Consider the following 453341-nt stretch of genomic DNA (forward strand, 5'->3'; position numbering starts at 1 on the left):
CGATGGCCGAGGTCGGCATCGACATCGCAGGCCAGCAGCCCCAGGTCATCACCGACGAGGCCGTGCACTCCTCCGACGTCGTGATCACCATGGGCTGCGGCGACGCGTGCCCGTACTTCCCGGGCACGCGGTACGAGGACTGGCCGCTGGAGGACCCCGCCGGTCGAGGCCTCGAGGCCGTGCGCCCGATCCGCGACGCGATCAAGGCGCGGGTCGAGCGGCTCCTGACCGAGCTGGGCTGAGCGCGGCCGTCTCGGCCGAATCGTCATCCGTGGGGTGTTGTCCGTTCGCCCGGCGGGGCTACGGTCGAGGGCATGCGCGCGATCCGTCGTTTCACGGTCCGTCCCGTCCTCCCCGCGCCGCTCGCGGCGCTCGGCGTCCTCGCCGGCAACCTGCGCTGGTCCTGGCACCCGCCCACCCAGGACGTCTTCGCCGCGGTCCAGCCCGACCTGTGGGCGCACGTCGAGCACGATCCCGTCCGGCTCCTCGGGGAGGTCTCCCGCGATCGGCTCGACCAGCTCGCCGCCGACGACGGGTTCCGCGCGCTGCTCGGTGCGGCGGAGCGCGACCTGGAGCGCTACCTCACCGAGGACCGGTGGTACCAGCGCGCTTCGGCAGGCTCGGCCTCCCGACCGATGCCGGAGTCCATCGCGTACTTCTCGCCCGAGTTCGGGGTCGCGGCCGCCCTGCCGCAGTACTCCGGCGGTCTCGGGATCCTGGCCGGAGACCACCTCAAGGCGGCCAGCGACCTCGGGGTGCCGATCGTGGGGGTCGGTCTGCTCTACAAGCACGGCTACTTCAGCCAGTCGCTCTCCCGCGAGGGCTGGCAGCAGGAGGCGTACCCGCTGCTCGACCCCGTCGGCCTACCGATCGCCGCGCTGCGCGAGGCCGACGGCACCCGCGCCACCATCGGGATCGACCTGCCCGACGGCCAACACCTCACCGCCCGGATCTGGGTCGCGTCGGTCGGGCGTGTCCCGCTGCTGATGCTCGACACCGACATCGAAGACAACAGCGGAGAGCTCCGAACGGTCACCGACCGGCTGTACGGCGGCAACTCCGAGCACCGTCTGCGCCAGGAGCTGCTTCTGGGCGTCGGCGGCGTCCGCGCGCTGCGGGTGCACAGCCGGCTCGCCGACTCGCCGCCGCCGGAGGTCTTCCACACCAACGAGGGCCATGCCGGATTCCTCGGCATCGAGCGGATCCGCGAGCTGACCGTCGAGCCGCAGGGCCCGCGCCTCGACCTCGACACCGCGCTCGAGGTGGGCCGCGCCTCGACCGTCTTCACCACCCACACCCCGGTGCCGGCCGGGATCGACCGGTTCCCGCGCAGCCTCATCGAGCAGTACTTCGCCGAGGGCACCGGGGCGGTGCCCGGGGTGCCCCTGGACCGAATCCTCGCCCTCGGGGCCGAGGACTACGAGGGCGGCGATCCGGGCGTCTTCAACATGGCGGTGATGGGATTCCGGCTGGCCCAGCGTGCCAACGGCGTCTCGCAGCTGCACGGCCACGTCAGCCGGGAGATGTTCAACGGGCTGTGGCCGGCCTTCGACGAGGCGGAGGTGCCGATCGGGTCGATCACCAACGGCGTGCACGCCCCGACGTGGGTAGCCCGGGAGCTGCTGGAGCTGGCCCTCGAGACCGGTGCGGACGCCGACGCCGAGGACCCCACGGCCTTCGAGGCGGCGATCGACGCGATGCCGGCCGACCGGGTCTTCGCCCTCAAGCGCACCCTGCGCGAGCGGCTCGTCCAGGACGCCCGCCGGCGGCTGTGCGCCTCCCACCTCAAGCGCGGCATGGCCGCCGCCGAGCTGGGCTGGGTCGACCAGGCGCTGGACCCCGACGTCCTGACGATCGGCTTCGCGAGGCGCGCGGCGTCGTACAAGCGCCTCACGCTGATGCTGCGCGACACCGACCGCCTCCGGCGGCTCCTCACCGACCCGGAGCGGCCGGTGCAGCTCGTGATCGCCGGCAAGGCCCACCCGGCCGACGACGGCGGCAAGAAGCTGATCCAGGAGATCGTCCGGCTCTCCGACGACCCCGAGCTCCGGGACCGGATCGTCTACCTGCCCAACTACGACATCGCGATGGCCCAGCCGCTCTATCCCGGGTGCGACGTGTGGCTGAACAACCCGCTGCGCCCGTACGAGGCCTGCGGCACCTCGGGCATGAAGGCGGCGCTCAACGGCGGCCTCAACCTGTCGATCCTCGACGGCTGGTGGGACGAGTGGTTCGACGGGTCCAACGGCTGGGCGATCCCGTCCGTCGACGAGCCCGGCCCGGCCGGCGACCCGGAGCGGCGCGACGACCTGGAGGCAACGGCCCTCTACGACCTGATCGAGCACGAGGTCGCGCCGCGGTTCTACGACCGCGGCGAGGACGGGGTGCCGGTGCGGTGGGTGGAGATGATGCGCCACACCCTCAAGTCGCTCGGCCCCAAGGTGTTGGCGACCCGGATGGTGCGCGACTATGTCCGCGAGCTCTACCTGCCCGCCTCCGGTGCCCGCCGGGCGCTGATCGACCTGGGGGCCGACGACCGCTTCGCCGGGGCCCGCGAGCTGGCCCGGTGGAAGCGGCGCGTCCGCGAGGGATGGCAGGGCGTGCGCGTCGAGCATGTCGAGGGCACCGCGCCGCGTCACCCCGAGGTCGGCGCCGCCCTGGACGTACGGGCCTATGTCGCGCTGGGCGAGCTCGCACCGGACGACGTCGAGGTGCAGCTGGTGCACGGCCGCACCGACGAGGACGACGCGATCGCGGCGCCCGCCGTGACGCCGCTGGCGCTGGCGGAGAGCTACGACGGCGGGCGGCACTGCTTCGCCGGCTCGCTCACCCTCGAGCGAGCCGGCGGGTTCGGCTACACCGTCCGCGTCGTGCCGCGACACGACCGGGTGGCGACGCCGGCGGAGCTCGGGCTGGTCGCGCTGGCCTGAGATCAGTCGGTGCGCAGCGCCAGGAACGTCTTGGGGCACAGCGTGAGCTGCTCGCCGGACTTCACGGTCGTGCCGACCGCGAGCTCGGGGTCGGTGCTCAGCACCACCTCGCCGCTGTGCACCCACTGGTTGACCGGCAGGGTGACCTCGACGGCGTCGTCGCCCGCGTTGCACCAGAGCAGGAACGACGCGTCGATCTGCTGCTCGCCGCGCGGGCCGGGGTCGCGCAGCGGCGTGCCGTTGAGGAAGGTTCCGATGGTGGCCAGGTGGCTGTCGTTCCAGTCCTCGTCGGTCATCTCGCGACCGGTCGGGTGCAGCCACACGATGTCCTTCGGCCCGCCCACGATGGTCGGTCGTCCCGCGAACCAGTGCCGCTGACGCAGCACCGGGTGGCTCTTGCGCAGCGCCAGGGCGGTCTTGGTGATCTCGTAGACGTCGAGCCAGGCGTCGTCGGGGCGCCAGTCGATCCACGAGATCTCGTTGTCCTGGCAGTAGGCGTTGTTGTTGCCGCGCTGGGTGCGCCCGCGCTCGTCGCCGGCGGTGATCATCGGGACGCCGTTGGCCAGGCACACCGTGGCCATCAGGTTGGCGGCCTGGCGCCGGCGCAGGGCGTTGATCTCCGGGTCGTCGGTTTCGCCCTCGGCGCCGTGGTTGCTGGAGCGGTTATCGTCGGAGCCGTCGCGGTTGTCCTCGCCGTTGGCCTCGTTGTGCTTGTGCTCGTAGGAGACCAGGTCGCGCACGGTGAAGCCGTCGTGGGCGGTGACGAAGTTGACCGAGTTGTACGCCGAGCGGCCGTCGTCGGCGTACAGGTCGGAGGAGCCAGCCAGCCGGGTCGCGACGTTGCGGATCCCGCCCGACGCGCCGCGCCAGTAGTCGCGGATCGTGTCGCGGAACTGGTCGTTCCACTCCACCCACGGCGGCGGCATCCGGCCGACGAGGTAGCCGTCCATCGAGGCGTCCCACGGCTCGGCGATGAGCTTCACGTGGCGCAGCACCGGGTCCTGTCCGATGGCGATGAGCAGCGCGTTGTGGAAGTCGATCTCGTAGCCCGTGCGGCACAGCGCGGGCATCAGGTCGAAGCGGAAGCCGTCGACGTGCATCTCGGTCACCCAGTAGCGCAGCGAGTCCAGGATCAGGCGCAGCGCCAGGTCATCCCACGTGTTGACGGTGTTGCCGCAGCCGGTGACGTCCCAGTAGGTGTCGTCGAAGCCGGATGCGAAGTCGTACGCCGGGTCGTCTCGCGGGTCGTCGTGGGGCACCGGCGGCATCAGCCTCTTGTAGAAGCCGCGGTCGTCCAGCCCGCGGAAGGAGAGGGTGGGACCGGTCGCGCCGGCCTCGGCGGTGTGGTTGTAGACCACGTCGAGGATCACCTCGAGGCCGCCTCGATGCAGCGCCTTGACCATCTCCTTGAACTCGGTGACCTGGCCGCCGCGATCGCCGGACGCGCTGTAACAGGCGTCGGGCGCGAAGAACGAGAGCGTGTTGTAGCCCCAGTAGTTGCTCAGCCCGCGCTCGAGCAGGGCCGGCTCGGAGAAGAACTGGTGCACCGGCAGCAGCTCGACCGCCGTCACGCCGAGATCCTTGAGGTAGTTCACGACGTGCGGCGTCGCGAGGCCCGCGTAGGTGCCGCGCAGCTCCTCGGGCACCCGGTCGTGCAGCTGGGTGAAGCCCTTGACGTGCAGCTCGTAGATCACGGTGTCGCGCCACCGGATCCGCATCGGCTCCTCGCCCTCCCAGTCGAAGGACGGGTCGATCACCACCGAGCGGCCCGTGACGGGGGCGGAGTCGGTGCTGTCGCGCCGGGCCGGGTCGTGCCAGTCATAGCCGAAGAGGGCCTGCTCGTTGCTGATCGTGCCGGAGGTCGCACGCCCGTACGGGTCGAGCAGGAGCTTGTCGACGTTGAACCGGTGGCCCTCGGCGGGATTCCACGGACCCTCGGCGCGGTAGCCGTACCGCTGGCCCGGCTCGATGTCGGGCAGGCCCCCGTGCCAGATCCCGAGGGAGCGCTCGGTCAGCGGATAGCGGGTCTCCACGTCGGACTCGTCGAAGAGGCACAGCCACATGGCCGTCGCGTTGGGGGAGTAGACCGCGAAGTTGGTCCAGGTCGGGCTCCAGTCGGCGCCCAAGGGCCAGTTGCGACCGGGCCAGATCGCGGCCGTCTCGCCGAGCTTGCTCCACATTCCGGGCTCCACCCTCCTCATCGTTGCAGATCCCGGGAGGCACCGACCGCCCTGGTCCTCCCGCATCCCCTAAGGTCGGGAACATGACTGACTTCACCGGCGAGTTCGTCCGCCTCGAGGTGGCCGACGGCGTCGCCACGCTCCGGCTGGACCGGCCGAAGATGAATGCGATCAGCCTCCAGGTCCAGGCCGAGGTCCGTGCGGCGTGTGCGGAGGCCACCGACCGCGAGGACGTCCGTGCCGTCGTCGTCTACGGCGGCGAGCGGCTCTTCGCCGCCGGCAACGACGTCGCGGAGATGTCGGAGATGTCCTACGCCGACATGGTGCGGGCGACCCGTGGGGTCTCCCAGGCCGCGACCGCGATCGCCGACATCCCGAAGCCGACCGTCGCGGCGGTCACCGGGTACGCGCTCGGTGGCGGCTGCGAGCTCACCCTGGCCTGCGACCTGCGGATCGCCGCCGAGAACGCCACCTTCGGTCAGCCCGAGATCCTGCTCGGGATCATCCCCGGGGCCGGTGGCACCCAGCGCCTCGCCCGCCTGATCGGCCCCAGCCGGGCCAAGGACCTGATCTTCACCGGCCGCTTCGTCAAGGCCGACGAGGCGCTCGCCATCGGCCTGGTCGACCGGGTGGTGCCGGCCGAGAGCGTCTACGCCGAGGCCGTCGCGTGGGCGCAGCAGTTCAGCGGCGCGGCCGCGCTCGCGCTGCGGGCCGCCAAGGAGTGCATCGACCGGGGGCTGGAGACCGACCTCACCACCGGGCTCGGCATCGAGCAGCAGCAGTTCGCCGCCGTCTTCGCCACCGAGGACGCCCGTACGGGGATGCGGTCCTTCCTCGAGAACGGCCCCGGCAAGGCCACGTTCGCGGGGCGGTGATCGTGACGCGCATCCGGGTCATCCTCGCCCAGGTCGTCTGGACGGTGGCGGTGGTGGCCGCCCTCTTCCTGGCGCTCGGCGCACTGCTGATCGCGGTCAAGGCCAACCAGGACAACGCGCTGGTGAAGTTCGTGCTGAACGTCGCGGACGCGGTGGACCTCGGCGTCTTCGACCGCGCCAACGGCATCAAGCGCTTCACCGGCGCCGACGCCGAGGTGAAGAACGCCCTGTTCAACTGGGGACTCGGGGCCCTGGCCTGGCTGGTGGCCGGACGCCTGGTCGACCGGCTGCTGCGCGCCGGCACGACGTCCCACCCGTGAGCCGATCCAGACGGGGCTCTGGCGATCGCCGAGGGCCGATGTGACATTCTGCACGCGGGACGCTGTTAACCAATCGCCTACCCATCGGTAACATCGGCGTCGTTCAACGACCGACACAGGAGGGGCCGGCTCCGGCCGCACACCATGAACATTGTTGTCTGTGTGAAGTACGTGCCCGACGCGACGGCCGACCGCCGCTTCGAGGCCGACAACACCGTCGACCGCGTCGACGTCGACGGCCTGCTGTCCGAGCTCGACGAGTACGCCGTCGAGCAGGCGCTGCAGATCAAGGAGAAGCGCGCCGACGAGGAGATCAAGGTCATCGCACTGACCGTCGGCCCCGAGAAGGCCGCCGACGCCGTCCGCAAGGCGCTGCAGATGGGCGCCGACGAGGCCGTGCACGTCGTCGACGACGCGATCGCCGGCTCCGATGCGATCGCCACCTCGCTCGTGCTTGCCGAGGCCGTCAAGAAGGCCAACGGCGGCGCCGCCCCCGAGCTGGTCGTCTGCGGCCTGGCCTCGACCGACGCCAGCATGTCCGTCGTCCCGGCGATGCTCGCCGAGCGCCTCGGCCTGCCGCAGGTCACCCTCGCCGCAGTCGTCGAGACCCAGGGCGACCAGGTCCGGATCAAGCGCGACACCGACACCGCGACCGAGGTCGTCGGCGGCACGATGCCGCTGGTCCTCTCGGTCACCGACCAGTCCGGTGAGGCCCGCTACCCGTCCTTCAAGGGCATCATGGCCGCGAAGAAGAAGCCGCTGGAGACCTGGAGCCTCGCCGACCTCGGCGTCGACGCCGGCCAGCTCGGCCTCTCGGCGGCGTGGAGCACGGTCGAGGAGACCGCCGCCCGCCCGCCGCGTACCGCCGGCGAGATCGTCAAGGACGAGGACGGCTCGGGCGCCACGGCGCTGGCCGACTTCCTCGCGTCCAAGAAGTTCATCTGAGAACCGACGAGATAAGGAGTATTCGACATGTCTGAGGTTCTGGTTCTCGTCGACTTCGTCAACGGCGCGGTGAAGAAGCCGACCTACGAGCTGCTCACCCTCGCCGCGCGACTGGGCACCCCGTCGGCCGTCTTCATCGGCGCCGCCGGCGACGTCGCCACGGTCGCCGAGGCCGTCAAGGCGTACGGCGCCGAGAAGGTCTACGCGATCGACGACACCGAGATCAAGGGCTACCTCGTGGCCCCCAAGGCCGAGGCCCTCCAGCAGCTCGCTGTTCAGGTGGCGGGCGGCAATGACCTGGCGGAAGGTGTTGCTGGGATCCTGCTGCCCTCCTCCGCGGAGAACAAGGAGATCGCGGCGCGCCTGGCGATCAAGCTCGAGTCGGGCCTGATCACCGACGCCGTCGACATCACTGCAGGCGAGGGCGGCGGCGCGGTCACGACGCAGTCGGTCTTCGCGGGCAGCTACACCGCGACCGCGAAGGTCACCAAGGGCACCCCGATCATCACGGTGAAGCCGAACTCCGCCGCCCCGAAGCAGTCCGCGGGTGCCGGCACGGTCGAGAACGTCGCCGTGACCATCTCGGACGCCGCCAAGACCGCCCAGATCGTGGCCACCCAGCCGCGCCAGGCGACCGGTCGCCCCGAGCTCACCGAGGCCGCCATCGTGGTCTCCGGCGGTCGTGGCACCGGCGGCAACTTCGAGCCGGTGGAGGGCCTCGCCGACGCCCTCGGTGCCGCCGTCGGCGCCTCGCGTGCCGCTGTCGACTCCGGCTGGAAGCCGCACACCTTCCAGGTGGGTCAGACCGGCAAGGTCGTCTCGCCGCAGCTCTACGTCGCCAACGGCATCTCGGGTGCCATCCAGCACCGTGCCGGCATGCAGACCTCGAAGACCATCGTCGCGGTCAACAAGGACGAGGAGGCGCCGATCTTCGAGCTCGTCGACTTCGGCGTCGTCGGCGACCTGCACACGGTCCTCCCGGCGCTGACCGCGGAGATCGAGAAGCGCAAGGGCTGAGGAGCGAGGCCGCGTCACGAGCTTGCTCGTTGACGTGCGCCGAGCGACGAAGTCCCGCGGCCGAAGGCGCCGGGCTGAGCAGTCCAGCGCTCACGCGCACGGATACGGGCCGTCGGGGGAGACCCCGGCGGCCCGTACTCCTTGTTGCGGTTGCTGTGAATCAGCGCAGGACATCGGTTCAAAAGCGTCTCCGGGGGCCGCGCACGGGTATCGTCGCCGCGGAAGTCTCGGAAACGAATGGGGTGCACTGTGCGAGCTGGACGATGGACACTGGCAGCGGTCACGGCGGCGGCAGGGCTGCTCGTCGCGACGGTTGCGTGGGTGCCGATGCAGGCGAGCGCCGCCGACTCGGGTAGCACCGCCGGTGGTACCCGGGCCACCGCGACCGGCTCCGCGACGGCCGGCACCGGAACCAGCACCGGGGCCGGCACTGGGGCCAGCACTGGGGCCAGCGCCTCGGCGTCGCAGAGCCCGTCGAGCAAGCCGACGAAGACCGTCAAGCCGACGAAGACCCCCAAGCCGCCGAAGGTGCGCTGGACGCCGCCGACCGACGTGGTGATCAACAACCCGCTCGGCAGTCTCACGCAGCGCCAGGTGATCATGACGCGCATCCACGACGCGATCGCGCACACCGGCAAGGGCGACACGATCACGTTCGCGACGTACTCGTTCGACCGCAAGGACCTCGCGAACGCGATGATCCGTGCGCACCACCGCGGCGTCAACGTCCAGATGATGGTGAACGACAACTTCCAGACGCCCCAGGAGTTCCGGCTCCAGAAGATCATGGGCACCAACGTCAACAAGCCGAGCTTCGTGAAGTTCTGCACCGGCTCGTGCCGTGGCAAGCGCGGCAACCTGCACATGAAGGTCTACGCGTTCAGCCACACCGGTGGCGCCTCCGACGTGGTCATGTCGAGCTCCTCGAACCTCACCGGCGCGGCGCCGTCGCACCAGTGGAACGACCTGGTCACGCTGGTCGGCAACCACCACTTCTACAAGACCTGGATGCGCGTCTTCGAGCAGCTCAAGCGGGACAAGCCGGTCAAGAAGCACCGCATCGCGTACACCTCGCGCAACCTCGACGCGACGTTCCACCGGCTCAAGCCCGGCGCCAAGCGCGCCGCCCCGGTCCAGGCGGTCGCGCGCATCCAGACCGGCGCCGGCGACCCGATCATGGCCGAGCTCAACCAGATCGGCTGCAAGACGGGCGGCAAGTACGGCACCGGCGGCCACACCACGATCCGGGTGATGGAGTACGCCTGGTACGGCGCCCGCGGCATCCCGCTGGCCAAGAAGCTCGCCTCGCTGGCGCGCCAGGGCTGCAACATCCGCTCGATCATGAGCCACTCGGACAAGCAGGTCGAGGGCATCCTCGCCTCGGCCGGCATCCCGATGCGCGACGCGACCTGGTGGTACGGCAAGAAGCTGTCGACCGACGGTCACTCGATCGTGTTCGGCTCGCGGCAGTACTCCCACCTCAAGGTGCTCGCCATCAACGGCCGCTACGGCAAGAAGAACGTGCGCACCGTCTTCACCGGCTCGGAGAACTGGGACAACGTCTCCTACATCAACGACGAGGTCACCCTCCAGCTGACCGGCGACAAGACGTACTACCCGTACCTGTCGATGTTCCAGCACCAGTGGACCACCGGCGCCACCCACACCATCGGGATCAAGCCGCTCAACCCGGCTCCGATGGAGAACCCCAAGGACCCGCAGCCCACCGCGGGCCCGATCGTGGTCCCGGACAACGACGCGAACTGACGCAGAAGCAGCCCCGGACGCGGGTACGGGCGCTCATGCGAGCGCCCGTACCCTTCTGTCCATGAGCGAGCCCACCGCCGAGCAGATCGCAGCGCAGACCGTCAGGGAGATCGCGCTGCGAGCGCGCGAGGCCGGCTACGACCTGGCCCTCGCGACCCGCGGGGTCAAGGACGCGGCGCTGCACGCTATGGCCGAGGCGCTGCTGGCGCGCGGCGAGGAGATCCTCGCCGCCAATGCCCAGGACGTCGACCGCGCGCGCGACGGTGGCACGCCGGAGAACATCGTCGACCGGCTCCGGCTGACCCCGGACCGTCTCGAGGGCATGGCCCAGGGCCTGCGGGACGTCGCCGGACTGCCCGACCCGATCGGCGAGGTCGTCCGTGGCTCGACCCTGGCCAACGGACTCGAGCTGCGCCAGATCCGGGTGCCGTTCGGCGTCGTCGGCATGATCTACGAGGCCCGCCCCAACGTCACCGCCGACGCTGCCGGCATCTGCCTCAAGTCCGGCAACGCGGTGCTGCTGCGCGGCTCGTCGTCGGCCGCGGACTCCAACGCCGCCATCGTCGCCGTCCTGCGCGACGCGGTCGCCGGCCACGGCCTGCCCGCCGACGTGATCCAGCTCGTGCCGGCGACCTCGCGCGAGTCGGTCAAGGCGCTGATGCGCGCCCGCGGCCTGGTCGACGTGCTCATCCCGCGCGGGGGAGCCGGCCTCATCCATACGGTCGTCGAGGAGTCGATCGTCCCCGTCATCGAGACCGGCATCGGCAATGTGCACGTCTACGTCGACCGGTCGGCCGACCTGGAGAAGGCGCTCGCGATCGTGCTCAACTCCAAGACCCACCGGACCTCGGTCTGCAACTCCGCCGAGTCCCTGCTCGTCCACGCCGACATCGCGGACGCCTTCTTGCCCAAGGTGGTCGCCGCGCTGCAGGAGAGTGGCGTGACGATCCACGGCGACGAGGCGTTCTCCGGCTTCGACGGCGTCGCGCCCGCGACCGACGAGGACTGGGCGACCGAGTACCTCGCGCTCGAGATCGCCGCGGCGGTCGTACCCTCCATCGAGGACGCCATCGCCCACATCCGGCGCTGGTCGAGCCAGCACACCGAGGCGATCGTCACCGAGGACCTCGCCGCGGCCCGTCGCTTCACCGCCGCGGTCGACGCCGCCGCGGTGATGGTCAACGCCTCGACCCGCTTCACCGACGGTGGCGAGTTCGGCTTCGGCGCCGAGATCGGCATCTCCACCCAGAAGCTGCACGCCCGCGGGCCGATGGGTCTGCCGGAGATGACGTCGACCAAGTACGTCGTGACCGGGGACGGTCATATCCGCTGACCGCCGCCCATCACGCGCCCTGGCGGCGTTGCCGCCGCTCGACGGCCGCTCCGCTCCCCAGGCCGCCTTCGCGTCGGCGCCTTGCCAGGCCACGCGCTGGACGACGGTCAGTCCACGCTAGGGTGTCGCCATGATCTCCACGCTTGTCATGCGCGCCGCCGAGTCCGCCGAGACGTCCGGTGGGGTCAACCACTGGGTCGTCGGGGGCATCGTCCTGTGCATCCTGCTGGCCTCCATGGGCATCCTGCTGGCCTTCGGCGCCGGCCGCGACCACTCCTGAGCCTGGACGTGTCGACCGTGGCCGCGCGATGACGGTCTCGCGCCGTGTCGGGGTCATGGGTGGCACCTTCGACCCGATCCACCACGGCCACCTCGTGGCCGCCTCGGAGGTGCAGGCGTGGTTCGACCTCGACGAGGTCGTCTTCGTGCCCACGGGTGACCCGTGGCAGAAGTCGGACCGCGAGGTCAGCCCGGCCGAGCACCGCTACCTGATGACGGTCATCGCGACGGCCGCCAATCCGCGGTTCACGGTCAGCCGGGTCGACATCGATCGTCACGGCCCGACCTACACACGGGACACCCTCGCGGACCTGCGGAGGGCGATGCCCGATGCCGAGCTCTTCTTCATCACCGGCGCGGACGCGCTGGCCGACATCTTCACCTGGCGCGACGCGGACGAGCTGTTCGATCTCGCGCAGTTCGTCGGCTGTACGCGCCCGGGGTACGAGATGGACGATGAGGCCATCGCCAAGATCCCGGCCGACCGGGTCGCCATGATCGAGATCCCGGCTCTCGCGATCTCGTCCACCGACTGCCGCTTGCGCCACCGCCGTGGCGAGCCCGTCTGGTACCTCGTCCCCGACGGGGTGGTCCAGTACATCGCCAAGCACGACCTCTATCCGGCGACCTCGTCGCCACAGCCCCTTGGGAGGGCTCAATGACTGCCACCGACTACGCCCTCGAGCTCGTCACGATCGCGGCCCGCGCCGCCTCCGAGAAGCTCGCGTCCCAGATCATCGCCTTCGACGTCAGCGAGCAGCTGGCGATCACCGACGCCTTCGTGCTCGCCTCCGCGGGCAACGAGCGCCAGGTCTCCGCGATCGTCGACGAGGTCGAGGACAAGCTCCGCGAGCACGGCGCCAAGCCGATCCGCCGCGAGGGCGAGCGTGACGGGCGCTGGGTGCTGCTCGACTACGGCGACATCGTCGTGCACGTCCAGCACGAGGAGGAGCGCCAGTTCTACGCCCTCGAGCGGCTGTGGCGCGACTGCCCCGCGATCCAGCTGCCGGACGACGTCCGCTCCCGCGAGCGCTGATCCCGAGCCACCGATGCGTCGCATCGTCCTGCTGCGCCACGGCCTGACCTCGTGGAACGCCGAGGGGCGCTTCCAGGGGCAGGCCGACGTCGAGCTCACCGAGACCGGCGTCCTCCAGGCGAAGGCGGCGGCCGCGGTGCTGGCGGCGTACGAGCCCTCGGTGCTGTGGTCCTCGGATCTCGCCCGGGCCCGGGTCACCGCTTCGGCGCTGGCCGACGCGACCGGGGTCGGGGTGCGGCTCGACGAGCGGCTGCGGGAGGTCCACGTCGGCGCGTTCCAGGGGCTCACCCATGCCGAGGCGGTCGAGCGGCACGGGCTGGGTCCGTGGGACTACGGCCAGTACGGCGGCGAGAGCGACGCTCAGACCGGCCGGCGGGTGGCCGCGGTGATCGCCGAGGTCGCCGAGGTGCTGCCGGCGGGGGAGACGGCGGTCCTCGTCTCGCACGGCGCCGGCCTGCGCAGCGGTCTGCTGACCTTCCTCGGCTGGCCCCTGGAGCAGGTCGCCGCACTCGGCGCGCTGGCCAACTGCGGCTGGATCGAGCTCGTCGACGAGTCCTCCACCTGGGCGCAGCGAGCGCCCTGGCGGCTGGCCGCGTACAACCGGGTGACCCCGATTTAGCCGTCCGCATCCTCATCGGCTAACGTTCCTTCTCGCCGGGAGTGATCCCGGTGATTCCTTCGGGGGTGTGGCGCAGCTGGTAGCGCACCTGCATGGCATGCAGGGGGTCAGGGGTTCGAGTCCCCTCACCTCCACCGAGAAGCGATCAGGCCGTCTCTCCGAGCTTCGGAGAGACGGCCTGTCGCATGTGTGGCTGGTGAGGCCTCGCGGGACTACCGCGGCGTCACGACGGCAGCATCACTACTGCGGCGCCGACATCTCGGCCGGGGTGACGAACGCGTGCGAGTGCTGGCGTCCGCCGATCATCACTGCGGCGATGAGGGCGGCGAGCAGTGCCGCGATGCCGCAGACCAGGTAGCCGATCGAGTACGCGTGCGACAGGGCGTGGAACGCGACGTCCTTGATCGGGTTCGGCGGGTTCGGGATCGCGTTCGCGCCCAGCGGGCCGGAGTTGACCGCGCCCTTGACCGGCGGCGGGATCTCGGTGCTGGAGTTGAAGGCGTCCATCGCGCTCTGCAGCTTCGGCGAGGCGGCGATCTTGGCGCTGATCGCGTTGGCGGCGTTGGTCAGCGCGATCGCGCCGACGATCGCCGGCCCGAGGGTCAGGCCGAAGTCGCGCAGCATGCTGGTCGCCCCGCTGGCCATGCCGGCCTTGTCCGTCGGCACGCTGTTGACGGCGACCACGGTGATCGCGGTGACGGCGGTCTTGAAGCCCGCGCCGATCACCAGCAGTGGGATCGCCATCACCCAGACCCCGGCGTGCGAGGCGGCCGGGAGGGCGGCCAGGGCCACGTCGCCGATGCCGATCAGGGCCATGCCCGCGGCCAGCACCCAGCCCGGGCTGTAGCGCTGCAGCACCTTCGCGCTGACCGGGAAGAGCACCACGCCCATGATGTTGAGCAGGATGAATCCGCCGGCGGTCTTGAGCGGCGAGTAGTCCAGGATCGCGGAGAGCCGGATGCTGGTCGCGTACGCGGTGCCCAGGTAGGCGAACATGCCGAGCACCGTCACCACCGCCGAGACGGTGAACATCCGGTTGCTGAACAGGTCGAGCTGGATCAGCGGCTTGTCGACGCGCCGCTCGATCACCACGAAGACGACCATGAAGACGACGGCGACCACGAAGCTGCCGATCACCTTGCCGCTTCCCCAGCCGTCCTCGGCCCCCTGGATCACGCCGTACAGGAGAGCGAACAGGGAGATGGCGATGGTGATCTGCCCGGGCCAGTCGAGCGAGCGGCCGATCGGGGAGGAGGAGTTCTCGGCGGCGACCGCGGTGATCAGGGTGCTGACCACGGCCAGGACGGCCATCGCGAGGAACGCGTAGCGCCAGCTGGCGAACTCGCCGCCGGAGTGGTCGATCTTGGCGAGCAGACCGCCGATGAGCGGCGACATGAACCCACCGGCCGTGAGAGCGGCCGCCCATACGGAGATGGCGTGGGCGCGGTCGCGGACGGTGTGGGTGCCGGCGGCGATCATCGCCACCGAGGTCGGGAAGATCGCAGCGGCGCCCAGGCCGGAGATCACCTGACCGGTGAGCAGCACCCCCACGCCGCCCGAGGGGGTGAAGAAGCCGAACAGGCCGCCGATCGCCATCAGCAGCGAGCCGATCGCGAGCAGGCGCTTGCGACCGAACAGGTCGCCGATGACGCCGAAGGAGAGCTCGAACAGGGTCACCGGGACGAGGAAGGCGTCCGAGACCCAGGTCAGCTGGGTGGAGGTGGTGCCGAGGTCCTGGTTGATGTAGCCGTTGATGACGGCGGGGATGCTGACGCCGACCTGCGCGACGAAGCACGCGCTGACCGCGGCCAGCAGGGTTCCGGCCGTCAGGCGCGGGAGCACCCCGGGGGCGCCGGATGTGGCGGTGGTTTCACTCATAAGTGTGAAGCAAACCACACCGGAAACCTGATGTACAGGTTTCCTGATGAATGTTCTCAGCCGGCGGCGGGAAGGCCGTCGGGCTCTGCGGCAGCGCGGATCCGGGCCACCTCGGCCCGGGCGTGTCGCACCTCGTCGGTGTCGCTCCCGCGGGCCTGGGCGACGTCGTGGGTCAGGTCCAGGATCGCGTGGCGCAGGTGGCGGCGCGCGCGGCGTGCGCGAAGACCCGGCGCGCTCCTGCGGTAGGCCTTGCGTGCCCTCTTGTCGACCACGGTCTCGACCTCCACCTCGCTGAGCGTCCCGGCCTCGACCTCGGGGGCGAGGATGTCGCGCACGAACTGGTGCTCGCGGGGTGCCGCCATTCGGAAGGCGACGGTGAGCACCACCATCGCGACGACGATCGAGAGGAACAGGGCACCGAAGGTGCCGAGTGCGCTGCCGAAGCCGAGCCCGCCGGCATCGTCCCAGGTGAAGTGCAGCAGCATGCCGACCAGGATGAAGGCGACGCCCCGCCCGATCCGGCGAGGCTGGGCAGCGGTCCCCAGGAGATAGACGGCGCCGCTGCAGACCAGGGCGCTGAAGAGCGGGTGCGAGACGAAGCTGGCCCCGATGCGGACGAACGACATCCGCACCGCGTTGCCGACCGGGTCCGTGCCGAACGCGTTCGCTGTCGCATTCGTGGCGTAGAGGAAGTTCTCGAAGGCCGCGAAGCCGATGCCGATGAAGGCGCCGAGCACGAGGCCGTCGTTCGCCGTCCGGACCAGGCGCGGCGCCATGCCCATCAGCAGCACGAAGCCACACAGCTTGGCCGACTCCTCGGTGAACGGTGCGGTGAACCCGGCGGCCCAGTTGGTCGCCCAGTCCTGACCGAAGAGCTTGGCGTAGAGCGAGAGCATCGCGGTGTTGACGGTGAGGGCGAATCCGAAGGTGGCGCTGATCCCTCCCCACACGATGGCCGCCAGCGCCAACGCGATGGGCTGGCGCTCCCAGCGGTCGATGTGGTGGAACCACAGCGCCCACAGGGCGCCGCACAGTCCGCAGAGCAGGACGCCGACGGCGACGCCATCGGCGTAGAAGCCGATCTTGGGCTGGAAGTAGGACCAGGTCTGGAACACGCCGACGCCGGTGAGGACCACGTACACCCAGAAGCACAGGTTGTGGGGTTGGAGGAACGTGAACCGTTCGCCCCAGCCGGAGATCTCCAGCGCCTGGTCGCGTCGCCGTACCGCGTCCTGAGGGCCGAGGTTCGGTGCGAGGTCCTTCGCCTGGCTGGTCATGAGCCGCTCCCGGTGCTCGGGGCCCCGGTGGTGTGGATGCTGGCGACCATGTCCTCGATCTCGCTGCTCGCCGCCGTCATCTGGGCCGTCGGGCCGTAGGCGGTGACCTCCACCCCGGTGCCGTCGATGACGAAGGCCGCGACGAGGCCGTCGCCGCGCGCGCTGCGGTAGGCCTGGACCACGCCGGTCTCGCCCGACGTGGTGGCGATGCTCGCCGGCTTGCCGTCGACCCGGAACGAGGGGTCGTCGGTCGAGCTGGTCACCTTCGCGATCTGGTCGAGCAGCTGGGCCGGCGTGCCGTCGAAGGAGCCCGGCACGACGTCGAAGACCACTCCGTCGCCGGAGACGGTGGCCGGGCCGCTCTTGGCCGCCGAGCCGTCGCTGCCGACCCGGTGGCCTCGCTCGACGTTCCAGCCGGTTGTGGGGGTGAAGGCGATCGTGTCGGTGAGCGCGAGCTGCTCACCGGCTGCGACCGGGTCGTCCCAGCCGACGGCGTCGTCGATCCGCGGGATGACCACCGTGGCCACCAGGAAGACCGCCACGACGAAGAGCGCGTAGGGGAACGAACGCGTGTCCAGGCCGAGGAGCCGATGCTCGACCGGCACCCGCCTCCGCGTTGAGCTGACGCCGACTGACACCGGGCCTCCCTGTCGAGGTGGGGTGCCGCCCCGCCTCGTGGCGGTGCGATCTGGCCACATCCTTCCAGCCGCGGCCAAGCGTTGGATAGCCGCTAGGAGTGCTCGTCGTCACCCTGGCTGCGGCGTCGCAGCGCCTGCCGGCACAGCTGCAGGGAATGCCGCAGCGTGCTCGCCTCGGCCTCCGACATGAGCGAGAGCACCTGTCGCTCCAGCTCGGCGACCTGGGGGCGGAGGTCGTCGAGCAGCCGGTGACCCTCCCCGGTCAGCGCGATCACCAGGCGGCGTCGATCGGCCGGGTCCCGGTGCCGCTCGATCAGGCCACGCCCCAGCAGCGCGGTGACCATGTCGGCCATGCTCTGCGCGGTGACGAACGAGAGGCGTGCCAGGTGCGCCGCGGTCAGGTCGGGATGGCGCTCCAGCACCGTCAGAGCGGTGTACTGCAGCGCCGTGAGCCCGACCGGACGCGCGAGGTCGTCGAGCTCGGCTCGTACGGCCAGCTCGACCTGCTTCATCAGGTACAGCAGCGTCGGCGGGGCGGCCTCGTGCCGATCCGTCGCCTGAACGGCCTCCGTCATGCTCGCCCCTCCTCCGTGCCGGTGGCTCACCGGCGGAACCGTCGGATCATCCTAGGCGGCCGCGGCGCCGGCCAGCCCCAGGACCCTCGCGGCGTTGTGCTTGAGGATGCCCGGCAGATACGTCGGGTCGATGCCGAGGCCGTCGAAGTCCTCCAGCCAGCGCTCCGGCGTGATCAGCGGGTAGTCGCTGCCGAAGAGCACCTTGTGCCGCAGCATGCCGCCCGCAGCGCGGATCAGCTCGGGTGGGAAGTACTTCGGGCGCCAGCCGGACAGGTCGATGAAGACGTTCGCCTTGTGGGTGGCCATCGAGATCGCCTCGGCCTGCCACGGCACCGAGGGGTGGGCCAGGATCACGGTCAGCCCCGGGAAGTCGGCGGCGACGTCGTCGAGCAGCAGCGGGTTGGAGTAGCGCAGCTTGATCCCGCGACCGCCGGGCAGCCCGGCGCCGATGCCGTTCTGTCCGGTGTGGAAGAGCGCCGGGACACCCAGCTCCTCGAGCGCCCCCCAGAGCGGGTGGAAGGCCGGGTCGTCGGGGGAGAAGGCCTGCAGGCTGGGGTGGAACTTGAATCCGCGGACGCCGTACTCCTCGACCAGCATCCGGGCGCGCGACACCGCCTTCGCACCCTGGTGCGGGTCGACCGAGCCGAACGGGATCAGCACGTCGCTGTGCGCCGCGGCCGCCGTCGCGATCTCCTCGCTGGACAGCGCCGTGTGCCCGGTCGCGGTGGTGGCGTCGACGGTGAAGACCACCGCCGCCATCCCGGCCGAGCGGTAGCGCGTCGCGAGATCCTCGACCGTCGGCGTGCGGCTCTCCGAGCCCTTGAAGTACGCCGCCGACGCGTCCATCAGCTCGTCGTCGAGCGAGTGGTGACCGTGGTCGTCGGCCTCCACGTGGACGTGCACGTCGAGCGCGGAGATCGCGGCCAGGTCGATGGCGGGCTCGTAGCGGGTCACGTGATCGGTCATGAGGTGGCCTCTCGCAGTCGGGACTTGACGAGCTTGCCGGACGCGTTGTGCGGCAGCTCGGGCAGGAAGACGATCGATCGGGGGAGCTTGTAGCGCGCCAGTCGGCCGTCGAGGTGGGCAAGCACGCCGTCGGCGTCGAGGTCGGTGCCGGGACGGCGTACGACGAAGGCGCGTCCGACCTCGCCCCACTGCTCGTCCTCGACGCCGATCACGGCGCACTCGGCGATGTCGGGATGGCTGTGCAGAGCCTGTTCGACCTCGGCGGGGTAGACGTTCTCCCCGCCGGAGATGTACATGTCCTTGAGGCGGTCGACGATGCGGAGGTAGCCCTCCTCGTCGCGCACCGCGAGGTCGCCGGTGTGCAGCCAGGCCTCCTGGCCGGTCCCGGTGCCGGTGCCGGTGTCGAAGGCGGCAGCGGTGGCCAGGTCGTCCTCCCAATAGCCGGGGGAGACGTTCGGGCCGGTGACCAGCACCTCGCCGAGCTCGTCGATCTCCGTCTCACGCTCACCGTGCGCTCCCTGGGCGACCACCCGCACGTCGGTGAAGAAGCAGGCGGTCCCGGCCGAGCCGAGCTTGCGGACGCCGTCGGCCGCCCGCAGCATCGTCGTCCCCGGGGAGGCCTCGGTCAGGCCGTAGCCCTGGACGATCATGAGGCCGCGATCCAGCCAGGTGTGCAGCAGTGACTCGGGGATGGGTGCCCCGCCGCTGAGGGCCAGGCGCAGGCTGTCCAGGTCGGCCTCGCCGAACCGCGGCGTGGCCGCGAGGGAGAGGTACATCGAGGTCACGCCGAAGAGCAGGCTGACCCGCTCCGACTCGATCAGGTCGACGGCGCGCACCGGGTCGAACTTCGCCTCGACCAGCGCGGTGCCGCCCTTGAGGATGGTCGGGAAGAGCACCTGGTTGAGCGCCGCGGTGTGGAACAGCGGCGCGGTGACCAGCGCGATCTCCTCGTTGGTCAGGTCGATGTCGACGAGCAGGTTGTAGACGTTCCAGATCACGTTGCCGTGGGTGAGCATCACGCCCTTGGGACGCCCGCTGGTGCCGGAGGTGTACTGGATCATGAAGAGGTCGTCGAGCCCGATCGGCTCGTCGATCTCGGTCTCCTCGACGCTCTTGAGGCCGTCGAGGCCCGCACCGGTCGCGCGCGAGAAGACCACGGTGTCGATGCCGAGACCGGCGATCGCCGGATCCTCGATCGGCCCCGCCAGGACGTCCTCGACCAGCAGCAGGCCGGCTCCGCTGTGGCCGAGCACGTGCACCAGCTCCGGCGCCGCGAGCCGGGTGTTGACGGGGACGAAGACGCCGCCGAGCTGGGCGGTGGCGAACATCGCCACCACCATCTCGATCGAGTTGAGCCCGAGGAACGCGACCCGGTCGCCGCGCTCCACGCCGCGCTGCCGCAGCCCGTGGGCCAGCCGGGTCGCACCCCGATGGAGCTCGGCGTACGTCGTCGGTGCGCCGTCCTGGACCAGGGCCGCCTTCATCGGCGTCATCCGGGCGCGGCGGCGGGTCCAGGAGCCGAGGCCGTTGTCCTTCATCGCGTCTCTCCGGCGTCATCGGCGGGCTGGTCACGGTCGCCGAGCTTGTCGAGGTCGCCGAGCTTGTCGAGGTCGCCGAGGCCGACGCGCTGCTTGAGCGCGATCAGCTCGCGCAGCGCGCGGTCCCGTCGGGCGAGGACGTCGCGCTCGCGGCCGGCCATCTCGGCGCTCACGCCGTCGACCAGCTGTGCGGTGAGCTCGGGCGTGAGCGCGGGAGCGCCCAGGTCGTCCCACCAGTCGACCATCGGCGGACCGAGGTGCTCGAGCACGTGCGCCATCCCGCCCGGGCCGCCGGAGAGGTGCTGGGTGGCGATCGGGCCGAGCAGCGCCCAGCGCAGGCCCGGACCGGATGCGACCGCCTGGTCGAGGTCGGCGACCGTGATGGCGCCGCGCCGGACCAGGTCGTACGCCTCGCGCCAGAGCGCCGACTGCAGCCTGTTCACGACATGGCCGGGCAGCTCGGCACGGACCCTGACCGGGCGACGGCCGAGCAGTCGCATCGCGGTCATGGTCGCCTCGACGGTGTCCTCGGACGTGGCTCTCCCGCCGACCACCTCCACCAGCGGAACCAGGTGCGGCGGGTTGAAGGGATGGGCGACCACGACCCGCTCCGGGTGGCGGCAGGCGTCCTGGAACGCACTCGGGCCGAAGCCCGAGGAGCTGCTGGCCAGCACCACGTCGGGCGCGGCCGCCCCGTCCAGAGCGGCGAAGAGCTCGCGCTTGAGATCGACCCGCTCTGGGCCGGACTCGATGACCAGGTCGGCCGCGGCCGCCGCCGTGGCCGCGTCGGTGTGCACGTGCAGTCGCGTCAGCGCCTCGGCACCCGTGTCCAGCTCGACCAGGTGCCCGGCCACGGCAGCCCGCAGCCGGTCCTCGGCCGCCGGGTCCGGGTCGGCGGCGTGCACGACCAGGCCCTTGGCCAGGGCCAACGCGGTCCAGCTGCCGCCGATCGAGCCGGCTCCGACCACCGCGACGGTGCTGATGTCGGTCCTCATGCGTGGGTCTCCTGCTGGTCTGCGACGTGCTGGGGAGCCAACGCGGTGAAGGCGTCGAGCACGCTGGGGTCGGCGAGGGCGTCGCGGCTGACCACCTGGGTGGCCGGCGTGCCCTGGAGGATGCGCTTGATGGGCAGCTCGAGCTTCTTGCCGGTCAGGTTGCGGGGGATCCCCGGTACGCCGAGGATCCGGTCCGGGACGTGCCGCGGCGAGAGGGCGGTGCGCAGCGTGGATCGGATCGTGGCGATCAACGCGTCGTCGAGCTCTCCGCGCTGCGGCGAGGTGGTGACGAAGAGGATCAGCTCGCCGTTTCCCCCTGCCGGATCCTCCAGGTGCACGACCAGGCTGTCGGCGACGCCGGGCAGCTCCTCCACGACACGGTAGAACTCCGCCGTGCCGAGCCGGACGCCACCGCGATTGAGGGTGGCGTCGCTGCGACCGGTGACCACGCAGCTGCCGTCCGGCTCGAAGACGATCCAGTCGCCGTGCCGCCAGATGCCGGGGTAGGTATCGAAGTAGGTGTCGCGCAGCCTGGTGCCGTCCGCGTCGCCCCACAGCCCGATCGGCATGGAGGGCATCGGCGCGGTGACGACCAGCTCGCCGGGCTCGCCGATCACCTCGCGGCCCGCCGCGTCGTACGCGTGCACGTCGACGGCGAGGGCGCGCCCGGAGATCATCCCGGCGCGGACCGGCAGCAGCGGGTTGTTCTGCACCAGGCCGCTGCACACGTCGGTGCCGCCGCTGCCGACGTTGAGCTGCACGTGCGCTCCGAGCTGCTCGCCGATCCAGGCGTAGCCCTCGGGCGGCAGCGGTGAGCCTGCCGACCCGACGACGCGGATCCTGAGGTCGAGGTCGCGCAGGTCGATCCCGGCGGCGCGGCAGGCCATCACGAAGCCCGGGCTCGCACCCATCAGGGTCGCGCCGGTCTGCTCGGCCAGGCGCCACTGCCAGGCGAGATCGGGGTATGCCGGGTCGCCGTCGATCATCACGATCGTGGAGCCGACCAGAAGTCCGGAGACCAGGGCGTTCCACATCATCCAGGCGGTGGTGGAGTACCAGAGCATCACGTCGCCCGGCCCGAGGTCCCATGACAGCGCGTGGTTCTTCAGGTGCTCCAGCGTGATGCCGCCGTGGCCGTGCACGATCGCCTTCGGCTTCCCGGTGGTGCCCGAGGAGAACAGCACCACGAGCGGGTGGTCGAAGGGCACCGGCGTGGTGTCGGGGATCGGTGCGGTGACCTCGGCGAGCAGGCCGGTCCACGGCGCGGCACCGGGCACGCGCCACTCGCCGTACTCGATGTCCACGACGTGGCGCACGCTCGGCAGCTCGGCGACGATCTCGCTGACCTGGTCGCGGCGGTCGATCGGCTTGGCGCCGTACTGGTAGCCGCCGGCGACGATCAGCACGACCGGCTCGACCTGCCCGAACCGGTCGATGACGCTGCGGGGACCGAACTCGATCGCGCAGCTGGTCCACACCGCGCCCAGCCCGGCCGCGGCCAGGAAGGCGACCAGTGCCTCCGGGGTGTTGGGCAGGTAGCCGGCCACCCGGTCGCCGGGCTGCACGCCCAGGTCGACCAGGACGCGGCGAGCACGTGCGACCTGGTCGCGCAGCTCGGCCCAGGTCAGGTCCACGTCGGGGCGTGCCTGCGAGCGGCCGAGCACGGCCGCGGCGTCGGGGCCGTTGCTGGGGCCGGCGCCCCGCAGTGCCTGCTCGGCGTAGTTGAGCAGCGAGCCGGGGAACCAGGTGGCGCCCGGCATGGTGCGCGTGGCCAGTACGGCGCTGCGCTCGCCGTGGTCGGTCACCTCGAAGAACTCCCAGATCGCCGACCAGAAGCCGTCCAGGTCCTCGACCGACCAGCGCCACAGTCCGTCGTGGTCGCGCAGCTCGAGGCCGCGGTGCTCGTTGACCCAGGTCACGAAGCGGCCCACCTGTGTCGTCTCCAGCACGTCCGCGGGTGGCGTCCAGAGCACGTCACCGGTCTGCACGCCCATCGGCCCGCTCACCGGTCGGTCACCTTCTGGGCGCGACCGTCGAGGAACGCCTGCATCCGCTGCTTGGCGTCGTCGGTGCCCTGCGCGATGGCGGCCATCATCGACTCCATCATGTAGCCCTCGTGCGGGCTGGCCTCGGCGATCCGGGGCAGGGCCTGCACGATCGCGTAGTTCGTCTGGGCGGCGTTCTCCGCGATCCGGGTCGCCAGCTCGAGGGCGAGATCGAGGCCGGCGCCGTCGTCGGCGACGTACTGGGACAGGCCTGCGGCGGCGCCCTGCTCGGCGTCGTAGCGACGACCGGTGAGCATCAGGTCGGCCATCCGGGCGACGCCGATGAGGCGGGGGATCCGGACCGAGCCGCCCCCGCCGACGAAGAGGCCGCGCATGCCCTCGGGCAGGGCGTAGAAGGTGGAGCGCTCGGCGACCCGGATATGCGTCGCCGCCGCCAGCTCCAGGCCCCCGCCGATGACGGCACCCTTGAGGGCGGCGACGACGGGGACCGGCCCGAACTCGATCTGCTCGAAGGCGCGGTGCCACATCCGCGAGTGCCGGACGCCGCCCAGGGTGTCCCGCTCCGCCATCTCGGCCAGGTCCAGGCCGGCACAGAAGTGGTCGCCGTCGGCGGCGATCACGACGCTGCCGATGTCCTCGGGCAGCTCGGTGAAGAAGCGTCCCAGGGCCACGACGGTCTCGTCGCTGATCGCGTTGCGCTTCTCGGGGCGAGCCAGGGTGAGGACCGCGACCCGGCCGCGGCGCTCGGCGCGCAGGGTGGTCGGCAGTTCGACGAACGAGGGGGACACGGGACCTCCGAGTAATAAGCAGGATTCCTGTTTATTACAGCAGGTCGCGCGGCGGCGCGCAAGGAGCGTCCGGCGCCCTGCTAGAGCTCCAGCACCAGCCGGGGACAGCCTGCCGCGGCTCGCGACACGCACACGTACATGACGTCGTTCTCGGCGCGCTCCGCGTTCGTCAGGATCGTGTCGCGGTGGTCCACGATGCCGTCCAGCACGCCGGTCTCGCAGGTGCCGCACGTGCCCTCCTGGCAGGAGGACAGCACGCTGATGCCCGCGGCCCGGACCGTCTCCAGGATCGTGCCGTCCGCCGGCACCGTCAGGGTCAGGCCGGAGTCGGCCAGCTCGACCTCGAAGGAGCCGTCGCCGGCGGCGTGCAGCTGCGCGGTCGGCGCGAAGTGCTCCAGGTGCAGCAGGCCCTCCGGCCGCTGCGAGCACAGCTCCGTGACGGCACTCAGCAGCGGCGTCGGTCCGCAGCAGTAGACCAGCGCGTCGTCCTGCGCCGCGGGCAGGAGCGAGGTGAGGGGCAGCAGCCCGACCTCGTCCTGCGGATACACGTCCACCCGTGCGCCGTACGCCTTCGTGAGGTCCTCGGCGAACGCCATCGAGGCACGCGTCCGGCCGCCGTACGCCAGGTGCCAGTCCGCGCCCGCGGCCTCGGCCGCCGCGATCATCGGCAGCAGGGGAGTGATGCCGATGCCGCCGGCGATGAAGAGGTAGCGCTCGGCGGGCACGAGCGGGAAGTGGTTGCGGGGCCCGCGCGCCGTGACCAGATCGCCGACGGCGAGCTTGTCGTGCACATAGCCGGAGCCGCCTCGGCCCTCCGGCTCGCGCAGCACCGCCACGCTCCACCGTGCGGCGTCGGTGGGATCGCCGCACAGGGAGTACTGCCGCACCAGGTCGCCCAGGTGCAGGTCGACGTGCGCGCCGGGCCGCCAGGCCGGCAGTGCGGCGCCGCTCGGGTCGACCAGGTGCAGCCGGCGCACGCCGTCGGCGGGCTCGTCGATCGCCTCGATCCGGAGCTCGAGCTCGTGCTCGTCGGCGGGGTGGCGTGCGCCGAGCTCGTCGAGGCGCCTCGACGGGCTCGGTGAGGGAGGGCTCGCGCTCACGTCGTCACCAGCTCTCGCTCGGGCGTGCCGGGCCCGGGTGTCGCTCCGGGTCCGCGGTCCGTGGGGCCGTGGGTCGCCGGATGGGCGAGCAGCCAGTCCCACAGCTCGATGGGATCGGTGGCCTCGTACGGCGTGCCGCACCAGCAGTAGCCGACCAGGACGTCGGTGTTCAGCTGCCACACCACGCGATAAACGGTGCGGCCCCGGAGCATCCGCGAGGGTGCTGGCAGGTCGGCCCTGACCGGCGCTGTCGACCCCTCCGGCGCGTTCTTCGGCGCGGCCATCAGACCGGCTCCGCGACGGTCTCGCCGGCCTCGACGAGCTTCTTCAGGATGCGCCGCGCGGCCAGGCCGCCGGTGTCGATGTTGATCGAGAGCTCCTGGTAGTTCTCCTTCTCGCTCTCGACGACCTCCTCGAGGATGTTGAGCGCGACCACGTCCTGCATCACCACGGTGTGGTTGTTGGTGGCGAGGTACTCGGTGACCTTCTCGTCGCCGAGCGCGAAGTCGCGTGCCACCATCCAGAAGTCGTGGGTCGAGTGCTCGGTCTCCGGGGTGATCGCGTAGGTGACCTCGACGTGGAAGGCCTCGTCGTCGGGACCCTCCTCGGGAGGGAGTACGCCGACAGGGGCGATCCGGCTGTGCAGCAGATAGAGGCACGGCGCGTGGTACTCGACGTCCTGCCAGCGGGTGATCCGGCCCTCGATGCCGGTGGAGTTGGCGTAGAACGGCGGGCACTCGGCGTCGTCCATGTGCCGGCTGACGTAGACGACGTTCGCCTCCTCGTCGACCTCGGTGGTGATCGGGGTCTCGGCGACCTCGGGGGTGCCGATGTAGCCGCCGTGCAGGTAGGTCTCGTGGGAGAGGTCCATCAGGTTGTCGACCAGCAGGCCGTAGCGGCCCTTGATCGGCTCGCGGCCGCGGACCACGGTGTAGTCCGGGCTGTCGAGCCAGGGCGCCCGCGGGATCAGTACGGTGTCCGCGCGGTCCTGGTCGCCGATCCAGATCCAGACGAAGGAGTCCTGCTCGTGCGCCGCGAAGGCGGGCACCCGCGCGGCGCGGGGGATCCGCTTCTGGGCCGGTGCTGCCACACAGCCGCCGGTCTTGTCGTAGGTGAAGCCGTGGTAGCCGCAGATGATCTGGTCGTCCTTGAGATGACTCAGCGAGAGCGGGTAGCGGCGGTGGACGCAGCGGTCGGCCAGCGCCACCACCTCGCCCTCGGAGGTGCGGTAGAGGACGATGGGTTCATCGCAGATCGTCCGGCCGAGGAGGCCGTCCTCGATCTCGCTGCTGTACGCGGCGACGTACCACTGGTTGAGCGGCCAGCTCGGCATGACATCTCCTGGGGTCTCGGGGTGAAGCAGGTTCGTCAGGAAACCTTGCTGGTCACGCCGTGACCGTTGACACATCCTTTCCGCCTACCGGAAGACATACTGATCGGGTGCCCGCCACCGCGAACGCCGCCTCTCTGACCACCAAGACGCTCGACGTGCTGGGGGCCTTCACCAGCGACCAGCCGCGGCTGAGCCTGTCCGAGGTGGCCCGCCGAGCGGACCTCGCGCTGACCACCGCGCACCGCATCGTGACGGACCTGCTCGCCTGGGGCGCCCTCGAGCGCACCGGCTCGGGTCACTACGAGCTGGGCCTGCGGCTGTGGGAGATCGCTGCGCTGGCGCCGCGCGGTGTTCCGCTGCGCGAGGTGGCCCTGCCGATCATGGAGGACCTCTACGAGGCCACGCACGAGAACGTCCAGCTGGCCGTCCGCGACCATCTCGACATCGTCTACCTGGAGCGCCTCACCGGACGCGGAGCGGTCCCGGTCCTGACCCGGGTCGGCGGACGGTTCGCGATGCACGCCACCGGCGTCGGGCTGGTCCTGCTCGCGCACGCTCCGACGGCGGTCCAGGAGGAGGTGATCGGCGGTCGGCTGCGCCGCTGGACCCCGCACACGGTGACGGACGGGACGCGCCTGCGAGCGGCCCTGGCCGACGTACGCCACAGTGGCGTCGCGATCAGCGATCGGCAGGTCACGGCGGACGCGGTCTCGGTGGCCTGCCCGGTCCGCGGCGCCGACGACACCGTCGTGGCCGCGCTCTCCGTGGTCTTCCACGCCGACGGACCGATATCGGCGCAGGCGATCACGCCCGCGCTGCGGGCGGCGAGCCGGTCGATCTCCCGGCTGCTCGGCTCCCCGGCGGCGCGACGTCAGCCGTCGGGCTCGCGCCGCCGGCCGGGCGGCTCCTGAGTCGCTCGCCCGGGTGCGATGTCTCGGCCCGGGCGAGCTCGCGCTGGATGCCGTGGGCGGCGACGGTCAGGGCCGACGAGAGCCGCACGCGCTCGCGTGCCAGGCTGGGCACGACCAGCCCCAGGGCGGCGACCACGACGGCGCCGTCGTAGACGGGCACCGCGACGGAGCAGGCGCCCAGCGTCATCTCCTCGGCGGTGGTGGCGTAGCCGTCACGTCGCACGCGGGCCAGCTGGGCGCTCAGCACCCCGGGCGCGGTGACGGTGTAGGCGGTGTGGCGGCCGAGGTTCGCCAGCACCCGCTGGCGGACCTCGTCGGGAGCGTGGGCGAGCAGCACCTTGCCGACGCCCGTCGCGTGCAGCGGGAGGCGACCTCCGACCCGGCTGGCCGCAGGGACGGAGGCACGTCCGGACAGCCGCTCCAGGTACAGCGCGGCGTCGCCGTCGCGGACGGCGAGGTGGACCGTCGCGCGCGTCGCAGCCTGGAGGTCCTGGAGGTACGGCGCGGCGATCTCGCGCAGCTCGGTGCGCACCGGTGCGAGCAGGCCGAGGTCCCACAGGCGAGGCCCGATCACATAGCGGCCATCGGCGATGCGCTCCAGTGCCCCGCCCGTCACCAGCTGCCGCGCGATGCGCAGGGTGGTCGGGATGGGCAGCCCCGTGCGTGACGCCAGCTCCGTCAGGCTCAGGCGGCGGTGCTCCGGGTCGTACGCGCCGAGGATCGACAGCGCCCGGGCCACGACACCGTCCGGGACCGGGACCATGCCGGCCGGATCTCCTCCCGTTTTCACTCAGCGAAATCTAGCGGCAGACGGCGAGCCCCGCCCTTCCTAGGCTGCCGCCCATGACCGCCCTCCCTCGTCCCACCAGCGCCGGGGCCGGCGCCCTCGCCTCCAGCACCCGGACCCGGGTGGCGATCGTCGGCGGTGGCCCGGCCGGCCTGATGCTCTCGCACCTGCTGCACGTCGCCGGCGTCGACAGCGTGGTCGTCGACCACCGCACCCACCACGAGATCGCCACGACGCATCGCGCCGGCATCCTCGAGCGCGACAGCGTCCGCCTACTGGTCGAGTCGGGTGTCAGCGACCGGGTCCTGCGCGAGGGCGATCGGCACGGCGGGATCTACCTGCGCTTCGACGGCGAGAGCCACCATCTCGACTTCGAGCGGCTCGTCGGCGCCTCGGTCTGGCTCTACCCCCAGACCGAGGTCTTCATCGACCTGGCAGCGGCCCGCGAGCGCGACGGCGGCGACGTGCGCTTCGGTGTCAGCGGCGTGGAGGTCCACGACGTCCGGGACGCACCCCGCGTCGTCTATGCGGACGCCGACGGGGCTCGGCACGAGATCACGGCCGAGCTGGTCGTCGGCGCCGACGGATCGCGCAGCGTGTGCCGACCGCTCGTGGAGGACCGGCAGCAGTACTTCCGCGAGTATCCCTTCGCGTGGTTCGGCATCCTGTGCGAGGCGCCGAAGAGTGCCCCCGAGCTGATCTACACCCGCTCCGAGCGCGGTTTCGCGCTGATCAGCCAGCGCACCGAGGACGTGCAGCGGATGTACTTCCAGTGTGACCCGGCGACGCTGGTCGAGGACTGGTCCGACGACCGGATCTGGGAGGAGCTGCAGACCCGTCTCGCCGGCGGCGACGGCTTCCGGCTCGAGGAGGGACCGATCATCGACAAGTCGGTGCTGCCCTTCCGCAGCTTCGTCCAGACGCCGATGCAGCACGGGCGGCTGTTCCTCGCAGGCGATGCCGGCCACACCGTCCCGCCCACCGGCGCCAAGGGGCTCAACCTGGCACTCGCCGACGTCCGGGTCCTGGCCGAGCTGATCGAGCGTGCGCTGTGCCGCGGCGACGAGCAAGCCCTGTCGACCTACACGGCCCGGGCGCTGGACCGGGTGTGGCGAGCGCAGCACTTCTCGTACTGGATGACCTCGATGCTGCATCGCCTGCCGGAGTCCAGCGACTTCGACGAGCGGCGGCAGGCCGGTGAGCTGGCCACCCTGGTCGGCTCCGAGGCCGGCTCGACCTACCTGGCCGAGGGCTACACCGGCTGGCCCGCGTGAGCTGGCCCGCGTAGAAGAGGCGGGCGCGCGGCGGCTCAGGGCCTCCGGTAGACCTGCGGCACGTACCAGGCCCCCGTCTGCAGCGGGGCACCCTCACTCGCCCGGTGCGAGACCAGCCGTCGTCGCAGGTGCTCGCCGTTCGCCCCGTGTCGGCGGTAGTGGTCGAGCAGCAGGTCGTGGCCCAGGTCGTTGGCGAGGTCGCGCCACACGGTGTGGACATGCTGCCCCGCGGCGACGGCGTTGTCGGCCTCCACCAGCAGGCCGGAGGTCGAGATCCGGTAGTAGTGCGCCGTGTCGGGGCGGGTGCCGCCGGCCCAGGCGAACCGCAGGTGCTTCGGGTCCTCGGCGAGCACCTGCTCGCGGTACTGGCTGCTCAGCTCCTCGGGACCGGTCTCGACGAACCGCAACAGGAGATCGCGTACGGCGCCCAGCTGTCGCCCGTCGAGGTCGGCGCCGCTGATGCCGGACGGATCGGCCTGCACGAAGCGGAGCGCCTCGCGGTCGTGGTCGGTGATCTCGTAGCCGACGATGCCCAGGTCGACCGGGTCCGACCACTCCTCGGCGCCGACGCGCGGCACCTGCCGGGTGACGAAGTCGGCCGGGGCGACGTCGTGGACGACCGCTGCGGCGCGCAGGTCGGCCGAGAGCCCGTCGAGGATCTCGAACGCCATCTCCTCGCTGCGGCCCAGGGGGTCGAGCACTCCGGCCGGGATCGGCATCGCGCCCATCGCGAACGGGGTCACCGTGAGGTAGCGCTGCGCGACGACGGTGTAGCTCAACGAGAGGTGGTGGCCGATGATCCGCCACCCCCAGGTGTCCTCGAAGCCGGGACGCCCGAAGACGGTGATCCAGTAGCCCTCCGGGTCGCGGAACTCGCCGGCGATGACGCCGAAGCCGCGCTCGAGCACCTCCATCTCGCGCAGCATGTTCTCGGTCGCCATCACCGAGAGCACCTGGCTGTAGCCGCGCATGCTCAGCCCGGACCTGATCAGCGCGTGCGCGAGGATCCGCTGGTGGTGGTCGAGCTTGGCGAGCGGGACCCCGGTGCGGTCGGGTTTCGGGATGAAGTCCCAGTCGACCCGGTGGGGGTCGTCCATCGCGGGGCGATGCATCTGGCCGCGCAGATCCGGGCTGAGCGAGTCGAGCAGGGCCCAGGTGGTGAAGAGCATCCGCTTGATGGTGAGCGGTGCCTCGTACGTCATCGGTTCCATGTCACTTCTTCTCCGGGTCACTTCTCCGGGTCACTTCTTCTCCGGGTCACTTCTCCTGCAGGACGGCGAGCAGCTCGCCGTGGATGAGCGCGCCGCCGTCGAGCCGGGCCGCGATCGCCTGGCGCGCGGGGCGGTGCTCGGGATCGGGGAACATCGCCAGCCACTCGCGGTTGAGCGCCTCGCGATCGCTCGGGTCGGCGAGGTGGAACGTCATCCGCAGGATGTCGGTGGGCTCGGCGCCGGCCGCGGCGAGCAGCGCGCGCACATGGATGAAGACGTTCTCGCACTGCTGGCTCAGGCCGACCGGCATCTCCTGCGTCTCCGGGTCGCGGCCGGTGAGCGCTCCCGAGGCGAGGAAGGGGCCGATACGGCTTCCGGCGGGGATGGGGTTGGCGTGCCGGAACCCGGGGACGTCGATGCTCTCGGCCACCCGATCAGCCCTCCGCGACGACGGTGTTCTCGAGGGCACCGAGGCCCTCGATCTCGGCCCGCACCACGTCGCCGACCTTGAGGAAGTCGCCCGTCGGCGCTCCGATCCCGGCCGGGGTGCCGGTGGCGAGGATGTCGCCGGGCATCAGCGTGAACACCTGGGTGAGGTAGGCGATCTGCTCGTAGATGTCGTAGATCATGTCGCTGGTGGGGAAGTCCTGGCGGACCTCGCCGTTGACCGTCAGCCGCATCTGCAGCGCCAGCGGGTCCTCGACCTCGTCGTCGGTGGTGAGCCACGGGCCGATCGGGCCGTGGGTGTCGAACGACTTGCCGAGGGTGAACGTGGGGGAGCGCTTCTGCAGCCAGTCGCGGACCGACACGTCGTTGGCGACCAGGTAGCCGCCGATGACGGAGCGGGCGTTCTCGACCGAGACGTGCTTGCAGCGCTGACCGATCACCACGCCCAGCTCGATCTCGTAGTCCAGCGCGTCGGAGATGTTCGGCTTCACGATGCCGTCATGGGGACCGGTGATGCAGCTGACCTGCTTGTTGAACCACAGCTGGCTGGTCGGGATCGGGATCCCGGCCGCACGGGCCTCCTCGGCGTGCTCCTTGTAGTTCATGCCGATGCCGAGGTACTTCTGCGGGTTGTCGATCGGTGCCTCGAGGACGACGTCGGCGAGCGCGTGCTGGGGGCCGCGCGAGGCGAGGATCTGCGCGCGCAGGGACGGCAGCACGGGCAGGATCGCCCGCAGGGAGGTGCCCCCGACGACGTCGGAGATGTCGGTGACCCGGTCCCCGTCGACGCGTCCGAGCCGGGTGGGGCCGTCGCTGGTGTGGAAGCGGGCGATCTTCACTGCTGTTCCTCCTGGTCGATCATGTCGAGCCCGGCCTTCTCGGCGGCCGTGGGCGTCCAGACGTGCTCGCCGTCCGGGGTCATCTGGAAGCTGACGAACCGCCACGCCCCGTCCTCGCAGCGACGCAGGACCTGGATGACCTGGCCGGCGACGGTGCGCTCGGAGCCGTCCGGGCTGCCGAGCCGGTTGACCAGGCGACCGGTCATGATGGCGACGTCGCCGATGACGCGGATCGTCAGCTCGCCCCGGGTGGCGCCCTTGTACGGCGCGCGGGTGGCGACGTGCTCGAGCAGCTGTGCCTTGGTGTGGGTGAGGCCCGGCGCGTGGGTGTGGATCAGCGAGTCGTCGTACAGGTCGCTCAGGGTGGCGACGTCGACGTCGAGCAGCGCCTGCTGGCGCCGCGCCTCGACCGCGAGGATCGCGGCACGGGTGGTGTCGTCGGCCACGACGACAGGGTCGACGGTGATCACGGGCCTCACACCTGCGCGGAGGTGAGCGCGTGCGCGGTGCGGTACCCCGTCGCCTGTCCGGCCTCGAAGCCGGGCCGCGGCGAGCCGACCAGGGCGTGGTACCTGCTGAAGATCTCGTCGGCCTCCGCGAGCGGGAGGACCTCCTCGACGTCGGTGAACGGCTTGCCCCCGGTGCGCTCGGCGACCATCCGCCGGATGACCTCGTAGCCCTCGCCGCGCATGTTCATCAGGATCCGGTTGACCCCCTCGCGGCGCGCGGCGTCGTACGCCACGAACGCGGCGTGCGGGTCGGTCGGGTTCGCCGCCAGCTGCTGGACGATCACGCGGGCGTCGAGCATCGCCTGGGTGATGCCGTTGCCGCCGCGCGGGTACATCGCATGCGCGGCGTCGCCCAGCAGCACGACCCGGCCGTCGACCCAGCCGTCGAGCGGCTCGTGTCGGATCAGGGGGAAGAGGTAGACCTCGCGGGCGTCGCGCATCATCTGCTGGACGTCGAGGAACGGCAGGTCGACGGTGTCGAAGAGCGGGATCACCTCGGAGATGTCGCCGATCTGGTTCCAGTCCTCGATGGTCTCCTCGCCGTTGGTCTCCGCGACCCAGTTCACCAGCACCTTGCCGCTGCCCTCGAAGTCCTCGGCGATCGGGTACACGATCATCGAGGCGACGTTGGGGTCGCCGATGTGCAGGATGGTGTGGCCGCCACGGAACGGCTCCATCAGCGTCGTGCCGCGCCACATCGTGATGCCGGAGAAGTGCGGCTGGGCCATCTCGGGGAACATCTGCGCGCGGATCGCCGACCTGATCCCGTCCGCGGCGATGACGGCGTCGTGCCGGGCCTGGGACGTACGGCCGTCGGCGTGGCGCAGGTCGAGCGTCACGCCGGCGTCGTCCTGCGCGTAGCCGGTGACGCCCACGCCGAGCCGGAACGCGTCGGCGCCGAGCCGCTCGAGGGCGACCTTGTAGAAGAGCATCTGCAGGGTGCCGCGGTGCACGAAGCGCTGCTCGTGCAGGTAGCCCATGTGCACGCCGCACTTCTCGGCGTAGATCTCCTGGCCGAAGTGGTTGTAGAAGATCGAGTCCTCGGCGTCGACCGAGATCGCGCGGAACTCGTCGAGCAGTCCGAGCTCGTCGATCTCGGCGGTGCCGACGGTCTTGATGTCGACGCCGACGCCGAGCGGCCTGAGCTCGGGGACGACCTCGTAGACGGTCGGACGAAGGCCCTGCTGGTGCATGCGAAGAGCGGTGAGCAGGCCCGCAGGGCCGGCTCCGATGATGGCGATATCCAGGGGTGCGGCGGTCATGTCGAGGACCCTAGAGGAAATCGTGTACGATCTCAACAACGATTTGACACGTCCCATTTTGGGACTTGCGTCACAGCAAATTGCGTATATCGTTTCGTACACGATCCGACGTCGGGATCCTGCCGGCACTCGCCGAGCGACCGCCAAGGACGTCGTCACACCGCAAGACGGGAGCACCCAGTTCGCATGTCCCACACCTCGTCCACCGCCACCCAGGCGCCTGCCGGGAGCAGGGCGGCCGAGCCTGCCGCGCCGAAGACCTCCAGCGCCGGCTGGCTCGCGGCTCGCTTCGCCGTCATCGGCGTCTGGGTCGCGATGATCGTCTTCTTCTGCATCGTGCGCCCGGACACCTTCATGACCAGCGGGACCGTCAAGACGATCCTCGGCGGCTACAGCCAGCAGACCCTCGTCTTCCTCACCGCCGCGCTGCTCTGCACGATCCTGGTCGGGGAGTTCGTGGACATGTCCATCGCCTCCAACTTCGGCCTCTCCGGCACGCTCGTCACGGTCCTCAACGTCAACCACGGCTGGAACGTGTGGCTCGCCGCCCTCGTCGCGCTGCTCGTGTCGACGCTGGTCGGCCAGGTCAACGGCTGGCTGGTGGTCAAGGTCGGCGTCAACACCATCGTCGTCACCCTGGGCGTGGGCACGCTCCTGCTCGGGATCGCGCTGTGGCTCTCCAACCTGATGCCCGTCAGCGGCCTGCCCGTGTCGTTCCAGAAGATCGCCGCGCACCCCCTGTTCGGGCTGCCGATCGGCTTCTACTACGGCGTCGTCCTCATGCTCGGCTTCGCCTACGTCCTGCACTTCACGCCCCTGGGCCGCAACATGCGCTTCGTCGGGGAGAGCCGTGAGGTCAGCCGACTCGCCGGCGTCCGGGTCACCCGGATCCGGATCGGCGCCTTCACCATCGGTGGCCTGCTCGCCGGTCTCGCCGGCGTCCTCGCCGTGGCCCAGACCGGTGGCTTCGACCCCAACTCCTCGCAGATGTACCTCCTGCCGATCTTCGCCGCAACGTTCCTCGGCACCGCGATCCTCCAGCCCGGGCGGTTCAACCCGCTCGGCACCCTGATCGCCGTCTTCTTCCTGGCCACCGGCGTGCTGGGCCTCCAGCTCCTCGGTGCCACCAGCTGGGTCTCCGACGTCTTCTACGGCGGCGTCCTCGTCGTCGCGGTGACCATCTCGACCGTCCTGCACCAGCGCTCTCGGTGAGCTGGCTGAGCACCACGCATCACCCCGTTCGGCCCCTGTCACCATCCACAGAAAGAGTCCTGCAATGAGCACCTCCCGTCTCGTCCGGCCCGGGCGCACGCGCACCCTCGCCGCCACCGGCGCCGCCGCCTTCCTGGTCGCCTCGCTGGCAGCCTGTGGCAGCAGCTCCAACAACGCTGCCGACGGTGACTCGGCCGCGGCTGCCCCCACCACCTCGGCCGCCGCCGGCGACGGATCCGACCTCGCCGCCGACGTCGCCGCGCTGGACAAGCCACTGGATGCGTACCCGACGCCGACCGACGCCATCTCGGGCGACGTCTCCACGCTCAAGGGGAAGACCATCTACTACATCCCGGTCACCCTCCAGGCGCCGCAGTTCGGCGGCACCGCCAAGGTGATCGAGACCGCCGCGGCGGCCGCGGGCCTCAAGGTCCAGGTCTGCGACGGCAAGGGCACCCCGACCGACATCAACGCCTGCGTCGCCCAGGCGACCAGCGCCAAGGCCGGCGCCATCGTCACCGACGCGATCCCGTACGGCATGGCCGCGAACTCCCTGGACGCCGCCCAGAAGGCCGGGATCCCGGTCGTCATCAACAGCCAGGTGCTCGACGACACCCACCCGCAGTCCAAGACGCTGGCCTACGTCGGCGAGAACGCCGGCTCCGACCAGCAGACCGCGCTGGCCAAGTGGACGATCCAGGACTCCGGGGGCAAGGCCGACATCCTGATCAACCAGAACTCCGACGGTCCCTCGCAGCCCGTCTTCGTCGCCGCCGGCAAGAAGGTCTTCAGCAGCGACTGCCCCGACTGCAAGGTCTCGATCAACGAGGTCTCCTCCTCCAACTTCGCCCTGGTGCCGTCCTCGACCAGCGCCGCGCTGCTCAAGGACCCGAACATCACCTACGTCCAGAGCCAGTTCGAGCAGTTCCTGCAGCCGACCCTGGGCGGCATCCAGGCCGCTGGAAAGAGCGGCATCAAGGTCCTCACCGGCGCGGCCGAGCTCAGCAGCCTCAAGGCGCTCAAGGGTGGTCAGATCGTGGCGGCCGCGGGGCAGGCGAACAGCTACCAGGCCTGGGCCGACGTCGACGCCGTCATCCGGATGATGCTCGGCTCGCAGGCACCGGACTACACCATCCCGGTCCGGCTCTTCACCAAGGACTCGGTCGCCAGCCTCCAGCTCACCGACGCCGCGGAGGCATCGGGTGAGTGGTTCGGTCCGGCGAGCTTCACCGACGACTTCAAGAAGCTGTGGGGCGTCGCGTGAGCGAGTCCGTCTCGTCGCCGGCTCGGGAGCACGCTCCCGAGCCGGCGGGCTCCCGCCTCTCGGTCGACTCCCTGTCGATGACGTTCGGCACCGCACGCGTGCTGCGCGATGTCGCCATCGACGTCGCGCCCGGTGAGATCCACGCGCTGATCGGGCAGAACGGCTGCGGCAAGTCCACGCTCGCCAAGATCCTCACCGGCGTCTACAACCCGGACGCGGGGAGCCGGGTCACCGTCGACGGGGCAGCGGTCCAGCTGCCGATCCGGCCCGACGAGGCTCGCGCCCGCGGGGTGGCGGTGGTCCACCAGAGCCTCGGGCTGGTCAAGGACGCCACCGTCCTGGAGAACACCCGGCTCGGGCGCCTCACCGGCTCCCGCTTCCTGCGCCGCATCGACTGGACGCGGGAGCGCATCGCGACGGAGGCCGTCTTCGAGCGGATGGGGCGCAGCATTCCGCTCGACGCGAAGGTCGGCGACCTGCGCGAGGACGACCGGGCGGTCGTCGCGATCGCCCGGGCGCTGCAGGACCTGCCCGAGGACGGCGGCCTCATCATCCTCGACGAGTCCACCCGGGCGCTGGGGCGCGAGGCGCTCGAGCGCTTCTTCCTCCTCCTGGACGGCATCGTCGCGAAGGGAACCTCGGTCCTCCTCATCACCCACCGGCTCGAAGAGGTCGTGGACGCCGCCGACCGGGTCACCGTGATGCGTGACGGCCAGGTCGTGGTCGCCGGCCGTCCGGTCGAGGGGCTCGACAAGACCGCGCTCGCCTCCCTCATGCTCGGCCGCAACGCCGACGACCTGGAGCACCGCAGCGCGGCAGTCCGGATCGACGCCGATCCGATCGCCGTCGCGGGCCTCGCCGGCCTGCGGGTGCGCGATGTCGCCCTGGACGTCCGCCCGGGCGAGGTCGTCGGCCTGACCGGCCTCGGCGGCTCCGGCTACGACGACGTCCCGTACCTGATCTCCGGCGTCGCCCGCGCCGACGCCGGCACGGTCACCCTGCCCAGCGGCACCAGGAAGCTGCGCGGACTCAGCCCCGCCACGGCCATCGCAGCCGGCATCGCGCTCGTCCCCGAGGGTCGCGACACCGCCGGGCTCGCGATGGAGATGACGCTCACCGAGAACATCGCCTTCCCGCAGACCTGCACCAGCCGGCGTCTCGTCGCGCCGCTGCGATCGGGCGCGGAGAGCGCGCTCGCCGAGGACTGGATCGCGCGCCTCGACGTCCGCCCGCCGGCGGCACAGACACTGCTCAAGAACATGAGCGGCGGCAACCAGCAGAAGGTGCTGCTCGCCAAGTGGCTCGCCACCGACCCCACCCTGCTGGTGCTGCACGAGCCCACCCAGGCCGTCGACGTCGGCGCCCGGCACATCATCGTGACGGCCGTACGCGAGGCCGCCGCACAGGGCCGCGCCGTCGTGGTCGCCGGCTCGGACGAGAACGAGCTCGCCCTGCTCTGCGACCGCGTCCTCGTCTTCCACGAGGGCACGATCCGCGAGGAGCTCACCGGCGAGATCACCCCCGACCGCATCGTCAACGCCATCTACACCGGTGGTCAGCGGACCCGCCTGCGGCAGCGTGCCGCGGTCGGCGACTGACCCCCCGCACCTGCACACGAAGACACGAACGCACCGAACGAAGAGACTGAGAGAGACCACCGTGACCGTCGTCGACATCAACATCCACCACCTGCCCGAGGACCTCTTCACCAACGAGAAGATCCTCAACGGCTTCCTCAACAGCGCGCCGCGCGGCTTCGGCGAGATCGCGAGCGTCGGCACCGCCGACGACGGCAAGCCGCAGCTCATCCTGGAGAAGCCGAAGGGCTACCAGAACCTCAACTACGTCGACGGCGACTACTCCGCCGAGGCCAAGCTGGCCGCCATGGACGACGCCGGCGTCGACTACGGCATCATGCGCGTCCCGGTGTGGCAGGAGTGGCTGGACCTCGAGACCTGCAGGGCCGTCAACGACAACGCCGCCGACATCGTCAAGCGCTCCAACGGGCGCCTGTTCTCCACGGCCTGCGTCCCGCCGTGGGGCGGCAAGGAGAACGTCTACGAGCTCGAGCGCTGCATCGACGAGCTCGGCGTCGTCGGCGTCCAGATCGCCTGCCACTACGGTCAGCTCTACCTCGACGACGAGGTGTTCCGCCCCTACCTCAAGGTGCTCAACGACAAGGGCCTGCCGGTGATCGTGCACCACACCCCGCTGCCGGTGGAGTGGAAGTCGGTCATCGACTACACCAACCTGCGACGCGAGTACGGCCGCATCATCGACCAGGGCATCGCGGTCGGCCGTGAGCTCTTCAGCGGCATGTTCGACGAGCTGCCCGACCTGCGTTTCATCCACACGATGTTCGGCGGCAACTGGTTCGCCAACACCGCCCTGCTGACCCCGCACGCGTCGAACAAGAAGGAGTCGCTGACCCGGCTCGACCCCACCGGCGGCGAGAAGATCAAGAGCTACCTCGAGAACAACATCTACTTCGACATGACCCACCCGCACTCGTGGGGCAAGCTCCAGGTCGAGGCCGCGATGCAGATCAACGGCGCCGACCACTACATGTTCGGCTCGTCGTTCCCGGTGTTCCGCAGCTGGATGAGCCAGGGCGTGGACTTCCTGAAGAACGAGATCGAGGTCTCCGACGAGGACCGCGAGGCCGTGCTCTACGGCAACGCCAAGCGCATGTTCAACCTGCCGATCTGATTGCACCGATGAGCACTGCTGACGCCGCTGGGACCGACCAGGACATCGACGGCTACTTCACCACCGCGCGGGTCGCGGGGCGGGAGGAGGCGGTCGAGCTCACCGACGCCTCCTTCCGCACCTTCCTGCTCGCGCACGCGGATCCCAAGCTCGCCGACGTGCGCGGGATGTCGTACGAGGAGTTCGCCCAGGACCGCTACCGGGCGCCGTTCCTGCGCGAGCTGCTCGAGACCTGGGACGGGCTCTACCGCGAGCCCTACGCCGGGATCACCACCGACGGGGTCGTGCGCGCGGATCTCTACCGGCTCCCGGCAGCTCCGGCGGCCGGTGCGGCGACGGCCGCGGCCGCCACCGCGGCGCAGGCGGTCCTGGCCACGCTCACCTCCGGTGAGCGCGACGCGGTCCGCCATCCGATCGACCATCCGCACTGGCGGGCCTGGTCCAACCCGGAGTTCGTCGTCTACCGGGTCGGGCTGCGGCTCGAGGTCTGCTCGGAGGAGACGGTCGCGGCGGTGCATGCGCTGATGGCGGCCTCGCTCAGCGCCGAGGGGTACGAGCGGGTCGTCGAGGCGATGCGGCTCAACGGCTACCTCGGGGAGCTGGTCGATCTGCCCCGGGTGATGAACGAGCGCTCGTACTGGTTCGCGCTCTACGGCGACCCCGACGCGGACGCACCCTGGGGCTGGCAGCTCTTCGGCCACCACGTGGTGGTCAACTTCGTCGCCGTCGGAGGCCGGCACGTGATCGCGCCGGTCTTCCTCGGCGGCGAGCCGGCGCTCACCGACGGCGACGATGCCCGTCCGCCGCTCTTCGCGACCCGCGAGCGGCTGGCCCTGGAGCTGGCCGGCTCGCTCACCGGCGAGCAGCGGGCGCAGGCGGTCGTCTACGCCTCGGTGCTCGACCCGGCGATGCCCGAGGGCCGGGTCCATCCCGCCGACGAGCGGCACGTCGCGGGCGCGTTCCGCGACAACCGGGTGGTGCCGTACGAGGGACTTCGGGCGAGCGAGCTCTCCGAGGCCCAGCGGGCGCTGCTGCGCGGGATCGTCGAGGACACGCTCCTGCTGCTCGTCCCGGAGCAGCGGGAGCTGACCCTCGCGGAGTACGACGAGCACCTCGGTGAGACCCGGATCTCGTGGTACGGCGCGACCGACGGCAGCCAGCCGTTCTACCTGCGCGTGCACTCGCCGGTGATCCTGGCCGAGGTCGACGACCACGCCGGGGTGTGGCTGACCAACACCCTGCCGGCGAGATTCCACATCCACACCACGCTGCGTCACCCCAACGGCAACGATTACGGCAAGGCGCTCATCGACGCGTGGAGCGCACGCCGGACCGACGCAGGGGAGTGATCAGACGTGACTGCCCTCATGGAGCTCGGCGTCGTAGCGGGTGACCGCCTCGACGGTGTTGAGCTCGTGCTGCTTCGCGGCGGCCTCGATGGCCTCCGCGGACGCCCCGGCCTCGATGAGCTCGAGGATGCCCTCGTGCTCGGCCAGTGCCGCGTGGGCGCGACCCGGCGCGTACCAGAAGGCCGACTGCCGGATCATCTCCAGCCGGTTCCACTCGTTCTCGACCATGTCGAGGAGGCGGTGGTCGTCGGCCCGGGAGGCCAGCAGGTCGTGGAAGTGCCGGTTGAGCCGGCCGAAGCGGGCCGGGTCGAAGTCGGCGAGTGCCTCGGACATCTGCCGGTTGAGGGCGTGGGCCTGCGCCAGGTCCTCGGCCGTCAGCTTGGGCGCGGAGAGTGCCGTCGCGTAGCCGCCGAGCCGGGCCACCAGGCACATGCCGTGCTGCCAGGCGTCGGTGTCGAAGGTCTTCACCACGGCACCGACGTTGGGCACGATGTCGATCCAGCCCTCGGCCTCGAGCCGGCGCAGCGACTCGCGCCACGGCACCGAGCTGATCCCGTGCTCACGGACGAGCTGGTCGATGACGAGGCGGTGGCCGGGGCCGTACGTGCCGTCCATGACCCGCTCCTTCAGGATCTGGAACGCTTGCTCGGCCTTGCTCGCCACCGGATCAGCTCCTCTGTGCGGACCGCCGGCGGCAGCCGGCTGGCCCGATGCTACGGCACCGCGGGCCGCAAAGGCATGCCATTCAACATGCGATTTCCTACACGATCTCAAGGCAAGGAGACAGCCCGATGACCGCACCGACCCTCTCGCCCGAGCTGCGCGACAAGCTGCTCCGGGCACCGGTGGCCGGACTCTCGGCGCAGCTGCGCAAGCGCGGGCTGGACAACGTCACCGTCGACGGCGTCCGACCGCTGCATCCCGAGCAGAAGGTGGTCGGCACGGCCAGAACGCTGCGGTTCCTGCCCCTGCGCGAGGACCTGTTCGGCACTCACGGCGGCGGGTACAACGCGCAGAAGCGGGTCTTCGACACCGTCGCGGAGGGCGAGGTCATCGTGATCGAGGCCCGTGGCGAGACCGGATCCGGGACCCTGGGCGACATCCTCGCGCTGCGGGCCCACGCCCGCGGCGCGGCCGCGATCGTCACCGACGGAGGTGTACGCGACCTCGAGGCGGTCGCCGCCGTCGGCATCCCGGTCTACACCGTCGGAGCGCACCCCGCGGTGCTCGGCCGCCGGCACGTGCCCTGGGAGCACGACGTGGCCGTCGGCTGCGGTGGCACCACCGTGCTGCCCGGCGACATCGTCGTCGGCGACGCGGACGGCGTGATCGTGGTCCCGCCCGCCCTCGCCGAGGAGGTGGTCGACGCCGCCCTCGCCCAGGAGGATGAGGACGCCTGGATCGCCGACCAGGTCCGCGCCGGGCACCCGGTCGACGGGCTCTTCCCGATGAACGCGGCCTGGCGGGCCCGCTACGACACGGAGCGACAGGCATGACCGAGGCCCTCGAGACCAGCAAGTCGCAGCGCGCCTACGACTGGATCCGCGAGCAGATCGCGATCCGCCGCTTCGGGCCGGGCTACCGGCTCGTGCTCAGCTCGCTCGCCGGCGAGCTGTCGATGAGCGTGGTGCCCGTGCGGGAGGCCATCCGCCGGCTGTCGGCGGAGGGGCTGATCACGTTCGAGCCCAACCTCGGCGCCCGGGTGGCGGTGATCGACGCGGTGCAGTATCGGTTCTCGACACAGGTGATCAGCGTGGTGGAGAGCGCGGCGACGGCGCTCTCCGCGCCGCACCTCACCCCGGCCGACATCGCCCGGGCCCGCGAGGTCAACGAGCTGATGCGCCAGAGCCTGCGCGACGTCGACCCGCGTGCCTTCCGTACCCGCACCCGCGAGTTCCACCGCATCCTCTACGGCCGGTGCCCCAACCCGCGACTGATCGAGATCGTCGAGGCGGAGTGGGCGCGCCTGGGGAACCTGCGCGACTCGGCCATCACGTTCGTGCCGGGACGAGCGCCCGCGTCGATCTGCGAGCACGACGAGCTGCTCGACCTGATCGAGAGCGGTGCCGATCCCGTCGAGCTCGAGCGGGCCGCGCGCCGGCACCGCGAGACCACCCTCAACGCCTACCTGACCACCACCGAAGGAGCCTCCGATGCTGCCCGCTGAGACCATCGCCGAGCTCGCGTCCGAGCTCGCCGAGGCCGACCGGACGCGCACGGTGATCCCTCGCATCACCGCCCGCCATCCCGAGGCCACCGTCGAGGACGCGTACGCCATCCAGGGCGTGTGGCGCGACCAGCGCCTCGCCGCCGGTCGACGGCTGATCGGCCGCAAGATCGGGCTGACCTCGAAGGCGATGCAGTCGGCGACCGGCATCACCGAGCCCGACTACGGCGTGATGTTCGACGACACCGTGTGGGAGAACGGCGCGACGATCCCGTTCGACGCGTTCTCCAACGTCCGCATCGAGGTCGAGCTCGCCTTCCTGCTCAAGGAGCCGCTGGAGGGGCCGCACTGCACGATCTTCGACGTGCTCCGGGCCACCGAGTACGTCGTCCCGGCGCTCGAGGTGCTCAACTCCCACGTGGAGATCGAGGGGCGCACGATCGTCGACACCATCTCCGACAACGCGGCGTACGGCGGACTCGTGCTCGGCGGAAACCCGACCCGTCCCGCTGCGGTCGACCTGCGCTGGGTCGCCGCGCTGCTCTACCGCAACGAGACGATCGAGGAGACCGGCGTCGCGGCGGGTGTCCTCAACCACCCCGCCACCGGCGTCGTCTGGCTCGTCGACAAGCTGCACCAGCACGGCACCCGGCTCGAGGCCGGCGAGGTCATCCTGGCGGGCTCGTTCACGCGCCCGATGTGGGTCTCGCGGGGCGACAGCGTGCTCGCCGACTACGGGCCGATGGGGACGATCACATGCCGCTTCGCCTGACCCCGACCCTGCGCGACGCGCTCGCGGCGGCGGATCGACCCCTGGCCGGGATGTGGGTGTGCAGCGGCAGCCCGCTGGTCGCGGAGATCTGCGCCGGCAGCGGCCTGGACTGGCTGCTGATCGACATGGAGCACGCGCCCAACGGCCTCGAGTCGGTGCTCGCCCACCTCCAGGCGGTCGCGCCGTACCCGGTGATCCCGCTCGTCCGCGTCCCCGGCCACCTGCCGGTGATGATCAAGCAGGTGCTCGACCTCGGCGCCCGCAACCTCCTGATGCCGATGGTCGACACCGTCGAGCAGGCCGAGGCCGCTGTCGGCTCGGTGCGCTACCCGCCGCGCGGCATCCGCGGCGTGGGCTCGGCGTTGGCCCGCTCCGCCCGCTGGAACCGGATCGACGACTACCTCACCGACGCCGACGATCACGTCTCGCTGTTCGTCCAGATCGAGTCCGCCGCCGGTGTGCGGAACGCCGCCGAGATCGCCGCTGTCGACGGCGTCGACGGGGTCTTCGTCGGACCCTCCGACCTGGCCGCGTCGATGGGGCTGATCGGACAGCAGAGCCATCCCGACGTGGTCGCCGCCGTACGCGCGACGTTCGCCGCGGTGGCGGCCACGGGCAAGCCGGTCGGGGTGAACGCGTTCGACCCGGCCGTCGCCGACGCGTATCTCGAAGCCGGGGCCTCCTTCATCCTCGTCGGCGCCGACGTGGCCATGCTCGCGCGTGGCTCGGAGGCGCTCGCGGCCCGCTTCGCGGGCCCCACGCGTTCGCCCGATCGCGCCAGCTACTGAACCCCTCGACCCAGGACACACCATGACCCAAGAGACCGCCTCCCGCCCCTCGGATCGCGGACGAGGCCCGCGCCGACAACCGCCGCGATCCGTCGAGGTGATCGCCGTCGAGCGGCTCGCGCCCCGCCTGCGCGCCATCACGTTCGGGGGAGACGCGCTGGCCGGCTTCGGTCCGCCCGCCCCGACCGCCCACATCAAGCTCTTCCTGCCCGACGCCGACGGCCGCCTGCGTGCCCCGATCGCCGGGCCCGACGGACTCGAGTGGCCCGGGGGCCGACCGACGATGCGCACCTACACGCCGCGTCGCTACGACGCCGACGCGAACACCCTCGAGGTGTGGTTCGTGCTGCACGGCGACGGCCCGGCGGCACGGTGGGCGGAGCACGCCGCACCCGGTGACCGGGTCGCCATCGGTGGTCCCGGTGGCCGGTTCGCTGTCGACCCGCTGACGACCTCGTGGTGGATCGCTGCGGATGAGAGCGCGCTGCCGGCCCTCGCCACGCTCATCGAGGCGCTGCCGGAGTCGGTGGTCGCGCGCGTGCATGTCGAGGTCGACTCGGCGGCCGATCGCGTCGCGCTGCCCGAGCACCCGGGCGTCGAGCTGAGGTGGCACCACCGGGACGACGCGCCTGCGGGCACCCAGCCCGGTGACCTGCTCGTCCGGGCGCTGCAGGCCGGCGACGTCACGCCCGCGACCCAGCTGTGGGCGGCGTGCGAGGCGTCGGCGGTGCGGCGGATCCGTCGCCATGCCCTGGGAGTCCGGGCCCTGCCGCCGACCCAGGTGACGACGCGGGGCTACTGGTGCACGGGGGAGTCCAACCACCCCGACCACGACTTCGGCGAGGACTGAGGCGCAAGCGGCTGCTCGTGCCGGTATCCCGCGACATGCAGGGCATGCATGTCGCGGGATGCCGGTTATGAGTTGGACGGATGTGATGGCAGCCACGTTCACTGGATGCCGTGACCACACCACCGACCTCCGACGTCGACCTGTTCGCCGACGACGTCCTCATCGATCCGTATCCGACCTACGCCGCGCTCCGCGAGCTGGGTGCCGTCGTCCACCTGCCCGCCAACGAGGTCTACGCCCTGACCAGGTACGACGCCATCCGCGATGCCCTGGGTGACTGGGAGACCTTCTCCTCCGCCCGCGGCATCGGCTTCAACCCGATGGTCAACCAGGCGCTCGTGGGCACCTCGCTCGCCTCGGACCCGCCGGAGCACACCGCGCTGCGGGCCGCGCTCACCGAGAACCTCTCGCCCCGGGCGCTGCGCGGCCTGAAGGGCCGGATCGACGCCCGGGCCGACGCGCTGGTCGCCGAGCTCGTCGCGACCGGCTCGTTCGACGCGATCGACGCGATCGCCCGGGCGTTCCCTCTGGAGATCGTCGCCGACCTGGTCGGCTTCACCGGAGAGGTGCGCGGCCACATGCTCGCCTGGGGCAAGGCGGCCAACCAGGTGATCGGCCCGCTCAACCCGCGCACGGCCGACAGCTTCCCGATCGCCGGCGAGCTCTACCGCTGGTGCGCCGGCGTCGCCAAGGACGACCTGGCCGAGGGGTCGATCGGACGCGGCATCTTCGAGGCGCAGGAGCGGGGCGCGATCCCGCAGGGCTCGGCCGGCCCGATCATCCACCAGTACCTCGCCGCCGGCGTCGAGAACACCGTCAGCGCCATCGGCAACATCATCGCGCTCCTCGCCGCTCACCCCGATCAGCTGGCGTTGGTCCGCAAGGACCCGTCCCTCATCCCGGGCGCCTTCAACGAGGTGCTCCGGTTCTGGGCCCCCATCAATGCCTGGGGCCGCGAGACCGCCCGCGAGGTCGAGATCGACGGGGTCACCATCCCGGCCGGCGCCCGGGTGGCGATCCTGTTCGGGGCCGGCAACCGCGATCCGCGCCACTACGACGACCCCGACACGTTCGCCGTCGAGCGCAACCCGGTCGACCACCTCTCGCTGGGCTACGGCGTGCACGGCTGCGCCGGCCAGGGCCTCGCGCGTCTCGAGGCGCACGCGATCATCGACGCCCTCGCCCGCCGGGTGGAGCGGCTCGTCGTCGGCGACGAGACGCGCGTCCCGCACAACGCCACCCGGAGCATCGAGTCGCTCCCCGTCCTGGAGGTCGTCCCCGCATGAGCACCCTGGTGATCGAGCTCGACCAGCCCCGCTGCGAGGGTCACGGCCTGTGCGAGGAGGCGGCGCCCGACCTGATGCACCTCGACGACGAGGGCGACCTGGTCCTCGACGTCGCTCGGGTCGAGGACGGCACCCCGCAGGCCCGCGCGGCGGCCGCCGCCGTCCGGGTCTGCCCGGTCGCGGCGCTCCGGCTCGTATGAGCAGCCCGCAGCGGATCGTCGTCGTCGGCAACGGCATCGCCGGTCTCACCGCGGCGGACGAGCTGCGCGCAGCCGGCTTCGACGGCGAGCTGACCGTCGTCGGCGAGGAGCGGCACGCCGCGTACAGCCGTCCGGCGCTCTCCAAGGCGCTGCTCGGTGCCGGCGACCTCGAGGCGCACCACCTGCCGCCGGCGACCCACGGGGCGACCGAGCTGCTGGGCCGTCGCGCCGAGTGCCTCGACCCCGAGCGTCGGATCGTCACCCTCGACGACGGGGGCACCCTCCCGTACGACGCGCTCGTCCTCGCCACCGGCTCACGCGCCCGGCGGCTCTCGCGGGACCCGAGCGAGCTCACCCTGCGCGGCCTCGACGACGCCCTCGCCCTGCGGGAGCGGCTCGCGTCCAGACCCTCGGTGGTCGTCGTCGGCGGTGGGGTCCTCGGCATGGAGATCGCCTCGGCCTGCCTCACGGCCGGCTGTCGGGTGACGCTCGCCTCCCAGGGCGCCCCGCTCGCGCTCGCGCTCGGCCCGTTCCTGTCCGAGGTGTTCGCCGACGCCGCCCGCGAGCAGGGGCTGACGATCGTCGAGACGGCGGGCGCCCGCGTCGAGGGCGGTCGGGTCGTCGTCGACGGCGGTCGCGTCCTCGAGGCGGAGCTGGTGGTGAGCGCGGTGGGGGACCTGCCCAACACCGAGTGGCTCGGCTCCAGCGGCCTGCTGCGTGACGGGGTCCTCGCCGCCAACCACCAGGGCCTGCTCCGTCCCGAGATCGCGGCGGTGGGCGACCTGGCCGTCTTCCCGACCCGTCGCGGACCGCGCCGCATCCCGTTGTGGAACAGCGCGATCGAGCAGAGCAAGGTCGCCGCGGCCGCGCTCATCCGAGGACCGGAGGCGCCCTCGATCGCGTTCGAGCCGTACTTCTGGACCGAGGGCTTCGGCCTCAGCCTGAAGGCGGTCGGCTTCCTGCCGCTGCTCGGCAGCCCCGAGCTGCTCGCAGGAGAGGTGGCCACCGCCGGGCTGCTGCGCTGGCAGCACGAGGACGGCACCGGCACGGCGGTAGCGCTCAACCACCGCATCCCGATCCCGCGGCTGCGCCGGGCCGCCGCGTAGGGTCGGCTCCCGTGAGCGACGAGCCGGAGTCCGCGGGGTCGGGCCTCGACCGACTCGCGTCGGTCAACCTCAACCTGCTCGTGCCGCTGCTCGCGCTCCTGGAGGAGCGCTCGGTGACCAGGGCGGCCGAGCGGGTGGGTCTCACCCAGCCCGCGATGAGCCACGCGCTCGGCCGGATGCGGCGTCTGCTCGGGGACGACCTCCTCGTGCGCCAGGGGAGCGGGACACGGTTGACGCCGCGCGCACTCGAGCTGATCGCGCCGCTGCGCAGCACGCTCCAGCAGGCCGCGGGTGTCGTGAACTTCCCCGGCTTCGACCCCGCCACCGACCGGCGGGTGATCACCGTGGCGATGATGACGACCACCGCGTTCGTGGTCGGCGCACCGCTCGCGCGCCTGGTCGCCGAGCGCGCACCACAGGCGAGTCTGCGCATCCGCACGATCACGATGCCGACCGAGGCCGCCTTCACCGACGAGGGCGTGGACGTCGTGCTCCTCTCGGACGCCTTCTTCTCGCCCTACTCCCGAGAGCGCCTGTACGACGACCGGTGGGTGCTGATCGCCTCGCCGGACACGCCACCCGAGGCGAGCGCGATGCAGCTGATCACCGGGCAGCGCCACGTGGTCTTCGACGCCGAGCGCCGCGTGCTGCCGTACACCCTGCTCGACGAGCGCGGCGTCTCGTTCCGCACCGCCCAGCTGGTCTCCGACAACCTGCTGGTCCCGCACCTGGTCGCCTGCTCGAGCGGGGTCGTCGGCTTCCAGCGCCTCCGGGTCGCCGCCGCGATGAAGCAGGTCGTCGACCTGCGGATCGAGGAGCTGCCCTTCGCGGTGCCGCCGGTCGGCATCGACATGGTGTGGAACCCGCGCCTGTCCGACCAGCGGTTCATCGAGTGGCTGCGGGCGTTGCTCTTCGAGGTCGCGTCCGGTCTCAGGTGAGCAGGCGCGTCCAGCTGGCCGCGAGCTCCTCGAGCATCTGCTCGCGGGTGAGCCGCCAGTCGGATCCCTCCCAGTTCTGGGCGACGTAGTCGAGCTGCGCCATCGCCAGGACGCCGCGGAAGTGGCGCTGGTGCGGCTCGAAGCGGCCGGCCTTGGTCAGGCCGTCCTCGATGTCGCTGATCGGCTCCTCGAGCCAGCGCTCGATCAGGTTGCCGAGGTCGGGCTCGACGGCGGCAGCATCGCGCGCGATCCGGATGATCGGGTGGATGACCGGCCAGGTGGCGGCCACCCGGTGCAGCCAGTCGGCGATCGCCTCGGGGGTGCCGTCGGCGACCGTGGTGACGAGATCCTGGGCCGTCGAGCCGTGCTCGGCGGAGCGGACCCGATCCAGCGCCTCGTTGAGCGGCTCGTCGATCAGTGCCTTCATGAGGTCGCCGCGCGAGGGGAAGTAGGCGTAGAAGGTGACCCGCGTGGTCCCGGCCGCCTTCGCGATGTCGTCGACCGTCGTCGCGGCGTACCCCTTCGACTTGAAGAGCTCGAGGCCGGAGTCGAGCAGCAGTCGTCGGGTCAGCTGCTTCTGGGCCGCACGCAGGTTCGCCATGGTCGCACCCTAGTCCAAGGGTGTACGGCGAGCATGCGCATGGAACTTTCGCAATACATGTCGAACTAATCCTTGACAGTGCGTAAACCAATGTGACACGGTTCACGCCGAACCGCGTGATGCCCGTCACGCGACGGCTGGTTCTTCGCTGTACCCGATCCGGGGCAGGCGCGAGACGGCCCGACCCTCTACCAAGGAGCACTCGATGAGTGACACTCAGGTCCGGGGCTACGTCCCGACTCTGATCGCCGGCTGTCTCGGCGTCTTCGTGGCGCAGGTGGCGTACTCGCTGCCCGCCTCCGTGTTGGGAACGATCCAGCGCGATCTCGGCATCTCCGGCGCCCAGCTCACCTGGGTGAGCGCCTCGTTCGCCGCGGCGATGGTGATCTTCGAGCTCACCTTCGGCGTCTTCGGCGACATCTTCGGCCGCAAGCAGCTCCTGCTCGGCGGCCTGGTCGTCCTGGCGGTCGGCGAGTTCATCACCCTCGCCGACGCCGGCAACGTGCACGCGCTGTGGATCGGCCAGGCCATCGCCGGCATCGGCGCGGGGGCGCTGTATCCCATCTCGCTGACGATGATCGCGGCGCTCGCACCCAACCCCGTCGTCCGGGCCCGCTCGATCGCGCTGTGGGCCGGCTTCCTGTCCATCGGCGCCGCCGTCTCGCCGATCGCGGCCGGCACCCTCGCCGAGAACGGGCACTGGAAGTCGTCCTTCTGGATCCCGATCGCGCTCGCGGCGGTCGCCTTCGTCGCCTCCCTCGGTGCCCGCAACTCCTCGGCGCGTGAGGGCCGCAGGCTCGACATCCCCGGCCAGCTCACCCTCATCGTCGGCCTGGTGGCGCTCGTGTGGGCCCTCACCCAGGGCTCCGAGGACGGCTACGGCCAGGGCGACATCATCGTCGGCTTCATCGTCGCGGCGGTGTTCCTGGTCGCGTTCGTGACGATCGAGGTGCGGTCGGCCTCGCCGTTGGTCCACCTCGACCTGTTCGCCAACCGCGCGTTCGCCGTGACCGGCATCGTCGCGATCGTCGGCATGTTCGCCTACCTCGCGATCTGCTTCTCGATGACGATGTTCCTCGGCACCGTCATCCACATCGGCGCCGTCTACATCGGCATCCTGTTCCTGGTCATCCAGATCCCGGCGCTGCTGCTCGTACCGGTCGTCGCCAAGCTGATCCATTCGGTCAGCCCGCAGTGGGTGCTCACTGCAGGCTTCGCCTGCATCGCCGCGGCCGCGTTCTGGTCCTCGACCTTCGACGCGCACGACTTCCTCGACGCCAACGGCGCTCCGCACAACGCCGACTACGTGAAGTTCATCGCGCCGATGATCCTCAACGGCATCGGCTTCGCCCTGACCGTCGGCTCCATCACCGCCGTCGCGATCAACGCCGTTCCGCTCCGGCTCGCCGGGATGGCCTCGGCCACCACCAACCTGCTGCGCGACTTCGGCTTCGCCCTCGGCCCGGTGCTCGGCGGCGCCATCTACAACTCCATCGCCAACAACCGGCTCGCCGACGGGCTCGACGCCGCGATCGGGCAGGCCACCCAGGACGGCTTCACCGTCCTCGGCCAGCCACTCGACCCGCACGTCCCGACGGAGGCCGTCGTCGGAGCCCTGCACGGCATCGCCGACGGCGGTGGCGCTGTCGCGGTCAACTCGGTCCCGGTCCTGACGGACCCGTCGACCGGCAAGCCGTTCGTCGACATGCCGTTCGCGCTGCACGACCTCGCCTTCACCTCCCTGTCGCACGCCTTCAACGTGACCTTCCTCGTCGCGGCGATCTGCGCGGCCGTCTCCGCGGTCCTCGCGGCCGTGGGCCTGGTGGGGGTGAAGAGCGCCTCGACCGAGGCGGTCGAGCTGGGCACCGACGTGGTGCACCAGATCGCCGGCGTCGCCGAGGACCTGCCTACCGCCTGAGTCCTGATCGAGGGGCCACGGCCGGGCAGTCCGCTGTCGGCCGTGGCCCTTCGCCGTCCCCGCTGGCACTACCGGTGAAGAAAACTGTGCGTAGCGTTCAAATGCTTGACACTCTGTAAATCAAATGGCTACTGTGACAGCCGACACAGGGTGCGCCGCACCACACTTCTCGAACCGTGAGGCTGAGATGACCGACATCACCGTCAACACCGTGCTGGGCCCTGTGCCCGCCGCCGATCTGGGCGTCGTAGCCGTGCACGAGACGCTGCTCGCCGTGCTCCCCGGCGCGCAGTACGCGCACGACATCGACCTCGACCGGGCGGTCGTCTTCCGGGCGATCGCGACGAAGCTGGCGGCGTTCAAGGCCGCGGGCGGCGGCACCGTCGTGGACGCGAGCGGCATGTTCGCCGGCCGCGACGTACCGCTGCTCGAGGCCCTGTCCCGCGCGATCGGCGTACACGTCGTCGCCTCGGCCGGGCAGATGGAGGAGGGCATGCTCGGCGGCTACTTCCTGACGCCCCAGACCAACCCGCCGACACCGTGGCCGGCGGAGAAGTTCGCCAGGCTCTACGCCGACGAGATCACCGAGGGCATGGTGGTGCCGCGCGTCGAGCGCCGCGCGCCCGCAGGGCTGATCTCGACCGCCGTCACCGCGGCGGGGATGACCCCGACCGACGAGAGCCAGCTGCGCGGCTGCGCCCGTGCCGCCCTCCAGACCGGCGTCGCGCTCGCCTTCCGCGCCGGCGCCGACCCCGTCGCCGAGCTCGCCGTCGCCCTCGACGAGGGTCTGCCCGCCGAGCGGATCGCCGTCACCAACGCCGGCGAAGTCGCCGACACCCTGGCCGCCACCGGCGCCTCGGTCGTCTTCACCGACATCGCCGCGGCGGTCGCGTTCGCCGCCGAGCACCCCACCCGGACCCTGATCGCCACCGGCGGCGCGGCCATCGCGTTCGGCTACGCCGAGGGCGAGCTCCCCGAGACGACGTACGACGCCCTCGTCGCCGCCGTCCCGGCCGAGCTCCGCGCCCAGCTCCTCACGTCCAACCCCGCCGCTCTGCTCGCCGTCGCCGCGACCACCGCCCCGACCACCCAGGAGGCCTGAGCCATGACCCGCATCAACACCGTCCTCGGCCCGATCGCACCCGAGGAGCTCGGCTTCACCGCCATCCACGAGCACATCGGCTACGGCATGCCGGGCTCCGAGCTCGACACCACCTGGTGGAAGACCCCCGAGGTCCGCTACGAGGAGACCGTCCCGAAGCTGCGCGCCTTCCACGACCACATCCGCGCCTACGGCGGCGGCGCGGGCGGTTACGTCGACGCGACCGGCATCTGCAACGGCCGCGACATCGACTACTACAAGTCACTCTCCGCCAAGACCGGCCTGCACATCATCGCCTGCACCGGCTTCGTCGGCGGCGATACTGCCCTCCCGTTCTTCGAGCGCGCGTCGGTCGACTACCTGTACCGCCAGTTCAAGCACGAGATCACCGTCGGCATCGGCGGGGACACCACCGCCCGGGCCGGCATCATCAAGGTCGGCGTGAGTCGCGGCTTCCGGATGAAGGAGCTCGACCTCCGCATCTACCGCGCCGCCGCGCGTGCTGCCGTCGAGACCGGCGTGCCGATCTTCACCCACCTCGCGGTCGACGCCGAGCCGGCCATCGCCGTCTTCGAGGAGGAGGGCCTGCCGCTCGACCGGGTGCTCTTCGGCCACGCCGACGACGGCGTCAGCCAGGGCAAGGTCAAGCAGGACCTGCTCACCGGGCTCGGCGGCCGGATCGGCTTCGACACCTTCGGCTACGACCTCGAGCTGCCCGACCCGCCGTTCTGGGGGCGCCACCGACAGGACCGCCTCGACCACCTGCTCGGCTTCCTCGCCGACGGCCACATCAAGCAGGTCCTCGCCGGAGCCGACGCCAACTGCTCGCCGCTCGGGTGGCCCGGCGTGAAGGGCCACACCGTCAACTACATCTTCGAGACCCTCCTGCCCGACCTGCGCGACGCGGGCGTCAGCGAGGACGACATCCACACCATCTTCGTCACGAACCCGACCGAGTTCCTGACGCTCACCCCCGGCACGAACTGAAGGAACCACCGATGGACATCCGCAACCTGAACATCGCCATCGTCGGGGCCGGCTACGCCGGCGCCGCCGCGGCCAAGGCCCTGAGCAACCTCGGCGCCAGCGTCACCGTCTACGAGCAGGCGAGCGAGATCCGCGAGGTCGGCGCCGGCATCGGCCTGCGCCCCTCGTCGGTGGACCAGTTCAACAAGCGCGGCAGCGGCGAGGCGATCAAGGCCGTCTCGTCCCCGTCGGACGCCTTCGAGATCCTCACCGGCGAGTGCCACCGGATCGCGATCCAGGAGTGGCCCGAGAAGGAGGCGTACGACGAGACCACCCGCTTCATCCACCGCGGCGACTTCATCGAGGCCCTGGTCAGCGTCCTGCCCGAGGGCATGGTCAAGCTCGGGCACAAGCTCGAGAAGATCATCGACGGCGGCGCCGAGGGCGGCGTCTCCCTCCACTTCGCCAACGGCGCGACCGTCACGGCCGACCTGGTGATCGGCGCCGACGGCATCAAGTCGGTGGTGCGCGAGCAGCTCTTCAGCGACCAGCAGCCGGTCTTCGCCGGCGAGCACGCCTACCGCGCCGTCATCGACGCGGCCGGCACGTACGACATGGTCGCCGACGGCAACCTGCGGATGTACATCGGCCGCGGCACCAAGGTCTACCTGCTGCCGCTGCTGCACCGCGGCCAGGTCTCCTTCGACATCACCGCGCTCAACCCCGACGCGACCTGGGCGCCGACGGTGACCAAGGAGGACATCCTCAAGACCGTCGAGGGCTTCGACGAGCGCATCGTGGAGATGACCCGCAACCTCGACATGGACACGGTCAACATCCGCGCCGTCTACGACATCGACCCGGTCGACGTGTGGCACTCGGACTCCGTCGTCCTCATCGGCGATGCCGCCCACGCGATGTGCCACCACCAGGGTCAGGGCGCCAACTCGGCGATCCTCGACTCCGGCGCCCTGACCGACGCGCTCCTCGCCGCGGACTCGATCCCGGACGCGCTCGCCGCCTTCCAGGCCGCCCGCAAGCCCGTCACCGACGAGCTCCAGCGGATCTCGCGCAACGGCTGGACCGACGACGAGGTCAACGACGTCTTCCCGGGCCAGAAGCCTGGCCAGATCGGCGCCACCACCCCGCACCCCGTGGAGGCCTGAGCACGATGCCGACCCCTGGCAAGCTGCACCCCGAGATCGCGAAGGTGCTCGCGACGCTGCCCGCGCCGCCGGATGAGCTGGACCCGGTGGCGATGCGCGCCTTCGACGCCGCCCACCTGCCGCCCGTCACCACCGAGGTCGCCTCGGTCGAGGATGCCGAGATCGCCGGCGTACCGGTCCGGGTCTACACCCCGGTGGTCTCGACGGGCTCGACCTCCGGGGTGGTCTCGACGGGCTCGACCTCCGGGGTGGCCTCGACCTCCGGGAGCCCGACCTCCGCGACCGACACGCTCGTCTACTTCCACGGCGGCGCCTTCTTCCTGGGCAGCCTCGACACCCACGACCACATCGCCCGGGCACTGGCCGCCGAGACCGGCCGCCGCGTCGTCTCGGTCGGCTACCGGCTCGCACCCGAGCACGCCTTCCCGGCCGGGCTCGACGACTGCTACGCCGTGGTGAGGGAGGTCGCGCAGGACTCGCCGGTCGCGATCGCGGGTGACTCCTCCGGCGGCACGTACGTCGCCGCGGTCGCCGCGATGGCGCACGACGACGGCCACCACGTCATCTCGCAGCAGGTCCTCTTCTATCCCTCGCTCGACCTCGACTTCGGCGTCGAGCGCTACCCGTCGCTGCGCGAGAACGCCGTCGGGTACGGGCTGGAGACCGCCGGCCTCAAGCCGTTCAACGCCTTCTACATCGACTCCGGCGCCGACCCGGCCGACCCGCGGGTCAGCCCGATCAAGCGCGAGGACCTCACCGGGCTGCCGCCCGCGCTGATCATCACCGGCGAGTTCGACCCGCTCCGCGACGAGGCCGAGCGCTACGGCGAGCGGCTCCGGGAGGCCGGTGTCGAGGCCCGGGTCTCGCGCTACGAGGGCGCGGGCCACGGGTTCGTGCAGCACTTCTTCTGGATCCCCGACTACTACCGCGCGTTCGCGGAGACCGCGGAGTTCCTGAACGGGCGGAGCCCGGCATGACGGACATCCTCCCGATCGCGGCACCCTGGGGTCGCTTCGCGCTCTTCTCCTACCTCATCGACGCGCCCGAGCTGGCCCTCGTGGACACCGGCGTCACCGCGTCGGCGGCCAGCGTTCCGGCCGAGCTGGAGCGGCTCGGCCGCTCGATCGCCGACGTGCGGTGGATCCTGCTCACCCACGGCCACATCGACCACGTCGGCGGCGCGTACGCCCTCTGGGAGGCGACCGGTCGCCGGGCGAGGGTCGTCATCTCCGAGGTCGACGCCCCCTTCCTGCGCTCCCGCGAGGCCCACGTCGAGGAGGCGCTCGCGCTGCGCGGCGCGTACGTCGACGCGGCGGCGCTCCGGGCCACGAAGAGCGGTGAGGTCCTCGAGGCCATCTCCGGCGAGATGGAGCCGCACCTGACGGTGAACGACGGGGACGTCCTCGACCTCGGCGGGGTCCGCGTGCGGGTCGTCGCCATCCCCGGGCACACCGCCGGCGCGGTGGCCTACGTCGTCGAGGACGACGACGGTGCCGCCGAGCACGTCTTCGTCGGCGACGCCGCCCAGTGCTACGGCGCGGCCAGCGGGTTCCCCGGCTACGAGGACCCGGACGCCTACCGTGCCTCGCTGGAGCGGGTCGTCGCGCTCGAGCCGCGGCATCTCTACCTCGGCCACCCGTACCGGCGCGCCGACCAGACACCGTTCCCGGTCGCGCTCGACGCCGCCGGCGCGGCCGAGGCGCTGAGCGGCAGCCTGGCACGCGAGGGGGAGATCCGCGCCGCCGTGGCGCGGATCCCGCGCGAGGCCAGCGAGTCGGCGTACTCGCCGTTCGAGGCCCTCGCCGCCGAGCTCGGCTACACCGGCGACCCGACGCTCGAGCCCTCACCCTTCTTCACCACGCTCAACGGCTACATCAAGGAGCAGCTCTGATGCGCGAGACCACGACCACGACCCTCGACGCCGGCGGGCGCACGATCCTGGCGCTGAAGGACCTCGTCGTCCCGATGCGCGACGGCGTCAGCCTCGCCGCCGACGCGTACGGCGAGGACCTCGAGACCCCGCGTCCGGCGCTGGTCGCGCTGTCGCCGTACGGCAAGGAGCTGCAGGCGCTCGCCCTGACCATGCCGCCCCAGAAGCGCCCGAGCCCCATGTGGGACGGCTGCATCGAGGCCGGCGACATCGCCCGCGTCGTCGACAACGGCTACGTCCACGTCATCGGCGACCTGCGCGGCTCCGGTTACTCGGAGGGCGAGCACATCGGCAACTACAACGCCGGGGGAGTCTCGCTCGGGCAGGACGCCTACGACTTCATCGAGTGGGTCGCCGCCCAGCCCTGGTGCGACGGGAACGTCGGCATGATCGGCATCTCCTACTTCGGCTCGATGCAGGTGCTCGCGGCCGCGGAGCGGCCGCCGTCGCTCAAGGCGATCTTCGTCTCCGGCGGCCACTACGACTTCTACGAGACCACCTACCACGGCGGCGTGATGTGGCTGATGCCGCGCGCCGCGCGCGAGGGCCGTGGCGGCGACTCCGGCTGGGCGTTCACCGACGGGGTGAAGTCGCGGATGCTGGAGACGTACACGCCCGCCGAGATCGAGGCCAAGGTCGCCGAGCGGCTCCGGGACCCCGACGTCCAGGCCTGGCCGAACCTCTTCCACACGCTGCACTACCCGAAGAACCACGAGGCCTGGTTCGACATCGTGATGAACGACGTCGACGGTGAGTGGTACGAGGAGCGCAACCCGGTCAACCTTGCCGCGAACATCGACATCCCGGTCTGGCTGCAGATCGACCAGGGCCGCGGCTGGACGATCGACGGCACGATCGAGTGCTTCGACCGGATCCCCGCCGCGCACAAGAAGCTCACCATCGGCCCCTACCCGCCGATGCAGTCGCGCCCCTTCATCGAGGAGCACGACAAGATGTTCCGCTGGTACGACAAGTGGATCAAGGGCATCGACAACGGCGTCGACGAGGAGCCGGCGGTCTCGGTCTTCGTCGAGGGCACGCGGACGTACGCCGAGGGCGATGCGTTCCCTCCGAAGCCGGTCGAGCATCGCGAGCTCTACCTGCGCCCGCGGCGCAAGCTCTCCTTCGAGCCCGAGACCATGGGCACCGAGCACGCAGCCCCCGACGGCTTCTTCCAGGCCCCGCTGACCGTCACCGACAAGGTCGAGATCCTCTCCTGGTCGACCGACGTGTTCGAGCAGCCGGCCACCCTGATGGGAACCGGCGCGTTCCACCTCTTCGCGAGCATCGACCAGGACGACACCAACTGGATCATGCGGCTGTGGGACGTCGCACCGTCGGGCGGGCGGCAGCTGCTCACCACCGCGTACCTCAAGGCGTCCATGCGCGAGCTGGACGAACGCGCGTCGACCCCGGGCAGCCCGGTCCACCCGCTCACCCGCAAGGTGCCGGTCGCCCCCGGGCAGGTCGAGGAGTACGTGCTGCGCGTCTACCCGATGGCCGCCACGATCCTCCCCGGCCACCGGGTGGCCGTCGAGCTGAGCTGCAACGAGCCGATGGCCGACGACCACAACTCGCTGCTGCCGCCGGACGCGTTCCACGTGCCGGTGGGCCGGCCGGTGGCCCACACGATCTACCGCGACGCCCAGCACCCGTCGCGGCTCGTGCTGCCGTTCACCACGGGCGAGTAGCGCCGGCGGCGGACTCGCGCCCGGGCTCAGCCCGGTGGGCCGTCGTCGTCGGGCTCCGGATCGGGGAAGACCCGATGGGAGACGGCGATGACGGCCGGCACGGCCGGACTCGGGTCGCCGCGCCGCCAGACCAGCCGGGTCTCGACCGTGGACTGGACGGCCTGGAGCGGGCGGAACACCACGCCCGGCGTGATCAGGTTCTCCCGCACGCCGGAGAAGGTGAGGGCGATCCCGACGCCGACCTCGACCAGCATCATCTGGGTCGGGGAGTCCGGCGCGATCTGTACGACGCGCGGCACGAACCCGCCCTTGACCCCCAGTACGTTGAGCCGGTTGGGCAGGGTGGCGCCGCTCGCCCCGGGCAGCATGATCCACGGCTCGTCGGCCAGGTCGACCGGCCTGATCCGACCGGCGTCGGCCAGCCGGTGATCCTCGGGCAGCGCGACCAGGATCTCCTCCTGACCGACCACCCGCGAGGCGACCTCGGCGGGCAGGAAGTCCCACCGGCCCACCACCATGTCCAGCGAGCCGTCCAGCACGCGCTCGAGCCCGACGTGGGAGAACTGAGAGCTGACCAGCTCGAGCGTGATGCCGGGGCAGTCGGCCCGCACGCGGCGGGCGAGATCGCTGACCTGGCGATGCACCGACGGCCCGGCGAAGCCCAGCCGGATCCGGCCGATCTCGCCGGCCTGCGACTGCTTCACGATCTCCTTGAGCCGCTGGGAGAGCATCACCAGATCGCGGGCGGGCTCGACCAGCGCCGCACCCTGCGGGGTGAGCGCGACCTGGCGGGTGTTGCGCTCGAAGAGGGCCGCGCCCAGTTCGGCCTCGATCTGCCGGATCAGCCGGCTCAGGGGCGGCTGCGCCATGTGCAGTCGCTCGGCGGCCCGCCCGAAGTGGAGCTCGTCGGCGACGGCGAGGAACGCCTGGGCCTGGTGCACGTCCATGAGCGTCAGGCTAGGGCGCGCTGCGAGACGGCGGCGCTACCGCCAGCCACTCCAGGACCGCGGCCCGATCGGCGTCGAGCAGTGGGGGAGCGATCGGGTAGTCGATCCGGCTGCGGCTGAAGGCGATCGGATTGCGGACGGTGGGGATCGAACGCTCCTGCGGACCGGCCGCCACGATCGGCTCGAGGGCCAGCTGCTCGGCGAACCGGGTGCCCTCCGCGACGCTCAGGATCGGCGCTGCGGGCACGTTGGCGGCCTTCAGGAGCGTGAACCAGTCGGCGGCGTCGCGCTCGGCGAGCCGCTCGACGAGGAGCTCGTTCAGCGCCTCGCGATGCTCGTTGCGGGCCGCGTTGGTGGCGAAGCGCGGATCCACGGCGAGATCGGGGACCCCCAGCACCCGGCACAGCGAGGCGAACTGGGTGTCGTTCCCGACGGCGATGATCATGCTCTTGTCGCGCGCGGGGAACGGTGCGTACGGATGCAGGCTGGGATGGTCGTTGCCCATCCGGCGGGGCACCACGCCGCCGGCCGCGTACGCGCCGGTCTGGTTGACCAGGCCCGACAGGGCCGACATCAGCAGGTTCAGCTCGATGTGCTGGCCGCGACCCGAGCGCTCGCGCTCGTGCAGCGCGGCCAGGATGCCGGTCGCGGCGTGCAGGCCGGTCATCACGTCGAACAGCGCGACCCCGACGCGCAGCGGCTCGCCGTCGCCGTAGCCGGTCAGGTCCATCATCCCCGACAGCGCCTGGGCGAGGAGGTCGTAGCCGGGCAGGTCGGCGCCGGGGCCGGTGCCGAAGCCGGTGATCGAGGCGTAGACCAGGTCGGGTCGCTGCGTGCCGAGCGTCTCGTAGTCGAGCCCGAACCGGGTCAGCCCGCCCGGCTTGAAGTTCTCGACCAGTACGTCGGCCCGCTCGATGATGCTCTGGGCGACGGCGAGATCGTCGGGGTCCGTGAGGTCGAGCGCGATCGAGTGCTTGTTCCGGTTGATCGAGAGGTAGTAGGTGCTCTCCTCACCCCGTCGTGGCGGGGCCCAGCCGCGGGTGTCGTCACCGCTGGGGCTCTCGACCTTGACCACCAGCGCGCCCATGTCGGCCAGGAGCATGGTGCAGTACGGGCCGGCGAGCACGCGGCTCAGGTCGGCCACGACGATCCCGGCCAGCGGCCCCGTGCCGTCGCGTTCGAGAAGGGAGCGCACCTGCTCCTCGATGGTCGTCATGGCACGACTGTGACCGACGACATCCATCTCTGTGAAGTACCTATTTCGCCCTCCGGTGATACCGAGCGTGCATAAATCGCCGTGTCCCCTTGTGGGAGCGCTCCGTGTCGGGGAGCGTCAGCGTCGACGGCGCCCGCGCCGCGCACACCGTTGAAGCAGCAGCCCGTTCGAGGAGAACGCATGACCAGCCACGCCGACCCGATGAAGCTCCCGGCCCTCGACCCGACCGACCCGGCGAGCCTGGACAGCCTCCTCACCGACGACGAGAAGGCCGTCCGCTCCGCGGTGCGGACCTTCCTCGACAAGGAGGCCGAGCCCTACATCGCGGAATGGTTCGAGAACGGCGGGATCCCCGGCATCCGAGAGCTGACCAAGGGCTTCGGCGAGCTCGGCGTGCTCGGCATGCACCTGGACGGCTACGGCTGCGCGGGCATGAGCGCGACCGAGTACGGCCTGGCGTGCCTCGAGATCGAGGCGACCGACTCCGGCCTGCGTTCGCTGGTCTCGGTGCAGGGCTCGCTCGCGATGTTCTCGATCTGGCGCTGGGGCTCGGAGGAGCAGAAGCAGGAGTGGCTGCCGCGGATGGCCGCCGGCGACGCGATCGGCTGCTTCGGGCTGACCGAGCCCGACCACGGCTCCGACCCCGGCTCGATGACCACCCGCGCCCGCCAGGACGCCGGCGGCGACTGGATCCTCAACGGCCGCAAGATGTGGATCTCCAACGCCCCGTACGCCGACGTTGCCGTGGTGTGGGCCCAGACCGAGGAGGGGGTGCGGGGCTTCGTGGTGCCCACCGACACGCCCGGCTTCTCGGCGCCCGAGATCAAGCACAAGTTGTCGCTGCGCGCCTCCGCGACCGGCGAGCTGGTGCTGGACGACGTACGGCTCCCGGCCGATGCCGTCCTCCCCGAGGTGCGCGGCCTGAAGGGTCCGCTCTCGGCGCTCAACGAGGCTCGCTACGGCATCACCTGGGGCGCGCTGGGCGCGGCCCGCTCCAGCCTGGAGACGGCCCGCCGCTACGCGATCGAGCGCCACCAGTTCGGCCGCCCGATCGCCGGCTTCCAGCTGACCCAGCAGAAGCTGGCCGACATGAGCCTGGAGTACATCAAGGGCTACCTGCTCGCCGTCCACCTCGGCCGGCGCAAGGACGCCGGGGTGCTGCGCCCCGAGCAGGTCTCGATCGGCAAGCTCAACAACGTCCGCGAGTCGATCGAGATCTGCCGCACCGCCCGCACGATCCTGGGTGGCAACGGCATCTCGCTGGAGTACCCGGTGATCCGGCACATGAACAACCTCGAGTCGGTGCTCACCTACGAGGGCACCGTCGAGATGCACACCCTGGTGCTGGGCCAGGTGCTGACCGGCGAGTCGGCGTTCCGCTGAGCGGCGCCGAGCAGGCCGTACGGGCCCCGATTTCCCCAACCGTGGCCTGTCGGCTAACGTTCTTTCTCGCCGGGAGTGATCCCGGTGATTCCTTCGGGGGTGTGGCGCAGCTGGTAGCGCACCTGCATGGCATGCAGGGGGTCAGGGGTTCGAGTCCCCTCACCTCCACCGGAGAGATGGCCAGGCCGTTGTTCTGAGTCCTTCACGAGGACGGAGCGACGGCCTGGTCGCATTTCTGGGGGTGCGACAGACTGTCCGCAGGCTCGCGACAGGAAGCAGCCCGCCATGAAGCTCCTGCTCACCTCCGGAGGCGTCACCAACGCCTCGATCTCCGCCGCCCTCGTGGACCTGCTCGGCAAGCCGATCGCCGAGAGCACGGCCCTGTGCATCCCCACGGCGGCCTATGCCTTCGCGGACGGGCCGGACCTGGCGTGGAGACTGATCACGGGCGCCGCCGCCAGCCCACTGTGCGGACTGGGTTGGGAGTCCCTCGGGGTGCTCGAGCTGACCGCCCTGCCCGCTGTGCGGACCGAGAACTGGGTTTCCCGGGTCCGGGCCGCGGACGCCCTGCTCGTCGGCGGAGGCGACCCGACGTTCCTGTGCCGGTGGATGCGCCGGTCCGGGCTGGCCGGGCTGCTGCCGACCCTCGACAGCGTGTACGTAGGAGTGAGCGGCGGGAGCGTCGCGGTGACCGCGTACGGGGACGACTACGACGGCCGCGACGAGCCGATCGGGGTCGAGCCCGCGCTCGGACTCGTCGACTTCGGGCTCTACCCCCACCTCGACCATCCCCGGGTCCCGGAGGCGGCCCTCGAAGAGGTCGAGCGCTGGGCCGCACCCCTCCCGGTGCCGACGTACGCGCTCGACGACCAGACGGCCATCGCGGTGGTCGACGGAGAGGTCGCGGTGGTGTCCGAAGGACACTGGCGGCTGATCGACGCCTGACGTCGGGGCCAGCGGGTACCTGCGCGCTCATGAGTGAGACTGTCGCCGACCACCTGCTGGAGCGCCTGCGAGCCTGGGGGACCGAGCATGTCTACGCCTATCCGGGCGACGGCATCAACGGCATCCTCGGCGCGTTCTCGCGTGCGGGGGACAAGCCCCGGTTCATCCAGACCCGCCACGAGGAGATGGCCGCGTTCGCGGCGGTCGGTGACGCCAAGCTGACCGGCCGCCCGGCCGTCTGCCTGGCCACCTCGGGCCCGGGGGCGATCCACCTGCTCAACGGCCTCTACGACGCCAAGCTCGACCACGTCCCGGTGGTGGCGATCGTCGGTCAGACCAACCGGTCGGCGATGGGCGGCAGCTACCAGCAGGAGGTCGACCTGCTGAGCCTGTTCAAGGACGTGGCCAGCGACTACGTCCAGGTGGTCACCGTCCCCGAGCAGCTGCCGAACGTGATCGACCGGGCCTTCCGGATCGCGATGAGCAGGCGTGCGCCGACGGCGGTGATCGTGCCGAACGACGTCCAGGAGCTCGACTACACGCCGCCGCCCCACGCCTTCAAGATGGTGCCCTCCAGCCTGGGCATCAGCTGGCCGGAGGTCGTCCCCGATGACAGCTCGCTCCGCGCGGCCGCCGACCTGCTCAACGCGGGTGAGAGGGTGGCCATCCTCGTCGGCCAGGGTGCCCGGGGCGCCGCCGCCGAGGTCGAGCAGGTGGCCGACCTGCTCGGCGCCGGCGTGGCCAAGGCCCTGCTCGGCAAGGACGTGCTCTCCGACGAGCTGCCGTTCGTGACCGGCTCGATCGGCCTGCTCGGCACCCGGCCGAGCTACGAGATGATGCGCGACTGCGACACGCTGCTCACGATCGGCTCGAACTTCCCCTACAGCCAGTTCCTGCCCGAGCCGGGCCAGGCCCGCGGGGTCCAGATCGACCTCGACGGAGCGATGCTGGGCCTGCGGCACCCGAACGAGCTCAACCTGGTCGGCGACGCCCGCTCGAGCCTCGCCGGACTCATCCCGCTGCTGGAGCGCAAGACCGACCGCGGCTGGCGCGAGACGATCGAGAGCAACGTCGAGCGCTGGTGGGAGGTGATGGACGCCGAGGCGCACGTGGACGCGACCGAGGCCGGCCAGGTCAACCCGATGCGGCTGTTCCACGAGTTCTCGCAGGCCGCGCCCGACGACGCCGTCGTCTTCGCCGACAGCGGCTCGGCGGCCAACTGGTACGCCCGTCAGGTCCGGATGCGCGGCCGGATGCGCGGCTCGCTCTCCGGCACGCTGGCCTCGATGGGGCCGGCGGTGCCGTACGCGATCGGGGCGAAGTTCGCCCATCCCGAGCGGCCCGCGATCGCCTTCGAGGGCGACGGAGCGATGCAGATGAACGGCCTGGCCGAGCTGCTCACCATCGCGCGCTACTGGCGCGAGTGGTCCGACCCGCGGCTGGTGGTCGCGGTGCTGCACAACAACGACCTCAACCAGGTCACGTGGGAGCTGCGGGCGATGGGCGGCACCCCCGACTTCGTCGCCTCCCAGGCGCTGCCGGAGGTCTCCTACGCCGACTTCGCCGCCGCGATCGGGCTCGGCGCGCGGACCGTCACCGACCCCGAGGAGCTGGCGGGAGCGTGGCGCGAGGCGCTGAGCGCCGATCGCCCGTACGTCCTGGACGTGCGCTGCGACCCCAACGTCCCACCGATCCCGCCGCACGCCGACCTGGAGCAGATGCAGAACGTCGCGGCCGCGCTGATCAAGGGCGACACCTCGCGCTGGGGCGTGATCAAGGAGGGGATCAGGACCAAGGCGCAGGAGCTGCTGCCGCACCACGAGTGACGAGCCGTGGACCGGCGGCGGCGGGGCGGCGGACGAACGCCATCAGGGTGCCGCCGCTCGCCGCTGCCCAGCCCGCCAGCAGGGCGAGCATCGCGAAGCCGGCGGCGACCTTGAACAGGTCGAGGCCGGTGGCGACCGCGAGCCCGGCCGTGCCGGTGACGACGGTGCCGATCGGGAAGGTGAACGACCACCAGGTCGGCGCGAAGGGGAGCCCGGCGCGGATCTGGCGCAGGGTCAGCCCGGTCGCCAGCGCGCTCCACAGCAGCGTGAAGCCCCAGACCGGCAGGCCGTAGCAGAGCGTCAGCATCTCGAGCGCGTGACCGTAGCCGGGCACGATCGTCGGGGCGAGCGCGCCGAGGCGCTGCGCCGCCGTGGTCGACTGGCCGAGGAAGCCGAGCACGATCCAGACCGTCGGGATGGCGGCCGGCGCGAGCGCGCCGTGCCGGATGAGCCGGTGCCACAGCTGGTTGAGCACGAGCAGGGCCGGGATGACGCTGAGCCCGAAGAACGCGTAGCAGGCCAGCAGCATCGTCTCCCGGGGCTGACCTGCGGGCAGGTGTGGGACCAGCAGCGCTCCGGTGGTCGCCGAGACCAGGGGCGGCACGATCGGCATCAGCCAGCTCCCGTTCGCGCTGTCGTCGCCGACGTCGTGCACGGTGATCGCCCGGAACGGGATCATCACCGCCGTCCACAGCCCGATCAGGGTGCCGGTCGTCCAGAGCACGGCGTCGAGGCCGAGCGCGAGATGGACGCCGATCAGCGGGCGACCGGCGGTGAGGGCACCCGCCCCGACGACGAGCAGCGCCATCGCCGGAGCCCCGCAGAAGTGCGCCATCACCGGGTCGTGGTGGTGACGTACCCGCCGGTCCCCGGCCCAGTGACGCACGGTGATCGCGCTCAGCACGACCAGCAGGGCCGCCGCGAGGAGCCAGAAGGCGAGCGCGAGCCCCGCTCGGCCGGGCACGGCGAACGGCAGGCTGCTGGTCGCCAGGGAGACCACGCCCGTGCCCATCACGGCGGCGTACCAGTTCGGACCGTAGGGGATGGGAAGCCTCATGGCCCCAGCCTGCGGCCCGTGCGCGACGGCCAGTAGGGGGCACGTGACTGTGGCATCACAGGGATATCCTGTGCCGGTGCTCCCGGATCTCGCCTCGCTGCGGCTGCTGACGGATGTGGCCCGGCTGGGCAGCATCGGCGCCGCCGGGCGTGCGGCCGGCATCTCCCAGCAGTCGGCCTCCGAGCGGCTGCGCGCGATGGAGACCCAGACCGGGCTGGTCCTCGTCCGCCGCGCCCAGCGCGGCTCCGAGCTGACCCCGGACGGCAAGCTGCTGGTGGAGTGGAGCACCGACCTGCTCGCCCGCGCCGAGGAGATCGAGATGTCGCTGGAGACCCTGCGGCGAGGTCGCACCGAGGAGGTGCGGGTGCACGCCTCGATGACGACGGCGGAGTACCTGCTGCCGCGGTGGCTGATGCGGCTGCGTCAGACCCGCAAGATCGTGGTCAGCCTGCGGGCGGTCAACTCCGAGGAGGTGGTCGCGGCCGTACGGCGCGGCGACGCCGACCTCGGCTTCGTCGAGGGCCCGGTCGACACCGACGGCCTCTCGACCTCGGTGGTCGGCGTCGACGAGCTCGTGCTGGTGGCCGCTCCGGAGGACCGCTGGGCCCGGCGCCGTACGCCGCTCACGCCCGCCGAGGTCGCCGGCCGGGCGCTGACCCGACGCGAGCCCGGGTCCGGCACCCGGGCCGTCGTCGACCGCTCGATGGCGGCGGCCGGCGAGCAGATGATCGATCCGGACGTCGAGCTGGCCACCAACGCGGCCATCCTCGGTGCCGTCCGGCTCGGCGGCCCGCCGGGCTTCGTCTCGCGCCGGGCCGCGACGAGCGACCTGGCGATGGGCACCCTCAAGGAGGTCCCGATCGCCGGCCTCGACCTGACCCGGCGGTTCCGGGCCGCGTGGGTGGGCGGTCCGAGGCCGCCGGCCGGCCCGGTGCGCGACCTGCTCGCGATCGCCCGGTCCGAGCGTTCTCAGTCCGAGCGTTCTCAGTCCGACCGGTAGTGAGCCGGCCGCGAGGGCTCAGTCGCCGTGCGGGTCGAGCCGGTTGAGCGTGGCGACCGTCTCGGCGTAGTCGCCGCGAGCCTCGGCGTAGCGCAGGAACTTCACCCGCTCGACCTGGATCTCGCTGACCTCGGGCCGGGTCTCGACGATCTCGAGGACCTCGCTGACGAACTCCTCGAGCGGCATCGCGAAGGGGCTCTCCTTCTGGCCGGGCATGAGGTCGGTGGCCACGGCCGGCGGCTCGAGCTCGAGGACCCGTACGCCGGTGCCGGCGAGCTGCAGGCGCAGCGTCTCGGTGAGCATGTGGACGCCGGCCTTGCTGGCGTTGTAGCTCGGCGTGACCTTGAGCGGTGTGAACGCCAGGCCCGAGGAGACGGTCACCAGCGCGGCGTCGGGCTGCTTGCGGAGGTGCTCGACGAACGCCGCGATCAGCCGGACGGTGCCGAGCAGGTTGGTGGTGATGATCTCCTCGGCGTCGGCGAGGAAGCCGGCCGTGGTCCAGTCCTCGACCCTCATGACGCCGGCCATGGTGACCAGCACGTTGAGGTCGGGGTGGGCGGCCAGCACCTCGGCGGCCGCGGTGTTGATGCTGGCCGGGTCGGCGGCGTCGATCGTGACGGTGCCGAGCCCCGGGTGGTCGGCGGCGAGCTGCTGCAGCAGGGCCGTGCGGCGCCCGCCGACGATCACCGTGTTGCCCCGCGCTCGCAGCTCGAGTGCGAGGGCCAGTCCGATGCCGCTGGTCGCGCCGGGGATGAAGATGGTGTTGCCGCTGATGCGGTTGCCGTGGGTGCTCTCGATGATGCGCATGGCTCCACTCCACCGCCTCGCGACGAACGGCGGCAGAGAGCGGATGTCGGGGGATCGGCGATCCCTGGTTGAGCCTCGCGGAGCCGCCGATACTGGTCGCATGGACCGTGCCGCCCTCGCCGACTTCCTCATCCGTCGCCGCGAGGAGCTCCAGCCGGGCGACGTCGGCCTCCCGGTGGGCCAGCGGCGTCGTACGCCCGGCCTGCGGCGCGAGGAGGTCGCCGTCCTGGCGACGATGTCGACCGACTACTACACCCGGCTCGAGCAGCAGCGCGGACCGCAGCCGAGCGTGCAGATGCTGGCCGCCCTGGCCCGGGCCCTGCGACTCTCGACCGACGAGCGCGACTACCTCTACCGGGTCGCGGGCCACAGCGCGCCCGACCGGATGGCGCCCAGCGGATACGTCGCCCCGGCGCTGATGCGGGTGCTGGACCGGCTCACCGACACCCCCGCGCTGGTGCTCTCGGCGCTGGGCGAGGTGCTGGTCCAGAACGACCTGTCCCGTGCCCTGCACGGCGACCGCACCCACTACACCGGGCTGGAGCGCAGCGAGATCTACCGCTGGTTCGTCGCGCCCCGGACCGAGCGGGCGATCTATCCGCTCGACGACCAGGACCGGCAGAGCCGTGCCCAGGTCGCCTCGCTGCGCGTGGCGTACGGCGCGATGGGCGCCGCCTCGCCGGCCGGTGAGCTGGTGCGCGAGCTGCAGCGGGTGAGCCCGGAGTTCGCCGTCCTGTGGGACCGGCAGGAGGTCGCCCGGCGCTTCGAGGACCACAAGGTGCTCCTGCATCCCGAGGTCGGCGCCATCGAGCTGGACTGCCAGGTGCTCTTCACCGAGGACCAGTCGCAGGCGCTGCTGGTGCTCACGGCCGCGCCGCGCACCGAGGCGGAGGAGAAGCTCGCCCTGCTCCGGGTGGTCGGCACCCAGCAGTTCGCCCCGACGACCTGACGGCGTCTCAGGCCGAAACGGCCAGACGCGGTTGCCGTCCGGCGGTGATCAGCAGCGACGCCGCGGCGATCAGGGCCAGCAGGACGGCGCCGAACCCGGCCACCGCGGCGTGCACGGTGACCAGCTGCAGCGCGACGCCGAGGAGCACGACCGGCACGCCCAGGCCGACGTAGGCGAGGAGGAACAGCGCCGCGAGGGTCTCGCCGCGCGAGGCCGCGGGGGCGAGCCGGATGACGGCGCCGACGGAGGCCTTGAAGGCCAGCCCGGCACCCGAGCCGACCACGACGCCACCCGCGATGAGGGTGCCGAGCGTCCCGGTGAGGATCGCGGCCACGGTCAGGACCAGGCCGACAGCCAGGGTGACCAGGCCGACGGCGTACAGCTCGCCGGTGCGCCACCGTGCGGCGATGATCTGGGCGACGGTCGCCGCAGCGAACGGGGTGAAGGCGACCAGGCCGGCCAGGGCGTGCGAGGTGTGGTGCAGGGTGCCTGCGACGAACGACGGGGCGAGCGAGCTGAAGAAGCCGAAGCTGGCGAAGGCGGCGAACGCCGCGACCGACGCCGCCGAGAACGCCGCCCGAGCCTCCGCCGGGACCGAGATCCGCTGCGGGCGATAGCGCCACGGCTCGGTCGGCAGCTCGACGGTCTCGGGGACGATCGCGACCAGGAGCACGCCGACGGTCAGGACGACGACGAAGACGAGGTACGGCGTGACGAGCGGCCGCGGTGCGTACTGCGCGAGCAGGCCCGACACGAGGGGGCCCAGCGCCAGCCCGCCGAGGTTGGCCGAGGTGGCGACGATGCCGGCCAGCGCCGGCGTCGCGGTCGGATGGGAACGCCCGCGCAGCTCGGTGAGCTGGGCGGTCGCGGTGGCGGTCAGCATGCCGACGCCGATCCCGCTCAGGAGGCGGGCCAGCAGCAGCCAGCCGAGCTCGTGGGAGGTGATGAAGACCAGGCCGGATAGCACGTTGAGCATCACGGCCGGGACGACCAGGCGCCGGCGGCCGTACCGGTCGGAGAGGTGGCCGGCGAGGTAGAGGCTCACGGCGGTGCCGAGGGCGTAGGCCGCGAAGATCAGCGTCACCGTGAAGGAGCCGAACCCGTCGGTGGCGGCGTAGAGGCCGTACAGGGGCGAGGGGGCCGCGGCGAAGGAGACCGTCGCGGCGAAGAGGAACGCGACCAGCCAGAAGCCGCGTGCGTGGTGTCGGCGTGCCGCCGGCGACAGCGTGGATGTCATGCCTCGATCGTGGCGCGATCGAGCCATCATCTCCAACGAAACTTTGCGATGATGTCAATCACCGATAGAGATAGTGTAGGAGCATGCAGCCGTACCAGCTGGAGTACTTCCTGTCGGTCGCCGAGACGGGCAGCTTCACCCGCGGCGCCGAGCGCGCCGGCGTGGTGCAGTCGGCGGTCTCGACGGCGATCAAGCAGCTGGAGCGCGAGCTCGGCGTCGTCCTGATCGAGCGCGGCTACCACCGGCTGGCGCTGACGCCGGAGGGCGAGGCGCTGCTGCCGCGGGCACGGGAGGTGCTGGTCTCCTTCGCCTCCGCCAAGGACGCCGTCGCGGGTGCTCGCGGAGCCGTCGTCGGGACGGTGACGCTCGGCACGCTCGTCTACTCGGGCGGGCTGGATCTCGTCGACGTGCTGCAGCGTTGCCGGGAGCGGTATCCGCAGGTGGCGATCCACCTGCGCCAGACGATCTCCGGCTCGGCCAGCAGCGTCGAGGAGGTGCGCAGCGGGGCGCTCGATCTCGCGCTGGTGGCCACCAACGGCGCGGTGCCGGGCATCACCTTCCACGAGATCACCGCCGAGTCGCTCGCGTTCGTCTGCGACCGGACCCACCGGCTGGCCGGGCGGCGACGGGTCTCGGTCGCCGACCTGGGGGAGGAGTCGTTCGTCGACTATCCGACGGGCTGGGGCAACCGCGCGACCGTCGACCTCGCCTTCGCCGCCGCCGGCGTGCGCCGGACCGTCGCTACCGAGGTCACGGACTTCGTGCTGGCCCGCTCGCTCGTCCGGCGCGGGCTCGGGGTCACGATCGTGCCCGAGCACAGCGTCCGGGCCGACACCGATCTGATCGTCATCCCGCTCGTCGAGGAGCTCGTCTGGCGCTGTCGCCTCGCGGTCTCCTCGGAGCGGCCGCTCTCGCGCGCGGGCGAGCGGGTCGCGGCGATGCTGCTCGGCCGTTGACCCACCGGCGGACACGTGTCCGGACCTCCGTCGTCGGGTACCGACGGCACATGGCCCGCCGCTCGAGGCGCCGTACGGGTGCTGTTGTCGCGATCGCCACTGCGCTGACCGCTGCGTTGTCGGGGTGCGGCGACTCGCCGGCCGCCTCGACCGCCTCGTCCGGATCGGCCGGTTCGAGCACCACGGTGAGCGTCCCGGACCGCACGCCCACTCCGCGAGCCTCCCATCCGGCGGAGCCGGGCGTACGGGTGCTGCGGACGGTGGCGACGGGGATCGACGTGCCGTGGGGCCTGGCCGAGCTGCCCGACGGGACGGTGCTGATCGGGTCGCGCGACACCGGCCGGGTCTACGGCCTCGATGTCGGCACCGGCCGGCGGCGCGTGGTCGGCGGCGTCGCCGCGTCGGTCTCCAACGTCGGCGCCGGCGGGGAGGCGGGGCTGCTCGGGCTGGCCGTCTCGCCGCGCTTCGCGCACGACCACCGGATCTACGTCTACTTCTCCACCCGCAGCGACAACCGGATCGCCTGGATGCCGCTGCGCGCCGGGCATCTGGGCCGGCCGCACGTCATCGTCAGCGGCATCCCGCTCGGCATCCACCACAACGGCGGTCGGCTCGCGTTCGGGCCCGACGGGCTGCTCTACGCCGGCACCGGCGAGAGCGGGGTCCCGGCGCTCGCCCAGAGGCGGTCCTCGCTCGGCGGGAAGATCCTGCGGATGACCCGCGCCGGGAGGCCGGCGCCCGGCAACCCGTTCGGCACGCTCGTCTACACCTACGGCCACCGCAACGTGCAGGGACTCGCCTTCGACCCCGCCGGGCGGCTGTGGGCCTCGGAGTTCGGCGACCACACCGCCGACGAGCTCAACCTGATCCGCGCCGGGCGGAACTACGGCTGGCCGATCGTGGAGGGCAAGGGCTCCGACCCCGCGTACACGAACCCGGTGCGGACCTGGGGGACCAACTCCGACAGCCCCAGCGCCATCGCGTACGTCCACGGGGCGATCTGGATGGCGGCGCTGCACGGGGAGCGGCTGTGGCGCATCCCGATCCACGGCACGCGCGCCGGCACGTCGCGGGCGTTCCTCACCGGTCGGTACGGACGGCTGCGCAGCGTGCTCGCCCTCGGGCCGCACCGGCTGCTGCTGACCACGAGCAACCGCGACGGTCGCGTCACCCCGCGCCCCGGCGACGACAGGATTCTGATGCTCAGGGTGCGCTGAGGACCTAGCCTGGCGGCATGGTGAGCGCATGGAGCGTGTCTGCACAAGGCGATCCGGACGATGCGGGCGAGCCGTCCGGTCCGGTGCAGGTCAGGCCCTGGTACCACGCGCCCGACAACGAGGTGCCGGCCGTGCTGGCCGTGGAGAAGGTCCTCGGAGCGACCGAGGACGTGGTCGTCTTCCTCGCCGGGATCCGCGTGTATAGCAACGGACTCGAGTTCGAGCTCGAGGCGCGGCTGCGCCCCGGCGCACGGATCGGCGACCTGCACGGCATCCATGAGGTGCTGAGCGGCTTCCGGTCGCCGGCGGCCCCGAGCGGGAGCAGGTGCTGCTGGGGATCGAGTATGCCGACGGCCGACGCGGATCGAACGTCCACGGCGTGTCGAACGGCGGCGTCATCCTGGGGTCGAGCCGCAGCGGCGGTGGCCCGCGGGAGGCCCAGTCGACGTACTTCTGTGCACCCCTGCCACCGCCGGGCGACGTGCGCATCTACTGCGCGCTCCCGGCAGCGGGCATCGGTGAGACGGTCACGGTCATCGATGCCGCGGTGATCCTGGAGGCGTCGAGCCGGGCGCGCGAGCTGTGGCCCTGGGAGCCCGTACGGAAACAGTCCCTGCGGCCAGCACTGCCCGTCGTGCCCGAGGACGGATGGTTCGCCTCCCTGGGCGAGCCAGAGGACGGCTGACTAGCCTGAGGCCCATGTCTGCCCCCACCCTCGGTGACGTCGTCGACCTGCTGCACGGCTGGTACCCGCCGGAGACGGCGGCCGGGTGGGACGCGGTGGGGCTGGTCGCCGGTGACCCGGCCGCGCCGTGCGCGAAGGTGCTCTTCGCGGTCGACCCCACCCTGGAGGTCGCCCAGGAGGCCGCGGCGTGGGGCGCCGACCTCCTGGTCACCCACCACCCGCTCTTCCTCAAGCCGGTGCACGGCTTCGCGCCCACGACGCCGAAGGGCCGCATCGTCTGGACCCTGCTGCAGGGCGGCTGCGGGCTGCTCGCCGCCCACACCAACGCCGACCAGGCCGAGACCGGGGTCAGCGAGGCGATGGCGCTCGCGCTCGGCCTGCAGGACCTCCGACCGCTCGAGGCAGCCGGTGCGCTGCTGCTCGACAAGCTCACCACCTACGTCCCGACGCCGGACGCCGCCCGCGTCCGTGAGGCGCTCGCCGAGGCGGGTGCCGGTCGGATCGGCGACTACGACCGGGCCAGCTTCTCCACGCCGGGCGAGGGCCGGTTCCGCCCGCTCGACGGCGCCGATCCGCACATCGGGGTGGTGGGGGAGACCGCCACCGTGGAGGAGGTCAGGATCGAGGTGGTGCTGCCGCGCACCCTGCGTCGCGCCGTGGTCGACGCGCTGCTCACGGCGCACCCCTACGAGGAGCCTGCGTACGACGTCGTCGAGCTCGCCTCGACCGCTGCCGCGACGACGGGCTTCGGCCGCGTCGGCGTCCTGCGCGAGCCGATGACGCTGGCCGGCTTCACCCAGCACGTCGCCGACCGCCTGCCGGCGACGACAGCCGGCATCCGCGCCGGCGGTGACGCCGACCGGATGATCCGCACCGTCGCGCTCTGCGGAGGTGCGGGCGACTCGCTGCTCTCCTCGGTCCGATCCTCGGGCGCCGACGTCTACGTCACCAGCGACCTTCGTCACCACGTCAGCGGCGAGTTCCTGGAGCAGGACGGCGCCGCCCTCGTCGACGTGCCGCACTGGGCCGCCGAGTGGACCTGGCTGCCGGTCGTCGCCAAGCGGCTCCGGGAGGCCCTGGACGATAGGGTGGAGGCGCGCGTCTCCGAGATCGTCACCGATCCCTGGACTCTGCGTATCTGATCAACATCTCAAGAGGAGCCATCTGGTGAAGGCCGACCCGTTCGCACAGCTCAAGCTGCTGGACATCGCCGAGATCGACGCGCGGATCCTGCAGCTGCGCCACCAGCTGAAGAACCTCCCGGAGACCAAGCAGATCGCCGAGCTGCAGGTCGAGCGCAAGAAGGTCGACGACGTCGCGATCGACCTCCGGATCAAGCGTGACGACCTCACCCTGGCCCAGACCAAGGCCGAGAAGGACGTCGAGGCCGTCCGCACCCGCCGGGTCAAGGAGCAGCAGCGGATCGACGCCGGCCAGGTCACCAACCCCAAGGACCTCGAGCGTCTCCAGGCCGAGCTGGCCAACATCGACCGGCGCATCGGCGTCCTCGAGGACGAGGAGCTCGAGGTGATGGAGCAGCTCGAAGAGGCGACCAAGGCCGCCGCCGGCTTCGACCTCAAGATCGACGAGTTCGACGCACGGATCGTCGAGCTGACCAACGCCCGCAGCGAGCGCGGTGCCGAGGTGGAGCGCCAGCTGGCCGCCGTCATCGCCGAGCGCGAGCCGGCGATCGAGGGCATACCCACCGACCTGATCACGCTCTACGACCGGCTGCGCGAGCAGCACGGCATCGGCGCCGGCGAGCTGCGCGCCCGCCAGTGCGGCGGCTGCCGCCTCACCGTCGAGCCGGCCGAGCTCTCCCGCATCCGGACCGCGCAGAGCGACGAGGTCATCCGGCACGAGGAGTGCGGCGTGATCATGGTCCGTACGGCCGAGTCTGGACTGTGACCGATCGGGTCCTGATCGAGGCGGACGGCGGCTCGCGGGGCAACCCGGGGCCGGCGGCGTACGGCTCCGTCGTCAAGGACGCCGCGACCGGTGAGGTGCTCGCCGAGGACGGCACGCCGATCGGGATCGCGACCAACAACGTCGCCGAGTACTCCGGTCTCGTCGCCGGTCTGCGGCTCGCCGCGGAGGTCGCTCCGGGCGCGGCGATCGAGGTGCGGATGGACTCCAAGCTGGTCGTCGAGCAGATGAGTGGCCGCTGGCAGGTCAAGCACCCGGCGATGAAGCCGCTCTTCGCCCAGGCGCGCTCGCTCGCGCCGGAGGGCACCACCTACCGATGGGTGCCGCGCGAGCAGAACAAGCACGCCGACCGGCTCGCCAACGAGGCCCTCGACGGGCTGCGCCACGGCGTCACCATCGCCGGGCGCGCCGAGGAGGAGTCGAGCTTGATCGCCTCCGTCGAGACGGTGAGGTCCGAGGTCCCCGCCCGCGGCTGGGCCGCACCCGGCGCGGCCACCACCCTGATCCTGCTGCGCCACGGCGTCACCCCGCACACCAAGGAGAAGCGCTTCTCCGGCGGCCTCGCCTCGGCCAACCCCCCGCTCTCCGACGAGGGTCGCGCCCAGGTCCGTGCCGCCGCGGAGTGGCTCGCGCCGATCAAGGACCGGATCGCGGGCATCGTCGCCTCGCCCGTACGTCGCACCCGCGAGTCCGCCGAGATCGCCGCCGGCGTGCTCGGCAAGGAGGTCGCCGAGGAGCACGGCTTCGCCGAGATGGAGTTCGGCGAGTGGGACGGGCTCACCTTCGCCGAGGTCGGCGAGCGCTTCCCCGGCGAGCTCGAGCGCTGGCTGGGCTCGCTCGATGAGGCGCCCCGCGGCGGGGAGTCGTTCCGTACGGTCGAGAAGCGCGTCCACGACGGCCTCGACCGGCTGATCGAGCGATTCCACGGCGAGACCGTGCTGGTCGTCAGCCACGTCACGCCGATCAAGACGCTGGTCGCCCGCGCGCTCGAGTCCGACCTGGACGCCGTCTACCGGATGGAGCTCGCCCCCGCCTCGATCAGCGTGATCACCTTCTACGACGACGGCAACGACGGCTCCACCCGCGGATCACTCCGGCTGTTCAACGCACTCCCACCCTCACGAGACCCGATCCTCACCGTCTCCACCTGGTGATGGAACGCCGCGCCGGACACGGCGAGTGCCGCCGCAGGGGCGCTGCGTAAGCAACGCGCCGGACGAAGTCCGCTGCGCGGGGCGACGCCTGCCCCAAGGCGTGTGCTCGACGGGGCCTGCGGGGCGGGCCGCCGCCGTTCAGAGCTCGGTGACGACCACGTCGAGCTGGGTGCCCTTCTTCGTCGGGTCACCCACCTCGACGTACCAGCCGAGATCGCGCAGCGCATCGGCCAGCTTGGCCGGGGTCCGGGGAGCCGCGCCGGCCTCCAGCAGCGCGCGGACGATGCGGCCCTTGGTGGCCTTGTTGAAGTGGCTGACGACCTTGCGGACGCCACCCACCTCGTGCAGCACCCGCACGGTGGCCGTCCGGGCGGCGACCTGGTCCGGACGCCAGAACGCGGCGTACGTGCCGGATCGCAGGTCGACCAGCAGGCCGTCCCCGAGCGCCTCGACCGCGCCGGCTCCCAGATGCTTGCGCCAGTGCGCCTGGACGCCGCCCAGGCCGGGGAGCGTGGTGTCGCCGGACAGGCGGTAGGCGGGGATCCGGTCGCCCATGCCGACCAGGCCGAAGACCGACGAGGTCACCATCACGCGCGAGGCGGCGCGGCGCTTGGCGGCGGTCGACAGCGTGCCTGCGTCGAGCGCGTCGTAGAGCACGCCGGTGTAGATCGCGTCGGCCCGCGCGGTCGGCGCCGCGAGCAGCGCGGCGTTGAGCGCCACCAGCTCGGGCTGGGTCTTCGGCACGCCGAGGATCTCCATCGCGACCGCCTCGTCGCCCTCGCACAGCGCCACCAGCGCATCGATCACCGACGCCCGGGCGGCGGTCAGGGACGGCAGCGACAGACCCGCGAGGTCGAGCGCGGCGCCGCGCTTCGGCACAGATTTACCCTCGGAGGGCGGGAGCAGGATGAGCACGAGCCGCTATCTTTCCAAGCGTGCCCAGCAATCGAGTGATCCGGGTCGCCCAGGCCGACGACGGCGTCGCCGCGCAGACGCTGCGCGCCGGCATCCAGCAGCTCCAGCAGGAGCTCGAGGTGACGCCCGACTTCCCACCCGAGGTGGAGGCGGCAGCGGCCGCCGCGGCGGCGAGTCCACGGCTGCCCGACCTCGACCGTACGGACCTGCCGTTCGTCACCATCGACCCACCGAGCTCGATGGATCTCGACCAGGCGATGCACCTGGCCTCCAACCCCACGACCGGCGGTTACACGGTCCACTACGCGATCGCCGACCTGGGCGCGTTCATCAGCCCCGGCGACCCGATCGACGTGGAGGCCCACGCCCGCGGTGAGTCGCTCTACGGCGCGGACTCCACGATCCCGCTGCACCCGACGGTGCTCTCCGAGGGTGCGGCCAGCCTGCTGCCCGACCAGGTGCGCCCGGCACTCCTGTGGACCATCGAGCTCGACGCCGACGGCGAGGCGACCTCGACCCACGTCGAACGCGCCCGGGTGCGGAGCACCGCGAAGCTCGACTATGCCGGCGTCCAGGCGCAGCTCGACTCCGGTACGGCGTCCGCGATGATGCAGCTGCTGCGCGAGATCGGGGAGAAGCGCCAGGAGATCGAGCGCAAGCGCGGCGGCGTCAACCTGACCCTGCCGGACCAGGAGATCGCGGTGACCGGCGACCAGTGGCGCCTGGCGTACCGCCGCCAGCTCCCGGTCGAGGAGTGGAACGCCCAGATCTCGCTACTCACCGGCTTCGGCGCCGCCGATCTCATGGTCTATGCCCGCGTCGGCGTGCTGCGCACCCTGCCGCCGCCGGACCCGCACGACGTCCAGCACCTGCACCGTACGGCCCGGGCGCTCGGCATCGACTGGCCCGCCGAGATGGTCTATCCGGACTTCATCCGCACCCTCGACCCGACCCACTCCAAGCACGCCGCGATGATCGTGGCCTGCACCCGGCTGCTGCGCGGCAGCGGCTACGCCACCTTCGACGGCGAGCTGCCGGCGCTGACCGTGCACGCCGCCCTGGCCTCCGAGTACGCCCACGTCACCGCCCCGCTGCGCCGGCTCGTCGACCGCTACGCCGGCGAGATCTGCGTGGCACTCTGCGCCGATCAGCCGGTGCCGGCCTGGGTGCACGAGGCGCTGGCCACGCTCCCGGAGGAGATGCGGGCCAGCGCCCGGCGCTCCTCCGCCTACGAGCGCGGCGTGGTCGACCTGGTCGAGGCCGGCGTGCTTGCGCCGCGCGTGGGGGAGACGTTCGCCGGCGTCATCGTCGAGGTCGACGAGAAGACCGGGACGCGGGGCAGCGTCACCGTCCGCGAGCCGGCGGTGGAGGCCGGCGTCACCGCCGACACGCCGCTCCCGCTCGGCACCGACGTCTCGGTCACCCTGGTGACTGCCGACATCGACACCCGCAAGGTGGCGTTCCGGCTCGGGTGAGCCCGATCAGGCGCCGGGCTCCGCGGGGGAGGACGGCGTCGGCGGTGTCGCGGGCGCAGCCCTGCGCCGGCGCAGGATCAGCACCTGCAGCCCGATGACGACCAGGACCGCGAGGCCGATCGCGCCGTAGGTGAGGTAGGTGCCGACGCGGCTGCCGGGCTCGTAGGTGAGCGTGCCCTTGATCGAGGCCTTCGTGTCGCCGTAGACGACCGGGACGGTCCAGTCCTTGATCAGGTGCGCGTGCTTCGGGTCCTGCTGCACCGAGGGCGGGTTGATCGTGCCCATCCAGTGGATGCGGTGGTCGTGCCACTGGGCATGGTCGGTGGAGTTGAGCTTGACCCAGACGGGCGTCTGCTCGGCGTTCGCGCCCTGCGGGACCTCCCCGATGGTCGCGACCTTGTTGAGATAGACGGCGGGGGAGAGCTTGTTCTGCCACACCCCGGCGCTGCTCACCTTGAGGTATGGCTCGTGGCTGTAGCCCTCGATCACCAGGGGCGTCGAGGTCGGGTTGGTGACGGTGATCTGCTCGCCGTTGCTCGTCGCTCGTACGGTGATGTCGCTCAGCGCCGGCGAGACACTCGTCACCTTCGTGACGTAGGTGGCGAAGCCGTCGGCGTACGCCGGAACGGGAAGCAGCATGGCGAGCACGCTCAGCAGCAGGGCACAGCGACGCAACGGGGATCCTCTCGACGGGACGGGTGTCCGAGTGACAGGTCGGAGCGGGGGCCGCGTTGGTTCCCGGAGTTCTCGATCGGCTGGCTAGAGTCCCACCCCGTGACCCACCCCGACGCCTGGACGCAGCTGGCGTGCACGGCCCGGGATGCCGCTCCCGCCGAGCGCGATGCCGCGTTGGACGCCTTCGTCGCCGAGACCTGGCGCGACGTGTGGCGGCTGTGCGCGCACCTCGGCGATCGTGACCGCGCCGACGACCTGGCGCAGGAGACGTACCTGCGTGCGCTGCGCTCGCTCGGCTCCTTCCGCGGCGACTCCTCGGTGCGGCCATGGCTCTTCAGCATCGTGCGCCGGGTGGTCGCCGACGACATCGCCGCCCGGCAGCGCCGCCGGCGTGAGCCGGTGGCGGTCTCCCGCGACGTGCCCGATCACCAGGGTGACGTCGAGCTGCAGACCCTGCTCGAGGCCCTCGACCCTGACCGTCGCGCGGCGTTCGTCCTCACCCAGGTGCTCGGCTACCCGTACGCCGAGGCGGCGGAGATGTGCGAGTGCCCCGTCGGCACCATCCGGTCCCGGGTGGCCCGGGCCCGCGAGGACCTGGTCGCGATGCTCGGCGAGGACCGCGGGCGCCGGACCGCCTGATCGCTTGGCCTGCCGATGATCCTGCGAGATCCGCGGGAACCAAACGGCCGCTCGCGCCGACTTGGGCAAGGTGAGGTGTAACGACGCACGCGAGGCGCTGTCCGCCCGGTTCGACGGAGAGTCGACCGCCGTCGAGGCGAGGGCGCTGGACGCGCACGTCGCGACCTGCCTCGAGTGCGCCGCCTTCGAGGCCTCGCTGGGGCGGATCGACCTGCTGGTGCGCGCCGAGGCGGCCGAGCCGGGCCTCGCGCCCCGCCGGGTACCGTCCCCGGCGGTCGTGCCCGAGCGCGAGCGGCGCGTACGGGTGGCACTGCGGCTCGGCATCGCGCTGCTGACGGTCGGCGACCTCTACCTCGCACTGGGCCAGATGCTGGGCCGCGACGGGCACGAGGAGCACGAGGCCGGCTCGTTCGTGGTCGCACTGTGCGTGGCGCTCGGCTATGCCGCCGCGAAGCCCGCGCTGGCGAGGGCGTACGTGCCGGTGCTCGGGATCGCCTCGCTGCTCCTGGTCGTGATGTCCGTCGCCGACGTCGGCGAGGGGCACACCACGGCGCTGCACGAGACCCGGCACCTCGGCCTGGTCCTGGCCACGGTGCTGGTGTGGCTGCTCGCCCACACGGAGTCGGACCGGCCGCGGCGGATGCCGAAGCCGCGGCGCGAGGCGGTGGCCCACCCGCGGCCGCGGCCGGTGCTGCGGGTGGTCCACGGCGGCGCCCTCGGTCGCGGGATCCGCGCAGCGGCGGCCCTCACGATGGCCTCGTTGTTCCTGCTCATCCCGAGCTCCGCCTCCGCGCACGCGGTCCTCGAGTCCAGCACGCCGCGGCCCGACAGCATCCTGAGGACGTTGCCGGGCGACGTGACGCTCTCGTTCGACGAGGCGGTGACGCTGGTGCCCAGCTCGCTGCGGGTCTACGGGCCCGACGGCTCGCGGGTGGATCGCGGCGATGTCGGCCACCGCGCGGGGGAGAGCCAGGAGATAGGCGTCTCCCTCGGCGCGGACTCCGACCAGGGCACCTACCTCGTCTCCTGGCGGGTGATCAGTGCGGACTCCCATCCGGTGTCGGGTGCCTTCACGTTCTCGGTCGGCAAGGTCAGCGCGACGCCGGACGCTCCAGCTGAGACCAGCTCGCGTCCGCTCGGGATCACGCTCGGCGTCGCCCGATGGCTCGGCTACCTCGGCTCGGCCCTGCTGGTCGGCGGCCTGATCGTGATCGGCTGGTGCTGGCGGGCCGGCTGGTCCTCGACGAGCGCCGGCCGCCTGATGACGCTCGGCGGCGTGCTGCTCGCGGTGGGCGCGGCCGCGAGCCTCCTGCTGAAGGGTCCGTACGACGCCGCGCTCGGCCTCGGCGCCACCTTCCACGGCGACCTGTTGCGCGAGGTGGCCGGCACCACGTACGGCCGCGCGACGATCGCCCGCTTCGTGCTCGCCCTGATCGGGCTGGTGATGGTGTGGCGCCGCGTCCGCTCGCTGAAGGTGGCAGCGCTCCTCGGCGCAGCCGTCGGGGTGAGCTTCGCGCTCGCCGGGCACGCGGCGGCGGGCGACGGGCGCTTCATCGCGGCGCTCAACGACACCGTCCATGTCCTCGCCGCCAGCATCTGGCTCGGCGGTCTCGTCCTGCTCTGCGTCGCGGTGCTGCCCGCGCGCGACGCCGAGGCCTCGCGGATCGCAGTGGCCCGCTTCTCGGCGCTGGCGCTGGTGATGGTGGTGGCGCTGGTCGCGACCGGGCTGTACCAGGCCATCCGCCAGGTCGGGTCCTGTGGCGCGCTCACCGGCACCACGTACGGGCGAGAGCTGCTGGTGAAGATCGGCATCGTGGTCGTCGTGGTGGCGCTGGCCTCCGTCTCCCGGCGGCGGCTCGCGGCGGGCGCGGCACGTCTGCGGGTGATCGTGGCCGTCGAGGCGGTGCTCGTCCTGGTCATCCTCGGGATCACCTCGAGCCTGGTGGTCACCGAGCCCGCGAAGACCGCCTACCACCCGATCGTGTCGGCGCAGGTCACCGTCGTGGGCGACACCGTCCAGGTCTCCGCCGTGCCGACGGGGGACCGGACGCTCGAGCTGCACCTCTACGTCTTCGGCAAGAACGGCCAGCCGAGCGACCCCAAGGAGATCTCCGCCTCCATCAGCCTGCCGGCCAAGGAGATCGACGCGCTGCCGGTGACGCTGCAGAACGCCGGCCCGGGTCACCGGCAGGCGATCGTCGCCGCGCCGATGACGGGTGACTGGCGGCTCGCGATCACCGTCCGTACGAGCGCCATCGACGAGGCGACCGGCTACGTGACGCTGCCGATCCGCTAACCGCCGAATCTTCAGACAGGACCGCCGAGTCTGCAGGCAGGACCGTCGAATCTGCAGGCAGGACCGCCGAGTTTGCAGTTCCGTCAGACCGGAACTGCAAACTCGGCGGTCCTACGTGCAAACTCGGGTTACTCGTGGTCGCGCAGGCGGGCGAGCATCCGGTTGTAGGCCTCGAGGGCCTCGTCGCTGTCGGCGTCGGTGATGGTCTCGGCGTCGCCGCCGGCATGCTCGATCAGGGTGGAGCGGCGTACGCCCTCCAGCCACGAGCCCGTCATCCGAGCGCGCTTGGACGGGGTGGTGATGACGCTGATCATCAGGCCCATCGCCAGGATCATCATCAGGCCGTCACCGGCCGCCCACATCAGCGCGCCGGCGGTGTTGACGTCGCGCAGCCCGTCGGGTGCCCAGGTGGGGTGCGTCGCCATCATCCGCGGGAACGGCTGCTGGTTGGTCTGCAGCAGCACGATGCCGACGATCGTGTCAGGCACCATGCCGACGACGAAGACGCCGAGTCGCGTCAGGTAGGACGGGTTCGGCTTCGTCGGCTCCTCGCCGAGCAGCGGCAGGAGGAAGAGGTAGCCCGCCACCACGTAGAGCACCAGCTCGGCGGTCATCGCCCACTCGTGGTCGGCCATGTAGTCCATGAAGCCGGTCAGGTGGGTGGCGATGATCGTCACGGAGTAGATCACCAGGCCGACCGCGGGATGGCTGAGCACAGTGACCGGCCACGAGTGCAGCGCGCGCTGCACCCGATCGCGGGCCGGGCCGTGGAACGCCTCCAGCAGCACCGTCAGCGGGTGACCGAGCACGAGCAGCGCCGGCACCACCATGATCATCATCAGGTGGAGCACCATGTGCATCCAGAAGATCGACATGGCGTACGCGCCGATCGCCGAGGAGACGCTGACCCACATCAGCACGACCCCGGCGATCCACGAGCCGACCCGCCAGGGCCGGACCGTCGAGGACGGTCCGGCGGCGCGTCGGCCCACGAGGTAGGCCACCAGCATCAGCACCGCGACCTCGGTCCAGCCGGCGCTGATCCGCCAGGTGCCGAAGAAGGTCGACCAGGTCAGCGGATCGAGGGCCGCGTCCATCCCGGACATGCCGGACAATTCACACCTCCACTAGCGGCCGCGATGGCCGCCCGGTCAGCCTAGCCGCGGCGCGGCTCGTTCCCGCGCTCGCGGCCAGCGCTCAAGCTCGTTCCTCGCCCGGCGCTGTCGCTCGCTTGGTCACCTACGACCGCCGACGCGAGACGACCGAGACGGCGAAGGCGCCCACCGAGACGACCAGGGCGATGATCGCGAGGACCAGCGGCGTGTGGGAGGTGTCGTCGTCGGCGTCGGTCGTCGCCGCGGCGTCGCTGCTGCCGGTGCTCGTGCCGCTCGTGGTGCCGGTGCCCGTCGTGGTGCCGGTGGCGTCGTCTGCCGGCGTCAGCGTGAGCACGGGGGCGGGGTGCTCGGGGCGCGGCTGGCCGTCGACGGTCGGCTCGATCCAGCGGACCACGGAGCCGTCGCTGTAGTACTGCAGCGCCTTGAAGACCATGCTCTGGGCGTCGGGCAGCGGGCCGACGGAGATGTTGAACTCGTCGAACTCGCCCGGGTGGATCTGCGTCTTCGGGGAGTCGGCCGTCCACACGATCTTCTCGACGGCCTCGGTCACCTGGCCGTCGTCATCGCTGATCGGCTTGGCCAGCTTGTGGTCGACGACCTTGTACGTCCACCCGGCGTGCGGCTGCACGGAGGCCGCGGCGAGCGGCTGGTCCTCGGGGAAGAAGACCTCGACCTTCGTCGTCGAGGCGGTGTCGGACTCGGTCGGCACCCGGAACGTGAGCTTGGCGTAGGAGCCGGCGCTCGCGGTGCTCGGGTTCACTGTCACGTGCGCGGAGGCCGGGCCGGACAGGGCGAGCAGTCCGAGCGCGAGCGCGGGCACAGCGAGGGTGAGGCGGCGGTTCATCGTTCCCCTAGCGGGTGAGGTGGCTGTTTGCACCAACAGTCGCCCGCGAGGTGGGTTCGGTTCCGGCGAATCGTGAGGCGAGGCTCACGCGCCGGTGGCGACGGGCCGCTCCTGGTTGCTCCACTGCGACCACGAGCCGGGATACAGGGCGGCCTCGAAGCCGGCGATCGCCAGCGCGGCGACCTCGTGGGCCGCCGTGACGCCCGAGCCGCAGTAGGCCGCGACCGGCGTCTCCTCGGTGACGCCGAGCGCCTCGAACCGGGCGCGCAGCTCGGCGGGGCTGCGGAACCGGCCGTCGGCCTCGAGGTTCGCGGCGGTCGGCGCGTTGAGCGCGCCGGGGATGTGGCCAGCCTTCGGGTCGATGGGCTCGGTCTCGCCGCGGTAGCGCTCGGGCGCTCGGGCGTCGAGCAGCGGGTGGGTCGTGGCCCAGGCCGCGGCGCCGTCGGCGTCGAGGGTCGGCATCGAGCCCGGCGTGATGACCAGGTCGCCGGGTGCGGGCGTCACGTCGTCGGTCGCGAGTGGACCTCCCTCGGCGACCCAGGCGGGCAGGGCGCCGTCGAGGAGACGGACGTCGCGCACCCCGGCCCAGCGCAGCAACCACCACGCCCGCGCCGACGCCAGGTTGCCCTCACCGTCGTGCACCACCACCGCATCGTCCGCCGAGATCCCCCAGCGGCGTACGGCCTGCTGCAACCCCTCGGGCGACGGCAGCGGGTGCCGGCCCTCGGCCGGGTCGACGGGGTGCGCGGCCAGCTCGCGGTCGAGGTCGACGAAGACCGCGCCGGGGATGTGCCCGGCGAGGTAGTCGGCATGGCCGTCGTACCGCTGTCCTCCGGCCGCGGTGAGCCGCCATCGCACGTCGAGGACGACCGGAGGGTTCGGCGACGCGAGGTCGGTGGCCAGCTCGGACGCGGTGATCAGCACGCTCACGTGGCCGAGACTATCCGTGCTCGCCGGCACCCCGTTGTGGGTACCGCCCGGGGTATGAGAGTGCCGAGCTCGACCCTCGACGGGGTCGCCAAGGATCGCAAGGAGCGCCGGGCGGCGTGGGGGCGCCGCGGCTTCCTGACCCTGATGCTCGTCTTCGTCCTGCTCGGTCTGGCCGGCTTCCTCGGGATGCAGGCGCGGACGGTCTCGGCCTCGGGCGGCGGCTACCGGCTCGAGCTGCGCTATGCGCACATCGCGCGGGCAGGTCTCGACGTGCCGTGGGAGCTCACCGTCACCCACGCCGGCGGGTTCGACGGGCCGGTCACGATCGCGGTGAGCGCGGGCTACTTCGACATCTTCGAGTCGCAGGGCATCACGCCGGAGCCGTCGAAGGAGACCAACGACGACCAGTGGGACCGGATGACCTTCGACCCGCCGCCCGGGGACACGCTGGTCGTGGACCTCGACATGTACGTCCAGCCCGCCAGCCAGGTCGGTCGCAGCGGCACCGCCACGGTGCTCTCCGCCGACGGCACGCCGGCGGCGCGCGTCGACTTCCGGACGAGGTTGCTGCCGTGAGGGCGGCTTTCCTGAGGAGGGGGCGCTGATGGAGATCGTGCTGCGCGCGCTGGTCGTCTTCTGCTTCCTGTGGCTGGTCACCCGCGCGATCGGCCGCTCGACGCTGGGGGAGCTCAGCACCTTCCAGCTGCTGGTCTACGTGACGATGGGCGACCTGATCCAGCAGGCCGTCACCCAGCAGGACTACTCCGTGACGGGCGGCCTGCTCGCGGTGTCGACCTTCGCCCTGATGACGGTGGCGATCGGCTGGGTGCAGTGGCGCTTCCCGCGGGTGCGACCCCTGACCGCGGGCCGTCCGGTCCTGGTCTGGCGCGACGGCCACCCCGACGAGGCGGTGCTGCGCGACGAGCACCTCGACATCGCCGACGTGCTGGTCGCCGCCCGCGAGCAGGGCATCCGGTGGACCCGTGAGATCGAGTACGCCGTGCTCGAGGACGACGGCAAGATCTCCTTCTTCACCGTCGACTCCCGCAGCGAGGGCGCGGCCGAGACCGCTCCGGAGACGTGAGGACGCTGGACACCGCCGACATGATGGCCGCATGACCCTCGTCGCCTCAGCGCCCAGCGCCACCTCGATCGCCGACGACGTACGGGCCGGACGGCTCACCGCACGGGCCGCGGTGGAGCGGTCGCTGGCACGGATCGCGGAGGTTCAGCCGCAGCTCAACGCCTTCTCGTTGGTGCTCGCCGAGTCGGCACTGACCGCCGCCGATGCCGTCGACGCGCTGCCGCCCGCCGAGCGGGGGCCGCTCGCCGGGGTGCCGATCGCGATCAAGTCCGAGGAGGACGTCGCCGGCGTCGTGACCACCTTCGGCGGTCGCGGCAACACCACGCCCGCGGCCGCCGACTCCGAGGTAGTGGCGCGGCTGCGCGCGGCGGGCGCGGTCATCGTCGGGACGACCGCGATGCCGGAGTTCGGGCAGTTCCCGTTCACCGAGTCGGTCGCGCACGGCGTCACCCGCAACCCGTGGGACCTGTCTCGCAGCACGGGCGGCAGCAGCGGTGGCTCGGCCGCGGCGGTCGCGTCCGGCTGCGTACCGGTCGCGATGGGCGGCGACGGCGGCGGCTCCATCCGGATCCCGGCCTCGGCGTGCGGGCTCATCGGGCTCAAGCCCGCCCGAGGGCGGGCGAGCATGTCGCCCTACCCGGCACTGTGGGGCACCCTCGGCACCGCCGGGCCGCTCACCCGGACGGTCGCGGACAGCGCGCTGGTATGGGATGCGATCCACGGCGTGGCGGAGATCGACCGGTGGCGGGCGGAGGAGCCGGCGATGCCGTATGTGGCGGCGATCGAGGACCTCTCGCCACGCCGGATCGGCTGGCTCACTCGACCGGCGCTGGGACCAGTCCGGGTCGATGGCGAGGTCGCCGCCGCGGTCGCGCGGACGGCGGATCGGCTGGCGGCGGCGGGCCACGAGGTCGTGCCGCTCGACGGCCGCTGGCCCGATGTCCAGGCCTCGTTCGTGCCCCAGTTCTTCGCCTCGCTGCGCGAGTGCGTCGGACTGGTCGAGCACCCCGAGCGGCTCGAGCTGCGCAGCCGCCACACCGCACGGCTCGGGGTCTGGGCGCAGGGTCCGGTGCTGCGCAAGGCGGTCGAGCTGGGGGAGCGGATGCGCGTCGCGTTCCACGATCGCTTCGGCGCGTACGACGCCGTGCTCTCGCCGACGCTCGCGTGCCTGCCGCCAGCGCTCGGCCGGCTCGACGGCGCCGGCTCGATCCGCGCGCTGCTGCGCAGCCTGCCGATGATCGCCTTCACCACCGTCGCCAACACGACCGGCCTACCCGCCCTGTCGATCCCGGCGGGGCAGTCCGCCGCGGGCCTCCCGATCGGGGTGCAGCTCTCCGGCCTCACGGACGACGAGGGTCCGCTGCTCGCCATCGCCGCCTCGCTGGGACTCTGAGCGGCGGCTGCCGAAACTGTCTCGGTGACAGTTTCGAGCCGTCACGGTGGCAGTTCGAAACTGTCACCGAGACAGTTGCCGACACGGGTGACAGTTCCATCTGTCACCGATGTCGCGAACTGTCACGGTGACACTTTGGGCCCGAGCCGGCCCGTTGTTCAGGTACGACCCACGGGCCCGTCGCGACCGGGAAGTGACAGGCGCGTAACGGCCAGATTTTCAAGAACGTAACAACGGGACCGTTGACACGGCATTAGTAAGTACGCTGAACTAACAAACGTGAGTCAGGTCACGACGCGCCGCAGAGCGCTCCGCCCGAGCGGCAAGCTCCTCCAGGAGGACGCCCGCCGCCACCACCGCGCCCTCATCCTCCAGCAGCTCTTCGGAGAGGGCCCCGCGAGCCGTGCCGACCTGGCGCGCAGCACCGGTCTGACCCGCGTCACCGTCTCCGACCTGGTCGCCGAGCTGATCGAGGACCAGCTGCTCCTCGAGCTCGGCGCGCCGGTCGAGAGCCGGGTCGGCAAGCCGCCGATCCTGGTCGGCCTGCACGAGGACGCCACCCACATCGTGACCCTCGACCTCAGCGTCGACGACCGGCTGACCGGGGCGGTCGTCACGCTCGGCGGCGTGGTCAAGCACCGCGACGAGCAGGCCCTGGCCGGAGCCAAGGGCGAGGCGGCCGTCGCGCTGCTGCACACCCTGACCCGTCGCCTGGTCGACAGCACCGGCGCCCGCCTCCTCGGCATCGGGGTCGGCAGCCCCGGCATCGTCGACGACGCCGGTACGGTCGTCGACGCACCCAACCTCGGCTGGAGCGACGTGCCGCTGGCCGCCGGCCTGCAGGCCGCGTTCGACCTGCCGGTCTACGTCGCGAACGACGCCAACACCGCTGTCCTCGGCGAGCACACCTTCGGCGAGTCCGGTGAGGGCGGCCTGATGCTGCTGCGGGTCGGCACCGGTGTCGGAGCCGGCCTGGTCCTCGAGGGCGCGCTGCTGCACGGCCACGTCGGCGCCGCCGGCGAGATCGGCCACGTCGTCGTCGATCCGGCCGGCGAACGATGCGCCTGCGGCCGTACGGGCTGCCTCGAGACCGTCGTCGCGGTGCCGCACCTGCGCCGGCGGGTGGAGGCCACCAACGAGCCGGCCAAGGAGCTGGCCGCCGTCGGCGAGCAGCTCGGCGCCGTGCTGGCGCCGGTCGTCGGCACCCTCAACCTGCACGAGCTGGTCCTCACCGGGCCGGTCGAGCTGCTCGACGGACCGCTGCTGGCGGCCGTCGACACCGTCATCCGTCAGCGCACCATGCCGGTCACCGGCGAGCAGCTGGTCGTGCGCACCAGCCGGCTCGGTGACGACGTGGTCCTTCTCGGCGGGGCCGTCCTGGTCCTGGCCGGCGAGCTGGGCGTCTCGTGACGACCCGGCGCGCCCCTCAATCCCTCGAGACGCCCGTCTCGAGCCCGTCGCGGGCACCCCGCAACCAACAACAAGGAGAAACCGTGCGTAAGACACGCAGCATCGTGGCCGGTGCCCTCGGCATCGCGACCGCTATCGCCCTCACGGCCTGTGGCAGTGACAACAGCGACTCGAACTCCGCCGCCAACGGCGACTCGACCGCCAGCGGCAGTGGCAAGACCATCACGGTCTGGAACATGCAGGGCGACCTCAGCGACGAGACGATGAAGGCGATCAACGACGAGTTCACCAAGGAGACCGGCGCTCAGGTGAAGGTCGAGACCCAGGAGTGGGCCGACATCGCCACCAAGGTCACCACCGCGCTCGCCACCGACACCCCGCCCGACGTCGTCGAGCTCGGCAACACCGACGTGGCGCTCTTCGCCAACAGCGGCGGCCTGGCCGATCTGACCGACTCCAAGGACGCGCTGCAGCAGGGCGGCACCTGGCTCGACGGTCTCGCCGGCCCGGCCACGATCGACGGCAAGCTGTACGGCGTCCCGGCGTTCGCCGCCACCCGTACGGTCATCTACAACAAGACGATGTGGGACCAGGTCGGCGTCAAGACCGCCCCGACCACCTACGACGAGCTGACCGCCGACCTCGACAAGGTCAAGGCGAAGTTCGGCGGCCAGAAGGACTTCTCGCCGTTCTACCTGCCCGGCAAGTACTGGTACGACGGCCTGCAGTGGGTCTGGGACGCCGGCGGCGACGTCGCCACCAAGGACGGCGACAGCTGGAAGGGCACCCTGTCCGACGACAAGGCGCAGCAGGGCCTGAACGACTTCAAGACGTTCCAGAACGCGTACTCGACCAAGGCCTCGGCCTCGATCAACACCACCGGCACCGGCCAGCCCGACCAGGACAAGGACATCTTCGCCACCGGCAAGACGTCCGCCGTGGTCGGCAACGCGTGGGAGATCGGCGTGATCGAGCAGGACAACCCGAAGCTCAAGGACGCCGACCTCGGCACCTTCCCGTTCCCGGGCAAGTCGGGCAACAGCCAGCCGGTGATGCTGGCCGGCTCCGACTGGGGCATCGCGTCGAAGAGCAAGAACCAGGACCTCGCCACCACGTGGGTCAAGATCGCGGCCAGCCAGGCCATCCAGGCCGGCCCGATCGTCGGCCAGGGCTGGATCCCGATCACCACCGAGGAGATCAACGCCGCCAAGGGCTCGGCCGACGCGCTGCACCAGGCCTACTTCGAGGCGGCCACCAACTCGAAGTCCACGCCGGCCGCCGCCGGCTGGGCCACCATCGAGGGTGACAAGTCGTTCGAGCAGTTCTTCGCCGACATCGCCACGGGGGCCAAGAGCCCGGCCGATGCCGCGAAGGGCATGGACGACCACCTGGGCTCCGTCCTGAACGACCAGGGCTGATCCGGCCCACCACGGTCGAATCAACTGACACGATTCCGCTATGAGCTCACCTGCCGCGACCTCGGTCGCCGCCGGCGAGCCCGTGGCCGCCGCGGAGACCCCGCGGCGGCCACGGAAGCGGCGAGGCTCCGGGGCCGGTTCGCGCCCCGGTCTGACCCCGCTGCTGCTGCTCTCGCCGGCCGGCCTGGTCATCATCGCCCTGACCATCGTCCCCATCGGCTATCTCGTCTACCTGTCGTTCACCAACGCCGGGCAGCGGATGCTCTTCACCGGCGAGTACGACATCGTCGGGCTCGACCAGTACCGCCAGATCCTGAAGGACCCGGACTTCTGGCACTCGTTCGTCCGCACGATCCTCTACACCGGCGCCATGGTGCTCGGCAGCGTCATCCTCGGAATGGGCATCGCCCAGCTGCTCGGCAAGGCCGGCCGCGGCTTCCGCTACGCCGTCACCGTCGTCCTCATCTTCGCCTGGGCGATGCCCAACGTCGCCTCCTCGATGGTGTGGGGCTGGCTCTTCCAGCCCGGGTACGGCATCGCCAACTGGCTGCTCACCCAGACCCACCTCTTCGGTGACGTCACCGCGACCAACTGGACGACCCGGCCCGGCCTCGCGCTGGCCTGCATCTGGATGCTCATCGTGTGGCAGGCCGTCCCGTTCATCGCGCTCACCCTCCACGCCGCCCAGAGCCAGGTCGACACCGCCTACTACGAGGCCGCACGACTCGACGGCGCCAGCGAGTGGCGCGTCTACTGGACCATCACGCTGCACTTCCTGCGCCCGACCCTCCTGCTGGTCACGATCCTGTCGGTGATCTGGGACTTCAACGTCTTCAACCAGATCTGGCTGATCTCGCAGGGCGGGCCGAACGGTGCCACCTCGACGCTGGGCGTCTACGCGTACCGCAGCGCCTTCGTCAGCTTCCACTTCGGCGTCGGGTCCGCGATCTCGGTGGTCACCACCCTCCTGCTCCTCGTCCTGACCGCCTTCTACATCCGCAGCCTGATCAAGGCAGGGGAGGATCTGTGAGCGCCCACACCGCCACGCCCGTACGCAAGCGGGCCCGGCCGAGGGCGACGCGGGGACGCGTCGTCGCCAACACGCTGGCCGTGCTCTTCTGCGTGGTCTGGATCTTCCCCGTCTACTGGATGATCAACACGGCCTTCAAGCCGCCGGCCGACGTCACCACCGCGCGGCCGCAGTTCATCCCGCTGCACGCGACGCTGACCAACTTCCATGCCGCGATGACCCAGTCGCACTTCTTCCGCGACCTGGCCAACAGCCTGATCGTGGTCAGCGGGACGCTGGTCATCTCGATCGCCCTCGGCATCTTCGCCGCGGCCGCGCTGACCCGGTTCCGGTTCCGTGCCCGACGACTGATCCTGGTCCTCATCCTGGTGGTGCAGATGCTGCCCAGCGCAGCGCTGCTCATCCCGCTCTTCCTCACCTTCAACAAGCTGGGTCTGCTCAACCACTACTTCGGGCTGATGCTCGCCTACGTGGCCGCGGTGCTGCCGTTCTCGATCTGGGTGATGCGAGGCTTCTTCCTCGCCATCCCGCGTGAGCTCGAGGAGGCCGCCATGGTCGACGGTGCCAGCACCCGGCAGATCCTCTTCAAGGTGCTCTTCCCCCTGGTGGCCCCGGGTGTGATCGCGACCAGCATCTTCGCGTTCATCTACGCCTGGAACGACTACCTGCTCGCCTACTCGTTCATGAAGGACCAGAACATGTACACCCTGCCGGTCTGGCTGGCGTCGTTCTCGACGCCGACCACGGGCACCAACTACGGCGGCCTGATGGCGGGCTCGACGCTCTTCGCCCTCCCGGTCGTCATCTTCTTCCTGATCATCCAGCGCAACCTGGTGACCGGCATGACCTCGGGGGCGGTGAAGGGATGAGCGCCTCGCTCGACAGCATCGAGACCCTCGCGCTGGGTGTGCTGATGCCGTCCTTCCAGGGTCCGGCCCTGACACCGGAGTACGCCGAGCTGCTGGCCGAGGGACTGGGCGGCATCTGCCTGTTCGGCTCCAACATCGGCGCCCGCAGCATCGCCGACGTCCGCGCGCTCACCGACGCGATCCGGGCTGCGGGTCCGCAGGCCGTCGTCACCACCGACGAGGAGGGTGGCGACGTCACCCGACTCCACGCCCAGACGGGCTCCACGGTGCTCGGCGCCGCGGCGCTCGGCGCCGTCGACGACCTGGCCCTGACTCGGGCGGTCGGCGCCACCGTGGCGGCCGATCTGGCCGCGGCGGGCGTCGACCTCGACCTCGGCCCCATCGCGGACGTCAACTCCAACCCCGACAACCCGGTGATCGGCACCCGCTCCTTCGGCGCCGAGGCCGGCGTCGCCGCCAAGCACGTCGGCGCGTGGGTCGAGGGGCTCCAGAGCGGTGGCGTCGGGGCGTGCGTGAAGCACTTCCCGGGCCACGGCGACACCGGCGAGGACAGCCACCTGGCCCTGCCCGTCCTCGACGCACCGCTCGACGTGATCGCCGCGCGCGAGCTGGTGCCCTTCGAGGCCGCGATCGCGGCCGGCACTGCAGCGGTGATGACCTCCCACATCGTCGTCCCGGCACTCGATCCCGAGCTGCCCGGCACGCTGTCCGGCCCGGTGCTGGCGCTGCTGCGCGACCGGCTCGGCTACGACGGCGTGATCGTCTCCGACGCGCTCGACATGGCGGGTGCCTCGGCCACCCGCGGCATCCCGGCCGCCGCCGTGCTCTCGCTGGCGGCAGGCGCAGACTTCCTCTGCATCGGACCCGACAAGCCGGCCTCGCTCGTCCGCGAGATCCAGGACGCGGTCGTGGCCGCCGTCGCCGACGGTCGCCTCTCCCGTGAGCGGCTGGAGGAGGCCGTACGCCGGATCGCGGCGCTCCCGCGCGCGCTCGGCTCCGAGCCGCGGCGCGACGTGCTCGACGTCGCAGCCCAGGTCGACGCTGTCCGCTCGACCCTGATCCACGAGGGTGAGCTGCCGGATCTGGCGGGCGCCCGCGTGGTGAGCGTCAGCACCCCGGCCAACATCGCCGTCGGTGAGGTGCCGTGGGGCGTGACCCCGGACCTCGTCGTGACCCCGGCCGACGCGGTCCCCGACGGCCCGCTGGTGCTGCAGGTGCGCGACATGCACCGCCGTCCCGACGTGCTCGCGTTCCTCGAGCAGGTCAGCGCCGCGGCCGTGGTGGTCGAGTGGGGCTGGCCCGGACCGTACGACGGACCGTTGCCGCGGATCTGCACCCGCGGCTACTCACTTCCCGGCGCCGCCGCGGTCGAGGCCGCGTTGCGCGCCGCCGGGTGGCGTCGATGAGCCGAGAGATCAACGCGGGGTGCTCGGTCGGCCTCGACATCGGGGCCACCAAGGTCCACGGGGTCGCGGTCGACGCGAGCGGCGCGATCCTCGCCGAGCACCGGCTGCCGACGAGCTTCGGTCCGGAGGGCGTGGTCAGCACCGCGGCCGACGTGGTCGACGCGCTCGCCAAGCAGACGGGACTGGCCCGCGATGCGCTCGGCCCGGTCGGGGTGGGTGTGCCGGGCTTGGTCGACCCCGATCGCGGGGCGGTCAAGCACGCGGTCAACCTCGGCCTGGACGGGGAGTGGTTCGGCCTCGGTGAGATGCTCGCCCACCGGCTCGGCATGCCCGTGCTGGTGGAGAACGACGTCAATGTCGCCACCCTCGGCGCCCACCTGCTGGCGGGAGCCGACGACGTCGCGTACGTCTCGCTCGGCACCGGACTCGCCGCCGGCCTGGTGCTCAACGGCGTGCTGCGGCGCGGCGCGCACGGGGCGGCAGGGGAGATCGGGCATCTGCCCGTCGACCCCAACGGCCCGCTGTGCAGCTGCGGACAGCACGGCTGCCTCGAGCTGATCGCCTCCGGGCGTGCGCTCGCGGCCGCCTGGCCCGCCACCGACGTACCGCCCGCCCAAGCCCTCTTCGCCGCCGCCGCGGACGGGGACGAGCGCGCGATCGTGATCCGGGACCGGTTCGCCACGGGTGTCGCGGACGCCGTACGCGTGGTCGCGCTGGCCGCCGACCCGGAGGCGGTGGTGATCGGGGGCGGCGTCGCCAACCTCGGAGCACCGCTGCGGGACGCCGTCCGCGGGGCCTTGCAGCGGCAGGCCGCCAGCTCGCCGTTCCTCTCCTCGCTCGACCTGGCCGGGCGGGTCACCCTCGTCCCGGTCGGCATGCCGGTGGCCGCCCTCGGCGCCGCGTCGCTCGGACGGATCCGGTGAGCCTGGGGCGGGATGCGGTCGGCTCGCTGCGGATCACCGGTGGCCTCGATGCCGCCGGCTCCGCGGTCGAGCTGACGATCCTGGACGGACACGTCGTGGCCGACGCCGGGGACGGGGTGGAGGTGCTCGACGCCTCCGGCCTGACCGTGCTGCCGGGCTTGATCGATGCTCAGGTCAACGGGGCCGTCGGGCACGACCTGACCGCCGAGCCCGACAGCCTGTGGGACGTCGCGGCAGGCTTGGCGCGCTTCGGTGTGACGGCCTTCGTGCCGACCGTGATCACCTCCGCGCCCGCGGCCCGGGCACGGGCGATGGAGGTGCTCGCGGCCGGTCCGCCGGCGGGCTGGGTCGGTGCGATCCCCCTCGGCCTGCACTTCGAGGGGCCGATGATCGCGCCCGGGCGCAAGGGCGCCCACCCGCCGCGGTGGCTGGTGCCGCCGTCGACCGAGCTGGTCGACGGCTGGTCCCGTGCCGACGGTGTCCTGATGGTCACCCTCGCGCCCGAGCTGGCCGGCGCGCTCGAGGTGATCCGGACGCTGACGGATCGGGGCGTGGTGGTGAGCGTGGGGCACACCGAGGCCAGCACCGCCGAGGTCGAGGCAGCCGTCGCTGCCGGTGCCCGGATGATGACCCACCTCGGCAACGCGATGCCGCCGCTGCTCGCCCGCGAGCCGGGTCCGGTCGGCCACGCCCTCGGTGGTCAGGTCCTCACGGCGGGCGTCATCGCCGACGGTCACCATCTCGACCCGCTCATGCTGCGCACCGCCTGGCGTGCGCTGCAGCCCAGCGGCCGGTTCTTGGCCGTGACCGACACGACCGCCGCCCTCGGCGTCCCCGACGGAGCGGGCCGCCTCGGCGACCAGGACGTCGTCATCAGTGCCGGCACCGTCACGCTGGCCGACGGAACCCTGGCCGGGTCCGCCGCCAGCCTTCCGCAGTGCCTGCGCGTGATCCGCGAGGTCACCGGCGCCGGCTTGGCCGACGCTGTCGCCACCTGCACCACCGTCCCGGCCGCGCTGCTCGGCCAGCCCGAGCGCGGCCATCTCCGGCCCGGCGCGCGCGGCGACGTCACGCTGGTCGACGACCGGCTCGAGGTCGTCGCCACCGTCGTCGGCGGCCGCCTGGCCCACCACAAGGAGTCCTGATGGAGCTCGTTCCCCTCGCCTCGGCCGAGGAGATCGCCACCCTCGTCGCCGACATCGTCGAGCAGACCGTACGCCGCAACCCGGCGACCGTGCTCGGTCTCGCCACCGGATCGACCCCGCTGCCGGCGTACCAGGAGCTGATCCGCCGCCACCGCGGCGGGGCCGGCCCTTCCTGGGACGGTGTCGTCACCTTCAACCTCGACGAGTACGTGGGCCTGCCGGCCGGCCACGAGCAGAGCTACCTGGCGACCATCCGCCGCGAGCTGACCGACGACCTCGGCATCGACCCGGCGCGAGTCCACGGCCCCGACCCGGACGAGGACGGCCTGCCGACGGCGGGGGAGCGCTACGAGGCGGCGATCGCTGCCGCCGGCGGCGTCGACGTGCAGATCCTGGGCATCGGCACCAACGGTCACCTCGCGTTCAACGAGCAGGGGTCCTCGCTCGGATCGCCGACCCGGATCAAGACCCTCACCGCCCAGACCCGCCAGGACAACGCCCGCTTCTTCGGCTCGCCGGAGGAGGTGCCGCACCACGTCCTCACCCAGGGGATCGGCACCATCCTGCGTGCCCGCCACCTCGTGCTGATCGCGACCGGGGCCGGCAAGGCCGACGCCGTGGCGGCTGCTGTCGAGGGGCCGGTCTCGGCGTCCTGTCCCGCCTCGGTGCTGCAGCTGCACCCGCATGCGACGGTGCTCGTCGACCCGGGGGCGGCGGCCGGGCTGGAGCGGCTGGACTACTACGCGGAGGTGTACGCGGCGAAGCCGCGCTGGCAGGCCCACTGAGGGACCAAGGGCCTTCGCCGGTCCCGAAGGGCGCGTGCTGCCGCCGGAGGTACGGTGACCCGGTGACCGAGCGCGTACCGATCCGGGTCTACCTCCTCGACGACCACGAGCTGATCCGCCGTGGGATCAAGGACCTGCTCGAGGAGAGCGGCGAGATCGTGGTCGTGGGGGAGTCCGGTCTCGCGCAGGAGGCGGCCGCCCAGATCCCGGGCCTCAAGCCGGACGTCGCGATCCTCGACGGGCGCCTGCCCGACGGATCCGGGATCGACGTGTGCCGCGACGTCCGCTCCGAGGACCCGGAGATCAAGGCACTCATCCTGACGTCGTACGACGACGATGACGCGCTGTTCTCCGCGATCATGGCCGGCGCCGCCGGCTACGTCCTCAAGCAGGTCCGCAGCCACGACCTGGTCGAGACCGTCCGTCAGGTCCACGCCGGCCACTCGATGCTCGACCCGATCATCACCGCGAAGGTGCTCGACCGGATCCGGAGCGGCGACCTCGGTGCCGCGGTGGCCGGCGATGCCGACGAGCAGGGCCTCGACGTCGAGAGCGCGCACCTCACCGCGCACGAGCAGCGCATCCTCACCCTCATCGGCCAGGGCATGACGAACCGGCAGATCGCCCGCGAGACCCACCTCGCCGAGAAGACGATCAAGAACTACGTCTCCTCGCTGCTGGCCAAGCTCGGTGTGGAGAGCCGGACCCAGGCGGCGATCCTGGTCACCCGGACCGCCCCGCGCCGGTGACCGGCCCGATGACCGCGCCCGCGTCGGGTGAGGGCCGCGAGGAGCAGCGCTGGCGTCTGCTGCTCGACGCCGTCGTCAGCCTCTCCTCGGGCCATTCGCTCGGCGACCTCCTGACCCGGATCGTCGAGGTCTCCCGCGACCTCGCCGGTGCGCGGTACGCCGCCCTCGGCGTGCTCGCCGAGGGCGAGCGGAAGCTGCGCCTCTTCGTCACCGACGGCATCTCGGAGGAGGACGCCGCCCGGATCGGCGATCGCCCCACCGGTCGCGGTGTGCTCGGCGTGCTCATCGACCACCCCGAGCCGGTCCGCCTGCACGACATCACCACCCACCCGCAGTCGTACGGCTTCCCGCCCAACCACCCGCCGATGCACTCCTTCCTCGGCGTGCCCGTCCGTGCAGGCGGTCGTGGGTTCGGCAACCTCTACCTCGCCGAGAAGATCGGCGGGGGCGACTTCACTGCTGCTGACGAGGAGATCGTGACCGCGCTGGCGGCCGCCGCCGGCGTCGCGATCGAGAACCGGCTCCTGCAGGAGGAGCAGGAGCGGCTCGCCGTCTTCGAGGATCGCGACCGGATCGGCCGCGACCTGCACGACATCGTGATCCAGCGGCTCTTCGCGATCGGGCTGCGCCTGCAGGGCGGGATGAAGTGGACCGACGACGAGCGGCTGGTCGAGCGGATCGACGAGGCGGTCGACGAGATCGACACCACCATCCGCGACATCCGCCGCACCATCTTCGAGCTCGGCACGCGCCCGCGCAGCGGCGACCTGCAGACCCGGGTCACCCGGCTGGTCGACCGGGCCGCGGGCTCGCTCAAGATCCGGCCGACGCTCTCGTTCGAGGGGCCAGTCCGCCTGGCCGCGGACGCCGAGCTGGCCGAGGACGTCCTCGCGGTGTTGCGCGAGACGCTCTCCAACACCGCCCGGCACGCCCACGCGAGCCAGGTCTCCGTCGAGCTCCTCGCGGGCGACGAACTCGTCCTGCGCGTACGGGACAACGGGGTCGGCGTGCCGGCGGACGCGGTCGAGAGCGGCCTGGCCAATCTGCGCCTGCGCGCGAGCGCTCGCGACGGGCGCTGCGCCATCACGCCCGTCGAGCCGTCCGGCACGCTCGTGGAGTGGGCCGTACCGCTGGCCTGACGGTCCTCAGACCTCGGTCGTCGCCGCCGGGGCCGTATGCCAGGAGGACAGGATGCGCAGGGCGTCGTCGGACGGGGTGCCGGCGAGCGCGGTGAGGACCATCAGCCGTTGGCCGTTGCCGTCGGGACTCTGCCAGGTGTCGCAGTCGAGGGTGAGGTCGCCGACGACCGGGTGCCGGTAGTGCTTGGTGCCGTAGGCCGCGGAGTTCACCCGGTGCTCGGCCCACCAGACGCGGAAGTCGTCGTCGCGCACCGAGAGCTCGCCGACGAGACGGGCCAGCTCCGGGTCGTCCGGGTCACTCGCCGCCTCCATCCGCAGCGCCGCCACCGCGTCGCGCGCGTCGTGTCGCCATTCCTGGTGCATGGCCCGGATCCCCCGATGGGTGAACATCAGGCGCACGTAGTTGCGCTCCGCCGCCGGGATCGAGGCGAAGTCGGTGAACAGGGCGGCGGCCGCGGCGTTCCAGCCCAGGACGTGGAGTCGCTTGCCGAGCACGATTGCCGGCGTCTCGCCGAGCTGCTCGAGCAGGCGTCGTACGGGCGGGCGGACCTTCTCGCTGGCGCGCCGGCGACGCGGGAGGGCGTCGACCTTGCCCGCGACCTCGTACAGGTAGCGCTGCTGGTCGTCGTCGAGGCGCAGTGCCCTCGCGAGCGTGGACAGCACGGAGGCGGAGGCCTGCAGCCGCCCCTGCTCGAGCCTGGTGTAGTAGTCGACGCTGATCGCGGCGAGCGAGGCGACCTCCTCGCGCCGCAGCCCGGCGACCTTGCGGTGGCCGTCGCGTTCGGGCAGGCCGACGTCGGCGGGACGCAGGCGCGCGCGGCAGGCCTTGAGGAACTCCCCGAGATCGCGCGGATCGGGCGTCGTGGTCATGCGGCCATTCTGGTCGGAGGCGGGCACGGCTGTGCAGGGGAGGAATCCTTCCCCGGCAGATACTCGTCTCTTTTGGGCCCGGAAGCACGGCGCGACGGTGGGTGCATGACCACTTCAGAAGACGTCACGTTCACCAGCAACGGCATCACGATCGCCGCCCACCTCTACCTCCCCGCCGACGGCGGCGTAGCCGGCGAGAGGCGTCCGGCTCTCGTCGTGGGCCACCCCGGCGCTTCGGTCAAGGAGCAGTCTGCGGGCCTGTACGCCCGCCGGCTCGCCGAGCGCGGCTACGTCACGATCGCCTTCGACGCCGCCTATCAGGGCGCCAGTGGCGGCCTGCCACGCGGGCTCGAGGACCCCGCCCAGCGGATCGAAGACTTCAAGTCGGCCGTCTCGTACCTCACCACCCGACCCGAGGTCGACGGGCAGCTCATCGGGGCGCTCGGCATCTGTGCCTCCGGTGGCTACTCGTTGGCGGCCACCGCCGGAGATCAGCGGGTGCGGGCCGTGGCGACGGTGAGCGCGGCCGACGTGGCGCGCCAGTTCCGTCTCGGGGCGGACGGTGCCCAGGACCCCGCGGTCTTCCAGGGGCTGCTGGACGCCGCGGCCGCGGCGCGTACGGCGCAGGCGCGAGGTGAGGACGCCGGAGCGCTGCCCATCTTCCCGCCCGACGCGGAGACCGCCCGGGCGATGGGCGGAGAGCACGGCGTCGAGGGGTACGAGTACTACTGCACGCCGCGCGGCATGCACGAGCGGGCCGCAACGCACCTCGCCTGGTCCAGTGTCGACCGGCTCGCGACCTTCGACGCCTTCACGCATCTCGAGCTCATCGGACAGCGGCCGCTCCTGATGGTGGTCGGCACCCGCGCCGTCACGGCCTGGATGTCGGTCCAGGCCTTCCAGAAGGCGGTCGGGCCCAAGGAGGTGGTCTGGATCGATGGCGCCAGTCACGTCGATCTCTACGATCGCGAGCCGTACGTCTCCACGGTGATTGAGCGGCTCGACGCCTTCTTCGGCGAGAGCCTGCTGGGCACCCCGGCCGTTGTGGGGAGCGCCGCCTAGCGTTCACGGGCACCGACGAGAACCGGCTCTGATCCACGTCGCCGCAGGTCAGAGCCGGTTTTCTGGTGGACGATACTGGGTTTGAACCAGTGACCTCTTCCGTGTCAAGGAAGCGCGCTACCGCTGCGCCAATCGTCCTGACCGGCCTGGGGCCGGGTGAAGCTGGAGCGGACGACGAGGCTCGAACTCGCGACCTCAACCTTGGCAAGGTTGCGCTCTACCAACTGAGCTACGTCCGCACTGTCTCCGCTGGCCTCCCGTTTCCGGAGCGCCTTGGCGACGACGAGAACGTTAGCGGAGGGTGGCGTGGGCGCCAACTCGGGGGTGCGCCCGGGGCTCCGTACGCGGGGAGAGCGGGGCGCGCGTAGTCTCACCGCCATGTTCAAGGTGATGCTCGCCCTCCACCTGCTGACCGCCATCTTCGCGATCGGCCCCCTCGTCCACGCCGTCACGACCGCGTCGCGCGGCCTGCGCCAGAAGGACGCCGTGGCACTGGCCGCGTCGGCCCGGATGGTGAAGATCTACTCGATCGTCTCGGTCGTCGTGGTGATCCTCGGCTTCGGCCTGATGTCGGCGAAGTCGCCGTACACCCACGAGACCACGGCTAGCTTCAGCGAGCCGTGGATCTGGATCTCGACGCTGCTCTGGCTCGTCGCCGTCGGCCTGTGCCACGGCCTGGTGATCCCGCCGCTCGAGAAGGCGGCCGCGGATGTCGAGCTCGCCCCATCGCTCGTCGGCAAGGTCGCCGCCGGCGGTGGCGTCATCGGCATCATCTTCGCCGTCATCGTCTTCCTGATGGTCTACCGCCCGGGCGCCTGAGACTCTTCGGCGGCTCGGTCGGCCGCCCTGCACGCACCGTGCGTCGGCACACGCCGACGCACGGTGTTGCGTTTCAGGGGGACGCGGCCACTGGTTGAGGTGTGTGCGCGGCGAGCCTCGACGCGTCCGTCGTCCCGGTGGGGTCGACGTGGAAGGCCTGGTGGTGGGGGCTGGTCCAGAGGAACTCGCCGGGACTCAGCTGGGTGTACCCCCAGCCGGTGTGGGTCTTGACCCGATGATGCAGCCGGCACAGGGGCGCCAGGTTCGCCGAGGTGGTGGTGCTGCCGTGTTCGTAGGGGTCGATGTGGTCCAGGTCCGCGGAGCGGGCGGTGCGGGTGCAGTGCGGGAACACGCAGATGCGGTTGCGCAGCACGATCTGCTCCCGCAGCGTCGCGGAGGGCTCGTAGCCGCTCGAGACGAGGTCGGTGTTGAGGTCGATCACCGGCCGGATGCTCACCGTCGTGCCGGGGCGGGTGAGCCACGACTGGAGGCGGTCGATCCCGACCACGTAGTCGTCGGAGCCGTGCTCCACATGAGCCACCTCCGGCTCGGCCGCGTTCAGGTGGACGTAGAGGGTCGCAGTGCTGCTGCCGGTGGTGATCTCTCCGGTGGTCAGGTCGAGTGCGAGCTCGCGTCGCGCGATCTCACCCACCGCGAGCGCACACCGGACGTCGAGTGGCTCCTCGGAGCCGTTCAGCAGGAGTTGGTGGGCGGCGCGGGCGATCGCGGTCTCGAAGTCGCGGGCATCCACCACATCCAGGGATGCGCTCAGCCCGGCGCAACCGCCGGTGACGTCGCGGTCATGGACGCTGACGTGGCGGTGCTCGGCAGCAGCGAGCTCCTGGGCCTTTGCTTCTTCGGGGTCGAAGCGTCGGATCGCCTCGGTGATCATGCGTTCGAGGCGCACGATCCCGATCTTGTGCGCCACCGGTGCCACCTGGACATCCACCCAGGCTGCCGCGTCCGGAGACAGGGCGAGGGTCTGGGATGCGATCTGCCGGGCCTTGAACGGCTCCAACGGCCCCGACGCCGTTCGTGCCCACACCAACGGGAGGCGATACCGCAGCTCGAGCACGGTGCCGAGCCAGATCCGGGCCGAGTCGGCCGAGCGGCCCAGGGCGGTGGCGAGCTCGGCGACGGCGAACTCGGTCACCAGCGGCGCCCCCTCACCGGCGATCGCGAGCTCGTGGTCGGTGCCCGGCACCGTCATCGCCCGAGCCAGGGAGTCGGCCGGGTGCAGGTCCGCCCAGTCCAAGGCGAGCCGCATGAGCCGGATCTCGGCCTGGCGAGCGTCCTCGCGCGCATCGCCCATCGCATCCAGGAGTCCGGCCGGGATGTCCCGGTCGAGCTCAAGGGCGAGTGCGGTGGTCATGGTTCGAATCTACGGACAGGGTCCGACAGTTTTGGGCCTCATCGGACCTGTCCAGAGACTTCTTTTCGAATATCTTCTCCGGTCTTTGTTCTGTGCCCCGGGGTTGGTGGCCCGACGGCGCTGTGCTCCTCGGCACCTGCTGTGCCAAGACACTCGAGTGGCATCTACTGTGCCGCTCTTCCCTTGAAATCGTGGCTGGGACCGTCGCCTCCGGTACGCCACCTGCCCACCGGCAGCTGCCGGTGGACGGGTTGGGTGCCCGGGCGACGGGCTTGTGCAAACCATGGAAGAGAAGAGCGGTACAGCGGGTGCCACCTCCCTGTCTTGGCACCGTCCCAGCGTGGGGCACCGTCGCGTCGAGCCACCACGCGTGTGGTCCCGTCCAGAGCGCGAGGGCCAGGTCAGCCGTGCGCGAGGGCCAAGTCAGCCGTGCGGGAAGGCCGAGTCGGTCGTGCGGGAGGGCCTAGTCTGCCCAGGACTTGGCGCGGTCCACGGCCTTGAGCCACTGCGCGTGGCCGGCGTCGGCGCGGGTGCGGTCAGCGGCGGGGGAGAAGCTTCGATCGAGGGTCCAGGTCGCACGCAGCTCGTCGAAGGAGGACCAGAGGCCGACGCCAAGACCTGCCATGAACGCCGCGCCGAGAGCAGTCGTCTCCACGATCGCGGGCCGGGAGACCTCGATGCCGAGCTGGTCGGCCTGGAGTCCGCAGAGCAGGTTGTTCGCGGCCGCACCACCGTCCACCTTCAGCGCCGCGACGGGCGGCATCGTGTCGACCACGTCGCGCACTTCGTACGTGATCGCCTCGAGCGTCGCGCGGACGATGTGGCCGCGGGTCGTGCCGCGGGTGAGACCGACGATGAGCCCGCGGGCGTGCGGGTCCCAGTGTGGCGCGCCCATGCCGGTCAGCGCCGGCACGAACACCACGCCGTCCGAGGACGGGACGGTGCCGGCGATCGCCTCGGTCTCGGCCGCCGACCCGACGATCTGCAGACCGTCGCGCAGCCACTGCACAGCGGCGCCGGTGACGAAGATCGAGCCCTCCAGGGCGTACGTCATCTCGCCCGACGGCGCCCGCCAGGCGGCGGTGGAGAGCAGCCCGGCATCGGAGCGGACCACCTCGGATCCGGTGTTGGTGAGGATGAACGACCCGGTGCCGTAGGTGCACTTCACCTCGCCCACCTCGAAGCAGGTCTGGCCGAAGAGCGCCGACTGCTGATCGCCGGCGATACCCGCGATCGGCAGCGACAGGTCGAGGAAGGAGCGTGCGTCGGTCGTCGCGATCGAGCCCCAGTTGGGCACCAGCTCCGGCAGCGCGTCGCGCGGCACCCCGAAGAGGCCGCACAGCTCATTGGACCAGTCGCCGCCCTCGAGGTCGAAGAGCAGCGTGCGCGAGGCGTTCGATACGTCGGTGACGTGGTGGACGCCTCGGGTCATCCGGGCGATGAGGTACGAGTCGACGGTGCCGACGGCGTAGCGCCCCGACTCGACGTGCGCCCAGGTCTGCGGCTCGTGCTCGCGGATCCAGGCGAGCTTGGTCGCGGAGAAGTAGGGGTCCATCCGCAGACCGGTCAGGTCCGCGACGCGGGCCTCGTGCGAGGCCATCTCGCTGCAGAAGGAGGCCGTACGGCGGTCCTGCCACACGATCGCGCGCCGGGGCGAGCCGAGCGTCTCGCGGTCCCACAGCACCACCGTCTCGCGCTGGTTGGTGATGCCGATGCCGACCAGTGCGGTGCGGTCGAAGCCCTTCAAGGCGGCACGCACCGCCTCGAGCGTCGCCTGCCAGATCTCCTCCGGTGCGTGCTCGACCCATCCCGCCTGGGGGAAGTGCTGGGCGAACTCCTGATAGCCCCGAGCCACGATCCGGCCGTCTCGGGAGACGACGAGCGCGGTGACCCCGGTGGTGCCGGCGTCGATCGCCAGGATGGCGCTGCCGGCCGACGTCACGCGTCGGCTCCCGAGCCGCGGACGATCGCGAGGATGCGCTCATCGATCCACGCGAGGTCGGCCGCGACGCGCATCTCGTAGTTCTCCGTCCCGACCCAGGCCAGGAAGTCCGCCGCCCCCTGCTCCCGGGCGTAGGCCTGGAGCTCCGTCTCGAGCTCCGGCGTGACAGGCACTTTCTCGTCTTCGGTCGAGGCGGTCAGGTAGAGGTCGTTGAGGTCGAGCAGCCGGGTGAGCTCGGGGATCGGCGCGGTGTGGTCGTCGACGCGCAGGTCGACGGCGACGTCGTCCAGGCCGCCGTAGCCGGCGTCCTCGCGCACCACCAGGAGCGCGGCGGACTGTCGACCGCGGGCGTCGCCGCCGGCCTCGTCGCCGGCGCTCAGCGCGGCCAGCAGCCGGCGGGCCAGATCGGGCTCCTCGGCGCTGGCCTGCCAGGCGCGCTCCATCGCGTCCACGACCTCGGGGCCGACCAGGATGTTGCCCTGGATCGCGTAGCCGTCGCCGGTGATGCTGCCCGCCCAGTCGAGGCACGAGGGTCCGGTGTGGGAGGCGGCGTTGCCCTCGACGTCGACGATCCCGACCTGGCGATGATCGCGCTCATCGTCCTCCTCGAGCAGTCGCTGCAGGGCTACCGCCGCGGTGGCGCCGTCGTCGAGGTGGGCCAGCGCCAGGCCCTTGTAGGCCACGTTCGCCATCGCCTGGGTGGCCAGGGCGCCGACCCCGGCGACCGCGGCCGGAACCGCGTTGCCCACGGCCAGGAACCGGGAGGCGACGGCCACACCCCACGACGCGCCGTCGGAGGAGCGAGCCACGATCGAGAACGTCATGGAGCCGAGGCTAGCGGGAACGCCCGAGGTCAATCGAGGCTCACGCCGGGCGCGGTCAGGACGATCCATCCGTCCTCGCGCTCGGCGATCGCCCAGCCGTCGCGGGTCAGCGTCGCGAGGGTGCCGGCGTTGCGCTCGAGGATGGCGGCGCAGCGCACGTCGTACTGCTGGAAGACGCCGACGTACGGCGAACCGGCCTCCAGGATGCTCAGGTCGAGGATCTGCTCGGAGTAGGGGTCCTGGCGGTTGTCCGCGAAGACCTTCACCTGCGGGGTGAACCAGATCAGGTACGCCCCGGAGTCGTAGCTGGTGTAGACGTGGCCGGGGCACGACGCGACGGCCCGCTCGATCGTCGCGTCGATCGGCTTCCAGTTGAGGGACGCGGGTTGGGCGAGGTAGGTCAGCACGATCGCCACCACGCCGGCGCCGGCCGTGCCGGCGAGCAACGCCCGGGCGACGGGCACGGTGTCGTGCGCGCGCTCCTTGTGCTTCGAGGGTCGGAGCAGCTCGATCGCCAAGGGGGCCGCGGCGATCACGAACATCGTCATGTTGCGCCGGGCGTCGATCGCCAGCGGGAGGGTCACGAGGGTCGAGAGCAGCGCGAGCATCACCGGCCAGGTCCGCAGCCGCGCGGGGCGGACGAAGGCCGTCACGGCGACCAGGACCACGACGCCGGCGACCCACGCCCAGAAGGCGCCGCTGTAGAACGTCAGGCCGCGGTAGGACGGCATCCACTCGGTGATCCGGTCCTCGAACGGCCGGCTGCCGGAGGTGAGGACGTAGTGCCACAGCCCCGTGCCCAGCGGCGTCAGCAGCGTGGCGAGAGCACTGAGCGCGGTGACGGCGAGGAGCGGGCGCAGGTACGACCTGCTCGCCTTCGAGAGCAGCGCGGCGAGGCACGCGGAGCCGAGTGCGAGCCCGCCGAAGACCACCCCGCCGTGCATGTTGGCCCAGACCAGCATGACGGGGACGCACCACCACCAGCGCCGCTCGCGCAACAGCCACAGGACCAGGGCGAACCCGAGCATGCTGACCATCTGCGGTCGCAGCGTCCAGCTCCCGACCAGACCCGGGACCGCTGCCAGAAGGACCACGAGATCTGTTCGCCGTACGGTCCCGCAGGCGGTGGACAGCGCCAGGGTGCCGCCCGCGAGCAGGGCGGCCGCGCAGGTGAGCAGCGGCAGCCCGCCGATCGCGTGCACCGGATAGATGACGGCCTGCCAGAGCCACTCGTGATCCGGCCAGGGATCGCCGGCCGCGGTGTAGGAGTAGCGGTCGGTGAGGCTGATCCTGTGGTGGTGCCAGATGTCGCGCCCGGCGCGCAGCGCCCACCACGTGTCGCCTGCGGTCGCGGTGATGCACGCGGCCACCACGGTGCTGACCACCAGGATCAGCCGTCGGGCGAAGTCGGGGAAGGGCATCCCTCGAGTCGACGGCACGGGCGCGACCTTAGTGACTTTCCCGGCGTCGTGGGTCGCATGCGCTCCGGCCGGGCGGGTCGGATTGTAAATAGCGGGATCGCCACGGATGATGTGGCCCATGTCACAACTCACTCGGGCGGCCGCGATCGCGGCCGCCACCGCCGTCGTCCTCGCGCCGACGCTCATCGCCGGCAGCGCGCACGCGGATGCATCGAGCTACCCGAGCAGCGACTCGTTCTACCGCTACAGCGCCGGGAAGCCGTACGTCCCGGACGCGGGGACCACGGCCGGGCAGGTGCTGGACACCCGCACCGTCACACTCCCGATCATGGCCGACCTTCTCAATGCGCTCGGCGCCTCGAACGGGAGCACGACCTACAAGCACTTCTCGATCGACGCCACCCAGCTGCTCTACCGCACCGTGGACGAGGTGGGGAACCCGAGCGCGACCGTCACCACGGTGATCAAGCCGGAGAACCTGCCGACGCCGGTGACGAGCAAGGGCGTGGTCGCCTACCTGAGCTACTACGACGGTCTCAGTGACACCTGCGACCCGAGCTACACGCTGCAGAGCTCCAAGCTCGACGGCGAGAAGGCGGCGATCACCCAGCTGCTCGAGTCGGGCTACACGGTCACCGTTCCCGACTTCGAGGGCGAGGGCCTCGACTGGGCCGCCGGCCACGAGGCGGGCAAGAGCACGCTCGACGCGGTCCGGGCGACCGAGAAGAGCCTGGACCTCCCCGCGGCGACGACCAAGGTCGCTACGGTGGGCTACTCGGGCGGCTCCATCGCCGGTGAGTGGGCCGCCGAGCTCCAGCCGACCTACGCGCCGGACGTGCACCTGATCGGCACCGCCATCGGCGGCGTGCCGGTCAACCTGCGCCACCTCGTGAACTACGTCGACAGCTCCGCTGACGGCGATCGAGACAGTTGGTTCGGCGTCATCCCGGCGGCGACCGTCTCGCTCGGCCGCGCGTACGGCGACGAGACCGCCCAGGCGATCACCTCGCTGCTGAGCGACTACGGCAAGCAGGTCGCCAGCGACGTGTCGACGAAGTGCATCGCGGACTTCTCCAGCAAGTACCCGGGCAAGCACCTGTCCGACCTGGTCACTCCCGGCGTCGACTTCCTCAACGCGGACGCGGTCAAGCCGATCGTCGACGGCCTGACGATGGGCAAGGGCGCCACCCCGACCGCGCCGATGCTGATGATGAACGGTCGCAGCAGCGACGGCATCGGTGACGGCGTCATGGTCGCCGACGACGTGAAGGCACTCGCCGCGAACTACTGCGACCGCGGTGTCGCGGTCGACTACGTCGAGCAGGCCGGTCTGCACAGTGCAGTGGGTCAGTCGTTCATGATCAAGGCGCTCGGTCTGGCTCCCGGCGGGGGCTTCATCGACAAGTGGTTCGCCGGGACGGCGACGCCGGCCGACTACAACTGCGCCCCGCGGGTCATCGGCGACCCGGGGCCTCCGGCGGTGCACGCCACGGTCAAGGGTCACTCGAAGGGCCACCGGGACGTCCTGGTGGTGACGGCATCCCACGCGAACGGCAAGAAGGTCGTGGCGTCTGTCGCCGGCCACAAGAAGGCGGTCGGCCACGGCGTCGTCCGTCACGGCAAGGCGGTCATCAAGGTCACCGACCACAACGGCAACCGGAAGACCCGCTACCAGGTGGTCGTCGGAGGCCTGAAGAAGCACATCACGCTGCGCTGATCAGTCTGCGCTGATCACGCGAGATCCACGACGAGGGCGAGGTGGTCCGACACCGGCAGCCGCCGGACGGATCCCTTCGCCACACCGTCGAACCCGTCCGCCAGGACGTGGTCAAGCTGGGCGGTGGGCGCCTCGACCGGAAAGGTCGGGTGCCCGCCGCCCAGCGGCGTCATCCCGCTGACCCGCGCCGCCTTCTCCGGCGCCATGTTGAGGTCGCCGGTGACCAGCAGCGGGCGGGGCGCGGCCCGCAGCGCGCGTACCAGCGTGCGCAGCTGGTGGCCGTGCCACCAGGGCAGGAACGACAGGTGGGTGGTGGCCACCGTGATCGGTCCCAGCGGCGAGTCGATGCCCGCCGCCATCGCCACCCGCGGCTCCTCGCGGACGAGCGTCGGCAGGCGCCGGCCAGGGAAGCGCATCGGCGCCGGACCCGGCACGACCGGCAGTCGCACCACCTGCCAGGAGTTCACCGGGTGGCGGCTCAGCAGCGCGATGCCGTACGCCGCCGTGTCCGGCTGCTCCTCACCCGTCGCCGCGGTCCAGGTCGCGCCGGGGCTGCCCGCGAGCGCCGCCACGAAGAGGTGATGCTCGGCGCCCATCGCGTCGGCCGCGACCGCCGTCAGGTCGGCCCGCCCGGAGCGGTCCTGGTTGCGGTCCACCTCCTGCAGCGCGACCACGTCGGCGTCGAGGCTGGCGATCGCATCGGCGAAGACCGCGATGTCGACCTCGGCGCGTTCGGGGGAGCGGCCGTGCAGGATGTTGAAGGTCACCAGGCGCACCCTCCACCGGTAACCAGCGCGAGCATGTGGCAACACCGGGAGGGGTATCGGGTGGCATGCCGGACGAGGTACGCCGCGGGCTGCGCGAAGCCCTCAAGACCGTCGCGGTCGCCCTCAAGGAGATCGGGGTCCCGTTCGCCCTCGCCGGCAGCTACGGGCTGTGGGCGCGCGGCGGGCCTGAGCCCGACCACGACGTCGACTTCATGGTCGCCGAGGACGACGCGCCGCGCGTGATGGAGCGGCTCGCCGAGCACGGCCTGCAGGTGGTGCAGCCGCCCGAGGACTGGCTCTTCAAGGTCTTCATCGGCGGCGCGATGGTCGACGTCCTCTACCGGACCAGCAGCCACGCCGTCACCCGCCGCCACTTCGACGGCGTCGACGAGCTCGAGGTCGAGTCGGTCGCCATGCCGGTCCTGTCGGCGACCACCCTGACGATCGATCGGATGCTGGCGATGGAGGAGCACGCCTGCAACCTGTCCGCGGCGCTGCCTGCCGCCCGCGCGGTGCGCGAGCAGATCGACTGGGCGCGGGTGCGCCAGGCGGTCGAGGAGAACCCGTACGCCTCCGCGTTCCTCTACCTCCTCGATCGGCTGAGCATCACGGACTGAGCATCACCGACTGCGTCTCACCGGCCGCGGCATCACGGGCCGAGGCATCACGGGATCAGCACGACCTTGCCCGAGGCGTGGTTCTCGGCGACGAACCGGTGCGCCTCGCGCACGTCGCGCAGCGGCACCTCCTTGACCACCCGCACCTTCAGGCGGCCCTCGCCGGCGAGGCGCGCCAGGGGAGCGCGGGCCGCGGCGCGGATCTCGGTACCCGGGTCCGCGCCCGGCGCACCGCCGAGCGCCTTGATCCCCGCGCCGAGGCTGGCCGGCGACACCACGATCGTCGCGATCCGGTCGCGGTCGACGAGCTCCAGCGACGTCGCCAGTGACTCGTCGCTGCCGGCCGCGTCGACGACCGCCGTCGGACGCCCGAGGTCCTCGGCCGCGGCGAGGATCCGCTCGCGAAGACCATCGCCGTACGCGATCGGCACCGCGCCCAGCGACCGCAGCAGGTCGTGGTTGCGGGGCGATGCGGTGCCGAGGACGCGCGCTCCACGCTCGACGGCGAGCTGGATGACCGCCTGGCCGACCGCGCCGGCGGCGCCGTGCAGCAACACCACGTCGCCCTCGCCGACCCCGGTGACCTCGAGCGCGTGCACCGCCGTCACGCCGGCCAAGAGCAGCCCGGAAGCCTCGGCCCAGGGGAGGGCGGCGGGCTTCGGCACCACGTCGGCCGCCGGCACGACCACCGCGGAGGCGTAGCCGCCGCTGATCCGGAAGGCGATCACCTCGTCGCCCACGGACACCGTCGAGACGTCGGGCCCGATCGCCTCGACCACGCCGGCGACCTCGTAGCCGAGCCGGAACGGCACCGGGCCTCCGCCGCGCATGCCCTGCCGGATCTTGAGATCGACCGGGTTCACCCCGATCGCCTTCACGACCAGCCGGACCTGTCCGGGACCCGGAGCGGGCAGCTCCTCCTCCCGCAGGCCGAGAACGTTCTCGTCGCCGTACGCGTCGGCGCTGACATAGGTCGCGGTGAGAGGAGTCACGATTCGGGTCATGTCCACGGCAACTAACCGAGTGGTGGTGGCATTCCAGCCGCGCGTACCCTAGCCGCGTGATCCCGTCGCTTGAAGAGCTCCACAAGATCGGCGCCGCCCAGCAGCCGACCTACCCCGACCAGGCTGCGCTCGACGCCGCCGTGGATCGGCTCCGTGTGCTTCCGCCGCTGGTCTTTGCGGGCGAGTGCGACGGGCTCAAGTCGAAGATCGCCGCCGCCTCGCGCGGCGAGGCGTTCATCCTGCAGGGCGGCGACTGCGCCGAGACCTTCATCGACGCCACCGCCGACAACACCCGCAACAAGCTGCGGGTGCTGCTGCAGATGGCCGTCGTGCTCACGTACGCCGCCTCGGTGCCGGTCGTGAAGATCGGCCGCCTCGCGGGCCAGTACGCCAAGCCGCGCAGCAGCGACCTGGAGACCCGGGTCCTGGACGGCGAGGAGGTGACCCTGCCGGCCTACCGCGGTGACGCGGTCAACGGCTTCGAGTTCACCCCCGAGTCCCGCATCCCCGACCCGCAGCGCCTGCTCGACGTCTACCACGCGTCTGCCTCCACGCTGAACCTCGTGCGCGCCTTCACCACCGGCGGCTACGCCGACCTGCGCCAGGTGCACGCGTGGAACTCCGAGTTCGTCGCGAGCAGCCCGGTGGGCGCGCGCTACGAGGCGATGGGCAAGGAGATCGATCGCGCGCTGACCTTCATGAAGGCGATCGGCGCCAACCCCGACGAGTTCCACCGGGTCGACTTCTACTCCTCGCACGAGGCGCTCCTGATGGAGTACGAGCACGCGATGACGCGGATCGACTCGCGCACCGAGGACCCGTACAACGTCTCGGGCCACTTCGTCTGGATCGGCGAGCGCACCCGCCAGCTCGACGGCGCGCACGTCGAGTACTTCCGCCACATCAAGAACCCGATCGGCTGCAAGCTCGGCCCGACGGCCACCGCCGACGACGCCCTCCAGCTCGCCGCCAAGCTCAACCCGGAGAACGAGGAGGGTCGCCTGACCTTCATCACCCGCTTCGGTGTGGACAAGATCCGCGACGGACTGCCGCCGCTGGTCGAGAAGGTCACCGCCGAGGGAGTCAAGGTCGCGTGGATCAGCGACCCGATGCACGGCAACACCTTCTCCGCGTCCAACGGCTACAAGACGCGCCGCTTCGAGGACGTCCTCGGCGAGGTGCAGGGGTTCTTCGACGTGCACAAGGCGCTCGGCACGGTCCCGGCCGGCATCCTGGTGGAGAACACCGGCGACGACGTCACCGAGATCGTCGGCGGCGGCGAGGAGCTCTCCGAGGAGGGCCTGGCCCGCCGGTACGAGTCGGTCGTCGACCCGCGCCTCAACCGCGTGCAGTCCCTCGAGATGGCCTTCCAGGTCGCCGAGCTCCTGCGTCGTTGACCGGTCTCGATACGTCGCCGCTCGTCCCTCGCAGCGACTACTCGACCCGCGGGATGTCGTTGGTCGAGTAGCGAGCGCAGCGAGCGTATCGAGACCCGCCCGAGTGCCCACTCGACCCGCGATAACTGACCTCTCGGGCGTTGTTAGGGTGTCGGCGTGATCGATCTGCGCTCCGACACCGTGACCAGGCCGACCGAGGCGATGCGTGCGGCGATGGCCCACGCGGAGGTCGGTGACGACGTCTACGGCGAGGACCCGACCGTACGCGCGCTCGAGGAGCGGGTGGCCGGGCTCTTCGGCAAGGAGGCGGCGCTCTTCACCGCCACCGGCTCGCTGGCCAACGTGCTCGCGGTGCGCACCCTGGTCGAGCCGGGCCAAGAGGTGCTCTGCGAGTCGGCGGCGCACATCGCCCGCGCCGAGCTCGGCGCCCACGGGGCGATCTCCGGGATCACGATGCGCACCTGGCACCACCCGCGCGGCCAGATCGACCTGTCGCAGATCGAGACGCTCTTCGCGCCCGACCTCGGGCCGTACTTCGTCCAGACCAGGGCGATCGCGGTCGAGAACACCCACAACTTCGCCGGCGGCGCGGTGCTGCCGCTCGAGGACCTCCGGGCGCTGCGCTCCTACGCCGACGGCGTCGGCGCCGCGATCCACCTCGACGGCGCCCGCATCTGGAACGCGCACGTCGCCACCGGCACCCCGTTGGGCACGTACGGCGAGATCGCCGACGTGCTGGCCGTCTGCCTCTCGAAGGGGCTCGGTGCCCCGGTCGGGTCGCTCGTCGTCGGCTCGGCCGCGGCGATCGCCGAGTCGCGGGTGCGCCGCAAGCGGATGGGTGGCGGCATGCGCCAGGTCGGCATCCTGGCCGCGGCGGGCCTGCACGCCCTCGACCACCACGTCGAGCGGCTCGCCGACGACCACACCCACGCCCGGCTGCTCGCCGAGGCCTGCGGTGTCGACCCGGCCGGGGTCGACACCAACATCGTGGTCGTCCCGCGCGAGGACGCCCCGGGCTTCGTCGCGGCCGCGCGCGAGCAGGACGTGCTGATCAGCGCGGTCGGGCCGAAGGCCGTACGGATCGTCACCCACCTCGACATCGGCAAGGCCGACGCGGAGCGCGCCGCGGCGATCCTGGCGAGGCTCTGATCAGTCCCGCGACCAGCGGAACTGCATGATCTCCTCGCCGTCCTGCAGCTGGGAGCGGGTGCCGGCGTCGGCGAAGCCGGCGGCGAGCAGCACCCGCTGGCCGCGTCGGTTGTCGGCACGGGTCCAGGCCGAGAGCCGCTCCCACGAGCGGCACTGCAGGTCTCGCAGCAGCTTGGTGCCGACGCCCGAGCCCCAGACGGCGGGATCGACGTAGAGCATCGCGACGTGGCCGGTGCCGGCCTCGGGCTCGTTGTGGTCGACGAAGCTCTCCGCGAGCAGGACGCCGGCGGGCCGGGTGCCGTAGTGGGCCAGCAGGAGCAGCTCGGCACGCTCGATCTTCTCCCGCACCCGGCTGGCGCGCAGCTCGCCGGCGGGCCGACGGCGAGCGTGGTTGGCCGCGCGCCACACGCGCATCGCCAGCTCGCGGTCCTCCGGCGTCTCGACGACGTCGATCAGGATCCGGGGCACGCCTGAAGGTTAGCGAGTCGCCCCGCGCGGCCGATCAGCGCAAGAGCAGGAAGAACCCGAGCAGCAGCACGACCGTGATCGCGGCCAGGGCGGCGAGGACGGTCGTCCGCCAGCGGGAGGCGGGCTCGCCCAGCGCCGCGGCGATCGCGTGGCCGGTCGTCGTGCTGGACAGTGCGGGGAGCCGCACGCTGGTCAGGTCGTCGCTCACCCGCGGCAGCGTGGCGGTCGCGGCGCCGCCCTCGGCGCTCTCGGCCCACAGAGGGTAGCGGGCGTTGCCCGGGTTCTCGTGCCCGCACTTCGCACAGAACCGGCCGCGCTCCAGACCCCGGCCGAGCTCCTTGCCACACCGTCCGCAGAACTCCATGGAATGAGCCTCCCCTTGAACGCGTCTCTGAAACCAGCCACCGTGGGCTACCGGTCAGAGAACGCTTCGTGACGTGATCGGTTACTGATGGTCGGGGCACCGCCTACTGGGCCGGGTGCAGGACCTCGGCCTCGACCTTGCGCCGGGGCGCGAGCTCGACCAGGAGCATCGCGCCCAGCACCATCAGGCCGCCGATCACCATCCGCCCGGTGAGTGACTCGCCCCCGAAGAGGACGGCGAAGAGCGCGGCGAAGACCGGCTCCATCGACATGATCACCGCGGAGCGGGTCGGGGGCAGGTGGGCCTGCGCCCAGACCTGGGCGAGCATGCCGAGGGCACCGACGATGACGGCCATGTACGCCATCCGCGCCCAGTCGGGCCCGTTGTCGGGCAGGGTGACGCCGCCGGGCGCGGCGCTGACCAGGCAGACCACCGCGATCACGAGGAGCTGCACGATCGTGGAGCCCATCGCGCTCTCGGGCGTCGACCAGGCGCCGAGGCCGCAGATGTGCAGCGCGTAGAGCACCGCAGAGACGAGCACCAGGAGCTCGCCGTTGCCGACCTCGAGCCCGCGCAGCGAGAGCACCGCCATGCCGCCGGTCGCCAGGAACACCGCGGCCCACGCTGCGCCCGGGATCCGCTGTCGCAGCAGCGGCGCGGCGAGCAGCGGCGTCATCACGACGTACAGGCCGGTGACGAAGCCAGCGGTCGAGGCGGGCGTACGGTCCAGGCCGAGGGTCTGCAGGATCTGCGCGAGACCGTAGATCACGCCCAGCCCGATGCTCTGCCACAGCGCGGCCCGCGAGAGCCGCAGGACCGACCGGGGAGCGACCGCCAGCAGGACCAGCGCCGCGATCGCGAAGCGGACGCCGAGGTAGTCGACGACCGGCACCCGCTGGACCAGGTCCTTGGTCATGAAGAAGGTCGAGCCCCACCCCATGGTGAGCGCGAGCAGGGCGAGCGCACCGAGGGTCTCGGTGCGCGTGTCGCGGTTCGTCACGCCCCGACCAGCGCCTCGGCGCGCAGCTGCTTGAGCAGCGGGATGTCGGGGGTGTCGGGGTCGCCCGAGCTCGGCGTCTCGAGGATGAACGGCACGCCGTCGGTCGCCGGGTGGGCGAAGAGGTCGCGGAACGCGTCGGCACCGATGTGGCCCTGGCCGATGTTCTCGTGCCGGTCCTTGAAGGCGCCCCGGACGTCCATCGAGTCGTTGGCGTGGATCAGACGGAGCCGGCCCTCGCCGCCGATCTCCACGATCCGGTCGAGGGTCGCCGCGACGCCGCCGGGCTCGTCGAGCGGCGCACCGGCCGCGAAGACGTGACAGGTGTCGAGGCAGATCCCCGCCTTGGGGTGCAGGTCGAGGGCGCCGAGGTAGGCGCTCAGGTCCTCGACGCCCGCGCACAGCGAGCGGCCCTGGCCCGCGGTCGGCTCCAGCAGCAGCCACGGGCCGTCGTCGCCGAGGGTGTCGAGCACCGGCATCAGCGCCTCACGGACCTGCCGGAGCGCGGCCACATGCTGTGCCTCGGCGTCGCCCTCGGTCGACACGAACGATCCGGTGTGGACCACGACGCCCTCGGCGCCGATCTCGGCGGCTCGCGTGAGGTTGTGCGCGACCACGGCGGCCGACTTCTCGTAGGTCGCCGGCGTGGGGGAGCCGAGGTTCACCAGGTAGGGGGCGTGCACGTACGCGCGGTAGCCGCGCGTCTCGACCTCCGTACGGAAGGCCCTGTCCTGGCCCGGGTTGCCCGCCGACAGCGCCCAGCCACGGGGGTTGCCGACGAAGATCTGCAGCGTCTCGCAGCCCAGCTCGTCGGCGGTGGTCAGCGCTCCGGCGCGAAGGCCTTTGCCGACGGGAACATGGGAGCCGATGGGGTTGCGCACAGGCGCGAACTTTACCGACTCAGAACAGCGAGAGCGTCACCGTCGAGCCCACCCGGACCTGCTCGCCCGAGCCCGGGTTGACCGAGATCACGTAGCCGAGGCCGGCGTAGAACGGGGACTTGTCCACCTCGACCTTGAGCCCGAGCGCCTCGAGCTTCGCGCGGGCGTCGTCCTCCCCGCTGCCGCGCAGGCCGCCCGGGATGGTGACCATCGGCGGGCCGTCGGAGATCAGCAGCGTGACGGTGTCGCCGCGGTAGAGCGTGCCGGTTCCGGGGGATTGGCTGATGACCTTGCCCTCGTCGACCTTGTCGCTGAAGTCGGTGTCGGTCTTGACGACCAGGCCGGCCCGCTCGAGCGTCTTCTTCGCCTGCTCGCCGGACTTGCCGACCCAGCTCGCGACATGGATCGGCTTGCGCCCCTTGCTGACGGTGACCGTGACGGCGGTGCCGGGACGCAGCACGGTGCCGGCCTTGGGTGCGGTGCCGATGACGTGGCCGTCGGGGACCGTGTCGGACCAGGCCTCGACCGGATCCGGCACGTCCATCTTGATGGCGGTGAGCGCGGCCTTGGCGTCGGTGAAGGACTTCCCTGCCACGACGGGCACGGGGTACTCCTCGATGCCCTTGGAGATCGTGATCGTGACGGTGCCGCCGTCGAGCACGCGGTCGCCCGCGGCCGGGTCGGAGGCCATCACACGGCCCTTGGCGACGGTGTCGGAGTAGGCCGGGGGCGCCACCTTCACGTGCAGCCCGGCCGCCTCGAGCTTGGACTGTGCCTGGGCCTGGGTCAGCTGGAGCACGCCCGGGGCGTCGGCGTAGCGGCCGAAGCCGAACCACCATGCGCCGACGCCGACCGCGACGGCCAGCAGCAGGGCCAGGACGAACAGCACGGGTCCGCGACGCCTCCGCCGCGGCTTCCCCGCCCTCGCCGACGTCGGCGGGACGGGCGTGCCGCCGGAGCGGCTCATGTTCGGCGTGGTCCGGTCGACCTGCTGGGTGCGATCGCCGACGGACGACGTCGTGTCGCGGATCAGCATCGTCTCGGTCGCCTCGGCCCCGCCGCCGACCCGTACGGGCAGGGCGAGATCGGCCACCAGCGCCGGATCGTCGACGACGCCGGTTGCCAGCGCGTGCTGGACCCGGCGCAGCTGGTGCAGCAGGACCCCGGCGTCGGCCGGGCGGAGGGAGCGGTCGCGGGCGGTGGCACGGGCGACGAGCGCGTCGACGTACGCCGGAAGCCCGGGCACGGTGCGCGACGGCGGCGGCACGTCGGCGTGGACGTGCTTGTAGGCCACCTGGATCGGGGTCTCGCCGGCGTGCGGCTTGGTGCCGGTGAGGAGCTCGTAGAGCAGGACGCCGGCTGCGTAGACGTCCGCGCGGGCGTCGGCCGTGCCGTCGGTGACCAGCTCGGGAGCGAGGTAGGAGACGGTGCCGATGAGCACGCCGGTCGAGGTGTGCTGGGTCTCGGAGCTGACCGCACGCGCCAGGCCGAAGTCGGCGACCTTGATCTGGCGGCCGTCGGAGGAGATGAGGACGTTCTCCGGCTTCACGTCGCGGTGCACCAGGCCGGCACGGTGGGCGGCGGCGAGCGCGCCCAGCACCGGCTCCATCACGGCGAGAGCCTTGCGCGGCGGCATCGGAGCCTCCGCGATGACGGTGTCGCGCAGGGTGTGGCCGGGCACGTACTCCATCGCCAGGAACGTGATGGTGCCGTCGGCAGAGTGGTCGGAGCCCTGGTCGTAGACCGCCACCACGTTCGGGTGGGCCAGGCGGGCGGCGGCGCGCGCCTCCCGGACGAACCGCGCGGCGAACGCGTTGTCGCTGGTCCCGTCGCTGTGCCCGTCACCGAGACCGGCGTGCATGATCTTGATCGCCACGGTGCGGTCGAGCCGGTCGTCGTGTGCGGTGTAGACCGACGCCATCCCACCGCGCGCGATCCGGCTGGTGATCCGGTAGCGGCGGTCGAGGGTGCGCCCGATCATCGGATCCTGCGTGCGCGCGTCGTCGCGCGCACGAGCACGCCCGTCTGGCTGCACGTGGAAACCCTCCTGCTATCCGGCCGGGACTGTTTCTCCCTGGGGAAGGGGACCGGAGACCCCATCGTACGGAGCGGTGAGCGAGTTTCCCGCCACGACACGTGAGGTGACAGAGTGAGGGCATGTCCGAGCAGAAGACCCTCGCCGACCACAACCTCGCCGAGCTCGTCACCGAGTGGATCGACTGGGCGCAGGCCGGGAAGCTCCTCGGCATCACCCCCGCGACCGTGCGCACGATGGTCCGCGAGCACCAGCTCGCCGCCGCCGTCCCGAACCCGGGGGAGAAGGGGGCCGGCCAGCGCGTGCCCGCCCTGTTCATCCAGGACGCCCTGCCGGTCAAGGGCCTGCCGGGCCTGTTGACGATGATGCACGACAACGGGTACGACGACCGCGAGATCATCGCCTGGCTCTTCCTCGACCAGGACCTGCCGGGGCGTCCGATCGATGCGCTGCGCGAGAACCGCGGCTCCGAGGTGAAGCGGCGCGCTCAGGCGCTCGCGTTCTGAGGCCGGCGGGCCGATGAGGATCCGGCGATGAGCCTGGCCGCGCTGCTGGCGCGCGAGCTCCCGCTCGGGGTCTACCGGCTCCCGGGTCCGTACGACGGCGAGCAGGTCGAGCGGCTGGCCCTCGACGCCGGCTGGCTCTTCGCGCCGGCCTGGGGCGCCGGCACCCAGCGCGACATGCTGGCGGCCCTCGGCGACGCGCTCGGTCTCGGCGACCACGCCGGCCGCAACCTCGACGCGCTCGCCGACTGCCTGCGCGACCTGGTCGGCGACACCCTGCTGATGTGGGCCGACTGGGCCGTCCTGGCCGAGAAGGACCCCGCCGGCCTCGGGGCGATCGTGGACGTGCTCGGCTCGGCCGAGCGGCTCGCGGTGGTCCTGGTGGGCGGTGGACCCGAGATCGGCGTACCGGCTCTGGGGCGCTAGCCGCGCTGCTGGTTCGTCGAGGTATGCAGCCCGACCGACGCTTCCCGTGCGGAGCTCACCGTGGGGAGTGCGGGTTCGCCTGCATACCTTGATCGACCGTCACAGCGCGCGCTGCGTCGCGGCCGCGGCCAGACCGCGCAGCACCTCGCGGGCGTACGGGTCGATCGGTGCCGCCTCGAGCGCTGCGACCGCCTCATCGGTCAGCTCGGTGATCGTCTCCTCGACCTGCGCCTCGGCACCCGAGTCGGTGATGATCCGCCGAAGCCGGTCGACCGCGGCCTCGCTCAGCGGGCGTCCGAGGGAGTGGTCCAGCAGCTCGGCGTCGGCGTCGGAGGCGCCGGCCAGCGCATGGGCGACCAGGACCGTCCGCTTGCCCTCGACCAGGTCGTCGCCGGCCGGCTTGCCGGTCGTCGCCGGGTCGCCGAAGACGCCGAGCAGGTCGTCCCGCAGCTGGAAGGCCTCGCCCAGGGGCAGGCCGAAGGCGCTCAGTGCCTCCAGGTCCGTGGGCGAGGCGCCGGCCAGGGCGGCGCCGATGTGCAGCGGCCGCTCGATGGAGTACTTGGCCGACTTGTAGCGCAGCACCGTCATCGCGGTGTCGACGTCGGCGAACCCGCGGGCCTGGACCGACACGTCGAGGAACTGGCCGGCGATGACCTCGCTGCGGGTGATGTCGAAGAGCCGGAGCGCCGCGAGGCTGCGCTCGACCGGGAAGCCGGAGCCGCGCAGCATCTCGTCGGCCCACGCCTGGAGCAGGTCGCCGAGCAGGATCGCTCCGGCGGCGCCGTACTGCTCGGGCGAGCCGCGCCAGCCCGCCTCGCGGTGCTGCGTCTCCAGCACGCGGTGGGAGGACGGGCGTCCGCGGCGGGTGTCGGAGGCGTCCATGTAGTCGTCGTGGACCAGCGCCGAGGCGTGCAGCAGCTCGAGCGAGGCGCAGGCCCGGACGAGGGCTGCGTCGTCCTGGGCGATCGCGTCGGGGGCGAGCGCGCGGTGGCCCCAGTGGCAGAACGCCGCCCGGAACCGCTTGCCGCCGGTGACCGAGACCCGGGCCTGCTCGAGCAGTCGCTCCGCGTCCGACCCGAGCGGTGCGAGCAGGCTGCCCTGGGCCGCGAGGAAGTCGTCGAGCGTCGCCTGGACGCTGCTGCGGAATCCGTCGGCGTCCCACGTGGTGCTCACGAAGCCACCCTATCCGGCTCCCACTCGTAGAATTCGGCCATGGTCGCCCCTGTCACGAACCGCATCGCCGAGCGTCTACGCACCGGTCAGCGGTCGTTCTCCTTCGAGTTCTTCCCGCCGAAGGACGAGGACGGCGAGCTGCAGCTGTGGAAGGCGATCGAGGCGCTCGAGCCGTACGCCCCCTCGTTCGTCTCCGTCACCTACGGCGCCGGCGGCTCCAGCCGCGACAACACCATCCGGGTCACCAGCCGGATCGCGCGCGAGACCAACCTGCTGCCGATGGCGCACCTGACGATCGTGGGGCACACCGTCGAGGAGATCGACGCGGTCCTCGACGAGTACGTCGCCTCCGGGATCGAGAACGTGCTCCTCCTGCGCGGCGACCCGAAGGGCGGCCCGACGCAGGAGTGGACCCCGACGCCGGGCGGGCTGAGCTATGCCGCCGAGCTGGTGGAGCGCGTGTCGGCGAAGCGCGACTTCGGCATCGGCGTGGCCGCCTTCCCGGAGCGGCACCCCGCGTCGCCGTCGATCGACTTCGACGCCGACGTGCTGGCCGCCAAGGCCCGCGCGGGGGCGGAGTTCGCGATCACCCAGATGTTCTACCGGACCGAGGACTACTTCGCGCTGGTGGAGCGGGTGCGCGAGCGCGGTGTCGACATCCCCATCCTCCCGGGCATCATGCCGATCCTGAACCTCGCCGCGATCAAGCGACAGGGCGAGCTGATCGGCACCTCGGTGCCCGAGCACGTCATCGCGCGGATCGAGCAGCACGGTGACGACGCGGCGGCGGTGCGCTCCGAGGGCATCGCGATCGCGGCCGAGATGTGCGAGGAGCTGCTCGCCGGCGGCGCCCCCGGCCTGCACTTCATCACCCTCAACCGCTCGACGGCGACGCTGGAGATCTTCGAGCGGCTCAACGTCCGCGTCTGAGCCGGGCCCCTGCCGCTGAGTACACCTAAGTGCGGTCCGGCGTCGCCCTCCGAGCGTGGCGCTGGCTCGACGTGCAAACTTCGGTGGACCCTCCGGCAGGCGAGCTCAGCCGAGGCGCCCGACGACCGCGTACGCCGCCAACTGCTGCTTGTGTCCGTCCTGGTTGAGCTCCAGCACTCGGAATCGCGGCCAGATGTAGCTCTCGCGGAGCGATGACCTGCGGACCCATCGCATGGTGACGCGGCCCGGCGCCCATGACTCGATCTGTGCCCCGTGTCTCCGGTCGTATCTCGTCGGAGTGAACGTGACGGACCCGTCATCGGCGACGACGAGCCGTCCAGCACGACCCTTGAACCGTCCGTCGCGACCGAACCTCACCCATGCCGCTCCGCGGACGTCTCCGCCTGCGTAGAGCGTGCGGAGCTTGTGTCGGGTCCGCCAGTACCAGGCCCAGACCACGAGGGTGACCGCCGCGATGGCGATCGCGGCGGCGATCAACCGGGATGCCGCGTCACCGGAGGGCACGTGAGCGACCTTATCCATCGGGCTCCCCGGCGACTCAGGCGCGGAGGTCACCGCCGCCGGTGTCGGTGGTGATCGCCTGGGCGACCAGGGCCGCGGAGAGGCCGACGAACGGCAGCCCGGCCCCCGGCGTCGCGTGCGCGCCGGCGGCGTAGAGGCCGGGGACGGGCGTCGTGGGTCCGAGGCGCTGGTGGACGGTGTTGCGTCCCGCCCAGAGCAGCCCGTACGGCGAGCCGCCCCAGCGACCCACCAGCTCGCGCGGGCCGAGGTCGACCCGGCTGACGACCTGCTCGCGCACGTCGAGCCGGTGCCGGGCCAGGGCGATGGTGACGTCCTCCAGCAGCCGGCCGCGGACGTGGACGGTCCAGGTGTCACCGGCCGAGCGGACCACCATGTACGGATCGCCGTGCAGCACGATCTCGGGGGCGGGCAGCTCGGGTGCCTCGGAGAGCCCCAGGTGGAAGATCTGCGGCGGCATCGCGGGCAGGGTCTTGTCGGCGTACCGCTCGGTGAGCGGCAGCCGGCGCGGGTCGATGGCGGCGACGACGTACTCCGCCTCGATCTCCGCGTCGCCGTCCGGTCCGGTGACGGCGACGGCGACGACGCGTCCGTCGCGCAGCACCACGTCGCGTGCAGCGACGCCGGTCAGCACCGCGACCCTGCGGGTCTCGAGTCGCGCGGTCATCAGCCCGGCGAGACGGTGCATGCCACCGGGGAAGGTCCACACGCCGAAGCGCTGCTCGAGGTAGTGCACCAGCCCTGCCCAGGCCGGGACGTCGCGCGGGTTGTGACCCTCGGCTTCGAGCGGATAGCCCGCCATCATCCGCAGTCGCTTGTCGCGGAAGGAGCGCCGGATCCGCTTGGCCAGCGTCTCGCGCGAGTCGAGCCGTGCCGCCACCTCGGGAGGGAGGGCCCCGGGCGTCCACGGCACCTCGAAGTAGTGCTGGCGCAGCACCTCCCAGTCCGCGGCGTAGGAGTCGACGAAGTCGGTCCACTGCCGTCCGAAGCCCTTGCCGAGGTCGTCGAGCGCGGCGATCTGAGCCGCCCGCGACGCCGGCATCAGCAACCGCGAGCGGTCCTCGAAGCGGTGCTCGCGGACGATCGCCAGCGGCTCCAGCTCGAGCTCCCGCTCGAGCGGGCGACCGGACTTGCGGAACAGGTCGCGCATCACCGCGGGCAGCAGCGTGGTGGCCGGGCCGCCGTCCCAGGTGAAGCCGTCCTGGGTCACCGGGGCGAGTGCGCCGCCGAGCCGGTCGGACGCCTCGAGCAGCGTCACCTCGTGGCCGAGCTTCGCCAGCCGGGCCGCCGAGGCCATGCCGCCGTACCCGCCACCGATCACCACTACCCGCGCCACCCGCGGAACGTTAGCGGGTGAGCGATCCGGTCGGACGCCGCGGAGCGGGTCGGTCAGTCCACCGCCAGCTCGGTCGCGCCGGTCATGGTGCGCAGCTCGTCGTAGGTCGTGGAGAAGACCGAGGCCGGGTGACCGGCGGCCGCCCACACGACCGGGTACGCGGCGAGCGCGCGGTCCAGGTAGGTCGGGACCGGCGCCGGGTGGCCCAGCGGCGAGACGCCGCCGATGACCTGTCCGGTGTGCTCGCGGACGAACTCGGGGGAGGCCCGCTTGAGCTTCGGCACGCCGATCCGTGACGCCGCCAGGGCGACGTCGACGCGGTGCGCCCCCGAGGTCAGGATCAGCACCGGCTTACGGGCGCCGCCGTCCACGTCGACCGCCTCGAAGAGCAGGCTGTTCGCGATCGCGCCGACCTCACAACCGAGTGCCTCGGCCGCCAGTGCCGCCGTATGGGCGGAGTCGGGCAGAATGATGATGTCGCCCGTACCGCCCCGCGCCTGGTGCGCAGCTCGGAACCCGGCGATCGAGGCATGTTCGGTGGTCACCCCTCGGACCCTACCCAGGGCCGGGAGCGTGTGATCGAAGCAGGAGGAGACACGTGGACGAGCGACCGGTCGAGCTGACGTACGCACTGCGAGCACTGCTCGCGCTGGTCGTGGTCGGCGGTCTCACGGTGCTCTTCGTGGTGCTCTTCCGCGACTCGCTGCAGACCGCATGGGCCAAGGGCAACCCGGCGACCCGCGAGCTGTTCGAGGGCGGTGGGCTCGACGCGGTCCGCTCCGGCAGCGTGAAGCCGCCGCACTTCGTCGCCCCCGCGGTCACGCTCTACGTCGTGATGCTCGGGCTGCTGTGGGTGCTCGCCAGCTTCCTGCGCAACGGGTTCGAGTGGGGCCGGATCGGGATCACGGTGCTGCTGCTCGGCTCGGCCATCGCCAGCATCGGCGCGATCCTCACCGCCCCGCCGATGCTCTTCGTGATCTGCACCGCCGTCGCCATCCTGATCGGCGCTAGCGTGCTCACGTTGATGTGGCTGCCGCCCGTCACCCAGTACATCCACCCGCGTCCGGCAGCCGCGCCGGCGGCCGCGGCCGTATCCGTCCCGGAGATCACGGAGAACCGATGAGTGGAGCACCGATGACCAGCCCCAGCGAGCGCCGCGCCTCGGCGCGCGACGCCGTCGTGTGGGAGGCGCTCCAGCCCCGCCTGACCGGTGGCCCGCTCGACGTGGTCGACATCGGCGGCGGCACCGGCGGCTTCGCCGTCCGGGTCGCGCAGCTCGGCCACCGGGTCACCGTGATCGACCCCAGCCCCGACGCGCTCGCCGCGCTCGACCGGCGTGCCCGCGAGGAGGGCGTCACGGTGACCGCCCAGCAGGGCGACCTCGCCGACCTGGCGACGCACGTCGGCGCGGAGGGCGCCGACGTGGTGCTGTGCCACGGCGTCCTCGAGCACGTCGCCGACCTGTCGACCGCGATGACGACGCTGCACGACGTGCTCCGCCCGAGCGGCGTGCTCAGCCTGCTCGTCGCCCAGCGGACCGCCGCCGTCGTCGCGCGGGCGATGGCGGGTCACTTCGCACAGGCGCTCGCGATGCTCGACGACGACGGCCCGACCGGTCGTACGGGACGGCGCTTCACCGCCGGCGAGGCCACGGTGGCGGCCGTGGGCGCGGACTTCGAGGTGCTCGCCGTGCACGGCGTCCGGGTCTTCGCCGACCTCGTTCCGGGTTCGCTGCTCGATCTCGAGGCGGGCGCCGCCAGCGCGCTGGTCGAGCTCGAGCGGGCGGTCTCGCAGCGCGCCGAGTTCCTGCCGCTCGCCTCGCAGCTGCATCTGCTCGCCGTCCGCGCCTGAGGGCGGAGACAACTGGCCAGTAGAAAAACCGTTGGTCCGCTACCGCCGCTGCCGATGGCTGCCTAGACTTGTCCTTACGCCTACCCAGGAGGAACCGGTGCCCCTGTCCGAAGAGGAGCTGCGACTGCTCGAGCAAATGGAGCGCGCCCTCTCGGCCGAGGACCCGAAGTTCGCCTCCACGCTCCGCGGTCACTCACTCAAGCGAGCCGCCCAGCGTCGCGCCGCCCTCGCTGTCGTCGGGTTCGTCGTGGGCGTCGGCCTGATGATGGCCGGCGTCATCACCGGCCTGTGGGCCCTCGGCATCGTCGGCTTCCTCGTCATGCTCGGCGCGGCGTTCGTCGGGCTGACCGCGCTGCGCGGTCGCCCGCTCACGGTGCACGCCTCCGGTCACCCCGCGGGCAGCCGCCTCTCGCACGGCTTCACCGTCCACGACGGCGGCCGTACCAACCGCGCTCCGCGCAGCCGCGGCTCCTTCATGCAGAAGATCGAGGAGCGCTGGCGCCGCCGCAAGGGCGGCTACGGCTGGTGATCGCCCCGCCGAGGGGTCACCTCTCGCGGCTCGATAGGTCATCTCTCGGGCGTTGAGGCGTCATGTGTTGCGGGTCGAGGGGTCACCTCTCGCGCCGTACAGTCGCGACGGCTGACCGCTCGGGGCACGACGACCGACCTCTCGGGCCGCGAGAAGTGACCCCTCAACCGACGCGATCGAGCTGGACGGACGACTCGGTGATCGCCGTACGCCGGACGAGCACCGAGCGGGGCCACCAGGCGGCGCGTCGCGGCGGGACCGGGGTGTCGCCCTGCTGCAGACCGACGAGCAGGTCGCGCAGCACCTGCGGGTCCAGCGGCTCGCTCGACGCGGCGTAGCGCTCATGCTCGAGCGCGTCGACGAGCGCATCGAGCGCGTCCCGGCCCGCCGCGGTGGCGACGTAGCCCGCCACCAGCGGCCGGGTGTCGCGTGGCGAGAGGCCGTCGGCCCAGGGCAGACCGAGATCGATCGCGGTGTCGCGCAGCTCGGCCCAGGCGTCCTCCGCTCGGATCCCGCTGGCCCCGTCGCCGAGCCGGGTCGCGCGCCGCCGACGGCGTACGACGCGCGGCAGGGCGAGCAGGACGCCGAGCAGGACGAGTGCGAGAACTCCGCCGATCCACCAGCCGAGGTGGTGCACCGCGGGCGTGCTGCTCGTGGTGGAGGCGTCGTCCCGCTGCAGCGCCTTCTTGGGTGTGGTCAGCGGCCGCGCCGACGAGCTGGCCGAGGCCGACGCGCTCGGACCGACCGTCGGCTTGACCGTCGCGCCGGGCACGTGGGCCCAGGACGGCACCGCGGTTCCGGCGGCGGCCGGCGTCGGCTCGAACCGCACCCAACCGGCCCCGGAGAAGTAGAGCTCGGGCCAGGCGTGCATGTCGTGGCTGGAGAAGACGTAGCTGCCGTCCGCCTCCTTCTCGGGGTTGAGGAAGCCGACAGCGACACGGGACGGGATGCCGAGCGTACGGGCCATCGCGGCCATCGCCGAGGAGAACTGCTGGCAGTAGCCGCGTCGCCCGTTGGGGCCGTTGTTGAGGAACGTCGAGAGGTCGGCGCCGCTCGAGCCGAGCGTGACGTTGGTGTCGTAGGTGAAGCCTCCGCCGCTGCGGAACCAGTTCTGCAGGGCGACCGCCTTCGCGAGCGGCGTGTTCGCACCGCTGGTGACCTGGCGGGCGAGCTGTCCGACGATCGGCGGCAGGTCGGACGGCACGAACATGTAGTTCGAGGAGACCTGTCCGGCACCGGCAGACATCACCGAGAGGTCCGTCGCGGTGAGGTCGGGCTCCAGGCGGGTCGCGCTGTAGCTCATCCCGGCCGTGGTCAGGCCCTTGCTGGCGGCGATGAAGTCGTCGGTCGCGCTGTCGTAGCGCCAGTCGCCGTCGGCCTCGATGTCCGTGATCGGCGCCGGCGTGGGCAGCCAGCGCGAGGCGAACTGGCTGCTGACCGAGATCTGGTAGGGATACGTGTCACCCGAGGCCCCGGAGAAGTAGCCGGCGATCGGCACCGGCCCGTGCGAGTCGTGCTCCTCCGGGATGCTGCGATCACCCGCCGACCACTGGGTCGAGCTGAACCGGGTCAGCACCGCGATCCGCAGGTAGCTCGGCGACGGGTCGTCGGTACGCACCGTCACCAGCGGGATGTCGTCGCCCTGCACGAGGTTCTGCCGGACGTCGATCATCGGGTTGGTGACGGTCACCTTGCCGTTGCCGCCACCGCCGCCGCTCCAGCCGCTGAAGTCCGCGCGGGTGGAGGGCAGGGCGAGCGGCACGACCAGCGCCACCGCGATGGCGGCCGCACCGATCGCCGCGGTCCCGGCCCAGGCCCGCGCCTGAGGGTTGCTGCCGTCGGGCTTCCCGCGGAGTCGCTCGTCATCGTCGACGATCCGGCCCCAGCGGCTCAGCCGGTCGTCCTCCGCGAGGACCACCTGTGCCAGCCAGCCGAGCGCGACCAGGACGAAGAGCCAGGGGTCGATGCCGCGGCGGGCGGCGCCGGTGACGCCGGCGTCGCTGCCGACGACGCTGATCGGCACCGCGACCACGGCGAGCAGGACCAGGCCTCCGATAGCCGGCAGCCGGAGCGTCCGCGCGAGCAGGTCGGCCAGGACGAGCGCCACTGCCGCACCGCAGAGGACCAGCGGCAGCACGCCGTTGAGCACGGGCACCGGCGGGGCATCGTGGGCGATGGCGTTCCCGGCCGCGACGAAGGCGTCCTCGAGTCGCATCCGCGGCACGTAGCGCACGGGGACCGGGTGGTGCGCGATCCGGATCGAGACAACCGCCCACGCGGCCGCGAGCTGAGCGAGCAGGGTCAGCACGCGCAAGCCCGGCCAGGTCGACGGCACCGCGAGCCGGCTGGCGATGCCGATGACCGAGACGACGACGGCGGTGAGCACGATCGTCGGCATGGCGTGGCCCATGCCGTCCGTGACCCTGCTCCACGACCAGACCGCCAGCAGCACGGTCGCCGTGGTCAGGGCGGTGAGCAGCAGCTCGCGGGCGGCGCGCACCATCAGCGCACCTCCGAGACGGACGTGCGGGCGTGCGACGCGGGCAGGCCGGCGGCCAGTTGGTGCCACGCGGCCTCCAGGCGATCGCCGGCGCGCAGCCTGCTGACGCGCCAGCCCTGTCCGCCCAGCAGTGAGGCGCCGTCGACGGGTGCGGTGATCTGACCGGGCCCGGCCACGCCCCAGGAATCGGGGTCGAGCAGGAGCGCGAGCGCGGCGGGGGACTGCTGACGCAGTCGGCGCAGGGCCGGTGCCTCCGTGCCGTCCAGGCCGCCGAGCACGGCGATGAGCAGCCCGCCGGCTCCGGGCCCGTCGAGCCAGTCGCTCTCGATCTCCGCGGTGGGCACGGTCTGCACCAGGGCGAGCGCCTCGAGGAGGGTCGCCTTGGTGGCCGGCTCGAGCGAGGAGCGCTGCCACGCGGTCAGGTCCCTGCTGTCGGTGGTGACCAGCCGGACCCCGTAGCCGCGCTCGGAGAGGTGCAGGGCGATGGAGGCGGCGGCGCTGACCGCCGTCTCGAAGGATGCCGAGGAGCCGCCGCCGCGATGCGCGGCGTGACGGTTGTCGAGCACGACGGTCGCCCGGGCCTGCCAGTGCTGCTCCTCGCGGCGCACCATCAGCTCGCCGACGCGGGCCGAGCTGCGCCAGTGCACCCGGCGCAGGTCGTCACCGCGGCGGTACTCACGCACCGTGACGTCCTCGGCGCTGGCGCCTGCGAAGGCGCGCGGGCGGTTGTCGCCGGCACCGCTGCGCGACGTGGTGAGCGCGATCGGGTCGAGTGGCACGGTCCGCGGGGTGACGATGAGAGGAGCGGTCGAGGAGAACGTACGACCGACCCGGACGAGCCCGAACGGGTCGCCGAGGTGGGCGGTCATCGGGCCGAGCTCGAAGCGGCCGCGCAGCTCGGCGCGGACCTGGTACTCGAGCTCGCGGCCGCGACCGAGACGCCGGACGACGAACCGCGGCTGGGCCCCGAGCGCGAACGGCACCGACTCCTCGAGCAGCAGGGGAGCGGTCGGCAGTCCGCCCTCGTTGCTGACGGTGATCCGCACCCGGGCCGGCTGACCGGCGGCGACCACGGCCGGGGCCACCACGCGCTGCAGGCCCAGCCGGTAGCGGCTGCGCGCGACCACCATCACGACCAGCACGGGCAGCGCCGCCAGCAGGATCCCGATCCGGATGAGCCCGGGCTGGCCCAGCACGATGGCGCAGACCGTCGCGGTGATGCCCGCAGCCAGGAACGCCCGGCCGCGGACGGTGAGACCTCGCAGGGCGTCGCGCATCGCGTCAGGCCGACGGCACGGGTACGGCGGAGACCAGGCTGCGCAGCACATCGGCCACGTGGCGTCCGGCCAGGGCAGCCTCGGCGCTGGGCAGCAGGCGGTGCGCGAGCACCGGGAGGGCGAGGGCGGTGATGTCGTCGGGCAGGACGAACTCCCGTCCCTGGAGCGCCGCCGAGGCCTTGGCGGCGCGGATCAGGTGGAGGGTCGCGCGTGGAGACGCACCGAGGGAGAGCTCGCCGCTGGCGCGGGTGGCGGCGACGATGCCGACGGCATACCGCTGGATCGGCTCGGCCACGTGGACCTGGCCGACGATGCCGATCAGCTTGCGGATCTCCGCGGCGTCGGTGACCGGCTCGAGGTCGTCGAGCGGGTTGGCGCCGGCGTGGTTGGCGATCATCGCCATCTCCGCGGCCGCCGGCGGATAGCCGATCGAGACCCGCGCCATGAAGCGGTCCCGCTGGGCCTCGGGGAGGACGTAGGTGCCCTCCATCTCGATCGGGTTCTGCGTCGCGATGACGAGGAACGGGGACTCGAGCTGGTAGGTCGTCGTGTCGACGGTGACCTGACGCTCCTCCATGCACTCGAGCAGCGCCGACTGGGTCTTGGGCGAGGCGCGGTTGATCTCGTCGCCGACCACGATGTTGGCGAAGACGCCGCCGGGGCGGAACTCGAACTCGCGGGTGTTCTGGTTGAAGACCGACACCCCGGTCACGTCCGAGGGCAACAGGTCCGGCGTGAACTGGATGCGCCGCACCGTGCAGTCGATCGAGCGGGCCAGCGCCTTGGCGAGCTGGGTCTTGCCCACACCGGGCACGTCCTCGATCAGCAGGTGGCCCTCCGCGAGGAGCACCACGAGGGTCGAGTGGACGACGTCGGACTTGCCCTCGATGACGCGCTCCACGTTGCTGCGGATGCGGTCGGCCACCCGGGCCACGGTGTCGAGATCGGCGCTGCTCGTGCTCACGCCCATAACCGTACGGCGTGGTGGGTCGAGGTGTCTGTCACTCCTCATCAGATGGCGCCACCGGGGTGCCACCGGGGCGCCGTGGGGCGCTGCCGGGGAGGCCGCCAGAGCGCCGTCGAGGGGAGGGCGGGGGAGGCGGTGGAGCGCAGTGGGGCGAAACGCCACCACAGTGGTTGACGGTGGAGGGAAGTGGAGTAGTGTGGGGCAAAGTGGAGGAAGAGGCCACGGAAGTGGAGGGGCGCCATGTTCTTCGTGGGGACTTTCACTCCCAAGCTCGACGACAAAGGGCGGCTGATCCTCCCGGCCAAGTTCAGGGACCGTCTGGAGGCGGGTGTGGTGGTGACACGGGGTCAGGAGAAGTGCCTGGTCGTGTGGCCCGACGACGTCTTCGCCGCCGAGGCGGCCCGGGTGATGGCGCAGCCGAGGGAGATGCGGGGCACGCGTGACGTGACCCGCTCCTTCTTCTCCGGCGCCGACCAGGTGGTCCCGGACAAGCAGGGGCGGATCGCGATCCAGCCGCTGCTCCGGGCCTACGCAGGGCTCGAGAAGGACGTCGCCGTGATCGGCGTCGGCGACCGGATCGAGATCTGGGACCAGGCCAAGTGGCTGGCCTACGACGAGGAGACGGCGGAGAAGTTCTCCGACCTCGACGCGGCGCCCCAGCCCTGACGAGCGCAGGTCCCGAGCCAAGAACAGAACAGCGGATCCGCAGGACGAGGTCTCAGTCCCGCTCTCTCCCGATGTCCCTGGGGCACTTCCCCGGTTCCAGACACGACATCACCTTCCCCGGGAGCGGGCATGAGACCTGGCTCTGCGGATCCGCACTTTCGTCGCCCGTACGGACGACGAACCGGTGAGACGCAGAGAGTGAGGTGGGGGGAAGTGGAGCAGCAGCACGTGCCGGTGATGCTCGACCGGATCGTCGACCTCCTCTCCCCGGCCCTCGCCCACGGCACCGCCGAGCGGCCCGCCGTCCTGGTGGACGGCACCACCGGCCACGGCGGCCACACCGAAGGCGTCCTCGACCGGATCCCGGGCGTCCGGGTCATCGGCATCGACCGCGACACCTCCGCCCTCGCCCTGGCCGGTGCCCGGCTCGAGCGCTTCGGTGATCGGTGGACCGGCGTGCATGCCACGTACGACGAGGTGGAGGACGTCGTCGCCGACCGGGGCCTGCCCCACGTCGACGCCGTGCTGCTCGACCTCGGCGTCTCCTCGATGCAGCTCGACCAGCGCGAGCGCGGCTTCGCCTACTCCGAGGACGCGCCGCTCGACATGCGGATGGACGCCAGCCGCGGGATCACCGCCGCGGACGTCCTCAACACCTACTCCGCCGGTGAGCTCACCCGGGTCCTGCGCGAGTACGGCGAGGAGAAGTTCGCCTCGAAGATCGCCCGCGCGATCGTGCGCCGGCGCGAGACCGAGCCGTGGACCACCAGCGGTGCGCTGGTGGAGCTGCTCTACGCCGAGATCCCGGCGCCCGCGCGCCGCACCGGAGGACACCCGGGCAAGCGCACCTTCCAGGCGCTGCGGATGGAGGTCAACGACGAGCTCGGTGGCCTCAAGAGGGCGCTGCCGGCCTCGCTCAACGTGATCGGCGTCGGCGGCCGGGTGGTCGTCGAGTCCTACCACTCGCTCGAGGACCGGCTGGTCAAGCAGGCCTTCACGGCCGTCACCAAGCTCGACGTCCCGCCGGACATGCCGTTCATCCCGGAGGGGATGGAGCCCGACTTCAAGCTCGTCACCCGCGGCGCCGAGCAGGCCTCGCCCGTCGAGATCGAGCAGAACCCGCGCGCAGCGTCCGTACGCCTGCGCGCCATCGAACGCGTCACCAGCACCAGGTCAACGTCCACGGGGGGACACAAGTGAACGAGCGCAGCGAGCGAACCAATCAACACAGCACCCTGGGTGCCTCGTCGGCGTGCGGAGCACTGCGCCCGTCGACGCGCGGAGCACGTCGATGAGCAGCACAGCAGCGGCAGCCGTGCGTTCCGTACGCCGGATCGCCGCCTGGGCGGATCCGGCGGCGCTCCAGCGCGCCCGCCTCACCGTGGTGCCGCGCACCCGTCGGCCCGCGCCACGGCTGCCGTTCATCGCGCTGATCACCACGATCCTGCTCGGGGGCGTGATCGGTCTGCTCATGTTCAACACCTCGATGCAGCAGGCGGCGTTCGTGGAGAACAGGCTGCAGGTCCAGGCCGACAACCTCGCGGCCCGACAGCAGGGCCTCGAGTCCGACCTCCAGCGGCTCGACGACCCGCAGGTGATCGCGGCGAAGGCCCAGGCCCACGGCATGGTGCTGCCCGGCAGCCCGGCCGTGCTCAACATCGGCACCGGCAAGATCGCCGGCACCCCGGCCCCCGCGACGGCGCAGAACAACCTGCAGCTGTGGGCGAGCCACCCGAAGCCGACAGCGAACTGACGCCGGCCCGACACGCGCCGATGTTCCCCGCCTGGGCGGTCCGGCACGGTAGACAAGACACCACCAGCACCACCCGCAACAGATGAGAGACCAGTGCGCCCGAACGAGCAGAGCCGCGGCTCGCGCCGAGGATCCCCGCACCTCCGCCTGAAGATCGGCTTCCTGCTGATGGCGATCGTGCTCTCCTTCTTCGCGGCCCGCCTCATCCAGCTGCAGGGCTTCGACCCGCACTCCTACGCGCAGGCGGCGGAGAAGGAGAACCTGGTGACCCAGGTGCTCCCGGCCGAGCGCGGTCGCATCCTGGATCGCAACGGCGTGCCGCTCGCGGACTCCGCCGACGGCCTGATGATCACGGCCGCGCCCTCGATCACCGCGGCGACCGCCCCCAAGCTCGCGACGCTGCTCTCCAACAAGCTCAACCTCGACTACAGCACCGTGCTCGCGGCGCTGAGCGGGAAGAGCCGCGGTAGCACGCCGCTGTTCGCCTATGTCGCCCGGAAGGTCCCCGCGGCCCAGGCCACCGAGGCGGTCGACGAGGCCGAGGCACAGGGCTTCAAGGGGCTCTACACCGCCGACGACCCGATCCGGGAGTACCCCTCCGGCGATGTCGCGGCCAACATCGTCGGCTTCCTTGGCACCGACGGACCGCTGGCCGGTCTCGAGCAGTCCCTCAACGCCGAGCTCGCAGGCAAGGACGGCAAGGCGACGTACGAGGTCGCCAGCCAGGGCACCCGCATCCCGCTGGGCGACTCCACCACCGTGGAGCCGGTCAACGGCACCGACATCCGCACGACCATCGACCGCGAGCTGCAGTACTACGCCCAGCGCGTCCTGCGTCAGACCGACGAGCAGTGGAACGCCCGCAACGGGATGGCGATCGTCACCGACGTGAAGACCGGCGAGGTCCTCGCGATCGCCGACGACCCGACCTTCGACGCCTCCGACCCGGGCGCCTCGCCCAAGCCCGACCGCGGCGCTCGCTCGTTGAGCGAGGTCTACGAGCCGGGCTCGGTGGAGAAGATCCTCACCCTCTCCTCGCTCATCGACGCCGGCAAGGTCACCGACCGCACCCAGCTGGTCGTGCCCGGTGAGTACAAGAGCGGCGATCACGACATCCACGACTGGTTCAGCCACGGCACGCTGCACCTCACCCTCGCCGGCGTGATCGCGCAGTCCTCCAACATCGGCACTGTGCTGGCCTCCAACAAGTTCGGCCAGGGCCAGCTGCGCCAGTACCTCCAGAAGTTCGGCCTCGGGCAGCGCACCAACGTCGGCATCACCGGCGAGTCCGCCGGGCTGCTGCCGTCGATGAGCACCTGGAACGCCCCCGACGAGGACCGCATCGACTTCGGTCAGTCGGTCTCGGTCAACGCGTTGCAGATGGCGGCGGCGGTCAACACCGTCGCCAACGGCGGGGTCCGGATCGACCCGAGCCTGATCCTGGGCCACGCGACCACCGACTCCGGCCAGGTCGTCGGCACCGACGAGACCACGAGCCGCCGCGTGGTCAGCAAGCGCGCTGCGACCCAGATGATGCAGATGATGGAGCGCGTCCCCGACCCGCGTACGGGTGTCGCCCCGCAGACGCAGATCCCGGGCTACCGCGTCGCCGGCAAGACCGGCACCGCCCAGCGCGCCGTCGCCGGTCGCTACGACGGCAGCCTCACCGTCTCGTACGCCGGCTTCGCGCCCGCCGACAAGCCGCGGTTCACCGTCTACGTCGTGATCAACGACCCGCGCACCGGCCACGCCGGCGGCGGCACCACGGCCGGCCCGGTGTGGCAGAAGATCATGAGCTTCGCGCTGCGTCGCTACGGCGTCGCCCCGACCGGAACCAAGGCCTCCGACCTGCCGACCATGTGGGGCAAGGGCGTCGACCCGCACGGCCGTCCCTGAGCGCGCGCCGGTTGGCCGCAGCGCCCACCCGCGGCGTTAGCCTGTGCGCACCATGAGCAACACCGACCGTGAGTGGCGCGAGCGCCAGCGCCAGATCGCCACCACCCGCCCGCAGCGCCCGCCGCGGACCCGGCTGGGTGCGCTGGCCGCCGAGGTCATCGCCGAGACCGGCGTCCCGGCGATGGCGCTGGCCGGTGATCCGGACGTCGAGATCACCGGACTCTCCCTGAGCTCGCAGCGGATCCTCGCGGGCGACCTGTACGCGGCGCTGCCCGGCAGCCGCGTGCACGGCATCGAGTACGTCGAGGACGCCGTGGAGGAGGGCGCCGTCGCGATCCTCACCGACCAGGAGGGCATCGACCGGGTCCGGCCCAACTCCGCCGTGCTCAACGGCATCCCGGTCCTGGTCGCGGCCGACCCGCGTCGCCTGCTCGGGCGTCTCGCCGCCCGCATCTACGGCGAGCCCGCCGGCGGGATGCGGATGATCGGCGTCACCGGCACCCAGGGCAAGACCACCACGACCCGGCTCATCACCGGCGGCCTCGAGGCCGCCGAGGTCAAGGCCGGGGTCATCGGCACCGTCGGCACCCGCGTGGCCGGTCGCGACATCAAGACCGGGCTCACCACCCCCGAGGCGCCCGACCTGCAGGCCCTCTTCGGCGTGATGCGCGAGTCCGGCGTCGAGGCCTGCGCGATGGAGGTCTCCAGCCACGCCCTGGTGATGGGCCGCGTCGACGGCATCGTCTACGACGTCGCGGTCTTCCTCAACCTCGGCCGCGACCACCTCGACTTCCACGCCGACGTGGAGGACTACTACCGCGCCAAGGCCTCGCTCTTCACCCCCGAGCGTGCGCGCCTCGCGATCATCTCGATTGACGACGAGCACGGCCGCCGGCTGGCGAAGGAGACGACCATCCCGGTCAGGACGTTCTCCATCCGCGGCGGCTCCCTGCTCGGACCCAAGGCCGACTGGCGCGCCCGCAACATCCACCTCGAGGCCGAGGGCTCCACCTTCACCGCCGTCGGCCAGACCGGGCGCTACGACGTACGGGTCCCGCTCGCCGGGGACTTCAACGTCAGCAACGCGCTCGCCGCGATCGCCGCCGTCGCGGAGGCGGGGCTCGACGTCGAGGCGTACGTCGCGGGGCTGGGCGCCTCCGGCGGCGTCCCCGGCCGTCTCGAGCGGATCGACGAGGGCCAGGACTTCACCGTCGTCGTCGACTACGCCCACAAGCCCGACGCCGTCGAGGCCGCCATCCGTACGCTGCGCCCCCTCACCGCCGGCCGGATCATCACCGTCCTCGGCGCCGGCGGCGACCGCGACACCGGCAAGCGCCCGATCATGGGCGAGATCGCCGGTCGCCTCTCCGACGTGCTCGTGGTGACCGATGACAACCCGCGTACCGAGGACCCGGCCCCGATCCGGGCGGCGATCCTCGCAGGCGCCCGCGACGGACGCGCCGAGCTGCGCGAGCTCGGCGACCGGCGCGAGGCGGTCATCGACGCCATCTGCGAGGCCCGTACGGGCGACATCGTGCTGATCGCCGGCAAGGGCCACGAGACCGGGCAGACCGTGGGAGAGCGCACCCACCCGTTCGACGACCGGGAGGTCGCCCGCGAGGTGCTCCGCGCCCGGCTCGCCGAGGAGGCCGCCGACGCCGGCGCCGAACAGGCCGCCGCGGACGAGAGCAGTCTCACAACCGACGAGCACTGACGGCGGGGCATCGCCCCGGACGACCGTCCGGTGGTGAAGAATGGCCTGCGGTCGTGTTCGTCGAACTGAAGGTGTGGGTGCATGAGCGAGCGGAGCGAGCTCATCGTTGAAGGCAGCGGGCCTCGTGCCTCATCCGCGCACGGAGCGAAGCGAGTACGTGGATGAGGGCCATCCTGTTGAGTGGCGTCGTCTCGCTGCTCCTCTCGCTCCTGGGCACCCGCCTGGCGATCCGTCAGTTCACCAAGTGGGGCTACGGCCAGGAGATCCGCGAGGACGGCCCGACGAGCCACCACACCAAGCGCGGCACGCCGACCATGGGCGGCGTCGCGATCGTGCTGTCGGCGGTGATCGCCTACCTGGTCGCGAAGCTCGCCGAGGGCGACACCCCGAGCCCGAGCGGCTGGCTGCTGGTCTTCCTGTTCGTGGGCTGTGGCCTGGTCGGCTTCCTCGACGACTTCATCAAGGTCTTCATGCAACGCAACCTCGGGCTGCGCAGCGGCGCGAAGATGATCGGCCAGACCCTGGTCGCCGTCGTCTTCGGCATCCTGGCGACCACCGCGTTCGCTGACGACCGTGGCGTCCACCCGGCCTCGCACTACCTCTCCACGATCCACGACTGGGGCTGGCGCCTGCCGTTGGTCCTCGTGGTCGTGCTCATCTGGCTGATCGTGACCGCCACCAGCAACGCGGTGAACCTCACCGACGGGCTCGACGGCCTGGCCGCGGGCATCTCGGTGATGGTCTTCGGCGCCTACACGCTGGTCTGCATCTGGCAGAACAACCAGCGCTGCGGGCGCCCCGACGTCGACCAGCTGCACTGCTACACGGTCCGCGATCCGCTCGACCTGGCGATCCTCGCCGCGGCGATCACCGGGGCCTGCTTCGGCTTCCTGTGGTGGAACGCCTCGCCGGCCAAGATCTTCATGGGAGACACCGGCTCGCTCGCCCTGGGCGGCGCCCTGGCGGGCTTCGCGATCATGAGCCGCACGGAGCTCCTGATGGTGGTCATCGGAGGCGTGTTCGTCCTCGAGACCGTCTCGGTGATCCTCCAGGTCAGCTTCTTCAAGCTCACCAAGGCCCGCAACGGCGGCGTCGGGAAGCGGCTCTTCCGGATGACCCCCATCCACCACCACTTCGAGATGCTCGGCTGGGAGCAGGTCAACGTGGTGATCCGGTTCTGGATCATCGCCGGCATCTGCGTCACGGCCGGCCTGGGTCTCTTCTACGGCGCCTGGGTCGTCGTCTCATGAGCAGGGACGTCAGCAGTCGGGGCCGCCATGACGCCTGGGAGGGCGTCCGTGCCGTCGTCGCCGGCTTCGGCGTCTCCGGCTTCGCCGCCGCCGACAACCTGCTCCACCTCGGCGCGAGCGTCACCGCGCTCGACGAGTCGCCGGGCGACGACGAGCGCCAGGAGAGGGCCGAGCTGCTTCGCGTCCTGGGCGCCGACGTCCGGCTCGCCGCCGGTGCGACCGCCCGGCTGCCGGAGGACGTCGACGTCCTGGTGACCTCGCCGGGCTGGAAGCCCTCCGCGCCCCTGCTCGCGCAGGCACGCGAGCGCGGGATCCCGATCTGGGGCGAGGTCGAGCTGGCCTGGCGCCTGCGCGACCCCGCCAACGCGGCCCCGTGGCTGGCGATCACCGGCACCAACGGCAAGACCACCACCGTGCAGATGCTCGACACCATCCTGCGCACGGCCGGGCTGAGGTCGGCCGCCGTGGGCAACGTAGGACTGCCGATCGTCGAGGCCGTCATGGACCCGACCCCGTACGACGTCTTCGCCGTCGAGCTCTCCAGCTTCCAGCTGCACTACACCGACTCGATGGCCGCCGAGAGCGCCGCGGTGCTGAACGTGTCCGAGGATCACCTCGACTGGTACACGGGGCCGTCCGCGATGCAGGCCTACGCCCAGGACAAGGGCCGGATCTTCGAGCGCGTCGAGCGCGCCTGCGTCTACAACGTCGCCGACGAGCTCACCCGCCGCCTGGTCGAGGAGGCCGACGTCGAGGAGGGCGCCCGCGCCATCGGCTTCACCCTCGGCATGCCGAGCGTGGGCCAGGTCGGCGTGGTCGAGGACATCCTGGTCGACCGGGCCTTCATCGCCGAGCGGCAGAACAGTGCCGCCGAGCTGTGCACCTTCGACGATCTCGGCACCGCGATCGGGCACCGGCCGGCCCCGCACGACGTCCAGAACGCGCTCGCCGCTGCCGCGCTCGCTCGCGCGCACGGCGTCAGCCAGCAGGCCGTGCGCGACGGCCTGCGGGCCTTCCGGCCCGACGGCCACCGCATCGAGACGGTCGCCGAGCACGACGCGATCACGTGGGTCGACGACTCGAAGGCGACCAACCCCCATGCCGCCCGGGCATCGCTGCAGGCCTACGAGCCGGTGGTGTGGATCGCCGGCGGTCTGGCCAAGGGTGCACGGTTCGACGAACTCGTCCCCGCGATCGCCTCGCGCCTGCGCGGTGTCGTGCTGATCGGCCGCGACCAGGGCGTCATCGCCGAGGCTCTTGCGCGACACGCGCCCGATGTTCCGGTGATCGCCCTGCCCGCCGACGAGACTGGTGCTGCAGCGATGGGGCACGCGGTCGAGGCCGCCGCCCGGCTCGCGGTCGCCGGTGACACGGTGCTGCTGGCGCCGGGCTGCGCGAGCCAAGACCAGTTCCGGGACTACAAGGCGCGGGGCGATGCGTTCGCCGCCGCGGTCAGGGCACAGATCAGGTGAGCGAAGGGGGTACGCGGTGACCACGGCCAACCCCGAAGGCAACACCGCGGCCACAGCCCCCGAACGCCTCTCCCTGCGCGCCTGGATCGGCTCCTGGGCCGGCGATCGCACCCGCACCCTGCAGGAGGCGCTGGCACGCCCGCTGACCTCCTACTACCTCCTCGTCGGTGCCGCGGTGCTGCTGCTCGTCATCGGCCTGATCATGGTGATGAGCGCGTCGAGCGTCTACGCCTACAAGTACTACGACGGCGACTCCTACGCCGTGGTGAAGAAGCAGCTGATGTGGGTGCTCCTCGGCGTTCCGGTCGCGTTCGTGGCCAGCCGGATCTCGCAGCGTTGGGTCCGCCGCCTGGTGTGGCCGGCGTTCCTCGTCTCGCTGGTCCTGCTGGCGATGACCTTCTTCATGGGCATCTCGGTCTACGGCAACAAGAACTGGCTGGCCCTCGGCCCGGTCCAGATCCAGCCCTCCGAGATCGCCAAGCTCTCCCTGGTGCTGTGGGCAGCGCACATCCTCGCGCTCAAGGAGCGCCGACTCGACAGCGTGCACCAGATGGCGATGCCGGTCGTGCCCGGCATCCTGTTCGCCACGTTCCTGGTGCTGCTCGGCCACGACCTCGGCACCTCGCTCGTCTTCGGCGCCATCCTGCTCGGCCTGCTCTGGGTGGCCGGCTTCCCGACGAAGTGGTTCACCGTGGCGGCCCTCGTCGTCGGCACGGGGGCGGTGTTCTTCGTCGGCACCAGCCCCGAGCGGATGACCCGCATCCAGAACTTCCTCAACCCGTTCAACGACTTCCAGGGCGCCGGGTGGCAGGCCGGTCACGGCCTCTACGCGCTCTCCAGCGGCGGCTGGTTCGGCCAGGGGATCGGCGCCTCGCAGCAGAAGTGGGGCGACCTCCCGGAGGCGCACACGGACTTCATCTTCGCCGTCCTCGGCGAGGAGCTCGGCCTGGTCGGCACGCTGCTGGTCGTCGCGCTCTTCCTGGTGCTGGCCTTCGCCGCGGTCCGCGTCGCCCGCCAGACCCGCGACCCGTTCGTCCGCTACGTCACCTTCGGCGTGGTGATCTGGCTGGTCGGCCAGGCGATCATCAACATCGGCATGGTGCTGGCGTTCCTGCCCGTCATCGGCATCCCGCTCCCGCTGGTCTCGTACGGAGGATCCGCGCTCCTGCCCTCACTGGCCGCGCTCGGCCTCGTCATCGGCTTCGCCCGGCGTGAGCCCGAGGCGGCGCTCGCCCTGGCGCAGCGCAAGAAGTCCCGTTCGGCCGGCCTGTCGGCCCGCTAGTTAGATTCATAGGCACCATGCGCGTACTTCTCGCCGGCGGTGGAACCGCCGGTCACACCTCGCCCCTGCTCGCGACCGCCGACGCCCTGCGCCGGATCGACCCGAGCATCGAGGCCACCTGCGTCGGCACCGCCCGGGGCCTGGAGACCACCGTCGTCCCCGCGGCGGGCTACCCGCTCGAGCTGATCCCGCCGGTCCCGCTGCCGCGCGCCCTCAACGCCGAGCTCGCCCGGGTCCCGGCCAACCTGCGTCGTGCCGTGGTCGCGGCTCGAAAGGTGATCGACCGGATCCAGCCCGATGTCGTCGTCGGGTACGGCGGCTACGTCTCGCTGCCGGTCTATCTCGCCGCACGCCGTCGCAAGGTGCCGGTCGTGGTGCACGAGCAGAACGCGCTGCCCGGCGTCGCGAACAAGATCGGCGCCCGGATCGCGACCAGCGTCGCGGTCAGCTTCCCCGACACGCCGCTCCCGCGGGCGCAGTACGTCGGCCTGCCGATCCGCCGGCTCGTCTCCACGCTCGACCGTACTTCGCTTCGCGCCGAGGCGCGCGCCTTCTTCGGCCTCGACGCCGATCGACCGACCGTCGTCGTGACGGGTGGCTCGCAGGGCGCGCGCCGTCTCAACGAGGCGATCACCGCCTCCGCTGCGGCGTTCGCGGAGGCCGGCGTGCAGGTGCTGCACGTGGTCGGCCCGAAGAACGAGCTGCCCGAGCCGCAGCCGACCGACGTCCCGTACGTCGCGCTCAACTACGTCGACCGGATGGACTACGCCCTGGCCGCCGCGGATCTCATGGTCTGCCGCGCGGGCGCCTCCAGCGTCACCGAGGCCGCCGCGGTCGGCGTCCCCGCCGTCTTCGTGCCGCTCGCCATCGGCAACGGCGAGCAGCGCCTCAACGCCGTGCCCGTCGTCGAGGCGGGCGGAGCGCTCCTGGTCGCCGACGCCGACTTCACCGCCGACTGGGTCGTGGAGCAGGTCGTGCCGCTGGTCACCGACGCCCCCCGACTGTCCGCGATGAGCGCCTCCGCGAGCGCGCTGATCCCGCGTGACGCCGACGAGAAGCTGGCCCGGATCGTGATGGAGGCCGTTCGATGAGGGTTCCGGTTCCGGAGCAGATCCTGCCCGCCGAGCAGCTCGGCCGGGTCCATTTCGTCGGCATCGGTGGCGCCGGCCTCTCCGCCATCGCGCGCCTCATGCTGGCGCGCGGCATCACGGTCAGCGGCTCCGACGGCAATGCCTCGGCCACCCTCGACAAGCTCCGCGACGCGGGCGCGACCGTCTACGTCGGCCACGCCGCCGAGCAGGTGCACGGCGCCGACACGCTGGTGGTCTCCACCGCCGTCCGCGAGGACAACCCGGAGATCGTCGAGGCCCAGCGTCTCGGCCTACGCCTGCTGCCGCGCTCGGCCGGGCTCGCCTCCGTGATGGCCGGGCGTCGCGTTCTCGCGGTCGCCGGCACCCACGGCAAGACCACCACCACCTCGCTGCTGACCGTCGCCCTCCAGGCGGCGGGCGCCGACCCGACGTACGCCGTCGGCGGCGACCTGGCCGCGACCGGCACCAACGCCGGCCAGGGTGGTGGCGACCTCTTCGTCGCCGAGGCCGACGAGTCCGACGGCGCCTTCCTCGTCTACCGCCCGCACGTCGCGGTCGTCACCAACGTCGAGGCCGACCACCTCGACCAGTGGGGCACCGAGGAGGCCTACCGCGAGGCGTTCGACCAGTTCATCGGCCGCGTCGACAAGGCGGATCCCGGCGGCGAGGGCGGCGGGTTCGTCGTCGCCTGTGTCGACGACGACGGAGCCGCCGCGCTCCGCTCGGTCGCCACCTCGCTGGGTCGTCGCTTCGTCGGCGTGGGGGAGTCGGACCTCGCCGACGTGCGCGCCGTCGACGTCGTCCTCGAGGGCACCACCTCCTCCTTCACCGTGCTCGACCGTGACGGCCTCGAGGTGCGCGAGCTCGGCCGCGTCACCCTGCGGATCCCCGGTCGGCACTACGTCGCCGACGCGCTCGCCGCGCTCACCGTCGGGCTGCGCCTCGGCTACCCGTTCGAGCTGCTCAAGGCCGGCCTGGAGAGCTTCACCGGCACCCGCCGGCGGATGGAGCTGAAGGGATCGGTGGGCCCCGGCGCCGAGGCGATCAGGGTCTACGACTCCTATGCGCACCACCCCGCCGAGATCGCCGGCGACCTGGTCGCGGCGCGCTCGGTCGCCGGCGAGGGCCGGCTGATCGTCGCCTTCCAGCCGCACCTCGTCTCGCGTACCCGCATCTTCGGCGAGCAGATGGGCGTCGAGCTCGGTGCGGCCGACGAGGTGGTCGTGCTCGATGTCTACCTCGCCCGCGAGGAGCCCGATCCCGCCGTCACCGGCCGGCTGGTCCTCGACGCGGTGCCGCACGAGCGCAAGCACTTCGCGCCCGGTCTCGACGACGCCGCCGAGGCGCTCGCACGGATCGCCCGCCCCGGCGACCTGGTCGTCACCCTCGGCGCGGGCAGCATCACCGAGGTGGGGCCGAAGGTCCTGGCCCTGCTGGAGCAGGGTGCCTAGCCTGCGCCGACGCCGTGGCGGGGCGTTGGCCGATCCCGTCGCCGGCGCTCCGGATGTCGGCGCCGAGCGCACCAAGAAGCGGTTCGCGCGCCGACAGTGGCGTCGGCGCTGGCTCGCCTGGCGCTACCTCGTCGCCGCGTTCGCGGTGGTGCTGGTCGCCGGGGTCGGCATCTGGGCGGTGTACTTCTCCTCCTGGCTCTCGGTGAAGGGCGTCGACATCAGCGGCGTCTCCGGCACGACCACCCTCACCAACGGCCAGGTCCGCCGCGCGGCCGCCGTGCCGACCGGCGGTCCGCTCCTGCGCGCCGACCTCGCCGGCGTCCGGCGCCGAGTCGCTGCTCTCGCGGCGGTGAAGTCGGTCGACGTCTCGCGCGAGTGGCCCTCCAAGATCCGGATCCAGCTCGTCGAGCGGGTCCCGATCGCGGTGATCGAGATCGGCGGGCAGCTGCACGCCCTCGACGCCGACGGGGTGGTCTTCTCCACGTACTTCAACGCGCCCAAGGGGCTGCCGAAGGTCTCCACTCCGACCGGCACCGACGCGGCGGCGCTCAAGCAGGCCGCCGACGTCGTCGCCGCGCTCCCGGCGACGCTGGCCACCAAGGTCGACCACGTCGAGGTGCAGAGCATCGATGAGATCTCGCTCGCGCTCGGCAGCGATCAGACGGTGCGGTGGGGGAGTGCGTCCGACTCCGGCATCAAGGCGAAGGTGCTGGCGGCGCTGATGAAGGCACGGCCGGACGTGAAGACGTATGACGTGTCGGTGCCGGGGCAGCCGGTGACCTCGGGATAGCTCGCCGCGCGGGCGGGCAGCGGGCGCCGCCACGCGGCCGCCCACGGCGGCGCCTCGGGCAGGCGTCGCCGCGAGCTTCGCTCGCGGCCTTCGTCCGGCGCGTCGCTTACGCAGCGCCGCTTCGGCGCCACCCCGGACGTCCGGACGACGCGAGGGCTGACTCGCCGATTCTGCGGCGTGTCTGCGGGATCTGCGGGGCAGGTCTGCCTAGTGTTCTGAACACGGCGAGGTTGACATAACTATAACCCTCACGATGAGGGTCAGAGTTGAGAATCCGCCGGCGAACTTCAGGCAAGACAGAGCACCGCTCAGCAATGCACAGCGTCGAGACGAACGAGGGAGCGACCAATCGTGGGAGCTGCACAGAACTACCTGGCGATCATCAAGGTCGTCGGCATCGGTGGCGGTGGCGTCAACGCCGTGAACCGGATGATCGAGGTCGGCCTCAAGGGCGTCGAGTTCATCGCGATCAACACCGACGCGCAGGCGCTGCTCATGAGTGACGCCGACGTGAAGCTCGACATCGGTCGCGAGCTCACCCGGGGTCTAGGGGCCGGCGCGCAGCCCGGCGTCGGCGAGAGGGCCGCCGAGGACCACATGGATGAGATCGAGGAGGTCCTCAAGGGGGCCGACATGGTCTTCGTGACCGCCGGCGAGGGCGGCGGCACCGGCACCGGCGGCGCTCCCGTCGTCGCCCGGATCGCCCGCAGCCTCGGGGCGCTCACCATCGGTGTCGTCACCCGGCCGTTCGCCTTCGAGGGCGCGCGCCGCAAGCGCTCGGCCGACGAGGGCATCGAGAAGCTTCGCGAGGAGGTCGACACCCTCATCGTCATCCCGAACGACCGGCTGCTCTCGATCTCCGATCGCAGCGTCTCGGTCATCGACGCGTTCAAGCAGGCCGACCAGGTGCTCCTCCAGGGCGTCTCCGGCATCACCGACCTGATCACCACCCCCGGCCTGATCAACGTCGACTTCGCGGACGTCAAGGCGGTCATGTCCAACGCCGGCTCCGCGCTGATGGGCATCGGCTCGGCCCGCGGTGAGGACCGGGCCGTCGCCGCGGCCGAGATCGCCGTCGCCAGCCCGCTCCTCGAGGCCTCGATCGACGGCGCCCACGGCGTCCTGCTCTCCATCGCGGGCGGCTCCGACCTCGGTCTCTTCGAGATCCAGGAGGCGGCCGCGCTGGTCGCCGACGCCGTCCACGCCGAGGCCAACATCATCTTCGGTACGATCATCGACGACGCCCTCGGCGACGAGGTCCGGGTCACCGTCATCGCCGCCGGCTTCGACGGCGGTCAGCCGAAGAAGCGCGAGACCACGCTCCGTGGCCAGTCGGCGCCGTCCGCCGCCCAGGCCCCGGTCCAGCGCGAGCAGCGCCAGGACCAGCGCCCCGCGCCGGCCCAGCCCGCTCCGGTCGCCGTGCAGGCCGCCGCTCCGGCCGGTCCGGCCACCCCGCCGCCGTCCGCTCCGCGCCAGGCCGCCCCGTCGGTCGACTTCGCCGACGACGACCTGGACGTGCCCGACTTCCTGAAGTGAGCCCCGGGGACCAGCATGTTCGCCTTCCGTGAGACCACCGGCCTCGGCCCGGGCAGCCCCCGGGTCGAGGTCGCGTTCACCGACGGCAGCCTCGACCTGCAGTGGCGTCCCGACGAGGAGGCCGGGTTCGCGCAAGCGCTCGCCGCCGTCGAGGACGCCGCCGGCGTCCGCTTCGCCCGCCTGCACCAGGTGCACGGCGACGACGTCCTCGCCGTCACCGGGCCCTGGCTCGGCGGGCCGGGTGACGCGGTGCCGACGGGCGACGCCCTGGTCACCTCGACCTCGGGCGTCGGGCTGATGATCCGGGTCGCCGACTGCGTCCCGGTCGTGCTCGCCGATCCCGAGGCCGGCGTGATCGGCGCGGCCCACGCGGGCCGCAAGGGCGTCGAGCTCGGCATCGTCACCCGCACGGTCGAGCGGATGCGTGCCCTCGGCGCCGGCTCCGCCGACGGGGCGATCACGGCCTGGATCGGGCCGCACGTGTGTGGACGCTGCTACGAGGTCCCCGACGCGATGCGGGCCGAGGTCGCCGCGGTCGTTCCGGAGACCCACGCCGAGACCTCGTGGGGCACGCCCGCCCTCGACCTCGGTGCCGGCGTCGCCGCGCAGCTCGCCACCGTCGGTGTCAGCGTCACCGCCGTCGACCGATGCACGCTGGAGGACGAGGCCCTGCACTCCTACCGCCGCGACGGCGCGGCCTCGGGGCGCCTGGCCGGACTGGTGTGGCTCCGGTGACCGGGCGGGCCGGCGTGCGCGAGCAGGAGCTCGCCGCCAACCTCGAGCGGGTCCGGGAGCGGATCGTGGCGGCCGAGGCCGCCGCCGGCCGCGCCGCCGGCGAGGTCGGGCTCGTCGTGGTGACCAAGTTCTTCCCGGCCTCCGACGTACGGATCCTCGCCGGGCTGGGCGTCGACGAGGTGGGGGAGAACCGCCACCAGGAGGCCCAGGCCAAGGCCGCCGACTGTGAGGACCTGCGCGCCTCGACGGGCCTGCGGTGGCACTTCATCGGCGGCCTGCAGACCAACAAGGCCGCCGCCGTCGCGCGCTATGCCGACGTCGTCGAGTCGGTCGACCGGCCCGAGCTGCTGGCGCGGCTGGACCGGGGCGCCGACGAGTGTGGCCGCCCCCTCGACGTGCTGCTCCAGGTCAGCCTCGACGCCCCCGACGCGAGCCATCGAAGCGGCGTCGCGCCGGCCGACCTCGCCGCCCTGGCGGAGCAGGTCGCCGCCCACCCCGCGCTCCGGCTCGGTGGCCTGATGGCCGTCGCGCCCCTGGGCGCCGATCCGGAGGAGGCGTTCGCGCGGCTCGCGCAGATCCGGGCCGGCTTCCTCGTCGATCATCCCGCAGCGAACCGGCTCTCGGCCGGCATGAGCGGCGACCTCGAACAGGCGATCCGCCACGGGGCGACACACGTGCGTGTCGGCTCAGCGGTGCTCGGTTCACGGCCGGCCGTCAAGTAATGTCCCCAACAGTTCCATCACCACCGGAAGGCAACAAGATGAGCGGCATGTGGCGTAAGGCCGGTGAGTACCTCGGTCTGCTCGAGGACACCGGTCGATACGACGAGGAGTCCGCCTACGACCGTGGCGCCGGGCACCCCGGCCGCGACGACCGCGGTCAGGACCACGGCCACGAGCGGTACGAGCGCGACGAGTACGACGAGCGCGCCGCCACCCAGGCCCCGCGCGTGCGCGAGTCCCGCCCCGCGCCGGTCGCCGACCTGGCCGAGCGCCGCCGCCCGGTGGCCGTCGCCGAGGCCGCTGCCCCCTCACCGGTGGAGCTCTCCCGCATCGTCACGGTCAGCCCGGCCAACTACAACGAGGCCCGTACGGTCGGCGAGACCTACCGCGACGGCATCCCGGTGATCATGAACCTCACCGACGTCGACGACGCGATCGCCAAGCGCCTGATCGACTTCGCCGCCGGCCTGATCTTCGCCACCCGCGGAGACATCGAGCGGGTCACCAACAAGGTGTTTCTTCTCTCTCCGCCCAACGTGATCATCGCTGCGGAGGACAAGGCCCGACTGGCCGAGGGTGGGTTCTTCAACCAGAGCTGACCCCCTGCCGTTAGGGTTACGACCGCTATGCACGCGATCGGCACTGTCCTCTACGTCCTGCTCTGGGTCTTCATCGCCCTGCTCTGGGTCCGCTTCATCGTGGACTGGGTCCAGGTGTTCGCGCGATCATGGGAGCCGAAGGGTGTGCTCCTGGTGATCCTCGAGGGCGTCTACACCGCCACGGATCTGCCGATCAACGCGTTGCGTAAGGTCATCCCGCCACTGCGCATCGGCTCGGTGGCGTTGGATCTCAGCTTCCTGATCGTCATGCTCGCCGCATACATCCTGCTGCAGCTCGACGTCAGGTATCTGCTGTAAACAACGCTAGAGTTTCAACTCCAAGCACCACTCTGTTTTGCAACAACGAGATGAATGGGTGAGGTCATGCCGCTGACGCCTGAGGACGTGAGTAACAAGCGCTTTACTCCCGTCCGGCTCCGCGAGGGCTACGACATGGGTGAGGTCGACCAGTTCCTCGATGAGGTCGAGGCTGAGCTCGCTCGGCTCACCAAGGAGAACGACGATCTCCGCGCGAAGCTCGCCTCCGCGCAGAGCTCCGGCGGGTCCTCGGCCCGGGTGGAGACCCCCGCGCCCGCCCCGGTCGTGGAGAAGACCCCGGAGCCGGAGCCGGCTCCCGTGCCGGTCGCCGCTCCGGTGGCTGCCGCGCCGGCCGCGGGTGCGATCGAGACGATCCGCGTGGAGACCGTGCCCGAGGCGTCCAACGCCGCGGCCCGCCTCCTCGAGCTCGCGACGCGCAACCACGACGAGCTGATCAACCAGGCGAAGAACGACGCCGACAAGATCGTCGGCGAGGCCCGGACGAAGGCCGAGCGCCTCGAGTCGGAGTCGAAGGAGAAGTCGGACAAGATGGAGTCCGACGCCCGGACCCGCGCGTCCATGCTCGACTCCGAGACGGCCGCTCGTCGCCAGCAGCTCTTCGGCGACCTCGAGCGCGAGAAGGACAAGCTCACCACCGAGGTGGAGGGCCTGCGCTCCTTCGAGCGCGAGTACCGCTCGCGCCTCAAGAGCTACTTCACCCAGCAGCTCGAGGCGCTCAACACCGCGCCCGAGGGTGCCGGGCAGGGTGGCGACGAGGCTCCGGCCGCGCCCAAGCGACTGCGCTCGATCCTCGGCGAGGAAGAGGGCTGACGAGCGAGGCCACGTCACGAGCTTGCTCGTCGGACGTGTGCCGAGCGAGGAGGTCCCGCCGCCGTAGCGGCCGGGCTGAGCCCCCAGTACGACCGTCGACGGCCGACTCCCACCCGGGAGTCGGCCGTCGGCGATTTCACAGACGGTGCACAGCCTGTTTCCCAGATTGCCAGGTGTAGGTAGGGCCGAACGGGGAAGTGTGTCGGAATACGAAATACGCCCCAAGGGTTGTCGGCATCCGCAACACTGTCGCAGTCCCTTCTAGGAAAGTGAGCGTCGTGGCGAAGAAGGCAGCATCCCTCAAGCCGTCTGCGGACACCCTGGTCGTCAAGGAGGGCGAGGAGCCCTGGACCTCCGCGGAGCTGAACGAGGTCCTCGATGAGCTCACCTCGACGCAGGCGCACAGCCTGGAGGTCCTCGAGGCCGCCGAGATCGAGCTCAACGGCCTCATGAAGGACTCCGGTGACGGAGCGGGCCAGGACCAGGCCGACGTCGGCGCCACCAGCTTCGAGCGCGACCACGAGCTGACCGTCGTCAACAGCGAGCGCGACAAGCTGCTCCAGATCGAGCGCGCTCTCGGCCGGATCGAGGACGGCACGTACGGTGTCTGCGAGTCCTGCGGCAATGCGGTCGGCAAGATGCGGCTGATGGCTTTCCCACGTGCCACACTCTGCATGACATGCAAGACGCGCGAGGAGCGTCGCTGAGCGACGCAGCATCCCAGGTCCACCGGTCCGGCCCGAGCACGGCGCTGCGGCTGCTGTTCGCTGGCGTCCTGCTCGGGGCCTATGCCCTCGACCAGGTCACCAAGGCCCTGGCGGCGGCACACCTGACACCCGGCGAGCCGCGCAACCTGATCGGCTCGCTGCTCCGTCTCGACCTGACCCGCAACCCGGGTGCCGCCTTCAGCACCGGCACCGGGCACACCGCGTTCTTCACCGTGCTCGCCATCGTCGCGCTGGTCGTGACGATCTGGTTCGCGATGCGCGCCGGCACCCGCCTGTGGGCGGTCGCCCTCGGCATCCTCGGTGCCGGCATCGCCGGCAACCTGAGCGACCGGATCCTCCGGGCGCCCCAGGGCTTCCGGGGGCACGTCGTGGACTTCCTCGAGTTCCCGCACTGGCCGATCTTCAACGTGGCCGACGTCTGCATCAACGTCGCCGCGGTGCTGATCTTCCTGCTGGCCTGGCGCGGCGTACGGATCGACGGACGCCCGTCGGCCAAGGACGCGGCCGGTGAAACCGGCGCGGCCGAGGGCGAGGAGCAGCGGTGAGCGATCAGCGCACCCTGTTCGTGCCCGACGGGCTCGAGGGGGAGCGGCTGGACGCGGCGATGGCCCGTCTCTTCGGCGTCTCCCGCACCCGCGCAGCCGAGCTGATCTCCGAGGGGTACGTGACCCTCGACGGCCACGCCGCCGCGAAGTCCGACCGGGTCTCGGCCGGCTCGATGCTCGATGCCACCATCCCGGTCGAGCGTGACCCGCTCGAGATCGTCCCCGAGTTGGTCGAGGGGATCGGCATCGTCTACGACGACGACGCGATCGTGGTGATCGACAAGCCCGTCGGCGTGGCCGTCCACCCCTCGCCGGGCTGGACCGGCCAGACGATCGTCGGGCACCTGCGGGCCGCGGGCTTCCGGATCTCGACGTCCGGCGCCACCGAGCGCGAGGGCATCGTCCAGCGCCTCGACGTCGGCACCACCGGCCTGATGGTGATCGCCAAGCAGGAGCACGCGTACTCGGTGCTCAAGCAGGCGTTCCGCGACCGGACGCCGCACAAGGTCTACCACTCGCTGGTCCAGGGTCACCCGGACCCGCTCGAGGGCACGATCGACGCCCCGATCGCGCGTAACCCGAAGTACGACCACAAGTTCTGCGTGCGCGCCGACGGCCGTCCCTCGATCACGCACTACCAGACCCTCGAGGCGCACCGCTTCGCCTCGCTGCTGGAGATCCACCTCGAGACCGGGCGCACCCACCAGATCCGGGTCCACATGAGCGCCACCAAGCACCCCTGCGTCGGCGACCTCACCTACGGCGCCGACCCGACGCTGGCCAAGCGCACCGGCCTGACCCGGCAGTGGCTGCACGCCCACCGGCTCGGCTTCGAGCACCCCGAGACGGGGGAGTACGTCGAGTTCGAGTCCCCCTACCCCGCCGACCTCGCGCACGCGCTCGAGGTCATCCGCGACGAGCACTAGGCCGAGAGGTCACTTCTCGTGGGTCGAGAGGTCACTTCTCGTGGGTCGAGAGGGCACGTCGCGATGATCCTGCGCCCCGCCGAGCCCGCCGATGTCGCGGAGATGGTGGCCGTGCAGCTCGCCGCGCGCGCGGCGGCCCCGATGCCCGGCAACGTCCACCCGGCGGCCGACATCGAGGCGTTCCTGACCGGACGGCTGGCCGAGGACGAGACCTGGGTCGCCGAGGTCGACGGCGAGGTCGCGGGGTACGCCCGCTTCACCCGTACGTGGCTCGACGACCTCTACGTCTCCCCGGAGGGTCAGCGTGCCGGGATCGGATCGGCCCTGCTGGACCTGGTGATGGCGCTGCGCCCCGACGGCCTGGGGCTCTACGTCTTCGCGTCGAACACGCCGGCGCAGACGTTCTACGAGCGGCGCGGCTTCGTCGTCACCGCTCGCTCCGACGGTGCGGAGAACGAGGAGCGCGAGCCCGACCTGCGGATGGAGTGGGCGCCGTGACACCTCGAAATTGTCGGACCCTCGTGGCACGGTGGACGGCGTCGGACAGGTAGGCTGAGGCCCTTCCCCCAGAGCCAGGTCGCGGCCTGTGACCGACCCTGATGATGCATGCCCAGAACGACCTGAGAGGGAGCGATGTCGAGCGACTCGTTCGTCCATCTCCACGTCCACACCGAGTACTCCATGCTCGATGGCGCCTCCCTCCTCGACGGTCTCTTCGAGCGCACCAGCTCGCTCGAGATGCCGGCGATCGCGATGACCGATCACGGCAACATGCACGGTGCCTACGACTTCTACTCGAAGGCGAAGCGGCACGGCGTCAAGCCGATCATCGGCATCGAGGCCTACCTCACCCCCGGCACCGGGCGCTCGGAGCGCAAGCGGATCCGGTGGGGCAAGGGCGACGCCAACGAGGAGGGCGGCGACGACGTCTCGGGTGGCGGCTCCTACACCCACATGACGATGTGGGCCGAGACCACCGAGGGCATGCACAACCTCTTCCGCCTCTCCTCGAAGGCGTCGATGGAGGGCTACTACTTCAAGCCGCGGATGGACAAGGAGCTGCTCCAGACGTACGGCAAGGGGATCATCGTCTCCACCGGCTGTCCGTCCGGCGCGATCCAGACCCGGCTGCGGCTCGGCCAGTGGGACGAGGCGCTGCGCGAGGCCGGCGAGCTCCAGGACATCTTCGGCAGGGACAACGTCTTCCTCGAGCTGATGGACCACGGCATCTCGATCGAGAAGCGGGTCCGCGACGACCTCCTCAAGCTCGGCCGCGAGATGGGGATCAAGCCCCTCGCGACCAACGACTCGCACTACAACAACCCCGAGGACGCCAGCGCCCAGGAGGCGCTGCTGTGCGTCAACTCCGGCAGCCGCCTCTCGGAGCCGACCTACTCCCAGGGCGGCAAGCGGTTCGCCTTCGAGGGCACCGGCTACTACATCAAGTCCGCCGCCGAGATGCGTGAGCTGTGGGGCTCCCAGGACCTCATGGAGGCCTGTGACAACACCCTGCTGGTCGCCGAGCGCTGCAACGTCGAGTTCACCGAGTCGACCGGTGGCTACATGGCGCGCGCCGACATCCCGGCCGACGAGACCGAGGAGTCGTGGCTGCGCAAGGAGGTCTACCGCGGCCTCGAGCACCGCTACCCCGGCGACCGGTTCACGCAGGAGGTCAAGGACCGCGCGGAGTTCGAGCTCCAGATCATCAGCCAGAAGGGCTACTGCGGCTACTTCCTGGTGGTTGCCGACTTCATCCAGTGGTCGAAGAACAACGGCATCCGGGTCGGCCCGGGCCGTGGCTCCGGCGCGGGCTCGCTGGCCGCGTACGCGCTGAAGATCACCGACCTGTGCCCCCTGGAGCACGGCCTCTTCTTCGAGCGGTTCCTCAACCCGGAGCGACCCTCGATGCCCGACTTCGACATCGACTTCGACGACCACCGTCGCGGCGAGGTCATCCAGTACGTCACCGAGAAGTACGGCGCCGAGCGTGTCGCCCAGATCGCCACCTTCGGCCGGATCAAGGCCAAGCAGGCGATCAAGGACGCCGCCCGCATCCTCGACCACGGCTTCGCCATCGGCGACCGGATCACCAAGGCGCTGCCGCCGGACGTGATGGGCAAGGGCGTCCCGCTCAAGGAGCTCTTCAACACCGAGCACAAGCGCTACGGCGAGGGCGGCGAGTTCCGCGCCCTGCACGACTCCGACGCCGAGGTCCGCCGGATCTACGAGGTCGCGCTCGGCCTCGAGGGCCAGATCCGCCAGACCGGCGTCCACGCCGCGGGCGTCATCATGTCGAGCGAGCCGCTGCTCGACGTGGTCCCGCTGATGGACCCGAAGCAGGACGGGCAGATCATCACGCAGTTCGAGTATCCGAAGTGCGAGGAGCTCGGCCTGGTCAAGATGGACTTCCTCGGTCTGTCCAACCTGCACACGCTCGAGGACGCCGTCGCCAACATCAAGGCGAACCGCGGCGAGGACCTGATCCTGGAGGACCTGCCCTTCGACGACCGGCCGACCTACGAGCTGATGGGCCGCGGCGACACGCTCGGCGTCTTCCAGCTCGATGGTGGCGGCATGCGCCAGCTGCTGCGCCTGATGCAGCCCGACCAGTTCGCCGACATCACCGCCGTCTCCGCGCTCTACCGCCCGGGCCCGATGGGTGCGGACTCGCACACCAACTACGCGCTGCGCAAGAACGGGCGCCAGGAGATCGACTACATCCACCCGGCCCTCGAGGAGGCACTCAAGGAGGTGCTGGGCGAGACCTACGGCCTGATCGTCTATCAGGAGCAGGTCATGGCGATCGCCCAGGTGCTCGCCGGCTTCTCGCTGGGCGCCGCAGACAACATGCGTCGCGCCATGGGCAAGAAGAAGAAGGAGGAGCTGGACAAGCAGTACGCCGGCTTCGAGGGCGGCATGCTCGAGCGCGGCTACCCCAAGGACTCCGTCAAGACGCTGTGGGACATCCTCGTCCCCTTCGCCGACTACGCCTTCAACAAGTCCCACTCGGCCGCCTACGGCGTCGTGACGTACTGGACCGCCTACCTCAAGGCCAACTACCCGACCGAGTACATGGCGGCGCTCCTGACCTCGGTCAAGGACAACAAGGACAAGATGGCGATCTACCTCGGCGAGTGCCGGCGGATGAAGATCGCTGTCCTGCCGCCCGACGTCAACGAGTCCGCGCACAACTTCACCGCCGTCGGCAACGACATCCGCTTCGGCCTCACCGCCGTGCGCAACGTCGGCTGGAACGTCGTCGACGGCATCGTCGCGGCACGCGAGGAGAAGAGTCGCTACGAGGACTTCAACGACTTCCTCACCAAGGTCCCGCAGCCGGTCTGCAACAAGCGCACCATCGAGTCGCTGATCAAGGCCGGCGCCTTCGACGACATGAAGCACAAGCGGCGCGCGCTGGTCGCCGTGCACGAGACGGCGGTCGACCAGTTCGTCGACATCAAGCGCAACGAGGCGATCGGCCAGGACTCGCTCTTCGGCGGCCTGGACGACGACATGGGCGGCTCGTTCGGTGCCTCGGTGACGATCCCCGACATCGACGAGTGGGACAAGATGACCCTGCTCGGCCACGAGCGGGAGATGCTCGGCCTCTACGTCTCCGATCACCCGCTGCTCGGTCTCGAGCACGTCCTGGTCAACAACTCCGACTGCACGATCGGCCAGCTCCTCGCCGACGAGGACCGGCCGCACAACAGCAGCATCCAGGTCACCGGCCTGGTCACCGCCGTGCAGCGCCGGATCACCAAGAAGGGCGATCCCTGGGCGACGGTGACGATCGAGGACCTCGACGGTGCCGTCGAGGCGCTCTTCTTCCCGAGCAGCTACGTCCTGGTCGCACCTCACCTCGTCGAGGACGCGATCATCACGGTCAAGGGCCAGCTCTCGCGCGACAAGGAGCAGCCCGAGATCCGCGGCCAGGAGGTCAGCGTCCCCGACGTGACCGACGGCCCGAGCGGCCCGGTCGTGGTCAGCCTGCCCTCGACCCGCTGCACCCCGCAGGTGGTCGCCTCGCTGCGTGACGTGCTCTCGGCGCACCCCGGGAGTACCGAGGTGCGGCTACGGTTGCTGACGCGCGAGTCGACACGCGTGCTCCGGCTCGACGACCGGCTGCGCGTGACGCCGAGCTCCGCGCTGTTCGCCGACCTCAAGCACCTGTTGGGACCCGGATGTCTGACCAGCTGATCGCCCCCGCCCCTGCCGCGCCCGACGTGCCGCCGTCGCGGGGCACGCTGCGTGTCGTGCTGATCCAGACCGCGATCGTCGTGGCGGTCTTCGCCGCGGCCGGTGCGCTCTGCGGCCTGGTGTGGGAGAAGGCCTGGAGTCCCGCGATGGGCGAGGTGGTCAAGCACGTCTGGTACCCGATCTCCTGGGATCGCGCCCAGCCGGCGTACTTCGCCGCCACCGGGTGGTACGTCATCGTCGGAGTGGGCGCGGGCCTGGTCCTCGGCGGGCTCGCCGCCTGGCTGTGCGACCGCGCCGAGATGGCGACCCTCGCCGCGGTGATCGTCGGTGGCCTGCTCGCGGGCTACCTCATGCGGGTGGTCGGACTCCACCGCGGCCCCGGCAACCCGCAGCAGATCGCCAAGACCGCGCCCGACGGGACGCTGCTGCCCAGTGAGCTGCGGCTCGGCAGCTGGTGGCTGATCACTGTCCTCCCGGGCGGGGCGCTCGCCTCGCTCGGCGTCCTCTTCCTCACGGTGACCAAGCGCGGCACCCGCGCCGTCGCCCCCGTGGAGAACGACTCCGAGCTCTCGGTCCCGCCGCCCGACGCTGAGTAGTCTTGACACATGCCCGACTACGGTACGCCGCCACCGCCCTCCGACACCGTGACGCTCGGTGGCGGGGCGTGGAACGACCCGCGTGAGCCGCGGCGCAAGCGCACCTGGTGGTACGTCGGCGCCGGCTCGATCGCCGCGGTGGCACTCGTCGCCGGTGGCAGCGTCTTCGCCGCCTCCCAGGTCAACCACGACCACGACCCGGGCGCGGCGGCGGGTCTGCCCTCCGACACGCTGGCGTACGCCGGCATCGACCTCGACCCGAGCATGGGGCAGAAGATCGAGGCGATCCGGGCCCTGGCGAAATTCCCGGCGTTCACCGGCGGTCTGAAGGTCGGCCCGACCACCGACCTGCGCAAGCTCATGCTCGACGACGTGCTGCAGGGGCCCGCCTGCCAGGGCCTCCAGTGGAGCGACGACGTCAAGCCGTGGCTCGGCAACGACGTCGCCGCGGCGATGGTGCCGACGGTGAGCGGCGGTCCCCAGCCGGTCGTTGTCCTGGCCGTCACCGACGAGGCGGCTGCCACCAAGAGCCTGCCGCAGCTCCTCACCTGCGCCGACGCGCCGCACGGGCTGTCGATCGCCCACGGCTGGGCGGTCATCGCGAGCAACGACGCGATCGCACGGAGCATCAGCAGCCAGTCGGCGAGCAACGCGCTGGCCGACGACGCCGACTTCAAGACCTGGACCGACCGCACCGGTGACCCCGGGGTCGCTACCTTCTACGCCTCGCCCGACGCGGGCTCGACCCTCGCCGGCACGCTCGACAACCTCAAGATGCTCGGCAGGATGCCGTTCGGGACGAGCTCCGGCAGTGCGAGCGGCAGCAGCAGCGCCGCCTCCGCCGCGTACGTCTCCCACGAGACCTCCACCGCCCGGCCGGCGGACCCGTTCGCGGCCCTCGGCGCGATCTGTCCCGACGCGCTCGACGGCAAGGGCGGCTCCGGCCAGGGTCCGCTGAGCGACGCGCAGCTGGAGCTCGCGAAGGAGCAGCTGCGCAAGATCCAGGGCGGAGCGGCGACACTGCGCTTCGCCAACGGCGGCTTCGAGCTCGAGACCGCCTCCGGCGTCGAGGGCGCCCAGGCGACCTCCGAGACGAGCGGTCTGACCACGCTGCCCTCCGACACCGCCGTCGCCTTCGGCGCCGGCGGGGCGAGCGAGGCGATCAGCGCGCTCACCGACGCGTTCGCCCAGGCCTTCGCCCAGGAGTGCGGCGGGACCCCGGAGAAGCTCTGGCAGGCGGTCTCCGGCCTCACCGGGCTCAGCGTCCCCGCCGACCTGCACACCCTCTTCGACGGCGGGGTCACCTTCGCGCTGTCCGGCTCGACCGATCCGGAGAAGCTGGTCAACGGCGGTCCCGCCGATCTGCCCGCCGGCATCAAGCTCCAGGGCGATCCCGATCAGATCGCCGCGGTGATCGCGAAGGTCAAGCTTCCCGGGGTGCAGGAGATCCTCGGGGTCACGCCGGGTGACGGCGTCGTCGCCGTGGGCCCCGACGCGGCCTACCGTGACGAGCTGGTGAAGGACGGCGGGCTGGGGGACTCGAAGGAGTTCACCGACGTCATCCCGCACGCCGACAAGGCGCCCGGGGCGCTCTTCGTGTCGTTCACCAACCTGCTCCCGATCCTCAGGAGCGATGCCGCCCAGGTCCCGAGCGACGTCCAGGACAACCTCGCCCACCTCGGCGCCCTCGGTGAGAGCAGCTGGGTCGACGACGGCGGCATCGGCCACGGGCTGATCCGGCTCAGCACGAAGTAAGAGCCGGCGCTCGGCTCAGTTCGGCGACCACCGGTTGCGGGCCACGTCGGTGGCCGGCAGCGACGGGATCACGTTCATCGCGCGCAGCTCGCCGCGCAGCAGCTCGGTGACCAGGATCAGGCGCTCCTCGGCATCGCCCGCCTCCAGCAGACCCTGCCGCTCGGGCATGGGCAGCGGAGCGCACGCCGCCAGCGCCCACGACAGGTACTCCGGATCGCGGGGGAGGGAGCCGTCGTACGGATCCTCGCGGAACTCGGTGAGCGCCAGCCGGTACGCCGAGAAGGTCGCCCGCGCCCGCTCCACCACGTGGTCCGGCACCACCCGAGCGGGCTCGGGCAGCTCGCGCACCTCGCCGACGGGAAACGGGCCGCTGCCGTCGAGGGCGTCCATCTGGATCCGGTCGATGCCGACCGCCTCGATCTCGAAGCTGCCGTCCGGGTTCGCCTCGACGTCGGTGAGCTGCATCCGCACGCCCACCCGGAACAGCGACTGCGCGCCGTGGGCACCGACCTCGTAGCCCTCCCGGATGGCCACCGAGCCGAACGTCCGCTCCGCCGGGTCCTCGATGGTGAGCAGGTGCTCGACGAGCGCGCGGTAGCGCTCCTCGAAGACGTGCAGCGGCACCGTCACCCCGGGGAAGATGACCAGGTTGAGCGGGAACATCGGCAACGTCGCAGAAGAGCTATCCGGCACACGACCAACCTAGTCGTCCGCCGGAGGTGACCATGCGGGAAGCACGCCGCGCGTCCCCGTAGAATTGCGCCATGATCCGCCGCATCGACCTGCGGGGAGCCCGTGATCAGGGCCCCGGTGCTCACCCTCTGGACTATCGCGCCGCCGTGCCGCGCGCAGAGTTCGACATCGCGGCGGCGACCCATGCCGTCCAGCCGATCCTCGACGACATCCGCGCCCGCGGGATCGAGGCGATCCTGGAGTACGGCGAGAAGTTCGACGGCGTCCGTCTCGCGGACATCAGGGTGCCGCGTGAGGCCCTGACGACGGCTCTCGCCGAGCTCGACCCGGCGATCCGCGCAGGTCTCGAGGAGTCGATCACGCGGCTGCGCGCCACCTGCGCCAACGAGCTCGAGACCGACGCGGTCACCGAGCTCGGTCCCGGCGCCCGGGTGACCCACCGCAAGGTGCCGGTCGGCCGGGTCGGCCTCTACGTCCCCGGCGGTCTCGCACCGCTGGTCTCCAGCGTGCTGATGAACACCGTCCCGGCCCAGGTCGCGGGCGTACGGTCGATCGCCCTGGCCAGCCCGCCGCAGAAGGCCCAGGCCGATGGGCGCTGGGGCGGCCTCCCGCACCCGTCCATCCTGGCCGCGTGCGAGCTGCTCGGCGTCGAGGAGGTCTACGCCGTCGGCGGCGCCCAGGCGATCGCGATGTTCGCCTACGGCGTCCCGGCGGGCCCGGCCACCGAGGGCTGCGCCAGGGTCGACCTGGTCACCGGTCCGGGCAACATCTACGTCGTCACCGCCAAGCGCCTGCTCAAGGGCGAGGTCGGCATCGACTCCGAGGCCGGCCCGACCGAGATCGCGATCCTCGCCGACGCCACCGCCGAGGCGGCCTACGTCGCCGCCGACCTGATCTCGCAGGCCGAGCACGACCCGCTCGCCGCCTCCGTCCTGGTCACCGACTCGCCGGCCCTGGCCGACGACGTCGAGCAGGAGCTGGAGAAGCAGGTCGCCGCGACCAAGCACCAGGAGCGGATCCGCACCTCGCTGGCGGGCAGCCAGTCCGGCATCGTCCTGGTCGACGACATCGACCAGGGTGTCGAGGTGGTCAACGCGTACGCCGCCGAGCACCTCGAGATCCACACCCAGAACGCGCTGGTCGACGCCGGCCGGATCCGCAACGCGGGCGCGATCTTCGTCGGCCCGTTCGCCCCCGTCAGCCTGGGCGACTACTGCGCCGGCTCCAACCACGTGCTGCCGACCGGCGGCTGCGCCTGCCACAGCTCGGGGCTGTCCGTGCGCGCGTTCACCAAGTCCGTGCACGTCATCGACTACTCCCGTGAGGGCCTGGCCGCGGTCAAGGACCACGTGGTCACCCTCGCGCACGCCGAGGACCTGCCGGGCCACGGCGCTGCGGTCTCGGTCCGGTTCTCGGAGGACCCGGCGCAGGACGCCCGCTGATGACGTCGAGCGACCTGGTGGGCTCGCCCGAGCAGTACCGTCCCCCGATCCGTGAGGAGCTCGCCGGCATCGAGCCCTACGGCGCACCGCAGCTCGACGTCCCCGTCCAGCTCAACGTCAACGAGAACCCGTACGGCCCCTCCGAGGCGTGCCTGGACGACATCGCGGCCTCGGTCCGCGAGGCGGCGCGCACCCTCAACCGCTACCCCGACCGGGAGTTCGTCGAGCTCCGCACCGGGCTCGCGGCCTACCTGAGCCGGGACGTGGTCACGGCGGGCCCGACCTCCGGAGACGCGATCACCCCCGAGATGGTGTGGGCGGCCAACGGCTCCAACGAGGTCATGCTGCAGCTGCTCCAGGCCTTCGGCGGACCCGGCCGCACCGCGCTGAGCTTCGCTCCGACGTACTCGATGTATCCCGAGTACGCCCGCGACACCAACACCGAATGGGTCGCCGGCGTCCGGGAGAGCGACTTCTCCCTCGACCTGGAGAAGGCGCGTGCGCTGATCGCGGAGGTCCGGCCCAGCGTCGTGCTGCTGCCGAGCCCCAACAACCCGACCGGCACCGCGCTCGACCCGGCCTCGATCGGTGCGCTGTGCGAGGCGGTCGGCCAACGCGGGATCCTGGTCGTCGACGAGGCGTACGGCGAGTTCCGCCGCGCCGGCGTGCCGAGTGCGCTCGAGTCGCTCGGCAGTCACCGCAACCTGGTCGTCACCCGGACCATGTCGAAGGCGTTCGCCGGCGCCGGGCTGCGCCTGGGCTACCTGGCCGCCGACCCGGCGATCTGCGACGCGATCCGGGTCGTCCGGCTCCCGTACCACCTCTCCGCCGTCACCCAGGCGACGGCGCTGGCGGCGCTGCGTCACACCGACGAGCTGCTCGGCAACGTCGCCTCGCTGCGCGAGGAGCGCGACGCATGCGTGTCGTGGCTGCGTGAGCAGGGGTTCACCGTCGCCGAGAGCGACGCCAACTACGCGCTCTTCGGGATGTTCCCCGACCGGCACGCCATCTGGCAGGGTCTGCTCGAGCACGGCGTACTGATCCGCGAGACCGGCCCCGACGGCTGGCTGCGGGTCTCGATCGGCACCCCTGCCGAGATGGACGCATTCAAGAAGGCCCTGATGGAGGTCACCCAGTGAGCAGCAGCGTGAGCCGCACCGCGCCCCGTACCGCCCGGATCGAGCGCAAGACGTCGGAGTCGACGGTCATCGTCGAGGTCGACCTCGACGGCACCGGCAAGCACGACATCTCCACCGGCGTCGGCTTCTACGACCACATGCTGACCGCGCTGGCCCGGCACGCGCTGCTCGACCTCACCGTCAAGAGCGACGGCGACGTCCACATCGACGCGCACCACACCGTCGAGGACACCGCGATCGTGCTCGGCCAGGCCCTGCGCCAGGCGCTCGGGGACAAGAAGGGCACCCGCCGCTTCGGCGATGCGACCGTCCCCCTCGACGAGGCGCTGGTCCAGGCGGTCGTCGACATCTCGGGTCGTCCCTACTGCGTGCACTCCGGCGAGCCCGAGGGGCAGCAGTACGTCCAGCTGGGCGGCTCCGGAGTCTCCTACCTGGGCTCGCTGACCCAGCACGTCTTCGAGTCGATCGCCTTCCACGCCCACCTTGCGCTGCACGTCCGCGTGCTCGCCGGCCGCGAGCCGCACCACATCGTGGAGACGCAGTTCAAGGCGTTCGCCCGGGCGTTCCGCGACGCGATCGCGCTCGACCCGCGCGAGACCGGCATCCCGTCCACGAAGGGCGTCATCTGAGCATGGCGTCGCCGACTGTTGTTGTCCTCGACTACGGGTCGGGCAACCTGCGCTCGGCCGTGCGCGCCGTCGAGCGCGCCGGCGCGAGCGTCGAGCTGACCGGCGACCTGGACGCCGCCATGGCGGCCGACGGCCTGCTGGTGCCCGGCGTGGGCGCGTACGAGGCCTGCATGCGGGGGCTGCGGGCGATCCGCGGCGAGCGCATCATCGGCCGTCGCCTCAGCGGCGGTCGCCCGGTGCTGGGCATCTGCGTCGGCATGCAGATCCTCTTCTCCCGCGGGGTCGAGCACGGCGTCGAGACCGAGGGCTGTGACGAGTGGCCCGGCGTGGTGGAGCGGATCCAGGCGCCGATCGTGCCCCACATGGGCTGGAACACCATCGAGGTGCCGCAGGGCTCCGAGCTCTTCGCCGGCGTCGAGGACGAGCGGTTCTACTTCGTGCACTCCTACGGCGTACGGACGTGGGAGCTGGTCACCAACGACCGGACCAAGGCGCCGCTGGTGACGTGGGCCGAGACCGGGCCCGACGAGAAGACCGGCGACCGGTTCGTCGCGGCCGTCGAGAACGGCGCCCTGTCCGCGACCCAGTTCCACCCCGAGAAGTCGGGCGACGCCGGCGCCGCGGTGCTGCGCAACTGGGTCCAGTCCCTCAAGAGCGCCTGAGGACGCGATGCCATCGGGAGTGCGCGCCAGGGCCCGCGAGGAGCGGGAGCGACAGGCCGCCGAGGCCGCCGCCGTCCGGGCCGTCGCCGACGCCGCCGCGGCGCGCCGGCGCCTGCGCCGGGCGCGGCTGCAGTCCGGTCTCGACAGGCTCGACCTCCGGGGATCGCGACGCGGTCGCTCCCACGGTGCCCTCGCGAAGCGCCGCCGCATCCAGCTCCAGGTCCTGATCGTCGGCCTCGTCGTCCTCAATGCGCTGCTCTGGTTCGCCGAGCCGTCGCCGTCCATCCGGGCCCTGGCCCTCGTCGCCAGCGTGCTGGCGACCCCCGTCCTGTACACCGTGTTGTTCCGAAAGGCCTGAACGTGTCCTACCTCGAGCTGCTCCCCGCCGTCGACATCAAGGGCGGTCGCGCCGTCCAGCTGGTGCAGGGCGTCGACGGGTCCGAGAAGGTCTTCGGCGATCCGATCGAGGCCGCGCTGCGCTGGCAGGAGATGGGGGCGGAGTGGATCCACCTCGTCGACCTCGACGCCGCCTTCGGGCACGGCTCCAACGCCGACCTCCTCGCCGAGGTCACCCGCGCCGTCGACATCAAGATCGAGCGCTCGGGCGGCATCCGCGACGACGCGTCGCTCAAGGCCGCGATGGACTCGGGCTGTCGGCGGGTCAACATCGGCACCGCCGCCCTCGAGAACCCGGAGTGGTGCCGCAAGGCCATCGCCGAGTACGGCGACCGCGTCGCCATCGGTCTCGACGTCCGCGGTACGACGCTGGCCGCCCGCGGCTGGACCAAGGACGGTGGCGACCTCTATGAGGTCCTCGACCGACTCGATCAGGCGGGCTGCGCCCGTTACGTCGTCACCGACGTCAACAAGGACGGCATGCTCCAGGGCCCGAACCTCGACCTGCTGCGCGACGTCGCCTCCCGTACCTCCGCCCCGATCGTCGCCTCCGGCGGCGTCACCACCATCGACGACATCCGCGCGTTGATGACGCTCGTCGATGCGGGTGTCGAGGGTGCCATCGCCGGCACGGCGCTCTACACCGGATCGCTCTCCCTCGAGGAGGCCCTCGCGGTCACCAGGGGCGCGGCGTCATGAGCCTGGCCGTACGCGTCATCCCGTGCCTCGACGTCGACGGCGGCCGGGTCGTGAAGGGGATCAACTTCGAGAACCTGCGCGACGCCGGCGACCCGGTCGAGCTGGCGAAGGTCTACGACCGCGAGGGCGCCGACGAGCTCACCTTCCTCGACATCTCCGCCTCCTCGGACGCCCGCGGCACCACCATGGAGATCGTCTCCAAGGTGGCCGAGGAGGTCTTCATCCCGCTCACCGTCGGTGGCGGCGTACGGGCCGTCGCGGACGTCGACCGGCTGCTGCGCGCGGGCGCCGACAAGGTCGGCGTCAACACCGCGGCCATCACCCGCCCCGAGCTGATCGCCGAGATCGCCGACCGGTTCGGCTCGCAGGTCCTGGTGCTCTCGGTGGACGCCCGTCGGGTCCCGACGGGCTCGTCCACCGACTCGGGCTTCGAGGTGACCACCCACGGCGGTCGCCGGTCCGCCGGGATCGACGCCGTCGCGTGGGCCATCAGGGCTGCCGAGCTCGGCGCGGGGGAGATCCTGCTCAACTCGATGGACGCTGACGGCACCCGCGACGGCTTCGACCTCGAGATGCTGCGCGCGGTCCGTGCAGAGGTCTCGATCCCGGTCATCGCCTCCGGCGGCGCCGGCGCCGCCGACCACTTCGCTCCCGCGGTCGAGGCCGGCGCGGACGCCGTCCTCGCGGCCTCGGTCTTCCACTTCGGCACGCTGCGCATCGGCGAGGTGAAGTCGGCACTCGCCGGCGCCGGCTACCCGGTGCGCTGAGGCGGGCGGACGTCATACGACGCGCTCCGCAGGTGGGCTCGATTCGTATGACGTCCCGCCGCTCGGATCAGGGCGCGACGGGGTAGCCCGAGGCGATCGCGATCCGGTTCCAGCCGTTGATCGAGATCGCCAGCGCGGTGATGGCGGCGATCTCCCGCTCGTCGAGGACGGCGGCGACGTCGACCTTCGGGGCCGGCGAGGTGTGCTGGGCGCCGATCAGCGTGACCTGCTCGGTCAGGGTCAGCGCGGCCTGCTCCTGCGGGGTGAAGTACTGCGACTCCCACCAGGCGGCGACGACGGCGAGCCGGTCCGTGGTCTCGCCGTTCTTCAGCGCGTCCTGGGTGTGCATCCGCAGGCAGAAGGCGCAGCCGTTGAGCTGGGAGGCGCGCAGCCGGACCAGGTCCAGCAGCAGCGGGTGCAGGCCGGCCGCCTCCGCGGCGTCGGTTGCCGCCTTCTCGACCGCGAGCTGCGCCTCGTAGAGGGCGGGGACGACCTTGGTGACGTTGACGTGCGACATCTGTCTGGACTCCTTGGAAGAGGTGCCGGCCGGCGTGTCCGGCCTGCACACTGATGACGAGACGGCCGAGCGGAGTGTGAGGACCTCACAGACGTGATCACTGTCTCGTCAATGCCGTGTGAGCGCTGAAGGACTGTCTGTGGAGCTGGTCGACGTGATGGCGGAGCGGCGCCGGCTGATCGCGCTGGCCTACCGCCTGCTCGGCACGCTCGAGGAGGCCGAGGACGCCGTCCAGGAGACCTACCTGCGCTGGTACCGGCTGAGCGAGGAGGAGCGGGCCGCGATCGGCAACCCGCAGGGCTGGCTGACCCGGGTCGCCTCCCGCGTCTGCCTCGACGTGCTCAAGTCGGCGCGGGCGCGCCGGGAGCAGTACGTCGGGCCCTGGCTGCCCGAGCCGGTGCCCTCCACGCTGCTCTCGCTCCCGCTGGCCTCCGCCGCCGCGGGCGTGGACCCCGCCGATCGGGTGACCCTGGACGACACGGTGAGCAGCGCCCTGCTGGTGGTGCTCGACGCGATGACGCCGGCGGAGCGGGTGGCGTTCGTGCTGCACGACGTCTTCGAGCTGCCGTTCCCCGACATCGCCGGTGTGGTCGGGCGCACGCCCGCCGCGGTGCGCCAGCTCGCCACCTCGGCCCGGCGCAAGGTCGCCGCGCACCGCGAATCGGTCGCCCCGGCCCACGAGCACGACGCCGTCGTCCGGGCCTTCAGCGACGCCGTCGCGGGCGGCGACCTGGGTGCCCTGACCGAGCTGCTCGACCCGTCGGTCGCGCTGCGCGCCGACGGCGGCGGCGTGGTCAGCGCGGCCCGCAAGCCGGTGATCGGCCCGGACAAGGTGGCCCGGTTCATGTTGGGTGTGATGGCCAAGCGGCCGACGTGGCGGATCGAGCCACGCCCGACCGGCGACGGGCTCGGCATGGTCTACGCCGAGGGCGACCAGATCTTCGGCGTGCTCAACCTGCGGGTCGTCGGCGGGCTGGTCACCGACGTGTGGGCCGTGCTGAACCCCGGCAAGCTCTCCACCTGGCGAGCCTGAGCGGGGCCCGATCCCGACTATCGTCGGAGCGTGACCCGCTTCGTCTACGCCACTGCCACCACGCTCGACGGCTTCCTCGCCGACGAGCACGACTCGCTGGACTGGCTCTTCGCGGTCGACGGCGGCGAGGAGTCGCAGGCCGGCCTGGGGGAGTTCGTCGCGGGCGTACGGGTGATGGTCGAGGGCTCGACGACCTACCGGTGGGTGCTGGAGCACGAGGGCCTGATGGCGGCGCCGGAGAAGTGGCAGTCCTTCTACGGCGATCGGGTCACCTACGTCTTCACCTCGCGTACGGACCTGCCGCTCGTCCCCGGCGCCGACATCCGGGTCGTCTCCGGCTCCGTGGCCGACCTGGCCGACGAGCTGCGGGAGGCCGCGTTGGGGGAGGACGTCTGGATCGTCGGCGGGGGAGACCTGGCCGGGCAGTTCCACGACGCCGGCCTCCTGGACGAGGTTCGTGTCTCGATCGCCGCTGTCACGCTGGGCGCCGGGGCACCGCTCCTGCCGCGCCGGATCGAGTCGGCCGCGCTGCACCTGGAGTCGGTGCGTCAGACCGGCCAGTTCGCCGAGCTGCGCTACACCGCCGTCAGGGGCTGAGTCAGGCCTGGGCCTGCACGACCCAGATCCAGTTGTTGTCCGGGTCGTTGACCGAGAACATCTTCGGCACCGGACCCTCGCCGCCCATGAAGTCGCCGACCTGGACACCCTCGATGCCGCTGAGCCGCTCGTGCTCGCCGTCGGCGTCCGGCGTCTCGACGCCGATGCTGCCGCCGCCGGGCTGGCCGCCCATCGGGAGGTTGAGCGCGAGGACGGCGACCGAGCCCGGGGGAGCGACCTCGACCCAGCGTCCGCCCTGGGCGCCGTCGTCGAACGACGTCTCCGAGCGCAGCTCCCAGCCGAGCTTCTCGGTGTAGAACGCGATCGCCGCGTCCTGGTCCGAGACGGAGAACATGGCGGTGGCGATGCTGTTGATCGTGGTCATGCTCCGACCCTTCCACCGCTACCCAGCAGCGACAAGGGGCGCGCGGTCAAGACTGTCGGTGCGCGATGGCATCGTCCGGGACAGGCGCTTCTCCATCTCGGGGGCGGTGGTCACAATGAAGGAGTTCGATGTGTCGATCCGATGGGAAGCACCGATGGGCGCAGACACGATGCTGCGACAGCAGATGTCGTACGAGGAGTTCCTGGCGCTCGGCGACGAGGTCCGGGCCGAGTACGTCGATGGCATCGCTCTCGTGACGCCGCCTGCTGGGCCGCGGCACAACCGCACGGCGCGTTGGACCGCTCAAGCGATCGAGGACGCGTGTCCGGGTCTCTTCGTCGCGACCGAGAGTGGTTTGGCGACGGGTCCGTCCCGGCTGCGGGTCCCCGATGTCTACGCCCTCGCCCAGTCCGAGTCCGTGCTGTTCAGCGAGCAGATCCCCGTCGTCGTCGTCGAGGTGCTCTCGTCGACGACGCGTACCGAGGACACGCTGCGCAAGTCGCACGAGTACGCCGAGCTGGGCATCGGCCAGTACTGGATCATCGATCCTGAGCATCGCAGGATGACGGTGCTTGCCAACCATGGTCGGGGTTGGGAGATCGCTCACGAGCTCTCTGATCACCTCCCACGAGCGGCTGTCGAGGTCGCGTCCTACGGGACCGTCCAGCTCGACCTGACGCAGCTGCTGCGCGACTGATCAGAAGCCGAGCTTCGCCGCCTGCAGCAGCTCGATGCGATCGGCCGGCCCCTCGAAGGTGAGCCCGCTGAGCTGGGTACGGCCGAAGAGGAAGAGCGCGAGCTCGCTGACCGGCCCGGACACCACGACCGGATCGGCGCCGCGGCGCAGCGTCGCCCGGCGGGCACCGGAGACGATCTCCACCGGTACGCCCGCGGGGCGGACCAGGCCGCGGCCCATCATCGGCAGCGGGCGCCACAGGGTCGCCTCGTCGGCGTCCGAGAGCTCCCGGGGGACCCACGACGGCTGCGCCCGGCGTACGTCCTCGTGGTGCACGAAGTACTCGATCGTGTTCATCAGCGCGTCCACCCCGGGGGCGCGCAACGGCAGCGGGGGAATACGGAGCTCGTCGACCAGCGCTGCGAAGGGGCGGGCGGCCATCCGCTCGGACACCCGCGAGGTCACACCCGACAGCGCGGGCACCATGATGCCGCCCGCGGCCCACGGCTTGCGCTCGCGGACCAGCAGGTGCACCACCAGGTCACGGACGTCCCACCCGGCGCACAGCGTCGGGGCGTCGGGACCGACCGTCACAGACAGATCGCAGAGCGCCTCGCGCTCGCCGCGGACGAGGGAACCAGAGGAAAGGGCCACGGTGGCCGACACTACGATCAACCGGGTGGAGCGCGCGAGCATGTTGGACGGCTTCCGGGTCCTCGGTGTCGCGATCCGGCGCGAGCCGCTGATCTTCACGGTCTCGACGCTCGGCTCGGCGCTCTTCGGTGCGCTGACCGTCGCCGACGCCTGGGTCCTGGGGTGGTCGACCGACCACGTGATCCTGCCGGCGTACCGGACCGGACACATCGGGGCGGGCTGGCTCGTCGCCGTCGTCGCGCTCTTCGTCGCTGTCGCGATCGGGCGCGCCGTCGGGGTGGTGGCGCGCCGCCTCGGTGCCGGCGTCATGCAGTACCGGATGCAGGCCCACTACCGCCGTGCCGTCACCCGCCAGTACCTGCGCCTCCCGCTGGCGTGGCACCAGGCGCACCCCACCGGGCAGCTGCTCAGCAACGCCAACGCCGACGTCGAGGCCGCGTGGGCACCGATCGCGCCGCTGCCGATGGCCGTCGGGACGATCGCGATGATGGTGATCGCCGTGGTCCAGATGTACCTCGCCGACGTGGTCCTGGCGACCCTCGGCATGCTCGTCTTCCCGGCGGTCGTCCTGACCAACCTGGCCTACCAGCGCCGCGCCAGCCCCTTGATCACCCGCGCCCAGCAGCTCCGCGCCGAGCTCAGCGAGGTCGCGCACGAGTCCTTCGACGGCGCCCTCGTCGTCAAGACCCTCGGCCGCGAGAGCGAGGAGACCGAGCGGTTCGCGGCCAAGGCCCGCGAGCTGCGCGACACCAACATCCGGGCCGGTCGCATCCGCGCCGCCTTCGACCCGACGCTGGCCGCGCTGCCCGACATCGGCGTGCTGGTCGTCCTCGCCGCGGGCGTGGTGCGCGTGCTGCACGGCCACGCCGAGGCCGGGGACGTCGTACAGATCGGCTTCCTGCTCACCATCGTCGCCTTCCCGATCCGCTCGCTGGGCTGGCTGCTGGGCGAGTTCCCGCGCAGCGTCGTCGGCTACCGCCGCGTCCAGCGCGTCCTCGACGCCACCGACGCCCTCGTCTACGGCGAGCGGCGGGTGCCGGCGAGCGCCGAGGGCGCGCGACTCGCGCTCGAGCAGGTGGCGTTCTCGTACGACGAGAGCCAGCCGCTGCTCACCGACGTCACCTTCGACGTCGAGCCGGGCCGCACCACCGCCATCGTGGGGCCGACCGCCTCGGGCAAGTCCACCCTGACCACGCTGATGACCCGCCTGGTCGACACGGACGAGGGTCGGATCACGATCGACGGCATCGACCTGCGCGACCTCGAGCAGGGCGCGCTCGCCGAGGCGATGGCGATCGTGCCGCAGCAGGCGTTCCTCTTCGACGACACCGTCCGCGGCAACATCACGCTGGACCACGAGGGCGGCGTCGAGTTCACCGACGAGGAGATCTGGGCGGCCCTGCGCGCCGCCCAGGCCGACGGCTTCGTCGCGGCTCTTCCCGACGGCCTCGACACCCGCCTCGGCGAGCGCGGCACGTCGCTGTCCGGGGGACAGCGCCAGCGCATCTCGCTGGCCCGGGCGCTCGTCCGCAGGCCGCGCCTGCTGATCCTCGACGATGCGACCTCGGCGGTCGACCCCGAGGTCGAGCAGCGCATCCTCGCCGCCCTGCGGGTCTCGACCCTTCGACAGGCTCAGGACACCGCCAGCTCGACCACCGAGGGGTCTGGTCTCGATACACGTCGCTCGTCCCTCGCGACGCACTCGACCAGCGAGGGGTCCGCTGGTCGAGCAGCGAGCGCCAGCGAGCGTATCGAGACCATCACCGGCGCCACCCTCGTGGTGGTGGCCTACCGCAAGGCGACCATCGCGCTGGCCGACGAGGTCGTCCACCTCGACGGCGGCCGGATCGCCGGGCGCGGCACCCACGCGCAACTGCTCGCCACCAGCCCGGCGTACGCCGATCTGGTCAACGCCTACGAGCAGGACAACGAGCCGATGACGGAGGCCACCACGTGAGCACCACCGTCACCTCGGGCAACACCGTCGACAGCGGGGAGCAGCTCGGCGGCATCGAGACGATCCGCCGCGGCGTCCACCACTCGCCCGAGCTGGTCGAGGGCATCGGGGTCACCCTGACGCTGGCGATCATCGCCAGCCTCGGCCAGGTGATCGTCCCGATCGCCGTCCAGCAGACCCTCGACCGTGGGCTGCATCACGCCGGTGGGCCCGACGTGCGGTTCACCGTCTGGATGGGCATCGGCGCCGCGATCGCCCTGGCGATCGCCAGCGTCGCGTCCTACGCCATGACGGCGCGGCTCTTCACCGCCGCGGAGAGCGGCCTGGCGACGCTGCGCACCAAGGCGTTCCGCCACGTTCATGACCTGCCGATGCTGACCCAGCACACCGAGCGTCGCGGCGCCCTGGTCTCGCGGGTGACCAGCGACGTGGACCAGATCAGCCAGTTCGTCGTCTACGGCGGCCTGCTGCTGGTGGTCTCCGTCGGCCAGATGCTCATCGCCAGCGTCGTGATGGTGGTCTACAGCTGGCAGCTCGCGCTGGTGGTGTGGGTCTGCTTCGTGCCGCTGTTCGCCAGCCTCCCGTTCTTCCAGCGCCGGCTGTCGGTCGCGTACACCGTCGTCCGGCGCCAGGTCGGCACCCTGCTGTCGGCGATCGCCGAGCCGGTCGTCGGCGCCGCGGTCGTCAAGGCGTACGCGGTCGAAGCCCGCACCCAGCAGCGCATCGACGACGCGGTCGAGGCCAACCGGGCGGCCCAGACCCGCGCCCAGAGCCTGGTCGCCGGCTTCTTCAGCCTCGGCGGCCTGGCCGGCGGCCTCGCACTGGCCGGCGTGGTCGTCCTCGGCGTCCAGCTCGGCATCCACGGCAACCTCAGCAGCGGCCGGATCCTCGCCTTCGCGTTCCTGGTCTCGCTCTTCGTGGGCCCGGTGCAGACCGGCTCCCAGATCCTCACCGACGCCCAGAACGCCGTCGCCAGCTGGCGCCGTGTCATCGGCATCCTCGACACCCCCGCAGACCTGGTGGACCCCGGTCCCGCGGGCGCCCAGCTTCCCAAGGGCCCGATCAGCGTCGGCTTCGACGATGTCAGCTTCGCCTACCCCGGTGGCCCGCTCGTGCTGCACGACATCACCGCCACGATCGCCCCCGGCCGGAGGATCGCGGTGGTGGGGGAGACCGGATCCGGCAAGTCCACGGTCGCCAAGCTCCTCACCCGCCTGATGGATCCGACGAGCGGCACGATCACCCTCGACGGCGTCGACGTACGCGCGATCAGCGCCGCCAGCCTGCGCCGCGGCGTCGTGCTCGTCCCGCAGGAGGGCTTCCTCTTCGACGACACCCTCGCCGCCAACGCGCGCTACGGCCGGATCGAGGCGACCGACGCCGAGATCGAGCAGGCCGCCCGGCAGATCGGCCTCGGCGACTGGCTCGCCGCCCTACCCCTCGGCGTCCTCACCCGGGTCGGGCAGCGTGGCGAGGCCCTGTCGGCCGGCGAGCGCCAGCTCGTCGCGCTGCTGCGTGCCCAGCTCGCCGACCCGGACCTGCTCGTCCTGGACGAGGCCACCTCCGCTGTCGACCCCGCCCTCGAGATGCGGATCAACCGGGCGCTCGAGCGGCTGATGCAGGGTCGCACGTCGGTGACCATCGCCCACCGGCTCACCACCGCCGAGGGCGCCGACGAGGTGATCGTGATCGACAAGGGCCGGATCGTGCAGCGCGGGCCGCACGCCGACCTCGTTCGCGAGGAGGGGTCGGTGTACGCCGGGCTGCATGCCTCCTGGGTCGCCCAGCAAGGATGACAGCAGGGATAATCGAGCCGTGACCGACTCGACCTCTGGCCTCGACCCCGCGATCGCCGCCCGCCTCAAGCGCTCCGCCGACGGGTTGGTGCCCGCGATCGCGCAGCAGCACGACACCGGCGAGGTGCTGATGATGGGGTGGATGAACGACGAGTCCCTCGCCCGCACCATCGAGACCGGCCGTGCGACCTACTGGAGCCGCAGCCGCCAGGAGTACTGGGCCAAGGGCGACACCTCGGGCCACCTGCAGCACGTCAAGGAGATCCGTCTCGACTGCGACGGCGACACCCTGCTGCTCAAGGTCGACCAGATCGGCGCCGCCTGCCACACCGGCGACCGCACCTGCTTCGACGCCGACGTCGTCGCCGTGATCCCCGCCGCCATCCCTGCCGACACCTCTGCGGACGCCTGATGGGGGCACCGGCCAACAAGGACCGGCGGACGTTCTGGCCCGTCGTGCTGCTCGGCCTCATCGGCGCCGGCGTTGCGGCGTGGGCCGGCCACCACCCCTGGATCGCCGGCGCCAAGGACGATCCGTTCAGCCAGACGCAGGGCAATGTGGACAGCCCGGCCACCACGGCGCTCGCACTGGTCGCCCTCGCTGCCTGGGGCGTCGTCCTGGTGACCCGGGGGAGCGTCCGCCGAGTGGTCGCCGTCCTCGGTGGCCTGGCCGCGATCGCCCCCGTACCGGCGATCTGGAGCACCCGCCACCACCTGCTCGCCACCCACGACGGCAGCCACGGCACCGCCTGGCCCTGGGTCGCGCTGATCGCGCTGATCGGCACCTGCCTGATGTTCGTACTGGCGGTGATGAAGGCGCCGGCGTGGCCCGAGATGGGCGCCAAGTACGACGCGCCGACCGGCGCCCAGCCCAGTGCCGCCAGCGCGACGCCGATCGAGGAGCAGAGCAGCATCGACCTGTGGAAATCGCTCGACGAGGGGCACGACCCCACCGCAGACTCGACCCGCGACTCCGACTGATCGCGCCGACCCCATAGAATCGGCCCGCACCGTCCACCGCACCACCAAGGAGCACTCATGTCCGACAACCACGGCAACACCCCGGCCGCCTGGAGCGCCGTCGTGGTCGGCCTGCTCGGCTTCCTGATCGGCTCCATCGGCCTGATGCTCAGCCCGATCAACTACATCGTCTTCTGGGTGGGCGTCGCCGTCGTCGTCGCCGCCGGTGTCCTCTTCCTCGTGCTGGCGAAGATGGGCTACCACGCCGAGACCCACTGACGATGTCGGTTCTCGATGACATCATCTCGGGCGTCCGCGAGGACCTCGCCGTTCGCCAGGCCCGGGTCAGCCCCGCTGACCTGAAGGCCGCGCTCGCCGACGTCGACGCGCCGCGCGATCCGATGCCGCACCTGCGCGGCGCCGGCAGCAGCGTCATCTCCGAGGTCAAGCGGAAGAGCCCCAGCAAGGGCCACCTCGCCGACATCCCGGACCCGACGGCGCTGGCCGCCGCCTACGAGCGCGGGGGAGCGGCAGCGATCTCGGTGCTCACCGAGCAGCGCCGGTTCGGCGGCTCGCTCGACGACCTGCGTGCCGTACGGGCCGTGGTGGACACCCCGATCCTGCGCAAGGACTTCATCGTCGAGGAGTACCAGCTGCTCGAGGCCCGCGCCGCCGGTGCCGACCTCGCCCTGCTGATGTGCTCCGCCCTGGTCGGCGACGACCTCACCCGCCTCTACGAGTACGCCCGCGAGCTGGGGCTGACCCCGCTCGTCGAGGTGCACGACGAGGAGGAGACCGAGCGGGCCGTCGCGCTGGGCGCCGAGCTGATCGGCGTCAACGCGCGCAACCTCAAGACGCTCGAGATCCACCGCGACATGTTCGGCCGCCTCGCGCCCCTCATCCCCGCTGATCGGGTGAAGGTCGCCGAGTCGGGCATCTTCTCCGCCGTCGACGTGCAGCGTTACGTGGACGAGGGTGCCCGCGCGGTCCTCGTCGGCGAGGCGCTGGTCCGCGACGGCGACCCCGAGGCTGCGGTGCGCAGCATGACCGGACTGGTCAAGGAAGGCTGAATCCTATGAGGGGTATCGGATGACCACCCATCTCAACGAGACCACCAGCTTCGACGCCGACGCCCAGGGCTGGTTCGGCGGCCCGGCCGAAGGCTTCGGCGGCAAGTTCATGCCCGAGGCGCTGATGAAGGCCCTCGACGAGCTCGACGCCGCCTGGAAGGGCGCCAAGGCGGACCCGGCGTTCGTCGCGGAGTTCGACGCGATCCTGCGCGACTACGCCAACCTGCCCAGCCCGCTGTACGAGGCCAAGCGGCTCAGCGAGCAGCTGGGCATCCGCGTCCTGCTCAAGCGCGAGGATCTCAACCACACCGGCGCGCACAAGATCCGCAACGTGCTCGGCCAGGCCCTGCTGACCAAGCGGATGGGCAAGACCCGGGTCATCGCCGAGACCGGCGCCGGCCAGCATGGCGTCGCCAGCGCCACCGCCGCCGCGTACTTCGGCCTCGACTGCACCGTCTACATGGGCAAGGTCGACACCGAGCGCCAGGCCCTCAACGTGGCCCGGATGCGCCTGCTCGGCGCAGAGGTGATCGCCGTCGACTCCGGCAGCGCCACCCTCAAGGACGCCATCAACGAGGCGCTGCGCGACTGGGTCTCCAGCGTCGAGCACACCGCCTACCTGTTCGGCACCGCCGCCGGCCCACACCCGTTCCCGACGCTGGTGCGCGACCTGACCCGCGGCATCGGTGACGAGGCCCGCGAGCAGTGCCTGCAGCAGTACGGCGCCCTGCCGGACGCGATCGCCGCCTGCATCGGCGGCGGGTCCAACGCGATCGGCCTCTTCACCGCGTTCCTCGAGGACCCGTCGGTGCGGATCTACGGCTTCGAGGCCGGCGGCGACGGCGTCGACACCGGCCGGCACGCGGCCACCATCTTCGCCGGCGACCAGGGCGTCCTGCACGGCGCCCGCACCTACGTCCTGCAGGACGAGGACGGCCAGACCATCGAGTCGCACTCGATCTCGGCGGGTCTCGACTACCCGGGCGTCGGCCCGCAGCATTCGTGGCTGGCCAAGTCCGGCCGCGCGGTCTACGAGCCGGTCACCGACGTCGAGGCGATGGACGCGATGGCCCTGCTCGCCCGTACGGAGGGCATCATCCCGGCGATCGAGTCAGCGCATGCGCTCGCCGGGGCCCTGCGGATCGCGCCGCGGCTGCGCGAGGAGATCGGCTCCGGGGCGACGCTCCTGGTCAACCTCTCCGGCCGCGGCGACAAGGACATGGGGACCGCCATGGAGTGGTTCAAGCTCGGCGACGCCGACGACGAGACCGGAGGGACGAAGTGACCAGCGCTCGCACCACGACGGGCACGGCCTTCGCCACCGCGAAGGACGAGGGCCGCGGGGCCCTCGTCGGCTACCTCCCGGCCGGCTTCCCCGACGTCGACGGCTCGATCGAGGCGATCAAGGCGATGGTCGCGGCGGGCTGCGACGTGATCGAGATCGGCCTGCCCTACAGCGACCCGGTGATGGACGGCCCGACCATCCAGGCCGCCGCCCAGCAGGCCCTCGACGGCGGGGTCCGCACCCGCGACGTCCTCCGTACGGTCGAGGCCGTGGCCGTCACCGGCGTCCCGACCCTCGTGATGACCTACTGGAACCCCGTGGAGAAGTACGGCGTCGACAGGTTCGCCCGTGACCTCGCCAACGCCGGCGGCGCCGGTCTGATCACCCCGGACATCACCCCCGACTACGGCCAGGCGTGGATCGCCGCCGCCGACGAGCACGACCTCGACAAGGTCTTCCTGGTCGCACCGTCCAGCACCGACGAGCGGATCGCGTTGACGACCGCCGCCTGTCGCGGCTTCGTCTACGCCACCGGCGTCATGGGCGTCACCGGCGGCAAGCAGGCATCGGCCGACGTGGTGGGACCGCTCGTCGCACGGACCAAGGCCCTGAGCCCCGATGGGGCCGCCCTCCCGGTCGGCGTCGGCGTCGGCGTCAGCACCGGCGACCAGGCGGCCGCGATCGCGGCCCACGCCGACGGCGTGATCGTCGGCAGCGCATTCGTCCGAGCCATCCTGGACAACCAGGGCGACAAGGCCGGCTACCTCAAGGCGTTGAGCTCCCTCACCGAGGAGCTCGCCGCCGGGGTGCGGCGTGCCTAGGCGGCTCCTCGCAACGGTCCTCGCGGTGCTGGCGCTGGCCCTCAGCGCGTGCGGCTCCAGCAGCGATCCGTCCCAGTTCTACGGCATCACCCACGACGCCTACACGGTGCTACCCGACCAGCTGACCGACACCGACGGCCAGCCGTACTCGCTGGTCGACGACGACACGAAGCCGCTCACGCTGGTCTTCTTCGGCTACACCCACTGCCCGGACATCTGCCCGATGGTGCTCTCCAACCTCGCCAGCGCGCTGACCCGGCTCGACGACGACGACAAGAGCAACGTGCAGGTCGTCTTCGTGACGACCGACCCGAGCCGGGACACGCCCGAGGTGCTGCGCCACTACCTCGACCGCTACAACAAGGGCTGGATCGGCCTGACCGGCGACCTCGACACGATCGCGAAGATCGCCAAGCCGCTCGCCGTCTACGTCGCCCAGGGTCAGAAGCTGCCCAGCGGCGGCTATGACCTCAACACCCACTCGACGCAGGTCAGCGCGGTCACCCCGGACCACCGGTCCACGGTGCTGTGGGACATGAACACGTCGTCGGCCCAGTTCGCCTCCGACATCCACAGCCTGCTGCAGCAGGCCTCCTGAAAGGGCCGCTGATGCTGCCCCAGCTGATCGCCCTGTCGATCCCCAGCCCGGACCGCGGCGTGGTCCACCTCGGCCCGCTCCCGATCCGCGGGTACGCCCTGTGCATCATCGCCGGCATCGTCATCGCCGTCTGGCTCTCCGAGCGCCGCTGGAAGGCGCGCGGCGGTCGTCCGGGACAGATCCAGGACATCGCGCTGTGGGCGGTGCCGTTCGGCGTCGTCGGCGGCCGGATCTACCACGTGATGACCGATCACGACCTCTACTTCGGCGCCGGCCGCCACCCGGTCGAGGCGCTCTACGTGTGGCGCGGCGGCCTCGGCATCTGGGGCGCCATCGCGCTCGGCGCCGCCGGCGCCATCATCGGCGCCCGCCGGATGGGGATGCGGGTCGCTCCGCTGCTCGACGTGGCGCTGCCGACCTGCCTGCTGGCACAGGCGGCGGGCCGCTGGGGCAACTGGTTCAACCAGGAGCTGTACGGCAAGCCCACCGACCTGCCGTGGGGCCTCAAGATCGACCCGAGCAACTTCCCGCAGGGCCCCGACCAGTTCCCGGCCGGCACCACCTTCCATCCGACGTTCCTGTACGAGTCGCTGTGGTGCGTGCTGGGCTTCCTCGCGATCGTGTGGCTCGAGCGTCGCCTCAAGGACGGCCCGTACGCGCTCGGCCACGGCCGCGCGGGCGCTCTCTACGTGATGATCTACTGCTTCGGCCGGTTCTGGATCGAGCAGCTGCGAATCGACACCATCGAGCTCAACGACGTGCTCGGCCTGCGCTGGGCCGACTGGATGTCGATCATCCTGTTCGTGCTGGCCGCCGCCTACTTCCTCTGGTCCCTGCGTGCGCGCCCGGGCATCGAGGAGAGCGTGTACGTCGAGGGGCGTGCCCCGCAGGACGAGAACGACGTCGCATCTGCGTAACCGCCGTGTGATCGGGTCGTGATACGGTTCGTCCATCGCGCGGGCCAACGTCGTCCCCTGCATTGCACTGCCAATCGCCAACCTTGGCGCGCGTACCCGTCTGCCCTCAGCCTCTGAGGGCAATCGAGGGCGCGTCTGGCACCCCGACAAACGACGGGAGAAATCGGTGCCCTACGAGCACTCATTCCCCACCGCGCAGGGCCTCTATGACCCGCGCTTCGAGAAGGACGCCTGCGGTGTCGCCTTCGTCGCGACCCTGACGGGCGAGGCGACGCACCGCATCGTCGAGCAGGGCATCACCGCCCTGGTCAACCTCGACCACCGCGGTGCCGCCGGCGCCGAGGTCAACTCCGGCGACGGTGCCGGCATCCTGATCCAGGTCCCGGACGCCTTCCTGCGTGCCGTCACGGCCGAGGAGGGCATCACCCTCCCCGCCGCCGGCACGTACGCGGTCGGCACCGCCTTCCTTCCGGGCGACGAGGCCGCCGTGGCCTCCGCCCGCGAGCAGATCGAGAAGATCGCCGCCGAGGAGGGCCTCGAGGTCCTCGGCTGGCGTGCGGTCCCGGTCAACCCCGAGAGCCTCGGCGCCACCGCCCTCGCGGTGATGCCGACGTTCGCCCAGCTCTTCGTCCGGGCCACCGAGGACAGCGCCGACGTCAGCGCCGACGTCAGCGCCGTCGCCGACGCTGACGGATTGGCGCTCGAGCGCCTCGCCTTCGTGCTGCGCAAGCGCGCTGAGAGCGAGACCGACGCGTACTTCCCGTCGCTCTCCTCCCGGACGCTGGTCTACAAGGGCATGCTGACCACCCACCAGCTGGGTGACGTCTTCCCGGACCTGCGCGACCCGCGGATGGCCTCGGCGATCGCCGTCGTCCACTCCCGGTTCTCGACGAACACGTTCCCGAGCTGGCCGCTGTCGCACCCATTCCGCTACATCGCGCACAACGGTGAGATCAACACCGTCATGGGCAACCGGAACTGGATGCGTGCCCGTGAGGCCCTCCTGGCCTCCGACGTCATCCCCGGCGACCTCGAGCGGCTCTACCCGATCTGCACCCCGGGCGCCTCGGACTCGGCCTCCTTCGACGAGGTCCTCGAGCTGCTCCACCTCGGTGGCCGCAGCCTGCCGCACTCGGTGCTGATGATGATCCCCGAGGCGTGGGAGAACCACACCGAGATGGATGCCAAGCGCAAGGCGTTCTACGAGTTCCACGCCAAGCTCATGGAGGCGTGGGACGGCCCCGCCAACGTCGTCTTCACCGACGGCACCCAGGTCGGCGCCGTGCTGGACCGCAACGGTCTGCGCCCGGGCCGCTACTGGGTGACCGAGGACGGCCTGGTCATCTACGCCTCGGAGGCCGGTGTCCTGCACGACATCGAGCCGAAGAACGTCGTGCGCAAGGGCCGCATGCAGCCCGGCAAGATGTTCCTCGTCGACACCGCGCAGCACCGCATCATCGAGGACGACGAGATCAAGGACGCGCTCGCGTCCAAGCACCCGTACGACGAGTGGCTGCACGGCGGCCAGATCAACCTCGAGGACATCCCCGAGCGCGAGCACGTCGTGCACACGCACGCCTCGGTGACCCGCCGCCAGCAGGTCTTCGGCTACACCGAGGAGGAGCTCCGCGTCCTCCTGGCGCCGATGGCCAACACCGGCGGCGAGCCGCTGGGCTCGATGGGCACCGACAGCCCGATCGCGGCGCTGTCGGCCAAGCCGCGTCTGCTGTTCGACTACTTCGTGCAGCTCTTCGCCCAGGTCACCAACCCGCCGCTGGACGCCATCCGCGAGGAGCTGGTCACCAGCCTGGCCAGCACCATCGGCCCCGAGGCCAACCTGCTCGAGCCGAGCCCCGCCTCGTGCCGCCAGGTCGTGCTGCCCTTCCCGGTCCTCTCCAACGACGACCTGGCCAAGATCCGGCACATCAACCGTGACGGTGACATGCCGGGCTTCATCACCCACGTCGTGCGCGGTCTGTACGACGTCGCCGGGGGCGGCGCCGCGATGGCGGCCCGTCTCGAGGAGATCTGCCAGGAGGTGAGCGCCGCCATCGCCGACGGTGCTCGCATCATCGTGCTCTCCGACCGGCACTCCACCGCGGAGCTCGCGCCGATCCCGTCGCTGCTGCTCACCGGTGCCGTCCACCACCACCTGGTGCGCGAGAAGGAGCGGACGCAGGTCGGCCTGCTGGTCGAGGCCGGCGACGTCCGCGAGGTCCACCACGTGGCGACCCTGGTCGGCTACGGCGCGGCCGCGGTCAACCCCTACCTCGCCATGGAGTCGGTCGAGGACCTCGCCTTCGAGGGATTCTTCGTCAAGAACGACCCCGAGAAGGCCGTCCAGAACCTGATCAAGGCGCTGGGCAAGGGTGTCCTGAAGGTCATGTCGAAGATGGGGGTCAGCACGCTGGCCTCCTACACCGGCGCGCAGATCTTCGAGGCCGTCGGTCTGTCCCAGGCCGTCGTGGACGCATACTTCACCGGCACCACCTCCAAGCTCGGCGGCATCGAGCTCGAGGTCATCGCCGAGGAGGTCGCCCAGCGGCACGCGACCGCCTACCCGCGCGACGGCGTCGCGGTGGCCCACCGCGAGCTGGCGATCGGCGGCGAGTACCAGTGGCGTCGTGAGGGCGAGCCGCACCTCTTCGACCCGGAGACGGTCTTCCGCCTGCAGCACGCCACCCGCCAGGGTCGCTACGACATCTTCCAGCAGTACACCCGGCGCGTGAACGAGCAGGCCGAGCGCCTCATGACGCTCCGCGGGCTGTTCAAGTTCAAGGACACCGCCGCCACCGGTCGCCAGCCGATCCCGATCGAGGAGGTCGAGTCGGTCGAGGCGATCGTGAAGCGGTTCAGCACCGGCGCGATGTCGTACGGCTCCATCTCGCAGGAGGCGCACGAGACCCTCGCCATCGCGATGAACATGCTCGGCGCCAAGTCCAACACCGGCGAGGGTGGTGAGGACCCGGAGCGCCTGCACGACCCGGCCCGCCGCTCGGCGATCAAGCAGGTCGCGTCCGGCCGCTTCGGCGTCACGTCGGAGTACCTGACCAACGCCGACGACATCCAGATCAAGATGGCGCAGGGTGCCAAGCCCGGCGAGGGCGGCCAGCTGCCCGGCCACAAGGTCTACCCGTGGGTGGCCAAGACCCGGCACTCGACGCCGGGCGTGGGCCTGATCAGCCCGCCGCCGCACCACGACATCTACTCGATCGAGGACCTGGCGCAGCTGATCCACGACCTCAAGAACGCCAACCCGTCGGCCCGCGTCCACGTGAAGCTGGTCTCCGAGGTCGGTGTCGGCACGGTCGCAGCGGGTGTCTCCAAGGCGCACGCGGACGTCGTCCTCATCTCGGGTCACGACGGCGGTACGGGCGCCTCGCCGCTCACCTCGCTCAAGCACGCCGGTGGTCCCTGGGAGCTCGGTCTCGCCGAGGCCCAGCAGACCCTGCTGCTCAACGGCCTGCGCGACCGCATCGTCGTGCAGACCGACGGCCAGCTCAAGACCGGTCGCGACGTCGTCATCGCGGCGCTGCTCGGTGCCGAGGAGTTCGGCTTCGCCACCGCCCCGCTCGTCGTCTCCGGCTGCATCCTGATGCGGGTCTGCCACCTCGACACCTGCCCGGTGGGCGTCGCGACGCAGAACCCGGTGCTGCGCGAGCGGTTCTCCGGCAAGGCCGAGTACGTCGTGAACTTCTTCCGCTACATTGCCGAAGAGGTCCGCGAGATCCTCGCCGAGCTCGGCTTCCGCTCCATCGAGGAGGCGATCGGCCAGGCCGGCACCCTCGACACCCGCGACGCGATCGACCACTGGAAGGCAGCCGGTCTCGACCTGGCGCCGATCTTCCACGTGGTGGAGTCGCCGACGCAGTTCGCCGACCAGGACCTGCGCCACACCAAGGGCCAGGACCACGGCATCGAGCGCTCGCTCGACTTCACCACCCTCGTGCCGCTGGCCCAGCCGGCGCTCGAGAACGGCGAGCCGGTCCGCGCGCAGCTCGAGATCAAGAACGTCAACCGCACGGTCGGCACCCTGCTCGGTCACGAGGTGACCAAGCGCTACAAGGGCGAGGGCCTCCCGGACGGCACGATCGACATCACGTTCACCGGCTCGGCCGGCCAGTCGTTCGGCGCCTTCGTGCCGCGCGGCATCACGCTGCGCCTCGAGGGCGACGCCAACGACTACGTCGGCAAGGGCCTTTCCGGTGGCCGCATCGTCGTCCGCCCTGACCGCTCGGCGCCGTTCGCGGCTGACGGCCAGATCATCGGTGGCAACACCATCGCGTACGGCGCCACCTCCGGGCAGATCTTCCTGCGCGGCGGCGTCGGCGAGCGCTGCTGCGTCCGCAACTCCGGTGCCACCGTCGTCACCGAGGGTGTGGGCGACCACGGCTGCGAGTACATGACCGGCGGGCGCGTCGTCGTCCTCGGTCCGACGGGCCGCAACTTCGCGGCCGGCATGTCCGGCGGCGTCGCGTACGTCCTCGATCTCCAGGCCCAGCGGGTCAACCCCGAGCTCGTCGAGCTCGGCGTGGTCGAGGGCCGGTTCGCCGACGAGCTCGAGCAGCTGGTCCGTACCCACCACGAGGAGACCGGGTCCGAGGTGGCGGCCGCGCTGCTCGCCGACTGGCCGGCTGCTCTGGCCCGGTTCACCCGGGTCATGCCCAGTGACTACAAGAGGGTCCTCGAGGCCCAGGAGGAGGCCCTCGAGGAGGGTCTCTCCGAGGACGAGGCCGCGGCCCGGATTATGGAGGTCCTTCATGGCTGACCCGAAGGGGTTCCTGAAGAACGGGCGCGAGGGCGCGACCCGTCGCCCGGTCGACGAGCGGATCGGTGACTGGAACGAGGTGTACCCGGACGGCGGCATCGGCAAGGCGCTGCTCCCGATCATCAACCTCCAGGCCAGCCGATGCATGGACTGTGGCATCCCGTTCTGCCACCAGGGCTGCCCGCTCGGCAACATCATCCCCGAGTGGAACGACCTGACCTGGCGCAACGACTGGGAGGGCGCGATCGAGCGCCTGCACGCGACGAACAACTTCCCGGAGTTCACCGGTCGCCTCTGCCCGGCCCCGTGCGAGACGGCCTGTGTCCTGGGCATCAACCAGGACCCGGTGACGATCAAGAACATCGAGGTCTCGATCATCGATCGCGCCTGGGACGACCGCAACGTCAAGCCCCAGCCGCCGGAGTGGCTCTCGGGCAAGACCGTCGCGGTGATCGGCTCGGGCCCGGCGGGTCTCGCCGCCGCCCAGCAGCTCACCCGGGCCGGTCACACCGTGGCCGTCTACGAGCGCGCCGAGAAGATCGGTGGCCTGCTGCGCTACGGCATCCCCGAGTTCAAGATGGAGAAGAAGCACGTCGACCGGCGCCTCGAGCAGATGCGCCGCGAGGGCACGGTCTTCCGCGCCGGCGTCGACGTCGGCACCTCCATCACCGGCCAGGAGCTGCGCGAGCGCTACGACGCGGTCGTCCTCGCGGTCGGCTCGACGGTCCCGCGTGACCTCCCGGTCACCGGCCGCGAGCTCAACGGCATCCACCAGGCGATGGAGTTCCTGCCGCAGGCCAACCGGGAGGCGCTGGGCGAGACCCCGACCACCGACCCCCGCGGCCAGATCCGCGCGGACGGCAAGCACGTCGTCATCATCGGTGGCGGTGACACCGGCGCCGACTGTCTCGGCACCTCGATCCGGCACGGCGCGAGCTCGATCACCCAGCTCGAGATCATGCCGCGTCCCGCGGAGTCGAACGGTCGCTCCGACGACCGTCCGAACGGACAGCCGTGGCCGACGTACCCGATGATCTTCCGGGTCTCCTCGGCCCACGAGGAGGGCGGCGACCGGGTCTACGGCGTCTCCACCAAGGAGTTCCTGGGCGACGCGGACGGCAACGTGCGCGCGCTCAAGATCGTCGACGTGGTCTTCGAGGGCGGCAAGCTCACCGAGGTCGAGGGCACCGAGCGCGAGATCCTCGCCGACCTCGTCCTCTTCGCGATGGGCTTCACCGGCCCGGAGCAGAGCGGCGTGGTCGAGCAGCTCGGCGTCGAGCTGGACGCCCGCGGCAACATCGCCCGCGACGCTTCCTTCAAGACGTCGGTGGACGGCGTGTACGTGGCCGGCGACGCCGGTCGCGGCCAGTCGCTCATCGTCTGGGCGATCGCCGAGGGCCGCTCGGCGGCCGCCGCCGTCGACGCCTACCTGACCGGCTCCTCGACGCTGCCGGCGCCGATCAGGCCGACCGACCGTCCGCTGATGGTCTGAGGGTGATCCCACGGGCTGAAACGCAGCCCTGAGCTGTCGCGAACAGGCGCAGGCACACGCTCCCCGCGTGGTCTGCGCCTGTTCGCCATTTGTTACTCACGAGTCGGTGACCCAGAACTCATTGGAACGATCAAGTACGGCTAGGGTGGTCCCGTGCGCAGAGCGAAGATCGTATGTACGTTGGGTCCGGCCGTCGACGGCGAGGAGAAGCTCGCCGAGCTCATCCACGCCGGGATGGACATCGCACGGCTCAACATGAGCCACGGCACCCAGGACGACCATGCCGGGCGCTACAGCGCGGTGCGCGCCGCCTCGGACAAGACCGGCAAGGCGGTCGGCATCTTCGCCGACCTGCAGGGCCCGAAGATCCGCCTGGAGAAGTTCGCCGAGGGCAAGGTCGTCCTCGAGCGCGGCCAGCAGTGGACGATCACCACCCGTGACGTCTCCGGCGACGCGACCATCTGCGGCACCACGTACAAGGGCCTGCCGGGCGACGTGAAGGTCGGCGACCCGATCCTGATCGACGACGGCAAGGTCCGCCTGCGCGTGACCGGCGTCGAGAACGGCACCGACGTCGTCACCGAGGTCGTCATCGCCGGCCCGGTCAGCAACAACAAGGGCATCAACCTGCCGGGCGTCGCGGTGTCGGTCCCGGCGCTGTCCGAGAAGGACATCGACGACCTGCGCTTCGCGCTCAAGCTCGGCGTCGACATGGTCGCGCTCAGCTTCGTCCGCGACGCCCAGGACGCCGAGGACGTCCGCGCGATCATGCGCGAGGAGGGTCGGGTCGTCCCGATCATCGCCAAGATCGAGAAGCCGCAGGCCGTCGAGAACCTCGACGAGGTCATCGAGGCGTTCGACATGTTCATGGTCGCCCGCGGCGACCTCGGCGTGGAGTGCCCGCTCGAGGACGTTCCGTTCCTGCAGAAGCGGATCGTCGAGCAGGCCCGGCTCAACGCCAAGCCGGTCATCGTCGCCACCCAGATGCTCGAGTCGATGATCGGCAACCCGCAGCCGACCCGCGCCGAGGCCAACGACGTCGCCAACGCCGTCCTCGACGGCACCGACGCGGTGATGCTCTCGGCCGAGACCAGCGTCGGCGAGTTCCCGATCCACACCGTCGAGACGATGGCGCGCATCATCTCCGCGACCGAGGGGCACGCCTTCACCGCCGGCGGCGTCGGCGTCGGTCACCTCAGCCAGATCAGCTGGGACCCGCACACCCGCTCGGGCGTCATCGCCAAGGCGGCCGAGGAGGTCGCCGAGCGCGTCGGCGCCAAGTACCTCGTCGCCTTCACCACCACCGGTGACTCGGCCCGCCGCCTCTCCCGGCTGCGCGGACCGATCCCGCTGCTCGCGTTCACCCCGTTCCCGCAGGTGCGCTCCACCCTCGCGCTGAGCTGGGGCATCGAGACGTACCTGACCGACGAGGTCGAGCACACCGACATGATGGTGCGCCAGGTCGACGAGGTCCTGCTGCAGTCGGGCCGGGTCCAGGAGGGTGACCTCATCGTCATCATCGCCGGCGCCCCGGCCGGCATCCCGGGCTCGACCAACGCCCTGCGGATCCACCGCATGGGCGATGCGATCAACGAGGTCGCCCCCGCGTATCGCAGCAACTGATCCAACATGCCAGAGAGCCCGCCACCGTGAGGTGGCGGGCTCTCTGCGTCGTGCCCCGAGTCGGATTCGAACCGACACTGTGCGGTGTTTGAGACCGCCCTCTCTGCCGTTGGAGTACCGGGGCGCGGAGTGGCCCCAACTTACCGGAGGGGCGCTGGCGAAGCAGACTCCGGGGAGCCGCGAGGGCGTCGGCCGTGCAGCGGCTAGCCTGTCGCCGTGACCGATCTACCCGCCCGCCGCGTCGTCATCGCCGAGGACGAGGTCCTCATCCGGATGGACCTCAAGGAGATGCTCACCGACGAGGGGTACGACGTCGTGGGGGAGGCCGGTGACGGCGCCGAGGCCGTACGGCTCGCCGAGGAGCTCCGTCCCGACCTGGTGATCCTCGACGTGAAGATGCCGATCCTGGACGGCATCGCCGCCGCCGAGCAGGTCGCCCGCCAGCGCATCGCGCCGGTCGTCATGCTCACCGCCTTCTCCCAGCGCGACCTGGTCGAGCGGGCCCGCGACGCCGGCGCGATGGCGTACCTGGTCAAGCCGTTCAACCCGAGCGACCTGGTGCCGGCGATCGAGCTGGCCGTCAGCCGGTTCCAGGAGGTGGCCCAGCTCGAGGCCGAGGTGGGGGGGCTGACCGACCGCCTCGAGACCCGTAAGGCGGTCGACCGGGCCAAGGGTGTCCTCCAGGAGCAGCTCGGCCTCAGCGAGACCGACGCGTTCCGCTGGATCCAGAAGACCGCCATGGATCTACGTCTCTCGATGCGGCAGGTGGCGGACGGCGTGGTCGAGCACGGCGCCGGGATGGCCGGCGGTGGAGTTCCGTCCGAAGGCTGAGACTCCTCCCATGTTGCGGGTCTGTAACGAATCGGGCCCAAAACAAGTTTGTTCTCGCTGGATGTCCCCGCAGAACCTGAGAACAGGGTTAGATTCCGTCAGATCACGTCCCAGTGAACAGTGGAGGAACCCCCGATGATGGGAACCAAGAAGACCGCTCGCCTGCTCGCGGTCGCCGGCATCGCCGCGATGGCCCTCAGCGCCTGCGGCAGCAGCGACAACAACGCCAGCGACAACAGCGCGGGCGGCAGCGGCAGCGGCGACTGCGGCAACTACAGCCTCGCCTTCATGGGTGCGCTCACCGGCGACGCCGGCGCCCTCGGCGTCAACATGATCAACGGCGTCAAGCTCGCCGTCGACGAGTACAACAAGGACCACGCCGACTGCAAGGTCACCGTCAAGGACTTCGACTCCCAGGGCAGCCCGGACAAGGCTCCGGCCCTTGCGACGCAGATCGTCCAGGACCCGTCCATCGTCGGGCTCATCGGCCCCGGCTTCTCGGGTGAGTCGAACGCGACCGGCAAGACGTTCTTCGAGGCCGGCATGCCGTCGATCTCGCCCTCGGCGACCGACGACGGCCTGACCAAGCAGGGCTGGACGACGTGGCACCGCGTCATCGGCAACAACGCGACCCAGGCCGAGGCGGGCGCGAAGTACCTCACCGAGACTGCCGGCGCGAAGAAGGTCTTCGTCATCGACGACGCGCAGGACTACTCGAAGGGCCTCGCGGACGCCTTCAAGTCGGCCGCCGGCTCGGCGGTCGTCGGCTCCGACGAGATCCAGGTCGGCCAGACCGACATGTCGGCCGTCGTCACCAAGGTCAAGGCCTCGGGCGCGGACTCGGTCTTCTACGGTGGCTACTACGCCGAGGCCGGTCTGCTGGTGAAGCAGCTGCGCAACGCGAACTTCAAGGGCACGTTCATGTCCGGCGACGGCTCCGAGGACCCGGCGTTCGTCAAGGCCGCCGGTGGCGCTGCCGCCGAGGGCGCGCTCCTGACCGCCCCCGCCGGTCCGGCCCCGGCCGACTTCACCTCGCGGGTGAAGGCCGCGACCGGTGCCGCCGCCGGTCTGTACACCACGCAGGCCTACGACGCGGCGAACATCTTCCTCGCCGCCCTCGACGCCGGCAAGACCAGCCACGAGGACATCAACTCCTTCATCGGCTCGTACACCGGTGACGGCGTCTCCGGCCCGATCGCCTTCGACGAGAATGGCGACATCAAGGAGTCGACCATCTGGGTCTACACCGTCAAGAACGGCGCGCTGGACCAGGAGAACCCGACCGCGATCAAGTGATCGCGACCGACACGTTCTGACATTCTGTGGCCGGGGCAGGGATCCTGCCCCGGCCACAGACACGTCCCACCGGCGCACACTGAGGAAAGAGCCGTGCACTTCGACGTTCTATTTCATGACTTCGCTGCCTACACCGCTGGCGGACTGGTCTTCGGCGCCATCTATGCGCTGATCGCACTGGGCTACACGATGGTGTACGGCGTCCTGCAGCTGATCAACTTCGCCCACTCCGAGGTCTTCATGTACGGGACCTTCGCGACGGCCTGGGTCTTCGTGCTCATCCACGGAACCGGACAGGTCCAGGAGAGCCTGGGCCAGGCAGCGCCCCTTCTACTTCTCGCGCTGGTAGCCGCGATGCTCACCTCGGGAGCCATCGCGCTTCTGATCGAGCGGGTCGCCTATCGGCCCCTTCTCAAGAAGGGCGCCCCGAAGCTGATCTGTCTCATCTCCGCGATCGGCGCGTCCTTCGCGCTCTCCGAGGCGATGGGCCTGCGCGACCGGTTCGCCGGCTGGGTCGGTCTCGACGACAAGCTCGACAACTACGTGAGCAACGCCCGCAACCTCTACGCCAACCCGGTGGACATCCAGCCCCACACGTTCTTCTCGATCGGCAGCTATCAGGTCTCCGACGTCGACATCGTGATCGTCGTCGCGGCCCTGCTGATGATGGTCGCGCTGGTCGCCTTCGTCGACAAGACGAAGTTCGGCCGCGGCATCCGAGCGGTCGCGCAGGACCCGGAGTCGGCGACGCTGATGGGGGTCAACTCCACCCGCGTGATCCAGGTGACCTTCCTCGTCGGCGGCCTGATGGCCGGCGCCGCGGCGCTGCTCTATATGCTCAAGATCGGCACGACCCGGCCCAACATCGGCTTCATCTTCGGTGTCAAGGCGTTCACCGCAGCCGTCATGGGCGGCATCGGCAACCTGCGTGGCGCGCTGCTCGGCGGCATCGTCCTCGGCGTCTTCGAGAGCTGGGGATCGGCCGTCTTCGGCAGCGACTGGAAGGACGTCGTCTCGTTCGTTCTGCTCATCCTGGTGCTGCTGGTCCGACCGTCCGGCATCCTCGGTGAGTCTCTCGGAAAGGCGCGCGCATGAGTGCCAAGACCGCCACGGCCGCGTCGAGCAACCCGCTGCGCCGCTTCGGCGCGTGGTGGGACACGGTCGTCGACAGCTACGACGGGCTGGGGAAGCCGGCGAAGATCGGCCTCATCACGCTCTTCGCGCTCTTCTTCTACGCGCTCCCTCTGCTCCGCCCGCCGGTGATCACGACTGATCGCATCGACTTCGGCGGCGTGATGTTCTCCTCGGCGGCCTTCGCCCTGGTCGCGCTCGGCCTCAACATCGTCATCGGCTACGCCGGCCTGCTCGATCTCGGGTACGTCGGCTTCTACGCGGTCGGGGCGTACACCACCGGTGTGCTCACCGCGCAGCACTGGCACTGGCCGTTCTTCCTGGTGCTGCCGATCGCGATCGCCGTCACGATGGTCACCGGCGTGATCCTCGGAGCTCCGACGCTGCGGGTGCGTGGTGACTACCTGGCCATCGTGACGCTCGGCTTCGGCGAGATCATCCGGCTCATCGTCACCAACGTCGAGTGGCTCGGTGCAGCGGGCGGCATCAAGAACATCCCGCACCCGAACAACATCGGACCCGCGCCCAAGCCGCCGTTCGACCCGGGCGGCCTCTTCGACATCCCGAGGCTGCAGTGGAACGGCCTCATCCCCTCGATCGACCACACGCCGCTGCACCAGACCCATTTCCTCATCTTCGGCGCGCTCGACGCGGTGCCGTACTACTGGCTGGTGCTCACCGCGATCATCCTGGTGATCATCGGCGACCGGCTGGTGAAGGCGAGCCGGGTCGGGCGAGCCTGGGAGGCGACCCGCGAGGACGAGGACGCCGCCGAGCTGATGGGCGTCCCGACGTTCCGCTACAAGCTGCTCGCGTTCGCGCTCGGTGCCGCCATCGGTGGTCTGTCGGGCTCGCTCTACGCCAGTAGCCAGGGCGGCTTCATCAACCCGCTCAGCTTCCCGCTGCTGCTCTCCATGCTGTTCGTCGCCGCCGTCATCGTCGGTGGTGCCGGCAACCGCTGGGGCGCCATCGCGGGCGGTGTGCTGGTGGCCTACCTGCCCGAGCGCTTCCGCGACTTCGACGACTACCGCCTGCTGGTCTTCGGGCTCGCACTGATGGGCCTGGCGATCTGGCGTCCACAGGGCCTCTTCCCACCCAACAGAGTGCGGCGGGCCAAGGCGGCCGCGGAGGAGATCGAAGTGCTCGAGGAGGGACCCGACCATGAGTGAGCAGAACACGACCACGGTCGCCACTACGGGCGCGGCACCGCTGCTCGAGGTCGACGACGTCACGATCAAGTTCGGCGGCCTGACGGCGCTCGACTCGGTGAGCTTCGACATCCGCCGCGGCGAGATCCTGGGTCTGATCGGACCGAACGGCGCGGGCAAGACGACCTGCTTCAACGTGATGACGGGCGTCTACCAGGCCACCTCCGGCGAGGTCCGTCTCGACGGCACGGTGCTGCGCAAGATGAAGCGCCACGAGATCACCCGGCTCGGGATGGCCCGGACGTTCCAGAACATCCGGCTCTTCAAGTCCATGACGGTCCTCGAGAACGTGATGGTCGGCGCGGATGCCCGCAGCAACGTGGGCTTCCTCAACGCGCTGTTCCGTACGCCGCTGCACCGCCGCACGGAGGGTGCCGCCAAGGAGCGGGCCCGCGAGCTGCTCGCGCTGGTCGGCATCAAGGCCGACGAGAACGAGCTCGCCGCGAACCTCTCGTACGGCGATCAGCGCCGGCTGGAGATCGCCCGTGCGATGGCGACCGAGCCCAAGCTGCTCTGCCTGGACGAGCCGGCTGCCGGCTTCAACCCGGCCGAGAAGCAGCGACTGATGGAGCTGATCCGCAAGGTCCGCGACGCGGGCTACACGGTGCTTCTCATCGAGCACGACATGCGCCTGGTCATGGGCGTCACCGACCGGATCGTGGTCCTCGAGTTCGGTCGTAAGATCGCCGAGGGCACGCCCGCCGAGATTCGAGACAACCCCGCGGTCATCGCGGCCTACCTGGGTGTCGAGGAGGACGACGATGCCGCTTCTTGAGGTTGAAGGCCTCTGCGTCAACTACGGCCACATCGAGGCGATCCGAGACATCTCGTTCAGTGTCGAGCAGGGCACCATCACGACGCTGATCGGGGCCAATGGCGCCGGCAAGACCACCACGCTGAAGACGGTCTCCGGCCTGCGTCCCGTACGTGCGGGCAAGATCGTCTTCGACGGCAAGGACATCACCAACCTGGCGCCGTACGAGCGCGTCAAGCTGGGCCTGAGCCAGTCTCCCGAGGGGCGCGGGGTCTTCCCGGGCATGACCGTCCGGGAGAACCTCGACATGGGTGCCTTCGTGCGCAAGGACACCAAGACGCCCGCGTACAAGCAGGACCTGGACCGGGTCTACGCGCTCTTCCCGCGCCTGGAGGAGCGGGCGAGCCAGGTCGCCGGCACCATGTCCGGTGGCGAGCAGCAGATGGTCGCGATGGGCCGAGCGCTCATGGCACGCCCGAAGCTGGTCCTGCTCGACGAGCCGTCGATGGGTCTCGCGCCCAAGCTGATCGCCCAGATCTTCTCGATCATCGACGAGATCAAGGAGCAGGGCACCACCGTCCTCCTGGTCGAGCAGAACGCCGCCCAGGCGCTGAAGCGCTCGGACACGGCCCACATCCTGGAGACCGGCGAGATCGTCCGCTCGGGTACGGGCAAGGACCTCGCGGCCGACGGCTCGGTCAAGGCCGCCTATCTGGGTGGAGACCTCTGATCGTGAAGCGCTCCACCAAACGACGTCTCCGCCAGGGCGTCCTGTACGCCGTCCTGGTGGCGATCGTCATCTTCCTGGGCTTCTCGGTCGACTGGAAGACCGTCCACGACAACTTCTGGACACCCGGGCTGAGTGACAACTGGCACGACCTGATCTTCACCGGGGTCAAGAACACGATCATCTACACCGCGATCGCGTTCGTCCTGGGCCTGGCGCTGGCGCTGCTGCTCGCGCTGATGAAGCTCTCCGACGTGGTGGTCTACCGCTGGATCGCGACGGCGTACATCGAGCTCTTCCGCGGGCTCCCAGCGCTGATCACGATCCTGTTCATGGCCTTCGCGGTGCCGATCGCCTTCCAGTGGAAGCCTCCGGGCGGCACGACCGGTGCCGGTGTGATCGGCCTGGTCATGGTGGCGGGCGCCTACATGGCCGAGACCCTGCGGGCCGGCCTCCAGGCCGTGCCGAAGGGGCAGGCCGAAGCGGCCCGCTCACTCGGCATGGGCCCGGTCGCGACCATGGTCCACGTGATCGTCCCGCAGGCGTTCCGGATCATCATCCCGCCGCTGACCAACGAGTTCGTCCTGCTGCTCAAGGACACCTCGCTGCTCTCCATCGTCGGCGCGACGATCACCTCGCGCGAGCTGACCAACGTCAGCAAGGACTTCCTGAGCTCCGGCAGCACCGCGAGTACGGGCACCAGCCTGACCCAGGCCGCGTTGCTCTACCTGATCATCACGCTTCCCCTGACCCGCCTGGTGGCGTGGTTGGAGAAGCGCCAGCAGAGGGCCCGGTGACAAGCATGGAGACAGCCGTGACCACAGCCGCGATCCACGTCAGCAAGCTGCACAAGTACTTCGGCGAGAACGAGGTGCTCAAGGGCATCGACTTCCGGGTCGACGCCGGCCAGGTCGTCTGCGTCATCGGTCCCTCCGGCTCCGGGAAGTCGACGCTGCTGCGCTGCGTCAACCGGCTCGAGGAGCCGACGTCGGGTCAGATCCTTGTGGAGGGGATCGACATCACCGACGAGGAGACCGACCTCGACTCGGTCCGCACCCGGATCGGGATGGTCTTCCAGCAGTTCAACCTCTTCCCGCACATGACGGTGCTGCAGAACCTCTGCATCGCCCAGCGCACGGTGAAGCGGCGCTCGAAGGCCGAGGCGATCGAGGTCGCCCGGCGCAACCTCGCGAAGGTCGGCCTAGCGGAGAAGGAGTCGGCGTACCCGGCCCACCTCTCGGGTGGTCAGCAGCAGCGTGTCGCCATCGCGCGGGCGCTGTCGATGGACCCCGACATGATGCTCTTCGACGAGCCCACCTCCGCGCTCGACCCCGAGCTCGTCGGTGACGTCCTGGACATCATGAAGCAGCTCGCCTCCGAGGGCATGACCATGATGGTCGTGACCCACGAGATGGGCTTCGCCCGCGAGGTCGGCGACAAGCTCGTCTTCATGGACGGCGGCGTGATCGTCGAGGAGGGCGATCCGCGCGAGGTGCTGGCCGACCCGAAGCACGAGCGTACGAAGGCGTTCCTCTCCAAGGTGCTCTGAGCCTCCTGCGACCCGTGTCAGACGCCGTCTGACGAAGAAGCCCCCGGCCATCGGCCGGGGGCTTCTTCGTCAGGTGCATGCGATCAGCTGGTCGCGAAGTACTTGTCGTAGATCGTCTTGTACGTGCCGTCGGACTTCATCTTCGCCAGGTCGGTGTTGATGGCGTCGACCAGCGCGGTGTTGCCGAGCTTGGTGGCCAGGCCGTACTCCTCACCGGTGCTGTACTTCTCGACGACCTTGAAGTCGCCGGTCTTCTGGTGCTCGATGTTGACCGGGAGGTCCTGGAGCAGGGCGTCGACCTGACCGGCCTTGAGCGCGAGGAACATCTCGGCGTCGCTCGGGAAGTCGATGATCTGCGCGCCCTTGGCGTTCTCGGTCGCGTAGGTCTTGCCGGTGGTGCCCTTCTGGACGCCGACCTTCTTGCCGTCCAGGTCGTTGATCGAGGTGATCGAGGAGTCGGTCGGGACGAGGAGCGACTGCTCGGAGTCGTAGTAGCCATCCGTGAACGACAGGTGCTTGGCGCGGTCGTCGGTGATGGTGAGGGCGCTGGAGACCAGGTCGCAGGTGCCGGCGTTGAGCGTCAGACCGCTCTGCAGGCCGTCGAAGTCCTCGTCGAGGACCTTGAGCTTGAGACCGAGGTCGTCGGCGAGCTGCGTGTCGATGTCGATGTCGAAGCCCTTGAAGCCGCTCGCGGACGTCTTGTCGAAGTCCTCGAACGGGGCGTAGGGGACGTCGGAGCAGACGGTGAGCGTGCCGGGGTCGACCAGGTCGAGAGCGGCGCCGGCGCCGGTGCTGGCCGACGAGCCGGCCGGGGCCGTGGAGTCGTCGGCGGCGTTGTCCGACGAGCTGCCGCATGCGGCGAGCAGGAGGGTGGCGGCTACGGCGGTGGCGCCGAGCATCGTGCGCTTGATCATGGGGTGACTGTAGTAGCGCGCCAGGAAAAATCTCGCACTTGCGTACTTAGGCCTGTAACGATCCGAAGTCAAGAGTGTTTCGACCCCGTTCGGGAGCGTACGATCGGCGCTTGGGCGCCCGCCGGGGGGACGGTCTGCCCGACTTAACAGGGGATCCACCGGATGGTTGGAGTGTGGGAGTGACGCGTTCGCTCGTGACGCTGCGGGAGGCTACGGCCGCCGATGCGCTGTTCTTGGTGGAGCTGTGGCACGAGAACCTGCGACGTGCCGATCGTCAGGATCAGTGCGCCGATCTCGAGATCGTGATCAAGGACGCGGCGGCCTCGCCGGAGAAGCGTCTTGTGGTCGCGGAGTACAACGACGTCCCGGTCGGCGCCGTCTTCCTGCGCGCCACCCGGATGAGCCCGATCAACCTCGAGCCCATCATGCAGGTGCTCTCCCCGCAGGTGCTGCCGTCCGCCCGTCGCAAGGGCGTCGGCCGCGCGCTGATGGAGGAGGCGGTGACCTTCGCCGACCAGCTCGGCGTCGCGCACGTGATGGCGGGCGCGTCCGCGACCTCGCGCGACGGCAACCGCTTCCTCGCCCGGATGGGCTTCGGCGCGCACGCCACCCTGCGCGTCGCCCCGACCGCCGTGCTGCGTGCCAAGCTGACCAGTGGCCTGACCGCAGGCCAGCGCGCCGTCGCGAACCGCGGTCACCTCGGCCAGGTGCTGGCCGCCCGCCGCTCGATGCGGCACCCCCGCGGCACCGCCGGCGCGGCCTGACGACGCGCGCGCCGCGGGACTACGCGACGCGCTGCGGGTCGATCAGCGCGCAGGTGATCCGCGACGTGCAGATCCGCTTGCCGCGCTCGTCGCTGATGACGATCTCGTAGGTGGCCGACGTCCGGCCCAGGTGGGCCGGCGTGGCGACGCCGGTGACCAGGCCGCTGGTCGCCGAGCGGTGGTGGGTCGCGTTGATGTCGACCCCGACCGCCAGCTTGCCCATCGTCTGCGCGTGCAGGCCCGCGCCGACCGAGCCGAGCGTCTCCGCCAGGGCGATCGAGGCGCCGCCGTGCAGGAGGCCGTACGGCTGGGTGTTGCCCTCGACCGGCATCGTCGCGACGACCCGTTCGATCGAGACCTCGGTCAGCGTGACGCCCATCTTGTCGTTCAGCCCGCCCATGCCGTGCGGGAAGGCGCTGAGGTAGGTGGCGATGTCGTCGTCGCTGAGCGGGGTGGTGTCGGTCATGGAGTCATCGTGACAGACGTGCTGTCACGATGACGGGTGGGGCGAGCTGTCGGTGACTTCGTCTAGGGTCTTCCCGTGGTTGAAGCGTCGCGTCCCCGCCTGCTCCTGCTCGATGGTCACTCGCTGGCCTACCGGGCGTTCTTCGCGCTGCCGGTGGAGAACTTCTCCACCACGACCGGCCAGCACACGAACGCGGTCTACGGCTTCACCTCGATGCTGATCAACGTGCTGCGCGACGAGCAGCCGACCCACGTCGCGGTCGCCTTCGACGTCTCTCGCCAGACCTTCCGGATGGAGGAGTACAGCGAGTACAAGGCGAAGCGGAACAAGACGCCCGACGAGTTCAAGAGCCAGCTGCCGCTGATCGAGGACGTGCTGACCGCCCTGCACATCCCGTTCCTGAAGAAGGACGGCTTCGAGGCCGACGACATCATCGCCACCCTCTCGACCCGTGCGCGCGAGGAGGGGATGGACGTCCTGATCCTGACTGGCGATCGCGACTCGCTCCAGCTGGTCCGCGACGAGGTCACGGTGCTCTACCCGATGCGTGGCGTCTCCGACCTGGCCCGGATGACGCCCGAGGCCGTGGAGACCAAGTACGGCGTCTCGCCCCAGCGCTATCCCGAGCTGGCCGCCCTGGTCGGGGAGGACTCCGACAACCTGCCCGGCGTCCCGGGCGTGGGCCCGAAGACGGCGGCCAAGTGGATCGCCACGTACGACGGTCTCGACAACGTCATCAACCACGCCGACAAGATCACCGGCAAGGCCGGCGACAACCTGCGTGCGCACCTCGGCGACGTGATCCGCAACCGGCGTCTCAACCACCTCATCACCGACCTGGAGCTCGGCGCGGGCCCCGCCGACCTCGCCCTGCAGCCCTGGGACCGCCAGGAGGTGCACACCCTCTTCGACAGCCTCGAGTTCCGGGTGCTGCGCGACCGCCTCTTCGAGACCCTGACCAGCGAGGAGCAGGTCGAGGAGGGCGGCTTCGAGCTCGACGGCCGCCGCCTCGCGGCCGGCGAGGTCGCCGCCTTCCTGGCGAGCCTCGACACCGGTCGCGTCGGCCTCCACGTCCGCGGCGCCTGGGGCTCGGGCACGGGCCGCGTCGACGGCATCGCGCTGGTCGACGGCTCCGGTGCCGCCGCCTATCTCGAGGTGGCCGACCTCAGCCCCGAGGACGAGGCCGCCCTGGCCGGCTGGCTGGCCGACGCGGCCCGGCCGAAGGTCCTGCACGACGCGAAGGGCCCCCAGCTCGCGCTCGCCGCGCAGGGCTGGCCGCTCGCCGGCCTCGCTCGCGACACCGCACTCGCCGCCTACCTGGTCCGCCCCGACCAGCGCTCCTACGACCTGGCCGACCTGACCGTGCGCTACCTCAAGCGGGAATTGAAGGCCGAGGAGGACAGCGCGGGCCAGGGCGCGCTCTTCGACGACCTCGACGGCGGCGCCGACGACGTCGCGGCCACCGCGATGGTCTACGCCCGCGCCGTGCTCGACCTGGCCGAGGCGCTCGACGCGGAGGTCGAGTCGGCCGGCGGCACCGCGCTGCTCGGCGACCTCGAGCTGCCGCTGCTGGGCCTGCTCGCCCGGATGGAGCAGACCGGCATCGCGATCGACTCGGAGCATCTCGAGGCGCTCGAGTCGCATTTCGCCGCCGAGGTCCGTCAGGCCGCTGACGAGGCGTACGCCGTGATCGGCAAGGAGATCAACCTCGGCTCGCCCAAGCAGCTCCAGGTCGTCCTCTTCGACGAGCTCGACATGCCGAAGACCAAGCGCACCAAGACCGGGTACACCACCGACGCGGATGCCCTCCAGGGTCTCTACGCCAAGACCGAGCACCCGTTCCTGCTGCACCTGCTGCGACACCGCGACGTCACCCGGCTGCGCGTCACCATCGAGGGGCTGCTGAAGACGGTCCAGCCCGACGGCCGGATCCACACCACGTTCAACCAGACGATCGCCGCTACCGGGCGGCTCTCCTCGACCGAGCCCAACCTGCAGAACATCCCGGTCCGCACCGAGGAGGGCCGCCGCATCCGCGAGGGCTTCGTCGTCGGTGCCGGCTACGAGTGCCTCATGACGGCCGACTACAGCCAGATCGAGATGCGCATCATGGCGCACCTGTCCGGTGACGCGGGGCTGATCGAGGCGTTCAAGTCGGGCCAGGACTTCCACTCGATCACCGCCCGCCGGGTCTTCGGCGTCGCCGAGGACGTGGACGTCTCCCCGGAGCAGCGCGCCAAGATCAAGGCGATGAACTACGGCCTCGCGTACGGCCTCTCCGCCTTCGGCCTCTCCCAGCAGCTCGGGATCACGCCGGGGGAGGCGAGCGGCCTGATGGAGGAGTACTTCCTCACCTTCGGCGGCATCCGCGACTACCTCGCCAGCGTCGTCGACGAGGCCCGCAGGACCGGCTTCACCGAGACCATCCTCGGCCGGCGCCGCTACCTGCCCGATCTGACCAGCGACAACCGCCAGCGCCGCGAGATGGCCGAGCGGATGGCGCTCAACGCGCCCATCCAGGGCTCCGCCGCCGACCTCATCAAGGTCGCCATGCTGCGCACCCAGGACGCCGTCGAGGCGGCCGGGCTGCAGTCCCGCATGCTGCTCCAGGTGCACGACGAGCTCGTCCTCGAGGTCGCGCCGGGGGAGCGGGAGACGCTCGAGAAGCTCGTCCGCGAGCAGATGGGCGCGGCGGCGGATCTGCAGGTGCCGCTCGACGTCTCCGTGGGGACCGGCCACTCCTGGCATGAGGCGGCCCACTAGCTCCGAGCCCGGTGGCGGACACGCCGGTCGGCCCGCGCCGCGTGGTCGAGGTGCGAGCGAAGCGGGCCTGCAGGCAGCCGGCCTCGGCCTCTGGCAAGGGGTAACACGTCGTTGGGGAGGGGTAGCAGCGTGTTGCGTCGTGCTGCTACCCGCGTGGACATCGTGTTACCCCGGGGGCGCCGCGGTGCGGACGCGCGACGACCGGATCCCGGCCGCTCTCAGGCGGTGATGGTCCCAGCCTCGCGAGGCGTCGGCTGGTCACGGCGCAGGTGCCACAGGCTCAGGGCGAGCAGGGCGATCGTGAGGGTGCCGTCGACCGCGATGACCGCGTGGATGAGGGCATCGAGGCGGTCGGCGCGCGGGATGCCGTGGATGTGTGCGCCGAGGCCGAGCAGCACGACGACGGCCAGCCACACGAGGTAGCTCGCCTCGCGGTGCTGGCGGGCGAGCGCGGAGTAGACCAGCAGCTGCAGCAGCGAGAGGAACGTCCCGATCACGGCGAAGAGCCATAGCCGGCTTTCGATGGCGGCGTAGTCGTCGCCGCCCACGAACACGAGCGCGAGACCCGACAGGACCGCGGTGCTGATGATGCCGACGACACCGAGGGCGGCGATGGCGCCGAGGCTGGTGACGAGAGCGCGCAGGCGCGTACCGGCCGCCGACATCGACGGGAACGCGATCACCACCACCGCCTGTGGCAGGAAGAGCAGGGCCTTGGTGACGATGAGGCCACCGGCGTACAGGCCGGCAGCGGCGGCGTCTACACCCTTGCCCGGCATGATGTTGCGCGCGATCAGCAGGTCGATGTTGGAGAGCACGAAGAAGCCGAGCAGGGCCACCGAGCCGCCGAACATCTCCTTCACGATCGCCCGCACGTCCTTCGGCGGGTTGTTGCTGCGACGGTGGCGCAGGGTGATCGCCCCGACGATCGCCGGAGCGAAGGCTGTCAGCGCGACGGCGGCCATCGCCGCGCCCTCGGTCGGACGCACGATCATCGCCCCGATGCCGACGATCACGCGGGGGATGCCGGTCGCGAGGTAGACCAGGGACAGCTCGGCCCAGCGGCGCTCGCCCTGGAGGATGCCGCACTGCCCGCCGAGGATGGTGAGCGGCACCGCGGTCACGGCGAGGAGGATCGCGGGATAGATGCTGTCGAGGCGCAGCAGCTCCTCGACCGGCTTCGCCAGCACCAGCATGCTCACGCCGAGCACCGCCGCCGCTCGGAAGCTGACCGTCTTGATGACCTGCTCGATCTCGTGCACGTCACCCGGCGCGGTGGCGACCCGGCGCGCGGCGGTCGCCTGCAGGCCGAGCTGGAACACGCTGATGATGAGCAGCACGTTCATCAGGCTGGCGATGCCGCCGTACTTCTCGTTTCCGAGCAGGCGCGCGGCGATCATCTGGAACCCGTACGTCGCGATGTTCATGACGAGGGTGGCGATCGCCAGGCCGGCCGTGCCCCGCAGCAGGGTGAGCACCTTGGAGCGCGCCGGTGCCGGGGCAGTCGCAGTCACGGGCAGATCCTAGGCGGCGCGGCGTGAAGCGCCGGATCCCGGCCGCCGACCTGGCACGAACCTGGACCCATGGACATCCAAATAAGTTGTCGCGAACCGCCGCGAAAGTGCTGCACAAGTGCCGATAAATGTGCAATGAATGTGATCCAACCTACACTTCCTCCAGGTTTGCGCCTGGGAGGGTGCAGGCGTTCCGTGCGTAGGGCGTACGGAACTCGCTTCGGAGGGGAGTACGCGCCATGCGCGCAACATTGTCGTCTCTGGTGACGGGAGCACTGCTCACCGTCACCGTGGTCGTCGTCATCGGGCTCAGCCACGCGATGAGCCTGGAGATCGAGCCGTACGCGCTCGCTGGCGTGCTGGCCGGTGGCGTCGTCGCGCTGATCTCCGAGGCCTCGGCGTTCGCCCGCTTCGCCGCCTTCGTGATCGGCTTCGCCGCGTCCTGGATCGGCTTCGTGCTGCGCGCCGCCGTGATGCCGGACAGCGAGGGCGGCCGCGCCGTCGCCGCGATCATCACCATGGCGATCTGCCTGGCCGCCGTCGCCATCAGCCGCACCCGCCTCCCGCTGGTCGCGATGCTCGTCGGCGTGGCCCTGCTCGCCGCCTCGTACGAGACGAACTTCGTCGCGAACGAGGCCGAGGTCGTCCAGACCTCGATGGACGCCCTCACCGGCCTCCTCGTCGCCGTGGTCGTCGGCTTCGCCGTGACCACCCTCACCGCGAGCAAGCGCTCCGCAGCCGCCGCCGTCGTCACCGAGACCGACGCTCCGGTCGTCGCCCCGGCCGCCACCACCGTGAACATCAGCAAGGCCGAGGTGACCCGATGATCAAGCGTCCGACCTATCTGCGCCCGCTCGCGGTCGCCGCGGTCCTGACCACCGCCGTCCTCGGGACCGGTGCCGCCACCGCGGCCACGTCCGACTCCGGCGTCGAGGTCACCAACACCGAGAGCGTGCAGGTCTACATCGACCCCGACGGCACGCCCAAGGACAACATGCAGCATGTCTACGAGCAGCTGACCCTGGCCGGCAAGGGCCACGTCGACGTCTCGAACCCGATCGACACCGACGGCCTGCGCAACCTCAACGGCTTCTCCGGTGTGGACGTGAAGGACGGCAACCAGATCGTCGACAAGAACATCGACGGCACGGAGCAGCTCCGCTCGGTCAGCAACTACAAGGGCAAGCTGCCCGTCACGCTGAAGATCGAGTACAAGCTCGACGGCAAGGTCGTGAAGGCCTCCGACATCGTGGGCAAGTCCGGCCACCTCGAGGTCATCTACACGGTCGAGAACGTCACGGGTACGCCGACCGAGCTAAGTTTCGACGACGGCAAGGGCGGCACCGTCACCAAGACGGTCGACGTCCCCATCCCGCTGGTCGGCAGCCTCAGCACGACCGCGCCGGTCAACTTCGACAACGTCGCCTCCAAGGAGGCGAGCATGGGTGGCGACGGCCACGGCGGCACGCAGATGCAGTTCACCATGACGCTGCTGCCCCCGGTCGGCCCCGCCTCCTCCACCTTCGGCTACAGCGCCGACATCACCGATGGTGTCATCCCGCGCGTCGAGCTCCAGGTGCTGCCGGTCGACCCGCTGCAGAGCCCGACCTTCTCCAGCGCGGCCTCCAGCTACAAGGGTGGCGCCGACACCGGCGTCGAGCTCACCGCCGGCGCGCTGAAGATGGACGACGGCCTCGGTCAGCTCCAGGGCGGTGCCTCCCAGCTCGTCGCCGGCCTGATCAAGCTCCACGACGGCGCGGGCCAGCTCAGCACCGGACTCAAGGACACCGCCGTCCCGGGCGCGAGCAAGCTCGCCGACGGCACCACCCAGCTCAACGACGGCGGCCAGCAGCTCGCCGACGGCGCGGGCCAGCTCAGCGACGGCCTGCAGCAGCTCAAGTCGAAGGCTCCGCAGCTCGCCGACGGCGTGAAGCAGATCTACGACGGCCAGAAGCAGCTCGCAGCGGGTCTGACCAAGCTCTACGACGGGGTCACCGACCCGGCGAAGAAGCAGCAGATCGAGCAGCTCATCTCGTGGGCCGGCACGGTCACCAAGGACCTCGGCTCCACGGCCACCGCCGGCGACGGTGGTGCGACCCTCTTCGGCGCACTGGTCCAGATCGAGGACGACCTCGCTCAGCTGGACGCGAGTGACCCGCATGTCGCGGACGCCCTCTCGGTCGCGCAGAGGTGGGTCGAGAAGTCCGGTTCCGGATACAAGGGCAAGCTGACCGTCGACGCCGTCGACGCGCTGCTCGTCTCGATCGGCACGCAGACCGTCAAGAGCTCGCTGGCTGAGATCGCCACGGGTCTCGGTACGCCGAGCGGCCCCTGCGACCCGAGCGACGAGAACAAGCAGAGCCTGCGCGCCTGCATGGCGCGGCTCGTCGACGGTGGCAAGCAGCTGAACGAGGCCGTGCCGCAGCTGCGCTCCGGCGTCAACCAGCTTGCCGCGGGCGGTCTGCAGCTCAAGGACGGATCGTCCCAGCTCAGCGACGGCCTCGGCCAGGCGAACGACGGTGCGCACCAGCTCGCCAGCGGTCTCGGCGACGCCGCCGACGGCGCCGGCCAGATCGACGACGGCCTCGGCACCGCGAGCGGCGCCGCCCCGCAGATCGTCGACGGTGCGAAGAAGCTCTCCAAGAAGGGCAGCCAGAAGATCGCTGCCGCGGGTCAGGACACCGCGCAGAGCTATGGCGAGATGTACGCCGAGCTGGTCGCCGAGGGCAAGCGCGCCCGCGAGGACTCGATGGCCATCGGCGCACCGGAGGGTGCGACCGGGCTGACCGCGTACCAGTACATCCTCACCGCCGACGACGGTCAGGACTCGCGCAACCTGGATCGGGGTCTACTCGCCGGCGGCCTGCTGATCGCCACCGGTGGCGGCCTGCTCCTGCGTCGCCGCTTCGCACGCTGATCCGGACCCACGGCGAGGGGTAACACGTCGTCCGAAGGGGGTAGCAGCCTGTTGCAACAGGCTGCTACCCCCTTCAACGTCGTGTTACCCCTGCTCGCTCGGCTCGCAGCCGAGCGGCGTCAGCCCAGGTTCGCAGCGAAGATCGCGGTGCCGGGAGTCAGCAGCCCGCGGGTCCGCGACCAGCCGCCCCAGACCCGGTCGTGCTCCTCGGGCCATTGCGGCTCGACCAGATCGGTGATCCGGAACCCGGCGCCGGCCAGGAGCGCGACCCAGTCGCCCAGCGTGCGGTGGTGCTCGACGTACGAGGTCGCGCCGGTGGCGTCGTCGACCTCGACATAGGGGGTGCGGTCCCAGTAGGACTGCGAGGCGATCAGGCCGTCCTCGCCCGGGTCGTCGGGGAACATCCACCGCGTCGGATGGGTGATGGAGAAGGCGAAGCGCCCGCCCGTACGCAGGACCCGCGCCACCTCGGCGACGCAGACGTCGATGTCGGCGACGAACTGCAGGGCGCCGAAGGAGCAGAAGACGACGTCGAACGCGTCGTCGGCGAACGGCAGCTGGGTCGCTGTCGCCTGTACCGCGGGGACGACCAGCCCGCTGGCCTCGTCGATCCGGCGCGAGTGCTGGAGCTGACGGTGGGACAGGTCGAGCCCGACCGAGCGGGCGCCCTGCGAGCGGACCCAGCGCGCGCACTGGCAGGCGCCCGAGCCGAGCTCGAGGACGTCCTTGCCGGCGACGGGGCCGAGCACCTTCAGCTCGGCCTCGGTGTGGCCCTCCGGTCCCCAGACGAAGCCGATGTCGCCGAGGAAGGCGCCGTGGGTGGCCTGATACTCGTCGGCGTAGCGATCCCAGTCGGGCCCGTTGGCCCGGCGGGACTCGCTCTCGCTGACCGGGCGCCGCTCCGCCCGTACGGGGGCGGGGGCCGGCCAGTCGCTGGGGTGGTCCACGGGGAGCGATCGTACCGCTGTCGGCCCCAGGACCGGCGCCACGGGCGCGGCGGCCATGGGGCGAAGCGGGCGCAGACCGGGTGGTCTGCGCCCGCCCCCGCCCCGCCATGGTGCGGTCTGTGATCCCGAGACGGGTCCCAGGCGGGGAGCCCCCGGCGGACAGGGCCGGGCGGAGGAGTGGTGCTGGTGGTCCAACGACACCCCGGTCCGCCGGTTATCGCCTGTCGCCGACATTCGATCCGGTGGTCCAGACACGCCGTGAGTCACGGGGTCTGAGGTGCCCGTGGGGCGGGTGCCCGCCGTGGTTGGACTCAGGCCACCCCCGACGCGTAGGCTCGACTACTGCGTGTGCCCTGTTTGTCCTGTTGGACGAGGGCGCCGCAACCCCAACATTGCCTACGACTCAAGGTTCCTACTACTTCATGACGACCATCTCCCTCCCGGACTACGACGCTCCGCAGGTTGCGATCAACGACATCGGCTCCGAGGCCGACTTCCTCGCCGCGATCGACGCCACCATCAAGTACTTCAACGACGGCGACATCGTCGACGGCACCATCGTCAAGGTGGACCGTGACGAGGTCCTGCTCGACATCGGCTACAAGACCGAGGGCGTCATCCCCTCGCGCGAGCTGTCCATCAAGCACGACGTGGATCCGTCCGAGGTCGTCTCGGTCGGCGACAAGGTCGAGGCCCTTGTTCTCCAGAAGGAGGACAAGGAGGGTCGTCTGATCCTGTCCAAGAAGCGCGCCCAGTACGAGCGCGCCTGGGGCACCATCGAGCAGGTCAAGGAGGAGGACGGCGTCGTCGAGGGCACCGTCATCGAGGTCGTCAAGGGCGGCCTCATCCTCGACATCGGTCTGCGCGGCTTCCTGCCGGCCTCCCTCGTGGAGATGCGTCGCGTCCGCGACCTGCAGCCCTACGTCGGTCAGACCCTCGAGGCCAAGATCATCGAGCTCGACAAGAACCGCAACAACGTGGTCCTGTCGCGCCGTGCCTGGCTCGAGCAGACCCAGTCCGAGGTTCGCCACGGCTTCCTGACCCAGCTCCAGAAGGGCCAGATCCGCAAGGGTGTCGTCTCCTCGATCGTCAACTTCGGTGCGTTCGTGGACCTCGGCGGCGTCGACGGTCTCGTCCACGTCTCGGAGCTCTCCTGGAAGCACATCGACCACCCGTCCGAGGTCGTCACCGTCGGTGACGAGGTCACCGTCGAGGTTCTCGACGTGGACATGGACCGTGAGCGTGTCTCCCTGTCGCTGAAGGCGACGCAGGAGGACCCGTGGCAGCACTTCGCCCGTACCCACCAGATCGGCCAGATCGTCCCGGGTAAGGTCACCAAGCTCGTTCCGTTCGGTTCCTTCGTCCGCGTCGAGGAGGGCATCGAGGGTCTCGTCCACATCTCGGAGCTCGCCGAGCGTCACGTCGAGATCCCGGAGCAGGTCGTCCAGGTCAACGACGACGTCATGGTCAAGATCATCGACATCGACCTCGAGCGTCGCCGGATCTCGCTGTCCCTCAAGCAGGCCAACGAGACCGCCACGGCCGCGGACGTCGAGGAGTTCGACCCGACGCTGTACGGCATGGCTGCCACGTACGACGAGCAGGGCAACTACATCTACCCCGAGGGCTTCGACCCGGAGACGGGCGAGTGGCTCGAGGGCTTCGACGAGCAGCGCGCTGCTTGGGAGGACCAGTACGCCAAGGCGCACGCCCGCTGGGAGGCGCATGTCAAGCAGCAGGCCGAGGCCAAGCAGGCCGAGGCCGAGGCTGGCGAGGCCACCTCGTACTCCTCCGAGGCTCCGGCCGAGGACAACGCCGGTTCGCTGGCGTCGGACGAGGCGCTGCAGGCCCTTCGCGAGAAGCTCACCGGCGGCAACTGATCAACGCCGCCAGCTAGCAACACACAGAAGGCCCGGACCGTGAGGTCCGGGCCTTCTGGCATTTCTCAGTCGAACCAGGCGGGCCGGCTCTTGCGGGAGAACCGGTCGTGGGTGGCCCAGGCGCGCAGCACCAGGAGGGCCGTCAGCAGGAGCAGCAGCACGATGATGGTCATGGCAGTAATTCTTCGATGCATCGGATCCTGCCAACAGTGGCAGAGATGCTGTTGTGCATCGATTTGCTGCCATCTACAGTAGGCGGATGCTCACCAACGTCGCCGTGATCGTCTACGACGGGCTCAATCCCTTCGAGTTCGGCGCTGCCTGCGAGGCGTTCGGCCTCGACCGGAGCGACGACGGGGTGCCGAATGTCGATTTCGCGGTCTGCGGTCCCAAGCGCGAGCTGCGCACGTCGATGGGATTCACCGTGAGCGTGGAGCACGGTCTCGACCGGGTCGCCGAGGCGGATCTGGTGGTGATCCCGGCGATGGGCTACTCGGTCTACGACAGCACGGTGCCGGGCAGCGTGACGGACGCCCTGCTCGCTGCCCACGCCCGCGGCGCGCGGATGCTCACGCTCTGCTCGGGGGCCTTCACGCTTGGCGAGATCGGCCTGCTGGACGGCCTGGAGTGCACCACCCACTGGAAGCACACCGACCAGCTGCAGCGGATGTACCCCGAGGCCAAGGTCATCCCGGAGGTGCTCTATGTCGACTCCGGACAGATCGTCACCAGCGCCGGCACCGCCGCGGGACTCGATGCCGCGTTGCACATCTGGCGCCAGGAGTACGGTGCCGCGGCGGCCAGCACGATCGCCCGCCGGATGGTGGTTCCGCCCCAGCGCGACGGCGGCCAGGCGCAGTTCATCGCCCGCGCGGTGCCCGAGTGTGACGCCGAGACGCTCGGACCGCTGCTCGGCTGGATCGCCGCCAACCTCGGCGAGGAGCTCGGCGTCGACGCCCTGGCGCGGCGCTCGTTGATGTCGCCGCGTACCTTCGCCCGCCGCTTCCGCGACGAGACCGGCTCGACCCCGCACGTCTGGGTGACCCAGCAGCGGGTGCTGCGCGCCGAGGAGCTGCTCGAGCGGTCCGATCGCCCGGTGGAGTGGATCGCGCAGGAGGTCGGCTTCGGCAACGCGGCCACCCTGCGTCACCACTTCCTCAAGTCGCGCGGCCTGAGCCCGCAGGCATACCGCCGCCGCTTCGCCTGCTGAGCCGGCGCGGGCCGACACCCGTGCCGGCGGGGCCTTCTGGGATCAGGCGGCCCGCTCGAGGCCGCCGCGGACCAGGTCGGCGTAGCGACCGCCGGCCAGCAGCAGCTCCTCGTGGGTGCCGAGCTCGACGACCCGGCCATGCGCGAGGACGGCGATCGCGTCCGCGTTGCGGACCGTGCTGAGCCGGTGCGCGATCGTGATGGTCGTACGGCCCTCGGCGAGCCGGTCCAGCGCAGCCTGCACCTCGCGCTCGGTGGTGTTGTCCAGCGCGCTGGTGGCCTCGTCGAGGACGAGGACGCGCGGGTCGCGCAGGAGCGTACGGGCGATGGCGAGGCGCTGCTTCTCGCCTCCGGAGAAGCGGTGGCCGCGCGAGCCGACCACGGTGTCGTACCCGTCCGGCAGGCCGACGATGAGCTCGTGGATCCGAGCCGCGCGAGCGGCCGCCTCGATCTGCTCGTCGGTGGCGTCGGGGCGGGCGTGGCGCAGGTTCTCCCGCACGGTGGCATGCAGCAGGTACGTCTCCTGGGTGACCATGCCGACGGCGCTCGCGACGTCGGCGAGGGCCAGCTCACGCAGGTCGACGCCGTCGAGCAGGACGCGTCCCGACGTCGGGTCGTGCAGCCGGGCCACCAGGCCGGCCATCGTGGACTTGCCGCTGCCGGTGGCGCCGACGAGTGCCAGGCTGCCGCCTGCGGGCACGGCCACCGAGATGTCGTGGAGCACCGGTGCGCTGTCGTCGCCGTCGTAGGCGAAGCTGACCGCATCGAAGACGACCTCGCCGCGTACCTCCTCCAGGGCGACCGGGTTGGCAGGGTCATCGATCTCCACGGGGAGGTCGAGGTAGGCGAAGATCCTGCTGAAGAGAGCCAGGCTCGAGGTGATGTCGACGCCGACGTTGAGCAGTCCCATCAGCGGCCGGAACAGCGAGCCCTGCAGGGAGACGAAGGCGACCAGGGTGCCGATCGTCATCCCGCCGCTGGTGGCGGGGAAGCCGGCGGCGAGGTAGAGCGCTGCTGGCACCGCGGCGAAGACGATCTGCATCCACGCCATCCGCCAGCGCCCGGCCAGGGTGGAGCGGACCTCGAGGTCGATCAGCTCCTGGCTCGTCTCGGTGAAGCGCTGTGAGAGCGCGGGCGCGGCGCCGACGGTCTTGGTCAGCAGCACGCCGCTGACCGAGAGACCCTCCTCGATCTGCACGTGCAGGTCGGCCATCTTGGCCTGGCGCTCGGCGGTGACCGCGTAGCGCATCCGCGCGACCTTGCGGGTGGTGATCACCGCAGGCGGCAGCACGATCATGCTGATCAACGCCAGGCGCCAGTTCATCGCGAGCATCGCGACGATGGTGCCGGCCACGACGGTGACGTTGGCGGCGATCGAGGTGGCCGTGCTGGTGACCACCGACTGCATCGAGCCGATGTCGTTGACCAGGCGGGACTGGATCTCGCCCCCGCGGGTCCGGGTGAAGAACCCGACCGACTGGCGCTGCAGGTGGGCGAAGAGGTCGCTGCGCAGCCGATGCATCACGTGCTGGCCCACGCGGGTCGACAGCAGCGTCTGGAACAGGCCCAGGGCGGCGGTGAGGCCGGCGACGGCGATCATGGCCCCGACTGCGGAGACGAGGAGCACGTGGTCGTGCTGGGGGAGTGCGCGGTCGATGACGGCGCGGACCAGGAAGGGCTGCGCCAGGCCGATCAGGGAGCTGGCCACGAGCAGGAGCATGACGACGGCGATCGCGCCGCGGTGCTCGGCGAAGAGGCGCAGGATCCGGCGCAGCTCGACGGGGTTCTCCGCGAGCTGGGTCTGGTCCGACGCCTTGTGGTGGGGGTCGCGGCCGTCGCGGCCGCCTGCGGCTTGGATCTGCTGGTGGCGGCCGCCGCCGGCCATCCACCCCTGTCGCACGGTGTTGGCGAAGTCGCTCATCCGGCCTCCTCGGGATAATGCTGAGGTTAACTCACTATGAGGCTAACATGGGATTGGGTAGGATGATTCCCGTGCGACGCCCCGACCTCTCCGATGCCTCCACCGGCGACCTGGTGATGGGCGCGGCCCGCAGCCTGCGCCGCGCGTACGCCGAGGCCCTCGCCCCGTGGGAGGTCACGCCTGGCCAGGCCCGCGCCCTCGGCACGATCTGTCAGCACGGTCCGCTGCGCCTCTCGGCACTCGCCGAGCTGCTGGTGATCGTGCCGCGTTCGGGCACCCAGGTCGTCGACGCGCTGGAGGAGCGCGGCCTGGTCGAGCGCCGGCCCGATCCCTCGGATCGCCGTGCCACCACCGTGGCCGCGACCGCGGAGGGCGTACGGCTGCACGACCAGATGCACCGGGCCCGGGCGGCGGCCTCGGAGGCGCACTTCGCCGCGCTCGCGCCGCGGGACCGCGCCGAGCTGGAGCGGATCCTGCGCGAGCTCATCGCCTGAGCGCCGCACGTCATGCGCCGGCCGTCGCGGCCGCGCGCCGGGTCGTCTAGTCTCGCGGCCATGCGCGTTGGACTCACCGGGGGCATCGCCTCGGGCAAGAGCACCGTCTCGGCCATCCTGCGCGAGCTCGGGGCGATCGTCATCGATGCCGACCAGCTCGCCCGTGACGTCGTCGCCCCCGCGACGCCCGGGCTGCAGCAGGTCGTCGCCGCCTTCGGCGAGGAGGTGCTGACGGCGGACGGCGCCATGGATCGTCCCAAGGTCGGTGCGATCGTCTTCGCCGACCCGGCCAAGCGACAGGTCCTCGAGGGGATCATCTGGCCGCTGGTCGGTTCCCGGACCGCCGAGCTGGTCGAGGCGGCCGGTGCGGACGCGCTGATCGTGCACGACATCCCACTGCTGGTGGAGACACGTCAGGGAGCGAGCTACGACGCGGTGGTGGTCGTCGATGTGCCGCAGGAGCTGCAGGTAGAGCGGATGCTGCGCGATCGTGGCATGACCGCGGAGGAGGCGTTCGCCCGGATCGGCGCCCAGGCGAGCCGTGAGGAGCGCCTCGCGGCGGCCACCCACGTCATCGAGAACACCGGAACACGCGAAGCGCTCCGTGAGCGCGTGGTCGAGGTCGTCGACGCGTTGCGGCGCCGGGCCGAGTGATGCAGCTGCGCCGGCACCAGCGGCTCGCCCTCGACGCGCTGGATCGTGCCTGGGGCGGCGGTGCCCGACGGGCATGGGTGGTGCTCCCGCCGGGTGCCGGCAAGACCCTCGTCGGCCTTCGGACGGCGCAGGACATGTTCGCGACGGAGGCCGTACGGAAGGTCGTCGTGCTGGCCCCGAACACGGCGATCCAGGGACAGTGGGTGCGCGTGGCGCAGGAGGGCGGCCTGCAGGTGGGCGACGGGCGGGACCTGTCGCATCCGTTCACGGCGCTGACCTACCAGGCCATGGCGACCTTCGACCCGGACGTCGAGCCCGAGGACCTCGGGCAGCACGCCGGGCTGATCGACCGACTGCACGAGAACGGGCGGGCGCTGGTCACGGCCCTCAAGGAGGCAGGGCCGGTCCTGGTGGTGCTCGACGAGTGCCACCACCTGCTCGAGGTGTGGGGGCGCCTGCTCGCGGAGGTGCTCGACGAGCTGCCCCAGGCGTACGTGCTCGGGCTGACCGCCACGCCCCCGGAGGCGATGACCGCCGAGGAGGCCGCTCTCGTGGCGGAGCTCTTCGGCGCTGTCGTCTTCGAGGCGTCGATCCCCGCCGTGGTGAAGGAGGGCGACCTGGCGCCGTTCGCCGAGCTGGTCTGGCTCACCGAGCCGACGCCCGGCGAGCGTGACTGGCTCGCCGAGTCGGCCGAGCGCTTCCGCGAGCTGACCACCGACCTGATCGCGCCGGGATTCGGCAGCATCGGGCTGCTGACCTGGCTCGATCTGCGCGTACGACCGCAGCCGGGGCGTCCGGGCGCCTCGTGGGCGGAGCTCGTGCGGAGCGATCCCGAGCTGTGCCGCGCCGTGCTGCGGCTGCACCACGCGGACCTGATGGCGCTGCCCGACGGCGCGACGATGCAGGAGGAGCACCGGGTCGAGCCGACTGCCGAGGACTGGGTCGCACTGATCGACGACTGGGTGCGCGGCCAGCTGCGCGACTCGCAGGTCGCTAGCGATCGCGACGTCCTGGAGAGCATCCGGCGTGCTCTCCCCGCAGTCGGGTATGTGCTCACCCGCGCGGGTGTGCGGGCCGGACGGTCCCCGGTCGACCGGGTCCTCGCGCGCTCCGAGGCCAAGACGTATGCCGCCGCGACCGTGGCTCGCAGCGAACGGCTCGCTCTCGGCGCCGAGATGCGGCTGCTGGTCCTCTGCGACCACGAGCACGCCTCGGCGACCCTGCCCGCCGATCTCGACGGCGTCCTCACTGCGCAGGCCGGCTCGGCTCGCGCCGTGCTGGCGACGTTGCAGTCCGATCCGGACGTCGGCGACGTCCTCCTGGTGACCGGGGCCACCGTGGCGGCCGCGCCCGCGGTCCTGACCCGGTTCATCGAGCACATCACGGCGCGCGACGCCGGATTGGGCCGGGCGTTGAGCATCACGCAGGACCGCGGCACCACCGTGCTCAGCGGGCCTCCGCGCTGGTCATCGCGGACCTGGACGGGCTATGTCACGTCGTTCTTCGAGAGCGGGGGTGTCGCAATCCTCGTCGGCACACGCGGCCTGCTCGGCGAGGGCTGGGATGCGCGCCGGGTGACCGGTGTGATCGACCTGACGACGGTCACGACCACGACCGCGGTGGTGCAGACCCGCGGCCGAGCGCTGCGGACCGATCCGGCACGACCCGACAAGGTCGCGCTCAACTGGAGTGTCGTGTGCATCGCTGCCGGCCATCCACGTGGGGACAACGACTGGCGCCGGCTGGTCCGCAAGCACACCGGCTTCTTCGGCGTCGACGAGGATGGCACGGTGGCCGACGGTGTCGCCCATCTGGACCCGACCTTCTCGCCGTACGCACCGCCGCCGCCGTCGGAGCACGACACGATCAACGCCCGGATGATCGCCCGCTCCGAGCAGCGGGCAGCGATCGCGGAACGGTGGCGGTTGGGCGAGCCGTACGAGGACGAGGTCGCGCGTACCGTCCGGGTCCGGCCGTCGACGCCGGAGCGGATCGGTACCGGACGTGGTCCCGCAAGCGTCGTCGTCCGCGCCGACCGGCTCGAGGTGCGTGACCGGCCCGCCCACCCGGCGGGTGCGCACGCCTCGCTCGGACTCGCCGCCGCCGGGGTGGCGGGTGGTGTTGCCGGCTGGGCGGCGCTGGGGCCGCTCGCCGCGGGCGCGGCAGTGGCCCTGGGGGCCGCCGGCGCGCTGTTCGCCCAAGGCCGGTCCCGTGTCGCGCTCGGTCGGGCGCTTGTCGCGGCGGCGGCCCGACCGCCTTCGCTCGCGCAGGTCGCCTCGGCGGTGGCGGACGCCCTGCACGCGACCGGGCAGAGCCCGGTCGGCGCGGCCGGGGTCGAGGTGGGGATCGAGTCGTCGGGGGAGTATCGCGCCCGCATCAGCGGCGTCGCCGAGTCGGTCTCGGAGAGCTTCGCCACCTCACTCGAGGAGGTGCTGGCGCCGCTCTTCGCGCCGCGCTACCTGGTGCCACGTCTGGTCGTCACCTCGCGGCGGCGGACCCGGCGTGAGCTGCTCGCGATCGGCGGACGCGGACGCGTCGTCCCCGATGGCGTGGTGTGGCACGCGGTCCCGAGCCTGCTGTCGCGACGCAAGGAGGCCGACGCCTTCGCCGCCGCCTGGGACCACTGGGTCGGTGGCGGCGGCGCGGTCTACACGGGCGGTCCGGACGGTGCCGGGATCCTGGCTGCGCAACGCGGCAGCGACCCCTTCGACGTCACCACCGTCGTCCGGCGCGAGTGGCACTGAGTCCCCGGTCGCGCGAAGACCTCCGCCAACGGGTGACGGAGGTCTTCGAGCAGCTGCTGTGACGACAGCTGGTCCAGCGATCTCGCGGATGACGCGCGTAGGGGACCCGCCGTCAGGCCGCCAGATCGGGGTCGGCGAAGCGGCGGAGCTTCTGCAGAGCCTCGCGCTCGAGCTGGCGGACCCGCTCGGCGGAGATGCCGTGCTGCACGCCGATGTCGGCGAGCTTGTGCTGGCGACCGTCGACCAGCCCGTACCGCGCCCGGATGATCTCGGCGGCGCGGTCGTCGAGCTGGCCGACCAGGCTGTTGAGCCGCTCACGCGACTCCACGTCCAGCACGGTCGAGTCCGGACCGGGCGTCGACTCCTGGGCCATCAGGTCGCCCAGCGAGGTGTCGCCGTCCTCGTCCACGGGTGAGTCGAGGCTGATGTGCTCGCGACCCCAGGCCATCAGGTCGAGCACCCGGTCGACCTCCATGCCGAGCTCGGTGGCGATCTCGGTCGGGTCCGGGTCACGACCGAGCTGGCGCTCGAGCGTACGGCGGGCGCCGCCGACCTGGTTGAGCTCCTCGACGACGTGCACGGGGAGGCGGACGACGCGGGCCTGCTGCGCGATACCGCGTGTGATGGCCTGACGCACCCACCAGGTGGCGTACGTGGAGAACTTGTAGCCCTTGGTGTAGTCGAACTTCTCGACCGCACGGATCAGGCCGGTGTTGCCCTCCTGGATCAGGTCGAGCATCGGCATCTGCGCGCGGCCGTACTTGCGCGCGATCGAGACGACCAGGCGGAGGTTCGCGGTGATGAACTGGTCGACCGCCTTCTGGCCCTCCTCGGCCAGCCACTCGAGCTCCTCGCGCTTGGCGCCGCCGGGGGCCTTGCGGCCCACCTTGCCCTGCGCCAGCAGCTGCTCGGCCATCAAGCCCGCCTCGATCGCCTTGGAGAGCTCGACCTCCTTCGCGGCGTCCAACAGGTCGTTGCGCGCGATCTCGTCGAGGTAGAGACCGACGCTGTCGCGTCCCTCGATCTCTCGTGTCATGGTCTTCGTTGCCATCGGACCCTCCTCACCCAGCGGGCATCAACCCGGTGTTGATGACAACGCAGCAGGTGCCCCGAGGATTCCCGCGGTATGCCTGGCTCCCGAGGACCCGGCTGCGTCGTGCTCTTGTCTGGTCTGACGCACGGGGATGCCCGAAAGTTGCCGGGGGCGCGAAGTTTCAGGGTCTTCTCAGGGCTCAGCCCCGAGCGGCGATCGAACCGGGGGTACGGACCTCGGCGTAGACGCCGAAGCACGGCTCGCCGGCGTCGTTGAGCGGCCGGAAGCTCGCGAGGGTGCGCAGGAGGCGGCCGTTGCGCTCCCCGGTGACGGGATCGATGTCGATCACCGCGCAGCGTGGGATCGGCGCGCCGAGTCGCACGGTGACCTCGCCGAACGTGAGGTCGCGACCGGCCCAGCCCTCCTCGGCGAACGGCTCATCGTCGGTGTCGACCACGAGGGTGGATCGGAACCGTGCCGGATCGGCGTCGGTCGCCGCGCGCCTTCCCAGCTCTGCCAGCGACGCCCGGGTGAGGAGCGCGACGCCGGCGCCGTAGAGCACGCCGCGGCGTGGTGCCCGGGCGAGGGCGACCGATGTGCCGAGGTAGTCGCTGAGGAGCACGCTGTGCGGTCCGTCCACGAGCTCGACCCGGGTGGGGCGGCCCCAGTAGTCGCAGGTCAGGACGTCCCCGGAGCCGGGCGTCGGTGCGGAGACCGCCCGGCCGTCGGGGAGGCGGACGGTGAGGTCGCCGCCGGCCTCGGACTGGGCGAGCACCGCGGTGAGCTGGGGATGCTGCACGGTCCGCAGCACCTTCGCCTCGGTGACGTCGACCAGGCAGTAGGACCGATCACCGACGGCGCCGTCGGCGTCGAGCGTGATCGACGGCAGGGTCAGGTGCCGGGTCCCCTTGATCGGGGAGAACCCGGCACGCAGCACCCGGACCGTCGACACGATCAGGCGAGGCCGAGGCGGTCGATGATCCAGCTGAGGCTGAACGCGCGGTCGTGCCAGGCCTTGTAGCGGCCCGAGACGCCGCCGTGGCCGGCGTTCATCTCGGTCTTGAGCAGCACGTCGGCACCCGCGACGTCGCGCAGCTTGGCCACCCATTTGGCCGGCTCGACGTAGAGCACCCGGGTGTCGTTGAGGCCGGTCTCGGCCAGGATCGGCGGATAGGGGAGGGCCGCGACGTTGTCGTACGGGGCGTACGAGGCGATGTAGTCGTAGACCTCGGCGTCGGCCTCGGGGTTGCCCCACTCGTCGTACTCCACGACGGTCAGCGGCAGCGAGGCGTCGAGCATGGTGGTGAGGTTGTCGACGAAGGGCACCGCCGCCACGATCCCGCCCCACTGCTCGGGCGCGAGGTTGGCGATCGCACCCATCAGCAGGCCGCCGGCGCTGCCGCCCTCGGCCACCGTGAGCTCCGGCGAGGTCCAGCCGGTCTCGACCAGGTGGCGGGCGCAGGCGATGAAGTCGGTGAACGTGTTGCGCTTGTGCAGCTGCTTGCCGTCGTCGTACCAGTGCCGGCCCATCTCGCCGCCGCCACGGATGTGCGCGATGGCGAAGGCGGCGCCGCGGTCGAGGGTGGAGAGGCGGAAGGTCGAGAAGCCCGGGTCCATCGAGGCCTCGTACGAGCCGTAGCCGTACAGGTGCAGCGGCAGCGGCTTTCCGGCAGCGACCGCGGCGGCACGCACGTCCTTGCGCACGACCAGCGAGATCGGGATCAGCACGGCGTCCTCGCCATCATCGCTCGGAGCCCACAGCCGGTGCTCCTCGTACGCCTCCCTGTCGTAGGCGACGCCGTCGAGCGGGAGGACCGGCTGCTGCTTGCGCAGGTGGAGGCTGCGATCGCGGACGTCGTAGTCGTAGACCGAGCTCGGGGTGCGCAGGCTGGTGTAGCCGAGGCGGACGGTCGGCTGCTCGAAGGCCGGGCTGCCGCCCGAGCCGATCGTGTAGATCTCGTCATCGAACTGGACCAGGTAGTCGTCGGTGACGCCCGCCGCGCCCAGCTCGAGGATGCGGAGCTGGGTCAGCCCCTCGCTGCGCTGGTGCACCACGAGATGGCCGGCGAACGCGTCGACGTCCTCGAGGCGCACGGACGGGTCGTGCGCGATCAGCGGCCGCCACGCCGCGCGGTCCGTCGGGGCGATCGGCGCGGTCGCGATCTCGAAGTTGGCGCCGGAGCCGTTGTGCAGGACGAGGAAGACATCCTCGGCCGCGCCATCTCCTCGAGGCATCACCGCGTGCTCGAGGTTGTACTCGATGCCCTCCTCGCGGGCGGCGAAGAGCTGCCAGCCCAGCTCGGGGGCGTCCTGGTCGAGGTAGCGGTACTCGGTGGTCGTCTTGGCACCGGACTCGATCACCAGGAAGCGGTCCGTACGACCCCGTCCGACGCCGCACCAGAACCGCTCGTCGGTCTCGTGGAAGACCAGCTCGTCGTCGGCCTGGGCGGTGCCCAGGACGTGGCGCCACACCTTGTCGGGGCGCCAGGACTCGTCGACGGTGGAGTAGTAGAAGGACTCGCCCGCGCGGTCCCAGGTGACACCGCCCATCACACCCTCGAGCCGGTCGGCGAGGAGCTCGTGGGTGGTCAGGTCGAGGATCTCGACGGTGTAGCGCTCGTCGCCCTTGGTGTCGGTGGAGTAGGCCAGCAGCGTGGTGCTCGGCGAGATCGCGGAGCCGCCCATCGAGAAGAACTCGTGGCCGTCGGCCAGGACGTTGTGGTCGAGCAGCAGCTCCTCGCCGGGCAGCGCGGGCTGGTCGGCGGCGACCTGTGCCGGCGTCGGCGGCGTCCAGTCGGCCTCGTCGGCGACCGGGACGCGGCAGGTGGCGCCGTACTCCTTGCCCTCGAAGGAGCGGCCGTAGTACCAGTAGCCGCGGTTGCGGGTCGGCACCGAGAGGTCGGTCTCCAGGGTGCGGGCCTTCACCTCGTCGAAGAGCCGCTGGCGCAGCTCGGCGAGATGCTCGGTGCGCTCGGTGGTGTACGCGTTCTCTGCCTCGAGGTAGGCGATCACCTCGGGGTTCTCCTTGTCGCGCAGCCACTCGTAGTCGTCGGTGCGCTCGCGACCGTGGTGCGTGCGGGTGAGCGGCTTCTTCGGGGCGACAGGCGGCTGGCCAGACATGACCGTGACCCTATCCTCGGGGCCATGAGCGAAGGTGTCGTGGGCGTCGATCACGGTGTCGATCTCAATGCCGACCTGGGCGAGGAGATCACCGACGACGCCGGTCTCCTGGCCGTGGTGACCTCGGCCAACGTCGCGTGCGGGTTCCACGCCGGCAACGCCGCGATCATGCGCGAGGTCTGTGCGGCGGCCGCGCGCCGCGGCGTCGCCATCGGGGCGCAGGTGTCGTACGCGGATCGGGCGAACTTCGGCCGGGTCTCCGTCGACGTCTCCTACCAGGTGCTGCGTGAGCAGGTCGCGGAGCAGATCGGAGTGCTGACGGAGATCGCGTCCTCCGAGGGCGCCGCCGTCACCTACGTCAAGCCGCACGGCGCGCTCTATCACCGCACCATGGACGACCGGGATCAGGCGCGAGCCGTCCTGGACGCCTCCGGTCGGCTGCCGGTGCTGGGCATGCCGGGCGTGCTGCTCCGGCTCGCGGCGGAGGCGGACAGACCGGTGTGGCGGGAAGGCTTCCCGGATCGCGGGTACGACGCCTCCGGGCGCCTCCTCCCGCGAACCGAGCCCGGCGCCCTGGTGACCGAGGAGGCCGCGATCGTCGCGAACGCGCTCACCCTGGCGAAGCGGGTCGACTCGCTCTGCCTGCACGGCGACTCACCGGGCGCGGTCGGCCACGCCGTCGCCGTGCGCCGGGCGCTCGAGGCCGGCGGGTGGGAGCTGCGCCCCGTCGCCTGATCGCCGGGTGCGCCGGCGCCCTCGCAGCGCGTCGAGGACGGCCGGCTGGCCGACGATGATGCCGCCGAGGACCAGGACCGTGCCGGCGGCGCTGGTCGCGGTGAAGGCCTCGCCGGCCAGTGCCACGCCGATGACGGTGCCGGTGACCGGGTTGAGCAGGCCGACCAGCGAGACCGCGGCCGCGGGGAGGCGACGCATCGCGTTGAACCAGGCCAGGTAGGCGAGCACGGTGCCGACCAGGCCGATCCAGGCGAAGCCGCCCAGCGCCCGCGCGTCGAGGTGCGGCGGCGCCCCCTCGACGGCGAGCGCGATCGGGACGAGCAGCAAGCCGCCGAAGACCAGCTGCCAGGCGGTGAACGACACCAGGGGCAGCGGTGGTTGCCACGTCTTGACCAGGATGAAGCCGAGCGAGGAGAGCGCCACCGCGACCAGGGAGGCGAGCACGCCGATCGGGTCGATGCTCGCGCCGCCGCGCAGCACCAGGAGCGCGACGCCGACGATGCCGACGACGGCCGCGGCGAGGGAGGCGACGCGCGGTCGTTCGCCGGCCAGGCCCCAGGCGAAGAGCATGATCGCCAGCGGCGACGTCGCGGTCAGGGTGGCGGCGAGGCCGCCCGGCAGCCGCTCGGCGGCGACGAAGATCAGGGTGAAGAACGCGGCGAAGTTGAGGACGCCGAGCAGCGCCGTACGCCACCACCAGGCGCCGTGCAGCAGCGCCGGGCGCAGCGCGAGGAGCAGGAGGCCGAACGGCAGCGCGCGCACCGCTGCCCCGAACAGCGGCCGGTCGGGCGGCAGGTAGGTCGCCGTCACGTAATAGCCCGAGCCCCAAGCGATCGGTGCGAGCGCCGCCGCAGCCAGCCATTTTGTTTCCATGGAAGATAGAATCGCTTCCTTGGAAGGTATATTCCCGTCATGGCCGACCATGTCGCACGTGTGATGAGCGCCTGGGAGCGCGAGCGCCCCGATCTCGATCCGACGCCGCAGGGCGTCATCGGCCGCCTGCATCGGCTGGCGGCCCGCCTGACCGAGGAGCTGGTGTCGGTCTATGCCGAGCACGGCCTCGGGGAGGGCGAGTTCGACATCCTGGCGACGCTGCGCCGCCAGGGTGCGCCGTACGCGCTGACCGCCGGTGAGCTCGCGGCTCAGACGATGGTCACCTCCGGGGCGATCACCAAGAGGGTCGATCGCTGCATCGCACGCGGCTGGGTGACCCGTGCGCCGAGCGACGCTGACGCGCGGGGGCGGGTGATCGCGCTGACCGAGTCCGGGCGCGCGCTGATCGACGCGGCGTTCACCGACCACCTCGCCAACGAGCAGCGGCTCCTCGCCCACTTCTCGCGGACTGAGCGCAGCCAGCTCGCCACGCTGCTGGAACGCTGGACCCAGGAGCTCGACCTGTGAGCGTCTCACTGCGCCCGTACGGGCCGCGCGCCGCCCTGGTCGACGTCGACAGCGCCCTGGACGCCGCGGCCCTGGCGGACTGGGCGCGGGCGGCGGACGTGGCTGCCGACGAGATCGTGCCGGCGGCCTCGACCGTCCTCTTCGACGGGGTCGACGTCGCCGCCCTCGGTGCGGTGCTGGCGGACTGGCGAGCCGGAACGGCGAGGGTGGCCGGCGGCTTCGTCGAGGTGCCGGTCGTCTTCGACGGACCGGACCTGGCCGACGTCGCGGGGCTGTGGGGCACCGATGTCGAGGACGTGATCGGCCGGCTGGCCTCCTACGAGCTGACCTCGGCGTTCTGCGGCTTCGCGCCCGGCTTCGCCTACCTGGCGGGGCTGCCGTCCGAGCTCGCGGTGCCGCGGCTGGCGACGCCGCGCCCTCGGGTGGAGCCGGGATCGGTCGCGCTCGCCGGGCCGTGGTGCGGGATCTATCCCTCCGCCTCCCCGGGCGGATGGAGGATCGTGGGTCGCACCGACGCCGTGCTCTGGGATGCCGACCGGGAGTCGCCGGCGCTGCTGGGCCCGGGCACGCGGGTGAGGCTGCGCCCGTGTTGAGACCGGACCTGAGACCGGGGCCCAGTCCGGGGCTCAGACCGGGGCTGACGGTCGTCGCCACCGGCCCCCAGGTGCTGATCCAGGATCGTGGCCGCTATGGCTATGCCCACCTCGGGGTTCCGCGCGCGGGTGCTCTCGACACGACCGCCGCGGCGCTCGCCAACCGGCTGGTGGGCAACCCGCCGGAGGCCGCGGTGCTCGAGGTGCTGCTCGGCGGCCTGGCCCTCCGGGGCGAGGTGGACTGCTGGGTCGCCGTCACCGGTGCGCTGACGCCGACCCGACTCGACCGGAAGGGCGGCGCAACGCGCCGGGTGGCGCACTCGGAGGCGGTCCGAGTGCGTTCCGGGGAGACGCTCACGCTCGGCACGCCGGCGACCGGGATGCGCTCCTACGTGGCGGTCTCCGGCGGCATCGACGTCGCGCCCGTGCTCGGGTCGCGCTCCACCGACACCCTCGCCGGGGTCGGCCCGCCGCCGGTCGTGGCCGGTGACCGGCTGCCGATCGGCGCCCGGGCCGGCGTACCGGCTGCGCTGGACACCCCGCGTCCGCCGACCGCCGGTCCGATCCGGCTCCTCCCGGGGCCGCACGGGGCGTGGTTCGGGGCGGACGTCCTCGCCCGGCTGGCGAGCACGCGGTGGACCGTCGAGGCCGCCTCGGATCGGGTCGGGCTCCGGCTCGCCGGCGCCGGGATTCCCCGCGAACGCGGCGAGCTGTCCAGCGAGGGCACCGTGCTCGGCGCGATCCAGGTGCCGCCCGACGGACAGCCCGTGATCCTGCTGGCCGACCACGGTCCGACCGGGGGCTACCCGGTCGCCGGCGTCGTCCATCCCGACGACGTGTGGCAGCTCGCGCAGGTCCGGCCGGGGGAGAGGGTCGTGCTGCGAGGTCCTGCCCCGGCGCCTACTCCGGGTCCGGCTCGGTAGGAGGCCAGCGGCTGAGGTCCGGGTCGTCCTCGGGGAACGAGCGCACCGGCCCGCCCGGGCTCGCGGCGGTCTCGAACCGCACGGTCACGGTGCCGCGGCCCGCGCCCCAGACCCAGCCGCGGCCGAGGTCGGCGTGGACGACGTCGACGCCCGGGTTCCAGGGACGCCGACCGCGTGCGGGCTCCTCGGGAACGGGGTGGACGGCGAGCTCGGCCTCCTCCTCCGCCTGCTCGGCCTCGGCGAAGAGGTCCTCCTGGATCCAGTCGGCCAGGCCCGAGACGCCGACCCCCAGGAGGCGCACGCCGTACGACGTGTCGAGGTCGGCCAGCAGGGCCCGGGCCAGTCGACCGATGGTCGCGGCATGGTCCGTCGGCCCCGCCAGCGTCGTCGAGCGGTTGAGCGTGGTGAAGTCACCCAGTCGCACCTTGATCGTGATCGTCCGCCCGGACAGGCCGCTCTTGCGCAGCCGGGCGGCGACCTCGCCCGCCTGGCGGGTGAGGAGCTGCTCCATCAGGACCCTGTCCGTCAGGTCCGTGTCGTAGGTGCCCTCGACGCTGACCGACTTGGTCTCGCGCTCGGGCTCGACCGGCCGGTCGTCCTCGGCGCGCGCGAGGGAGAAGAGACCCGTACCGTGTGCCTTGCCGACCAGCCGGATCAGCTCGTCGAGATCGACCTTCTCCAGGTCGGCGACGGTGTGGATGCCGACGCGCCGCAGTCGCTCGGCGGTGGCGGGCCCGACGCCGGGGATCACCTGGACGCTCATCGGCCGCAGCAGCTCCCGCTCCGTGCCGGGGGAGACGACGACCAGCCCGTCGGGCTTCTCCAGGTCGCTGGCGACCTTCGCGATGAACTTGCTCGTACCCAGGCCCACGCTCGCGGTCAGGCCGTCGGTGACCTCCCGTACCTGCTCGCGCAGCATCGCGGCGAAGCGGGTGACGGTCGGCTCCTCGAGGTCCGGCAGGTCCGGGTGCTCGGCCGCCGCGAGATCGACGAACGCCTCATCCAAGGAGAGCGGCTCGACCAGCGGGGTGATGCCGCGTAGCAGTCCCATCACCGCGTGGCTGGCATCGCGGTAGGCATGGAAGCGGGGGTAGAGGTAGGCGGCGTGGGGGCAGCGCGAGCGTGCCTCGCGGGTCGACATCGCCGACCGCACGCCGTAGCGCCGCGCCTCGTAGCTCGCGGTCGCGACGACGCCGCGGCCGCCGATCCCGCCCACGACGACGGGCTTCCCGCGCAGGGACGGCTTGTCCCGCTGCTCGACGGAGGCGAAGAACGCGTCGAGGTCGAGGTGGAGCACCGACGCGTGGGACCGCATACCGGAACCGTACCGGCCACCTTTCGCGCACAGTCGTCGCCCGAGACCGGCGGATCCACTCTCCGTTTCCGACGTGGTGGCGGGGTGGGGGAGCCGGGAAGAGATCGGACATGACACTCACCCTGCGCGCCAAGAGCCCTGAGGACCTGCTCGCCGCCGTCCCGGTGGCCCTCGGCTTCGAGCCGAGCGACTCCATCGTGATGCTGACCTTCGGCGGCTCGACCGCCTTCCACGCCCGGATCGACCTGCCGCCGCCGAGCGATCCGGAGGCCCTCGGCTCGATCGTCCGCTCGTTGCTCGAGCCGTGTCGCCGACACGCGGTCCGGCAGGTCGTCTTCGTCCTCTACGACCCCGATGCCCGCCGGGGGCGTCAGGTCTCGCGCCGCCTCGGGCGGGAGTTCGAGCGGGCCGGCATCGACGTGCTGGAGTGCCTGCGTGCCCATGATGGGCGGTGGTTCTCCGCCGATGGACTGCGGCCCGGTGTCCCGGCCCGCGGCATCGCCTACGACACCGACGCCCACCCCTTCCGGACGCAGGCGGTGGTCGACGGCCGGGTCACCCTCGGGTCGCGGGCAGAGCTGGCCGCCAGCCTCGCCGCCGATGCCGAGGCGATCGCCGCGGTGGAGGGCGTACGGGAGGCGGTCGCGCTGCTCACGCCTGCAGAGCTCACCGCCTTGTGCGCCCGGCACGCCGACGCCGGCACCGTGCCGAGCGACGAGGAGGCCGCCTCGATCCTGGTGACGGTGCAGATCGGGCCGCTGCGGGATGCTGCCTGGGCCGTGCTGGAGCGTGACGCCGCCGAGCGGCACGCGGTGCTCTGGCGGAATCTGGTCCGGCGGTCGTCCGACGACGTGCTGCCCGCTGCGGCGGCTGTGCTCGGCTTCATCGCCTGGCTCCAGGGCCACGGAGCGCTGGCCTGGTGCGCGCTGGACCGCTGCTTCGAGCTCGAGCCCGAGCACAGCCTGGGCACGCTGGTGGGCCATCTGCTGGAGGGAGCGGTCCCGCCGACGGCATGGGCTGCGATGCGTGCCTCGATGGTGGAGATGCTCGACGCCGGCTAGCTACTCGGCCGGGGGCGGACCCACGTCCGCTGCGTCCCGGTGCGCGGCTCGTGCCAGCCGTGCCGGTTCACGACGGCGAAGCAGAGGTCGGCACCGGCCTCTCCGTACGCCTGCCCGGCGGCGGCCAGCCACGCGACATCGAGGTCCTGGACCTCGAGACCGCCGCCGCGGGTGAGCCACACCAGCGGCGACCGCTGGCCGGGCGTGCGCCGCGCGGCGCGCTCGCGCAGGGCCGAGACCACGTCGGCCCGCAGTGCGTGGTCGGTCGGCTCCTCGGGAGAGACGGCGAAGACCTCGTGCGGCTCGCCCGGCACCCCGACGTGCAGGATCGGCACGAACCGGGCCCGCCGCTCGGCCGCGGCATGCTCGCGCACCGCTCTGCGCAACAGCGTGTCGCGGATCTGCTCGGGCGTGCGCTTGCGGGGCATGGACCCAGCCTGCACCCCGACGGCCCGGCATGCCGAGGCTCATCCACAGGTCCGGGCGGATGCCGCCACCGCCTGACGCGAGGGGTACGGTCATCCGGCAGGGTCACAGGCGTACAGGAGCAGGTGGAGGAAGCGATGACGACGGTGGTGGTCGGGTTCGTCCCCAAGCCTGAGGGCGAGGCTGCGCTGCAGTCCGCCATCGACGAGGTCCGCCGGCACGGCGGGCGTCTCGTCGTCGTCACCGCGCTGCGCCAGGACGAGACCGACAGCGAGTGGATCGCCAAGATCCAGGCCGAGCTCGCGGCCGCCCGCGAGCGTCTCGTCGCCAGCGGTATCGACTACGCCATCCACGAGACCCAGATCGACGCCGAGATCGATGCCGCCGACGACCTCACCCAGGCCGCCCGCGACGAGCAGGCGGATCTCATCGTGATCGGCATCCGCCGCCGCACGGCCACCGGCAAGCTCATCCTCGGCAGCCAGGCCCAGCGGATCCTGCTCGACGCCCCCTGTCCGGTGCTGGTCGTCAAGCCCGAGTGATCCGGCCCGTCTGATCTGGCCCGTCTGCTCCGGCCCGTCTGATCTGGCCCGTCTGCTCCGGCCCGTCTGATCTGGCCCGTCTGCTCTGGCCCAGGTGATCGAAGGGCGGAGCCTGCGGCAGGATGACCCCATGGCCTTCCAGATCGCCCAGGACCCCGCCGCCGACGCCGTGCTGACGGAGTCGCCGTTCGCTCTTCTGCTCGGCATGCTCCTGGACCAGCAGTACAAGATGGAGGACGCCTTCAAGGGCGGCCACAAGCTGCTCACCCGTCTCGGCCACCTCGACCCACAGCGGATCGCCGCGATGGACCCCGAGGAGTTCCGGGAGATCGCGTCCCAGACCCCGGCGATCCACCGCTTCCCGGCCTCGATGGCGGCGAAGGTGCAGGAGGTCGCCCGGATCGTCTCGGAGCAGTACGACGGCGACGCCTCCCGGATCTGGACCGAGGCCAGCAGTGGCCCCGACCTGCTCAAGCGGATGCAGGCACTCCCGGGCTTCGGCAAGCAGAAGGCGCAGATCTTCGTCGCGCTCCTCGCCAAGCAGGCCGGTGTCCGGCCCGAAGGCTGGGAGAAGACCGTGGGTGCCTACGCCGAGGATGGGTACCGGTCGGTCGCGGACGTGGTCGACGGCGTCTCGCTGCAGAAGGTGCGGGACTTCAAGCAGGCCGCCAAGGCGAGCAAGCGAGAGGCCGACGCCGCGCGAGGAACGAGCGCGTAGCGTGGTGGCGAAGACGGCCCCGAAGGTAAAGGCCTGATCACAGTCCGGCGTTATCCGGGCCCCGATGGCGTGACTGTTGGGTGACCCGTGGCAGAATGATCCAGCGGCCTTGACGTATGCGGGCCTTGCCGCGCCCCGAAGCCAGTTCCACGAGAGGTGTCAGTGTCCTCGATCGCACGCAAGATCCCTGATGAGGTGCTCGCTCACCCCGCCGTTGTGGCGCTGATCGAGGCAGGAAAGCCGACCGGGAGCGTGAGCCCCGAGGAGGTGCGTCGCGCAAGCGAGGATGCCGCCGTGGAGCCACGCCACCTCAAGGCGCTGCTCGGCCATCTGAGCACCCTGGGCATCTCGGTCGATCTCGGCGCCGTCGGCACGCGTGCCGCCGCCGCGACCACGAGTCGCAAGGCGACCACCACGGCCACCGCGAAGAAGGCGGCCGCCAAGAAGGCTGCGCCCGCCGCACCGCCGGCGAAGAAGGCCGCCGCCAAGAAGACGGACGAGGACGGCGTCGAGCTCGAGGAGGTCGAGATCGAGGAGATCGTCATCGAGGACGACGCCGCCGAGACCCCGGCCCGGGTCGGCCCCGACGGCAAGAAGATCCTCCCCGACATCTCGGACGACGAGTTCGAGAAGGAGAAGGACTCCGAGGAGATCAAGGAGGTCGAGAAGGAGTCCGAATCCTTCGTGGTCTCCAACTCCGACGACACCGACGAGCCCGTCCAGCAGGTCATGGTCGCCGGCGCGACCGCCGACCCGGTCAAGGACTACCTCAAGCAGATCGGCAAGGTCCCGCTGCTCAACGCCGAGCTCGAGGTCGAGCTCGCCACCCGCATCGAGGCCGGCCTCTTCGCCGAGGAGAAGCTCGGCAAGGGCGGCAAGATCAAGCCGCAGCTCCAGGAGGAGCTGGAGTGGATCGCCGAGGACGGCCGCCGCGCCAAGAACCACCTCCTCGAGGCCAACCTGCGACTCGTCGTCTCGCTGGCCAAGCGCTACACCGGCCGCGGCATGCTCTTCCTGGACCTGATCCAGGAGGGCAACCTCGGTCTGATCCGCGCCGTCGAGAAGTTCGACTACACCAAGGGCTACAAGTTCTCCACGTACGCCACCTGGTGGATCCGTCAGGCGATCACCCGCGCCATGGCCGACCAGGCCCGCACCATCCGTATCCCGGTGCACATGGTCGAGGTCATCAACAAGCTCGCCCGCGTGCAGCGCCAGATGCTCCAGGACCTGGGCCGCGAGCCCACCCCGGAGGAGCTCGCCAAGGAGCTCGACATGACCCCCGAGAAGGTCATCGAGGTCCAGAAGTACGGCCGCGAGCCGATCTCGCTGCACACCCCGCTCGGCGAGGACGGCGACAGCGAGTTCGGCGACCTGATCGAGGACTCCGAGGCGATCGTCCCGGCCGATGCGGTCAGCTTCACGCTGCTCCAGGAGCAGCTGCACGCGGTCCTCGACACGCTCTCCGAGCGCGAGGCGGGCGTGGTGAGCATGCGCTTCGGGCTGACCGACGGGCAGCCGAAGACGCTGGACGAGATCGGCAAGGTCTACGGCGTGACCCGCGAGCGGATCCGCCAGATCGAGTCGAAGACGATGTCGAAGCTGCGTCACCCGTCGCGCTCGCAGGTCCTGCGCGACTACCTCGACTGAGGCAGATCACTCTGCGCCCGAAGGCCGCCCCGTCATCACGACGGGGCGGCCTTCGCGTCTCCACGGGTCCCCGCCGCGATCGACCCGGCCCGAGTGGGTACCGTCTCCGGCATGTGGGAGCTGGTGCAGATCGTGGCCGACGGACCGTCCGAGACGATGGGTGAGTACGACACCGAGGAGCGCGCGCTCGAGGCCGCCCGGGAGGCGGTGGACTTCTCGGTCGCCCTCTACGCGGTACGGAACGACGGCACCGTGGTGTGGACGAACGAGTACGGATCCTTCGAGCGGGTCTGACCGCGGCGGACCGCTGCCGTCGGTCCCCGCCGAAGGAGGAGCGCCGATGGACGCCGATCTCGTCCCCTTCGTCCCCCGGGTCCCCGACGATGCGATCCGGGACCTGCGCCGTCGGCTGCTCGCGACCCGGTGGCCCGAGCCCGAGACCGTGCACGACCACTCCCAGGGCGTGCCGCTGGCTTGGCTCCAGTCGCTGTGTGCCCGCTGGGCGCAGGCGTATGACTGGCGCCGGGTCGAGGCCCGGCTGAGCGCCGTGCCGCAGTTCCGGACGGTGATCGACGGGGTGGGGATCCACCTGCTGTCCGCGCGCTCCCCGCATTCCGGAGCGCTCCCGCTCGTGCTCACCCACGGCTGGCCGGGCTCGGTGCTGGAGTTCCTCGACCTGCTGGGACCGCTCACCGACCCGCCGGCCCACGGTGGCGACGCGCGGGATGCCTTCCACGTCGTCGTACCGTCCTTGCCCGGCTACGGCTTCAGTGACCGGCCGGCCCGGGCAGGCTGGGGCACCCAGCGGATCGCGCGTGCCTGGGCCGAGCTGATGCGACGCCTCGGCTACGAACGCTACGGTGCCGCGGGCAGCGACTGGGGAACCACCGTCAGCAGCGACCTGGCCGTGGTCGCCCCCGGCGCGGTGGCCGGGATCCACCTGATCCCGCCACTCGCCGCGCCCGATCCGTCGCTGGAGCCCAGCGCCGCCGAGCGTCGAGCGCTGGTCGACCGCGAGGCGCGCTCGCGCACGGAGTCCGCCTACGGCGAGGTGCATCGCACCAAGCCGCAGACGATCGGCTACGCCCTGGTCGACTCGCCGGTCGCGCTGTGCGCCTGGATCGCGGAGAAGTACTGGACCTGGGTGGACCACGACGGCGACCTGGATGCGGCGATCGGCCCCGACACCGTCCTCGACACCGTCTCGCTCTACTGGTTCACCGCCACCGGCGCCTCGTCGGCCCGGCTGTACTGGGAGAGCATCGCGGAGGTCGAGCGCCGGCTGAGCCTGCCCGGGATCGATCCGGTCGCGGCGCCGACGGGTTGCTCCGTCTTCGCCGGCGAGGTGCCCCGCCCGTCCCGGCGCTGGGCGCAGCTGCGCTATCCCGACATCCGCTACTGGGCCGAGCACGAGCGGGGCGGTCACTTCGCCGCTCTGGAGGCTCCCGGGGCCCTGGTGGGGGACCTGCGTGCGTTCTTCCGGCTGGTCCGCTGAGACGGTCCCGGGACGAGGTGCCGCTTTTGCTTGTCGGCACCCGCGTAGGCGCGGATAGTGACTGTCATGGGGTCGACACTGTGGGCCACCTTTGCGGATGCGAGGGTTCCCCGCGTAGCAACGCGCCCGGTGGTGGCGTTGACAACGGGTGCTCTCTACCTGGTCGGCGGGCTCTGCGTCCTGGCCGTCGTCGTCGGTGACGCGCCGCCCTCGCAGCGGCTGGACCTGATGGTCATCCCGGTGCTGTCGATGGTCTCGGGGATCGTCGTGATGCTGTGGGGGCGGCGCTACCCGTGGTGGTTCTTCCACCTGTCTGTGCTGGCCGGCAACGTGCTCGTCGTGGCCCAGATCGCGCTCGGGCGCGGGCTGCCCGTGGTCGAGGCCGCCCTGCCGATGTACGTCTTCGTCATCCTCGGCGCCGCGTTCTTCTTCTCGCTGCGAGGCCTCGCCTTCCACCTCGCCCACGTCCTCGTCGCGACCACGATCGTCCTCCCGCTGCTCGGGGTGCCGTGGGAGTCGGCGGTCACCGTCACCAGCCTGTGCCTGGGCGTCGCCGCCGTGGTCGCGTTCATCTGCCGTGCCGCGGACGCCATCGAGGTCGACGCCCTCACCGGCCTGCTCAACCGCCGCGGGATCGAGCGCCGCCTGAGCGAGATGCTGGGACGTCGGGAGGACGGCGATCTCACCCTTGTCCTGCTCGAGCTCGACGGCTTCAAGGAGATCAAGGCCAACGAGGGCAACCAGTACGGCGATCACGTCCTGCGGCAATGCGCCGAGCGGATGCGGAAGCTGGTGCCGCGCGGCATCGAGCTGGGCCGCTACGACGGTGACGAGTTCGCGCTGATCGCCCTGATCGCGTCGGGCTGGTCCGCCGAGGAGGGCGTGCTCCTGGCGGACTCGCTGCGCACCAGCGTCCCGTTGGCGCTCAGCGTCTCGGCCGGCATCGCCTCATGGAAGCGAGGTGACACCGCGTCGATCCTGCTGGAGCGGGCCGACGTGGCGCTCCTCGGGGCGAAGGTCGAGGGGCGCGAGCGGACGCTGATCTACGGCGGGGGCGACCCCGTCGAGCCGCCCCCGGATCCCGAGGGGCCGAAGGGCGGCACGCACCTGCGCAGCGTCTGAGGCGGTTGTGGTCGCTGCGCGACGGCCGGCTCAGCCGCCCGCGACCAGAGCGACCGCGACGGCGCACAGCCCCAGGCCGACGGCCTGGGAGCGGTGGACGCGCTCACGCAGCACCACGATCGCCAGCAGCACCGTGGCAGCCGGGTAGAGCGCGGCGATCACGCTGACCACCGCGAGCAGCCCATGGTGGGTGGCGGCGAGGAATGCGACCATCGCACCCGCGGCCAGCACGCCGGTGGAGACGGCCATCAGGGCCGTACGGGTCCGGGGGACCCAGCTCTCACGCGCGATCGTGGCCCCGACGACCGCGACCAGCGCTGAAACCAGCAGCTCGGTGGCGATCGGCCACTGGCCCGAGCCGGCAGGAGCCTGGGCGATCGCGGCGAAGCCCACGCCGAAGCCGGTGCCTGCGAGCAGGCCGTCCACGACGCCCTCGCCGAGCCCGGCCCGCTGCCCGCTCTCCTCGCCGGGCACCTGGTCGGTGGCACTGGCCACCAGCCAGGTGGCCGGCAACGCCGCCAGGATCCCGATCCAGCTGATCGTCGAGGGGCGATCGCCGGTCAGCACGCCGACCGCCGCGGGGACGAGCGCGGCCATCACACCGGAGAGCGGGGCGACGACACCCATCCGCCCGGTGGCCAGGCCGCGGTACAGGTAGATGATGCCGATGCCGCCGCCCAGCCCAGCCAGGGCGCCCCAGCCGAACGCGGAGGCGGAGAGCGTCGCGCGGGACGTCAGGCAGATCACGACGAGCAGCAGCCCACCGGCGAGCTGCCCGGTGAACGCGGCCGTCCAGGGCTTGATGCGGGTGGAGAGGACCCCGCCGATGAAGTCGGAGGTGCCGTACAGGAGCGCCGAGACCAACGCGAGCAGGACGGCCATCAGGCGAGCCCTCCGCCGAGGATCACGACGGTCGGGGCACAGCGGGCGACGAGCACGGGCTCAGCCTTTCAGCACGCGGACGAGAAATGACCAGCGGCCCCGGACCAGGTCCGGGGCCGCTGGGACGTCGTAGTCGGGGGATCAGCCGTCGGAGAGCTTGTGGGTCTCGTCGGTGAAGCTGACGGCGATCTCCTTGAGCTTGTCACCGTGCTCGCGGGCGTGGTGAGCGCAGAAGAGCAGCTCGCCGCCGGACTGGAGCTCCACGCGAAGGTAGGCCTGGGCTCCGCAACGGTCACAGCGGTCCGCGGCGGTGAGCGGGGCGCTGCTGGCAACGGCAGTGGTCACATCGGCCTCTTTTCGTCGATCGTTCGGTGACTGGTGCAACGTAGCCGGGTCGCCCAAGATTCCCCAGCCGCCGTGTCCTGCGTCACCACCGTAGTACCCATCGGCAACGAGCGTGGCGAGACGAGGCAACGGGCGTGTCGCCGGGTAGATTTCTCGGAGCCGCACGACCCGAAGCAGGAGCACGTCATCGCCGAGAACACGTACAACGCAGCGCACCTCCTCGTCCTCGAGGGACTGGAGGCGGTGCGCAAGCGTCCGGGCATGTACATCGGTTCCACCGATACCCGGGGTCTCATGCACTGTGTGTGGGAGATCATCGACAACGGCGTCGACGAGGCCCTCGCCGGGCACGCGCACCGCGTCGAGGTGACCCTCCACGCCGACGGCTCCGTCGAGGTCTACGACGACGGTCGCGGCATCCCGACCGACAAGGAGCCCAAGACCGGGCTGCCCGGCGTCGAGGTGGTGGCCACCAAGCTCCACGCCGGCGGCAAGTTCGGTGGCTCCTCCTACGCCGCGACCGGTGGTCTGCACGGCGTCGGCCTGTCCGTCGTCAACGCGCTGTCGTCGCGGATGGACATCGACGTGGACCGTACGCCCGCGCGGCAGGGACTCAGCTTCCAGCGCGGCGTGCCCGGCGTGTTCGACGGCGACGGCGTCACGGCGACGTTCACGCCGCAGAGCGGACTGACCCGCAAGGGCGGCCGCGTCGCCAAGGGGAAGTCCGGCACTCTCGTCCGGTTCTGGCCGGACCGACAGATCTTCACCAAGGACGCGACCTTCGTCCTGGCCGACCTGATCACCCGGGCGCGGCAGACCTCCTTCATCGTCCCCGGCCTCGAGCTGGTGATCCGCGACCTGCGCGGTGACGAGCCGATCGAGGAGAAGTTCCTGCACGAGGGCGGCATCGCGGAGTTCGTCGACTTCCTCGCCCACGACGAGGCGGTCACCCCGATCCTGCGTCTCCAGGGCTCGGACACCTTCACCGAGACGGTGCCGATGCTCGACGACCTGGGTCACATGACGCCGCAGGACGTGGAGCGCGAGCTCATCGTCGACGTGGCGTGCCGGTGGGGGATGGGCTATGAGTCGGAGCTGCGCTCGTTCGTCAACGTGATCGCCACGCCCAAGGGCGGCACCCACGTCAGCGGCTTCGAGACCGCCATCACCAAGACCTTCAACGAGTCGATGAAGGCGGCCAAGGTGCTGAAGGTCAACGACGACGACGTGATCAAGGACGACGTGCTCGAGGGCCTCACCGCGGTGGTCACGGTGCGCCTGGCCGAGCCGCAGTTCGAGGGCCAGACCAAGGAGATCCTCGGCACGCCCGCCGCCCGTACGGTGGTGCGGAAGGTCGTCGCCGCCGAGCTCAAGACGTTCCTCAGCTCGACCAGGACCGCTGACAAGGCGATCGCCAAGCGGGTGATGGAGAAGGTGTACGGCGCGGCCAAGACGCGCCTGTCCCTGCGCCAGCAGAAGGAGACCCAGCGTCGCAAGAACGCGCTCGAGTCCTCCTCGCTGCCGGCCAAGCTGGCCGACTGCCGCTCCAACGACAACGACCGCACCGAGCTCTTCATCGTCGAGGGTGACTCGGCGCTCGGCACCGCGAAGATGGCGCGCAACTCCGAGTTCCAGGCGCTGCTGCCGATCCGCGGCAAGATCCTCAACGTCCAGAAGGCCTCGGTCGGCGACATGCTGAAGAACACCGAGTGCGCCTCGATCATCCAGGTCGTGGGAGCGGGCTCCGGGCGAACGTTCGACCTCGAGGCCCGGCGCTACGGCCGGATCATCTTCATGGCCGACGCCGACGCCGACGGCGCTCACATCCGGACGCTGCTTGCCACGCTCTTCATGAAGTACATGCCCGAGCTGATCATGGCCGGCCGGGTCTACTCCGCCGTCCCGCCGCTGCACCGCATCGAGCTGTCCAACCCGAAGAAGGGAATGGACAAGTACGTCTACACCTACTCCGACGACGAGCTGCAGCGGAAGCTGGCCGAGCTGAAGAAGCGGAACGTCAACTGGAAGGACCCGGTGCAGCGCTACAAGGGTCTGGGCGAGATGGACGCCGATCAGCTCGCCGAGACCACCATGGACCCGCGCCACCGCACCCTGCGCCGCCTCACGATCGACGACGCCGAGATGGCCGAGAACGTCTTCGAGCTGCTGATGGGCTCCGACGTCGCCCCGCGCAAGGAGTTCGTCATCGCGGGAGCGTACGAGGTCGACGCGGACGCGATCGACGCGTAGCGGGCGACCGCCACGCAGGGACGGGCCGAACGTCGGTTCAGCGCTTGCGGGCGAGGATGATCTCGGTGTCTCCGGGCCAGTCCCAGAACTGACCGGTCGGGCTCATCGACTCGAGCAGAGCACGCAGGTCGGCGAGGAACGGCTCGAGGTCGTCGCCGAGCACGGCGGGGGTGGCGTACGACATCGAGCGGACGCCGGCGATCACGCCGTCGACATCGCGGACGACGTCGGTGCGGCCGGGTGCGCGCAGCCGCGTGCAGCCACCGAACGCGGTGCGCTCGAGCGTGGTGGCGAAGGGCTCGGCGACCAGGTCGCGCACCAGCCGGTTCCCGGAGCGCAGGTGTGGGCCGGTGTAGCGCTTCACCAGGTCGTGGATCTCCAGATGGGGGACCGGCGGGGCGGCCGGAAGCGGTCCACGCGGCTGGCGAAGGTAGTCGTGGGTGATGAGCGCCATCGCACCACCGGGCTCGAGCAGGTCGTGGACCGCGGCGGCGACAGGCTCGCGGTCGACGCGGTGGAAGGACTGGCCGAAGGTCACCAGGCGAGCCTTGGGGAGCCCGAGGGAGGACAGCTCCTCGGCGGTCGCCTGCGCGAGCTCCGCGTCGATGCCCTGGGCGGCCAGGTGGCGACGCGCCTCGGCCAGCATCTCGGCATCGGGCTCGACGACCACGACCCGCTCGAAGAGTCCGCCCAGCGCCGCGGCGACCGTGCCGGGGCCCGCGCCGACGTCCACCAGCACGCCCGTGCCGCGCCGTCCCGAGTCTGTCGAGGGATCGAGCCCGAGGGCGTCCGCCAACACGGCGCCGAGCTCCGCGGAGTACGGCGGCCGGCCGGCGAGGTAGAACGGCGCGCTGCCGACGAACTGCGAGGGGTCGTACTCCATCGCGCCATCATGCTGGGAGAATCGATCCGTGGATCAGAAGGCACGCCGCGCGGCGATCACGAAGGCTCTGAAGGCCGGCGGCGCGAAGGCGCGCAAGGGGCATCTGCGGCTGCAGGCCGGTGAGCTCTTCTGGTACGTCGACGTGCGGGCCGATTCGCCGGCGCAGGCTGCGGCGCTCGTCTTCGAGGTCGGTGCATGGGCGCCCGCCGCCGGGCCCGAGCCCGACGGGGGCGCGATCGACTGTCCCCTGCTGGCCGATGTGCTGGTGAGGGAAGACCCGACCGCGGCGACCGTCGATCTCATTGCGCTGATCAGCCCGGTGACCGATCTGGCCGGGCTGCGCGCGTTCGTGGAGGCGGGCAGCCTGCCGGGCGCTCTGGTCGACCAGCAGCTGCGCGCGCTCTTCTGAGGGAGCTAGCTCCCGGCTCGTACCTCGTGGATCTCGTCGGCGACGAGACCGTGCGCCTCGCGGTGCACCGTGTTGGCGGCCTCCGCGTCGGGCGCATCGACGAGGCAGAAGACCGTGCCCTTCGCCTCGTCCACCCAATAGCTCATGTAGTTGACGCCGTGCGCGTCCTGGGTCGCCAGGTCTGCGGCATGCGCCTTCGCAACATCGTCGAGGCTGACCTCGCCGAGATGGTGGACATCCATGTAGAGAGGCATGTCGGCACGGTAGGCCTGACCCCGGCGATCCGCACCGGCCCGAGGTGACAATGCCTGATTTTGGGGTGCGCCCTGAGCGGCTCCCAACGCACGGGCATGACCGCGCTCCAGGGCGCCTGCGCGGCCCGGAATAGGCGGCGCGGAATAGGCTGTCCGGGTGGCGGTGATGACGACGAGGCGAGCGATCGTACGGCGCGGCGTGCGCGGTCCCGACGACCTCGCGGTCGAGTCACCGCTCGTCCTGGGCCTGGAGGGCGCGCCCGGCACGTCCAGCGAGGCGATCGCCACCCTGATGCGCACGCCAGGCCACGACCTCGAGCTGGCCGCGGGATGGCTCTGCGTCGAGTCCGGCGTCGCCGCGCCCGGCGACATCGTCCAGCTGCGGACCTGCCGCGAGGACGACACCGATCGCGTCCACATCACGCTCGCCGCCGGCGTACGACCGCCGCGCCCGCGCGCCTTCGTCACCTCGGCGGCCTGCGGCGTGTGCAGCGCGGACGTCCTCGACTTGGGCCCGCTGCGTCGGGCGCTGCCCTACCCGGTCGGCTGGCGTGTCGACGCGGAGGTGATCGCCGGGCTGCCCGACGAGCTGCGCACCGGCCAGCGGGCGTTCGCCAAGACCGGGGGCGTCCACGCCGCGGCGCTGGCGACAGCGGACGGCGCTCTCGGTCCGGTCTTCGAGGACGTCGGTCGGCACAACGCGGTCGACAAGGTGATCGGCAGGGCGCTGCTCGACGGCCGGCTCCCCGCCTCCGGGCGCATGCTCGTGGTGAGCGGGCGGGTCTCGTTCGAGATCGTGCAGAAGGCGGTCGCCGCGTCGGTCGCCGGCATCGTCGCCGTCTCCGCGCCGTCCTCGCTCGCCGTCGACCTGGCCCGCGAGCACGGCCTGCTGCTCGCCGGGATGGTCCGCGGCGGCGGGCTCAACGTGTACGCCGGCGACGACCTCGTCGTCTCCTAGGCCCGGCCGGTTGCTTGCCGGTTGCCGGTCGGTTGCCGGTCGGTTGCTCGTCGGTTGCTCGTCGGGCGCCGGCAGGTGTGTCAGGTGCGGGGGCGCCAGCGCTTCCAGAGGGCGTCGGCCTCGGCCCGCAGCTTGCCGTCGTGCTCGAGCCACACGTGCACCGTGATCTCGGGCTCGCTCGCCGAGCTCACCTCGGCACGCAGCGTGACCGGCTCGAGCAGCGGAGCCGGTCGCCGGTAGCGCACGTCGAGCCCGGCGGTGAGATACGGCAGCAGGGCATCGCCGAGCGAGCGCCAGCCGTTCTGCGCGGCGGTGTCGACCACCGCGGCAGCGCTGTGGCAGTCGAGGAGGGTGCCGATGATGCCGCCGTTGAGGAAGCCGATGCCGTTGTCGTGCTCGGGCCACGGCAGGAACGACGCGACGTAGCCGCCCTGCGCGGCGTCCTTCGAGCGGAACGAGCGCAGCTGCAGGCCACGCTCGTTGCGGGGCCCGCACCCGAAGCAGGTCAGCTCCGGGTACAGGCTCTCCTGCAGCGACGGTTCCGTCATCGATGGGCCGCCTCAGGCCTCGCGGCGCAGCAGCCCGCTGTCGACGTCGTACAGGAAGCCGGCGACCTTGACCGACTCCGGGATGAGCGGGTGCGACTTCACCTTGTGCACATCCTCCTTGAGGGCGCGGACCTGGTCGTCGATGACGTGGATCGGCTGCCACGAGGCATCGACGCCCGCCGAGGCCTCGATGCGGGCACGGAGGTCGGCCTCCGAGTTGGAGGCGACGGCGCAGCGGGTGTGCGGGACCACCAGGATCCGGGACACGTTCAGCAGGTGGGCGCCGAGAACGAGCGCCTCCATCGCGGCCTCGGTGACGCGACCACCGGGGTTGCGGAAGATCTTCGCGTCGCCGGGCTTGAGCCCGATCATGCGCAGCGGGTCGATCCGGGAGTCCATGCACGTCACCAGGGCCACGCCCGCCCGGGCGATGCCGTCGAAGCCGCCGTAGGCGAAGTCCGAGGCGAAGTCGGCGTTGGCGGCCAGCAGGTCGTCGAAGTCGGTGTTCTCAGCCATGCCCGGCACCTTAGCCGCCGATGCTGCCGAGGGCTTCGCGGGTGTCCACCTCGCGGGTCGGTGCCCCACGCAGCAGCGCCAGGGCAAGGACCGCGCCTGCCGCGGCGACGACCGCGGCCCAGCCGAAGACGGTGTGCTCCTGGGCGATGCCGGCCTGCTGGAGCAGGTCGCGGTAGGCATCGCAGAGACCCCCGTCGGATCCGCACACCGTGCTCATCGGGGGCAGATCCGCCTGGGCGGCATAGTAGTGCCGCAGCCCGAGGGTGGTGAGGGTGGAGATGCCGACCAGCATGCCGATCATCCGGGCCACCACGACCAGCGAGCTGGCGAGTCCGTGGATCGCGGCATCGGTGGTGGCCAGGACCGCGGCGTTGACCGGGGCGAGGACGAGACCGAAGCCGAGGCCGGCCAGGAGCAGGGGGACGCTCGCTCCGGCGTGACGCAGGGCGTCGACGTCCCACCGTGCCATCCAGGCGAGCCCGATCGCGCCGAGCACCAGCCCGCCGGCCGCGATCGCGCCCGCAGGCAGGCGCCGGGTCAGCCAGCCGCCGGCGACGGCACCGATCGGGAGCGCGACCAGGAAGCGGACCAGGACCAGGGCGGCCTTGAGCTGGCTGTCGGCGTAGACGGTGGTGCGGGCGAAGAGAGGTACGTCGATCAGGGCGGCGACCAGGGCTCCGCCGATGAGCAGGCTGACCACGACCGAACCCCAGGCGGCCCGCGGACGCAGCGCCCCACGCGGGACGAGCGGCGCGGCAGCGGTGCGCTGCCGGAGGGCGAACGCCGCCAGCGCGACAGCGGCGACGCCGAGGTAGACCCAGCCACGTGCCGCCATCGCCTGCACCTGCGGATCAGCGGTCGAGAACGCCAGGATCACGCCGGCCAGGGCGACCGACAGCAGCAGCGCACCCGGCAGGTCGACGTCGCGGGCGCTCGCCGCCCAGCCGCGCAGGTCGATCAACGGCCAGCGCGGGGTGCGGGCGAAGGCGCAGAGGACGAGGTAGAGCGCGAGCGCGGCCAGGCAGGCGAGGCCGAGCGGCGTGGTCCAGCGGCCCTCGCCGAACGCCGGGATGAAGAGCTGGCCCCACGTCAGGTCGCGCATCATCGACGTCGGCTGGATGAAGACCAGGCCGCCGGTCAGCGCCGCGACGAGCAGGAGCAGGGCTCCGATGGTCTGGACCACCGGACGTCGGGCCTGTCGAGACGTGGCGGTGGTCGGACGTCGAGCCTGTCGAGACGTGGCGGTGGTCGGACGTCGAGCCTGTCGAGACGTGGCGGGCGTCTCGACAGGCTCGACCTGCGGGGACCCGACCGGAGGCGCGGCCTTCGGTCGGCCCAGGGCGATGGCCAGCACGACGCCGACGAGCAGGTTGAGCCCGAAGATCGCCCGCCAGTCGGCGATCGCCAGCACGATCGCGCCGGCGAGCGGGCCGAGCAGGGAGCCGGCCTCCTGCACCGCGGACACCACACCCAGCGGCACGCCGCGCCGCTCGACCGGGTAGAGGTCGGCGACCAGCGCCAGCGTGGCCGGGACGAGCGCTCCGCCGCCGACGCCCTGCAGGAAGCGGCCCAGGACCATCGGCCCCAGCCCGTACGCCAGCGCGGTGAGCAGCGACCCGAGCGAGAAGACGACCAGGCCGGCGACCAGCACCGGAAGGCGTCCTCGGCGATCCGCGATCGAGCCGATCAGGGGGAGCATCGCGACGTAGCCGAGCAGGAACGCCGAGATGATCGGCGTCGCCTGCTGCAGTTGCTCCACCGAGAGCCCGACGCCGGCCATCATGTCCGGCAGCGCGAGCACCACGACGTAGGTGTCGGCGGCCGCGAACGCGACGGCGATCGCCGCCAGCGCGAGCAGGCGGCGTCCGGCGCGTGCGTCCGGCGGAGCCTCGGTCACGGGCGGGTGATGGTCTTGTCGGTGCCGTACTCGTCGAGCGTCACCGTGTAGGTCGAGGCCTCCTCGCCGGCGCCGTAGAACTTCCCGGTGAGGACCGCCTGGGAGAGCTCGTGGTCGTCGCCGATCGTGTACGAGACGTCGAAGGTGCCGGTCGCGCTCGAGACGATGGTGGCGACGGCCGAGGCGGGCAGGGTGCCGGTGTAGGTGGTCAGGACCTCCTTGTTGTCCTTGCCGCCGCGCACGCTCTTGCCCGCCTTCGGGTCCTCGGTCGCGGTGAGGAGGTTGGAGAGGCCGGTGTCCGGCGAGATCAGCGAGGACGGGTCCGGGACGCCGTAGTCGACCGGGTCGATGCTCTGCCAGCTCGTCGTGAGCGGCAGCTGCGCGTAGACGTCGCCGTCGACAGCGATCACGGGCACCTTGGCCGAGGTGCCGAGCAGGTGGACGGTGATCGTGCCGTCGAACGCGGGGGCGTGGGTGAGCGTGCCCTCGGCCCCGGCCAGGACGTTGCCGCTCGGCAGGTCGGCGCCGTCGAGCCGGATCTCGACCCCGGAGGTGTCGTCGAGCGTCTTCTTCGCGCTCGCCAGGGCCTCGGTGGGGGACTCGGTGGGCGCCGACGATCCACCGCAGCCGGTCAGGGCGACGGTGGCGGCGGTGGCCAGGGTCAGGGAGAGGGCCCACGTACGGGCGGAGCGTCGCAGCACGGCGCTCACCCTTCCACACCCACCCCGCGCGCTCACTCCGCGGCGGGAGCCCCGAGCAGTGCGCCCGCCGGGCCGCCGACAGCGTCGATCGGCTGACTCAGCGGGATGCCGGAGCCGTCGCGTCGGCCGTCGACCTCCGGCAGCTCGACCGGGGCGCCGCTGGCGGCCGCGGCGCGCGCCGGCGCCGTGCCGGCCCAGGCGTAGATGAGGGTGTCCTCGCCCTTGAGGTAGCGCTGGCAGCGGACGCCGCCGGTGGCGCGGCCCTTGCCGGGGTACTCGCTGAACGGCGTCACCTTGGCCGAGCCGGTCTCGGTGCCCGGAAGCGCGGTCGAGGCGCCGGCCACGGTCACGACGGTGGCACCCTCACCGGCCTCGGGGTCGAGGGCGCCGAAGAAGACGACCTTCGAGCCGTGGGCGATCCGCACGCCCGCGATGCCGCCGCCGGAGCGGCCCTGGGGCCGGACCTGGTCGGCCCCGAAGTGGAGCAGCTGGGCGTCCGAGGTGATGAAGCAGAGGGTCTCCTCGCCGGTACGCAGCTGGACCGCGCCGACGACCTCGTCGCCATCGGCCAGCCGGATGACCTCCCACTCGTCCTTGCCGAGCACCTCGGGGTTGACCCGCTTGACGATGCCGAGCTTCGTGCCGAGCGCCAGACCCGGGCCCTCGCCGGTGATGGTGCACAGCCCCAGGGCGCGCTCGCCCGGGTCGAGGGAGAGCAGCGCCGAGAGCGGCAGCCCGCCCTGGAGGTTGGGCTCGCCGGCTGTCGGCGGGATCTCCGGCAGCTCGAGCACGCCGAGGCGCAGCAGTCGGCCGGTGGAGGTGAGGATGCCGATGTCGCCGCGCGCCGTGGCCGGAACCGCGGAGACGATGACGTCGTGGTTCGCCCTGTCGCCGCCTGCGCCACCGCCCGCCGAGCCCAGCGGCTCGTCCGAGCGCGTCCGCGCGAGCAGACCGGTCGAGCTGAGCAGCGCGAAGCACGCCGAGTCCGGGACCTCGAGCGGCGAGGCGGCAGCCGCCGCCGCGGCGGTGCCGGCCGAGGAGAGCAGGACCGTACGGCGCGGGGTGCCGTACGTCTTGGCAACCTCCGCCAGCTCGTCGGAGACGACCTTCTTCAGCAGGTTCTCGTCGGAGAGGATCGCGTCGAGCTGGTCGATGGTCTCCTGCAGCTCGGACTGCTCCTTCTCCAGCTCGATGCGGGAGAACTTGGTGAGCCGGCGCAGCGCCATGTCGAGGATGTACTCGGCCTGCAGCTCGGAGAGGTCGAAGACCTCGATGAGGCGCGACTTGGCCTCGGCACCGTTCTCCGAGGAGCGGATCAGCTGGATGACCTCGTCGATGTCGATGATTGCCAGCAGCAGGCCCTCGACCAGATGGAGCCTGGCCGCGGCCTTGTCCCGACGGAACTGCGAGCGACGCCGTACGACGTCGTAGCGGTGGCCCAGGAAGACCTCGAGCAGCGGCTTGAGGCCGAGGGTGCGCGGCTGGCCGTCGACCAGGCAGACGTTGTTGATGCCGAAGGAGTCCTCGAGCGGGGTCTGCTTGTAGAGCTGCTCGAGCAGCGCCTCGGCGACGAAGCCGTTCTTGACCTCGATGACGATCCGGGTGCCGTTGTTCTTGTCGGTCAGGTCGGTCAGGTCGCTGATGCCCTGCAGCTTCTTGGCCTGGACCAGCGACTTGATCCGCTCGATGACCTTCTCGGTGCCGACGCCGTACGGCAGCTCGGTGACCACGATGCCCTTGCGGCGCCCGATCGTCTCGACGCGCGCGGTCGCGCGGATCTTGAAGGTGCCACGGCCGGTCTCGTACGCGTCGCGGATGCCGTCCAGGCCCACGATGGTGCCGCCGGTCGGCAGGTCGGGGCCCGGGACGAAGCGCATCAGCTCGTCGAGGTCGGCGGCCGGGCGGGTGATCAGGTGACGGCACGCGGCGACGACCTCGATGAGGTTGTGCGGGGCCATGTTGGTCGCCATGCCGACCGCGATGCCGGCGGCGCCGTTGACCAGGAGGTTGGGGATCGCGGCCGGGAGCACGGTCGGCTCCAGCTCGCGCCCGTCGTAGTTGCCGCGGAAGTCGACGGTGTTCTCGTCGATGCTCGCGGTCATCGCCACGGCCGGGGCGGCCATCCGGCACTCGGTGTATCGCATCGCGGCCGCGCCCGAGACGCCGTCGGGCGAGCCGAAGTTTCCATGGCCGTCGACCATCGGCAGCCGCATCGTCCACTGCTGCACGAGGCGCACGAGGGCGTCGTAGATGGCGCTGTCGCCGTGCGGGTGGAGGCGACCCATCACCTCGCCGACCACGCGCGCGGACTTCACGTGGCCGCGATCGGGCAGCAGCCGCATGTCGTTCATCGTGTAGAGGATCCGGCGCTGCACCGGCTTGAGGCCGTCACGCGCGTCGGGCAACGCCCGGGAGTAGATGACCGAGTAGGCGTACTCCAGGAAGGACGACTGCATCTCGTCCTTGATGTCGGTGTCGAGGATGTGCTCCTCGAAGTCGTCGGGGAGCTCCTGCTGGGTCTTGCCGCGTGCCATGGGGTGCATTCTCGCTGGTGGCACCGACGGTTTCACGTCAGGCCACGCCGTACGACGCCCTCAGAGCATCGTGAGGATCCGCTCCCACGCGGCCGCGCCGAGGCGCCGGCCGGCCTCCTCGCTCCCGCCGCGGCGCATCCGGGCGCCCCCGGCCGGGGCCGGCTCACCGGGCAGGATCGCGTGGTGGCCCGCGTCCTGCACCGAGACGATGACGGTGTCGAGGCCGGCGCCGGAGCGCCGCGCCCGGATCGCGTCCGCCATCGTGGTGGCCGACCAGACCTGGTCGTCGCCGCCCGCGACCAGCAGGAGCTCCGGGATCCGCTCGACCGGGATCGTGGCCGCGGCCAGACGATCGGCGAAGCGTGCCCGGCTGGCGGCGTACATCCCGACGTACGCCGGCGGGTCGCTCTCGGGCTGCCAGGTCTCGTCGAAGGGCACGTAGGGCAGCGGCTCGCCGCCGAGGGTCCAGTGGGACGTCATGCTTCCGTCGGAGCGCACCCCCGCCCAGACCACGTCCGAGGGGGCGAAGGCGACCACGCCGGCGACCCGGTCGTGCAGGGCGCCGACGAGGAGCGCCGCCTCGGCACCGAACGACGTGCCGAGCACGAGCACGCGGTCGCACTCCCGCGCCAGGTCGTCGACACGGCCGATCATCAGCTCCAACGGGATGTCCCATGGCCCGTCGTGCTGGCCGGCGCCGCCGAACCAGCGGAACGACTCGGCGACGACGCCGTGTCGCGCCAACAGCTCCGCCCGTGCCGACTCGACCCGCCCGCTCGAGCCGGACAGGACCACTGCCCCGACGCCGCGCGGCGCCTCGGGGACCACGCGGACGCCCTCGACCTCGGACAGCTCGACCCGGCGCACCCTCCGACCGTAGCGCCCGGGATCCGAGGAGGCCGTCGGGGCGACCCCGAGCATCTCCTCCCCGCTAGATTGGCGCTGTGACCTCAGAGGACACCCCGACCTTCCCCGCGCACTGGACCGCCGACGTCCTGCTGCGCGATGGCCGTACGGCCCACATCCGACCCGTCGAGCCCGGCGACAAGGAGCTCCTGGTCGAGTTCTACGCGCGCGTCTCGGACGAGTCGAAGTACTACCGCTTCTTCTCGCCGATGCCGGTGCTCTCCGACAAGGACGTCAGCCGCTTCACGGTGGTCGACTACGTCGACCGGGTGGCTTTCGTGCTGACCCTGCGCGGGCGGATGATCGCGATCGGCCGCTACGACGTGGTCCAGCCGGGACGGGCGGAGGTCGCCTTCCTGGTCGAGGACGCCTACCAGGGCCGCGGCATCGGCCAGCTGCTGCTGGAGCACCTCGCCCAGGCCGCCCGCGAGCGCGGCATCTCGAAGTTCGTGGCCGAGGTGCTGCCGGACAACTCCCGGATGATCCAGACCTTCCGCGACGCCGGCTACAAGGTCGCCAGCGGGTACGAGGACGGCGTCATCAGCCTGGAGTTCCCGATCGAGGTCACCGAGACCGCGATCGGCGTGCTCGCGGCTCGCGAGCACGAGGCCGAGTCTGCCTCGATCAACCGCTTCTTCAACCCGCGCAGCGTCGCCATCATCGGCGCCTCGCGCCGCCAGGAGACGGTCGGCCAGCTGATCGTGCGCAACCTGGTCAACGGCGACTTCACCGGCCGGGTCTACGTGGTCAACCCGAACACCTCGGCGGTCAGTGGCATGCCGGCCTACAAGTCGGTCGCCGAGATCCCCGACGAGGTCGACGTCGCGATCGTCGCGGTCCCGGCCGAGGCGGTCCAGGAGGTCGTGCTGGACTGCGCCGCCAAGGGCGTGCACGGCCTGGTCGTCATCTCCAGCGGCTTCGCCGAGACCGGCGACGAGGGCCGGCGCCGCCAGCGCCGCCTGGTCGGCCTGAGCCGCTCGTACGGGCTGCGCCTGATCGGCCCCAACGCGCTCGGCATCATCAACACCGACCCGCAGGTCTCGATCAACGCCTCGCTGGCGCCGATCATGCCGCCGCGCGGCCGGGCCGGCTTCTTCTGCCAGTCCGGCGCCCTCGGCTCCGCGATCCTGGAGAAGGTCAACAACCGTGGCCTCGGCCTCACCACCTTCGTCTCGGCCGGCAACCGTGCCGACGTCTCCGGCAACGACCTCCTGCAGTACTGGGAGGAGGACGAGTCGACCGAGGTCGTGATGATGTACCTGGAGTCGATCGGCAACCCGCGCAAGTTCTCCCGCATCGCCCGCCGGGTGAGCCTGCGCAAGCCGATCGTCGCGGTCCGCTCCGGTCGCACCACGCAGGGCGTGCCGATGGGCCAGATGGTGCGCCGCATCGCCGCGCCGCCGCAGGCCGTCGACGCGATGTTCAAGCAGGCCGGGATCATCCAGGTCGACACCCTCGAGGACATGTTCGACGTCGCCCAGCTGCTGGCCCACCAGCCGCTGCCGCGCGGTCGCCGCGTCGCCATCGTCGGCAACTCCGACGCTCTCGGCCTCCTGGCCGCCGACGCCGCCGCCGGCGTCGGGCTCGCGGTCAACAAGCAGGTCGCGCTGCGCGCCGAGCCCTCGCCGGACGAGTTCGAGGACGCTCTCGACGCTGCCATCGACGACCCGGACGTCGACGCCGTGGTCGCCGTCTACATCCCGCCGCTCAACGTCTCCGGCGACGAGATCGCCAACGTGCTCGCCGCGGTCGGCGAGCAGTCCGACAAGCCGCTGGTCACCTCCTTCCTCGGCGCGGAGGGCGTCCCCGAGCTGCTCCGCGTCCCCGACGTGGCCGGCTCGACCGCGGGCCGCGGCTCGGTGCCGTCCTACTCCTCGGTGGAGTCGGCCGTACGCGCGCTGGCGCGGGTCGTGGAGTACGCCGTGTGGGTGCGCTCGCCCGACTCTCCGGCACTGCCCGAGACCGACGAGCAGGTCGACGTCATCCGGGCGCGGCAGATGGTCCGCGAGATGCTCGCCGAGATCCCGCAGGGTGGCGAGCTCGGCCGCGAGCAGATCACCCGGCTGCTCGCCACGTACGGCGTCGAGCTGTGGCCCTCCCGCCCGGTGGCGACGCCCGACGACGCGATCGCCGCCGGCGAGGAGTTCGGCTGGGACGTCGTGCTCAAGGCCACCGCCGACCACCTGCGCGAGCGACCCGACCAGGCACACGTCGTCTCCCACATCGACGGCGCCGAGGAGATGGCCGAGGCCTGGCGCGGCCTGGCCTCGGCGGTCGGGGAGCCCGACCCGGAGCAGACCCCGGGAGCGGCTCGTGGCTTTCTGGTGCAGCGCAACGCGCCGCCGGGCGTGCCGATCACGATCCGCACCACCGAGGACCCGCTGTTCGGCCCGGTGATCTCGTTCGGCATGGCGGGGCCGCTCTCCGAGCTCGTGGGGGACCGGTCGTACCGGATCCCGCCGCTCGCCCGTCGCGACGCCGCGGCGATGGTCCGCGAGGTCAAGGCCGCGCCCCTCCTCTTCGGCTACCGCGGTGCCGACGTCGTCGACGTCGACGAGGTCGAGCGGCTCATCCGTCGGGTCGCGCAGCTGCAGAACGACCTGCCGCAGATCAGCATGCTCGAGCTCGGGCTGGTCCTGGTCGGCGTCGAGGGCGCGGCGGTCCTGACCGCCAGCGCGCGGCTCGATCCGGTCGACGACCCGCGCTCGGACTGGTTCGTGCGGCGGCTCACCGCACCGGCGATGGACACGCTCCCGTCGTGATAGGTGAGAGACTTCGACGCATGAGCTCCACCGAGGTCGATCTGAGCCGTGAGATGCGGGCGGCGATCGAGCGCACCGGCTACTACCCCGACGTCGTCTTCGACGGCGTGAGGACCGCGCTCGCGGGCGAGGGCGCGGTGGCGTTCTTCGTCCACCACGAGCCGACGTTCGAGCACGACGAGGTGCGCCGACACCTCAGCGTCCTGGTGCTCACGCCGAGCCGGCTGATCCTGGCCCACACCGACGAGCACGCGGGCGACGACCTGCTGCCGGAGCCGTACACCTCGACCTCCACGGAGGCCGTCGCGCTCTCCGCGGTCAAGTCGGTCGTGGTGACCCGGATGGTCACCGCACCGGCCGAGGGTCCGGGCCGGGCGGCCGAGGCCGTCCTCACGATCGGGTGGGGCGCCGTCGGCCGCGTCGACCTGGAGCCCGCGGGCTGCGCCGACCCGAACTGCGACGCCGACCACGGCTATACCGGCTCGCTGACCTCCGACGACTTCTCGCTGCGGATCTCGGCGGCGGCCGAGGGCGCGGACGCCGTGGTGAAGCTGCTCGACTTCGCCGAGGCGCTCTCCGCCCGTACGGGCCGGGCCTGAGCCCGGCTCCGGACGAGAGACACCGCGCGTGAGGCCCGCGCCCGACCCGACGTTCGTCGGTCCCGCCTACTCGATCCGCTCGCTGGGTGACGTCGTGCCGGCGATCGCCGCCGCGCTGGGCTGTGCCGGCGACCCGGCCGGGCTGGCGCTGCCGAGCGCCCCGGCGTACGTCGTCATGCTCATCGACGGTCTCGGGGCCCGGCTGCTCGAGCGCTACGCTCACGCCGCGCCGTTCCTCTCCTCGCTGCTGGCCCACTCCGAGCCCGGCACCGCCGGCGTCCCGTCGACCACCGCGACCAGCCTGACCTCCTTCGGCACCGGCCTCACCCCGGGCGCTCACGGCCTGGTCGGCTACACCTCCCGCGTCCCCGGCACCGATCACCTGCTCAACGCCCTTCAGTGGCCCAAGGACGTCGATCCGAAGCAGTGGCAGCCCAACCCGACCGCGTTCCAGCGCCTCGTCGAGGGCGGCGCGTCGGTCACGGTGGTCAACAAGCGCGAGTTCTTCGGCACCGGCCTCACCGTCGCGGCCCATCGTGGGGCGGAGTTCGTCGGTGCCGACAAGGTCGGCGAGCGGCTGGCCGCCGCGGTCGAGGCGGCCAAGCAGCCGCGCTCGCTGACCTACCTCTACGACGGCGACCTGGACTGGACCGGCCACCGCTACGGCGTCGCCTCCGCGCCGTGGCTGCAGCAGCTCTCCATGATCGACGCCGAGGCCGAGCAGCTGCGCGACGCGCTGCCGCACAGCACCCGGCTGATGGTCGTCGCCGACCACGGCATGGTCGACTCCGCCCCCGAGCGCCGGATCGACGTCGACGAGCGTCTCGAGCTGCGCGACGGGCTCGCGCTGCTCGGCGGCGAGGCCCGGTTCCGGCACCTGTACTGCGCCGGCGGCGCGGTGGCGGACGTGGCGGCCACCTGGCGGGAGGTGCTGGGGGAGCGCGCCGAGGTGCTGACCCGCGAGCAGGCGATCACGGCGGGCTGGTTCGGGCCGGTCCTCCCGGGCGTCCTGCCGAGGCTCGGGGACGTCGTGGTGGCGTCGCGAGGCGATCACGCGATCGTGTCGAGCGTGGACTTCCCGTACGAGACCAAGCTGGTCGGCCTGCACGGCTCGCTCACCGCCGACGAGATGCTGATCCCCATCCTCGTCTCCTGACCTCGTCGTGGGAGGATCCTGCGTCGTGGCGTCGCTGACCTTCTTCACCGGACCGATGGACTCGGGCAAGAGCACCCTCGCCCTCCAGACGAACCACAACCGGGCCGCCCGGGGCCTCTCCGGGCTGATCTTCACCGCCCACGACCGGGCCGGTGCGGCGGTCGTATCCTCGCGCCTGGGACTCACCTATGACGCGATCGAGGTGGGGCCGGAGTTCGACTTCTGGCGCCACACCGTCGACGCGCTCACCCACGGGACGAGGATCGACTACTTCATCTGCGACGAGGCGCAGTTCTACACGCCCGAGCAGATCGACGCGCTCGCCAAGATCGTCGACGAGCTGCAGATCGAGGTCTTCTGCTTCGGCATCCTCACCGACTTCCGTACGCGTCTCTTCCCGGGCTCCGCCCGCCTCGTCGAGCTGGCCGACACCACGCAGGTGCTGCAGGTCGAGGCGCTGTGCTGGTGCGGCAAGAGAGCGACCCACAACGCCCGCGTCGAGGACGGGATCATGGTGACCGAGGGCGAGGTGATCGTCGTCGGCGACACCGACGAGGCGGCACCCACCGTGGATGCGGAGCCCGGCGTCGTCTCGTACGAGGTGCTGTGCCGTCAGCACCACCGCCGCCGGATGACGGCCGGCCGTGCCCGGGCGGTGTCGCTCGGCGCCGAGCCACTGCCCTTCGACTAGCCGGATTTCTCCACAGGGCTCGAGCGCTACGTTTCGACCCCGCTGGGCGCCGGGTATGACCTCGGCATGACGCTGCAGCTCGATCCCGGTGCCCTCGACGTCGCCGCGCGGCGGATCGCCGCACTCCATGACGACCTGGTCGGGGAGCAGGCCACCCTGAGCCGGCAGGTCGAACGGCTGCTCGACGACAGCTGGTCCGGCGGCGCCGCCATGCAGTTCCGCACGGCGTGGGCGCAGTGGTGCCGCGGCATGCGCGACGTGATCGCCGGTATCGGGCTCGAGGGTGATGCGATCGCGCTGGCCCGGCTGGAGCTGGTCGGTGTCGACGACGACCGTGCGGCCGTCACCCGGCGGCTGCATGAGCGGTTGGACGGGTCATGACCGCCTTCACCGTCGACCTCGCGGAGCTCGACGCCGCGATCGGCCGGCTCGATGCCGCCCGTACGGCCCTGGCCGGTCGGATCGCCGAGCTCGAGGCTGTCGTGGCCGAGGGGCGCCGGCACTGGAGCGGCGTCGCGGCGCAGTCGCACGAGGATGCCCATCGGCGGCTGATGACCGGGGCGGACGAGCTCCAGACGGCGCTCGCCGGGCTGCGCGCCGTCGCCAAGCACGCGCAGGCGTCGTATGCCTCGGCGGTGGCGGCGAATGTGGCGACGTGGCGGGCGCTGGGCTGACAGCCGGCGCCGACTCGGCCCTCCGGCACGGGTGACTCGGCCCTCCGGCACGGGTGACTCGGCCGCTCGGGCGGTGGGACCTACTTGCTCGGGCCGCCGAACATGATCTCGTCCCAGCTCGGGACCGAGGCGCGTCCGCGGCGCTTGGAGGCGGGGCGACGGGGCGTCTCGGGCTCCGGCACCTTCTCCGCCTCGGGCTCGGGCTTCTCCGCCACGGGCTCGACGACCGGGTCGGGCTCGGCGGGTGCCTCCACCGGGCTCGCCTTCTCGGCCGGCGCGGCCTTCTCGACCGGCACTGGGGCGTCGAAGAGATAGGCCTCCACCGAGACCTCGGCGGCGACGATCTCGACCGTCGGCTCGGTCGCGCCGACCTCGGCCTCGGGCTCGGCAGCCGGCTCCGCCACGGGCGCCTCGACCGGGGTGTACAGGTCGACCGCCGGAGCCTCCTCGACCGGCTGCAGCCGGCGCAGGCGCGCAGCCTCCAGGTCGTCGCGGATCGGCTCGGGCGCGATCGGCTCGGGCAGGATCTCGCCGACCAGCCAGCGGGCGTCGTCGTTGTCGAGGGAGACGTAGTTGCCGGGCACGTCGAAGGTGAGCTCGGCAATGCCGGCTCGGCTCGGCAGGTCATAGGTGGCGAGCAGCTTCCAGCGGCCGTCGTGGCGACGGTAGGAGTCCCAGACCACCGACGCGGCGGCGACCTCGAGCTCCATGTCGAAGCTGCGCAGGTGCGCGGCCACGGCGTCACCGAGGGTGCGGACCGCGGAGGCTTCGCCGGGCTTACGGCGTACGGACGCCTTCTGGGCGCGCTCGGCCGTGTACTCGCGCTCGGCGAGCGCGGGGCCGGCGAACGGCATGATCTTCTCGACCGTGCTGCCCGCGGCCTCGGCGACCTGCTCGGGGCTCTCGCCGGCGCGGATCCGGGCCTGGATGTCGCGGGGGCGCAGTGCGCTTTCCATCGGGACCTCCGTCCGGCGGGTGGGTGATGCGGTGGGACGTCCGCGCGGGTCGAGCTGCGCGCTCATCTGCGGGTCGAGGCTCAGGGTGAACTCGCGACCCTGCTCGTCGACCAGGATGGCGCGACGCCCGTCGCGCGTGACCGAGGCGAGAGTGACCGAGACCGGACGCGTATCCGCATCCTGCTCCGGCGATGAAGCCGGGGTCGTCAGGGGCATCTCTTCGGCCGACATGATGCGCGTAACCCTACGGCACGCACCGAGCCATTCGGCTCCGGCACACCGGCGCGCCGGATTCCTTCCTCCCGCGAGCGACCTGGGAGCATGGGCGCCGTGGCAGCCGATCCGTCCTTGACCGTCGCCGTCGCCGACTACGTGGGCATCTTCGTCTTCGCGGTGACCGGCGCCCTGGCGGCGGTGCGCAAGGATCTCGACATCTTCGGCGTCCTGGTCCTGGGCGGAACCACGGCGCTCGCCGGCGGATTCATGCGCGATGTCCTCATCGGTGCGACACCGCCCGCGGCGCTCGCCGACTGGCACCACCTGATCGTGCCGATCGCGGCGGGCCTGCTGACCTTCTGGTTCCACCCGGCGGTGAGCCGGCTGGAGAGGATGATCAACGTCTTCGACGCCGCCGGACTCGCGCTCTTCTGTGTGGCCGGCGCACTGAAGGCGATGGACTACGGTCTCGGCCCGCTGCCCTCCACCATCATGGGCATGGTCACCGCCATCGGCGGCGGGATGATCCGGGACGTCCTGAGCGGCCGCATCCCGACGGTGCTCCAGCAGCAGATCTACGCCATCCCGGCCTTCGCCGGTGCGGCCGTGGCCGGCTTCGGCCACGAGCTCGGCCTCTCGCACCTCATCCTCGGCATCGCCGGCGGCCTCCTGTGCTTCGTGTGGCGGGTGCTGGCGATCTGGAAGGACTGGCACGCCCCGCTGCCGCGCGGCTCCGCCTCGGTCTGACCCTCAGGCTCCGAGGACCCGGCGCAGGTAGTCGTTGGCGAAGACCCGGTCCGGGTCGAGCCGGTCGCGCAGCGCGACGAACTCCCCGAACCGCGGGTAGCGCTCGGCCAGCGATGCCGCGTCCTGGGTGTGCAGCTTGCCCCAGTGCGGGCGGCCCCCGGCGGCGCGCAGGATCGGCTCGACCAGGGCGAAGTACGCCCGGTGCTCCGCCGCGTGGTGGGTGTGGAACGCCAGGTAGAACGAGTCCCGCTCGTACGCCGTCGACAGCGCGACGTCGTCGGCGGGAGCGACCCGGAGCTCGACCGGGAACGAGATCCGCTCGGTGGAGGCGTCGATCACGCGACGGCACTCGCGCAGCACCTCGAGCCCGTCGGCGCGGGGGACGGCGTACTCCATCTCGCGGAAGACGACGCGCCGCTCGGCGACGAAGACGCGGTGCGCGACATCGGAGTAGGTGCGCGGCGAGAGCAGCGAGGCGTTCATCCGGTTCATCCGCGGGATCACCCCGGGCGCGAGGTTGGCCGCCGCGGTCAGCGCGCCGAACGCGGTGTTCTGCAGGAAGTCGTCGTCGAACCACGCCCGGGCCCGGGGGAGCGGCTCGATCTCCTCGAGCGAGGCCAGCCGGGTGTTGCGCTTGGTCAACAGCCGGTCGGTGTGCGGGAACCAGTACGCGTCGACGTGGTGGGCCTCCGCGGTCATCGCGTCGAAGGAGCCGTGGAACTCGTCCCACGACATCGGCTGCTCGATGGCCTCCAGGGCGAACAGCGGCTCGACCTTGAACGTCACGTCCACCAGGACGCCCAGCGCGCCGAGACCGACGCGGCCGAGCGCGAAGACCTCGGGGTTCGACGTGGGGCTGCAGGCCAGCACGTCGCCGGTGCCGGTCACGATCGTGAAGCCGGCCAGCTGGGCGGCGAGCCCCGCTGCGATCAGCCCTCCGGTGCCGTGGGTGCCGGTCGAGACGGAGCCGGCGAGCGTCTGCTCGGCGATGTCGCCCATGTTGTGCAGTGACAGCCCGAGGCCCTCCAGCGCCGCGTTGAGCGCCTTGAGCTGCATGCCGGCCCGTGCCGTCACCGTCATCGCGTCACGGTCCACGGCGACGATCCCGGTCATCCCGCCAGGCAGCAGGTGGACGCCCGAGCCGGGGGAGGCGATCGCGGTGAAGCTGTGGCCCGTGCCGGCCGCCTTGAGGGTGGTCCCGCCGGAGCGCGCGGCGTCCACCGCGGCCACCACCTCCTCGGTCGAGGTCGGCGTCACGACCTGCGACGGAGCGGCGTGCTCGAGACCTGACCAGTTGCTCCACGTCACATCGTTTCGGACCATGTGCCGCAGGTTAGCGGTCGGCAAATACGATGGATCTCGTGGATGCCTCGCGCTACGCCTCATCGTTCAGCGACACCAGCCCGTACGACGCCGTTCTCCTGCTCTCCTTCGGCGGCCCCGAGAAGCCCGAGGACGTGGTGCCGTTCCTGGAGAACGTCACCCGCGGCCGGGGCATCCCGCGCGAGCGGCTCGAGGAGGTCGGCCAGCACTACTTCCTCTTCGGAGGCCGATCGCCGATCAACGACCAGAACCGCGAGTTCCTGGCCGCGCTCCGCGCCGACCTGACCGAGCACGGCATCGACCTGCCGGTCTACTGGGGCAACCGCAACTGGGAGCCGTACCTCGGTGACGCGGTCGCCCGGATGAAGGCCGACGGCGTACGGCGCGTCGCCGTCTTCACCACCAGCGCGTACGCGTCGAACTCGTCGTGCCGGCAGTATCGCGAGAACCTCTTCGACGCGCGCGAGCTCAACGGAGGCGAGGACAGCGGCATCGTCTTCGACAAGCTGCGCGCCTACTACAACCACCCGGGCTTCACCGAGCCGGTCACCGACGGCATCCTCGCTGCGATGCAGCAGCTGCCCGCCGAGCTGCGAGCCGGCGCCCGGATCGTGTTCGTGACGCACTCGATCCCGACGGCGATGAACGACGCCTCCGGCCCGCCGGAGGCGGGTGGCGGGGCGTACGTCGCCCAGCACCTCGACGTCGCGCGCACCGTCGCCACCCGCGTGGCGGCCGAGACCGGGATCGCGCACGCGTACGAGCTCGCGTTCTGCTCGCGCTCGGGATCCCCGCAGATCCCCTGGCTCGAGCCCGACATCAACGACCGGCTCGAGGAGCTGGCCGCCGACGGCGTCAAGGCGGTCGTGCTCTGCCCGGTCGGCTTCGTCTCCGACCACATGGAGGTCGTCTACGACCTCGACACCGAGGCGATGGCCACCTGCGAGCGGCTGGGCCTGGCCGCCGCTCGCAGCGCCACCCCGGGCAGCGACCCGCGCTTCGTCGCCACTGTCCGAGACCTGCTTCTGGAGCGCGCCGCCGTGGAGCGCGGCACCGAGGTCGCCCGTACGGTCGTCGGGGAGATCGGCGCCCTCTGGGACCGCTGCGCGGTCGGCTGCTGTGCTGGCCAGCGCGGGAGCAAGCCCACCCTCACCGGCATCGGAGACCCCGCATGAGCACCCCGCCGACCGCGTCCGCGCCGACCCCGATCGAGCTGCTCGCCCTCGCCCAGGAGGCGGCCCGTGCGGCCGCCGACCTGGTCCGCGACCGGGCGTTGCGCGTCGTCGAGGTCGCCGCGACCAAGTCCACCGACACCGACGTCGTGACCGAGGCCGACCGGGCCAGCGAGGAGCTGATCCGCCGCATCATCCTGGCCAAGCGACCCGACGACTCCTTCCTCGGCGAGGAGGGCGGCAGCACGGAGGGCACCCCTGGGACATCGACGGGCGTTCGCTGGATCGTCGATCCGATCGACGGCACCGTGAACTTCCTGTACGGCATCCCGCGCTACGCCGTCTCGATCGCCGCCGAGCTCGAGGGCCCCGACGGGGAGCGCGACGTGGTCGCCGGCGTCGTCATCGACGTGCCCCATCGGGTCGAGTTCACCGGGCACCTCGGCGACGACGGGCAGGCGGTCTCACGCCGCGACGGCAGCGCGATCTCCGTCGCGGCCGAGGCCCCGCTGGGCAAGCGCCTGATCGCCACCGGGTTCGGCTACGACGCCGGGCTGCGCCGCCTCCAGGCCCAGTGCCTGGTCCGGTTGCTGCCGCAGGTGCGCGACATCCGTCGCGCCGGCTCCTGCTCGCTCGACGTCTGCGACGTTGCGCAGGGCACCTTCGACGGCTACCTGGAGGAGGGCGTCCACCTGTGGGACTACGCCGCCGCGGCGCTGATCGCGCGCGGCGCGGGTGCGCGTACGGAGGCGACCGTCGGGCTGGGTGGCGGTGAGCTCTTCCTGGCCGCTCCCGCGCACGGCTTCGACGAGCTGCGGGCGGCCGCCCTCGAGGCGGGCTACTTCGCCGGCGCGTAACTCGCCCGAAGCGGGTGGTGACCCGTGCGCCGCCTGAGTGTGCGCTATGACGCGGGAATAGTGCCCCTTCACCGGATGTTCACGCGTCGACACCTGAGTCGGCGCGTGCATCGGTACGGCCCATAAGGCACAATCACCGCCCGACCGGTGACATGGGGCCGGCTCGGGCAGAGGACGCTGGTAGGACGAGAAGGGGACGGGAATGGCGACTGACTACGATGCGCCGCGCAAGAACGAGGAAGAGCAGTCCGAAGAGAGCATCGAAGAGCTCAAGGCGCGCCGTCACGACAAGAACTCCGGCAAGGTCGACGAGGACGAGGCGGAGGCCGCTGAGTCCTTCGAGCTCCCGGGTGCGGACCTGTCGCACGAGGAGCTCGCCGTCGAGGTGAAGCCGAAGCAGGACGACGAGTTCACCTGCATGAGCTGCTTCCTGGTGCACCACCGCAGCCAGCTGGCGGACGCGAAGCGGATGATCTGCCGCGACTGCGCCTGACGCTGACACAGACACCCATGAAGGGCCTCGCCATGCCGGCGGGGCCCTTCCGCTTCTCACGGTCCGGCGCGAGCCGGGTCGCGGCCTACTTGCCGTCGTGCGAGAGCTGCGGCGGCAGCTGGCCGGTCGACTTCACGTAGTAGCTCGCGGCGCGGCGCTGGGCGAACATCTTCGTCAACGCGACGGCCGCCCCGGTCAGTGCGGACCAGACCACCGCCTCCCACAGCTCGACGTCGGGGTCGGCGGGATTGGTCGGCGGGTTGCGCTTGGTGCTGGTCTTCCAGAACTTGTTCAGCACCAGGTTCGTGCCACGGGCTGCCGCGAGGCCCGACACCATCGCCATCGCGGCCCAGGCCTTCGAGTTCTGCGGCGCGTCGGCCTTCTTCTTCCCCATACCGGCCACCCTAGCCCGATCCGGGAAGGACGGTCAGCGGGTGCTGGTGAGCGAGGTGATCGCCGCGGCCAGCCGGTCGGGGTCGCGGGTGCTGATCAGCCAGTACGGCGCCGGATCGGCCGGATCCTCGATCGCGACCCTGACCGCGCGCTTCAGGTAGGGGCGCAGCACCAGGTAGGCGCGGGCATCCGCGTCCCGTCCCGCGACGCGACGAGCGGCCTCGGGGTCGAGCGAGGTCGCCTCGCCGAGGAACCCGGCCTCGATCTGGGCGCGGCCCACGCGCAGCATGCCGTCGCCCACCACGATGCGGGCGCCGCCGTACGCGGTGTAGCCCAGCGTCAGCAGCGCCATGATCGCGGCCGTCAGGCCCCACGCCAGGGCGGCCGGCATCGAGACGATCATCGCCAGCCAGAGGGTCGCGACGAACATCGTCCCCTGCACCCACCAGCGCAGCGGCACGGTCAGGCGCTCCTGATAGATCGCGGTGCTCCCGACGTTCCCTGTGCTCACAGCGGGAGAGTTTTTCATCCCTGCCTCCAGAACCCACGATCCGGGTCCCGCGATAGGGTCCCGCCCGTGTCTGAAACGCCTCCCGCGCACACCGTGGACATCGCCCTCCAGCGGCTGGACCGGGACCTGCCCGCCCCCGCGTACGCCCACCCCGGCGACGCCGGTGCCGACCTGGTGACCACCGTCGACGTCACCCTGGCGCCCGGAGAGCGGGCGCTGGTCCCGACGGGCATCGCGATCGCCCTCCCGCACGGGTACGTCGCCCTCCTGCACCCGCGATCCGGGCTCGCCGCGCGCCACGGCCTCTCGATCGTGAACACGCCGGGCACGGTGGACGCCGGCTTCCGTGGCGAGATCAAGGTGCTGCTGATCAACCTCGACCCGCACGACCCGATCGTGCTGCGCCGCGGCGACCGGGTCGCCCAGATGGTGATCCAGCGCGTCGAGACCGCCCGCTTCGTGGACGTCGAGGTCCTGCCTGGCTCCGTCCGGGGCACGGGGGGTTACGGTTCTACCGGAGGGTTCTCGCAGGGCTGAGCCCGCGAGCCGACCCCACGACCACAGAGAGAGCGTTGCGTTGAAGTTCCGTCGCAAGTCCACGTCCGAGGCCATCGAGATCAACCTCGACGCCTTTCCCGAAGACGGCGAGATCTCGACCGCCGAGGAGAACGGTGGGGAGAGCGGCGAGGCGGCCGTGCCGGCCCAGGCCGACGGCCCGCGCGGCCCGTACGACATCGACGAGATCCCCGACGACGCGGCGCCGATCACCCGCGTCGACCTCGGCTCCCTCCACATCCCGACCGTCGACGGCCTCGAGCTGCGCCTCCAGGTCGACGAGGCCACCGGCCAGATCGCGGCCGTCATGCTCACCGGCGAGGACGGCGCCATCGAGCTGCGGGCGTTCGCGGCCCCGCGCAACGGTGACCTCTGGGGCGAGGTCCTGCCCCAGCTGGCCGCCGACGTCCAGGCGCGCGGCGGCCAGGTCGGTCAGCGCGACGGCGCGTTCGGTCCCGAGCTGCTCTGCCAGCTCGCGGTGACCCTGCCCGACGGCGAGCAGGGTGTGCAGCCCTCCCGCATCCTCGGCATCAACGGCCCCCGTTGGATGCTGCGCGCCACCTTCCTCGGCCGCCCCGCCGTCGAGGCCGAGATCGGCACCGCCTGGGAGGGAGTCCTCCACCACGTCGTGGTCAGCCGCGGCAGGACCGCCATGCCCAAGGGCGAGGCGCTCCCGATCGTGATCCCGCCCAACGCTCAGCAGGTGCAGGAGGCATGAGCAAGCTCCGCGACGCGCTCAGCTCCTGGGCCAAGGACGCCGACGGGCTCGGCGAGCGGCCCGAGGTCGTGTGCGAGGACGTCACCACCATCGCCGACGCGGCCGATCGCGAGCGGATCAAGGTGCGCGGCACGCTGCGCACCGTCACGATGCGCCCGCGCGGCGGTGCCCCGGCGCTCGAGGCCGAGCTCTTCGACGGCACCGACGTGGTGACTGTCGTGTGGCTCGGCCGACGCCAGATCACCGGCATCGCGCCGGGGGTCTCGCTCGAGGTCCAGGGCCGGATCAGCCGCTACGACGGCATCCGTACGATCTTCAATCCGCGCTACGAGCTCATCCCGTGACCGGTCCGGCGACGCCCGAGCCGTCGGCGCCGGCCGAGACCGACGCCGGGTCCGACGCCGGGACCGACGCCGGGTCCGACGCCGGGTCCGAGCCGCAGCCGCACCACGTCGGCGTGGACACCGTCGAGGCGGTCGTACGCCGCCAGATGGCCACGTCCCTCGGCGGCCGGCGCGGCATGCTCGAGGCCGCCCTCCCGGGTCTGGCGTTCACCCTCGCCTGGCTGATCGCCAAGGACATCCGCCTCGCCCTGATCTCCGGCTTCGCGCTCGCCGCCGTCGCCCTGGTGTGGCGTCTCGTCGAGCGCTCCACGATCCAGTACGTCGCCAACGCCATCGTCGGCATCGGCATCGGCTGGCTGGTGGTCCACATCGCCCGCAGCATGGGCGGCTCCCAGGAGGACCAGGCGCTGGCCTTCTTCGTCCCGGGCGTCGTCATCACCGGTGTCTACACCGTGGGCCTGGTGCTCAGCTGCCTGGTGCGCTGGCCCGCGATCGGCTTCATGGTCGGCAGCGTCGCGGGTGATCCGCTGGAATGGCACGAGAACCGCCAGATCGTCACGCTCTGCACCCGCCTGACCTGGCTCTTCCTCGCCCCGGGCGCGATCCTCGCGCTGGTCGAGGGGGTCGTGATCGTGCTCGGGTACGGCGGGGCGATGCACAAGGACGCCGCCGTGCTGGTGCTCGGCATCATCCGGCTGGGGGTCGGCTGGCCGCTGCGGATCCTCGCGTGGGGCGGGATGGTCTGGATGCTCGCCCGCAACGCCACGCCGCTGGAGGACTGATCCGGCCCGGCGCGGCCCGCCGGCCGGCGCACGCCTGGGGGCAGGCGTCGCCCCGCGCAGCGGACTTCGTCCGGCGCGTTGCTTACGCAGCGCCCCTGCGGCGGCACCGCCCGTCGGTCCACGCCACCCAGCGGTTGACGTGCGTGCTCAGTGAGCCTCGAACCCCGGAGCTCTGCTTGCTCGGGGCGGCGTGGCCCGCCGGTCGGCACACCCTGGGGCAGGCGTCGCCCCGCGCAGCCTGAGGTGAGGGGGTAACACGTCGTTCGCCGGGGTGGCAGCCCGTTGCGTCAGGCTGCTACCTCCGTGAACATCGTGTTACCCCTGCCCGGCCGGGGCGGCGCTACTCGCTGTGGGTGGTGGGGGAGAGGAGGCGCTCGAGCTCGTCCTCGTTCTCCGCGGGGACGACGAAGAGGAGCTCGTCGCCGGACTCGACCGGGGTGGTCGGGGTGGGGGTGTGGACGTCGCGGTCGCGCAGGATCGTGACGAGGGCGCAGTTGGTCGGCAGCGGGATCTCGGCGATCGGCTTGCCGACGAACGGGCTGTCGGCCGGCAACGTCAGCTCGACCAGGTTGGCCTGGCCCTGGCGCAGCGAGAACAGCCGCACCAGGTCACCGACGCTGACGGCCTCCTCGACCAGTGCGGACATGATCCGCGGCGTCGAGACGCTGACGTCGACGCCCCAGGCGTCGGTGAAGAGCCACTCGTTGTTCGGGTGGTTGACCCGCCCGACCGTACGCGGGACGCCGAACTCGGTCTTGGCGAGCAGGGCGGTGACGAGGTTGACCTTGTCGTCGCCGGTGGCGGCGATGACCACGTCGCAGCGCTCCATCCGGGCCTCCTCGAGCGAGGAGAGCTCGCAGGAGTCGGCGAGCAGCCACTCCGCGTCGGGGACCCGCTCGGGACGGATCGAGCGCGGGTCCTTGTCGATCAGCAGGATGTCGTGACCGTTCTGGATCAGCTCGCGGGCGATCGAGCGGCCGACCGCTCCGGCTCCGGCGATGGCGACGCGCATCAGCTGTTCTCCTTCGAGGCGTAGTCGACCCAGTCGCCGCTCGGTCCTTCGTTGAGCGAGGCGAAGCAATCGGTGGCGTGGTCCTCACGCATCACCAGGTGGAGGACGTCGCCCTCCTGCACGATCGACTCGCGGGTCGGCAGCATGCCGTCGCCGAGCCGGTCGATCCACGCGATCCGCGAGCCGGTCTGCTGCTGCAGCCGGATGGTGCGCTGGCCGACCCACGCGGTCGGGGCCGGGATCGCGTCGAGGCGGATCGTGCCCGACATGTCGCGGAAGACCGGCTCGGTGCCCTGCGGCAGCAGCCGGCGCAGCACCTGGTCGGAGGTCCACTTGACGGTGGCGACCGTGCTGATGCCGAGCCGCTCGTAGACCTCGGCGCGGCCCGGGTCGTAGATGCGGGCGACGACCTTCTCGACGCCGAAGGTCTCACGGGCCACCCGGGCCGCGATGATGTTGGAGTTGTCACCGCTCGACACAGCGGCGAACGCCTCGGCGCGGCGGATGCCGGCCTTCTCCAGGACCTCCTGGTCGAAGCCGATGCCGGCCACCTTGTCACCGCCGAACGTCGGACCCAGTCGGCGGAACGCGTCCGGCTCGCTGTCGATCACCGTCACGGTGTGGTTGCGGTCCTCGAGGCTTCGGGCGAGGGTGGAGCCGACCCGGCCACAACCCATGATCACGACGTGCACAGGGCCACGCTGTCACAGTTGCGTCCGGAGTAGTCAACCTGCGTAGCCTTCGTGCGTGCCGAGCCAGAACCGAGGACCCCGCCGCCCAGGCCGTCAGACCCGTGCCAAGGTCGTTCGCGGCCGCTCCCGGGTGGGGGAGCGCTACGACCTCGTGGCAGGCCCGATCGCCCACGGCGGTCATGTGGTCGCCCGCGTCGCGACCGGAGCCACGACCGAGGACGGGAGCCCGGAGACCCGGGTCGTCTTCGTTCGACACGCCCTGCCCGGCGAGCGCGTCACCATCGAGATCACCGAGGGCACCGACGGCGATCGCTTCTGGCGCGGTGACGCCGTGGCGGTCCTCGAGGCGTCGCCGGACCGGGTCGAGGCGCCGTGCCCGTTCAGCGGACCCGGTGCGTGCGGCGGCTGCGACTTCCAGCACGTCTCCCTGACCGCCCAGCGGGAGCTGAAGGCCACCGTCGTACGCGAGCAACTCGTCCGCCTGGCGAAGCTCGACGCGACGTCACCGCTCGTCGCCGGCCTGTCCGTCGAGGCCGTCCCCGGCGACGAGAACGGCCTGCGCTGGCGTACCCGGCAGCGCTACGTCGGCCCCGGCAAGGGGATGCGCAAGTACCGCTCCCACGACGTCATCCCGGTCGACGACTGCCTCATCGCCCGCCGCGACGCCCGCGAGGCAGCGCCCGGCGATGCGACCACGATCACCGAGACGGTCACCGCGGCCGGCGAGACGCACACCTTCGAGCTGGCAGCCGACGGTTTCTGGCAGGTCCACCCGGGCGCTCCGACCGCGCTCGTCGAGGCGGTGCTCGAGGCCCTCGACCCCCAGTCGGGTGAGTCGGTGCTCGACCTCTATGCCGGCGTCGGCCTGTTCGCCGCCTTCCTCGCCGACCGGGTCGGGCCGGAGGGCCGCGTGGTGGCGATCGAGGGCGAGCCGAACGCCTCCGCGTACTCCGCGGCCAACGTCCCCGCGGCCGAGGCGAGCGTCGGCGACGTCGCCACCGTGCTCGCGTCCTCCTACGCCGACCCCGTCGACCTGGTCGTGCTCGACCCGCCGCGCGAGGGCGCCCGGCGCCCGGTCGTGGAGGCGGTCGTCGCCCGCGCCCCGCGCGCGGTCGCGTACGTCGCCTGCGATCCCGCCGCGCTCGCCCGCGACGTCGCGATCTTCGCCGAGCACGGCTACGTCCTGTCGAGCCTGCGGGGCTTCGACCTGTTCCCGATGACGCACCACGTCGAATGCGTCGCCCTGCTGGAGCCTCGCTCCTGACCTGAGGCGAGGACCCAGGGCGTGTGTCACGTCGTGGGCAGTCGTCCGTCCGCTCCTCGGACCTCTTGCGCCACCTGGCGAGTACCTGGACCTAATGTGATGCCGGTCACGACATCGACATGAGGAGTGAGCATGAAGCTACGACGATGCCTGACTGTCTCGGGGTCCGTTCTCGCACTCGGCCTCACCGTGGTGGTCACACCCGGTGGAGCGGCCAGTGCAGCCAAGGCGCCCGCGCAGCCCAGGATCGAAGCACGTTCGGCGACGCTGCTGCACCGGCACGGCCTGACGTTCAAGGACCTCGACGGCAACGGCCGCCTGGATCCGTACGAGGACTGGCGACTCACCCCCGCCAAGCGGGCGCGGGACCTGGTCGGGCGCATGACGCTCGAGGAGAAGGCCGCGACGATGGTGCACGGCACCCTTCCCACCACGGGTGGGGCGGTCGGCACCGGCACCGACTACGACATGGCCGGTGCGCGCCACATCATCCAGGATCTCGGCGTGACCAGCGCGATCACCCGGCTCAGCGACGATCCCAGCTCACTGGCGAAGAAGGACAACGCGCTGCAGCGCATCGCCGAGAGCGGCCGCCTGGGCATCCCGCTGACGATCAGCAGCGACCCGCGCAACTCGTTCCAGTACGTCCCGGGCGCCAGCGTCCAGTCCGGCGGCTTCTCGCAGTGGCCCGAGACCACCGGTCTCGCCGCCACCCGGGACGTCGCGCTGGTGCAGCGGTTCGGCGACATCGCCCGGCGCGAGTACCGAGCCGTCGGCATCCAGATGGCGCTCTCCCCGCAGGCCGACGTCGCCACCGAGCCGCGCTGGGCGCGGATCAACGGCACCTTCGGTGAGGACCCCGCCGTCGTGCGGGCCATGGCCGGGGCCTACGTCCGCGGCTTCCAGGGTGGTCGCGGGGTGCATCCCGACAGCGTCCTCACCGTGGTCAAGCACTGGGGTGGGTACGGCGCCCAGGAGAACGGCTTCGACAGCCACAACGCCTACGGCAAGTACGCCACCTTCACCAGCAACCGCAGCTTCCGCCGCCACCTCGACGCGTTCAAGGACGCCTTCAGCAGCGGCGCGGCGGGCGTGATGCCCACCTACTCGATCATCAAGGGCGTCACTGTCGACGGAAAGCCGCGCGAGCAGGTCGGGGCCGGCTACAACAAGCAGATGCTCACCGACCTGCTGCGCCGCACGTACGGCTTCCGCGGCGTCGTCCTCAGCGACTGGGGCATCACCAGTGACTGCGACGCCAACTGCGAGAACGGCTGGCCGGCGGGTCAGACGCCGGGCTTCGTCGGCTTCGGGACGCCGTGGGGGATGGAGAACGCCACCCTCGTCGAGCGGTACGCCAAGGGCATCAACGCCGGTCTCGACCAGTTCGGCGGCACCGAGGACTGGTCGCCGATCGTCCAGGCCGTCGCTCAGGGCAAGGTCAGCGTCGCCCGGATCAACGCCTCGGTGCAGCGGATCCTGACCCAGAAGTTCGAGCAGGGCCTGTTCGAGGACCCGTACGTCAGCCCGGCCGCGGCGGCGCGGATCGTCGGCAACGCCCGCTTCCAGGCCCAGGCCACCAAGGCGCAGGAGCACGGCACGGTGCTGCTGAAGAACGCTCGCGTCGCCAAGCACGCAGCCCGGGCGCTGCCCGCGCGCAGGGGAAGCAAGGTCTACCTCTACGGGGTCGACGCGGCGGCGGCCAAGCGGGCCGGGTACCGCGTGGTGAGCAGCCCGCAGAAGGCCGACTTCGCGCTGGCGCGGACCTCGACGCCGTACGAGACGCTGCACCCGCAGTACACCTTCGGCAGTCTCCAGCACGAGGGCAACCTCGCCTTCGAGCCCGGCCAGAAGGACTTCGACGCCATCGCGAAGATCAGCGCCCAGGTGCCCACGATCGTCTCGGTCTACATGGACCGCCCCGCGATCCTCACCCAGCTGAAGCCGAAGGCCTCGGCGATCCTGGCCAACTTCGGACTCAGCGACGACGCCCTCTTCGCGCTCGTGTCGGGCAAGGCCCGGCCCGAGGGCAAGCTGCCCTTCGAGCTGCCGAGGTCGATGGCGGCGGTGGAGAAGCAGAAGTCCGACCTGCCGGCCGACAGCGCGCATCCGCTCTACCGGCTCGGGTACGGCATGCGCTACTGACAGCGCTCGCCCGCTGACCTCCGGGTCATCCGCTGACCGCGGCCACGTCGATCGACTCTCGACGTGGTCGCGGTCAGCGGCGTTTCGGCCCGGGTCGTGGGCTGTGGCGGCGGGCCACCTGGCAACCTCGGGGCATGGATGTTCGCGAGGTGAACCTGACACTCGACTTCTGCACCCGTGTCGGCGACCTGCTCATCGCGTCGGGCACGGGTGCGGCGGACGCGGTCGACACCATGGGGATGGTGTCGCGGGCCCTGGGCCTGCGCAACTGCGACATCGACGTCACCTTCGTGATGGTGGCCATGCAGTACAGGCCGGGTCCGGACGAGCCGCCGATCTCGGCGAGCCGGCTGGTGAAGTCCCGCGCGATCGACTACGAGCACCTCACCCTCGTCGACCACCTCATCCGCGACGTGATCCGCGGCGACGTCGACCTGCGTACCGCGCGGACCGCCCTCGGTCGGATCACCTCGACCGGTCACAGCCGGCCGCGGTGGGCGGCCACTCTCGGGCTCGCGGTGATGGCGGCTGCGGTCGCCGTCCAGCTGGGCGGAGACGCCCCGGTGGCGCTGCTGGCGTTCGTCTCCGCCGGGCTGATCGACCGGATCCAGCTGGTGCTGTCCCGCCGCCGGATCCCCGTCTTCTACCAGCAGATCGCCGGCGCGGGGGTGGCCTCGCTGCTCGCGGTCGCGATGACCGCCACCCCGCTCGACGTCGACGTCTCCTCGGCGATCACCGCCAACATCGTCGTCCTGCTGGCCGGCATCGGCCTGATGGGCGCGCTCCAGGACGGCCTGTCCGGCTTCTACATCACCGCGAACGCACGGGTCCTCGAGGCACTGCTCTCGACAGCGGGCATCATCGCCGGCGTCAGTGCCGGCCTGACGGTGGCGAGCTCGGTCGGCGTACCCATCCCGGCGATCCTTCCCGGCGCGACCAACCTGCAGACCGTCGGCCTGACGATCCTCGGCTCCGCGATCGCCGCCAGCGCCTTCGCGTACTCCTGCTACGCGCCGGCCAGGATCCTGGTGCCCATCGCTGTCATCGCCGCCGTCGCGATGGGCATCGCGACGGCCCTGCGCGAGATGGGGCGGGCCTGGCCGGTGGCGATCGCCGCGTTCGTGATCGGCCTGGTGGCGTACGGCGTCGCCGCCCGGATGCGAGTGCCCCCGCTCGTCATCGTCGTGCCGGCGATGGTGCCGATGCTGCCGGGCATCTCGATCTACCGCGGGCTCACCCTCCTACTGTCGGACGAGGGCCCGAACAGCACGCCGGAGGGGCTGCTCGCGCTGTTCACCGCCGTCACGATCGCGGTCTCCCTCGCGGCGGGCGTGATCCTGGGGGAGTACGTCGCCCAGCCGCTCAAGCGCGGCGGCCGGCGCCTTGAGGCCCGCCTCGCCGGACCCCGCCTGGTCGGCCCGCTGCGCGGCAGCCGCTGAGCGACCCAGCGGGGGAGACGCCCGGCTCGAGGGGCCTCACTCCCTGCCGCGGTGGACGTGCGCGTGCTGGCCGTCGCGATCGAAGATCATCAGCAGCTCGGCCGGCTCGTCGATCGCGGCGAACGCGTGGGGCGTCATGGTGGCGAAGTCGGCCGCCTCGCCGGCGTGCACGACGATCTCCCGATCGCCGAGCAGCAGCCGGATGCGGCCGCTGAGGACGAAGAGCCAGTCGTGGCCCGGGTGGACCCGTTGCTGGACCTGCTCGCCGGTCGGCTCGAGGAGCACCTTGATCGCGATCGTGGTGCTGTCGGGGCGGCTCAGGTTCCAGGTCGTCCGGCCCCCGATCCGGCTCGGCGTGGGGCGGATGACGACGTCGTCATCGGAGCTCACGTCGAGCAGCGCGTCCAGGCCGACCTGGAGGCCGGTCGCGAGCGGCAGCAGGACGTCGAGGCTGATCGTCCGCTTGCCGGTCTCGATGCGGCTGATCGTGGACGGGCTGAGGTTGGTGCGCGCGCCCAGCTCCTCGAGGGAGAGCCCGAGCGTGGTGCGCAGGCTGCGCAGCCGGGTACGGACGACGCGCTCGATGTCGATGGACTCGACCATCTGAACCTCCTTGCGAATACTGCAATGAGTCTGGCGTATTGTGAAACGCGTGTCTAGCCTCGGGGGCATGAGCCACGACCACGATCACGAGCCCGTTCCCGCCGTCGTCCGGCACTGTGATGTCGCCATCATCGGAGGGTCGGCCGCCGGCCTGGCCGCTGCGCTGCAGCTCGGCCGCCAGCGCCGATCGGTGATCGTCGTCGACTCCGGCGAGCCGCGCAACGCCCCGGCCGCGCACATGCACAGCTTCATCGGACGAGACGGCAGCGCGCCGGCCGAGCTGATCGCCGACGCTCGGGCGGAGGTGCGCGGCTACGGCGTCGAGGTGCTCTCCGGACGCGTCGTCGAGGCGTCCCGCCTCAACGGGCGCTTCGTCGTCGAGCTGGCCGAGGGGAACTCCGTGGTCGCCCGCCGGATCGTGGTGGCGACCGGTCTGATCGATGAGCTCCCGCCGGTCGAGGGCCTCGCCGAGCACTGGGGTGACACCGTGATCCACTGCCCCTTCTGCCATGGCTACGAGGTCCGCGACCAGCGCGTCGTCCAGGTCGTGACGCACCCGATGGGCCTGCACACCGCGCCGGTCTTCCGCCAGCTGACCGCCGACCTCACCGTGCTGGTCGCCGAAGGCGTGGCGGTCGACGCCGCTGAGGTCGCCGTGCTGCGGGCGGCCGGCGTCGACGTCCGTACGGCGGATGTTGCCCGGGTCGTCGCGGTCGACGGCCGGGTGGGCGGTGTGGAGCTCGGTGACGGTTCGCGGATCGAGGCCGACGCCGTCGCGGTCGGGCCGCGCTTCCACCCTGGGGTCGAGCCCTTCGCCGGCCTCGGGCTCCAGCCTGAGCCGCACGCCACCGGGCTGGGCGAGATCGTCGCCGTCGACGAGCTCGGCGCCACGTCGGTCGAGGGGGTCTACGCAGTCGGCAACGTCACCGATCCCAGCCATCAGGTGTTGCAGGCCGCTGCCCACGGCAGTCGGATCGGCGCCATGGTCGCCTTCGATCTCGCCGGCGAGGACGTACGCGACGCCGCGCGCCCGTCCGGATCCGCCGCAGACTGGGACCACCGCTACTCCGGCGAGCAGCTGTGGAGCGGCAACCCGAACGTCTCGCTGGTCGTCGAGGCGTCCGGCCTGTCCGGCGGGCGCGCCCTCGACGTCGGCGCCGGTGAGGGAGGCGACGCGCTCTGGCTGGCTGAGCAGGGCTGGACGGTGACCGCGAGCGACATCTCCGCGCGGGCGCTCGACCGGATCGAGGGTGAGGCCCGCCGTCGGGGTCTCGAGGTGGTCGGGCTCCTCGCCGACGCCAACGCCCGCCAGCCGTTCGCCGAGGGCGGCTTCGACCTGGTCGCCGCGTGCTACGCGTCGATCCCTCGGACGCCGGATCTTCGAGGCGTGCGGAACGTCCTCGATGCCGTCGCTCCCGGCGGGACGCTGATCGTGCTCAGCCACGACCTCGAGGCGATGCGCAGTCCGCAGCACCAGCACCGGCCCTTCGACGCCGATGCGTACGTGAACATCGAGGACTTCGCCGCCGCGCTGCGGCAGGCCGACGGCTGGGTCATCGAGGTCGACGACAAGCGCCCCCGTCCGCCGGGCTCGGCCACCGCGCACCACCACGTCGACGACCTCGTCCTGCGCGCACGTCGGGTGGGCTGAGGCGTCCGGAGTGCGCCGGAGCCTGAAAAATCCCTCGATCTCATGTATCTTGATATCAAGACGTTCATCCGGGTGGCAGGCCGTGAAGCAAGGGCAGCCTTACTACCCCGCCCGCTGGAGCACGGGGCAGGATGGCGTCGAAGACTTCAAGCTCGTCGGTTGAAACCTAGGAGATGTTGGCGTTGGCCAGTCAGGACAGCTTCGGTGCCAAGAGCACCCTGGACGTGGACGGCAAGTCCTACGAGATCTTCCGCCTCGACGCGGTGAAGGGTGACGGGATCGACGTCCAGTCGCTCCCGTTCTCGCTGAAGGTCCTTCTCGAGAACCTCCTGCGCACCGAGGACGGCGCGGACATCACCGCGGCCGACATCACGGCGCTCGCGGGATGGGACGAGAACGCGGAGCCCGACAAGGAGATCCAGTTCACGCCGGCGCGCGTGATCATGCAGGACTTCACCGGCGTGCCGTGCATCGTCGACCTCGCCACCCTGCGCGAGGCCGCTGCCGACCTCGGCGGCGACGCGACCAAGATCAACCCGCTCAGCCCCGCTGAGATGGTCATCGACCACTCCGTGATCGCCGAGGCGTTCGGTACGCCGGAGTCGTTCGCCAAGAACGTCGAGATCGAGTACGACCGCAACCGCGAGCGCTACCAGTTCCTGCGCTGGGGCCAGACCGCGTTCGACGACTTCAAGGTCGTCCCGCCGGGCACCGGCATCGTGCACCAGGTCAACATCGAGCACCTCGCCCGCACCGTCTTCACCCGTGAGGTCGACGGGGTGCTGCAGGCCTACCCCGACACCTGCGTCGGCACCGACTCGCACACCACCATGGTCAACGGCCTCGGCGTCGTCGGCTTCGGCGTCGGTGGCATCGAGGCAGAGGCGGCCCTGCTGGGCCAGCCGGTCTCCATGCTGATCCCGCGCGTCGTCGGCTTCAAGCTCACCGGCGACCTGCCCGAGGGCTCGACGGCGACCGACCTGGTGCTCACCATCACCGAGATGCTGCGCAAGCACGGCGTGGTCGGCAAGTTCGTCGAGTTCTACGGCGCCGGCGTGGCTGCGCTGCCGCTGGCCAACCGGGCCACGATCGGCAACATGTCGCCGGAGTTCGGCTCGACCATCGCGGTCTTCCCGATCGACGACGAGACGATCAACTACCTGCGCCTGACCGGTCGTTCGACCGAGCAGCTCGCCCTGGTGGAGTCCTACGCCAAGGAGCAGGGCCTCTGGCTCGACCCGGCCGCCGAGCCCCGCTTCTCCGAGAAGCTCGAGCTGGACCTGTCCACGGTCGTTCCCTCGATCGCCGGCCCGAAGCGCCCCCAGGACCGCGTCCAGCTGACCGACGCCAAGCAGGCCTTCCGCGGCGCGCTGGTCGACTACGCCGGCGAGGCGCAGGACACGACGGGCTACGACGAGGCCGTCGAGGAGAGCTTCCCGGCCAGCGACGCCCCCTCGCACGCGGGCAACGGTGCTCCGGCCCCGAACAACCACCTCTCCGCCGCGCCGAAGGACGGCGGGCGTGCCAGTACGCCGGTCGAGGTCACCCTCGAGGACGGCTCGCGCTTCACCCTCGACCACGGCGCCGTCACGATCGCCTCGATCACCTCGTGCACCAACACCTCCAACCCCTCGGTGATGCTGGGTGCGGCGCTGCTGGCGAAGAAGGCCGTGGAGAAGGGCCTGACCCGCAAGCCGTGGGTCAAGACCACGCTGGCGCCGGGCTCGAAGGTCGTCACCAACTACTACGACAAGTCGGGCCTGACGCCCTACCTGGAGAAGCTCGGCTTCAACCTGGTCGGCTACGGCTGCGTCACCTGCATCGGCAACTCCGGCCCGCTCATCCCGGAGATCTCCACCGCGGTCCAGGAGAACGACCTGGCCGTCGTCTCGGTGCTCTCGGGCAACCGCAACTTCGAGGGCCGGATCAACCCGGACGTCAAGATGAACTACCTGGCGTCCCCGCCGCTGGTCATCGCCTACGCGATCGCCGGCACGATGGACATCGACCTGTTCCACGATGCGCTGGGCCAGGACCAGGACGGCAACGACGTCTTCCTCAAGGACATCTGGCCGACCCCGACCGAGGTCGAGGACGTGATCGCCTCCTCGATCACCTCGGAGATGTTCACCAAGGACTACGCCGACGTCTTCGCCGGCGACGAGCGCTGGCAGAACCTGCCGACCCCGACCGGGTCGACGTTCACCTGGGACGAGGACTCCACCTACGTCCGCAAGGCTCCCTACTTCGACGGCATGTCGCTGACCCCCTCGCCGGTCACCGACATCGAGGGCGCACGGGTGCTGCTGAAGCTGGGCGACTCGGTCACCACCGACCACATCAGCCCTGCCGGCAACATCAAGGCCGACTCGCCCGCCGGGCGCTACCTCGCGGAGAACGGCGTCGCCCAGCGCGACTTCAACTCCTACGGCTCGCGCCGAGGCAACCACGAGGTCATGATCCGCGGCACCTTCGCCAACATCCGGATCAGGAACAAGATCGGCGCCCCGGGCTCCGCTGACCTGCCGGAGGGTGGTGTCACCCGTGACTTCACCCAGGCGGACGCCCCGGTCGCCGCGGTCTACGACGCGTCGGTCAACTACCAGGAGGCCGGCATCCCGCTCGTCGTCCTGGCCGGCAAGGAGTACGGCTCCGGCTCGTCGCGCGACTGGGCGGCCAAGGGCACCTCGCTGCTGGGCGTCAAGGCCGTCATCGCCGAGAGCTACGAGCGCATCCACCGCTCGAACCTCATCGGCATGGGCGTCATCCCGCTGCAGTTCCCGGCCGGCCAGAACGCCGACAGCCTGGGTCTGAGCGGCGAGGAGACCTTCTCGATCGCGGGCATCACCGCGCTCAACGAGGGCACCACCCCGAAGACGGTCAAGGTCACCACCGACACGGGTGTCTCGTTCGACGCGGTCGTCCGCATCGACACCCCCGGCGAGGCGAACTACTACCGCAACGGCGGCATCCTGCAGTACGTGCTGCGCAACCTGGTCAACGCCTGACGAGCGAGGCCGCGAGTCGAGCCTGCTCGATCTCGCGCCGAGCGCGGCGGCCCGGCAACTGACTGCTGATCGACGAGTACCGGCGAGGCCCGCTCCCTTCGGGGAGCGGGCCTCGCCGCGTTCGTGCGGCCGGCACCGATCCCTCCGATGGGGGAACCTGGCGGCGCCCGCGAGCCTTTGCGCTGCAGGGCCTTCAGGGCCGGTGTGCATCGGCGTAGCGTGCTTGGCGTCTCCACGACGGAATCGCCGTGGCGTTTGGAGCGAGGAGACCTCCCATGTCAGCACCAGAGTCACCAGCCGGCGGATCCCAGCAGGGCGCCACCGCCGCAGCGACACCCACCGCCAGCGCCGAGCCCGACATGGCCCGGCTCGAGGCGATGGTCTTCCAGGCCGTCACCGACATCGGCGCGGCACTCAACGGATCCCTCGTGATCCTGGGCGTCGACCTCGGGTTCTGGTCGGCGCTCGGCGACGGCCGGCCACTGTCGGCGGCCGATCTCGCGGCCCGGTGCAACGTCCCCGAGCCGTACGCGAACCAGTGGCTGTGCGCCCAGGCCGCCAGCGGCTACGTCGGCACCGACATCGATCGGCAGACCGGCGACGTCATGTTCCAGATGTCGCCCGAGCAGGCGATGGTCTTCTGCGATCCCGACAGCCCGGTCTACATGGCCGGCGGCTTCCACATCGTCCGCTCGGTCTACGAGGACCTGCCGCGGATCAAGGAGGCGATGGCGGAGGGCCACGGGTTCGGTTGGCACGAGCACGATCCCGGGCTGTTCCTGGGCACCGAGCAGTTCTTCCGGCCCGGTTACCGCATGCACCTGATCGACGAGTGGCTTCCGGCGATGGACGGTGTGCACGAGGCGCTGATGGCGGGGGCGAAGGTCGCCGACGTCGGCTGCGGGCACGGCGTCTCGACCGCGGTGATGGCGCAGCGCTACCCGGCTTCGACGTTCGTCGGCTTCGACTACCACCAGGCCTCGATCGATCGCGCCGCAGCGCTGGCCCAGGAAGAAGGGGTGGCGGCCAACACCGAGTTCGCCCGGGCGAAGGCCGACGACTACCCGGGCTCGGACTACGACCTCATCTGCTTCTTCGACTGCCTGCACGACATGGGCGACCCGGTCGGCGCGCTCGAGCACGCCCGCGCCGCCCTCGCGCCCGGCGGCACCGTCATGCTGGTGGAGCCACGCGCCGGCGACTCGATCCTCGAGAACCTCAACCCGGTCGGCCGGGTGTTCTACGCGGCCTCGACGATGATCTGTACCCCGTCGTCGCTCGCGCAGGACGTCGGCGCGGCGCTCGGGGCACAGGCCGGCGAGGCCCGGCTGCGCGACGTGGCCGAGCGTGCCGGGTTCTCCCACGTCCGCCGGGCGATGGAGACGCCGGTGAACATGGTGATCGAGCTGCGGCCGTAGGCCACGGCGCGGGACGTCATACGTCCCAAGCGTCTACGAACGCACGGGACGTATGACGTCGTGCGTGGCGATCAGCGCAGTCCGAGCGCCTCGAGGACCGGGACGACCCGCTGTGCGCTGTCGCTGGCGATCAGCCACGCCTGCAGGTCGGGCGAGCGCAGCGCCTTGCTGTCGCCGATGGCGGAGCGGTGCTCGTCGTCGAAGGCGAGCACCAGCTGGACCAGGACAGGGGCGAGGTCGAGCGTGCGCGCGTGCTCGACGACCCGGTCGATCAGCTCGGCGTCCATCGTGGTCGCGACGTTGACCATCTCGCGGAGCGTGTCCAGCTGCACCTCAAGCAGCGCCGGCAGGATGCCGGGCCACGCATCGTGCTCGGCGACCGCCGCGACGATCGCCTCGCGGGCCTCGGCCGGCACCGCGTGGATCTGGTCGACCAGGCGCGCGCAGGTGGCCGGGGAGAGTGCGGCGAGCAGCGAGACCGCGGCGTCGTACGCGTCCTCGTCCGAGGCGGCCCGGATGACGCCCGCGAGCATCTCGTCGGGGACGCGCTGCGCGATCGCGTCGAGCGCGGCCGGCTCGTCGCAGTAGATCGCGATCTGTAGCAGGTCGTGACCGGAGGCGCGCGCCACGACGCCCATCGCGGTGTTGATGTCGACGACCGAGACGAAGCGCGACAGCGTGAGGTGCTCGCCCTGCCGGAGCAGGAGCCGGCCGACGTCGACGACGAGCTGGTTCGGGAGACCCCGGATGATCGACTCGACCCGCGACGGGTCGAGCGCAGGTGCGACCGCCGCCAGGAACGACGGGGTGAGGTGCCCGGCCAGCCGGGTGGCCTCGCGCGGGTCGAGGGCGCCGGCGATGCGCGCGCTGAGCACCGGGCCGAGCGCGACCTCGGCGATCTTCGCGGTCAGCGGCACCGGCAGCATCCGGCTGAGGGAGGCGAGTAGCGTGACCCGGTCCTCGTTGCGGGCGGAGAGCGCCGTCTGGGCGAGTCGCCGCAGGTCGCGGATCTCCTGCTGGGAGCTGCCGGCGAGGAAGGCGAGGTCGGCCTCGGACGCGCCGAGCTCCTGGGCGAGCTTGGTCACCTCGATCCGGCTGGGCAGGTCACCCACGGCCGCCGCCGAACAGGAACCGCTTGGCTGCGGGGCGCAAGGGGCGCGGGACGGAGCGCAGCGCCTTCTCCAGGCCGTCCGCGAACGCCTTGTCCTCGGCGGCCATGGCAGCGGTGAGCAGCGCGTCGAGTCGTGCGATCCGGTCCTCGTCGTACGACGAGAACGCGACCAGGCGATCGGTCGAGACCCCGAGGTGCCCGGCGAGCCTCTCGAGCGCGGCCATGTCCTCTCCTCCCTGCGGATGTGAACGAGCGCACACCCTACCGGCCGGTAGCCAGATGTTGCTGCAGGGCCCTCGTCCGCAGGGGAGCGCATCGCCCGCTCCGGTGCGACCTGCCGCCGTAGGCTGGCGACATGCTTGTCGCATTCAGCGTTGCCCCCACTGTCGGAGACGAGACCGGCGGCGTCGCCGAGGCCGTGGCCGCCGCGGTCGCGGTGGTGCGGGCCTCCGGCCTTCCGCACGAGACCACGTCGATGTTCACCACGATCGAGGGCTCCTGGGAGGAGTGCTTCGACGTGGTGAAGCGCGCCACCGACGCGGTGGTCGCCGTCTCGCCGCGGGTGAGCCTGGTGATCAAGGCCGACATCCGGCCCGGCTTCACCGGCCAGCTGCACGAGAAGGTCGAGCGCGTCGAGGAGATCCTGCGTGGACAGTGAGGTCCGCAGCTATCGCACCGGTGCGCGCGAGGTCGTCCTCGACATCACGCGGGACGTCGAGGAGTACGTCGCGAGCCTCGCCGATGGGCACCGAGACGGGCTGGTGCACGTCTTCGTGCCGCACGCCACCGCCGGCATCGCGATCCTCGAGACCGGCGCGGGCAGCGATGACGACCTGCTCGCCACGCTCGCGGACCTGTTGCCGAAGGACGACCGGTGGCGGCACCGTCACGGCTCGCCCGGGCACGGTCGCTCGCACGTGATGCCGGCGCTGATCCCGCCGTACGCGAGCGTCCCGGTCCTCGACGGGCGGCTCGCCCTCGGGACGTGGCAGAGCATCTGCCTGGTCGACCTCAACGTCGACAACGACGTCCGTGAGGTGCGGCTCAGCTTCCTCGGGTAGGCCCGGCCCGGTCGATCACTCGCCTTCGGTGATCGCCGCGACCTGGGCGCCGCGCTTGCGGCCGATGATCCAGTACGCCACCGAGCCGGTGGTGTTGACGCTGCCGACCACCCGCCACAGCCGCTTCGGGCCTCGGATCGCCGCGGCCGGGCGGTTGTTGATGTCGCGGATGGTCACCGCCGCGATCGCGGCCTGGACCGCAACGGCCACGACGACGAGACGGGTCTTCTGGTCAGGGGAGAGCGCCATGCCGCGAGTCTGCCACCTCGCCCCAGCGACCGCCGCCCACCGCACCAGCGGCGCCGTACGCTGCCGTCATGTCCCCGCTCGAGGTGGTTCCCGTCCCCGCTCACGGTGCCGAGGACGTCGTCGTCGTGACGTCCGGTCCCGACGAGGGGTGCGTCTTCACCGGGACCGGCGACGGCTCCATCTGGCGGATCAGTGCCGACGGGCGTCGCATCGATCGGGTCGCCGACACCGGCGGCCATCCCCTCGGCATCGAGCTCCACCCCGACGGCCGGCTTCTCGTCTGCGACTCGACGCTCGGCGTACTGCTGGTCGACCCGCGCACCGGCGGCGTCGAGCGGCGCCTCGCCGAGGTCGACGGTCGCCCGATGCGCTTCTGCAACAACGCCGCGATCGGGAGCGACGGCACGGTGTGGTTCTCCGACTCCTCGACCCGCTTCGGGCAGGAGCACTGGCGCGACGACCTCATCCTCCACACCCGTACGGGCCGGCTGCTGCGCCTGGATCCCTCCGGTGAGGTGTGCGTCGTGCTCGACGGCCTCTTCTTCGCCAACGGCGTCGCACTCGCCGCCGACGAGTCGTTCGTGGCGGTCGCGGAGACCGGCGGGTGCACGGTCGTACGGCACTGGCTGAGCGGCCCGCTGGCCGGCACCCGCGACCATCTCGTCGCCGACCTTCCCGGACACCCGGACAACATCGCGCGCGGCTCCGACGGGCTGATCTGGGTGACGATCGCCAGCCCGGTCAACGCCTCGCTCGCCCTGCTCGAGAAGGCGCCGCGATGGGTGCGGACGGCCGCGACCAAGGCACCGGCGTGGCTCCAGCCGCAGATCGCGCCCTGCGTGCGCGTCCAGGCGTACGACGACACGGGACGGCTGGTCCACGACGTCGAGCGCCCGGCCGACCGGTACGCGATGGTGACCGGGGTGCGCGAGCACGACGGCACGGTCTGGATGGGCAGCCTCGAGCAGCCCGCGGTGGCGCGCGTGAGCCTGGCCTGACGATCCGGGCCTGTGGCTACTGGGACGTAGACTGCCCGGCATGGCTGTTCTCGCGTCGCTGTCCTCGCCTCGTGATCTGGGTGATCTCTCCGACGCCGATCTGACTCTCCTGGCCAGCGAGATCCGCGACCTCCTCGTCGCGAGCTGCTCGCGCACCGGCGGCCACCTCGGCCCCAACCTCGGCGTCGTCGAGCTGACTTTGGCGATCCACCGGGTCTTCGACTCGCCGATCGACCGGATCGTCTTCGACACCGGGCACCAGGCCTACGTCCACAAGATGCTCACCGGCCGGGCCGGTGACTTCGACGGCCTGCGCCAGGAGGGCGGCCTGTCGGGCTACCCCAGCAGTGCCGAGTCGGCCCACGACATCGTGGAGAACTCCCACGCCTCGACCGCGCTGTCCTACGCCGACGGCCTGGCCAAGGCGTACCGGCTGCGCGGCGACGACCGCCACACGGTCGCCGTGATCGGCGACGGCGCCCTGACCGGCGGGATGGCCTGGGAGGCGCTCAACAACATCGCGATCGCCAAGGACAGCCGGCTGGTCATCGTCGTCAACGACAACGGCCGCTCCTACACGCCCACGATCGGCGGCCTGGCCAACGCGCTCACCTCGCTGCGCACGAACCCGCGCTACGAGCTGCTCCTGGACACCGTGAAGCGCCGGGTCAACGCGGTCCCCGGCATCGGCGGTGCCGCCTACGACGTGCTGCACGCGATGAAGAAGGGCGTCAAGGACGCGCTCGCCCCGCAGGGGCTCTTCGAGGACCTGGGCCTGAAGTACGTCGGTCCGGTCGACGGCCACGACCGGGTCGCGATGGAGCAGGCGCTGCAGCAGGCGCGCAGGTTCGGTGGGCCGGTCATCGTGCACGCCATCACCCGCAAGGGGTTCGGCTACGACGCTGCCGAGCAGCACGAGGCCGACCAGTTCCACTCCCCGGGCCCGTTCGACGTCAGCACGGGTGCCGAGACGCCCAAGGGCCGGATCTGGACCGACACGTTCGCCGACGAGATCGTCGCGATCGGCGAGCGTCGCCCCGACGTCGTGGCGATCACCGCCGCGATGATGCACCCGGTCGGCCTGGACGCCTTCCAGCAGCGCTTCCCCGAGCGCACCTTCGACGTCGGCATCGCCGAGCAGCACGCGGCCACCTCGGCGGCCGGGCTCGCCCTCGGCGGCATGCACCCGGTCGTCGCGGTGTACGCGACCTTCCTCAACCGCGCCTTCGACCAGGTCCTGATGGACTGTGCGCTGCACCGGACCGGCGTCACCTTCGTCCTGGACCGTTCCGGCGTCACCGGCGACGACGGCGCCTCGCACAACGGCATGTGGGACATGTCGATCCTCCAGGTCGTGCCCGGCCTGCGGCTCGCCGCACCCCGTGACACCACTCAGCTCCGGGCGTTGCTCAACGAGGCCGTCGAGGTCGACGACGCCCCGACGGTCGTCCGATTCCCGAAGGGCGCGCCGCCCGCGGACATCGCCGCGGTCGGCACGGCGGGCGGGTGCGACGTGCTGTTCCGTCAGGGCGCCCAGGACGTGCTCGTCGTCGGCGTCGGCTCGATGGCCGGCACGGCGGTCGAGGTCGGGGAGCGCCTCGCCGCGCAGGGCATCGGCGCCACCGTGGTCGACCCGCGCTGGGTCAAGCCGGTCGACCCGGCCCTGATCGAGCTCGGTGCCCAGCACCGTCTCGTCGTGACGATCGAGGACAACGGCGTGATCGGGGGCGTCGGCGCGGTCCTGCTGCAGACGCTGGCGGCCCACGGTGTGCACACGCCTGTACGGCTGCACGGCATCCCGCAGGAGTTCCTCGACCACGCCAAGCGGGCCGCGATCCTCGACCGGATCGGGCTGAACTCGCAGGCGATCGCCCTCGACACCATCGGGCGACTCGCCGCGGGCGATCCCGCCGTCCTGGAGGGCGCTCCCGCCGAGCGCTGAGGCCGTCCGGTCGCGACCGGTTTCGCCCGGTCCTCGTGCGGGGACTGTGAGGAACATGAACGTCCTGCGCACCAAGTCGATCGAGCAGTCCCTCGAGGACACCGACGACCCGGACTTCAAGCTCAAGAAGCAGCTCACCGCGATCGACCTGACCGTCTTCGGCATCGGCGTGGTGATCGGTGTCGGCATCTTCACCCTGACCGGCGAGGTCGCTGCCGACTACGCCGGTCCCGGCGTGGTCTTCTCGTTCATGATCGCCGCGATCTGCTGCGGGCTGGCAGCGCTCTGCTACGCAGAGTTCGCGTCCACCGTCCCCGTGGCGGGCTCGGCCTACACGTTCTCCTACGCCACGCTCGGGGAGCTGATCGCCTGGATCATCGGATGGGACCTGATCCTCGAGCTGATGCTCGGCGCCTCGGTCGTCGCCCAGGGGTGGAGCACGTACCTGGTGACCTTCCTCGACGAGATCGGGCTCGGGTGGCCCAGCTCGATCGGCCCGGCCGACTCCGCCCACTTCAGCTGGGGCCACGTCAACCTCGCCGCGGTGCTGCTCGTCGCCGTGCTGACCACGCTGATCGCCGTGGGCATCAAGGAGTCGCTGCGGGTCAACCTGGTGCTGGTCGGCATCAAGCTCTTCATCGTCCTGTTCGTGATCGTGGCCGGGCTGTTCTACGTCTCCGGCGCGAACTACTCGCCGTTCATCCCGCCGGCCTCCGACCCGGTCAACAGCAGCGGCCTGGCCCAGCCCCTGATCCAGGCGGTGTTCGGCATCAAGCCACAGACCTTCGGCGTCCTCGGCGTGATCTCGGCCGCGTCGGTCGTCTTCTTCGCCTACATCGGCTTCGACGTGGTGGCGACGACTGCCGAGGAGGCCCGTGATCCGCAGCGCGACCTGCCGAAGGGCATCATCGGCTCGCTGGTGATCTGCACGATCCTCTACATCGCGGTCGCGCTGGTGATCACCGGCATGGTGCCGTACGACAAGATCGACCCGAGCGCGGCGCTCGCCACCGCCTTCCGCGACGTCGGGAAGGACGGCTTCGCCACGCTGGTCGCCGCCGGCGCCGTCGCCGGCCTGACGACGGTCGTGATGACGCTCATCATCGGCGCCGTCCGTGTGCTGTTCGCGATGAGCCGCGACGGGCTGCTGCCGCACGGCTTCGGCCGGACCAACCCCAAGACGGGCACGCCGCTGCGGATCACCGTCACGATCGGGGTCCTGGTCGCCGTGATCGCCGGCTTCACGCCGATCGACAAGCTCGAGGAGATGGTCAACATCGGCACCCTCACCGCGTTCACCCTGGTCTCGCTGGCCGTGCCGGTGCTGCGTCGTCGCCGCCCCGACCTCGAACGCCCGTTCCGGGTGCCGCTCAGCCCGGTGGTGCCGGTGCTCGCGGCGTTGATCTGCCTCTACCTCATGGTCAACCTCTCCATCGAGACCTGGATCCGGTTCCTGGTCTGGATGGTGATCGGGTTCGCCGTCTACTTCGGCTACGGGCACGGCCACAGCCGGGTCCGCGAAGCGGAGAGGACCGCGGCCTGACGCCCACCGGAACGGAGAAAGGGCCCCGGTCGCTTGCGCGGCCGGGGCCCTTTCTCCACTCAGGGAGCAATCTGAGTTCACACTCAGTTTACCCCGCGTCCACCACTTAGTGGAACTTCCGGCCTGTGATCTTCTCCGAGATGCCCTCGCGGTCGAGGAGCTGGGTGAGACCGCCGTTCCAGAACTGGAAGCCGGCGCCGGTGATCATGCCGAGATCGATGTCCTCGGGAGCCTGCGCGACACCCTCGTCGAGCATCCGGCGAGCCTCGTCGGTGAGCGCCTCCAGGGTCTGGCGGCGTACCTCCTCGGCCGTCCTCACGACGTCGCCGACCTGGAGCAGGGCCTCCACCTCGGGGTCGAGGGTGCGGCCGTCCGGGCCGTAGAACGACCCCTTCTTCGCCTCCACGATCCGGTGCAGGTTCTCCGAGAGGTAGAACCGGTCGGGGAAGGCGTGCGCCAGCGTCTCGTTGTTGTGGTACGCGATCGCCGGGCCGACCAGCGCGATGAGCTGGTACGGCGGCATCGGGGTGACGCCCGCGAACGCCGCGTCGACCACCGAGATCGGGGTGCCCTCGTCGGCGATCCGCGCGACCTCGCCCATGAACCGACCGAGCAGCCGGTTCACGATGAAGGACGGCGAGTCCTTCACCAGGATGGTGGTCTTGCCGAGGCCCCGACCGGCTGCGAAGGCGGTGGCCAGCGCGGCGTCGGAGGTGGTCTCACTCTTGATGATCTCCAGCAGCGGCATGATCGCGACCGGGTTGAAGAAGTGGAAGCCCACCACTCGCTCCGGGTGCTGGAGGTCGGCGGCCATCTCGGTGATCGACAGCGACGAGGTGTTGGTCGCGAAGACGGCGGTCTCCGGCGCGACGGCCTCGGCGGCCGCGAAGACCTTCTTCTTGACCGACATCTCCTCGAAGACGGCCTCGATGATGAAGTCCGCGTCCGAGAACGCCTTCTCGTAGTCGACCTCGGCGGTGACCAGGCCCTTGAGCCGGTTGGTCGAGCCCACCGACGCGCGGCCCTTGGCCAGCTTCTTGTCGAGCTCGGCGTGGACGTACGCGACGCCCTTGTCGGCGCGCTCCTGGTCGAGGTCGACCAGGACCACCGGCACCTTGAGCTTGGAGACGAAGAGCAGTGCGAACTGCGAGGCCATCAGGCCGGCGCCGATGATGCCGACCTTGGTCACGGGCTGGGCCAACGACCTGTCCGGCGCACCGGCGGGGCGCTTGGCGCGCTTCTGCACCAGGTCGAAGGAGTAGAGCGAGGCGAGCAGCTCGGGCGTGGAGGCCATCGCGACCAGCGCCTCGTCCTCGGCGGCGAAGCCCTCGTCGCGGGTCGCGGTCTTGGCACCGGCGAGCAGCTCGACGGCCTTCTTGGCAGCGGGGGAGGCGTCCCCGGTCTTCGCCCAGGCGAAGAAGCCGGCGTTCTTGACGGCCTCGTCCCACGTCTCGTCGCGGGCGATCTCGGTGCGCTCGACCGTGATGGTCCCGGTGAGCACCTTGTCGGCCCACAGCATCGACTGCTCGAGGTAGTCGGCACCGTTGAACTCCACGTCGGCGATGCCGGCGGCGACGACCTCGCCGCCCTTGATCACGCGGCCCTGGTTGAGCGGGTTCTGGATGAACAGCTCGGCGGCCTTGGCCGGGCCGACCAGGTTCGGCAGCAGGTAGGCGCCGCCCCAGCCGGGGACGAGACCGAGCATGACCTCGGGCAGGCCGACGGCAGGCACGGAGTCGATCACGGTGCGGTAGTCGGCGTGAAGGGCGACCTCGAGACCGCCGCCGAGGGCAAGTCCGTTGATGAAGCCGAAGGAGGGCTTGCGAACGCCGCCGTTCCCGTCGCGGAGCTTGCGGAAGACGGCGTGGCCGAGCTCGGCGATCGTACGGATGCCGGCCCCCGAAGCGTCACCTTCGCCGGCCTTCTTCAGCGATTCCAGGTCGGCGCCCGCAGCCAGGATGAACTGCTTGCCGGTGACGGCGATCGCGTCGATGGTCTCGTCGGCGAGCGCGGCGTCGTACGCCGTGTTCAGCGAGACCAGACCCTTCGGACCGAACGTGTTCGGGCGGCTGTGGTCGAGGCCGTTGTCGAGGGTGACCAGGCCGAGCACCTTGCCCGAGGGCAGGCTCACCTTCTGGAGCTTGGCCTCGGTGACGACCTCGTCGTCGGAGAACAGCTTCTCGACGTCGGTCAGCAGCGTGGAGATGTCGGTCATCACTTGTCACCCTTCCAGTTCGGGTTCTCCCAGATCACGGTGCCGCCCATGCCGATGCCGATGCACATGCTGGTGAGGCCGTAGCGGACCTCGGGACGCTCCTCGAACTGGCGCGCGAGCTGCGTCATCAGGCGGACGCCCGAGGAGGCCAGCGGGTGGCCGAAGGCGATCGCGCCGCCGTACGGGTTGACGCGGGTGTCGTCGTCGGCGATGCCGAAGTGCTGCAGGAAGGCGAGCACCTGGATCGCGAAGGCCTCGTTGAGCTCGAAGGCCTGGATGTCGTCGATGCTCAGGCCGGCCTTGGCCAGCGCCTTCTCCGTCGACGGGATCGGGCCGACGGCCATGATCTCGGGCGCCACGCCCGCGAAGGCGTACGACACCAGACGCATCTTGATCGGCAGACCGAGCTCGAGCGCCGCCTCCTCGGAGGCGAGGAGGCAGGCGGTCGCGCCGTCGTTGATGCCCGCCGCGTTGCCGGCGGTCACACGACCGGCCGGCCGGAACGGGGTCTTGAGGCTCTGGAGGTTCTCGATCGTGGTCCCCGGGCGCATCGGCTCGTCGGTGGTGGCCAGGCCCCAGCCCTTCTCGGCGGACCTGGTCGCGACCGGCACGAGGTCGGGCTGGATCTTGCCGGCGGCGTAGGCGGCGGCGGCCTTCTCCTGCGAGGCGACGGCGTATGCGTCGCAGCGCTCCTTGGTGATGTCCGGGTAGAGGTCGTGCACGTTCTCCGCGGTGTTGCCCATTACGAGCGCCTCCGGGTTGACGATCCTCTCCGCGACGATGCGCGGGTTGGGGTCGACGCCCTCACCCATGGGGTGGCGCCCCATGTGCTCGACGCCGCCGGCGATGGCGACGTCGTAGGCGCCGAAGGCGATGCCGCCGGCGACCGTGGTCACCGAGGTCATCGCGCCGGCGCACATGCGGTCGATGGAGTAGCCGGGGACCGTGTTCGGCAGGCCCGCGAGCAGCGAGGCCGTACGGCCGATGGTCAGGCCCTGGTCGCCGATCTGCGTGGTCGCGGCGATCGCGACCTCGTCGATCCGCTCCGGGGGAAGGCTGGGGTTGCGGCGGGTCAGCTCGCGGATGCACTTGATGACGAGGTCATCGGCTCGGGTTTCGGCGTACTGGCCCTTGGCCTTGCCGAACGGGGTGCGAACGCCGTCGACGAAGACGACCTCGCGCAACTGTCGAGTCACCGTTTCTCCTGCGGTTCGGGTGGGATATCGATGGGGCAGACAGAGGTTACCGCCTGGTAACAATCCTACGCGGAGGAGGGGTGTGTAGAGCCCCTCGCGACGGTCGGGGAATATCGTTGGCCCAGCGGACGCTGGCCCCTGCGCCATGTGGAAGCGGAAGAAGAGCACGCGGAAGCCCCAGGAGCACCAGGAGGACAGGGTGTCGAGATCGAAGCTGGTGCACATCGTCGACGAGGTCGCCGAGCTCGATGAGCTGGAGGGGCCGCTGACGATGGTGCAGATGCTCGACGGCTTCCTCGACGCCGGCAACGCGGCCGCTCGCGCGGCCCGCCACCTGATCGCCGAGTCCGACATCGCGCCGGTGGTGGCGACGTTCGACGTGGACGCGTTCCACGACTACCGCGCCCGCCGGCCCGCGATCTCGTTCGTGCGCGACCACTACGAGGACTACGACGCGCCGCGGCTGGTCGTGCGGCTGCTGCACGACACCGGCGGCACCCCGTACCTCCTGCTCACCGGGCCCGAGCCCGACAACCGCTGGGAGGCGTTCGCGCGAGCCGTGCGCGACGTCGTCGAGCGCTTCGGAGTCGACCAGGTGATCTCGCTCGGCTCGGTGCCGATGGCGGTGCCGCACACCCGGCCGCTGGCGGTCACCCACCACGCCAACAACCCCGACCTCGTCACCGAGGAGAGCCCCTGGAGCGGCGAGATCCGCGTGCCGTCCAGCGCCCAGGCCCTCGTCGAGCTACGGCTCGGCGAGTGGGGTCACGACGCCCAGGGCTTCGTGGTGCACATCCCGCACTACGTCGCCCAGCTGGACTACCCGCTGGCCGCCGCCGAGCTGGTCGAGCGCGCCGAGATCGCCGGCCGCCTGACCATCGACCTCAGCGAGCTGCACCGCGAGGCCGAGAGCCGCGCCGAGGAGATCACCCGCTACCTCGCCGACAACAGCGAGGTCGCCGAGGTGGTCGCCGCCCTCGAGCGGCAGTACGACGCCTTCGCCCGCGCCGAGCAGAGCGGCTCCTCGCTGATCGCCGAGAACCAGAAGCTGCCGACCGGCGACGAGCTGGGCCGGGAGTTCGAGCGGTTCCTGGCCGGGCTGGACGACCCCGAGAAGGGCGAGGGCGACAGGTGACGGAGTCCGTGCTGGCCGGGCGTACGCCCGAGGAGGCGGTCGCGAACCTGGTCGAGCTCCTGGACGTCGAGCAGCTCGATCTCGACCTCTACCGGGGCGCGCCGGCGCCGAACGAGCGCGGCCGCGCCTTCGGCGGCCAGGTCGCGGCGCAGTCGCTGATGGCGGCGATCCGTACGGTCGAGGAGGGGTTCACGGTGCACTCGATGCACTCGTACTTCCTGCTCCCCGGCGACCCGATGGCGCCCATCATCCTCGACGTGCAGCGCATCCGCGACGGCCGCTCGTTCAAGACCCGCCGGGTCGCTGCGCGCCAGCATGGTCGCGACATCTACTACCTCACCGCCAGCTTCCAGGTGCACGAGGAGGGCTACGACCACCAGGACGCGATGCCCGCCGCGCTGCCCGCGGAGGAGGGCCTGGACATGCTCGCCCTGATGGCCAAGGGCGGCTTCGCCGAGGGCGAGGCGCTCGCCCGGGAGTGGGCCGCCGTCGAGATCCGCGCGGTCGGCAACTCGCAGTACGGCCTCGAGCCCGACCCGGCGCGTCCCGCCCAGCAGCGGGTCTGGCTGCGGTTCGCCGGGCAGCTGCCCGAGGACCCCACCATCCACCTCGCGGCCTTCACCTGGGCCTCGGACATCAGCCTGCTCGGTGCCTCTCTGGCCGCGCACACGCTGGACACCACCAAGGTGCAGATGGCCTCGCTCGACCACACCATCTGGTTCCACCGGCCGTTCCGGGCCGACGAGTGGTGGCTCTACGACCAGGAGTCGCCCTCGGCCGAGAACGGCCGCGGGCTCTCCCTGGGCCGGGTCTTCGCCTCCGACGGCCGCCTGGTCGCCTCGGTCGCGCAGCAGGGCATCATCCGCCCGCCCCGCACCTGACCCCGCTGGCGCCCGCCCGTCGCTGGTCGAGTAGGGCGAGCGAGGAACGAGTGAGGCCGTATCGAGACCACCGGGGTCTCGATACGCTCGCTGGCGCTCGCTACTCGACCAGCGAAGGCCGCATCCCCATGCGCTCGCTCCTCGACCAGCGAAGGCCGCATCCCCATGCGCTCGCTCCTCGACCAGCAAGGGCAAGGGCGGCTCAGAAGGCCGTCGTACGCCCCAGCAGGTGCAGGGTGTCGCTGTCGCGCTGGTGCAGGGAGAACCCGAAGCCGCCGTCGTCGCCGTCGCGGGCCTGGCTGCCGAAGGCGACAGTGCTCGGCAGCAGGACGGGCTTCTTGAACGCCACCTCCACCCGGACCGCGTCCGGGAGCCGGTTCTCGAGCATCGCGACGCAGCGGGCCTTCGTCCACATACCGTGGGCGATCTGGCGCGGGAAGCCGAGGGCCTTGGCCGACAAGGCGGTCAGGTGGATCGGGTTGTAGTCGCCCGAGACCGCGGCGTACCGGCGCCCCAGGTCGGCCTTGAGCGGCCAGGCCACCGGGCCGGGCGCCACGTCGGGCAGGTCGCCGGGCCAGGCCGCGTCGGGGTTGCGGCGGCCACGCCGCAGGTACGTCGAGACCGACTCCCACACCGTCTCGCCCTCGCCCGAGGCCGACCGGATCGTCGAGGTCAGCCGCCATGCCGTGCCCACCGGGTGGTCGATCGGGCCGCCGACGGCGACCCGTACGTCGAGCGTCTCGCCGATCGCGATCCGCCGGTGCTGGGTGATCGTGTTCTCGAGGTGCACCATCCCCATCGCGGGAGCGGGGAAGCGGGCGTCGGCCAGGATCGCCAGGTGCAGCGGCTGGGCGAGCATGTGCGGGTAGGTCAGCGCGACCGTGTCCTGCACCGGGAAGCCGCACAGCTCGGCGTACCGGGTGGCGTGCGCCCGTTCGACCGTCACCGGCGGGCGGGTGACCGTGAATCCGGCGGTGGCCGAGGTGTCCTTGCGGATCCCCGGCAGTGCGGAGACGCCGGGGACCGAGGGCAGCGCAGCGCGCAGCAGGGCGGCGACGCCCTCCCGCGAGACCACGGTCGGCTCGCCGGAAGCCTGCGCGGTGTCACCCACGGTCAGGCACCGAGCATCATCTGGCCGCAGACGCGGACCACGTTGCCGTTGACGGCGGTAGACGCGGGGGAGGCGTACCAGGCGATCGTCTCGGCGACGTCGACCGGCAGGCCGCCCTGCGACATCGCGTTGAGTCGCTGGCCGACCTCGCGGGTGGCGAACGGCACCGCGGCGGTCATCTGGGTGATGATGAAGCCGGGCGCGACGGCGTTGATCGTGATGCCGTCCCCGAGGTCGTCGGCGAGGCTGTCGACCAGGCCGATCACGGCAGCCTTCGAGGCGGCGTACGAGGTCTGGCCCACGTTGCCCGCGATGCCGGCGATCGAGGCGACGCCGATGATGCGGCCGTTGGCGTTGATCGTCTTCTGCGCGAGCAGCTCGGCGGTGATCCGCTCGGGCGCCTCCACGTTGATCTCGATGACCTTGCCGAAGCGCTCCGGAGTCTGGTTGGCGAGCTTCTTGTCGAGGGTGACGCCGGCGTTGTGGACGACGACGTCGACGCCGCCGTGGCTCTCCTTGAGGTGCTGGGCGATCCGCTGCGGGGCGTCCTTGGCGGTGATGTCGAGGGCGAGCCAGTCGCCGTCGATCTCCCGCATCACGCGCTGCAGGTCGTCGGCGGCCTGTGGCACGTCGAGGCCGACCACGGTGGCGCCGTCGCGGTGCAGTACGCGGGCGATCTCCTCGCCGATGCCGCGGCTCGCACCGGTGACGAAGGCGACCTTGCCGGCCAGCGGCCGCGTCCAGTCAGCGACCTCGGCGGCCTTCTTCTCGTGGTGGGCGCCGATCCGCACGACCTGGCCCGAGACGTAGGCCGACTTGGGGCTGAGCAGGAATGCGAGGGTCGAGAGCAGAGAGCTCTCGTACCCCTCGGTGACGTAGACGAGCTGGACGGTGCCACCCTTGCCGATCTCCTTGCCGAGGCTGCGGGTGAAACCCTCCAAAGCCCTTTGAGCCATGCGCGCTGTCCGGTCATTCGGGCCCTGGAGCGCCTCCGGCGGAGTGCCGATCACGACGACGCGCGGACAGGTCTCGAGGCTGCGCAGAACCGGGGTGAAGAACTCCTGGAGTGCGACGAGCTCGTCGAGCGCGGTGATGCCGGTGGCATCGAAGATCAGCGCCTTGTACCGCTGGTCCTCGGCGCGGCTCGAGACGCTCGCGACGCCGAGCTGGTCGAGGAGGCCCGCGAGCTCCTCGGCCAGGCGGCCGCGACCGCCGGTCAGGACGGTGCCCCGCACCAGCGGATCGCCGTCGGCGTAGCGCTCCAGCTTGGTGGGCTGCGGCAGCCCCAGGTTCGTGACCAGCATCTTGCCGATCGTGGACTGGGTGAAGGCCTGGTACTTGTCGCTCATCTCCGACTTCCTTGACTCGCGTGCGCGTGCAGGGTGCAGGGTGCAGGTCGATGTAACTAGAGGTGTAACTCAGTGTCCACATTTCGTGGTGTGCCTCTCATACCCTTCTCTCCCCGCGCGCCCGGGGCAAGGATGTGCGCATGACCACAACCAACCGGGGGGCCACCCGCCGCGTCGCCGTCCTCGGCGGCAACCGGATCCCGTTCGCCCGCTCCAACGGTGCCTACGCGACCGCGTCCAACCAGGAGATGTTCACCGCCGCGCTCGACGGCCTGGTCGCGCGCTTCGGCCTCGAGGGCGAGCGCATCGGCGAGGTCGCCGGTGGCGCCGTGCTCAAGCACAGCCGCGACTTCAACCTCATCCGCGAGTCGGTGCTCGGCTCCCGGCTCGCCCCGGAGACGGCGGGCGTCGACCTGCAGCAGGCGTGTGGCACCGGCCTCCAGGCGATCACCTACATCGCCAACAAGATCGCCCTCGGTCAGCTCGAGTCCGGCATCGGCGGTGGCGTCGACACCACGTCCGACGCCCCGATCGCGATCTCGGAGAGGCTGCGCAAGAAGCTGATCGCGGTCAACAGCAAGCGCACCACGGCCGACAAGCTCAAGGCGCTCGCGGCGATCCGCCCCGGCGACATCGGCATCGCCGTCCCGTCCAACGGCGAGCCGCGTACCGGCCTCTCGATGGGCGACAGCCAGGCGTTGACGGCGCTGGAGTGGCGGATCACCCGCGAGGCCCAGGACGAGCTCGCGGTGGCCTCGCACCACCACCTCGCCCAGGCGTACGACGAGGGCTGGCAGGACGACCTGATCACGCCGTTCCGAGGCCTGGAGCGCGACAACAACCTGCGCGGCGACTCCTCGCTGGAGAAGCTGGCCACCCTCAAGCCGGTCTTCGGCAAGGGCGAGGCCGCGACGATGACCGCGGCCAACTCGACCCCGCTGACCGACGGTGCCTCCACGGTGCTGCTGGGCTCGGAGGAGTGGGCCGCCGCGCACGACCTGGAGCCGCTCGCGTACTTCGTCGACTCCGAGGTCGCCGCCGTGGACTTCGTCTCCGGCAAGGAGGGCCTGCTGATGGCGCCGGCGTACGCCGTGCCACGGATGCTCGCCCGCAACGGCCTCACCCTGCAGGACTTCGACTTCTACGAGATCCACGAGGCGTTCGCCTCGCAGGTGCTCTCCACGCTCAAGGCGTGGGAGGACCCGATCTTCTGCAAGGAGCGCCTCGGCCTCGATGCGCCTCTCGGCTCCATCGACCGCGCGAAGCTCAACGTCAAGGGCTCCTCGCTCGCTGCGGGGCATCCGTTCTCGGCCACCGGCGGGCGCATCGTCGCCAATGCCGCCAAGCTGCTCAAGTCGCGGGGCGAGGGCCGTGCGCTGATCTCGATCTGCGCCGCCGGCGGCCAGGGAGTCGTCGCGATCCTGGAGCGCTGAGCCCCTGGACCGGGCCAGGGAGTCGTCGCGATCCTGGAGCGCTGAGCCCCTGGACCGGGCCGCACGGGGCGGCCCGGTCCAGGACAGCTGCACGAGCAGGGCGTGTACCGGCCGCCCCCGGGGTACAGCGCCGTCGTGACGCTGCCCGCCGGCCCCGACGACGCCACCCGCTGCGGTGCGCTGATGGGTGAGCGCTACGAGCTGGCTGACCTGCTCGGCACCGGTGGGGCAGGCGCGGTCTACCGTGCTCGCGACGTGGTGTCGGGGGAGGACGTCGCGATCAAGGTGTTGCGCTCGGGTCCGGACGAGGTCGCCGTCGCCCGCCTGCGTGCGGAGGCTCGGATCGCCGGCTCGCTGGCCCATCCGGGCATCGCCCGGCTGCTCGCGCTCGGCGAGGAGGCGAGCCCGGCCGGGTCGGTGCCGTACCTCGTGATGGAGCACGTCGACGGTCGTACGCTGCGCGAGCTGCTGCGTGGCGGCGAGCGGCTCGGCGTCGACACGGTGTTGCGCCTCCTGGGGCAGATCGCCGAGGCGCTGGAGGCTGTCCATCGCGCCGGGATCGTGCATCGCGATCTCAAGCCCGCCAACCTCATGCTCACCCGCGAGGGGCGTGCCGTGCTGCTCGACTTCGGCATCGCCCGGCATCATGCCGAGGAGCCCCTCACCCTGACGGGCACGATCGTGGGCACGGTCGAGTACATCAGTCCCGAGCAGGCCGCCGGCCGCTCGGCGAGCTCTCTCTCCGACCTCTACGCCCTCGGCATGGTGGCCTACGAGTGCCTGACCGGCCTGCGGCCCCTGAGCCGCGACACCCAGGTCTCGACGCTGATGGCGCACGCCACCACCCCGGTGCCGCCGCTGCCTCCCACCGTCCCTGCGGGCGTCCGGGAGCTGGTCGCCGCCATGGTCGCGCTCGACCCGGCCCGGCGTCCGGCCAGCGCGTCGGTGGTCGCGCAGCGGGCCCGCGCGCTGCTGGCCGATCCGACCGCGACCCATACGTTCAGGGCACCGGTGCCCGCCCGGTCACGGCGGCCGGTGGAGGGCGCCCTGGTCCGCGAGTCGCGTCGACGCCACCTCGCCGCCGCGGCCTGTGCCACGCTGCTGGCGCTCCTCACGGCGGGCGTCCTCGCCCACCGAGCACCGGTCCCCGTCGCGGCCGCCGCCGATCGGGCGTCCACCAGCTCGGTGTCGGCCTCGGCACCGGGGATCGCCACGAGCCTCGTGGCGCCCGCCGTCGCCCAGGCGGCGATCGCGGCGCCCCCGCCGAGCACCGAGGCGCGATCCGCGCCGAAGCCTCGCCGGAACACGACGCATCACCACCACGAGCGCCACGCCGCGCAGCGACATCACCCCCACCGGGGACGGCACTGAGTCAGGCGCGCGCCAGCGCGATCGCCGAGCGAACGAGGTGGTCGCGGACCTGCTCCGCGGAGATGGTGCCCACCGTCGGCACGCCGGGGGAGCCCTCGGTCACGGAGAGGCCCACGTGGGCCAGCTGGAGCGCGCCGAGGCCGGTGCCGTAGAAGAGGTTGGTGAGCAGCGCCGGGTCCTCGACCGTGAAGTCGCCGGCGGCCTTGCCCTCCTCGAGGACCTGTCGCACCGGGGCCATCGCCCCGGTCATCGCCCGGCCGAGCCGGAACATCGCTCCCTCGGAGATCTCGTCGAACAGCTCGGGGCCGCGGCGTCGCATCAGCGACTGGGCGCAATCGACGAAGGCGGGATGGCTGACGCCGTACGCCACGAAGGCCCCGACGGCGGCGGCGAGTCGATCGCTCGATGGCGCGCCCTCCACGTCGGCGGCCAGCATCGCGGCTCGCAGCTCCTCCAGGTAGTCGACGAGGGTGAGAGCGAAGATCTCCTCCTTGCCGGTGAAGTGCCGGTAGACGATCGCACGGTTGATCCCCACCGCCCGGGCGATGTCCTCGATCTGCGCGTCGCGGACCCCGCGCTCGTCGAAGAGCCGCCGCGTCGCCCTGATGATCTCAGCCTCGCGGGCGCGGCGGCGGGCCGCGGCGGCGGAGCGCCGGCCGTCGGTCGTGCCGCCTGCCGCGGCGCTCTCAGGCGAGGCGTCGTTCGGCACGAGGTGGGGAGCCATGACGACACTGTACGACGCGTGCAACTCGGAGTTGCATCAGTGTGACGCAGGTCCGCTCGCCGGCGCGCGGAGGGTCCGCATCGTGCCGGCCTCACCGGCGCTGTCGTCTGGGCGTGCCGCACTGTCGCGAGCGAGCAAGTGGTGGCAACGGGCAGGTTCGCGCGTCTCGGATCTGTCACTCGCCACCACTTTGTGATCGGCGAGGTCCTGTCCCGCTCAGGGGCTGAGCATCGCCCGGACGGTCTGGATCGTGTCGGCATCCTCCGCGCGCTTGTCGTCTCGATAGCGGACGACCCGCGCGAAGCGCAGAGCCACGCCGCCGGCATAGCGGGTCGATCGCTGCACCCCGTCGAAGGCGATCTCCACCACCTGCTCGGGCCGGATCGGGACGACGTAGCCGTCCGTGCCGTCGGTAGCGAGCGCGGTGAACCGCTCGGTCTGCCAGGCGAGCATCTCGTCGGTCATGCCCTTGAACGTCTTGCCGAGCATGACCGGCTCGCCCGAGACGGGATCGCGGGCGGCGAGGTGGATGTTGGAGAGCCAGCCGCGGCGGCGGCCCGAGCCCCACTCGACGGCGATGACGACCAGGTCGAGGGTGTGGACCGGCTTGACCTTCACCCAACCGGCGCCACGCCGGCCCGCCTCCCAGGGCGCGTCGAGCGCCTTGACGACCACGCCCTCGTGACCGGTGCGCAGCACCTCGGTGGCGAAGGCCTCCGCCGCGGCGGGCTCGTCCGTGAGCAGCCGGGCCACCCGATGCTGCTCGGGAACCACCGCGTCGAGGAGCGCCAGCCGCTCGCGCAGCGGAAGGTCGAGAAGGTCGCGGCCGTCGAGGTGCAGCACGTCGAAGAAGTACGGGGCGACCCGCGTGGTGCTCGCCCCGCTGGTCGCGGTGCTGGAGAGTGCGCTGCCCTGAGCCTGCCGACGGGTCGAGACCCGGGAGGCGGTCTCCTGGAACGGCGCGGGCCGTCCGGCGACGTCGAGGGTCATCGCCTCGCCGTCGAGGACGACCTGCTCGACCGGGAGGGCGCGGACGATGTCGACCACCTCGGGCAGGCGGCTGGTGATGTCGTCGAGGGTCCGGGTCGCGATCCGGACCTCGTCGCCGGCGCGGTGCACCTGGATCCGGATGCCGTCGAGCTTCGCGTCCACCGCGGCGGCTCCGCCGATCTTCGCGAGCGCCTCGGTCGCCGACGGCGCGCTCGAGGCGAGCATCGGCAGCACTGGTCGCCCGACGACGAGCCCGACCTCGGCGAGCGCGCCCTCGCCGCGGAGGGCGAGCGGCGCCACCGCGACGGTCGAGCCGGCCAGCATCGCCGCGCGCCGGACGGCCGCGAGCGGCACCGCGGCGGAGGCCGCGAGCGCCTCCTGGACCAGCGAGTCGAGCGCCCCCTGGCGCACCTCGCCGGTCACCAGCCCGCGCAGCCAACCCTGCTCCTCGGCTGTCGCGCGACCGAACAGCTCGGTGACGGCCATGGCACGCGCGGAGGCGGAGCCCTGGCCGGCGAACGCGGCCATCCGTTCGAAGGCCTCGTGCACCTCGAGCACCTCGAGACTCGCCTCCTCGGCCGGCTCCGGGAGGGTCGTCAGTGAGCGCCAGCCGAGGCCGGTGCGGCGCTGCAACAGGGCGCCACCGAGGTAGGAGACGACCACCGGCAGCTCGTCGTCGCCCGCCTCGGCGAGACGCTGCGCCAGCGCGGCGACCTTGGCCTTGCGTGACCGGGTCGCCGCGACCACGGCGGAGGTGGCGACCAGGTCGGCGAGCTGCATGGCTCCATCAAACCCGATGGCACCGACAGTCCGGCGGGTCGAACGTAGGGTGTGGCTCGTGAGTGGTCTGAGTCGTGCATGGACTCCGACGTACGACCTGCGCCTGGGCGTGCTGCTGGTGCACCGTCACGGGCACGGCGACCCCGCGTACCGCCTCGTCGGCGGCGTCCACTGGCGCGCCCTGCAGACGCCCGATGGTCCGGCCGCCCTGGCGGTCCGCGCCCGAGGCGAGCGCGGGGGAGACGTGGAGGCGGAGGCCTGGGGCGCCGGCGCGGGGTGGGCGCTCGACCACCTGCCGGCGATGCTCGGCGCCGACGACGACGCCAGCGGCTTCCATCCCGAGGACGGGCTGCTGCGCGAGGCGCTCCGGCAGTACGGCATGCCGCGCATCGGCCGCTCCGGGCTGGTCCTCGAGGCGCTGGTGCCGGCCATCCTGGAGCAGAAGGTGACCGGTCAGGAGGCGTCTCTCGGCTTCCGCCGGCTCCTCCAGCAGTACGGCGAGCCCGCCCCGGGGCCGGAGGCCGCGGCTCACCGGCTCCGGCTCCAGCCCACGCCCGAGGTCCTGCGCCAGGTCCCCAGCTGGTCGTGGCTCAAGATGCACGTCGACCCCGCACGCTCCCGCGCGATCGTCGCCGCGGCACGCGTCGCCGGTGCCCTCGAGCGCACCGCCGAGCTCCCCGCGACGCCCGAGGGGCACCGCGAGGCCGAGCGGCGGCTGACCAGTCTTCCCGGGATCGGGGAGTGGACCGCGGCGGAGGTGCGACAGCGCGCCCACGGCGACGCGGACGCGGTCAGCTTCGGGGACTACCACGTCGCGAAGGACATCGGCTGGGCCGTCGTCGGGGAGCCGTGGGACGACGAGCAGCTGCGTGCGTTCCTGACGCCGTACCGGCCCCATCGCGGCCGTGCGGTCACGCTGCTCTACCGCGCGCGCGGTGCCCGCCCTCGCCGCGGGCCCCGGATGGCGCCGCGCACCCATCTGCCCTGATCAGCCCGAGAATTCCATGGCGTGGCAACCGTCAGATCCTGCGTGCCGGTTGGGGACCGGCCGACGTCGCGCATCTGCCGCGGGGCGCGGCGCACGCCCCCGGGCCCGGGAGGTCTCGAGGCTCGAGATCCCGTCTCAGAGGAAGGGCCGCAGCGGTCCGAGCACGAACTCGGTGAACTTGCGGTGCACGTCGCGCGCCTGCCACTCGTACATCGTCAGCTCGAGGCTGTTGGAACAGTCGGTCGCGAAGATCTCCTCCATCGCCTCGGCGAGCGCGTGGTCGATCACCTCGACGTTGATCTCATAGTTCCCCGAGAGGCTGAGCCGGTCGATGTTGGCGGTGCCGACGGTGGTCCAGCTGCCGTCGACGGTCGCGGTCTTCGCGTGGATCATCGCGTCGCGGAAGCGGAAGATCCGCACGCCCGCCTCGAGCAGCTGGGCGAAGTAGCCGCGGCTGATCCAGTCGGTGACGATGTGGTTCGACTTCAACGGCACCAGGACGCGGACGTCGACCCCGCGCGCGGCGGCGTCCTTCAACGCCTCGACGAAGTCCTGGTCGGGCAGGAAGTACGCGGTGGTGAGCCAGATGTTGGTGGAGGCCCGGTTGATCGCCTCGAGGTACATCGCGCGGATCGGGAACATCATCAGGCGGGGCACGTTGCGGTGGAACCGCACGGTCGCCTCCCACGCGGTCGGCGCCTCGATGAGCAGCGGCGGCTGCGAGGTGCCGAGCCGCTTGCGCCGGTTGAGGTTCCAGAAGTCGGCGAAGGCGCGCTTCAGGTCGACGACGCCGGGGCCGGTGATCCGCAAATGGGTGTCGCGCCACTCGGTGGCGTAGTCGTCGCCGATGTTGTAGCCGCCGATGAACGCGGCGGTCTCGTCGACGACCAGGATCTTGCGGTGGTCGCGGCCGTAGCGGCGTACGTCGAAGAACCGCCAGCCCGCCGGGTACACCGGGTAGCGCAGCACCTTGATCGCCTCCGGCATCCGCTTGAACCGGGCCGGCACCACGAGGTTCGCGAACGAGTCGAAGACGCAGTAGACCTCGACGCCGCGCTCCGCCGCCTCCACGAGGGCGCGCTTGAACCGCTGCCCGATGCGATCGTCCTTCCAGATGTAGGTCTCGAAGAGCACGACCCGCTTGGCGTTGTCGATCGCGTCGAGCATGTCGGCGTACAGGTCCTGGCCGTAGCTGTACGTCGTCAGCGTGCTGTCGCCGACGGTGGTCTCGCGCGGCGGCGTCACCGGGAACGGCTTGGGTCGCTTGCCGCGGCTGCGGTAGGCGTCGACCAGGGTCAGGCCGAGCGCGGCCGCGAGGGGAGCCAGCAGGACCGCGACGAGAGTACGGCGCAGGACGCGGAAGAACCGCTCGGTGTCGGGTGCTCGCACATCGACAATCTAAGGCACGGGTGCACGGCGCGGACGACGGCGGTGTCTACGTCGCCCTCGCCCGGGAGTCGTTGGCACGCCGGGCGGCGACAGCCGTGGCGACGCGGACGAAGGCGGCGACCGCCAGCGACTGCGAGCCCTCGGGCCACGCCACCGCGAAGCCGGCCGTGGGAGCGTCGTCCACGGGCCGCCAGGCGAGCTGCCGGCCGACGTGACGCTCGGCGAGCGATGCGGGGAACAGCCCGAGCATCTGCCCGAGCTCGATGAGGCGGAGCATCTGCGTCACGTCACCGAAGCGGGGCCGCTGAGCGCCGTGCGGGACGTAGACGTGCGAGCCGGGGCCGATGAGCCGGTGACCGGCCTCGATGTCGGACAGGCGGAGCCGCGGCCGCGCGGCGAGCGGATCGTCGGGGGTGAGGGCCAGCAGCTGCGGCTCGCGCACCAGGGGCTCGGTGTCGAGGCCGTCGGTGTCGAACGGCTCCAGGACGATCGCGACGTCGGCCTCGCCTGCGCGGAGCATCGGGGGCTGGTCGCCCCAGCCGGTGAGGACGACGTCGATCGGAACCGCCGCGTGCTCGGTGCGGTAGGCCGCGAGCACGTCCTCGAGCAGCCCGCCCTCGACGTCTGCCTTCACCGCGAGCACGAGTCGCCCGCCGCGGACGCCGGCCGCCCGGCGAGCACGTACGGTCGCGGCATCGAGCGCACCAAGAGCGGTCCTGGCGTCGGCGAGCAGCGCGGCGCCGGCGTCGGTGAGCCGCACGTGGCGGGTGGTGCGCTCGAGCAGTCGGACGCCGAGGTCGCGCTCGAGCGCGGCGATGGCGCGTGACAGCGCCGGCGAGGCGATCCCCAGCCGCGCCGCGGCCCGGGCGAAGCTGAGCTCCTCGGCGACCGCCACGAAGTAGCGCAGCGGCCGCGACTCCACCTGATTCATAACCACAGGGTAAGGAACGAGGCCGAACCGGTCCTTCTGTCGGCGGCGGCCCTCGGCGAGGGTGGAGCCATGATCGTCCTCACCACCCCCACCGGCGACATCGGATCCGCCGTCGTCGACTCCCTGCGCGCGGCCGGAGAGCCGCTGCGTCTGATCGCCCGCGACCCGTCCCGCCTGCCCGAAGCCGTGGCGGAGCACGCCGAGGTGGTCGCCGGCTCGCACGCGGACCCCGCCGTCCTCGATGCCGCGCTCGCGGGCGCCGATGCGCTGTTCGTGCTGGTGCCGCCCGACTTCCGTGCCACCGACGTGACGAGGCACTACCTCGGATTCGCCGACCCGATAGCGGCCGCGGTCCGTGCCCACCACGTCGCCCGCGTCGTCGCGGTGTCCTCGCTCGGTCGCGGCTACACCGGACCGGCCGGGCTGCTGGGCGCGGCCTGGGCGATGGACGATGGGCTGGAGTCCAGCGGGGCCGCGTACCGCTCGCTGCAGCCGCCGTACTTCATGGAGAACCTGCTGCACCAGGTCGGCCTGATCCGCGACCGGGGGATCTTCGCGCTGACGGCCGACCCCGACGAGCCGTGGCCGATGGTCGCCACCGCCGACGTCGCGGCCACAGCCGCGCGCCTCCTGGCCGACCCGTCGTGGTCCGGCCGTACGGGCGTCGAGGTCCGCGAGCCGGTCGACCACACACCGCGCGAGATGGCCGAGATCCTCACCGAGACCCTCGGCAGGCCGGTCGCCTATCACCGCAGCGTCCTGGGGGAGTACCGCGCGCAGCTCGCGTCGGCCGGGGCGAGCGCCGCCATCGTCGAGGGCATGGTCGAGATGGCGACGGCCCAGGCGGCCGGCGTCTATCCGCCGGCTGGGCCGGGCGGAGACGGCACGTCGTTCGCCGCCTGGTGCGCTGCTGTGCTGGCGCCGGCCGTGGCGCGGTTGGAGGAGTAGGCGGAGGGACAGGGCGCACGGTCGTGGTGGCAAGGCTGTCGGTGCTCGCACGTACGCTGGCCGCATGCGTCCCGTGACCGATCTCGAGCGCCGTGTTGCGCCCTTCGACGTCGTCTCCGACTATCAGCCGGGCGGCGATCAGCCGGCGGCCATCGCCGAGATCAGCAAGCGGATCAAGGACGGCGTCGAGGATGTCGTGCTGCTCGGTGCCACCGGCACCGGCAAGACCGCCACGGTCGCCTGGGTGACCGAGCAGCTGCAACGCCCGGTGCTGGTGCTCCAGCCCAACAAGACGCTCGCCGCGCAGTTCGCCAACGAGCTGCGCCAGCTGTTCCCAGACAACGCCGTCGAGTACTTCGTCAGCTACTACGACTACTACCAGCCCGAGGCGTACGTGCCTCAGACGGACACCTACATCGAGAAGGACTCCTCGATCAACGAGGAGGTGGAGCGGCTGCGGCACTCGGCGACCAACTCGCTGCTGACCCGCCGCGACGTGATCGTGGTGTCCACCGTGTCCTGCATCTACGGCCTCGGCACACCGCAGGAGTACGTCGACCGGATGATCCGGCTGCGGGTCGGCGAGGAGCACGATCGTGACTCGATCCTGCGCCGGCTGGTCGGCAACCAGTACAACCGCAACGACATGGCGTTCACCCGTGGCACCTTCCGGGTCCGCGGCGACACCCTCGAGGTCTTCCCGGTCTACGAGGAGCACGCGATCCGGATCGAGTTCTTCGGCGACGAGATCGAGCGGCTGATGACCCTGCACGCCGTCACCGGCGAGGTGCTCACCGAGGACGAGGAGCTCCACATCTTCCCCGCCACCCACTACGTCGCGGGCCCGGAGCGGATGGAGCGTGCGATCGAGGGCATCGAGGCCGAGCTGGAGGAGCAGCTGAAGAAGTTCGAGCGCGAGGGCAAGCTCCTGGAGGCGCAGCGGCTGCGGATGCGCACCACGTACGACGTGGAGATGATGCGCCAGGTCGGGTCGTGCTCCGGCATCGAGAACTACTCGATGCACATGGACGGCCGCTCGCGCGGGAGCGCGCCCAACACGCTGCTCGACTACTTCCCCGAGGACTTCGTCCTGGTCGTCGACGAGTCCCACGTGGCGGTGCCGCAGATCGGCGGCATGTACGAGGGCGACATGTCCCGCAAGCGCAACCTGGTCGAGCACGGCTTCCGGCTGCCGAGCGCGATGGACAACCGGCCGCTGCGCTGGGAGGAGTTCCTCGAGCGGATCGGCCAGACCATCTATCTGTCGGCCACCCCGGGCGACTACGAGCTGGACAAGGTCGGCGGCGACACGGTCCAGCAGATCATCCGACCGACCGGCCTGATCGACCCCGAGGTCGTGGTGAAGCCGACCAAGGGCCAGATCGACGACCTGATCCACGAGATCAAGGAGCGGGTCGAGAAGAACGAGCGCGTCCTGGTCACCACGTTGACCAAGAAGATGTCCGAGGACCTCACCGACTATCTCCTCGACGCCGGCATCCGGACACGCTATCTGCACTCCGAGGTCGACACCCTCAAGCGCGTCGAGCTCCTGCGCGACCTGCGCCTGGGGGAGTACGACGTGCTCGTCGGCATCAACCTGCTGCGTGAGGGCCTCGACCTGCCCGAGGTGTCGCTGGTCGCCATCCTCGACGCCGACAAGGAGGGCTTCCTGCGCTCCGACAAGTCGCTCATCCAGACGATCGGCCGCGCGGCGCGCAACGTGTCGGGCCAGGTGCACATGTACGCCGACCGGATCACGCCCTCGATGGAGAAGGCGATCGAGGAGACCAACCGCCGTCGCGCCATCCAGGTCGCCTACAACACCGAGCACGGCATCGACCCGCAGCCGCTGCGCAAGAAGATCGCCGACATCACCGACATGCTCGCCCGCGAGGGGGAGGACACCGACGCGCTGCTCCAGACCTGGGCGGGCACCGAGGCCAAGGGTCGTGCGGGTGCGGCCGGGCGCAAGAAGGCGCCGACCCCGGTGCTGGGCGACCGGGCCGCCGAGGCCCGTCAGCACGGCCTGGTGGGCCTGCCCTCGGCCGACCTGGCTCAGCTGATCCAGGACCTCACCGACCAGATGAAGGGCGCCGCCGCCGAGCTGCAGTTCGAGGTCGCCGCCCGCCTCCGCGACGAGATCGGAGACCTCAAGAAGGAGCTCCGCCAGATGATGGAAGCGACGAAGTGAGGAAGGAACGCGGCGCGACGAAGTCGCGCAGGGTGGCGTGTGGCCGGCCGGAGCCGAGCGAGGAACGAGCTCGAGCGCAGGTCCGGACGCGCGCCACCCTCGCCGAGGCACGAGGCGCCGCGTTCCTGCCGAGCGAGGAGCCCTGAGGCGCGCAGCGCCGATCGGCGACCACCAACAGAGCCGGTGCATGAGGGCCTGCTCACACCGCCCGCGGGTTCCCCGCTGACGAATACGACCTACCCGCGAGTCGCCTTTAACCTGGCGGGGTGATACCCCGCCGTGCCCTGCTCGTGTGGGGCGCGGGCGTGTCGGTCTACTTCCTGGCGGTCTTCAGCCGTTCCAGCCTCGGTGTCGCGGGCCTGCTGGCCAACGAGCGGTTCGGCATCTCGGCGAGCCAGCTCTCGTTCTTCACGATGCTGCAGCTGATCGTCTACGCCGGCATGCAGATCCCCGTGGGCCTGATGGTCGACCGCTTCGGCTCGCGGCGCGTGCTGATGGTCGGTGCCGCGGTGATGACGGTCGCGCAGGCCGGGTTCGCGCTGGCGACGACGTACCCGGAGGCGCTGATCGCCCGGACGTTCGTCGGCGCGGGCGACGCGATGACCTTCATCTCGGTGCTGCGGCTGGTGTCGCGCTGGTTCCCGCTGCGCCGGGTCGCGCTCTTCACCCAGCTGACCGGCAACGCCGGCCAGGTCGGCGCGATCGTCGCCGCCCTGCCGCTGAGCTGGATGCTGGAGGAGCACGGCTGGACCAGCGCCTACCTGAGCGCTGCCCTGGCCGGTCCGATCGTGCTGGTCGCTGTCGCGCTCTTCGTCCACGACGATCCTCAGTCCCGCAGCTCCCGCGGTGAGTCGTTGCCGCTGCGCGCGCTCGGTGCCAGCCTCAAGGCTGCCTGGGCCCAGCCCGGCACCCGGCTGGGCTTCTGGGTGCACTTCACCACCCCGTTCAGCGCGACCGTCCTCGGTCTGCTGTGGGGCTTCCCGTTCTTCAAGCGCGCTGAGGGCCTCGGCTCGACCGGAGCCGACGGGCTGCTCACCCTGCTGACCGTCGCCGGCGTCGCCTCCGGCCCGTTCCTGGGCTACCTCGCCGGGCGTCACCCGTGGCACCGCTCCACGATGGCGCTGAGCGTCATCGCCGCGACCGTCACGGCCTGGACGGCCGTCCTCGCCTGGCCCGGTCACGCGCCGCTGTGGCTGCTGGTGGTGCTGGTCCTCGCGGTCGGAGCGGGTGCCCCGGCCTCGATGCTGGGCTTCGACGTCGGCCGGACCAGCAACCCCGCTCACCGGCAGGCGAGCGCCAACGGCATCATCAACGTCGCCGGCTTCGTCGCCGCGCTGGTCACGATCGTCGCGGTCGGCTTCATCCTGGACTGGCGGACCCCGCAGGGCTCGGACGACTACTCCGGCGGAGCCTTCCGCTGGGCGATGTCGTTCCAGTACGTCATCTGGGCCCTCGGCACCGTGATGATCGTGCGGCACCGGCGCCGAGTGCGCTCCAGCGTGCTCCGGGTGGACGTCGACGCGGGCAACAGCATGGTCTCCGCGGGCGCCTGACGTCGAGTCTTCAGCCAGGACCCCCGAGTTTGCACGTACGACGTGCAAACTCGGGGGTCCTGGCTGCAAATTCGGGGCTAGACGATCCGGTCCTGGTCGCCGGAGCGGCGCAGCCGGCTGGCGAGCAGCGGGGTGAGGAGCAGGATCACCAGCAGCCGCACCAGCTGCACCGCCATCACATACGTGACGTCGCTGCCGGAGTCGGCCGCGGTGGCGAGCACCGCGAAGAGCCCGCCGGGCGTGGTGGCGAGGTAGGCGGTCAGGCCGTCGACCGGGGTCAGCAGGGCGAGCAGCGCGCCCATCGCCGCGGTGGCGGCGATCATCGTGACCATGATCGCGAGGACGGCCGGCAGCATCCGTGCGATCGCCACGAGTGCCGCGCGGGTGAACCGCAGCCCGACCTGGACCCCGATCAGCCCGTACGCCAGCCACTGCACCGCGCCGGGAACCGTGACGTCGCCCAGCCAGCCGAGCGAGACCAGCGTCGCGCCGACGAAGAGCGGCCCCAGCAGGGTCGCGGTCGTGATCGGCACCCGTGCGGCGATCGCCAGGCCGAGCACGACCGCGACCAGAACGTACGCGAGGCTCGGCACCAGCGCCGACTCGCCGACGACCAGCGAGCCCTGACCGCGGGCGGGATGGAAGACGAGCTCGGTGACCAGCGGCATCGTGACCAGCACGACGAAGACCCGCAGGTACTGCACGACGGTCACGACGCGGTCGTCGGCGCCGAGCTCGCGCGCCACCGCGACCACCCCGGAGGCACCGCCGGCGATCATCGCGAACGCGCCCGTCACGGCCGAGACGTCGTCGCGCAGCGCGAGCACCCGCCCGGCCACCAGGCTGACCACGACGGTGCCGAGCGTGACGGCGATGATCGCCGGCGCATGTCGTCCCATCGAGCCGAGCGCGGAGAAGCTGATCTGGGTGCCGATCGTGACGCCGATCAGCCCCTGCCCGAGCCGGGTCAGCCGCGGTGGCACCGTGAGCGTCACCCGCGACCCGAGCCCCTGCGCCATCCCGCCGGCGAGACCGCCGAACAGCGCCGGCGACGGGACGCGCAGCAGGTCGAGCACGACGCTGACCGCCAGCGTCGCGAGCACCACCACGCCGACCGCGCGCAGCCTCGACAGGCCGCTCCGGTCGGTGGCCGCGTCAGGCATCGCTGCCGCGGTGCCTGCGCCCGGCCATCCCGACGATGCGGGCCACCACGAGACCGAGGTAGAAGACGCCGGCGATCTGCTCGAGCATCACCGCGGAGCGGGCATGCGCCTGCACCGGGGCGAAGTCCGCGAGACCGGTGTTGGTCAGCGTCGTGAAGGAGAGGAAGAGCAGGTCGAACCACGACACGTCGTGCGTCCCGAACGAGCCCGGCCACAGCACCTGCACCGCGGCGTAGAGGTACGAGAACCCCCACGCGACCACGGTGAACGCCGCACCCGTGGCGAAGACCTCGTCGTGGGTCAGGACGTCGTCGGCGAACAGGTAGCGGATCATCGCGTACGAGACGAACCCGTAGAACGGGATGTGCAGCGCCGCCGAGGTGAGCACCACCCAGTCGGTGTGCGGCGCGACCGACTCCCATAGCGCCATCACCATCGTCGGCGCGCCGAGCGCGATCGCGACGGTCGTCTGCGCGGGGGAGAGCCGGACCGCCCGGACGGCCGAGAGCACGACGAGCACCTGCACCACGCCGAGCACCGCCCGGCCCGGCGTCGAGCCGTCGAGGAACGGGTAGGCCAGGACCGCCGCCAGCTGGGCGCCGAGGATCACGGCGGAGGGCGTGCAGCGGATCCAGCGGATGGCGTCGGCGATCACGCGCCCACCGTAATGTGCGCAGCCCTTGAGGCCGGTGCCGCCCGGGGAGCAGGATCAGGCGGGTGAGCGATCGCCCCCAGCCGACCATCGAGACCGATCTCGTCATCGTCGGCGCCGGCCCGAGCGGCCTGTACGCCACCTACTACGCCGGCTTCCGCGGGATCCGGGTCGTGGTGGTCGACTCGCTGCCCGAGCTGGGCGGCCAGATCACCGCGATGTACCCCGAGAAGCAGATCCTCGACGTCGCCGGCTTCCCCAGTGTCAAGGGCCGCGACCTGGTCGAGGCGCTCGTCGAGCAGGCCACCGTCGCCGAGCCGGTCTACCTCCTGGACCGGACCGCCGTCGACCTGGCCGTCCGCGACGACGGCCTCACCCTCACCCTCGCCGACGGCACCGCCGTCGAGGCCCGGGCGATGCTCATCACCGCCGGCATCGGGACCTTCCAGCCCCGGCCACTGCCCGCCGGCGAGGGCTGGGTCGGGCGCGGCGTGGAGTTCTTCGTGCCGTCGTTCGCACCGTACGCGGGCAAGGACGTGGTGATCGTCGGCGGCGGCGACTCGGCCTTCGACTGGGCGCTGCACCTGCACGCGATCGCCCGGTCGGTGACGCTGGTCCACCGGCGTGACGCGTTCCGCGCCCATGCCCGTACGGTCGAGCAGGTCCGCGCCCTCGGGGTCAAGATCATCACCAACGCCGAGGTCGTCGAGCTGCGCGGCGCGACGATCGTCGAGGAGGCCGAGATCAAGGTCGACGGTCAGGCTCGGGTGTTGCCGGCGCAGGCCGTGGTCGCCGCGCTGGGCTTCGTCGCCGACCTCGGGCCGATCCAGCGCTGGGGCCTGGAGACGAGCAAGCGCCACGTCGTGGTCGACCACGCGATGCGCACCAGCCGGCCGCGGGTCTTCGCCGCCGGCGACGTCACCGACTATCCCGGCAAGGTGCGCCTGATCGCGGTGGGGTTCGGCGAGGCCGCGACCGCCGTCAACAACCTCGCACCGGTGATCGACCCGGCCGCGCATGTCTTCCCCGGGCACTCGAGCGAGTCATGAATCCCCATCGAACCTGCACGACCCGGACGCACGACAAGTGGAACGTGATCTAGTCTTTGCCTCCTACCGGCGAGTCACTTCGTCGTCGGTCCGGCTCGGATAAGGACGTGAAGCATGCGGATCGCTCTGCTGTCGTACCGCAGCAAGCCCCATGTCGGGGGACAGGGCATCTACATCCGGAGGCTGAGCCGTGAGCTCGTCGCCCTGGGACACACCGTCGAGGTCTTCTCCGGTCAGCCCTACCCGGAGCTGGACGAGGGCGTGCTCCTCACCAAGGTCCCCAGCCTGGACCTCTACGAGCCCGGCAACGAGTTCCGCAACCCGCATCCGCGCGAGTTCCGCGACGCGGTCGACGTGCAGGAGTGGCTGACGATGCGCAGCGGCGCCTTCCCGGAGCCGCTCACCTTCAGCAAGCGCGTGATCAAGCTCCTCAGGGCGCGTCGCGACGACTTCGACATCGTCTTCGACAACCAGACCCTGGCCACGCCGCTGCTCGAGATCGAGTCGTACGGCCTGCCGCTGGCCGCGGCGATCCACCACCCGATCACGATGGACCGTGCGATCGAGCTCGAGGTCGCCCCGTGGTTCCGCCGCAAGAAGGGCAAGCGGCTACCGGTGGCACTCGAGCTGCCGAAGATCGGCGTGTGGCGCTGGTACGCGTTCCTGCGCCAGCAGAAGCTCACCGCTCCCAGGATCCGCCACGTCATCGTGCCCTCGGAGTCCTCGGCCCGCGACGTGGTCCGCGAGTTCGGCGTCGACCCGAAGAGGATCACCACGATCCTGCTCGGCGTCGACGAGCGCTTCAAGCCGTCCGGCGCTCCGCGGGTCAAGGGCCGACTCCTCGCGATGGCCAGCGCCGACGCCCCGCTCAAGGGCATCCACATCCTGCTCGAGGCGTTCGCCAAACTCGCCACGGAGCGCGAGGTCGAGCTGGTGCTGGTGACCAAGCCCAAGGAGGGCGGCATCACCGAGAAGCTGATCGACAAGCTCGGCATCGGTGACATGGTCACCTTCGCCAACGGCCTCACCGACGACGAGCTGGTCGCCCTGATGGGCTCGGCCGAGCTGGCCTGCGTCCCCTCCCTGTACGAGGGCTTCTCGCTCCCGACCGCCGAGCTGATGGCCTGCGAGACCCCACTGGTGGTCTCCCGCGCCGGCGCCATCCCCGAGGTCGTCGGCCCCGACGGCCTCTGCGCCGACGTGGTCGAGCCCGGCAACGTGGATGCGCTCAAGGAGGCCGTCGCGAACCTCCTGGACGACCCCGAGCGCCGGGCCAGGATGGGAGCCGCCGGTCGCCGCCGGGTGCTGGAGCTGTTCAGCTGGTCGGCGGTCGCGGCCAAGACTGCTGCCGTGTTCGACGACGTGATCACCGACTACCGGGTCTCGACAGGCTCGACCACCGCTGCCGGCTCGACCACCGCTGCCGGCTCGACCACCGAGGAGAACTGATGCTGACCGTTGACTTCGACCGGCTCGGCCTCGAGCCGGGCGACCGCGTCCTCGACATGGGGGCGGGCGCGGGCCGGCACAGCTTCGAGATGTACCGGCGCGGTGCCGACGTCATCGCCTTCGACCTCGACGCCGACGAGCTTGAGGGCGTGCGCAACCTCTTCGTCGCGATGAAGGAGGCCGGTGAGGTCCCCGGGGGCGCCGAGGCCGACGTCAAGCAGGGCGACGCGCTCGCTCTGCCCTTCGCCGACGGCGAGTTCGACCGGATCGTGTGTGCCGAGGTCCTCGAGCACATCTGGGAGGACGTCGCCGCGATCAAGGAGCTGATCCGGGTGCTGCGCCCCGGCGGCACGCTCGCGATCTCGGTGCCGCGCTGGCTGCCCGAGGTGATCAACTGGCGACTCTCGGACGAGTACCACAACGCGACCGGCGGCCACATCCGGATCTACACCGAGCAGGAGCTCGTCGACAAGGTCACCAAGGGCGGGCGCCCCAACGACGGCACCCCGGGCGACGCGATGGTCTTCGACGGCAAGGGCTACGCCCACGGTCTGCACTCGCCGTACTGGTGGATCAAGTGCGCGGTCGGTGTCAACAACGACGAGCACCCGGCCGCCAAGGCGTACCACAAGCTCCTGGTCTGGGAGATCATGAAACAGCCCAAGGCGCTGCGGTGGGCCGGCAAGGTGCTCGACCCGATGATCGGCAAGTCGCTGGTCCTCTACTTCCACAAGCCCGCGTGATCGCGGTGCAGGTCCCGCACGTCCAGGGCGTCATCACCGCCGACCAGGTCCGCGCCACCGCGGCCTCCATCGCCGCGATGCAGGACCGGCACGGGTTCTTGTCGGTCGGCGACGAGCACGCCGACATGTGGAACCACGTCGAGGCCGCGATGGCCTGCCTCGTCGGGGGCGAGGTCGAGGCGGCCGAGGCCGCCTATCGCTTCATGCCGGCGCTGCAGCGCGCCGACGGCTCCTGGCCGAAGGAGATCCGCGACGGCGTCGTCGTTGACGAGCGCGGCGAGGTCAACATGAGCGCCTATCTCGCGGTCGGGCTGTGGCACCACTGGCTGGTACGCCGCGACCTCGACTTCGTGCGGTCGCTGTGGCCGAACGTACGCGCCGCGCTCGACTTCGTCGTCGGCCTGCAGCAGCCCTTCGGCGGCATCCAGTGGACACCCGTCGACGACCTCAGCCTGCTGACCGGCAACTCATCGATCTACCACTCGCTGCGCGCCGGAGTGGCCCTGGCGGAGCTCCTGGACGAGCCGCAGCCGGAGTGGGAGCTCGCCGGCGGTCGTCTCGGTCACGCGATCCGCGAGCATCGCGACCTCTTCGCGGACAAGTCGACCTTCTCGATGGACTGGTACTACCCGGTCCTCGGCGGCGCCGTGCGCGGAGTGCAGGCCCGCCAGCTCCTGGCCGGCCGCTGGGACGACTTCGTCGTGCCGGGGCTGGGCGTGCGCTGCGTCGACACGAACCCGTGGGTCACCGGCGCGGAGACCTGCGAGCTGGTGATGGCGCTGGACGGGATCGGCCACACGCTCCAGGCGGTCCGGCTCCTCGGCGACATGCAACGGCTACGACACGAGGACGGCTCCTACTGGACCGGCTGGGTCTACGACGACGGCAACGGCGCACCCGACGAGCCGCGCGACGTCTTCTGGCCGGTCGAGCGCCCGACCTACACCGCCGCGGCGGTCATCCTGGCTGCCGACGCACTCGGCGAGCGGTTCGGCGCCTCGACGCCCGGCTCCGGCATCTACCGGGGGACGTCGCTCGCGCCGCACTTCCGTGAGATCGCGCTCGAGTGCGGATGCGCGGAGGTCTCGGACCCGGCCTGACCGGATGGGGGTCGGTGCCTCAGATCCGGCGCAGCACCCGCATCGAGCCGACCGCCTCGACCTCCTCGAAGCGGCCGCTCTCCAGCGCCGGCAGGTAGATCAGCTCGTACGGCGGGCGTCCGCCGTCGGCCGGGTCGGGGAAGACGTCGTGGATCACGAGCAGTCCGCCCTGCATCACGTGCGGCGTCCAGCCCTCGTAGTCGTCACGCGCGGGCTGCTCGCCGTGCCCGCCGTCGATGAAGAGCAGGCTGAGCGGCGTCGTCCACCAGCGACTGACGGTGCGCGATCGGCCCACCACGGCCACCACGCGCTCCTCGAGGCCGGCGTCGCGGATCGTGCGGCGGAAGACCGGCAGCGTGTCCATCACGCCGAGCTCCGGGTCGACCAGGGAGCTGTCGTGGTGCTCCCAGCCGGCCTGGTTCTCCTCCGAGCCGCGGTGGTGGTCGACGGTGAAGGCGACGGCGTCCCCGCCGGTGACCTCGGCGGCGGCGCCGAGGTAGATGCCGGACTTCCCGCAGTAGGTGCCGACCTCGAGCACCGGCCCGTACGGGAGCCGCTCGACGGCGCTCCGGAAGAGCAGGTCGCCCTCGTCCTCGGGCATGAACCCCTTGGCGGCGTGCGCGCGGGCGAGCAGCGCGGGAGGCATCGCCGGAGATGTAGCCGGAGATGCAGCGGGGCGGAGCGTCGGTGCGGTCACCGGGCAGACGTTAGCGCTGGCGGAGAGCCACCCCCGGACTGGACACGCGTCCGGGGGTGACTCCCGCGCTGAACGACCCCTGTTGTGGGGACAGGGTCGTCTCCGACCGTACGCCCGTAGTGACGACCGTCTCCTCGCTTTGCATAACCTCGGCGGGGCTGTCTGGACAGGTGCGGTCGCACGCCGCGCGACACGCGGCGGACCCCCGATTTGGCACCGATGGGGCACTCGGCTACTGTTCTCGACGTCGCCAAGACGCCCCGGAGACGGGGAGTCAGCGGAGACAATGCGGACGTAGCTCAGTTGGTAGAGCGCAACCTTGCCAAGGTTGAGGTCGCGAGTTCGAGCCTCGTCGTCCGCTCTGAGGTGTATTGCCTCCGCGGTGGGTTGGCCGAGAGGCGAGGCAACGGACTGCAAATCCGTGTACACGGGTTCAAATCCCGTACCCACCTCCAACCCGGTTACAATTCCATAGACTCGGACGATTGGCGCAGCGGTAGCGCGCTTCCTTGACACGGAAGAGGTCACTGGTTCAAACCCAGTATCGTCCACCAGTGAGAAAGCCCCCGGCCACAGGCCGGGGGCTTTCTCGTTCGTCAGGAGCTCGCCGGGGTGGCCCGGAACGCCTCGAAGTCGGCCCGCGACACCTCGGCGTACGCGAGCGCCCAGGAGGTGATGGCCTCCGCCGCGCGCCGGCCGGCGCCCAGGTACCCGGCGACCTCCGCGGCCCGGGCCGACTGCGCGTGGGCACGGGCCAGGACGATCCCGCACGCCTGCGCGTAGCGAGCGAACGGCGCATCGGTCAGCGTCTCGACGTCGATGCCGCCCTTGCGGTCGTGGAACTGGCGGACGTAGTAGTCGTGACCCTCGCTGCGCAGGTAGCCGAGCAGCGGGTCGCTGACCCCCTGCAGCACGCGCTGGCCCGAGACCACCCGGGCGCCCTCGCCCTGCCGGGCGATCAGATCGGCGATGCCCGCCGGGAGCGGCACCCCGCCGTACTGCTCCAGCACGCTGCGGCCGGCCTCCTTCGCCTGCAGCACCAGGGCGTTTCCGTCGCCGTCCTGGTAGAGGAGCAGGTAGCAGCGGGTGCCGACGCTGCCGACGCCGACGACGCGCAGGCAGGCGTCGACGATCCGGTACTGGGAGAGCAGCACCTGCACGTCGACGTGCGTCGAGGCGGCGTACTGCTCGGCGATGAGACGCGCTCGCTCCTCGTCGCGCGGCAGGTGCTGCATCGTCGGTGGGCGCTCCACGAACCGGAGCCGACCGCGCTCGTCGCGCTCGGTCAGGCGACGGACGGCACGCTCGGCGGTACGACGGTCCGCATCCGCGATCGCCGCCTGGAGTGCGGCCCGGGACGCGGCGTCCAGGTGGCGGCCGTCCGCCGCCTCGGCCTGGAAGTGCTCGTAGTAGCGCTGCAGCGGACTGCGCTCGACGTGGGCGGCGAGGGCCGTGGCGTAGGACCGTACGACCGACCCGGCCGCGTCCCGCACGACCTCCTCGCTGCGCCCGGTCGCCCGCCCGCCGATCACCACGCTGGTGACCAGCCGCTTGACGTCCCACTCCCACGGCGCCCAGGCCACCTCGTCGAAGTCGTTGAGATCGAAGACCAGGCTGCGCTGGTGGGAGGCGTAGAAGCCGAGGTTGGCGACGTGGGCGTCGCCGCAGGAGGCCACCGTGATCCCGCTGCTGGGATCCGCTGCGAGATCGGCCGCCATCAGCGCGGCCGTGCCCCGGTAGAACGCGAAGGGGCTCGCCGCCATCCGCTCGGCGCGCAGCGGGATCAGGTCCGGCAGCCGAGTGGCGTTCTGCTCGGCGAGGATGTCGAGCGGGGCACGCGCCGCGTCGCTCAGCCGGGCGAGCTCGGAGCGGGGCACGGTCTCGCGCAGGGCGCGTCCGGCGGCCCGCTGCTCCGCGGCGCTCGGGAAGCCCGCGGCGGCCGGGTACGCCGTCGGTGCCGGAACGGCTGTCGACGAGGTGGTCACCCGGTCATGCTCGCACCGTGTTCTCGTCCTGGGGAGGGGTCAGGTTCCGTGACAGCGCCATCCCGAGCAGGCCGAAGGGCAGCGGCAGCCAGTACGAGAAGAGCCGGTACGCGAAGGTCGCCAGCACGGCGTCGCCGGGGCTGACGCCGGCCAGGGTGAGCAGCGCGGTCATGCCGGCCTCGACGAAGCCGAGCCCGCCCGGCGTGATCGGCACGTTCCCGAGCGCCTTCGCGCCGCAGAACGCCATCAGTGTCAGGCCGAGGCGCGGCGCGCCGCCGATGGCGAGCAGGGCGACCTCGAGGGTGAGATAGTCGAGCAGCCAGCGGCCGACGGTGTCGACCACGGCTCGCCCCCAGCGACCGGCCAGGACCGCCGCGATCTGGTCGCGCTGGGTGAGCAGGCGCTGGGGCAGGTCGGTCACCGGGTCCGAGCGGCGGCGCAGCCGGTTGCGGACCCCTTGCACGATGATGCCGACCCGCAGCAGGGGGCGGTCGGTCCTCAGCAGGAGCACGGCGACCGCGGTGAGGAAGATGAAGACACCGACCGCACCGCCCGCGGTCTGGAGCAGGCCGCGGTCGACCTGGCCGGTCAGCGCTGCGGGGATCGCGAGGACGGGCAGGCCGAGCACGATCGCGAAGACCAGCAGCTGCACGGCGGTCAGTGCGCGGAGCACCTCGGTGCGCTGGCGGCCGGCGGAGACGAAGATCCGGTACTGCAGGGCGGCGCCGACCGGCCCACCGCCGGGCGCGATGTTGGAGAGCGCGTTCGAGGCCAGCTGGGCCGCGATCACCGGGCGCCATCCGAGGCCCGGCAGGGTGATCCGCTGCAGGTCCCACAGGCAGGCGCACACGCCGACCTGGAGCGCAAACATGGCCACCAGTGCGGGCCAGGAGAAACGGGTGATCTGGTGCCAGGAGGAGAAGGTGGCGACCAGGCTCGGGAAGACCAGGTAGAGGGAGACGGCGGTGACGACCAGCCAGATGACGTTGCCCAGCAGGGAGCGGGGCTTCTCTTTCTCGCCGAGATCGATCTCGGCGGCCACGTCGGTCTGGAGCACGATCGCCCGCTCGAGGCGATCGCCGACCGACTCGTGGTGGTGCGCGGTCCCGGTCGGTTCCTCCACAGCGCCATCCTGACACGCCCGGGTGTCGTGGGGGAGGCAGTCGGTGAACCCTCTAGACATCCAAGGTAAGCCTTGCCTTAGTATCGTCGTATGTTTACCGGGAAGGTCGTCATCATCAGTGGCGCCGCCTCCGGGATCGGTCGCGCGACGGCGCTGCGGCTGGCCCGGCAGGGGGCGCGGCTCGGGCTGCTGGACGTCGACGCGGAGGGGCTCGCCCTGACCGCGAAGGAGGCTGTCGCCGCCGGTGCAGGGACAGTCCTCGTCCGCGAGACCGACGTCGCCGCGGGCGCGCAGGTCGAGGCGGCCGTCGAGACGGTCGCCGCCGAGCTCGGCCCGCTCGACGGCCTGGTCACCGCTGCGGGCATCCTGCGTCCGGGGACGCTGAGCGAGGTCTCTGCGGACGACTGGATGCGGCACTTCGAGGTCAACACCACCGGCGTGCTGCACTGCCTCCAGGCGAGCGAGCCGCTGTTGCGCGACGGCGCGGCGATCGTGGTCGTCTCCTCCAACACCGCACGGGTGCCGCGCACCGGGATGATCGCCTACGCCGCCTCCAAGGCCGCCACCTCCGCGCTCGCCCGGTGCGCCGGCCTCGAGCTCGCCGCGCGCGGCATCCGCTGCAACGTCGTCGAGCCCGGCTCGACCGACACCCCGATGCAGCGCGACCTGTGGCCCGACGCCGAGGCCGGCGTCGCCCGCGCCATCAGCGGAGACCCCGCGTCCTATCGCGTCGGCATCCCGCTCGGCCGGCTCGCCGATCCCGACGACGTCGCCGCCACGGTCTGCTTCCTGCTCTCCGACGGCGCTCGCCACCTCACCCTCCAGCAGATCTACGTCGACGGAGGGGGCTCGCTGTGACCGATCTGCTGATCGACCCCGCGGCCTGGCCCGCGGCCTGGCCCGCCGCCGTCGGCCGTACGGGCGAGGGGGAGCGCGTCGTCTTCACCGGGTCCCGGCCGTTCGCCGGCCGGGTGCTGCGGACCTGGGCCGGTCCGCGGGCCGCCGACGACGGCGCCGCCGCGCTCGTCGGCGGGCAGCGGCTCCTCGTGGTGCTGCCGTTCGAGCAGGGTGGGGACGAGGTGGCGCATCTCGTCGAGCCGGTCGACGTCGCCGTCGACCCCGGCGTCTCGACCGGGCCCAGCCGCCGCTTCACGGTCGCGGCCGACCCGGCTCCCGCGACGTACGCCGATCGCGTCCGTGCGGCCCTGGACCGGATCGAGGCAGGTGAGCTGGACAAGGTCGTCCTGGGCCGCTGCCTCGACGTCACGGTCGAGCCGGCGCTCGATCCCACCGACCTCCTCACCGCGCTCGCCGCGGCTCGTCCGGGCCGCTACCTGGTCAGCACGCCGTTGGCAGACGGCCGCTGGCTCGTCGGTGCGAGCCCCGAGCTGTTGATCGCTCGCCGCGGCGACGCGGTGCGGAGCACCCCGCTGGCCGGCTCGGTGCCGCGCTCGCCCGACGGCGGCGAGGACACGCGACGGATGAGCCGGCTGCGCGACTCGGCCAAGGACCTGCACGAGCACGCCTTCGTCGCCGACGCGATCCGCGCGGCCCTCGCGCCGATCACCGCCGACCTCCAGGTGCCGGAGCGGCCGACGCTGCTCAGCACCGACACCCTGCACCACCTCGCCACGCCCATCCGGGCGCGGCTCGCGGCCGGTGCCGCCGGGCCCTCGGCCCTCGACCTCGCCCGGATGCTGCACCCGACGCCCGCCGTCGGTGGCGTCCCGACCGCCGCCGCCGTCCGGGCGATCGCCGAGATCGAGGGCCCGCGCGACGCGTTCGCCGGAGCCGTCGGCTGGGTCGGCGCCGACGGGGACGGTGAGTTCGCGGTGACGATCCGCTCCGCGGTGCTCGACGGCGAGCGGGTCCGGCTCTTCGCCGGTGCCGGCATCGTCGCCGGCTCCGACCCCGAGGCCGAGGTGCGCGAGACCGGCGCGAAGCTGACCACCATCGCCCGCGCGCTCGGACTGCCCGAGGAGCTGCTGCCGTGAGCGAGCACAGCGAGCGAGCCGCCCAAGACAGCGGTCGCCGCCGGAGTCCTGTGCTCCCCTCGCCGACCTGGCCGGAGGCCGACCGGGCGCGCTACCGCGCGGCCGGCCACTGGACCTCGGAGACCTTCGCCGACTTCGTCGCCGCGCGCTGTGCGAGCTTCGCTGAGCGGACCGCCGTCGTCGGCGTCACGGCGGCGGGGGAGTCGGTGCGCTGGACCTACGACGACCTGCTCGGTCGGGCCGACCGTGTCGCCGGCGGACTGCGCGCACTCGGCGTCACGCCCGGCGACCGGGTGATCGTCGCGCTGCCCAACATCGCCGACTACGTCGCGGTCGTCCTCGGGCTCTTCCGCCTCGGCGCGCTCCCGGTCTTCGCGCTGCCGACCCATCGCGAGATCGAGCTGGCGCAGTTCTCCCAGATCGCCGACCCGGCCGCGCTGATCGGGTTCGGGCCGACACTGCGCGAGACGTACGACGCGCTGGTCCAGCGCCTCGCCGCGCTTCCCGACGAGGAGGGGGTGGCGCCGCCGGTCCTGGTGGATCTGGCGACGCACGAGTGGGGCTTCGAGGCTCGCGCCGCTCGCACCTCAACCAACGAGGGTTTCGAAGCCCCGGGGCCCGAGGACACGGCCTTCCTGCAGCTCTCCGGCGGCACCACCGGCATCTCCAAGCTGATCCCGCGCACCGCCGCCGACTACCTCTACTCCGTCCGAGCCTCGGCGGAGATCTGCGGCCTGACCTGCGACGACGTGATGCTCGTCGTGCTCCCGGCTGCGCACAACTTCGCGATGAGCTCGCCGGGCATCCTCGGCATCCTGCACGTCGGCGGCACGGTGGTGCTCGCGCCCGAGCCCAGCCCCCGTACGGGCTTCGCCCTGATCGCCCGTGAGCGGGTCACGACCGTCGCGCTGGTGCCACCGCTGGCCCAGGCCTGGATCTCGGCTGCGCGACGGCGCCACCCCGACCTGAGCTCGGTGCACACCGTCCAGGTCGGCGGCGCCCGGCTCAACGACGTCATCGCCCGCGACATCACCCCGGTGCTGCACGGCCGGCTGCAGCAGGTCTTCGGCATGGCCGAGGGGCTGGTGAACTACACCCGCGCCGACGACACCGACGAGCTGGTGCTCACCACCCAGGGCACCCCGATCAGCGCCGACGACGAGATCCGGGTCGTCGACGCCTCCGGTGCCGAGGTGGCACCCGGCGAGGAGGGCGCGCTCCTGACGCGCGGGCCGTACACGATCCGCGGCTACTACGGCGCCGAGCGCTGGGTCGGCGCGGTCAACGCCGACGGCTTCACCGCGGACGGCTACTACCGCACCGGCGACCTGGTCCGGCGTCGCCCGAGCGGCCACCTCGTGGTGACCGGGCGTGACAAGGACCAGATCAACCGCGCCGGCGAGAAGATCGCCGTCGAGGAGATCGAGGGCCACCTCCTGGCCCATCCGGACGTGCTCGACGCCGTCGCCCTCGGGCTGCCCGACGACCGCCTCGGCGAGGCGATCTGCGTGGTGGTCCGGACGGAGCCCGGCCGGGACCGCCCCGGCGACCTGACCGGCTACCTGCGCGCCGCCGGCCTGGCGACCTACAAGATCCCCGACTCGGTGGTCTTCCTCGACGACTTCCCGGCGACCCATGTCGGCAAGAACAGCCGCCGCGACCTGCGCATGCTGCTCGCCGCGGGTGTCGCGGCCGGCCTCGCCACTCCCTGACCTCCCTCAGACAGACCCGGAAGGACGAACATGGCTCTCCCCAACGCCATCGCATACGCCCCGATCATCGATCTGCCCGCCAGCAGGGCGCCGTGGGTGCTCGACCCCGACCGCGCCGCCGTCCTGGTGCACGACCTGCAGGCGTACTTCCTGCGCCCGTACGAGACCGGAAGCCCGCTGCTCTCCGGCGTGCTCGACGGCACCGCCGCGATCCTGGGCGCCGCCCGCGCTGCCGGCGTGCCGGTCTTCTACACCGCGCAGGACGGGGACCACTCCGATCGCGGCCTGCAGGGCGACCTGTGGGGCGGCGGCATGTCGGCGACGCCCGCCGACACCGACATCCACCCGGCCGTGGCGCCGTTCGAGGGCGACACCGTGCTGGTGAAGAAGCGCTACAGCGCCTTCGCCAAGTCGGACCTCGGCGCCCGGCTCGCCACCTCGGGGCGCGACCAGCTCGTCGTCGTCGGCGTCTACGCCGGCATCGGCATCGCCGCCACCGCGTTCGACGCGTTCTGCCGCGACGTGCAGCCGTTCGTGGTCGCAGACGCCACCGCCGACATGGGCCGCGAGCAGCACCTGCGCGCCCTCGACGTGGTCGCCTCGTGCACCGGGGTCGTCGCCTCGGTCGCCGACGTGGTGAGCGCGCTCGCGCCCCGTACGACCACCCCTGCCGGCCACGCCGACGACGCCGAGGGCTCCGGTGCACGAGGCGACGGCTGGGCGGCGACCGTACGCCGGGCCCTGCTGGGCGTGTCGAGCGAGGAGCTCGTGGCCGCCGCCGTCGCGACGCCGGCCGCCGACCTCTTCGAGCTCGGGCTGAGCTCGCTGCACGCCTTCGACCTGCTCGACGAGCTGGCCGAGGAGGGCGTCGACGTCGACTACGGCGAGTTCACCCGCAGCGCCACCCTGGCCTACCTGCTCGAGCAGGGCGCCGTCCCGGTATGACACGCACCGAGGGGACCGATCCGATGACCTGGCTCCCGCTCACCGCCGCCCAGCGGGGCCTCTTCTTCGCCCACCAGCTCGCCCCCGAGAACCCCTGCTACACCACCGCCGAGGTGGTCGAGCTCGACGGCCCCGTCGACCCGGTCCGGCTCGGGATCGCGGTGGAGGCCGCCTACGGCGAGTTCGAGCAGCTGCGGACCGTGTTCCGGCTCGCGCCCGACGGTCCGCAGCAGCAGGTCCTCCGCGTGCCGACCGCCTTCCTCGAGGTCCGCGAGATCGGCTCGGTCGACGCGGCCGAGGAGTGGATCCGCGAGGAGCTCGCCCGGCCGATGGACCTGTCGGTGAGTGCCGTGCGCACGGCGCTGCTGCGCCTGCCCGACGGTCGGTCGTGGTGGTTCCACGCCGCGCACCACGTCGTCCTCGACGGGTATGGCGTCCAGCAGCTGTTCCACCGCGTCGCGCAGCTGTACCGGGGAGGCGCCGCCGAGGCCGCGCGGGTGCCGCTCGGCGAGGTCGTCGCAGCGGAGCCGTCCGACCCACGGGGCGGTCCCTGGTGGGACGAGCGCCTCGCCGCGATGAGCGGCGTGGTGTCGATCGCGGGCCGGGTCGCCGCTCCCGCGCCGCGCGCGATCAAGCGCTCGCGGCTGCTGAGCCCCGAGGAGCACGGCGCCATCGCCGCCGGTGCCAAGCGGCTCGGCGTGGGCTGGACCGATCTGCTGGTGGCCGCGCTTGGCGCGTACGTCGCGCGCGTCTCCGGGCGGGACGACACACGCGTCGGCCTGCCCCTGATGAACCGCAGCGTCGCCGGCGTCGGCACGCTGGTGAGCGGTCGCACGGTCTGCACGGCGATGAACGTGCTGCCGCTCACCATCCCCGCCTCCGGCACCGTGGCCGAGGCGCTGGCGGCGAGCGCGGCGGCGCAGCGCGAGCTGCGTGAGCACCCGTACGAGCGGCAGGAGGAGCTGACCCGCCGCCTCGCCCGGCGCGACCCGGACGCCCAGCTGTTCGGGGCCCAGGTGAACCTGGTGCCGTTCGAGCTCACCCTGGACCTCGGCGCGGCTTCCGGCGTTGCCACGCGGGGCACGGTCCGCAACCTCACCGCCGGTCCGGTCGAGGACCTCACCCTGTGCCTGCGTGGCACGCCCGGTCGCCGTCATCCGGTGCGCCTGGAGATCGACGCCAACCCGGATCTCTACGAGACCGACGAGATCGACCTGCACCTGGAGCGGCTCGTGCATTGGCTCGCCGGCGTCTGCGCCGCGGCACCGACCGACCGGGTCGGCGACCTGCCCCTGCTCACTCCCCGCGAGCACGACCTCGTCACACGGGGCTTCAACGACACCGCCGTCGAGCGCGAGCCGGCGACGCTGGCGCAGCGGTTCGTGGCACAGGCCGAGCGGACCCCGGACAGGGTCGCACTGATCTTCGGCGGCGAGGAGCGGACCTACGCCCAGCTGCACGAGGCGGCGCGATCCGTCGCCGCGGGGCTGCACGCCGACGGCATCCGTACGGGCGACGTGGTGGGTGTCGCGCTCGAGCGCGGCTTCGCGCTCTACGAGGCGATCCACGGCATCGCGCTCGCCGGTGCGGTGTACCTGCCGCTCGACCCCGACCTGCCCGCCGCCCGGGTCGAGGGGATGCTCGAGGATGCGGCGGCGGCCGGTGTCATCACCGCCGCCTCGATGCCGGCCGGCGACCCGGGGCTCGCGCCCCCGACGCCGGCCGACGCGTCGTCGCCCGCGTACCTCCTCTTCACCTCGGGCTCCACCGGCCGCCCCAAGGGGGTGCTGGTGGGACACGCCGCGATCGACAACCGACTCGCCTGGATGCAGCACCACCTGCCCATCGGGGCCGGTGACCGGGTGCTGCACAAGACGCCGATCAGCTTCGACGTGTCGGTGTGGGAGCTCTACTGGCCGCTGCAGGTCGGCGCAAGCGTCGTCGTCGCCGAGCCTGGCGCGCACCGGGACCCGCGCGCCCTCGCCGGACTGATCACCGCAGCGAACGGGCCCGGCGTGACGACGCTGCACTTCGTGCCGTCGATGCTGCGTGCCTTCCTCGCCGACCGGACCGCCCGCGAGCGTGTCGCGGCGGCCGGTCGCGGGACGGTACGGCACGTGGTGACCTCGGGCGAGGCGCTGACGCCGGACCTGGTCGCAGGCTGCGCGGAATGGTTCGGCGTGACGCCGACCAACCTCTACGGGCCGACCGAGGCCGCCGTCGACGTCACGGTGCACGACTGCGTCGTGGGGGAGCCGGTGGTGCCGATCGGACGCCCGGTCTGGAACACCTCCTGCCTGGTGCTCGACGCCGACCTGCGCCCCGTCCCGATCGGTGTGGCCGGCGAGCTGTGGCTCGGCGGCGTGCAGCTGGCCGACGGGTACGTGGGACGTCCCGAGCTGACCGCCGAGCGCTTCGTGCCCACCCCGTACGGCCGTCTCTACCGCACCGGCGACATCGCCGCCTGGCGGCCCGACGGCACGCTGCGCTACCTCGGCCGCGGCGACGACCAGGTCAAGATCCGCGGCCAGCGCGTCGAGCTCGGCGAGATCGAGGCGGCCCTCGCCGGCACCATCGGCGTCGCGGCTGTGGCGGCCGGCGTGCACGAGGGGCGACTGGTCGCCTGGTACGTCGCCGACGGCGCCTCCGCGGGGGATGCCGGGACGGCCCTCCGTACCGCCGCGTCGACCGCGCTGCCGGCCGGGTTCGTGCCGCAACACTGGATCGCGGTGCCGTCCATCCCACTCGGCACGTCCGGCAAGACCGACCGCAGGGCGCTCGCCTCCGCCCATCCGCCGGAGGCGGGTGGCGGCTCCGGCTCGGGGAGCCCGCGCGGGCTCCTCGAGCAGCGCCTGTGCGCGCTCATCGCCGAGACCCTCACCGTCTCCGTCGGTCCCGACGACGACTTCTTCGCGCTCGGCGGCGACTCGCTCTCCGTGCTGCGGCTGGTGTCGGCGATCGCCGAGGAGACCGGGTACGACGCGGTGCTCGGGGACGTCTTCGCCGCGCCGAGCGCGGCGCTGCTGGCGGCACGGTTGGTGGAGGGAGCGGGCGGTGTCGCGGCATCCGGCGACACGGCATTCAGCGACACCGTATTCGGCGACACAGGGCAGATCCTCACGCTGAGGCCGGCGCGCGATCCCGGAGCCGCGCCGCTCTTCCTGCTGCCGCCGGCCGGCGGCCTCGGCTGGTGCTACACCGGCCTGTTGCGCGGTCTCCCCGCCGACCTGGGTGTCCACGCGATCCAGGCGCCGGGGCTGGCGTCGGGCACACCCGAGCCGGCCGCCGACCTGGACGCGCTGGCGGCACGGCAGCTCGCCGCGATCCGTACGGTGGTCGGGACCGGCTCGTTCCACGTGGCCGGCTGGTCGCTGGGCGGCATGGCCGCGCACGCCGTCGCCGCGCTGGCACGCGGCGAGGGCCGGGAGGTCGGGGCGGTCGTGCTGCTCGACGCCTACCCGTCGGACCAGTGGCGTGACCTCGCCGAGCCCTCCGAGGAGGAGGCGCTGGTCGGGGTCCTGCGCCTCGGCGGAGTCGAGCCGCCCGACGGCCCGCTCGACCGGGCCCGCGCGATCGCGCTGCTCCAGGAGTCCGGCAGCGCCGTCGGCCGGCTCCCCGAGCCGGTCCTGCGCGGGTGCCTCGCCTCCGTGGTCGACGCCGCCCGAATCGTCCGCGGCTCGACGCACCGCGTCCTGCCCGGCGACGCGGCCCTCGTCGTCGCCGGAGCCCCGCGCAAGGAGTCCTGGGTCGACCCGGCCGGCTGGGCCCCGTACGTCTCGGGACGCCTCGATGTCGTCACCCTCGACGCCACCCACGGCGAGCTGGTCCGGCGCCCCGCGGTCGACCGGATCGCCGCGCTGATCACCGCCCTCATCGCCGGTTGACTCAGGCCTCCGTCCCGGTCGAGTCGGGCCTCCGTCCCGGTCGAGTCGGCCTCCGTCGCGGTCGAGGCAGTCGTGGGAGGATCCGGGCGTGACTGAGCCGGTGGTGCACATCCGCGCCGTGGCCGACGTCGTGGCCGATCCGGACATCCTCACCCCCGAGGAGACCGCTCGGTGGCAGCGGCTGGTGCAGCGGGCCGACCGGGACGCCTACCTGGCCGCGCACGGGCTCGTGCGCCTGGCCGCCGAGGAGCTCAGCGGCCTCTCCGGGCTGGTGCTCACCCACCACTGCCCGACCTGCGGCGCGACCGACCACGGCCGGCCCGCGATCGTCGGACACCCAGAGATCCACGTGAGCCTGAGCCACACCCGGGGAACGGTCGCGGCGATCGCGGCCGCCTCGCCGTGCGGAATCGACGTCGAGACCGTCGGACGCGTGCCGGACACCGCCCTGACGCCGCGCGAGCGTGCATGGGCGGGCGAGGACGCCATGCGCCGGACCGGCCTGTGGGCGCGCAAGGAGGCGTGGGTCAAGGCATCGGGCGAGCCACTCGACGGGGCTGCCGACCACGACGTCACTGACGCGCCCTGGCTCACGGGGGAGGCCCACACCGACGGCTACGCCGCCGCCTGGGTGGTCCTCTGAGACGACGACGGCCCCCACCCGGACCGGGTGGGGGCCGTCGTCTCAGCCGAGGGTCACTGGGAGAGACGCTGCAGCTTCTTCTTGTCCTGGGCGAGCTTCTTCTTCGCCTTGGTCAGCTGCTTCTTCAGGCGGGTCGCCTTGGCGCCGTGGGCGCTCTTCAGCTTCTTCTTGAGCTTGGTGACAGCGGAGCGGTCCTTCTTCACGACGGCCTTGGCCTTGGCGACCTTCTGATCGTGGACGCTCGGGGTGCTGGTGCCAGGGTCGGTCCCCGTACCGGGGTCAGTGCCGGTTCCCGGGTCCGTACCGGTGCCGGGGTCAGTGCCGGTGCCCGGGTCCGTCCCCGCGCCCGGGTCAGTGCCGGTGCCCGTGCCGGGGACGGTCGCCTTCGGGGTGATCTTCCAGACCTGGTTCGCCGGGGCGGCCTTGTCGACGACGAAGACGTCGCCCTTGCCGTCGGTGGAGACATGGTTGCCCGTAGCGATCGGCAGTGAGGCGACCTTGTTGCCGTCCTTGTCCAGGACCGTGACCGACGTGCCGCCGAAGTTGGTGACGTAGGCGAGCTTGTTCACCGGGTCGAAGACGGCGTTGAGCGCCTGGCGTCCGGTCGGGACCTGCTTGAGCGTTGCGCCGGTGGTGGCGTTGGCGACCACGACCTCGTTGCTGTTCTGGCTGGCGATGAACAGGCGGTCATCCGCCGCGTCGTACGCGATGCCGGACGCACCGCGGCCACCGACGTCGATGCCGTCGACGGTCAGGAACGTCGGTACGTAGTGAGCGGGGTCGGCCGCGACCTGGGCGGTGTCGATCTTGACCACCTTGTTGCTGCCCAGACTCGGCGAGAAGACCTTGCCGTTGGCGATGGTGAGGGCCACCGGGTTGAAGACATCGCGGGTGCCGGTCTGGATGTCGGTGACCTTCTCCAGCGTGTCGGCGTCGTACACGGAGATGTAGCCCGAGGCCGTGGCCGATGAGCCCTCGCTGGCCGAGCTGACGAAGACCTGGTCCGTCGACGGGTCGTAGACCACGTCGCGGGCGTGGCTGGTCTCGCCGGCCGGGAACTGCTTGACCAGGCTGAGATCGCTCTCCTTGTAGACGGCGACGCTGTTCGACCCGGTATTGGAGACCCAGATGTTGCCGTGCTCGTCGTCGACGCCGATGCCGAAGGCGCCGGTCTTGGTGAAGCCGTCGTGGTCGACGGTCTGGAACGACGCCTCGATGGTCAGCGTGTCGGGGTCGAGCTTGTAGATGTAGCCGCCGTTGCCGGTGCCCCGGTCGGATGCGGTGACGTAGAGCGCGTCCTCGGCGGCGCTGTAGGCCGACTGGTAGAAGCCCTGGTAGAAGCCCTGGTCGGTGCCGCTGGCGACGATGTCGAACTTGTCGGTGCCGACGGGGGTCTCGTCGGGGTAGACGGTCTGGCTGAGCGTGTAGGTCTGCGCCGTCGGAGCGGTCTGCGTGATCACCAGTGACTGGGTGATCGGCGTCATCGTCGCCGGGATCGCGTACGAGGTCGTCGCGGCGCCGCTGCCGTCGGCGGTGAGGCCCGTCGCGAGAACGGCATCGCCGAGCTTGACCTGCGAGATGACCGCGCCGGGCGCGAGGTTGCCGAGAGTCAGCATGCCGGTGGCGCCGACGAAGCTGTTGCTCAGGGTGACCGACGGCGGGATCTGGACGGTGACGTCCTTGTCGGTCCCGAGCGTGCCGGTGAGGTGCAGGGTGAGAGTGCCCGCCGGTGCCGCGCCGGGGAGCAGCACGACCTTGGCCGTGATCGTGCCGCTGGCCGATGCGGTCACGGTGTCGGTGACCGTCGAGGTCCGGCCGGAGGTGACGGTCCACTGCAACGGGGCGCCGCCCCGGCTCACGGAGAGCACCTCACCGGCGGGGAACTGGCCGCCGGCGAAGCTCACGGTCGCGCTGCCGGTGGCCGCGGTGGTGGCGGTGGTGACCAGGCCATCACCGATGGTGAACGTGAGCAGCACGGTGCGCGGGGTGTCACCGCTCTCCATCGAGCCGGTGAGCAGGCGCAGCGTGTGGGTGGTGCCGATCGCCCACGGCGTGGCCAGGGCGGGGCTGGTGTTGCTCGTCGTCGGGAACGGGATGTCGGCGCTGAAGGAGCCGTCCGCGTTGGCCTCGATGGCGGCCCAGACGTCGAAGGCGTCGGCCGAGGTGCCGGTCGCCGGGTTGGTCACCGCGCCGGAGGCGGGCTCGGTGGTGAGTGCATCGCCCAGCTTGACGCCGATCGTCGAGCCGGTGGCCGGGTCGGTGCCGCCGGTCCAGCCGGTGCCCTCGAGGTGGATGGCGCTGCCGGCCACGACGACGTCGGCGACGGTAGCGCTGGCAGTGCCCGAGGTCTGGGTATCGGCATTCGCGGGGGCCATCGCGGCGAGACCGCCGAGGCCCAGGACCGCCGCGGTGGCGAGTCCGATCGTACGGACGCCGGTGCGGCCAAGCGGACGAGCGGTCACGTGCTGTGCTCCTGATCGAGATGAGGGGGAAGGGGAGGGGAGGGTCATCGGGCGGCCTTCTGGTCGCGCTTGAGCTGCTTCTTCGCCTTGGCGAGCTTCTTCTTCAACGTCGCCTTCTGAGCGCCGTGCGCCTTCTTCAGCTTCTTCTGCAGCTTCTTGATAACGGCCTTGTCCTTGGCCACCACGGCGGCGGCGTGCGACGTGGTCGTCACGACGGGCGTGCCGGTGCCGGGGTCGGTGCCACCCGTGCCCGGGTCGCTTGTGCCGGTGCCGGGGCCGGTGGTGCCGGCACCCGGGTCGGTGGTGCCCGCGCCGGTGCCGGGGTTGGTGGTGCCGGGGTTGGTGGTGCCCGTGCCGGGATCGGTGGTGCCCGTGCCGGGGTCGGTGGAGGCAGCGGTGACGGTGAAGGTGAGCTGCATGGTGCGCGCGACGTCGTCCTTCTCCATCGAGCCGGAGAGCAGCCGCAGGGTGTGCGTCGTGCCCGCGGCCCAGTCGCCCGCCCCGATCGCCGGGCTGGTGTTGCTGGGCGTGGGGAACGTGATGTCGGCGCTGAACGAGCCGCTGGCGTCGGCGGAGATCGCGGCCCAGATCGGCTTGGTGAACGGCGTGTCCGGCTGGTTGTCGGTCGGGTTCGCGACGGTCCCGCTGGCGGGCACCGTCGTCGACTCGTCGATCTTGACGCCGATGGTCGATCCGTTGTTGCCCGCGGTCGTGGTCCAACCGGTGCCGCTGACGTGGATCGCACTGCCGACGACGGTGTCGGAGACGGTGGCGCTGGCAGTGCCCGAGGACTGGGTGTCGGCGTGGACAGGACTGACCGCGAGGGCGGTGAGTCCCAGCGAGGTGGCGACGACCGCAGCGGCGGAGCGGCCGACGCGTCGCGTAAGGGTAATGCTCACGGGGGTGATGACTCCTCGATCAAGGGCCGCGAAGAGCGACTCGACTTGTTAGGTAAGGCGACACTAACTTAGGTCAGACAAAGTTGTCACGCGCCCTCAGAGAAATGAGACTTCGCGCCATGTCGGTGATGGGGAGCGCGCGGGCGCAGCAGACGGTGCGGCGCCTGCAGGAGGCGATCACCTCGGGTCGGTGGCCGGTCAACAGCCGGATCCCGACCGAGGCCGATCTGGCCGCCGAGCTCGGCGTCGGTCGCAGCACGATCCGCGAGGCCGTACGGAGCCTGGCTCATCTCGGCATGCTCGAGCCGGCTCCCGGACGCGGCACCTTCGTCCGCTCGCTCAACCCCGTCCGTGGGATGCTCTCCGAGCTCGCTGCGGCGCACTCGTGGGGCGACATCCTCGCGGTGCGCAAAGGGCTCGAGGTCCAGGCGGCCGACCTGGCGGCCCGCAGGGTCGACCCCGAGGCGCTCGCGCAGCTGCGGGCCGCACACGAGGCGGACAAGTCCGGGGGCGACGGTGCCGAGCGGGGCGAGACGCCGGGTCAGTTCCATGCGCTGGTCGTCGAGATGGCGGGCAACGGCCTGCTGTCCGAGCTGTACGCCGCGCTGATGGCGACCCTGCGCGCCGGCATCCGCGAGGGGGCCATCCGCAACCAGCAGGGTGCGGCCGCCCGACACGGTGACCACGAGGCGCTGCTGGCCGCGATCGCCGCCGGCAACCCGGCCGCCGCCGCGGCGATCTGGGCCGCGCACGCCGAGCACGACATCACGCTGTAGTCCGGGGGTTTCGAGGCTCGCTGCGCTCGCACCTCAACCAACGGGCTGCGCTCGCACCTCAACCAATGGGCTGCGCTCGCACCTCAACCGTCCGGTTGCGCTCGTGCCCTGAGTGGGCGGGTGCACTGTCGCGCTCATCTGACGATGCTGTTAGGGTCGCCTTACCTAATCCACATCTGATGATTGAGTCTGTTTCGTCATGTCGATGCGATCCCGAATGTCCCACCGAGCCCTCGTTGCGCTCACGGCCACCGCACTGGTCGGCGGCCTCGCCGCGTGCGGCGGCAGCAGCGTCGCCCGCGCGGCCGACGGCCCGACCCGTACGGTCACCGACGTCGACGGCACCGCGATGCAGGTGCCGGTCCACCCCGAGCGTGTGATCACGCTGAGCGAGCCGACGCTCGACGACGCCCTGGCGCTCGGCGTCACCCCGATCGGCAGCACCGCAGGCCGCGGGCAGAGTGGCGTGCCCGGCTACCTCGCCGCCGACGCGAAGGGCGTCGCCATCGTCGGTGCCGTCGCCCAGCCCGACTACGAGGCGATCGCGGCGGCCAAGCCCGACCTGATCCTGGTCGACGGCACCAGCATCAACAACAACGCCGATGCGCTGGCGATCCTGCGCAAGATCGCCCCGACCTACGACGCGGGCTTCGCCGGGGGCGATTGGCGCGCCAACCTCGAGCACGCCGCCGACGCCCTCAATCTCGCCGACGAGGCCACCGAGGTCGAGCAGCAGTACGACGCGAAGGCGGCCGCCGCCAAGGCCGAGCTCGCCGCGCCGTACGCCGGCAAGACCTTCTCCATCGTCCGCTGGCAGGGCAGCTCGGCCGCGCTCATCCTCAAGGAGCTTCCGGCCGGCGTGGCGCTGACCGACCTGGGCCTGGCCCGCCCGAAGAGCCAGGACCACAACGGGCGCGGCCACAGCGAGCCCGTCTCCCTGGAGAACCTCCAGCAGATCGACGCCGACTACCTCTTCCTCGGAACGCTCGGCGGCTCCTCGGTCGGGAACGCCGACGCCGGTGGCTCGAGCGACACCGCCGCCGCCCAGCAGGCGATCAAGGCGGCCGAGCAGGTGCCCGGCTTCACCCAGCTGACCGCGTACAAGGGCGGTCACGTCATCCCGGTCGACGGCTCACTGTGGACCTCCACCGGCGGCCCGCTCCTCATGGAGCGCCTGGTCGACTCGATCCTGCAGGAGCTGTCGTGAGTCGCCTCCTCATCGCCGCCTCGCTCGCCGCGACGGCCCTGGTCGTGCCGGCGGCGCTGGTCGCCGGCACCCCGGCCCAGGCCGCGACGAGCTGCTCGCCGTCCACCGCATCGCCCGCCGTCACGATCGACGACACCACCCTCCAGCTCGGCCGGACCATCGCCTTCCACGGCACCGGCTGGTGCCACCCGACCGACGGCGGCTCCACGATCGGCGTGAAGATCGACGCCGGCGGCATCAACCGGCTCGACACGACCGTCTCCAGCAACAAGTCGGTCTGGGCGATCGTCACCGCGGACCCGGGCTCCGGCGACTTCACCGGCTCCTTCACGCTGCCCGACGGCACCGACAAGACCTCCACCCCCAAGCTCACCGACGGCGATCACAGCCTCACCTTCCTCAGCGGCTCGCTGAAGACCGGCGACACGATCCGCTCGCAGACCGTTGCGTTCACCCTCGGGGCGACGGCCGGCGGTAGCAGCACCACCGGCCCGAAGGGCACGTGCACGCCGACCACCACGAGCGCCCAGGTCCACCTCGGATCCACGACCGCGGCCTTCGGCGGCACGGTGCACCTCACGGGTACGGGCTTCTGCAACCCGGCGGGCGGCGGCTCGGTGATCGGCGTCAAGCTCGACGACGGCGCCTACGTCAACAGCGACGGCAGCAGCGTCTGGGCGAAGATCGCGGCGAACGACGCCGACGGCACGTTCAGCACCGACATCACCCTGCCCGACGGCACCACCAAGACCTCCACGCCGGCGTTCACCCGCGGTGGACACACCTTGCGCCTGCTCACCGGCAGCCTCGCCGCCGGCGACACCGTCCGCACGATCGAGACAGCGACCTTCTCGATCGGCGCGTACGCCCCCGCCGGCCTGCCCGACCCGCTTGCCGGCTCCGCCCTGCGACCCTCGACCCGGCACGGCGTGAAGGCGGCGCTGGGCAGGAAACGGGTCGTCGTGCGGCTGCCGGAGACGGCGGTGGGCACCTGGGTGCTCCCGGCGCTCTACGACAAGCACGGCTCGCCGAGCTACCCCTGGTCGGCCTGGCGCCGGCTGCCCGCCTCGCACCGCCTCGTCGTCGCGCGCAAGCCGATCGCTGACACCGGCGCCACCGGCCGGCAGCGGCTGGTCGTGCAGAGCGGCGAGGAGAACCACGTCGGCGACCTCGTCGGCTGGGCTCCGCTCCGACTCCCCGCGGCGAGCAAGCACGAGGCGGTAACGACCACCTCGCACAGCGCCACCGTCACCACCACCTCGTCGGCCCCGGTCGTCTCCGCCGTCCCGGCGACCGGCGAGGTGCCCACGACGCCCCGGCTGCCGTTCGCCACGTACGCCGATCTCGACCCACGCAGGCAGGGCGGTGTCAGGGGCCGCGTCGACGCCGGCATCCTCACCCTCACCGACCGCTCGGCCAGGCCGGGCGACGTCGTCGACGTCGTCGTCTACACCCCCGACGCGACACTGCCCGCCGGCTGGGCGACCGTCGCCGAGAACCGGAGCGTCACGGTCGACCTGGCCGGTCTCCGCGGGTACGCCGGGGTCACGCTCCAGGGCGAGGACGGCGAGCTGATCGGGTGGGCACCACTCTCCCTCGGCGGAGACGACCCGAGCGCCGAGGAGACGACGGCGGCCGTCGCCACCACCGACCAGGACGGGGACGGGAACAGCACACCGCTGCATCCGGTCGCCTCCGGGACCGCCTCGCCCGACGACTGGCTGAGCGGCACCGACGGCCTCCTGCTCGCCGTCGGCGCGCTGGCGCTCGCCGCCGTCGCCCTCGTGACCGGCCGCGCCCCACGACGCAAGGACACCACCGCATGAAGCGCCTGATCACCCTCGTCGCCCTCCCACTGGCTGCCGTAGCGCTGGCGCTGCTCACCCCGAGCGCCGCGCACGCCATCCCCGCCGGCGGGGCGAGCGCCGACACCCCGGGCACCAGTGCCGCGGTGAGCACCCGTTCGGTCCCGGTCGGCGGCACCATCCGCTTCACCGTCACCGGCTTCCCGGCCGGCGAGGTCGTCTACGTCAAGATCGACGACGGCCAGACCTGCAGCTCCTCGTCGGTCCACGGTGCCTGCGTCGTCCACCAGCAGCGCCTCGACGCCCGCGGGTCGGCGAGCGGATCCTTCGTGCTGCCCTCCGACATCAGCACCGGCAAGCACTGGCTCCGTTTCCTGGCCAGCCAGGAGGTCGCCGGCGGCGGAGGCGGCGTCAAGGGCTACACCGCCCGCGGCGACACCGACTTCACCGTCACCGCGGCCGCGAGCACCGCCCCGTCGACGGCGGCCGCGGCCACGCCGGCGGCGACCGCCACGAGCGCGGCCGCAGCCGCCGGTGTCACGACGAGCGCCCCGGATGCGGGCGCGGGCGTGCCCACGGCGGGCGCGACCCTCCACATCGGTCCGCCCCAGCCCGCCGTCACGGTCACCGTCACTGCGCAACCCGTCACCGCGCAACCCGTCACCGCGCAACCCGTCGCCGCGCAGCCCGTCACCGACGCCTCCGTCACGGCCACTCCGGTCGCGGCCGTCGACGAGGGGGCCCGCCCGCCGTACGTCGGCATCGCCGGCCTCCTCCTCCTGCTTGCCTGCGCCGCCGGCCTCGTCCTGCGCCGGCGCCGGCTTGGTCGTGCCTGAGACGCTGCGCGGCGGCGGCCTCTGGCTCAGCGGCCTCCTGCTCCTGCTCGCCGCGGTGATCCTCAGCCTCGCGCTGGGCTCGCACCCGATCGCGCCCGCCACGGTCTGGCATACGCTCCTCAACGACGACCACTCGACCGAGGCCGGGATCGTCCGCGGCCAGCGCGTGCCGCGCACCGTCCTCGGCCTGGTCGCGGGTGCCGCCCTCGGCCTCGCCGGGGCCGTCATGCAGGCACTGACCCGCAACCCGCTCGCCGACCCGGGCCTGCTCGGCGTCAACGCCGGCGCCGCACTCGCCGTCACCCTGGGGGTCGCCGTCGGCGGCGCGACGGGCATCGGCGGCTACCTGTGGCTCGCCCTCGCCGGCGCGGCCCTGGCCACCGTCGGCGTCTACCTGCTGGCCGGCACCGGCCGAGCGATGCGCGGTCCGAGCCGGCTGGTCCTCGCCGGCGTCGCGGTCAGCGCCGCGCTGACGGCGCTCACCCAGACCGTCGTGCTCGCCGACCAGAAGGCGTTCAACGAGTTCCGGTTCTGGATCACCGGCTCGCTGGAGGGCCGCGGCTGGTCGGCCGTCGAAGCCGTCGCCCCGCTCCTCGTCGTCGGCGCGGCGATCGCGCTGCTGCTCGGCCCGGCTCTCGGGGTGCTGGCGCTGGGGGAGGACGCCGCCCGCGCGGTCGGCGTGCACCTGGGCCGCACCCGCGCCCTGGCGGTCGCCGCCGTCGCGCTGCTGGCCGGTGGCGCCACCGCCGCCGTCGGGCCGGTCGTCTTCGTCGGCCTCGCCGCCCCGCTGACGGCTCGCGCACTCCTCGGACACAGCCAGCGCCGGGTCGCGCTCGCCTCCATGCTGCTCGGCGCCGTCTGGCTGCTGCTCGCCGATGTGCTCGCCCGCGTCGTCCTCGCCCCGCAGGAGCTCGCCGCCGGCGTCGTCGCCGCGATCGCGGGCGGCCCGCTCTTCGTCGCGCTGGTCAGCCGCCGGAAGGTGCCGTCGCTGTGAGCGTCACCCTGAGCACCACGCCCGGCGTCCGCACCGTCACGATCCGCCTCGGTGGGGTGTCGCTGCGCTGGCACCGCCGTGCTCTCGTCGTCTGCGGAGCGCTGGCCGTGGTCGTGATCGCCCTCGGCGCGACCGGGCTGATGCTCGGCGACCTCGACCTGGCGCCCGGCCAGGTGCTGCGTGCGCTGGCCGGCGGTGGAGACCCCCTGGCGAGCTACTTCGTCACCGACGTACGCCTGCCGCGGGTGGTCGCCGGCATCGCCGTCGGCGCCGCCCTCGGCGCCTCCGGCGCGCTCTTCCAGACGGTCACCGGCAACCCGCTCGGCAGTCCCGACCTGGTCGGCTTCACCGCCGGGTCGGCCACCGGAGCGGTCGTCGCGATCATGACCGTCGGCGGCGGGCCCGGCGCCACGACCGCGGGCGCGCTGATCGGCGGTGTGGCCACCGCGGCGCTCATCGGAGCGCTCACCCGGCGACACGGCCTGAGCGGCCAGCGGCTGGTCCTCGTCGGACTCGGCGTCGGCGCCACCCTGACCGCCGTCGACCGGCTGCTGCTCGCCCGCGCCGACCTGACCACCGCCCAGGACGCCGCCCAGTGGCTGGCCGGCTCGCTCAACGGGTTGCTCTGGCACCGGGTCGCCCCGGCCGTGCTGGCGATCGTCGTCCTCCTCGTCCTCGCGATCGTGCTCGTCCGTCCGCTGGGCATGCTGCCGCTCGGCGACGACCTCGCGCATGCGACCGGGATCGACGTCGCCCGTACCCGTGGCCTCGCGGTCCTCGTCGGCGTCGGCCTGGTCGGGGTCGCCACCGCGACCGCCGGACCGGTCGCCTTCGTCGCGCTCGCCGCTCCCCAGATCGCCCGTCGCCTCACCGGCGCGGCCGCGCCCGCCGTGGTGAGCTCGGCGCTCACCGGAGCCGCCGTCGTCCTGGCCAGCGACCTCATCGCGCAGCGGCTCTTCGCACCCACCCAGCTCGCCGTCGGCGTCGTCACCGGCGCGGTCGGCGGGGTCTATCTCGTGGCCCTGCTGGCCACCCAGTGGAGAGGCAACCGATGACGCGGCTGCGCACCCAGGAGCTCACCGTCGCGTACGGCACCCAGCGGGCGCTTCGCGACCTCGACGTGGAGATCCCCGACGACGCGTTCACCGTCATCGTCGGGCCCAACGCCTGCGGGAAGTCCACCCTGCTGCGCTCCCTTGCCCGGATGCTGCGCCCCTCCGCCGGCTCGGTGGTCCTCGACGGCCGATCGGTCACCGGGCTCCCCGCGAAGGAGTACGCCCGCGAGCTGGGCCTGCTGCCGCAGTCGGCGACCGCGCCGGACGGGATGAGCGTCGCGGACCTGGTCGCCCGCGGCCGCTACCCGCACCAGGGGCTCTTCCGGCAGTGGTCGCCGCGCGACGAGGCGGTGGTCGCCGAGGCGATGGCGGCGACGTCGGTCGCCGAGCTCGCCGACCGGCCGGTCGACGCGCTCTCCGGCGGCCAGCGGCAGCGCGCCTGGCTGGCGATGGCGCTGGCCCAGGAGACGCCCCTGCTCCTGCTCGACGAGCCGACCACCTACCTCGACATCACCCACCAGCTCGAGGTCCTCGATCTGGCCCGCTCGCTGGTGGCGGGCGGGCGTACGGTCGTCGCGGTCCTGCACGAGCTCAACCTGGCCTTCCGCTACGCCGACCACCTGATCGTGATGGCGGAGGGCGAGGTGGTCGCCACCGGAGCGCCGTCCGTCGTGGTCACCTCCGAGCTGATGCGCACGGTCTACGGGCTCGCGTGCCGCATCGTCCCGGACCCGGTGAGCGGCACGCCCCTGGTCGTCCCCGAGCTGCGCGCGGCTCCGGAGCGGATCGGGGTGACGTCGTGATCGCCCGGGCCGATCGGCCGGTGCGGGCCATGCGCCCGCCGAAGGTGCCGCGCCCGGTGCCGGTCCCGCGGGTGCGCAGCGCCCTGATCGACCGGCTCGCCGCGGAGGACGTCGAGATGTTCTGGAGCCGGATCGCCGATCGTCTCCCGCTCGTCGAGACCCTGCCCGACGAGGCCGGCGGCGGCGAGGAGGTCGTCGTGACCTTCTGCTGGCGCGACGAGGACGCCGAGCAGGTGCTGCTCTTCGCCAACCGGCTCACCGACGAGACCTCGCTCGCCGAGACCCTCCTCGAGCGCCTGCCCGGCACCGACCTGTGGCACGCGTCGTTCCGGATGGGTCGTGACTGGCGGGCTTCCTACTCCTTCCTCGTCCAGCCGCGGGGCGCCACCGCACCGTGGCTGGTCGACGGGCACGTGGCGCTCCGCGCCGCCCTCGACCATGGCCTGCCCGACCCGCGCAACCCCGACACGTGCCTCAACCGTGCCGGCGTCGTCCAGTCGGTGGCCTCGATGCCGGGCGCGCCGACCCAGCCCTGGCACGAGCCCCGCGCCACGGTGCCGGCCGGCCGGGTCGAGCATGCCTCCGGCCCCGACGGCCGTGAGATCTGGGTCTACCGCCCCGCCGAGCCGGTTGTCGAGCCTGTTGCCGGGCCGCTGCCGCTGCTGGTCGCCCTCGACGGGGAGGTCTGGGCGCGTTGGCTCCCGACCATGCTGGACAACCTGATCGCGACCGGCGCGATCCCCCCGGTGCACGCGGTCATGCCCTCGTCCGGGGGACGGGAGAGCCGCTGGAACGAGCTCGGCGCCGGCGGCGCCGGGGCGACGTACGTCGTCGACGAGCTGATCCCGTGGGCCGCGCGCCGCGTCGAGGTGGACCTGGATCGGATCGTCGTCGCCGGCCAGAGCCTCGGCGGGCTGGCCGCGCTGCGCGCGGGCCTGGGCCGCCCCGACGTCGTCCACGCCGTGGTCAGCCACTCGGCGAGCCTGTGGCAGGACGACCTCGGCGACCTCGTCCGCCCCGGCGCGGGCCCGGGCCCGCGGATCCATCTCGCGCACGGCACCCAGGAGTGGGTCCTGGACGGACCGCACCGCGACCTCGCCGTACGACTCGCGGCGGCGGGCGTCGAGACCGACGTCGCCACCTTCAACGGCGGGCACGACTACGCGTGCTGGCGCGGCGGCCTCGCCGACGGCCTGCGCTGGGCGCTCGGAGCGCGCCAGTAGGGTCACCTCATGCGCGCCTGGATCGACGGTCGGCTCCTCGAGGACCCGACCGCACCCGCTGTCAGCGTCTTCGACCACGGCCTGACCGTGGGCGATGCGGTGTTCGAGGCGATCAAGGTGGTGGACGGGCAGCCGTTCGCCCTGCAGCGCCATCTCGACCGCCTCGCCCGCTCCGCGCACGGGCTCGGCCTCGGGCCGGTGGACGAGGCCGCCCTGCGTACAGGCATCGCGGAGGTGCTCGGCGGCGAGACGATCGGGCTCGGCCGGATCCGGATCACCGTCACCGGGGGCCCGGCGCCGCTCGGCTCCGGCCGCGGCGACGCCGCCCCGACGGTGATCGTCGCCGCCAGCGAGGTGCCGCCGTTCGCCGAGAGCACCCGGGTCATCACCGTGCCGTGGCCGCGCAACGAGCGCGGCGCGCTGGCCGGCCTCAAGACTACGTCGTACGGCGAGAACGTCGTCGCGCTCGCCGAGGCCCAGCGCCAGGGCGCGAGCGAGGCGATCTTCCCGAACACGCGGGGCCACCTGTGCGAGGGCACCGGCACCAACGTCTTCTACGTCGTCGACGGGGAGCTGCGCACCCCGACGCTGGCCAGCGGCTGCCTCGCCGGGGTGACCCGCGCGCTGGTGCTGGAGTGGTACGGCGGGGTGGAGATCGACGAGCCGATCGACGTGGTCGCGGAGCGGGCCAGCGAGGTCTTCCTGGTCTCCACCCTGCGAGACGCGCAGGCGGTCGTGGACTGGAACGGCAAGGACCTCCCGTACGGTCCGATCACGCGGGCCGTACGGGAGGTCTGGCGGGACAGGGAGCCGGAGCTGCTCGGCCGCTGAGGAGGCTCGGGTCGAAGAGGGTCAGTCGACGTCGTCGAGCAGGCTGGCGATGATGGCGTCCACGTCGAGGTGGTCGCTCTCGGTGCCGACCGGGACGGCGGCGAAGGTCCGCGCGAGGAAGGACTGCAGCTCGTGGGTGCAGGCCTGGGCGACGAGACGGCCGTCGGGGGAGGAGAAGTCCATCACCGCGACGGCGTTCGCGCCGTCATCGATGCTCGGGTGGACCCGGACGTCGCCCTCGCCGGCCGCGGTGGCCAGGCCCTGCAGGAGCAGCGAGCGAGCGACGATCCACTCGACGTCGCCGGAGCTGGAATGGAAGGTGAGGGCGACCGCGTACGGGTCGTCCTTGCGGTAGGCCAGGGTCGTCGGCACGTCGACGTTGCGACCCCACGGGTCGACGCACGCCAGCGTGATGTCCTGGGAGAGCACCGGGGTGGTCGGCTGCTGGTTCATCTCGCACGCTCCTCGTCGATAAGCCTTCAACGATGGGACGGGGTGTCAGGTCACACGTGACGCGACTTTCGGCCCAGATTCTGTGACGGTCGTCTCGTCGGGCTCAACGGCGATCGCCCGTGCGGGGTACGGCGGGAGGTCCGGTGGATCAGACCACTGCGACCTAGGTCCCTGCCCACGACGCGGACGGTGAGGATGGCTTCGGGGAGGGGCCGAATGTGAACGGAGCGTGTTGATGCGCTACTGTTCCGTTCGTTCTCACGCGCCCTTGGAGCGCATGCGGATGTATAGCTCAGTTGGTTAGAGCGCATCGTTCACACCGATGAGGTCAGGGGTTCGAGTCCCTTTACATCCACCAAGTTGAATATGGTCCCTCACCTGCGGAAGCGGGTGGAGTCGAGGGGATGATCTCATCGTGGCGGCCAGCCACGGTGGGCCAAATCCCTAGAGATGTCCCTTCTGGGACTGCCAGAACTGCCTCGCGCAAGGTTCTTGCGATCGAAGACCCGTCCTGATCCAGGACGGGTCTTCTGCGTTCCGGGCCGACTCGACCACCTACCTGGTGCTCGGGTCGCCGGAGCGTCGTCATGGCCTCCGTACCGCGGTCATCTCCGCTCACACGAACAGGTACGCCATGAACGACACGAAGAACTCCCGTACGGCAAGGCCCGTGCCCTACTGACGCGCCGGGACCCAGGTACACAACAAGGCCGGGCTACCGGGGTGGAGGCTGCGGGTGTACGACCCGCGCACCGACCGGCAGCCGGAGACGAACTTCTACGGGACCTACGAACAGGCGGCGATCGAGCTCGAGCGCTGGCGCCAGGAGCTCGCGGCCGCCGCCCAACCGCTACGGGCCGGCGCCCACAACATGAGGGTCTCCACCTGGGCTGTCCAATGGCTCAAGGACTACGCCTGGCTCGTACGCCCTCATGGCGAGAACCCCGGTGTGCGACGTCGCCAGACGACGTGGCGCAACGCGAAGTCCGTGACGTTGTCCTACATCCTCCCGGCGCTCGCCGACCGCACCCTCGCATCACTCACCTACCAGGACTGTTACGCCTACATCGCCGCGCTCCGGGTCTACGGCGGTACCCAGGAAGCAGCGCCGGCCACCAAGGCATCGGTGGCCTCGTTCCTACGCATCATGCTGGCCGACGCCGAGAAGGCCGGCGTCACGCGGGGCAACCCCGCTGCCGGCCTTCCGACCCGATGGGGTGTCGGGCGACGGCGAATTGTGATCCCGTCCATCCTCCAGGTCGAACGCCTTGCCGAGTCGATGGACGCGATCTGGCCCGGTCGCGGCGACATCGTCCGCCTCTTCGCGTACCTCGGCCTGCGATGGGAGGAGCTGACCGCGCTCACGTGGGACAACGTTGATCTCGAACGACGATCCATGTTCATCGGCTGGGCGCGACCCTCCAACCTCAGTGCCACGCAGGACGTGCTCAAGACCGATGCCTCCGAGCGCTATGCCGCCGTTCTTGAGCAAGCCGACGCGGCGCTGACGAGGTTGAGGGCCTTCACCGAGCGCAGGAAGAGCGCCTACGTCGTCTGCGGCGAACGCGGCGGCCCGCTGCCGTATTCGATGTGGCGCAAGAAGCTCGCCCTCGCCCAAGCGGCCTCCGGCGTGGACTACACCGCCCATGCCCTGCGGCACTGCGCGGCCTCGATCCTCATCGCAGGCGGGGCGACGCCCACAGAGGTCCGAGATCAGATGGGTCACTCGACGACTGCGGTCACCGAGCGCGTGTATCGGCACGCGATCGCGATGGACCGAACCAAGCTCGCCGAGCGACTCTCCGCCGCGATGACGAACGTCGCGGTTGACGAGGAGGCAGCGGGGAACGACAGCGCAGAAGGAACTGCGGCATGACCGCCTGCGGACGGTGGCGCGTACCTATGCGTAGACGCCGAGACGGAAGGTGGAACGGATGACACAGCACCCTCGGAGCGCCGCGGTTCACGCGGGCGTGGAGGACGACCCGGAGGAGATCCGCCCCTGGCTGGACGCGGAGGAAGCGGCGCATCTGCTGAACGTCTCCTCCGGCACCCTGCGACGCCTGGCCAAGCGCGGCGAGATCCCATGCCGGATGGTCGGGACCCACTACCGGTTCCGCTTTGAGGATCTACGCGACTGGCCTGGGTGTGCGCCGCGCGCCACGGTCGCTCGATCGCGCTGGTCGGAAGAGTCTTGGCGCGATGAGATCTCTCGTCTCGACCCGTATCACACGACGTGAGCATCCCGACGTCGCCCGCAGTCAAGCACCCACCTACGCGTCTGTTCGTACCGAGTCGTGTGCCTGAGTGATTGGCGGTCGACGTGGTGCTTGCTCCCGTGCGGCAGCCATCGAGGTACGGAGCCTGTTGGGACGTGCTCAGCAGTTCGACGTCTGAGAGGACCGAGGTGCGTCGTCGCAGACAGCGACCAGCGATCCTGAGGTTCGTCCAGCGGTTGGGGTCCCGATCGATGTACACGAACGGCGTGAGCGGCCAGTGATCAGAGTCCCGGCGCCTCGACCGCTCGGTCCCGCCGGCCGAGCGGTGAGGCGATGGCCGCCGCGAGATGGGCGCGGCTCGGATCCGACACGACAGATGCCGGCGCTTCGTGCGGGCGGAGGCGATCGCGGACGGTTCGGATCGCGGGAACGTCGTCCATCTGTTCGGCCCGGACGAACGGTCCCTTCGTCAGTGCGGTCCGCTGACGCTTGCGGGTGGCGTGGCGCTCGAGGTGTCGGCGTTTGAGGTAGGTGCCAGCGCGGACGGCATCCTCGATGGTGTCGGCGAGGCGCGTGTCGATTCGGTTAAACGTGGCGTGCAGGGCGGCCAGGGTCCGTGCGCTGATAAGGGTGTCGTCCGGCAGCGCGCGTAGGCGGTGCAGGGCGTAGACCGCCTCTTCGACGGCTTGCTGTCCACGCCCGAGGACGCCGCCGATGTCACGCAGGTCAGCCAGGAGCCGTGCGTAAGTCTCGGCCCGTCGATACCAGGTCGCACCGAGGTTCGGGTCAACGCGCTTCGCGTGGGGCGCTATTTCGCGGGAGAGCAGCCTTTGGGAGTCGACGATGAGTCGCAGGTTGGTGGCGGTTGGCAGGGTGTGGAGGCGGACGTAGAGGTTGTGTTCGGCTTGCAGGACTCCGAGGGCGCCGGGCTTGGCCGGCCCTCTGATCAGCTTCACCGGAGCGCGCCATCCCTGGCGGTCCACGGTGAGGTCGGGCCGGCCAAGTCCCGCGTCGAGGGATGCGGCGAGGGCGGCCCAGCCGAGTCGATCCACACCGTGGAGCGGTTGCCATCCGGGGATGTTGCTGCTGCGTCGGTCGAGCATGATCAGGGCTTGGGTGATGGCGCCGATGTCGGCCATGACGGTCTGGGCCTGAGGCACGCTCAGAGATTGCTCGCCGGCGCGACCCGACAGATCGTGCTCGGCGAGTGCGGCGGCCCGGGCCGCGATGCGCCACGTCTCGACGTAGGGCTGGGGCTGTGGGGTGGTCAGGAGCTCGAGGTCGGGGAGGTCTGCGTTGTCCTGGTTGAGTGCCCTGAAGAGAGTCTCCTGCAGTTCGGTGAGTGGGTTCAGTTCGCGGTCGTGGTGAACGAAGGGGTTCTTCGGACCCGGGGCGACGTTGAGCTCGACGTAGGGATCGATGGCTCGGCTGGTCTCGGCGCACCAGGTGAGGACCGACTTCCGGTAGCGCGCGATCATTGCTCCGGCGGCCGCGCGTGCGCGCTCCTCGGCTGGCGAGGACGAGGCCCGGGTGTGGGTGGAGATCTGCTGCAGCACGCGGTGCTGGCCGAGCAGGTCGGCCATCGCTTCGCGCAGCATCCGGCCCGACTCGGCGTACATCAGGTCTCGTCCAGGTCATAGGCATCGCTCAGACCGGCGAGTGCGAGCTCGATCTGCAGCTCGTCGATGCCGTGTTCGCGCAGGCGCGCGAGCGCCACGGAGGCGTGGGTGAACAGCAGTGCGCGGGTGAGTTCATCGTGGCATGGCTCGATGGCGGGGGTCTCGTCGCCGTGGATCTGGTCGAGGTAGATCAGGACGCGCTCGTAGGCGGAGGCACCCTCGACGGAGTGCGCGCGGTCCGCGAGGGCGGCCAGGCATGAGCGGGCGTGGACCAGGGTCAGGGCGTGGGCGACTCGCATGGCGTTCTCCGTTCCCTGTGCGGACGTTTCGAGGGTGCTCCGCTTCCGGAGGCTTTGCGTGTTGTCGGAGGCGGCCCTGTGGAGCGAGCGGTTCACCGAGGGGTTGTGAAAGGAGATCCGACGTGGAGTTCCTCGCGGATGGAAGATTCGATGCGCTCTCGGCGGTCGATGTCGTTGCGTACGTAGGCGGCGAAATCGGCTGCGCGGTCGTGGATCTCGGCTTCGCTGCCTGGGGCGGGCGCCGACTCGCCGGGCCAGACGGTCTGACGCGTCGGTCGATCACGATCGAGTCGAGTTCCGCATTGGGCTACCCAGTCGCGCAGCCTGTATCGGGCGTCGGCGAAGTCGCGCATCCATACGATCGGTGCCGAGGGTGAGGCGTGGTCGTCGTAGCAGGCGAGGAAGTGCGTGTGGAGGGCAGAGAGCTCCCAGATGAGCTCGTCGTGGCGATGCCACATTGGTGGGACGATCGAGGGGGAGAGGCCGAAGGTGGTCTTGAGCCAGTTGACCCAGGCGTCGAGATCGGCCCATTCGCTGCATGCCTCCTCGGCGGTCAGTAGGTTCCAGTTGACCGGACCGTCGCGGTGCTCGGCGAGGTGTTGTTCGTAGGTCTCGTCGAACTGCGAGAGGAACTCGTCGTCGGGCTCGACGTCGTCGACTCCCATCGCGGTGCGCCTCAGAACCCGACAGCGGGGCGTGGGGGTTCCGACGTCGGTGGTGGCTGTGACGGAGAGGCGGCGAGTGTGGAGCGCATGACGGCGTACTGGGTCTTGTTGGCGTTGTGCCCGATCTTGCGTGCGACGAACTCTTCGCGGATCTCGCCGTCGCGGTGCGTCTCGTACTCGTGGACGTAGCCGCTGGCGATGAACGAGTCTCCGGGCCGGAAGCGGGCGTAAATCTCACGCGCGGTCGCCTCGAAGGCGACCATGTCGTGGAATGTCGGGTCGAGTCGGGTGAAGTTCCCGTCTGACTCCTTGCGCCACTGCTCGACGCCGACTCGAAGACGGCAGTACGCCGTGCCCGCGCCCGTGAAGTGCAGGTCCGGCTCGGTGGCGACGAAGCCGACCAGGCCCAACTTGGTAGGGATGGACATCCTGTCTCCTTGAATCGGCCCGCCTCGGCGAGGTGGTCTCAGAAATCAGGTGTGTACCGGAATCCGTGGGGTGTGAACGTGCTGGGCTGCCAGCGAAGCGAGCCCAGTAGCTGCGGAATGACGCCACTCGATCGTGCCCTCGACGGCCGTCGACAGGCACCTCACCGCCCGATAGCTCGGCAGAGCTTCTGCGGTCAGCCATATGCTGTGGCGCGTGAGCTCGACACCCGTGGACCCCGTCGCGCACAACCGCCTCGCCTGGGATCGCGAGGTAGAAGGGGGCAACGAGTGGTCACGCCCGGTCGGCCCCGAGGTGATCGCGAAGGCGCGGGCTGGCGAGTGGTCCATCGTCTTGATCGGCTACGAGCCGGTCGACCCGACCTGGTTTCCGCCGGACATCGCAGGTCGCGACGTGCTCTGTCTGGCCTCAGGCGGCGGGCAGCAGGGTCCGGTGTTGGCCGCGGCGGGCGCTCGCGTGACCGTGTTCGACAACTCGCCACGCCAGCTGGCACAGGACGAGATGGTCGCGGCGCGGGAGGGGCTCAAGCTGCGCACTGTGCTCGGCGACGCGCGCGACCTTCGCGCGTTCTCGGACGCCTCGTTCGACCTTGTCGTCCATCCGATCTCCAACCTGTTCATCCCGGAGCTGGCGCCGGTCTGGCGCGAATGTCACCGTGTGCTGCGCCCAGGCGGGACGCTGCTGTCCGGCTTCCTCAACCCGGACGTTTACCTCTTTGACGCCGAGTTCTTGGAGGCGCGGGGTGAGTTGGTGGTGCGTCACCGCCTGCCCTACAGCGACCTCACCCACTTGGAGCCCGACGAGCGGGAGCGGCTGTGGGGCCTCGACGCGCCGGTGGAGTACAGCCACACGCTCGCCGAGCAAATCGGCGGGCAGATCCGGGCGGGCTTCGCCATCACGGGCTTCGCCGAGGCGCCGCACCACTCCGACGCCACCGCAGGCTGGCTCTCCGGCTACTTCGCCACGAAGGCGGTCAAGGCCCACGTCGGCCAGTAGCCCTCCAACGGCCGGGCCAAGTCAGCAGCGCGGCCGAGGCAGCTGGGTCAGATCCGGTAAATCATCGGGCGCCGCAACGCGGCGAATCGACGCATCCACCGTGACGGATCTGGGCGCCACCTCGCACCGCGCATGCAAAGATGCGGAGCATGGCGAAGAGGACTATCGCAGTAGAGTTTGAGAGCGACGTGGCCACCGCTCGGTCGCTCGCGAGAGCTATCTACTGGATGGTCTCGGCGGCGGAGGTCGAAGACAGTTCCGCGACCGTGGATGGATTCAGCATGAATCCGAACGATGGTTGGACCGGCGAGTACAAGATCACGATCCAGGAGCGCTAACTGCGACGACCCTACCTAGATCGGGCGCGGCGCTATGACGCAGGCATCGCGGCAGATCCGGTAGTCGGATTGCCGCGAGCGCGAGCGTGCGCAGCGGCTTACGGGATCGGGGAAGGTGCTCCGGCGACCCACCAATCCTGGCTCACCTGCGTCGCCTCGAGCCACGCGGACTCCTGGAGGATGTACTCCTCGATGCTCGCGGGCAGTCGCACCGAATGGTCCCGGACGTAGTGTGCGAGGCCTTCGGGCCACAGCAGGGTGCCGTCGGTGTACTCGCCCGATCCGTTCGGCTGACCGCAGACCCGGCAGGGCGACAGTCCCATGAACCCTCGGAGGTACGTCCCGGTGTCCAGGTAGCTGGCGACATCCCAGCGCTCGTCGTCATCCCAGTTGGTGTCGACGAGGTTGGTCGGATCGGGGTACTCGAGGTGGGTCGCATTGCGCCAGTAGCCGATCAGTTGCAGCGTCACGGTGCGAATTGTCCCCCAGGGAACAACGCTGACATATCGGCTGGTCCGGCAAAAGGGCGCCGCCGACCGGCGGCGAAATGACGCTACGCCCGTGGGGCAGTTCGTCTGAACTGCGGTGGGGCACATGGCGCCGTTGCAGTCGCCGGTATGGGCGGGGCGTGGGCTACCAGTTGGCCCGGATGCCGAGCTCGCGGTCGAAGTCGGCGATCGCCATCACATCGGCCCGTTCGCGAAGGGACATTGCATGGTTGATGGCCTCGAGTTCTTGGTCGTGCTCGTACGAAACAACCACGAGCTCATCGCTCCTTCAGAGCACCTCCACGTGGCATTCGTGCTTGGGCTCGTAGTCGTACGGAAGCAGGCCCGACCACGGGACCACCAAGGACACCAGGAAGGTCCAGGCCGTCCGCCTCCGTGCAACGCGGCGAGGCACCTCGTCGTGCACGAGACGAATCTCGTAGTAGGTCGCGGCCCGCGCCGCTCGGTCAGGCTGCATCGCCTCTGTGGGTGGGTCGATGTGTCACGGCGAAACGATCGCACGTCGACACGGGATGCGCGTGCTGACTCGGCAGACGTCCGGGTGTTTCGTTGGCGGCGGTGTTTTCGCTGGACCGCACGCACATCGGCTGCCAGTAGCGCGTCACGCCAGACGAAGACGTAGCTCATCGAGCGCGACGATCGTGGGCGCTGCGTTGCCGTCCAGCACGTCGAAGACCTGCGCCTCGTTCCGCTCCCGGTCCAAGGCCACCTCGAAGGCATTGAACGCGATCTCCTCTATCGCGGGCGCGTCCCGGTCGAGCGCATCGCAAAGCCGCTCCTGAACGTTCTCTTGCCGCTCTTGGAGCAGGAGGTCGAGAAGATCCACGCTGCAAACAATGCCACGCGGAGCCATCCGACCATCGGCAGATCCGGTTTTCTAGGAGAACCGACTCGCGGCGGTTAGACGCGCGTGGGCATCAGACGCGACAAGGCGTCTGTGCTCTACCGTCCAGGCATGTCCAACGTACGTCCGGTGACCCCTGGCTGGCGCTCAGTTGGCATGTGCTGGGACGGCGAGGCGTTCGACCTAGTGGGTGTCAACCCGTGGAATCACCATTGGGTTCCCCAGAAAGAGCGAATCGTGGTCGCGCATCCGTTCTATCCCGCCCAGCGCCATGATCTCGGCGTGTGGGTGATCATTTCCTCGGATCGGATCATCCGGTTCGCTGCCGGCGAGATGTCGAACCTCGCTTGGGCGTTCTTCCTGCCCGAGTACTCGTAGTTGAACAGCGTCCTAGACGCGGCGATGTGAGGCACTCGCACCGGACATTGCGTCCTCCGGATCGCCGGCCAATGTCGCACCGAAGGCTTTGGGCGGCTCAGCCACACCGGCGCCCTGTACTCGGGGTACGACAAACCAGCTACGTCACCCGGCGCGGCCCAGGATGGGTAGTTCGTCGAAGCAAGATCGGGTGCAACCGACTCATTGATGCTTGTCGGGGCCCTTCCTGTTCCATTTGAACTTCGCGGCGACTCCAGATCCGGCGTCCTTGAGTGCCGTGAGGGCGCGGGCTTCGTCAGCAGCCCCGCCGCCATCGAGGTCAACATTGCGGAAGGCTCGGGTTGACTTGTCGGCGGCGGCAGCGATCGCGCCGCCCAGGTGCTTCGCAGCGGTCAGTGCCCGAGCCTCATCGGGGATGCCGTCGCCATCGAGGTCGACCTTGCGGAAGACACGAGTGGACTTCTCGGCAGCGGCCGCGACCCAGGTGCCAGTGGCCTTTGCGGCGTCCTCCGATGCTGTCAGTGCTCGGTTCGGTTCCTGATCTTCGTCAGGCTCCAGGGTCAGTGCATCCGCGAGATGCGCGGGGAACTCGTCGGGTGCCTCAGAGAAGGCGAGCCGGGAAGCCTCGACGACCTCGCGTCCGAAGACGAATCGGGTAGCGCCCCCGACGAGTGCTCCGACTCCGTACTCGATCGAGGTCTGCTGCTTGTCGTTCAGCGTCGTGCGCACGCTCTCCAACTGCCCGGTCTGGACCGTCCGCACGAGGTCTTGGGCGGCACCGCCCGGCAACGTGTCAGCGAGCGTGTTCGCCCAATGGCTCCAGTCACCGTGACGCGAGGCGATCGTCTTGCCGACGGTGCTGGTCCGCGTATCGTCCGATTCACGGGCAACGTCGGCCGCCATCGCGGAGATCTGCTGTTGGCTGACCCGTCCGTTAGAGAGGCCATAGATCAGCGCGTGCGCTTGCTCTTGGTCGAGCTCCATGTTGTGAATCTCCGCGATGGCTAGCGCGAAGACTGCGGTGATCTCGAATTGAAGTTGTTCGTCGCCGGCCGGAAGAAGCTTGGCTGCACACTCGGCACCGGTCTTGGCGGCGCTCATTGCCGCCCCTTTTGCGGCGGTCTTGGCGGCGGCGTGCGCTGCTGCTGCCGCTGCCACCCTTTTCGCCGTCGTCTTGGCAGCTACCTTGGCTGCTCCCTTGCTTGCTTCCTTGCCAGCTGCGACACCTGGGATGAGTGCGATGCCAACGTTCGCGGCGATCGTCCCGGCGGTCACTGCGCCGCCGGCGACGGTGATCGCGGTGACGTAGTGCTTCTCAAGGAGGGCGACGATCTCTGCGGGTGAGGCTTCCGTGTGCCGTTTGCGTAAGCGGGTGACGTACTTGTGGGCGAGCTTGTGTCGCGCGCTCACCGCCTTGGTGATCTCGCGTTCGGCTGCCTCCGGCTGAAGGTCCGCGGCCAGCGTCACGTTCTCGATCTCGCTCACTCGCCCGAGCCTGGCATGCGTGACCGACAGAATCAGCCGATCTCGGTAGGGACCTCGGAGACGCTTCGAGGGTCCTTCTGCATCTGACCGGGCCGCCGGAATCGCAGCGCGCCAGGTCCCGAAGTCGGGACGCAGCGGCGCTGCCTGCTTCCGCTGCCCGTTTCGTTGCGAGGCCGCCATGGCTAGTCTCCGGTTATGGCGGGGTTGACGGTGCCTCCCAAGCGGTCCTCGGATGCGGACCGCGACCGCATCGTGCACAGACTCCGAGACGCCGTCGTCGACGGCCGCCTATCGCACGACAGCTTCGTGTGGCGGGTGGACCTCGCGCTGCGGGCCAAGGACGAGGTTGCCTTGGAACAGCTGGTCGCTGACCTTCCGGCTCCCGGCGTTTGTGGCGCGCTCCATTCGATGTGGTCAGCGGTTGAGCGGCGTGTCCGGACGCAAGCCCCCGCGTACCCCCTGCTGCTACTGCCGTCTCGAGAGAAGCCACTGCTCGTCGTAGGACGTGCACGCGACTGCGACTACGTGCTTGCCAACCCGACCGTCTCGCGTGTGCATGCCGTCCTCATGCTGTTCGGCGCGCAGTGGCTCATTCACGATCGCCATTCAACGAATGGAACCCGAGTCAACGGCCGAAGGATTTGGGGCGACACGGTCCTCGAACCAGGTGACATCGTGTCGCTGGGCCAGCTGACGCTGCGAGCGGTGAGACCAGGTCGATGAAGACTGGGCCCCCACACCAGCAGAACAACTGGCGCATACGGCGCTCCCAGGGAGTACGCCGGCCGGCGGCGGAATGACGCGCCAGATCTGCTGCTGGGTCAAGAATTGTCCTGTGGACGAGGATCTGGACTACGACGCCGTCGGGGCGACGGACATTTGAGGCGACGGCCTAGCGTTCCCACCAGGCACGGCGCAACCGAACCCACTCTCGTCCAGCAAGTTGCTCAATCGGCACTCGACCCACCTTCAAGACGGTGATGACACCAAGGACCCAGACGAGCCACAAGAGCATGGCCCCGAGCAGCACGCTGAACGGAACGACGGCGAGTTCGGGTCTTCCGGCGGCTGCGTCACCGATCCAGGCGGTCAGACCACACACCGCGAGCACGACGCCCATGTAGGCGCCCAAGCCGTTCGAGATTCGACCCCCGCGCTGCTCGCCGCGGATGTACTCCCGACACGCCTCGACGAGGAGAAGACGGCGGAGCGCATTCACGACTGAATGGTGGCATCGGTTGACCGTTTCCACACTCATCTCGGCAGATCTAGACGTCCACGAGTGGCGCGCCGGCAGGCGGCGGTGTGACGCGCGCAGTCGATGGCAGAAAAGGGAGCGTTCGTCCTTGCGTCGTCGTGTCACGATCAGCTGGTGGATGAGTTGACGCCCGACGAGTCGCGGCTATGGCGTGCTTGGAAGACAGCCACTGAGTCGGTCCGAGTTGGCATCGCCGAGGACGTTCGAGCGAGTACTGGCTTGTCCGACGCTGACTACTCGATCTTGAGCTGGGTTATCGAGGTCGGCGGTGGTGAGATGGTCAACCATGCGCTCGAGAAGGCGCTTGGGTTCACCCGCAGTCAGCTCCTTCACCGCGTCGGCCTGATGGCGCGTCGGGGTTGGGTGATTGTGGCCGGCGACACCGGCGGGCGAGTGTGGGTAAGGGCGACAGAAAGCGGTCGTGCCGTGCTCGACCGAGCACGCCCCGCTTACGCAGCCGCTGTGCGTCAGCGACTTTTGGAGCGCTTTGCTGACTCATCCAGCCAGGCTGCGCTACTCGGAGTTCTGACGCAGATTGGTGCCGAAGACTGAGGCTCCTCCGACCGGCAGCGGTGGCTTGCAGGTGTCAACCTGCGGCGCCGTAATGGGGTGGCATGACTAACTGCGAGGCCGAGGGATCGCGGCGGTGTGACGCACTGGGACGTGAAGTCGGGGAGCGCCAGGGCGGAGGCCGAGCGGCTGTTGCCAGATAGCGCGCCTCGGAGTAAGTGGACTGCTCGTCCGGGCTGGCGCCGTGGTGCGACGTGGACGAGTAGGCAGAGCTGAGAGAGCGGATACCGCCCCGAGGGTTCCCGGGTTCTCGAGAAAAGCAGCTTCATGTCGTAGAGGGGAGATGCCGACACGCACCACGCAAGGGCGCTCATCGCGGCTGACTCCTACGTCAGTGCGGGTGTTGAACTGAGGCTCTGAGGGCGCTAAAGACGCGATCGTCGATCAAGCTCGTTAATTCCGAGAGTCGGTCGATGGGCGTCGACGACTCGAAGCCCATCACACCGGCAATGGTGTCCATCTCGAGCCAGGCCTTGGCGTTGCTCCGCGACAGGTCGCACCACCACTGTCCGCGATCCCGTGTAAGGCGCACGAGCGTGCCATCGCGGTTCCAGACCTCCTGGCTATCGCCGAAGGGCGCCAAGTGGCCTCCGACCGACGACACCTTCTTGAACTGGTGGCTGTCGAGCCAATCAACTACGGCTTCTGCCTCATCGGTGGTCAGTTCGGTCATGGGGTCCATCTTCGTGGACGTCATGCCTGCCGCACCCACGTCGGCAGATCCGGCTTGCGGCGGAATGGGTCACGTCCGCCGCCTGCCCGCGGACCGGGATCCTGAGGATCAGGTCGCCCGCGCAGCCGCCTTAGCTTCGCGCTTGTCGCGCACCCGGCGGACACGCGCGGGTGATTGGAAGACTTCCTGCAACACCTCTGCCATTAGCGCCGGAGCTTCCTCGGCTTCGTCCTCAGCAACTGGCTCTACGAAATCGCCGTGCGCCACCTCATTGCCGAGGTGCCGAACCTCATGCGCCGCCTCGCGGATGTGGGCGCGGACGTGCCCTGCCTTCTCCATATCCTCAATCTTCTTGTGGAGGACGCCTTTGGTGATCCCGACTTCCTTCGCGCTGGCCTCGATCACCGCGCGCGCTAGCGCGGTCGCGCACGGTACGCCTGGATGCTGAAGCAACGGTGTGCCTCGGACGCCGCGTCTGAGATGTGACTCGGCACGTCCGCAAACTCACGCGACACGCCAACCTGCGGCCACCACTCCCAGTCGGGGAACTTGCCCATCTCTGCGTTGGCATGTCCAGCGTCTTTCTGAACGTTCTGCTCAGCTTCAGACCTAGCTATTTGCAGGTAGCCGCAGTGATCGCAGGCGAACGCCGCCTGAACCGTCCAAGTGTCGGTACCTTCTTTCACCCATAATGCGTCCTTGTGCCTCGTCATGTGGGAGACGGAGTCACAGTGCCAGCACCGCCTTGTTGCCGTGAGCACATCGTGGCACGCACCTCCGACAGAAACGGCGGAGTCGCTTTGCGCCGCGGTCGAGCCGCATTGTTGGACGAAGCGGCGAATTGACGTATGTGCGCGGTCCTGACCCCAGGAGGTGTTAGTCGATCGAAGGTCATCGCCACCACGGACTGGTGACACATCAGCGTGAAGTTCGCGAACCAGTGGTGAGGCCGACCATGTGCACAGAGCACGCGATCGAGCTGGGGACGAGTCACTCGCCTGGTGGTATGTCTCGCCGAAGTTGTCGGTAGCCTCCGCGAGTATTAAGGCATGGGAACCATCATCGCATTGCTCGGAGTCGTCGCGGCCGGATTCAGCGCCTGGGCGGCGCGGAAGTCGGCGCTCGCTGCTGAAGCCGCGAACCGAGCATCAGGCGAGATGGCTGCGATCGAAGCCGCGAGGCGCCATCAAGAGTTGACGCCACAGCTGGCGGTGCGGATCGAACCGTTGAATCCGGGCGACCTTCGGACCTTCAAGCTCTTTGTGGGCATCGACGGACCTATCGCACTTCGCCGTGTCGCGTCGCTGGCGATTGGCATCCGCGATGACCGCCCTGGGCGGTCAACGGAGAGAGCGTCCTTCGACGGACAACAAGCGCTTAACGATCAACTCGCAGCTCAGATCTGGGGACCGCTTCGGTTCACACCGCACTTGCTCGCGGGTGGAGGGCGGGTCGACGAGCACGGGCGCGCGATCGTGATGCCGAACGGGCTTGACGTCGGCGAGTCGGTTCAACTCCAACTCGAACAAGTCCAGCCTCCACCGTGGACCGGGTCCGATCTGACCAGCGCCTGGGGATGGTGGCGGTCCGTCGTCGCAACGACGGTTCGGCTCGCCGTCGAGTTGTCAGACGGGTCAGGCCATACGTGGCTCGTTCCGCTTGAGATCGATGTACCGGAGCTCGCGCCGATCGCTGACACGATCCGCTGAAGCGACCCAATGGCAGTTCCGTGGTCCATGGAGTGCACCGGCTCGCGGCGATGTGACGCATGATCGTCGCGCGTGGATCGCGGTGAGCCGACGTTGTCGGATCGCCGTCGACGCCGGCTCAGAGGCAGCGTGTTCCGCTGTCTACCTGCCACGTCCGATCATGACCCCGGAGTACGTGCACGGTGCTCGATCCGGAGCGCACCGTCGCAGCGGCTCTGTCGAGCTCCACGACGTACCAGCCCTGCTGGGGGAGGGAGGCGATGCCGCCGTGGGCGGCGAACCAGGTGGCTGCGGCGAGAGGGCTCGGCTGGCCCCCGGCGTCCAATGCGAGGGACAACGCGAATCCTGCGGACTCCGCGCAGGGCGTCTGAACGCCCGGCGAGGGCTGTCCCGCGGAGTCGTCGGGGTTGTCGCCATCGCCAAAGCCACATCCCGCGATGGTCAGCGCAATGAGCGCGCAGCACACGGCGAGAGCACCGTTGGTGGGCCAGTCCGGTCTCAGGGTCATGTTCCCTCCGCTTCGCTGAACAAAGGCTGACACATTCGGTGGCGGGGCGCTGTCGTTCCGTCGCAGGCGTTCACGGGCGGCCGCAAATCGGCTCCAACGCGCAGCCTCGCGGTGGTGTGACGCGACCCGGACGGTACGCGGCGGTGTGACGCGCCCCGGACGGTATGCGGCGGATCGACGCATCTGGGTGCGAGGCGGTGGCGGCAGATCCTCGCGTCGTCTTATTCGATTGCCTGGAGTACCACTGATTCGATGGCGCCCCGCCCACGCATCTCCCCGAACCGCATCAACTGGCCGAAGGGGCGTAGCCGCCTCTGACCCGCGAGCTCAAGACCTGCGTGTGAGCGTGCGGTCAGCGGCAGATGAGTGCGTGCGCGCTTCGCATTTGATCCGGTCGCGCGCACCGCACGGCAGACTGTCGGCATGACTCCTGTTCGTCTGACGAACGACGCTGACGCAGACGCCGCCTACTTCTACTTCGCCGCTGAGATCCTCAGGGGTGAGTTTGCCAAGGCTGTTTCGTCGACCCGCGAGGTGTCGGCGGCATGGTGAACCTCGACCTCGACGCCGAAGGGCGCATCCTCGGGCTTGAGGTGCTGGACGCTAGCCGGCTGCTATGGCCAGAGATACTGCCGCTTACGTAGCCTGCCTCGCGGCAGATCCGCGCGTTTGTGAGGCAGAATTTGGATGTGGTCATGACCTGCGCCAAGCTCGGCGTATCGCGAACCCTGATCGGGAGCAGTGCGTGGCAGTGGCCGGTACACGGGCTGCGCCATCCGCCGACTGCAGACACCACAGGTTGGTTTTTGTGGACCGGCGAACTCCAACAGGCCCCGGACTTCTTCCTGCCGTGGCACGTCGACCACGTACTCGATCGCTGCCCGGAGCTGCGCTCCCTGCTGGAGCTTCCTCCCGGGTCGAGGTTCATCTACGCACCGCATTACAGCGACGTCTGGAACGACGACTCGTTGCTCGACATCTAATCGGGTGCGCGCACGTCGGTAGAAGCGCTCGCCCAGCGGCAGATCCGTTTGCGCGGTCGGCGCTATGACGCAACCCCGGACGTCTGTGTCAGCAGGCGCTGTCAGGAGCGATGAGCCTGCGACGCCTGGTGCAGTCCGGGCAGAGGTCGTGTCGCCGGCATCGCATCCGCGTGCGGAGAGACGGCTTGGGTCTACTCATCGTCTTCGATATAGCCGGTGAGCGGGTCGACGGCCTGCAAGAAGGCGCGGATTGAAGCCGTATGGTGTGCCAGCGTGCGCCGTCCGAAGGTCGAGGTTCGGCTGGTGAAGCCGTTCCCCGGGGCCGGTCCGGTGAGGCGTGAGTAGTGGTAGGCGCCGGGCTGTGTGAGGTCGTAGTCGATCTGAAAGAGCTCACCGTCGACCTTCAACTGAAAGTGATCTAGCGATGAGTCCGCTTCGTCCGGGGCCATCGCAGGATTGAATCAGTGTCCGGCGGTGATTGCTCGCCGATTCCGCCGAGTGCCAAGGCGGCGGAACGACGCGTCGCCATGCTGCGGACCCGGCACTCGGCGCACGAGTCCCGGGCTCGCTGACGGGTCCGTCCGATGTGACTTCATTGGGGATGCGTGGCGAGTGGACCTTGGCGAGGCAGACTGTAGCTCGTGCCCACAGCATGGTTGACACTCGACGCCGCCGCATGGACTCGTGCTGGCATTGAGCAGCAAGGCCTCCATGCGCATGAGTGGTACCGCACCGCGACAGAGCCGCGTACCTGGCTATTCAAGCCGGCTCGCCAGGAGCGTCGCCGCGCCATCGGCGAAGATGTCGTGGAGAAACTCGCCAGCGAGCTGGCGCGGTTCCTTGGGGTTCCGGCGGCGCGGGTCGAGCTTGCGGCGAATGGTGCTGTGCGTGGTGTGCTGGTCGAGGACGTGCGTCCGCCCGACTGGGTTCTGCAGCACGGAAGGGTCCTGATGAGCGGGGCCATTGAGGCGTACAACCCTGACGATCAGGAGAATCGCGGGCATAACGCCCACGCCATCCAATCCGCCTTGCGCGACTTCAATTCTCCGCCTGCCGTTGATCTACCGCACGATTTCACAGCTTTTGACGTGTTCACCGGCTACATGGTGTTTGATGCGCTCATCGCCCACGTGGACCGTCACGATCGAAATTGGGCCGTACTCGTACCGCCTCCTGGAAGCGACTCGCCCGATTCGCTGTGCGCGTCTTTCGACCATGCTGCAAGCCTCGGCTTCACGCTGTCTGAGGAGAGCATTGCCCAACACCTGCGTGAAGGCTCGGTCGCTCGATGGGCTAGCCAAGGCAAGGCCCGGCGTTTCGAGCATGTCCGTGGAACGCCGTGGCAATCGCTCGTAGCTCTCGCGGGAGACGCCTCGCGATTGTGCCGCGATGAGGTCCGAACCTACTGGCGGGATCGGGTTCTGTCAGTGGATCGTGATTCAGTGAGAGACATCGTTAGCCCTGCGCCAGGCGTGGCGGATGTCTCTCTCGAGTTCCTCGTCGAACTCGTCATGGTGAACCGAGAAAGGTTGCTCAATGAGCTCAACTGAGTGCCTCACCCCGGAAGCGCGGGGGACGGTTCGACGCTTCGCAGTCGCGTGGCGCAACCGCGTACAGCGCACGATTCACGAAGTCGCTGTGCTCGACGCAGAGCCAAACGACCGGACCTTCAGGTTCCAGTACCTTGAGAGCGTCGAATCGGTGCCTGGATTCCGACCGTTCATCGGCTTTCCCGACCTGCACCGGGTATATGAATCGCGCCGCTTGTGGCCGTTCTTCGACCTACGGGTGATGGATCGAAAGCGTCGCGACTACACGCAATATGTCGACTGGCTCGGCCTGCCGGCGGACGCTGATCGGTTAGACATCTTGTCTCGCAGTGGCGGCGAGCAGAAAGGGGACACCGTGTCGCTCGTTGAGGCTCCGCACGTTGCAGCCGACGGCGCGACAGCGGCAACGTTTCTCGTTCGAGGCGCGGGCTACGCCGTCCGATCGAACGAGTCGGCATCTACGGCAAACGGGTTACGCCCTGGTGATCAGCTAGCTGTCGTGAACGACGAGACCAACGAGGCCAACCCAAACGCGCTACTCCTGACGGTGGCCGGCGAGCCGATCGGGTGGATTCCTGATTTGCTGATCGAGTACGCACGAGAGCTAATCACGTCCGGAGGGACTGTCACGGTCCTCCAGAACAATGGCCTTGACGCGCCGTGGCACATGCGGCTCCTCGTCCGCCTCACCGGGCGCGTGGCTCCCGGCTGGTCGACTTTCGCTGACGGCCACTGGCCTGCGCAACACCCGATCACCTTCGGATAGACTTGGCTTCAGTGCACCTCAGCGTGGCCGGTGAAACATACGTGCCTAGGGACCAGCGTTGGGGAAGCGATGGCCCGTGTTCTAGTCGCTCGGCCTCGGCACCTCCCAAGCCATGGGATGTCGGCCGAGTCCTATCGACTCAGAAGTTCGCGCGGGCGATCGCCGTGCTCTAGTCGTACGGGCCTCGGCCTCGCCCAAGCCATGGGTTCGAGGCTGAGGTCCTTTCGACTCGGATTCATAGGCGACGGATGCGCTGGCCGACGCCGCATCGACGGGCGTCGATCTGGGCGAACTGGGCGCCCCAATCCGGGGCGGTAACCGCCCGGGTCGCCCGCAGCGCGAAGGTCAGTTGCTGGAAGGCGAAGCTCGTAGACGGTCGGTCCAGCGGTGGAGGCCCGCAACGATCGGGGGCGCCTGGCGCAGAAGAACGAGGCCGGTTCCGAAGGGCAAGGTGCGTAGGCGTTCGGGCGGGAGGACCGGTACTCGCCTCGTCGAGCGCTGCAAGGAGCGGGAGCCGTGGTCTCCGATGGTGGTGGTGTCGGTGAGTTCGTCCCTTTCGCCGATGAGAGTTGTGAGCTCTTGGAGGTCTTTGGAGGCTGAGGCGCCTCCCAGGATGACCTTGACGATGGAGGCGTCCCAGATTGCGGAGGCTGCGTGCTCGCCCCATTTATCGCGTGCTTGTGCCATCGATTGGAGGACGGGCATCGTGGTGATGCCGGTGCCTCCGCCTTCGGCCATCAGCGTGGGTAGCGAGGGGAGGGGTGCGAGGTTGCCGATCTCGTCGAGGGCCAGGAGCAGTGGCGGGTCGAGTCGTGCGCCGGGTGATGCTGCGGCGAGGTGACGGGCGGTCTCAGCGAGGTCTTCGATGAAGGCTGCGACCAGTGCCCAGGAGGCGCCGGCTCCGGCGCCGGTGGCGAGCAGGTAGAGGGTCCCGTTGTGCTGAAGGAAGTCGGCGGGGTCGAACTCTTCACCGGGTGGTGGGTTGACGGCGTCGAGGACGCGTGGGTCAGCGAGGCTGGAGAGTGCTTCGGTGACGGCCATCCAGATGGAGTCGCGGGTACGGGGGTCGGCGTTGATCATCGAGTCGAGTGAGTCGGCCCAGCCTGCAGCGGCTTGGGGGTTGGCGGCGAGGATGCCGACGGCATCCGCGGCCGAGGACGCTGAGAGCGACCATTGGAAGAGTGCCCGGGTGGAGAGTCCTTCGAGTGCGGCTGCGTGTAGGAGGGCTTGGAGTGCGGAGCGGGCTTTGCCTTCCCAGAAGTTGCCCGACTCGGTCCCGCCGGACGAGAGGCCGGTGGTGGAGGCGAGACCGGCGGCTCGGATCATCGCGGTGAGCGGGTCGGCGCAACCGCGGATGGGGGACCATCTCAGTCCGGGCGGCAGGCCGAGGTGGGCGGTGAGTTGTTGGGGATCGAAGATCGCGACCGGCCCATGCTCACGCCGGGCGTTGATGGTGGCGGTGATGTTGTCGGGTCGGGTGGAGGTCGTCACGACGGCGCCGGGTGCGTCGAGGATGGCGTTGATGACCAGGTGCAGTCCCTTGCCGGAGCGGGGTGGCCCGATGACGAGGATGGAGTCCTCGACCGATGCCCAGATCTCGTGGCCGCAGGAGTGGCCGAGCAGGTAGCCGACGTCGTCTGCCTGCGGCGCCGTGAGCGAGGGGCGCAGCGTCCGGCCTCGTGACAGGAGCGCTCGCTTGGAGGCGACCGGCGCGATGTCACGTGCGGTCGCGATCCCGACGATGCGATGCGGGTCGAGGCGCGAGCGGTGCTTCATCCGCCCGGTGAGTCGCCAGATCACGATCGTCGCCGCGGCGGCGCTCAGCAGCATCAGGCCCACGACGCCCCAATAGGTGACTGCGGACAGATGCGGAGCGCCGAGGGTGGCAGCCGGGTCGCCGGGGTGGAGTGCGGTTGCGAGCCCGGCAGGGATGCCCTGGTGGGGCTGCGGGCTTCGGTCTACGGCCGCAGCGATGGAGCCCGCGGCACGCAAGACGGCAGCCACCACGAAGACGACGCCGACGCCGATGAGGCCGGCGTTGGCGAGATCGTCGTCGGTGCGCCCTGTATCGGGGTTCATGCCGTTGACTCGATCGCGTGTTGGGAGTCGAGTCCGACGAGGAGGAACGAGAGCTCGCGGCGGCCCAGTAGGGCTGGTGGAAGTCGGACGGCGGCGGCACCGTCCTCGTCGGCGGTCTGCTGCACCACAACGCAAGCAACGGCTACACGTTCGCCCGGTCGGAATCCCCGGCCCACCATCGCCGACAGGCCGTTTTCGCGCGTTGTCGCCGCCGGCTCGACATGTGCTGCAGTCGTGGGGGGGAGTGGCGATGTCGGCATAGCAGCTGCCATCGGCCTCGGTGACCTCGACGCGCACCGGCGAGGCGAGGCTGCTGGTGACCTCGTTGACCAGGATGGGGAGGTCACGGCGGGTGAGGTTGCCGCCAGTGGCGTAGGGCTGTTCGTCGATGGAGGCCGTGAGGGTTCCGTCGACGGCGATCGCGGCTTGGAGGATGGGGAGGGTGACGGGGATCTTCATAGCCCGAGCACCGGGCCTTCGCGGCCCGCGACGGCGTCGACCGCTCGTCGTGCCGGCTTGTGCGCCAGGGCCTCGCGGTCGAGTCCTGGTGGGTTGCCGTCGCCGATCTTCGTGGTGTCGAGCTTGTCGAGGATGCCGATCGCGGTGCTGCGTACGTGCTCGGCGGTGGCCTGGACGACCTCAACTGGGGTCTTGCCGGGGACGTTGGTGGTCCAGGTAGCGACGAGGGCGTTAGTTGGCTGCCGGTGATGTTTCTCAGGTCGGCCGTGCGCGGGCGGCGTTCGCCTGGCACGCACTCCCGATGACAGCGGAGGCAGGAGTCGATGCCGCGGAGGCGTCTCCCGATGGTGTGAGCCACGAAGCCACGGTCAGTGTGAGGGCCAGAGCGAGCACTCCGCAGACGAGACGAGACCAGCCAGACGAGCGGTGCGTCCTCTCTGCCCGCCCCTACGGACCTCCAGCGCTATCTTTACGTTGCGGCGAAGCAAAGCCGCTACCAAATCGTCAGACTTCCTGCAGGAGGCTCCCGGTGGGAAGCGACAGCGACGTGGGCCTCAAGGTGGGCTGGCCGGCTATCCGGCGCCGGCTGCGCCAGAACGGCAACGACAGCGTCTACGTGATCGTCAAGATCCCCGGCGTCACGGGCTCACCCGAGGACCTGCTCGCTGACACACGGTCCGCAATGGATCGCGCCAACACGGCGATGGACCGCGACGGGGAAGAGCTGATCTGGGCACAGAGTGTCATCCCCAGCAGCAAGGGGCCCATGGTCGACCTGGACTGGATCGGTACCGATGAACAGACCCAGGAGTGGCTCGACACCTTCGCCGAGACCCTGAACGGTCTCGGTTGGGCCGGCAAGATCACCGCTGCACCCCAGGTCTTCTTCCCTGAAGACATGGACGACGATATGCGCCACACTTGTTTGACCTGTTACGTCGCCCTGACGGTCGATGACCCCACCGGATACTTCGCCGGGGGGCAGGGACAGTGGCTCGCCGACGCCGAACTCACCCGCGAGTGGTGCGACTACGCCGCGGGCTGGGCCATTCTGCCTGGGGCGACCACCTACCTCAGCGAAGCCACCTCTCGGGTCATCGTCGATGACCCTCGACCCGCGCGAGAGCTGATGACGGCAGCGCAACGCTCTGCACAGGCCACCGTCGTCAATCTGGTGCCCAACCCATACCGGGCCAGGTTCCTATCGTTCGACTTCCATGCGCGCATCACCTTCCAAAGCGGCGCAGCCGCCGACGGCACCCCGACCCCGGACTGGCGCGACCAGCTCCCGTCCGTGACCGAAGCGCTCCTACACCGCCCGGCCTGCCTCGACTACGGCCTGATCCTGCCCCAGTGGGCTCTCGGAGGAGGTGGATTCGGGTCCTACCCCAACAAGCGGCCAGCCCCCTACGTGGACGACGGTCTCTATGGCCTCAATCGGCACTTGTGGGGCACCTATGTACCCGACGCCTACGCCATCCAGGTGATCACCCGCGACCATCTCGACAAGGCCCACGACCTCTCCGAGTGGTCCGTCACCGAGGTCGCTTACGAGCGCTACCTCGTCCAAGCTCGTGATCTCGGCGCCTGGTGGGACGATCCAGAGCCCTCTCCCGAGATCATCGACCGAGCACGTCAGGATTTCGGTGCCATGATCACGACCTACGACGTCATTCAGGCCGACCCTCACGGCTGGCTCCCAGGTCGAGGGAGGAAGCAAGTTCTTTGACGTCGCACGCGGCGCGGTGGCCCCTCAACCTACGCGAAGGTCCTGGGACTGTTGGACACAGCGTCGCGGTTACCGGAGTGGCTCCGGAGGGAAGTGGCTACAAGTCGCTCAGCGGAGCCGATGGGTGCACCAGCCCCTGTTGAGTCTGTCCTGATGTGGCAAGGCGCAACACTCCGCCTCTCAACTGAACCGCCTGGTTTCAGCCCCTGGGAGGCGGCGGGTACGACGTACCGTGCCGCCTCCCGTACGTTGTGCGGGCGGCAGTGAGGCATTCGGTCATACTGCGCAGGTGAACGAATCCCTCGCTGCGATGGTCGAGAACTGCCGCTTCACCCCGGTCCGGATCCGCGAGGGTTACGACAATGGCCAGGTAGACGGGTTCCTAGATGAGCTGTGCCAGCGGCTCCGTGCGGGCGAGCCTGTCACCGAGTTCATCGCGGAAGCGCGGTTCACGCCGGTCCGGCTCCGCGAGGGGTACGCCATGGGAGAGGTCGACCAATTGTTGAACCGGGTCGTCGCGAGCGTGCGGGAAGGCGACCCCGCTGCCGGCTCGGCCACCGGAGCGGCCCGATCGACGCCGTCAGCGGCGGACTGGACCAACCCGGTCGCCGAAGCGACCTCACCGTTGACTCGGCTCTTCCGCCGCTACCGGGACCGGTAGCGGCAGAAGAGCGTAGTAGTCAGTCCTTCGAGTGCACCCAGCCGCCGCCATACGTGGAGCCCGCGCGACCCCACGATGCTTAGTGGGCGTAGCCGGCTTGGATGCGATCAAGGCTGCGCTCCTTGCAATGCACACCGGCCTGCGTCCGATTGAACGCACCCTGGTGACGCTGACCGCGCGAAGCAGAGCAATCGCGTAAAGAGTGTTGAATGAGCGACGGCTCCTGCCGCCGTTGGTCGAGGCTGCCGGCCGCGCGGCGGCATAGACTCCCGCCCGTGGAGATCTGGATCGCGATGCTGATCGCCGCCCCGATCACCGGGCTGATCGGTCTCGCCGTCCTCATCATCTACGGCTTCTGCGAACAATGGGCCGAACCAAAGCTCCGAGGCATCCTCAAGCGACCCGACATCACCGGGCGACTTCAACGCCGCCGCGACCGGATCCTCTACCGCATCGGCATCCTCATCACCGCACTCGGGATCCTCTCGATCCTCGCCTATCTGCAAGCCCTCGTCGGCGATGGGATCAAGGGCGGTCCGGTCTCGGCCCACGTCATCGAAGCCGCCACCGCGACGACGATCGCCGTCGGCTGCCTGATCCTCATCATCTGGTGGTTCACCGCCCGCTCGATGACCAGCGAGGCGAAGACCGCCACAAGTCGCTGACGTGCCTCCCGGGGCACCTGCAATGATCGCCCAGCGGACGCACGCGAGATCGATCAAGAAGCACGAGAAGCATTCGCCCCGGTCCTTCACGACGTCGCCGCAACCACCGACGTCAAGCTCACCATCGAACCCGTCACCGACGACGACGGCGAACCCACCGTCAAGATCTCCATACCCGGCGGGTTCCGCCATTGGATCCGGAGCCACCACGACTACGACGACCCACAGGAACGCATAGCGATCGCCACCGACGCGATCCAAGAGATCGTCATCGAAGAACTCTGGAGCCACGACTCCAACTGGCCGGTCTGCCCCGCGCACCCGACGACGCACCCCATAGAGATCCGATGGACGAGCGGCGCGCCGCTCTGGACGTGTCCGGTCGATGGCGCCGTCAACGCGGAGACTGGATCGCTCACGCTCTGACAGCCCGCCGACTTTGTGAGCGCGCCAACGGCCACAAGCACACTCGGCTCGCCGGGACACCTCGTCTTCAAACTCACGGAGGCTGGAGGGCAGCCCCTCGGGTCACCGGAAGGCGGCATGGATGAGAGGGCCCCGGGGACTGAATGGGCACGGTCGCTCCGACCAACGAATGACCGACGTCGCGGCCCCGGAAGCCGGCGTAGACTCCATCAGTCTGTTGAGGCGCCGTCTGGGGCTTTAGTCGGGATGCCAGGCTAGTTGCAGTGTCCCTAGAAACGTCCCTAGTGCGGTGTCTTGGCAGGGCGCGGTTCGGACGCTCTTGAGCGTGAGATCTGTGCGTGAGCAGCGCTGGAGGATGCGGGCCGATCGTTCACACCGATGAGGTCAGGGGTTCGAGTCCCTTTACATCCACCAGAACGATGAAGGCCGGTCCGCATGGACCGGCCTTCATGCTTCTCTACGACGAGGTGTCGCGCGGATCGGAGCGGTGCTCTGTGGGACTTCCGTAGCGCCGAGGAGCTCCGAGAGTGTGCCTGGGCGGATGCTCGGCGTCCGTGAAGCTCGCGCGTGCGGTGTTGAGAGTCTGACCGTCGGGTACTTCCAGCCCGTGCTGCGAACAGTCGATCCAACCGTGCCCCCGAATCGTGACCGGGCAGGTTTCTGAGTGACCAGGTCTGTACGGAGCGTGGCCGATGGTCTGCCAGCGCTGGTCGGTGGTACGCCGCTCCTCCGGATGAGGCGCCTGTATCCGCATGCGAGCGCGCGGGTGTTCGCCAAGCTCGAGTCGTTCAACCCCGGGGGCAGCGCGAAGGACCGGCCGGCGGCCGCGATGCTGGAGGCGGCGCTCGCCGCCGGTGACCTCCACCCCGGGGACACGGTCGTGGAGTCCAGCTCGGGCAACCTCGGCGTGGCGCTGGCCCAGATGTGTGGCTGGCACGGACTGGACTTCGTCTGCGTCGTCGACCCCAAGACCAACCCCGACACCATGCGCCTCATCGAAGCGTTCGGTGGACGCGTGCACCTCGTACGCACCGCTGCGGCCGAGGGCGGCTGGCTCGCGGCGAGGCACGCGGCCGTTCGTGACCTCGTGGCCGGCAACCCGCGCGCGTGGACGTCGAATCAGTACGCGAACCCCAACAACCCTGCAGCCCATGCGGCAGGGACGATGCAGGAGATCCTCGACGCACTGGGCGAGCCGCCCACGGCGCTGCTGGTCGCGACGAGCACGACCGGCACGCTGCAGGGCTGTCAGCAGCGTCTCGCCGCGGCCGGCGCGCGTACGCAGGTGATCGCGGTGGACGCTGTCGGGAGTGTCCTGTTCGGCGGCGAGGAGGGCGATCGCCTCCTGCCGGGGTACGGCGCCAGCGTGCTTCCCGAGCTGGCCAACACGGCTCGTCCCGATGCGGTGGTGAGGCTCGAGGACCTGGACTGTGTGGTCGGATGTCGTCGGGTCGCCCGCAGGGAGGGTGTCCTGGTCGGGGCCTCGGCCGGCGGCGTGGCGACAGCGCTGGGGCGGGTGCTGCCGACGCTTGCGGAGGACGCGGTGGTCGCGATGGTCATGCACGACGGTGGCGAGCGCTATCTCCACACGGTCTTCGACGATGCCTGGGTCGAGTCGGCGCTGGGCTGTGACCCTGCTGCGCTCGAGGCCCGCGTCGAGGTGCCGCGGAGGGTCGCATGACGTCGGCGGGACCGGCGATCGCCATCATCGGCGACGGGCCCCGCGCGCTGTGGGCCCTGGAGCGGCTCTCCGCACACCTCGAGGACCCGGGTGCCACCGCGCCCGCACGGGTCGTCGTCTTCGGCACCGGCACCCTCGGCGCCGGCCGGGTCTACGACCCGGCCCAGCCCGACTATCTGCGGCTCAACGTCGCGGCAGCCTCGGTCGATGCCTGGTCGCTCGGTACCGGCGGAGCCTCCTTCGACGCGTGGCGCGAGGAGCGTGAACCGGGCTCCACGGCAGATCAGTTCCCTGCCCGCGCCCTGACCGGCAGGTATCTCGCCGAGCAGGCACAGATCGTCCTCGGCAGGCTCCGCGAGCGCCTGGGCGGCGACGCCGTCGTGGTGCGCTCGACACAGATCGACGCGATCACGCCCGGCGAGTCCGGCGTCGGATGGCTGGTCGGCGGTCAGGTGTTCGACGAGGTCCTGCTCGCCGTCGGCCACGCGACCACGTGGCCCGGCGCGCTGGTCGAGCGGTGGAGGTCGAGCGATCCGGCCCTGCAATCGCAGGTCTTCCCGGTCCGGGAGCTCATCGGGCGTCCCGAGGTGCGGTCAGGAGCCACCATCGCGATCCGCGGCGCCGCCCTCACCGCGATCGACGCGGTGCTCGCTCTGACCCTGGGACGCGGCTACCGTCCCGCCGACAGCGACCTCTCGATCGTCCTGGTCAGCCGGACCGGCCGGCTGATGTCACCCAAGACCCGCCCCGAGGTTCTCCGGCGCTACCGGGACCGTGCCGGCGACCTCGACAAGCCGGCCCGCCTGATCGCCGATGGCGATCCGGTGCTCCCGATCCTGCAGGCCGTCGCGGCTCGTTTGCTGGGTGACGGGCCGGACGCCTGGCGGGCCATCGACGCCGCGCGCCCTCGCGACCCTGACCGGAGCCTCGCTCCCGTCGGGAGCACGGGGGAGGGCGCGGCGGAGCTGCGCGCCCGGATCGAGATGGCCCAGGGTCACCGGGAGCCGGATGCCTGGTGGGCGTTGGGGCAGGCGTGGCGGATCCTGTACGCCGACCTCGTGGCGCGCCAGCGCGCCACACCCGGCGATGTTGCGCCACTGGGGTGGCCGGACTACCGGGTCTGGTCGGCCGAGCTCGAGCGGGTCGCGTTCGGTCCGCCGTTGGTCAACGCACACTTGCTCCTGGAGGGACTCAGCAGCGGACGCGTCAGGGTAGTGGCGGGCGATCTGCGCGAGGCCGGTGACGAGCTGCGACCCGATCTGGTGGTGGACGCTGTACTCCCTCCGCCGGGCATCCTCGACCTGCCGGCCGACAGCCTGCTGGGGCGCCTGCGCGACGACGGAGTCCTGGTCCGGAGCGTGGGACGCCGCGGTGCGCGGGTCGGCGCCGACGCGCGCGTGCTCGACGCCGCCGGGAGGCCCGTACCCGGTCTCGCGCTGATCGGGCGGGCGACCGAGGACGACGTGCTCGGCAACGACACCCTCCTCCGGGACCTTCACCCGCAGGTGGACGCCTGGGCACGGAGCGTGGTGCGGTGAACGCGAGGATCGACGATCTGCTGCATGGGGTGGTGCCGATCACGGCACGTCGCGAGGCGTGGATGGAGGAGGCCCTGGCGGACCACGGGCTGCTGTCGGAGCTCGTCGACACCCACGGCTCACCGGTCAACCTGATCGATCCGAGTCTGCTGGTGGGTCACGCGGCCGAGCTCGTCGACGCCGCTGCAGCACTCGACGTGGACCTGCGCATCCAGTTCGCTCGCAAGGCGAACAAGTCGCTGGCCCTGGTGGACGCCGCCCTGGCCGGGGGGCACGGCATCGACGTGGCGAGCGAGCGCGAGCTCGCGCAGGTGCTGGCACGCCTGGAGCGGTCGAACTCCGATGCGGATCCCGCAGACCGAGTCATCCTGACCGCAGCCGTCAAGCCCGCAGCGCTGCTCGAGCTCGCGGTCGCGGCGGGCGTGACCATCTGCGTCGACAACACCGACGAGCTGGACGCCCTGCTCGCCGCCGCGACGGCGGCCGATCCCAGCCACCGTGTCCCGGTCGTGCTGCGGTTGCAGCCGGTGCTGGACGGGAAGAGGCCGAGCCGCTTCGGGATGCCTGCCGCTCGGATCGGGGAGCTTCTGAGCACGCCTGTCCTGTGGGAGAGGCTGCGGCTGGTGGGCCTGCACTTCCACCTCGACGGGTACGAGGCCGAGGAGAGGTCGGAGGCGATCGTCCAGGCCCTGGCGCTGATCGAGACCGCTCGCGCTCACGGCCACACAGCGACCTATGTCGACATGGGTGGCGGTATCCCGATCCGGTACGTCGACGGGCCCGACGGCTGGTCGACGTTCTGGGCGCGGCACCGCGGTGCGGACCGGCTGACCTGGCAGAACCGGGAGCTGGGGAAGGTCTATCCCGTCTGGCAGGAGCCGATCCGCGGAGCCTGGCTGGAGCGGGTGCTCACCCAGAACGTCGACGGCAGGACCGTGGCGCAGCGGCTGAGGAGTGCGGGCGTGAGCCTGCACTGCGAGCCGGGTCGCGCACTGGCTGACGGATGTGGGCTCACGGTCGCCCGGGTCGAGTCCCGCAAGCAGCAGATCGACGGGACGTGGCTGATCGGCCTGGCCATGAACCGGACCCAGTGCCGCTCCGCCGCGGACGACTTCCTGGTCGATCCGATCCTGGTCCCGCGACCGGACGTCCAGCGAACCGAGCCGGGCGAGGGATACCTGGTCGGCGCCTACTGCATCGAGGCCGAGCTCCTGACGTGGCGACGGATGCAGTTCCCGGTCGGAGTCGCGGTCGGGGACCTGGTGGTTTTCGTGAACACCGGCGGCTACCAGATGCACATCCTGGAGAGCTCCTCCCACCAGATCCCCCTCGCACGCAACGTGGTCCGAGGCGGGTCCGGCTCGTGGGTACTCGATCCGATCGACGGCGGCGAGCAGGCCGCCGATCGGAGCAGTTGGTCATGCCTGTCCGAGCCGGGCGAGGGGCCGTGATGTGAACGGCCCTCGTACGACCCGGACACAGGTATCGGACGTCATCTCGATGAAAGGGAAGGGCAATCACCCGTGAATGAGCAGGTGCTCGAAGGCGAGCTGCAGCACCACTGGGCCGGCGCGACCGGGGGCGTCGCGTTCTTCCACCGCGTCGCCCGCACCCATCCGGATCCGGAGGCGGCCACGGTGGTGGGGCGCCTCGCCGTGGAGATCGAGGAGGACCGCGAGCAGCTGAGAACGATCATGGCCTCGCTGGGCTTCGCCCCCTCGGCCGTGGCTACGGCCACCGCTCGCGCAGGGGAGTGGGCAGGGCGGTTCAAGCCGAACGGCCGGCTCCTGCGGCGCTCGCCGCTGAGCGACGTCCTCGAGCTGGAGGGGCTGCGCATCGCTGTCTCCGGCAAGCGCATCGGCTGGCAGTTCCTCCGCGCGCTCGCCGACGAGGACGCTCGGATCGATGCCGAGCAGCTCGACCGGCTCATCGAACGTGCGGACGAACAGCTGGGTGCGCTGCGGGAGGTCCACCTGAAGGTCGCCCTCGACCGCGCGTTGAGCTAGCAGCCCTCAAGGCGCTGGGCACGGTGGGACGTGGGAGCCGGCCCGGGGTTTGCCTCGCGTGCCGGCCGGGTACGGCGTGTCGAGCACGCGGCTGTCGGCTCGGCTGGTCGAGGTGATGGGATGGTCATGGCTGCGTTCGAACCCGAGGAAGCGCTCCTGTCGATCGACGTGGACCGAGCGGAGGGCTGCCACGTCATCACCCTCGGCGGTGAGCTCGACGTCGCTTCCGTCAGTCCGCTGCGGCGCCTTCTGGACGAGCTGATCATCGATGGTGGCGCGCACCTGGTCATCGACCTGAGCGGGCTCGGATTCCTGGACTCGTCCGGGCTGGGTGTCCTGGTCCGGGCCCATCAGAAGTCGCGTGTGCTCCGAGAGCGCGTCGGAATCGTGACCGGTACGGGACCCGCGCAGCGGCTCTTCGCGATCACCGGGCTCAACCATGTCCTTCGCACCTTCGACACTGTCGACGAGGCCCGAGCCGGTCTCGACGGCGGGCTGGGCGAGCGGATGCTCCGCTCGCCCAGCCGCTCGTTCGGATCTACTTCGTGATCCTCCTCGCCCGAGTCGACTCGGCGGCGCTGGCGTACCCGTGTCGTGAGGCGATCACCGTGACGGAGATCCGCTTGCCGCGGTCACCGGCGCGCAGCGTGTAGTGGGCCGCGCTGGTGGTCTTGATGACCTTGCCATTCCGCTTCCACTGGTAGACGAACGACCGCGCGGCGGGGGTCCATCGGCCGTGTCCGACCCGGAGGACGTGTCCCACCCGTGCCGTACCCGACAGGCTCGGCTTGGCGGTGCTCCGCAGGGCCGTCGCGCCCGACCGGACCGGGGTGACCGCGACGAGGCGGTACGGGTCGAGGGTCACCGGGCCGACCAGGCCGTAGTCCTGCAGGAGGCCGCGGGCCTTGACGGCGGCGTCCAGCGCGTACAGCCGGTTGTTGAGCGTGGTCGCGACCCGGACGACCAGCGTGTTCGCGCCGGGGCGGAGTGCCGAGCTGACGTCGGCGGTGCCGGTGACCTGGTCGATCGGGATGTTCGTGCCGTTCACCGACACCCGGAAGGAGTCGGTCACCTGTCCGAGGTGCAGGACCGCCCCCTCGCTGCCGCTGGACCAGTGGGCCGGCAGGTTCACCGAGGTGGTGTACGTGCCGACGCCAGAGGCGTACTGCAGCGCCGGGATCTGCGACCACGGCTTGAGCCCGGTGAGCGCGACCGAGACGGGCGACTTCGTCGTCGCCGAGCCGGCGGTGCCGGTCGTGCCGTACGCCGCAGTCGGCTGCCAGTCCTCGGCGGAGAGGCGCCATGCCCGCCCGGTGAGGTCGAGCGCGGCCGGGACGCCGGTGACGGTGGACACGATCGGCGTGGTCGAGCCGTCCAGCGTCGTGACGTAGCTGCCGTTGGCCGACGCCTTGACGAAGACCTTGCCGCCCCGGGTCGTCGCACCGTCCGCGGTCGTGGCGGCGACGTGGTGCGACGCCGCGCTCACGCCGTACCGGGCGGGCTGGGTGGTGAGGGCGATGACGGTCGAGTCGTCGCGGTCGAGGTGGAGCTTGACCGTGACGCGATTGCCCGAGCGGCTGTACTCGTCGATCGGCGTGATCTTGCCGGACCACGTGTCCAGGAGGATGGGCACGCCCTGGCCCTCGAGCGAGATCGTCGTGTCCACGGCGTCGCCGGTGGCCATGCACGGGTTCAGGATCGAGCCGGTGGTGTGGCAGACGTCGGGCGACTCGTACAGGTTGCTCGGGGTCTGGCCGAACGTCGACGTGCTGGCCGGGGCGACATCTACGCCCTGATTGTAGAGCCAGTAGTAGTTCGTCCCGGTGGCGGCGTCGTCGCGTCGCACGCTCAGCACGCTGCTCGCCGATGCGGTCCGGGCGGCAGGGGTGACCCCGAGGGCCTTCAGCTTGCCCGGCAGGGCGGCCTCGGTGGGCACGGAGGAGAAGGTGCTCTGGGAACGCAGTTGGGCGAGGACCGCGTTCAGGTCGTCATCGGTGGAGGCCGGGAACGTCCCCGAGCCCTGCGGATTGCCGACGAACACGACCGGCAGCCCGGCCTTCGCGTACGCCAGCATCTTCTGGGCCGCCTTGACCGTCAGGGTGCCGCGCGTCGTGCCGGTGGTCGGCTGGAGGAACTGGTCGAACACGATGGCCCGGTACGCGGGTCCGTCGGGCGCGAGACGACCGCCCGAGACGGTGGCGTTCGGGAGATCCATCGAGCTCTCGTCGTAGTAGTCCCACGTGTAGCCCGCCCGCTGGAGCGCGGTGTCCTGCCAGTGCTTGTTGGACGGGTCGCTGGTGCCGAAGGCCGCCGGGTTGGAGTAGCTCCGCATGTAGACGGCGATGTCCATCTTGGCGGCACCCTGGGTCAGCACCTGCGTCGTACGGGCGAAGTGGTCGTTGTCGGCGGCAGCGTCGACGTAGTACGGCTGCTGGCTGTTGTAGGAGTTGGAGAAGCTCACCTTGCCCGCCGCGCCGTTGAAGACGGGGCCGGGCCAGGTGCTCGTCGACGTCGCTGTCGAGGGGCGGGTGTGGTAGACGATCCGGGTCACGCCGCCGGCGAACTCGTGGTTCATCCGGACGGCGAGGTCCTCGGTCGTCTGGGCCCAGCTCTCGTTGAGCACCGCGCAGCACTCGGTGCTGAACCAGGTGTTGCCGGTCATGTGGTTGCCCGAGGCCATCGTTCGGTACGTGTCGGTCTGGTCGCTTCCGATCAGCGACTCGTGCTCGGAGCGGTCCAGCGCGATGGAGGTCTGGATCTGGTCACCGCCGGCGGTGATCGGGATGTCCTCCTGCTGCAGGCGCAGCTTCATGTTGTAGGTGTGCGCCCACGTCTGGAAGGCGGTGATCCGGTTCGCGGCGTACAGATCGCTGCGCACCTTGCTGAAGTCGGAGCGGATCCGGTTCGCCGAGCCGTCGCTGAAGGTGTAGGTCGTCGTCAGACCGGCGACCATCGTGCTATCGGCGAGCGCGGCCAGGTCCGGCACGATGTCGTAGCCGGCACGGGCCTGGAACTCGGTGCGCATGTTGCTCGACCAGAGCTCCTGGGGAACGCCCCACGGGTCGCCCGGGTGGGAGTCGACGAAGAAGTCGCCCTTGTTCTTCTTCACCAGGTCCCCGAGACCACCGGCGAAGTAGGTGTCGTAGGCGTCGGTGATCTCCTTGGTGCCCTGCGTGCTCAGCGTCTCGGGCGTGGGCGCCGCGGCGGTGAACGGGACGGCCCGGTAGGCCGTGACCAGCCAGCTCGCGCCGGCGGTCGTCGTCGGTGCCGTCCACGTCAGGTGCCCGGCGGTGCTGCCGCCGTTGTAGCCCGACGTGTTCGTGCCCGTGAGGGTGCCGGTCAGGTCGACGGCCGAGTCGCGGACGAGCGAGACCTGGCCGGCCGAGGACGGAGCGCAGCTCGCGGCGGTGCAGCGGTACGCGACCACGGCCACGATGGTGCCGGTGGCGGTGCCCGGGACATCGGCGTCGACGGTGTCACCCGCGTTGACCGGGTTGAGCTGACTGAAGCTGAGCGTGCGGCGCGCATAGTCGTCCGTCGCGGCGTACGTCTGTCCGGGCAGGGCCGAGGCGGCCTTCAGGCTCACCGTGATGCCGAGCTGGTCTGCCTTCTTGTAGATCGCTGTGAGCTGGGCGTCGGTCGGCACGCCACCCTGGCCGATCTCGACGCCGCCGATGTTGTGGGCCGCGGCGTCCGTGAGGTCGGCCTCGAGGGAGGCGATCGTCGTGGTCGGGTCGTCGGGCTTGAAGTTCCAGCGGACCCACGGCTTCTCGCTGTTCGCCGGGTCGGCGAACAGCGCGGCGTTGAGCGTGGGGACCGGGTTGAGGGCGGCGAAGGCCGACGCGGACGGCGGCTGGGCGTCGGAGCCGGCCGTCGCGCCCAGCGCGACGGCGCCGCTGCCGCCGGTCGTCAGCACGCCGAGAGCGACGGCGCCGCCGGCGATCGCGCATCCGACGCGGCGCCGGCCGAGCCGGTCCTTGCGCCGCGCGCTCGACACCGCGGCTGAATATTCGATGCTTTGCACCAGGGACTCCGATCTTGAATCGTTTCGTTCCGCAGCATCCTGAGGAACCGGTCACTCGATCTCCGCGGCGTGCACCGTTCGCGGAGGTGTCACCTGATCCGGGTCGCGACGCACGTGGCGAGGCGCCGTACGAGCGGGGGACCGGAGCCGATTCGGCGGGCGGGTGGCTCCCGGAGGTCGGGGCGCTGGGGCATACAAATTTTCCCCGAACCGCTTGAATCGTTTCATTATCGAGTGATCCAATCCTGGCGACTGGCGTGGATCGAGCGCAACGGTCGAACGTGATCGCCGTCACATTGTTTTGAATGGCTGCCTATCACCAGGGAGATACCTATGGACGAGCTCAGCCGGATCGACTGGAACCTGGTCCCTGCTCTGGACGCCCTGTTGCAGGAGCGCAACGTCACCAGAGCGGCGCGCCGGCTGATGGTGAGTCAGTCCGCGGCGAGCGGCGCCCTGGCTCGTCTTCGTCGTCACTTCGACGACGATCTTCTGCAACGACAGGGGACCGGGTACGTGCTGACGCCACTCGCCCAGCTCCTGCGGGGGCCGGCGCGACGCGCGGTGGGTGGCTTGCACGACCTCATGGCCTCGAGCGACTCCTTCGAGCCGTCCGGCAGCACCCGTGAGTTCGTCGTGGTCAGCAGCGAGTACGGGCAGGCGCTCTTCGGGGCGGCTCTGATCCGGCGGGTGCGCGCCGTCGCTCCCGTTGTCCGGCTGGCCTTCCAAGGCATGCCGGCCGGCGGTGACTCCGATTGGTTCTCGCACGTCGACGGCTGGATCGGTCCGCGCGAGGTGATGCCCGACAAGCCCTGTTCCGGGCTGTTCGCGGATCGATGGGTCTGCATCGTCGACCAGGAGAACCCGAACGTCGGTGACGCCCTCGACCTCAGCAGTGCTCGTGACCTCGCATGGGTCCTGCCGACGGTGGCGAAGCACCGCGATCTTCCCTGGCGCAAGCGCCTGCTCGACCACGGCATCGAGCTGAACATCGCTGTCACCACGGAGAGCTTCAGCGCCGTGCCCTATCTCGTGGCGGGCACGGACCACGTCGGGTTGGTGCAGGCATCGCTGCTCGAGCGGCTCGGTCCTACGACAGGGGTCCGCGCGCTCGAGTGCCCCTGGGCGATGCCGCCGTTGGCGTTCACCCTGTGGTGGCACGAGAGCCGCGAGCGGGACATCGCGCACGAGTGGTTCCGCGGGCTGGTCGCCGAGGTGATGAGCGAGGCTTCGAGCCTGGCCCTCGACCACGTTGCACCCGGTCGGCGGTCCTGAGGGTCGCGGTCGCTGCCTATCTCAGCCGTTGACCGGCGGACGGTCGGGGCATCGAAGGCGATCGCCTGGAGCGACACCTACTCGCTCCAACAGGCGATCACGGCGGCTGCGACACCGTAGGCGAGCTCGGTGCGGGTGGACCCCGTCGGGATGTCCGAAGTCGCTATCGTGCTGGCGTCGACGAGAAGCGTCTTCCCGTCCTTGAGGAAGCCGACGTGCCCGTCGTGGTCCTGGAACGCGGGGAAACCGAGGTTCTGCAGCCCGTGGATCGTGGTCGACGCGGGTGTCGTGCGGCGAGCCTGTTCGAACCAGGCGCGCCCGGCTGACCCATCGATGTCCTTGACCTGCAGGGTCAGGACGCTGTGGGGCAACGGGTAGCGACAGGTGTAGAGGCGCGTCGCGGCGTCCCAGCTCCCGCTGCCGGTGGGCGCGTCGGAGAGGCTGAAGCCGTGTTGCACGGCCTCGGCGATCTCGTCCTCGCTGCACACCATCGACGCGACGGAGGAGGGCTGCGAGTGACCCGACGACTCCGATGCCGTGCCGCTGGCGCTGGGCGTCGCTCCCGCGGCCCCCATGTCATCCATGCTCATCACCGTCCCGTCGGGCATCGTCATCATGGCGCTCGGGTCGCGATCGGCCCCCGCGTCGCTGCCGGAGGTCGTCCCGCATGCGCTCAGGGCGAGGCAGGCGAGGAGAGCGACACCGGAGGCCCGGAGCGCAGGAGTGAGCGCACGACGAGGGGACGTCGTACGTCGGGGTCCGTGGGTTGGGCTGTTGCCGGTACGCATCGTGGTGCTTCCCGCCCGTCGAGTCGGTTGTCTGTCGTCGGCAGTAGTTCGGAGCGGACCGGCTCTGCGGATGGGATGACGACCGGCGAGAGGTCGCGCTGCTGCATGAGTCCAGGTCGGCGCTGCAGCAACGGTCGTCCAATCCGATCGAGAGCGTGGCGCCGAACAACTGATGACAGGGTCGTGTGCCGCCAGGCGAGCCGACCGGCTCGCACCGCAGGCGACACAGGGCCGAGATCCAAGCAGTCCCACGGATCCGACGATCACGGGGGGCGGAAGCGAGGCTTCGCATGCACAGCACGTCGAATCAGGTTCGGACCAAGGGCCGGTCGGCCACCAAGGCGCTTCGCGTGATGGCTCCACTGCTCGCGGTCGCCGCCCCGATCGCCGTGGCCGCAGCACCGGCGAACGCCGCGGACGGCAGCACCTACCAGACGACCCTCAACCCGCTGAACCACTCCACCGGCTCGGGGATGGCCACGATCACCCTGAACGGCGACTCGGCCGACGTCACCGTGGACTGGAGCGGCCTGGCCACCACGTTCAGCGGTGCTCCCTACCCGCACGTCCAGCACATCCACGTCGGCGGTCAGGGCATGTGCCCCACCACCAGTGCTGACAAGAACGGCGACGGCGTTATCAGCACCACCGAGGGCGGACCGGCGTACGGCGGCATCGGCACCACGCTGTCCGAGCACGGCGACACCTCTCCCGCCGCCGGCACGAACATCAAGATCGCCCCGAGCGGCGGGAGCACGAGCTACCACCGCACGATCCAGGTCACCTCGGCGGTCGCCAGCGCGATCAAGGACGGCACCGCCGTCATCGTCGTCCACGGGCTCGACCCGTCCACGCTGAGCAAGCAGGCCCAGGGCGAGAAGAGCGACCTGGTCAAGAGCCTGCCTCTGGCCGCCACGTCGCCGGCGCTGTGCGGCGTGCTGACGGCGATGCCGGTCGGCGGCGCCGACACCGGGACCGGCTCGACCGCCGGTGTCGAGCACGAGGGCGCGCTCGCCGCGGGCGGTGCGCTGCTGCTGGGCGGCCTGGCCGCGGGCGGATTCGCCGCCCGCCGCCGTCGTCACGCCGAGCTCTGATCGGATCCACGGACTGATCGCAGGTTGATCTCGTGAGATCTCGATCCGATCGGGTCACCCGCCGGGGCACCACACGCACGTTCGTGTGGTGTGGTGCCCTGGCGGCCGTGGTCGTCGGCGCCGTCCTGGTGGTGTTCGCCCTGCACGGTCAGGAGAGCGCGCCGAAGCCGGTCGATGCGGGCAGGATCGATCAGCCGGCAGCTACCTCGCAGCGACCATCGGAACCGTCGGTCGACCCGTCCTCGGGCGCGCCTGTCGCCCCACCGATCGCCCGGTCCGTGCCGACGCGGTTGCAGATCCCCGCCATCGGCGTCGACACATCGGTCAACGCCCTGGGCCTGAACGCGGACGGCACGATCGAGGTGCCGCAACCGGGGCCCCACCTGAACGAGGCCGCCTGGTTCGAGAACTCGCCCACGCCCGGGCAGAACGGGCCCTCGATCATCGAAGGCCATGTCGACAGCGCCGAGGGTGAGTCGGTGTTCTTCCGGCTCGGTGCGGTCCACCCGGGTGACCTGATCCGGGTGCAGCGCCAGGACGGCTCGACGATGGTGTTCCAGGTCAACGCCGTGCGCGACTACCTCAAGTCCGAGTTCCCCACCACGGCGGTGTACGGCGGCGATCTCTCGACGTCGACGCTGCGCTTGATCACGTGTAGCGACTTCGACTCGGCAACCCACCATCACGTGGGCAACGAGGTCGTCTACTCCCGTCTCGTCCGGGTCATCGGCGCGGGCGAGGACTGACCCCCGCTGACCCCCCGTTGCGCCACCGCCCCATCGCTCCACGAAGGAGAAGCTCCATGCATCGACGTATCCGTCCTGCAGGTCGTCTCGCCCTGGTCGTCGCCGGTACGGCGCTGGCGAGCATCGGGCTTGCTGCCTGTGGCTCCGGCAACTCGTCTCCGGCCGCACCGGCCCCGACGCCATCGACGCCCGGCTCCGCCACGTCGAGCGCGACGAGTGGCGGTGGCACGTCGGCGAAGGGCGTCATCACGATCAAGAAGTACGCCTACACGGGCACGACCACCGTCGCGCCGGGGGCGTCCGTCACGGTGATGAACGAGGACTCCGTCGCCCATACGGTCACTGCTGATCGGGGCTCCGCCTTCGACGTCACGATCCCCGGAGGTGGCACGGCGACCTTGACGGCACCGACTCAGGCGGGCAGCTATCCCTACCACTGCACGTACCACGCCGAGATGCACGGAACGCTGACGGTCTCGTGACGCTGCCCCGGCCGGGCGGATCGTGACGCGGGCCCCGGGGATCGGCGGCCGGGTCGTCTGCCGGATCGTCTGCCGGATCGCTGCCGGGGACCGTCGCCTACCGGCCCCGCGACCGGCCTGTCTACGATCGCCGCATGGACCCTCGTCTCGCGCTCGTCACCGGTGGAAGTCGCGGCATCGGGGCGGCGACGGCCAGGCGGCTGGCAGTCGCGGGCTGGAACGTCGTGGTCTCGTACCGATCGGATGAGACCGCCGCGCGGGCGGTCGTCGAGGAGTGCCGGCGAGCCGGCGTCCTGGCCGAGGCGCTCCCGGTGGATGTCGCCGATGAGGCCTCGGTGGAGGAGCTCTTCGCGTCGCTGCCGGCCGACGCGGGACCGCTGCGCGGCCTGGTCAACAACGCCGGCATCGTCGCTCCGACCTCCGCGGTCGAGGACCTCGATGCCGCGCGGATCCGGCGGGTGCTCGAGGTCAACGTCCTGGGTGTGCTGCTGTGCGCCCGCGAGGCGGTGCGACGCATGTCCACCGCCCACGGCGGTGCGGGGGGATCGATCGTCAACGTGTCGTCTCGGGCCGCGGTGCTGGGCTCACCGAGGGAGTACGTCGACTACGCCGCCTCCAAGGCCGCGGTCGATGCCATCACGACCGGGCTCGCCCAGGAGGTCGCCGAGCAGGGGATCCGGGTCAACAGCCTGCGGCTGGGCCTCATCGACACCGAGATCCACGCGCGCAACGGGGAGCCCGGCCGGCTCGAGCGGGTCGCGCCGTCGATTCCGATGAGGCGACCGGGCACCGCCGAGGAGGCCGCCGCCGCGGCGGTGTGGCTGCTGGGCGAGGAGGCCTCCTACACCACCGGCTCGACCCTGGACGTCTCGGGCGGCCGCTAGCGACGGACGGGTCCGGGCGCCCTCCCGATCAGGAGCAGCTGACCTTCGTCGCGGTGCCGGTCACGTTCTTGCCGACTCCGGCGGCAGCGGTGGCGAGCACGGTGGTTCCGTCGTACACCTTGACGGTGCTGCTGGTGGTGGAGTTCGCCACCGAGCGGACGGCACCGTCGAGCAGAGCGACGCTCTCGCTCGTCGAGCAGCCGCTGAAGCTGACCTTGTCGCCGGCGTAGTTGGCGGCGCTGTAGATGCAGTGCGAGCCGGCCACGCAGCCCCCGACCGTCGCCGCGGCGGCCAAGACGGTCGCAGACTCCTGGACGGGAGTGCCGGCGTCCGGCGCCAGGTCGAGGATGATCGCGCCACCGTCCCAGGTGACCTCGTTCGGCCCCGTCTGGGTGCCGCCGAACGTCGCGATGACGGCGTCGACGCGGCCCTGCATCGTGTCCGACGAGGTGGTGCCGGCGGCGAGCGCGGCGGGCGCCTGCAGGAGGAGCCCGACGAGGGCTACGGCGGACAGGGCGAGGCGTGCGGTCTTCATGCGTGTTCCTTGTGATGTGGCGAGCGCGGTCAGCGCACCCAGGCGGTGTAGGTCGTCGTGGCCGGCGACGGGATGTCGGTGCGGTCATGGCCGGTGTAGACCGACTCGACGGCGAGGATCCGCCCGGTGTCGGGGGCGACGACGAGCATGTCCTCGTACTCGCCCGGCCGTCGGTCCTTGGCCACGAACACGTCCCCGGCCCGACCCAGCCGGTCGGTCGTCGTGCCGGCGAGACGGAGGGTGCGCTGACCGGCCAGGAGCTGGAGGATCGCCGACTCCTGCGCCGCGTTGATCGGCCGGCTGCTGATCAGGTCGCCGACGGCGCGGACGTAGTCACCGGCGGTGAGCTCGTCGACACCCAGCGCCTTCGCGAAGTAGCCCTTCATGGCGCTGGCGTTCGTCGGCGGCGCCGCGGCGTACGGGTTGTCGTACTTCCCGGGCGCCCAGTGCTCCTTGTCGAGGACGGTGCCCTCGGCCGGGAGGCCCGTGCGGATCTCGTTCGGGAACGGCGCGGCCGCACGAGCCACGAGGGTGACGGCACCGTCGGGGCCGAAGGTGAGGGTGCGCTGCTGCGGGACGCTCTGCGTCGAGGTGACCGAGCCGTCGTCGGCGACCGAGCTCTCGAGAGCCCACTGGTAGGACCGCAGGCTCTCCTGAGCGCCGGTGTCGGATCCGGTGTCGGCAAGGCGCTTGCCGGCCAGGGCCATCAGCGTGTCGCGGGCGGTTCCCGTCGTCGACTGGATGTGCAGCGGTGCGGGCGTGATGGCGAGCGCGGGCTCGGGTCGCATGCTCACCCACGTGGCCAGCGCCGCGACCAGCACGACGACAGCCATGGCGAGCGACCCGAGCACCAGCCGTGGACGCCGTCGAGGAGCACGCTCGTCGGAGGTCTTCGCGGGAGCGGCCGGCGACGTGCGGGCCATCAGCTCGAACTGCTCCAGCTCGGCCAGCGCACGCTCAGAGAGCGGGTCGTGCCGATGGCTGAGACCGGGCTTCGCCGCCCGGAGCCGGGTACGGATGTCATCGCGCGCCATCGGACATCACCTCCCGCCGCTTGCGTCGCTGCTGGAGCTGCACCTTCGCCAGAGCGCGGACGAGCAGCTTGCGCGCCCGGAACACGCGCACCCGGATCGCGCCCTCGGACGACTCGAGCACGGCGGCGATCTCGGCCATCGTGAGCTCGTCCCAGTACGCCATCCTCAGCAGCTCCTGCTGGGCATCGGGGAGCGTGTCGAGCGCCTCGAGAAGATCGTCCACCTCCGGCTTGGCGTCCGGGTACGGAGCGACCAGGCGCTCCGATTCGAGACGCTCGAGCAGGCCCGTCTCGCGCGTACGCCGTCGGTACTCGTTGCCGACGAGGTTGCGCACGACGCCGTAGATCCACGGAACGGTGAGAACCGTTCCGTCCTGGTGTGCCTGGAACGCGATCCGGAAGGTCTCGGAGGTGACCTCCTCGGCGTCGGCGCGCGAGCTCAGCCGATGCTCGGCAACCGAGAGGACGAGGCTGTAGTTCTCGCGGAAGAAGTCGCCGAACGCCAGCGACGCGGTTGCGCGCGCGGGCGGGTCGACCTCCCCGACAGACCGAGCCAACGAACATCCTCCATCCTCGGCCGGTCCGTCTCAGAACGCGCCTCGCTGTCGACGACAGCCAGGCGCAAGGCAAAGAATAACCGTCGATCGGGCGGCGTGGGCGCGGACCCGCCAACGTCGACTGGTCCAGACAACTGGTCTAGACATGTCGAGGCGCGTTGTAACGATCGGGCGGGAGCCGGAAACGTGCCCAGTGTCGGGTGTGCTGGAACCTCTCGGGAGAGCCAGGGCACCCGGCGTGGGGTACCCGGTGCGGTTCTCCTCGCAAGGGAGCACCACACCGACACGACTCATCTCGGGGTTGTGGGGGGATGGAGTCAGGGATGGGCGATCGCCCATCCCTGACTCCGTGCCGCTGCGAGGGCTTCGCCATCGGGTGGCGAGGTGCGCTCTCCGGTCCTTCTGACGGATGGGCGGTGATCGCCGGGGGTACGGAGCGTCGTGCTGCGCTTCTTCATTCTGGCCGCTCTGGTGATCCTGGGGGCCGTCACGGCGCTCGCTGCCGCGATCGGCGGCTGGGGCTGGTGGGTGCTCTTGGCGCTGCTGATCGCGCTGGTGGTGCTGTTCTGCTACGACCTGCTCCAGCGGCGCCACTCCATCCTGCGCAACTACCCGGTGCTTGGTCACCTGCGCTTCCTGCTGGAGGGCATCCGGCCCGAGCTCCAGCAGTACTTCATCGAGCGCAACTTCGACGGTCGCCCGTACGACCGCGACACGCGTTCGGCGATCTACCAGCGCGCCAAGGGCATCAAGGAGGAGCAGCCGTACGGCACCGAGCGCGACCTGGACGCCGTCGGGTACGAGTACCTCGTGCACTCGACCGCGCCGGTCGCTCCGCTCGAGGAGCCGCCCCGGGTGCGGATCGGCGGTCCCGACTGCACCCGCCCGTACGACATGGCGCTGCTCAACGTCTCGGCGATGAGCTTCGGCTCGCTCTCGGCGAACGCGATCGAGGCGCTCAACCGGGGCGCGGCGATCGGCGGCTTCGCCCACGACACGGGCGAGGGGGCGATCAGTCCGTACCACCGCAACGGCGGCGACCTGGTCTGGGAGCTGGGCTCGGGCTACTTCGGGGCACGGACCGACGACGGCCGCTTCGACGAGGCGGAGTTCGCCGACAAGGCCGCCGACGACCAGGTCAAGATGGTCAGCCTGAAGCTCAGCCAGGGTGCGAAGCCGGGCATCGGCGGGGTGCTGCCGGCCTCGAAGGTCTCCGCCGAGATCGCCCACACCCGGGGCATCCCGCAGGGCGAGAAGTGCATCTCCCCGGCGTACCACCAGGTCTTCTCCACGCCCCGCGAGCTGATCCGATTCATCGCCCGGTTCCGCGAGCTGGCCGGCGGGAAGCCGGCCGGCTTCAAGCTCTGCGTCGGCTCGCGCGTCGACGTCCTGGCGATCTGCAAGGCGATGGTCGAGGAGGGCGTCACGCCGGACTTCATCGTGGTCGACGGCGCCGAGGGCGGCACCGGTGCTGCTCCGCTGGAGTACGAGGACCACGTCGGGATGCCACTCACCGAGGGCCTGATGACGGTGCACAACGCGCTGGTCGGCGTCGGCCTGCGCGATCGCGTACGGATCGGCGCCAGTGGGAAGGTGAGCAGCGGGATCGACGTCGTGAAGCGGATGATCCAGGGCGCCGACTACACCAACGCGGCCCGGGCGATGATGCAGGCGGTGGGCTGCATCCAGTCACAGCGCTGCCACACCAACCGGTGCCCGGTCGGGGTCGCGACCCAGGATCCGAAGCGGATGCGGGCCCTCGATGTGCCCACCAAGACCGAGCGGGTGGTGCGCTACCAGGCGGCGGTGGTCGAGCAGGCCACCCAGGTGATCGCCTCGATGGGACTCGCCTCGTTCGAGGAGCTGCGCCCGCACATGCTGCGTCGGCGCGTCCACGACGGCGAGATCGCGTCGTACGCCGAGCTCTTCGCGCACCTGCGCCCGGGGGAGCTGCTCGCCGAGGCGCCGGCCCCGTGGGAGCGGGACTGGCTGGCAGCCGACCCGGACCGCTTCCGGCCCTGAGGCCTCGCGCTAGCTGCCGCGCCCGGGCAGTCGTACGACGGTCACGAAGAACTCGTCGATCTGACGCACGGCCGCGATGAACTGGTCCAGGTCGACCGGCTTGGTGACGTAGGCGTTCGCGTGCAGCTTGTAGCTGCGCAGGATGTCCTCCTCGGCCGAGGAGGTGGTCAGGACGACGACCGGGATGAGCGAGAGCTCGGCGTCCGACTTGATCTGCTGCAGGACCTGACGACCGTCGTACTTGGGAAGGTTGAGGTCGAGCAGGATCAGGTCGGGCCGCGGCGCGTCCGTGTGCTGGTTGCGGCGGTAGAGGAAGTCGAGCGCCTCCTCGCCGTCGCGGACCACGTGGAGGGTGTTGGCGATCTTGTTGTCCTCGAACGCCTCGCGCGTCATGAGCTCGTCGCCCGGGTCGTCCTCGACGAGCAGGACCTCGATGGGCTGGGTGGGGCCGTTCATGAAGCGATTCCCTCCGGGGAGTTCGCCGTCGCGCGGTCACGCTCGGCGGAGTGGGTCGGTAAAGTGAAGCAGATCCGGGTGCCGCCGGTGTGCCCAGCAGGGTATTCGGTGTCGATCCAGATCCGGCCGCCGTGATACTCCACGATCTTGCGGCACAGCGCGAGCCCGATGCCGGTGCCGGCGTACGCCTCGCGGCTGTGGAGACGCTGGAAGATCACGAAGACCTTCTCGGCGAACTCCTCCGGGATGCCGATGCCGTTGTCGGTCACGGCGAAGAGCCAGCCGTCGCCCTCGGGACGATCCGGATCGGGCTCGCAGGTGAGGCTGATGGACGGCGTCCGCTCGGGGGAGCGGAACTTGATCGCGTTCGCGACGAGGTTCTGCCACAGCATGACGAACAGCGTCGGGTCGCCCTGGATCTCGGGCAGGGCGGGCGGGCGCGAGATCTGCGCGTCGGAGTCCTCGATGGCGGACGCGACGTTGGCCAGCGCGCGGTCCACCACCACCTCGAGCGGGACCGCGACCTGCTCGTCGGTAACGCGGCCGACGCGGGAGAACGTCAGCAGGTCGGTGATGAGGATCTGCATCCGCTTGGCGCCGTCGACGGCGAAGTCGATGTACTGCTGGCCACGCTCGTCCAGCGTGCCGCCGTACCGCTTCTCCAGGAGCTGACAGAACGACGCGACCTTGCGCAGCGGCTCCTGCAGGTCGTGGGAGGCGACGTAGGCGAACTGCTCGAGCTCGGCGTTGGAGCGGCGCAGCTCGAGGGCCTGGGCGTCCAGGTCGGCGGCGAGGTCGGCGAGCTGGCGCTCCTGGGCGCGGGAGGCGTCGAGGTCCTCGACGATCCGGTCGCGCATGCTGGCCACGTCGACGGCCAGGCGGCGCAGGTCGCTGGGTCCCTCCTGCGCGATCGGGTGGTCGTAGGCCCCCTCGGCGATGGCGCGGGTGGAGACCCGCAGCTTCTCCAGCGGACGGATGACCAGGCCGCTGACCAGGGCGATCATGAGCACCGCTGTCAGCACGAACACCGCGAGCATGGCGAGGAAGACGGCGTCGCGTACGTGCCGGACCCGGCGCAGGTCGTCCAGGCTGGCGGCCTTGAGCTGCAGCAGGTGCTGGTTCTGGGTGTCGAAGTGGCCGCGCAGGTCGTCGAAGGCGCTCTTGGCCTGCGTGGCGGTCTGCTCGTCCGGTGGCTGGGGCCGTCCCGGTGTCACGCCAGCCACGATGGGGTCGGCGTACGCCTGGCGCCACTGGTCGGCCGCTGCCTCGATGTCGTCGAGGTCCGCCTGCACCTGCTCGTCGTCCGGCAGGAGCGTGCGGATCTGGGCGACCAGCTCGCGTTCGCTCCGCTGGCCGGCGGTGTAGGGCGCGAGGAACTGCTTGTCGGCGGTCAGCGCGTAGCCGCGCTCCCCGGTCTCCTGGTCGATCAGCGTCGCCTGCAGCTGGTAGGCCGCCACCCGGGCGGGCTGGATGTGCTGGATCAGCCGGTCCGAGGCCTCGGTGGTGTGCGCCAGCAGCCGGGCGCCGACCACCGAGCCCACCGCGACCAGCACCGTCATCACGCCGAGGGCGAGGTAGATCCACCGCTGCACGGTCATGCCGCTGCGGTCGCGTCCGCTGTCCTTGCTCACTGCTGTACCGATTCCTTCATCTCCACTGCACGTGCAGGACGGCCAGGTCGTCGTCCATGCCGCCGAATCCCTCGGAGGCGCGCTGGGCGTGCTGGATCAGCTCGTCGACGAACCGCTCGGATCCCGCGTCCAGCAGTCCGCGCGCGGCGGCGATCAGGCCCTCTTCTCCGAGCCGCCCGCCGCTCGCGCTCGTACGACCCTCGAAGAGGCCGTCGGTGAACAGGACGACGGCCCACGGCTGCGTGGGCATCGACAGCTCGCACGCCGCCCACGACGCTGCTGGGAGGATCCCGATCGCGGGGCCGCCGGCCACCTCGACGAGCTCGATCGAGTCCGCCGAGCGCACCATCATGCCGGGATGGCCGGCGCGTACGACGCGGATCCGCTGTCGATCGGGCAGCATCGTCAGGCAGGTGAGCGTGGCGAAGGTGTGGTCGTAGGGACGCTCGGCGATCAGGATCTCCTCGAGCCGGGCGACACGCTGCTCGGCGGGGATGCCGCTGAGCACGAGCGTGCGCCAGGCGATGCGGAGGGCGACGCCCAGGGCCGCCTCGTCGGGACCGTGGCCCGAGACGTCGCCGATGAGCACCTCGACGGTGCCGTCGTCGGACTGCACCACGTCGTAGAAGTCGCCGCCGAGCAGGGCCTGGGCGCGCCCCGGCTGGTACCGGCTGACGACCTCGACCGAGCCGCCGGGGCTGACCAACGGCTTGGGCAGCAGGCCGCGCTCGAGTCGGGCGTTCTCCTGGGCGAGCAGCTGGCTGGCCTGGAGCGCGACGGCCGAGCGCTCGGCCTCCTTGCGCTGCATCGCGTAGCGGACGGCACGCCCGAGCCACTCGGCGTCGACGTGACCCTTGACCAGGTAGTCCTGGGCGCCGGCGGCCATGGCGGTCAGCCCGATCGCCTCCTCGCTCTGCCCGGTCAGGACGACGACGGCGATGCCCTCGGCCATCGCCTGGACGGCCGTCAACGCATCGAGGCCCTGGGCGTCGGGAAGATGAAGGTCCAGCAGTACGCAGTCGGGACGCTCGGTGGCCAGGAACGAGGTCGCCTCGGCCAGCGAGCTCGCCAGGCGCAGGGACAGGCCCGGGCGGCAGTCGGCCACCAGCTCCTCGACCAGGACCGCGTCCGCCGGGTCGTCCTCGACGAGCAGGACCACCGGGTCCGACCAGTCCCAGGTGGGTGACGGAGTGGGTGCCGGAGTGGGTGCCGGAGCGGCGGGGGTGGGAAGCACGACGCCCTCGGAGCGAGCGGAGATCTGCTCGTCGGAGGCTCTTGCCTGCGCCACGGTCCCCTCATCCTGTGTCGGTGGTCGTCTCGCCCGGGGCGAGCTGCAGGCGATGCCTCCGACCCGGTGAGCACTTCGTGATGGAGGTCGTCGGCTGCTGCGTGGGAAGGATAGTAGCCAGGGACGTGGACGACGCCCGCAACCGCTTGGCCGAACCTAGCGGTTGGAGGCGCCTCGCGTTGGGTAATGTGCGAGCGATCAAGCGCGGTGACGCGCACGGTGGAGAGGGCCGCGGGTGAACAGCAGGTGGGACGACGTCGACCGCTCGATTGTGCTGGAGCAGTCGTCGTCCTCGCCCGGATCCGCCCGTGAGGTCGTGATGGGGCTGTGCCGCGCGGCGAACGTCGAGTGCCCCACGGCGCAGACGGCACTGCTGCTCACCAGCGAGATCGTCACCAACGCGCTCACCCACGGTCGCGGAGCTCCGGTGCTCTCGATAGAGATCCACGCGGCGACCCTTCGGGTCAGCGTCACCGATGAGGCCCCCGAGCGGCCGCAGCTGATCAGCCCTCCGTCGACGGCGTCGGTCGGCGGGCGCGGCGTGTTCCTGGTCGACACGCTCGCGACGAGATGGGGTGTCCGCGAGATCGACTCCGGCGCGAAGAGCGTGTGGTTCGAGCTCGATCACCCCTGACCCCACGCCGAGTCGGCGCCAAGTCGGCGTCGGGTCGACCTAGGGATCGACCAACCAGGCACCGGAGAGACCGGTCACCTCGAGCACCCGTCGGACCTGGGCAGATGCGGCCACGACCTGGAACGGACGACCGAGGCGCTCGCTGGCCCGGGCCAGCTCGATGAGCGCGCCGATGCCCGTCGAGTCCATGAACTCCACCGCCGAGAGGTCGAGGCGCAGGGGCGCGTCCTGGTCGAGGATCGCCAACCCGGCGTCGACGAGCTCCTGGCGCGTGCTCAGGTCGAGGAAGCCCGCAGCGGCGAGCGTCGCTCCCGCCTCACCGTCCGCACGATGGGGCGCGTTCTCGGGTTCCATCTCGTCAAGGTCCTCTCGACCGTACGCCCGTTCGGGCTCCCGGGGGCGGTGTCGCCGCTGCCGCACGGCGACGGCATACCTTACTCAACCTCGGTCCCGGACCCGGACGGTGGTGGGTCCGGTGAGCCGGGGTCTATGGGGCCGGTGACTACGGGCCCGCGATCTCGAACCGGTAGTGGTGGCTGAGCCCGTCGCTCAGCGTGCCCGCCCCCGGCTGAGCGTCCGTGGGAACGTGGACGGTGGCGGCGAAGCCCAGGTCCTGGCCGCCCGGCGTGTAGATGCCGACGTCTCGGGACGCCTGACCTGGGAGTTTCAGCGTCAGGTGGACCGGCGGCATCGGCGCCGGGTCTGCGGTCGTGATCGAGGTGTCGTTGCACGTCGCCGCGTACCAGTGCCCATACACGGTCAGGTCTCCTCCGGGCGGAACCGTTGCGGCGACGGCCCGCGCCGAGGCGCCCGGCGGAGTGGTGTCCAGCATCGGCCCCACGCAGCTGGCGGCCTCTCCGGTCGTCGTCGTGTGACAGCCGGCGAGAAGCGGTGTGGCGAGCACGAGGCCGAGCAGGGACCGATCATGGACCGATCATGCTCCGCCGAACGCTCGGGCGCAGCGGTTCAGACCGGGTCGAGGTCGACCACGAGCAGGGCGACGTCGTCGTCGCTCGCGCCGAACTCGTCGAGCACCCGGTCGGCGACGGCCTCGGTGTCGTGGGCCGAGGACCCCGCCATGAAGGCCGCGACCTGGGCGAGGCACTCATCGAGCGGGGTCGTACGGCGCTCGACCAGCCCGTCGGTGAGCAGCAGGAGCCGATCGCCCGGCGCCAGCTCCTCGAGATGCTCGGTGTGGGCGGAGGCGAGACCGAGCAGGACGCCGCGTTGGGTCAGCAGGGTCGACTCACCGTCGTGCGTACGGATGATCGGGGGGTGCCCGGCACCCACGTACCGGAGGGAGCTGCGCGCCCGATCGATCATCCCGATGCAGGCGGTGGCGATGACGCCCGGCTCGTTGCGCACCAGCACGGTGTCGATGCGCTGCATGATCTCGGCCGGTCCGTAGCCGTCGTAGGCGTAGGCCCGCAGCGAGTAGCGCAGCTGCGCCATCACGACCGCGGCCTCGAGCGAGTGGCCCTGGACGTCGCCGATCGCGATGAAGACGCTGCCGTCGACCTCGAAGGCGTCGAAGAAGTCGCCGCCGACCTCCGCGTGCCGCTCCGAGGCGCGGTAGCGGGCGGCCAGCGTGACACCGGGAGGAGTGGGCAGGCTGGCGGGCAGCAGGCTGCGCTGCAGGAGCAGGGCCGTACGGTGCTCGCGCTCCAGGGTGCGCAGGTTGTCCAGCGCCACCGCCGTCAGCTGCACCAGGCGCTCGACCACGAGGTCGTTGTCGGTGTCGTTGCCGGTCGCGACGGCGATCAGCCCGACCTGCTCCTCGCCGACGGTGATCGGGTGCAGGCGCCACGGGCCGGTGCCCGGCGCCGGGAGCAGGTCGGCCAGAGCGACGTCGTCCGACGCCACGGTCCGCGACGTGGTCAGCGAGTCCAGCTGTGCGCGCAGAGCCCCCGCGGGAAGCGTTCCGGCGAGATCCACCGTCCCGCCGGGCGCGGCGCTGGAGCGATGCGCGACCCCGTCGTCGACGAGGACGGCGACGGACGGCTCGTCGAGCACCTCCGCCGCCGCGCCGGCGACACCGTCGGCGAGCCGCGCGATCGTGGAGGCGAGGTTGAGCCGGACGGCCGCTCGGTTGAGTCGCGTCATCCGCCCCGCGAGCTCCTCGGCGCTGCGTCGTGCCCCGGAGGAGCGGAGCAGCGCCCGGATGGTGGAGAGCAGCTCCTCGGGGTCGATCGGGTCGACGAGATACGCATCGGCGCCGCTGTCCAGCCCCGCCACCCGGTCGAGCGTCTCCATCGCGACCGCCGAGACGTGCACCACCGGCGTGCCGGAGCGCTCGGGGTCGTGCCGCAGGTCGCGGGTGATGTCGAGTCCGCTGCCGTCGGGTAGGTGGACGTCGAGCACGGCCAGGTCGATGGCGCGCTCCTGCAGGATGCGCCGGGCCTCGGCGGCGGTGTCCGTCTCGATGATGCGGTAGCCGCTGCGCCGCAGCCAGCTCGCGATGACATATCGCTTGGCGGGGGTGTCGTCGCAGACCAGCACCAGCGGCAGGCGCTCAGGCATCGGAGGCACCCTGCAGGGGGAGCCTCAGGGCGAAGCAGCTGCCGGCGCCCAGCGCGCTCTCGGCCTCGATGCGGGTGCCGAGCGCGGTCGCCACCACCTGAGCGAACGCCAGGCCCAGCCCGGTGCCCTTGGCGCTGGCGTGCAGCGGCGAGGTCGCCTGGTAGAACTCCTCGAAGATGCGGGCCAGGTCCTCCTCGGCGATGCCGACGCCGGTGTCTCGCACCGAGAACACCGCCGCCTCGTCCTGGGCCTGGACGGTGAGGGTGACCGCGCCGGACTCGGTGAACTTCGCCGCGTTGCTGAGCAGGTTGCGCAGGACGTGGCGCAGCAGGTCGGGGTCGGTGACGAGCACCTCGACGCCGACCACCTCGATCCTCAGCGTCACCCCCTCGCGCAGGATGGGCTCGATCATGCCGCGCAGCTCCTCGAGCAGCGGACGCAGGCTCACCTCGGTCATCGTGGCCTGCAGTCGGCCCGACTCGGCCTTGGCCAGGTCGAGCAGCTCGTCCACCAGCCGTCGCAGGTCGCTCGCGCTGGTGCGGACGTACTGGACCTGCTCGGTGTGCTCGGGGCTGAGTCGTTCGGTCTGGTGCGGATCGAGCAGCAGTCCGGTGAGACCGAGGATCGAGTTGACCGGCGTGCGCAGTTCATGGCTGATGCTGCGCAGGAACCGGCTCTTGGCCTCGCTGGCCTGGCGCAGCTGGAGGTTCTTGTCGTCGATCTCGGCGTACAGCGCGACGACGCCCTGATTGGTGTGATCCAGCTCGGCGGAGAGCTCGGAGTAGAGCGCCATCACCCCGCGGTTGGTCTCCTCGAGCTCGTTGTTCACGACCTCGAGCTCGGCACGCTGGGCGCGCACCTCCTCCAGCGCGTTGAGCAGCTCGCGGTTCTGCTCGCGCAGCTCGTCGGCGGGGGAGGAGGGGTTGCGGGCGAGGAGCTGTCGGCGCAGGAGCTCCAGGCGGCGCGCGCTCGGCGCACCCCCGGGCAGCGACTTCCCGAGGGTGTGGCGCACCCCTGCCTCGGGGTCCTGTCGGCGCTGGGTGTCGGCGAGCCGGCCGACGGCGGCGATCGCGTCATCCCAGTGCTCGGGACGCCGTCCGGCGGTCAGCTCGAGCTCGAGGGCGCCGCCGTGCAGGGCGAGCGTCAGCGCGCCGCCACCACTGGACACGATCTCGCGGCCGAGCTCGCTGATCGCCGTCGCCACGCGGAGCGCGTCGAGGCGCTCGAAGCCCAGCTCGAGCGCGCAGTCACGACCGACCTGACGGGCGTTGAAGAGGTCGTCCTCGGTGAGCAGCGTCAGCTCCGCGAGGGCGGCGGTGCTCATGCCGCGGTCCTGAGCACCAGGACACCGGCGTCGTCGCGTCGGCTGGCCGCGGCGCGCAGCAGCGCGGCGCATGCGACGGCAGGGCGATGACCCAGCACGCCGGGTATGTCATTCAGGCTCCAGCGCTGGGAGAGCCCGTCGCTGTGCAGGACCGCGGCCGCCGCACCGTCGACCGCGACGGTCTGCTCGCGCGGCTGCGGGGCCCGGTGCCCGACGATGCCGGGCTGGGCGGGCAGGCTGCGGAGGGCGTCGGCGCTCGCGAGTCGCACCGTGACGTTGCCGATCCCGGCGTGGGTCACGGTCTGCGCGGCTGTGTCGTAGGCGATCACCGAGACCGCCGCTCCGCGGGTGCCGCGCAGTGCGAGGTGGATCCGCTCGAGCACAGCGGCCGGGGACACGCTGTCCAAGGTCAGCAGCACGTCGGCTGCGAGCCGTGACGCCTCCGCGGCGAGCGGGCCGTGGCCCAAGCCGTCGGCGACCATCGCGACGTGGACATCCCGGGTGAGCCGGTATGCGGTGGTGTCGCCGCACGGGCCCTCGCCGGAGAGCGGCCGGGTCAGATCGGCGACCCGGTCGCCGTGCTGGTCGCCCGCTGCTGACGTCGCGTGCAGCAGCGTCTCGGCGATCGTGCCCACGGCGGGCACCGAGTAGACGTCGAAGGCCGAGGAGAGGCGTCGGCACGCGCCGAGCCCGATGCCGAGGGTGCCGCCCGTCGAGACACCGTCCGAGATCAGCGCCTCGATGTTGCGGCTCCCCGGACCGGAGTCGATCGCGAGCGCGCGCAGCGCGGGGACGTCGCCCTCGGCGCTGGCCCGGAGCACCATCTCGCCGCCACCGGCGTGGCGGACCAGGTTGGTCGCCAGTTCGGTCACGACGATGCCGACCTCGGCCACCCGCTCGGCACCGAATCCGGCGGCGAGAGCCAGGGCGGAGGCGGCCCGCCGTACGGCCGGCACCGCGGCGCTCTCGTCCACGATCCACCAGGCGTCGTCGGCGTGCCGCGAAGGAGCGGGATGCACCTCAGCGCCTCCATTTCGCGATGGTCACCCGGGTCCCGGCACCGGGTGCGGTGTCGAGGTCGAAGTCGTCGACCAGACGACGCGTACCGGACAGGCCCAGGCCCATCCCGCTCCCGCTCGTCCAGCCGTCGGTCAGCGCGAGATCCACGTCCGGGATCCCGGGCCCGTCGTCGGAGAAGACGACCTCGACGCCGACCGAGGTACCCCGTGTCAGCCTCCGTACCCGCGCCTCGCCGCCTCCGCCGTAGACCAGCGTGTTGCGGGCGATCTCGCTCGCGGCGGTCACCAGCTTGGTCTGGTCGACCAGCGAGAGGCGGACGGCGGTGGCGACATCACGGACCAGCTGTCGCACCCGGACGACGTCGGAGTCGGCCTTCAGCGGCACCACGGTCTGGTCGTCACTGGCTGAGGCCATCACCGGAGGTCACGCCCCTCGGTGGGCGGGGGCCTCGACGCTGTCGCGCAGCACCCGCAGGCCGCGGTCGACGTCCAGCGCGGTCCGCACCCCCGAGAGGGTGAGCCCCAGCTCGACGAGCGTGATCGCGACCGCCGGCTGCATCCCGACCACGACGGTCTCGGCGTCCAGCACGCGGGACACCGCCGCTGTCGTCGAGATCATCCGGCCGATGAAGCTGTCCACGATCTCGAGCGCGGAGATGTCGATCAGGACACCCTTCGCACCGGTCTCGACGATCCGGTTGCTGAGGTCGTCCTGGAGCATCAGCGCGGTGTGGTCCTGGAGATCCACCTGGATCGAGACCAGCAGGATGTCGCCGATCTTCAGGATCGGAATGCGGTCCATCACGCCCTGCCCACGATGTCGAGGCCAGACCGGCGCATGGCCAGCAGGATCGCGTCGGAGAGATTCGCCTTCGTGTGGATGTCCCCGAACTCGATGCCGAGGGCCACCACCGTCTGGGCGATCTGCGGTCGGATGCCGGAGACGATGCACTCGGCGCCCAGCAGGCGTGCGGCCTGCACCGTCTTGAGCAGGTGCTGGGCGACCTGCGTGTCGACGGCCGGTACACCGGTGATGTCGATGATGGCGTGCTCCGAGCCGGTGTCGACCAGGGCCTGCAGCAGCGCCTCCATCACCACCTGGGTGCGGGCCGAGTCCAGCGTGCCGACGAGCGGGAGGGCGACGATGCCGTCCCACAGCTTGACCACCGGGGTGGAGAGCTCCAGAAGGGTCTCGGCCTGCTGAGCGATGACCGTCTCGCGGGCGGTCGCGTAGGTCTCGAGCATGAAGAGCCCAAGGTCGTCGATGATGGCCGAGAGCTTGGCGTACGCCTGGTACGACGCGAGGTCGCCGCGCTGCTCGAGCATCTCGAGGAGCGCCTGCTTCAGCGCGAAGACGCTGACCGCGGCCTCGGTGGGGGAGAAGCCCTGGCGAGCGCGGGTGCGGCCGAGATCGTTGAGGAGCGCGCGCAGCCCGTCGTACGCACCGCTGCGGATGTCGGTTCCGGACCCGTCGCCAGCGAGCAGGCCGTTGTAGATCTCGCGGATGTCGCGCGAGAGCTCGCTGCCTGTCATCCGGCCGGCGAGGTTGCCCTCGGCCGTTCGGGTCCAGGCCGCGATCAGCTCCTCCTCGTTGCTGCGGAGCAGGTCGATCCATTCGTGGGCGGATTGTGACGACACGTCTTGCCTTCCTTCGTAGAAGAGACCGCGTGAGGGGCTCACGTCGCCCGTATCTTGGCAGAGGATGGCAACCTCCGTATGCCCCCGGGTGGGCTTGGAAATGGGGCGGTTTAGGAATCGGATCGTCCGGGCAGTCATGCTTCGACAGCGGTCTGCGCTGAGGCTCGAACGAGCCATCACGACCACGAGGGCAGGAGGTGAGCAGCATGACGAGCAGCAGTGAGCCGTACGTGCTGTCGGCCGTGCCCGGCGCCATCGCGGAGGCACGAGCGGTCGTCGCCGAGGCCGCGGCGCACCTTCCGCTCGCGCTCCGTGACGATGCCGCGCTGCTGGTCTCGGAGCTGATGAGCAACGCCGTGCGACACGGCGGTGCCACCGCCGGGCTCTCGGTCTCGATCCGGGACGGCTACCTGACCGTGGCCGTGCACGACGACGGCGACGGCCGCCCGGCGATGCCCACCGGGGCACTCGACCCGACCGCCGCCTCGGGAAGGGGGCTGCGGATCCTGGACAGGGTCGCGACCCAGTGGGGTGTCGAGGAAGACGACAGCGGCAGCGGCAAGACGGTGTGGTTCCGGCTCGCGATCGACCCGGACCCGATGAACAGCGACACGATGAGGGAGGACCGGACGGTATGGAGCTGAAGATCAGCCGGAGCACGGACGAGGCGGGACGGGACACCCTGGTCCTCGCGGGGTCGATCGACCTCGTCACCCGCCGGACGCTGCTCGACGAGGGACACGACGTCCTCGCGCACGGCGACGGGCTGACCCTCGACATGGGCGACGTCGAGTTCATCGACTCGACCGGCATCGGGGCGCTGGTCGAGCTGGCCCGTGCCGCCGAGGCCCGGGGCACGAAGGTGGCGATCTCGCGCAGCTCCGCCCGGGTCGCGCGCGTCCTCGAGTTCAGCGGGCTCGACCATGCGCTCGCTGGCCTCTCGTCTGCACCCGTTCCGGGTGCAGAGGCTCGTTAGGATGTCTGTGATGTCTCCCTTTGCCGCCACTCGTGAGACCGACCTCGAGGGTCAGGACGTCCTGGTCGTCACCGGCGACGTCGACCTGGCGACAGCGCACGAGGTCGTGGCCGCGGCCGAGGCCTGGACCGCGTCCGGGTCGACCGCCCCGGTCCGGCTCGACCTGTCCGGGGTCACGTTCCTGGACTCCACCGGCATCAGCGCGCTGCTCGAGGTCCGCCGAGTCGCGGCCCGGGCAGGCTCCGCCGCGGTCGTCGTCGGCCAGTCGCCGACAGTGGTCCGGGTCTTCGCCCTGGCGGGGATCGCCGATCTCTTCGCGGCCGACGTCTGACCGTGTCCCGGAGCGGCAGCAGCCTCTCTCACCCACCCCTCGGCGCACGCGTACGCATGCCTCGGCCTGCGATAGTGAGGTAGCAATGATTTCTCCCGGCAGCGCCCCCTGGCCCTCGTCGCGCACCTCGGTGCAGATCCCGGCCCACCCCGACTTCGTCGCGTCGATCCGCGCCGTGACGCGGTCGATGGCGGTCCTGGCCGACGTCGCCTACGACGACGTCGAGGAGCTGCAGATGGCCGTGGACGAGGCGGCGATCCTGCTGCTGCCGCTCGTCGACGAGGACGGCGACCTGACGCTGACCGCCGAGTTCGAGGTGGAGCCCGGGACCGTGTGCGTCGCCCTCCGGGCGTCCTGCCGTCCGGGGGCGGCCGTCGACCGTGCCGGCCTCCCGTGGGCCATGCTCTCCGCGCTCGACCCGGAGGTCGACGTGCGCTCCGAGGACGGCGTGCTCGCGATCGCCGTCTCGCGACGGAGAGGGGGCCTGCTCACGTGACCGAGGGGACGTCGCGCTGGACGCGCGAGCAGGCGGACGAGGTCAACCGTCTGTTCGCACGACTCGCGGCGCCGGGCATCGGCGTCGACGAGTACCGCGCCGTGCGGGAGCAGCTCATCGAGGCCAACCTGCCGTTGGTCTCGTACCTGACGCGGCGCCTCACCGGCCGCCGGGCGAATCACGAGGACCTGGTGCAGGTCGGCTCCGTCGGCCTGATCAAGGCGGTCGACCGGTTCGACCCCCAGCGCGGGCACGAGTTCGTCGCGTACGCGGCGCCGATGATCCTCGGCGAGATCAAGCGCTACCTGCGTGACTCGACCTCGCTGGTCCGCGCCCCGCGCCGGGCGCAGGAGCTGCGCGGCGCCGTCCTGGAGAGCCGCGAGGCGCTCAGCCAGGAGCTCGGCCGTGCCCCGACGATCTCCGAGATCGCCGAGCACGTCGGTGCGAGCGCGGAGGAGGTCGTCGAGACGATCGAGGTCGGCCGCAGCCGGGACGGCCATCCTCTGGACACGCTGATCGACCCGACCGCCGGAGCGCTGCAGCAGCTGGTCGCGTTCGAGGAGCAGGGGTACGGCAGCGCCGAGGCACGGATCGATCTGAGCGAGGCGATCGCCGAGCTGAGCGGGGTCGAGCGGGCCGCCGTCACCTTCCGGTTCGCCGAGGGGAAGACCCAGACCGAGATCGCGGAGATCCTCGGCGTCTCGCAGATGCAGGTCTCGCGGCTGCTGCGCCGCAGCCTGACCAAGATGCGCCTGATGCTCGACGGCTAGGAACCGCTGGGCCCGTCGTGTCGACGGCCCAGGCTCATGACGAGGCAGAGGTCGCCATCCAGCTCGCGGACGCCGACGCGCTCGAAGCCCAGCCGCTCGTAGAACGCGATCGCCCGGGTGTTGGCCTCCTGCGGATCGATCAGCAGGGTGTGGGCGCCGTGCCGGTCGAAGGCGCGGTCGATCGCAGCGCCCATCACCCGCGTACCCAGGCCGCGACCACGATCGGTGGGGGAGCCGAGCCAGATGTCGGCCGCCCACGTGCCGGGCTCGACCTCGCCCCAGTAGTGCGACTCCTCCTCGGCGGCGTCGATGAGCTGCACGAAGCCGATCGCGCGACCTTTGGCACCGCTATCACCGGGGACGGCGGTGACCTCCTCGGCGATCAGGAGCTCGCGCCACGGCACGTCCCGCCCGAGCTCGGCGGGCCAGTCGTACCAGTCGGCGGCGCGACCACCGATCGCGGCGACGACGTCCGGGTCCTGGTCCCACGCCACGATCAGCTCCACGTCGGACACCCGCATCGGGCGCAGCGCGATCACCTCGCCACGATAGCCGGGGTCGGGCCTCGCCCGGCCCGCTCGCCCGGCCCGCTCGCTCGCCCGCTCATTCGCCCGCTTCGGGGCCGTAGCGCTCCAGGCAGAAGGACGCCAGCCGGTCGGCGAGGTCGGCGATGACGCCCGCCGCGTGGTGATGCGGGTCCCAGGCGGCGTAGAGCCTGATCTGGAGGCTGGTCCCGTCGGCGTCGATGGTGAGCGGCACCAGGCCGAAGCGCGGATCGTCAGAGACCACCGCGACGCCACGCCCGGCGGCTGCGAGCGCCTGTGCCACCTGGGCGTTGGTGCACTCCAGCAGCTCCCCGTACGTCAGGTCGGCGGCGTCGACCGCGGCGTCGAGCAGCACCCGAGGCCTGAAGTCGGTCGACATCACCACCAGCGAGCGCTCGAGGAGCTCCTCGAGGCTGATGCGTCCGCGATCGGCCCAGGGGTCGTCGCTGCGCACGTAGGCGAGCAGCGAGAGCACCGCGAGCCGCCGAGATCCGAGCGAGAGCGGGGGCGCCCGATGGACGATCGCCAGGTCCGCGCCGGCCGCCAGGGCGGCCCCCGCGCCGCGCGGGTCGAGGCTGCGCAGCAGCGGCACCGGGTCGGTGGGCAGCAGGGTCGCGATGAAGGGGGCCAGCACGTCCGCGAGGGTGGTGGTGGGCACGGCGACGTGGAGCCGTTCGACGTGGCCCGACGCGAGGGCGTGCGCAGCGTCGCCGAGCGCGTCGGCGCTGCGCACCAGGTCGCGGGCCTGCGGCAGGAACTCCTCGCCGGCGCGTGTCAGGCGCAGCCGGCGCCCGTCGCGCTCGAACAGGCGCAGCCCGGTCTGCTGCTCGAGCTGGCGCAGCTGGCGTGAGAGCACCGGCTGAGTCACGTGCAGCTCGGCCGCAGCCCGGGTGGCCGAGCCGTGGTCGGCGGTGGCCAGGAAGTAGCGCAGCAGCCGCAGGTCGATCGACACGCCGGCAACGGTAATGCCTCCGCCCCGGCGACACATGCTCGGCGGGCACCGTTCAAGTGCTCAATAGGTCTTGGACGGTATGGCCCGGCTCGGGTCAGGGTGGACCCATGACCCTCCTTCCCGCTCCCGCGCTCGCGACGTACGGTCAGGGGCGCCGCCGATGACGCTCCTGCAGGCGCCCGAGCGCACCGTCCTCGACGACGCGCGCGAGCAGCTCGCCGACGCCGTCGCCGTGCTCGGACTCCGGCCCGAGGTGCACGCGATGCTGGCCGAGCCACGCCGCGAGGTCAGCGTGAGCATCCCGCTGCGTCGAGACGACGGCACGATCGAGGTGCTGCGTGGCTACCGCGTGCAGCACAACTACTCCCGTGGCCCCGGCAAGGGCGGCGTGCGCTTCGACGCCCGCGTCGACCTCGACGAGGTCCGGGCGCTGGCGATGTGGATGACCTGGAAGTGCGCCCTGCTCGACGTGCCGTACGGCGGCGCGAAGGGTGGCGTACGGGTCGACCCGCGGCGGTACAGCAAGGGCGAGCTCGAGCGGATCACCCGGCGCTACACCTCCGAGATCGCGCCGCTGATCGGTCCGAACCAGGACATCCCTGCCCCCGACATCGGCACCGACGAGCAGACCATGGCCTGGATGATGGACACCTACTCGGTGGGCCGCGGCCACACGGTGCTCGGTGTGGTGACCGGCAAGCCGATCGCCGTCGGCGGCTCGCTGGGCCGGGCCGCGTCGACCTCGCGGGGCGTGGTCGCCATCGCCGTCGAGGCGCTGCGTCACCTCGACGTGGCACCGCGCGGCGCGCGGGCCGCCGTCCAGGGGTTCGGCAAGGTCGGCCGTGGCGCCGCCCGCCTCCTGGCCGAGGAGGGTGTCCGGGTCGTCGCGGTGAGCGACGTGTACGGCGGCATCTTCGACATCGCGGGCCTGGACATCCCGGCGCTCGAGCGTCACGTCGACGCCACGGGCAGCGTCGTCGGCTTCCCGGGCGCGCTGCCGATCGACGGCACGGACGTGCTGCTCGCGGAGGTCGACCTGCTCGTGCCGGCGGCCGTCGAGGGCGTGATCCATGCCGAGAACGCCGGGCTCGTCCGGGCACGCCTCATCGTGGAGGGCGCGAACGGGCCCCTGACCGGGGACGCGGACCGGATCCTGGCCGAGCGCGGCGTCCTGGTGGTGCCGGACATCCTCGCCAACGCCGGCGGCGTCGTCGTCTCCTACTTCGAGTGGGTGCAGGCCAACCAGGCGTACTGGTGGAGCGAGGCCGAGGTCAACGAGCGGCTCGTCGACCGGATGACCCGCGCGTGGCAGGAGGTGGTGGCCTACGCCGCCAAGCGACAGCTCTCGCTGCGCGTGGCCGCGACCTGCCTGGCCGTGGAGCGCGTCTACCAGGCCCACGAGGTGCGAGGTCTGTACCCGTGAGCGAGCTTCTCCTGCGTGCCGAGCGACCCGGCGCCGACGACGCTGCGGCCCTGACGGGCCGGACCCGGCAGGTGTGCTTCGCGTGCTGGCCGAGGCCCTGCGCGACCGCCGTGTCGGAGAACACCGTCCTCGAGGCCGGGCCGTCGCTCCGACTGCTCGACTGATCCACCCCGTACGACCGATACCCGGACGCCGCCTGGCGATCCGGGTGGCGGTCGTGTCACAGCAGGGCGCGGGTGTGCTGGAGCGCCGCCGAGCGCAGCTCCCGCCCGCCGCCGGTGACGATGCCGACGCTGAAGCCGTCCCACATCGCCCGGAGCCGCTCCGACACGCCCTCGTGGTCGGCGCCGGCGGGCAGCGCCTCGGCGAGCAGCCGGACCAGGTCGGTGTGCCAGGCCGCGTCGATCTCGCGCTGCGCCTCGGCCAGCTCGGGGTGGAAGGGCGCGCGCGCCCACAGCTCCAGCCACAGCTGCCAGCGAGGGTCCTTCTCGTCGATCGCGAGATAGACGTCGGCGAAGTCCACCACCGCATCGGCGCCGGTCGCGGCCGCGAGCACCGGCGTGCGCTGCGCCGCGTAGTCGGCCTCGCTCCACCGCAGGGTCTCGAGCAGCAGCCCGTCGCGGGTCTTGAAGTAGTAGAGCAGGTGGCCCCCGCTGGTGCCGATCCGCGCCGCCAGGGACGCCATCGTCAGCTTGCCGAGCCCCTGCTCCGCGACCATCTCGAGCGCGGCCGACATGACCTGCTCCCGCGGGCGGTCCAGGCGACGGTTGTGGCGGGTCGTTGACACGAGGGCCCCTTCTTTTTCCAACGGATTTCGTGCTGCGGGGTTGACATTAGCGGTGACCTGAGTCACTTTGAATGCTGTTCAAATGTTTGAACGTCGTTCAAACACGCGTCGCACCCCAGGAGGCCGGTCGATGACCGAACCCGTCATTCTCTCCGCCGACGAGGCCATCGCGCCGCGTGAGGCAGAGCGCCAGCTCGCCCGGGTGCTCGGTCCCGGGGCTGCGGTGCTGCTGGTGCTGTCGTGCATCACGCCCGCCTCCAGCCTGTTCATCATCGTTCCCGAGGTGCTCGCCTCGCAGGGCAGCGGAGCGGTGCTCACCATCGTCGCCGGGATCCTGGTCTCGCTCGCCGTCTGCGCCTGCTACGCCGAGCTCGGCACCCGCACCGCCAGCTCCGGCGGCGAGTACGCGATGGTCACCCAGACCCTCGGCAAGGCCGCCGGCTGGCTGACCTTCGCCCTGGCCGGCATCGGGCTGTGGATCATCCCGCCGATCATCGCGCTCGGCACCGCCGACTACCTCAGCGACCTGATCGACCTGCCGCGCGCAGCCACCGGCGCCGTGGTGATGCTGATCTCGACCGCGACCGCCATCCTGGACGTGAAGTCCAACGCGTTCGTCACCGCGATCTTCCTCGGCCTGGAGGTCGTCGCCGCCATCGTCGTGACGATCCTCGGGCTGCTGCACGTCCAGCGCGGTCCGGGCGAGCTGGTGCACCCGCACGTGGCCGGCCCGCACGGCCTGGAGCCGTTCACGATGGCGATGCTCGTCTCCGGCCTCGCCGTAGGCACGTTCGTGGTCAGCGGCTTCAACACCGCCGCCTACCTCGCCGAGGAGCTGCACGACCCGCGCCGCAACGTCGCCCGCGTCATCTTCGGCTCGCTGGGCCTGGGCTCCCTCGTCATCCTGGTGCCCACCATCACCACGGTGCTGGCCGTCGGCAACGTGAGCGACCTCGCGACCGGCAACTTCTCCGAGTTCGTGCACGAGTGGGGTGGCCACGACCTCGGCGTGGCGATCAACGTCGCCATCGCGATCGCCATCCTCAACGCCGTCATCGTGATGGTCCTGCAGAACGGTCGCGTCGTCTTCGCCTCGGCCCGCGACAAGTGCTGGCCCGCCGCCGCCAACGAGTTCCTGACCCGGCTCCACCCCCGCTTCAACACCCCGTGGATCGCCACCCTCGCGGTCGGCGTCCCCGGCGCTGTCCTGGCCTACGCGGTCAACGTGGAGTCGCTGCTCGGGATCACCTCCATCGTGCTCGCCGTGATGTACGTCGTCATCGCCGTCGCCTCGATCTGGGGCCGTCGCCTGCCGTCGACGGTGGCGAGCTGGAAGATGCCGCTGTTCCCCCTGGCGCCGCTGCTGGTGATCGTCGCCGTCGGCTACGCCGTCTTCGGCTCCTCGACCTCCGACCTGCTGATCACCGCCGCGATCCTCGTCGCCGCGATGGCCTACTACGTCTTCTACCTCGCCCGCCGCCCGCACGACCGCTTCATCGTGTTCGACCCGGCCGACGAGCCGGTGGCGGGCGCCGCCGACAGCCGGCCGGACCAGCCCGTCTCCGTCTCCGCCTGAACGGCCCGCATCTCCCGGCCGTTCGGCACGTGCCTCGGCCGCAACCACCTCCCCGGAAGGGACAGATCCTGATGAACACCACCCATGACGTGATCGTGGTCGGCGCCGGCGTGACCGGCCTGACCGCCGCCTACCGCCTGGCCGGGGCCGGCCGCGACGTCCTCGTCCTCGAGGCCCGCGACCGGATCGGCGGTCGCCTGCGCAACGAGACCCACGACGACCACGGCGACGCGGTCGAGTTCGAGGTCGGCGGGCAGTGGGTCTCCCCGGACCAGACCGCCCTGCTCGGCCTGATCGACGAGCTCGGCCTGGAGACGTTCGAGCGGTATCGGGCCGGCGAGTCCGTGTACGTCGACCGCCGCGGCGACGTGCGCCGGTTCACCGAGGACCTGCCGGTCTCCGAGGCGACGAACGCCGCCATCGGACAGCTCACCAAGACGCTCGACGGACTCGTGGCCGAGATCGACCCCGACCGTCCCTGGGCGCACCCGGACGCCGCCTACCTCGACAGCGTCTCGTTCGACGCCTGGCTGCACGGGCAGTGCGACGACGAGGAGGCGCGTGACAACATCGCGCTCTACCTCGGGCCCGCGATGCTGACCAAGCCGTCGCACTCGTTCTCCGCGCTCCAGGCGCTGCTGATGGCGGCCAGCGCCGGCTCGTTCAGCAACCTGGTCGACGCCGACTTCATCCTCGACCGTCGCGTCGTGGGCGGACTGGCCAGCGTGCCGCGTACCCTCGCGGAGCGGCTGACCGGGCTGCTGGGCGAGCGGATCCGGCTCGGGGCAGACGTGACCAGCATCGAGTGGCGCGAGGACGGCGCCGTCGTGCACGTCGGCTCCGGCGCCGAGGAGCGCGTCTACGCGGCACGCCGGGTCGTCGTCGCGGTGCCGCCGACCGTGCAGCGCCGGATCCGCTTCACCCCCGAGATGCCCACCGAGCACCGGATGGCCCGCGAGCACCAGTCCTTCGGGCTGGTCATCAAAGTCCAGCTGGTCTACTCCACCCCGTTCTGGCGCGAGCAGGGACTGTCCGGCACGGGCTTCGCGCCGTACCTGCCGGTCCACGAGATCTACGACAACACCCCCGAGGGCGACGAGCGCGGCTTCCTGGTCGGCTTCATCGCCGGCCTGAGCGCCGACGAGCTCGGCCGGCTCAGCGAGGAGGAGCGCCGCCAGCGCATCCTGGCCTCGGCGGCCGCGTACTTCGGCGAGCAGGCCCTCGAGCCGATCGTGTTCCACGAGTCCGACTGGCAGCACCAGGAGCTCACCGGCGGCGCCTTCGGCACCAGCTTCGACCTCGGCAGCCTGACCCGCTACGGCGCCAAGCTGCGCGAGCCGATGGGCGCTGTCCGGTTCGGCAGCAGCGACGTGGCGGGCCTCGGCTTCCAGCACGTCGACGGTGCCATCCGGGTCGGTGGCGAGATCGCCGCCGAGCTGATCGCGGACGACGCGCGCTGATCCCTCCGGCCGCGATCGCCACCTCCCGGTGGCGGTCGCGGCGTCGTGCGGTGCGGGGTCAGAACCCCTCCAGCGGGGGATCGGCCGCCGTGGCCACGCCCCACACGTCGGTGGTGTGGTCGATCCAGAACGACTCGGCGTCCGAGCGCAGCACCTTGCGGCCCAGCTGGGTGCCCAGGACCCCGACCTTGAGCCGGCCGCGGATCCGGGCGAACACGATGTCGCCGCGCTGCGGTGTCCGCCCGGTATCGATGATGACCATCGTGCCCGCGGGCAGGCCGTGGCTGGCCAAGGCATCGCTGCCGAGCCGGTGCACGAACTCCGCCGACGCGGCGGCGGAGGCGCGCGTACGTCGCACCCGCGGTGCCGGTGCGGGCAGTCCCAGCGGCAGGGCCGCCTCGTCGGCCGTACGCGCAGTGGTCGAACGCATGTTCGATACCGTAGCAGGGTCATAACTGATGCAGAGGTGACCCGCTCGGGCCGATAGCATCGTGGCCGTCGGAAGCACCCGTCCCAGCACTCAGGAGTATCACCGTGTCCGAGATCAAGATCGTCGTACTCACCCCCGAGGGTCGTGAGGAACGGTCGGTCACGACCGGCACGAAGGCCTGGGAGCTCTTCGCCGACCTGCCCGCCGACGCGGCCGAGATCGTCGCCGCGCGGGTCTCGGCCGGCTCGGCCTCCGAGGGCGTCCTGAAGGACCTCTCGTACGAGCTCGTCGACGGCGACGAGGTCGAGGGTGTGGCCATCGACTCCCGCGACGGCCGCGACATCCTGCGGCACTCGACGGCGCACGTGATGGCACAGGCGGTCCAGGACCTCTTCCCGGAGGCCAAGCTCGGCATCGGACCGCCGGTCGCCGACGGCTTCTACTACGACTTCGACGTCGAGACCCCGTTCGTCCCGGCCGATCTGGAGAAGATCGAGACCCGGATGCGCAAGATCATCAAGGAGAACCAGCGGTTCTCCCGCCGCGTCACGACCGACGACGACGCTCGCGTCGAGCTGGCGGACGAGCCGTACAAGCTCGAGCTGATCGGTCTCAAGGGCTCCGGCAACGCCGAGGACGCCGCCGAGGGGGCTTCGGTGGAGGTCGGCGGCGGTTCCGATGGTGAGCTCACCATCTACGACAACATCAACCGCAACGGCGAGGTCGCCTGGAAGGACCTGTGCCGCGGCCCCCACCTGCCGACCACCAAGCGGATCCCCGCCTTCAAGCTGATGCGCTCCGCCGCCGCGTACTGGCGCGGTGACGAGAAGAACAAGCAGCTCCAGCGCATCTACGGCACCGCGTGGGAGACCCAGGAAGCACTGGGCGCTCACCTCCACCGCATCGAGGAGGCCGAGCGCCGCGACCACCGCAAGCTCGGCAAGGAGCTCGACCTCTTCAGCTTCCCCGACGAGATCGGCTCCGGCCTGCCCGTCTTCCACCCCAAGGGCGGCGTGATCAAGCGGGAGATGGAGGACTACGTCCGCCGTCGCCACATCGAGGAGGGCTTCTCCTACGTCGGCACCCCGCACATCAGCAAGGACGGCCTGTTCCACACCTCGGGCCACCTGCCGCACTACGCGGACACGATGTTCCCGCCGATGGAGTTCGAGGGCTCGAACTACCAGCTCAAGGCGATGAACTGCCCGATGCACAACCTCATCTTCAGCTCGCGCGGGCGCTCCTACCGCGAGCTGCCGGTGCGGCTCTTCGAGTTCGGCTCGGTCTACCGCTACGAGAAGTCCGGCGTCATCCACGGCCTGACCCGCGTGCGCGGCTTCGCCCAGGACGACAGCCACTCCTACTGCACCAAGGAGCAGGCGCCCGCCGAGGTCAAGCACCTGCTCGACTTCATGCTGAGCGTGCTGCGCGACTTCGGCCTGGACGACTTCTACCTCGAGCTCTCCACCCGCGATGACAAGAAGAAGGACAAGTTCATCGGGTCGGACGAGGACTGGGAGGTCGCGACCAAGGTCCTGGCCGACGTGTGCGCCGAGACCGGCCTCGAGCTCGTCCCGGACCCGGGCGGCGCGGCCTTCTACGGTCCGAAGGTCTCGGTCCAGGCCAAGGACGCCATCGGTCGTACGTGGCAGATGGGCACCGTCCAGTACGACTTCAACCAGCCGGCCCGCTTCGAGCTGGAGTACCAGGCCGCCGACGGCTCCCGCCAGCAGCCGGTGATGATCCACTCCGCGAAGTTCGGCTCGATCGAGCGCTTCCTCGGCGTTCTGGTGGAGCACTACGCCGGCGCCATGCCGCCGTGGCTGGCCCCGGTCCAGGTCGAGATGATCCCGGTCGCGGACGCCTTCGACGACTACGTCTGGGACGTGGCCGCCCAGCTGAAGAAGGCCGGCATCCGGGTCGAGGTCGACGACTCCAGCGACCGCTTCCAGAAGAAGATCCGCAACGCGCAGCTGCAGAAGATCCCGTTCATGCTCATCGCCGGTGGCGAGGACGTGGAGAGCGGCGCGGTCTCGTTCCGCTACCGCGACGGCCGCCAGGAGAACGGCGTGCCGCTCGCCGAGGCGATCGCGCGCGTGGTCGCCGCCGTCGCGTCGCACGAGCAGGTCTGACGGTTCCCCTCCAGGTCCGGCTCGCACCCAGCAGGGTGCGAGCCGGACCTGTGTCATGTGCGGGCGATTGTGTCCGCGACACGCTGTCGCAGAAACCCTTGTGGGACATGGTGTCCTCGATATACCGTCGGTATGTCGTCTGGTTCACATCTCGTCACAAGGGGTTCGACATGACCGCAGTGAAGTCGGAGAAGACCGCCGGGGCGCACGTCCCGCAGGGCACACAGGGCTACTACGACACGCTTCGCACGCTCTCGGAGGCATCGGTCGAGCAGCACTTCCAGGCGTTCAAGGACATCGCGTGGGACGGCCCGGACATGCAGATCGTCCCGGGGGACGAGCGGCTGATCCTCACCGACGCCGACGAGATCGGTGCCAGCGACTGGTACAAGTCCCTGCCGCGCGAGCGCCAGATCGAGGTCGGCGCCTACCGCTACGCGCAGATCGCCAAGGTCGGGCGTCAGTTCGAGCAGGTCCTCATCGCCGGTGTGATGCACCACCTCATCACGATGAAGGACGGCAACCCCGAGTTCCGCTACGCCATGCACGAGATCACCGAGGAGACCCACCACGTGCAGATGTTCCAGGAGTCGGTCAACCGCTTCGTCGCGGCGACCGGCATGGACAACGTCGCCGGCGCCCCGCGCTGGTTCGCCCACGCGGCCCCGCTGATCACCCTCTTCGGCGGCATCTTCCCGGAGATCTTCTTCGTCGGCATCCTCGGCGGCGAGGAGCCGATCGACCACCTGCAGAAGTCCATCATGCGCGCCGGCGGCAGCGTGCCGCTGATCGACCGGGTCATGCAGATCCACATCGCCGAGGAGGCGCGCCACATCGGCTTCGCCCACCAGTACCTCGAGCACCACTGGTCGGAGATGGGCTTCGCGAAGCGTCAGCTGCTGACCTACCTGTTCCCGGTCGTGATGCGCACGCTGTGCGACGTGATCATGGTGCCGAGCAAGCAGGCCCGCGCCGACATGGGCATCCCGGACCACGTCGCCAAGGAGATCTGGTGGGACTCCCCGGAGTCGACGAAGCTGCTGCGCGACCTCTTCGGCGACGTCCGGATGCTCGCCGACAACCTCGGCATCCGCCGGGGCGCGGCCAGGCTGATCTGGAAGGCGCTGCGGATCGACGGCCGGCCCTCACGCCACCGCAGCGAGGTCGCCGCCGCCTCCTCCTGAGCACCACGTCCTGCCGAGCGTCGCCATTCCCGAGGCCCGTACGGGCTCCTGAGCAAGAAACGGTTCTCCCGTGCCTCACGTCGTCACCCAGTCCTGCTGCAGCGACGCCTCGTGCGTCGTGGCCTGCCCGGTCAACTGCATCCACCCGGCCCCCGGCGAGCCCGGATTCGCCGAGGCCGAGATGGTCTACGTCGACGCTGCCGCCTGCGTCGACTGCGGCGCCTGTGCGACCGCCTGCCCGGCCGATGCGATCGTTCCGCACACCACCCTGACCGAGCCGCAGCTGCCGTTCCTGGCGCTCAACACCGAGTACTTCGCCGCCTTCCCGCACGCCGATCGCACGCCGCTGGCACTGGTGCACGAGCAGCGCCGGCTGGTCCGCAACGGCCCGTTCCGGATCGCCGTCGTCGGTGCCGGTCCCGCCGGTCTCTACACCGCCGACGAGCTCCTCCGGCATCCCGAGATCAGCGTGGACGTCTTCGACCGGCTGCCCACGCCGTACGGGCTGGTCCGAGCCGGCGTCGCCCCCGATCACCAGCACACCAAGCAGATCGAGCGGCTCTTCGGTCAGATCGAGAGCCAGCCCGGCTTCCGCTACTTCCTCGGCGTCGAGATCGGCAAGGACCTCTCCCACGCCGAGCTGACCGCCCGCTACCACGCGGTCGTCTACACGGTCGGCGCGGCGAGCGACAAGCCGCTCGACATCCCCGGCGACGACCACGCAGGCTCGCTGTCGGCCACCGACTTCGTCGGCTGGTACAACGGCCACCCCGACAAGCAGGATCTCGCCGTCGACCTCCACCACGAGCGCGTCGTCATCGTCGGCAACGGCAACGTCGCCCTCGACTGCGCCCGGATCCTCGCCGAGGACCCGCGTCGCCTCGAGTCGACCGACATCGCCACCCTGCCCTTCGGCGAACTGCTGCGAAGCAGCGTCCGCGAGGTCGTCATCCTGGGCCGCCGCGGCCCGCGCGAGGCCGCCTTCACGGTGCCCGAGCTGGTCGGCCTGGCCGGGCACACCGGGATCAATGTCGTCGTCGACACCGGCGATCACGGTCCGATCGCCGGCGACGACGTGAAGGCCCGTCTCTTGCGCGAGCTCGCCGCGCGGCCGGTGGACCCGGGCAAGCGCACCATCGTGCTGCGCTTCCACGCCTCGCCCGTCGCCGTCCACGGCGAGGGCCGGGTCAGCTCGGTCGAGGTCGGTCGCAACCGGCTCGAGATCGACGAGCGGGGCATCGCCTGTGCCGTGCCGACGGGGGAGACCGAGCTCGTCGAGGCCGGCATGCTGCTGCGCGCCGTCGGCTACCACGGCCTCCCCGTCGCCGACCTCCCGTACGACGCGGTCAGCGGCACCGTGCCCAACACGCGGGGCCGGGTCATGCCCGGCGTCTACGTCACGGGCTGGGTCAAGCGCGGGCCGACCGGCTTCATCGGCACCAACAAGTCCGACGCCGAGGAGACGGCCGATCAGATCCTGGACGACCTCGACAGCGGCATCATCTCCGAACCGGTCGGCACCACCAGCGGCCTGCGCGGCGTGATCCGCAGCCGCCAGCCCGGCATGGTCGACCTGGCCGGGTGGCAGGCGATCGACCGCGAGGAGCGTCGCCGCGGAGCCGCGGCGGGGCGCCCCCGGGTCAAGATCGTCGACGTGGACGAGATGCGCCGCATCGCCGCCGGGTCCACCAGTGCTCGGCACGCCCCGCTGCGGCGGTGGGTCGGAGCATGAGCGCGCATCGGGAGCATGGGCATGGGTGACGACCGCTCCGGCGCCACGCCGGCGGCCGTGGCCCGGGCCGATGGTCGTCAGGCCCGCTGGGCGCGCCACAACGAGGAACGGCGCGCCCACATCGTCGCCGCAGCGCTCGAGGTGATCGAGGAGGCAGGGCCTGGTGCCGACATCCACGTGCACCAGATCGCGGAGCAGGCCGGCGTCAACCGGACCGTCGTCTACCGTCACTTCGCCGAGCGTGCCGACCTCGACGTCGCGATCCAGCGCGCCATCGTGGCGATGCTCTGGTCCGAGCTGCTGCCGGCGCTCACCCTCGAAGGCAGCATCACCGACACCATCGACCGGATCGTCGGCACCTACGTCGACTGGGCCGCCGCGCACCCGGCCCTGCACCACGTCGTCGACCGCAACCACGGCACCGGGGTGCTGGAGCAGGCGATCGATGACATCGCCGTCCACATCGGCGAGCTGATCTCCGTCATCCTGGCGACGCTCGGCTCCGACGCCGTCGTCGAGGCCGACGAGCTCGACGCCCTGGTCCACGGCGTGATCGGCGCCGTCTTCGGCGCAGTCCGCCGCTGGCTCGGTCGACCCGATCGGGTGCTCGGCCCGCAGCGGCTGCGCGCGATGCTGAGCCAGTCGACGTGGTTCCTGATCGAGGGCAATGCCCGGGCGATGGGCATCATCCTGGACCCCGACCGGCCGATCACCGACATGCTGGACCCCGCGTCGCTCGCGGTCCCGGCGCCGACGGCGGGCTCGGAAGCGGTCGCTACAGTCACTCCGTGATCCCTGACGAGAGCACAGCGCAGACCGGCCCCGTGGAGACGCTCGTGCAGGACGGCATCGGCCGACCCGACGAGCTGGAGCGGCTCTGGACGCCGTACCGGATGGCCTACATCCGCGGGGTGAACAAGCCCGGTGACGCCACGGCCGAGACCTGCCCGTTCTGCCGGATCCCGGCGATGGACGACGCCGACGGGCTGACCGTTCACCGCGGCGAGCTCTGCTTCGTGGTCCTCAACCTCTATCCGTACGCGCCCGGTCACGTGATGGCGTGCCCCTACCGCCACATCGCCAACTACATCGAGACCACCGTCGAGGAGGCCGCCGAGATGGCGGCGCTCACCAAGACCGCGGTGGAGACGTTGAAGCGGATCTCGGACCCGGCCGGCTTCAACATCGGGATGAACCAGGGTGTCGCCGGGGGAGCAGGCATCGCCTCACACCTGCACCAGCACGTGGTCCCGCGCTGGGTCGGCGACCAGAACTTCATGCCGATCATCGGTCGCACGAAGACCCTCCCGCAGCTCCTCGGAGACACCCGCGAGCTGCTCGTCGAGGCCTGGTCCTGACCTTCAGCGTCATGCCGGCGCTGCGCGGGACGTGTCGGAACGCCTCGGAATAGCGGCCGAATCGTGACCGTAACAGCCGGTTTCATAACGGCTCGGTCACGGTCGCGCGGATCGCGCCTGAAGTCGCTTGTCAGCCCCGTCACACGTGACTATGTTGCGGTCGACAACAATTCAAGTGACGTCAGTCACGTCATTGTTCTCGGACAACGGAGGTCGAGGAAATGAACACGAGCAAGACCGCCCGCCTGGGCGCGCTCGTCGCGACGGGTGTGCTGGCGTTTGGTGCGCTGGCCGCGTGTGGCAGCAGTGACAACAACAGCAGCAGCAACGCCGGCGACGGTGGCTCCAGCGGTGGCACCGACGTCGGTGTGATCCTGCCGGACGCCACCACCTCCCCGCGCTGGGAGAGCCAGGACCGCCCGAACCTGCAGAAGGCGTTCGACGCGGCCGGCCTCAAGTCTGACATCCAGAACGCCCAGGGCGACACGGCCAAGTTCGGCCAGCTGTGCGACAGCATGATCGGCGAGGGCATCAAGGTCCTCCTCATCACGAACCTGGACTCCGACTCGGGTGCAGCGTGCCTCAAGAAGGCCGCTGACGCCGGTGTCAAGACCATCGACTACGACCGCCTCACCCTCGGTGGCGGCGCCTCGTACTACGTCTCCTTCGACAACGTGAAGGTCGGCACCCTGATGGGTCAGGGCCTGATCGACGCGATGACCGCTCAGGGCCACAAGAGCGGTGACGTCGTCACCGTCGACGGTGCCGAGACCGACAACAACGCCGCGCTGTTCAAGCAGGGCTACGACGACGCCCTCAAGGCTGCGCCGCAGTACAAGGTCGTTGCCAACCAGTCGGGTGAGTGGGACGCCACCAAGGCCGGCGAGGTCTTCGACGGCATGTACACCGAGCACAAGGACATCGTCGGCGCGGTCGTCGCGAACGACACCATGTCCGGCGGCGTCATCGCCCGTCTGAAGGCCAACGGCCAGGCCGGCAAGATCCTGACCACCGGTCAGGACGCCTCCACCGAGGGTCTGCAGAACGTGCTGCGCGGCTACCAGGCCGGCACGGTCTACAAGAACACCTCGCTCGAGGCCAAGGCCGCCTCGGACCTGGCGATCGCCCTGATCAAGGGTGACGACGCGGGTGCCAAGGCCCTGGTGACCGGCACGGTCAAGGACACCACGCTGAACACCGACGTCCCGTCGGTCCTGGCCACCCCGGTCTGGGTCACCAAGGACACCGTGAAGCAGGTCGTCTCCGACGGCCAGGCCGACGCCTCGCAGATCTGCACCGGCGACGTCGCCAAGCTCTGCACCAAGTACGGCGTTCAGTAAGTCGCCTTAACCTGTGGTCCGGTCCGCCCCGGTGGGCCGGACCACAGTGAGGACGACGGCACCCCGGATCGGTCCCTTCGACCCGTCCGGGGTGTCCGAACGTCCGAGACCTTCAGCGCACACCAAGCAAGGAGAACTCGTGAGCGTCGAAACGCCCGAGCGTACGGGCCCCACCGGGCCGACCAGCCAGCCGCTGCTCACGCTGCGCGGCATCCAGAAGAGCTTCGGCGCCGTGCACGTTCTGCGTGGCGTCGACCTCGACGTCCGTCCCGGCCGCGTCACCGCGCTCGTCGGTGACAACGGCGCCGGCAAGAGCACCCTCATCAAGGGCATCGCCGGCATCCATCCCTTCGACGAGGGCGAGTATGAGTTCGACGGCGCGCCGGTGAAGGTGCACGGCCCGAAGGACTCCAACGCCCTCGGCATCGAGGTCGTCTACCAGGACCTCGCGCTGTGCGACAACCTCGACGTGGTCCACAACATGTTCCTCGGTCGCGAGATCACCAAGGGTGGCCTCATCGACGAGGACACCATGGAGCGGCGCGCCCGCGAGACCCTCGACGGCCTCTCGGTGCGCACGCTGGCGTCGGTCCGTACCCACGTCTCGGCCCTGTCCGGTGGTCAGCGCCAGACCGTCGCGATCGCCCGCGCGGTGCTGTGGAACTCCAAGGTCGTCATCCTCGACGAGCCGACCGCCGCGCTGGGCGTCGCCCAGACCGAGCAGGTCCTCAAGCTGGTCCGACGCCTGGCCGACCGCGGTCTGGGCGTCGTGCTGATCAGCCACAACCTCAACGACGTCTTCGAGGTCGCGGACGACATCGCGATCCTCTACCTGGGCGCGATGGTCGGTCAGGTCGAGACCTCCGACTACACCCGCGAGCAGATCGTCACCGCCATCACCACCGGCCAGCTGCCCGCCAAGGGTACGAACACCGCGAACGGGGGAGCGGCATGAGCACCGCCACCGACACCCAGTCCAGCCCGAACCCGGCCGAGAACTGGCACCCCGAGGACGAGTCGCCCAGCACCCTGCGCGGCATCACCTCGGCCTACGTCACCCGCGTCCGCAGCGGTGAGGTCGGCTCGCTGCCGGCCATCCTCGGCCTGATCGTACTGTTCATCGTCTTCTCGATCGCGCGACCGGACACCTTCCCGACCGCCTACAACCTCGGCAACCTGCTGGGCCAGTCGGCCGGCATCGTGGTGCTGGCGATGGGCCTGGTCTTCATCCTGCTGCTCGGCGAGATCGACCTCGGCGCCGGCATCACCGGCGGCGTCTCCGCGGCGACGACGGGCATCATGCTCTCGCGCCACGGCTGGTCGACCGCGCCCTCGATCGTGGCCGGCCTGATCACCGGTGCCGTCATCGGTCTGTTCATCGGCCTGCTGGTCTCCCGTCTGGGCATCCCGTCCTTCGTCGTCACCCTGGCCACCTACCTCGGCCTGCAGGGCGTGCTGCTCAAGCAGACCGGCGCCGGTGGCACGATCCCGCTGCAGAACGACTTCATCATCAAGCTCAACAACGGCAACCTCGCCGTGTGGGCGGGCTGGGTCCTGGGCATCGTGGTCGTGGTGGCCTACGTCGGTGGCACCTACATCACCATGCGCCGGCGTCGCTCGGCCGGCCTGACCGCCGAGTCGTTCCTGCAGTGGGCGCTCAAGGCCGGTGCCGTCACCGTCATCGTCATCGGCGTGGTGGCGTTCCTCTCCGGCGAGCGCGGCCCGCACCCGGACGTGAAGTCGATCAAGGGCCTGCCGATCTCGCTGGTCCTCATGGTCGGCCTGCTCGTCATCCTGAGCTTCGCGCTGGCCCGTACGACCTGGGGCCGTCACGTCTACGCGGTGGGCGGCAACGCCGAGGCCGCGCGTCGCGCCGGCATCAACGTCCCGATGATCAAGCTGACCTGCTTCGTGGTCGCCTCGACGATCGCGGCGATCGCCGGCATCCTGATCGCCAGCCGCACGAACTCGGTCAGCCCGACCACCGGTGGTGGCACCACGCTGCTGTACGCCGTCGGTGCCGCGGTCATCGGTGGCACCAGCCTCTTCGGTGGCAAGGGCCGGATCATCGACGCCCTCATCGGCGGCATCGTCATCAAGATCATCGACAACGGCATGGGCCTGCTCAACCAGGACCAGGGCACCGTGTGGATGGTCACCGGTGGCGTGCTGCTGCTCGCGGCCAGCGTCGACGCGATCAGCCGCCGGCGGGCGAACGCCTCCGGCAGGGTCTAAACGGACGGATGGTCGGAACGGTGGCACTCTCGGGCACCGTCTCGGGCACAGAAGAGCTGCGACGTACCAATCTCCGAGCACTGCTGCGCGCGGTGCACATCGGAGGGCCGATGACCCGGGCGGAGCTCACCCGCCTGCTCGGACTCAATCGCAGCACCATCGGCGGTCTGACGACCGCTCTGATCGAGCTCGGCCTCGTCGCCGAGTCCTCGGCTGCGGGTGCCGCCTCCGGCGGCGCCCGCAGCGGCCGGCCCTCGCACCTCGTGGTGCCGAGGCCGGAGAACGCCGTGGTCGCGATCGACCTCGGCGTCGACCGGGTCCAGGTCGCGCTCGTCGGTCTCGGCGGCACGGTCCTCGACCGACGGGTCCGCGAGCACGAGCGCGGTGAGCACGACGTCCACCGGGTGGTGGAGAGCGTCGCCGCGATGGCCGAGGAGCTGGTCGCCGGGTCAGCCGGCGCGGTCCCTCGTCCGAACCTTCGCGTGCTCGGCATCGCGGCCTCCGTTCCGGGTGCCGTCCGCTCCGAGGACGGCATGGTGCAGTTCGCGCCCAACCTCGGCTGGCACGGGGAGCCCTTCACCCAGCTGCTCTCGGAGCGACTCGGGCGGCCCGTACGCGCCGGCAACGACGCCAACCTCGGGGTCATGGCCGAGCACCTGCGCGGTGCCGCGGTGGGTCGCCAGCACGTCATCTACCTCGGCGTCAGCGTCGGCATCGGCGGCGGCTTCCTCGTCGACGGCCAGCTGCTCTCCGGCGCCAGCGGATACGCCGGCGAGGTCGGCCATCTCCAGGTCGACGCCGGGGGACCGGAGTGCTCCTGCGGCGGCGTCGGCTGCTGGGAGCTGAAGGTCGGCGAGAACCGGCTCCTCACCCTCGCCGGACGCGCGCCGGGCAGTGGACCCGACGGTGTCGCCGAGGTGATCGCCGCGGCCGAGGCCGGTGACCCGGTCGCCCGGGCGGCCCTCGACGAGGTCGGCAGCTGGACCGGTGCCGGGCTGCGCTCGCTGATCAACCTGTTCAACCCCGAGGTCGTCGTGGTCGGCGGCACGCTCGCCCAGCTGTGGCCGAGCGTCGGCGCCCGGGCCGAGGAGATCCTCAGCAGGCGCGCCCTCCTGGCCCCGCGGACCGACGTCGGCGTCCTGGCGGCTCAGCTGGGCCGCGACTCCTCCCTGATCGGGGCGGCCGAGCTCGCCTTCGAGGCGGTGCTCGAGGACCCGCAGTCGGCGGTTCAGTGCGTCGCCGCCTCCTGAGCCTCGCGGGACCGGTAGCCTGCTGCCGCCATGCTCGAGAGATTCCGCGCCTTCTGGACCAAGGTCCTCACGCCCATCGCCCGTCTGCTGCTCCGGCTCGGCGTCAGCGCTGACGCCGTCACCCTGATCGGCACCCTCGGTGTCGCCGTCGGTGCGCTCGCGTTCTTCCCGCAGGGCCACCTGCTCGGCGGCGTCCTGTTCATCACGGCGTTCGTCTTCAGCGACCTGATCGACGGGCACATGTCGCGCATGTCCGGCACGTCGAGCAAGTTCGGGGCGTTCCTCGACTCGACGCTCGACCGGGTCGGCGACGCGGCGATCTTCGCGGGCCTGGCGCTCTACTTCTCCGGTCCGGGCGACGAGCGGCTCTACGTCTGGCTCTCGCTCATCTGCCTGTCGATGGGGTCGGTGACCTCGTACGCCCGCTCGCGCGCGGAGAGCCTCGGTTACCAGGCGAAGGTCGGCATCGCCGAGCGGTCCGACCGGCTGGTCTCGATCCTGGTGATGACCGGCCTCGGCGGCATCGCGCTCGACCTCGGCTGGGACTGGGGCATCTGGCTGCCCCGGATCACGCTGTGGGCGCTCGCGTTCGCCTCCACCATCACCGTCGGGCAGCGGATCTGGGTGGTGCGCCAGCAGGCGATGGCCGAGGGCAACCCCCAGCCCTGAGCCGCGGGTGCGACCCGGCCGGTGCCCCTTAAGTAAACGGCCCTAGGATCGCCGCTATGGCTGATAGCACCACCGGAACCGGTACCACCCCCGTCAAGCGCGGCATGGCCGAGATGCTCAAGGGCGGCGTGATCATGGACGTCGTCAACGCCGAGCAGGCGAAGATCGCCGAGGACGCCGGCGCCGTCGCCGTGATGGCGCTGGAGCGCGTCCCGGCGGACATCCGCGCACAGGGCGGCGTCTCGCGCATGTCCGACCCCGACATGATCGACGGCATCATCGAGGCCGTCTCGATCCCGGTGATGGCCAAGGCCCGCATCGGCCACTTCGTCGAGGCGCAGGTGCTGCAGTCCCTCGGCGTCGACTACATCGACGAGTCCGAGGTCCTGACCCCGGTCGACTACGAGAACCACATCGACAAGTGGGCGTTCACGGTCCCGTTCGTCTGCGGTGCGACCAACCTGGGCGAGGCGCTGCGCCGTATCACCGAGGGCGCGGCGATGATCCGCTCCAAGGGCGAGGCCGGCACCGGCGACGCGTCCAACGCGGTCACCCACATGCGTACCCTTCGCCAGCAGATCCGCCGTCTCACCGTGCTGGCCGACGACGAGCTGTACGTCGCGGCCAAGGAGCTCCAGGCCCCGTACGACCTGGTCAAGGAGGTCGCCCGCACCGGCAAGCTGCCCGTCGTGCTGTTCACCGCCGGCGGCATCGCCACCCCCGCCGACGCCGCGATGATGATGCAGCTCGGCGCCGAGGGCGTCTTCGTCGGCTCCGGCATCTTCAAGTCCGGCAACCCGGCACAGCGCGCCGAGGCGATCGTGAAGGCGACCACGTTCTTCGACGACGCCGACGTGATCGCGAAGGTCTCGCGCGGCCTCGGCGAGGCGATGGTCGGCATCAACGTCGACGAGATCCCGCAGCCCCACCGGCTCGCCGAGCGTGGCTGGTGACCTGAGCACCACATGACGAGCGGCCGGGAGGGGTTCCTCCCGGCCGCTCGTGTCGTCCGGCAAAGAAAATCCGCGTTCATGACCGTTACCTGCGTCACACCTGGGCCCTTCGCTCGTTGCATCGGTACTGGACTCGGCCGGCCGGTGATCGATCAGCTCGTGTAGGACGGCTTCGCCGGGTCTCCGACCACTGAGGAGACACCCATGAAGAAGTCGACCAAGGGCGCGCTCGCCGCCGGAGCGGCCGCCGTGCTGCTGCTCGGAGGCGCAGGCTCGCTGGCGTACTGGACCGCCGGCGGCACCGTCAACGGCGGTGCCATCACCGCGGGGAACCTCGCGCTCAGCGCACCGGACTGCGGCACCGCGGGCTGGACCTACGACGCTGGCGAGCAGGTCCCCGGCGCCACCTACACGCCGGGTACGTCGCTGCTGGTGCCGGGCGACGTCATCTCCAAGACCTGCAAGACGACGCTGACGGCGACCGGTGAGCACATGCGCGGCACCATCGTCGCCTCCGCGCCGGCCGCGATCGCTCCGTTCACCGTCAGCGTGGGCACGATCACCGGTGCCGCGCCCGCGCTCAGCGGCACCGGTGGCAACGAGTTCACCGAGGCGAACAACGGCAACGTCCTGTCCATCAAGATATCGGTGACGTTCCCCGACACCGGGGCGCCCGCGTCGGCGACCACCGGCGACAACGCCTACAAGAACGCCACCGCGAACCTCGACAACATCGCGCTCACCGCGACCCAGGTCCACAGCTGAGCGCGGCCTGACATCGGGTCCGTGTCTCCCCGCCCCACGCCGCGCCACCGCGCGGCGGCTCGTCGTCGCCCCCCGCGGGTGGCCGTCGGCGCTGTCGCCGTCGCGGTGGGCGGCGTGCTGCTGGTGGGAGGCCAGGGGACGTACGCGTCGTGGACCTCGTCCCGGACAGTGCCGGGAGCGCAGCTCGGCGCGGGCACGCTGATGCTCACCGAGAACCCGGGCTGCACGGCGTGGACCCTCGGCCAGACGGGCGGGCCGTCGACGTGGAGCGGCACCTCGTACCCGGCGGCGGCGACCAACGCCGGCGGCACGCAGTACGTCGAGCCGAACGACACGCTCTCGACCACCTGCACATACAAGGTCACCGCCACCGGGGAACACCAACGAGCCGGCCTCGCGGTGACGCAGCCGACGATCTCGGTGCCCGGGGTGGCCACCGCCGGCGTGACCGCGGCGGTCGCGTACACGATCAACGGGGTCGCGGTGTCCGCCGGCACGTCGATCACCGAGAGCAACAACAACGCGGTGCTCGTCGGGGTCCTCACCGTCGCGATCCCGAGCTCGGTGAGCAGCACGTCGCCCACCGGCGGGCTGGAGGGCTCCACCTTCAGCGTCACGGGTGGCGGCATCACGCTGCGGCAGGTGCACTCGTGAGGGGCGCACTCGGCTGGGTCGGTCAGGTGATCGCCTGGTCGGTGATGCTGTTCGCGGGGGCGCTCATCGTGCTCGCGGTGGTCGTGCCCCGGATCGCCGGCGCGACGCCGTACACGATCCTGACCGGCTCGATGATCCCGCACTACCCGCCCGGCACCCTCGTCGTAGCCCGGCCGATCGACCCGGCCCGGCTCCGGGTGGGCGACGTCGTCACCTACCAGCTGCGCTCGGGGGAGCCGGAGGTGGTCACCCACCGGATCGTCGCCATCGGCGGGTCCGTGGGCGGGAGCCTCGCCTTCAGGACGCAGGGGGACGCCAACAACGTCGCCGACGAGGCGTGGGTGATGCCGATCCAGATCCGCGGGCGGCTCTGGTACGCCGTGCCCTACGTCGGTCGGCTCAACGTGCTCTTCACCGGGCACCAGCACCAGTGGCTCGTCTACGGCGCGGCGGCTGTGCTCGGGGGCTACGCGCTGGTGATGTTCGGGGGAGCGGCATGCGAGCGACTCGGGCACCGGCCGGGGAAGCGACGCAAGGAGGCACGCACGTGAGGGCGCTCGCCATCCTGCTCCTGCTCCTCCTCGGGGTCGTGACTCCGGTGGCGCCCGCGTCTGCCGTCGACCGGTTGGGCCTGAGCTGGGACGGCACGACCTGGGTGACGCAGCTCAGCGGCGCCCTCTTCGAGCAGCCCGGCTCGATCCACACCTGGGTGCCCGGGGACAGCGAGACGGAGCACTTCTACGCCCGCAACCAGGGCGGCGACGCCGCACGCCTGCGGATCGAGTACGACCTGCCCCCGAACGCGCTCGCCGACGACTTCGACATCACCGGCTCCGTGGACGGTGGGGCCGCGGTGCACCTGACGCCCGGCGTCTCCTGGCTGCCGCTCGGTGGCGCCGTGCTCGCCGACGGCCGGATCGCCGATGTCGCGGTCAGCGCGACCTTCCGCGCGAGCTCGACCAACCAGAGCATGGGCGAGTCGTTCCCGATCGACTTCCGGGTCACCCTGACCGAGGCGGTGGCACCCGAGCCCGGCACCGACGTGGTGAGCCCGGGCGCCTCGGTGAGTCCCGGCCCCTCGGGGAGCCCCGCCTCGACGAGCCCGGCGCCCTCTCCGGGCGCGGGCGGGAGCGCCTCGCCCCCGGCAGCGGGCAACGGACCAGGCGCCGACCATGACGGCACCGGTGGTGGCGCCCTGCCCGGTACCGGCGCGCCCGAGGTGGGCTGGGTGATCGGCGTCGGCGCCGCGTGTCTGGGCGGCGGGATCCTGATCGTGGTGCTGTCGCGTCGAAGGAGGGATCGCGATGCTGATGCGCCTTAGGAGCCTGAGCCTGCGGGCGAAGGTGCTCATCGTGGCGGCGCTGGTCGTGCTGGTGGGCGCCGCCCCCGCGTACGCGTACTGGACGGCCCAGCAGACGGTGCCGGCGAAGTCGTTCACCTTCGGCACCCTCGACATCCGGGTCAACGGCCAGGACGCGACCGCCGCGGCGACAGCGCTCGCCGTCGCCGGGCTCGTGCCCGGCAACACGGTGGCGGGCCTGGTGACCGTCGCGAACAGTGGCACCCTCCCGCTGGGCTACTGGCTCACCGTCGTCGCGAGCAATCCGGACGGCAAGGCCCTGGCCGCGGCGCTGCAGATCGCGGCGTGGCGCGGCGGTGGGGTCAGCGGCGCCGCGCCCACCGCCACCTGCACAGGCGGTGCGAGCATCGTGCCTGCCCCAAGCGCCTCGCCGGTCGTCCCCACCGCGACTCCCACCCCGCTCGGGTACGGCCCGGCCGCGAGCGCGCGGCAGACCCTGATGCCGAGCGCGACCGAGACCGTGTGCGTCCAGCTCCGGCTCCCGACCACCGCACCGAACACCGTGCAGAGCGCGAGCACGGCGGTCACGATCGCCGCCAACGGTGCGCAGGTGGGGGCGCCGTGAGAGTGCGCGTCGCCGCCCTGCTCGCCGCGCTCGGGCTGTGCGTGGCTGGGCTGAGTGCACCCGCGTGGGCCTGGTGGACCGACAGTGCGGGCGCCACCGCGAGCCTCGCGACCACGTACCTGCGACCGCCGACCGGCATGAGCTGCACCGGCGCCGGCCTCCTCGCCTCGCCGACGCTCTCCTGGACGGCGCCGACGACCGGCCCCGTGCCGACCCGTTACGTCATCACCTACCGGGCCGGCAGCGCCACTGCGGCGCCGTCGACGCTCACCACCACGACGACCTCGTGGCCGATGCCCGGCTCGCTGCTGGCCCTGCAGACGACCTACTACATCTCGGTGCAGAGCGGCCTGCTCAACACCAACTGGGTCTCGACGACCGACACCGTCGGCTACCGGGTCTCGGTCACCGGCGTCGTCGGCGTCAGCGCGTTCACGGCCTGCGTGGGGACCTACACCCCGTAGCGCCCTACACTCCAGCGGTGCGGATCGGTGTGCTTGCCCTGCAAGGTGACGTGCGGGAGCACGTCGCGAGTCTCGACAGCCTGGGGGCGGAGACCCTGACGGTCCGCCGGACCAGCGAGCTGGAGCAGTGCGACGGGCTGGTGATCCCCGGCGGGGAGTCGACCACGATCGCCAAGCTCGCCCGCAACTTCGAGCTGCTCGAGCCGCTGCGTGAGCGGATCCGCGGCGGGATGCCGGCCTTCGGCACCTGTGCCGGGATGATCCTGCTCGCGGACCGCATCGTCGACGGCATCGCGGGCCAGGAGACGATCGGCGGTCTGGACATCACGGTCCGCCGCAACGCGTTCGGCCGCCAGGTCGACTCCTTCGAGGACGACCTGGACGTACGGGGCCTCGATGAGCCGGTGCACGCCGTCTTCATCCGTGCTCCGTGGGTCGAGGAGACCGGCCCCGAGGTCGAGGTGCTGGCGCGCTCCCAGGTGGCGGGCCAGGGCCACCCCGTGGCCGTACGGCAGGGCCATCTGCTCGCCACCAGCTTCCACCCGGAGGTGGGTCAGGACGCCCGGATGCACGGGGTGTTCGTGGAGATGGTGCGCGCTCAGTAAGATCCTGCCCATGTCTGGGCACTCCAAATGGGCGACCACGAAGCACAAGAAGGCTGCGATCGACGCGAAGCGCAGCAAGCTGTGGGCGAAGCTCATCAAGAACATCGAGATCGCGGCCAAGATGGGTGGCCCCGACCCCTCCGGCAACCCGACGCTGTTCGACGCGATCTACAAGGCGAAGAAGCAGTCGGTCCCGAACGACAACATCGAGCGCGCCCGTAAGCGCGGCGGCGGCCTCGACGGCGGTGGCGTCGACTACTCGACCATCATGTACGAGGTCTACGGTCCTGCCGGCGTCGCGCTCCTCGTGGAGTGTCTGACCGACAACAAGAACCGCGCCGCGATGGAGGTCCGCACCGCCGTCACCCGCAACGGCGGCACGATGGCCGACCCGGGCTCGGTCAGCCGGCTCTTCGGCCGCAAGGGCATCGTCATCCTCAACAAGGCGCAGGACGACAAGACCGTGGACGAGGACGCCGTCCTCGAGGCCACGCTCGAGGCCGGCGCCGAGGACGTCAACGACCTCGGCGAGGCCTGGCAGGTCTACGCGGAGCCGACCGACGTGGTCGCCGTGCGTACGGCCGTCCAGGAGGCGGGCCTCGACTACGAGTCCGCCGACGTGGAGTTCGTGGCCAGCATGGAGATCCCGGTCGCCGACGCCGAGACCGCCGCGAAGGTGATGAAGCTCGTCGACGCCATCGACGACCTCGACGACGTGCAGAACGTCTTCTCCAACGCCGACATCTCGGACGAGATCCTGGAGCAGCTCGACGAGGAGTGATCCTCGACGGTTCGTCGAGGTATGCAGCCCAACCGACACTTCCCGTGCGGAACTCCGCACGGGAAGTGCCTATTTCGCTGCATACCTCGATGAGCCGACACGGGCGTGTCCCTCGTCCGGGCCCGGCGCCCATCCGATAGCCTGCGAACAGACGTTCGAAGGAGGTGTGGGATGCGTGTGCTCGGGATCGACCCCGGCCTGACCCGCTGCGGCATCGGGGTCGTCGACGGCGACCTCGGCAAGCCGCTGACCCTGATCGACGTCAACGTCATCAAGACGACCTCGACCCTGCCGGTCTGGGAGCGCCTGGTCACCATCGAGAAGGGCATCGATGCCTGGATCGAGGAGCATCGCCCCGACGCGGTCAGCATCGAGCGGATCTTCGCCCGCTCCGACGTCTCCACGATCATGGGCACAGCCCAGGCCAGCGGCCTGGCCATGGTGTGTGCGGCGCGCCGGGGCATCCCGGTGGCGATGCACACCCCGTCCGAGGTCAAGGCCGCCGTCTCCGGCAACGGTCGCGCCGACAAGGCGCAGGTCGGTGCGATGGTGACCCGCATCCTGCGGCTCTCCGAGATGCCGAAGCCGGCCGACGCCGCCGACGCGCTCGCCCTGGCCATCACCCACATCTGGCGCGGCGGCGCTCAGGCCCGCATCGATCAGGCCGCGAGCCGTGCCGGCGCCGGCAGCACCGCCGCGCGCAACCAGGCCCGCATCCAGGAGGCACTGGCGCGCTCGCAGGACAACAAGGCGCGCCTGGCGCGTGCCGCCCGCTCCACCCGTACGACGATGGGAACGAAGTGATCGCTTTCGTCCGTGGCACCGTGGCCGCCGTGACGCTGACCAGCGCCGTGGTCGAGGTCGGTGGCATCGGCCTCGAGCTGATGTGCACCCCGGCCACCCTGGCCACGCTCCGCACCGGCGCCGAGGCCAGCCTGCCCAGCAGCATGGTCGTCCGCGAGGACAGCCTGACCCTCTTCGGCTTCGCCGACGAGGACGAGAAGCAGATGTTCGAGCTGCTGCAGACCGCCTCCGGCGTCGGCCCCAAGCTCGCCCAGGCGATGCTCGCGGTCCTCTCGCCGGACGGGATGCGTACCGCGATCGCCGGCGACGACGTCAAGACCCTGACCCGCGTGCCCGGCATCGGTCAGAAGGGCGCGCAGCGGATCATCCTCGAGCTCAAGGACCGGATCGGCGCTCCCGTACGCGCCGGCCTGCCCAGCGGCACCCCCGGTGCTCCCGTCGCGCCATGGCGCGACCAGGTCGTCCAGGGGCTCACCGGCCTCGGATACGCCGTCAAGGACGCGGAGAAGGCCGTCGAGGCGGTCGCCGACCAGGCGGACACCACCAGCTCGGCCAACGGGGTCCCGGACGTCGGCGCCCTGCTGCGCGCCGCGCTGCGGTCGCTGAGCAAGGCATAAGGCGTACGCGCGATGTACGACGACGAGCTGACAGCGGCCGAGAACGCCTACCTCGACGGGCTCACCGCCGCCGAGACGGTCGACGTCGCGGAGGACGAGCGGGCGATCGAGGCGGCACTGCGACCGAAGAGTCTGGACGAGGTCGTCGGACAGACCCGCGTCCGCGCCCAGCTCGGCCTGGTCCTCGAGGCGGCCAAGCAGCGCGGACGCGCCCCCGACCACGTCCTGCTGAGCGGCCCGCCCGGACTCGGCAAGACCACCCTGGCGATGATCATCGCCGCGGAGATGGGCACCCCGCTGCGCCTCACCAGTGGCCCGGCGATCACCCATGCCGGCGACCTGGCGGCGATCCTCAGCGGGCTCAACGAGGGCGACGTCCTCTTCGTCGACGAGGTCCACCGGATGTCGCGGCCCGCCGAGGAGATGCTCTACCTCGCGATGGAGGACTTCCGGGTCGACGTGGTCATCGGCAAGGGCCCCGGCGCCACCGCGATCCCGCTCGACCTGCCGCCGTTCACCCTCGTCGGCGCCACCACCCGCGCCGGCCTGCTGCCCGGTCCGCTGCGCGACCGGTTCGGCTTCACCGGCCATCTGGAGTTCTACGAGCCCGACGAGCTCGACCTCATCGTGCGCCGTTCCGCGGGCCTGCTCGGCGTGGAGATCAACGCCGAGGGCTCCGCCGAGATCGCCTCGCGCTCGCGCGGCACCCCACGCATCGCCAACCGGCTGCTGCGCCGGGTCCGCGACTACGCCCAGGTCCGCGCCGACGGCAACGTCACCCGCGACCTGGCCCGCAAGGCGCTCGACCTCTACGAGGTCGACCCGCTCGGCCTCGACAGGCTCGACCGCGCCGTCCTGGACGCGCTCTGCCGTCGCTTCGGCGGGGGACCGGTCGGCATCTCCACCCTCGCCGTCGCCGTCGGCGAGGAGCGCGAGACCGTGGAGGAGGTCGCCGAGCCGTTCCTCGTGCGCAACGGCTTCCTCGCCCGTACGCCCCGCGGTCGCATCGCCACCCCTGCCGCCTGGGCCCACCTCGGGCTGAAGGCGCCTGCGGGTGGCATGAACGGCTGGGAAACGCTGCTCGACGACTGAGCGCGGCCACCGAGGGCGGCTGGGTCGGATGTGGCGCGGGTGACATCTCATGAGGCAGTGATGGCTACACTTGCGCGTCGGCTGGCCGTAGGCCTGCCCCTGCCCCCAATTCCTGGAGTCTGAGTAGCGCCGTGCAGTTCTTGCCCTTCCTCCTCATCATCGTCGTCTTCTGGTTCCTGATCATCAGGCCTCAGCAGAAGCGCCAGCGCGACGCCCAGCAGATGCAGTCCACGCTGGGCGTGGACAGCAAGGTCATGCTGAGCTCCGGCATCTTCGGCACGGTCACCGAGATGACCGACGACTACATCGCCGTCGAGATCGCCGACGGCGTCTCGATCAGGGTCATCCGTGGCGCCATCTCCCGGATCCTGCCGGAGGACTTCGGCGAGGAGACCGAGGCCGAGATCGGCACCGACGTCGACGGCGACGCTGCCGTGGTGACCGGCCCCGAGACGGACCCCGCGGCCCCGATCGAGGTCGACGAGGGGGCCGACTCCAGCGCCGCGACCGGGCAGTCGGGCGAGGAGAGTGTCGAGGACACGCTCGCCAAGTACACCCCCAAGCCCGTCCAGCAGCCCGAGAAGAACGACTGATGCCGAACAAGAGGCCCCGTCCGGGGCGCACGCTCGTCGTCTTCTTCCTGGCGCTGGTCGTGGCCTACGGTCTGGTCGCGCTGGGCGGTACGTGGAAGCCGGAGCTGGGTCTCGACCTCCAGGGCGGCACCCGGATCACCCTGATCGCCTCGGGCCACCCGAGCCAGGAGAACCTCGACGAGGCCCGCGGCATCATCGACCAGCGCGTCAACGGCTCCGGCGTCTCCGAGGCCACCGTCACGCGGCAGGGCAGCAACCTGATCGTCGTCGAGATCCCGGGCAAGAGCCGACAGGACCTCGTCGAGACCGTCCAGCGCCAGGCGCAGATGCGCTTCCGCCTGGTCGCCTGCCAGAACACCTGCGCGACCAGCTCCACCACCGGCACGACCGGCGGCACCGGCACGACCGGCGGCACCGGCACGACCGGCGGCGTCACGGGGCAGCGCGCCGGCCTTGTCTTCGACCACAAGAAGCCGGCAGCGGGCACGAAGGCCACCCAGAAGTCCAGCCAGAAGCCCAGCCAGAAGTCCGGCGCCAAGAAGGGCGCCAAGACCGCCCCGGTCGCCACCGCAGACACCCCGGCCGCCACCGCGACGCCGACCACCGGCGACACCGCCGCCCCGTCGGCCACCGCGACGCCGACCGCCTCCGCCGAGCCGGATGCGAAGGGCGACATCACCGTCGACCAGGCCGTCGACTTCATGAACAATCCGCCGGCCGACGAGGTGGCGAAGTTCGACGCCTACACCTGCCCGACCGACGGCAGCGCGCCGACCGTCACCGACGACCCGAGCCAGCCGCTCATCACCTGTGACGCCTCGGGCGTGAAGTACCTGCTCTCCCCGGCGATCATCGAGGGCACCCAGCTCAGCGACGCCAGCTCCGGCATCCCGCAGGGCAGCGTCAACTATGTCGTCAGCCTGAGCTTCCACACCGCCGGCCGCGAGGCCTTCGCCGACGCCACCGGCGCCATCGCCGGCACCGACCAGCTCTTCGCGATCGTCCTCGACGGCCAGGTCATCTCGGCCGCCACGGCGAGCAGCCGGATCAACGGCGACGCCCAGATCAGCGGCTCGTTCACCCAGGACGAGGCCAAGAGCCTCGCCACCAGCCTCAAGTACGGCTCGCTGCCGATCTCGTTCGAGAAGGACGGCACCTCCGTGGAGGTCGTCGGCCCGACGCTGGCCGGCAACCAGCTCAACGCCGGTCTGCTCGCGGGCGGCATCGGTCTGGCGCTGGTGATGCTCTACTGCCTCTTCTACTACCGCGGCCTCGGCATCGTCGTGATCTCCTCGCTGCTCTTCGCGGCGACGTGGACGTACGCCATGGTCCTGCTGCTCTCCAAGACCGCCGGCTTCACGCTGACCCTGCCCGGCATCGCCGGCCTGATCATCGCGGTCGGCATCACGGCGGACTCGTTCATCATCTTCTTCGAGCGGATCCGCGACGAGATGCGCGAGGGCCGCTCGATGCGGGTGGCCGTGGAGACCGGCTGGGCGCGCGCCAAGCGCACCCGTCTCGGCGCGAGCTTCGTCTCGCTCTTCTCCGCCGCGATCCTCTACATCTTCGCGACCGGCGTCGTGAAGGGCTTCGGCTTCGCGCTCGGGCTCTCGACGATCATCGACCTCGCGGTCCTCTTCTGGTTCACCAAGCCGCTCGTGTCCTGGTTCGCCCGCTTCCACTTCTTCAACGGTGGCGGTCAGCTCTCCGGACTCAGTCCCGAAACCCTGGGCATCGACAAGCCCGTCGCTGCTGGAGGTAAGGCCTGATGGGTAAGTTCTCTCGGCTCGGTCACGAGCTGTCCACGGGTCACAAGTCGTACGACTTCATCGGCCGGCGCCCGTTCTGGTACTCGCTGTCCGGCGGCATCGTGCTCGCCGCCCTGCTGGTCGTGATCTTCCACGGCTTCAACTTCGGCGTGGAGTTCACCGGCGGCACCGAGTACCAGATCAGCGGTCTCTCCTCGTCGCAGGCCACGCAGAGCACCGCCGACGCCCTCCGCGAAGCGGTCGGCGGAGCGGGCGTCGAGGCCGCCTCCCAGCCCGAGGTCTCGACCGCCGGCAACAACGGCATGACCATCACGGTCAAGGAGCTCACGCCCGCCGAGAACGCCAAGATCACCAAGGTGATCGAGGACACGGTCGACATCAAGGATCCTGCCAAGCAGATCTCGCCATCGTCGATCGGCGCCAGCTGGGGCAAGCAGGTCGCGCAGCGCGCTCTCCTCGGCGTCGGCGTCTTCCTCGTCGTCGTGATGCTGTTCATCGGGATGTACTTCCGCGAGTGGAAGATGTCGGTCGCCGCACTGTGCGCGCTGATCCACGACGTCCTGATCACGATGGGCATCTACTCGCTGTCCGGCTTCTCGGTCACCCCGGCCGCCGTCACCGGTCTGCTCGCGATCCTCGGCTTCTCGCTGTACGACACGGTCGTCGTGTTCGACAAGATCCGGGAGAACACCCACGACCTGCGCGCGTCCAAGACGACGTACGCCAAGGCGGCCAACCTGGCCGTCAACCAGACGCTGGTCCGCTCGATCAACACCGGCATCGTGGCGCTCATCCCGATCGGCGCGATCCTCGCGGTCAGCTGGATCCAGCTCGGCGCGAGCACGCTCAAGGACCTCGCCCTGGCCCAGTTCGTCGGCATGGCCGTCGGCGTCTTCTCCTCGGTGTGGGTCGCCCCGCGCATCCTGGTCCACCTGAAGTCCAACGAGTCCGAGGTCGTCCTGGCCGAGCGTCGTGCCAAGGCGAAGGCCCGGGCCAACGTGGACCCGTACGCGTCGGTGCCGTCCTTCAGCGAGGACATGGCCGTCGGTGACGGCGTCGAGCTCGGCGTCCCGGACGACGCCGCGCAGCGCGCCTCGGAGGCAGGCCCGGCCCGTGGCCGTGGCCCGGTCCGCGACAGCCGCTCGGCCGGCCGCCCGCAGCCGAGCCGCGGGCCGCGCTCCAAGCGCACCAAGTGAATGCAGCAGCAAGGAGCGGCGCGATGAGCCTCGAGAACACCCTGGACCGACTGGTCGTCGACGTCATCGACTACCCCAAGCCGGGGATCGTCTTCAAGGACATCACGCCGCTGCTGGCCGACCACGCCGGCTTCACCGAGGTGGTCGAGGCGCTCGCCGCCGCCGGCCGTGACGCCGAGGGACGTCCGATCGTGGACAAGGTGCTCGGCATGGAGGCGCGCGGCTTCATCCTGGCCGCACCGGTGGCGCTGGCGCTCGGCGCCGGCTTCATCCCGGTCCGCAAGGCGGGCAAGCTGCCCCGCGAGACGCACGCTGTCTCCTACTCCCTGGAGTACGGCGACGCGACCCTCGAGCTGCACCAGGACGCGGTCGCGCCGGGGGAGCGGGTGCTCCTCGTCGACGACGTGATCGCCACCGGCGGCACCGTAGCGGCCACGGTCGACCTGGTCCGGCGCAGTGGCGCCGAGGTCGTCGGGGTCGCGGCCCTGATGGAGCTGGCCGCGCTCGACGGCCGCGCGACGATCGGTGCCGACGTGCCGATCACCGCGCTCATGCAGGTCTGAGTCGGCTCTGACGCGGCTCCGGAACGGACTCGTGGGGCGATCCGCCTGCGGGTCCGTTCCGCGGCATGCTTGCCGTCTGACTAGACTCGCTCCATGACTGAGGAACGCACTGCCGCGACCCCGCGGGAGCCGGTGGTGCGGGTACGCGAGGGCGGCTCCACCGGGGCCCCGTCGGGTCGCCGGATGCGCGCCCGCCTGGCCCGGATGGGCCAGCGCAACGCGGCCGCCAACCCCATGCTCGAGCCGCTCTTCCGGGCGGTGCGCACCAACCACCCCAAGGCCGACCTGGCCCTGCTGGAGCGGGCGTACGTCACCGCGGAGCGTCTGCACGAGGGGCAGATGCGCAAGAGCGGCGACCCGTACATCACGCATCCGCTCGCGGTCACCACGATCCTCGCCGAGCTCGGCATGACCGAGCCGACCCTGGTCGCGGCCCTCCTGCACGACACGGTCGAGGACACGCCGTACACGCTCGACGAGCTGCGCCGCGACTTCGGCGACGAGGTCGCGGTGATGGTCGACGGCGTCACCAAGCTCGACAAGGTCCAGTACGGCGAGAACGCCCAGGCCGAGACGATCCGCAAGATGATCGTCGCGATGGCGAAGGACATCCGCGTCCTGGTCATCAAGCTCGCCGACCGGCTGCACAACATGCGCACCCTGCGTCACGTGCCGCAGAAGTCGCAGGAGCGTTCGGCCCACGAGACCCTCGACATCTACGCCCCGCTGGCCCACCGGCTCGGCATGAACACGATCAAGTGGGAGCTCGAGGACCTCGCCTTCGGCACCCTGCACCCCAAGATCTACGACGAGATCGTCCGCCTGGTCGCCGAGCGCGCGCCGTCCCGGGACCAGTTCCTGGCCCAGGTGATCAGCCAGGTCGAGAACGACCTGCGCGATGCCAAGATCAAGGCCACGGTCACCGGTCGACCGAAGCACTACTACTCGATCTACCAGAAGATGATCGTCGGCGGTAAGGACTTCTCCGACATCTACGACCTGGTCGGGATCCGCATCCTGGTCGCCGAGGACCGCGACTGCTACTCCGTCCTCGGTGTGCTGCACTCGCGGTGGAACCCGGTGCTCGGGCGCTTCAAGGACTACATCTCGCTGCCCAAGTTCAACCTCTATCAGTCGCTGCACACCACCGTGATCGGCCCGCAGGGCAAGCCGGTGGAGATGCAGGTGCGCACCTTCGCGATGCACCGACGTGCCGAGTACGGCGTCGCGGCGCACTGGAAGTACAAGGAGGACGGGCGTACCGGCGTCGAGACCGACAAGCGCGCCGACCTCGACGACATGGGCTGGGTCCGCCAGCTGCTCGACTGGCAGTCCGAGGTCGAGGACCCGGGCGAGTTCCTGGAGTCGCTGCGCTTCGAGATGCACCGCGCCGAGGTGTATGTCTTCACGCCGCGCGGTGACGTGATCGCGTTGCCCGCCGGCTCCACCCCGGTCGACTTCGCGTACGCCGTCCACACCGAGGTCGGTCACAAGACCATCGGCGCACGGGTCAACGGCCGGCTGGTGCCGCTCGAGTCGACGCTGGAGAACGGCGACGTCGTCGAGATGTTCACCTCGAAGGCCCCCACCGCCGGTCCGTCGCAGGACTGGCTCGGCTTCGTGAAGTCCAACCGCGCCCGCTCCAAGATCCGCGCCTGGTTCACCAAGGAGCGTCGCGAGGAGGCGATCGAGAAGGGCCAGGACGCGATCGCCAAGCTGATGCGCAAGGAGGGGCTGCCGCTCAAGCGGCTGATGTCCCACGAGTCGCTCAGCCTCGCCGCCGCGCACTTCCACCTCACCGACGTCTCCTCGCTCTACGCGGCTGTCGGCGAGGGCAACCTCTCCGCCCAGGCCGTGGTGCGGCGCGTGGTCGACGAACACGGGGGCGACGCGGGGGCGGCCGACGACCTCGCCGAGGCGATCACGATCACCCGGCCGCGCCGATCCAAGATCACCACCGGCGGCGACGCCGGCGTGGTGGTCAAGGGCAGCGACGCCGACGTGTGGATCAAGCTGGCCAAGTGCTGCACTCCGGTGCCGCCGGACCAGATCCTCGGCTTCGTCACCAAGGGCGGCGGGGTCTCGGTCCACCGGCTCGACTGCACCAATGCCGCCGAGCTCAAGAACCAGCCGGAGAAGCTGCTCGAGGTCGAGTGGGCGCCGACGGCGTCCTCGACGTTCCTGGTCAACATCCAGGTGGAGGCGCTCGACCGCGCCCGGCTGCTCTCCGACATCACGATGGCGCTCTCCGACGCCCACGTGAACATCCTCTCGGCCCAGCTCACCACCTCCCGTGACCGGGTCGCGAAGTCCCGCTTCTCCTTCGAGATGGCCGACGCCAAGCACCTCGACACGGTGTTGAATGTCGTCCGCAACGTCCCCGGCGTCTTCGACGCCTACCGCGTCACCGCCTAGCCCCGACGTTGGTCGAGTAGCGCGAGCCGCTGGGCGAGGGCGTATCGAGACCCGACCGGTCGTCCGCTATACCGATGGCCGGCGCTTGCTGAAGTCCTTCTTCGACAACACGGGCAGCGCGCGGTAGTCGCCATTGATCAGAGCCTCCCGCTTCGCGCGGGACCAGTTCTGAATGCGCTTCTCCCATGCGAACGCCTCACCGATATTCTCGAACTCCGCCTGCCAGACGAGCTCCACCGGTCTTCGCCGCTTGGTGTACTCCGCTCCTAAGCCCTCGTTGTGCTCCCAGAGGCGACGTGCGAGATCCCTGGTGCTCCCGGCGTAATAGCTGCCGTCTGCGCAGCGTAGGAGGTAGGCGAAGGGCATGCATCGAGTGTGCGTGAATCGCGCGGTCGGTGCGTCGACTTGTCCACAGGCGTGAGCTGACCCCGCTAGACCATGGTCTCGATACGCTCGCTGGCGCTCGCTACTCGACCAACGAGCGTCGGGGGCCGAGTAGCGAGCGGCGGTCGACTCAGCTGAAGTCGGCGGAGGCGCGCTTGGCCATGTCGAGGAACTGCTTGCGGGACTCGAGGTTCTCCTCCAGCGAGGCGACCTTGCGGGCGTCGCCCTTGGCCTTCGCCGTCTCGATGTCGGCCTCGACCTTGGCGATCGCGTCGATCAGCTTGGTGATCATGTCGTCGGCCCGGGCGGACTTCTCCGGGTCGGACTTGTTCCACTGCTCGTCCTCGACGGCCTTGATCGCCTGCTCGACCTTGCGCATCCGGCCCTCGAGGTCGCGGATCCGGTCGCGCGGGACCTTGCCGGCGGCGTCCCAGCGCTCGGCGATCTCGCGGAACGAGGTCTTGGTGGCGGCCAGGTTGTCCTCGGTCACCGGGAGCAGCGCCTCGGCCTCGACCAGAAGCGCCTCCTTCACCTCCGCGTTGGCGGCGAACTCCGCGTCGACGGCGGCGTTCTCGGCGTCACGGGCGCCGAAGAAGGCGTCCTGCGCACCGCGGAAGCGCTTCCACAGGGCGTCGTCGACATCCTTGGGCGCCGGGCCGGCGGCCTTCCACTGGCGCATCAGCTCGCGGTACGCCCCAGCGGTCGCACCCCAGTCGGTCGAGGAGGCGAGCTTCTCGGCCTCGGTGGCCAGCTTCTCCTTGATGGAGCGAGCGCCCTCGCGCTTCTCGTTCAGCTCGGCGAAGTGCGTCTTGCGCCGCCGGGTGTATGCCGTCCGAGCGGTGGAGAACCGGCGCCACAGCGCGTCGTCCGAGGCACGGTCGATGCGGGGGAGCGCCTTCCACTGGTCGAGCAGCTCGCGCAGCCGGTTGGCTCCGTTGCGCCAGTCGGTGCCCTCGGCGAGCTTCTCGGCCTCGCCGACGACCTTCTCCTTCTCGGCCTTCGTCTCGGCCGACTTCGCGGCGCGCTCGGCCTTGCGGGCCTCGCGCTGCGCGGCGACGAGCGGCGTCAGGGCGTCGAGGCGCGCACTGAGGGCGGCAAGGTCGCCGACCGCATTGGCGTCGATCACCTGGGCGCGCACGCTCTTGATCGACTCGGCGGCCTCCTCGGGGGTCAGCTTGGCCCCGTGGACCCGCTTCTCGAGGAGCTCGACCTCGAAGGCCATCGCGGCGTACCGCTCGGTGAAGAACTTGAGCGCCTCCTCAGGCGTGCCCTCGGGATACTGCCCGACAGCCCGCTCGCCGTCGGCGGTGCGCACGAAGACCGTGCCCTCGTCGTCGACTCGGCCCCACTGCTCGCTCGTCACTGGTCATCCTTCTGGTCGGCTGAACCGCTTTCGCGCCCATCGTAGTCAGACCGACATCCGGCAGTGTCGATGCGGTGGTGCCCGCGGACGCTGGATAGGGTTGCCGGGTGTTGATCGCCGGCTTCCCCGCAGGGCCGTGGGGGACGAACTGCTACGTGGCCGCCACCGGTCCCGGCAGTGAGTGCGTCGTCATCGATCCGGGCATGGACGCGGCCGGCGGCATCGCCGAGGTGGTCCGCGAGCACCGGCTCAAGCCGGTCGCCGTCCTGGTCACCCACGGTCACGTCGACCACATGTTCTCCGTGGCGCCGGTCGCCGGGACGTACGACGCCACCGCTTGGATCCATCCGCGGGACCGGCACCTCCTCGCCGATCCGTTGGCCGGGATGTCGCCCGACACCGCCCGGATGCTGCTCGGCGGCAACCACACCTGGGCCGAGCCGGACGACGTGCGCGAGCTCGCCGACGCGCAGAGCCTGGAGATCGCGGGCCTGACCTTCGTGGTCGACCACACCCCGGGGCACACCCCGGGCTCGGTCACCTTCCGCAGCCCGTATGCGGCCAGCGCGGATATCTCCGAGGTGTTGTTCTCCGGAGACCTGCTCTTCCAAGGCTCCATCGGGCGTACGGACCTCCCTGGCGGCGACCACGCCCACATGCTGCAGAGCCTGCGCGCCAAGGTGCTCCCGCTGGCCGACGACATCGTGGTCCTGCCGGGCCACGGCGAGCAGACCTCGATCGGGCGCGAGCGCGCCACCAACCCGTTCCTGCAGGACCTCTGAGAGACAGGCTGAGACAGACAGATGGCCAAGCCGACCCCGCTCAGCGGCTTCCCCGAGTTCCTGCCCGCCCAGCGCGTCGTCGAGCAGCAGGTGATCGCCACCCTGGCGAACACCTTCGAGCTGCACGGCTTCGCCAACCTCGAGACCCGTGCGGTCGAGCCGATGGACCAGCTGCTCGCGAAGGGGGAGACGTCCAAGGAGGTCTACGTCCTCAAGCGGCTCCAGGCGATCGAGGACGGCGACACCGCGCCCCACTCCGGGATGGGTCTGCACTTCGACCTCACCGTGCCGTTCGCGCGCTACGTGATGGAGAACGCCGGCAAGCTGGAGTTCCCGTTCCGCCGCTACCAGATCCAGAAGGTCTGGCGCGGCGAGCGCCCCCAGGCCGGCCGGTTCCGCGAGTTCACCCAGGCCGACATCGACATCGTCGGACGCGACACCCTCGGGTTCCACCACGACGTGGAGGTCGCCCGGGTCATGGCGGAGGCGCTCGGCGGGCTCGCGTTCCTGCCCGGCTTCCGGATCCAGGTCAACAACCGCAAGCTCATCCAGGGCTTCTATGAGGGCCTCGGCGTCCGGGCTCGAGGCGGTGACCCGCTGCGCGTGATGCAGCTGGTCGACAAGCTGGACAAGATGCCGGCCGAGAAGGTCGGCGAGCTGCTCTGCTCCGACGCCGGGCTCACCGCCGAGCAGGCCGGGCAGACGCTCGCGCTCGCGCAGATCTCGTCGGCCGACACCGGCTTCGTCGAGGCCGTACGGGCGCTCGGCGTCGAGCACCCCCTCCTCGAGGAGGGCCTCACCGAGCTGGCCGCCGTGATCGAGGGCTGCGCAGCCATCACGAGTGAGCGGATCCGGGTCGTCGCCGACCTGTCGATCGCCCGCGGCCTGGACTACTACACCGGCACCGTCTTCGAGACCCGCCTGGACGGCTTCGAGTCGCTCGGCTCGATCTGCTCGGGCGGGCGCTACGACTCGCTGGCCAGCGATGGCCGCAGCACCTACCCCGGCGTCGGCATCTCGTTCGGCGTCAGCCGGGCGCTGGTGCCGCTGCTCGGCGACGGCGCCGTGACCGCGAACCGGAGCGTCCCCAGCGCCGTGCTGATCGCGCTCACCGACGAGGAGAGCCGGCCGGCCGCGGACGCCGTCGCCCAGCAGCTGCGCTCGCGCGGCATCGCGACCGAGGTCGCGGCCAAGGCCGACAAGTTCGGCAAGCAGATCAAGTACGCCGAGAAGCGCGGCATCCCGTACGTCTGGTTCTCCGGCAGCGGCGACCAGGGCGGCGATGCGGTCCGCGACATCCGCAGCGGCGACCAGGTGGCCGCTGACGCGACCACGTGGCAGCCTCCTGTCGAGGACCTGCGCCCCCGCGTCGTCGCGTCCGCCAGCGACAACTGACCTCTCGACCCACAACTTGTGACTATTCAACGTAAGGACATGAAGTGATCCGCACCCATGACGCCGGCTCGTTAACCACGGCCAACGTCGGTGAAACAGTCCGTCTCGCCGGGTGGGTGGCCCGCCGCCGCGATCACGGTGGGGTCGCCTTCATCGACCTGCGCGAGTCGAGCGGCGTGGTCCAGCTCGTCATCCGTGACGCCGAGGTCGCGGGCGAGCTCCGCTCGGAGTTCTGCCTCAAGGTCACCGGCGAGGTCATCGCCCGTACCGAGGCCAACGTCAACCCCAACCTCGCCACCGGTGAGATCGAGGTCGTCGTCTCCGACCTGGAGATCCTCAACGCCAGCGCGCCGCTGCCGTTCCCGATCGACGACGCGGCCGCCCACGGCGCCGGCGAGGTCTCCGAGGAGGCGCGCCTCAAGCACCGCTACCTCGACCTGCGCCGCTCCGGCCCGGCCCACGCCATCCGACTGCGCTCGAAGGTCTACCAGGCGATCCGCGAGGTCCTCGGCCGACGCGACTTCGTCGAGGTCGAGACCCCGACTCTGACCCGCTCCACGCCTGAGGGCGCCCGCGACTTCCTGGTCCCGGCCCGCCTGCACCCGGGCAGCTGGTACGCCCTGCCGCAGTCCCCGCAGCTCTTCAAGCAGCTCCTCATGGTCGGCGGCCTCGAGCGCTACTACCAGATCGCGCGCTGCTACCGCGACGAGGACTTCCGCGCCGACCGCCAGCCGGAGTTCACCCAGCTCGACATCGAGATGAGCTTCGTCGACCAGGACGACGTCATCGAGATGATGGAGGACATCATCACGGCGATGTGGTCCACCATCGGCGTCGAGGTGCAGACCCCGCTGCCCCGGATGACCTACGCCGAGGCGATGAGCAAGTACGGCTCCGACAAGCCCGACCTGCGCTTCGGCTTCGAGCTGATCGAGTGCGCCGACTATTTCAAGGAGACGCCGTTCCGCGTCTTCCAGAGCGAGTACGTCGGTGCGGTCGTCTACCCGGGCGGCGCCAGCCAGCCCCGCAAGGTGCTCGACGCCTGGCAGGAGTGGGCCAAGCAGCGTGGCGCCAAGGGCCTCGCCTACGTCCTCTTCCAGGAGGACGGCACCCTCGGCGGCCCCGTCGCCAAGAACCTGTCGGAGGCCGAGCAGGCCGGTCTGGCCGCGCACCTCGGCGCCCAGCCCGGCGACTGTGCCTTCTTCGCCGCCGGTGCCACCAAGCCCAGCCGCGCCCTGCTCGGCGCGGCCCGCGTGGAGATCGCCCGCCGACTCGAGCTGCTCGACCCCGACACCTTCGCGTTCACCTGGGTGGTCGACGCCCCGATGTTCGAGCCCGCCTCGGACGCGGTCGCCTCCGGTGACGTCGCGGTGGGCGCCGGAGCCTGGACCGCTGTGCACCACGCCTTCACCGGCCCCAAGCCGGAGTTCGAGGCGACGTTCGACACCGACCCGGGCAATGCGCTGGCGTACGCGTACGACATCGTCTGCAACGGCACCGAGCTGGGCGGCGGCTCCATCCGTATCCACCGCGAGGACATCCAGAAGCGGGTCTTCAGCGTGATGGGTCTCGGCGAGGACGAGGCCCAGGAGAAGTTCGGCTTCCTGCTCGACGCGTTCAAGTTCGGCGCCCCGCCGCACGGCGGCATCGCCCTCGGTATGGACCGGGTGCTCCAGCACCTGACCAAGACCGACTCGATCCGCGAGGTGATCGCCTTCCCGAAGTCCGGTGGCGGCTTCGACCCGCTCACCGCCGCGCCGGCGCCGATCACCCCGGAGCAGCGCAAGGAGGCCGGCGTTGACGCGAAGCCGGAGTAGCCGGCGCCGTTCCTGACCCGATGGCCTCCCGCCGGCACGCCGGTCCGGGAGGCCATCGTCGTTCGGCCCGGAACTCCGCTCCCACGGGCTATGTGAACGGCGATGGCGCCGTTCGTGTCCAAACCGTAATCTGCCCGCAATCAGCCTGCGGCACTCTGTGCAGATAGAGTCGGCTGGTCCGGGACAGCTGGTCGGCTACGGTGTCAACTGTCTTTCCTAGGAAGTCAATGCAATCCAGATCAACGAGGTACCCATGACGATCAGCTCCACGGAAACCGAGTGGCGCTCCGAAGGTGGCGAGGACCCGGTCGTCGCAGCACCGGTGGCGAAGTCCCCGACCCGCTTGGCGATCTCGCGGTTCCGCAAGGACAAGCTGTCGATGGCGGCGTTCATCGTGGTCGCCCTCCTGGCGCTCGCCGCGATCCTCGCGCCGGTGCTGGTCAAGCTCGGCGTGCTCGACTACAGCACCCTGCACCAGGACCTGACGGATCCGTCCAACGGCGGTGTGCCCCGTGGCGCCCATGGCGGCATCAGCGCCTCCCACCCGCTGGGTGTGGTCCCGGGCACCGGCTGGGACGTGCTCTCGCGGCTGTGGCTGGGTGTCGCCTTCTCGATCGGCATCTGCCTGTGCGCCACGATCGTCTCGGTCGTGATCGGCACCGTGCTCGGCATCATCGGTGGCTACTCGCGCGGCATGGTCGATGCGGTGATCGGCCGGCTGGTCGACCTGACGCTCTCGTTCCCGCAGACCCTGATGCTGCTGGCGCTGTCCGCGCCGATCGTCGCGTTCTTCAACAACTCCCTGCATCTGCACGGCAACCTCGCGAACGCGCTCTACATCATCCTCGTGCTCGGGTTCTTCGGATGGCCGGCGGTCGCGCGCCTCGTGCGCGGGCAGGTGCTGTCGATCCGCGAACGCGAGTTCATCGACGCCGCCCGGTCGTTGGGCGCCTCGAACAGCCGGATCTACTTCCGCGAGATCCTGCCGAACGTCTGGGCGCCGCTGCTGGTGATGAGCACGCTGCTGCTCCCGTCCTACGTCTCGGCCGAGGCCGCCCTGAGCTTCCTGGGCGTCGGTGTCCAGGCTCCGCTGCCGACGCTCGGCAACGTGCTGTCCGACGCCACCGCGTGGATCGACGGCGACCCGCTGTACTTCTGGATCCCGGCGATCGTCATCGTCGTGGTCGTCGTCAGCTTCAACCTGCTCGGCGACGGCCTGCGCGACGCGCTCGACCCCAAGGGCGACCGTTAACACCGTTCGCCCCATCAAGCCTCTCCCCTCGGGGGAGATGTGTGCGTCCGTTGAGACGCCACTTTAAGAAGGAGAAATCATGTTGAGGAATCGGAAGCGAGCGGTTGCTCTCGGGGCCGTCGCGGTCACCGCCGTGGCGCTCCTGTCGGCCTGTGGTGGAGGTGGCGCGTCGGCTTCGGCCGAGAAGGGCACGCTGTACTACCTGACCGCGACGTCGGCGAAGCCCGAGCACCTGGACCCGCAGCGTCTGTACATCGGCCGCGACATCACGAACATGTCGCGTCTGGTCTACCGGCAGCTGGTCACGTTCCCGGACACCACGGACAAGACCGCCGGCGTCAAGCCGGTGGCCGACCTGGCGACCGACACGGGCACGTCGCTCGATGGCGCCAAGACCTGGAAGTTCACGCTGAAGGACGGCGTGAAGTGGCAGGACGGCAAGCCGATCACGTGTGACGATCTCAAGTACGGCGCCTCCCGCGTCTTCGCGCAGAGCGTGATCCCGGGCGGCCCGAACTACCTCGTCGCCTATCTCGACGTCCCGACCAACAAGGACGGCTCGTCGATCTACGCCGGCCCCTATGACACCTCGGCGGCCAACCAGGCCGGCCAGGCCGCCTTCGACAAGGCTGTCACCTGCGACGGGCAGACGATCACCTACAAGTTCAAGCACCCGTGGCCGGACTTCCCGCTCGCGATCGCTGCGCTTCACATGATGGACCCGTACCGCAAGGACCAGGACCAGGGCGACAAGTCCAACTACTCGGTCTTCTCCGACGGTCCGTACAAGCTCGACGGCAGCTGGGACCAGAACACCGGCGGCACGTTCGTGCGCAACACGAACTACGACCCGGCGACCGACTCCACCTCCGTGCGCCAGGCGCTGCCGGACAAGATCGTCTTCGAGGTCACCTCGACCACCGAGACGATCGCCGACCGGCTGATCGCCGACAGCGGCAAGGACACCCAGGCGGTCACCGACCGTTCGGTCCCCGCGACCCGGTTCAACCAGCTGAACTCCAGCTCGGTGAAGGACCGCCTGTCGTCGGTCCCCTCGCCGTACATCGACTACCTGCAGTTCAACATGAAGCGGCTGTCGAACCCGACGGTGCGCAAGGCGCTCTACACCGCGACGGCCCCGCAGGCCTGGATCGACGCGGGTGGCGGCTCGAAGGCGTTCCTGCCGGCGCACTCGCTGGTGGCTCCGACCGTGCACGGCTACAAGCCGAACCCGGAGTTCAACGTGCCGCTGACCGGTGACCCGGCCAAGGCCAAGCAGCTCCTGCAGCAGGCCGGCGTCAAGATGCCGTACCCGATCAACTTCATGTACGAGAAGACCGACACGGCCGACAAGCAGGCCGCGGCGCTCAAGTCGCAGTGGCAGGCCGCCGGCTTCCAGGTGACCCTCACGGGCATCGACGCGGACAACTACTACGCGACCATCCAGAAGCCGTCGAACAACGGCGACCTGTACTGGGCCGGCTGGGGTGCTGACTGGCCGTCGGCCATCACCGTCACCCCGCCGCTGTTCGACGGTCGGATCAACCTGACCAAGACGTCGAGCCAGAACGACTACGGCCAGTACAACGACCCGACGTTCAACTCGTACGTCGACCAGGCGCAGAACGCCAGCACGCTGGCCGCGCAGACGACGGCGCTGCAGAAGGCCGACGAGCAGCTCGGCAAGGACAACGCGTACGTGCCGCTGGAGAACCAGGTGTTCAACCTGCTCCACGGCAAGGACGTGATCAACTACCAGACGACGCCGTCCTCCAACGGCTACCCCGATCTGGGCGGCATCAACGTCAAGTGAGCCCGTCGGTGGCGGTCGAGGAGACTCGGCCGCCACCGTGGCTCGCCCGGCGACCAAGCTTCGACAATTCGCTTTCCTCGTGGAGCGGCGCGCATCGCTCGCGCCGCTCCACGGCCACCAGCTTTTAGCGGCAAGGTGCAACTGAACCCATGTTTGCCTATATCGTCCGTCGGCTCCTGATCGGTGTCGTCCTGCTCCTCGTGATGAGCTTCGTGACGTTCCTGCTCTTCTTCTCCGGAGCCTTCGACCCCGCGCGCAACGCGTGCGGCAAGGTCTGCTCGCCTGCGCAGGTCGAGCAGACCAGCAAGGCGCTCGGCTACGACAAGCCGATCCTCAGCCAGTGGGGGAGCTTCCTCGGCGGCCTGGTCAAGGGCCGCGACTATCCGCTGGACAAGGCGGTGCGCGACGCCAACCCGTCGGTCGTCACCCACTGTGCGGCCCCGTGCCTCGGCTACTCGATGGTCAACACCGAGACGGTCAACCAGCTGCTGAGCTCCGCGATCCCGGTCTCGTTCTCCATCGCTCTGGTGGCCTTCGTCTTCTGGATCATCGGAGGCCTGCTCTTCGGCATCATCGCCGCGATGACCAAGGGCTCGTTCCTGGATCGCGGCATCGTCGGCTTCGCGCTGATCTTCTACGCCTTCCCGACCTTCGTGATCGGTCTGCTCCTGCTCCGGTTCGTGGCCATCCGCTGGGGGATCTTCCAGCTGCCGGTCTACGTGCCGCTGACCCAGAATCCAAGTCTGTGGTTCACCAACCTGATCCTTCCGGCACTCACGCTGGCGCTGTTCTACATGGCGGCGTACACCCGGATGAGCCGAGCGTTCATCATCGAGGCCTCGGGTGAGGACTACGTCCGCACCGCCAAGGCGAAGGGCGTCAAGCGGGTCCCGCTGATGCTGAAGCACACGCTGCGCGCGGCACTCACCCCGCTGGTCACGATGGCCGGTCTCGACCTCGCCATCCTGCTCGGTGGCGCGATCATCACCGAGAACGTCTTCACGTTCCACGGCCTCGGTCTCCTCGCGGTGACCTCCAACTCCCGCCAGGACCTGCCTACGATTGTCGGTATCGTCCTGCTGCTTTCCACCTTCGTGATCGTCGCCAACATCGTTGTCGACATCCTCTACGCGTTCATCGACCCGCGGGTCCGGCTGGACTGAGGAACGATCCATGAGCACCACAGAGAAGAAGACCACCTCCATGCCGAGCGACCCTTCAGACAGCTACTTCTCGGTCCGCGACCTCGTCGTGCACTTCCCGACCTCGGACGGGATCGTCAAGGCGACCGACGGCCTCTCCTACGAGGTGCAGCGGGGCAAGACCCTCGGCATCGTGGGGGAGTCCGGTTCGGGCAAGTCCGTCTCGAGCTCGGCGATCCTCGGTCTGCACCGAGGCACCAACGCCCAGGTCAGCGGCGAGATCCTGCTGGACGGCGTCGACCTGCTCAAGCTCTCCAACGAGGAGATGCGGCGCCGGCGGGGCAAGGACGTCGCGATGATCTTCCAGGACCCGCTCTCGGCGATGCACCCGTACTACACGGTGGGCAACCAGATCGCCGAGGCCTACCGGGTCCACAACAACGTCAGTCGCAAGGCGGCGCGCGCACGCACCATCGAGATGCTGGACCGGGTGGGCATCCCCAACCCCAACCGTCGGGTCGACAGCTACCCGCACCAGTTCTCCGGCGGCATGCGCCAGCGCGCGATGATCGCGATGAGCCTGATCAACGACCCCGGGCTGCTGATCGCCGACGAGCCGACCACGGCGCTCGACGTCACCGTCCAGGCACAGATCCTGGATCTGCTGCAGGACCTGCAGCGTGAGTTCGACTCCGCGATCATCATCATCACCCACGACCTCGGCGTGGTGGCGGAGATGGCGGACGACGTCCTGGTGATGTACGCCGGCCGGGCGGTCGAGTACGGCCCGACCAAGGAGATCCTGGTGCGGCCGGAGATGCCGTACACCTGGGGTTTGCTCTCGAGCGTTCCCGAGGTCACCGGCGACCCGGACGCCAAGCTCATCCCGATCAAGGGCAACCCGCCCAGCCTGCTCAACCCGCCGACGGGTTGCGCCTTCCACCCGCGCTGCGACCACCGCGACAAGGTCCCGGGCGACCTGTGCTTCACCCAGCTGCCCGAGCTCACGCCGGCCGTGGCCGGCGGCGCGCACACCAAGCGGTGCCATCTCGCCAATCCCGACGAGGTCTACAGCACCGAGGTGCTGCCGGAGATCGCTCCCGACCTCGTCCAGGAGGAGCGATGAGCGTCGACCTGAACGGCAAGGAGCCGACCCCCATGAACGACGGGCACGCCGCCCTGCAAGCCGACCTGAGCGCCCCGCCGGTGCTGAGCGTCGACGGGCTGCAGATGCACTTCCCGATCAAGAGCGCCGGCGTCGTGCGCCGCACCGTGGGCCACGTCAAGGCCGTCGACGGGGTGTCGTTCCAGGTGCGAGCGAACGGCTCGCTGGGCCTGGTGGGCGAGTCGGGCTGTGGCAAGTCGACGACGGGTCGCCTGATCACCCGCCTCTACAAGCCCACCGACGGCAAGATCGAGTTCGAGGGTCGCGACATCGCCGACCTCAGCCAGCGCCAGCTGCTGCCGCTGCGCCGCGACATCCAGATGATCTTCCAGGACCCGGCGACCTCGCTCAACCCGCGCCACACCGTCGGCTCGATCATCGGTGCGCCGCTCGAGATCCACAAGGTCCTGCCGAAGAACAAGATCCTCGGCCGGGTCCAGGAGCTGCTGGAGATCGTCGGTCTCAACCCCGAGCACTACAACCGCTATCCGCACGAGTTCTCCGGCGGCCAGCGCCAGCGCATCGGCATCGCCCGCGCCCTGACGCTGCAGCCGAAGCTGCTCGTCGCCGACGAGCCGGTCTCGGCGCTCGACGTGTCGATCCAGGCGCAGGTGATCAACCTTCTGCAGGATCTGCAGAAGGAGTTCGGCATCGCCTTCCTGTTCATCGCGCACGACCTCGCGATCGTGCGGCACTTCTGCCCCGAGGTCGCGGTGATGTACCTGGGCAAGATCGTGGAGATCGGTGACCGGGACTCGATCTACGGCCACGCGCACCACCCGTACACCCAGGCACTGCTCTCCGCCGTGCCCGACGTCAAGCAGGCCGTGGTCGGCGGTCGGCGTGAGCGCATCCGGCTCTCCGGTGACGTGCCGAGCCCGATCGACCCGCCCTCGGGTTGCCACTTCCGCACCCGCTGCCCGCTCGCGCAGGAGATCTGTGCGCAGGTCGAGCCGCCGCTGCTGCAGATTGGGCCGACGCACAAGGTGGCCTGCCACTTCGCCGGCGAGCTGGGACACCACCCCGCGACGCCGGTGACGCCGCCGACCGATCTGCCGACGCAGCCGGGCTTCAGCGACACCTGGTTCGACCTCGGAGAGCGCACCGTCCATACTCCGTAGTCGTGGACGACGGCGTGGCGGACGGGCTCTTCGAGATCGCAGACGAGCCAGCCGAGGCGGCCCGTGGGGCGGCACGTGGGACAGCAGCGGATGGGGGTTCACTCTCAGACGCCGACCACGTGGCCGCCCCGCTGGCCGTCCGGATGCGGCCTCGTACGCTCGACGAGCTCGCCGGACAGGCGCAGCTGCGTGCCCCGGGCTCGCCGCTGCGCCAGCTGATCGAGGGCGACCAGTCCCTCTCCCTGCTGCTGTGGGGCCCGCCGGGCACCGGCAAGACCACGATCGCCTCGATCGTCTCGCGCCAGACCGACCGCCGGTTCGTGGAGGTGTCCGCGGTCAGCGCCGGCGTCAAGGAGGTCCGGGCCGCGATCGACTCGGCCCGCGCCCGGCTCGTCCGTACGGGCCAGGAGACGGTGCTCTTCGTCGACGAGGTGCACCGCTTCTCCAAGGCCCAGCAGGACGCTCTGCTGCCCGGCGTCGAGAACCGCTGGGTGACCCTGGTCGCCGCGACGACCGAGAACCCGTTCTTCTCCGTGATCAGCCCGCTGCTCTCGCGCAGCCTGCTGCTGCGCCTCGAGTCGCTCACCGACGACGACGTCCGCGCGGTGCTGCAGCGCGCGCTCAGCGACGAGCGTGGCCTGGGCGGGCGTCTCACGATCGAGGACGAGGCGCTCGAACACCTGGTCCGGCTCGCCGGTGGCGACGCGAGGCGCTCGCTGACCTACCTCGAGGCGGCGGCGGGTGCGGCGGTCTCGATGGACTCCGACGAGATCACCTTGACGGCGGCCGAGACCGCGGTGGATCAGGCCGCGGTCCGCTACGACCGCCAGGGCGACCAGCACTACGACGTCATCAGTGCCTTCATCAAGTCGGTCCGGGGCAGCGACGCCGACGCGGCGCTGCACTACCTCGCCCGGATGCTCGAAGCCGGTGAGGATCCGCGCTTCATCGCCCGGAGGCTGATGATCCTGGCCAGCGAGGACATCGGTCTGGCCGATCCCACCGCCCTCACCACCGCCGTGGCCGCCGCCCAGACCGTGCAGCTGATCGGACTCCCGGAGGCGCAGCTGACGCTGGCCCAGGCGACCATCGCGCTCGCAGTCGCGCCCAAGTCCAACGCCGTCACCACCGCGATCTTCGCCGCGATCGCCGACGTCAAGGCCGGCAAGATCGGCCAGGTCCCGCCGCACCTGCGCGACGCGCACTACGGCGGCGCGAAGAAGCTGGGCCACGGCACCGAGTACAAGTATGCCCACGACGAGCCGTTCGGCATCGCCGAGCAGCAGTACGCGCCCGATGCCATCGGCGACACCGCCTACTACCAGCCGACCACCCACGGCAACGAGGCCGCGGTCAAGGACCGCTGGGAGCGGATCCGGAAGATCATCCGCGGCCGATGACGTCGGCCGGACCCGTCGGCCGGACCCCGTCGGCCGGACCCGTCGGCCGGGCCGAGGCACTCCGAGCGCCTCGGGCCCGTCAGGCGTGGAACTCGGCGATCGCCATCTCCCGGAACCGGATCGCCGGCTGGCTCAGCTCCCGGTCGGTGCGCCAGGTCATGCCGACGGCTCGGCGGGCATCGTCGCTCGCAAGCCCGACGGCGATCGTGCCGCTGAGCCCGGCGAACGCCTCCGGCACGATCGCCACCCCGAGCCCGGCGCCGACCAGGCCCTCGATCGTCGCCAGGTCCTGGCTCTCGAAGGAGACCCGCGGCACGACGCCGTCCGCGGCCAGCAGTCCGTCGGTCAGCGACCGGTAGCCGAACCCGGCCGGCGGCGTGACGAACTGCTCCCGCGCGAGGTCGGCCGGGCGCACCGTCGTCGCTCCGGCGAGCGGGTGCCCGTCGGGGACGATGAGGACCAGGCGCTCCTCGTACAGCGGCAGCCAGCCGTACGCCCCCGCCGGGCGCAATGACGTGATCGCGAGATCGGCACGCGCGGCCATCAGGTCGTCGATGATCTCGTGGCCGGGCTCCTGGCTCAGCGCGACCTGCACCCGCGGGGCGATCTCACGGAAGCGCTGCAGGAGCCTCGGCACGAACGAGACCGAGGTGGAGTCGAGGAAGGCCAGGCGCACGATCCCGGTGTCCGGGTCGATCAGGTTGCCGATGTCGGTGAGCAGCCGGTCGTACCGGGCGGTGATGTCCTCCGCGGCGGCGATCGCGAGCAGTCCGATCGGCGTCGTGCGCAGACCCGACGGCACCCGCTCGAACACGACCGCCCCGAGCTCGTCCTCGATCCGGGCCAGCGCGCGGGACAGCGTCGGCTGGGGGATCCGTAGCGCCGAGGCCGCGGTCGTCACGTGCTCGTGGTCGCGCAGGGTCATCAGCCAGGACAGGTCGCGAAGCCGCATGCCTCCATCATGCACAAATCGAATCGAGATGTGTCAAAAGCATCATTGGACGTATGTCGCGCTGCCGACGAGGCTGGTGAGGCCGTCTCCGATCGGTGAGAGGGCCGCACCGAAGGGGATGAGCAGCACCATGTCGATCCAGATCGCCCACCGCCACGCCGCGACGCGGGCCGAGCGGGTGCATCCGCTGCTCCTGCCCGGTCTCGTCTTCGCGTGTCTGGTCTCGGCGGTGGTGAGCAGCCTCGGTGCTCCGCTGGTGCCGGCGATCGCGGCGATGGACCACGTCTCCGCGGCCACCTCGCAGTGGGTGGTGACGGCCACGATGCTCGCGGGTGCGATCGCGACCCCGACCATCGGGCGGCTCGGTGACGGCCCCCGCCGACGCGCGGTCATCATCGCCGCGGTCGCCATCGTCGCGGCGGGCTGCGTGATCGCGGCGCTGCCGGTCGGCTTCGGGATCTTCCTGGTCGGACGCGCCCTGCAGGGTCTCGGGCTCAGCCTGACGCCGTTGGCCGTCGCGGTCGTCCGCGACGCCCTGCCGCTGGAGAGGGCCCGGCCGGCGATCGCCATCCTCTCCATCACGACCGTCACGGGCATCGGGCTCGGCTACCCGCTCACCGGCGTGGTCGCCGAGGCCGGCGGGGTCCGCGCCGCGTACGGGTTCGGCGCCGTGGTCGCCGTCCTCGCGCTGATCGGAGCCGTCGTCGTGGTGCCCGGCTCCCGCGGCCGTGACACCGAGCCGCTCGACGTGGTCGGCGCCGTCCTCCTGGCTCTGGGGTTGAGCGGGGTGCTGCTGGCGCTCGGCGAGGGGGAGGAGTGGCAGTGGCTCTCGGTCCGCACGCTCGGCGTCCTGCTCGCCGGCGTGGTGCTGCTCGTCGTGTGGGTCCGTCATCAGCTGCGCAGCCCGCACCCGCTGGTGAGTCTGGCTCTGCTGCGTCATCGCGCCGTCCTCACCGCCAACGTGGCCGCTCTGCTCGCCGGGGTCGGCATGTATCTGCTGCTCTCCCTCGGGGTCCGCTTCGTCCAGACGCCGGTCAGCACCGGGTACGGGCTGGGCGCCTCGGTGATCCTCGGCGGCCTGGCGCTGGTGCCGTTCTCGGCGGGTAGCTTCGCGGCCACCCGGATCACCCCGTCCCTCGTACGGCGGGCCTCGCACGCCGCCGTGCTGCCGATCGCCTGCATGGTCCTGTTCGCGGCGATGGCGATGTTCAGCCTCGACCGTGGCGGCATGGTTCGGATCTTCGTGGTGATGGGGATCGCCGGCATCGGCGTCGGCGGCATCTTCGCCGTCGTCCCGGGCATGCTGCTGCGGGCCGTCTCGAGCGCGGAGACGGCGAGCGCGATGAGCTTCAACCAGGTGCTGCGCTACGTCGGGTACGCCGTGGGCAGCGCCCTCGCCGGCGCGATCCTCGCGGCCAGCACGGCGCCCGGCCGGATCTATCCGGGGGATGGTGGATACACGGCCGCGGGCCTGATCGCGTGTGGGATGTGGGTCGCGACCGGCATCGTCACCGCGCTCCTGGCGAGGCGGATCCACGAGGTCGGTGTCCCGGTCGCCGAGCGGCTGCTGGCCGAGGAGAGCCTGGCCGACGCGGAGTCCGCCGCCTGAGTCGTGCGCCCGGCCCCGCGCGAAGTCCCGTGGAATGCCCCGGGGCATGAGTCGCCGAGGCTGCGCGCGATAGGGTCGGTCCCCATGATGGGCATCCTCCTGACCGCCGTGCTGTGCGCGGTCGCTGGTGCCCTCGTGATGGTGACCCGGGCACTGCTCGCCACCCGTACGCAGGCGGCCGCGCTGGCGCAGCGGCTGGCGGATCTCGAGGCCGAGGTCTCGGGGCTCGCCGGCGCTCGCGGCTCGAGCGCCGCGCCGGCGGCCCCCCGGGGTCCTGGCACCGATGCTCCCCACCCCGCGAGCGCCGCGCCCGAGTACGTCATCACCCACCTCGGCGAGGACGGCGCCTCCCTCGATGGTGCCGACCGTGCTCCGGTGAAGGTCACGCTGTCGGGTCCCGCGTTCGCCGACGCGGTGGTGCGCGAGACGGTGGTGCAGACGGCCTCGATGGTGCACGGCATCCGCCGCGCGCTGGCCCCCGAGACCCGCAACAGGATCCGCTTTGAGATGAAGCGCGAGGTCAAGCGCTCCCGCAAGGATCGCAAGGCCGAGATGAAGGAGGCGCTGCGCCAGTATCGCGCGCGCCAGCGCACCCAGGTCGGCGCCGAGGCGGCGACCACCCTGCCCGACGAGGGGGCCGCATGAAGCGCGGACTGTGGTTCGCCGCCGGCGCCGGCGCCGGTCTCTACGCCGCCCTCCGGGGTCGCCGCGCGGCCGAGGCGCTGACGCCCGAGGGGCTGCGCGACCGCTGGCAGGCGATCGGGCTGGGCGCTCGGATGCTGCGCGACGAGGTGGCGCAGGGCAAGGCCGAGGCCGAGCCGCGGCTGCGCGAACGATTCACTCCCACGCACGACTCCACTCCACTATTGACCTCCGGTCATGACCCACGCTCGATCGCCGCTGGCGACGACGTGGCCGAGCCACTTCAGGAAGGCACCCAGCAGTGAGCACAGCGTCCAACGAGGGCCGCCCCGACACCTGGCTGAGCACGGCGGAGATCCGCCGCCGCTTCACCAGCCACTTCGCCGACCACCCGACGATGGCCCACACGGCCGTGCCGTCGGCGTCGCTGCTGCTCGACGACCCCAACCTGCTCTTCGTCAATGCCGGCATGGTGCCGTTCAAGCCGTACTTCCTCGGCCAAGCCACCCCGCCCTTCCAGCGCGCCACGTCGGTGCAGAAGTGCATCCGCACGCCCGACATCGAAGAGGTCGGCAAGACCACCCGGCACGGCACGTTCTTCGAGATGTGCGGCAACTTCTCCTTCGGCGACTACTTCAAGGAGGGCGCCATCACGCTCGCCTGGGACCTGGTCACCAAGTCCCTCGAGCACGGCGGCTTCGGCCTCGACGAGTCCGTCCTCTACCCGTCGGTGCTCGACGGCGACGATGAGGCGGTCTCGATCTGGAAGCGGGTCAGCGGCCTGCCCGACGACCGCATCGTCCGGCTGCCTCCCCGGGAGAACTACTGGTCGATGGGCGTTCCCGGCCCGGGCGGTCCGTGCTCGGAGATCCTGATCGACCGCGGCCCGCAGTTCGGCGCCGAACGCGACTGGGACGCAGGCGACCGCTACCTCGAGTTCTGGAACCTCGTCTTCATGCAGGACGACATCTCCGCCGCCCGTTCGAAGTACGACGTCGACATCGCCGGCAAGCTCGCCCAGACCGGCATCGACACCGGCCTCGGCCTCGAGCGGGTCGCGTACCTGCTCCAGGGCACGAACAACATGTACGAGACCGACGTCGTCTTCCCGGTGATCGAGAAGGCCCAGGAGCTCACCGGCAAGACGTACGGCGCCTCGTACGACGACGATGTCCGCTTCCGGGTCGTCGCCGACCACATCCGCTCCTCGATGATGCTGATCAGTGACGGCGTGACGCCGGGCAACGAGGGCCGTGGCTACGTGCTGCGCCGCCTCCTGCGCCGCGCCATCCGCAACGTCCGCCTGCTCGGCTACGAGGACCCCGCGCTGCCCGAGCTGCTGCCGGTCTCCCGCGACAAGATGGGCGAGACCTACACCGAGCTCCACACCGGCTGGGACCGCATCCTGCGCGTCGCCAACGCCGAGGAGGAGGCGTTCCGCAAGACCCTCCAGTCCGGCACCCAGATCTTCGACCTGGCCGCCACCGAGCTGAAGCAGAAGGTCGCGACCGGCGGCTCCCCGGTCCTCACCGGCGACAAGGCGTTCCAGCTGCACGACACGTTCGGCTTCCCGATCGACCTGACGCTCGAGATGGCCTCCGAGGCCGGCCTGAGCGTCGACGAGCAGGGCTTCCGCACCCTCATGGCCGAGCAGCGCGAGCGGGCCAAGGCCGATGCGAAGGCCAAGAAGGGCCAGCACGCCGACCTGTCGATCTACCGAGACATCCTCGACACCAACGGGCCGACCGACTGGCAGGCGTACACGACGCTGAGCACCGAGTCCAAGCCGATCGCGCTGCTGCGCGAGGGCAAGGCCGTGCCCTCGCTCGCGCATGGTGAGCTGGGGGAGCTGATCCTCGACCGCACCCCGTTCTACGCCGAGTCCGGCGGCCAGGCCGCCGACGCAGGCATCATCGAGTTCGACGGCGGTCGCCTCGAGGTGATCGACGTCCAGCGCCCGGTCAAGGGCCTCGTGGTCCACCAGGTCCGCGTCGTCGACGGCGAGTTCGCCGGGGCCTCGGCCGCCGGCGCCGCGCTGCACGCCCAGGTCGACCCCGACTGGCGCCTCGGCGCCCGGCAGGCGCACTCCGGCACCCACGTCGTGCACGCCGCGCTCCGTGAGGTGCTCGGCCCCACCGCGCTGCAGTCCGGCTCGTACAACCGTCCCGGGTACCTGCGCCTCGACTTCGGCTGGACCCAGGGCCTGACCCGGGGCCAGGTCCAGGAGATCGAGGAGGTCTCCAACAACGCCCTGCGTGCCGACCTCGCCGTCTCCGCGCAGTACATGTCCCTGAGCCAGGCCAAGGACTGGGGCGCGGTCGCGCTGTTCGGGGAGACGTACGACGACTCCAACGTCCGTGTCGTCGAGATCGGCGGCCCGTGGAGCCGCGAGCTCTGCGGTGGCACGCACGTCGACCACTCCTCGCAGATCGGCACCCTGGTGGTGACCAGCGAGGCCTCGGTCGGCTCGGGCAACCGCCGCATCGAGGCGTTCACCGGCGTCGAGGGCTTCAAGTACCTCGCCCGTGAGCGCGACGTCGTCGGCAGCCTGACCGATCTGCTCAAGGCTCAGCAGGGCGATGACCTGGTCGGTCGTGTCGCCGAGATGATGGAGCGCCTCAAGAGCGCCGAGAAGGAGATCGAGAAGGTGCGCGTCGCGCAACTGCTCGCGAGCGCCGGGTCGATCGCCGACAAGGCGATCGACGTCGACGGCGTCGCCGTCGTCGCGGCCCGCGCCGCGGGCGCCGGCGGCAACGACGTGCGCACCCTCGCGATGGACGTACGCGCCCGCCTCGGTCAGATTCCGGGGGGCGCCGACCGCGCTGCCGTCGTCGTCATCATCGGCGACGCCGACGACAAGGTCGCCGTCGTCACGACGGTCAACGAGGCCGGCCGCGCGCGCGGCCTCAAGGCCGGCGAGTTCGTGAAGGCCCTCGGCCCGGTCCTCGGTGGCCGGGGCGGCGGCAAGGACGACCTGGCCCAGGGCGGTGGCACCGAGGTCGGCAAGATCGACGAGGCGATCGCGCTGGTGCCGACCCTCGTCCGTTGACCCGGGTGGTGAGCGCACAGTGATGCGGATGGGTGTCCGGTTGGGCATCGACCCAGGAGACGCCCGGATCGGGGTCGCGAAGAGCGACCCCACCGGGTTCCTCGCCACGCCCGTGGAGACGGTGAAACGGGGCCGCGGCGATGTCGCTCGGCTCCAGGAGATCCTCCGCGAGATCGAGGAGGAGTCGACGCTCCTCGAGGTGGTCGTCGGCCTGCCGCGCTCCCTCAAGGGCGGCGAGAACCCCGCGACCGCCAAGGTCCGCGACTTCGCCGCACAGCTCGCCCGCCGGGTCCGCCCCCTGCCCGTACGCCTCATGGACGAGCGACTCACCACGGTCAGTGCCGAGGCAATGCTGCGCGACAGGGGTCGCAAGGGGCAGGATCGTCGCTCGGTGGTCGACCAGGCCGCCGCAGTCTTCATCCTCCAGCACGCGCTGGACACCGAACGCGCCTCCGGGGTGGCGCCTGGAGAGCTCGTGGAGCTCGAAGGAGACACCGCATGAGCAAGCACCTGTACGAGGGCATCGCCCCCGAGCCGACCGGCGACGAGCCGACCGGCCCGGAGGGCGGCATTCCCGGTTATGCGGCCGGCGACACCGGCACCCGTGCGGTCCCGATCGACCAGATCGACGCGGCCTCCGAGGAGCACGCCTCGGCCCCGGCCAGTGATGTGACCAGTGATCTGACCGGCGATCTGACCGGTGATCTGGGCGGCGAGCGGATCGACGAGCGGATCGACGAGCGGATCGGCGAGCATCCCGAGTCCGAGCACCCCGACCCGTACGTCCCCACCTCCGGTGGCGGGCGCCGCGCCGCGCCGCGCACCAAGCGCCGTGGCGTGCCCGGCTGCCTCGCGGTGCTGGTGGCGCTGCTGATCGTCGGCGGCATCGCCGTCGTGGGCGGCGTGAAGGGCTACCACTTCATCAAGGACCACCTGAGCAGCTCGGCCGCCGACTACCCGGGCCCCGGCACCGGTTCGGTGACCTTCCAGGTGCACGAGGGCGACACCGCGACAGCGATGGGCCGCAACCTCAAGGAGGCCGGCGTGGTCGCCTCGGTGGAGGCGTTCATCGACGCCGCCAACGCCGACTCCCGCTCCGGGAGCATCCAGGTCGGGTACTACCAGCTGAAGAAGCAGATGAAGGCGAGCGACGCCCTCGCCGTGCTCGTCAACCACAAGAACCTCGTCCAGAGCACCGTCCTGGTCCGCGAGGGCGTCCGCGCCGCCGACGTCGTCACGACTGTCGCGAAGGCGTCGAAGAAGTCCAGGGCGCAGACCGAGCAGGCGCTGTCCAAGGTCTCGCTCCCGGCGTCCGCCGGTGGCAACCCGGAGGGCTACCTCTTCCCGGCCACGTACGCCTTCGGCCCGGGCGCCTCGCCCTCGGACATGTTCTCCGAGATGGTCAGCACCTGGCAGAAGCAGGCCACCGATGCGGGCCTCAAGGACACCACGATCGACGGGCACGCCTACACCACCCAGCAGCTGCTGACCGTGGCCAGCCTGGTGCAGTCCGAGGGCAAGACGCCCGAGGACATGGCGAAGATCGCGCGGGTCATCTACAACCGCATCGAGCACCCGGGGGAGCAGGGCCAGGCCGGCTACCTCCAGATCGACGCGACCGTCGACTACGCGCTCGGACGGCCGCTCACGGTGGGGCTGACGCAGGAGGAGCGGGAGAACACCGACTCGCCGTACAACACCTTCGTCACCAAGGGCCTCCCGCCGGGTCCGATCGGCAACCCGGGCGCCGCCGCGATCAAGGCGGCGCTGCACCCCGCCGACGGCGACTGGTACTACTACGTGGCCGTCAACCTGGCGACCGGCGAGACGAAGTTCGCCCACACCTACGACGAGTTCCAGCAGTACGTCGCGGAGCTCCATCATTACTGCGAGACCGAGTCCGCCTCGGGCTGCCAGTGAGGCCCTCATGACGACCGCTCCCGCGCATCGCTGCGCCGTGCTCGGCGACCCGATCGAGCACTCTCTGTCCCCGGTGCTGCACCGCGCCGGCTACGAGGCGCTCGGCCTCGCGGCATGGGCGTACGAGCCGCGCCAGGTGCCCTCGGGCGACCTGCCGCGGTTCCTCGACACGCTCGACGACTCGTGGCGCGGGCTCTCGCTGACGATGCCGCTCAAGCGGGAGGCGCTCGGGCTGATCGAGTCCCGCTCGCACCGCGCCGAGCTCGCGGGCGCGATCAACACGCTGGTCCGCACCACCTACGGCTGGGCCGGCGACAACACCGACTACCCGGGCGCGGTCGCCGCCATCCGGGAGCGGCACGACCGCCCGATCCACGCGGCCGCCGTTCTCGGCGCCGGCGCCACCGCCGGCTCGACCGGACTCGCGCTGGCCGAGCTGGGCGCTCGTACGATCACCCTCCTGGCCCGCGACACCGCGCGGGCCGAGGAGTCGCGTGCCGTCATCGCGGCGCACCCGAGCAGGCCCGAGGTCGTGATCGCGCCGCTCGAGGCCCGCCCCGACGTCGAGGTGCTCGTCTCCACCGTGCCGGTCTCGGCGCAGACCGAGCAGCTGGTCGCGGCCTGGTGCCAGGTGCCGGTGCTCTTCGAGGTCGTCTACGACCCGTGGCCCACGCCGCTGATGCGGTCGGTCGGCGGCGTCGGCGGCACGGTGATCAGCGGACTCGACCTGCTGGTCCACCAGGCGGTGCTCCAGTTCGAGCTGTTCACCTCCCAGCCGGCGCCGCTCGCGGCGATGCGTACGGCCGGCGAGATCGCGCTCGGCATCCGACAGCCCGCTCCGGACGTCGGGCCTGCCCCGGAGGTCGAGCCTGCCCCGGAGGTCGGGCCTGCCCCGGAGGTCGGGCCTGCCCCGGAGGTCGAGCCTGCCCCGGAGGTCGAGCCTGCCCCGGAGGTCGAGCCTGCCCCGGAGGTCGAGCCTGTCGAGACCCAGGCGACCTTCACGGCATGAGCGCGGGGCTCGTCGCGGCCCTCTGTGGCCTGATCGGCCTGCTCGCGCTCGGCGTGCCCGCAGGCATCCGGGCGCTCCCCGAGCCCGCGCCGGAGGTGCTGCCCGACGACCCCGCCGACGACGACACGGTCCAGGCGATGGTGCGGGCCGAGGGCCCGAAGGAGCTCTACGCCGACCTCGCGGAACGGCCACGGCTCGCGCTGTGGTCGACGCTCGTCGCCGTGCCCGCCAACGTCGCGGTCGGCGTGCGTCTCGGCGACCACCCGGCCACGTGGGTGCTGGCGCTGCTGACGCCCGTCCTCGTCCTCCTCGCGGTCGTCGACTGGCGCACCCGGCTGCTGCCGCGGGTGGTGGTGCTGCCCACCACCGGGATCCTGATCGTCCTGGTGCTGCTCGAATGGCTCGTCCGGGGCGACACCGACGTGCTGGTGCGGAGCCTGGGCGCGATGCTGATCGCCCGGTCCTTCTTCTGGCTGCTGTGGTTCATCCGCAGCGCGGGGATGGGCTTCGGCGACGTGCGCCTCGCCGCCCTCCTCGGACTCGTCCTCGGCAGGATCGGGTGGAGCGCGTGGATCATCGGCCTCTACGGCGGCCTGATCATGTTCGGGGTCTTCGGCATCACGCTCGCGATCGTGCGGCGCGACCGGTCGATCCTGAAGAACGCGTACCCGTTCGGACCCTTCCTGATCGCCGGCGCGCTGCTCGGCGTCCTACTCGGCGGATCCGTGCACCTGGTCGGCTGAGGGCCATGGGAGAATGACAGCCATGTTGCGCTGGCTCACCGCGGGCGAGTCCCACGGCCCTTCCCTGGTCGCGATCCTCGAGGGTCTCCCTGCTCACGTCGAGATCACCTCCGAGCAGATCGGCGACGCCCTCGCGCGTCGCCGCCTCGGCTACGGCCGCGGAGCTCGGATGAAGTTCGAGCGCGACGAGATCACCATGGTCGGCGGCGTCCGCCACGGTGAGACGCAGGGCGGACCGGTCGCCATCCAGGTCGGCAACAGCGAGTGGCCCAAGTGGGACACCGTCATGTCGGCCGATCCCGTCGACGACGAAGTGCTCGCCAAGCAGGCCCGCAACGCCCCGCTCACCCGCCCGCGCCCCGGCCACGCCGACCTCGCGGGCATGCAGAAGTACGACTTCGACGACGCCCGTCCGATCCTGGAGCGCGCCTCGGCCCGGGAGACCGCGGCCCGCGTCGCGCTCGGCGCCGTCGCCAGCGCCTTCCTCGAGCAGACCGTCGGCGCTCGCATCGTCAGCCACGTCATCGAGCTCGGCGGCGTCCGTACGACCGGCACCGAGCTGCCCGCCGTCGAGGACGTCGCGCGTCTCGACGAGGACCCGGTGCGCTGCTTCGACGCCGACTCGTCCAAGGCGATGGTCGAGCGGATCGACCAGGCCCACAAGGACGGTGACACCCTCGGCGGCGTCGTCGAGGTCGTCGTCTACGACCTGCCGCCCGGCCTCGGGTCCCACGTGCACTGGGACCGCCGCCTCGACGCGCGCCTGGCCGGCGCGCTGATGGGCATCCAGGCGATCAAGGGCGTCGAGGTCGGCGACGGCTTCGAGCTGGCCGCCACCCCCGGCAGCCTGGCGCACGACGAGATCGTCAACACCCCCGAGGGGATCCGCCGCACGTCGGGCCGCTCCGGCGGCACCGAGGGCGGCATGACCACCGGGGAGGTGCTCCGCGTGCGCGCCGCGATGAAGCCGATCGCGACCGTCCCGCGGGCCCTGCGCACCATCGACGTCGCAGACGGGTCGCCCGCTGTCGCCCATCATCAGCGCTCCGACGTCTGCGCCGTCCCGGCCGCCGGCATCGTCGCCGAGGCGATGGTCGCGCTCGTGCTCGCCGACGCCGTGCTGGAGAAGTTCGGCGGCGACTCCGTCGCGGAGACCAAGCGCAACGCCGAGGCCTACCGCGCCCACCTGCGCTACAGCTGATGGGTCTCGTCGACCGGGGCGCCGGGCCGCGCGCGATCCTGGTGGGCCCGATGGGGGCCGGCAAGACCACTGTCGGCCGTCTCCTCGCGGAGCGGTGGGGCGTGGGCGTACGCGACACGGACCACGACGTCGAGGCCGTCGCCGGCAAGAGCGTCCAGGAGATCTTCGTCGACGACGGCGAGGCCGCCTTCCGCACGCTCGAGCGGGACGCGGTCGTCGCCGCCCTCGAGGGTCACGACGGCGTGCTGTCGCTCGGCGGTGGCGCCGTCCTCGACCCGGCGGCCCAGGAGGCGCTCGCCGGGCGGCCGGTGGTCTTCCTCCGGGTCGGCCTCGCGGACGCGTCCAAGCGGGTCGGGCTGGGGCACGGCCGCCCGCTGCTGCTGGGCGACGTCCGCAGCCGGATCAAGAAGCTGCTCGACGAGCGCACCCCCGTCTACGAGTCGGTCGCCGCGATCGTCGTCGACACCGACGGCCGCGCGCCGATCGAGATCGCCGCAGAGATCGCGACCCGCCTGGAGGAACGGTCGTGAGCGAACGCAGCGAGCGAACCATCCAACACAGCGCACGTCGGGCCTCGTCGGCGCGCGGAGCGCGGTGTCTATCCCTGGGAGTACGTCGATGAGCACTGTCCGCACCACGATCCCCGTCGGCACCTCGTACGACGTCGTCATCGGCCGCGGCCTGGCCGACCGCCTGCCGGGCATGCTCGGCGAAGGCGTGCAGCGCGTCGCGCTGCTCTACGCCGGCGAGCTCGGCGACCTGGCCGAGCCTGTCATCGACGTCCTCGTCGAGCACTACGAGGTGCTCGCCCTCGGCCTGCCGGACGGCGAGGAGGCCAAGACCGCCGCCGTCGCCAACGAGTGCTGGGAGGCGCTCGGCGAGAAGGGCTTCACCCGCTCCGACGCGGTCGTCACCTTCGGAGGCGGCGCGACCACCGACCTCGGCGGCTTCGTGGCGGCCTCCTGGCTGCGAGGGGTCAGGGTCGTGCACGTGCCCACCACACTGCTGGCCATGGTCGACGCGGCCGTCGGCGGCAAGACCGGCATCAACACCGACGCCGGCAAGAACCTCGTCGGGGCCTTCCACGAGCCCGCCGGCGTGCTGTGCGACCTGGACCTGCTCCGCACGCTGCCCGAGGACGAGCTGATCGCGGGCATGGGCGAGGTGGTGAAGTGCGGCTTCATCGCCGACCCGGAGATCCTGGCGATCGTCGAGCGCGGCACGGCGCCGCTCACCGCCGAGTCGCCGGAGCTGGCCGAGCTGGTCGATCGCGCGATCCGGGTCAAGGCCGAGGTCGTCACCGGCGACCTCAAGGAGACCGGCGGCAGCAACGGCCACCCCGGCCGCGAGGTGCTCAACTACGGCCACACGCTGGGCCACGCGATCGAGAAGCAGTCCGGCTATCAGATGCGGCACGGCGAGGCGGTCGCGATCGGGTGCCTCTACGCCGCCGAGATCGCGGCCCGCTCCGGGCTGATCGACCAGGACCTGCTCGCCCGCCACCGTACGGCCTTCGGCCGGGCAGGCCTGCCGACCACGTACCCGTGGGGCGACTACTCCGCCACCTTCGACGAGCTGATCGGGGCGATGCGGGTCGACAAGAAGGCCCGCGGCTCGCTGCTGCGCTTCCTGGTCCTGCACGGCCTCGCCCAGCCCGCGATCCTGGCCGGACCCGATGAGCAGGTGCTGCGCGACGCGTTCGCCGCGCTCGCGCCGCACGCCCCGGAGGCCTGACCGTGCGCGTGCTGGTCCTCAACGGCCCGAACCTCGGCCGGCTGGGCAAGCGCCAGCCCGAGGTCTACGGCTCGACCACCTACGCCGAGCTCGTCGAGCTCTGCGTCGGCTGGGGCAGTGAGCTCGGCCTCGAGGTCGAGGTGCGCCAGACCAACCACGAGGGGGTGCTCGTCGACTGGCTCAACACCGCCGCCGACGAGCGGACCCCGGTGGTGCTCAACGCGGCCGCGTGGACGCACTACTCCTACGCCGTCTACGACGCCTGCGCCCAGCTCGAGGCGCCACTCGTCGAGGTCCACCTCTCCGACCCCGACGCCCGCCCCGAGGAGTGGCGGCACTCCTCGGTCGTCCGGCCGCACGCGCAGGCCGTGATCAAGGGCAAGGGAGTCGACGGCTACCGCGAGGCACTCCAGGCGATCGCCTCGGCCTGAACCGCCGGAGCTTCGCTCACACCTCACGACCGCGGGCCGCGGTCTCGACGACTCTCAGATGATCGCGCCGGGGTTGAGGATCCCGTCGGGGTCGAGGGCGTCCCTGATCCGTCGGGTCAGGGCCATCACCTCGGGACCCAGTTGGCGGGGGAGGGCGGCCTTCTTCGCGCGGCCCACGCCGTGCTCGCCGGTGATGGTGCCGCCGAGGTCGAGCGCGGCACTCATCACCTCGTCGAAGGCCCGGAGCGCGGCGGAGGCGGCATTCGGATCCGCGGGGTCGAAGACGATCAGCGGGTGGGTGTTCCCGTCGCCGGCGTGGGCGACCAGGGCGATCTCGAGGCCGTGCCGCTCGCCGATCCGCGCGACCCGGTCCACCAGCTCGGGGAGCAGCGGGACCGGCACGCCGACGTCCTCGAACAGCACCTTCCCGTGCGACTCGAGCGCCAGGATGACGTTGCGGCGGGCGGCCACGAAGAGGTCCGCCTCGGCCGGATCGGTGGTGGTGAAGACGTCCTCGGCGCCCGCGTCGGCGCAGCAGGCTGCGATCGTCGCGATCTCGGCCTTGCAGGCCCCGCCCGGTGCGTCGGACTGGGCCACCAGCAGGGCACCACTGGCGCGGTCCAGCCCGTGGGAGCGCCAGTCCTCGACCGCGTTGATGCAGGCGTTGTCCATCAGCTCCAGCATCGAGGGGCGCACCCGGGCGCGGATCGCGACCACGGCCTTGGCGGCCGCGGTCATGGTGGCGAAACCGGCGACGAGGGTCGCGCCCGCGGTCTGGATCGGCACCAGCCGCAGGATGGCCCGGGTCACCACCCCGAGGGTGCCCTCGCTGCCGACGAAGAGCTTGAGCAGCGACAGTCCCGCGACGTCCTTGATCCGCTTACCGCCGAGCTCGACCAGCGTGCCGTCGGCCAGCACGACGTCGAGCCCCAGCACGTAGTCCGTGGTCACGCCGTACTTCACACAGCACAGGCCGCCCGCGTTGGTGGCCACGTTGCCGCCGATCGAGCAGATCTCGTAGGAGGACGGGTCGGGCGGGTACCACAGCCCGTGCTCGGCAGCGGCCCGCTTGACCTCGATGTTGAGCGCGCCGGGCTCGACGATCGCGACCTGGCAGGCCGGGTCGATCTCGATGGCGCGCATGCGGTCCAGCGAGAGGGTGATGCCGCCGTCGACGGCCGACGATCCGCCGGAGAGGCCGGTTCCGGCGCCGCGCGGGACCACCGGGACCGCGTGCTCGCTCGCCCACCTCAGCGTCACCTGCACGTCGCTCGCGCAGGTGGCCCGGACCACGGCGAGCGGGTGCCCGGCCGACCCGTCGCGGGCGAAGTCCTCGCGGTACTTCTCGACCGCGGACGGATCCGTGACGACCGTTCCCGGCGGAAGCGCCTCGGTCAGCCGGCTGAGCATGGTTCGATTGAAGCAGAGCACCGCCCCGTGCGACACGGCCCGCGGCGCGATAGACACGATCCGCACCCGGCACGTCCCAGTGAGACGGGTGCGGATCGTGTCGGCTCAGGCGCCGAGCACGCTCAGCCCGGCGGGCCGCTCGGCGCGCAGCAGCTGGTCCACGAACCACAGCCCGCCGCGGACCTTGAACGCCCCGGTCGGGGTGTGGTTCTCGTGCTTGACCCAGGTCTCGACGCCGGTGAGCTCCTCGAGCAACGGCCAGCGGTAGGCGGGCGTCGGTGTCACGTGGCGGGCGACGAAGGCACGCGCTTCGGCGAGTCGCCCGGCGGTCAGGATGGGTGCGCTCACCGCGCGCAGCCCACGGCCTGCGCGATCACCGGCGGGTCGAGCGGCGCCCCGGCCGCAGCGACGTTTGCGGGCTCGGGGAGGCGGACCACCCAGAACGGCAGCAGCGGCTGGGTGAGGGGGCCGATGAGGAGCGCGAAGGCCACCGTGCCGAGACCGAGGCCGCCGCCGAGCAGCAGGCCCAGGACGACGACGCAGATCTCCAGGCCGGTGCGGACCAGCCGGATCGACCAGCCCGTACGCCGGACGAGGCCGGTCATCAGCCCGTCGCGCGGTCCGCGGCCGAACTGCGCACCGATGTACATCGCGGTCGCCAGCGCGCACAGCGCGATGCCGGCGACGGTGAAGAGGACCCGGACGACGAGGTGGTGCTGGGTCGGGATCCCGGCCATCACCAGGTCGGCGCTGGTGCCGACCAGGAACGCGTTGGCGATGGTGCCGATGCCCGGCTTCTCCCGCAGCGGGATCCAGAGCAGCAGCACGACGAAGCTGGTCGCCACGACCATCTGCCCGAGGTCGATCGGGATGAAGCGGATCATCCCGGAGTGGAGCACGTCCCACGGCGCCAGCCCGAGGTCGCCTCGCACCATCAGCGCCAGCGAGGCGCCGTAGAGGAACAGGCCCACGACGAGCTGGCTGAGCCGGCGCGAGAGCCGCCCGGCGCGGAGCTGAGCGATCGGGCCGAGATCGGCGAGGAGCGTGGTCATGGACTCATTCTGCGAGCAGATTGGACTGTTGAGAAATAGCCAATCGTGGCAGAGTGGACTGCATGTCCCATGCCACTGGCGCCATCAGCCCGGCCCGGCTCGCCGACCTGGTCGCCGGCTTCTCCCGTACGCCCGCCTACGCGGGACTGGCCGAGAGCCTGACCCTGCTCGTCGGCGACGGCCGGATCGGCCTGGGCACCCGGCTGCCGAGCGAGCGCGACCTGAGCCTGGCCCTCGGCGTCTCGCGCACCACTGTCACCCGCGCCTACGCGGCGCTCGTCGAGAGCGGGTACGCCGAGGCCCGCCAGGGCGCCGGCACCTTCACCCGCGTCCCGGGTGACCGCCGCCGCGCCCTCGATCGCGCGCTGGTGCCCAGCGGGCGGCCCGACCTCGTCATCGACCTCAACTGCGCCGCGGCCTCCGCACCGCCGGGGATCGCCGCCGCCTACGTCGACGCGGTCGCCGAGCTCCCCGCCTACCTGGGCGGTCACGGCTACTTCCCGGCGGGACTGCCGCGGCTGCAGGAGGCGATCGCCCGGACGTACGACCGGCGCGGGCTGCCGACCCGGCCCGAGCAGATCATGGTGACAGCCGGTGCGCTGGCCGCCTCCGCGATCACCGCCCAGGCGCTGGTCCAGCGCGGTGATCGGGTCCTGGTCGAGACACCGACGTACCCCAACGGCGCCGACGCGCTGCGCAACGCCGGCGCGCGCCTGGTCGGGCTGCCGGTCTCCGCGGACGGCTGGGAGCTGGACGGGTTGGCGACCACGCTGCGTCAGGTCCGTCCGAGCCTCGCCTTCCTCATCCCCGACCTGCAGAACCCCACCGGCCTGGTGATGAGCTCCGCCGAGCGTGAGCGGGTCGCCCGGCTGCTGCGCGGGGCGGGGGTGCGGCCGATGGTGGACGAGGCCCACCAGCACCTGCTCCTCGACGAGCGGTCCGGCGCCGACGGGCCGGGGATGCCGCCGCCGTTCGCCGTCTTCGCGCCGGAGACGATCACCCTGGGCAGCGCCTCGAAGACGTTCTGGGGTGGGTTGCGGATCGGCTGGATCCGCGTCCCGGACCGCGACGGCGCGGCGGTCATGCAGGCGCTCACCCAGGCCAGGATCCGCCTCGACCTCGGGGCACCGGTGGTCGAGCAGCTCGCCTTCGCCCGGCTCCTCGACGACCCGGAGCCCGTCATCCGGGCCCACCGGGCACGGCTTCGTGAACAGCGTGGTGCCCTGGTCGCCGCCGTCCGGGACCATCTCCCGGAGTGGAGCTTCCGCGTCCCCGCCGGCGGGCTGTGCCTGTGGTGCCGCCTGCCGACGCCGCTCGGCACCGACCTCGTCGTCGAGGCCGAGCGCCGCGGCGTGGTGATCGCTCCGGGGCCGGTCTTCGCCCTCGAGGGCGGGCTCGACCACTTCGTCCGGATCCCGTGGAGCCGGCCTCCGCACGAGCTGGAGCAGGCGGTGCGGATCCTCGCCGAGGCCTACGCCGCGATCAGCGCTCGCCGGCCCCGTGCCCTGCGGGCGAGCGAGCGGGTCATCGTCGCCTGAGCGCGTCCGTCGTTGAAGCACCCGCTACGACGCGGGTTTCCGCCCCGTACGGGCGCGGGGATAGGATCGGCCGCTGGCCCAGGTTCGGTATCCCCGTGTCCCGTTCCCTGGACCGTACGACCTCTTGACAACCTGACGACGAAGGCTGGCGCGCAAGCACATGGCAACCACGAACGACCTCAAGAACGGCATGGTTCTCAACATCGACGGCCAGCTCTGGGCCGTGGTCGAGTTCCAGCACGTGAAGCCGGGCAAGGGCCCCGCCTTCGTGCGGACCAAGCTGAAGAACGTGGAGTCGGGCAAGAACGTCGACAAGACCTTCAACGCCGGCACCAAGGTCGAGACCGCCACGGTCGACCGCCGCAGCTACCAGTACCTCTACAACGACGGCATGAACTACGTGTTCATGGACACCGGCACGTTCGAGCAGATCGAGGTCCAGCCCGAGATCATGGGCGACACCGTCAACTTCCTGCTCGAGAACATGGACGTCAACATCGCCACGAACGAGGGCCGCGTCCTCTTCGTCGAGCTCCCGGCCTCCGTCGAGCTGACTATCACCTACACCGAGCCGGGCGTCATGGGCGACTCCGCCACCGGCCGCACCAAGCCGGCCACGCTCGAGACCGGCGCCGAGATCCAGGTCCCGCTGTTCATCGAGAACGGCGAGAAGATCAAGGTCGACACCCGTGAGGGCGGCTCCTACCTGAGCCGCGTCAAGGGCTGACCTTGTCTGCTCGTTCCAAGGCCCGTAAGCGAGCCCTCGACCTGCTCTTCGCCGCCGAGGCGCGGGGCGTCTCCGCGACCGAGCTGCTCGCCGAGCAGGTCGGCGACGGCGAGCTCAACAACCCGTACACCGCGACCCTCGTCGAGGGTGTGGCGGACAAGCAGGAGCGGATCGACGAGATCCTCGGCCAGTACGCGCAGGGCTGGACGCTCGAGCGGATGCCGGCCGTGGACCGCAACGTCCTGCGGCTGGGCGCCTGGGAGCTGCTCTTCGCCGCGGACGTCCCGGAGCACGTCGCGCTGAGCGAGGCGGTCGAGCTCGTCCGCGAGCTCTCCACCGACGAGTCGCCGAGCTACGTCAACGGCGTGCTCGGCTCCATCCAGCGGGACAAGGCCTCGCTGGTCTGATCCCTCGCCGGGAGCAGCGCTCCTCGAGCAACCCGACTGCCGCTTTGTGCCATCGCACAAAGCGGCAGTCGTCTTTGTGCGATCGGGCCAGTGACCGCCGTACCCCGGGCTGTGACGCTCGTCGCATGAGCACTCTCGACGCCTCCGGCACCGTCCCGAGCGGCACGACCGAGCGGTGGCGCGACGCGAAGCGCCACCTGTGGCCGATCGGTCTGGTCGTCCCAGCGCTTGCCTTCGTCGCCCTCCTCGGCGGGCCGGTGAGCGGGGGAGTGCTGTACTGGATCGGTCCGATCATCATCCTCGTGGTCGTCCCGCTGATCGACCTCACCGTCGGGCTCGATCCGTCCAACCCGCCGGACGACATGATCGAGGCGCTGGAGAAGGACCGGTACTACCGCTGGGTGGTCGTCTCCTACCTCCCGCTGCAGTACGCCGGCTTCCTCGCGGCGATGGGCGTGATCGCGCGCGGTGACCTGTCGAGCGTCGATCGGATCGGGCTGGCGATCACGATCGGGTGCATTGGGGGTATCGGGATCAACACCGCCCACGAGCTCGGCCACAAGCGCGAGTCGGTGGAGCGCTGGCTCTCCAAGGTCGCGCTCGCGCAGTGCTTCTACGGCCACTTCTACATCGAGCACAACCGCGGCCACCACGTCCGCGTCGCGACCCCCGAGGACCCCGCGTCGAGCCGGATGGGCGAGACCTTCTACTCCTTCTGGCCCCGGACGGTCTCGGGCTCGTTCCGCAGTGCCTGGAACCTCGAGCGCAAGCGGTACGCCCGTCGTCAGCAGCACCCCTGGCGACTCGGCAACGACGTCCTCAACGCCTGGCTGATGTCGGCGGCTCTCTGGGGCGGCGTGGTGATCTGGCTCGGCGTCGGGATCGTCCCGTTCCTGCTGATCCAGGCCGTGCTCGGCTTCTCGCTGCTGGAGATCATCAACTTCATGGAGCACTACGGGATGCTGCGCCAGAAGGTCGGCGTCGGCGAGCGGCAGCGCTACGAGCGGGTCGACCCGTCGCACTCCTGGAACTCGAACAACATCGCCACCAACGTGCTGCTCTACCACCTGCAGCGGCACAGCGACCACCACGCCAACCCGACGCGGCGCTACCAGTCGCTGCGCGACTACGCCGAGAGCCCGGTCCTGCCCACGGGGTACGCGGGCATGCTGGTGCTCGCCCTCGTACCGCCGCTCTTCCGGCGGGCGATGGACAAGCGGGTGGTGGCCCACTTCGGCGGCGACCTGAGGCTGGCCAACCTCCAGCCCGGCAAGCGCGAGCGGCTGCTCGCCCGCTGGCCCGTCCCGACGGGACCGGGTGGTCTCGATACGGGTCTCGATACGCTCGCTGGCGCTCGCTACTCGACCTCCGAGATCGCTGGCGCTCGCTACTCGACCTCCGAGATCGAACCCGCTGGTCGAGTAGCCCGAGCCGCCAGGCGAGGGCGTATCGAGACCACCGCGGCCGAGGTGCTCGCCGCCCGCTGCCCGGGCTGCGGCTACGTCTACGAGGTCGCGGCCGGCAACGAGCTCGAGGGCTTCGCCGCCGGCACGGCATGGGCGGACATCCCGGACGACTGGTGCTGCCCCGATTGTGGCGTGCGGGAGAAGGTCGACTTCGTCCCGCTCACCGGGTCGGTGTCGTGAGGCCCGCAGCGGGGAACGCCGCAAGGTAGCCGAGCGCCAGCGCGACCTCGGTGCGCCGACCGCCGAGGGGATGCCCGAGGAGCCTCTCCGCCTGGCCGATGCGGTAGCGCACGGTGTTCTTGTGGATGCCCAGGGCCTGCGCCGCCGCCTCGGTGCTCTCACTGGCCAGGACGCGGCTCACGGTCTCGCGGATCCGATCGAGTCCGGGCTCCGCACCGGACAGCGGCCCCAGCGTCGCATGCACGAACCGGGCGGCAGCTGCGGGATCGCGAGCGAGGAACGTCAGCAGCGCCACGTCGTGGTAGTGGACGAGCACCTGCTGCCGCTCCTGGGCCAGCGCGAGGTCGCGTGCCGCGAGCGCCTCGTGGTGACTGGCCCGGAACCCGTCACGGCCGGCAGCCTCGTCACCGATGGCGACCAGGATGCCCGCGTCCGGGACGAGGTCGGCGAGCGGCGTCGGTAGGTCGGGCAGCCACAGCCACAGCTCGCGACCACCCGGCTCGACGGTGAGCGTACGGCCGCGGACCGCACCGGCCAGCGCCGCGGCCGTCGGCTCGAGCAGGCGGGTGCCACCGGCTCCGGTGGCGCGCAGGACGAGCGCGCGGTGGGCGCCGTCGATCGGGTAGCCGCCCAGCGCGATCGTCAGCTCACGGTGCTCCGGCTCATCGTCGTCGAGCAGCGCCCGCATGACGTCGTACCGCTGCGCGGCGCCGCTGTGCTCGACGCGGCGGCGCTCGGCCTGGTGGATGACGATCGAGGCACCGGTCACCTCGTCGAGCCATCGGCCGGCGCGACTCCAGAACTCCACCAGCAGCGCCGTGGCGTCGACCTCGGGTGGCGCGGCGGCGACCACCTCGGTGGCATACGCCCAGGCCTCGCTCTGGGCGGTGCGGTAGGCCGTGAGGAGGACGGTCAGGTCGAGATGGCGGCGGGCCAGCTCGAGCGCCATCGTCTCCGCGCTCGGCACCACCTGGGGTCCGCCGGCCGGATCGGTCAGCTCGACCAGGAACGCCTGCCACTGCTCGCGCACGGTCGCGGACAGGAGGGCGGCCAGATCGGGGTCGCGTGCCACGTCGGGCGTCGCGTCGAGGACGGCCGCGCCGATCCGCTCCACCCAGGCCTCGACCGCCGCGGAGCCCGAGGCCTCGGCGATGAAGCCGGTCAGCCAGGCGCTGTTCTCCTCCATGGCCAGCAGGCTAGTGGCCGGGGCGGTCGGTAACGTGCGTGTCATGCGCGCGATCGTCTACTCCGAGCCCGGTCCGTCCTCCGTCCTGCGCCTCGTCGAGCGCGACCTGCCCGAGCCGGGTCCCGGCGAGGTCCGGGTGCGGCTCGCCCGGGCCGGCGTCAACCCGACCGACTGGAAGCAGCGCTCGGGCATGACGTACGGCGCGATGACGGTCCCGGAGATCACGCCGGGCCAGGACGGCGCGGGAGTGATCGACGGCCTCGGCCGCGGCGTGTCCGGCGTCGCGGTGGGCGACCGGGTGTGGCTGCACATGGTCCAGCACGGCCAGCCGTACGGCACCGCGGCCGAGTACGTGGTGGTGCCGTTGCACAAGGCCGTGCCGCTTCCGGCGAGCGTCTCGTTCGACCTCGGCGCCTCACTCGGCGTCCCGGCCGTCACCGCCCATCGCGCCCTCACCAGCGGCGCCGACGTGGACCGGATCGCGCCGGGCACGTACGCGGGCCGGACGGTGCTCGTCCAGGGCGGGGCGGGTGCCGTCGGCAACGCCGCGATCCAGCTGGCCCGGTGGGCCGGGGCCA

Annotated in this window: 436 protein-coding genes and 9 tRNA genes (2 of these 445 cut by a window edge); 300 read left to right on the forward strand and 145 right to left on the reverse strand. The window is 71.0% G+C overall.

Features of this window, described 5'->3' with window-relative positions; genetic code table 11:
- Window positions 1-242 carry the 3' portion of an arsenate reductase ArsC gene (locus ACZ5L9_RS13510; protein WP_464528557.1) on the forward strand. Its footprint begins 157 nt before the window's first position, so only the last 242 of its 399 coding nucleotides appear in the window; its start codon lies beyond the left edge, outside the window; the stop codon is at window positions 240-242.
- Window positions 243-314: 72 nt separating this feature from the next.
- Window positions 315-2930 (forward strand): alpha-glucan family phosphorylase, encoded by a 2616-nt coding sequence (gene glgP / locus ACZ5L9_RS13515; protein WP_464528560.1) that lies wholly within the window; start codon window positions 315-317, stop codon window positions 2928-2930.
- A 2-nt stretch (window positions 2931-2932) separates the two neighbouring features.
- Here the strand turns inward: glgP and glgX are convergent, their stop codons facing one another.
- Window positions 2933-5122: a glycogen debranching protein GlgX gene (glgX, locus tag ACZ5L9_RS13520; protein WP_464528562.1), complete on the reverse strand. Its 2190-nt coding sequence runs from the start codon at window positions 5120-5122 to the stop codon at window positions 2933-2935.
- A gap of 71 nt (window positions 5123-5193) precedes the next feature.
- On the opposite strand from glgX, the gene ACZ5L9_RS13525 reads away from it, so the two are divergent.
- The 11 genes from ACZ5L9_RS13525 (at window position 5194) to ACZ5L9_RS13575 (ending at window position 13435) form a co-directional block, all read left to right on the forward strand.
- Window positions 5194-5985, forward strand: a complete 792-nt coding sequence (locus tag ACZ5L9_RS13525; RefSeq protein WP_464528565.1) for an enoyl-CoA hydratase/isomerase family protein — start codon at window positions 5194-5196, stop codon at window positions 5983-5985.
- A 2-nt stretch (window positions 5986-5987) separates the two neighbouring features.
- Window positions 5988-6305, forward strand: coding sequence for a hypothetical protein (locus ACZ5L9_RS13530; RefSeq protein WP_464528567.1), 318 nt, complete (start codon window positions 5988-5990; stop codon window positions 6303-6305).
- Window positions 6306-6467: 162 nt separating this feature from the next.
- Entirely contained in the window at window positions 6468-7250 is a 783-nt protein-coding gene (locus tag ACZ5L9_RS13535) for an electron transfer flavoprotein subunit beta/FixA family protein (RefSeq protein ID WP_464528568.1), read from the forward strand.
- A 27-nt stretch (window positions 7251-7277) separates the two neighbouring features.
- Window positions 7278-8267, forward strand: a complete 990-nt coding sequence (locus ACZ5L9_RS13540) for an electron transfer flavoprotein subunit alpha/FixB family protein (protein WP_464528572.1) — start codon at window positions 7278-7280, stop codon at window positions 8265-8267.
- A 249-nt stretch (window positions 8268-8516) separates the two neighbouring features.
- Window positions 8517-10034 carry a phospholipase D-like domain-containing protein gene (locus ACZ5L9_RS13545; protein ID WP_464528575.1) on the forward strand — a complete coding sequence of 506 codons (1518 nt, stop codon included), beginning with the start codon at window positions 8517-8519 and terminating at the stop codon, window positions 10032-10034.
- 61 nt (window positions 10035-10095) lie between these two features.
- Window positions 10096-11367, forward strand: coding sequence for a glutamate-5-semialdehyde dehydrogenase (locus ACZ5L9_RS13550; protein WP_464528578.1), 1272 nt, complete (start codon window positions 10096-10098; stop codon window positions 11365-11367).
- 130 nt (window positions 11368-11497) lie between these two features.
- Window positions 11498-11647 (forward strand): hypothetical protein, encoded by a 150-nt coding sequence (locus tag ACZ5L9_RS13555; RefSeq protein WP_464528581.1) that lies wholly within the window; start codon window positions 11498-11500, stop codon window positions 11645-11647.
- A gap of 28 nt (window positions 11648-11675) precedes the next feature.
- Window positions 11676-12308, forward strand: coding sequence for a nicotinate-nucleotide adenylyltransferase (gene nadD, locus ACZ5L9_RS13560; protein WP_464528583.1), 633 nt, complete (start codon window positions 11676-11678; stop codon window positions 12306-12308).
- Window positions 12305-12682 carry a ribosome silencing factor gene (gene rsfS, locus ACZ5L9_RS13565; RefSeq protein WP_464528584.1) on the forward strand — a complete coding sequence of 126 codons (378 nt, stop codon included), beginning with the start codon at window positions 12305-12307 and terminating at the stop codon, window positions 12680-12682. Before nadD ends, rsfS begins: the two co-directional genes overlap by 4 nt.
- Before the next feature lie 13 nt (window positions 12683-12695).
- Window positions 12696-13301, forward strand: a complete 606-nt coding sequence (locus ACZ5L9_RS13570) for a histidine phosphatase family protein (RefSeq protein WP_464528586.1) — start codon at window positions 12696-12698, stop codon at window positions 13299-13301.
- A 61-nt stretch (window positions 13302-13362) separates the two neighbouring features.
- Window positions 13363-13435 (forward strand) — tRNA-Ala (locus ACZ5L9_RS13575).
- 106 nt (window positions 13436-13541) lie between these two features.
- Here the strand turns inward: ACZ5L9_RS13575 and ACZ5L9_RS13580 are convergent.
- The 12 genes from ACZ5L9_RS13580 to ACZ5L9_RS13635 all read right to left on the reverse strand — a co-directional run bounded on the left by ACZ5L9_RS13580 (window position 13542) and on the right by ACZ5L9_RS13635 (window position 26395).
- Entirely contained in the window at window positions 13542-15179 is a 1638-nt protein-coding gene (locus tag ACZ5L9_RS13580; protein ID WP_464528588.1) for an MFS transporter, read from the reverse strand.
- A gap of 56 nt (window positions 15180-15235) precedes the next feature.
- On the reverse strand, window positions 15236-16456 hold the full coding sequence (locus ACZ5L9_RS13585) for a PrsW family intramembrane metalloprotease (RefSeq protein WP_464528590.1): 1221 nt from the start codon (window positions 16454-16456) through the stop codon (window positions 15236-15238).
- On the reverse strand, window positions 16453-17061 hold the full coding sequence (locus tag ACZ5L9_RS13590; RefSeq protein WP_464528592.1) for a hypothetical protein: 609 nt from the start codon (window positions 17059-17061) through the stop codon (window positions 16453-16455). Before ACZ5L9_RS13590 ends, ACZ5L9_RS13585 begins: the two co-directional genes overlap by 4 nt.
- Before the next feature lie 125 nt (window positions 17062-17186).
- Window positions 17187-17669: a MarR family winged helix-turn-helix transcriptional regulator gene (locus ACZ5L9_RS13595; protein WP_464528595.1), complete on the reverse strand. Its 483-nt coding sequence runs from the start codon at window positions 17667-17669 to the stop codon at window positions 17187-17189.
- A 51-nt stretch (window positions 17670-17720) separates the two neighbouring features.
- Entirely contained in the window at window positions 17721-18635 is a 915-nt protein-coding gene (locus tag ACZ5L9_RS13600) for an amidohydrolase family protein (protein WP_464528599.1), read from the reverse strand.
- The gene (locus tag ACZ5L9_RS13605; protein ID WP_464528603.1) at window positions 18632-20173 is read right to left on the reverse strand and encodes an acyl-CoA synthetase; all 1542 of its coding nucleotides are present in this window, start codon (window positions 20171-20173) and stop codon (window positions 18632-18634) included. Before ACZ5L9_RS13605 ends, ACZ5L9_RS13600 begins: the two co-directional genes overlap by 4 nt.
- The gene (locus ACZ5L9_RS13610; RefSeq protein ID WP_464528605.1) at window positions 20170-21168 is read right to left on the reverse strand and encodes a 3-hydroxyacyl-CoA dehydrogenase NAD-binding domain-containing protein; all 999 of its coding nucleotides are present in this window, start codon (window positions 21166-21168) and stop codon (window positions 20170-20172) included. Before ACZ5L9_RS13610 ends, ACZ5L9_RS13605 begins: the two co-directional genes overlap by 4 nt.
- Window positions 21165-23174 carry an acetoacetate--CoA ligase gene (locus ACZ5L9_RS13615; RefSeq protein WP_464528606.1) on the reverse strand — a complete coding sequence of 670 codons (2010 nt, stop codon included), beginning with the start codon at window positions 23172-23174 and terminating at the stop codon, window positions 21165-21167. The genes ACZ5L9_RS13610 and ACZ5L9_RS13615 overlap by 4 nt, the downstream gene beginning before the upstream one ends.
- Complete coding sequence (locus ACZ5L9_RS13620) at window positions 23171-23962, reverse strand: crotonase/enoyl-CoA hydratase family protein (protein WP_464528608.1); 792 nt, start codon at window positions 23960-23962, stop codon at window positions 23171-23173. Before ACZ5L9_RS13620 ends, ACZ5L9_RS13615 begins: the two co-directional genes overlap by 4 nt.
- Window positions 23963-24042: 80 nt before the next feature.
- On the reverse strand, window positions 24043-25062 hold the full coding sequence (locus tag ACZ5L9_RS13625; protein ID WP_464528610.1) for a PDR/VanB family oxidoreductase: 1020 nt from the start codon (window positions 25060-25062) through the stop codon (window positions 24043-24045).
- Complete coding sequence (locus ACZ5L9_RS13630; protein ID WP_464528613.1) at window positions 25059-25247, reverse strand: hypothetical protein; 189 nt, start codon at window positions 25245-25247, stop codon at window positions 25059-25061. The genes ACZ5L9_RS13625 and ACZ5L9_RS13630 overlap by 4 nt, the downstream gene beginning before the upstream one ends.
- A gap of 98 nt (window positions 25248-25345) precedes the next feature.
- On the reverse strand, window positions 25346-26395 hold the full coding sequence (locus ACZ5L9_RS13635) for a Rieske 2Fe-2S domain-containing protein (RefSeq protein ID WP_464528615.1): 1050 nt from the start codon (window positions 26393-26395) through the stop codon (window positions 25346-25348).
- Between the two features lie 107 nt (window positions 26396-26502).
- Here ACZ5L9_RS13635 and ACZ5L9_RS13640 point away from each other — a divergent pair, with 107 nt between their 5' ends.
- Window positions 26503-27306, forward strand: coding sequence for an IclR family transcriptional regulator (locus ACZ5L9_RS13640; protein WP_464528617.1), 804 nt, complete (start codon window positions 26503-26505; stop codon window positions 27304-27306).
- Here ACZ5L9_RS13640 and ACZ5L9_RS13645 read toward each other — a convergent pair.
- A complete protein-coding gene (locus ACZ5L9_RS13645) occupies window positions 27200-28096 on the reverse strand; it encodes an IclR family transcriptional regulator (RefSeq protein ID WP_464528620.1) in 897 nt (298 codons plus the stop codon). The two genes, ACZ5L9_RS13640 and ACZ5L9_RS13645, sit on opposite strands and share 107 nt — an antisense overlap.
- A gap of 53 nt (window positions 28097-28149) precedes the next feature.
- On the opposite strand from ACZ5L9_RS13645, the gene ACZ5L9_RS13650 reads away from it, so the two are divergent.
- On the forward strand, window positions 28150-29367 hold the full coding sequence (locus ACZ5L9_RS13650; protein WP_464528621.1) for a 4-hydroxybenzoate 3-monooxygenase: 1218 nt from the start codon (window positions 28150-28152) through the stop codon (window positions 29365-29367).
- A gap of 35 nt (window positions 29368-29402) precedes the next feature.
- Here ACZ5L9_RS13650 and ACZ5L9_RS13655 read toward each other — a convergent pair whose 3' ends face one another.
- The 5 genes from ACZ5L9_RS13655 to ACZ5L9_RS13675 are packed head-to-tail and all read right to left on the reverse strand — an operon-like array spanning window position 29403 to window position 33635.
- Window positions 29403-30578 (reverse strand): DUF3500 domain-containing protein, encoded by a 1176-nt coding sequence (locus tag ACZ5L9_RS13655; protein ID WP_464528623.1) that lies wholly within the window; start codon window positions 30576-30578, stop codon window positions 29403-29405.
- A 46-nt stretch (window positions 30579-30624) separates the two neighbouring features.
- Window positions 30625-31008 carry a RidA family protein gene (locus ACZ5L9_RS13660; protein WP_464528624.1) on the reverse strand — a complete coding sequence of 128 codons (384 nt, stop codon included), beginning with the start codon at window positions 31006-31008 and terminating at the stop codon, window positions 30625-30627.
- A 4-nt stretch (window positions 31009-31012) separates the two neighbouring features.
- On the reverse strand, window positions 31013-31864 hold the full coding sequence (locus ACZ5L9_RS13665) for a fumarylacetoacetate hydrolase family protein (RefSeq protein ID WP_464528626.1): 852 nt from the start codon (window positions 31862-31864) through the stop codon (window positions 31013-31015).
- On the reverse strand, window positions 31861-32334 hold the full coding sequence (locus ACZ5L9_RS13670; protein WP_464528627.1) for a nuclear transport factor 2 family protein: 474 nt from the start codon (window positions 32332-32334) through the stop codon (window positions 31861-31863). The genes ACZ5L9_RS13665 and ACZ5L9_RS13670 overlap by 4 nt, the downstream gene beginning before the upstream one ends.
- A gap of 5 nt (window positions 32335-32339) precedes the next feature.
- The gene (locus ACZ5L9_RS13675; RefSeq protein ID WP_464528628.1) at window positions 32340-33635 is read right to left on the reverse strand and encodes an FAD-dependent monooxygenase; all 1296 of its coding nucleotides are present in this window, start codon (window positions 33633-33635) and stop codon (window positions 32340-32342) included.
- A gap of 186 nt (window positions 33636-33821) precedes the next feature.
- On the opposite strand from ACZ5L9_RS13675, the gene ACZ5L9_RS13680 reads away from it, so the two are divergent.
- The 5 genes from ACZ5L9_RS13680 (at window position 33822) to ACZ5L9_RS13700 (ending at window position 40169) form a co-directional block, all read left to right on the forward strand.
- Window positions 33822-34847, forward strand: a complete 1026-nt coding sequence (locus ACZ5L9_RS13680) for an ABC transporter permease (RefSeq protein WP_464528630.1) — start codon at window positions 33822-33824, stop codon at window positions 34845-34847.
- 64 nt (window positions 34848-34911) lie between these two features.
- Complete coding sequence (locus ACZ5L9_RS13685; protein ID WP_464528631.1) at window positions 34912-36111, forward strand: sugar ABC transporter substrate-binding protein; 1200 nt, start codon at window positions 34912-34914, stop codon at window positions 36109-36111.
- Window positions 36108-37709: a sugar ABC transporter ATP-binding protein gene (locus ACZ5L9_RS13690; RefSeq protein ID WP_464528633.1), complete on the forward strand. Its 1602-nt coding sequence runs from the start codon at window positions 36108-36110 to the stop codon at window positions 37707-37709. The genes ACZ5L9_RS13685 and ACZ5L9_RS13690 overlap by 4 nt, the downstream gene beginning before the upstream one ends.
- A 61-nt stretch (window positions 37710-37770) precedes the next feature.
- Window positions 37771-38820 (forward strand): amidohydrolase family protein, encoded by a 1050-nt coding sequence (locus ACZ5L9_RS13695; protein WP_464528634.1) that lies wholly within the window; start codon window positions 37771-37773, stop codon window positions 38818-38820.
- A gap of 8 nt (window positions 38821-38828) precedes the next feature.
- A complete protein-coding gene (locus ACZ5L9_RS13700; RefSeq protein WP_464528637.1) occupies window positions 38829-40169 on the forward strand; it encodes a DUF3500 domain-containing protein in 1341 nt (446 codons plus the stop codon).
- Here ACZ5L9_RS13700 and ACZ5L9_RS13705 read toward each other — a convergent pair whose 3' ends face one another.
- Window positions 40170-40832 (reverse strand): GntR family transcriptional regulator, encoded by a 663-nt coding sequence (locus tag ACZ5L9_RS13705; RefSeq protein ID WP_464528639.1) that lies wholly within the window; start codon window positions 40830-40832, stop codon window positions 40170-40172.
- 128 nt (window positions 40833-40960) lie between these two features.
- Between ACZ5L9_RS13705 and ACZ5L9_RS13710 the strand changes: the two genes are divergently transcribed.
- The 9 genes from ACZ5L9_RS13710 to ACZ5L9_RS13750 all read left to right on the forward strand — a co-directional run bounded on the left by ACZ5L9_RS13710 (window position 40961) and on the right by ACZ5L9_RS13750 (window position 48276).
- On the forward strand, window positions 40961-41665 hold the full coding sequence (locus ACZ5L9_RS13710; RefSeq protein WP_464528641.1) for an RraA family protein: 705 nt from the start codon (window positions 40961-40963) through the stop codon (window positions 41663-41665).
- Entirely contained in the window at window positions 41662-42336 is a 675-nt protein-coding gene (locus ACZ5L9_RS13715; protein WP_464528644.1) for a GntR family transcriptional regulator, read from the forward strand. Before ACZ5L9_RS13710 ends, ACZ5L9_RS13715 begins: the two co-directional genes overlap by 4 nt.
- Window positions 42323-43108 carry a 2-oxo-hept-4-ene-1,7-dioate hydratase gene (gene hpaH, locus ACZ5L9_RS13720; protein WP_464528646.1) on the forward strand — a complete coding sequence of 262 codons (786 nt, stop codon included), beginning with the start codon at window positions 42323-42325 and terminating at the stop codon, window positions 43106-43108. Before ACZ5L9_RS13715 ends, hpaH begins: the two co-directional genes overlap by 14 nt.
- Window positions 43093-43896: an HpcH/HpaI aldolase family protein gene (locus tag ACZ5L9_RS13725; protein ID WP_464528649.1), complete on the forward strand. Its 804-nt coding sequence runs from the start codon at window positions 43093-43095 to the stop codon at window positions 43894-43896. Before hpaH ends, ACZ5L9_RS13725 begins: the two co-directional genes overlap by 16 nt.
- Before the next feature lie 22 nt (window positions 43897-43918).
- Complete coding sequence (locus ACZ5L9_RS13730) at window positions 43919-44746, forward strand: siderophore-interacting protein (RefSeq protein WP_464528651.1); 828 nt, start codon at window positions 43919-43921, stop codon at window positions 44744-44746.
- A gap of 110 nt (window positions 44747-44856) precedes the next feature.
- Window positions 44857-46032: a cytochrome P450 gene (locus tag ACZ5L9_RS13735; RefSeq protein WP_464528653.1), complete on the forward strand. Its 1176-nt coding sequence runs from the start codon at window positions 44857-44859 to the stop codon at window positions 46030-46032.
- Window positions 46029-46232: a ferredoxin gene (locus ACZ5L9_RS13740; protein ID WP_464528656.1), complete on the forward strand. Its 204-nt coding sequence runs from the start codon at window positions 46029-46031 to the stop codon at window positions 46230-46232. Before ACZ5L9_RS13735 ends, ACZ5L9_RS13740 begins: the two co-directional genes overlap by 4 nt.
- Complete coding sequence (locus tag ACZ5L9_RS13745) at window positions 46229-47338, forward strand: NAD(P)/FAD-dependent oxidoreductase (protein ID WP_464528658.1); 1110 nt, start codon at window positions 46229-46231, stop codon at window positions 47336-47338. The genes ACZ5L9_RS13740 and ACZ5L9_RS13745 overlap by 4 nt, the downstream gene beginning before the upstream one ends.
- A gap of 11 nt (window positions 47339-47349) precedes the next feature.
- Window positions 47350-48276, forward strand: coding sequence for a LysR family transcriptional regulator (locus ACZ5L9_RS13750; protein WP_464528660.1), 927 nt, complete (start codon window positions 47350-47352; stop codon window positions 48274-48276).
- Here the strand turns inward: ACZ5L9_RS13750 and ACZ5L9_RS13755 are convergent.
- On the reverse strand, window positions 48269-48877 hold the full coding sequence (locus ACZ5L9_RS13755; RefSeq protein WP_464528664.1) for a TetR/AcrR family transcriptional regulator: 609 nt from the start codon (window positions 48875-48877) through the stop codon (window positions 48269-48271). The two genes, ACZ5L9_RS13750 and ACZ5L9_RS13755, sit on opposite strands and share 8 nt — an antisense overlap.
- Window positions 48878-49082: 205 nt before the next feature.
- Here ACZ5L9_RS13755 and ACZ5L9_RS13760 point away from each other — a divergent pair, with 205 nt between their 5' ends.
- The 7 genes from ACZ5L9_RS13760 to ACZ5L9_RS13790 all read left to right on the forward strand — a co-directional run bounded on the left by ACZ5L9_RS13760 (window position 49083) and on the right by ACZ5L9_RS13790 (window position 57650).
- Entirely contained in the window at window positions 49083-50795 is a 1713-nt protein-coding gene (locus tag ACZ5L9_RS13760) for an MFS transporter (RefSeq protein ID WP_464528665.1), read from the forward strand.
- A 187-nt stretch (window positions 50796-50982) separates the two neighbouring features.
- The gene (locus tag ACZ5L9_RS13765; RefSeq protein ID WP_464528667.1) at window positions 50983-51897 is read left to right on the forward strand and encodes a phosphotriesterase family protein; all 915 of its coding nucleotides are present in this window, start codon (window positions 50983-50985) and stop codon (window positions 51895-51897) included.
- A gap of 3 nt (window positions 51898-51900) precedes the next feature.
- Entirely contained in the window at window positions 51901-52884 is a 984-nt protein-coding gene (locus tag ACZ5L9_RS13770) for a phosphotriesterase family protein (protein WP_464528670.1), read from the forward strand.
- 11 nt (window positions 52885-52895) lie between these two features.
- Entirely contained in the window at window positions 52896-54029 is a 1134-nt protein-coding gene (locus ACZ5L9_RS13775; protein ID WP_464528673.1) for an FAD-dependent oxidoreductase, read from the forward strand.
- A gap of 5 nt (window positions 54030-54034) precedes the next feature.
- On the forward strand, window positions 54035-55006 hold the full coding sequence (locus ACZ5L9_RS13780) for an alpha/beta hydrolase (protein ID WP_464528675.1): 972 nt from the start codon (window positions 54035-54037) through the stop codon (window positions 55004-55006).
- Window positions 55003-55920: an MBL fold metallo-hydrolase gene (locus ACZ5L9_RS13785; RefSeq protein WP_464528678.1), complete on the forward strand. Its 918-nt coding sequence runs from the start codon at window positions 55003-55005 to the stop codon at window positions 55918-55920. Before ACZ5L9_RS13780 ends, ACZ5L9_RS13785 begins: the two co-directional genes overlap by 4 nt.
- Window positions 55920-57650: a CocE/NonD family hydrolase gene (locus ACZ5L9_RS13790; protein WP_464528680.1), complete on the forward strand. Its 1731-nt coding sequence runs from the start codon at window positions 55920-55922 to the stop codon at window positions 57648-57650. The genes ACZ5L9_RS13785 and ACZ5L9_RS13790 overlap by 1 nt, the downstream gene beginning before the upstream one ends.
- Before the next feature lie 26 nt (window positions 57651-57676).
- Here the strand turns inward: ACZ5L9_RS13790 and ACZ5L9_RS13795 are convergent, their stop codons facing one another.
- Window positions 57677-58597 carry a LysR family transcriptional regulator gene (locus tag ACZ5L9_RS13795; protein ID WP_464528682.1) on the reverse strand — a complete coding sequence of 307 codons (921 nt, stop codon included), beginning with the start codon at window positions 58595-58597 and terminating at the stop codon, window positions 57677-57679.
- A 10-nt stretch (window positions 58598-58607) separates the two neighbouring features.
- Entirely contained in the window at window positions 58608-59813 is a 1206-nt protein-coding gene (locus ACZ5L9_RS13800) for a CaiB/BaiF CoA transferase family protein (RefSeq protein WP_464528684.1), read from the reverse strand.
- A gap of 180 nt (window positions 59814-59993) precedes the next feature.
- Between ACZ5L9_RS13800 and ACZ5L9_RS13805 the strand changes: the two genes are divergently transcribed.
- The 4 genes from ACZ5L9_RS13805 to ACZ5L9_RS13820 all read left to right on the forward strand — a co-directional run bounded on the left by ACZ5L9_RS13805 (window position 59994) and on the right by ACZ5L9_RS13820 (window position 63967).
- Entirely contained in the window at window positions 59994-61196 is a 1203-nt protein-coding gene (locus tag ACZ5L9_RS13805; RefSeq protein WP_464528686.1) for an acyl-CoA dehydrogenase family protein, read from the forward strand.
- Window positions 61197-61291: 95 nt separating this feature from the next.
- Window positions 61292-61364 (forward strand) — tRNA-Ala (locus ACZ5L9_RS13810).
- Window positions 61365-61481: 117 nt separating this feature from the next.
- Entirely contained in the window at window positions 61482-62141 is a 660-nt protein-coding gene (locus ACZ5L9_RS13815) for a Type 1 glutamine amidotransferase-like domain-containing protein (RefSeq protein WP_464528690.1), read from the forward strand.
- A gap of 29 nt (window positions 62142-62170) precedes the next feature.
- A complete protein-coding gene (locus ACZ5L9_RS13820; protein WP_464528693.1) occupies window positions 62171-63967 on the forward strand; it encodes a thiamine pyrophosphate-requiring protein in 1797 nt (598 codons plus the stop codon).
- On the opposite strand, the gene ACZ5L9_RS13825 is transcribed toward ACZ5L9_RS13820, so the two are convergent.
- Window positions 63927-65024, reverse strand: coding sequence for a TDT family transporter (locus ACZ5L9_RS13825; protein WP_464528695.1), 1098 nt, complete (start codon window positions 65022-65024; stop codon window positions 63927-63929). The genes ACZ5L9_RS13820 and ACZ5L9_RS13825 overlap by 41 nt on opposite strands.
- A 76-nt stretch (window positions 65025-65100) precedes the next feature.
- On the opposite strand from ACZ5L9_RS13825, the gene ACZ5L9_RS13830 reads away from it, so the two are divergent.
- Window positions 65101-66024 (forward strand): LysR family transcriptional regulator, encoded by a 924-nt coding sequence (locus tag ACZ5L9_RS13830; protein ID WP_464528697.1) that lies wholly within the window; start codon window positions 65101-65103, stop codon window positions 66022-66024.
- A gap of 18 nt (window positions 66025-66042) precedes the next feature.
- Here the strand turns inward: ACZ5L9_RS13830 and ACZ5L9_RS13835 are convergent, their stop codons facing one another.
- Entirely contained in the window at window positions 66043-66831 is a 789-nt protein-coding gene (locus ACZ5L9_RS13835) for an SDR family oxidoreductase (protein WP_464528698.1), read from the reverse strand.
- A gap of 100 nt (window positions 66832-66931) precedes the next feature.
- Here ACZ5L9_RS13835 and ACZ5L9_RS13840 point away from each other — a divergent pair, with 100 nt between their 5' ends.
- Window positions 66932-67780: an MmyB family transcriptional regulator gene (locus ACZ5L9_RS13840; protein WP_464528699.1), complete on the forward strand. Its 849-nt coding sequence runs from the start codon at window positions 66932-66934 to the stop codon at window positions 67778-67780.
- Between the two features lie 7 nt (window positions 67781-67787).
- On the opposite strand, the gene ACZ5L9_RS13845 is transcribed toward ACZ5L9_RS13840, so the two are convergent.
- The gene (locus ACZ5L9_RS13845; RefSeq protein WP_464528702.1) at window positions 67788-69017 is read right to left on the reverse strand and encodes an MFS transporter; all 1230 of its coding nucleotides are present in this window, start codon (window positions 69015-69017) and stop codon (window positions 67788-67790) included.
- 83 nt (window positions 69018-69100) lie between these two features.
- Between ACZ5L9_RS13845 and ACZ5L9_RS13850 the strand changes: the two genes are divergently transcribed.
- The 6 genes from ACZ5L9_RS13850 to ACZ5L9_RS13875 all read left to right on the forward strand — a co-directional run bounded on the left by ACZ5L9_RS13850 (window position 69101) and on the right by ACZ5L9_RS13875 (window position 74955).
- The gene (locus tag ACZ5L9_RS13850) at window positions 69101-69973 is read left to right on the forward strand and encodes a LysR family transcriptional regulator (RefSeq protein ID WP_464528704.1); all 873 of its coding nucleotides are present in this window, start codon (window positions 69101-69103) and stop codon (window positions 69971-69973) included.
- A gap of 50 nt (window positions 69974-70023) precedes the next feature.
- Complete coding sequence (locus tag ACZ5L9_RS13855) at window positions 70024-71190, forward strand: PQQ-dependent sugar dehydrogenase (protein WP_464528707.1); 1167 nt, start codon at window positions 70024-70026, stop codon at window positions 71188-71190.
- Window positions 71191-71515: 325 nt separating this feature from the next.
- On the forward strand, window positions 71516-71875 hold the full coding sequence (locus ACZ5L9_RS13860; RefSeq protein ID WP_464528709.1) for a hypothetical protein: 360 nt from the start codon (window positions 71516-71518) through the stop codon (window positions 71873-71875).
- Between the two features lie 14 nt (window positions 71876-71889).
- Complete coding sequence (locus tag ACZ5L9_RS13865) at window positions 71890-73017, forward strand: Nif3-like dinuclear metal center hexameric protein (protein WP_464528712.1); 1128 nt, start codon at window positions 71890-71892, stop codon at window positions 73015-73017.
- Between the two features lie 25 nt (window positions 73018-73042).
- On the forward strand, window positions 73043-73783 hold the full coding sequence (locus tag ACZ5L9_RS13870) for a zinc ribbon domain-containing protein (protein ID WP_464528714.1): 741 nt from the start codon (window positions 73043-73045) through the stop codon (window positions 73781-73783).
- Window positions 73780-74955, forward strand: coding sequence for a bifunctional RNase H/acid phosphatase (locus ACZ5L9_RS13875; protein WP_464528718.1), 1176 nt, complete (start codon window positions 73780-73782; stop codon window positions 74953-74955). The genes ACZ5L9_RS13870 and ACZ5L9_RS13875 overlap by 4 nt, the downstream gene beginning before the upstream one ends.
- Window positions 74956-75093: 138 nt before the next feature.
- On the opposite strand, the gene yaaA is transcribed toward ACZ5L9_RS13875, so the two are convergent.
- Window positions 75094-75870, reverse strand: a complete 777-nt coding sequence (gene yaaA, locus ACZ5L9_RS13880) for a peroxide stress protein YaaA (RefSeq protein ID WP_464528722.1) — start codon at window positions 75868-75870, stop codon at window positions 75094-75096.
- 20 nt (window positions 75871-75890) lie between these two features.
- Between yaaA and ACZ5L9_RS13885 the strand changes: the two genes are divergently transcribed.
- Complete coding sequence (locus ACZ5L9_RS13885) at window positions 75891-77345, forward strand: RNB domain-containing ribonuclease (protein ID WP_464528724.1); 1455 nt, start codon at window positions 75891-75893, stop codon at window positions 77343-77345.
- Window positions 77346-77351: 6 nt separating this feature from the next.
- Here the strand turns inward: ACZ5L9_RS13885 and ACZ5L9_RS13890 are convergent, their stop codons facing one another.
- On the reverse strand, window positions 77352-78020 hold the full coding sequence (locus ACZ5L9_RS13890) for a hypothetical protein (RefSeq protein WP_464528726.1): 669 nt from the start codon (window positions 78018-78020) through the stop codon (window positions 77352-77354).
- A gap of 99 nt (window positions 78021-78119) precedes the next feature.
- Here ACZ5L9_RS13890 and ACZ5L9_RS13895 point away from each other — a divergent pair, with 99 nt between their 5' ends.
- Window positions 78120-78659, forward strand: coding sequence for a sigma-70 family RNA polymerase sigma factor (locus tag ACZ5L9_RS13895; RefSeq protein ID WP_464528727.1), 540 nt, complete (start codon window positions 78120-78122; stop codon window positions 78657-78659).
- Between the two features lie 70 nt (window positions 78660-78729).
- Window positions 78730-80955, forward strand: a complete 2226-nt coding sequence (locus ACZ5L9_RS13900) for a copper resistance protein CopC (protein WP_464528729.1) — start codon at window positions 78730-78732, stop codon at window positions 80953-80955.
- 128 nt (window positions 80956-81083) lie between these two features.
- On the opposite strand, the gene ACZ5L9_RS13905 is transcribed toward ACZ5L9_RS13900, so the two are convergent.
- From ACZ5L9_RS13905 to ACZ5L9_RS13915, 3 genes are all read right to left on the reverse strand, one after another.
- Entirely contained in the window at window positions 81084-82061 is a 978-nt protein-coding gene (locus tag ACZ5L9_RS13905) for a cytochrome c oxidase assembly protein (RefSeq protein ID WP_464528731.1), read from the reverse strand.
- 133 nt (window positions 82062-82194) lie between these two features.
- Window positions 82195-82914, reverse strand: a complete 720-nt coding sequence (locus tag ACZ5L9_RS13910; protein WP_464528734.1) for a YcnI family copper-binding membrane protein — start codon at window positions 82912-82914, stop codon at window positions 82195-82197.
- 84 nt (window positions 82915-82998) lie between these two features.
- Complete coding sequence (locus ACZ5L9_RS13915; protein WP_464528736.1) at window positions 82999-83844, reverse strand: sulfurtransferase; 846 nt, start codon at window positions 83842-83844, stop codon at window positions 82999-83001.
- 54 nt (window positions 83845-83898) lie between these two features.
- On the opposite strand from ACZ5L9_RS13915, the gene ACZ5L9_RS13920 reads away from it, so the two are divergent.
- The 13 genes from ACZ5L9_RS13920 to ACZ5L9_RS13980 all read left to right on the forward strand — a co-directional run bounded on the left by ACZ5L9_RS13920 (window position 83899) and on the right by ACZ5L9_RS13980 (window position 97195).
- A complete protein-coding gene (locus tag ACZ5L9_RS13920; RefSeq protein WP_464528738.1) occupies window positions 83899-84420 on the forward strand; it encodes a hypothetical protein in 522 nt (173 codons plus the stop codon).
- A 28-nt stretch (window positions 84421-84448) separates the two neighbouring features.
- Window positions 84449-84928 carry a DUF421 domain-containing protein gene (locus ACZ5L9_RS13925; RefSeq protein WP_464528740.1) on the forward strand — a complete coding sequence of 160 codons (480 nt, stop codon included), beginning with the start codon at window positions 84449-84451 and terminating at the stop codon, window positions 84926-84928.
- 31 nt (window positions 84929-84959) lie between these two features.
- Complete coding sequence (locus ACZ5L9_RS13930; protein WP_464528743.1) at window positions 84960-86321, forward strand: amidase family protein; 1362 nt, start codon at window positions 84960-84962, stop codon at window positions 86319-86321.
- A gap of 279 nt (window positions 86322-86600) precedes the next feature.
- Entirely contained in the window at window positions 86601-87731 is a 1131-nt protein-coding gene (locus ACZ5L9_RS13935; RefSeq protein ID WP_464528744.1) for an ROK family transcriptional regulator, read from the forward strand.
- An 83-nt stretch (window positions 87732-87814) separates the two neighbouring features.
- Window positions 87815-89149, forward strand: a complete 1335-nt coding sequence (locus ACZ5L9_RS13940; RefSeq protein ID WP_464528746.1) for an extracellular solute-binding protein — start codon at window positions 87815-87817, stop codon at window positions 89147-89149.
- A gap of 40 nt (window positions 89150-89189) precedes the next feature.
- Complete coding sequence (locus ACZ5L9_RS13945; protein ID WP_464528748.1) at window positions 89190-90179, forward strand: carbohydrate ABC transporter permease; 990 nt, start codon at window positions 89190-89192, stop codon at window positions 90177-90179.
- Window positions 90176-91048: a carbohydrate ABC transporter permease gene (locus ACZ5L9_RS13950; protein WP_464528750.1), complete on the forward strand. Its 873-nt coding sequence runs from the start codon at window positions 90176-90178 to the stop codon at window positions 91046-91048. Before ACZ5L9_RS13945 ends, ACZ5L9_RS13950 begins: the two co-directional genes overlap by 4 nt.
- Window positions 91045-92454 (forward strand): glycoside hydrolase family 3 N-terminal domain-containing protein, encoded by a 1410-nt coding sequence (locus ACZ5L9_RS13955; RefSeq protein ID WP_464528752.1) that lies wholly within the window; start codon window positions 91045-91047, stop codon window positions 92452-92454. The genes ACZ5L9_RS13950 and ACZ5L9_RS13955 overlap by 4 nt, the downstream gene beginning before the upstream one ends.
- Entirely contained in the window at window positions 92451-93377 is a 927-nt protein-coding gene (locus tag ACZ5L9_RS13960) for an ROK family protein (RefSeq protein WP_464528754.1), read from the forward strand. The genes ACZ5L9_RS13955 and ACZ5L9_RS13960 overlap by 4 nt, the downstream gene beginning before the upstream one ends.
- Window positions 93374-94522 (forward strand): N-acetylglucosamine-6-phosphate deacetylase, encoded by a 1149-nt coding sequence (gene nagA / locus ACZ5L9_RS13965; RefSeq protein ID WP_464528756.1) that lies wholly within the window; start codon window positions 93374-93376, stop codon window positions 94520-94522. Before ACZ5L9_RS13960 ends, nagA begins: the two co-directional genes overlap by 4 nt.
- Entirely contained in the window at window positions 94522-95307 is a 786-nt protein-coding gene (gene nagB, locus ACZ5L9_RS13970) for a glucosamine-6-phosphate deaminase (protein WP_464528758.1), read from the forward strand. Before nagA ends, nagB begins: the two co-directional genes overlap by 1 nt.
- Window positions 95308-95369: 62 nt before the next feature.
- Window positions 95370-96056 (forward strand): response regulator, encoded by a 687-nt coding sequence (locus tag ACZ5L9_RS13975; RefSeq protein ID WP_464528760.1) that lies wholly within the window; start codon window positions 95370-95372, stop codon window positions 96054-96056.
- An 8-nt stretch (window positions 96057-96064) separates the two neighbouring features.
- Window positions 96065-97195: a GAF domain-containing sensor histidine kinase gene (locus ACZ5L9_RS13980; protein WP_464528763.1), complete on the forward strand. Its 1131-nt coding sequence runs from the start codon at window positions 96065-96067 to the stop codon at window positions 97193-97195.
- A 6-nt stretch (window positions 97196-97201) separates the two neighbouring features.
- Here ACZ5L9_RS13980 and ACZ5L9_RS13985 read toward each other — a convergent pair whose 3' ends face one another.
- A complete protein-coding gene (locus tag ACZ5L9_RS13985) occupies window positions 97202-98065 on the reverse strand; it encodes a helix-turn-helix domain-containing protein (protein WP_464528765.1) in 864 nt (287 codons plus the stop codon).
- A 105-nt stretch (window positions 98066-98170) separates the two neighbouring features.
- Here ACZ5L9_RS13985 and ACZ5L9_RS13990 point away from each other — a divergent pair, with 105 nt between their 5' ends.
- Window positions 98171-99127 carry an alpha/beta hydrolase gene (locus ACZ5L9_RS13990; protein ID WP_464528768.1) on the forward strand — a complete coding sequence of 319 codons (957 nt, stop codon included), beginning with the start codon at window positions 98171-98173 and terminating at the stop codon, window positions 99125-99127.
- 63 nt (window positions 99128-99190) lie between these two features.
- On the opposite strand, the gene ACZ5L9_RS13995 is transcribed toward ACZ5L9_RS13990, so the two are convergent.
- Window positions 99191-99265, reverse strand: a tRNA-Val gene (locus ACZ5L9_RS13995).
- Between the two features lie 25 nt (window positions 99266-99290).
- Window positions 99291-99366 (reverse strand) — tRNA-Gly (locus tag ACZ5L9_RS14000).
- 139 nt (window positions 99367-99505) lie between these two features.
- Here ACZ5L9_RS14000 and ACZ5L9_RS14005 point away from each other — a divergent pair.
- The gene (locus ACZ5L9_RS14005; protein ID WP_464528770.1) at window positions 99506-99946 is read left to right on the forward strand and encodes a hypothetical protein; all 441 of its coding nucleotides are present in this window, start codon (window positions 99506-99508) and stop codon (window positions 99944-99946) included.
- A gap of 73 nt (window positions 99947-100019) precedes the next feature.
- Here the strand turns inward: ACZ5L9_RS14005 and ACZ5L9_RS14010 are convergent, their stop codons facing one another.
- The 4 genes from ACZ5L9_RS14010 to ACZ5L9_RS14025 all read right to left on the reverse strand — a co-directional run bounded on the left by ACZ5L9_RS14010 (window position 100020) and on the right by ACZ5L9_RS14025 (window position 105523).
- Entirely contained in the window at window positions 100020-101318 is a 1299-nt protein-coding gene (locus ACZ5L9_RS14010; RefSeq protein ID WP_464528772.1) for an HNH endonuclease signature motif containing protein, read from the reverse strand.
- 463 nt (window positions 101319-101781) lie between these two features.
- The gene (locus tag ACZ5L9_RS14015; protein ID WP_464528773.1) at window positions 101782-103260 is read right to left on the reverse strand and encodes an FGGY family carbohydrate kinase; all 1479 of its coding nucleotides are present in this window, start codon (window positions 103258-103260) and stop codon (window positions 101782-101784) included.
- Window positions 103257-104084, reverse strand: coding sequence for a DUF1028 domain-containing protein (locus ACZ5L9_RS14020; protein WP_464528775.1), 828 nt, complete (start codon window positions 104082-104084; stop codon window positions 103257-103259). The genes ACZ5L9_RS14015 and ACZ5L9_RS14020 overlap by 4 nt, the downstream gene beginning before the upstream one ends.
- Before the next feature lie 29 nt (window positions 104085-104113).
- Complete coding sequence (locus ACZ5L9_RS14025) at window positions 104114-105523, reverse strand: hypothetical protein (RefSeq protein ID WP_464528776.1); 1410 nt, start codon at window positions 105521-105523, stop codon at window positions 104114-104116.
- A 100-nt stretch (window positions 105524-105623) separates the two neighbouring features.
- On the opposite strand from ACZ5L9_RS14025, the gene ACZ5L9_RS14030 reads away from it, so the two are divergent.
- Entirely contained in the window at window positions 105624-107222 is a 1599-nt protein-coding gene (locus ACZ5L9_RS14030; RefSeq protein ID WP_464528779.1) for a lipase family protein, read from the forward strand.
- Window positions 107223-107236: 14 nt separating this feature from the next.
- On the opposite strand, the gene ACZ5L9_RS14035 is transcribed toward ACZ5L9_RS14030, so the two are convergent.
- Window positions 107237-107989 (reverse strand): endonuclease/exonuclease/phosphatase family protein, encoded by a 753-nt coding sequence (locus tag ACZ5L9_RS14035; RefSeq protein WP_464528782.1) that lies wholly within the window; start codon window positions 107987-107989, stop codon window positions 107237-107239.
- Between the two features lie 65 nt (window positions 107990-108054).
- On the opposite strand from ACZ5L9_RS14035, the gene ACZ5L9_RS14040 reads away from it, so the two are divergent.
- A complete protein-coding gene (locus ACZ5L9_RS14040; RefSeq protein ID WP_464528784.1) occupies window positions 108055-108606 on the forward strand; it encodes a nucleotidyltransferase domain-containing protein in 552 nt (183 codons plus the stop codon).
- 47 nt (window positions 108607-108653) lie between these two features.
- Here the strand turns inward: ACZ5L9_RS14040 and ACZ5L9_RS14045 are convergent, their stop codons facing one another.
- Window positions 108654-109598, reverse strand: coding sequence for an NADP-dependent oxidoreductase (locus tag ACZ5L9_RS14045; protein ID WP_464528786.1), 945 nt, complete (start codon window positions 109596-109598; stop codon window positions 108654-108656).
- Window positions 109599-109666: 68 nt separating this feature from the next.
- Between ACZ5L9_RS14045 and ACZ5L9_RS14050 the strand changes: the two genes are divergently transcribed.
- Both ACZ5L9_RS14050 and ACZ5L9_RS14055 read left to right on the forward strand, forming a co-directional pair.
- Entirely contained in the window at window positions 109667-111007 is a 1341-nt protein-coding gene (locus tag ACZ5L9_RS14050; RefSeq protein ID WP_464528788.1) for a class II 3-deoxy-7-phosphoheptulonate synthase, read from the forward strand.
- 156 nt (window positions 111008-111163) lie between these two features.
- Complete coding sequence (locus tag ACZ5L9_RS14055) at window positions 111164-112156, forward strand: threonine aldolase family protein (protein ID WP_464528790.1); 993 nt, start codon at window positions 111164-111166, stop codon at window positions 112154-112156.
- Here ACZ5L9_RS14055 and ACZ5L9_RS14060 read toward each other — a convergent pair whose 3' ends face one another.
- The 5 genes from ACZ5L9_RS14060 to pknB all read right to left on the reverse strand — a co-directional run bounded on the left by ACZ5L9_RS14060 (window position 112157) and on the right by pknB (window position 116901).
- Entirely contained in the window at window positions 112157-112624 is a 468-nt protein-coding gene (locus ACZ5L9_RS14060; RefSeq protein ID WP_464528792.1) for an N-acetyltransferase family protein, read from the reverse strand.
- A 34-nt stretch (window positions 112625-112658) separates the two neighbouring features.
- Window positions 112659-112988: a hypothetical protein gene (locus ACZ5L9_RS14065; protein ID WP_464528794.1), complete on the reverse strand. Its 330-nt coding sequence runs from the start codon at window positions 112986-112988 to the stop codon at window positions 112659-112661.
- 103 nt (window positions 112989-113091) lie between these two features.
- Window positions 113092-113988, reverse strand: coding sequence for a DMT family transporter (locus ACZ5L9_RS14070; RefSeq protein ID WP_464528796.1), 897 nt, complete (start codon window positions 113986-113988; stop codon window positions 113092-113094).
- A complete protein-coding gene (locus tag ACZ5L9_RS14075) occupies window positions 113985-114866 on the reverse strand; it encodes a deoxyribonuclease IV (RefSeq protein ID WP_464528798.1) in 882 nt (293 codons plus the stop codon). The genes ACZ5L9_RS14070 and ACZ5L9_RS14075 overlap by 4 nt, the downstream gene beginning before the upstream one ends.
- Window positions 114867-114885: 19 nt before the next feature.
- Complete coding sequence (pknB, locus tag ACZ5L9_RS14080; RefSeq protein ID WP_464528799.1) at window positions 114886-116901, reverse strand: Stk1 family PASTA domain-containing Ser/Thr kinase; 2016 nt, start codon at window positions 116899-116901, stop codon at window positions 114886-114888.
- A 122-nt stretch (window positions 116902-117023) separates the two neighbouring features.
- Between pknB and ACZ5L9_RS14085 the strand changes: the two genes are divergently transcribed.
- Both ACZ5L9_RS14085 and ACZ5L9_RS14090 read left to right on the forward strand, forming a co-directional pair.
- On the forward strand, window positions 117024-117407 hold the full coding sequence (locus ACZ5L9_RS14085; protein ID WP_464528800.1) for an Rv2175c family DNA-binding protein: 384 nt from the start codon (window positions 117024-117026) through the stop codon (window positions 117405-117407).
- Window positions 117408-117434: 27 nt separating this feature from the next.
- Complete coding sequence (locus ACZ5L9_RS14090) at window positions 117435-117830, forward strand: barstar family protein (RefSeq protein WP_464528801.1); 396 nt, start codon at window positions 117435-117437, stop codon at window positions 117828-117830.
- A 99-nt stretch (window positions 117831-117929) separates the two neighbouring features.
- On the opposite strand, the gene ACZ5L9_RS14095 is transcribed toward ACZ5L9_RS14090, so the two are convergent.
- A complete protein-coding gene (locus ACZ5L9_RS14095; protein ID WP_464528802.1) occupies window positions 117930-119003 on the reverse strand; it encodes a polyprenyl synthetase family protein in 1074 nt (357 codons plus the stop codon).
- 39 nt (window positions 119004-119042) lie between these two features.
- On the opposite strand from ACZ5L9_RS14095, the gene metF reads away from it, so the two are divergent.
- On the forward strand, window positions 119043-119933 hold the full coding sequence (gene metF / locus ACZ5L9_RS14100; protein WP_464528803.1) for a methylenetetrahydrofolate reductase [NAD(P)H]: 891 nt from the start codon (window positions 119043-119045) through the stop codon (window positions 119931-119933).
- A 105-nt stretch (window positions 119934-120038) separates the two neighbouring features.
- On the opposite strand, the gene ACZ5L9_RS14105 is transcribed toward metF, so the two are convergent.
- Genes ACZ5L9_RS14105 through ACZ5L9_RS14115 form a run of 3 tightly spaced genes read right to left on the reverse strand, consistent with a single transcriptional unit; the run spans window position 120039 to window position 122354 of the window.
- Window positions 120039-120458, reverse strand: a complete 420-nt coding sequence (locus tag ACZ5L9_RS14105) for a hypothetical protein (RefSeq protein ID WP_464528804.1) — start codon at window positions 120456-120458, stop codon at window positions 120039-120041.
- A 34-nt stretch (window positions 120459-120492) separates the two neighbouring features.
- A complete protein-coding gene (locus tag ACZ5L9_RS14110) occupies window positions 120493-121809 on the reverse strand; it encodes a phytoene desaturase family protein (protein ID WP_464528805.1) in 1317 nt (438 codons plus the stop codon).
- 53 nt (window positions 121810-121862) lie between these two features.
- The gene (locus ACZ5L9_RS14115) at window positions 121863-122354 is read right to left on the reverse strand and encodes a YbaK/EbsC family protein (protein WP_464528806.1); all 492 of its coding nucleotides are present in this window, start codon (window positions 122352-122354) and stop codon (window positions 121863-121865) included.
- A gap of 53 nt (window positions 122355-122407) precedes the next feature.
- Between ACZ5L9_RS14115 and ACZ5L9_RS14120 the strand changes: the two genes are divergently transcribed.
- The 3 genes from ACZ5L9_RS14120 to ACZ5L9_RS14130 all read left to right on the forward strand — a co-directional run bounded on the left by ACZ5L9_RS14120 (window position 122408) and on the right by ACZ5L9_RS14130 (window position 124189).
- Entirely contained in the window at window positions 122408-122932 is a 525-nt protein-coding gene (locus ACZ5L9_RS14120; protein WP_464528807.1) for a hypothetical protein, read from the forward strand.
- Between the two features lie 11 nt (window positions 122933-122943).
- Window positions 122944-123660 carry a class I SAM-dependent methyltransferase gene (locus ACZ5L9_RS14125; RefSeq protein WP_464528808.1) on the forward strand — a complete coding sequence of 239 codons (717 nt, stop codon included), beginning with the start codon at window positions 122944-122946 and terminating at the stop codon, window positions 123658-123660.
- Between the two features lie 97 nt (window positions 123661-123757).
- Window positions 123758-124189, forward strand: coding sequence for a DUF3040 domain-containing protein (locus ACZ5L9_RS14130; protein WP_464528809.1), 432 nt, complete (start codon window positions 123758-123760; stop codon window positions 124187-124189).
- A 163-nt stretch (window positions 124190-124352) separates the two neighbouring features.
- Here the strand turns inward: ACZ5L9_RS14130 and ACZ5L9_RS14135 are convergent, their stop codons facing one another.
- Genes ACZ5L9_RS14135 through ACZ5L9_RS14145 form a run of 3 tightly spaced genes read right to left on the reverse strand, consistent with a single transcriptional unit; the run spans window position 124353 to window position 128936 of the window.
- Window positions 124353-126692, reverse strand: a complete 2340-nt coding sequence (locus tag ACZ5L9_RS14135; protein WP_464528810.1) for a transglutaminase TgpA family protein — start codon at window positions 126690-126692, stop codon at window positions 124353-124355.
- Complete coding sequence (locus ACZ5L9_RS14140) at window positions 126692-127966, reverse strand: DUF58 domain-containing protein (RefSeq protein ID WP_464528811.1); 1275 nt, start codon at window positions 127964-127966, stop codon at window positions 126692-126694. Before ACZ5L9_RS14140 ends, ACZ5L9_RS14135 begins: the two co-directional genes overlap by 1 nt.
- Before the next feature lie 4 nt (window positions 127967-127970).
- Window positions 127971-128936, reverse strand: coding sequence for an AAA family ATPase (locus tag ACZ5L9_RS14145; RefSeq protein WP_464528812.1), 966 nt, complete (start codon window positions 128934-128936; stop codon window positions 127971-127973).
- A 237-nt stretch (window positions 128937-129173) separates the two neighbouring features.
- Here ACZ5L9_RS14145 and mraZ point away from each other — a divergent pair, with 237 nt between their 5' ends.
- The 24 genes from mraZ (at window position 129174) to ACZ5L9_RS14265 (ending at window position 155789) form a co-directional block, all read left to right on the forward strand.
- The gene (mraZ, locus tag ACZ5L9_RS14150; RefSeq protein ID WP_464528813.1) at window positions 129174-129599 is read left to right on the forward strand and encodes a division/cell wall cluster transcriptional repressor MraZ; all 426 of its coding nucleotides are present in this window, start codon (window positions 129174-129176) and stop codon (window positions 129597-129599) included.
- A gap of 213 nt (window positions 129600-129812) precedes the next feature.
- Entirely contained in the window at window positions 129813-130799 is a 987-nt protein-coding gene (gene rsmH, locus ACZ5L9_RS14155) for a 16S rRNA (cytosine(1402)-N(4))-methyltransferase RsmH (RefSeq protein ID WP_464528814.1), read from the forward strand.
- 91 nt (window positions 130800-130890) lie between these two features.
- Entirely contained in the window at window positions 130891-131352 is a 462-nt protein-coding gene (gene ftsL / locus ACZ5L9_RS14160; protein ID WP_464528815.1) for a cell division protein FtsL, read from the forward strand.
- Window positions 131353-131445: 93 nt separating this feature from the next.
- The gene (locus tag ACZ5L9_RS14165; protein ID WP_464528816.1) at window positions 131446-133248 is read left to right on the forward strand and encodes a peptidoglycan D,D-transpeptidase FtsI family protein; all 1803 of its coding nucleotides are present in this window, start codon (window positions 131446-131448) and stop codon (window positions 133246-133248) included.
- Between the two features lie 52 nt (window positions 133249-133300).
- The gene (locus tag ACZ5L9_RS14170; protein ID WP_464528817.1) at window positions 133301-134962 is read left to right on the forward strand and encodes a UDP-N-acetylmuramoyl-L-alanyl-D-glutamate--2,6-diaminopimelate ligase; all 1662 of its coding nucleotides are present in this window, start codon (window positions 133301-133303) and stop codon (window positions 134960-134962) included.
- Window positions 134963-135123: 161 nt separating this feature from the next.
- Window positions 135124-136212: a phospho-N-acetylmuramoyl-pentapeptide-transferase gene (gene mraY / locus ACZ5L9_RS14175; protein WP_464528818.1), complete on the forward strand. Its 1089-nt coding sequence runs from the start codon at window positions 135124-135126 to the stop codon at window positions 136210-136212.
- A complete protein-coding gene (gene murD / locus ACZ5L9_RS14180) occupies window positions 136209-137684 on the forward strand; it encodes a UDP-N-acetylmuramoyl-L-alanine--D-glutamate ligase (RefSeq protein ID WP_464528819.1) in 1476 nt (491 codons plus the stop codon). The genes mraY and murD overlap by 4 nt, the downstream gene beginning before the upstream one ends.
- A 16-nt stretch (window positions 137685-137700) precedes the next feature.
- Window positions 137701-138966: a putative lipid II flippase FtsW gene (ftsW, locus tag ACZ5L9_RS14185; protein ID WP_464528820.1), complete on the forward strand. Its 1266-nt coding sequence runs from the start codon at window positions 137701-137703 to the stop codon at window positions 138964-138966.
- Window positions 138967-138983: 17 nt separating this feature from the next.
- Window positions 138984-140057, forward strand: a complete 1074-nt coding sequence (gene murG, locus ACZ5L9_RS14190; RefSeq protein WP_464528821.1) for an undecaprenyldiphospho-muramoylpentapeptide beta-N-acetylglucosaminyltransferase — start codon at window positions 138984-138986, stop codon at window positions 140055-140057.
- On the forward strand, window positions 140054-141508 hold the full coding sequence (murC, locus tag ACZ5L9_RS14195) for a UDP-N-acetylmuramate--L-alanine ligase (protein WP_464528822.1): 1455 nt from the start codon (window positions 140054-140056) through the stop codon (window positions 141506-141508). The genes murG and murC overlap by 4 nt, the downstream gene beginning before the upstream one ends.
- A complete protein-coding gene (locus ACZ5L9_RS14200) occupies window positions 141501-142298 on the forward strand; it encodes a cell division protein FtsQ/DivIB (RefSeq protein WP_464528823.1) in 798 nt (265 codons plus the stop codon). The genes murC and ACZ5L9_RS14200 overlap by 8 nt, the downstream gene beginning before the upstream one ends.
- Window positions 142299-142649: 351 nt before the next feature.
- Window positions 142650-143834: a cell division protein FtsZ gene (gene ftsZ, locus ACZ5L9_RS14205; protein ID WP_464528824.1), complete on the forward strand. Its 1185-nt coding sequence runs from the start codon at window positions 142650-142652 to the stop codon at window positions 143832-143834.
- A 15-nt stretch (window positions 143835-143849) separates the two neighbouring features.
- Window positions 143850-144569, forward strand: a complete 720-nt coding sequence (gene pgeF / locus ACZ5L9_RS14210) for a peptidoglycan editing factor PgeF (RefSeq protein WP_464528825.1) — start codon at window positions 143850-143852, stop codon at window positions 144567-144569.
- Window positions 144566-145291, forward strand: coding sequence for a YggS family pyridoxal phosphate-dependent enzyme (locus ACZ5L9_RS14215; protein WP_464528826.1), 726 nt, complete (start codon window positions 144566-144568; stop codon window positions 145289-145291). The genes pgeF and ACZ5L9_RS14215 overlap by 4 nt, the downstream gene beginning before the upstream one ends.
- A gap of 38 nt (window positions 145292-145329) precedes the next feature.
- Entirely contained in the window at window positions 145330-145890 is a 561-nt protein-coding gene (locus ACZ5L9_RS14220; RefSeq protein ID WP_464528827.1) for a cell division protein SepF, read from the forward strand.
- A 27-nt stretch (window positions 145891-145917) separates the two neighbouring features.
- On the forward strand, window positions 145918-146208 hold the full coding sequence (locus ACZ5L9_RS14225; RefSeq protein ID WP_464528828.1) for a YggT family protein: 291 nt from the start codon (window positions 145918-145920) through the stop codon (window positions 146206-146208).
- A 66-nt stretch (window positions 146209-146274) separates the two neighbouring features.
- Window positions 146275-147039 carry a DivIVA domain-containing protein gene (locus ACZ5L9_RS14230; RefSeq protein WP_464528829.1) on the forward strand — a complete coding sequence of 255 codons (765 nt, stop codon included), beginning with the start codon at window positions 146275-146277 and terminating at the stop codon, window positions 147037-147039.
- Between the two features lie 278 nt (window positions 147040-147317).
- On the forward strand, window positions 147318-147746 hold the full coding sequence (locus ACZ5L9_RS14235) for a TraR/DksA family transcriptional regulator (protein WP_464528830.1): 429 nt from the start codon (window positions 147318-147320) through the stop codon (window positions 147744-147746).
- Entirely contained in the window at window positions 147719-148312 is a 594-nt protein-coding gene (lspA, locus tag ACZ5L9_RS14240) for a signal peptidase II (protein ID WP_464528831.1), read from the forward strand. Before ACZ5L9_RS14235 ends, lspA begins: the two co-directional genes overlap by 28 nt.
- Window positions 148309-149238, forward strand: a complete 930-nt coding sequence (locus ACZ5L9_RS14245; RefSeq protein WP_464528832.1) for an RluA family pseudouridine synthase — start codon at window positions 148309-148311, stop codon at window positions 149236-149238. The genes lspA and ACZ5L9_RS14245 overlap by 4 nt, the downstream gene beginning before the upstream one ends.
- Before the next feature lie 63 nt (window positions 149239-149301).
- Window positions 149302-149736: an N-acetyltransferase family protein gene (locus ACZ5L9_RS14250; RefSeq protein ID WP_464528833.1), complete on the forward strand. Its 435-nt coding sequence runs from the start codon at window positions 149302-149304 to the stop codon at window positions 149734-149736.
- 135 nt (window positions 149737-149871) lie between these two features.
- The gene (gene dnaE, locus ACZ5L9_RS14255) at window positions 149872-153438 is read left to right on the forward strand and encodes a DNA polymerase III subunit alpha (protein WP_464528834.1); all 3567 of its coding nucleotides are present in this window, start codon (window positions 149872-149874) and stop codon (window positions 153436-153438) included.
- Complete coding sequence (locus tag ACZ5L9_RS14260; protein ID WP_464528835.1) at window positions 153423-154034, forward strand: hypothetical protein; 612 nt, start codon at window positions 153423-153425, stop codon at window positions 154032-154034. The genes dnaE and ACZ5L9_RS14260 overlap by 16 nt, the downstream gene beginning before the upstream one ends.
- Window positions 154035-154043: 9 nt before the next feature.
- Complete coding sequence (locus ACZ5L9_RS14265; RefSeq protein WP_464528836.1) at window positions 154044-155789, forward strand: hypothetical protein; 1746 nt, start codon at window positions 154044-154046, stop codon at window positions 155787-155789.
- A 15-nt stretch (window positions 155790-155804) separates the two neighbouring features.
- On the opposite strand, the gene ACZ5L9_RS14270 is transcribed toward ACZ5L9_RS14265, so the two are convergent.
- A complete protein-coding gene (locus ACZ5L9_RS14270; RefSeq protein ID WP_464528837.1) occupies window positions 155805-156482 on the reverse strand; it encodes an LON peptidase substrate-binding domain-containing protein in 678 nt (225 codons plus the stop codon).
- A 71-nt stretch (window positions 156483-156553) separates the two neighbouring features.
- On the opposite strand from ACZ5L9_RS14270, the gene hisD reads away from it, so the two are divergent.
- Genes hisD through hisF form a run of 7 tightly spaced genes read left to right on the forward strand, consistent with a single transcriptional unit; the run spans window position 156554 to window position 162216 of the window.
- Window positions 156554-157924, forward strand: coding sequence for a histidinol dehydrogenase (gene hisD / locus ACZ5L9_RS14275; RefSeq protein WP_464528838.1), 1371 nt, complete (start codon window positions 156554-156556; stop codon window positions 157922-157924).
- The gene (locus tag ACZ5L9_RS14280) at window positions 157924-159063 is read left to right on the forward strand and encodes a histidinol-phosphate transaminase (RefSeq protein ID WP_464528839.1); all 1140 of its coding nucleotides are present in this window, start codon (window positions 157924-157926) and stop codon (window positions 159061-159063) included. Before hisD ends, ACZ5L9_RS14280 begins: the two co-directional genes overlap by 1 nt.
- Entirely contained in the window at window positions 159060-159692 is a 633-nt protein-coding gene (gene hisB, locus ACZ5L9_RS14285) for an imidazoleglycerol-phosphate dehydratase HisB (RefSeq protein ID WP_464528840.1), read from the forward strand. The genes ACZ5L9_RS14280 and hisB overlap by 4 nt, the downstream gene beginning before the upstream one ends.
- Window positions 159693-159694: 2 nt before the next feature.
- On the forward strand, window positions 159695-160354 hold the full coding sequence (gene hisH, locus ACZ5L9_RS14290) for an imidazole glycerol phosphate synthase subunit HisH (RefSeq protein WP_464528841.1): 660 nt from the start codon (window positions 159695-159697) through the stop codon (window positions 160352-160354).
- Window positions 160355-160361: 7 nt separating this feature from the next.
- Complete coding sequence (locus ACZ5L9_RS14295; RefSeq protein ID WP_464528842.1) at window positions 160362-160712, forward strand: hypothetical protein; 351 nt, start codon at window positions 160362-160364, stop codon at window positions 160710-160712.
- Between the two features lie 2 nt (window positions 160713-160714).
- Window positions 160715-161449 carry a bifunctional 1-(5-phosphoribosyl)-5-((5-phosphoribosylamino)methylideneamino)imidazole-4-carboxamide isomerase/phosphoribosylanthranilate isomerase PriA gene (gene priA / locus ACZ5L9_RS14300; protein WP_464528843.1) on the forward strand — a complete coding sequence of 245 codons (735 nt, stop codon included), beginning with the start codon at window positions 160715-160717 and terminating at the stop codon, window positions 161447-161449.
- The gene (hisF, locus tag ACZ5L9_RS14305; protein WP_464528844.1) at window positions 161446-162216 is read left to right on the forward strand and encodes an imidazole glycerol phosphate synthase subunit HisF; all 771 of its coding nucleotides are present in this window, start codon (window positions 161446-161448) and stop codon (window positions 162214-162216) included. Before priA ends, hisF begins: the two co-directional genes overlap by 4 nt.
- A gap of 67 nt (window positions 162217-162283) precedes the next feature.
- Here hisF and ACZ5L9_RS14310 read toward each other — a convergent pair whose 3' ends face one another.
- Window positions 162284-162733 carry a carboxymuconolactone decarboxylase family protein gene (locus ACZ5L9_RS14310; protein WP_464528845.1) on the reverse strand — a complete coding sequence of 150 codons (450 nt, stop codon included), beginning with the start codon at window positions 162731-162733 and terminating at the stop codon, window positions 162284-162286.
- A gap of 139 nt (window positions 162734-162872) precedes the next feature.
- Between ACZ5L9_RS14310 and sigJ the strand changes: the two genes are divergently transcribed.
- Window positions 162873-163766 (forward strand): RNA polymerase sigma factor SigJ, encoded by an 894-nt coding sequence (sigJ, locus tag ACZ5L9_RS14315; protein ID WP_464528846.1) that lies wholly within the window; start codon window positions 162873-162875, stop codon window positions 163764-163766.
- A 30-nt stretch (window positions 163767-163796) separates the two neighbouring features.
- Window positions 163797-164363 carry a dihydrofolate reductase family protein gene (locus tag ACZ5L9_RS14320; RefSeq protein ID WP_464528847.1) on the forward strand — a complete coding sequence of 189 codons (567 nt, stop codon included), beginning with the start codon at window positions 163797-163799 and terminating at the stop codon, window positions 164361-164363.
- A 1-nt stretch (window position 164364) separates the two neighbouring features.
- On the opposite strand, the gene ACZ5L9_RS14325 is transcribed toward ACZ5L9_RS14320, so the two are convergent.
- Window positions 164365-164748, reverse strand: coding sequence for a VOC family protein (locus ACZ5L9_RS14325; RefSeq protein WP_464528848.1), 384 nt, complete (start codon window positions 164746-164748; stop codon window positions 164365-164367).
- Between ACZ5L9_RS14325 and ACZ5L9_RS14330 the strand changes: the two genes are divergently transcribed.
- Window positions 164729-165445: a Uma2 family endonuclease gene (locus ACZ5L9_RS14330; protein WP_464528849.1), complete on the forward strand. Its 717-nt coding sequence runs from the start codon at window positions 164729-164731 to the stop codon at window positions 165443-165445. The genes ACZ5L9_RS14325 and ACZ5L9_RS14330 overlap by 20 nt on opposite strands.
- On the opposite strand, the gene ACZ5L9_RS14335 is transcribed toward ACZ5L9_RS14330, so the two are convergent.
- Window positions 165446-166078, reverse strand: coding sequence for a TIGR03085 family metal-binding protein (locus ACZ5L9_RS14335; protein WP_464528850.1), 633 nt, complete (start codon window positions 166076-166078; stop codon window positions 165446-165448).
- A 40-nt stretch (window positions 166079-166118) separates the two neighbouring features.
- Here ACZ5L9_RS14335 and ACZ5L9_RS14340 point away from each other — a divergent pair, with 40 nt between their 5' ends.
- The 13 genes from ACZ5L9_RS14340 to pyk all read left to right on the forward strand — a co-directional run bounded on the left by ACZ5L9_RS14340 (window position 166119) and on the right by pyk (window position 183365).
- The gene (locus tag ACZ5L9_RS14340) at window positions 166119-168035 is read left to right on the forward strand and encodes an ABC transporter ATP-binding protein (protein WP_464536863.1); all 1917 of its coding nucleotides are present in this window, start codon (window positions 166119-166121) and stop codon (window positions 168033-168035) included.
- Entirely contained in the window at window positions 168032-169831 is a 1800-nt protein-coding gene (locus ACZ5L9_RS14345) for an ABC transporter ATP-binding protein (RefSeq protein ID WP_464528851.1), read from the forward strand. The genes ACZ5L9_RS14340 and ACZ5L9_RS14345 overlap by 4 nt, the downstream gene beginning before the upstream one ends.
- 19 nt (window positions 169832-169850) lie before the next feature.
- Window positions 169851-170243 carry a phosphoribosyl-AMP cyclohydrolase gene (gene hisI, locus ACZ5L9_RS14350; protein ID WP_464528852.1) on the forward strand — a complete coding sequence of 131 codons (393 nt, stop codon included), beginning with the start codon at window positions 169851-169853 and terminating at the stop codon, window positions 170241-170243.
- The gene (locus ACZ5L9_RS14355) at window positions 170243-170812 is read left to right on the forward strand and encodes a Trp biosynthesis-associated membrane protein (protein WP_464528853.1); all 570 of its coding nucleotides are present in this window, start codon (window positions 170243-170245) and stop codon (window positions 170810-170812) included. The genes hisI and ACZ5L9_RS14355 overlap by 1 nt, the downstream gene beginning before the upstream one ends.
- Before the next feature lie 57 nt (window positions 170813-170869).
- Window positions 170870-171070, forward strand: coding sequence for an HGxxPAAW family protein (locus ACZ5L9_RS14360; protein WP_464528854.1), 201 nt, complete (start codon window positions 170870-170872; stop codon window positions 171068-171070).
- 2 nt (window positions 171071-171072) lie between these two features.
- Complete coding sequence (gene trpC, locus ACZ5L9_RS14365) at window positions 171073-171861, forward strand: indole-3-glycerol phosphate synthase TrpC (protein ID WP_464528855.1); 789 nt, start codon at window positions 171073-171075, stop codon at window positions 171859-171861.
- Between the two features lie 19 nt (window positions 171862-171880).
- Window positions 171881-173146 carry a tryptophan synthase subunit beta gene (gene trpB, locus ACZ5L9_RS14370; RefSeq protein ID WP_464528856.1) on the forward strand — a complete coding sequence of 422 codons (1266 nt, stop codon included), beginning with the start codon at window positions 171881-171883 and terminating at the stop codon, window positions 173144-173146.
- Window positions 173143-173967 carry a tryptophan synthase subunit alpha gene (trpA, locus tag ACZ5L9_RS14375; protein ID WP_464528857.1) on the forward strand — a complete coding sequence of 275 codons (825 nt, stop codon included), beginning with the start codon at window positions 173143-173145 and terminating at the stop codon, window positions 173965-173967. Before trpB ends, trpA begins: the two co-directional genes overlap by 4 nt.
- Window positions 173960-174565 carry an SCO family protein gene (locus ACZ5L9_RS14380; protein ID WP_464528858.1) on the forward strand — a complete coding sequence of 202 codons (606 nt, stop codon included), beginning with the start codon at window positions 173960-173962 and terminating at the stop codon, window positions 174563-174565. Before trpA ends, ACZ5L9_RS14380 begins: the two co-directional genes overlap by 8 nt.
- 11 nt (window positions 174566-174576) lie before the next feature.
- The gene (gene lgt / locus ACZ5L9_RS14385; RefSeq protein WP_464528859.1) at window positions 174577-175482 is read left to right on the forward strand and encodes a prolipoprotein diacylglyceryl transferase; all 906 of its coding nucleotides are present in this window, start codon (window positions 174577-174579) and stop codon (window positions 175480-175482) included.
- Between the two features lie 166 nt (window positions 175483-175648).
- Window positions 175649-180250, forward strand: a complete 4602-nt coding sequence (gene gltB, locus ACZ5L9_RS14390; protein ID WP_464528860.1) for a glutamate synthase large subunit — start codon at window positions 175649-175651, stop codon at window positions 180248-180250.
- Window positions 180243-181742 (forward strand): glutamate synthase subunit beta, encoded by a 1500-nt coding sequence (locus ACZ5L9_RS14395; RefSeq protein WP_464528861.1) that lies wholly within the window; start codon window positions 180243-180245, stop codon window positions 181740-181742. The genes gltB and ACZ5L9_RS14395 overlap by 8 nt, the downstream gene beginning before the upstream one ends.
- 153 nt (window positions 181743-181895) lie before the next feature.
- Window positions 181896-183365 (forward strand): pyruvate kinase, encoded by a 1470-nt coding sequence (gene pyk / locus ACZ5L9_RS14400; protein ID WP_464528862.1) that lies wholly within the window; start codon window positions 181896-181898, stop codon window positions 183363-183365.
- Window positions 183366-183416: 51 nt separating this feature from the next.
- On the opposite strand, the gene ACZ5L9_RS14405 is transcribed toward pyk, so the two are convergent.
- A tRNA-Leu gene (locus tag ACZ5L9_RS14405) sits at window positions 183417-183489 on the reverse strand.
- Window positions 183490-183581: 92 nt separating this feature from the next.
- On the opposite strand from ACZ5L9_RS14405, the gene ACZ5L9_RS14410 reads away from it, so the two are divergent.
- From ACZ5L9_RS14410 to ACZ5L9_RS14445, 8 genes are all read left to right on the forward strand, one after another.
- The gene (locus tag ACZ5L9_RS14410; RefSeq protein WP_464528863.1) at window positions 183582-184196 is read left to right on the forward strand and encodes an ANTAR domain-containing response regulator; all 615 of its coding nucleotides are present in this window, start codon (window positions 183582-183584) and stop codon (window positions 184194-184196) included.
- Between the two features lie 135 nt (window positions 184197-184331).
- Window positions 184332-185492 (forward strand): branched-chain amino acid ABC transporter substrate-binding protein, encoded by a 1161-nt coding sequence (locus ACZ5L9_RS14415; RefSeq protein WP_464528864.1) that lies wholly within the window; start codon window positions 184332-184334, stop codon window positions 185490-185492.
- Window positions 185493-185585: 93 nt separating this feature from the next.
- On the forward strand, window positions 185586-186587 hold the full coding sequence (locus ACZ5L9_RS14420) for a branched-chain amino acid ABC transporter permease (protein ID WP_464528865.1): 1002 nt from the start codon (window positions 185586-185588) through the stop codon (window positions 186585-186587).
- Window positions 186584-187792 (forward strand): branched-chain amino acid ABC transporter permease, encoded by a 1209-nt coding sequence (locus tag ACZ5L9_RS14425; protein WP_464528866.1) that lies wholly within the window; start codon window positions 186584-186586, stop codon window positions 187790-187792. The genes ACZ5L9_RS14420 and ACZ5L9_RS14425 overlap by 4 nt, the downstream gene beginning before the upstream one ends.
- The gene (locus tag ACZ5L9_RS14430) at window positions 187785-188606 is read left to right on the forward strand and encodes an ABC transporter ATP-binding protein (protein ID WP_464528867.1); all 822 of its coding nucleotides are present in this window, start codon (window positions 187785-187787) and stop codon (window positions 188604-188606) included. The genes ACZ5L9_RS14425 and ACZ5L9_RS14430 overlap by 8 nt, the downstream gene beginning before the upstream one ends.
- The gene (locus ACZ5L9_RS14435) at window positions 188593-189315 is read left to right on the forward strand and encodes an ABC transporter ATP-binding protein (protein ID WP_464528868.1); all 723 of its coding nucleotides are present in this window, start codon (window positions 188593-188595) and stop codon (window positions 189313-189315) included. Before ACZ5L9_RS14430 ends, ACZ5L9_RS14435 begins: the two co-directional genes overlap by 14 nt.
- Window positions 189316-189317: 2 nt before the next feature.
- Window positions 189318-190109 (forward strand): amino acid ABC transporter permease, encoded by a 792-nt coding sequence (locus tag ACZ5L9_RS14440; protein ID WP_464528869.1) that lies wholly within the window; start codon window positions 189318-189320, stop codon window positions 190107-190109.
- 5 nt (window positions 190110-190114) lie between these two features.
- Window positions 190115-190861 (forward strand): amino acid ABC transporter ATP-binding protein, encoded by a 747-nt coding sequence (locus tag ACZ5L9_RS14445; RefSeq protein ID WP_464528870.1) that lies wholly within the window; start codon window positions 190115-190117, stop codon window positions 190859-190861.
- Between the two features lie 83 nt (window positions 190862-190944).
- Here ACZ5L9_RS14445 and ACZ5L9_RS14450 read toward each other — a convergent pair whose 3' ends face one another.
- A complete protein-coding gene (locus ACZ5L9_RS14450) occupies window positions 190945-191775 on the reverse strand; it encodes an ABC transporter substrate-binding protein (protein WP_464528871.1) in 831 nt (276 codons plus the stop codon).
- 179 nt (window positions 191776-191954) lie between these two features.
- Here ACZ5L9_RS14450 and ACZ5L9_RS14455 point away from each other — a divergent pair, with 179 nt between their 5' ends.
- Window positions 191955-192539 carry an N-acetyltransferase family protein gene (locus ACZ5L9_RS14455; RefSeq protein ID WP_464528872.1) on the forward strand — a complete coding sequence of 195 codons (585 nt, stop codon included), beginning with the start codon at window positions 191955-191957 and terminating at the stop codon, window positions 192537-192539.
- A gap of 19 nt (window positions 192540-192558) precedes the next feature.
- Here the strand turns inward: ACZ5L9_RS14455 and ACZ5L9_RS14460 are convergent, their stop codons facing one another.
- On the reverse strand, window positions 192559-193005 hold the full coding sequence (locus ACZ5L9_RS14460; RefSeq protein WP_464528873.1) for a hotdog fold thioesterase: 447 nt from the start codon (window positions 193003-193005) through the stop codon (window positions 192559-192561).
- A 75-nt stretch (window positions 193006-193080) separates the two neighbouring features.
- On the opposite strand from ACZ5L9_RS14460, the gene polA reads away from it, so the two are divergent.
- Window positions 193081-195768: a DNA polymerase I gene (gene polA, locus ACZ5L9_RS14465; protein ID WP_464528874.1), complete on the forward strand. Its 2688-nt coding sequence runs from the start codon at window positions 193081-193083 to the stop codon at window positions 195766-195768.
- Between the two features lie 218 nt (window positions 195769-195986).
- Here the strand turns inward: polA and ACZ5L9_RS14470 are convergent, their stop codons facing one another.
- Window positions 195987-197282, reverse strand: coding sequence for an oligosaccharide flippase family protein (locus ACZ5L9_RS14470; protein ID WP_464528875.1), 1296 nt, complete (start codon window positions 197280-197282; stop codon window positions 195987-195989).
- Window positions 197283-197545: 263 nt separating this feature from the next.
- Here ACZ5L9_RS14470 and ACZ5L9_RS14475 point away from each other — a divergent pair, with 263 nt between their 5' ends.
- The gene (locus tag ACZ5L9_RS14475) at window positions 197546-198109 is read left to right on the forward strand and encodes a hypothetical protein (RefSeq protein ID WP_464528876.1); all 564 of its coding nucleotides are present in this window, start codon (window positions 197546-197548) and stop codon (window positions 198107-198109) included.
- A complete protein-coding gene (locus ACZ5L9_RS14480) occupies window positions 198106-200199 on the forward strand; it encodes a hypothetical protein (RefSeq protein ID WP_464528877.1) in 2094 nt (697 codons plus the stop codon). Before ACZ5L9_RS14475 ends, ACZ5L9_RS14480 begins: the two co-directional genes overlap by 4 nt.
- Window positions 200200-200318: 119 nt before the next feature.
- Here the strand turns inward: ACZ5L9_RS14480 and ACZ5L9_RS14485 are convergent, their stop codons facing one another.
- Entirely contained in the window at window positions 200319-201146 is an 828-nt protein-coding gene (locus tag ACZ5L9_RS14485; RefSeq protein WP_464528878.1) for a class I SAM-dependent methyltransferase, read from the reverse strand.
- A gap of 422 nt (window positions 201147-201568) precedes the next feature.
- Between ACZ5L9_RS14485 and rpsA the strand changes: the two genes are divergently transcribed.
- Together rpsA and ACZ5L9_RS14495 are read left to right on the forward strand one after the other, a co-directional pair.
- Window positions 201569-203026, forward strand: a complete 1458-nt coding sequence (rpsA, locus tag ACZ5L9_RS14490) for a 30S ribosomal protein S1 (protein WP_464528879.1) — start codon at window positions 201569-201571, stop codon at window positions 203024-203026.
- Between the two features lie 259 nt (window positions 203027-203285).
- The gene (locus tag ACZ5L9_RS14495) at window positions 203286-204236 is read left to right on the forward strand and encodes a helix-turn-helix domain-containing protein (RefSeq protein WP_464528880.1); all 951 of its coding nucleotides are present in this window, start codon (window positions 203286-203288) and stop codon (window positions 204234-204236) included.
- Window positions 204237-204278: 42 nt separating this feature from the next.
- On the opposite strand, the gene ACZ5L9_RS14500 is transcribed toward ACZ5L9_RS14495, so the two are convergent.
- Window positions 204279-206156 carry an ABC transporter ATP-binding protein gene (locus ACZ5L9_RS14500; protein WP_464528881.1) on the reverse strand — a complete coding sequence of 626 codons (1878 nt, stop codon included), beginning with the start codon at window positions 206154-206156 and terminating at the stop codon, window positions 204279-204281.
- Window positions 206157-206227: 71 nt separating this feature from the next.
- Here ACZ5L9_RS14500 and ACZ5L9_RS14505 point away from each other — a divergent pair, with 71 nt between their 5' ends.
- The 3 genes from ACZ5L9_RS14505 to ACZ5L9_RS14515 are packed head-to-tail and all read left to right on the forward strand — an operon-like array spanning window position 206228 to window position 210048.
- A complete protein-coding gene (locus ACZ5L9_RS14505; RefSeq protein ID WP_464528882.1) occupies window positions 206228-206650 on the forward strand; it encodes a MarR family winged helix-turn-helix transcriptional regulator in 423 nt (140 codons plus the stop codon).
- 60 nt (window positions 206651-206710) lie between these two features.
- On the forward strand, window positions 206711-207304 hold the full coding sequence (gene coaE, locus ACZ5L9_RS14510) for a dephospho-CoA kinase (protein ID WP_464528883.1): 594 nt from the start codon (window positions 206711-206713) through the stop codon (window positions 207302-207304).
- The gene (locus ACZ5L9_RS14515; RefSeq protein ID WP_464528884.1) at window positions 207304-210048 is read left to right on the forward strand and encodes a DEAD/DEAH box helicase; all 2745 of its coding nucleotides are present in this window, start codon (window positions 207304-207306) and stop codon (window positions 210046-210048) included. The genes coaE and ACZ5L9_RS14515 overlap by 1 nt, the downstream gene beginning before the upstream one ends.
- Window positions 210049-210160: 112 nt before the next feature.
- Here the strand turns inward: ACZ5L9_RS14515 and ACZ5L9_RS14520 are convergent, their stop codons facing one another.
- The 3 genes from ACZ5L9_RS14520 to ACZ5L9_RS14530 all read right to left on the reverse strand — a co-directional run bounded on the left by ACZ5L9_RS14520 (window position 210161) and on the right by ACZ5L9_RS14530 (window position 214201).
- The gene (locus ACZ5L9_RS14520) at window positions 210161-211099 is read right to left on the reverse strand and encodes a sigma-70 family RNA polymerase sigma factor (protein ID WP_464528885.1); all 939 of its coding nucleotides are present in this window, start codon (window positions 211097-211099) and stop codon (window positions 210161-210163) included.
- A 181-nt stretch (window positions 211100-211280) separates the two neighbouring features.
- Window positions 211281-212033 (reverse strand): MOSC domain-containing protein, encoded by a 753-nt coding sequence (locus tag ACZ5L9_RS14525; RefSeq protein ID WP_464528886.1) that lies wholly within the window; start codon window positions 212031-212033, stop codon window positions 211281-211283.
- Between the two features lie 2 nt (window positions 212034-212035).
- Window positions 212036-214201 (reverse strand): S9 family peptidase, encoded by a 2166-nt coding sequence (locus tag ACZ5L9_RS14530; protein WP_464528887.1) that lies wholly within the window; start codon window positions 214199-214201, stop codon window positions 212036-212038.
- Window positions 214202-214225: 24 nt separating this feature from the next.
- Here ACZ5L9_RS14530 and ACZ5L9_RS14535 point away from each other — a divergent pair, with 24 nt between their 5' ends.
- The gene (locus ACZ5L9_RS14535) at window positions 214226-214936 is read left to right on the forward strand and encodes a LamB/YcsF family protein (RefSeq protein WP_464528888.1); all 711 of its coding nucleotides are present in this window, start codon (window positions 214226-214228) and stop codon (window positions 214934-214936) included.
- On the opposite strand, the gene ACZ5L9_RS14540 is transcribed toward ACZ5L9_RS14535, so the two are convergent.
- On the reverse strand, window positions 214856-215809 hold the full coding sequence (locus tag ACZ5L9_RS14540) for a DMT family transporter (protein WP_464528889.1): 954 nt from the start codon (window positions 215807-215809) through the stop codon (window positions 214856-214858). The genes ACZ5L9_RS14535 and ACZ5L9_RS14540 overlap by 81 nt on opposite strands.
- Before the next feature lie 39 nt (window positions 215810-215848).
- On the opposite strand from ACZ5L9_RS14540, the gene ACZ5L9_RS14545 reads away from it, so the two are divergent.
- Genes ACZ5L9_RS14545 through ACZ5L9_RS14555 form a run of 3 tightly spaced genes read left to right on the forward strand, consistent with a single transcriptional unit; the run spans window position 215849 to window position 217853 of the window.
- Window positions 215849-216337: a MarR family winged helix-turn-helix transcriptional regulator gene (locus ACZ5L9_RS14545; protein WP_464528890.1), complete on the forward strand. Its 489-nt coding sequence runs from the start codon at window positions 215849-215851 to the stop codon at window positions 216335-216337.
- Complete coding sequence (locus ACZ5L9_RS14550) at window positions 216334-216930, forward strand: 5-oxoprolinase subunit B family protein (RefSeq protein WP_464528891.1); 597 nt, start codon at window positions 216334-216336, stop codon at window positions 216928-216930. The genes ACZ5L9_RS14545 and ACZ5L9_RS14550 overlap by 4 nt, the downstream gene beginning before the upstream one ends.
- The gene (locus tag ACZ5L9_RS14555; RefSeq protein WP_464528892.1) at window positions 216924-217853 is read left to right on the forward strand and encodes a 5-oxoprolinase subunit C family protein; all 930 of its coding nucleotides are present in this window, start codon (window positions 216924-216926) and stop codon (window positions 217851-217853) included. The genes ACZ5L9_RS14550 and ACZ5L9_RS14555 overlap by 7 nt, the downstream gene beginning before the upstream one ends.
- On the opposite strand, the gene ACZ5L9_RS14560 is transcribed toward ACZ5L9_RS14555, so the two are convergent.
- The gene (locus ACZ5L9_RS14560; protein ID WP_464528893.1) at window positions 217831-219168 is read right to left on the reverse strand and encodes a DNA polymerase IV; all 1338 of its coding nucleotides are present in this window, start codon (window positions 219166-219168) and stop codon (window positions 217831-217833) included. The genes ACZ5L9_RS14555 and ACZ5L9_RS14560 overlap by 23 nt on opposite strands.
- 110 nt (window positions 219169-219278) lie before the next feature.
- On the opposite strand from ACZ5L9_RS14560, the gene ACZ5L9_RS14565 reads away from it, so the two are divergent.
- Window positions 219279-220229 (forward strand): DUF4192 domain-containing protein, encoded by a 951-nt coding sequence (locus ACZ5L9_RS14565; protein ID WP_464528894.1) that lies wholly within the window; start codon window positions 219279-219281, stop codon window positions 220227-220229.
- Here the strand turns inward: ACZ5L9_RS14565 and ACZ5L9_RS14570 are convergent.
- Complete coding sequence (locus ACZ5L9_RS14570; RefSeq protein WP_464528895.1) at window positions 220226-220657, reverse strand: hypothetical protein; 432 nt, start codon at window positions 220655-220657, stop codon at window positions 220226-220228. The genes ACZ5L9_RS14565 and ACZ5L9_RS14570 overlap by 4 nt on opposite strands.
- A 135-nt stretch (window positions 220658-220792) precedes the next feature.
- Here ACZ5L9_RS14570 and ACZ5L9_RS14575 point away from each other — a divergent pair, with 135 nt between their 5' ends.
- From ACZ5L9_RS14575 to ACZ5L9_RS14600, 6 genes are all read left to right on the forward strand, one after another.
- Complete coding sequence (locus ACZ5L9_RS14575; protein WP_464528896.1) at window positions 220793-221197, forward strand: universal stress protein; 405 nt, start codon at window positions 220793-220795, stop codon at window positions 221195-221197.
- Window positions 221198-221327: 130 nt separating this feature from the next.
- Complete coding sequence (locus ACZ5L9_RS14580; RefSeq protein WP_464528897.1) at window positions 221328-221915, forward strand: HhH-GPD-type base excision DNA repair protein; 588 nt, start codon at window positions 221328-221330, stop codon at window positions 221913-221915.
- 294 nt (window positions 221916-222209) lie between these two features.
- Complete coding sequence (locus ACZ5L9_RS14585) at window positions 222210-223565, forward strand: RNA polymerase sigma factor (protein ID WP_464528898.1); 1356 nt, start codon at window positions 222210-222212, stop codon at window positions 223563-223565.
- 111 nt (window positions 223566-223676) lie between these two features.
- Window positions 223677-223859 (forward strand): hypothetical protein, encoded by a 183-nt coding sequence (locus ACZ5L9_RS14590; protein WP_464528899.1) that lies wholly within the window; start codon window positions 223677-223679, stop codon window positions 223857-223859.
- Window positions 223860-223905: 46 nt separating this feature from the next.
- Window positions 223906-225060, forward strand: coding sequence for an epoxide hydrolase family protein (locus ACZ5L9_RS14595; protein WP_464528900.1), 1155 nt, complete (start codon window positions 223906-223908; stop codon window positions 225058-225060).
- A gap of 129 nt (window positions 225061-225189) precedes the next feature.
- Window positions 225190-226182: a GGDEF domain-containing protein gene (locus tag ACZ5L9_RS14600; RefSeq protein ID WP_464528901.1), complete on the forward strand. Its 993-nt coding sequence runs from the start codon at window positions 225190-225192 to the stop codon at window positions 226180-226182.
- Between the two features lie 30 nt (window positions 226183-226212).
- On the opposite strand, the gene ACZ5L9_RS14605 is transcribed toward ACZ5L9_RS14600, so the two are convergent.
- Both ACZ5L9_RS14605 and ACZ5L9_RS14610 read right to left on the reverse strand, forming a co-directional pair.
- Window positions 226213-227064: an EamA family transporter gene (locus ACZ5L9_RS14605; protein ID WP_464528902.1), complete on the reverse strand. Its 852-nt coding sequence runs from the start codon at window positions 227062-227064 to the stop codon at window positions 226213-226215.
- 141 nt (window positions 227065-227205) lie between these two features.
- On the reverse strand, window positions 227206-227409 hold the full coding sequence (locus ACZ5L9_RS14610; RefSeq protein WP_464528903.1) for a DUF7455 domain-containing protein: 204 nt from the start codon (window positions 227407-227409) through the stop codon (window positions 227206-227208).
- A gap of 186 nt (window positions 227410-227595) precedes the next feature.
- On the opposite strand from ACZ5L9_RS14610, the gene ACZ5L9_RS14615 reads away from it, so the two are divergent.
- The gene (locus tag ACZ5L9_RS14615) at window positions 227596-229659 is read left to right on the forward strand and encodes a DNA gyrase/topoisomerase IV subunit B (protein ID WP_464536865.1); all 2064 of its coding nucleotides are present in this window, start codon (window positions 227596-227598) and stop codon (window positions 229657-229659) included.
- 37 nt (window positions 229660-229696) lie between these two features.
- Here ACZ5L9_RS14615 and ACZ5L9_RS14620 read toward each other — a convergent pair whose 3' ends face one another.
- A complete protein-coding gene (locus ACZ5L9_RS14620) occupies window positions 229697-230542 on the reverse strand; it encodes a class I SAM-dependent methyltransferase (protein WP_464528904.1) in 846 nt (281 codons plus the stop codon).
- A 28-nt stretch (window positions 230543-230570) separates the two neighbouring features.
- Between ACZ5L9_RS14620 and ACZ5L9_RS14625 the strand changes: the two genes are divergently transcribed.
- Entirely contained in the window at window positions 230571-230951 is a 381-nt protein-coding gene (locus ACZ5L9_RS14625; protein ID WP_464528905.1) for a hypothetical protein, read from the forward strand.
- A gap of 5 nt (window positions 230952-230956) precedes the next feature.
- Here ACZ5L9_RS14625 and ACZ5L9_RS14630 read toward each other — a convergent pair whose 3' ends face one another.
- Window positions 230957-231205, reverse strand: coding sequence for a DUF4242 domain-containing protein (locus tag ACZ5L9_RS14630; RefSeq protein WP_464528906.1), 249 nt, complete (start codon window positions 231203-231205; stop codon window positions 230957-230959).
- A gap of 166 nt (window positions 231206-231371) precedes the next feature.
- On the opposite strand from ACZ5L9_RS14630, the gene ACZ5L9_RS14635 reads away from it, so the two are divergent.
- Window positions 231372-232163 (forward strand): formate dehydrogenase accessory sulfurtransferase FdhD, encoded by a 792-nt coding sequence (locus tag ACZ5L9_RS14635; RefSeq protein WP_464536867.1) that lies wholly within the window; start codon window positions 231372-231374, stop codon window positions 232161-232163.
- An 80-nt stretch (window positions 232164-232243) separates the two neighbouring features.
- On the opposite strand, the gene ACZ5L9_RS14640 is transcribed toward ACZ5L9_RS14635, so the two are convergent.
- The 6 genes from ACZ5L9_RS14640 to ACZ5L9_RS14665 are packed head-to-tail and all read right to left on the reverse strand — an operon-like array spanning window position 232244 to window position 239226.
- A complete protein-coding gene (locus tag ACZ5L9_RS14640) occupies window positions 232244-232711 on the reverse strand; it encodes a PaaI family thioesterase (RefSeq protein WP_464528907.1) in 468 nt (155 codons plus the stop codon).
- Between the two features lie 12 nt (window positions 232712-232723).
- Window positions 232724-233227 (reverse strand): beta-class carbonic anhydrase, encoded by a 504-nt coding sequence (locus ACZ5L9_RS14645; protein ID WP_464528908.1) that lies wholly within the window; start codon window positions 233225-233227, stop codon window positions 232724-232726.
- Between the two features lie 10 nt (window positions 233228-233237).
- The gene (locus ACZ5L9_RS14650; RefSeq protein WP_464528909.1) at window positions 233238-235124 is read right to left on the reverse strand and encodes an MFS transporter; all 1887 of its coding nucleotides are present in this window, start codon (window positions 235122-235124) and stop codon (window positions 233238-233240) included.
- A complete protein-coding gene (locus ACZ5L9_RS14655; protein WP_464528910.1) occupies window positions 235121-235825 on the reverse strand; it encodes an LppX_LprAFG lipoprotein in 705 nt (234 codons plus the stop codon). The genes ACZ5L9_RS14650 and ACZ5L9_RS14655 overlap by 4 nt, the downstream gene beginning before the upstream one ends.
- Before the next feature lie 32 nt (window positions 235826-235857).
- Window positions 235858-238359, reverse strand: coding sequence for a DNA gyrase/topoisomerase IV subunit A (locus ACZ5L9_RS14660; RefSeq protein ID WP_464528911.1), 2502 nt, complete (start codon window positions 238357-238359; stop codon window positions 235858-235860).
- 60 nt (window positions 238360-238419) lie between these two features.
- Complete coding sequence (locus ACZ5L9_RS14665; protein WP_464528912.1) at window positions 238420-239226, reverse strand: alpha/beta hydrolase family protein; 807 nt, start codon at window positions 239224-239226, stop codon at window positions 238420-238422.
- A 77-nt stretch (window positions 239227-239303) separates the two neighbouring features.
- On the opposite strand from ACZ5L9_RS14665, the gene ACZ5L9_RS14670 reads away from it, so the two are divergent.
- The 6 genes from ACZ5L9_RS14670 to ACZ5L9_RS14695 all read left to right on the forward strand — a co-directional run bounded on the left by ACZ5L9_RS14670 (window position 239304) and on the right by ACZ5L9_RS14695 (window position 245147).
- Complete coding sequence (locus ACZ5L9_RS14670) at window positions 239304-242027, forward strand: bifunctional acetate--CoA ligase family protein/GNAT family N-acetyltransferase (protein WP_464528913.1); 2724 nt, start codon at window positions 239304-239306, stop codon at window positions 242025-242027.
- A 20-nt stretch (window positions 242028-242047) separates the two neighbouring features.
- On the forward strand, window positions 242048-242626 hold the full coding sequence (locus ACZ5L9_RS14675) for a DUF5998 family protein (RefSeq protein ID WP_464528914.1): 579 nt from the start codon (window positions 242048-242050) through the stop codon (window positions 242624-242626).
- 28 nt (window positions 242627-242654) lie between these two features.
- The gene (locus ACZ5L9_RS14680; protein ID WP_464528915.1) at window positions 242655-243782 is read left to right on the forward strand and encodes an alkaline phosphatase family protein; all 1128 of its coding nucleotides are present in this window, start codon (window positions 242655-242657) and stop codon (window positions 243780-243782) included.
- Window positions 243783-243807: 25 nt separating this feature from the next.
- Entirely contained in the window at window positions 243808-244473 is a 666-nt protein-coding gene (locus ACZ5L9_RS14685; RefSeq protein ID WP_464528916.1) for a thymidine kinase, read from the forward strand.
- Between the two features lie 66 nt (window positions 244474-244539).
- Complete coding sequence (locus tag ACZ5L9_RS14690) at window positions 244540-244854, forward strand: WXG100 family type VII secretion target (protein ID WP_464528917.1); 315 nt, start codon at window positions 244540-244542, stop codon at window positions 244852-244854.
- The gene (locus ACZ5L9_RS14695) at window positions 244851-245147 is read left to right on the forward strand and encodes a WXG100 family type VII secretion target (RefSeq protein ID WP_464528918.1); all 297 of its coding nucleotides are present in this window, start codon (window positions 244851-244853) and stop codon (window positions 245145-245147) included. Before ACZ5L9_RS14690 ends, ACZ5L9_RS14695 begins: the two co-directional genes overlap by 4 nt.
- 80 nt (window positions 245148-245227) lie before the next feature.
- Here the strand turns inward: ACZ5L9_RS14695 and sepH are convergent, their stop codons facing one another.
- Window positions 245228-246334, reverse strand: a complete 1107-nt coding sequence (gene sepH, locus ACZ5L9_RS14700; RefSeq protein ID WP_464528919.1) for a septation protein SepH — start codon at window positions 246332-246334, stop codon at window positions 245228-245230.
- Window positions 246335-246424: 90 nt separating this feature from the next.
- On the opposite strand from sepH, the gene ACZ5L9_RS14705 reads away from it, so the two are divergent.
- The gene (locus ACZ5L9_RS14705; protein WP_464528920.1) at window positions 246425-247066 is read left to right on the forward strand and encodes a trimeric intracellular cation channel family protein; all 642 of its coding nucleotides are present in this window, start codon (window positions 246425-246427) and stop codon (window positions 247064-247066) included.
- A gap of 3 nt (window positions 247067-247069) precedes the next feature.
- Here ACZ5L9_RS14705 and ACZ5L9_RS14710 read toward each other — a convergent pair whose 3' ends face one another.
- Window positions 247070-248389, reverse strand: a complete 1320-nt coding sequence (locus ACZ5L9_RS14710) for a D-arabinono-1,4-lactone oxidase (protein WP_464528921.1) — start codon at window positions 248387-248389, stop codon at window positions 247070-247072.
- Window positions 248390-248427: 38 nt separating this feature from the next.
- Here ACZ5L9_RS14710 and ACZ5L9_RS14715 point away from each other — a divergent pair, with 38 nt between their 5' ends.
- The 3 genes from ACZ5L9_RS14715 to ACZ5L9_RS14725 all read left to right on the forward strand — a co-directional run bounded on the left by ACZ5L9_RS14715 (window position 248428) and on the right by ACZ5L9_RS14725 (window position 250911).
- Window positions 248428-249564 (forward strand): ferrochelatase, encoded by a 1137-nt coding sequence (locus tag ACZ5L9_RS14715; protein ID WP_464528922.1) that lies wholly within the window; start codon window positions 248428-248430, stop codon window positions 249562-249564.
- Window positions 249561-250418, forward strand: a complete 858-nt coding sequence (locus ACZ5L9_RS14720) for an inositol monophosphatase family protein (RefSeq protein WP_464528923.1) — start codon at window positions 249561-249563, stop codon at window positions 250416-250418. The genes ACZ5L9_RS14715 and ACZ5L9_RS14720 overlap by 4 nt, the downstream gene beginning before the upstream one ends.
- Before the next feature lie 202 nt (window positions 250419-250620).
- Window positions 250621-250911 (forward strand): DUF4193 domain-containing protein, encoded by a 291-nt coding sequence (locus tag ACZ5L9_RS14725; protein WP_464528924.1) that lies wholly within the window; start codon window positions 250621-250623, stop codon window positions 250909-250911.
- 85 nt (window positions 250912-250996) lie between these two features.
- Here the strand turns inward: ACZ5L9_RS14725 and ACZ5L9_RS14730 are convergent, their stop codons facing one another.
- Window positions 250997-251305, reverse strand: coding sequence for a DUF4235 domain-containing protein (locus ACZ5L9_RS14730; RefSeq protein WP_464528925.1), 309 nt, complete (start codon window positions 251303-251305; stop codon window positions 250997-250999).
- 33 nt (window positions 251306-251338) lie between these two features.
- On the reverse strand, window positions 251339-251815 hold the full coding sequence (locus tag ACZ5L9_RS14735; RefSeq protein ID WP_464528926.1) for a DUF3093 domain-containing protein: 477 nt from the start codon (window positions 251813-251815) through the stop codon (window positions 251339-251341).
- Between the two features lie 66 nt (window positions 251816-251881).
- Between ACZ5L9_RS14735 and dut the strand changes: the two genes are divergently transcribed.
- Genes dut through ACZ5L9_RS14755 form a run of 4 tightly spaced genes read left to right on the forward strand, consistent with a single transcriptional unit; the run spans window position 251882 to window position 254214 of the window.
- Window positions 251882-252352: a dUTP diphosphatase gene (gene dut, locus ACZ5L9_RS14740; protein WP_464528927.1), complete on the forward strand. Its 471-nt coding sequence runs from the start codon at window positions 251882-251884 to the stop codon at window positions 252350-252352.
- A 40-nt stretch (window positions 252353-252392) separates the two neighbouring features.
- On the forward strand, window positions 252393-253088 hold the full coding sequence (locus ACZ5L9_RS14745) for a DUF3710 domain-containing protein (RefSeq protein ID WP_464528928.1): 696 nt from the start codon (window positions 252393-252395) through the stop codon (window positions 253086-253088).
- Entirely contained in the window at window positions 253085-253432 is a 348-nt protein-coding gene (locus ACZ5L9_RS14750; RefSeq protein ID WP_464528929.1) for an OB-fold nucleic acid binding domain-containing protein, read from the forward strand. The genes ACZ5L9_RS14745 and ACZ5L9_RS14750 overlap by 4 nt, the downstream gene beginning before the upstream one ends.
- The gene (locus ACZ5L9_RS14755) at window positions 253429-254214 is read left to right on the forward strand and encodes a DUF3159 domain-containing protein (protein WP_464528930.1); all 786 of its coding nucleotides are present in this window, start codon (window positions 253429-253431) and stop codon (window positions 254212-254214) included. The genes ACZ5L9_RS14750 and ACZ5L9_RS14755 overlap by 4 nt, the downstream gene beginning before the upstream one ends.
- Before the next feature lie 340 nt (window positions 254215-254554).
- On the opposite strand, the gene ACZ5L9_RS14760 is transcribed toward ACZ5L9_RS14755, so the two are convergent.
- Window positions 254555-255226 (reverse strand): potassium channel family protein, encoded by a 672-nt coding sequence (locus ACZ5L9_RS14760; protein ID WP_464528931.1) that lies wholly within the window; start codon window positions 255224-255226, stop codon window positions 254555-254557.
- Entirely contained in the window at window positions 255226-255903 is a 678-nt protein-coding gene (locus tag ACZ5L9_RS14765; RefSeq protein ID WP_464536869.1) for a potassium channel family protein, read from the reverse strand. The genes ACZ5L9_RS14760 and ACZ5L9_RS14765 overlap by 1 nt, the downstream gene beginning before the upstream one ends.
- A gap of 70 nt (window positions 255904-255973) precedes the next feature.
- Between ACZ5L9_RS14765 and ACZ5L9_RS14770 the strand changes: the two genes are divergently transcribed.
- The 3 genes from ACZ5L9_RS14770 to ACZ5L9_RS14780 all read left to right on the forward strand — a co-directional run bounded on the left by ACZ5L9_RS14770 (window position 255974) and on the right by ACZ5L9_RS14780 (window position 260766).
- Complete coding sequence (locus ACZ5L9_RS14770; protein ID WP_464528932.1) at window positions 255974-257182, forward strand: class I SAM-dependent RNA methyltransferase; 1209 nt, start codon at window positions 255974-255976, stop codon at window positions 257180-257182.
- 132 nt (window positions 257183-257314) lie between these two features.
- Entirely contained in the window at window positions 257315-259327 is a 2013-nt protein-coding gene (locus ACZ5L9_RS14775; RefSeq protein ID WP_464528933.1) for a glycoside hydrolase family 3 protein, read from the forward strand.
- Window positions 259328-259461: 134 nt separating this feature from the next.
- Entirely contained in the window at window positions 259462-260766 is a 1305-nt protein-coding gene (locus tag ACZ5L9_RS14780) for a threonine/serine exporter family protein (RefSeq protein ID WP_464528934.1), read from the forward strand.
- A 36-nt stretch (window positions 260767-260802) separates the two neighbouring features.
- Here ACZ5L9_RS14780 and ACZ5L9_RS14785 read toward each other — a convergent pair whose 3' ends face one another.
- Window positions 260803-261369: a helix-turn-helix domain-containing protein gene (locus tag ACZ5L9_RS14785; RefSeq protein WP_464528935.1), complete on the reverse strand. Its 567-nt coding sequence runs from the start codon at window positions 261367-261369 to the stop codon at window positions 260803-260805.
- Between the two features lie 67 nt (window positions 261370-261436).
- On the opposite strand from ACZ5L9_RS14785, the gene ACZ5L9_RS14790 reads away from it, so the two are divergent.
- From ACZ5L9_RS14790 to ACZ5L9_RS14800, 3 genes are all read left to right on the forward strand, one after another.
- Window positions 261437-263020, forward strand: a complete 1584-nt coding sequence (locus ACZ5L9_RS14790) for an FAD-dependent oxidoreductase (protein ID WP_464528936.1) — start codon at window positions 261437-261439, stop codon at window positions 263018-263020.
- A gap of 173 nt (window positions 263021-263193) precedes the next feature.
- Window positions 263194-266028, forward strand: coding sequence for an aconitate hydratase (locus ACZ5L9_RS14795; protein ID WP_464528937.1), 2835 nt, complete (start codon window positions 263194-263196; stop codon window positions 266026-266028).
- 275 nt (window positions 266029-266303) lie between these two features.
- Window positions 266304-267446 (forward strand): class I SAM-dependent methyltransferase, encoded by a 1143-nt coding sequence (locus ACZ5L9_RS14800; RefSeq protein WP_464528938.1) that lies wholly within the window; start codon window positions 266304-266306, stop codon window positions 267444-267446.
- 71 nt (window positions 267447-267517) lie between these two features.
- Here ACZ5L9_RS14800 and ACZ5L9_RS14805 read toward each other — a convergent pair whose 3' ends face one another.
- Both ACZ5L9_RS14805 and ACZ5L9_RS14810 read right to left on the reverse strand, forming a co-directional pair.
- Window positions 267518-268558, reverse strand: a complete 1041-nt coding sequence (locus ACZ5L9_RS14805; RefSeq protein WP_464528939.1) for a hypothetical protein — start codon at window positions 268556-268558, stop codon at window positions 267518-267520.
- Window positions 268551-268781, reverse strand: coding sequence for a hypothetical protein (locus ACZ5L9_RS14810; protein WP_464528940.1), 231 nt, complete (start codon window positions 268779-268781; stop codon window positions 268551-268553). The genes ACZ5L9_RS14805 and ACZ5L9_RS14810 overlap by 8 nt, the downstream gene beginning before the upstream one ends.
- Window positions 268782-268912: 131 nt before the next feature.
- On the opposite strand from ACZ5L9_RS14810, the gene ACZ5L9_RS14815 reads away from it, so the two are divergent.
- Window positions 268913-269215 (forward strand): thiamine-binding protein, encoded by a 303-nt coding sequence (locus tag ACZ5L9_RS14815; protein WP_464528941.1) that lies wholly within the window; start codon window positions 268913-268915, stop codon window positions 269213-269215.
- A complete protein-coding gene (locus tag ACZ5L9_RS14820) occupies window positions 269205-269618 on the forward strand; it encodes a secondary thiamine-phosphate synthase enzyme YjbQ (RefSeq protein WP_464528942.1) in 414 nt (137 codons plus the stop codon). The genes ACZ5L9_RS14815 and ACZ5L9_RS14820 overlap by 11 nt, the downstream gene beginning before the upstream one ends.
- A 15-nt stretch (window positions 269619-269633) precedes the next feature.
- Here the strand turns inward: ACZ5L9_RS14820 and ACZ5L9_RS14825 are convergent, their stop codons facing one another.
- Complete coding sequence (locus ACZ5L9_RS14825) at window positions 269634-269867, reverse strand: hypothetical protein (protein ID WP_464528943.1); 234 nt, start codon at window positions 269865-269867, stop codon at window positions 269634-269636.
- Between the two features lie 68 nt (window positions 269868-269935).
- On the opposite strand from ACZ5L9_RS14825, the gene ACZ5L9_RS14830 reads away from it, so the two are divergent.
- Genes ACZ5L9_RS14830 through ACZ5L9_RS14840 form a run of 3 tightly spaced genes read left to right on the forward strand, consistent with a single transcriptional unit; the run spans window position 269936 to window position 274350 of the window.
- Window positions 269936-270865 carry an SMP-30/gluconolactonase/LRE family protein gene (locus ACZ5L9_RS14830; RefSeq protein WP_464528944.1) on the forward strand — a complete coding sequence of 310 codons (930 nt, stop codon included), beginning with the start codon at window positions 269936-269938 and terminating at the stop codon, window positions 270863-270865.
- A 40-nt stretch (window positions 270866-270905) separates the two neighbouring features.
- On the forward strand, window positions 270906-272807 hold the full coding sequence (gene dxs / locus ACZ5L9_RS14835) for a 1-deoxy-D-xylulose-5-phosphate synthase (RefSeq protein WP_464528945.1): 1902 nt from the start codon (window positions 270906-270908) through the stop codon (window positions 272805-272807).
- A gap of 55 nt (window positions 272808-272862) precedes the next feature.
- A complete protein-coding gene (locus ACZ5L9_RS14840) occupies window positions 272863-274350 on the forward strand; it encodes an amino acid permease (RefSeq protein ID WP_464528946.1) in 1488 nt (495 codons plus the stop codon).
- Between the two features lie 106 nt (window positions 274351-274456).
- Here ACZ5L9_RS14840 and ACZ5L9_RS14845 read toward each other — a convergent pair whose 3' ends face one another.
- A complete protein-coding gene (locus ACZ5L9_RS14845; protein ID WP_464528947.1) occupies window positions 274457-276565 on the reverse strand; it encodes a 3-hydroxyacyl-CoA dehydrogenase NAD-binding domain-containing protein in 2109 nt (702 codons plus the stop codon).
- Window positions 276565-277761, reverse strand: a complete 1197-nt coding sequence (locus ACZ5L9_RS14850) for a thiolase family protein (RefSeq protein WP_464528948.1) — start codon at window positions 277759-277761, stop codon at window positions 276565-276567. Before ACZ5L9_RS14850 ends, ACZ5L9_RS14845 begins: the two co-directional genes overlap by 1 nt.
- Window positions 277762-277960: 199 nt before the next feature.
- On the opposite strand from ACZ5L9_RS14850, the gene ACZ5L9_RS14855 reads away from it, so the two are divergent.
- Complete coding sequence (locus ACZ5L9_RS14855; RefSeq protein WP_464528949.1) at window positions 277961-278896, forward strand: proteasome assembly chaperone family protein; 936 nt, start codon at window positions 277961-277963, stop codon at window positions 278894-278896.
- Entirely contained in the window at window positions 278893-279777 is an 885-nt protein-coding gene (locus ACZ5L9_RS14860) for an acyl-CoA thioesterase (RefSeq protein ID WP_464528950.1), read from the forward strand. Before ACZ5L9_RS14855 ends, ACZ5L9_RS14860 begins: the two co-directional genes overlap by 4 nt.
- A 202-nt stretch (window positions 279778-279979) precedes the next feature.
- Here the strand turns inward: ACZ5L9_RS14860 and ACZ5L9_RS14865 are convergent, their stop codons facing one another.
- Together ACZ5L9_RS14865 and ACZ5L9_RS14870 are read right to left on the reverse strand one after the other, a co-directional pair.
- On the reverse strand, window positions 279980-280888 hold the full coding sequence (locus ACZ5L9_RS14865; protein ID WP_464528951.1) for a MaoC/PaaZ C-terminal domain-containing protein: 909 nt from the start codon (window positions 280886-280888) through the stop codon (window positions 279980-279982).
- Window positions 280889-280890: 2 nt separating this feature from the next.
- Window positions 280891-282237, reverse strand: a complete 1347-nt coding sequence (locus ACZ5L9_RS14870) for a 3-oxoacyl-ACP reductase (protein ID WP_464528952.1) — start codon at window positions 282235-282237, stop codon at window positions 280891-280893.
- Between the two features lie 140 nt (window positions 282238-282377).
- Here ACZ5L9_RS14870 and ACZ5L9_RS14875 point away from each other — a divergent pair, with 140 nt between their 5' ends.
- Entirely contained in the window at window positions 282378-283670 is a 1293-nt protein-coding gene (locus ACZ5L9_RS14875) for an acetyl-CoA C-acetyltransferase (protein ID WP_464528953.1), read from the forward strand.
- A 102-nt stretch (window positions 283671-283772) separates the two neighbouring features.
- On the forward strand, window positions 283773-285041 hold the full coding sequence (locus ACZ5L9_RS14880; protein ID WP_464528954.1) for a serine/threonine-protein kinase: 1269 nt from the start codon (window positions 283773-283775) through the stop codon (window positions 285039-285041).
- Between the two features lies 1 nt (window position 285042).
- Here ACZ5L9_RS14880 and ACZ5L9_RS14885 read toward each other — a convergent pair whose 3' ends face one another.
- Both ACZ5L9_RS14885 and ACZ5L9_RS14890 read right to left on the reverse strand, forming a co-directional pair.
- A complete protein-coding gene (locus ACZ5L9_RS14885) occupies window positions 285043-285765 on the reverse strand; it encodes a TetR/AcrR family transcriptional regulator (protein WP_464528955.1) in 723 nt (240 codons plus the stop codon).
- 216 nt (window positions 285766-285981) lie between these two features.
- Window positions 285982-287535, reverse strand: a complete 1554-nt coding sequence (locus ACZ5L9_RS14890) for an ATP-dependent DNA ligase (protein WP_464528956.1) — start codon at window positions 287533-287535, stop codon at window positions 285982-285984.
- Window positions 287536-287593: 58 nt separating this feature from the next.
- On the opposite strand from ACZ5L9_RS14890, the gene ACZ5L9_RS14895 reads away from it, so the two are divergent.
- Window positions 287594-288523: a DNA-3-methyladenine glycosylase family protein gene (locus tag ACZ5L9_RS14895; RefSeq protein WP_464528957.1), complete on the forward strand. Its 930-nt coding sequence runs from the start codon at window positions 287594-287596 to the stop codon at window positions 288521-288523.
- Window positions 288524-288658: 135 nt separating this feature from the next.
- Here ACZ5L9_RS14895 and ACZ5L9_RS14900 read toward each other — a convergent pair whose 3' ends face one another.
- The gene (locus ACZ5L9_RS14900; protein ID WP_464528958.1) at window positions 288659-289912 is read right to left on the reverse strand and encodes a phospholipase D-like domain-containing protein; all 1254 of its coding nucleotides are present in this window, start codon (window positions 289910-289912) and stop codon (window positions 288659-288661) included.
- A gap of 46 nt (window positions 289913-289958) precedes the next feature.
- A complete protein-coding gene (locus ACZ5L9_RS14905; RefSeq protein WP_464528959.1) occupies window positions 289959-290843 on the reverse strand; it encodes a LysR family transcriptional regulator in 885 nt (294 codons plus the stop codon).
- A 69-nt stretch (window positions 290844-290912) separates the two neighbouring features.
- On the opposite strand from ACZ5L9_RS14905, the gene ACZ5L9_RS14910 reads away from it, so the two are divergent.
- The 3 genes from ACZ5L9_RS14910 to ACZ5L9_RS14920 all read left to right on the forward strand — a co-directional run bounded on the left by ACZ5L9_RS14910 (window position 290913) and on the right by ACZ5L9_RS14920 (window position 295538).
- Entirely contained in the window at window positions 290913-291791 is an 879-nt protein-coding gene (locus tag ACZ5L9_RS14910; protein WP_464528960.1) for an NAD(P)H-binding protein, read from the forward strand.
- 64 nt (window positions 291792-291855) lie between these two features.
- A complete protein-coding gene (uvrB, locus tag ACZ5L9_RS14915; protein WP_464528961.1) occupies window positions 291856-293985 on the forward strand; it encodes an excinuclease ABC subunit UvrB in 2130 nt (709 codons plus the stop codon).
- Between the two features lie 266 nt (window positions 293986-294251).
- Window positions 294252-295538, forward strand: coding sequence for an MFS transporter (locus tag ACZ5L9_RS14920; protein ID WP_464528962.1), 1287 nt, complete (start codon window positions 294252-294254; stop codon window positions 295536-295538).
- Between the two features lie 77 nt (window positions 295539-295615).
- Here ACZ5L9_RS14920 and ACZ5L9_RS14925 read toward each other — a convergent pair whose 3' ends face one another.
- Together ACZ5L9_RS14925 and ACZ5L9_RS14930 are read right to left on the reverse strand one after the other, a co-directional pair.
- Window positions 295616-296701: an AbrB family transcriptional regulator gene (locus ACZ5L9_RS14925; RefSeq protein ID WP_464528963.1), complete on the reverse strand. Its 1086-nt coding sequence runs from the start codon at window positions 296699-296701 to the stop codon at window positions 295616-295618.
- Window positions 296694-297356, reverse strand: a complete 663-nt coding sequence (locus tag ACZ5L9_RS14930) for an ion channel (protein WP_464528964.1) — start codon at window positions 297354-297356, stop codon at window positions 296694-296696. Before ACZ5L9_RS14930 ends, ACZ5L9_RS14925 begins: the two co-directional genes overlap by 8 nt.
- A 62-nt stretch (window positions 297357-297418) precedes the next feature.
- Here ACZ5L9_RS14930 and ACZ5L9_RS14935 point away from each other — a divergent pair, with 62 nt between their 5' ends.
- The 4 genes from ACZ5L9_RS14935 to ACZ5L9_RS14950 all read left to right on the forward strand — a co-directional run bounded on the left by ACZ5L9_RS14935 (window position 297419) and on the right by ACZ5L9_RS14950 (window position 301694).
- The gene (locus tag ACZ5L9_RS14935) at window positions 297419-298402 is read left to right on the forward strand and encodes an NAD(P)/FAD-dependent oxidoreductase (protein ID WP_464528965.1); all 984 of its coding nucleotides are present in this window, start codon (window positions 297419-297421) and stop codon (window positions 298400-298402) included.
- Window positions 298403-298516: 114 nt separating this feature from the next.
- On the forward strand, window positions 298517-299851 hold the full coding sequence (locus tag ACZ5L9_RS14940) for a glycosyltransferase family 4 protein (protein ID WP_464528966.1): 1335 nt from the start codon (window positions 298517-298519) through the stop codon (window positions 299849-299851).
- Window positions 299851-300594: a class I SAM-dependent methyltransferase gene (locus tag ACZ5L9_RS14945; RefSeq protein WP_464528967.1), complete on the forward strand. Its 744-nt coding sequence runs from the start codon at window positions 299851-299853 to the stop codon at window positions 300592-300594. Before ACZ5L9_RS14940 ends, ACZ5L9_RS14945 begins: the two co-directional genes overlap by 1 nt.
- On the forward strand, window positions 300591-301694 hold the full coding sequence (locus ACZ5L9_RS14950) for a prenyltransferase (protein ID WP_464528968.1): 1104 nt from the start codon (window positions 300591-300593) through the stop codon (window positions 301692-301694). Before ACZ5L9_RS14945 ends, ACZ5L9_RS14950 begins: the two co-directional genes overlap by 4 nt.
- Window positions 301695-301713: 19 nt before the next feature.
- Here the strand turns inward: ACZ5L9_RS14950 and ACZ5L9_RS14955 are convergent, their stop codons facing one another.
- On the reverse strand, window positions 301714-302340 hold the full coding sequence (locus tag ACZ5L9_RS14955; RefSeq protein ID WP_464528969.1) for a class I SAM-dependent methyltransferase: 627 nt from the start codon (window positions 302338-302340) through the stop codon (window positions 301714-301716).
- 339 nt (window positions 302341-302679) lie between these two features.
- Here ACZ5L9_RS14955 and ACZ5L9_RS14960 point away from each other — a divergent pair.
- From ACZ5L9_RS14960 to ACZ5L9_RS14970, 3 genes are all read left to right on the forward strand, one after another.
- A tRNA-Gly gene (locus tag ACZ5L9_RS14960) sits at window positions 302680-302752 on the forward strand.
- Between the two features lie 20 nt (window positions 302753-302772).
- Window positions 302773-302846, forward strand: a tRNA-Cys gene (locus ACZ5L9_RS14965).
- A 24-nt stretch (window positions 302847-302870) separates the two neighbouring features.
- Window positions 302871-302945 (forward strand) — tRNA-Val (locus tag ACZ5L9_RS14970).
- Between the two features lie 42 nt (window positions 302946-302987).
- On the opposite strand, the gene ACZ5L9_RS14975 is transcribed toward ACZ5L9_RS14970, so the two are convergent.
- Window positions 302988-304376, reverse strand: a complete 1389-nt coding sequence (locus tag ACZ5L9_RS14975) for a DUF2252 domain-containing protein (protein ID WP_464528970.1) — start codon at window positions 304374-304376, stop codon at window positions 302988-302990.
- A 4-nt stretch (window positions 304377-304380) separates the two neighbouring features.
- Window positions 304381-305499 (reverse strand): lysylphosphatidylglycerol synthase transmembrane domain-containing protein, encoded by a 1119-nt coding sequence (locus ACZ5L9_RS14980; protein WP_464528971.1) that lies wholly within the window; start codon window positions 305497-305499, stop codon window positions 304381-304383.
- Between the two features lie 90 nt (window positions 305500-305589).
- Here ACZ5L9_RS14980 and ACZ5L9_RS14985 point away from each other — a divergent pair, with 90 nt between their 5' ends.
- The 6 genes from ACZ5L9_RS14985 to ACZ5L9_RS15010 all read left to right on the forward strand — a co-directional run bounded on the left by ACZ5L9_RS14985 (window position 305590) and on the right by ACZ5L9_RS15010 (window position 314677).
- Window positions 305590-306357, forward strand: coding sequence for an SDR family oxidoreductase (locus tag ACZ5L9_RS14985; RefSeq protein WP_464528972.1), 768 nt, complete (start codon window positions 305590-305592; stop codon window positions 306355-306357).
- On the forward strand, window positions 306354-307493 hold the full coding sequence (locus tag ACZ5L9_RS14990) for an isochorismate synthase (RefSeq protein ID WP_464528973.1): 1140 nt from the start codon (window positions 306354-306356) through the stop codon (window positions 307491-307493). Before ACZ5L9_RS14985 ends, ACZ5L9_RS14990 begins: the two co-directional genes overlap by 4 nt.
- Window positions 307490-309205, forward strand: coding sequence for a (2,3-dihydroxybenzoyl)adenylate synthase (locus ACZ5L9_RS14995; protein WP_464528974.1), 1716 nt, complete (start codon window positions 307490-307492; stop codon window positions 309203-309205). The genes ACZ5L9_RS14990 and ACZ5L9_RS14995 overlap by 4 nt, the downstream gene beginning before the upstream one ends.
- A 30-nt stretch (window positions 309206-309235) precedes the next feature.
- Window positions 309236-310150, forward strand: coding sequence for an isochorismatase family protein (locus ACZ5L9_RS15000; protein WP_464528975.1), 915 nt, complete (start codon window positions 309236-309238; stop codon window positions 310148-310150).
- Complete coding sequence (locus ACZ5L9_RS15005; RefSeq protein WP_464528976.1) at window positions 310147-314034, forward strand: amino acid adenylation domain-containing protein; 3888 nt, start codon at window positions 310147-310149, stop codon at window positions 314032-314034. Before ACZ5L9_RS15000 ends, ACZ5L9_RS15005 begins: the two co-directional genes overlap by 4 nt.
- A gap of 88 nt (window positions 314035-314122) precedes the next feature.
- Window positions 314123-314677 (forward strand): 4'-phosphopantetheinyl transferase family protein, encoded by a 555-nt coding sequence (locus ACZ5L9_RS15010; protein WP_464528977.1) that lies wholly within the window; start codon window positions 314123-314125, stop codon window positions 314675-314677.
- A gap of 53 nt (window positions 314678-314730) precedes the next feature.
- Here the strand turns inward: ACZ5L9_RS15010 and ACZ5L9_RS15015 are convergent, their stop codons facing one another.
- Window positions 314731-317139, reverse strand: a complete 2409-nt coding sequence (locus ACZ5L9_RS15015) for a YncE family protein (protein ID WP_464528978.1) — start codon at window positions 317137-317139, stop codon at window positions 314731-314733.
- Window positions 317140-317183: 44 nt separating this feature from the next.
- Window positions 317184-318038, reverse strand: coding sequence for a hypothetical protein (locus tag ACZ5L9_RS15020; RefSeq protein WP_464528979.1), 855 nt, complete (start codon window positions 318036-318038; stop codon window positions 317184-317186).
- 119 nt (window positions 318039-318157) lie between these two features.
- On the opposite strand from ACZ5L9_RS15020, the gene ACZ5L9_RS15025 reads away from it, so the two are divergent.
- From ACZ5L9_RS15025 to ACZ5L9_RS15065, 9 genes are all read left to right on the forward strand, one after another.
- Window positions 318158-318814, forward strand: coding sequence for a FadR/GntR family transcriptional regulator (locus tag ACZ5L9_RS15025; protein ID WP_464528980.1), 657 nt, complete (start codon window positions 318158-318160; stop codon window positions 318812-318814).
- Window positions 318815-319031: 217 nt separating this feature from the next.
- Entirely contained in the window at window positions 319032-320021 is a 990-nt protein-coding gene (locus ACZ5L9_RS15030; RefSeq protein WP_464528981.1) for an ABC transporter substrate-binding protein, read from the forward strand.
- A complete protein-coding gene (locus ACZ5L9_RS15035) occupies window positions 320018-321847 on the forward strand; it encodes a hypothetical protein (RefSeq protein WP_464528982.1) in 1830 nt (609 codons plus the stop codon). Before ACZ5L9_RS15030 ends, ACZ5L9_RS15035 begins: the two co-directional genes overlap by 4 nt.
- Complete coding sequence (locus ACZ5L9_RS15040) at window positions 321844-322662, forward strand: hypothetical protein (protein ID WP_464528983.1); 819 nt, start codon at window positions 321844-321846, stop codon at window positions 322660-322662. Before ACZ5L9_RS15035 ends, ACZ5L9_RS15040 begins: the two co-directional genes overlap by 4 nt.
- Complete coding sequence (locus ACZ5L9_RS15045; protein ID WP_464528984.1) at window positions 322655-323656, forward strand: FecCD family ABC transporter permease; 1002 nt, start codon at window positions 322655-322657, stop codon at window positions 323654-323656. The genes ACZ5L9_RS15040 and ACZ5L9_RS15045 overlap by 8 nt, the downstream gene beginning before the upstream one ends.
- Window positions 323653-324711, forward strand: coding sequence for a FecCD family ABC transporter permease (locus ACZ5L9_RS15050; protein ID WP_464528985.1), 1059 nt, complete (start codon window positions 323653-323655; stop codon window positions 324709-324711). Before ACZ5L9_RS15045 ends, ACZ5L9_RS15050 begins: the two co-directional genes overlap by 4 nt.
- Entirely contained in the window at window positions 324708-325514 is an 807-nt protein-coding gene (locus ACZ5L9_RS15055; RefSeq protein ID WP_464528986.1) for an ABC transporter ATP-binding protein, read from the forward strand. Before ACZ5L9_RS15050 ends, ACZ5L9_RS15055 begins: the two co-directional genes overlap by 4 nt.
- Before the next feature lie 29 nt (window positions 325515-325543).
- Window positions 325544-326737, forward strand: a complete 1194-nt coding sequence (locus ACZ5L9_RS15060; RefSeq protein ID WP_464528987.1) for an enterochelin esterase domain-containing protein — start codon at window positions 325544-325546, stop codon at window positions 326735-326737.
- A 9-nt stretch (window positions 326738-326746) separates the two neighbouring features.
- Window positions 326747-327568 carry an aminotransferase class IV gene (locus tag ACZ5L9_RS15065; protein ID WP_464528988.1) on the forward strand — a complete coding sequence of 274 codons (822 nt, stop codon included), beginning with the start codon at window positions 326747-326749 and terminating at the stop codon, window positions 327566-327568.
- 21 nt (window positions 327569-327589) lie between these two features.
- Here ACZ5L9_RS15065 and ACZ5L9_RS15070 read toward each other — a convergent pair whose 3' ends face one another.
- Complete coding sequence (locus ACZ5L9_RS15070; protein ID WP_464528989.1) at window positions 327590-328021, reverse strand: SsgA family sporulation/cell division regulator; 432 nt, start codon at window positions 328019-328021, stop codon at window positions 327590-327592.
- Window positions 328022-328302: 281 nt separating this feature from the next.
- On the opposite strand from ACZ5L9_RS15070, the gene ACZ5L9_RS15075 reads away from it, so the two are divergent.
- The 3 genes from ACZ5L9_RS15075 to ACZ5L9_RS15085 all read left to right on the forward strand — a co-directional run bounded on the left by ACZ5L9_RS15075 (window position 328303) and on the right by ACZ5L9_RS15085 (window position 330261).
- A tRNA-Val gene (locus ACZ5L9_RS15075) sits at window positions 328303-328379 on the forward strand.
- A 378-nt stretch (window positions 328380-328757) separates the two neighbouring features.
- Window positions 328758-329897: a tyrosine-type recombinase/integrase gene (locus ACZ5L9_RS15080; RefSeq protein ID WP_464528990.1), complete on the forward strand. Its 1140-nt coding sequence runs from the start codon at window positions 328758-328760 to the stop codon at window positions 329895-329897.
- 58 nt (window positions 329898-329955) lie between these two features.
- On the forward strand, window positions 329956-330261 hold the full coding sequence (locus tag ACZ5L9_RS15085) for a helix-turn-helix domain-containing protein (protein WP_464528991.1): 306 nt from the start codon (window positions 329956-329958) through the stop codon (window positions 330259-330261).
- Between the two features lie 260 nt (window positions 330262-330521).
- Here the strand turns inward: ACZ5L9_RS15085 and ACZ5L9_RS15090 are convergent, their stop codons facing one another.
- The 4 genes from ACZ5L9_RS15090 to ACZ5L9_RS15105 form a co-directional block, all read right to left on the reverse strand.
- On the reverse strand, window positions 330522-331859 hold the full coding sequence (locus tag ACZ5L9_RS15090) for a hypothetical protein (RefSeq protein WP_464528992.1): 1338 nt from the start codon (window positions 331857-331859) through the stop codon (window positions 330522-330524).
- Window positions 331859-332158, reverse strand: a complete 300-nt coding sequence (locus ACZ5L9_RS15095) for a hypothetical protein (protein WP_464528993.1) — start codon at window positions 332156-332158, stop codon at window positions 331859-331861. The genes ACZ5L9_RS15090 and ACZ5L9_RS15095 overlap by 1 nt, the downstream gene beginning before the upstream one ends.
- A 92-nt stretch (window positions 332159-332250) precedes the next feature.
- A complete protein-coding gene (locus ACZ5L9_RS15100) occupies window positions 332251-332823 on the reverse strand; it encodes a hypothetical protein (RefSeq protein ID WP_464528994.1) in 573 nt (190 codons plus the stop codon).
- A gap of 11 nt (window positions 332824-332834) precedes the next feature.
- The gene (locus ACZ5L9_RS15105) at window positions 332835-333251 is read right to left on the reverse strand and encodes a single-stranded DNA-binding protein (RefSeq protein WP_464528995.1); all 417 of its coding nucleotides are present in this window, start codon (window positions 333249-333251) and stop codon (window positions 332835-332837) included.
- Window positions 333252-333465: 214 nt separating this feature from the next.
- On the opposite strand from ACZ5L9_RS15105, the gene ACZ5L9_RS15110 reads away from it, so the two are divergent.
- A complete protein-coding gene (locus ACZ5L9_RS15110; protein WP_464528996.1) occupies window positions 333466-334266 on the forward strand; it encodes a class I SAM-dependent methyltransferase in 801 nt (266 codons plus the stop codon).
- A gap of 149 nt (window positions 334267-334415) precedes the next feature.
- Window positions 334416-334604, forward strand: coding sequence for a hypothetical protein (locus ACZ5L9_RS15115; RefSeq protein WP_464528997.1), 189 nt, complete (start codon window positions 334416-334418; stop codon window positions 334602-334604).
- Window positions 334605-334702: 98 nt separating this feature from the next.
- Here the strand turns inward: ACZ5L9_RS15115 and ACZ5L9_RS15120 are convergent, their stop codons facing one another.
- From ACZ5L9_RS15120 to ACZ5L9_RS15130, 3 genes are all read right to left on the reverse strand, one after another.
- Window positions 334703-335074, reverse strand: coding sequence for a hypothetical protein (locus tag ACZ5L9_RS15120; protein WP_464528998.1), 372 nt, complete (start codon window positions 335072-335074; stop codon window positions 334703-334705).
- A 163-nt stretch (window positions 335075-335237) separates the two neighbouring features.
- Window positions 335238-335366: a hypothetical protein gene (locus ACZ5L9_RS15125; RefSeq protein WP_464528999.1), complete on the reverse strand. Its 129-nt coding sequence runs from the start codon at window positions 335364-335366 to the stop codon at window positions 335238-335240.
- A 348-nt stretch (window positions 335367-335714) separates the two neighbouring features.
- Window positions 335715-335939 carry a hypothetical protein gene (locus ACZ5L9_RS15130; RefSeq protein WP_464529000.1) on the reverse strand — a complete coding sequence of 75 codons (225 nt, stop codon included), beginning with the start codon at window positions 335937-335939 and terminating at the stop codon, window positions 335715-335717.
- A 129-nt stretch (window positions 335940-336068) separates the two neighbouring features.
- Here ACZ5L9_RS15130 and ACZ5L9_RS15135 point away from each other — a divergent pair, with 129 nt between their 5' ends.
- Window positions 336069-336335 carry a hypothetical protein gene (locus ACZ5L9_RS15135; protein ID WP_464529001.1) on the forward strand — a complete coding sequence of 89 codons (267 nt, stop codon included), beginning with the start codon at window positions 336069-336071 and terminating at the stop codon, window positions 336333-336335.
- Between the two features lie 201 nt (window positions 336336-336536).
- On the opposite strand, the gene ACZ5L9_RS15140 is transcribed toward ACZ5L9_RS15135, so the two are convergent.
- Complete coding sequence (locus ACZ5L9_RS15140) at window positions 336537-337820, reverse strand: hypothetical protein (protein ID WP_464529002.1); 1284 nt, start codon at window positions 337818-337820, stop codon at window positions 336537-336539.
- A 195-nt stretch (window positions 337821-338015) separates the two neighbouring features.
- Here ACZ5L9_RS15140 and ACZ5L9_RS15145 point away from each other — a divergent pair, with 195 nt between their 5' ends.
- Window positions 338016-338543 carry an FHA domain-containing protein gene (locus tag ACZ5L9_RS15145; RefSeq protein WP_464529003.1) on the forward strand — a complete coding sequence of 176 codons (528 nt, stop codon included), beginning with the start codon at window positions 338016-338018 and terminating at the stop codon, window positions 338541-338543.
- A 169-nt stretch (window positions 338544-338712) separates the two neighbouring features.
- Here the strand turns inward: ACZ5L9_RS15145 and ACZ5L9_RS15150 are convergent, their stop codons facing one another.
- A complete protein-coding gene (locus tag ACZ5L9_RS15150) occupies window positions 338713-339039 on the reverse strand; it encodes a hypothetical protein (protein WP_464529004.1) in 327 nt (108 codons plus the stop codon).
- A 153-nt stretch (window positions 339040-339192) separates the two neighbouring features.
- Between ACZ5L9_RS15150 and ACZ5L9_RS15155 the strand changes: the two genes are divergently transcribed.
- Entirely contained in the window at window positions 339193-339630 is a 438-nt protein-coding gene (locus ACZ5L9_RS15155) for a hypothetical protein (protein ID WP_464529005.1), read from the forward strand.
- Between the two features lie 349 nt (window positions 339631-339979).
- Here the strand turns inward: ACZ5L9_RS15155 and ACZ5L9_RS15160 are convergent, their stop codons facing one another.
- A complete protein-coding gene (locus tag ACZ5L9_RS15160; RefSeq protein ID WP_464529006.1) occupies window positions 339980-340321 on the reverse strand; it encodes a hypothetical protein in 342 nt (113 codons plus the stop codon).
- A 108-nt stretch (window positions 340322-340429) separates the two neighbouring features.
- Entirely contained in the window at window positions 340430-340774 is a 345-nt protein-coding gene (locus ACZ5L9_RS15165) for a DUF4145 domain-containing protein (protein WP_464529007.1), read from the reverse strand.
- A 596-nt stretch (window positions 340775-341370) separates the two neighbouring features.
- Between ACZ5L9_RS15165 and ACZ5L9_RS15170 the strand changes: the two genes are divergently transcribed.
- The 4 genes from ACZ5L9_RS15170 to ACZ5L9_RS15185 all read left to right on the forward strand — a co-directional run bounded on the left by ACZ5L9_RS15170 (window position 341371) and on the right by ACZ5L9_RS15185 (window position 343521).
- A complete protein-coding gene (locus tag ACZ5L9_RS15170; RefSeq protein ID WP_464529008.1) occupies window positions 341371-342030 on the forward strand; it encodes a hypothetical protein in 660 nt (219 codons plus the stop codon).
- Window positions 342031-342961: 931 nt separating this feature from the next.
- Window positions 342962-343090, forward strand: coding sequence for a hypothetical protein (locus ACZ5L9_RS15175; protein WP_464529009.1), 129 nt, complete (start codon window positions 342962-342964; stop codon window positions 343088-343090).
- On the forward strand, window positions 343084-343182 hold the full coding sequence (locus ACZ5L9_RS15180; protein ID WP_464529010.1) for a DUF2283 domain-containing protein: 99 nt from the start codon (window positions 343084-343086) through the stop codon (window positions 343180-343182). Before ACZ5L9_RS15175 ends, ACZ5L9_RS15180 begins: the two co-directional genes overlap by 7 nt.
- 51 nt (window positions 343183-343233) lie before the next feature.
- Window positions 343234-343521 (forward strand): immunity protein Imm33 domain-containing protein, encoded by a 288-nt coding sequence (locus tag ACZ5L9_RS15185; RefSeq protein WP_464529011.1) that lies wholly within the window; start codon window positions 343234-343236, stop codon window positions 343519-343521.
- Window positions 343522-343712: 191 nt separating this feature from the next.
- Here ACZ5L9_RS15185 and ACZ5L9_RS15190 read toward each other — a convergent pair whose 3' ends face one another.
- Window positions 343713-343970 carry a hypothetical protein gene (locus ACZ5L9_RS15190; protein WP_464529012.1) on the reverse strand — a complete coding sequence of 86 codons (258 nt, stop codon included), beginning with the start codon at window positions 343968-343970 and terminating at the stop codon, window positions 343713-343715.
- 192 nt (window positions 343971-344162) lie between these two features.
- Here ACZ5L9_RS15190 and ACZ5L9_RS15195 point away from each other — a divergent pair, with 192 nt between their 5' ends.
- Together ACZ5L9_RS15195 and ACZ5L9_RS15200 are read left to right on the forward strand one after the other, a co-directional pair.
- Window positions 344163-345071, forward strand: a complete 909-nt coding sequence (locus ACZ5L9_RS15195; protein ID WP_464529013.1) for a HipA domain-containing protein — start codon at window positions 344163-344165, stop codon at window positions 345069-345071.
- The gene (locus ACZ5L9_RS15200) at window positions 345058-345837 is read left to right on the forward strand and encodes a hypothetical protein (protein ID WP_464529014.1); all 780 of its coding nucleotides are present in this window, start codon (window positions 345058-345060) and stop codon (window positions 345835-345837) included. Before ACZ5L9_RS15195 ends, ACZ5L9_RS15200 begins: the two co-directional genes overlap by 14 nt.
- 345 nt (window positions 345838-346182) lie before the next feature.
- On the opposite strand, the gene ACZ5L9_RS15205 is transcribed toward ACZ5L9_RS15200, so the two are convergent.
- On the reverse strand, window positions 346183-347916 hold the full coding sequence (locus ACZ5L9_RS15205; protein ID WP_464529015.1) for a type IV secretory system conjugative DNA transfer family protein: 1734 nt from the start codon (window positions 347914-347916) through the stop codon (window positions 346183-346185).
- A 455-nt stretch (window positions 347917-348371) separates the two neighbouring features.
- Window positions 348372-348671 carry a hypothetical protein gene (locus ACZ5L9_RS15210; protein WP_464529016.1) on the reverse strand — a complete coding sequence of 100 codons (300 nt, stop codon included), beginning with the start codon at window positions 348669-348671 and terminating at the stop codon, window positions 348372-348374.
- A 233-nt stretch (window positions 348672-348904) separates the two neighbouring features.
- On the opposite strand from ACZ5L9_RS15210, the gene ACZ5L9_RS15215 reads away from it, so the two are divergent.
- The 8 genes from ACZ5L9_RS15215 to ACZ5L9_RS15250 all read left to right on the forward strand — a co-directional run bounded on the left by ACZ5L9_RS15215 (window position 348905) and on the right by ACZ5L9_RS15250 (window position 357630).
- Window positions 348905-350104 carry a hypothetical protein gene (locus ACZ5L9_RS15215; protein WP_464529017.1) on the forward strand — a complete coding sequence of 400 codons (1200 nt, stop codon included), beginning with the start codon at window positions 348905-348907 and terminating at the stop codon, window positions 350102-350104.
- A 289-nt stretch (window positions 350105-350393) separates the two neighbouring features.
- Window positions 350394-350765 (forward strand): DivIVA domain-containing protein, encoded by a 372-nt coding sequence (locus ACZ5L9_RS15220; protein WP_464529018.1) that lies wholly within the window; start codon window positions 350394-350396, stop codon window positions 350763-350765.
- Window positions 350766-351040: 275 nt separating this feature from the next.
- Window positions 351041-351430 (forward strand): hypothetical protein, encoded by a 390-nt coding sequence (locus tag ACZ5L9_RS15225; RefSeq protein ID WP_464529019.1) that lies wholly within the window; start codon window positions 351041-351043, stop codon window positions 351428-351430.
- Window positions 351431-352541: 1111 nt separating this feature from the next.
- A complete protein-coding gene (sbnA, locus tag ACZ5L9_RS15230) occupies window positions 352542-353537 on the forward strand; it encodes a 2,3-diaminopropionate biosynthesis protein SbnA (RefSeq protein WP_464529020.1) in 996 nt (331 codons plus the stop codon).
- Window positions 353534-355075, forward strand: coding sequence for an FAD/NAD(P)-binding protein (locus tag ACZ5L9_RS15235; protein WP_464529021.1), 1542 nt, complete (start codon window positions 353534-353536; stop codon window positions 355073-355075). Before sbnA ends, ACZ5L9_RS15235 begins: the two co-directional genes overlap by 4 nt.
- Complete coding sequence (locus tag ACZ5L9_RS15240) at window positions 355072-356526, forward strand: type III PLP-dependent enzyme domain-containing protein (protein WP_464529022.1); 1455 nt, start codon at window positions 355072-355074, stop codon at window positions 356524-356526. Before ACZ5L9_RS15235 ends, ACZ5L9_RS15240 begins: the two co-directional genes overlap by 4 nt.
- A gap of 72 nt (window positions 356527-356598) precedes the next feature.
- Window positions 356599-357081, forward strand: a complete 483-nt coding sequence (locus ACZ5L9_RS15245; protein WP_464529023.1) for a hypothetical protein — start codon at window positions 356599-356601, stop codon at window positions 357079-357081.
- Between the two features lie 126 nt (window positions 357082-357207).
- Entirely contained in the window at window positions 357208-357630 is a 423-nt protein-coding gene (locus ACZ5L9_RS15250; protein WP_464529024.1) for an STAS domain-containing protein, read from the forward strand.
- Here ACZ5L9_RS15250 and ACZ5L9_RS15255 read toward each other — a convergent pair.
- Window positions 357620-361105 carry a glycosyl hydrolase gene (locus ACZ5L9_RS15255; RefSeq protein ID WP_464529025.1) on the reverse strand — a complete coding sequence of 1162 codons (3486 nt, stop codon included), beginning with the start codon at window positions 361103-361105 and terminating at the stop codon, window positions 357620-357622. The two genes, ACZ5L9_RS15250 and ACZ5L9_RS15255, sit on opposite strands and share 11 nt — an antisense overlap.
- A 333-nt stretch (window positions 361106-361438) precedes the next feature.
- On the opposite strand from ACZ5L9_RS15255, the gene ACZ5L9_RS15260 reads away from it, so the two are divergent.
- On the forward strand, window positions 361439-362380 hold the full coding sequence (locus ACZ5L9_RS15260; RefSeq protein ID WP_464529026.1) for a LysR family transcriptional regulator: 942 nt from the start codon (window positions 361439-361441) through the stop codon (window positions 362378-362380).
- Window positions 362381-362457: 77 nt separating this feature from the next.
- On the opposite strand, the gene ACZ5L9_RS15265 is transcribed toward ACZ5L9_RS15260, so the two are convergent.
- Window positions 362458-362964, reverse strand: coding sequence for a hypothetical protein (locus tag ACZ5L9_RS15265; protein WP_464529027.1), 507 nt, complete (start codon window positions 362962-362964; stop codon window positions 362458-362460).
- A gap of 557 nt (window positions 362965-363521) precedes the next feature.
- Between ACZ5L9_RS15265 and ACZ5L9_RS15270 the strand changes: the two genes are divergently transcribed.
- The 4 genes from ACZ5L9_RS15270 (at window position 363522) to ACZ5L9_RS15285 (ending at window position 366374) form a co-directional block, all read left to right on the forward strand.
- On the forward strand, window positions 363522-364262 hold the full coding sequence (locus ACZ5L9_RS15270; RefSeq protein ID WP_464536871.1) for a hypothetical protein: 741 nt from the start codon (window positions 363522-363524) through the stop codon (window positions 364260-364262).
- A gap of 32 nt (window positions 364263-364294) precedes the next feature.
- Entirely contained in the window at window positions 364295-365008 is a 714-nt protein-coding gene (locus tag ACZ5L9_RS15275) for a class F sortase (protein ID WP_464529028.1), read from the forward strand.
- Between the two features lie 56 nt (window positions 365009-365064).
- The gene (locus tag ACZ5L9_RS15280) at window positions 365065-365490 is read left to right on the forward strand and encodes a cupredoxin domain-containing protein (RefSeq protein ID WP_464529029.1); all 426 of its coding nucleotides are present in this window, start codon (window positions 365065-365067) and stop codon (window positions 365488-365490) included.
- Between the two features lie 134 nt (window positions 365491-365624).
- Window positions 365625-366374 (forward strand): SDR family oxidoreductase, encoded by a 750-nt coding sequence (locus tag ACZ5L9_RS15285; RefSeq protein WP_464529030.1) that lies wholly within the window; start codon window positions 365625-365627, stop codon window positions 366372-366374.
- Between the two features lie 28 nt (window positions 366375-366402).
- On the opposite strand, the gene ACZ5L9_RS15290 is transcribed toward ACZ5L9_RS15285, so the two are convergent.
- Genes ACZ5L9_RS15290 through ACZ5L9_RS15300 form a run of 3 tightly spaced genes read right to left on the reverse strand, consistent with a single transcriptional unit; the run spans window position 366403 to window position 368499 of the window.
- Window positions 366403-366909 (reverse strand): peptidase inhibitor family I36 protein, encoded by a 507-nt coding sequence (locus tag ACZ5L9_RS15290; RefSeq protein ID WP_464529031.1) that lies wholly within the window; start codon window positions 366907-366909, stop codon window positions 366403-366405.
- 29 nt (window positions 366910-366938) lie between these two features.
- Window positions 366939-367943 carry a hypothetical protein gene (locus tag ACZ5L9_RS15295; RefSeq protein ID WP_464529032.1) on the reverse strand — a complete coding sequence of 335 codons (1005 nt, stop codon included), beginning with the start codon at window positions 367941-367943 and terminating at the stop codon, window positions 366939-366941.
- Window positions 367930-368499 carry an RNA polymerase sigma factor gene (locus tag ACZ5L9_RS15300; RefSeq protein WP_464529033.1) on the reverse strand — a complete coding sequence of 190 codons (570 nt, stop codon included), beginning with the start codon at window positions 368497-368499 and terminating at the stop codon, window positions 367930-367932. Before ACZ5L9_RS15300 ends, ACZ5L9_RS15295 begins: the two co-directional genes overlap by 14 nt.
- 441 nt (window positions 368500-368940) lie before the next feature.
- Between ACZ5L9_RS15300 and ACZ5L9_RS15305 the strand changes: the two genes are divergently transcribed.
- Window positions 368941-370521, forward strand: coding sequence for an FMN-binding glutamate synthase family protein (locus ACZ5L9_RS15305; RefSeq protein ID WP_464529034.1), 1581 nt, complete (start codon window positions 368941-368943; stop codon window positions 370519-370521).
- 9 nt (window positions 370522-370530) lie between these two features.
- Here the strand turns inward: ACZ5L9_RS15305 and ACZ5L9_RS15310 are convergent, their stop codons facing one another.
- Genes ACZ5L9_RS15310 through ACZ5L9_RS15320 form a run of 3 tightly spaced genes read right to left on the reverse strand, consistent with a single transcriptional unit; the run spans window position 370531 to window position 373896 of the window.
- On the reverse strand, window positions 370531-370977 hold the full coding sequence (locus ACZ5L9_RS15310) for a response regulator (protein WP_464529035.1): 447 nt from the start codon (window positions 370975-370977) through the stop codon (window positions 370531-370533).
- Complete coding sequence (locus ACZ5L9_RS15315; RefSeq protein ID WP_464529036.1) at window positions 370974-372608, reverse strand: sensor histidine kinase; 1635 nt, start codon at window positions 372606-372608, stop codon at window positions 370974-370976. Before ACZ5L9_RS15315 ends, ACZ5L9_RS15310 begins: the two co-directional genes overlap by 4 nt.
- A gap of 16 nt (window positions 372609-372624) precedes the next feature.
- The gene (locus ACZ5L9_RS15320; RefSeq protein ID WP_464529037.1) at window positions 372625-373896 is read right to left on the reverse strand and encodes a PP2C family protein-serine/threonine phosphatase; all 1272 of its coding nucleotides are present in this window, start codon (window positions 373894-373896) and stop codon (window positions 372625-372627) included.
- 235 nt (window positions 373897-374131) lie between these two features.
- On the opposite strand from ACZ5L9_RS15320, the gene ACZ5L9_RS15325 reads away from it, so the two are divergent.
- Window positions 374132-374530, forward strand: a complete 399-nt coding sequence (locus tag ACZ5L9_RS15325; RefSeq protein ID WP_464529038.1) for an ATP-binding protein — start codon at window positions 374132-374134, stop codon at window positions 374528-374530.
- A 39-nt stretch (window positions 374531-374569) separates the two neighbouring features.
- Here the strand turns inward: ACZ5L9_RS15325 and ACZ5L9_RS15330 are convergent, their stop codons facing one another.
- The 8 genes from ACZ5L9_RS15330 to ACZ5L9_RS15365 all read right to left on the reverse strand — a co-directional run bounded on the left by ACZ5L9_RS15330 (window position 374570) and on the right by ACZ5L9_RS15365 (window position 381031).
- Window positions 374570-374884 (reverse strand): STAS domain-containing protein, encoded by a 315-nt coding sequence (locus ACZ5L9_RS15330; RefSeq protein ID WP_464529040.1) that lies wholly within the window; start codon window positions 374882-374884, stop codon window positions 374570-374572.
- Window positions 374885-375032: 148 nt separating this feature from the next.
- Complete coding sequence (locus ACZ5L9_RS15335; protein ID WP_464529042.1) at window positions 375033-375362, reverse strand: hypothetical protein; 330 nt, start codon at window positions 375360-375362, stop codon at window positions 375033-375035.
- A 134-nt stretch (window positions 375363-375496) separates the two neighbouring features.
- Window positions 375497-377050, reverse strand: a complete 1554-nt coding sequence (locus ACZ5L9_RS15340; protein ID WP_464529044.1) for a SpoIIE family protein phosphatase — start codon at window positions 377048-377050, stop codon at window positions 375497-375499.
- On the reverse strand, window positions 377043-378374 hold the full coding sequence (locus ACZ5L9_RS15345) for a sensor histidine kinase (RefSeq protein ID WP_464529046.1): 1332 nt from the start codon (window positions 378372-378374) through the stop codon (window positions 377043-377045). Before ACZ5L9_RS15345 ends, ACZ5L9_RS15340 begins: the two co-directional genes overlap by 8 nt.
- Window positions 378371-379393 (reverse strand): ATP-binding protein, encoded by a 1023-nt coding sequence (locus ACZ5L9_RS15350; protein ID WP_464529049.1) that lies wholly within the window; start codon window positions 379391-379393, stop codon window positions 378371-378373. Before ACZ5L9_RS15350 ends, ACZ5L9_RS15345 begins: the two co-directional genes overlap by 4 nt.
- Before the next feature lies 1 nt (window position 379394).
- Window positions 379395-379808 carry an anti-sigma regulatory factor gene (locus ACZ5L9_RS15355; protein ID WP_464529051.1) on the reverse strand — a complete coding sequence of 138 codons (414 nt, stop codon included), beginning with the start codon at window positions 379806-379808 and terminating at the stop codon, window positions 379395-379397.
- 9 nt (window positions 379809-379817) lie between these two features.
- Complete coding sequence (locus ACZ5L9_RS15360) at window positions 379818-380195, reverse strand: STAS domain-containing protein (protein WP_464529053.1); 378 nt, start codon at window positions 380193-380195, stop codon at window positions 379818-379820.
- Window positions 380195-381031, reverse strand: coding sequence for an STAS domain-containing protein (locus ACZ5L9_RS15365; protein WP_464529056.1), 837 nt, complete (start codon window positions 381029-381031; stop codon window positions 380195-380197). The genes ACZ5L9_RS15360 and ACZ5L9_RS15365 overlap by 1 nt, the downstream gene beginning before the upstream one ends.
- 206 nt (window positions 381032-381237) lie before the next feature.
- Here ACZ5L9_RS15365 and ACZ5L9_RS15370 point away from each other — a divergent pair, with 206 nt between their 5' ends.
- From ACZ5L9_RS15370 to ACZ5L9_RS15390, 5 genes are all read left to right on the forward strand, one after another.
- Complete coding sequence (locus ACZ5L9_RS15370) at window positions 381238-381675, forward strand: ATP-binding protein (protein ID WP_464529058.1); 438 nt, start codon at window positions 381238-381240, stop codon at window positions 381673-381675.
- Window positions 381666-382007: an STAS domain-containing protein gene (locus tag ACZ5L9_RS15375; protein ID WP_464529060.1), complete on the forward strand. Its 342-nt coding sequence runs from the start codon at window positions 381666-381668 to the stop codon at window positions 382005-382007. The genes ACZ5L9_RS15370 and ACZ5L9_RS15375 overlap by 10 nt, the downstream gene beginning before the upstream one ends.
- A 10-nt stretch (window positions 382008-382017) precedes the next feature.
- On the forward strand, window positions 382018-382338 hold the full coding sequence (locus tag ACZ5L9_RS15380; RefSeq protein ID WP_464529062.1) for an STAS domain-containing protein: 321 nt from the start codon (window positions 382018-382020) through the stop codon (window positions 382336-382338).
- Window positions 382339-382423: 85 nt separating this feature from the next.
- Window positions 382424-382834: a hypothetical protein gene (locus ACZ5L9_RS15385; protein ID WP_464529064.1), complete on the forward strand. Its 411-nt coding sequence runs from the start codon at window positions 382424-382426 to the stop codon at window positions 382832-382834.
- Window positions 382831-383604 carry a sigma-70 family RNA polymerase sigma factor gene (locus tag ACZ5L9_RS15390; RefSeq protein ID WP_464529066.1) on the forward strand — a complete coding sequence of 258 codons (774 nt, stop codon included), beginning with the start codon at window positions 382831-382833 and terminating at the stop codon, window positions 383602-383604. The genes ACZ5L9_RS15385 and ACZ5L9_RS15390 overlap by 4 nt, the downstream gene beginning before the upstream one ends.
- Here ACZ5L9_RS15390 and ACZ5L9_RS15395 read toward each other — a convergent pair.
- The gene (locus tag ACZ5L9_RS15395; protein WP_464529068.1) at window positions 383601-384143 is read right to left on the reverse strand and encodes a GNAT family N-acetyltransferase; all 543 of its coding nucleotides are present in this window, start codon (window positions 384141-384143) and stop codon (window positions 383601-383603) included. The two genes, ACZ5L9_RS15390 and ACZ5L9_RS15395, sit on opposite strands and share 4 nt — an antisense overlap.
- A gap of 64 nt (window positions 384144-384207) precedes the next feature.
- Window positions 384208-385101, reverse strand: a complete 894-nt coding sequence (locus ACZ5L9_RS15400) for a LysR family transcriptional regulator (RefSeq protein ID WP_464529070.1) — start codon at window positions 385099-385101, stop codon at window positions 384208-384210.
- A gap of 160 nt (window positions 385102-385261) precedes the next feature.
- On the opposite strand from ACZ5L9_RS15400, the gene ACZ5L9_RS15405 reads away from it, so the two are divergent.
- Both ACZ5L9_RS15405 and ACZ5L9_RS15410 read left to right on the forward strand, forming a co-directional pair.
- Entirely contained in the window at window positions 385262-386524 is a 1263-nt protein-coding gene (locus tag ACZ5L9_RS15405) for a Glu/Leu/Phe/Val family dehydrogenase (protein WP_464529072.1), read from the forward strand.
- Window positions 386521-386688: a hypothetical protein gene (locus ACZ5L9_RS15410; RefSeq protein ID WP_464529074.1), complete on the forward strand. Its 168-nt coding sequence runs from the start codon at window positions 386521-386523 to the stop codon at window positions 386686-386688. The genes ACZ5L9_RS15405 and ACZ5L9_RS15410 overlap by 4 nt, the downstream gene beginning before the upstream one ends.
- A gap of 56 nt (window positions 386689-386744) precedes the next feature.
- On the opposite strand, the gene ACZ5L9_RS15415 is transcribed toward ACZ5L9_RS15410, so the two are convergent.
- The gene (locus ACZ5L9_RS15415; protein WP_464529076.1) at window positions 386745-387311 is read right to left on the reverse strand and encodes a TetR/AcrR family transcriptional regulator; all 567 of its coding nucleotides are present in this window, start codon (window positions 387309-387311) and stop codon (window positions 386745-386747) included.
- A gap of 130 nt (window positions 387312-387441) precedes the next feature.
- Here ACZ5L9_RS15415 and ACZ5L9_RS15420 point away from each other — a divergent pair, with 130 nt between their 5' ends.
- Both ACZ5L9_RS15420 and ACZ5L9_RS15425 read left to right on the forward strand, forming a co-directional pair.
- Complete coding sequence (locus ACZ5L9_RS15420) at window positions 387442-388887, forward strand: APC family permease (protein ID WP_464529079.1); 1446 nt, start codon at window positions 387442-387444, stop codon at window positions 388885-388887.
- A 71-nt stretch (window positions 388888-388958) separates the two neighbouring features.
- Entirely contained in the window at window positions 388959-390347 is a 1389-nt protein-coding gene (locus ACZ5L9_RS15425) for a flavin monoamine oxidase family protein (RefSeq protein WP_464529081.1), read from the forward strand.
- A 58-nt stretch (window positions 390348-390405) separates the two neighbouring features.
- Here ACZ5L9_RS15425 and ACZ5L9_RS15430 read toward each other — a convergent pair whose 3' ends face one another.
- Window positions 390406-390777, reverse strand: a complete 372-nt coding sequence (locus ACZ5L9_RS15430; protein WP_464529083.1) for a S24/S26 family peptidase — start codon at window positions 390775-390777, stop codon at window positions 390406-390408.
- Between the two features lie 104 nt (window positions 390778-390881).
- Here ACZ5L9_RS15430 and thrS point away from each other — a divergent pair, with 104 nt between their 5' ends.
- The 27 genes from thrS to ACZ5L9_RS15565 all read left to right on the forward strand — a co-directional run bounded on the left by thrS (window position 390882) and on the right by ACZ5L9_RS15565 (window position 417873).
- A complete protein-coding gene (gene thrS / locus ACZ5L9_RS15435; RefSeq protein WP_464529085.1) occupies window positions 390882-392909 on the forward strand; it encodes a threonine--tRNA ligase in 2028 nt (675 codons plus the stop codon).
- A 170-nt stretch (window positions 392910-393079) separates the two neighbouring features.
- On the forward strand, window positions 393080-394093 hold the full coding sequence (locus ACZ5L9_RS15440) for an AurF N-oxygenase family protein (RefSeq protein WP_464529087.1): 1014 nt from the start codon (window positions 393080-393082) through the stop codon (window positions 394091-394093).
- 70 nt (window positions 394094-394163) lie between these two features.
- Entirely contained in the window at window positions 394164-395825 is a 1662-nt protein-coding gene (locus ACZ5L9_RS15445) for an FAD-dependent oxidoreductase (protein ID WP_464529089.1), read from the forward strand.
- 21 nt (window positions 395826-395846) lie between these two features.
- Entirely contained in the window at window positions 395847-396617 is a 771-nt protein-coding gene (locus tag ACZ5L9_RS15450) for a TetR/AcrR family transcriptional regulator (protein ID WP_464529091.1), read from the forward strand.
- Complete coding sequence (locus tag ACZ5L9_RS15455; RefSeq protein WP_464536873.1) at window positions 396617-397183, forward strand: HIT family protein; 567 nt, start codon at window positions 396617-396619, stop codon at window positions 397181-397183. The genes ACZ5L9_RS15450 and ACZ5L9_RS15455 overlap by 1 nt, the downstream gene beginning before the upstream one ends.
- A gap of 221 nt (window positions 397184-397404) precedes the next feature.
- Entirely contained in the window at window positions 397405-398523 is a 1119-nt protein-coding gene (locus tag ACZ5L9_RS15460) for a sugar ABC transporter substrate-binding protein (protein ID WP_464529093.1), read from the forward strand.
- Between the two features lie 139 nt (window positions 398524-398662).
- Complete coding sequence (locus tag ACZ5L9_RS15465) at window positions 398663-399478, forward strand: ATP-binding cassette domain-containing protein (RefSeq protein ID WP_464529095.1); 816 nt, start codon at window positions 398663-398665, stop codon at window positions 399476-399478.
- Window positions 399475-400758: a sugar ABC transporter permease gene (locus ACZ5L9_RS15470; RefSeq protein WP_464529097.1), complete on the forward strand. Its 1284-nt coding sequence runs from the start codon at window positions 399475-399477 to the stop codon at window positions 400756-400758. The genes ACZ5L9_RS15465 and ACZ5L9_RS15470 overlap by 4 nt, the downstream gene beginning before the upstream one ends.
- Before the next feature lie 110 nt (window positions 400759-400868).
- Entirely contained in the window at window positions 400869-402008 is a 1140-nt protein-coding gene (locus ACZ5L9_RS15475) for an ROK family protein (RefSeq protein WP_464529099.1), read from the forward strand.
- A 30-nt stretch (window positions 402009-402038) separates the two neighbouring features.
- Window positions 402039-402677: a phosphatidylinositol phosphate synthase gene (gene pgsA / locus ACZ5L9_RS15480; protein ID WP_464529101.1), complete on the forward strand. Its 639-nt coding sequence runs from the start codon at window positions 402039-402041 to the stop codon at window positions 402675-402677.
- Between the two features lie 56 nt (window positions 402678-402733).
- A complete protein-coding gene (gene pdxS, locus ACZ5L9_RS15485; protein ID WP_464529103.1) occupies window positions 402734-403630 on the forward strand; it encodes a pyridoxal 5'-phosphate synthase lyase subunit PdxS in 897 nt (298 codons plus the stop codon).
- Window positions 403631-403834: 204 nt separating this feature from the next.
- Window positions 403835-404395 carry an alternate-type signal peptide domain-containing protein gene (locus ACZ5L9_RS15490; protein ID WP_464529105.1) on the forward strand — a complete coding sequence of 187 codons (561 nt, stop codon included), beginning with the start codon at window positions 403835-403837 and terminating at the stop codon, window positions 404393-404395.
- Window positions 404396-404416: 21 nt separating this feature from the next.
- Window positions 404417-405049 (forward strand): alternate-type signal peptide domain-containing protein, encoded by a 633-nt coding sequence (locus tag ACZ5L9_RS15495; protein WP_464529109.1) that lies wholly within the window; start codon window positions 404417-404419, stop codon window positions 405047-405049.
- Window positions 405046-405600, forward strand: a complete 555-nt coding sequence (locus tag ACZ5L9_RS15500) for a signal peptidase I (RefSeq protein WP_464529113.1) — start codon at window positions 405046-405048, stop codon at window positions 405598-405600. Before ACZ5L9_RS15495 ends, ACZ5L9_RS15500 begins: the two co-directional genes overlap by 4 nt.
- Entirely contained in the window at window positions 405597-406370 is a 774-nt protein-coding gene (locus ACZ5L9_RS15505; RefSeq protein ID WP_464529116.1) for a hypothetical protein, read from the forward strand. The genes ACZ5L9_RS15500 and ACZ5L9_RS15505 overlap by 4 nt, the downstream gene beginning before the upstream one ends.
- A complete protein-coding gene (locus ACZ5L9_RS15510) occupies window positions 406354-406974 on the forward strand; it encodes a SipW-dependent-type signal peptide-containing protein (protein WP_464529118.1) in 621 nt (206 codons plus the stop codon). The genes ACZ5L9_RS15505 and ACZ5L9_RS15510 overlap by 17 nt, the downstream gene beginning before the upstream one ends.
- Entirely contained in the window at window positions 406971-407438 is a 468-nt protein-coding gene (locus tag ACZ5L9_RS15515) for a hypothetical protein (protein ID WP_464529120.1), read from the forward strand. Before ACZ5L9_RS15510 ends, ACZ5L9_RS15515 begins: the two co-directional genes overlap by 4 nt.
- 17 nt (window positions 407439-407455) lie before the next feature.
- Window positions 407456-408043, forward strand: coding sequence for a pyridoxal 5'-phosphate synthase glutaminase subunit PdxT (gene pdxT, locus ACZ5L9_RS15520; RefSeq protein ID WP_464529123.1), 588 nt, complete (start codon window positions 407456-407458; stop codon window positions 408041-408043).
- 10 nt (window positions 408044-408053) lie between these two features.
- Entirely contained in the window at window positions 408054-408824 is a 771-nt protein-coding gene (locus tag ACZ5L9_RS15525; protein ID WP_464529125.1) for a YebC/PmpR family DNA-binding transcriptional regulator, read from the forward strand.
- A 171-nt stretch (window positions 408825-408995) separates the two neighbouring features.
- Window positions 408996-409628, forward strand: coding sequence for a crossover junction endodeoxyribonuclease RuvC (gene ruvC / locus ACZ5L9_RS15530; protein ID WP_464529127.1), 633 nt, complete (start codon window positions 408996-408998; stop codon window positions 409626-409628).
- Window positions 409625-410245, forward strand: a complete 621-nt coding sequence (ruvA, locus tag ACZ5L9_RS15535; RefSeq protein WP_464529129.1) for a Holliday junction branch migration protein RuvA — start codon at window positions 409625-409627, stop codon at window positions 410243-410245. Before ruvC ends, ruvA begins: the two co-directional genes overlap by 4 nt.
- A 12-nt stretch (window positions 410246-410257) precedes the next feature.
- Complete coding sequence (gene ruvB / locus ACZ5L9_RS15540; protein ID WP_464529131.1) at window positions 410258-411337, forward strand: Holliday junction branch migration DNA helicase RuvB; 1080 nt, start codon at window positions 410258-410260, stop codon at window positions 411335-411337.
- 131 nt (window positions 411338-411468) lie between these two features.
- On the forward strand, window positions 411469-411930 hold the full coding sequence (gene yajC / locus ACZ5L9_RS15545) for a preprotein translocase subunit YajC (protein ID WP_464529133.1): 462 nt from the start codon (window positions 411469-411471) through the stop codon (window positions 411928-411930).
- Window positions 411930-413699, forward strand: a complete 1770-nt coding sequence (gene secD / locus ACZ5L9_RS15550) for a protein translocase subunit SecD (protein ID WP_464529135.1) — start codon at window positions 411930-411932, stop codon at window positions 413697-413699. Before yajC ends, secD begins: the two co-directional genes overlap by 1 nt.
- Window positions 413699-414895, forward strand: coding sequence for a protein translocase subunit SecF (secF, locus tag ACZ5L9_RS15555; RefSeq protein ID WP_464529137.1), 1197 nt, complete (start codon window positions 413699-413701; stop codon window positions 414893-414895). The genes secD and secF overlap by 1 nt, the downstream gene beginning before the upstream one ends.
- A gap of 23 nt (window positions 414896-414918) precedes the next feature.
- Window positions 414919-415458, forward strand: coding sequence for an adenine phosphoribosyltransferase (locus ACZ5L9_RS15560; RefSeq protein ID WP_464529139.1), 540 nt, complete (start codon window positions 414919-414921; stop codon window positions 415456-415458).
- A gap of 183 nt (window positions 415459-415641) precedes the next feature.
- On the forward strand, window positions 415642-417873 hold the full coding sequence (locus tag ACZ5L9_RS15565) for a RelA/SpoT family protein (protein WP_464536875.1): 2232 nt from the start codon (window positions 415642-415644) through the stop codon (window positions 417871-417873).
- A gap of 66 nt (window positions 417874-417939) precedes the next feature.
- On the opposite strand, the gene ACZ5L9_RS15570 is transcribed toward ACZ5L9_RS15565, so the two are convergent.
- Together ACZ5L9_RS15570 and ACZ5L9_RS15575 are read right to left on the reverse strand one after the other, a co-directional pair.
- Window positions 417940-418239, reverse strand: coding sequence for a GIY-YIG nuclease family protein (locus tag ACZ5L9_RS15570; RefSeq protein WP_464529141.1), 300 nt, complete (start codon window positions 418237-418239; stop codon window positions 417940-417942).
- Window positions 418240-418387: 148 nt separating this feature from the next.
- Window positions 418388-419620, reverse strand: coding sequence for a DUF349 domain-containing protein (locus ACZ5L9_RS15575; protein WP_464529143.1), 1233 nt, complete (start codon window positions 419618-419620; stop codon window positions 418388-418390).
- A gap of 107 nt (window positions 419621-419727) precedes the next feature.
- Here ACZ5L9_RS15575 and ACZ5L9_RS15580 point away from each other — a divergent pair, with 107 nt between their 5' ends.
- The 9 genes from ACZ5L9_RS15580 to ACZ5L9_RS15620 all read left to right on the forward strand — a co-directional run bounded on the left by ACZ5L9_RS15580 (window position 419728) and on the right by ACZ5L9_RS15620 (window position 431507).
- The gene (locus ACZ5L9_RS15580; RefSeq protein ID WP_464529145.1) at window positions 419728-420402 is read left to right on the forward strand and encodes an MBL fold metallo-hydrolase; all 675 of its coding nucleotides are present in this window, start codon (window positions 419728-419730) and stop codon (window positions 420400-420402) included.
- Window positions 420403-420423: 21 nt separating this feature from the next.
- On the forward strand, window positions 420424-421797 hold the full coding sequence (gene hisS, locus ACZ5L9_RS15585; protein WP_464529147.1) for a histidine--tRNA ligase: 1374 nt from the start codon (window positions 420424-420426) through the stop codon (window positions 421795-421797).
- Window positions 421798-421841: 44 nt separating this feature from the next.
- A complete protein-coding gene (gene aspS / locus ACZ5L9_RS15590; protein ID WP_464529149.1) occupies window positions 421842-423614 on the forward strand; it encodes an aspartate--tRNA ligase in 1773 nt (590 codons plus the stop codon).
- A 253-nt stretch (window positions 423615-423867) separates the two neighbouring features.
- Window positions 423868-424866, forward strand: coding sequence for an ABC transporter permease (locus ACZ5L9_RS15595; RefSeq protein WP_464529152.1), 999 nt, complete (start codon window positions 423868-423870; stop codon window positions 424864-424866).
- A 79-nt stretch (window positions 424867-424945) separates the two neighbouring features.
- On the forward strand, window positions 424946-426679 hold the full coding sequence (locus ACZ5L9_RS15600; protein WP_464529155.1) for an ABC transporter substrate-binding protein: 1734 nt from the start codon (window positions 424946-424948) through the stop codon (window positions 426677-426679).
- 149 nt (window positions 426680-426828) lie between these two features.
- Window positions 426829-427842: an ABC transporter permease gene (locus tag ACZ5L9_RS15605; RefSeq protein WP_464529157.1), complete on the forward strand. Its 1014-nt coding sequence runs from the start codon at window positions 426829-426831 to the stop codon at window positions 427840-427842.
- 10 nt (window positions 427843-427852) lie between these two features.
- The gene (locus ACZ5L9_RS15610; RefSeq protein ID WP_464529160.1) at window positions 427853-428947 is read left to right on the forward strand and encodes an ABC transporter ATP-binding protein; all 1095 of its coding nucleotides are present in this window, start codon (window positions 427853-427855) and stop codon (window positions 428945-428947) included.
- A 32-nt stretch (window positions 428948-428979) separates the two neighbouring features.
- Window positions 428980-430107, forward strand: coding sequence for an ABC transporter ATP-binding protein (locus tag ACZ5L9_RS15615; RefSeq protein ID WP_464536877.1), 1128 nt, complete (start codon window positions 428980-428982; stop codon window positions 430105-430107).
- Between the two features lie 119 nt (window positions 430108-430226).
- On the forward strand, window positions 430227-431507 hold the full coding sequence (locus ACZ5L9_RS15620) for a replication-associated recombination protein A (protein WP_464529162.1): 1281 nt from the start codon (window positions 430227-430229) through the stop codon (window positions 431505-431507).
- Window positions 431508-431586: 79 nt separating this feature from the next.
- Here ACZ5L9_RS15620 and ACZ5L9_RS15625 read toward each other — a convergent pair whose 3' ends face one another.
- Window positions 431587-432459 (reverse strand): LysR family transcriptional regulator, encoded by an 873-nt coding sequence (locus ACZ5L9_RS15625; protein ID WP_464529164.1) that lies wholly within the window; start codon window positions 432457-432459, stop codon window positions 431587-431589.
- Between the two features lie 130 nt (window positions 432460-432589).
- Between ACZ5L9_RS15625 and ACZ5L9_RS15630 the strand changes: the two genes are divergently transcribed.
- The 12 genes from ACZ5L9_RS15630 to ACZ5L9_RS15685 all read left to right on the forward strand — a co-directional run bounded on the left by ACZ5L9_RS15630 (window position 432590) and on the right by ACZ5L9_RS15685 (window position 444797).
- Window positions 432590-434068 (forward strand): MFS transporter, encoded by a 1479-nt coding sequence (locus ACZ5L9_RS15630; protein ID WP_464529166.1) that lies wholly within the window; start codon window positions 432590-432592, stop codon window positions 434066-434068.
- 84 nt (window positions 434069-434152) lie between these two features.
- Complete coding sequence (locus tag ACZ5L9_RS15635; RefSeq protein ID WP_464529168.1) at window positions 434153-434713, forward strand: hypothetical protein; 561 nt, start codon at window positions 434153-434155, stop codon at window positions 434711-434713.
- A complete protein-coding gene (locus ACZ5L9_RS15640) occupies window positions 434710-435015 on the forward strand; it encodes a DUF6167 family protein (protein WP_464529170.1) in 306 nt (101 codons plus the stop codon). Before ACZ5L9_RS15635 ends, ACZ5L9_RS15640 begins: the two co-directional genes overlap by 4 nt.
- 35 nt (window positions 435016-435050) lie before the next feature.
- Entirely contained in the window at window positions 435051-437759 is a 2709-nt protein-coding gene (gene alaS, locus ACZ5L9_RS15645; protein ID WP_464536879.1) for an alanine--tRNA ligase, read from the forward strand.
- Between the two features lie 22 nt (window positions 437760-437781).
- On the forward strand, window positions 437782-438261 hold the full coding sequence (ruvX, locus tag ACZ5L9_RS15650; protein WP_464529172.1) for a Holliday junction resolvase RuvX: 480 nt from the start codon (window positions 437782-437784) through the stop codon (window positions 438259-438261).
- On the forward strand, window positions 438258-439679 hold the full coding sequence (gene mltG, locus ACZ5L9_RS15655; protein ID WP_464529174.1) for an endolytic transglycosylase MltG: 1422 nt from the start codon (window positions 438258-438260) through the stop codon (window positions 439677-439679). The genes ruvX and mltG overlap by 4 nt, the downstream gene beginning before the upstream one ends.
- Window positions 439680-439686: 7 nt before the next feature.
- A complete protein-coding gene (locus ACZ5L9_RS15660) occupies window positions 439687-440688 on the forward strand; it encodes a shikimate dehydrogenase (RefSeq protein ID WP_464529176.1) in 1002 nt (333 codons plus the stop codon).
- Entirely contained in the window at window positions 440685-441431 is a 747-nt protein-coding gene (locus tag ACZ5L9_RS15665) for a prepilin peptidase (protein WP_464529178.1), read from the forward strand. The genes ACZ5L9_RS15660 and ACZ5L9_RS15665 overlap by 4 nt, the downstream gene beginning before the upstream one ends.
- A gap of 22 nt (window positions 441432-441453) precedes the next feature.
- Entirely contained in the window at window positions 441454-442632 is a 1179-nt protein-coding gene (aroC, locus tag ACZ5L9_RS15670) for a chorismate synthase (protein ID WP_464529180.1), read from the forward strand.
- Complete coding sequence (locus ACZ5L9_RS15675) at window positions 442632-443162, forward strand: shikimate kinase (RefSeq protein WP_464529182.1); 531 nt, start codon at window positions 442632-442634, stop codon at window positions 443160-443162. Before aroC ends, ACZ5L9_RS15675 begins: the two co-directional genes overlap by 1 nt.
- 88 nt (window positions 443163-443250) lie before the next feature.
- The gene (aroB, locus tag ACZ5L9_RS15680) at window positions 443251-444366 is read left to right on the forward strand and encodes a 3-dehydroquinate synthase (protein WP_464529184.1); all 1116 of its coding nucleotides are present in this window, start codon (window positions 443251-443253) and stop codon (window positions 444364-444366) included.
- Window positions 444363-444797 carry a type II 3-dehydroquinate dehydratase gene (locus ACZ5L9_RS15685; protein ID WP_464536881.1) on the forward strand — a complete coding sequence of 145 codons (435 nt, stop codon included), beginning with the start codon at window positions 444363-444365 and terminating at the stop codon, window positions 444795-444797. Before aroB ends, ACZ5L9_RS15685 begins: the two co-directional genes overlap by 4 nt.
- 54 nt (window positions 444798-444851) lie before the next feature.
- Here ACZ5L9_RS15685 and ACZ5L9_RS15690 read toward each other — a convergent pair whose 3' ends face one another.
- The 3 genes from ACZ5L9_RS15690 to yczE all read right to left on the reverse strand — a co-directional run bounded on the left by ACZ5L9_RS15690 (window position 444852) and on the right by yczE (window position 447259).
- Window positions 444852-446207, reverse strand: coding sequence for an FAD-binding oxidoreductase (locus ACZ5L9_RS15690; protein ID WP_464529186.1), 1356 nt, complete (start codon window positions 446205-446207; stop codon window positions 444852-444854).
- A 105-nt stretch (window positions 446208-446312) separates the two neighbouring features.
- Window positions 446313-446555, reverse strand: coding sequence for a pyridoxal-phosphate dependent enzyme (locus tag ACZ5L9_RS15695; RefSeq protein ID WP_464529188.1), 243 nt, complete (start codon window positions 446553-446555; stop codon window positions 446313-446315).
- Window positions 446552-447259, reverse strand: coding sequence for a membrane protein YczE (yczE, locus tag ACZ5L9_RS15700; protein ID WP_464529190.1), 708 nt, complete (start codon window positions 447257-447259; stop codon window positions 446552-446554). Before yczE ends, ACZ5L9_RS15695 begins: the two co-directional genes overlap by 4 nt.
- Before the next feature lie 62 nt (window positions 447260-447321).
- Here yczE and yczR point away from each other — a divergent pair, with 62 nt between their 5' ends.
- The 4 genes from yczR (at window position 447322) to ACZ5L9_RS15720 (ending at window position 451577) form a co-directional block, all read left to right on the forward strand.
- Window positions 447322-448797, forward strand: a complete 1476-nt coding sequence (gene yczR / locus ACZ5L9_RS15705) for a MocR-like transcription factor YczR (protein WP_464529192.1) — start codon at window positions 447322-447324, stop codon at window positions 448795-448797.
- A gap of 160 nt (window positions 448798-448957) precedes the next feature.
- Window positions 448958-449524 (forward strand): elongation factor P, encoded by a 567-nt coding sequence (gene efp / locus ACZ5L9_RS15710; RefSeq protein WP_464529194.1) that lies wholly within the window; start codon window positions 448958-448960, stop codon window positions 449522-449524.
- A 2-nt stretch (window positions 449525-449526) separates the two neighbouring features.
- Window positions 449527-449931 carry a transcription antitermination factor NusB gene (gene nusB, locus ACZ5L9_RS15715; protein WP_464529196.1) on the forward strand — a complete coding sequence of 135 codons (405 nt, stop codon included), beginning with the start codon at window positions 449527-449529 and terminating at the stop codon, window positions 449929-449931.
- A gap of 125 nt (window positions 449932-450056) precedes the next feature.
- A complete protein-coding gene (locus tag ACZ5L9_RS15720; RefSeq protein ID WP_464529198.1) occupies window positions 450057-451577 on the forward strand; it encodes a fatty acid desaturase in 1521 nt (506 codons plus the stop codon).
- Here ACZ5L9_RS15720 and ACZ5L9_RS15725 read toward each other — a convergent pair.
- On the reverse strand, window positions 451558-452763 hold the full coding sequence (locus ACZ5L9_RS15725; RefSeq protein ID WP_464529200.1) for a PucR family transcriptional regulator: 1206 nt from the start codon (window positions 452761-452763) through the stop codon (window positions 451558-451560). The genes ACZ5L9_RS15720 and ACZ5L9_RS15725 overlap by 20 nt on opposite strands.
- 43 nt (window positions 452764-452806) lie before the next feature.
- Between ACZ5L9_RS15725 and ACZ5L9_RS15730 the strand changes: the two genes are divergently transcribed.
- Window positions 452807-453341, forward strand: partial view of an NADPH:quinone reductase gene (locus ACZ5L9_RS15730; protein WP_464529202.1) — the 5' portion only. 479 nt of this gene lie beyond the right edge of the window; the window shows 535 of its 1014 coding nt (coding positions 1-535); it begins with the start codon at window positions 452807-452809; the stop codon falls past the right edge of the window.

Source organism: Nocardioides sp. JCM 18998, assembly GCF_055391535.1.

Coding starts and splice junctions, on each gene's coding strand:
- glgP (WP_464528560.1), top strand. CDS start 315: ATGCGCGCGATCCGTCGTTTCACGGTCCGTCCCGTCCTCCCCGCGCCG.
- ACZ5L9_RS13525 (WP_464528565.1), top strand. CDS start 5,194: ATGACTGACTTCACCGGCGAGTTCGTCCGCCTCGAGGTGGCCGACGGC.
- ACZ5L9_RS13540 (WP_464528572.1), top strand. CDS start 7,278: ATGTCTGAGGTTCTGGTTCTCGTCGACTTCGTCAACGGCGCGGTGAAG.
- ACZ5L9_RS13550 (WP_464528578.1), top strand. CDS start 10,096: ATGAGCGAGCCCACCGCCGAGCAGATCGCAGCGCAGACCGTCAGGGAG.
- ACZ5L9_RS13555 (WP_464528581.1), top strand. CDS start 11,498: ATGATCTCCACGCTTGTCATGCGCGCCGCCGAGTCCGCCGAGACGTCC.
- nadD (WP_464528583.1), top strand. CDS start 11,676: ATGACGGTCTCGCGCCGTGTCGGGGTCATGGGTGGCACCTTCGACCCG.
- rsfS (WP_464528584.1), top strand. CDS start 12,305: ATGACTGCCACCGACTACGCCCTCGAGCTCGTCACGATCGCGGCCCGC.
- ACZ5L9_RS13570 (WP_464528586.1), top strand. CDS start 12,696: ATGCGTCGCATCGTCCTGCTGCGCCACGGCCTGACCTCGTGGAACGCC.
- ACZ5L9_RS13580 (WP_464528588.1), bottom strand. CDS start 15,179: ATGAGTGAAACCACCGCCACATCCGGCGCCCCCGGGGTGCTCCCGCGC.
- ACZ5L9_RS13585 (WP_464528590.1), bottom strand. CDS start 16,456: ATGACCAGCCAGGCGAAGGACCTCGCACCGAACCTCGGCCCTCAGGAC.
- ACZ5L9_RS13595 (WP_464528595.1), bottom strand. CDS start 17,669: ATGACGGAGGCCGTTCAGGCGACGGATCGGCACGAGGCCGCCCCGCCG.
- ACZ5L9_RS13600 (WP_464528599.1), bottom strand. CDS start 18,635: ATGACCGATCACGTGACCCGCTACGAGCCCGCCATCGACCTGGCCGCG.
- ACZ5L9_RS13605 (WP_464528603.1), bottom strand. CDS start 20,173: ATGAAGGACAACGGCCTCGGCTCCTGGACCCGCCGCCGCGCCCGGATG.
- ACZ5L9_RS13610 (WP_464528605.1), bottom strand. CDS start 21,168: ATGAGGACCGACATCAGCACCGTCGCGGTGGTCGGAGCCGGCTCGATC.
- ACZ5L9_RS13635 (WP_464528615.1), bottom strand. CDS start 26,395: ATGCCGAGCTGGCCGCTCAACCAGTGGTACGTCGCCGCGTACAGCAGC.
- ACZ5L9_RS13650 (WP_464528621.1), top strand. CDS start 28,150: ATGACCGCCCTCCCTCGTCCCACCAGCGCCGGGGCCGGCGCCCTCGCC.
- ACZ5L9_RS13655 (WP_464528623.1), bottom strand. CDS start 30,578: ATGGAACCGATGACGTACGAGGCACCGCTCACCATCAAGCGGATGCTC.
- ACZ5L9_RS13675 (WP_464528628.1), bottom strand. CDS start 33,635: ATGACCGCCGCACCCCTGGATATCGCCATCATCGGAGCCGGCCCTGCG.
- ACZ5L9_RS13680 (WP_464528630.1), top strand. CDS start 33,822: ATGTCCCACACCTCGTCCACCGCCACCCAGGCGCCTGCCGGGAGCAGG.
- ACZ5L9_RS13685 (WP_464528631.1), top strand. CDS start 34,912: ATGAGCACCTCCCGTCTCGTCCGGCCCGGGCGCACGCGCACCCTCGCC.
- ACZ5L9_RS13700 (WP_464528637.1), top strand. CDS start 38,829: ATGAGCACTGCTGACGCCGCTGGGACCGACCAGGACATCGACGGCTAC.
- ACZ5L9_RS13710 (WP_464528641.1), top strand. CDS start 40,961: ATGACCGCACCGACCCTCTCGCCCGAGCTGCGCGACAAGCTGCTCCGG.
- ACZ5L9_RS13715 (WP_464528644.1), top strand. CDS start 41,662: ATGACCGAGGCCCTCGAGACCAGCAAGTCGCAGCGCGCCTACGACTGG.
- hpaH (WP_464528646.1), top strand. CDS start 42,323: ATGCTGCCCGCTGAGACCATCGCCGAGCTCGCGTCCGAGCTCGCCGAG.
- ACZ5L9_RS13725 (WP_464528649.1), top strand. CDS start 43,093: ATGCCGCTTCGCCTGACCCCGACCCTGCGCGACGCGCTCGCGGCGGCG.
- ACZ5L9_RS13730 (WP_464528651.1), top strand. CDS start 43,919: ATGACCCAAGAGACCGCCTCCCGCCCCTCGGATCGCGGACGAGGCCCG.
- ACZ5L9_RS13740 (WP_464528656.1), top strand. CDS start 46,029: ATGAGCACCCTGGTGATCGAGCTCGACCAGCCCCGCTGCGAGGGTCAC.
- ACZ5L9_RS13745 (WP_464528658.1), top strand. CDS start 46,229: ATGAGCAGCCCGCAGCGGATCGTCGTCGTCGGCAACGGCATCGCCGGT.
- ACZ5L9_RS13755 (WP_464528664.1), bottom strand. CDS start 48,877: ATGGCGAACCTGCGTGCGGCCCAGAAGCAGCTGACCCGACGACTGCTG.
- ACZ5L9_RS13760 (WP_464528665.1), top strand. CDS start 49,083: ATGAGTGACACTCAGGTCCGGGGCTACGTCCCGACTCTGATCGCCGGC.
- ACZ5L9_RS13765 (WP_464528667.1), top strand. CDS start 50,983: ATGACCGACATCACCGTCAACACCGTGCTGGGCCCTGTGCCCGCCGCC.
- ACZ5L9_RS13770 (WP_464528670.1), top strand. CDS start 51,901: ATGACCCGCATCAACACCGTCCTCGGCCCGATCGCACCCGAGGAGCTC.
- ACZ5L9_RS13775 (WP_464528673.1), top strand. CDS start 52,896: ATGGACATCCGCAACCTGAACATCGCCATCGTCGGGGCCGGCTACGCC.
- ACZ5L9_RS13780 (WP_464528675.1), top strand. CDS start 54,035: ATGCCGACCCCTGGCAAGCTGCACCCCGAGATCGCGAAGGTGCTCGCG.
- ACZ5L9_RS13785 (WP_464528678.1), top strand. CDS start 55,003: ATGACGGACATCCTCCCGATCGCGGCACCCTGGGGTCGCTTCGCGCTC.
- ACZ5L9_RS13790 (WP_464528680.1), top strand. CDS start 55,920: ATGCGCGAGACCACGACCACGACCCTCGACGCCGGCGGGCGCACGATC.
- ACZ5L9_RS13795 (WP_464528682.1), bottom strand. CDS start 58,597: ATGGACGTGCACCAGGCCCAGGCGTTCCTCGCCGTCGCCGACGAGCTC.
- ACZ5L9_RS13800 (WP_464528684.1), bottom strand. CDS start 59,813: ATGACGACCATCGAGGAGCAGGTGCGCTCCCTTCTCGAACGCGACGGC.
- ACZ5L9_RS13805 (WP_464528686.1), top strand. CDS start 59,994: ATGACCAGCCACGCCGACCCGATGAAGCTCCCGGCCCTCGACCCGACC.
- ACZ5L9_RS13815 (WP_464528690.1), top strand. CDS start 61,482: ATGAAGCTCCTGCTCACCTCCGGAGGCGTCACCAACGCCTCGATCTCC.
- ACZ5L9_RS13820 (WP_464528693.1), top strand. CDS start 62,171: ATGAGTGAGACTGTCGCCGACCACCTGCTGGAGCGCCTGCGAGCCTGG.
- ACZ5L9_RS13825 (WP_464528695.1), bottom strand. CDS start 65,024: ATGAGGCTTCCCATCCCCTACGGTCCGAACTGGTACGCCGCCGTGATG.
- ACZ5L9_RS13835 (WP_464528698.1), bottom strand. CDS start 66,831: ATGCGCATCATCGAGAGCACCCACGGCAACCGCATCAGCGGCAACACC.
- ACZ5L9_RS13840 (WP_464528699.1), top strand. CDS start 66,932: ATGGACCGTGCCGCCCTCGCCGACTTCCTCATCCGTCGCCGCGAGGAG.
- ACZ5L9_RS13845 (WP_464528702.1), bottom strand. CDS start 69,017: ATGACATCCACGCTGTCGCCGGCGGCACGCCGACACCACGCACGCGGC.
- ACZ5L9_RS13850 (WP_464528704.1), top strand. CDS start 69,101: ATGCAGCCGTACCAGCTGGAGTACTTCCTGTCGGTCGCCGAGACGGGC.
- ACZ5L9_RS13855 (WP_464528707.1), top strand. CDS start 70,024: ATGGCCCGCCGCTCGAGGCGCCGTACGGGTGCTGTTGTCGCGATCGCC.
- ACZ5L9_RS13865 (WP_464528712.1), top strand. CDS start 71,890: ATGTCTGCCCCCACCCTCGGTGACGTCGTCGACCTGCTGCACGGCTGG.
- ACZ5L9_RS13905 (WP_464528731.1), bottom strand. CDS start 82,061: ATGTCCGGGATGGACGCGGCCCTCGATCCGCTGACCTGGTCGACCTTC.
- ACZ5L9_RS13910 (WP_464528734.1), bottom strand. CDS start 82,914: ATGAACCGCCGCCTCACCCTCGCTGTGCCCGCGCTCGCGCTCGGACTG.
- ACZ5L9_RS13920 (WP_464528738.1), top strand. CDS start 83,899: ATGAGAGTGCCGAGCTCGACCCTCGACGGGGTCGCCAAGGATCGCAAG.
- ACZ5L9_RS13925 (WP_464528740.1), top strand. CDS start 84,449: ATGGAGATCGTGCTGCGCGCGCTGGTCGTCTTCTGCTTCCTGTGGCTG.
- ACZ5L9_RS13930 (WP_464528743.1), top strand. CDS start 84,960: ATGACCCTCGTCGCCTCAGCGCCCAGCGCCACCTCGATCGCCGACGAC.
- ACZ5L9_RS13945 (WP_464528748.1), top strand. CDS start 89,190: ATGAGCTCACCTGCCGCGACCTCGGTCGCCGCCGGCGAGCCCGTGGCC.
- ACZ5L9_RS13955 (WP_464528752.1), top strand. CDS start 91,045: ATGAGCGCCTCGCTCGACAGCATCGAGACCCTCGCGCTGGGTGTGCTG.
- ACZ5L9_RS13960 (WP_464528754.1), top strand. CDS start 92,451: ATGAGCCGAGAGATCAACGCGGGGTGCTCGGTCGGCCTCGACATCGGG.
- nagB (WP_464528758.1), top strand. CDS start 94,522: ATGGAGCTCGTTCCCCTCGCCTCGGCCGAGGAGATCGCCACCCTCGTC.
- ACZ5L9_RS13980 (WP_464528763.1), top strand. CDS start 96,065: ATGACCGCGCCCGCGTCGGGTGAGGGCCGCGAGGAGCAGCGCTGGCGT.
- ACZ5L9_RS13985 (WP_464528765.1), bottom strand. CDS start 98,065: ATGACCACGACGCCCGATCCGCGCGATCTCGGGGAGTTCCTCAAGGCC.
- ACZ5L9_RS13990 (WP_464528768.1), top strand. CDS start 98,171: ATGACCACTTCAGAAGACGTCACGTTCACCAGCAACGGCATCACGATC.
- ACZ5L9_RS14005 (WP_464528770.1), top strand. CDS start 99,506: ATGTTCAAGGTGATGCTCGCCCTCCACCTGCTGACCGCCATCTTCGCG.
- ACZ5L9_RS14010 (WP_464528772.1), bottom strand. CDS start 101,318: ATGACCACCGCACTCGCCCTTGAGCTCGACCGGGACATCCCGGCCGGA.
- ACZ5L9_RS14020 (WP_464528775.1), bottom strand. CDS start 104,084: ATGACGTTCTCGATCGTGGCTCGCTCCTCCGACGGCGCGTCGTGGGGT.
- ACZ5L9_RS14030 (WP_464528779.1), top strand. CDS start 105,624: ATGTCACAACTCACTCGGGCGGCCGCGATCGCGGCCGCCACCGCCGTC.
- ACZ5L9_RS14040 (WP_464528784.1), top strand. CDS start 108,055: ATGCCGGACGAGGTACGCCGCGGGCTGCGCGAAGCCCTCAAGACCGTC.
- ACZ5L9_RS14065 (WP_464528794.1), bottom strand. CDS start 112,988: ATGGAGTTCTGCGGACGGTGTGGCAAGGAGCTCGGCCGGGGTCTGGAG.
- ACZ5L9_RS14085 (WP_464528800.1), top strand. CDS start 117,024: ATGTCCGAGCAGAAGACCCTCGCCGACCACAACCTCGCCGAGCTCGTC.
- ACZ5L9_RS14090 (WP_464528801.1), top strand. CDS start 117,435: ATGAGCCTGGCCGCGCTGCTGGCGCGCGAGCTCCCGCTCGGGGTCTAC.
- metF (WP_464528803.1), top strand. CDS start 119,043: ATGGTCGCCCCTGTCACGAACCGCATCGCCGAGCGTCTACGCACCGGT.
- ACZ5L9_RS14125 (WP_464528808.1), top strand. CDS start 122,944: ATGACCAGCCCCAGCGAGCGCCGCGCCTCGGCGCGCGACGCCGTCGTG.
- ACZ5L9_RS14135 (WP_464528810.1), bottom strand. CDS start 126,692: ATGGTGCGCGCCGCCCGCGAGCTGCTGCTCACCGCCCTGACCACGGCG.
- ACZ5L9_RS14140 (WP_464528811.1), bottom strand. CDS start 127,966: ATGCGCGACGCCCTGCGAGGTCTCACCGTCCGCGGCCGGGCGTTCCTG.
- ACZ5L9_RS14145 (WP_464528812.1), bottom strand. CDS start 128,936: ATGGGCGTGAGCACGAGCAGCGCCGATCTCGACACCGTGGCCCGGGTG.
- mraZ (WP_464528813.1), top strand. CDS start 129,174: ATGTTCTTCGTGGGGACTTTCACTCCCAAGCTCGACGACAAAGGGCGG.
- ftsL (WP_464528815.1), top strand. CDS start 130,891: ATGAGCAGCACAGCAGCGGCAGCCGTGCGTTCCGTACGCCGGATCGCC.
- ACZ5L9_RS14170 (WP_464528817.1), top strand. CDS start 133,301: ATGAGCAACACCGACCGTGAGTGGCGCGAGCGCCAGCGCCAGATCGCC.
- mraY (WP_464528818.1), top strand. CDS start 135,124: ATGAGGGCCATCCTGTTGAGTGGCGTCGTCTCGCTGCTCCTCTCGCTC.
- murD (WP_464528819.1), top strand. CDS start 136,209: ATGAGCAGGGACGTCAGCAGTCGGGGCCGCCATGACGCCTGGGAGGGC.
- murG (WP_464528821.1), top strand. CDS start 138,984: ATGCGCGTACTTCTCGCCGGCGGTGGAACCGCCGGTCACACCTCGCCC.
- murC (WP_464528822.1), top strand. CDS start 140,054: ATGAGGGTTCCGGTTCCGGAGCAGATCCTGCCCGCCGAGCAGCTCGGC.
- pgeF (WP_464528825.1), top strand. CDS start 143,850: ATGTTCGCCTTCCGTGAGACCACCGGCCTCGGCCCGGGCAGCCCCCGG.
- ACZ5L9_RS14220 (WP_464528827.1), top strand. CDS start 145,330: ATGAGCGGCATGTGGCGTAAGGCCGGTGAGTACCTCGGTCTGCTCGAG.
- ACZ5L9_RS14225 (WP_464528828.1), top strand. CDS start 145,918: ATGCACGCGATCGGCACTGTCCTCTACGTCCTGCTCTGGGTCTTCATC.
- ACZ5L9_RS14230 (WP_464528829.1), top strand. CDS start 146,275: ATGCCGCTGACGCCTGAGGACGTGAGTAACAAGCGCTTTACTCCCGTC.
- lspA (WP_464528831.1), top strand. CDS start 147,719: ATGCAAGACGCGCGAGGAGCGTCGCTGAGCGACGCAGCATCCCAGGTC.
- ACZ5L9_RS14250 (WP_464528833.1), top strand. CDS start 149,302: ATGATCCTGCGCCCCGCCGAGCCCGCCGATGTCGCGGAGATGGTGGCC.
- dnaE (WP_464528834.1), top strand. CDS start 149,872: ATGTCGAGCGACTCGTTCGTCCATCTCCACGTCCACACCGAGTACTCC.
- ACZ5L9_RS14260 (WP_464528835.1), top strand. CDS start 153,423: ATGTCTGACCAGCTGATCGCCCCCGCCCCTGCCGCGCCCGACGTGCCG.
- ACZ5L9_RS14265 (WP_464528836.1), top strand. CDS start 154,044: ATGCCCGACTACGGTACGCCGCCACCGCCCTCCGACACCGTGACGCTC.
- hisD (WP_464528838.1), top strand. CDS start 156,554: ATGATCCGCCGCATCGACCTGCGGGGAGCCCGTGATCAGGGCCCCGGT.
- ACZ5L9_RS14280 (WP_464528839.1), top strand. CDS start 157,924: ATGACGTCGAGCGACCTGGTGGGCTCGCCCGAGCAGTACCGTCCCCCG.
- hisH (WP_464528841.1), top strand. CDS start 159,695: ATGGCGTCGCCGACTGTTGTTGTCCTCGACTACGGGTCGGGCAACCTG.
- ACZ5L9_RS14295 (WP_464528842.1), top strand. CDS start 160,362: ATGCCATCGGGAGTGCGCGCCAGGGCCCGCGAGGAGCGGGAGCGACAG.
- hisF (WP_464528844.1), top strand. CDS start 161,446: ATGAGCCTGGCCGTACGCGTCATCCCGTGCCTCGACGTCGACGGCGGC.
- ACZ5L9_RS14310 (WP_464528845.1), bottom strand. CDS start 162,733: ATGTCGCACGTCAACGTCACCAAGGTCGTCCCCGCCCTCTACGAGGCG.
- ACZ5L9_RS14330 (WP_464528849.1), top strand. CDS start 164,729: ATGCTGTTGATCGTGGTCATGCTCCGACCCTTCCACCGCTACCCAGCA.
- ACZ5L9_RS14325 (WP_464528848.1), bottom strand. CDS start 164,748: ATGACCACGATCAACAGCATCGCCACCGCCATGTTCTCCGTCTCGGAC.
- ACZ5L9_RS14340 (WP_464536863.1), top strand. CDS start 166,119: ATGTTGGACGGCTTCCGGGTCCTCGGTGTCGCGATCCGGCGCGAGCCG.
- ACZ5L9_RS14355 (WP_464528853.1), top strand. CDS start 170,243: ATGGGGGCACCGGCCAACAAGGACCGGCGGACGTTCTGGCCCGTCGTG.
- ACZ5L9_RS14360 (WP_464528854.1), top strand. CDS start 170,870: ATGTCCGACAACCACGGCAACACCCCGGCCGCCTGGAGCGCCGTCGTG.
- trpC (WP_464528855.1), top strand. CDS start 171,073: ATGTCGGTTCTCGATGACATCATCTCGGGCGTCCGCGAGGACCTCGCC.
- trpB (WP_464528856.1), top strand. CDS start 171,881: ATGACCACCCATCTCAACGAGACCACCAGCTTCGACGCCGACGCCCAG.
- lgt (WP_464528859.1), top strand. CDS start 174,577: ATGCTGCCCCAGCTGATCGCCCTGTCGATCCCCAGCCCGGACCGCGGC.
- ACZ5L9_RS14395 (WP_464528861.1), top strand. CDS start 180,243: ATGGCTGACCCGAAGGGGTTCCTGAAGAACGGGCGCGAGGGCGCGACC.
- ACZ5L9_RS14415 (WP_464528864.1), top strand. CDS start 184,332: ATGATGGGAACCAAGAAGACCGCTCGCCTGCTCGCGGTCGCCGGCATC.
- ACZ5L9_RS14425 (WP_464528866.1), top strand. CDS start 186,584: ATGAGTGCCAAGACCGCCACGGCCGCGTCGAGCAACCCGCTGCGCCGC.
- ACZ5L9_RS14430 (WP_464528867.1), top strand. CDS start 187,785: ATGAGTGAGCAGAACACGACCACGGTCGCCACTACGGGCGCGGCACCG.
- ACZ5L9_RS14435 (WP_464528868.1), top strand. CDS start 188,593: ATGCCGCTTCTTGAGGTTGAAGGCCTCTGCGTCAACTACGGCCACATC.
- ACZ5L9_RS14445 (WP_464528870.1), top strand. CDS start 190,115: ATGGAGACAGCCGTGACCACAGCCGCGATCCACGTCAGCAAGCTGCAC.
- ACZ5L9_RS14450 (WP_464528871.1), bottom strand. CDS start 191,775: ATGATCAAGCGCACGATGCTCGGCGCCACCGCCGTAGCCGCCACCCTC.
- ACZ5L9_RS14460 (WP_464528873.1), bottom strand. CDS start 193,005: ATGACCGACACCACCCCGCTCAGCGACGACGACATCGCCACCTACCTC.
- ACZ5L9_RS14480 (WP_464528877.1), top strand. CDS start 198,106: ATGATCAAGCGTCCGACCTATCTGCGCCCGCTCGCGGTCGCCGCGGTC.
- rpsA (WP_464528879.1), top strand. CDS start 201,569: ATGACGACCATCTCCCTCCCGGACTACGACGCTCCGCAGGTTGCGATC.
- ACZ5L9_RS14495 (WP_464528880.1), top strand. CDS start 203,286: ATGCTCACCAACGTCGCCGTGATCGTCTACGACGGGCTCAATCCCTTC.
- ACZ5L9_RS14500 (WP_464528881.1), bottom strand. CDS start 206,156: ATGAGCGACTTCGCCAACACCGTGCGACAGGGGTGGATGGCCGGCGGC.
- coaE (WP_464528883.1), top strand. CDS start 206,711: ATGCGCGTTGGACTCACCGGGGGCATCGCCTCGGGCAAGAGCACCGTC.
- ACZ5L9_RS14515 (WP_464528884.1), top strand. CDS start 207,304: ATGCAGCTGCGCCGGCACCAGCGGCTCGCCCTCGACGCGCTGGATCGT.
- ACZ5L9_RS14520 (WP_464528885.1), bottom strand. CDS start 211,099: ATGGCAACGAAGACCATGACACGAGAGATCGAGGGACGCGACAGCGTC.
- ACZ5L9_RS14530 (WP_464528887.1), bottom strand. CDS start 214,201: ATGTCTGGCCAGCCGCCTGTCGCCCCGAAGAAGCCGCTCACCCGCACG.
- ACZ5L9_RS14535 (WP_464528888.1), top strand. CDS start 214,226: ATGAGCGAAGGTGTCGTGGGCGTCGATCACGGTGTCGATCTCAATGCC.
- ACZ5L9_RS14540 (WP_464528889.1), bottom strand. CDS start 215,809: ATGGAAACAAAATGGCTGGCTGCGGCGGCGCTCGCACCGATCGCTTGG.
- ACZ5L9_RS14545 (WP_464528890.1), top strand. CDS start 215,849: ATGGCCGACCATGTCGCACGTGTGATGAGCGCCTGGGAGCGCGAGCGC.
- ACZ5L9_RS14560 (WP_464528893.1), bottom strand. CDS start 219,168: ATGCGGTCCCACGCGTCGGTGCTCCACCTCGACCTCGACGCGTTCTTC.
- ACZ5L9_RS14565 (WP_464528894.1), top strand. CDS start 219,279: ATGACACTCACCCTGCGCGCCAAGAGCCCTGAGGACCTGCTCGCCGCC.
- ACZ5L9_RS14570 (WP_464528895.1), bottom strand. CDS start 220,657: ATGCCCCGCAAGCGCACGCCCGAGCAGATCCGCGACACGCTGTTGCGC.
- ACZ5L9_RS14575 (WP_464528896.1), top strand. CDS start 220,793: ATGACGACGGTGGTGGTCGGGTTCGTCCCCAAGCCTGAGGGCGAGGCT.
- ACZ5L9_RS14580 (WP_464528897.1), top strand. CDS start 221,328: ATGGCCTTCCAGATCGCCCAGGACCCCGCCGCCGACGCCGTGCTGACG.
- ACZ5L9_RS14590 (WP_464528899.1), top strand. CDS start 223,677: ATGTGGGAGCTGGTGCAGATCGTGGCCGACGGACCGTCCGAGACGATG.
- ACZ5L9_RS14595 (WP_464528900.1), top strand. CDS start 223,906: ATGGACGCCGATCTCGTCCCCTTCGTCCCCCGGGTCCCCGACGATGCG.
- ACZ5L9_RS14605 (WP_464528902.1), bottom strand. CDS start 227,064: ATGGCCGTCCTGCTCGCGTTGGTCTCGGCGCTCCTGTACGGCACCTCC.
- ACZ5L9_RS14620 (WP_464528904.1), bottom strand. CDS start 230,542: ATGGAGTACGACCCCTCGCAGTTCGTCGGCAGCGCGCCGTTCTACCTC.
- ACZ5L9_RS14630 (WP_464528906.1), bottom strand. CDS start 231,205: ATGCCTCTCTACATGGATGTCCACCATCTCGGCGAGGTCAGCCTCGAC.
- ACZ5L9_RS14635 (WP_464536867.1), top strand. CDS start 231,372: ATGACGACGAGGCGAGCGATCGTACGGCGCGGCGTGCGCGGTCCCGAC.
- ACZ5L9_RS14640 (WP_464528907.1), bottom strand. CDS start 232,711: ATGACGGAACCGTCGCTGCAGGAGAGCCTGTACCCGGAGCTGACCTGC.
- ACZ5L9_RS14645 (WP_464528908.1), bottom strand. CDS start 233,227: ATGGCTGAGAACACCGACTTCGACGACCTGCTGGCCGCCAACGCCGAC.
- ACZ5L9_RS14660 (WP_464528911.1), bottom strand. CDS start 238,359: ATGGCACGCGGCAAGACCCAGCAGGAGCTCCCCGACGACTTCGAGGAG.
- ACZ5L9_RS14675 (WP_464528914.1), top strand. CDS start 242,048: ATGAGCTCCACCGAGGTCGATCTGAGCCGTGAGATGCGGGCGGCGATC.
- ACZ5L9_RS14690 (WP_464528917.1), top strand. CDS start 244,540: ATGACGCTGCAGCTCGATCCCGGTGCCCTCGACGTCGCCGCGCGGCGG.
- ACZ5L9_RS14695 (WP_464528918.1), top strand. CDS start 244,851: ATGACCGCCTTCACCGTCGACCTCGCGGAGCTCGACGCCGCGATCGGC.
- sepH (WP_464528919.1), bottom strand. CDS start 246,334: ATGTCGGCCGAAGAGATGCCCCTGACGACCCCGGCTTCATCGCCGGAG.
- ACZ5L9_RS14705 (WP_464528920.1), top strand. CDS start 246,425: ATGGGCGCCGTGGCAGCCGATCCGTCCTTGACCGTCGCCGTCGCCGAC.
- ACZ5L9_RS14710 (WP_464528921.1), bottom strand. CDS start 248,389: ATGGTCCGAAACGATGTGACGTGGAGCAACTGGTCAGGTCTCGAGCAC.
- ACZ5L9_RS14720 (WP_464528923.1), top strand. CDS start 249,561: ATGAGCACCCCGCCGACCGCGTCCGCGCCGACCCCGATCGAGCTGCTC.
- ACZ5L9_RS14725 (WP_464528924.1), top strand. CDS start 250,621: ATGGCGACTGACTACGATGCGCCGCGCAAGAACGAGGAAGAGCAGTCC.
- ACZ5L9_RS14730 (WP_464528925.1), bottom strand. CDS start 251,305: ATGGGGAAGAAGAAGGCCGACGCGCCGCAGAACTCGAAGGCCTGGGCC.
- ACZ5L9_RS14750 (WP_464528929.1), top strand. CDS start 253,085: ATGAGCAAGCTCCGCGACGCGCTCAGCTCCTGGGCCAAGGACGCCGAC.
- ACZ5L9_RS14760 (WP_464528931.1), bottom strand. CDS start 255,226: ATGCGCGTCGCCATCGCCGGAGCCGGAGCGGTCGGCCGCTCGATCGCC.
- ACZ5L9_RS14765 (WP_464536869.1), bottom strand. CDS start 255,903: ATGGGTTGTGGCCGGGTCGGCTCCACCCTCGCCCGAAGCCTCGAGGAC.
- ACZ5L9_RS14775 (WP_464528933.1), top strand. CDS start 257,315: ATGAAGCTACGACGATGCCTGACTGTCTCGGGGTCCGTTCTCGCACTC.
- ACZ5L9_RS14780 (WP_464528934.1), top strand. CDS start 259,462: ATGGATGTTCGCGAGGTGAACCTGACACTCGACTTCTGCACCCGTGTC.
- ACZ5L9_RS14785 (WP_464528935.1), bottom strand. CDS start 261,369: ATGGTCGAGTCCATCGACATCGAGCGCGTCGTCCGTACCCGGCTGCGC.
- ACZ5L9_RS14790 (WP_464528936.1), top strand. CDS start 261,437: ATGAGCCACGACCACGATCACGAGCCCGTTCCCGCCGTCGTCCGGCAC.
- ACZ5L9_RS14795 (WP_464528937.1), top strand. CDS start 263,194: ATGTTGGCGTTGGCCAGTCAGGACAGCTTCGGTGCCAAGAGCACCCTG.
- ACZ5L9_RS14800 (WP_464528938.1), top strand. CDS start 266,304: ATGTCAGCACCAGAGTCACCAGCCGGCGGATCCCAGCAGGGCGCCACC.
- ACZ5L9_RS14810 (WP_464528940.1), bottom strand. CDS start 268,781: ATGGCCGCGCTCGAGAGGCTCGCCGGGCACCTCGGGGTCTCGACCGAT.
- ACZ5L9_RS14815 (WP_464528941.1), top strand. CDS start 268,913: ATGCTTGTCGCATTCAGCGTTGCCCCCACTGTCGGAGACGAGACCGGC.
- ACZ5L9_RS14825 (WP_464528943.1), bottom strand. CDS start 269,867: ATGGCGCTCTCCCCTGACCAGAAGACCCGTCTCGTCGTCGTGGCCGTT.
- ACZ5L9_RS14830 (WP_464528944.1), top strand. CDS start 269,936: ATGTCCCCGCTCGAGGTGGTTCCCGTCCCCGCTCACGGTGCCGAGGAC.
- dxs (WP_464528945.1), top strand. CDS start 270,906: ATGGCTGTTCTCGCGTCGCTGTCCTCGCCTCGTGATCTGGGTGATCTC.
- ACZ5L9_RS14840 (WP_464528946.1), top strand. CDS start 272,863: ATGAACGTCCTGCGCACCAAGTCGATCGAGCAGTCCCTCGAGGACACC.
- ACZ5L9_RS14845 (WP_464528947.1), bottom strand. CDS start 276,565: ATGACCGACATCTCCACGCTGCTGACCGACGTCGAGAAGCTGTTCTCC.
- ACZ5L9_RS14870 (WP_464528952.1), bottom strand. CDS start 282,237: ATGAGCGACAAGTACCAGGCCTTCACCCAGTCCACGATCGGCAAGATG.
- ACZ5L9_RS14875 (WP_464528953.1), top strand. CDS start 282,378: ATGACCACAACCAACCGGGGGGCCACCCGCCGCGTCGCCGTCCTCGGC.
- ACZ5L9_RS14885 (WP_464528955.1), bottom strand. CDS start 285,765: ATGGCTCCCCACCTCGTGCCGAACGACGCCTCGCCTGAGAGCGCCGCG.
- ACZ5L9_RS14890 (WP_464528956.1), bottom strand. CDS start 287,535: ATGCAGCTCGCCGACCTGGTCGCCACCTCCGCCGTGGTCGCGGCGACC.
- ACZ5L9_RS14905 (WP_464528959.1), bottom strand. CDS start 290,843: ATGAATCAGGTGGAGTCGCGGCCGCTGCGCTACTTCGTGGCGGTCGCC.
- ACZ5L9_RS14910 (WP_464528960.1), top strand. CDS start 290,913: ATGATCGTCCTCACCACCCCCACCGGCGACATCGGATCCGCCGTCGTC.
- uvrB (WP_464528961.1), top strand. CDS start 291,856: ATGCGTCCCGTGACCGATCTCGAGCGCCGTGTTGCGCCCTTCGACGTC.
- ACZ5L9_RS14925 (WP_464528963.1), bottom strand. CDS start 296,701: ATGCCTGACGCGGCCACCGACCGGAGCGGCCTGTCGAGGCTGCGCGCG.
- ACZ5L9_RS14940 (WP_464528966.1), top strand. CDS start 298,517: ATGCGGATCGCTCTGCTGTCGTACCGCAGCAAGCCCCATGTCGGGGGA.
- ACZ5L9_RS14945 (WP_464528967.1), top strand. CDS start 299,851: ATGCTGACCGTTGACTTCGACCGGCTCGGCCTCGAGCCGGGCGACCGC.
- ACZ5L9_RS14955 (WP_464528969.1), bottom strand. CDS start 302,340: ATGCCTCCCGCGCTGCTCGCCCGCGCGCACGCCGCCAAGGGGTTCATG.
- ACZ5L9_RS14985 (WP_464528972.1), top strand. CDS start 305,590: ATGTTTACCGGGAAGGTCGTCATCATCAGTGGCGCCGCCTCCGGGATC.
- ACZ5L9_RS15000 (WP_464528975.1), top strand. CDS start 309,236: ATGGCTCTCCCCAACGCCATCGCATACGCCCCGATCATCGATCTGCCC.
- ACZ5L9_RS15005 (WP_464528976.1), top strand. CDS start 310,147: ATGACACGCACCGAGGGGACCGATCCGATGACCTGGCTCCCGCTCACC.
- ACZ5L9_RS15025 (WP_464528980.1), top strand. CDS start 318,158: ATGTCGGTGATGGGGAGCGCGCGGGCGCAGCAGACGGTGCGGCGCCTG.
- ACZ5L9_RS15030 (WP_464528981.1), top strand. CDS start 319,032: ATGTCCCACCGAGCCCTCGTTGCGCTCACGGCCACCGCACTGGTCGGC.
- ACZ5L9_RS15040 (WP_464528983.1), top strand. CDS start 321,844: ATGAAGCGCCTGATCACCCTCGTCGCCCTCCCACTGGCTGCCGTAGCG.
- ACZ5L9_RS15055 (WP_464528986.1), top strand. CDS start 324,708: ATGACGCGGCTGCGCACCCAGGAGCTCACCGTCGCGTACGGCACCCAG.
- ACZ5L9_RS15060 (WP_464528987.1), top strand. CDS start 325,544: ATGCGCCCGCCGAAGGTGCCGCGCCCGGTGCCGGTCCCGCGGGTGCGC.
- ACZ5L9_RS15065 (WP_464528988.1), top strand. CDS start 326,747: ATGCGCGCCTGGATCGACGGTCGGCTCCTCGAGGACCCGACCGCACCC.
- ACZ5L9_RS15070 (WP_464528989.1), bottom strand. CDS start 328,021: ATGAACCAGCAGCCGACCACCCCGGTGCTCTCCCAGGACATCACGCTG.
- ACZ5L9_RS15085 (WP_464528991.1), top strand. CDS start 329,956: ATGACACAGCACCCTCGGAGCGCCGCGGTTCACGCGGGCGTGGAGGAC.
- ACZ5L9_RS15090 (WP_464528992.1), bottom strand. CDS start 331,859: ATGTACGCCGAGTCGGGCCGGATGCTGCGCGAAGCGATGGCCGACCTG.
- ACZ5L9_RS15095 (WP_464528993.1), bottom strand. CDS start 332,158: ATGCGAGTCGCCCACGCCCTGACCCTGGTCCACGCCCGCTCATGCCTG.
- ACZ5L9_RS15100 (WP_464528994.1), bottom strand. CDS start 332,823: ATGGGAGTCGACGACGTCGAGCCCGACGACGAGTTCCTCTCGCAGTTC.
- ACZ5L9_RS15105 (WP_464528995.1), bottom strand. CDS start 333,251: ATGTCCATCCCTACCAAGTTGGGCCTGGTCGGCTTCGTCGCCACCGAG.
- ACZ5L9_RS15115 (WP_464528997.1), top strand. CDS start 334,416: ATGGCGAAGAGGACTATCGCAGTAGAGTTTGAGAGCGACGTGGCCACC.
- ACZ5L9_RS15135 (WP_464529001.1), top strand. CDS start 336,069: ATGTCCAACGTACGTCCGGTGACCCCTGGCTGGCGCTCAGTTGGCATG.
- ACZ5L9_RS15145 (WP_464529003.1), top strand. CDS start 338,016: ATGGCGGGGTTGACGGTGCCTCCCAAGCGGTCCTCGGATGCGGACCGC.
- ACZ5L9_RS15160 (WP_464529006.1), bottom strand. CDS start 340,321: ATGACCGAACTGACCACCGATGAGGCAGAAGCCGTAGTTGATTGGCTC.
- ACZ5L9_RS15170 (WP_464529008.1), top strand. CDS start 341,371: ATGGGAACCATCATCGCATTGCTCGGAGTCGTCGCGGCCGGATTCAGC.
- ACZ5L9_RS15175 (WP_464529009.1), top strand. CDS start 342,962: ATGACTCCTGTTCGTCTGACGAACGACGCTGACGCAGACGCCGCCTAC.
- ACZ5L9_RS15180 (WP_464529010.1), top strand. CDS start 343,084: ATGGTGAACCTCGACCTCGACGCCGAAGGGCGCATCCTCGGGCTTGAG.
- ACZ5L9_RS15185 (WP_464529011.1), top strand. CDS start 343,234: ATGACCTGCGCCAAGCTCGGCGTATCGCGAACCCTGATCGGGAGCAGT.
- ACZ5L9_RS15190 (WP_464529012.1), bottom strand. CDS start 343,970: ATGGCCCCGGACGAAGCGGACTCATCGCTAGATCACTTTCAGTTGAAG.
- ACZ5L9_RS15200 (WP_464529014.1), top strand. CDS start 345,058: ATGAGCTCAACTGAGTGCCTCACCCCGGAAGCGCGGGGGACGGTTCGA.
- ACZ5L9_RS15205 (WP_464529015.1), bottom strand. CDS start 347,916: ATGAACCCCGATACAGGGCGCACCGACGACGATCTCGCCAACGCCGGC.
- ACZ5L9_RS15235 (WP_464529021.1), top strand. CDS start 353,534: ATGACGTCGGCGGGACCGGCGATCGCCATCATCGGCGACGGGCCCCGC.
- ACZ5L9_RS15250 (WP_464529024.1), top strand. CDS start 357,208: ATGGCTGCGTTCGAACCCGAGGAAGCGCTCCTGTCGATCGACGTGGAC.
- ACZ5L9_RS15260 (WP_464529026.1), top strand. CDS start 361,439: ATGGACGAGCTCAGCCGGATCGACTGGAACCTGGTCCCTGCTCTGGAC.
- ACZ5L9_RS15265 (WP_464529027.1), bottom strand. CDS start 362,964: ATGGATGACATGGGGGCCGCGGGAGCGACGCCCAGCGCCAGCGGCACG.
- ACZ5L9_RS15270 (WP_464536871.1), top strand. CDS start 363,522: ATGGCTCCACTGCTCGCGGTCGCCGCCCCGATCGCCGTGGCCGCAGCA.
- ACZ5L9_RS15280 (WP_464529029.1), top strand. CDS start 365,065: ATGCATCGACGTATCCGTCCTGCAGGTCGTCTCGCCCTGGTCGTCGCC.
- ACZ5L9_RS15285 (WP_464529030.1), top strand. CDS start 365,625: ATGGACCCTCGTCTCGCGCTCGTCACCGGTGGAAGTCGCGGCATCGGG.
- ACZ5L9_RS15290 (WP_464529031.1), bottom strand. CDS start 366,909: ATGAAGACCGCACGCCTCGCCCTGTCCGCCGTAGCCCTCGTCGGGCTC.
- ACZ5L9_RS15295 (WP_464529032.1), bottom strand. CDS start 367,943: ATGGCGCGCGATGACATCCGTACCCGGCTCCGGGCGGCGAAGCCCGGT.
- ACZ5L9_RS15310 (WP_464529035.1), bottom strand. CDS start 370,977: ATGAACGGCCCCACCCAGCCCATCGAGGTCCTGCTCGTCGAGGACGAC.
- ACZ5L9_RS15330 (WP_464529040.1), bottom strand. CDS start 374,884: ATGGAACCCGAGAACGCGCCCCATCGTGCGGACGGTGAGGCGGGAGCG.
- ACZ5L9_RS15335 (WP_464529042.1), bottom strand. CDS start 375,362: ATGCTGGACACCACTCCGCCGGGCGCCTCGGCGCGGGCCGTCGCCGCA.
- ACZ5L9_RS15340 (WP_464529044.1), bottom strand. CDS start 377,050: ATGCCTGAGCGCCTGCCGCTGGTGCTGGTCTGCGACGACACCCCCGCC.
- ACZ5L9_RS15345 (WP_464529046.1), bottom strand. CDS start 378,374: ATGAGCACCGCCGCCCTCGCGGAGCTGACGCTGCTCACCGAGGACGAC.
- ACZ5L9_RS15355 (WP_464529051.1), bottom strand. CDS start 379,808: ATGGCCTCAGCCAGTGACGACCAGACCGTGGTGCCGCTGAAGGCCGAC.
- ACZ5L9_RS15360 (WP_464529053.1), bottom strand. CDS start 380,195: ATGGACCGCATTCCGATCCTGAAGATCGGCGACATCCTGCTGGTCTCG.
- ACZ5L9_RS15370 (WP_464529058.1), top strand. CDS start 381,238: ATGACGAGCAGCAGTGAGCCGTACGTGCTGTCGGCCGTGCCCGGCGCC.
- ACZ5L9_RS15375 (WP_464529060.1), top strand. CDS start 381,666: ATGGAGCTGAAGATCAGCCGGAGCACGGACGAGGCGGGACGGGACACC.
- ACZ5L9_RS15380 (WP_464529062.1), top strand. CDS start 382,018: ATGTCTCCCTTTGCCGCCACTCGTGAGACCGACCTCGAGGGTCAGGAC.
- ACZ5L9_RS15385 (WP_464529064.1), top strand. CDS start 382,424: ATGATTTCTCCCGGCAGCGCCCCCTGGCCCTCGTCGCGCACCTCGGTG.
- ACZ5L9_RS15405 (WP_464529072.1), top strand. CDS start 385,262: ATGACGCTCCTGCAGGCGCCCGAGCGCACCGTCCTCGACGACGCGCGC.
- ACZ5L9_RS15420 (WP_464529079.1), top strand. CDS start 387,442: ATGACCGAACCCGTCATTCTCTCCGCCGACGAGGCCATCGCGCCGCGT.
- ACZ5L9_RS15425 (WP_464529081.1), top strand. CDS start 388,959: ATGAACACCACCCATGACGTGATCGTGGTCGGCGCCGGCGTGACCGGC.
- ACZ5L9_RS15430 (WP_464529083.1), bottom strand. CDS start 390,777: ATGCGTTCGACCACTGCGCGTACGGCCGACGAGGCGGCCCTGCCGCTG.
- ACZ5L9_RS15440 (WP_464529087.1), top strand. CDS start 393,080: ATGACCGCAGTGAAGTCGGAGAAGACCGCCGGGGCGCACGTCCCGCAG.
- ACZ5L9_RS15450 (WP_464529091.1), top strand. CDS start 395,847: ATGGGTGACGACCGCTCCGGCGCCACGCCGGCGGCCGTGGCCCGGGCC.
- ACZ5L9_RS15460 (WP_464529093.1), top strand. CDS start 397,405: ATGAACACGAGCAAGACCGCCCGCCTGGGCGCGCTCGTCGCGACGGGT.
- ACZ5L9_RS15470 (WP_464529097.1), top strand. CDS start 399,475: ATGAGCACCGCCACCGACACCCAGTCCAGCCCGAACCCGGCCGAGAAC.
- ACZ5L9_RS15475 (WP_464529099.1), top strand. CDS start 400,869: ATGACCCGGGCGGAGCTCACCCGCCTGCTCGGACTCAATCGCAGCACC.
- pgsA (WP_464529101.1), top strand. CDS start 402,039: ATGCTCGAGAGATTCCGCGCCTTCTGGACCAAGGTCCTCACGCCCATC.
- pdxS (WP_464529103.1), top strand. CDS start 402,734: ATGGCTGATAGCACCACCGGAACCGGTACCACCCCCGTCAAGCGCGGC.
- ACZ5L9_RS15490 (WP_464529105.1), top strand. CDS start 403,835: ATGAAGAAGTCGACCAAGGGCGCGCTCGCCGCCGGAGCGGCCGCCGTG.
- ACZ5L9_RS15510 (WP_464529118.1), top strand. CDS start 406,354: ATGCTGATGCGCCTTAGGAGCCTGAGCCTGCGGGCGAAGGTGCTCATC.
- ACZ5L9_RS15525 (WP_464529125.1), top strand. CDS start 408,054: ATGTCTGGGCACTCCAAATGGGCGACCACGAAGCACAAGAAGGCTGCG.
- ruvC (WP_464529127.1), top strand. CDS start 408,996: ATGCGTGTGCTCGGGATCGACCCCGGCCTGACCCGCTGCGGCATCGGG.
- ruvB (WP_464529131.1), top strand. CDS start 410,258: ATGTACGACGACGAGCTGACAGCGGCCGAGAACGCCTACCTCGACGGG.
- secD (WP_464529135.1), top strand. CDS start 411,930: ATGCCGAACAAGAGGCCCCGTCCGGGGCGCACGCTCGTCGTCTTCTTC.
- secF (WP_464529137.1), top strand. CDS start 413,699: ATGGGTAAGTTCTCTCGGCTCGGTCACGAGCTGTCCACGGGTCACAAG.
- ACZ5L9_RS15560 (WP_464529139.1), top strand. CDS start 414,919: ATGAGCCTCGAGAACACCCTGGACCGACTGGTCGTCGACGTCATCGAC.
- ACZ5L9_RS15565 (WP_464536875.1), top strand. CDS start 415,642: ATGCGCGCCCGCCTGGCCCGGATGGGCCAGCGCAACGCGGCCGCCAAC.
- ACZ5L9_RS15570 (WP_464529141.1), bottom strand. CDS start 418,239: ATGCCCTTCGCCTACCTCCTACGCTGCGCAGACGGCAGCTATTACGCC.
- hisS (WP_464529147.1), top strand. CDS start 420,424: ATGGCCAAGCCGACCCCGCTCAGCGGCTTCCCCGAGTTCCTGCCCGCC.
- ACZ5L9_RS15595 (WP_464529152.1), top strand. CDS start 423,868: ATGACGATCAGCTCCACGGAAACCGAGTGGCGCTCCGAAGGTGGCGAG.
- ACZ5L9_RS15600 (WP_464529155.1), top strand. CDS start 424,946: ATGTTGAGGAATCGGAAGCGAGCGGTTGCTCTCGGGGCCGTCGCGGTC.
- ACZ5L9_RS15605 (WP_464529157.1), top strand. CDS start 426,829: ATGTTTGCCTATATCGTCCGTCGGCTCCTGATCGGTGTCGTCCTGCTC.
- ACZ5L9_RS15610 (WP_464529160.1), top strand. CDS start 427,853: ATGAGCACCACAGAGAAGAAGACCACCTCCATGCCGAGCGACCCTTCA.
- ACZ5L9_RS15615 (WP_464536877.1), top strand. CDS start 428,980: ATGAACGACGGGCACGCCGCCCTGCAAGCCGACCTGAGCGCCCCGCCG.
- ACZ5L9_RS15625 (WP_464529164.1), bottom strand. CDS start 432,459: ATGCGGCTTCGCGACCTGTCCTGGCTGATGACCCTGCGCGACCACGAG.
- ACZ5L9_RS15630 (WP_464529166.1), top strand. CDS start 432,590: ATGTCGATCCAGATCGCCCACCGCCACGCCGCGACGCGGGCCGAGCGG.
- ACZ5L9_RS15635 (WP_464529168.1), top strand. CDS start 434,153: ATGATGGGCATCCTCCTGACCGCCGTGCTGTGCGCGGTCGCTGGTGCC.
- ACZ5L9_RS15640 (WP_464529170.1), top strand. CDS start 434,710: ATGAAGCGCGGACTGTGGTTCGCCGCCGGCGCCGGCGCCGGTCTCTAC.
- ruvX (WP_464529172.1), top strand. CDS start 437,782: ATGCGGATGGGTGTCCGGTTGGGCATCGACCCAGGAGACGCCCGGATC.
- mltG (WP_464529174.1), top strand. CDS start 438,258: ATGAGCAAGCACCTGTACGAGGGCATCGCCCCCGAGCCGACCGGCGAC.
- ACZ5L9_RS15660 (WP_464529176.1), top strand. CDS start 439,687: ATGACGACCGCTCCCGCGCATCGCTGCGCCGTGCTCGGCGACCCGATC.
- ACZ5L9_RS15665 (WP_464529178.1), top strand. CDS start 440,685: ATGAGCGCGGGGCTCGTCGCGGCCCTCTGTGGCCTGATCGGCCTGCTC.
- aroC (WP_464529180.1), top strand. CDS start 441,454: ATGTTGCGCTGGCTCACCGCGGGCGAGTCCCACGGCCCTTCCCTGGTC.
- ACZ5L9_RS15675 (WP_464529182.1), top strand. CDS start 442,632: ATGGGTCTCGTCGACCGGGGCGCCGGGCCGCGCGCGATCCTGGTGGGC.
- aroB (WP_464529184.1), top strand. CDS start 443,251: ATGAGCACTGTCCGCACCACGATCCCCGTCGGCACCTCGTACGACGTC.
- ACZ5L9_RS15690 (WP_464529186.1), bottom strand. CDS start 446,207: ATGCTCAGCCGGCTGACCGAGGCGCTTCCGCCGGGAACGGTCGTCACG.
- yczE (WP_464529190.1), bottom strand. CDS start 447,259: ATGACCACGCTCCTCGCCGATCTCGGCCCGATCGCTCAGCTCCGCGCC.
- yczR (WP_464529192.1), top strand. CDS start 447,322: ATGTCCCATGCCACTGGCGCCATCAGCCCGGCCCGGCTCGCCGACCTG.
- efp (WP_464529194.1), top strand. CDS start 448,958: ATGGCAACCACGAACGACCTCAAGAACGGCATGGTTCTCAACATCGAC.
- ACZ5L9_RS15720 (WP_464529198.1), top strand. CDS start 450,057: ATGAGCACTCTCGACGCCTCCGGCACCGTCCCGAGCGGCACGACCGAG.
- ACZ5L9_RS15725 (WP_464529200.1), bottom strand. CDS start 452,763: ATGGAGGAGAACAGCGCCTGGCTGACCGGCTTCATCGCCGAGGCCTCG.